Raw genomic sequence first — 457414 nt, 5'->3', positions numbered from 1 at the left:
TCGGTGACAGCGGGCGGCCCGCGACCGCCGCCACCCAGATGGACCCCAACGTCTCTCCGCCCGCCCGTACGGCGCCGACCAGACGCTCCGGGTCCTGGCCGTGAGCGGGCCGGTGCAGCACGTCGCCCGCCCCCCACAACGCCTGGAAGAATCCCGCCTCCCGCATGGCCGCCACCCGCCAGGGCGGCACACGACGGCCGAGGATGGTCAGTCGGCGCATCTCGTCCACGTTCTCCTCGGTGGAGGAGTAGGCCAGCACCCGCGACTCCGTGTCCTCGATGGTCACCGAGCCTCCCACCAGGGCCGCCACCGCGTCGGCCAGGGAATCCAGATCGCCCAGGCGCACGCCGCTGGTCGCCGGCAGCGGGGGAACCCCCGCCGCCGCCAGCCCCGCCCTCAGCACCCCCACCAGTTGTGCCCAGGTGCACCAAGCGGTACGGAAGAGCACCGCCGTGCCGCTCTCCTCCGCGGCCGCCTGCAACGCCCGCGCGGTGGGCTCCGGCCGCCCCGGGCCGAACACCACACCGGCCGCACCGGCCTCACCGGCCCGGCGCACCACGTCGACCGCATGCGCCGAGCGCGGGTCGACGCCGACGGCGAGCAGTAACTCCTGCGGTCTGATCACGGGCTCCAGGGCGTCCAGCACATGGACACCGGTGACGCTCGTCCGCAGTCCCTCCGGAGCCGTGTGCAGCTCCACGGCTCCCGCCCCCACCACCGAGAGCAGGCGCTGCAGTGTCCCCTGATCCTCGGCGCCGCTGCCGCGGCCCGGTGATTCCCCCAGGTCCGTCAAGATGCCTCCCCCATCCCCCTCCGACCGTGCCGCCGGCGGCACGGTCGGACCATGTATGACATCACGGGCCCTGTCCGCAGTCGAGACGACCCCACGGCACGCATACGGACCGACGGCGCTAGTCCATCCTCCCCAGGGCCTCCCGCACCCGCCGGACGTCCCGGATCCGCTGCTCGTACGTCGCCCCGAGTGCGAGCAGCAGGAGCCCGGCCAGGGCGGGAGGGGCCCAGCGGGGGAGCGCCCCCGTCACCTGCACGACGTACGGGGCGAGTTCGTGCAGGGTGACCAGGGCCAGCACCGAGCCGCCGAGCACCAGCGGCGCCCGGAGGTGGTGCCGGGCACCCAGCAGGGTGACCAGCAGCGCCGCCGTGCCCAGCAGCAGCGGGCGCGTCCAGTGCGGATCGGCCCAGGCCGCGACGAGGCTCGGCACCAGGGTGGCGGCCAGCCCGGGGCCGTATGCCGTCCAGGACGAGGCCTGCGCGTCCCGGCGCCGGCGCAGCGCTCCGACGAGCAGCGCCGGGACGGTCACCGGGAGGGTGTACGCCTCGGGCGTGCCGACGTCCCAGGCCGCCAGGCGCACCCACGCGGCCAGCACGAACAGGGCCGTGGCCGCGTAACCGACGGGACGGCGCCCGGCACGCAGGGCCGTGCCCGCGGCGATCACCCCGTACAGGGCCAGCACCAGGGCGAGCATCGGCGGGTCGGTGACGGCGAGAGCCGCGGCGAACAGACCGAGGGCGGCGCCCGTAGCCTCGACGGGCACCGTCGTCCGGGACGTGCCCAGGCGTGCCGCGAGCAGGGCGGCAGCAGCGGCGACCACCAGAACCAGCAGGGCGGTTCGGGCCGGCGGCCAGTCCGCTGCGGCACCGGACGCCGAGGCCAGCGCGGCGGCGTACAGGAGAGCCGCCGGGGCCGTGAACGGGGCGACGCCCGCCCGCCAGGAGGCCGCGGCGAACAGCGCCGTCAGCACGGACAGCACGACGAGGGTCGCGGACTGGGAGGCGAGGCTGACCAGGGTGAGGCCGAGGGCCGTGACCAGGGCGAGGACGAGGGCCGTGACCCGCGCGGCCGACGCCGGGATCCGGCACGCGTACAGCGCTGCCGCCGTCACGACGCCCAGGACCAGCATCCCCACGGGGTAGGGAGCCTCGAAGACCGCCGGAAGCAGCAGAGCCGTGGCCCAGAGCAGACCCAGCGAGCCGAGCCGGGCCCGCCCACGCCACTCCACCGCGCGGACCGCCAGGGCGAGAACGGCGGCGACAACCACCAGCACAACGGGAGCCACCGCCGCGTCCGGCGGCCAGGGCACCTCGACGGCCACCGCCGAACGGGCGTCCGACGGGGCGCCGCTCCACGCCCGGCCCAGCCGACCGGCCGGGCCCAGCAGCACCACGGCGACGACGGGCAGCGTCCACAGCACCGCCAGCGCCTGTACGGCACCGGAGGCCCAGGCGAAGCCCCTCCGCAACGCGTCCGGCAGCCGTTCGGCCCGCACTGCCCCCAACAGGGCGATGCCAACGGCCAGATAAGCCGGAACCGCCCACTCCGACGGCACCCCGGAACGGGCCACCCCACCGAGCGCACCCACGACGAGCAGCCCGGACGTGATCGCGAGGCCGAGGGCGTGCCGGATGCCCGGCCCTCGCCGGGCCGCACCCAGGGCGATCGCCGCCGCGAGCACGAGCAGCGCCCCGGCACGGGAAGCGTCACCCGGGCCGTCGGCCGTCAAGGACAGCCAGCCGGCACCCAGAACGCCCCAGCCACCCATGCCGTACGCACCGACGACGGCCGTGATCCGCACGGCCCCGGCCGTCAGCCGCACCACCGCGACCGCGTCGAGCCCGGCCGTCACCAGCAGCGCGGCCGTGATCACATACGGACCCGCGTCGGCGGACAGGGCCCACAGCAGCAGCGGGAACTGGGCGGCGGCCAGGGCGGAGGGCAGGGGCAGGCGCAGCGCGGCCGTGACCGGCAGCAGGCCGTACGCCGACCAGGTCGCCGCCAGCACCGCGGACGCGGCGGCCGCGTACCCGGTGCCGTCCGTCCCGGAGAGGGCCGCCGCGTGCAGCGCGTAGGCGTCGAGGACGGTCAGGGCGAGCCCGAGGCCCGCCACGGACTCAGCCGTCGACCGCAGCCCCCGCTTCAGCAGTGCCACGGGCGCGGCGAGCGTGGCCAGCGTGACCGCGCCGAGCACCAGAGCCCGCCCGCCGATGCCCATGTGCCCCCAGCTGACCAGCGTGAACACCGCAGCCGCGAGCGTGAGCAGGACACCGCCGAGGACCAGCAGCATGTTCTGCACACTGGGCGCCGCCGTCTCGGGGCGCGGCGGTGCGGCGGTCGGGGGCTGCGCCGAGGCCCAAGGCCGCGACTGCTGCCGCGTCTGCTGCAGGGCCGCGACCAGCCAGGCGCGACGGGTCAGCAACTGGGAACGCCGGGCGTCCAGTTGCCAGAGTTCGGCGTCGAGGAGCCGCAATTCCTCGGCCGGGGGCGGAAGGTGGGTCATGGATCGCAGTGTGGCCCGTGTCACCCCGCCCGGCATGAGCGCGGATACTCATGCGCGTACTCAGACAGTCCGTGCCGCGAGTGGGCAGACTGCCGGGATGGACTGGAACCATTACCGCTTCCGCAGTCTGTGGACCCTGCCCGCGCCCCCCGCCGCCGTGTACGACGTGCTGGAACGCCCCGAGGACTACCCGCGCTGGTGGCCCCAGGTCCAGGAGGTGACCCGGCTCGACGACACCACCGGGGTCATCCGCATCCGCTCCGTCCTGCCGTACGACATGACGTTCACCGCGCGGGAGGTGCGGCGCGATGCCGCGGCCGGTGTGCTGGAGACCGTCCTGTCCGGGGACATCGAGGGCTGGGCGCGCTGGACGGTCACGCCGCAGGGGACGGGCAGTCTCGCCCGCTACGACCAGGTGGTCAGCGTGCACAAGCCGCTGCTGCGGCGGTTCGCCGTACCGGGACGGCCCGTCTTCCGCGCCAACCACGCGCTGATGATGCGGTCCGGGCGGCGCGGACTCCGCAGGCACCTCCGAGCGGTTTGAAGGAAGCGTGCCCGGGCCTGTATTGTTCACCGCGTTCCCGGGCGATTAGCTCAGTGGGAGAGCGCTTCGTTCACACCGAAGAGGTCACTGGTTCGAACCCAGTATCGCCCACCGGAAACAGCCGGTCCGTCGCAGACGGACCGGTTTTTTCATCGTCGGGACCGCTCTGCTCAGGCCGCCGCCGGCAGGTCCGGACGCAGCGGCCACGCCGGGTCGACGGCCTCGTCCACGCCGCTGCGCGCGAACCACGCCTGCAGACCCCGCGCCTGCGCCGCGTGCCACACCGCCTGCAGGGTGTGCAGCTCACCCGGGGCGAGCCGCTCCAGCCGGGACGCGAACCGGCGGCCCACCGCCCGGGTGACCTCCAGCGCCGCCACGGCGTCGGCCGCCGCGTCGTGGGCGCCCTCCAAGGCGACGCCGTAGTGCGCGCACAGGTCCGTCAGGGTGCGGCGGCCCTTGCGGTAGCGGTCCAGATGCTTGTCCAGGACCCGCGGGTCGAGCACGGACAGTGGCGCCGACTCGAACCAGCGGTCGAGCGCCGAGGCGCGATGGCGGCGCAACTCCCGGTCCAGCATGGTCAGATCGAACGGCGCGTTCATCACCACCAGCGGGCGCCCGGCGTGCGCCTGCTCGGCCAGCGCCCGCGCTATCTCGTACATGACCGGAGCCGGCCACCGGCCGTTGCGCTGCAGGTGCTCCTCCGTCAGCCCGTGCACCTCCGTCGCCTCGGCGGGCACCGGCACCCCCGGGTTCACCAGCCAGCGGCTCACCCGCGGCCGGATGCCCGGGGCATCCTGGACGACGACGGCGGCCGACACGATCCGGTCGGTCTCGACGTCCACGCCCGTCGTCTCCGTGTCGAAGGCGGCCAGCGGCCCCTCGTACCAGCACGTCGTCATAGCCACACAACCCCTCACTCACCTTCGGCAGTTGACGCTCCGTCCGCTGCCCGATTCGGTGATACCCGGGCTGTTTGCGCCGTACGCCGGAAGGAGACAACAGGAGTACGGGTTGGTGCAGTTCAGCGGCCCGCAGCGGGGAATCACTTGTTCTGGAAGGCTGTTGGCCATGGCCATAGCGCAGCCCGAACGGGGCGGGCTGCTGCCCGAGCGCACGGCTCCCTCTCGCGGCACACTCGCCACCACCGCCTGCATGGAGACACTGCAGGTCGGCTATCTGCACGCCGTCGCGGCAGCCGCCGGCTGCTCCCTGTCCCAGCCCTTTCCCGACAACGGCATCGACTGGCACGTCAGCCACAGCGCCCCCGGGCACACGGTCGACGACGAGGTCACCATCAAGGTGCAGCTCAAGGCCACCTACCAGGTGCCGCCCAACCCGCCGGGCCGCACCTTCTCCTTCACGCTCGACAACGACCACCTGGCGAAGCTCGCCCGCACACCCGTGTCGGTGCACAAGATCCTCGTGGTGATGCTGGTGCCGCGCGCCCAGGACGACTGGCTGCGCGCCGGCCACGACCGGCTGGACCTCCGGCACTGCTGCTACTGGACCAACCTCGCCGGACAACCGATCACCGGCCGCCGCCGCACCACCGTGCGCATACCGACCTCACACATCTTCGACGACCGGGCCCTGTGCGAGATCATGACGCGGGTCGGGACGGGAGGGAAACCGTGACGCACCGCCCGACCGAGGGGCCACTGAGGCCCGTACGGCCCCACCCCGCCGAGACTCCCTTGAGCGGCTCCGCACCCGACGCCGTGGACGTCGACCCGGCCGTACTGAGCGCCCTGCTGCGCCGGCACGGCTGGCAACGGCGCGGCGGCGCCCCCGGGCGCTACGGCCGCTGGACCCCGCCCGGCCCCGGCGGCAGCGGCACCAGCCTCCTGGTGCCCGAGAGCCGCGCCTTCCCCGACAGCGACGACCTGCTCGGCGAGGCCCTGCTCGCGCTGTCCCGCAGCGGCACGCCGTCCGCCCGCGAGGTCCTCGTCTCCCTCGCCGTGCCCAGCGACGAGATCCGCTGGTGGCACGACGTCCCCGCCGGCCCCGCCGGCGCGGCGTCCTGGACCGTCGAGGACCGGCTGCGCGGCGCCGCCCGCCGGATGCTGCTCGCCGCGGCCCTCGCCACCCGCGCGCGGGCCGGCTACCACGGCGCCCGCCACCGGCGCTCCGCCGCCGCGGCTCTGCGACACGTCCTGGTCGGCTCCGCCGCCGACGGCCGGCTCACCGCCTTCGTGCCCGTCGCCGGCGGCCGCCCCCTCGCCGTACGCCTCCACCAGGCCCTGTTCGCCGCCCGGGAGGCCATCGACTACCAGCGGGCCACCGGCGGCATGGACGCCTTCGACGCCGCCGTCGAGGCAGGAGTGAGCCACGAGCTCACCGAATCCCTCGTCGCCCTCGTCCGGGGCACGGAGGGCGCCCGGATCGCCGTCGCATGGGACCCGGCGGCCGGTGTGCCCGAGGGCTGCGCACCCTCCGCCGAACCCGTCGAGTTCTCACCCGGCGACCTGGCCGCGCTGCGCGAGGCGGGTGCCCGCTACCTGCGCGAGGAACCCGCCGTGCCGGTGCGGATCACGGGAGCGGTGGTACGGCTGCGCAGGTCCGGGCCGCGCGGTGACGGCACCGTACGGCTGCGCGTGCTGTCCGGGGCCGACGTGCCGAACGTCCGGATCACCCTCGACGAGGAGGCGTACCGGATCGCCGGGCACGCCCACCTCGTCGGGCTCCCGGTGCGGGTGCAGGGACGGCTGGAGAGCCGGGGCGGATTCCGCCGCCTCACCGGTGCCCACGGGGTCGTCCCCGTACAGGTCGACGACGCCGAGCGGGACCGGCTGATGAAGGAGCTCCACGAGAACCTCGACTTCTTCGAGGAGGCCTGCGGAGGGGACTGCGGGGACTGATTTCGCGAAGGGTGCTCCCGGGTCGGTACGATCCTTACTCGTGCGCGCGCTCCGGTATGGCGCCCGCGGCCCCCTTCAGTCAGGAGAGACCGGTGTCAGACGTCCGTGTGATCATCCAGCGCGATTCCGAGCGGGAAGAACGCGTGGTGACGACGGGCACTACGGCCGCCGAGCTCTTCGCCGGCGAGCGCTCGATCATCGCCGCGCGCGTGGCCGGCGAGCTCAGGGACCTGTCGTACGCCCTGTCCGAGGGCGACGAGGTCGAGGGCGTCGAGATCTCCTCCGAGGACGGCCTGAACATCCTGCGCCACTCCACCGCGCACGTCATGGCGCAGGCCGTGCAGGAGCTCTTCCCCGAGGCCAAGCTCGGCATCGGCCCGCCCGTCAAGGACGGCTTCTACTACGACTTCGACGTCGAGAAGCCGTTCACGCCCGAGGATCTCAAGGCCGTCGAGAAGAAGATGCAGGAGATCCAGAAGCGGGGGCAGCGCTTCTCCCGCCGCGTGGTCACCGACGAGGCCGCCCGCGAGGAGCTGGCCGACGAGCCGTACAAGCTGGAGCTGATCGGCCTCAAGGGCTCCGCCTCCAGTGACGACGGCGCGGACGTCGAGGTCGGCGCCGGCGAGCTGACGATCTACGACAACCTGGACGCCAAGACCGGCGACCTGTGCTGGAAGGACCTCTGCCGAGGCCCCCACCTGCCGTCGACCCGTGCGATCCCGGCGTTCAAGCTGATGCGCAACGCCGCCGCCTACTGGCGCGGCAGCGAGAAGAACCCCATGCTCCAGCGCATCTACGGCACCGCCTGGCCCACCAAGGACGAGCTGAAGGCGCACCTGGAGTTCCTCGCCGAGGCCGAGAAGCGCGACCACCGCAAGCTGGGCAGCGAGCTGGACCTGTTCTCCATCCCGGAGCAGATCGGCTCCGGCCTCGCCGTCTTCCACCCCAAGGGCGGCATCATCCGCCGGGTCATGGAGGACTACTCGCGCCGCCGCCACGAGGAAGAGGGCTACGAGTTCGTCTACACCCCGCACGCCACCAAGGGGAAGCTCTTCGAGACCTCGGGCCACCTGGACTGGTACGCCGACGGCATGTACCCGCCCATGCAGCTCGACGAGGGCGTGGACTACTACCTCAAGCCCATGAACTGCCCCATGCACAACCTGATCTTCGACGCGCGCGGGCGTTCCTACCGTGAACTGCCGCTGCGCCTCTTCGAGTTCGGGACGGTGTACCGCTACGAGAAGTCGGGCGTCGTGCACGGCCTGACCCGCGCGCGCGGCTTCACCCAGGACGACGCGCACATCTACTGCACCCGTGAGCAGATGTCGGAGGAGCTCGACAAGACGCTCACCTTCGTCCTCGGCCTGCTGCGCGACTACGGCCTGACCGACTTCTACCTGGAGCTGTCCACCAAGGACCCGGAGAAGTTCGTCGGCTCGGACGAGGCCTGGGACGAGGCCACGGAGACCCTTCGCCAGGTCGCCGAGAAGCAGGGCCTGCCCCTGGTGCCCGACCCGGGCGGCGCCGCCTTCTACGGCCCGAAGATCTCCGTCCAGACCAAGGACGCCATCGGCCGCACCTGGCAGATGTCGACCATCCAGCTCGACTTCAACCTGCCGGAGCGCTTCGACCTGGAGTACACCGGCCCCGACGGCTCCAAGCAGCGCCCGGTCATGATCCACCGCGCGCTGTTCGGCTCGATCGAGCGCTTCTTCGCGGTGCTCCTGGAGCACTACGCGGGTGCCTTCCCGGCGTGGCTCGCCCCCGTCCAGGCCGTCGGCATCCCGATCGGCGACGCGCACGTGGAGTACCTGGAGAAGTTCGCCGCCGCGGCCAGGAAGAAGGGCCTGCGCGTCGAGGTCGACTCCTCCTCCGACCGCATGCAGAAGAAGATCCGCAACGCCCAGAAGCAGAAGGTGCCCTTCATGGTCATCGCGGGCGACGAGGACATGTCCCACGAGTCCGTGTCCTTCCGCTACCGCGACGGTTCGCAGGAGAACGGCATCCCCTTCGACGAGGCCATCGCGAAGATCCAGAAGGTCGTCGAGGAGCGGGCGCAGGTCTGATCTCACACGGTGTACGGGCCCCCGGGGAGATCCGGGGGCCTTTGCCGTCCCCCCAGCTCGACGCCATATGCTGCACTGCATGACGAGTGAGCCGGAGCAGCAGCTGGGAGTAGGGACGCAGGACGCGTTCCAGCGTCTGTGGACGCCCCATCGGATGGCCTACATCCAGGGCGAGAACAAGCCCACCGGCCCGGGTGCCGGCGACGGCTGCCCCTTCTGCTCGATCCCGGCGAAGTCCGACGAGGACGGCCTCGTCGTCCGGCGCGGCGAGCAGGTCTACGCGGTGCTCAACCTCTACCCGTACACCGGCGGGCACCTGATGACGGTGCCTTACCGGCACGTCGCCGACTACACCGACCTCACGGCGGGGGAGAGCGCCGAGCTCGGCGAACTCACCAAGCAGGCGATGACGGCCCTGCGCACGGCCTCCGGCGCACACGGCTTCAACATCGGCATGAACCAGGGCACGGTCGCCGGCGCGGGCATCGCCGCGCACCTGCACCAGCACATCGTGCCGCGGTGGGGCGGGGACACGAACTTCATGCCCGTGGTCGGGCACACGCGGGTGCTGCCGCAGCTGCTGGCGGACACGCGCAAGATGCTGGCGGAGGCCTGGCCGACCGCCTAGCCTGCGGGCAGTCGTGCCGCTGGGGCGGCACGGGTGGGCGCGGGCGGCACCCCGCAGCGCCGGGTTGCGCACGCACCCCGCCCCAGTAGCAACGCCGGGCGCCTCAATACCTACGCGTCGTACACATCGGCCTTCTTCGGCGAAGCCTCCTGCACAGCCCCACTGAGCGCCGCCGACCTGGACCCGAACTTCTCCACGTCCACCCCGTTCTCCCGCAGCACCTTCAGCGCCGCCGTATGCACCACCCGCAGCACGGGTGTGGCCGCCCGCAACGCGTCGTCGGCCATGAACCGGTGCCGCCACGGCTGGTCGGCCCAGGCGTGCCGCAGACCGAACGGCTCCGGCAGCGTCAGACTGCCGCCGAGCCAGTTCAGCAGCGGCGGGTACCAGGTCAGCGGGGCACGCGCGGCCAGCCGTACCACCTCGTCGGCGTCGATCAGGGGCATCTTGACGGTGCGGGTCTCCCAGAAGCGGAAGGCCTTCTGGACCGTCTTCTCCTTGGCCGCCGGCTTCTCGTTGAACAGCGGGTTGACCGGCCCCAGCGCGTGCCCGGTGACCTCGATGCGCAGCGTGTCGTGCAGCACGGTCACCGTGATCAGCATCGTGATCACCAGGTGGCCGTCCCACAGGGTCCACTGCACGCCCAGGTAGTGCCGGTCGCCGCTGCCGAACTGCTGCTTGTTGCAGATGTCCTGTATGGCGTGATTTCGGACCGTGTACGCGTCGACGTCCGTGCCGCTCGGCCGCGACACCTCCGTCGCCTTCTCGCCGATCGGGGAGACGACCCAGTGCGTGATGGACGGCTTGGGGAAGCCGCCGGTGTTGATGGACGTGCGCTCCAGCATGCCGAGACCGCCCTGGATCGCCACGATGACGTCCCAGCTGCGGAACGGATGGAACTCCTTGCCCGGATCGGCGGAGACCAGCTCCTCGGCCAGCTGCCAGCTGCCCCACCGCGTGCCCATGCCGAGTATGCCCTTGGGGCCGGCGTAGAAGACCGAGTTGGACCGCTGCTCGGCGGCGAGGCGGGCCAGCTCCTTGCGGACCTGCTCGGCCGCGTCACCGGGGTTGCCGGGGACGGCCTCGGGGATCTTGGCGCCCACGCCGCCGCCCGAGAGCATGCTCGACCAGCGCTCCCGCAGGTCGCGGGCGGTCCGCTCGCAGATCTGCTTGGCCCAGAACCAGCCGACCACCGGCATGATCACCGCCGCGCGTCCGTACAAGGCCCAGAAGCCCGTGAACGGCATGCGGATCACGAACAGCACGGCGAGCGCGCCCATGGCGAGCAGCAGGGTCGTGGCGAGGGCGCCGGCGCGCTTGTCCTCGCGCTTGGCCATGGTGGTGCGCAGCGTGAACACCAGCAGCCACACGAGGAAGCCGGGCAGGAAGAGCACCCCGCAGATCACCGTGATCGCCGAGAGCCAGTTGTCGCGGTCGCGGCGGATGCGGTGGGCCGCCAGGCAGTGCTCCACGACGACCTGGGGCTCGATGCCGAAGGACTGGATGACCGGCTTGCGCCCGGCACCCAGCATCCGGTCGATCACCGCGCGGGAGAAGGCCTCACCGAACCTGGGGCGGAAGATCTTCGCCCACGAGCGCGGGGGAGTCACCTTCGACCGGTGCCACTCGTTGTCGGCGGCCAGGATCTTGGTGACCTCGTCGTCCCGGTACGCCGCCGCGGCCAGCGCGTAGGTCGCCGCCGTCTGGCCGCTCGCACCCGCCAGGGGAACCTGGGCTCCCGGGCTGAAGTCGAATCCGTCCGTCACTGCCGCCCCCATCGCTGCCGCATCCGCATCTGCGGCCTTCCCGACTTCCGCGCTCCGCACACCTGTTGATCAGGTCATCAGCGTATCCGTCCGCACCGGCACGCGGGGGCGGGCGGCCCGTCAAGCCGCCCGCCCCCGCGGAGGGGGGCCCTCAGGAGGGCACTTGGTGGCGCCCGGCGCCAACTACGAGGCCTTGCGCTCCTCTTCACGCACCCGGTCCGCGACCTGCTGCGGCATCGGTTCGTGCCGCGCGTACCGGCGGCTGAACCCCGCCGTGCCGTGCGCCATGGACCGCAGGTCGATCGCGTACCGGCCGATCTCGATCTCGGGCACCTCGGCCCGGATCAGGGTGCGCCCGCCGGGTGTCTGCTCGGTGCCGAGCACCCGGCCGCGCCGCCCCGACAGGTCGCTCATCACGGCGCCCACGAAGTCGTCGCCGACCAGCACCGACACCTCGGCCACGGGCTCCAGCAGATGGATCTTCGCGTCGGCCGCGGCCTCCCGCAGGGCGAGCGCCCCGGCCGTCTGGAAGGCGGCGTCGGAGGAGTCCACCGAGTGCGCCTTGCCGTCCAGGAGGGTCACCCGTACGTCGATGAGCGGATACCCGGCCACCACTCCCCGGGCCGCCTGGGCCCGTATGCCCTTCTCCACCGACGGGATGAACTGCCGGGGCACCGCGCCGCCCACGACCTTGTCGACGAACTCGATGCCGGAGCCACCGGGCAGCGGCTCGACCTCGATCTCGCAGATCGCGAACTGCCCGTGCCCGCCGGACTGCTTGACGTGCCTGCCCCGGCCGGCCGACTTGGTCGCGAACGTCTCGCGCAGGGACACCCGGTGGGGGACGACGTCGACCTGGACGCCGTACCGGCTGCGCAGCCGCTCCAGGGCGACATCGGCGTGGGCCTCGCCCAGACACCACAGGACCACCTGGTGGGTGTCCTGGTTCTGCTCCAGCCGCATCGTCGGGTCCTCGGCCACCAGCCGGGCCAGGCCCTGGGACAGCTTGTCCTCGTCCGGTTTGCTGTGCGCCTGGATGGCCAGCGGCAGCAGCGGGTCGGGCATCTGCCACGGCTCCATGAGCAGCGGGTCGTCCTTGGCGGACAGGGTGTCCCCGGTCTCGGCGCGGTTCAGCTTCGCCACGCAGGCCAGGTCGCCCGCGATGACGTGCGACACCGGGCGCTGCTGCTTGCCGAACGGCGTGGACAGGGCGCCGATCCGCTCGTCGACGTCGTGGTCCTCGTGCCCGCGGTCGGCCAGCCCGTGCCCGGAGACGTGGACCGTCTGGTCGGCGCGCAGGGTGCCGGAGAAGACGCGGATCAGCGACAGGCGGCCCACGTACGGGTCCGAGGAGGTCTTCACGACCTCCGCGACCAGCGGGGCGCCCGGGTCGCACGGCTTGAGCGCGCGCGGCTTGCCGTCGGTGGTCGTGACCCGCACCGTCTCGTGCTCCAGGGGCGTCGGGAAGCCCCGCGTGATCAGTTCCAGCAGTTCCACGGTGCCGATCCCCTGCCGGGCGCCCTCACCCGCGGGGGCGGCGGCCAGGACGGGGAAGAAGACCCCGCGCGCGACGGCCCGCTCCAGGTCCTCGATGAGTGTCTTGACGTCGACCGGCTCCCCGGCGAGGTAGCGGTCCATGAGGGTCTCGTCCTCGCTCTCCGAGATGATCCCCTCGATCAGCCGGTTACGGGCCTCCTCGATCATCGGCAGCTGGTCCTCGCCCGGCTCGGACTCCTTGCGCTCGCCGGTCGAGTAGTCGAACAGCTTCTGCGACAGCAGCCCGATCAGCCCGGTCACGGGCGCGTGCCCGTCGGGCGCCTGGGGGCCGTGCAGCGGCAGGTAGAGCGGCAGGACCGCGTCGGGATCGTCCGCGCCGAAGGCCTCCGCGCAGGTCCGGGTCATCTCCTCGAAGTCGGAACGCGCCGACTCCAGGTGCGTGACGACGATGGCCCGGGGCATGCCCACGGCCGCGCACTCCTCCCACACCATGCGGGTCGAGCCGTCCACACCGTCCGAGGCCGAGACGACGAAGAGGGCCGCGTCCGCCGCGCGCAGACCGGCCCTGAGTTCACCGACGAAGTCGGCGTATCCGGGGGTGTCGAGCAGGTTGACCTTGATGCCGTCCCACTCGACGGGTGCCAGGGAGAGCTGTACCGAGCGCTGCTGCCGGTGCTCGATGTCGTCGTAGTCGGAGACGGTGCCGCCGTCCTCCACGCGGCCCGCCCGGTTCACCGCCCCCGCCGTGAGTGCGAGGGCTTCCACCAACGTGGTCTTGCCCGATCCGGAGTGGCCGACCAGCACCACATTCCGTACGGACTGAGGGTGGTCGGCCGCTCGTGCCCTGCCGGCGGCCCCAGGGTGTGTCTGTGCCTTGTCGCCCATGATCCTGCCTCCCGTGCACGGTGAGGTCCCTGTGGGCGCGGACACGCGGGACCCTCCCCCACACTCCGTCCGGGGGTACCCCCAGCGGTGCGGCTCCGGCGACGCCCGCGGTCATTCGACCTTCCCACTCCCGTCACGGTGCGTCCATACGAACGACGTGACCGCCCCGCCGACCAGCGCCCCGAGGTTCCCCCGAAAGGGGTGCGGGTGCCCGCACCTCGGCCACGCGCGCGCGTGACTACGATGGGCCAGCCGGTGGCCAGCAGGGGCCAGACGGCGACACCGACCCTCGGGAAGGCCATGCTGAACAAGTACGCGCGTGCATTCTTCACGCGTGTCCTCACACCGTTCGCCGCGTTTCTGATCCGCCGGGGCGTCAGCCCCGACACCGTCACGCTCATCGGTACCGCCGGTGTGGTCGCGGGCGCGCTGGTCTTCTACCCCATGGGCGAGTTCTTCTGGGGCACGGTCGTGATCACGCTGTTCGTGTTCTCCGACCTCGTCGACGGCAACATGGCCCGTCAGCTCGGCCGCTCCAGCCGCTGGGGCGCCTTCCTGGACTCCACGCTCGACCGGGTCGCCGACGGCGCGATCTTCGGCGGCTTCATCCTCTGGTACGCCGGCGGGGGCGACGACCTCGTCCTGTGCGCCGTCTCGATCTTCTGCCTGGCCAGCGGCCAGGTGGTCTCGTACACCAAGGCCCGGGGCGAGTCGATCGGCCTGCCGGTCGCGGTCAACGGGCTCGTCGAGCGGGCCGAGCGCCTGGTGATCTCCCTGGTCGCGGCCGGGCTCGCGGGCCTGCACACGTTCGGGGTGCCGGGCATCCAGTACCTGCTGCCCGTCGCCCTGTGGATCGTCGCCGTGGGCAGCCTCGTCACGCTGATCCAGCGGGTCGTCACGGTCCGCCGGGAGTCCGCCGAGGCCGAGGAGGCGGCGGCCGCCCAGGACGACGCGGCCACGCAGGACAATGAGGGCAAGCAGCAGAACGCCTCCCACGGGAGCGAGGCGGCCACGTGAGCGCACAGGACCGGCTGACGGACGCGCTGTACGGCCTCGGCTGGAGCACGGTCAAGAAGCTCCCCGAGCCGGTCGCCGTACGGCTCGGCCGGACCATCGCCGACCTGGCCTGGAAGCAGCGCGGCAAGGGCGTCCAGCGCCTGGAGAGCAACTACGCGCGCGTGGTGCCCGGCGCGAGCCCCGAGCGCCTCGCCGAGCTGTCCCGCGCGGGCATGCGCTCCTACCTGCGCTACTGGATGGAGTCCTTCCGGCTCCCGGCCTGGAGCGCGGAGCGGATCAAGGGCGGCGTCGAGGTCAAGGACCTGCACCACCTCACCGAGGGCCTGGCCGCCGGCAAGGGCGTCGTCCTCGCCCTGCCGCACCTCGCCAACTGGGACCTCGCCGGCGCCTGGGTCACCACGCGGCTCGGCATCCCGTTCACCACGGTCGCCGAGCGCCTGAAGCCCGAGACGCTCTACGACCGGTTCGTCGCCTACCGCGAGGGCCTCGGCATGGAGGTCCTGCCGCACAGCGGCGGCACCGCCTTCGGCACCCTGGCCCGGCGGCTGCGCGACGGCGGCCTGGTCTGCCTGGTCGCCGACCGCGACCTGTCCGCGTCGGGCGTCGAGGTGGACTTCTTCGGTGACACGGCCCGCATGCCGGCCGGACCGGCCCTGCTCGCCCAGCAGACGGGCGCCCTGCTGCTGCCCGTCACGCTCTGGTACGACGACTCGCCCGTGATGCGGGGCCGGGTCCACCCGCCCGTCGAGGTCCCCGAGTCAGGCACGCGCGCCGAGAAGACGTCCGTCATGACACAGGCGCTGGCCGACGCCTTCGCCACGGGCATCGCCGACCATCCGGAGGACTGGCACATGCTGCAGCGCTTGTGGCTCGCGGACCTCGACCCCGAGAAGGGGCGCCCGTGAGGATCGGCATCGTCTGCCCGTACTCCTGGGACGTACCGGGCGGCGTCCAGTTCCACATCCGGGACCTCGCCGAGTACTTCCTCCGCCTCGGCCACGAGGTGTCCGTCCTGGCCCCGGCCGACGACGACACCCCGCTGCCGCCGTACGTGGTCTCGGCCGGACGCGCGGTGCCGGTCCCGTACAACGGGTCGGTGGCCCGGCTGAACTTCGGCTTCCTGAGCGCCGCCCGGGTGCGCCGCTGGCTGCACGACGGCGCGTTCGACGTCATCCACATCCACGAACCGACCTCGCCCTCCCTGGGCCTGCTGACCTGCTGGGCCGCCCAGGGGCCGATCGTGGCCACGTTCCACACCTCCAACCCGCGCTCCCGCGCGATGATCGCCGCGTACTCGATCCTCCAGGCCGCCCTGGAGAAGATCAGCGCCCGGATCGCGGTGAGCGAGTACGCCCGCCGCACGCTGGTGGAGCACCTCGGCGGCGACGCGGTCGTGATCCCGAACGGCGTCGACGTCGGCTTCTTCGCGGAGGCCGAGCCCAAGGCGGAGTGGCAGGGCGACACGATCGGCTTCATAGGGCGCATCGACGAGCCCCGCAAGGGGCTCCCGGTGCTGATGAGGGCCCTGCCGAAGATCCTCGCCGCGCGCCCGCAGACCCGGCTGCTGGTCGCCGGGCGCGGTGACGAGGAGGAGGCCGTGGAGTCCCTGCCGGCCGGGCTGCGCCCCCGCGTCGAGTTCCTCGGCATGGTCAGCGACGAGGACAAGGCCCGCTTCCTGCGCAGCGTCGACCTGTACGTCGCCCCCAACACCGGCGGCGAGAGCTTCGGCATCGTCCTCGTCGAGGCGATGTCCGCCGGAGCCCCTGTCCTCGCCTCCGACCTGGACGCCTTCGCCCAGGTCCTGGACCGGGGGGCGGCCGGCGAACTGTTCCCCAACGAGGACGCCGACGCCCTGGCCGACGCGGCCGTGCGGCTCCTGGCGGACCCGGAGCGGCGGGCGGAGCTGCGCGAGCGGGGGAGCGCCCACGTGCGGCGCTTCGACTGGTCGACCGTGGGCGCGGACATCCTGTCCGTCTACGAGACGGTGACGGCCGGAGCGACGGCGGTGGCCGAGGACGAGCGGACGACCGGACTGTGGGGGCGGCTGGGGTTCGCCCGGGACTGACACCGGGCCGGCGGCCGGCCACGGTCCGGGCGGGGTGAACGGCGAGGACGCTCGTGCCGCTAGCCTTGCCGCCCGTGACCACCACTCTGATCTGGATCGCCGTCGCCCTGGTCGCGGTCGGGCTCTACCTGAGCTGGACCGCCGGCCGGCTCGACCGTCTCCACGCCCGGATCGACGCCGCCCGGGCCGCCCTGGACGCGCAACTGCTGCGCCGGGCCTCGGTGGCGCAGGAACTGGCGACGTCGGGGGTCCTGGACCCGGCCGCCTCGATCGTGCTGTACGAGGCCGCGCACGCCGCCCGACAGGCCGAGGAGGAGCAGCGGGAGGTCGCCGAGAGCGACCTGAGCCAGGCGCTGCGGGCCGTCTTCGGGGAGGCCCCGCAGGTGGAGGCGGTGCGCGAGGCGCCCGGGGGAGAGGAAGCGGCCCGGGAACTCACCGAGGCGGTCCGCAAGGTGCCCATGGCCCGGCGCTTCCACAACGACGCGGTACGGGCGGCCCGGGCCCTGCGCCGGCACCGCAAGGTGCGCTGGTTCCGCCTGGCCGGTCACGCGCCCTTCCCGATGGCCTTCGAAATGGACGACGAGCCTCCGGCGGCCCTGGTGGACCGGGCCGCCTGAGCCCTGTTCCCATGGCGTTTTCCGGCCGACCGACGCAAAAGGATCCACGGCGTTCCCATTGGCCCTTGCTGTGGCCTGGTTCTCTCACGTTTCCTCAGTGCTGCAGAAACCCCCTTTCCCATCAGCGAGGTCACCCGTGTCCATCTCCGAAAACCAGGCTCCCGAGACCGGCACCGCCCGTGTGAAGCGCGGCATGGCCGAGCAGCTCAAGGGCGGCGTCATCATGGACGTCGTCACGCCGGAGCAGGCGAAGATCGCCGAGGACGCGGGCGCCGTCGCCGTCATGGCGCTGGAGCGGGTCCCGGCCGACATCCGCAAGGACGGCGGCGTGGCCCGCATGTCCGACCCGGACATGATCGAGGGCATCATCGAGGCCGTCTCGATCCCGGTCATGGCCAAGTCCCGCATCGGCCACTTCGTCGAGGCCCAGGTCCTGCAGTCCCTCGGTGTCGACTACATCGACGAGTCCGAGGTCCTCACCCCGGCCGACGAGGTCAACCACTCCGACAAGTGGGCCTTCACCACGCCGTTCGTCTGCGGCGCCACCAACCTGGGCGAGGCCCTGCGCCGCATCGCCGAGGGCGCCGCGATGATCCGCTCCAAGGGCGAGGCCGGCACCGGCAACGTCGTCGAGGCCGTCCGCCACCTGCGCCAGATCAAGAACGAGATCGCCCGCCTGCGCGGCTACGACAACAACGAGCTGTACGCCGCCGCCAAGGAGCTGCGCGCCCCGTACGAGCTGGTCAGGGAAGTCTCCGAGCTCGGCAAGCTCCCCGTGGTGCTGTTCTCCGCCGGCGGTGTCGCCACCCCGGCCGACGCGGCCCTGATGCGCCAGCTCGGCGCCGAGGGTGTCTTCGTCGGCTCGGGCATCTTCAAGTCCGGCGACCCGGCCAAGCGCGCCGCCGCCATCGTCAAGGCCACCACCTTCTACGACGACCCGAAGATCATCGCCGACGCCTCCCGCAACCTCGGCGAGGCCATGGTCGGCATCAACTGCGACACCCTCCCCGAGGCCGAGCGCTACGCCAACCGCGGCTGGTAAGGCACAGGAATCCATGAGCGACACCCCCGTCATAGGCGTCCTGGCCCTTCAGGGCGACGTTCGGGAGCACCTCGTCGCCCTGGCCGCGGCCGATGCCGTGGCCAGGCCGGTGCGGCGCCCCGAAGAACTCGCCGAGGTCGACGGCCTCGTCCTCCCCGGCGGCGAGTCCACCACCATCTCCAAGCTGGCCGTCCTGTTCGGCCTGATGGAGCCCCTTCGCGCGCGCGTGCGGGACGGCATGCCCGTCTATGGCACCTGCGCCGGCATGATCATGCTCGCCGACAAGATCCTCGACCCGCGCTCGGGCCAGGAGACCATCGGCGGCATCGACATGATCGTGCGCCGCAACGCCTTCGGACGGCAGAACGAGTCCTTCGAAGCGGCCGTCGCCGTCCAGGGCGTCGAGGGCGACCCGGTGGAGGGCGTCTTCATCCGCGCTCCCTGGGTGGAGTCCGTCGGCGCCCGGGCCGAGGTGCTCGCCGAGCACGACGGCCACATCGTCGCCGTCCGCCAGGGCACCGCGCTGGCCACGTCGTTCCACCCGGAACTGACCGGCGACCACCGCGTTCACGCCCTGTTCGTCGACATGGTGCGGGCGGACCGGACAGCCGAGTCCTTGTAGGATTCCTGCGTTCGTTGCTGAGATGGGTTACGCGAAGGAGACAGGCAGATGTCCGGCCACTCTAAATGGGCCACGACGAAGCACAAGAAGGCCGTCATCGATGCCAAGCGCGGCAAGCTCTTCGCGAAGCTGATCAAGAACATCGAGGTCGCGGCGCGGATGGGCGGCGCCGACATCGAGGGCAACCCGACGCTCTATGACGCCATCCAGAAGGCGAAGAAGTCGTCGGTCCCCAACAAGAACATCGACTCGGCGGTCAAGCGCGGCGCGGGCCTGGAGGCCGGCGGCGCCGACTACGAGACGATCATGTACGAGGGCTACGGCCCGAACGGTGTCGCGGTGCTCATCGAGTGCCTCACCGACAACCGCAACCGCGCCGCCTCCGAGGTCCGCGTCGCCATGACCCGCAACGGCGGCTCCATGGCCGACCCGGGCTCGGTGTCGTACCTGTTCAACCGCAAGGGCGTCGTGATCGTCCCCAAGGCCGAGCTGACCGAGGACGACGTGCTGACCGCCGTGCTCGACGCGGGCGCCGAGGAGGTCAACGACCTCGGCGAGAGCTTCGAGGTCCTCAGCGAGGCCACCGACCTGGTCGCGGTCCGCACCGCCCTCCAGGACGCCGGCATCGACTACGACTCCGCCGACGCCAACTTCGTCCCGACCATGCAGGTCGAGCTGGACGAGGAGGGCGCCAAGAAGATCTTCAAGCTGATCGACGCGCTGGAGGACAGCGACGACGTGCAGAACGTCTTCGCCAACTTCGACGTCAGCGACGAGGTCATGGAGAAGGTCGACGCGTAGCGCGCCGCGCATGCCGCGATCTCGGCGGGCCGGGGGACACACGTCTTCCGGCCCGCTGTCGTTGTCGGTGGCAGCGGATAGCCTGGCGTAGCCAATGATCACCGTCCACGGACCGCGACCATCAATCGAGGAACCACGACGGTGCTCAGCCAGGTCCGCGAGAGCGGCGGCGGTTCAGCCGCGAAAAGGGGAGGGCGCGTGCGCGTACTGGGGGTGGACCCGGGGCTGACCCGGTGCGGTGTCGGTGTTGTCGAGGGCGTCGCCGGACGGCCGCTCACGATGATCGGCGTCGGTGTCGTCCGCACGCCCGCCGACGCCGACCTCGGCCACCGCCTCGTCGCCGTCGAGCAGGGCATCGAGCAGTGGCTCGACGAGCACCGGCCCGAGTTCGTCGCCGTCGAGCGCGTCTTCAGCCAGCACAACGTCCGGACGGTGATGGGCACCGCCCAGGCCAGCGCCGTCGCCATGCTCTGCGCCGCCCGCCGCGGCATCCCGGTCGCGCTGCACACCCCGAGCGAGGTCAAGGCAGCCGTCACCGGCAGCGGCCGGGCCGACAAGGCGCAGGTGGGCGCCATGGTCACCCGCCTGCTCCGGCTCAGCGCACCGCCCAAGCCCGCCGACGCGGCCGACGCCCTCGCCCTCGCCATCTGCCACATCTGGCGCGCCCCCGCGCAGAACCGACTCCAGCAGGCCGTCGCCCTGCACACCGCCAAAGCACCGAAAGGCCGTACGGCATGATCGCCTTCGTCAGCGGCACAGTGGCCGCACTCGCTCCCGACGCCGCGGTCGTCGAGGTCGGCGGTGTCGGCATGGCCGTCCAGTGCACGCCGAACACGCTGTCCACGCTCCGCATGGGCCAGGCGGCCAAGCTGCACACGTCCCTCGTCGTACGCGAGGACTCGCTCACCCTGTACGGCTTCGCGGACGACGACGAGCGGCAGGTCTTCGAGCTGCTCCAGACGGCCAGCGGTGTCGGTCCCCGCCTGGCCCAGGCCATGCTCGCCGTGCACAGCCCGGACGCCCTGCGCCGGGCCGTCGCGACCGCCGACGAAAAGGCCCTCACCGCCGTCCCCGGCATCGGCAAGAAGGGCGCGCAGAAACTCCTCCTGGAGCTGAAGGACCGGCTCGGCGCGCCGGTCGGCGCACCCGCCGTCGGGGCGCCGGCCGGCACCGGCTGGCGCGACCAGCTGCACGCGGCCCTCATCGGCCTCGGGTACGCGACCCGGGAGGCCGACGAGGCCGTGACCGCCGTGGCCCCGCAGGCCGAGGCCGCCGGGGGCACGCCCCAGGTGGGGCAACTGCTGAAGGCGGCCCTGCAGACGCTGAACCGCGCCCGCTAGTCCGAGCAGTCCGCACCTCCGTACCGAGATTCCGAGGCACACTCCATGAACTGGGACGACACGACCGACGCCGATGCCGCCGAGCAGCCCGGCGGGCCCGCCGCGGAGCGGCTGGTGGACTCCGTCGCCGACCGTGAGGACCAGGCCGTCGAGGCCGCCCTGCGCCCCAAAGACCTGGACGAGTTCATCGGCCAGGAGAAGGTCCGCGAACAGCTCGACCTCGTGCTGCGCGCCGCACGCGCGCGAGGCGCGACGGCCGATCACGTGCTGCTCTCCGGCGCCCCCGGCCTCGGCAAGACCACCCTGTCGATGATCATCGCGGCCGAGATGGGCGCCCCCATCCGCATCACCTCGGGCCCCGCCATCCAGCACGCCGGCGACCTCGCCGCGATCCTCTCCTCCCTCCAGGAGGGTGAGGTCCTCTTCCTCGACGAGATCCACCGCATGTCCCGGCCCGCCGAGGAGATGCTGTACATGGCGATGGAGGACTTCCGCGTCGACGTCATCGTCGGCAAGGGCCCCGGCGCCACGGCCATCCCGCTGGAGCTGCCCCCCTTCACCCTGGTCGGCGCCACCACCCGGGCCGGCCTGCTCCCGCCCCCGCTGCGCGACCGCTTCGGCTTCACCGCGCACATGGAGTTCTACGAACCGGCCGAACTGGAGCGGGTCATCCACCGCTCGGCCAGCCTCCTGGAGGTCGAGATCGACCCGGAGGGCGCCGCCGAGATCGCCGGCCGCTCCCGTGGCACGCCCCGGATCGCCAACCGCCTGCTGCGCCGCGTCCGCGACTACGCGCAGGTCAAGGCCGACGGCCTGATCACCAGGGACATCGCCGCGGCGGCCCTCGCCGTGTACGAGGTGGACGCCCGCGGTCTCGACCGCCTCGACCGGGGCGTGCTGGAGGCCCTGCTCAAGCTGTTCGGCGGCGGTCCGGTCGGCCTCTCCACACTCGCTGTCGCCGTGGGGGAGGAACGTGAGACCGTGGAGGAGGTCGCCGAGCCCTTCCTCGTACGGGAGGGCCTGCTGGCCCGCACCCCCCGCGGCCGGGTCGCCACCCCCGCCGCATGGGCGCATCTCGGCCTCACCCCGCCACGCTCCCAGAGTGCCGGAAACGGACAACAGGACCTGTTCGGGGCGTGACGGCGCCGTCACGGCTCCGGGCGGCGAGGTCAGTGGCCGGAGCAGGAACCCCGGTGCCATGCTGAGCGTTGTTCCATGCGCGCGGACTCGCTTAGACTCCGCCGATGCCGCCTTTGCCGGCGGCGTACACACCCCCAACCATCTGGCCGCTCACAGCGCGGTCGTGTGAAGGAAGTACCGACCCGTGAGTCTCCTGACCCTCCTCCCGTTCATCGTGCTCATCGGGGCCATGTTCCTGATGACCCGGTCGGCAAAGAAGAAGCAGCAGCAGGCCGCCGACATGCGGAACCAGATGCAGCCCGGCAGCGGTATCCGCACCATCGGGGGCATGTACGCCACGGTCAAGGAGGTCAACGAGGACACCGTCCTCGTCGACGCCGGCCCCGGCGTCGATCTCCTCTTCGCCAAGAACGCCATCGGTTCCGTCCTCACCGACGACGAGTACAACCGCATCGTCCACGGCGTCGAGCACGACCTGAAGTCCGACGCCGACATCGTCCCGGACGACGCCTCCTCCCTCACCGAGACCGGCGACTCCACAGCCGACGCCCCCGCTGACGACAAGGCCGTCGACCTCGGCAAGAAGGCCGAGGAGCCGGCCGACGAGGCCGCCGAGGCGAAGGCGGACGCAGAGCCGAAGACGGACGCAGAGCCGAAGAAGACCGACGGCGACTCCGAGGCGAAGTAGTCGTGTCCCGGGGTGCGCGGGCCCGGCCCGCGCACCCCGGGACACGCCCAGCTCGCACGGAATCCCGACACCATGTCATGGCCGCCCGTCCGCCGATCCGGAGCGAGGTGGCCCGAGAGGGAGTACGAGAAGGTGGCCACACCTAAAAAGGGCAGGAACGCGAGCGCCCAGAGCAAGCCGGGGCGCTCGCTGGCCCTGATCCTGATCGCCATCGCGGCGCTCACCGGTGGGATGTTCGCCTCGGGGCACACGAAGCCGCGTCTCGGCATCGACCTGGCCGGCGGTACGAGCATCACGCTCCGCGCGGTCCCCGAGGCCGGCAACGAGGCGGCGATCAACAAGACCAACATGGACACCGCCGTCTCCATCATGGAGCGCCGTGTCAATGGTCTGGGCGTCTCCGAGTCCGAGGTCCAGACGCAGGGCCGGGAAAACATCATCGTCAACATTCCCAAGGGCACCAACTCGGAGCAGGCCCGCAAGCAGGTCGGCACCACCGCCAAGCTCTACTTCCGTCCGGTCCTCGCCACCGAGGTCTCCGGCGGCAAGGGCGCGGCCAGCCCCTCCCCGAGCCCCACCGGCAGCCCCTCGGACCAGCCGTCCGGCAAGGCCAGCGACAAGCCCGAGGCCACCGACAAGGGATCCGCCTCCCCGTCCGCCACGCCCACCACCCAGGGCCGCGCGGTCACCGACGCGCTGAAGGCCGACGCCACGCCGTCCGCGAGCGCCTCGGACAAGGCGAAGGCCAGCCCCTCCCCGTCGGCGAGCGGCGGCAGCGCCGAGGCCGACGCGAGCGCGCTGCAGGCGAAGTACGCCAAGCTCGACTGCACCGAGGAGAAGACCCGCTCCACCGTGGGCGACGGCGTCAAGGCCTCCGACCCGACGCTGGCCTGCGGCAAGAACTCGCAGGGTCAGTGGCAGAAGTACGTCCTCGGCCCCGCCGAGGTCGACGGCACGGACGTCGACAAGGCCCAGGCCGTCCTGAACACGCAGACCGGTGCGGGCTGGACGGTGACGATGGACTTCACCGACGGCGGCGCCAAGAAGTTCGCGAACATCACCGGCAAGCTGGCCCAGAACCAGTCCCCGCAGAACCAGTTCGCGATCGTCCTGGACGGCGAGGTGGTCTCCGACCCGTACGTCCGGCAGGCCCTGACCGGCGGAAACGCCGAGATCTCCGGCAACTTCAACCAGCAGTCCGCCCAGGACCTCTCCAACATGCTGTCGTACGGCGCGCTGCCGCTGACCTTCAAGGTCGACAGCATGACGACCGTGACCGCCGCGCTGGGTGGTGACCAGCTGCAGGCCGGGCTGATCGCCGGCGCGATCGGTCTCGCGCTGGTCGTCATCTATCTGCTGGCCTACTACCGCGGTCTGTCGTTCATCGCGATCCTCTCGTTGCTGGTCTCCGCCGCTCTCACCTACACGCTCATGGCCCTGCTCGGCCCGGCCATCGGCTTCGCGCTGAACCTGCCGGCCGTCTGCGGTGCCATCGTCGCCATCGGCATCACGGCGGACTCGTTCATCGTGTACTTCGAACGCGTCCGCGACGAGATCCGGGAGGGCCGCTCGCTGCGCCCCGCCGTGGAGCGGGCCTGGCCGCGCGCCCGGCGCACCATCCTGGTCTCCGACTTCGTGTCGTTCCTCGCCGCCGCGGTGCTCTTCCTCGTCACCGTCGGCAAGGTGCAGGGCTTCGCGTTCACGCTCGGCCTGACCACCCTGCTCGACGTGGTCGTCGTGTTCCTCTTCACCAAGCCGCTGCTCACCCTGATGGCCCGTCGCCCGTTCTTCGCGAACGGCCACAAGTGGTCCGGCCTCGACCCGAAGAGCCTGGGCGCCCAGCCGCCGCTGCGCCGTACCCGTCGCCCCGCCGCCCCCGTCGACCCGAAGGAGGCCTGAGATGTCGAAACTCGGCACCCTCGGCGCCCGACTGCACCGTGGCGAGATCGGCTACGACTTCGTCAAGAACCGCAAGATCTGGTACGGCCTCTCCATCCTGATCACCATCCTGGCCATCGCCGGCCTGGCGGTCCGCGGCCTGAACATGGGCATCGAGTTCCAGGGTGGCGCCGTCTTCAACACCCCGAAGAACACCAGCGTCTCGGTGTCCCAGGCGGAGCGGTACGCGGAAGAGGCCTCCGGCCACGACGCGATCGTCCAGAAGCTCGGCGACGGCAGCATGCGCATCCAGGTCGCCGGCATCGACACCGGCGCCGCGAACGAGATCAAGAGCACGCTCGCCGACGACCTCAAGATCGACTCGGAGCAGATCAACGCCGAGCTGGTCGGCCCCAGCTGGGGCGAGCAGATCGCCAACAAGGCCTGGCAGGGCCTCGGCATCTTCCTGGTCCTAGTCGTGATCTACCTGGCGATCGCCTTCGAGTGGCGGATGGCCGTCGCGGCGTTCGTCGCCCTGATCCACGACATCACCATCACGGTCGGCATCTACGCCCTGGTCGGCTTCGAGGTCACACCGGGCACGGTGATCGGTCTGCTGACCATCCTCGGCTACTCGCTCTACGACACGGTCGTGGTCTTCGACAGCCTCAAGGAACAGACGAAGGACCTCACCAAGCAGACCCGCTGGACCTACAGCGACGTCGCCAACCGGTCGATCAACAGCACCCTGGTCCGCTCCATCAACACCACGGTGGTCGCGCTGCTGCCGGTCGCCGGCCTGCTGTTCATCGGCGGCGGCGTCCTCGGCGCCGGCATGCTGAACGACATCTCGCTGTCGCTGTTCGTCGGCCTCGCCGCCGGTGCGTACTCCTCGATCTTCATCGCCACGCCGCTCGTCGCCGACCTCAAGGAGCGCGAGCCGGCGATGAAGGCACTGAAGAAGCGCGTCCTGGCCAAGCGGGCGCAGTCCGCCGCCCAGGGCGAGAGCGAGGTCCACGACGAGGAGGCGTACGCCGACGAGCCCGAGGACGACGCCGCACCCGCGGTGGTCGGGCCGCGCAACCAGCCGGCCTCCCGCAGCCGCGGCCGCGGTCGCCCCTCGGGGAAGCGCCGATGACCGACATCAGGGAGCTGCTGCTCAGCCGCATCCGCGACGTGGCCGACTACCCGGAGCCGGGCGTGATGTTCAAGGACATCACCCCGCTCCTGGCGGACCCGGCGGCGTTCACCGCCCTGACCGACGCCCTCGCCGAGATCGCCGAGCGCACCGGCGCCACCAAGGTCGTCGGCCTGGAGGCCCGCGGCTTCATCCTCGGCGCCCCGGTCGCCGTCCGCGCCGGCCTCGGCTTCATCCCCGTACGCAAGGCGGGCAAGCTCCCCGGAGCCACCCTCGCCCAGGCCTACGACCTGGAGTACGGCTCCGCGGAGATCGAGGTGCACGCCGAGGACCTCGCCGCCGAGGACCGCGTCCTGATCGTCGACGACGTGCTCGCCACCGGCGGCACCGCCGAGGCCTCGGTCCAGCTCATCCGCCGGGCCGGCGCCGAGGTCGCCGGTCTCGCCGTCCTCATGGAGCTCGGCTTCCTGAGCGGCCGCGCCCGCCTGGAGCCGGCGCTGAACGGTGCCCCGCTGGAGGCGCTGCTCACGGTCTAGCGACCGCGTAGCGGGCCGGTGGACACCGGCACGACACCGCGCAGGCGGGCCCGGAGGAGCCGGTGCCCGCCTCGTGCGTTTCCGGGGTAGACGGTCCTCACATTGGCCTGAAGGCGATCCTTGGGCTCAGGATCGCTACCATGGGGGTCCGGAGCCTGACCGGGGGACCCGGATCGCGCACGAGGAGCCCTCTTGCCAGACGAGGCCCAGCACCTGACCGCCGCCAAGCCCGAGTCCGCCTCGGCAGCCGCGGCGAAGCCCGCGCCGAACGCGCCCCACGCGAAGAACGACACCCGCGGGCCGGTCGAGCACGCCCAGGCGGCACCGGTCGACAAGCCCGCCGAGCAGACGCGGCCCAAGCCCAACCCGCCCGCGGTGCGTCAGGGCGCCGGACAGCCGGCCCGCTCCGGCTCCTCCAACCGCGTCCGCGCCCGTCTGGCCCGGCTCGGTGTGCAGCGCGCGAACCCGTACAACCCGGTGCTGGAGCCGCTGCTGCGGATAGTGCGCGGCAACGACCCGAAGATCGAGACGTCGACGCTCCGCCAGATCGAGCGCGCCTACCAGGTCGCCGAGCGCTGGCACCGCGGCCAGAAGCGCAAGAGCGGCGACCCGTACATCACGCACCCCCTCGCCGTGACGACCATCCTCGCCGAGCTGGGCATGGATCCGGCCACGCTGATGGCCGGCCTGCTGCACGACACGGTCGAGGACACCGAGTACGGCCTGGACGACCTGCGCCGCGACTTCGGCGACGTCGTCACCCTGCTCGTCGACGGCGTCACCAAGCTCGACAAGGTCAAGTTCGGCGAGGCCGCGCAGGCCGAGACCGTCCGCAAGATGGTCGTCGCCATGGCCAAGGACCCGCGCGTCCTGGTCATCAAGCTCGCCGACCGCCTGCACAACATGCGCACCATGCGCTACCTCAAGCGCGAGAAGCAGGAGAAGAAGGCGCGCGAGACCCTGGAGATCTACGCGCCGCTCGCCCACCGCCTGGGCATGAACACCATCAAGTGGGAGCTGGAGGACCTCGCCTTCGCGATCCTCTACCCCAAGATGTACGACGAGATCGTCCGCCTGGTCGCCGAGCGCGCCCCGAAGCGCGACGAGTACCTCGCGATCGTCACCGACGAGGTCCAGCAGGACCTGCGGGCGGCCCGCATCAAGGCGACCGTCACCGGCCGCCCCAAGCACTACTACAGCGTCTACCAGAAGATGATCGTCCGCGGCCGGGACTTCGCGGAGATCTACGACCTGGTGGGCATCCGCGTCCTCGTGGACACCGTCCGCGACTGCTACGCGGCCCTCGGCACGGTGCACGCGCGATGGAACCCGGTCCCCGGCCGGTTCAAGGACTACATCGCGATGCCCAAGTTCAACATGTACCAGTCGCTGCACACGACGGTCATCGGCCCCGGCGGCAAACCGGTCGAGCTGCAGATCCGCACGTTCGACATGCACCGCCGCGCCGAGTACGGCATCGCCGCGCACTGGAAGTACAAGCAGGAGGCCGTCGCCGGCGCCTCGAAGGTGCGCTCCGACGCCCCCAAGTCGTCCGGCAAGGGCAAGGACGACCACCTCAACGACATGGCCTGGCTGCGGCAGCTCCTGGACTGGCAGAAGGAGACCGAGGACCCGGGCGAGTTCCTGGAGTCCCTGCGCTTCGACCTCTCCCGCAACGAGGTCTTCGTCTTCACCCCCAAGGGCGACGTCATAGCGCTCCCGGCCGGGGCCACCCCGGTCGACTTCGCCTACGCGGTGCACACCGAGGTCGGGCACCGCACGATAGGCGCCCGCGTCAACGGCCGGCTGGTCCCGCTGGAGTCCACCCTCGACAACGGCGACCTGGTGGAGGTCTTCACCTCCAAGGCGGCCGGCGCCGGTCCCTCCCGCGACTGGCTCGGCTTCGTCAAGTCACCGCGTGCCCGCAACAAGATCCGGGCCTGGTTCTCCAAGGAACGCCGCGACGAGGCGATCGAGCAGGGCAAGGACTCCATCGTCCGCGCGATGCGCAAGCAGAACCTGCCGATCCAGCGCATCCTGACCGGCGACTCCCTGGTGACCCTCGCGCACGAGATGCGCTACGCCGACATCTCCGCGCTGTACGCGGCGATCGGCGAGGGCCACGTCTCCGCACAGAACATCGTGCAGAAACTGGTCCAGGCCCTGGGCGGCGAGGAGGCCGCCACCGAGGAGATCGACGAGTCGGTCCCGCCGGCCCCCGGCCGCAGCCGCAAGCGCCGCTCCAGCGCCGACCCGGGCGTCGTCGTCAAGGGCGTCGACGACGTGTGGGTCAAGCTGGCCCGCTGCTGTACACCCGTCCCGGGCGACCCCATCATCGGCTTCGTCACCCGCGGCAGTGGCGTATCGGTTCACCGCAGCGACTGCGTGAACGTCGACTCACTGTCCCGGGAGCCCGAGCGCATCCTCGAGGTCGAGTGGGCGCCCACCCAGTCCTCGGTCTTCCTGGTCGCCATCCAGGTCGAGGCCCTGGACCGCTCCCGGCTGCTCTCGGACGTCACCCGTGTGCTGTCCGACCAGCACGTCAACATCCTCTCCGCGGCCGTCCAGACCTCCCGCGACCGCGTTGCCACCTCCCGCTTCACCTTCGAGATGGGCGACCCGAAGCACCTCGGCCATGTGCTCAAGGCGGTCCGGGGCGTGGAGGGCGTCTACGACGTGTACCGAGTGACGTCGGCGCGCAGCAGGTCGTAGCCGCCCGTCGCACACGACCACACGAAAGGGGCTCCCGTACGGCGTGTACGGGAGCCCCTGTCGACCGACTGCTCAGCCTCCGAACTCCTGCAGACCCTTCAGCGCCTGGTCCAGCAGCGCCTGGCGGCCGTCGAGCTCACGCTGGAGCTTGTCGGCCCTGGCGTTGTTGCCCTGCGCGCGGGCCTGCTCGATCTGGCCCCGTAGCTTGTCCACGGCGGCCTGGAGCTGGCCGGTCAGGCCCTCGGCACGCGCGCGTGCCTCCGGGTTCGTCCGGCGCCACTCGGCCTCCTCGGCCTCCTGGATGGCCCGCTCGACCGCGTGCATCCGGCCCTCGACCTTGGGCCGGGCGTCGCGCGGCACATGGCCGATGGCCTCCCAGCGCTCGTTCACGTTCCGGAACGCGGCGCGGGCCGCCTTCAGGTCCGTGATCGGCAGGAGCTTCTCGGCCTCCTCGGCCAGCTCCTCCTTGAGCTTGAGGTTCTCCGACTGCTCGGCGTCCCGCTCCGCGAAGACCGAGCTGCGGGCCGCGAAGAAGACGTCCTGGGCGCCGCGGAAGCGGTTCCACAGGTCGTCCTCGTGCTCGCGCTGGGCACGGCCGGCGGCCTTCCATTCGGACATCAGCTCGCGGTAGCGCGCCGCCGTCACGCCCCAGTCCGTCGAGTTCGACAGCGCCTCGGCCTCGGAGACCAGCCGCTCCTTGGTCTTGCGGGCCTCCTCGCGCTGCGCGTCCAGCTGCGCGAAGTGCTGCTTGCGCCGCTTGGAGAACGCCGACCGCGCGTGCGAGAACCGGTGCCACAGCTCGTCGTCGGACTTGCGGTCCAGGCGCGGCAGGCCCTTCCAGGTGTCCACCAGGGCCCGCAGCCGCTCACCGGCGGCCCGCCACTGGTCGGACTGCGACAGCTCCTCCGCCTCGGCGACCAGCGCCTCCTTGGCGTGGCGTGCCTCGTCGGACTGCTTCGCGCGCTGCGCCTTGCGCTCCTCGCGGCGCGCCTCCACCAGCTCCACGAGCTTGTCCAGCCGGACCCGCAGGGCGTCCAGGTCGCCCACCACGTGATGAGCGTCGACCTGCTCACGGATGTGGTCGATGGCAGCCTGGGCGTCCTTCGCCGACAGGTCGGTGGTCTTCACTCGCTTCTCGAGGAGGCCGATCTCGACAACCAGGCCCTCGTACTTGCGCTCGAAATAGGCCAGCGCCTCCTCGGGGGAGCCTGCCTGCCAGGAACCGACGACCTGCTCGCCGTCGGCCGTACGCACGTACACGGTCCCCGTCTCGTCGACGCGGCCCCACGGGTCGCTGCTCACAGCGCCTCCTCCACATGATGCCAGCGAGTCGCCTCAGCTCCCCCGGGCATCGTCCACAGTTTCGTCACGGCCAACATAGGCGACCGGCGGGGGGCCTGTCCGCATCCCGCGCGACCGAAATTTCGCAGTTGAGGGGTCAGGATTTCGTGATCGTGGCCTTGTTGATCACGACCGTCGCGTTGGGTGCCGTATTGCCCGTCTGAGGGTCTGGGGCCTGTGCTCCGGCGTCGGCGATTTTCTTCAGGACCTTCATGCCCGCCTCGGACACCGTTCCGAACGGTGTGTAGTCGGCCGGCAGCTGACTGTCCTGGTAGACGAGGAAGAACTGGCTGCCGCCGCTGTTGCGGCCCTGCTTCGTCTGGGCGTTGTACTGGTTCGCCATCGCGACCGTGCCCGCCGGGTACATCCCGCCCTTGAGGCTCTTGTCCTTGAGGTTCTCGTCCGGGATGGTGTAGCCCGGTCCGCCCATGCCGGTGCCCTTCGGGTCGCCGCACTGCAGGACGTAAATGCCCTGGCTCGTGAGCCGGTGGCACTTGCTGTGGTCCAAGTAGCCCTTGGCGAGCAGGAAGTTGAACGAGTTGACGGTGTGCGGGGCCGCTGACGCCTTCAGCGCGACGTCTATCTCGCCGCATGTCGTGTCCAGCTTCATCGTGTACTTCGCCGACTCGTCGATGGTCATCGCCGGTTCCTTCTTCCAGGTCTCCGACTTGACCTTGCCCGGGGCCGGCTTCTCGCACGGATCCGGGGCCTTGCTGGGAGTGGCGCTCGGCGTGACGTCCGCGTTCGCGTTCTCCGTCTTGCCGTTGTCCTCGAACGGCTTGGTCAGGAAGACCGTCACCGAGAGCACCACGATCACACCGAGAGCCGAAGCGATCACGGAGTTGCGGATACGGGCCTTGCGTCGCGCGTCCGTGCGTCGCTGCTGCTGCCGCAAGAACTTCTCCCGGGCGAGCTGACGCCGCCGCTGTTCCTGGCTGACCACCGGGTTCTCTCCTCATGGGTCTCGAACGTCGACCGGTACGCGTGCGTCCTGTGTGCCGACCGCCTGCGTGTGCCCCGTACCGTATATGGGTTCGCTGAGGAATCGGCAGCGCCGGTAGGCTCTGTGAGCAGCCGTAGCCGCCCGTATCGACACAACGAAGGACGATCGTGCTCATTGCCGGGTTCCCCGCCGGGGCCTGGGGGACGAACTGCTACCTCGTCGCCCCCGCCGCCGGTGAGGAGTGCGTGATCATCGACCCCGGCCATCAGGCCGCCGACGGCGTCGCCGAAGCGATCGCCAAGCATCGGCTCAAGCCCGTCGCCGTCGTCCTCACCCACGGCCACATCGACCACGTCGCCTCGGTCGTCCCGGTGTGCGGCGCGCACGACGTGCCGGCCTGGATCCACCCCGACGACCGGTACATGATGAGCGACCCCGAGAAGGCGCTCGGCCGCTCCATCGGGATGCCGCTGATGGGCGAGCTGACCGTGGGGGAGCCCGACGACGTCAAGGAGCTGGCCGACGGGGCGAAGCTGGAGCTGGCGGGCCTGGAGCTGTCCGTCGCGCACGCGCCCGGCCATACCAAGGGGTCGGTGACCTTCGGCATGCCCGAGGCGGCGGACATCCCGCCGCTCCTCTTCTCGGGCGACCTGCTGTTCGCCGGCTCCATCGGACGCACCGACCTGCCCGGCGGTGACATGGCCGAGATGCTCGACTCGCTGGCCCGCGTGTGCCTGCCGCTCGAGGACTCGACCGTGGTGCTGTCCGGCCACGGCCCCCAGACGACCATCGGCCAGGAGCGCGCCACCAACCCGTATCTGCGGCAGGTGGCGGCCGGCCAGGGAGCATCCCCGGCTCCCCGACGAGGAATGTGACGAGACCTTCCGTGAGCACCTTCAAGGCCCCCAAGGGCACCTACGACCTGATCCCGCCGGACAGCGCCAAGTACCTCGCCGTCCGTGAGGCGATCGCCGCTCCGCTGCGCGACTCCGGCTACGGCTACATCGAGACGCCGGGCTTCGAGAACGTCGAGCTCTTCGCGCGCGGGGTCGGCGAGTCCACCGACATCGTCACCAAGGAGATGTACGCCTTCGAGACCAAGGGCGGCGACCGGCTCGCCCTGCGCCCCGAAGGCACCGCGTCCGTCCTGCGCGCGGCGCTGGAGGCCAACCTGCACAAGGCCGGCAACCTCCCGGTCAAGCTCTGGTACTCCGGCTCGTACTACCGCTACGAGCGTCCCCAGAAGGGCCGCTACCGCCACTTCTCCCAGGTCGGTGCCGAGGCGATCGGCGCGGAGGACCCGGCGCTGGACGCCGAGCTGCTCATCCTGGCCGACCAGGCGTACCGCTCGCTGGGCCTGAGTAACTTCCGGATCCTGCTCAACAGCCTGGGCGACCAGGAGTGCCGCCCCGTCTACCGGTCGGCGCTGCAGGAGTTCCTGCGCGGTCTGGACCTGGACGAGGACACCCTGCGGCGTGCGGAGATCAACCCGCTGCGCGTCCTGGACGACAAGCGCGAGTCGGTCCAGAAGCAGCTCGGGGACGCGCCGCTGCTGCGCGACTACCTGTGCGACGCGTGCAAGGCGTACCACGAGGAGGTACGCGAGCTGATCACGGCGGCGGGCGTCTCCTTCGAGGACGACCCGAAGCTGGTCCGGGGCCTGGACTACTACACCCGCACCACCTTCGAGTTCGTCCACGACGGCCTCGGCTCGCAGTCCGCGGTGGGCGGCGGTGGCCGCTACGACGGCCTGTCCGAGATGATCGGCGGCCCCGCGCTGCCGTCCGTCGGCTGGGCCCTCGGCGTTGACCGCACTGTCCTCGCCCTGGAGGCGGAGGGCGTCGAGCTCGAACTGCCCGCCACCACCAGTGTGTTCGCCGTCCCGCTCGGCGAGGAGGCCCGCCGGGTCCTGTTCGCCAAGGTCACGGAGCTGCGCAAGAACGGCATCGCTGCCGACTTCTCCTACGGCGCCAAGGGCCTCAAGGGCGCGATGAAGAACGCCAACCGCAGCGGCGCCCGCTACACGGTCGTCGCCGGCGAACGCGACCTCGCCGACGGCGTCGTCCAGCTCAAGGACATGGAGTCGGGCGAGCAGACGGCGGTGGGCGTGAACGAGATCGTCGCCGAGCTGGAAGCCCGGCTCGGCTGAGCAGCCGGCACACAGGGAAGGCGCCGGTTGCCCGGCGCCTTCCTCACTGCTCCAGCAGCCCGTACCGCATCGCGCTGGTGACGGCCGCGGTCCGGTCGTCCACTCCCAACTTGCCGAAGACCCGCAGCAGATACGTCTTCACCGTCGACTCCCCGATGTACAACCTGCGTCCGATCTCCGCGTTCGTGCAGCCCTCGGCCACCAGCCGCAGCACGGCCGTCTCGCGTTCCGACAGCCGTGGCCGTTCCGGCCTCGTCCTCAGCTGGTCGACGAGCCGGGCCGCCACCGACGGGGCCAGGACCGTCTCGCCGCGCGCAGCGGCCCGCACGGCCTCCGCCAGCTCCGCCCGCGGCAGGTCCTTCAGCAGGTAGCCCGCGGCCCCTGCCTCCACCGCTCGCAGGATGTCCCGGTCCGTCTCGTACGTCGTCAGGACCACCACCCGGCAGGGGAGCCCGGCCCCGGCCATCCGCACGATGGAGTCCACGCCCGAGCCACCCGGCATCCGCAGGTCCATCAGCACGATGTCCGGCCGCAGCTCCGCCGCCAGCGCCTCCGCCTGCGGCCCGCTGGACGCGTCGGCGACGACCTCCAGGTCGGACTCCGCACTGAGCATCGCCCGCAGCCCCTCCCGCACGACGGGATGGTCGTCGGCCAGGATGATCCGGATCACGGTGTCCGCCTCCTCACGACCGGCAGCCGGACGGTCACGTCCGTGCCGTCCCCCGGGGCGCTGCGCACCTCGGCGGTGCCACCCACCTCGGCGGCCCGGGCCCGCAGCCCCGCGAGACCGTACCCGCCGCGGACGGCAGCGGGATCAAACCCGCGGCCGTCGTCCCGTACCGACACCGTCAGCGAGTCGTCGGCGTACGCCAGTGACACGCCGACCGCCACCGAAGCCCCCGCGTGCTTACGGGCGTTCGCCAGCGCCTCCTGGCAGGCGCGCAGCGCGACCACCTCCGGGCCGGCGGGCAGCGTGCGGACCGGGCCGGTCACCTCCAGCACCGCGTCATGGCGCGCGGCGAGCCGCCGCAGCGCGTCCGGCAGGGACGCGCCCTCCAGGTCGGCCGGCGCGCCCCCGGCGACCAGGGCCCGGGCCTCGGCGAGGTTCTGCCGGGCGGTCTCGTCCATCAGCCGCAGATGACGCCGTGCCTCGGGCACGTCGTGCTCCAGCTCCGCCTCGACCGCCTGGATCAGCATCACCACACTGGTGAACCCCTGCGCCAGCGTGTCGTGGATCTCCCGAGCCAGCCGCTCCCGCTCGGCCAGCGCCCCATGGGCCTCGGACAACCGGCCGACCTCATGGCGGCTCGCGTCCAGCTCCGCGATCAACTCCGCCCGCTCCTGGCTCTGCTCGATGATCCGGATGACCCAGCTGCCGACGGCCACCGAGAACACCAGGGTGACCACCGAGAACAGCACGTCGAAGGCCACCTCCCGCGCTCCGGGCCACCACAGCAGCGCCCAGCCCGCCACGGGCACTAGGTTCATCACGGCCACCGCCACCAGCGCCGACCGCAACCGCAGCGTCATGAAGCACTGCGGGATCAGGGCGAAGGTCAGCACCCGCGTCTCACCGGCGAGCACCGCCGACGGCAGGAACAGCGCCAGCGCCGCCGCCAGATAGCCGATCGCCTGCCGCTGGTCGGGCGGATCGCCCCGGATCAGACGCCGCCCGGCCACCACGTACAGCGGGACGAGCGGCACGAGCAGCGCCGCCGCGACCGCGCGCAGCGGCCAGCCGGGCTGCTCCGTGGCCAGCACATAGGCCACCGTGGCCACCCAGATCAGCGCGAAGTACGTGTCCCAGAGCCGGAACGAGCGCTCCCAGTGGTAGGCGCTCGCGGCATCGCTCATCCGGCGCGCCGGTCCTTCCAGCGGAACGTCAGCAGACACAGGGCCAATCCTCCGACGCACCAGGCGGCCAGCACCAGAGCCACGCGCCCCGGCTCCCAGCTCCCCGCCTGCTCCAGCACCTGCGCGGACTCCGGCAGGAACACCCCGCGCAGCCCCTGGCACATCCACTTCAGCGGGAAGAGCGCGCCGATGGTCAGCATCCAGTCCGGGATGGTGCCGATGGCGATGTACACCCCGGAGATGAACTGCAGCACCAGAAAGGGCAGGACGACCACCGAACTCGCGCTGTTCGCGGAGCTCGGGACCGAGCTGATCGCGATGCCGAGCAGAGCACAGGCGGTGATGCCCAGCACGAAGATCCACGCCAGGTCGAACCAGCGGCCCGCGTCCGCGGGCAGGTCCACGCCGTAGCAGGTCGTGCCGACGAGGAGGAGGATCGCCGTCTCCAGCAGACCGGTGAAGAGAACCAGCCAGATCTTGCCGAGAAAGTAGGCCGCCGGCGGCATCGGCGTGCCCCGCAGCCGGCGCAGCACCTTGTCCTCCCGCTCGATCGCGATCGAGATGCCGAGCGCCTGGAAGCTCGTCGACATGATCCCGGCGGCCATCATCGCCGGCACGTACAGCTGCGAGGCGGTGATACCCGCGCCCTCCACGTCGTCCCGGAAGATCGACGCGAACAGGAACAGGAGGACCACCGGGAAGGCGAACGTGAACACCACCTGGTCGCGCTGGCGGAAGAACTGCCTGATCTCCAGGGCGCCCCGCCGCAGCCCGAGCCCCCACGCGCCGGGCAGCCGTCCGACGCCGACCTCACCGCGCTCCCGTACGACGGTCGTGCTCACCGTGCCTCCTCCTGGGACTGTCCGGTCAGCCGGAGGTAGACGTCCTCCAGCGTGGGGCGGCTCACCGTCAGCCCCGGGATCTCGCCGCCGAAGCGATGCGTGAGTTCGGTGACGGTCCGGGTCGGCGTCCCGGTGCGCTCCGCGCGCGGGGTGCCGTCCGGCTCGGTCCACGCGACGGTGGCCTCGGTGCCGTACCGCTCCCGCAGGGTTCCGGGATCGCCCTCGGCGACGATCCGGCCCTTGGCGACGATGGCCAGCCGGTGCACGAGGGCCTCCGCCTCCTCCAGGTAGTGCGTGGTCAGCACAATCGTCGTGCCGTCGTCGGCCAGGGCGCGGATCAGCGACCAGAACTGCCGCCGGGCCGCCGGGTCGAAGCCGGTCGTCGGCTCGTCCAGGAGCAGCAGGTCGGGGCCTCCGATGACGCCGAGCGCCACGTCCAGACGCCTGCGCTGGCCGCCCGACAGCGCCTTGATCCGGCTCTCCGCCTTCGCCTCCAGACCGACCAGGGCGATGACCTCCTCCGGGTCCCGCGGCCGGGGGTAGTAGCCGGCGAAGTGCCGCACGGTCTCCCGGACCGTCAACTCGGCGGGCGCGGATTCGTCCTGCCAGACGATCCCGACCCGGGAACGCCACGCGCGCGTGCCGGTCGCCGGGTCCGACCCCAGCACGGACACCTCGCCCGCGTCCCGGTCGCGGTTGCCCTGGAGGATCTCCACCGTGGTGCTCTTGCCCGCGCCGTTGGGCCCGAGCAGGCCGAACACCTCGCCCCGCCGGATGCCGAGATCGATTCCGTCGACGGCGGTCACGCCCCCGTAGCGCTTGATCAGCCCCCGCACGTCCACGGCGAGTTCGTACTCCTGTGCTGTCATGCGACGAGCGTCGGCCGGAACACACCCCTCAGGGACGACCGGGCGGACATCCTTATGTCCACTGAACGGTGGACGCGGGCACCGGTGCGGCACAATGGCCCTGCCCGAAGATGGTCAGGTCTCAAGTGACGGAATCGGCGTGATGAGCAAGACGACAGTCAAGGACGTCTCCATGGAGCCCAAGCCGGAGCGCGCCGAGATCGCACCCCACGCGGAGGGCGGCAGCCGGGCCCTCGCCCTGCTGCTGGTGATCACCGGCGCGGCCGGACTGCTCGCCGCGTGGGTCATCACGATCGACAAGTTCAAGATCCTCGAGGCCAAGGTCGCGGGGACGACGTTCACGCCCGGCTGCAGCCTCAACCCCGTCGTCTCCTGCGGCAGCGTCATGGAGAGCAAGCAGGCCGCGGTCTTCGGCTTCCCGAACCCGATGCTCGGCCTGGTCGCCTACGGCATCGTCATCGGTGTCGGCATGAGCCTGCTCGCCCGCGCCCGCTTCCCGCGCTGGTACTGGCTCACCTTCAACGCCGGCTGCCTCTTCGGCGTGGTCTTCTGCGCCTGGCTGATGTTCCAGTCCCTGTACCGGATCAACGCGCTCTGCCTGTGGTGCAGCCTGGCCTGGGTCGCCACGATCCTGATGTTCTGGTACGTGACGTCGTTCAACATCCGCAAGGGCTTCCTGCCCGCCCCGAGCTGGCTCAAGAGCTTCTTCGGCGAGTTCACGTGGGTCATGCCCGTGCTGCACATCGGGATCATCGGCATGCTGATCCTGACCCGCTGGTGGGACTTCTGGCTCAGCTGATCCGGGCCCGTCGCGGTCCCCGGGGCGGACTGTCAGTGCCGTGACTTAGGGTTTCTGACGTGGAGCCCGACCTGTTCACCGCCGCAGCCGAAGAACGCCAGGAGAAGGAGCCGTCCAGCAGCCCCCTGGCCGTGCGGATGCGCCCGCGCACCCTCGACGAGGTCGTGGGCCAGCGCCATCTGCTGAAGCCGGGCTCACCCCTGCGCAGACTGGTCGGCGAGGGCGCCTCCGGCCCGGCCGGCGTCTCCTCCGTGCTCCTCTGGGGCCCGCCCGGCACCGGCAAGACCACCCTCGCCTACGTCGTCTCCAAGGCCACCGACGCCCGCTTCGTGGAACTGTCGGCGATCACCGCCGGCGTCAAGGAGGTCCGCGCGGTCATCGACGGCGCCCGCCGCGCCTCCGGCGGGTACGGCAAGGAAACCGTCCTCTTCCTCGACGAGATCCACCGCTTCAGCAAGGCCCAGCAGGACTCCCTGCTCCCGGCCGTCGAGAACCGCTGGGTGACGCTCATCGCGGCGACGACCGAGAACCCGTACTTCTCGGTGATCTCGCCCCTGCTGTCCCGCTCCCTGCTGCTCACCCTCGAACCGCTCACGGACGACGACGTCAAGGGCCTCATCCGGCGCGCCCTCACCGACGAGCGCGGCCTCAAGGGTGCCGTCACCCTGCCCGAGGAGACCGAGAGCCACCTCCTGCGCATCGCCGGCGGTGACGCCCGCCGCGCCCTGACCGCCCTGGAGGCGGCCGCCGGGGCCGCCCTCGACAAGGGCGAGGCGGAGATCGGCCTGACCACCCTGGAGGAGACGGTCGACCGGGCCGCCGTGAAATACGACCGAGACGGCGACCAGCACTACGACGTGGCCAGCGCCCTGATCAAGTCCATCCGCGGCTCCGACGTCGACGCCGCCCTGCACTACCTGGCCCGGATGATCGAGGCCGGCGAGGACCCCCGCTTCATCGCGAGGCGCCTGATGATCTCCGCCAGCGAGGACATCGGCCTGGCCGACCCGACCGCTCTGCAGACGGCGGTCGCCGCCGCCCAGGCCGTCGCCATGATCGGCTTCCCCGAGGCCGCCCTCACCCTCAGCCACGCCACGATCGCCCTCGCCCTGGCGCCCAAGTCCAACGCCGCGACCACCGCGATCGGCGCCGCCCTGGAGGACGTCCGCAAGGGCCTGGCCGGGCCCGTCCCCGCGCACCTGCGCGACAGCCACTACAAGGGCGCGACCAAGCTCGGCCACGGCCAGGGCTACGTCTACCCGCACGACCTGCACGAGGGCATCGCGGCCCAGCAGTACGCCCCGGACGAGCTGAAGGACCGCGAGTACTACGAGCCGACCCGGCACGGCGCGGAGGCCCGCTACGCGGACGCGGTGGAGTGGACCCGGAAGAACCTCGGTCGAAAGCGGTCCTGAGCACCCTGTAAACTCGTCCGGAGTGCCGCGTCCCGTGCAGTCAGAACGGGACAGTCGGCCGGAGCCCGATCCTCCGGGATCGGCTCCAGGAGCGTCGCGCACCGTCGAACGGTGTCGCGGGCAGCCCACCACCACGCGTCGCACGACGGGACCGGTCGGTGGGCCACTCGCGTGCTGCACGTATGTGCCCAGACCAGGGGAGCGGCTGCCCACCGAGGTCCACCAGGACCGAGGCGGGTTTCCCCGGCTGCGGATGCGACCTCCCTCAACCCTGACAAGCCGATACAAGGAAAGCGAAAAACTGTGGCGAACCAGTCCCGCCCCAAGGTCAAGAAGTCGCGTGCCCTCGGCATCGCGCTGACCCCGAAGGCCGTCAAGTACTTCGAGGCCCGCCCCTACCCGCCCGGTGAGCACGGCCGCGGCCGCAAGCAGAACTCGGACTACAAGGTCCGTCTGCTCGAGAAGCAGCGCCTGCGCGCGCAGTACGACGTGTCCGAGCGCCAGCTCGTCCGCGCCTACGAGCGTGCCGCCAAGACCCAGGGCAAGACCGGTGAGGCCCTGGTCATCGAGCTGGAGCGCCGTCTCGACGCCCTGGTCCTGCGTTCGGGCATCGCCCGCACGATCTACCAGGCCCGTCAGATGGTCGTCCACGGCCACATCGCGGTCAACGGCAAGAAGGTCGACAAGCCCTCCTTCCGTGTCCGTCCGGACGACGTGGTGCAGGTCCGCGAGCGCTCCAAGGAGAAGACCCTCTTCACGATCGCTCGTGAGGGTGGCTTCGCCCCCGACGGTGAGATCCCGCGCTACCTCCAGGTGAACCTCAAGTCCCTGGCGTTCCGCCTGGACCGTGAGCCGAACCGCAAGGAGATCCCGGTGATCTGCGACGAGCAGCTCGTCGTCGAGTACTACGCCCGCTGATCCCCGGCAGGCACGCGGTACTTCAGCCCGTCGTCTCCCCGCCCTTCCCGGCGGGCGAGGCGGCGGGCTTTCGCGATCGGCCCACGCCCGGGCGGTAATCCGGTACGGAGCGCCACCCCCGGCGCGATAGGCTCGTCGCACGACTTTTTGATGTTCAGGCACGTTTCAGGGAGCGGGTGCACACAGTGTCCGGTGGAGAGGTTGCCGGGATCCTGGTGGCCGTCTTCTGGGCGATCCTGGTCTCCTTCCTCGCCGTCGCGCTGGCGAGGGTGGCCCAGACGCTCAAGGCGACCACCAAGCTCGTGGCGGAAGTGACCGACCAGGCCGTCCCGCTGCTGGCCGACGCCTCCGCGACGGTGCGCTCCGCGCAGACCCAGATCGACCGGGTCGACTCGATCGCCTCCGACGTCCAGGAGGTCACGTCGAACGCCTCCGCGCTGTCGACCACCGTCGCCTCCACCTTCGGCGGCCCCCTGGTCAAGGTCGCGGCCTTCGGCTACGGCGTGCGCCGGGCCCTCGGCGGCCGCAAGGAGGACGTGCCCGCCAAGGCGCCCAGGCGTAGCGTGATCGTGGGCCGCACGGTCACCCGGCGCAGCGCCCGAGGGAAGAGGGACTGAGAGCCAGCGATGTTCCGCCGTACGTTCTGGTTCACCACGGGCGTCGCCGCCGGTGTGTGGGCCACCACCAAGGTCAATCGCAAGCTGAAGCAGCTGACCCCCGAGAGCCTCGCCAGAACCGCCGGCAACAAGGCGATCGAGGCCGGCCACCGCATCAAGGACCGTGCCGTGGGCTTCGCGCTCGACGTCCGGGACAACATGGCCGTGCGGGAGGCCGAACTGGGCGACGCCCTCGGGATCAACGAGAATCCCGAGCTTCCCGCGCCCCGGCGTCACATCGCCATCGAGAACCGCAACGACCCGAAGTACGTCGAGGGTTCGACGTACCAGACGTACCCGTACAACCGGAATGAGGACCACTGATGGAGTCGGCTGAGATTCGCCGCCGCTGGTTGAGCTTCTTCGAGGAGCGCGGTCACACCGTCGTCCCTTCGGCGTCGCTCATCGCGGACGACCCGACTCTGCTCCTCGTCCCGGCCGGCATGGTGCCCTTCAAGCCCTACTTCCTTGGTGAGGTCAAGCCGCCCTACGCCCGCGCCACCAGCGTGCAGAAGTGCGTGCGCACGCCGGACATCGAAGAGGTCGGCAAGACCACCCGGCACGGCACGTTCTTCCAGATGTGCGGCAACTTCTCCTTCGGCGACTACTTCAAGGAAGGCGCCATCAAGCTCGCCTGGGAGCTGCTCACCGGCTCCCAGGACAAGGGCGGTTACGGCCTCGACCCCGAGCGCCTGTGGATCACCGTCTACAAGGACGACGACGAGGCCGAGCGCATCTGGCACGAGGTCGTCGGTGTGCCGAAGGAGCGCATCCAGCGCCTCGGCATGAAGGACAACTACTGGTCCATGGGCGTCCCCGGCCCCTGCGGCCCGTGTTCCGAGATCAACTACGACCGCGGCCCCGAGTTCGGGGCCGAGGGCGGCCCCGCCGTCAACGACGAGCGGTACGTGGAGATCTGGAACCTCGTCTTCATGCAGTACGAGCGGGGCGAGGGCATCGGCAAGGACAACTTCGAGATCCTGGGTGACCTGCCGAGCAAGAACATCGACACGGGCCTCGGCATGGAGCGCCTCGCCATGATTCTGCAGGGCGTGCAGAACATGTACGAGATCGACACCTCCATGGCCGTCATCAACAAGGCCACCGAGCTGACCGGCGTCCGCTACGGCGACGCCCACGACTCGGACGTCTCCCTGCGCGTGGTCACCGACCACATGCGCACCTCCGTGATGCTCATCGGCGACGGCGTCACCCCCGGCAACGAGGGCCGCGGCTACGTGCTGCGCCGCATCATGCGCCGCGCCATCCGCAACATGCGCCTGCTCGGCGCCACCGGTCCGGTCGTGAAGGACCTGATCGACACCGTCATCGAGATGATGGGCCAGCAGTACCCCGAGCTCATCACCGACCGCGAGCGCATCGAGAAGGTCGCCGTCGCCGAGGAGAACGCCTTCCTCAAGACGCTGAAGGCCGGCACCAACATCCTCGACACGGCCGTCACCGACACCAAGGCCTCCGGCGGCACCGTCCTGCCCGGCGACAAGGCCTTCCTGCTCCACGACACCTGGGGCTTCCCGATCGACCTCACCCTGGAGATGGCCGCCGAGCAGGGCCTCTCCGTGGACGAGGACGGCTTCCGGCGCCTGATGAAGGAGCAGCGCGAGCGCGCCAAGGCCGACGCCCAGGCCAAGAAGACCGGGCACGCCGGCACCGGTGCCTACCGTGAGATCGCCGACCAGGCCGGAGCCACCGACTTCATCGGCTACACCGACACCGAGAGCGAGTCCACGATCGTCGGCATCCTCGTCGACGGCGCCTCCTCCCCGGCCGCCACCGAGGGAGACGAGGTCGAGATCGTCCTCGACCGCACGCCGTTCTACGCCGAGGGCGGTGGCCAGATCGGCGACACCGGCCGCATCAAGGTCGACACCGGTGCCGTCATCGAGATCCGCGACTGCCAGAAGCCGGTCCCGGGCGTCTACGTCCACAAGGGCGTCGTCCAGGTCGGCGAGGTGACCGTCGGAGCCAAGGCCCAGGCCTCCATCGACGACCGCCGTCGCAAGGCCATCGCCCGCGCCCACTCGGCCACGCACCTGACTCACCAGGCCCTGCGTGACGCCCTCGGCCCGACGGCCGCCCAGGCCGGTTCCGAGAACCAGCCCGGTCGCTTCCGCTTCGACTTCGGCTCCCCGTCCGCCGTCCCGACGGCCGTGATGACCGACGTAGAGCAGAAGATCAACGAGGTGCTCGCCCGCGACCTCGACGTCCGCGCCGACGTCATGGGCATCGACGAGGCCAAGAAGCAGGGCGCCATCGCCGAGTTCGGCGAGAAGTACGGCGAACGCGTCCGCGTGGTCACCATCGGCGACTTCTCCAAGGAGCTGTGCGGCGGCACCCACGTGCACAACACCGCCCAGCTCGGCCTGGTCAAGCTGCTCGGTGAATCGTCCATCGGCTCGGGTGTCCGCCGGATCGAGGCCCTGGTCGGTGTGGACGCCTACAACTTCCTCGCCCGGGAGCACACGGTCGTCGCCCAGCTCCAGGAGCTGATCAAGGGCCGTCCGGAGGAGCTCCCGGAGAAGGTCTCCGCCATGCTCGGCAAGCTGAAGGACGCCGAGAAGGAGATCGAGAAGTTCCGCGCCGAGAAGGTCCTCCAGGCCGCCGCCGGTCTCGCCGAGTCCGCCAAGGACATCCGTGGCATTGCTGTCGTGACCGGCCAGGTCCCGGACGGCACGACCGCCGACGACCTGCGCAAGCTGGTCCTCGACGTGCGCGGACGCATCCAGGGCGGGCGGGCCGCCGTCGTCGCCCTCTTCACGGTGGCGAACGGCAAGCCGCTCACGGTCATCGCCACCAACGAGGCCGCCCGCGAGCGCGGCCTGAAGGCCGGGGACCTGGTCCGCACGGCTGCCAAGACCCTCGGCGGCGGCGGTGGCGGCAAGCCGGACGTCGCCCAGGGCGGCGGCCAGAACCCGGCCGCCATCGGTGACGCCGTGGACGCCGTGGAGCGCCTGGTCACCGAGACGGCCAAGTAAGAGACGGGTCGGAAAAGCATGCGCAGAGGACGTCGACTCGCGATCGACGTCGGGGACGCCCGCATCGGGGTCGCCTCGTGCGACCCCGACGGGATCCTCGCCACCCCGGTGGAGACGGTCCCGGGGCGTGACATCCCCGCAGCTCACCGACGGTTGAAGCAACTCGTCGAGGAGTACGAGCCCATCGAGGTGGTGGTCGGTCTGCCGCGCTCCCTCAAGGGCGGCGAGGGCCCGGCAGCGGTGAAGGTCCGGGGCTTCGTCCAGGAACTGGCCCGCATGATCTCCCCGGTTCCGGTGAGACTCGTGGACGAACGGATGACGACCGTGACGGCCAGTCAGGGACTGCGCGCCTCGGGCGTGAAATCCAAGAAGGGCCGGGCTGTCATCGACCAGGCGGCAGCCGTGATCATCCTGCAACAGGCCCTCGAATCCGAACGGGTGTCAGGTAAAGCACCCGGCGAAGGCGTCGAAGTGGTCATCTGATCGCGATACGGTAACGTTCCGCGCGATGCGACGGCATTCGAACAGCCGCCGCACAGCAAGAGGCGGGACGGGAGCCGGGCCGGAAGCCGCGTGACCGCCGCCTCGCGGCTCTAGGGGATCGATGACTGAGTATGGCCGGGGCCAAGGCTCCGAACCGTGGCATCCGGAGGACCCGTTGTACGGGGACGGCGGATGGGAGGGACAGCAGGCCCACCCCGGCCAGCAGTCCCCCTACGGCGGCCAGCCGCAGCACTATCCAGAGCAGCCGCAGCAGCCGCAGCAGTACGGCGACTGGGGCACCGGCGACCAGTCCGGATACGGTCAGGCGCAGCAGCAGTATCCGTACGACCAGCAGTACGCGGCACAGGCCCAGGGGCACCAGCAGTACCCCGGGCAGCAGGACCCAGGACACCAGCAGGCTCAGGGCTATCACCAGCAGCAGGCCCAGGGCTACCACCCGCAGCAGGACCCCGGACATCAGCAGGCCCAGGGCTACCACCCGCAGCAGTACGACAACAGTGGCTGGGTCAACGACCCCCACCAGCAGGTCTCGTACCCCGGCGACCCCCAGGACCCGTACGGACAGCAGGCCGGCACCTACGGCGGGGGGCAGCAGGACTACTACGGCACCCCCGACGCGTATCCGCCCCCGGAGCCGCCGGGCCGGCGAGGGGTCGAGCCCGGGCAGCCCGCGCCGGAACCGGAGACCGACTGGGACCCCGGCCCCGACCAGGGCGAACACGCCTTCTTCGCGGGCGGCGACGACGATGACGACGGCGACGAGCCGGGGGAGCGCCGGGGGCGCGAGGACAAGCGCGGGCGCGGCGGCGGCAAACCGAAGAAGCGCCGCAACGGCATGGCCTGCCTGCTGGTCGTCGTGATCCTCGGCGGCGGTCTGGCAGGCGTCAGCTACTTCGGCTACCAGTTCTACCAGGACCGTTTCGGCGACGCCCCGGACTTCGCGGGTGGGGGCAACGGGCAGCAGGTGTCCGTCGAGATCCCCGAGGGAGCACTCGGGTACAAGATCGGTCAGGTGCTGAAGGACGCGGGGGTCGTCAAGAGCGTCGACGCGTTCGTCGCGGCCCAGCAGGGCAACCCCGAGGGCAAGAGCATCCAGGACGGCGTATACACGCTGCAGAAGCAAATGTCGGCCGAAAGTGCGGTCGAACTGATGCTCAGTCCGAAGAGTCGCGACAACCTGATCATTGCCGAGGGCAAGCGCAACGCCGACGTCTACCGCCTCATCGACAAGCGGCTGGGCGTCAAGCAGGGCACCACCGCCAAGGTCGCCGAGAAGGACTACAAGAAACTGGGCCTGCCCGCCTGGGCGCTGAACCACCCGGACGTCAAGGATCCGCTTGAAGGATTCCTCTATCCCTCCAGCTATGGCGTCAGCAAGGGGCAGAAGCCCGAAGCCGTGCTGAAGCAAATGGTGGCGCGGGCCACCCAGACGTACGAGAAGCTCGGCGTCAAAAAGAAGGCCGAGAGCCTCGGGCTCGAGAACCCGTGGCAGCTGATCACCGTCGCGAGTCTCGTCCAGGCCGAGGGCAAGACCCACGACGACTTCCGGAAGATGGCCGAGGTGGTCTACAACCGCCTCAAGCCGACCAACACCGAGACCAACCAGCTGCTCCAGTTCGACTCGACCTTCAACTATCTGAAGAACGAGAGCAACATCCACATCAGCGAGTCCGAGATCAACAGCAACAAGGACCCGTACAACACGTACACGAACAAGGGCCTGCCGCCCGGCCCCATCGGCAACCCGGGGGATGTCGCGTTGCAGGCGGCTCTCAAGCCGACGAAGGAGGGCTGGATCTACTTCGTGGCGACCGACGGCCACACCAAGACCGAGTTCGCCAAGACGTACACCCAGTTCGAGAAGCTCAAGGAAAAGTTCGATGCCACCACCGGCAACTGAAGCCCCTCGGGCCGCGGTGCTCGGCAGCCCCATCGCCCACTCGCTCTCCCCGGTCCTGCACCGTGCGGCCTACGCGGAACTCGGGCTGACCGGCTGGTCGTACGACCGCTTCGAAGTCGGCGAAGCGACGCTGCAGGGCTTCGTCGAGAAGCTCGGACCCGAGTGGGCCGGGCTGTCGCTGACCATGCCGCTGAAGCGGGCGGTCATCCCCCTGTTGGACGAGGTCAGCGAGACCGCCGCCTCCGTGGAGGCGGTCAACACCGTCGTGTTCACCGAGGACGGGCGACGCGTCGGCGACAACACCGACATCCCCGGCATCGTCGCCGCCCTGCGCGAACGTGGCATCGAGCAGATCGACTCCGCCGCGATTCTCGGAGCCGGCGCCACCGCCTCCTCCGCGCTGGCCGCGCTGTCCCGGATCTGCCCGGGCGAGATCGCCGTGTACGTGCGCAGCGAGGTCCGGGCCGCCGAGATGCGGCAGTGGGCGGAGCGGCTCGACGTCGCCGTGCGCATCGCCGACTGGGCGGACGCAGAGCAGGGCCTGCGCGCCCCTCTGGTGATCAGCACCACGCCGGCCGGTGTCACCGACGCCCTCGCCCGGTCCGTGCCGGAGCGTCCGGCGGCCCTCTTCGATGTCCTCTACGACCCCTGGCCGACCGAACTCGCCGCCCGCTGGTCGGCGTACGGCGGTGCCGTCGTCAGCGGCCTCGACCTGCTGGTGCACCAGGCCGTACTCCAGGTCGAGCTGATGACGGGGTTGGCCCCGGCCCCCCTGGACGCCATGCGAAAAGCGGGCGAGCGGGCTCTCGCAGCCCGATAAGATCCGCTCTCGGTTCCGCAGGGGGCGGAACAGGGGAGGGGAACGCCCGTCATGTCCGCAGGTCTGTCTCAGGCGTCCGTCAAGGCCCAGATATTCGAGTCCTTGCTGGGGTTCCTGCCCGACTGGGTGCACATCACGGTGCTCGCCCTGATCGTGCTCGCCGTCGTGGCGTCCTGGGCCGTCAAGATCAAGCGCAAGATCGCCTACCGGCGTGCCGTCCGCACCGGTCAGCCCGTCCTCGCGGCGGCTCAGTACGGGCAGGGGAGCGGCGCCAACTATCTGGGGGAGTACGCGCCGCAGCAGGCACAGCAGGCACAGCAGGCACAGCAGGCACAGCAGGCACAGCAGCCGAGCGGCGCCGACTTCCTGGGGGCGTACGCGCCGCAGCAGCGTCAGGGAGAGGGCCCGTCCGCGAACGCGTCCGCTTGATGGACCGCCCACCGGGCGAACAGCCCCGGCGTGGGAGGATCGGAGATGGTGGACCGGGCCGCGCACCCGGTCGCGCCGTCGCCGTACGCGACGAGGCGCGTACGCAGGGCAGTACCAGGGCGCGAGCATTGAGGAGCACCGTTGAGCAGGTTGCGCTGGCTGACCGCGGGGGAGTCCCACGGTCCCGCACTCGTCGCGACGTTGGAGGGTCTTCCCGCCGGCGTGCCGATCACCACGGACATGGTGGCGGACCATCTCGCGAGGCGGCGCCTGGGCTATGGGCGCGGTGCCCGGATGAAGTTCGAGCGGGACGAGGTCACCTTCCTCGGCGGCGTCCGGCACGGCCTCACCCTCGGCTCCCCGGTCGCGATCATGGTGGGCAACACCGAGTGGCCGAAGTGGGAGCAGGTCATGGCGGCCGACCCCGTCGACCCGGAGATCCTGGCCGGTCTGGCCCGCAACGCCCCGCTGACCCGCCCGCGCCCCGGCCACGCCGACCTCGCCGGCATGCAGAAGTACGGCTTCGACGAGGCCCGACCGATCCTGGAGCGCGCCTCCGCGCGTGAGACGGCCGCTCGCGTCGCGCTGGGAGCGGTGGCTCGGTCGTACCTCAAGGAGACGACCGGCGTCGAGATCGTCAGCCACGTCGTGGAGCTGGCCGCGGCGAAGGCGCCCAAGGGCGTGTACCCGACCCCGGCCGACGTCGAGAAGCTCGACGCGGACCCCGTGCGCTGCCTGGACGCCGACGCGTCGAAGGCGATGGTCGCCGAGATCGACCAGGCCCACAAGGACGGCGACACCCTCGGCGGCGTGGTCGAGATCCTGGCCTACGGCGTGCCCGTCGGTCTGGGTTCGCACGTGCACTGGGACCGCAAGCTGGACGCCCGGCTCGCCGGCGCGCTCATGGGCATCCAGGCGATCAAGGGCGTCGAGATCGGTGACGGCTTCGAGCTGGCGCGGGTGCCCGGCTCCAAGGCACACGACGAGATCGTGAAGACCGACGACGGCATCCGGCGCACCACCGGCCGTTCCGGCGGCACCGAGGGCGGCCTGAGCACCGGTGAGCTGCTGCGGGTCCGCGCCGCGATGAAGCCGATCGCGACCGTGCCGCGCGCCCTGCAGACCGTGGATGTCACCACCGGCGAGGCGACGCAGGCCCACCACCAGCGCTCCGACGTGTCCGCGGTCCCGGCGGCCGGCATCGTCGCCGAGGCCATGGTGGCGCTGGTGCTCGCGGACGCGGTGGCGGAGAAGTTCGGCGGCGACTCGGTGACCGAGACCCGCCGCAACGTGACCTCGTACCTCGACAACCTCACCATCCGATGAGCGGCCCACTGGTGGTCCTGGTCGGCCCGATGGGCGTGGGCAAGTCCACCGTCGGGCAGCTCATGGCCGAGCGGCTCGGGGCCTCCTTCCGGGACACCGACGACGACATCGTCGCCGAGCAGGGCAGGACCATCGCCGAGATCTTCGTCGACGAGGGCGAGCCCGCCTTCCGAGCGATCGAGAAGGCGGCCGTGCGCCGGGCGCTCGCCGAGCACGACGGCATCCTGGCCCTGGGCGGCGGCGCGATCCTCGACGCCGACACCCGCGCGTTGCTCGCCGGGCAGCGGGTGGCGTACCTGTCGATGGACGTCGAGGAGGCGGTCAAGCGCACCGGCCTCAACGCGGCCCGGCCCCTGCTCGCGGTCAACCCGCGCAAGCAGTGGCGCGAGCTGATGGAGGCCCGCCGCCATCTGTACGAGGAGACCGCCACGGCCGTGGTCGCCACCGACGGCCGTACTCCCGAAGAGGTCGCCGAAGCCGCCCTGGACGCACTGGAGTTGAAGGAAGCATGAGCGAGGCAGTGACGCGGATCCAGGTCGGCGGGTCCGCCGGGACCGACCCGTACGAGGTCCTGGTGGGCCGGCAGTTGCTGGGTGAACTCGGCGGGCTGATCGGCGACAAGGCCGAGCGGATCGCGATCCTCCACCCCGAGGCGCTGGCCGAGACCGGCGACGCCCTGCGCGCCGACCTGGCCGGGCAGGGCTACGAGGCGGTCGCCATCCAGGTGCCCAACGCGGAGGAGGCCAAGACCGCCGAGGTCGCCGCCTACTGCTGGAAGGCGCTGGGCCAGTCCGGCTTCACGCGCACGGACGTCATCGTCGGCGTCGGCGGCGGAGCGACCACGGACCTCGCCGGGTTCGTGGCCGCCACCTGGCTGCGCGGGGTGCGCTGGATCGCCATCCCGACCACCGTGCTCGCCATGGTCGACGCGGCCGTCGGCGGCAAGACCGGCATCAACACCGCCGAGGGCAAGAACCTCGTCGGCGCCTTCCACCCGCCCGCCGGTGTCCTCTGCGACCTGGCCGCGCTGGAATCGCTGCCGGTCAACGACTACGTCTCCGGGCTCGCGGAGGTCATCAAGGCCGGCTTCATCGCCGACCCGGCGATCCTGGACCTCATCGAGTCCGACCCCGAGGCCGCCCGCACCCCGGCCGGCCCGCACACCGCCGAACTCATCGAGCGCTCCATCCGGGTCAAGGCCGACGTCGTGTCGTCGGACCTGAAGGAATCGGGCCTGCGCGAGATCCTCAACTACGGCCACACCCTCGGCCACGCCATCGAGAAGAACGAGCGCTACAAGTGGCGCCACGGCGCCGCGGTCTCGGTCGGCATGCACTTCGCCGCCGAACTGGGCCGTCTGGCGGGCCGGCTGGACGACGCGACGGCCGACCGCCACCGCACGATCCTCGAAGCGGTCGGTCTGCCCCTGCACTACCGGTACGACCAGTGGCCCAAGCTGCTGGAGACCATGAAGGTCGACAAGAAGTCCCGCGGCAACCTGCTGCGCTTCATCGTCCTCGACGGTCTGGGCAAGCCCACCGTCCTGGAGGGACCCGACCCGGCCGTGCTGCTCGCCGCGTACGGCGAAGTGGGCCAGTAAGTCCTCCGGCGCGCCTTCCGCCCGGAATCACCTTACGGGGCCGGGCACTTCGGACCGCCCCCGGCCGTTCACACATCGACGACCGGGGGCGGTACCGTTCGGTAGCAGCGGGTTCCGCCCCCGCTGTCAGCGCCCATCGCCTGTACGAGACGGAGTGGCACCGGATGCAGCACGCAGTGGGTTCTCCGCTGCCGCCGCCCCATCAGCCGGGGCACGGACCGGCCACCGGCTGGTCGCCGGCCGCACATCACCCGGTTCCGCCGAACGCGGGCGCGCACCCAGGCTCAGTGCCTCCGCCGCCCCCGGCACCGGGCTATCCGGCGCCCCCGCCCGGACCGGCCGCGACCCCGCCCCCTGCTTCCGCCCCGCCGGCGCCGGAGACCACCGGCCATGTGCCGCTGCCGCCCGGCGGCCCGGTCGCCATGCCGATGGCCCCGCCCGCCGCGGCGGTTCCCGACCCCACCGCCACGACGCTCGCGGTGCTGCTCATCGGCCCCGCGGGTGCGGGCAAGACCAGCGTCGCCAAGTTCTGGGCGGACCACCGCCGAGTCCCCACGGCCCACATCAGCCTCGACGACGTACGCGAGTGGGTCCGCTCCGGCTTCGCCGACCCCCAGGCCGGGTGGAACGACAACTCCGAGGCCCAGTACCGCCTGGCCCGCCGCACCTGCGGCTTCGCCGCACGGAACTTCCTGGCCAACGGCATCTCCTGCATCCTCGACGACGCGGTCTTCCCCGACCGCCCGGTCGTCGGCCTCGGCGGCTGGAAACGCCACGTAGGGCCCGGCCTGCTGCCGGTCGTCCTCCTCCCAGGGCTGGACATCGTCCTCGAACGCAACGCGGAGCGCTCGGGGAACCGGCGGCTGTCGGACGAGGAGGTCGCCCGCATCCACGGCCGTATGGCCGGGTGGTACGGGTCCGGCCTGCCGATCATCGACAACTCGCAGCTGGACGTACCGGAGACGGCGAGAATCCTGGACGACGTACTGGCCAGGTCGATAGCGAGCCCGCCGCAGTGGTAGCAGCCCGGCGTCGCCGCTGAGGCCGGGTGGGCCCGCAACCCGGCGAAGCGGGGCACAGCTGCGCCCACCCGTGCCGCCCCCAGCGGCACGCATGCCCGCAGCTACGCCGGACGGGTGCCCGTAGCTGTGCGCTCCTACGGTGCGAGGCGGGACGTGCCCGCACCCGCGTACGGCGAGCAGGGGACGTGTCGGGGGGTGTCCGCCCGCAGCTGGTTGGCGCGTCAACGGACAGTCAGTCGGCGTGAGACCCCATCGCGCCGTTCCGAGGACGGACACCCCCCGACACGGCCCCGACCCACCACCCGGCGGCAGGCGAAGCACGACGCAGTACCGAGGACGGACCCCCCGACACGGCCGCACGGCGCAGTACCGAGGACGGACCCCCCCGACACGGCCGCACGGCGCAGTACCGAGGACGGACACCCCCCGACACGGCCCCGACCCCACCCGGCGAGAAGGCGCAGGCACCCGCACCCCCACTTGGCCCCGCCCGACCGGCGACATCCCGCGGTCGCTCGTAGGCTCGGGTCATGTCAGAGGTGTACGCGGCCCGCCGGACGCGTCTGAGGGAATACTGCAACGCGGGCGGCAGCGCGGCGGCGCTGGTCTCCCGCCCCGCCAATGTGCGCTATCTCGCGGGCGGCGCCCCGCCCGGCGCCGTTCTGCTGCTGGGCAGGACCGAGGAGCAGGACCTCCTGGTCTGTGCCGGACCGACGGCCGACCGCCCCACGCAGGAGCGCCCCGACGAGGCCCTGCGCGTACAGACCCTGCCCGGGGTCGGAGCCGGTGACCCTGCCGTCGCGGCCGCCGGTATCGCCGCCGGCCAAGGCGCCGACCCCCTCGCCGTGGAGGAGCACCATCTCACCGTGGCCCGGCACCGAGCCCTCGACTCGGTCGCCCCCCGGCTGCGCCTGGCCAACCTCGGCAGCGCCGTCGAGCAGCTGAGAGTCGTCAAGGACGAGGAGGAGATCTCCTGCCTGCGCATCGGCGCCGAGATCACCGACCAGGCCCTCGGCGAGCTGCTGGAGTCGATCCTCGTCGGCCGCACCGAGCGCCACCTCGCCCTGGAACTCGAAAGACGCCTCGTGGATCACGGAGCGGACGGGCCGGCCTTCCCGACGTCCGTGGCCACCGGGCCGAACGCCGGCCGCCCCGGCCACCGGCCCACCGACCGCCGCGTCGAGGAGGGCGACCTCCTCTCCGTCTGCCTCGGCGCGACGTACCGCGGCTACCGCTGCGAGATCGGCCGCACGTTCGTCATCGGCACCGCTCCCGCGGACTGGCAGATCGAGCTGTACGACCTCGTCTTCGCCGCCCAGCGGGCCGGGCGTGAGAGCCTGGTACCCGGCGCCGCCTGCCGCGACGTCGACCGCGCTGCCCGCCAGGTCTTGGACTCCGCGGGGTACACGGAGGGCCTCACGGCCCTGACCGGACACGGCGTAGGGCTCGAAATCGACGAGGACCCTCAATTGAGTCCCGCGGCCATGGGTAAACTGGACGCTTGCGTGCCGGTCACCGTCGAACCGGGAGTTCACCTCCCGGGCCGGGGCGGTGTCCGGATCGATGACACGCTCGTCGTCCGCCCCGAGGCGGACGGCGGACCCGAGCTACTCACCATCACGACCAAGGAGCTGCTCGCCCTGTAGGTAGGCAGGTGCGTGCCCCGGGGTCGTACGTCAGTCCAGGAGATTCCGCAACCGTGGCTTCCACGAACGACCTCAAGAACGGCATGGTGCTCAAGCTCGAAGGCGGCCAGCTCTGGTCCGTCGTCGAGTTCCAGCACGTCAAGCCCGGCAAGGGCCCGGCCTTCGTGCGCACCAAGCTCAAGAACGTGCTCTCCGGCAAGGTCGTCGACAAGACCTTCAACGCCGGCGTCAAGGTCGAAACGGCCACCGTCGACAAGCGCGACATGCAGTTCTCCTACATGGACGGCGAGTACTTCGTCTTCATGGACATGGAGACCTATGACCAGCTGCACGTCGACCGCAAGGCCGTCGGCGACGCCGCGAACTTCCTGATCGAGGGCTTCACCGCCACCGTCGCGCAGCACGAGGGCGAGGTGCTCTTCGTCGAGCTGCCCGCCGCCGTCGAGCTCGTCATCCAGGAGACCGAGCCGGGCGTCCAGGGCGACCGCTCCACCGGCGGCACCAAGCCCGCCATCCTGGAGACCGGTCACCAGATCAACGTGCCCCTCTTCATCACCACCGGTGAGAAGATCAAGGTCGACACCCGCACCAGCGACTACCTCGGCCGGGTGAACAGCTAACCGTGGCTGCCCGCAACACGGCCCGTAAGCGCGCCTTCCAGATCCTCTTCGAGGGGGACCAGCGTGGCGCCGAAGTGCTGACCGTCCTCGCGGACTGGGTCCGGCTCTCCCGGGCGGACACCCGGCAGCCGCCGGTCAGCGAGTACACGATGGAGCTGGTCGAGGGCTACGCGGGGCACGCGAAGCGCATCGACGAGCTGATCGCGCAGTACTCCGTCGGCTGGACCCTCGACCGGATGCCCGTCGTCGACCGCAACATCCTGCGGCTCGGCGCCTACGAGCTGATCTGGGTCGATGCGACGCCGGACGCCGTCGTCCTCGACGAGATGGTGCAACTGGCGAAGGAGTTCTCCACGGACGAGTCGCCCTCGTTCGTGAACGGCCTGCTCGGCCGGCTGAAGGACCTCAAGCCCTCGCTCCGCCGCGACGAGGTCTGAGACAGACCACACGCCGGAGGGCCCGCAGCGTGACTGCTGCGGGCCCTCCGGCGTTCCCGTACGCTCCTGGGTCCATTTCCTGCGGCCCGAGCCCCGCCGGACCCCGCGGCTGCCCCCCCCGCAGGACCTGTGGCCGAGCCCCGCAGGACCCCTGCAACGCCGCCGGGGTGGCCGATAACCATACGGTTTCGGCCACCCCGGCGGCACGTTTCTGCTGGGCCCGCGGAGCGGGTCAGGCCTCCTCGTGGGACGCCACCGCGCGACGCGCGTCCGCGTCCAGGACACCCCAGCTGATCAGCTGCTCCGTGAGGACGGACGGCGACTGGTCGTAGATGACGGCGAGTGTGCGCAGGTCGTCCTGGCGGATCGAGAGCACCTTGCCGTTGTAGTCACCGCGCTGCGACTGGATCGTGGCCGCGTAGCGCTGAAGAGGGCCCGCCTTCTCGGCCGGCACCGTGGCCAGCCGCTCCAGGTCCAGGACCAGCTTCGGCGGCGGCTCGGCGGCGCCGCCCGGGGTCGTGCCCGGAAGCAGCTCCTGCACCGGAACGCCGTAGAAATCCGCCAGCTCGGCAAGGCGCTGTACGGTCACGGCACGGTCGCCGCGCTCGTACGAACCGACCACGACCGCCTTCCAGCGTCCCTGGGACTTCTCCTCGACACCGTGGAGGGAAAGGCCCTGCTGGGTGCGGATCGCCCGGAGCTTGGCCCCGAGCTGTTTGGCGTATTCGCTGGACATATAGCTCCCCGGCACTGTGTCGACGCGTCTGGCGTGGGTGCCAGCCCGCGCGGCTGGTAACTCACTGTGAGGTTACGCAGCGTTACTCTGCCGCGTCAAGCCGAATGGTCCGCACCGACTCTTCCGTGGTATCAACGTTCCGTTAGGCCGAGCGGGTGATCCAAGGGGGCCGTTCGGGCGATCGCGAGGACCTGCTACCGTGTATGGCGCAATCTTGACGTCCTTTAAGGTCCGTCCCGTGAGGCGGAGAAGGAGGTCCGTTTCATATGGACACGCACGACTCGCAGTCCGATGCCCGGCCCGTTCTCGAAGGGCCCGACATCGCACGGGTACTGACCCGTATCGCCCACGAGATCGTCGAACGCGCCAAGGGCGCCGACGACGTGGTCCTCCTCGGCATTCCGACCCGGGGCGTCTTCCTCGCCCGCAGGATCGCCGACAAGCTCGAGCAGATCACCGAGCGCAAGGTTCCGTGCGGCTCGCTCGACATCACCATGTACCGCGACGACCTGCGCATGCACCCGCCGCGTGCGCTGGCCCGCACCGAGATCCCCGGTGACGGTCTCGACGGCAAGCTCGTCGTCCTCGTCGACGACGTGCTCTTCTCCGGCCGCACCATCCGCGCCGCCCTCGACGCCCTGAACGACCTCGGGCGCCCGCGCGCGGTGCAGCTCGCCGTCCTCGTCGACCGCGGACACCGCGAACTGCCCATCCGCGCCGACTACGTCGGCAAGAACCTCCCCACGTCGTTGCGGGAGACGGTCAAGGTCCAGCTCGCCGAGGAGGACGGTCGCGACACCGTGCTGCTCGGTGCCAAGCCGGCCCCCCAGTAGCGCTCCAGTCGTACGCCGCTGTCGTACGCCCGCGCAGTGCGCCCTCGCGCGCCCGTCTGCCCCAATCTCCCGAATGAACTGCCTTACGGAGCCTGACAGATGCAGCGTCATCTCATCTCGGCCGCCGACCTCACCCGCGACGACGCCGTCCTGATCCTCGACACCGCCGAGGAGATGGCCCGGGTCGCCGACCGGCCGATCAAGAAGCTGCCGACCCTGCGCGGCCGCACGATCGTCAACCTGTTCTTCGAGGACTCCACCCGGACCCGGATCTCCTTCGAGGCCGCCGAGAAGCGGCTGTCCGCGGACGTCATCAACTTCTCCGCCAAGGGCTCCAGCGTCTCCAAGGGCGAGTCCCTGAAGGACACCGCCCAGACCCTGGAGGCCATGGGCGTCGACGCCGTGGTCATCCGGCACGGCGCCTCCGGAGCCCCGTACCGGCTGGCGAACTCCGGCTGGATCGACGCGGTCGTCGTCAACGCCGGCGACGGCACCCACCAGCACCCCACCCAGGCCCTGCTCGACGCCTTCACCATGCGCCGCCGCCTGATCGGCCCGGACGCCGGACTCGGCCAGGACCTGGAAGGCAAGCGCATCACGCTCGTCGGCGACGTCCTGCACAGCCGGGTCGCCCGCTCCAACGTCGACCTGCTGCACACCCTCGGCGCCGAGGTCACCCTCGTCGCCCCGCCGACCCTGCTGCCGGTCGGCATCGAGACCTGGCCGTGCGAGGTGTCCTACGACCTCGACAGCACGCTGCCCAAGTCCGACGCGGTGATGATGCTGCGCGTGCAGCGCGAGCGCATGAACGCCGCGTTCTTCCCGACCGAGCGCGAGTACTCCCGGCGCTACGGCCTCGACGGCGACCGCATGGCGCGGATGCCCGGGCACGCCATCGTGATGCACCCCGGCCCGATGGTCCGCGGCATGGAGATCACCGCCCAGGTGGCCGACTCGGACCGCTGCACCGTCGTCGAGCAGGTGGCGAACGGAGTCTCCATCCGGATGGCCGTCCTGTACCTGCTGCTCGGTGGCAACGAGCCCGCCGTCACCCACCCCCGTACCGAGGAGAAGTAAGACAGATGAGCAAGATCCTGATCCGTGGTGCGAAGGTGCTCGGCGGCGAGCCGCAGGACGTGCTGATCGACGGCGGGACCATCGCCGAGGTGGGCGGCGGGCTGTCCGCCGAGGGCGCCGAGGTCGTGGAGGCCGAGGGCAAGGTGCTGCTGCCGGGCCTGGTCGACCTGCACACCCATCTGCGCGAGCCCGGCCGCGAGGACTCCGAGACCGTCCTCACCGGCACGCGCGCCGCCGCCTCCGGCGGCTTCACCACCGTCTTCGCCATGGCCAACACCTTCCCGGTCGCCGACACCGCCGGTGTCGTCGAGCAGGTGTGGCGGCTCGGCAAGGAGCACGGCTACTGCGACGTCCAGCCCATCGGCGCCGTCACCGTCGGCCTGGAGGGCCGCAAGCTCGCCGAACTGGGCGCCATGCACGAGTCGGCCGCCGGCGTCACCGTCTTCTCCGACGACGGCAAGTGCGTCCACGACGCCGTGATCATGCGCCGCGCCCTGGAGTACGTGAAGGCCTTCGGCGGTGTCGTCGCGCAGCACGCGCAGGAGCCGCGGCTGACCGAGGGCGCCGAGATGAACGAGGGCATCGTCTCCGCCGAGCTGGGGCTCGGTGGCTGGCCCGCGGTGGCCGAAGAATCGATCATCGCCCGGGATGTCCTGCTCGCCGACCACGTCGGCTCCCGCGTCCACATCTGCCACCTGTCGACCGCCGGGTCCGTCGAGATCGTCCGCTGGGCCAAGTCCCGAGGCATCGCCGTCACCGCCGAGGTCACCCCGCACCACCTCCTCCTCACCGACGAGCTGGTCCGCACGTACAACCCCGTCTACAAGGTCAACCCGCCGCTGCGCACCGAGCGCGACGTGATGGCCCTGCGCGAGGCGCTCGCCGACGGCACCATCGACATCGTCGCCACCGACCACGCCCCGCACCCCCACGAGGACAAGGACTGCGAGTGGGCCGCGGCCGCCATGGGCATGGTCGGCCTGGAGACCGCGCTGTCAGTGGTGCAGGAGACCATGGTCGACACGGGCCTGCTGGACTGGGCCGGCGTCGCCGACCGGATGTCCGTCAAGCCCGCGCAGATCGGACAGGCCACGGGCCACGGGCGTCCCGTCTCGGCAGGTGAGCCCGCCAACCTCACCCTGGTCGACACGGCATACCGTGGGCTCGTGGAACCCGCGGGCTTCGCCTCGCGCAGCCGCAACACCCCCTACGAGGGGCGTGAGCTGCCGGGCCGTGTGACGCACACGTGGCTGCGGGGCAAGGCCACGCTCGTCGACGGGAAGCTCACGTGACACCTGTACTCCTGCTGGCCGCCGAGAAGGAATCGGCGCAAGTGACCGACTGGGCCGCCCGCATCGGCTGGGTCGTCGGTCTCGCCCTGTTCGTCGCGCTCGTCTACTGGCTGATGCGCGAGGGCTGGAAGTGGCGCGGCACCCTCCAGGGAGACCTGCCCGAGCTGCCCGTGACACCGGACGACCCGGGGCCCGCGAAGCTCACCCTGAGCGGCCGCTACCACGGCTCCACCACCGCCGGACAGTGGCTCGACCGCATCGTCGCGCACGGCCTGGGCACCCGCAGCCGAGCCGAGCTGGCCCTGACGGACGCCGGCCTCGACGTCGTACGCCCGGGGGCGAGCGACTTCTTCGTCCCGCTCGCGGCGCTGCGCGAGGCCCGGCTCGACAAGGGCATCGCCGGGAAAGTGCTCACCGAGGGCGGCCTGCTCGTCGTCACCTGGGCGCACGGCGACCGGCTGATCGACTCCGGGTTCCGCTCCGACCACGCGGCCGAGCACAACGAGTGGGTCGAAGCCATCAACTCCATGATCGAAACGAACACCAGGGAAGGCGCCGAACGATGACCACCTCCACCAGGGGAGCCACCAAAACTCCCGCCGTACTCGTCCTGGAGGACGGCCGGATCTTCCGCGGCCGTGCCTACGGGGCCGTGGGGGAGACCTTCGGCGAAGCGGTGTTCTCCACCGGCATGACCGGCTACCAGGAGACCCTCACCGACCCCTCGTACCACCGCCAGGTCGTGGTGATGACCTCCCCGCACGTCGGCAACACCGGGGTGAACGACGAGGACATGGAGTCCAAGAAGATCTGGGTCTCCGGCTACGTCGTGCGCGACCCCGCGCGCGTGCCGTCCAGCTGGCGCTCCCGGCGCACCCTGGACGAGGAGCTGGACGCCCAGGGCGTCGTCGGCATCAGCGGTATCGACACCCGCGCCCTCACCCGCCACCTGCGCGAGCGCGGCGCCATGCGCGTCGGCATCTTCAGCGGTGACACGATCCAGGACGACGCCGCACTGCTGGCCCGCGTCCAGGAAGCCCCGCAGATGAAGGGCGCGAACCTCTCCGCCGAGGTCGCCACCACCGAGCCGTACGTCGTCCCGGCCATCGGCGAGAAGAAGTTCACCGTCGCCGCCGTCGACCTCGGCATCAAGGGCATGACCCCGCACCGCATGGCCGAGCGCGGCATCGAGGTGCACGTGCTCCCGGCGACAGCGACCGTCGAGGACGTGTACGCGGTCAACCCGGACGGCGTGTTCTTCTCCAACGGCCCGGGCGACCCGGCCACCGCCGACCACCCCGTCTCCGTGATGCGGGGTGTCCTGGAGCGCGGCACACCGCTGTTCGGCATCTGCTTCGGCAACCAGATCCTGGGCCGCGCGCTCGGCTTCGGCACCTTCAAGCTGAAGTACGGCCACCGCGGCATCAACCAGCCGGTGCAGGACCGGACGACCGGCAAGGTCGAGGTCACCGCGCACAACCACGGCTTCGCCGTCGACGCCCCGCTCGAGAAGGTCTCCGAGACCCCGTTCGGCCGCGCCGAGGTGTCCCACGTCTGCCTGAACGACAACGTGGTGGAGGGGCTCCAGCTTCTCGACCGCCCCGCCTTCAGCGTCCAGTACCACCCCGAAGCGGCAGCCGGCCCGCACGACGCCGCCTACCTGTTCGACCGCTTCGTTTCCCTGATGGAGGGCCAGCGTGCCTAAGCGCACCGATATCCAGTCCGTCCTGGTCATCGGCTCCGGCCCGATCGTCATCGGCCAGGCCGCCGAGTTCGACTACTCCGGCACCCAGGCGTGCCGCGTCCTCAAGGCCGAGGGCCTGCGGGTCATCCTGGTGAACTCCAACCCGGCGACGATCATGACCGACCCGGAGATCGCCGACGCCACCTACGTCGAGCCGATCACCCCCGAGTTCGTCGAGAAGATCATCGCCAAGGAGCGGCCCGACGCGCTGCTGCCCACCCTGGGCGGCCAGACGGCCCTCAACACCGCGATCTCGCTGCACGAGGCGGGCACGCTGGAGAAGTACGGCGTCGAGCTGATCGGCGCCAACGTCGAGGCCATCAACAAGGGCGAGGACCGCGACCTCTTCAAGGACGTCGTCGAGGCCGTACGCCAGAAGATCGGCCACGGCGAGTCCGCCCGCTCGGTGATCTGCCACTCCATGGAGGACGTCCTCGCCGGCGTCGAGACGCTCGGCGGCTACCCGGTCGTCGTCCGTCCGTCCTTCACCATGGGCGGCGCCGGCTCCGGCTTCGCCCACGACGAGGAGGAGCTGCGCCGCATCGCCGGGCAGGGCCTCACGCTCTCCCCGACCACCGAGGTGCTCCTGGAGGAGTCCATCCTCGGTTGGAAGGAGTACGAGCTGGAGCTGATGCGCGACAAGCACGACAACGTCGTGGTCGTCTGCTCCATCGAGAACTTCGACCCCATGGGCGTGCACACCGGCGACTCGATCACCGTCGCGCCCGCGATGACGCTCACCGACCGCGAGTACCAGACCCTGCGCGACATCGGCATCGCCGTCATCCGCGAGGTCGGCGTCGACACCGGCGGCTGCAACATCCAGTTCGCGGTGGACCCCGAGGACGGCCGCGTCATCGTCATCGAGATGAACCCGCGTGTGTCGCGCTCCTCGGCGCTCGCCTCCAAGGCCACCGGCTTCCCGATCGCCAAGATCGCCGCCAAGCTGGCCGTCGGCTACACGCTGGACGAGATCCCGAACGACATCACCCAGGAGACTCCGGCCTCCTTCGAGCCGACGCTCGACTACGTCGTCGTGAAGGCCCCGCGCTTCGCCTTCGAGAAGTTCCCGAGCGCGGACTCCACCCTCACCACCACCATGAAGTCGGTCGGCGAGGCCATGGCCATCGGCCGCAACTTCACCGAGGCCTTCCAGAAGGCGCTGCGCTCGCTGGAGAAGAAGGGCAGCCAGTTCACCTTCGTCGGCGAGCCCGGCGACAAGGGCGAGCTGCTGCGCGAGTCGGTCCGCCCCACCGACGGCCGCATCAACACCGTCATGCAGGCCATCCGCGCCGGCGCCACGCCCGAGGAGATCTTCGCGTACACGAAGATCGACCCCTGGTTCGTCGACCAGCTCTTCCTGATCAAGGAGATCGCGGACGAGCTGGCCGAGGCGCCCGAGCTGACCCCCGACCTGCTCGCCGAGGCCAAGCGGCACGGCTTCTCCGACCAGCAGATCGGCGAGATCCGCGGCCTGCGCGAGGACGTCGTCCGCGAGGTCCGGCACGCGCTGGGCATCCGCCCGGTCTACAAGACGGTCGACACCTGCGCCGCCGAGTTCGCCGCGAAGACGCCGTACTTCTACTCCTCCTACGACGAGGAGACGGAGGTCGCCTCCCGCGAGAAGCCGGCCGTCATCATCCTGGGCTCCGGCCCGAACCGCATCGGCCAGGGCATCGAGTTCGACTACTCCTGCGTCCACGCCTCCTTCGCGCTGAGCGACGCGGGCTACGAGACCGTGATGGTCAACTGCAACCCGGAGACCGTCTCCACGGACTACGACACCTCCGACCGCCTGTACTTCGAGCCGCTGACGCTCGAGGACGTGCTGGAGATCGTGCACGCCGAGCAGCAGGCCGGACCGGTCGCGGGCGTCATCGTCCAGCTCGGCGGCCAGACCCCGCTGGGCCTGTCGCAGGCGCTGAAGGACAACGGCGTGCCGATCGTCGGCACCTCCCCGGAGGCCATCCACGCCGCCGAGGACCGGGGCGCCTTCGGCCGTGTCCTCGCCGAGGCGGGCCTTCCGGCTCCCAAGCACGGCACCGCCACCACCTTCGCCGAGGCCAAGGCCATCGCCGACGAGATCGGCTACCCGGTCCTGGTGCGTCCCTCGTACGTCCTGGGCGGGCGCGGCATGGAGATCGTCTACGACGAGACCCGGCTGGAGTCCTACATCGCGGAGTCGACCGAGATCAGCCCCTCGCGGCCGGTCCTGGTCGACCGGTTCCTCGACGACGCGATCGAGATCGACGTCGACGCCCTCTACGACGGCGAGGAGCTCTACCTCGGCGGCGTCATGGAGCACATCGAGGAGGCCGGCATCCACTCCGGCGACTCGGCGTGCGCCCTGCCCCCGATCACGCTCGGCGGCTTCGACATCAAGCGCCTGCGCGCCTCCACGGAGGGCATCGCCAAGGGCGTCGGGGTCCGCGGCCTGATCAACATCCAGTTCGCGCTCGCCGGCGACATCCTCTACGTCCTGGAGGCCAACCCGCGCGCCTCGCGCACCGTCCCCTTCACCTCGAAGGCGACCGCGGTGCCGCTGGCCAAGGCCGCCGCGCGTATCTCGCTCGGCGCCAGCATCGCCGAGCTGCGTGCCGAGGGCCTGCTCCCGGCCACCGGTGACGGCGGAGAGCTCCCGCTCGACGCGCCGATCTCCGTCAAGGAGGCCGTCATGCCGTGGTCGCGCTTCCGCGACATCCACGGCCGCGGCGTCGACACGGTCCTCGGCCCGGAGATGCGCTCCACCGGCGAGGTCATGGGCATCGACTCCGTCTTCGGCACGGCGTACGCCAAGTCGCAGGCCGGCGCCTACGGCCCGCTGCCCACCAAGGGCAGGGCGTTCATCTCGGTCGCCAACCGCGACAAGCGCTCGATGATCTTCCCGGCCCGCGAGCTGGTCGCCCACGGCTTCGAGCTGCTCGCCACGTCCGGCACCGCGGAGGTCCTCAAGCGCAACGGCATCAACGCCACCGTCGTGCGCAAGCAGTCCGAGGGCACCGGTCCGAACGGCGAGAAGACCATCGTCCAGCTCATCCACGACGGCGAGGTCGACCTCATCGTCAACACCCCGTACGGCACCGGTGGCCGCCTCGACGGCTACGACATCCGTACGGCGGCCGTGGCGCGCTCCGTGCCCTGCCTGACGACGGTCCAGGCGCTCGCGGCGGCGGTCCAGGGCATCGACGCCCTCAACCGCGGCGACGTGGGCGTCCGATCGCTCCAGGAACACGCGGAACACCTGACCGCGGCCCGCGACTAGCAGCCCCGAGGGGGACACCGGAAACGGTGTCCCCCTCTTCGTGAGGACGCCATGTCTTCGTGAGGACACCCATGTACAAGATCTTCTTCCGTCTCGTCTTCAAGCGGCTGGACCCGGAGCAGGCCCACCACCTGGCCTTCCGCTGGATCCGCCTGGCCGCCCGCGTGCCCGTGCTGCGCACCTTCCTCGCTGCCGCCCTCGCGCCCCGCCACAGGGAGCTGCGCACCGAGGCCCTCGGGCTGCGCATGCACGGCCCCTTCGGGCTCGCCGCGGGCTTCGACAAGAACGCCGTCGGCATCGACGGCATGGCCATGCTCGGCTTCGACCACGTCGAGATCGGCACGGTGACCGGCGAACCGCAGCCCGGAAACCCCAAGCAGCGGCTGTTCCGCCTGGTCAAGGACCGGGCGCTGATCAACCGCATGGGCTTCAACAACGACGGCTCGCTCCGCGTCGCCGCCCGCCTGGCCTCCCGTACGCCCGTCTTCAAGCCGGTCGTCGGCGTCAACATCGGCAAGACCAAGGTGGTACCGGAGGAGGAGGCCGTCGCGGACTACGTGAAGTCCGCCGAGCGGCTCGCGCCCTACGCCGACTACCTGGTGGTCAACGTCTCCTCCCCGAACACGCCCGGTCTGCGCGACCTCCAGGCCACCGAGGCGCTCCGTCCGTTGCTGACCGCCGTCCGGGAGGCCGCCGACCGCACGGTGTCCGCGCGGCGCGTCCCGCTCCTGGTCAAGATCGCGCCGGACCTCGCCGACGAGGACGTCGACGCCGTCGCCGACCTCGCCGTGGAACTCGGCCTGGACGGCATCATCGCCACGAACACCACCATCGCGCGCGACGGCCTCGGCCTGAAGTCCGACCCCTGCCTGGTCAAGGAGACCGGCGGCCTGTCCGGGGCGCCCCTGAAGGAACGCTCTCTGGAGGTCCTGAGGCGCCTCTACGCGCGCGTGGGCGACCGGATCACCCTGGTGGGCGTCGGCGGCATCGAGAACGCCGAGGACGCCTGGCAGCGCATCCTGGCCGGTGCCACGCTGGTCCAGGGCTACAGCGCCTTCATCTACGAGGGGCCCTTCTGGGGCCGCACCATCCACAAGGGGCTCGCCGCACGTCTGGCCACGAGCCCCTATGCCACGCTCGCCGACGCGGTGGGCGCCGACGTGAGGAAGACGGCATGAGTGGTCTCGAACCCTTCGGCGCGCGCCTGCGCCGGGCCATGGACGAGCGCGGCCCGCTGTGCGTCGGCATCGACCCGCACGCCTCCCTGCTCGCCGAGTGGGGCCTGAACGACGACGTGGCGGGCCTGGAGCGGTTCAGCCGCACGGTGGTGGAGGCGGTGGCCGACCGGGTCGCCGTGCTCAAGCCGCAGAGCGCGTTCTTCGAGCGTTTCGGCTCGCGTGGCGTCGCCGTACTGGAGAAGTCGGTCGCCGAGGCCCGGGCGGCCGGCGCGCTGGTCGTGATGGACGCCAAGCGCGGCGACATCGGCTCCACCATGGCCGCCTACGCCGAGTCCTTCCTGCACAAGGACGCCCCGCTGTTCTCCGACGCGCTGACGGTCTCGCCGTACCTCGGCTACGGCTCGCTCAGCCCGGCCGTCGCACTGGCCCGGGAGAGCGGCGCGGGCCTGTTCGTGCTGGCGCTGACCTCCAACCCGGAGGGCGGCGAGGTCCAGCACGCCGTGCGTTCCGACGGCCGGAACGTCGGAGCGACGATGCTCGCGCATCTGGCCGCCGAGAACGCGGGGGAGGAGCCGCTGGGATCCTTCGGCGCGGTCGTCGGCGCCACCCTCGGTGATCTGTCGACGTACGACCTGGACATCAACGGCCCGCTCCTCGCGCCCGGCATCGGCGCCCAGGGGGCCACGCCGGCCGATCTTCCCGGGGTCTTCGGGACGGCGGTGCGCAACGTCGTGCCGAACGTCAGCCGGGGAGTGCTACGCCACGGTCCCGACACGGTCGCTCTGCGTGACGCCGCGGAGCGCTTCGCGGAGGAGATCCGTCACACCGTGACGGCCTCGTGAGGCGGTCCAGACCTTGTCGCGAGACCTCCGATGGGTGGCCCGGGACCCGCTTGAGTCTGAATACATCCTCAAATCCGGGGCAGTATGTCCTAGATGTCCGTTCAGATGAAGGCTGACCAGGACTTTTCCGCTGTTCTCGCTGACTCTGGCGGACTTGCCCGCTAGTCTCCGACGGGTGGGGGCACCTCCCGCACCCATTAGGTAGTGGGGGAGAACGGGCAAGCGTGTTGCTCGTAGCTCCCCAGGTGTGGGGCGACTAGGTTCCTCACCGGTCCGTATCCGACAGTTCGACATCCGAGGTGACGTAGGCGTGGCTCTTCCGCCCCTTACCCCTGAACAGCGCGCAGCCGCGCTCGAAAAGGCCGCCGCGGCTCGCCGGGAGCGGGCCGAGGTCAAGAATCGACTCAAGCACTCCGGCGCCTCCCTTCACGAGGTCATCAAGCAGGGCCAGGAGAACGACGTCATCGGCAAGATGAAGGTCTCCGCCCTCCTGGAGTCGCTGCCCGGCGTGGGCAAGGTCCGCGCCAAGCAGATCATGGAGCGACTCGGCATCTCCGAGAGCCGCCGCGTGCGTGGTCTCGGTTCCAACCAGATCGCCTCCCTGGAGCGCGAGTTCGGCAGCACCGGCTCCTGAACCGGGCACTCCGGGGAAGCGAGTCCCGGGCACTCCGGGATTGCTGGATAATCGCTGCATGGCTGCAACACCCCGGGGGACGACCCCCGTGCCCCCGGACGTACGTCCGCGGCTGACCGTGCTCTCCGGCCCCTCCGGGGTCGGCAAGAGCACGGTCGTCGCCCATATGCGCAAGGAACACCCCGAGGTCTGGCTCTCCGTGTCGGCGACGACCCGCAGGCCACGCCCCGGCGAGCAGCACGGAGTCCACTACTTCTTCGTCTCCGACGACGAGATGGACAAGCTGATCGCCAACGGGGAACTGCTGGAGTGGGCCGAGTTCGCCGGCAACCGCTACGGCACGCCGCGTGCGGCCGTGCAGGAGCGCCTGGAGAACGGCGAGCCCGTACTCCTGGAGATCGACCTGCAGGGCGCTCGCCTGGTCCGGGAGTCGATGCCCGAGGCCCAGCTGGTGTTCCTGGCTCCTCCCTCCTGGGAGGAGCTCGTGCGCAGACTCACCGGGCGGGGCACCGAACCGCCCGAGGTGATCGAGCGCCGGCTCGAGGCGGCGAAGATCGAACTCGCGGCCGAGCCGGAGTTCGACACCACCCTGGTCAACACCTCCGTCGAGGACGTGGCGCGCGAGCTGCTAGCCTTGGTGGACGTGGTGTGACCATTGCTGATCGTTCCGGTCTGCTGATCACCCCGACAAGTTCTTTCCCATCCATCGGAAGGTAGAGCGTGTCCTCTTCCATCTCCGCGCCCGAGGGCATCATCAACCCGCCGATCGACGAGCTCCTCGAGGCCACCGACTCGAAGTACAGCCTCGTGATCTACGCGGCCAAGCGTGCCCGCCAGATCAACGCGTACTACTCGCAGCTCGGCGAGGGTCTCCTCGAGTACGTCGGTCCTCTCGTCGACACTCACGTCCACGAGAAGCCGCTCTCGATCGCCCTCCGCGAGATCAACGCGGGGCTCCTGACGTCCGAGGCCGTCGAGGGTCCGGCGCAGTAAGTAGGATCTACAGCTTGACGTTGACTTATCCACAGGCCCGGCAGGCCGACTGCCGGGCCTGTGGTGTGTCATGGAGTCGTACGGTGTGCCGGTTGCCGAGGTCCGGGGAGAGACGTGGACAAGCCGAAGGTCGTTCTGGGGGTCAGCGGAGGCATCGCCGCGTACAAGGCCTGTGAGCTGCTGCGGCGGCTGACGGAGTCGGGCCACGACGTGCGCGTGGTGCCCACCGCCTCCGCGCTGCACTTCGTCGGTGCCGCCACCTGGTCCGCGCTCTCCGGCAACCCGGTCTCCACCGAGGTCTGGGACGACGTGCACGAGGTTCCGCACGTCCGCATCGGGCAGCACGCGGACCTGGTCGTCGTCGCCCCGGCCACCGCCGACATGCTCGCCAAGGCCGCCCACGGCCTCGCCGACGACCTCCTCACCAACACGCTCCTCACCGCCCGCTGCCCGGTCGTCTTCGCCCCCGCCATGCACACGGAGATGTGGGAGCACCCGGCCACCCAGGAGAACGTGGCGACGCTGCGCCGCCGCGGCGCCCTGGTCATCGAGCCGGCCGTGGGCCGCCTCACCGGCGTCGACACCGGCAAGGGCCGGCTGCCCGACCCGGGCGAGATCTTCGAGGTCTGCCGCCGCGTGCTGGCCCGGGGCGTGAGGGAGCCGGACCTCGTGGGCCGGCATGTCGTCGTGAGTGCCGGCGGCACCCGCGAGCCCCTGGACCCCGTCCGGTTCCTCGGCAACCGCTCCTCCGGCAAGCAGGGCTATGCCCTCGCCCGCACCGCCGCCGCCCGCGGCGCCCGGGTCACGCTGATCGCGGCCAACAGCACCCTGCCGGCCCCGGCGGGGGTGGACGTCGTACCGGTCGGCACCGCCGTGCAACTGCGTGAGGCGGTGCTGCGGGCCGCCCCCGAGGCCGACGCCGTGGTGATGGCGGCCGCGGTGGCGGACTTCCGCCCGGCGGCGTACGCGGCAGGGAAGATAAAGAAGAAGGACGGCCAGGAACCGGAGCCGATCACTCTGGTGCGGAATCCGGACATTCTCGCGGAGATCTCCGCGACCCGTGGCCGCGCCGGACAGGTGATCGTCGGTTTCGCCGCGGAGACGGACGACGTCCTCGCCAACGGCCGCACGAAGCTCAAGCGCAAGGGCTGCGATCTGCTGGTGGTGAACGAGGTGGGGGAGCGCAAGACCTTCGGTTCCGAGGAGAACGAGGCGGTCGTGCTCGGCGCCGACGGCAGCGAGACCGCGGTGGCGCACGGCCCCAAGGAAGCCCTGGCCGAAACCGTATGGGACCTGGTCGCCGAGCGCCTCCGCTGATGTCGCAGTCGCCGCGTACCCCCTCGAAAGCGGGCGGATCGGGGCGTGGCGCCTCTGGCCAACGCCGCTCGGCATTGGGCAGAATGCCCGTGCCGCAGGTCACAGCACTCCCGAGTGGCGAGACGGGGGACCGTGGCCGAAGCGTGACCCGTAAACTGTTCCACGGACGGCGCCGGGTGCAGCCCCCGCCGTCCGCCAATGATCAGCCAGCAGCCGCTGCAACCCCAGGGAGCGTTGTGTCCCGTCGTCTGTTCACCTCGGAGTCCGTGACCGAGGGTCACCCCGACAAGATCGCTGACCAGATCAGCGACACCATTCTCGACGCGCTCCTGCGTGAGGACCCGTCCTCCCGGGTCGCCGTCGAGACCCTGATCACGACCGGCCTGGTGCACGTGGCCGGCGAGGTCACGACCAAGACGTACGCGGACATCGCGACGCTGGTCCGGAGCAAGATCCTCGAGATCGGCTACGACTCCTCCAAGAAGGGCTTCGACGGCGCCTCCTGCGGCGTGTCGGTGTCGATCGGCGCGCAGTCCCCGGACATCGCCCAGGGCGTGGACACGGCGTACGAGACCCGGGTGGAGGGCGACGACGACGAGCTCGACAAGCAGGGTGCGGGCGACCAGGGCCTGATGTTCGGCTATGCGACGGACGAGACGCCGACGCTGATGCCGCTGCCGATCTTCCTGGCGCACCGCCTGTCGAAGCGTCTGTCCGACGTGCGCAAGAACGGCACGATCCCCTACCTGCGCCCGGACGGCAAGACGCAGGTCACCATCGAGTACGACGGTGACAAGGCGGTCCGTCTGGACACCGTCGTCGTCTCCTCCCAGCACGCCTCCGACATCGACCTGGACTCGCTCCTGGCTCCGGACATCAAGGAGTTCGTCGTCGAGCCGGAGCTGAAGGCGCTGCTGGACGAGGGCATCAAGCTCGACACGGAGAACTACCGTCTCCTGGTCAACCCGACCGGCCGTTTCGAGATCGGCGGCCCGATGGGCGACGCCGGCCTGACCGGTCGCAAGATCATCATCGACACCTACGGCGGCATGGCCCGTCACGGCGGTGGCGCGTTCTCCGGCAAGGACCCGTCCAAGGTCGACCGTTCCGCGGCGTACGCGATGCGCTGGGTCGCGAAGAACGTGGTGGCCGCGGGCCTCGCCACCCGCTGCGAGGTCCAGGTCGCGTACGCGATCGGCAAGGCCGAGCCGGTCGGCCTGTTCGTCGAGACCTTCGGCACCGCCAAGATCGACACGGAGAAGATCGAGAAGGCGATCGACGAGGTCTTCGACCTCCGTCCGGCCGCCATCATCCGCGACCTCGACCTGCTTCGCCCGATCTACTCCCAGACCGCGGCGTACGGCCACTTCGGCCGCGAGCTGCCCGAGTTCACCTGGGAGCGGACGGACCGCGTGGACGCGCTGCGCAAGGCCGCCGGGCTGTAAGTCCCGCCATCGTGAGGCCCGGCCCCCTCGGGGGCCGGGCCTTGCCGTGTCCCGGCGGCGCCTACCGGGCGGCGCCGGTTGTCAGTGGTGTTTGGTAAGAATGCAAGCGTGAGCAGCGAGAACGAACAGACGGGCGGCGGGGCCGACGGTGCGCCGCCCGAGCAGCTCGCGCTCATCCGGGACAGTGTGCGCAAGGCCAAGACGCCCCGGGCCAAGCCCCGGACCTGGCGGGGGGCCGCGCTCGCCGAGGAGCTGCCCGTCGCGCGCGTCCTCGTCGACAAGGGCGTCCTGCATCTCGACCGGTACTTCGACTACGCCGTGCCCGAGGAGCTGGACGCGGACGCCCAGCCGGGTGTGCGGGTGCGGGTGCGCTTCGGGGCCGGGCGGCATCGCGTGCGGGGAGGGCGGCGCGAGGGGGGCGGGCTGATCGACGGGTTCCTCGTCGAGCGGCTGGCCGAGTCCGACTACTCCGGGCCGCTGGCCGCCCTCGCCCAGGTCGTGTCGCCCGAGCAGGTGCTGAGCGAGGAACTGCTGGGTCTGGCCCGGGCGGTCGCCGACCGGTACGCGGGCAGCCTCGCCGACGTCCTGCAGCTCGCCGTACCGCCGCGCAACGCACGAGCCGAGCAGCGGCGCTCACCCGAGCCGCTGCCACCGCCCCCGGCGCCCGAGGCGGGATCCTGGCAGCGGTACGAGCGGGGCGCGGCCTTCGTGGAGTCGCTGGCCTCCGGTGGAGCGCCCCGGGCCGTGTGGAACGCGCTGCCCGGGCCGCAGTGGAGCGAAGAGCTGGCCCGGGCCGTCGCGGCGACGCTGGCCTCCGGGCGTGGGGCGCTCGCCGTCCTGCCCGACGGACGCGCGGTCGCCCGGGTCGACGCCGCCCTGACCTCCCTGCTGGGGGAGGGGCGGCATGCGGTGCTCACCGCCGACGCCGGCCCCGAGAAGCGGTACGCGCAGTGGCTCGCGGTGCGGCGCGGTTCCGTACGGGCCGTGATCGGGACCCGGGCCGCGATGTTCGCGCCGGTCCAGGACCTCGGCCTGGTCGCCCTCTGGGACGACGGCGACGACAGCCACAGTGAGCAGCACGCCCCGCAGCCCCACGCCCGCGAGGTGCTCCTGCTGCGGGCCGCCCAGGACAAGTGCGGCTTCCTGCTGGGGGGCTGGGGCTGCACGGTGGAGGCCGCGCAGCTCGTCGAGAGCGGCTGGGCACGGCCGCTCCTCGCCGGCCGGGACCAGGTGCGGGCAGCCGCTCCGCTCGTCCGGACCGTCGGAGACCAGGATCTCGCCCGGGACGAGGCCGCCCGGGCCGCCCGGCTGCCGACTCTCGCCTGGCAGGCGGTCAGGGACGGCCTGCGGCACGGCCCGGTGCTGGTGCAGGTGCCCCGCAGGGGGTACGTGCCGCGCATGGCCTGTGCCGGCTGCCGGGCGCCCGCGCGGTGCCGGCACTGCTCCGGGCCGCTGGAGGCGCCGGACGGCGGCTCCCTGAACTGCGGGTGGTGCGGACGCGAGGAGAGCGGCTGGCACTGCCCGGAGTGCGGTTCCTTCCGCCTGCGCGCCTCGGTCGTCGGAGCGCGGCGGACCGCCGAGGAACTCGGCCGGGCCTTCCCCGCCGTACCGGTACGCACCTCGGGGCGGGAACACGTGCTCGACACGGTGCCGGGGGCGCCCGCGCTGGTCGTGAGCACGCCGGGGGCCGAGCCCGTCGCCGAGGGCGGGTACGCGGCGGCGCTGCTGCTGGACGGGTGGGCCATGGTCGGGCGGCCCGATCTGCGGGCCGGGGAGGATGCGCTGCGGCGGTGGATCGCGGCCGCGTCCCTCGTCCGGCCGCAGTCGGGCGGCGGCACGGTGGTGGTCGTGGCCGAGCCGACGCTGCGGCCCGTGCAGGCACTCGTCCGGTGGGACCCCGTCGGTCACGCGGTGCGGGAACTCGCCGAGCGGGCCGAGCTGGGATTTCCGCCGGTGTCGCGGATGGCGGCCGTGTCGGGCCCGGCGGAGGCGGTGGCCGACTTCCTCCGCACGGCCGAACTGCCGGTTGAGGCCGAGGTGCTGGGGCCGGTGCCGTTGCCCGTCCCCGCCGCCGGGCGCCCGCGGCGGACGGGGGCGCCGCCGCCCGGTGAGCAGTGGGAGCGGGCGTTGGTGCGGGTCCCGCCGGGGAGAGGGGCCGCGCTGGCCGCCGCGCTCAAGGCAGCGCAGGCCGCGCGGATGGCCCGGGGGAGTGGAAGCGGCCCCGGTGTGTGGGTGCGGGTCGATCCGGCCGACATCGGGTGAGCCGTGGCCGGCGGGAGCGGGCGCGTCGGGTCGGGCACCACGGCGCGGGTGACCTGCCCTGCTGATCCGTGGCCGGCGGTAGCGGCGCCGGGTGGTGCCGGGCGTTGTCCGGATACGTGGCTGCCCTCCCGAAGGTGTTCCGGGAGGGCAGATCCGAGCGTGAGTCAGCCGTTGCGCGGGCCCGGGAAAGCCGTGGGCCTCGCCTCGTCGCGGAGAGCGGGGCTGCCGGCCGTCGGCTGCGTGGGCATGGAGCGGGCGGCGGGGACCGTCGGCACCGTGGGCAGGCCGGTGGTCACATTGACCGAGCGGCCGCCCGTCGGCGTCGGCTCCGGCGTGCGCTCCGGCTCGGGCGTGGCCGGCGGGGCCGTGGCCCGGCGGGCGCCGTAACGGCGGTGGACCGCCTGCTTGGTGACGCCGAGCGCGGAGCCCACCGCGTCCCACGAGAAGCCGAGTGAGCGGTCGAAGTCCACGGCTGCCGTGACCAGGGTCTCGACACTGTCCCGCAGTTCCTGGGCGAGACGTACCGTCGGGGCGGGGGCGCGTCCGTAGACGACGAAGCCCGTGGAGGGGCCGGAGCGGCGCGGGCGGTAGACGTTGCCCAACTGGGCGGTGAGTGTGCGCAGTGCGTCCACCTGCCGGCGGACCCGCTCGATGTCCCGCACCAGCAAGTGCAGGCTGGCCCGAGCCTGGGCGTCGTGGGTTGCGTGGTCGGCCATGAACAAGCCTCTCGAACCGGCGTTGAAAGGAATGGGCCGCGATCGCGGCCCGTTGTGGTCAACTCTGTCTTGACCAACGCGGATTCGCTCCACGGGTCACGGTGTGGGGGCGTGGGGGCATATGCGTGCGCCCGTTTGCGCGGGGTGTGCGCCTCGGCCCTCGGCCGTCGGCTTTGGTCTCCCAGCCGCGCAGCGCCCGCGCACCGCCCGTAACCGTCCGTCCGGACGCCCGGCTCTCCCGCGGGGGCTGAGCGCCGTCGGCGGCGTACCGTCCCACGGCTCATAGACTTGTGTGCTGCCCGTCATCGACCCCAGCCCGAGAGGCCCCCACCACCCCATGAAGCTCGTCTTCGCCGGTACACCCGAGGTCGCCGTTCCCGCTCTGGACGCTCTGCTCGCCTCCGGGCGCCACGAGGTGGCCGCCGTCGTCACCCGGCCCGACGCGCCTGCCGGGCGTGGACGCAGGCTCGTCGCGTCGCCCGTCGCCGACCGGGCGGAGGAGGCCGGGATCGAGGTGCTGAAGCCCGCGAAGCCGAAGGACCCCGAGTTCCTGGAGCGGCTGCGGGAGATCGGGCCGGACTGCTGCCCCGTCGTCGCCTACGGAGCGCTGCTGCCCCGGGTCGCGCTCGACATCCCCGCGCACGGGTGGGTCAATCTGCACTTCTCCCTGCTGCCCGCCTGGCGCGGAGCCGCGCCCGTGCAGCACGCCATCATGGCCGGCGACGAGATCACCGGGGCGTCGACCTTCCTGATCGAGGAGGGGCTCGACTCCGGGCCGGTGTACGGCACGGTGACCGAGGAGATCAGGGCCACCGACACCAGCGGGGACCTGCTGACACGGCTGGCGTTCGCAGGTGCCGGGCTGCTCGCGGCGACCATGGACGGCATCGAGGACGGCACGCTGAAGGCCGTACAGCAGCCGGCCGACGGGATCAGCCTCGCCCCGAAGGTCAATGTCGAGGACGCGCACCTGGACTGGAGCGCGCCCGCCCTGCGCGTCGACCGGATGGTGCGGGGCTGCACCCCGGCCCCCGGCGCCTGGACCACCTTCCGCGGGGAGCGGCTCAAGCTCATCCAGGTCACCCCCGTGCCCGACCGCACGGACCTGGCCCCCGGGCAGATCGCCGCGGGGAAGAACAACGTGTACGCGGGCACCGGCTCGTACGGCGTCGAGCTGCTGTGGGTGCAGGCCCAGGGCAAGAAGCCGATGCGGGCGGCGGACTGGGCGCGCGGGGTGCGGATCGGCGAGGGCGAGCGGCTCGGGGGCTGAAGCCCGGGCGGGGCCGACGACGCGGCTCGGTCCCCCCGCTGCCGGTTCCTCCCCGCTCCCGGCGGCGTAGGCTGGACGGCGCACTTCTTCTCACCCCCGGAGCACCTTTTTCGTGAGCGAACAGCCCCGCCGAGCCCGCACGTCGGGCAAGCCCTACCGCCGGCCCAAGAAGGACCCCGTCCGCATCATCGCCTTCGAGGCCCTGAGGGCCGTGGACGAGCGGGACGCCTACGCCAACCTCGTCCTGCCGCCCCTGTTGCGCAAGGCGCGGGAGAAGGAGGGGCCCGAGACGTTCGACGCCCGGGACGCGGCGCTCGCCACCGAGCTGGTGTACGGGACGCTGCGGCGGCAGGGGACGTACGACGCGGTCCTGGCGTCCTGCGTGGACCGGCCGCTCAGGGAGGTCGACCCGCCGGTGCTGGACGTGCTCAGCCTCGGCGCGCACCAGCTGCTCGGCACGCGGATCCCGACGCACGCGGCCGTGTCCGCGACCGTCGAGCTCGCGCGGGTCGTGCTCGGCGACGGGCGGGCCAAGTTCGTCAACGCCGTGCTGCGCAAGGTCGCGCGGGACGATCTGGACGGCTGGCTGGAGCGGGTCGCACCGCCCTACGACGAGGATCCCGAGGACCATCTCGCCGTCGTCCACTCGCATCCGCGGTGGGTCGTGTCCGCGCTGTGGGACTCCCTCGGCGGCGGGCGCGACGGCGTCGAGGAGCTGCTGCGCGCCGACAACGAGCGGCCCGAGGTGACCCTCGTGGCACGGCCCGGGCGGTCCTCCGCGGAGGAACTGCTCGACGAGGACGCCGCTGTGCGGGGGCGCTGGTCGCCGTATGCCGTGCGGCTGACCGAGGGCGGGGAGCCGGGCGCCATCGCGGCTGTGCGCGACGGCCGTGCGGGTGTGCAGGACGAGGGCAGCCAGCTCGTCGCGATCGCCCTGGCCAACGCGCCGCTGGACGGGCCCGACCGCCGCTGGCTGGACGGGTGCGCGGGGCCCGGCGGCAAGGCGGCGCTGCTCGGCGCGCTGGCCGCCGAGCGGGGCGCCCTGCTGGTCGCCTCCGAGAAGCAGACCCATCGCGCCGGCCTCGTCGCGAAGGCGCTGGACGGCAATCCTGGGCCTTATCAGGTGATCGCCGCCGACGGGACGCGTCCGGCGTGGCGGCCCGGCAGCTTCGACCGGGTGCTGGTCGACGTGCCGTGCACCGGCCTCGGCGCCCTGCGGCGCCGCCCCGAGGCGCGCTGGCGGCGCCGCCCGGAGGACCTGGAGGGCTTCGCGCCGCTCCAGCGCGGGCTGCTGCGCACCGCCCTGGAGTCGGTACGGATCGGCGGCGTCGTGGGCTACGCGACCTGCTCGCCGCACCTCGCCGAGACCCGGGCCGTCGTCGCCGACGTGCTCAAGCAGCACCCGGACACCGACCTGCTCGACGCCCGGCCGCTGCTGCCCGGCGTACCGGACCTGGGCGAGGGGCCCGATGTGCAGCTGTGGCCGCACCTGCACGGGACCGACGCGATGTACCTCGCGCTCATTCGCCGGACCGGCTGACCCCCGCTCCGACGCTCTCCCGGGCCGACGCGCCGCCGTCCTGGCGCGCCAGCCGGTGCGGCCACCACACCTTCGGCCCGACGTCCAGGAACAGCGACGTCACCAGGACCGAGCGGACGATGAAGGTGTCGATGAGGACGCCGAGGGCGACCGTGAAGCCGATCTCGGCGAAGGCGACCATCGGGAGGGTGCCGAGGGCGGCGAAGGTGCCGGCCAGGACCAGGCCGGCGGAGGTGATGACCGCCCCGGTGGCGGCCAGGCCGGTGACCACGCCCGCTCTGGTGCCCTGGCGGGCCGCCTCCTCGCGGATGCGGGTGGTCAGGAAGATGTTGTAGTCGATGCCCAGGGCGACCAGGAACACGAACACGAACAGCGGGAAGTCGGTCGCCTCGCCCGCGTAGTCGAAGACGTACCGGAACGCGAGCGCGCTGATGCCGAGCGCCGCCGCGAACGACAGGATCACCGTCCCGATCAGCAGCAGGGGGGCGATCAGGGCCCACAGCAGGACGCAGAGGATCAGCAGGACGACCACCAGCACCAGCGGGATGATCAGCTTGTTGTCGTGCGTGGTCGCCTTGTCCGCGTCGAGCAGGGCCGCCGTACCGCCGCCCACCTTGGCGTCGGCGTCGGGCACCGCGTGCACGGCGTCCCGCACCCGCTCGACGGTCTGTTTGGCGGCCTCGCTGTCCGCCGGGGCGGTCATGGTGGCCTCGAAGAGGACCTTGCCCTCGAAGGCCGGTTTCGCGCCGGGCGGCAGACCGAGGGACTGGGGGACCACGCCCTGCGTTGCGGCGACGGTCCGGCCCACCTGCACGGCCTGCGCCTGGTTGCTGACGATGACCAGGGGGTCGCCGCTGCCCGCCGGGAAGTAGCGCGCCGAGACCTCCTGCCCGGTGATCGAGTCCGGTTTCCCGGTGAACGCGTCCGCGTTGCCGATGCCCTCCGCGCGCAACTGGATCAGGCCCAGCGAGCAGACCGCCAGCGCGAGCGCCGTCACGATCCAGGTCATCCGCGGGCGGCGGGCGATACGGCGGCCCGTGCGGGCCCAGACGCCGCGATCGGTCGGGTCGGGCGAGCCGTGGTGCGGGATCACCGGCCAGAAGATCCAGCGGCCGAAGATCACCAGCAGGGCCGGGAACAGGCTCATCATCGCCACCAGGGCGACCGCGACACCGATGGCGGCCACCGGCCCCAGGCCGCTCGTGGAGTTCATCTCCGCGGCGAGCAGCACCAGCATGCTCAGCACGACCGTCGCGCCGGAGGCGAGCACGGCCGGGCCGGCGCGGTGCAGCGCCAGGGCCATCGCCTCGTGCCGGTCCTCGTGGCGGCGCAGTTCCTCCCGGTAGCGGGCCACCAGCAGCAGGGCGTAGTCCGTCCCGGCCCCGAAGACCAGCACCGTGAGGATGCCGGCGCTCTGGCCGTTGACCGTCAGTCCGCCGTGCTCGGCGAGCAGGTAGATCAGCGCCTGGGAGGTGAACAGCGCGCAGACCACCGCGACCAGGGGGACCAGCAGCAGGGTCAGGCTGCGGTACGTGATGAGCAGCATGACGACGACGACCACCATCGCCGAGAGCAGCAGGGTCGAGTCGATGCCCTCGAAAGCCTCCGCGAAGTCCGCGGAAGTGCCGCCCGGGCCCGTGATGTGCACGCTCAGTCCGTCGCCGCCCGTACCGACGTCGTCCCGGATGGACTCCACGGCGGGTGAGATCCGCTCCCAGCCCTCCTCGTCCATCATGATCGGCACGAAGACCTGGGCCGCCCGCGGATCGGTCTGCCGGTCGAACACCGGCCCCCGCGTCTGCTCCCCGAGAATGCCGTGGTCACGCAACTGCTTCAGCTGCGTGACGTCCTCGGCGATCTCCGTACGGTCCTGCGCCGTCAGGCCGCTCTCCCGCGCGTAGATCACCACCGCCGGGATCTGCTCCGGCCGGAAGTCCTCGGAGATCTGGAGCACCTGCGTCGACTCCGCGGACCCCGGCAGCCACGACGCGGCGTCGTTGTCCTGCGCGTCGGTGAGCTTCATGGCGAACGGCGCGGCGATGAACAGGACGACCACCCAGAAGACCAGCACGAGCCACTTGGCCCGCCGCCCGCAGACGAGATGCGCGATGCCCTGCTTCATACCGACCCCCTCGGCGGCAGCGCCCCGTAAGAGGCGCGGGTGACTGCGCGAGCGACCCACAACGGTCCGCGGCCGACGTCCCACCATTCCCACCCGGGACCGATGCCCACAACCCCCGAACGGCATGGCAGTCTTAGGCCATGGCCGCGCAGATCAACCCCAGCATCCTCTCCGCCGACTTCGCCCGCCTCGCGGACGAGGCGAAGGCCGTGGAGGGAGCCGACTGGCTCCACGTCGACGTCATGGACAACCATTTCGTCCCGAACCTCACGCTCGGCGTGCCGGTCGTAGAGTCGCTCGCCCGTGCGACGGACACCCCGCTGGACTGCCATCTGATGATCGAGGCCCCCGATCGCTGGGCGCCCCAGTACGTGGAAGCGGGGGCGGGTTCCGTCACCTTCCACGTCGAGGCCGCCGCCGCCCCGGTCAGGCTCGCCCGGGAGATCCGTGCCAAGGGCGCCCGCGCCTCCATGGCGCTGAAGCCCGCGACCCCCATCGAGCCGTACGAGGACCTGCTCCCCGAGCTCGACATGCTGCTGATCATGACGGTCGAACCGGGCTTCGGGGGACAGGCCTTCCTCGACATCATGCTTCCGAAGATTCGCCGCACCCGCGAGTTGATCAGCAAGCACGGACTGGAGCTCTGGCTCCAGGTCGACGGTGGAGTTTCCGCTTCCACGATCGAGCGGTGCGCCGACGCCGGAGCCGACGTCTTCGTGGCCGGATCGGCGGTCTACGGGGCAAACGACCCGGCCGAGGCGGTACGTGCACTACGCACACAGGCCCAGGCGGCGACCGCGAAGGCCTCCTGGGCCTGCGACCACTGAGCCACAGCAAAGTGAACGGCTCTCATCAGGGCTGATCAACCGCGCCGGATCTGCAAGGATGAACGGCGAATCCAGATGTGAACAGCAGTGAGGAGAACGCCGTGTCGGGTATGTCGGCGGGCCGGTCAGCCATGCGGATGGGACCCGCTGAGCTGGTGCAGGCGGCGGCCATGGCCCGCCGCTTCTACCTCGAGGGGAAGTCCAAGATCCAGATCGCGGAGGAGTTCGGCGTCAGCCGCTTCAAGGTGGCCCGGGTCCTGGAGACCGCCCTCGAACGGGATCTCGTACGCATCGAGATCCGTGTGCCCGCCGAGCTGGACGCCGATCGCTCGGACGCGCTCCGTGCCCGCTACGGCCTCAGGCACGCTGTCGTGGTCGAGTCCCCGGCCGAGGCCGAGGAGTCGCCCGACCCCGAGAACCTGGGAGAGGTGGCCGCCGACCTGCTCGCCGAACTGGTCGACGAAGGTGATGTGCTGGGCCTGGCCTGGGGCCGCTCCACCATCCACATGGCGGCGGCGCTCGACCGGCTGCCGCCGTGCACGGTGGTGCAGTTGACGGGCGTGTACGACGCCGGGACCGCCGAGCGCGGCTCGGTCGAGGCCGTGCGCCGCGCCGCCCAGGTGTCCGGCGGCGACGCCCACCCCATCTACGCCCCGATGCTGCTGCCCGACGCGGCCACGGCAACGGCGCTGCGCAACCAGACGGGCATCGCCCGGGCCTTCGAGCACTTCGACAAGGTCACCGTCGCGTGTGTCTCCATCGGCTCCTGGGAGCGGGGCATCTCCACGGTGCACGACATGCTCAGTGACGAGGAGCGCGCGCACTACGCCTCCCTCGGTGTCGCCGCCGAGATGTCCGCGCACCTCTTCGACGCCGAGGGCCGACGGATCGGCCGGGACCTGGGCGAGCGGTGCATCACCGTGAAGGCCGATCAGCTCCGCCGGATCCCCGAGGTCGTCGCGATCGCGGGCGGGCAGCGCAAGGGGCCCGCGATCGACGCGGTGCTGCGCTCCGGGCTCGTCACCAGCCTGGTGACGGACACGTCGGCCGCGGACTACCTGATGACGGCCGGTCCGGCGCCGAAGTCAGCGCTCAACAGGTCCGACCCGGACGGAGCCTGACGGGTGGCCGGGCAGACGCACGCAGTGCACGACCCGGCGGGCCGGATCGTGGTCGTCCTGGACCTGGACGGGGTCACGGACAAGGCGGGCCTCATGGACCGCTGCGCCCGTGACCTGGCCCTGCCCGACTGGTTCGGCCGAAACTGGGACGCCCTCGCCGACTCCATGGCCGACCCCGCCCTCTGGCCCGAGGGGGCAGGGGAGCGGGGCCTGCTGGTCGTCGTCCGGGGCTGGCGGAAGTACGCCGAGACGCGGCCCGAGGAGTGGCAGGTCGCCGAGGAGATCTTCGCCGAGGCGACCGACCGGGGCCCGGGGCTGTTCGTGACCCTCGGCCTTGGAGAATCCTCCGAGAGGCCCCCTGACCAGCCTGGATGATCCGCTGGGGGTGGTTGGGGCGCCCGTCATGGGAGAATGAAGTACGTGCTCTTTCCCCCTGGCCGGCCGGTCCGGGGGTCACCTCTGATCGACTGGGATGTGCGGCACGTGCGTTTCCTCAATGACATCCAGCCCGGGTACGACCTGACGTACGACGACGTCTTCATGGTGCCGAGCCGCTCCTCGGTGGGCTCGCGGCAGGCCGTCGACCTCAGCTCCCCGGACGGCACGGGCACCACCATCCCGCTCGTCGTCGCCAACATGACCGCCATCGCCGGCCGCCGCATGGCCGAGACCGTGGCCCGCCGCGGCGGCCTCGTGGTGATACCGCAGGACATCCCGAACGACGTGGTCACCGACGTCGTCTCCTGGGTGAAGAGCCGGCACCTGGTGCTGGACACCCCGATCATCCTGTCCCCGCACCAGACCGTCGCGGACGCGCTGGGGCTGCTGCCCAAGCGTGCGCACAACGCCGGTGTCGTCGTCGACGAGAACCACAAGCCCATCGGCGTGGTCACCGACTCCGACCTCTCCGGCGTCGACCGCTTCACGCAGCTCGCCGAGGTCATGTCCCGGGACCTGCTGCTCATCGACGCGGACAAGGACGCGGGCGAGGCCTTCAACACCCTCGACCACGCCAACCGCCGCTACGCCCCGGCCGTGCACAAGGACGGCACGCTCGCCGGCATCCTGACCCGCAAGGGCGCCCTGCGCGCCACGCTCTACACGCCGGCCACCGACGCGCAGGGACGGCTGCGCATCGCCGCCGCCGTCGGCATCAACGGCGACGTCGCGGGCAAGGCCCAGGAGCTGCTGGACGCGGGGGTCGACGCGCTCGTCATCGACACGGCCCACGGCCACCAGGAGTCGATGATCAGCGCATTGAAGCTGGTGCGCGACCTCGACCCGCAGGTGCCGATCGTCGCCGGCAACGTGGTCGCCGCGGCGGGCGTGCGCGACCTGATCGAGGCGGGCGCGGACATCGTCAAGGTCGGTGTCGGCCCCGGCGCCATGTGCACCACGCGCATGATGACCGGCGTCGGCCGGCCGCAGTTCTCCGCCGTCCTGGAATGCGCCGCCGAGGCCAGGAAGTACGGCAAGCACGTCTGGGCCGACGGCGGTGTCCGCCACCCGCGTGACGTCGCCATGGCCCTCGCGGCCGGTGCCTCCAACGTGATGGTCGGCTCCTGGTTCGCGGGCACCTACGAGTCCCCGGGCGACCTCCAGCACGACGCCCAGGGACGCGCCTACAAGGAGTCCTTCGGCATGGCCTCCGCCCGTGCCGTGCGCAACCGCACCTCGGAGGAGTCGGCGTACGACCGCGCCCGCAAGGCGCTGTTCGAGGAGGGCATCTCCACCTCCCGCATGTTCCTCGACCCGGCCCGCCCGGGCGTCGAGGACCTGATCGACTCGATCATCGCGGGCGTCCGCTCCTCCTGCACCTACGCCGGTGCCGGCTCCCTGGAGGAGTTCGCCGAGAAGTCCATCGTCGGCATCCAGAGCGCGGCGGGCTACGCGGAGGGCAAGCCGCTGCACGCCAGCTGGAGCTGACGACCCCGACGCCTCTTCGAACGGCCCCCGTCGCCCCGCCCCGCGGGACATCGGGGGCCGTTTCGCATGCCAGGGCCCTGCCGTCGGCACATGGAGCTCGCCGAGTGCGGGACCGAGGACCTTGAGTGCAATGAACACCCGCCCAGCCCCGGGGAACGCAATGATCTTGCGGGGATGCGCAAGGTTGCTGCATTTCGACAGCAACGCCGTTGCTCATAGGCTGTCGCCTCGTACGTGGCGTGGCGGGGACTCCGCTCGGTGGGTCCCTGCTCAAGGGCGCCCGCGGTCCCCGCCGCCCTGACCGGCAGCGATAAGGAGCCAGCGCGTGCTCGACCAAGGCGCACCCCCGCAGAACCCAGGCCAGACAGCCGCCCCCGCGCCCCCCGGCATCGGTGCGCGCCTCATGCGCCGCAAGCCCGTGGAACGCCTGGTCGCGGAGGGTGGCCAGGGCGAGGGAGGGTCGCTGCGCCGCACCCTCGGACTGTGGCAGCTGACCATGATCAGCATCGGCGCCACCCTCGGCACCGGCATCTTCGTCGTCCTCGGCGAGGCCGTCCCCAAGGCCGGCCCGGCCGTCACGCTCTCCTTCGTCATCGCCGGCCTCACCGCCCTGTTCTCGGCCCTGTCCTACGCCGAACTGGCCGGCACCATCCCGGTCTCCGGCTCCTCCTACTCGTATGCGTACGCAACGATGGGCGAGCTGATCGCCTGGATATGCGGCTGGTGCCTGATCCTGGAGTACGGCGTGTCGGTCGCCGCCGTCGCCGTCGGCTGGGGCGAATACCTCAACGAACTGCTCGACGGGACCATCGGCGTCACCATCCCGGCCGCCCTGTCCGCCCCGCCCGGTGACGGGGGCGTGTTCAACCTGCCGGCGCTGATCGTCGTGCTGCTCGCGATGGCGTTCCTGCTGGGCGGCGCCCGCGAGTCCGCCCGCGCCAACACCGTCATGGTCATCGTGAAGATCGCCGCACTGGTGCTGTTCTGCGCCATCGGCGTCCAGGGCTTCCGCTCCGGCAACTACGACAACTTCATGCCGCTCGGCATGGCCGGTGTCAGCGCCGCCGGTGCCACGCTGTTCTTCTCCTACATCGGCTTCGACGCGGCCTCCACCGCCGGCGAGGAAGCGAAGAACGCCCAGCGCGACCTGCCGCGCGCGATCATGCTGTCGCTGGTCATCGTCACCGCGCTGTACGTCCTGGTCGCCGCCGTCGCGGTCGGTGCCAAGCCCTGGAAGAACTTCACCGACTCCGAGGCCGCCCTCGCCCAGATCATGCGCGAGGTCACCGGGCAGACCTTCTGGGGCACGCTGCTGGCGTTCTGCGCCGTCATCGCCATCGCGAGCGTGGTCCTGACCGTGCTGTACGGCCAGACCCGCATCCTGTTCGCCATGTCCCGCGACGGGCTCGTGCCGAAGGTGTTCGCCAAGGTCCACCCGAAGACCGGCGCCCCCCGCGCCAACACCCTGATCGTATCGCTGTTCTGCGGTGTCCTGGCCGCCGCGATCCCGCTCGGGCAGCTCGCCGACGCCACCAGCATCGGCACCCTGTTCGCCTTCGCGCTCGTCAACGTGGCCGTCGTGGTGCTGCGCCGGACCAAGCCGGACCTGCCTCGCACCTTCCGGGTGCCGCTCTCCCCGGTCCTGCCCGCGCTGGGCTTCGCCTTCTGCCTCTGGATGATGGGCAGCCTGTCCGCCGTGACCTGGGTGGTCTTCGGTGTCTGGATGGCCGCCGGGCTCGTGTTCTACTTCGTGTACGGCTATCGCCGTTCCCGACTCGCGCCATCCGAAAAGTGACCGACCCACTGTGCTGAACGATCTCGACGAACGCATCGTGCACGCCCTCGCCGAGGACGCCCGCCGCTCCTACGCCGACATCGGCGGGCTCGTCGGCCTCTCCGCGCCCGCCGTGAAACGGCGCGTGGACCGGCTGCGGGCCACCGGAGCCATCACCGGCTTCACCGTACGGGTGGACCCGGGCGCCCTCGGCTGGGAGACCGAGGGGTTCGTCGAGATCTACTGCCGCGGGAACACCTCCCCGGAGACCATCCAGCGGGGCCTGGAGCGCTATCAGGAGGTCGTGGCCGCGTCCACCGTCACCGGGGACGCGGACGCGATCGCCCAGGTCTTCGCCTCCGACATGCGCCACTTCGAACGGGTCCTGGAGCGGATCGCCGGGGAGCCGTTCGTCGAGCGGACCAAGTCCGTGCTCGTGCTCTCGCCGCTGCTGCGGCGCTTCTCCTCCGGTTCGCCCACGTAACTCTGTGGCCCGATCCGTACGCCAGGCCTAGCATCGGTGCCATGACCTGGCGACATTGATCCACCAGCCGTGCCTCCCGAGGACCGCCTCGGACGCCGTACCTCCGGCGTCCGATCCGTCCTTCCGGGAAGGCCTCATGACACTCTCACCCGCACGCGTGCCCGCCACCGGTGTCCGGCGGCTGACGACCACGCTGTACGGCTACGCGTTCCTCGACGACTTCGTCCTGCTCTACCCGGTGTACGCGCTGCTCTTCGCCGACACCGGGATGTCGCTCTGGCAGATCTCCTCCCTGTTCGCCCTCTGGTCGCTCACCTCGGTGCTGCTGGAGGTCCCCTCCGGCGTCTGGGCCGACGCCATGTCGCGCCGGAGACTGCTCTGGACCGGCCCGTTGCTCACCGCCGCCGGCTTCGCGCTGTGGGTGGCGGTCCCGTCGTACGGGGCCTTCGCGGCCGGCTTCGTCCTGTGGGGCGCGGGCGGCGCCCTCGGCTCCGGTGCGCTGGAAGCGCTGGTCTACGACGAGCTGGACCGGCTCGATGCCGCCGGCCGGTACGCGCGGGTCATGGGCCGGGCCAGGGCCGCGCGCCTGCTGGGCACCGTGGCCTCCATCGGCCTGGCAGGGCCTGTCCTCGCCCAGGGCGGATATGCGGCGGTCGGTGCCGCGAGCTTCCTGGCCTGTGTGCTGACCGCCGTCACCGCGACCCGGTTCCCGGAGCACCGGGTGCGGCCCGAGAGCGCCGGCGAGAGCTGGGCGACGACCCTGCGGACCGGACTCGCCGAGGTCCGCGGGGACCGTAAGGTGCGCGGCGCCCTGCTGCTGGTCCCCGCCGTGGCCGCGGTGTGGGGCGCCCTCGACGAGTACACCCCCCTGCTGGTCCGGGACATCGGTGTGGCCGAGGCGACGGTGCCCTACCTGATCATGCTGATCTGGGCGGGCGTCACCGTCGGCAGCCTCCTGGCCGGACCGGCCGAACGCCTCGGCACCAGCGGGCTCGCGGTGCTGCTCGCGGGCGCCGCCCTCGCCCTGGCCGTGGGAGCCATGACCCGCTCCCTGGCCGGTATCGCCCTCGTCAGCCTCGCCTTCGCCGGGTTCCAGCTGGCCGAGGTACTCGCCGACGCCCGTCTCCAGCACCGCATCGACGAGTCCCGCCGGGCCACGCTGACCTCCGTGGCGAGCCTGGGCACCGAGCTGGCCACGGTCGCCACGTTCGGCGTGTACGCGCTGCTCGGCACGGACATGGCGCACAGCACCGTCTTCGCGGTGCTGGCGATCCCTTATCTGGTGACGGCGGCGGCGCTGGCTAGAGCTCGGGCTGCCACGGCACGACCGTGAAGTCGCCCGTCCCCCTCTTGACCTGCTCGAACGGGGCGGAGCTCACGCACGGGGGCAGCTCCTTCGTCTCGACGGGGCTGCCCGTGGCAGCCCAGCTGTAGCCGAGCCGGTCGTGGCGGCCGAGGTCGTGGACGGTGACGCCGACCCGCTTGCCCTCGGCGCCCGGCAGGTCGGACTCGGTGATGACGCCGGAGACGACGGCCACCTGGCCCCCGGTCACCAGACAGTCGACCTCGACCTCGGCCCGGGCGCCGGAGCCGTTGAGGTAGTGGCTGAACTCGAAGGTGCCGGTGGCCTTCGTCGGGTCGGCCTTGTCCTTCGCGGCCAGATGAGCGTCGAAGGAGAACCTGATGTCGTCCCCGGCCGAGCGGTACAGCTCGGCGGTGCCGGTGAGCGCTGCGGCCTCCCGCTGCCGGGGCGCGTTCGACGCGGTGGCGGCCGAGGCCGCTCCGGCGGTGAGCAGCAGCGCGGAGCCGAGCACGACGATCTTCGTACGGCGCTTCATTTCGTTCCTTTCCGCAGGTCGGGTGGACAGCCCCAACTCTCCCGGCCCGGCGGGGAAGGGACATCGCGCTCCGGGCGGGGCTCCGTCTCCGCCGGGCGGCGGGGGAGAGGGGACAGACCCGGGCTGCGAGGAGGAGCCGGGCTACGCCTCAGGGCGCGCAACGAATCGCCGTCCGCCCCCGGACGCACGCAACGAACCGTTCACCGGCGCGCAACGGCTCCTTCTTGTCCGCCCTGGTCAGCCGCCCGTACCGTCTACGTGGCCCCTCCAACCACCCTTCCGCCCGGTGAGGAACACGCATGCGCACCGCCCTGCTCCAGAGCTCCGGCCGCCCCGGCTCCACCGTCGAGAACCTCAAGGTCCTCGACGAGGCCGCGGGCCGGGCCGCCGCCGCGGGCGCCGGGCTGCTCGTGACGCCGGAGATGTTCCTGACCGGGTACGCGATCGGCGACGACATCGGCCGCCTCGCCGAGCCCGCCGACGGCGACTGCGCGGACGCGATCGCCGAGATCGCGACGAGCCACCGCCTGGCGATCGCCTACGCGTACCCCGAGCGCGAGGGCGACGCCGTGTTCAACTCCGCCCAGCTGATCTCCGCCGACGGCAACCGGCTCGCGAACTACCGCAAGACGCACCTCTTCGGCTGCTTCGAGCGCGACCACTTCACGCCCGGGAACCAGCCGGTGGTCCAGGCCGACCTCGACGGCCTGCGGGTCGGCATCCTGATCTGCTACGACGTGGAGTTCCCGGAGAACGTCCGCGCCCACGCCCTCGCCGGCACCGACCTGCTCGTCGTCCCGACCGCGCAGATGCACCCGTTCCAGTTCGTCGCCGAGTCGATGATCCCGGTGCGCGCCTTCGAGAACCAGATGTACGTCGCGTACGTCAACCGGGTCGGCCGGGAGGGCGAGTTCGAGTTCGTGGGGCTGTCCACGCTCGCCGGGCCCGACGGGGTCGCCCGCACCCGTGCCGGACGCGGTGCGGACCTCGTGCTCGCCGACGTCGATCCCGCCTTCCTCGCCGTATCGCGCGAGGCCAACCCGTATCTACTCGACCGGCGGCCCGGCCTCTACGGCCCGCTCGTCTGACACCCCCCGCCCAACCGCCCGTTCGTACCCTGCAAGGAGTCCGTACCCCATGACGTCCACCGTGCCCAACGCCGTCGAGCACGCAGACGCGCAGCAGCCGCCGATCACCATGTTCGGCCCGGACTTCCCGTACGCGTACGACGACTTCCTCGCCCACCCCGCGGGCCTCGGGCAGATACCCGCGACCGAGCACGGCACGGAGGTCGCGGTCATCGGCGGCGGCCTGTCCGGCATCGTCGCCGCGTACGAGCTGATGAAGATGGGCCTCAAGCCGGTCGTGTACGAGGCGGACCAGATCGGCGGCCGGCTGCGCACGGTGGGCTTCGACGGCTGCGACGAGTCCCTCACCGCCGAGATGGGCGCGATGCGCTTCCCGCCGTCCTCCACGGCCCTCCAGCACTACATCGACCTCGTCGGCCTGCAGACGCGGCCCTTCCCCAACCCGCTCGCCGAGGCGACCCCGTCGACCGTCGTCGACCTCAAGGGTGAGTCCCACTACGCCGAGACGATCGGCGACCTGCCCCAGGTCTACCGGGACGTCGCCGAGGCCTGGAACCGCTGCCTGGAGGAGGGCGCCGACTTCTCCGACATGAACCGGGCCCTGCGCGAGCGGGACGTGCCCCGCATCCGCGAGATCTGGTCCCGGCTCGTCGAGAAGCTCGACAACCAGACCTTCTACGGCTTCCTCTGCGACTCCGAGGCGTTCAGGTCCTTCCGGCACCGCGAGATCTTCGGCCAGGTCGGCTTCGGCACGGGCGGCTGGGACACCGACTTCCCCAACTCCATCCTGGAGATCCTGCGCGTCGTCTACACCGAGGCCGACGACCACCACCGCGGCATCGTCGGCGGCTCGCAGCAGCTGCCGCTGCGCCTGTGGGAGCGTGAGCCGGCGAAGATCGTCCACTGGTCCCAGGGAACCTCGCTCGCGAGCCTGCACGAGGGCGGCGAGCCCCGCCCGGCCGTGACCCGGCTGCACCGCACCGCCGGCAACCGCATCACCGTGACCGACGCCCGCGGCGACATCCGCACCTTCCAGGCGGCCGTCTTCACCGCCCAGTCCTGGATGCTGCTGTCGAAGATCGCCTGCGACGACTCCCTCTTCCCGATCGACCACTGGACGGCGATCGAGCGCACCCACTACATGGAGAGCTCCAAGCTCTTCGTCCCGGTGGACCGCCCGTTCTGGCTCGACAAGGACGAGGAGACCGGCCGGGACGTCATGTCGATGACGCTCACCGACCGCATGACGCGCGGCACTTACCTCCTCGACGACGGCCCGGACAAGCCCGCCGTCATCTGCCTCTCCTACACCTGGTGCGACGACAGCCTGAAGTGGCTGCCGCTGTCCGCGAACGAGCGGATGGAGGTCATGCTGAAGTCGCTCGGCGAGATCTATCCCAAGGTCGACATCCGGAAGCACATCATCGGCAATCCGGTGACCGTCTCCTGGGAGAACGAGCCCTACTTCATGGGCGCGTTCAAGGCCAACCTGCCCGGCCACTACCGCTACCAGCGGCGCCTGTTCACGCACTTCATGCAGGACCGGCTGCCCGAGGACAAGCGCGGCATCTTCCTCGCCGGAGACGACATCTCCTGGACGGCCGGCTGGGCCGAGGGCGCCATCCAGACCGCCCTCAACGCGGTCTGGGGCGTCATGCACCACCTCGGCGGCACGACCGACCCGACCAACCCGGGCCCCGGCGACGTCTACGACGAGATCGCGCCCGTCGAACTGCCGGAGGACTAGGGCCGGAAGCCGGGCTCGGCCAGGGGCGTGAGCAGCATGCGACCCGCGAAGCCCACCGCCGTGTCCAGGCGCTCCGTGAACTCGTCGGTGACGTCGGGGAGTTCACGCAGGGCCCACAGGGCCCGGGCCGCCGTCCACGCGGCGGCCCGGGCGCGGTCCAGGCTCCAGGAGCCGAGCAGGTGGGTCAGCGGGTCGGCGATCCGGAACAGGTCGGGGGCCGGCATCAGATCTTCGCGGATGCGCTCCTCCAGCGAGACGAGGAGATCGCCCACCAGGTCGAACTCGTCCTCCAGATCGACGGGTGCGCAGCCGAGCGTACGACAGGTGTCCACGACGGCCAGCGCGAGATCGTGCCCGATGTGCGCGTTGATACCCGCCAGCGCGAACTGTAACGGCCGTACCCCGGGATGGCGGCGGAACTGGAACAGCGGCCGCCAGCAGGCGGGCGGGCGCCGCTCGTCCGCCACCGTCTCGACGGCCGCCAGATACCGCTGCGCGAACCGTACGTCCAGCGTGATCGCGGCGTGGGCGTCCGCGAACCGCCCGGTGTCGACGTACCGGTCCACCGCCTCCGTCACCGCGAGGTAGACGCGGTTGAAGACCGCCACCCCGTCCCGCGGGTGCAGGGCCGCGTCGAGCGCGCGCATACGGGAGATGACGGCGTCGACCGGAGTGTCCACGGCTGGGGGGACTTGTTCGCATCGCGGCATGCGGGCAGAGTCGCAGCTCTAGGCTGGCGGAAGTACCGGCGGGCCCGGGGCTTCCCCGAAACGGGGGAACACCGCCCGCCGCAGGGGGAGGGGGAGCAGCACCGTGTCAGGCTCGCGTGCGCAGCGCCTGGCCGCCCGCAGGGCCGGGCGCAGGCGAGCCGCCCGGCGCGGCGTGATGGTCGTGGCGGCCTCGCTCGTCGTCGCGGCCGGCGCGGTCGCCGGGGTCCTCTCCGCGTTCGACGACAGACGGGCCTCGGACGAGGCCGCGCCCCCCGAGGTTTCGGCCTCGCCCCGCCTGGCGCCCCTGCCGGCCGTGCCGTCGCCGTCCGCGTCGGCCACCACCGAGTCCGCTTCGCCCTCGCCCTCGCCGTCTCGGTCCGTACGCCGGACGCAGAGCCCCACGCCGTCGAAGACCGAGAAGAAGCGGGAGCGCGCCCCCACCGTGGCCGGACGGCTCTACCGCCACCCCGAATCCCAGGTGCTCGAGTGGGTCCGCTCCCACTCCGGCGACCCCCGGCACGCGGTCATCGCGTCCCGCATCGCCCAACAGCCGGCGGCCGTCTGGTTCGCCGACTACTCCCCGGAAACCGTCACCGCCCGGGTCGCCGCGGTGACGTCGGGCGGCGCCGCGCTCGGCCGGACGCCCGTCCTCGTGCCGTACGCGATCCCCGGCCGGGACTGCGGCGGCCACTCCCAGGGCGGGGCGCCCGGCCTGGACGCCTACGACACCTGGATCGACCGGTTCGCTGCCGGGCTGGGCTCCGGGGAGGTCATCGTCGTCCTGGAGCCGGACTCGGTCGCCCAGTCCGAGTGCCTCTCCGCCGGTGAACGCGCGGACCGCTACGCGTCGCTGGCCCGGGCCGGCCGCGTCCTGAAGGCCGCCAACCCCCGGGCCCGTGTGTACTTCGACGCCGGTCACTCGGGCTGGAACGCGCCCGCGAAGCAGGCGGCCTGGCTCAGGCAGGCCGGTGCCGCCTCGCCCGAGTCCTCCGACGGCATCTTCAGCAACGTCTCCAACTTCCACACCACCGCCGACGAGGTCGCCTACGACCGGCGGGTCCTCGACGCGCTCGGCGGCCCGGCGGGCCTCGGCGCCGTCATCGACACCAGCCGCAACGGCAACGGCGCCCCGGCCGACGGCGAGTGGTGCGACCCGGCGGGCCGGGGGCTCGGCCGGTCCCCGACCCTGAGCACCGGCGAGTCCCGGATCGACGCCTACCTGTGGGTGAAGCTGCCGGGGGAGTCGGACGGCTGCAAGGGCAGGCCGGGGACGTTCACGGCGTCGTACGCCTACGACTTGGCGTCGTCGTAGGAGGAGGTGCCCTCGTCCAGCAGCGGCGCCTGCGTCTTCAAGTGGGCCGGGGCGAAGGCCCGCAGGGCGTGGTAGCCGGTGATGACGACCACCGTGCCGAGCGCGATGCCGCTCAGCGAGAACGTGTCCGTGAACTCCAGGGAGACGTTGCCGACACCGATGATGATGCCCGCCGCCGCCGGGACCAGGTTCAGCGGATTGCGCAGATCCACCCCGGCGTTGATCCAGATCTGCGCGCCCAGCAGGCCGATCATGCCGTACAGGATGACGGTGATGCCGCCGAGCACCCCGCCCGGGATCGCCGCCACGACCGCGCCGAACTTCGGGCAGACGCCGAACAGCAGGGCGAAGCCGGCGGCGGCCCAGTACGCGGCCGTCGAGTACACGCGGGTCGCGGCCATGACGCCGATGTTCTCGGAGTACGTGGTGTTGGGCGGGCCGCCCACCGCGGTGGACAGCATCGAGCCGACGCCGTCGGCCGCGATCGCCGTGCCGAGCTTGTCGTCCAGCGAGTCGCCGGTCATCTCGCCGACCGCCTTCACGTGCCCGGCGTTCTCCGCGACCAGCGCGATGACGACCGGCAGGGCGACCAGGATCGCCGACCACTCGAAGGACGGGGCGTGCAGGGTCGGCAGCCCGATCCAGTCGGCCCGGCCCACGCCGGAGAGGTCGAGACGCCAGTGGTCGGTGAGCTTGCCGCTCGCGTCCACAGAGTGGATCTTGCCGAAGACCAGGTCGAACACCCAGGAGATGCCGTACCCGAAGACCAGTCCCAGGAAGATGGCGATCCGGGACCAGAAGCCCCGCAGGCAGACGACCGCCAGACCGGTGAACAGCATCACCAGCAGTGCCGTCCACTGGTCCTGCGGCCAGTACGTCGAGGCCGTCACCGGCGCCAGGTTGAAGCCGATCAGCATCACCACCGCGCCGGTCACGATCGGCGGCATCGTGGCGTGGATGATCCGCGCACCGAACCGCCGCACGGCCAGCCCCACCAGGAACAGCGCGCCCCCGACGACGAACACCGCTCCCGTGACGGTCGCGCTGCTGCCGCCCTGCGCCCGGATGACCGCCGCCACGCCGACGAAGGAGAGGGAGCAGCCCAGGTAACTGGGCACGCTGCCGCGGGTGGCGAGCAGGAACACGACGGTCGCGACGCCCGACATCATGATCGCGAGGTTGGGGTCCAGGCCCATCAGGACAGGGGCGACGAAGGACGCCCCGAACATCGCCACCACGTGCTGTGCGCCCAGTCCGGCCGTGCGGGGCCAGGAGAGCCGCTCGTCGGGGCGGACCACCGCGCCGGGCGCCGGGGTGCGTCCGTCGCCGTGCAGTTTCCAGCGGACGCCGAGATCCATGGTGCGGTTTCGCTTTCGTCGTGCCTGCGAGTGTCCGGACCATTGTCGGGGTGCGCCCGCAGCGGCGGTGACCGGGGCTGACCTGGACGGTCGCCCGTCCGCTCAGGGGCGGGGGCCGGGGACCGCCGCGTCCGGGCGGCCGACCTTCGTCCGCTCGCCGGGGCGCAGCACGCCCGCGAACGCCACCAGCCCGCACGACAGCGCCGTCACCAGGCAGAACGACACCATCAGGCTGGTCGCCTGGGCCAGCATGCCGATCGCGCTCGGCGCGATCAGGCCCGAGGTGTAGGTGATGGTCGCCACGCCCGCGATGGCCAGGCTCGGGTTGGATCCGCTGCGGCCCGCCGCCGCGAAGCACAGCGGCACGACGACGGCGATGCCCAGACCCATCAGTGCGAACCCGCCCATGGCCACCGCCGGATGGTCCGCGAGGACGATCAGCAGCCCGCCGAGGACGGCGAACACACCGCTCGCCCGCACCGTCCGCACGGCGCCGAAGCGGTCCACGATCTTGTCACCGGCGAGCCGGGCGACGGCCATGGTGAGCGTGAAGCCCGTCGTGCACGCCGCCGCCAGACCGGCCGAGGTCTCCAGCTGCTCGCGCAGATAGACCGCCGACCAGTCCAGGCTCGCGCCCTCCGCGAACACCGCGCAGAACCCGATCGCGCCGATGAGCAGCGCCGAGCGGGGCGGCAGCGCGAAGCGCGGCGGCGGCTCCTCGTCCTCGGCGGGCTGCAGGTCGAGCACCCACTGGCAGGACAGCACGCCGACGACGGTGAGGACCGCGGCGGCCAGGACGTGGTGCAGCCGGGCGTCCGAGCCGAGGTGCGCGGCGAGCGTGCCGGCCGCCGAGCCGACCAGGGCGCCCGCGCTCCACATGCCGTGCAGCCCGGACATGATCGACCGGCCGAGACGGTTCTCGACCTCGACGCCCAGCGCGTTCATCGCCACGTCGGCCATGCCCGCGGTCGCCCCGTAGACGAACAGGGCCAGGCAGAGCGTCAGGAGGTTGGGGGCGATCGACGGCAGGACCAGCGACAGCGTCCACAGGGCGATCAGCCCCCGCAGCGCGTTGCGGGCGCCGAAGCGGTGGGTGATGCTGCCGGCGAGCGGCATCGCCACGGACGCGCCGAGCGCGGGGAAGGCGAGGGCGATCCCCAACTGGCCCGCGCTCACGCCCGCGTGGTCCTGGATCCACGGCACGCGGGTCGCGAACGAGCCGGTCACGGCGCCGTGCACGGCGAAGACGGCGGCCACCGCGTACCGGGACCGCTTCACCTCGCGCTGTTCGTCGACCACCTTGCCCATTCTGCGGTCCCCCTCCAGGTCGCTGCCGCGCTCGTGCCCGGCGCGGGCCGTAAACTATCAGGAACCCTGCCTGATAATAAGAGGGGCTCCCGGCGGGCCACGGTCGACGGCCCCGCCGATCTGGAAGGATCCCGGCATGCCCGCATCCCCGAGCACCGCCCGGGCCATCAACGACCGGCTTGCCCTGCGTCTGCTCCAGCAGGAAGGCCCGTTGACGGCAGGGCAGTTGAAGCAACTGACCGGTCTGTCCCGGCCGACCGTCGCCGATCTCGTCGAACGCCTCACCGCCGCCCGGCTGATCGCGGTGGTCGGCGAGGCGGGGGAGCAGCGGCGCGGCCCCAACGCGAAGGTCTACGGCATCGTCGCCGACCGGGCGCACCTGGCCGCCCTCGACGTCCGCACCGAGGGCGTCGCCGTGGTCGTCGCGGACCTGGTGGGGCGGGTGCTGGCCGAGGCGTCGGTGCCGATCGGCGCAGACACGGGGACGGGCCCCGCCGTGGAGCAGGCGGTCACACTGGTCGAGCGGGTGGCGAAGGAAGCCGGCGCCGACCGCTTGCACACCGTGGGGATCGGGGCGCCCGGCCTGGTCGACCCGTCCAGCGGCGAACTCCGCGACTCCACCGGGCTGCCGCAGTGGCACCGCCGGTTCGTCGCCACCCTCCAGGAGCGACTGCCCGAGGCCCGCGTCAGCGTCGAGAACGAGACCAACCTCGCGGCGCTGGCCGAGCAGCGCGACGGGGCGGCCCGGGACCGGGACACGTTCGTCCTGCTGTGGCTGGGCCACGGGACGGGGGCGGCCGTGGTCCTCGACGGCGCCCTGCGCCGCGGCGCCTCCGGCGGCACCGGCGAGATCGGCTTCCTCCCGGTCCCGGGTACGAGCGCGCTGCCGACATCCACGGACTGCGAGGGTGGTTTCCATTCGCTGGCCGCCTCGGCCGCGGTCGTGGACCTCGCGGCGCAGTACGGGGTTCCGGCGGCGGGACGAGAAGCCCCGGTGGTGGGGATCGTGCGGGCTGCCGCCGGAGTGGTGAGGGAGGCGGTGGGCCGGGTGTCGGGCACGGACCTGTCGCGGCCGGCGGACCCGGTGCGGGAGGGGGCGGCCGGGGCGCCCCAGTCCGGGACTTCCGGCACCGCCGCCGCCTTTCTCGATGCCCTCGCCGACCGCATCGCCGTCGGTGTCGCCTCGGTCGTCGCGATCCTCGACCCCGGTTGCGTGGTGCTCGGTGGCGAGGTCGGGCAGGCCGGCGGCGCCGATCTCGCCGCCCGCGTGCAGGACCGGATCGCCCTGATGACGCCGCTGTCCACGGAGGTGCGGGCCACCACCCTGGGCGGTGGCGCGGTCCTGCGCGGTGCGCTGCTGACGGCCCGGGACCGGGCTCAGGAGGAGCTGTTCACGCCGGGGGGCAGGGGAAGGCCCGACGGCGGGCAAGGGCCGTCGTCACCGCCGCCGGGCCGGTCTGCGGGGGGTGCCGACCCCGGCGTCGACCCTAGAAAGGACTAGACCACTGCGTCAATAGGTGCGTACCAATCCGGGGCGCCAAGAGGGTGCGACCGCCGGGAAGTTGGGGCTCCGGTCGCGCTGGGGAAGGGGTGTGACACGTTCTGTGAGGCAGCCCACACACTTCGCCCCTTTGAACATCGATCAGGCGTGGCACACTGGCCGTGTACCAGTAGCAGCGCACTCCGGGGTCGGTGAAAGTCCGAACCGGCGGTTACAGTCCGCGACCCGGTCGCCTCCAGCGGCCGGTTGACCAGGTGAAATTCCTGGACCGACGGTTAAAGTCCGGATGGGAGGCAGTGCGCGGCGAGCGGGCATTCGTGCGCGCCGCCCAGAAGTCCGTCCTCGCGGCGGGCTCCGTCCGGCGTCGTCCGTGGTGTCCCTGCTCGTATCCTCTGTCGTCATCGGCAGCCCCGGAGTCCGTGCCCGAAGAGGCAGGAGGACCCGGGACGTGTTCACCGGAATCGTCGAAGAGCTGGGCGAGGTCACCGCCGTCGAGATTCTCGACGACGCCTGTCGCTTCCGCCTGCGCGGCCCAGTCGTCACCGAAGGCGCCAAGCACGGCGACTCGATCGCCGTGAACGGCGTCTGCCTCACGGTCGTCGACCACGAGGGCGACGAATTCACCGCCGACGTCATGGCCGAGACCCTGAACCGCTCCAGCCTCGGTGTCCTCACGGCCGGCTCCCGGGTCAACCTCGAACGCCCCATGGCCGTCGGCGAACGCCTCGGCGGGCACATCGTGCAGGGCCATGTGGACGGCACCGGCGAGATCCTGGAGCGCAAGCCCTCCGAGCACTGGGAGCTCGTGAAGATCTCCCTCCCCGCGGACCTCACCCGGTACGTGGTCGAGAAGGGCTCCATCACCGTCGACGGCATCAGCCTCACCGTCGTCGACGCGGGCCCCGACCACTTCACCGTGAGCCTCATCCCCACCACCCTCGCCCTGACCACGCTCGGCCACAAGCAGCCCGGCGACCCGGTCAACCTCGAGGTGGACGTCATCGCCAAGTACGTCGAGCGGATGCTGGGTGACCGGGCGCAGGGGGCGACCCGGTGAACACGCTGAACTCCGAGGCGTTCGTCCTCTTCGGCCAGCACATCCTCTGGTCCGACATGGTCGGCAACCTCTTCGGCCTGGCCGCCCTGGCCCTCGGCTGGCGGCGCTCCATCTGGACCTGGCCCGTGCAGTTCCTGGCCGGCCTCATCCTCTTCGGCGCCTTCTTCGGCCACCTCACCGGCAGCGCCGGCAAGCAGGCGGTCGTCATGGTCGTCGCGCTGTACGGCTGGTGGCAGTGGCAGCGCGGCAAGGAGCAGGGCGAGGACGGCCACATCGCCGTCCGCTTCGCCACCTGGCGCGAGCGCGCGGTGATGGCCGCGGCGGCTGCCGCCGGCACGGTCGCGGTCGCGCTGCTCTTCAAGGCGTACCCGACCCTGTCCTGGGACCCCTGGCCGGACGCGTACATCTTCGTCGGCACCGTCGTCGCCATGTACGCCCAGGCGCGCGGCATGGTCGAGTTCTGGTTCGCCTGGCTGCTCGTCGACCTCGTCGGCGTGCCTCTCAACTTCGCCAACGGCTACGCCTTCTCAGGCTTCGTCTACGTCATCTACGGCGCGCTCGTCCTGTGGGGCATGCGCGACTGGTGGCTGCGCTCGCGACAGGCCGCGCGGCCCACCCTGGAAGGAGCGCCGGCATGAATTCCGCAACCGCCCTCTACGGCACCGACGACGCCGAGAACTTCGCGCTCGACCCCGTCGAGCAGGCCATCGCCGACATCGCGGCAGGACGCCCCGTCGTGGTCGTCGACGACGAGGACCGGGAGAACGAGGGCGACCTCGTCATCGCCGCCGAGAAGGCGACCCCCGAGATCGTCGCCTTCATGATGAGCGAGTGCCGCGGCCTGATCTGCGCCCCCATGGAGGGCGACGAGCTGGACCGGCTGAAGCTCCCGCAGATGGTCGAGGACAACACCGAGTCGATGAAGACCGCGTTCACAGTCTCCGTCGACGCCTCCGCCGCGCACGGCGTGAGCACCGGCATCTCCGCCTCCGACCGCGCAACCACCCTCCAGCTGCTCGCCGACGGCGTGTCCGGGCCCGGCGACTTCGTCCGCCCCGGCCACATCTTCCCGCTGCGCTCCCGGCCCGGCGGGGTCCTCACCCGCAACGGCCACACCGAGGCCGCCGTCGACCTGGCCCGCCTCGCGGGCCTGCGCCCGGCCGGCGCGATCGTCGAGATCGCCGGCGAGGACGGCACCATGCTGCGCCTGCCCGAGCTGATCCCCTTCGCCCGCAAGCACGGCCTGACGATCATCTCCATCGAGGACCTGATCGCCTACCGCCGCAGCAGCGAGCCCACCGTCCGCCGCGAGGCCAGGACCCAACTGCCCACCGCCCACGGCACGTTCACGGCCTACGGCTACCGCTCCACCGTCGACGGCGTCGAACACGTCGCCCTGGTGCACGGCGAGATCGGCGACGGCCAGGACGTCCTCGTCCGCGTCCACTCCGAATGCCTCACCGGCGACGTCTTCGGCTCCGCCCGCTGCGACTGCGGCCCCCAGCTCGACGCCTCGCTGGCCCGTATCCAGGCCGAGGGCCGGGGAGTCGTGGTCTACCTGCGCGGGCACGAGGGCCGCGGCATCGGCCTGATGTCCAAGCTGCGCGCCTACGAACTCCAGGAGCGCGGCCGCGACACCCTCGACGCCAACCTCGAACTCGGCCTGCCCGCCGACGCCCGCGACTACGCGGCGGGCGCCCAGATCCTCGCCGACCTCGGCGTGCGCGACGTCCGGCTGCTGACCAACAACCCCGACAAGTCCGACGCGCTCGTCCGTCACGGCATCGCGGTGAAGGCGCGCGTGCCGATGCCCGTGAGCGCCGGCGAGCACAACCTCCGCTACCTGCGCACCAAGCGGGACCGGATGGGCCACGACCTGCCCTGGCTGGACACGACCACCGTGCCGGCCTGCGGCAACCAGTAAGAGAGCACAGAGGGAGAGACGTGAGCGGCAAGGGTGCACCGGAGCTGTCCGTACGCAATGTGGGTGACCTCCGGGTCGCCGTCATCGCGGCGCAGTGGCACGAGAAGGTGATGGACGGTCTGGTCGACGGCGCCCTGCGCGCCCTGCACGACCTGGGCATCGACGAGCCGACCCTGCTCAGGGTCCCCGGCAGCTGGGAGCTCCCGGTCGTCGCCAAGGTCCTCGCCGGCCGCGGTTACGACGCGATCGTCGCTCTCGGCGTCGTCATCCGCGGCGGAACCCCCCACTTCGAGTACGTGTGCCAGGGCGTGACCCAGGGCCTCACCCAGGTCTGTGTCGACACCGGCGTCCCCGTCGGCTTCGGCGTGCTGACCTGCGACACCGAGGAGCAGGCCCTGGACCGGGCCGGCATCGAGGGCTCCAGCGAGGACAAGGGGCACGAGGCGGTGACGGCGGCGGTGGCGACCGCGGCCACCCTCCGCTCAGTATCCGAACCCTGGCGCTGACGAAAGCCGTGTGTGGCATAGGCTGAGCGACACCATGTCCAAGAAGACGTTCGAGGAGCTCTTCACCGAGCTCCAGCACAAGGCAGCCCAGGGCGATCCCGCCACTTCCCGCACCGCAGAACTGGTCGAGAAGGGCGTCCACGCCATCGGCAAGAAGGTCGTCGAAGAGGCCGCCGAGGTGTGGATGGCCGCCGAGTACGAGGGCAAGGAGGCGGCAGCCGAGGAGATCTCGCAGCTGCTGTACCACGTCCAGGTGATGATGGTCGCCCGCGGCATCTCCCTCGACGACGTCTACGCCCACCTGTAAGCCGCACCCGCTCCCGTACGACACCACAGACACCACGCGAAGGAAGCCGACCTCATGCTGCGCATCGCCGTCCCCAACAAGGGTTCCCTGTCCGGCCCTGCGGCGGAGATGCTGCATGAGGCCGGCTACCAGCAGCGCCGCGAGTCCAAGGAACTGCGGATCGTCGACCCGGTGAACGAGGTCGAGTTCTTCTACCTCCGCCCCCGCGACATCGCGATCTACGTCGCCTCCGGACAGCTGGACATCGGCCTCACCGGCCGGGACCTGCTCATCGACTCCGGCGCCGAAGCCGAGGAGATCCTCGCCCTCGGCTTCGCCCGCTCCACGTTCCGCTACGCCACCAAGCCCGGCACCATCAGCGGCCTGGCGGACCTGGCGGGCAAGACGATCGCCACCTCCTACGAGGGCATCGTCGCGGCGCACCTCGCCGAGCACGGCATCGACGCCTCCGTCGTCCACCTCGACGGTGCCGTGGAGACCGCCATCCAGCTCGGTGTCGCCCAGGTCATCGCCGACGTCGTCGAGACCGGCACGTCCCTGCGCAACGCGGGCCTGGAGGTCGCCGGCGAGCCGATCATGCAGTCCGAGGCCGTGGTGATCCGCCGCACCGGCGCGGACGCCGACGACCTCAAGGTGCAGCAGTTCCTGCGCCGCCTCCAGGGCGTCCTGGTCGCCCGGACGTACGTGATGATGGACTACGACTGCCGGGTCGAGCAGCTGGAGAAGGCCGTCGCCCTCACCCCCGGTCTGGAGTCCCCGACCGTCTCCCCGCTGCACAACGAGGGCTGGGTCGCCGTCCGCGCGATGGTCCCGGCCAAGGAAGCCCAGCGGATCATGGACGACCTGTACGACATCGGCGCCCGGGCCATCCTGACCACGGCCATTCACGCCTGCCGTCTCTGAGAGGCGCGGTCCGATGTCCGAGCTGCCCACCCTGCCCGTCACGTTCCGGCCTCGCAGCACCCGCGTGGTGCTGCTGACCGCAGCCGTCGCCATCTTCGTGGTGATCACGGCGGTCGCGATGCTGCTGAAGCAGCTCAGCCCCGGTGAGCGCGTCAGCTTCGTCTTCACGGCGCTCCTTCTGGACGTCGTGCTGCTCCTGCTGGCGCGTCCCAAGGTCGTCGTCGACGAGGACGGCGTCACTGTCGTCAATCTCACGAACAAGCGTCGGCTGGAGTGGGCCGAGATCCTCCAGGTGACCCTCCGGGCCGGTGACCCGTGGGTGTTCCTCAACCTCAGCGACGGCACCAGCCTGCCTGCTCTGGGCATCCAGCCGGGCCTGGCCAGGCAGCGTGCGGTCGCCGACGCCCGGGCGCTGCGGGCGCTCGTCGAGGCCCGTTCCGCAGCGGACCCCGAAGGGCGTCAGGGCTGATTCGGGCGATCCTCGGGCGGCCGCCACTGCCGCACCGGGCCGTGTCTTGATTAATCTGTTGGCGGAGGCGTGATGGATGCGCCTCCGCTTCTGCTGCCCCGACCGGTGCGCAGAGGCTCCTGCTAACCGAGGAGTGACCCCCTCCGGCGATGGACGGATCGTCCTGCAGTACCTGCGCCGCCCCCTGCCGACATAGCGCGGACCCCGTTTTCGAGGTCCGCGACCGTGCGGAGGCGGCGGCATCATGACCACCCCCCTGCTGCTCCTGGCAGCCGCGTTCCTGCTGATTCTCGCCAACGGATTCTTCGTGGCGGCCGAGTTCGGACTCGTCACGGTCGAGCGGGCGGAGGCCGAGAAGGCCGCCGCCGAAGGCGACCGGCGCGCCCACCGGGTCGTCGAATCACTCAGGGAACTGTCCTTCCAGCTCTCCGGCACCCAGCTCGGCATCACCATCACCTCGCTCGTCGTCGGCATGCTCGCCGAACCGGCGCTCGCCGAGCTGCTGCACGGCCCGTTCACCTCGATCGGCATCCCCCAGGGAGCCGTCTCCGGTGTCACCGTCGTCGTCGGCATGCTGCTGGCCTCCGCCGTGCAGATGGTGATCGGCGAGCTGCTGCCCAAGAACTGGGCGGTGTCCCGGCCGCTGCAGGTCGCGCGCTTCGTCGCGGGCCCGCAGCATGTCTTCGCCCGGCTGTTCCGCCCGGTCATCGCCGGCCTCAACGCCGTCGCGAACCGGCTCGTGCGCGCCCTGGGCATCGAACCCACCGCGGAGCTGGCCTCCGCCCGCACCCCCGGCGAGCTCGTCTCCCTGGCCCGCCACTCGGCCCTGGCCGGCGCCCTGGAGCAGGACACCGCCGACCTGTTCGTCCGGACCCTGTCGCTGGGCGAGCTGACCGCGCAGCACGTGATGACGCCGCGCGTGAAGGTCAGTGCCCTGCAGTCCTCGGCCACCGCCGAGGACGTCGTCAACCTGACCCGCGCCACCGGCCTGTCCCGCTTCCCGGTCTACCGGGAGAAGATCGACGAGGTCGTCGGCATGGCCCACCTCAAGGACGCCCTGGCCGTGCCCGTCCAGGACCGGCTGCGCACCCCCGTCGGCCACATCGCCCGCCCGGCGCTGCTCGTCCCCGAGACGCTGCCCGTACGGCCGCTCCTCGCCCGCCTGCGCAGTGAGCAGCCCATCGCGGTCGTCGTCGACGAGTACGGCGGCACCGCCGGTGTCGTCACGCTGGAGGACATCGTCGAGGAGCTCGTCGGCGAGGTCCGCGACGAGCACGACGGACACGACCTGCCCGAGCTGGCCGCCGCGCCGCCGGAGGACGGCAGGCCCGCCTGGGACGTCGACGGCAGCTGCCGGGTCGACGTCCTGCAGCGCATAGGCCTCGACGTGCCCGAGGGCCCGTACGAGACGGTCGCGGGCCTGATCGCCGACCTGCTGGGCCGTATCCCGGCCGTCGGCGACAAGGCGGAGCTGCCCGGCTGGCGGCTCTCGGTGCGCCAGGTCGGCCACTACCGCGCGGAACGGGTCCGGCTCGTGCGGACCGCCCCGGTGGTCTCCATGGCGGAGGCCGTCCGATGAGCGTGCTCCAGCTTCTCTTCGCCGCGCTGCTCGTGCTCGCCAACGGCTTCTTCGTCGGCGCCGAGTTCGCGCTGGTCTCCGTACGCCGCAGCCAGATCGAGCCGCTCGGCACCGCCCGCTCCCGGCAGGTCCTCTACGGGCTGGAGCGGCTGCCGCAGATGATGGCGGCAGCCCAGTTCGGCATCACGATCTGCTCACTGACCCTCGGCGCGGTCGCCGAACCGACGGTCGCGCATCTGCTGGAGCCGGTCTTCGAGCGGATCCATCTGCCCGAGGGCGTGATCCATCCGCTGACCTACGTCATCGCTCTCGCCGCCGTGGTCTTCTTCCACCTCGTCATCGGCGAGATGCTCCCGAAGAACCTCGCGATGGCGGCGCCGGAGAAGGCCGCGCTGTGGCTCAGCCCCGGCCTGGTCTGGTTCGCGCGCTTCTGCAGGCCCATCACCGCCGCCCTCGGCGCCTGCTCCCAGGGCATCCTGCGGCTCTTCCACGTCGAGCCGAAGGACGAGGTCGAGGCCGTCTTCACCAGCGAGCAGCTCAACCGGCTGGTGGAGGACGCCGGCCAGGCGGGCCTGCTCGACCCCGAGGAGGCCGAGCGCCTCGAGGACGCCCTGGAGCTGGGCTCCCGCCCGGTGACGGACGTCCTGCTGAAGCGGGAGTCCCTGGTGACGGTCAGCCCGTCGGTCACCCCCGGGCGCATCGTCGAGCTCACGGCCCGCACGGGTTACTCCCGGTTCCCGGTCGCCGCGGACAACGGGGTGTTCATGGGCTACCTGCACGTCAAGGACGTCCTCGACCTGGAGGACTCGGACCGGGCCGTGCCGCAGCACCTGTGGCGTCCCATGACGACCCTGCGGTCCGAGCTGCCGCTCGACGACGCGCTGACGGTGATGCGGCGGGCGGCGACGCACCTGGCCCAGGTGGCCGACGGGTCCGGGAAGGTGCTCGGGCTGGCCGCACTGGAGGATGTGCTGGAGCTGCTAGTGGGGGAGGTGCGGGATCCGGCGCACCGGCAGATGCCGGAGGTTCGGGTCACCGAGCCTCGGGGCAGCGAGGAGGCGTTGGCTTCGTAGGTGTGCGGCTGCGGGCGCGTGGGGCTGGTCGCGCAGTTCCCCGCGCCCCCAGACAGGTGGGCACAGCTCGACTGGCCTTCACGGCACCCACTCAGGGGCGCGGGGCACTGCGCGACCAGCCCCTACCGGCCCGCGGCCGATGAGCTCACATGGCCGACGGATCCTGCGGCCCCCGCCCCGACAAGACCTCCCCGTACGCCTGCATCAGATCCGGCAGCCGCAGCGTCGCCAGATCCTCCCTGCCCAGCACCCCGGGGTAGACGGACAGCCTCAGATCCCGGTAGGCGCAGCTCTTCTCGTACAGCGTCCGCAGGAACCGCCCGTTGCCCAGCTCGTCGATCCACCCCTGGTCCACCACATGTCCCGCGATGGACCGCAGCTCGTCGAGGGCCTCCTCGTCCCAGTGGTCCCCGTTCTCCGCAGCCAGCACCTGGCCGATCTCGGTGAGTTCGAGGGGCCGGTACGACGGGAAGTCGACGCGGGTGGTGAAACGGGACGACAGGCCGGGGTTCGCGGCGAGCAGGCGGTCCATGCCCTCCGGGTAGCCGGCCAGGATCACCACGAGGTGGTCGCGGTTGTCCTCCGCGCGCTTCAGCAGCACCTGCAGGGCCTCGTCGCCGTACGCGTCCCCCTTGCCGTAGCCCGAGTTGGACAGCGCGTAGGCCTCGTCGACGAAGAGGACCCCTCCGAGGGCCGAGTCGATCAGTTCGTTCGCCTTCACGGCCGTCTGCCCGAGGTACTCGCCGACCAGGTCGGCCCGCTGGGCCTCCACGAGATGGTCGCCGCCGAGCAGCCCGAGGGCGTAGAAGACGCGGCCGAGGATGCGGGCGACGGTGGTCTTGCCGGTGCCGGAGGGGCCGGAGAAGACGAAGTGGCGTTTCGGCGGCTGGACAGGAAGGCCCTGCCCGGCCCGCAGCCGGGCCATGTTCAGCTGCGCCGACAGCGCCTTGACCTGGCGCTTCACCGGCTCCAGACCCACCATGCGCTCCAGCTCGGCGAGTGCCTCGTCCAGTAACGCCGGGTCGGTGGGCCCGGCGGGCAGGGAGGGAGCGGGGCCGGTCCTCTCACGGACCGGCGGGCCGGTCACCGGCGGCAGGGGAGCGAGCGGCGGCTCGGGATCGGGCAGCCTCAGGTCGCGCCCCTCGAGGCCGAAGAGCGGATCGAACCCGTCCGGCCCGTCCACGGCGTCCTGGCCCGCGCCGGTGAGCGTGATTGCCGCGAGGTCCGCCGCGTCGTCGTATCCGTCGCCCTCGGCGATGGCGGCGAGCCGGGCGGAGGTGTCCATGAAGGCCGGGTCGACGCGGTGCACGGCCCGGTACAGAGGGAGGGCGGCGGCGCTGCGGCCGGTGCCCTCGTGCGCCCGGGCCAGCCAGTAGCGCAGCTCCTTGCGCTGGGGCTGCTCGCTGCGGCAGCGCATCAGAGCGGCGGACAGCAGGGGTTCGGCCTGGCCGTACATCTCCAGGCGCACCCGGGCCATGCCGCCGAACAGGCCCGCCTCGATGCCGAGCATCGCATCGTCGAGCAGCGGATCGGTGTGGCGGACCAGCTGCTCCCAGTCCTTGACCAGGTAGGCGCGGCAGGAGTGCAGGAAGCGGACCTGGTGGTCGGTGTCCACCGGCGGCAGTCCGGCCAGCGCCCGGTCCAGCTCGGGGACGTGGCGGCCGTCCAGCCAGTGGGAGGCGTGCGCGAGCAGCAGGTCGCGGGGGCTCTCCAGCACGGGCTGCACCCACCAGCCCAGCCAGTACCAGGAGTTGAGCGCGCGGCGATAGCGGGAGCGCTGCTCGCCGAAGCGGTCCCGGTGCCGGAACATCCGCAGCAGCGCGGTCGTGGTGTCGACGCGCAGTGCGTGCAGTCCGAGCCAGCCGTCGGCCATCCCGGAGTCCATCCGCACGGCGGCGCGGAACTCCTCCTCCGCCTGCGGATACGCGCCCATGGTGTAGGCGTCCACGCCTCGCAGCCAGGCGAGGTCGGCCGGGGCCTGAGGGCCCTGCGTGCCGAAGTCCATCACGTCCCCCACAAACCGTGCCCCCGTCGGTATGCCAACGAGCCGTCCCCCAGCCGGCTGCCCTGCTCGAACCGCTGTGCCACGGACTGGAGTTGCACCGTGCGCGAAGCAACCGTCCGTAGGTCGCACCGAGGGCATCGTACCTGCGGGTGCGGCGCCCCCGTAGGGTGCCGCACGGGCCGTTCGGCGAGGTGGGAGCGGATGCGTCGGACCCGCGCGCGGTGACCCAGGGTGAGCACTCCGTGCCCCGTGGCGGCCGGAAAACCGGAAGAAGACAGAACGAAGCCCCCGATCACGGGGGAACAACCGGGGGCTTCGCGTCTGTGGGCGGCCCCGAAAGGCCGCACATTGAGAACGTAAGACCTGTACGGCCCAGCGGTCAAGCCGAGTTGAAGCACTCCGGCGACTTGTCCCGCAAGGCCCTTCACAGGTTCAGCACACTGCGGGCGGTTCGTCACCGTGCGTGAAGGGCTGGTCCGGTCCAACGATCCCAGCAGGCCCCGCGAGCACCTCATATCCCTGGTCTCGCTGCCGTACCAGAAGGTCGGCGAACGGCCGCGAGGGATCGTCGGCGAAATGCCGGCGCTCCGACGGAACCCATCCGTTCCAGAACTCCCGCTGCTCCTCCCCGTCCCGCGACCTCCCCCGCGCCCACGCCTCCTCGGGCGGCAGCTCCATCCACAGCAGCAGGGCCAAGTGGGGGCGCAGCGCCCGGCGCCCTGCACCGACGCCCTCCACGAGGAGCACCGGTGCGGGCGGGAGCGGACGCGGCGGGCCGAAGCGGTGGTCCCGCCAGTCGTAGGGGGCGTAGTGCGCGGTCCGGCCGTGGGAGAGCGGCTCGATCACCTGGTCCAGCAGCCGCCCGGTCCAGTCGAACAGCGCGTCGTGGCTGGCGATGTCGTCCAGACGCAGCACCGGCGCACCGTCCAGGGCCGCGGCCAACTGCCCGGCGAACGTGCTCTTTCCGGACCCCGCGTGCCCGTCGACACCGACGAGCCGGACCGGGCCGCAGGAGGGGGCCAGGCGGCGGGCCCGGGCGGCCAGGTCGCGGACGGCGGCGTCCCGTGCGGGGCGGAAGGGCGGATTCATCTCGCTCAGCACTCTAACGACGGGGCCCGCCGCGGATGCCACTGGTCGACGCCAATATTGATGGGCGCGGCGCGCGTCGAAGTGCTGGCAGGACACGTCGGGCTGTGCTCATATGTGGCGCACGCACGGATGCGACCGACCGTGCGCGGACCTGCCCCGCCCCTGCCCGACTCCGACATCCGGGGGTCCCCGCCATGCGCAGAGCCGAACCGCCGTCCCGCAGAACCGTCCTGGCCGCCGCGGTCGCCGCCGCCGTCACCGCGGGCGCGGCTCCGGCGGCCGCCGACCCCGAGGCGCTCGTGACGACCGACACCGCAGACCCCGCCCGGGCCCTGCCGGCCCGCACCGTCGACAACCGGGCCTGGGTCTCGTACGGCGACTGGTGCGGCGGCACGGCCAAGGGCACCCGGGCCGTCTCGGGCGCCCGCCCGGGCCTGGTGATCGCGAAGCCCGCCGGAACCGCCGACTACACGGATCCGCACACCGGCACCACCGCCGCGTGGGAGTACGGCACCTGGACGTCCCCCGTCCACCGGCTCGCCGTCCCCGCGACCGAGGCGATCGTCTCCTGGAACGCCCGCACCCCGGCCGGCACCTGGATCCAGGCCGAGGTCAAGGGCACCTACACCGACGGCACCGGCACCCCCTGGTACGTGATGGGCCGCTGGGCGGCCGGCGACCAGGACATCCGGCGCACCTCGGTCGACGACCAGAGCGACGGCAGGAGCACCGTCTGGACCGACACCCTGGCGATCGACGACCCGTCGACCGGCCTGCGCCTGACGTCGTACCGGCTGCGCCTGACCCTCTACCGCAAGCCCGGCACCCGGGCCACCCCCACCGTGTGGCGGCTCGGCGCGATGGGCTCCGACGTGCCCGACCGGTTCACCGTCCCGGCGTCCGCACCCGGCCTCGTGAAGGAACTGCGCGTCCCGCGCTACTCGCAGGAGACCCACAAGGGCCAGTACCCCGAGTACGACAACGGCGGCGAGGCCTGGTGCAGCCCGACGTCCTCCCAGATGATCATCGAGTACTGGGGCGGCCGGCTCACCGACGGGCAGCTGGCCTGGGTCGATCCCTCGTACGCGGATCCGCAGGTGTGCCACGCGGCCCGGTTCACCTATGACTACCAGTACGCGGGCTGCGGCAACTGGCCGTTCAACGCCGCGTACGCGGCCACGTTCAAGGACCTCCAGGGCGTGGTCACCCGGCTCGGCTCGCTCACCGAACTGCAGACGCTGATCGCCGCGGGCATCCCGGCCATAACGTCCCAGTCGTTCCTCAAGGAGGAACTGACCGGCGCCGGGTACGGCACGGCCGGGCACCTGATGACCGTCATCGGCTTCACCGCCGACGGCGACGTGATCGCCAACGATCCCTACTCGGCGAGCAACGAGGCCGTACGCCGCGTCTACCGGCGACGCGAGTTCGAGAACATCTGGCTGCGGACCAAGCGGTACAACGCCTCCGGCAAGGTCGTCTCGGGCACCGGCGGCGTCTGCTACCTGTACTTCCCGGCGCGCCCGAGCGCGGCCCAGCGCACGGCACTGGCGGGCGTGGGCGTTCGCGTGTGACCAAGCTCTCGGCCGCAAAAGCCACTCCCGGTGGCAAGGTGGACAGAACTCCGGGGGGAGTCCGCCCGCACCACCGACCCTGCGAGAAGCCATGAACGCGCACTCAGTCACCGCCCCACGCGTCCGCACCGGCGGCCCTCGGGAAGACGGCCCGAAGATCGTCGAGCAGGTCATGGGCTGGGCCCTCGTCGTGGTCGTCGCGATGCTCGTGACCCAGCTCGGGCTGCTGTGACCTGACCCGTGACCCGGCAGTGTGGCCTGCCATACTGCGGAGGTCCCGCCCCGCCCGTTGAGACCAGGGTCGAAATTGAATATCAGCCCCCAGCCTGCCGCGCGCCCCAGGGCCCGCGGCACCGAGCGCTCGATGGCGCGCCGTGCCGAACTCATCGCCATCGGGCGGAGGTTGTTCGCCGACACGTCCTACGACGCCCTGTCGATGGACGACATCGCCCGGCAGGCGCACGTCGCCAAGGGACTGATCTACTACTACTTCCAGTCCAAGCGGGGCTACTACCTGGCCATCATCCAGGACTCCGTCACCGAGCTGCTCACCCTGGCGGCCGGCGGACTCGAACTGCCCCCGGTCGACCGGGTCCAGCGCACCATCGACAGCTATCTGCGCTACGCCGAGCACAACCAGGCCGCGTACCGCACGATCGTCAGCGGCGGCGTCGGCTTCGACACCGAGGTGCACGCCCTCCGCGACGGGGTGCGCGAGGCTGTCGTGACGACGATCGCCGAGGGCGCGTACGGCCGCGCCGGCATCAGCCCGCTGGCCCGTATGGGGCTGCTGGCCTGGGTGTGCAGTGTCGAGGGCGCCACCCTGGAGTGGATCGACCGTCCCGAACTGCCCCGCGCGACCATGTGCGAGCTGCTGGTGAAGACGCTGGGCGGTGCCCTGCGCGCGATCGAGGAACTGGACTCCGCCCACCCGGCCCCGCAGCCGGCCCGTCGGGGCGCATGAGAAAGGGGCGGAGGGTCCGCCACGCCCCCTCCGCCCCTTCTCCCAGCCCTACTTGATGGCCTTGATCAGCTCACCGTCCGACGTGTCGCCGCTCAGCTCCCAGAAGAACGTGCCGCCCAGCCCCTGCTGGTTCTTGTAGTTCATCTTGGTCGCGATGGTTGCCGGGGTGTCGTAACTCCACCAGTCGCTGCCGCACTTGGCATACGCCGTGCCGGCCACCGTCCCCGTCGCCGGGCACTTGGTCCTGAGTATCTTGTAGTCCTCGATGCCCTGCTCGTACGTGCCCGCCGCCGGGCCGGTCGCGGTGCCGCCCGGGGCGGACTGCGTGACGCCGGTCCAGCCGCGGCCGTAGAAGCCGATGCCGAGCAGCAGCTTCGAGGCGGGGATGCCGAGGCCCTTGAGCTTGGCGATCGTCGCCGAGCTGTGGTGGTCCGCCTTCGGGATGCCGGCGTACGAGGTCAGCGGCGAGTGCGGGGCCGTGGGGCCGGCGGCGTCCCAGGCGCCGAAGAAGTCGTACGTCATCGGGTTGTACCAGTCGACGTACCGGGCGGCGCCCGCGTAGTCCGCCGCGTCGATCTTGCCGCCCGGGGTGGCGTCGGCGGTGATCGCCGCGGTGACGAGGTTCCGCGGGCCGAACTCGGCGCGCAGCGCCCGCATCAGGTTCCTGAAGGCCGCCTTGCCGCTGGTGTCGCAGGTGGCGCCGCAGGTGTTGGGGTACTCCCAGTCGATGTCGATGCCGTCGAAGACGTCGGCCCACTGGGAGTTCTCGACGAGGTCGTGGCAGGACCGGGCGAAGGCGGCCGGGTTCTTCGCGGCCTCGCCGAAGCCGCTCGACCAGGTCCAGCCGCCGAAAGACCACAGGACCTTGAGGTTCGGGTGCTTCTGCTTGAGCTTGCGCAGCTGGTTGAAGGTGCCGCGCAGGGGCTGGTCCCAGGTGTCGGCCTTGCCGTCGACGGACTCGGCGGCCGTGTAGGCCCGGTCGGTGGCGGCGTAGCCGTCGCCCATGGCGCACTTGCCGCCGGTGACGTTGCCGAAGGCGTAGTTGATGTGGGTGAGCGCGGCGCCCGATCCCGACGTCTCGATGTTCTTGACGTAGTACTCGCGGTCGTAGGTGCCCCATTCGGTGAAGTACCCGATGACCTTGGATCCGAGGGCTTTGGCCCGGGGAGCGGCCTTGGAGTCTGCGGCGGCCTCCTGAGCCGAGGTCGCCGCGGTGGCGGAGGTGCCCGCGCCGGCCAGCAGACCGGCGCCGAGGACGGCGCAGCAGGCCGCGGACACGATGGCCCGGAAGCGGGAACGGTGGGGGGTGTGCATCCGGTGTCTCCTCGTGGGGAGGGGAGCGCGCGCTGATTGGCATGAACGCGGTGAATCGGTGGAGCGAAACAGTAGGAGGACTAGACCAGTTGGGTCAATGGTTCGGACCAATTTCGCCGCTTCGGTCGCGCCCGGCCATTTCTTGAAGTAAGCGGTCGTTAACTGGTGACGGGATGCCTCCGATCGGGCATACTCACAGCGCACAGCCGCTGGTCAGCAGCTTCCGAGACCCGGGACTGCCAGCATCGGCCAGGCACCAGAACGACCCGGCGGCGCCGCCCCCACCCATGGGCCCGTCCGCCAGTGCCCGACAGGGAGGAGAGCGTCGCCATGCCCGACCGCGCCCCGCAGCCGGTGGACCGACAACTGCCCACGGAGGAGGCCCGGGACCTGATCTCGCTCGTCCGCGACATCGCGGCGCAGGAGATCGTTCCGAACGCGGCCGAGGAGGAGGACGCCGGCCGCTTCCCGCGTGAGCTGTTCACCCTGCTCTCCCGCTCCGGCCTGCTCGGCCTGCCGTACGACTCAGAGTACGGCGGCGGCGACCAGCCCTACGAGGTCTATCTCCAGGTCCTGGAGGAGCTCGCCGCGGCCCGCCTCACCGTCGGTCTCGGCGTCAGCGTCCACTCCCTGGCCTCTTACGCGCTCGCCGCCTACGGCTCCAAGGAGCAGCAGGTCGAGCACCTGCCCGCGATGCTGGGCGGCGGCGAGCTCGGCGCCTACTGCCTCTCCGAGCCGCATTCCGGATCGGACGCGGCGGCCCTGCGCACCAAGGCCGTGCGGGACGGCGACGGCTGGGTGATCACCGGCACCAAGGCCTGGATCACGCACGGCGGGATCGCCGACTTCTACACGGTGATGGCGCGCACCGGCGAGGAGGGCCCGCGCGGGATCAGCGCCTTCCTGGTGCCCGGCGACGCCGAGGGGCTGAGCGCCGCCGTGCCGGAGAAGAAGATGGGCATGAAGGGCTCACCCACCGCGCAGGTCCACTTCGACGGCGTCCGCGTACCCGACGACCGCCGCATCGGCGAGGAGGGCCAGGGCTTCGCGATCGCCCTGTCCTCGCTCGACTCCGGGCGGCTCGGCATCTCGGCGTGCGCCATCGGCGTGGCGCAGGCCGCGCTCGACGAGGCCTTGGCCTACGCGGCCGAAAGGCGCCAGTTCGGCAAGCCGATCGCCGACTTCCAGGGGCTGCGGTTCATGCTCGCCGACATGGCGACGCAGATCGAGGCGGGCCGCGCGCTCTACCTCGCGGCGGCACGGCTGAAGGACGCGGGCCGTCCGTTCGCGCGGCAGGCCGCCATGGCCAAGCTGCACTGCACCGACACGGCGATGCGGGTCACCACCGACGCCGTGCAGATTCTCGGCGGCTACGGCTACACCGCCGACTTCCCGGCCGAGCGCTACATGCGCGAGGCCAAGGTGCTGCAGATCGTGGAGGGCACCAACCAGATCCAGCGGATGGTCATCGCCCGCCATCTCGTGGGTCCAGAGGGACGCTGAACTGATCGAGGCCCCGCCAAGGGGCCGCGAGCCGCATCCACTCCGGGTCGTGCCGGCCCGGCAGGGTGCGGCCCCCTTCGGCCCAGGTCCGCATCAGGTCGCGGTAGATCGGCGGGTCCTGGTAGCGGGGCGGAGCCGGCCGAACCGATTCTGCGGGCGGCGGGACGTACAGGAGGCGCTGACGCCCGGTCGCTGAGGAGATGGGGGTCATACCAGGGCAACGCGGCAGAGCCCGGACAGGTCACCGGATGGTGGAATCGGGCGTTCGTTCAGTGCCGCGCGCTCAGGGCGCACTGAACCGCACCACGGCAGTCTGCGGACCGTGGTGCGGGGCAGCTACGGGAGTGGAGCGAGCGGGCGAGGAAGGCCCGCGCTCAGGCCGCTTGGCGGCGCATGACCGGGACCCTGAGGGGGCGCGAGCCCGGGCCGCCGACGTGCGAGAAGGGCTGGGTCCGCCAGTCGAGCCCCTGAGGGAGCGTCAACAGCAGGGCGGTGTCCTGCTCCTGAGGTTCCACGGACTCGTCCGCGGGGCGGGCGTCCGTGGCCCTGCGGCCGGTTCCGGCGCAGACCGTGAGTCCGAACGGGTTCCACGGCGAGGCGCACAGCGCGTGCTCCGGCAGAACCTCCTCGTCCGCCAGCAGGGCGATGGGCTGCGCGCAGTCCGGGCAGACGACCCGGAACATCTCGAACGTGTCGTAGGCGTCGAGTTCGTCGTCGAAGGCGTCGGGTTCGACACCCTCCGGCTCGGGCTCGACGACGAGCTGCTGCCGCTTGGGTGCGGTGCGACCAGGGCGCTTAAGACTCTGCATTGGGTTCTCCCCCTCGGGCTGGGCCGTATCAGGCATGCGGCCTCGACCACAGCAAGCACTTCCCGTCCCCCCTGGGCGGTAATCACGAGAACATCACGGAGACCGTTCGAGCCCTGTGGCGTTCGTCACATGCCCCGTGCAGGTGTCCACTGCGGCGGATTTGTCCCCCGGACGGCTGACCGTCGGCTTCCGGCCACATCACGAACCGGGCATGACCTGGGCCGCTCAGGTATCCGAGGAGATCAACCGCACTGTAGGTTCTTGCGCCATGGAGGAGCTGGACCGACAGATCGTGCAGCTGCTCGTCAAGGACGGGCGGATGAGCTACACCGACCTGGGCAAGGCCACGGGGCTGTCCACGTCGGCCGTGCATCAGCGGGTGCGGCGGCTGGAGCAGCGGGGTGTCATCCGGGGCTACGCCGCGGTCGTCGACCCGGAGGCCGTGGGGCTGCCGATGACGGCGTTCATCTCGGTCAAACCGTTCGATCCGAGTGCGCCGGACGACATCGCGGACCGGCTGGCCGGCGTGCCCGAGATCGAGGCCTGCCACAGCGTCGCGGGGGACGAGAACTACATCCTCAAGGTGCGGGTCGCCACGCCGCACGAGCTGGAGGAACTGCTGGCGCGGCTGCGGTCGCTGGCGGGGGTGTCCACGCGGACGACGGTGGTGTTGTCCACGCCGTACGAGGCGCGGCCGCCCAGAATCTGACCGGTCGTTCGGCGGCTGCGGGTCGTGTGTGGCCGATCGCGCGGTTCCCGGCGCCCCTTGCAGGGCGTTGCACCAGGGCCTGTGAGACTGTGCTCCATGAGTGAGTCCAGTGCGCCGCCGAAGACCGTTCTGCTACGCCGCGGCGAGGTCCATAGCCCTGCCGATCCCTTCGCCACCGCCATGGTCGTGGAGCGGGGGCAGGTCGCCTGGGTCGGATCCGAGGGGGCCGCTGACGCCTTTGCGGGCGGGGTCGACGAGGTCGTCGATCTCGATGGAGCGCTGGTCACTCCGGCGTTCACGGACGCGCATGTGCACACCACCGCCACCGGTCTCGCCCTGACCGGTCTCGACCTGTCCTGCGCTCCCTCCCTCGACGCCGCCCTCACCCTCGTACGGGACTTCGCCGCCGCACGCCCCGACGACCGCGTCCTGCTCGGGCACGGGTGGGACGCCGCCCGCTGGCCCGGGGGCCGGCCTCCGACGCGGGCCGAGCTCGACGAGGCCACCGGCCACCGGCCTCTCTACCTCAGCCGGATCGACGTCCACTCGGCGGTCGTCACCACGACCCTGCTCAACCTGGTTCCCGATGTCACCCGTGAGGATGGTCCGCTCACCGCGGACGCCCACCACGCCGTGCGGGCCGCCGCGTTCGCCGCCGTGACGCCGCAGCAGCGCACCGAGGCGCAGCGCGCCGCCCTCGCGCACGTCGTCTCGCTCGGGATCGGGACCGTCCACGAGTGTGCCGGGCCGGAGATCTCCGCCGAGGACGACTTCACCGGACTGCTGCGCCTCGCGGGGGAGGAGCCCGGGCCGCGGGTCGTCGGCTACTGGGCGGAGCAGGACGTCGCCAAGGCGCGGGAACTGGGCGCGGCCGGCGCCGCGGGGGACCTGTTCGTCGACGGCGCCCTCGGCTCGCACACGGCCTGTCTGCACCAGCCGTACGCCGACGCCGGGCACACCGGCATCGGCTACCTGGACGCTGCCGCGGTCGCGGCGCACGTCGTGGCGTGCACGGAGGCGGGTCTGCAGGCCGGTTTCCACGCCATCGGCGACGCGGCCGTGGACGCCGTGGTGGAGGGCGTGCGCGCCGCCGCCGAGAAGCTCGGGCTCGGCCGGATCCGGGCCGCCCGGCACCGCGTCGAGCACGCCGAGATGCTCACCCCGGAAAGTGTCGCCGCCTTCGCCGAACTCGGCCTCACCGCTTCGGTACAGCCCGCCTTCGACGCCCTGTGGGGCGGCGAGGAGGGCATGTACGCGCAGCGGCTCGGGCGGGAGCGGGCCCGTGCTCTGAACCCCTTCGCGGCCCTGCTGCGCGCCGGTGTCCCGCTCGCGTTCGGCTCCGACAGCCCGGTCACCCCGCTCGACCCGTGGGGCACAGTCCGGGCCGCCGCCTTCCACCGCACGCCGGAGCACCGCGTCTCCGTGCGCGCCGCGTTCACGGCGCACACGCGCGGCGGCTGGCGGGCCGTCGGACGCGACGACGCGGGCGTCCTGGTCCCGGGCGCCCCCGCCGACTACGCCGTGTGGCGTACCGGCGAACTCGTCGTCCAGGCCCCGGACGACCGCGTCGCGCGCTGGTCTACGGATCCCCGCTCCGGCACCCCGGGTCTGCCCGACCTGACTCCGGGCCGCGACCTGCCCGTCTGTCTGCGGACCGTGGTCGGCGGCCGCACGGTCTTCGTACGGCCGGGCGAGTGATCTACGGGGGTGGCGCGCATGAAGTCGTGCGCCGCGCCCCCGGCGCGCGACCTGCGCATCCTCCGCCCTGACCAGGGCGTTGCCGGAAGATACGCAGATCAAAGGGCTGTTGACAGGCGGCCGCAGGAGGCCGGTAGGTTCGGCCGGGTCCACCACCGGACGCCCGACCGGGGAACGTCCGAGCACTCGCCGCGGCGCCGCCGGGTCAGGGACGGTGTGCCGCACCGGGGCACCGCCACTGGGAGCCAGGCTCAGGCCGGCGCAGCGCCGAGGGAACGTTCCGGCCGGTCGGGGAGGTGTGACCCCGGGTGGGGCCCGGGCGCTCAGTAGACAACGGCTTTCGGTCGATCCGCAGCCGGCGGATCCCAGGTCGGCCCGAAGGGCGCCGGGCCCCCATCCGCCGTACACGCGCACCCGCGGGCGCGCTCTTACCCGTGTCTTGCGGATTCGACACCGCGATTCGAACGTCCTGTCACGTCATCGCAGGCCGGGCCCACTATGGTGGACCTCTGCGTATGAACATGAAGGGGCAGCAGTGAACGACGGCGACGGAGCCCTCGCGGCAGGAGCCCGGGTGAGGAAGTTCGGCCCGCTCGGCACGGCCTTGGTGATCATCCCGACCTACAACGAGGCGGAGAACATCAAGAGCATCGTCGGCCGGGTACGCAAGGCCGTCCCCGAGGCGCACGTGCTCGTGGCCGACGACAACAGCCCGGACGGCACGGGCAAGCTGGCCGACGAGCTGGTCGTCGAGGACGACCACGTCCACGTGCTGCACCGCAAGGGCAAGGAGGGCCTGGGCGCCGCCTACCTCGCGGGCTTCCACTGGGGCATGGAGCACGACTACGGCGTGCTGGTCGAGATGGACGCCGACGGCTCCCACCAGCCCGAGGAACTGCCCCGTCTGCTCACCGCCCTCAAGAGCGCCGACCTGGTGCTGGGCTCGCGCTGGGTGCCGGGCGGCCGGGTGGTGAACTGGCCGAAGTCCCGCGAGGTGATCTCCCGCGGCGGCAGCCTCTACTCGCGGCTGGCACTCGACCTGCCGCTGCGCGACATCACCGGCGGTTACCGGGCTTTCCGCCGCGAGACCCTGGAGGGCCTCGGCCTCGACGAGGTCGCCTCCCAGGGGTACTGCTTCCAGGTCGATCTCGCCCGCCGCGCGGTCAAGGCCGGCTATCACGTGGTCGAGGTGCCCATCACGTTCGTCGAGCGCGAACTGGGTGACTCCAAGATGAGCCGCGACATCCTCGTCGAGGCACTGTGGCGCGTCACGGCGTGGGGTGTGGGGGAGCGGGTCGGCAAGGTCACGGGGCGCGGCGGCAAACCCTCCAAGCCGTAGCCGCACGCCGCTTCCGGGCCGGCCGCTCACAGGAAGAGCTGATGGCGGCCTTATCCCGTGCTGAGCCGGGGCCAGGCACACTGGAGACATGACGACTGGCGCTCAGACCCCGCTGTCCCCTGCCCGGCCCCGGCGCTCCCGGCTGCGTACGTTCCTGCCGCTGGGCGCCGCCGCCTGGCTCGTGCTGGAGATCTGGCTGCTCACGATGGTCGCGGGGGCCACCAGCGGGCTGGTGGTCTTCCTCGTCCTGCTGGCGGGTCTCGTCCTCGGCTCGGTCGTCATCAAGCGGGCCGGACGGCGGGCCTTCCGCAAGCTCTCCGAGGCGCTGCAACAGCAGCAGAGCGGTGTGATGCCCGACGCGGCCCGGCCGGGCAGCGAGGGCAACGGCCTGATGATGCTCGGCGGCCTGCTCCTGATGATCCCCGGCCTGGTGTCGGACGCGGTGGGCCTGCTCCTGCTGCTGCCGCCGGTCCAGAAGGCCGTGAGCCGCTCGGCCGAGCGCACCTTCGAGCGCAAGCTCCGGGAAGCCCGCCCGGGCACCTTGGGCGGTGCCTTCCAGCAGGCCCGGATGCACCAGCCCGACGGCAAGGTGGTCCAGGGCGAGGTCGTCCGGGACGAGTCCGGGGCCGCCCCGCAGCCGCCGCGCCCGCCGCTGACGCACTGAGCCGCCCCGGGTCCAGGCACCCGGCACCGGACACGCAGAAGACCGCGGGCGCCGTACATTTCGTACGGCGCCCGCGGTCTTCTGATGCGCTGTTTCTTCGGCCAGACCCTGGAGGGACTATGCCGACTTGCGGCTGTCGCGGGGATGAACAGCGATGTTCATCGCACCGGAGCGCAAAACCGCCAGGCGCTCCGCGAGGACCTCTTCGAGTTCCTCGCGGGTGCGCCGCTCCATCAGCATGTCCCAATGCGTACGCGCGGGCTTGCCCTTTTTCTCTTCAGGGACATCGCCGTCCACGAGGAGTGCCTGGGCCCCACAGACCTTGCACTCCCACTCCGGCGGGATCTCCGCCTCGACCGAGAAGGGCATCTCGAAGCGGTGCCCCTTCTCGCATGCGTACTCCACGGCCTGGCGCGGGGCCAGGTCGATGCCGCGGTCCGTCTCGTAGCTGGTCACCACGAGGCGCGTGCCGCGAAGAGCTCGCTCACTCATGAATCGTGCCTCCCGGGCTTGTCGCCCACAGGACAGGTGTCGCTGTCGTCGTCATCCGGTCAACGTCCGGTCGGCGGTAAAGATTCCCGTTCCGAGTCCCGTTCCGGGTCATGCGTCGCCGTCGTAGCCGCCCTTGTTGTACCCACCAGCGCCCGGTTTGTCACATCTGATAGGAGATGTAACCCAGCGTTTCGGCATCTTTGACGCGCAGTAACGGTCCGCCTGGCAGGCCAAACGCGTACACTACAGCCCTTTCGCGCTCAGTGCTAAATCCTGTCAGGAACCGGGTTCCCCGCTTCCTCGATCGCACGCCGCACCGGAACCCGCGCGAGCAGGGCGAACCCGAGCACGAAGAAGACCACCAGCGAGATGATCGCGTCCCGGTAGCTCCCGGTCAGCTGGTAGGTGAGCCCGAACAGCAGCGGCCCGAGCCAGCTCATGCCCCGGTCGCTCATCTCGTACGCCGAGAAGTATTCGGCCTCCTTGCCGGGCGGGACGAGATGGGAGAACAGGGACCGGGACAGCGCCTGGCTGCCGCCGAGGACCAGGCCGATCCCGGCGGCCAGGACGAAGAACCACACCGGCGCCCCGGCCGGCAGGAAGTACCCGGCCGCCAGCGTCACGGTCCACGCGACCAGCGAGCCGAGGATCGTGCGCTGGGCCCCGTACACCCTGGCCAGCCGGCCCATGGTCAGCGCGCCCGCCACCGCCAGCACCTGCACCAGCAGCACGGCGCCGATGAGAGTGGACTGCCCGAGGCCGAGTTCCTCGGAGCCGTAGACCGAGGCCTGGGAGATCACCGTCTGGACGCCGTCGTTGTAGACGAGGTACGCGAGCAGGAAGGCCAGCGTCAGCGGGTGGCGGCGCATGTCGCGGACGGTCGCCGCGAGCTGCCGGAAGCCCGGGAGGGCCGTCTCGCCTCCTGCGGTCCTGCGATCGCGCAGCCGCCGCAGCGGGATGAGGGCGAACGCGCCCCACCACAGGCCGGCCGAGGCCAGGCAGATGCGGACCGCCGCGCTCTCGGACAGGCCGAAGCCGTCGTGCCCGGTGTAGAGGACGAGGTTCGCGACGAGGACCAGTGAACCCGCCGCGTAACCGAAGGCCCAGCCGCGGGAGGAGACCGCGTCCCGCTGCTCGGGCGGTGCGATCTGCGGCAGGTAGGAGTTGTAGAGCATCATCGCCACGGACTGCGCGGCGTTCGCGACGATCAGGAGGGCCCCGCCCAGCAGGTAGCGGTCGCCGTCCAGGAAGAACATGGCCGCCGTGGCCGTGGCACCGGTGTAGGCGGCGGCGGCGAGGAGGGGCTTCTTGCGGCCGGTGCGGTCGGCGGCGGCGCCCACCAGGGGCATCACCAGCACGGCCGCGATCACCGACAGGGACACCGAGTACGCGAAGAAGGAGCCGGCCCGCACCGGGATGCCGAGGGGGTGGACGTACCCGTCGGCGTCGGCCGCCGACTTGGCGACCGAGGTCAGGTAAGGGCCCAGGAACACGGTGAGCACACTCGTCGAGTAGACGGAGCACGCCCAGTCGTAGACGTACCAGCCGCGCTGCTCGCGCCTCAGCTGCGCGGCCCCGTCGGCCGGCGGTGTCCGCACGGTGTCGTTGCCCACCCGTGCCCTCGCTTCCCCGTGAACGCGCAGAGGGACGGGTGCGGGGTCAGACCCAGACGCCGCGGTCCTCCATGACCTTGCGCAACGTGTCGATGTGATCGGTCATGATGCCATCCACGCCCAGGTCGAGAAGCCGGTGCATGCTCTCCGCGTCGTTGACGGTCCACACGTGCACCTGGAGCCCGCGCGCGTGGGCGGCGTGCAGGAAGCGCCGGTCCACGACCTGGATGCCGGAGTGGGTCTCGGGGACCTGAGCGGCCACCGCCGAGCGGCGCACCGCCGCCGGCAGCCCCCAGGAGCGCAGCCGCAGGTTGAACACGCCCCGAGTGCCGTACGACGTGGCCAGGCGGGGACCGGCCAGCCGCCGGGCGCGCACCACACGCGCCTCGGAGAAGGAGCCGAGGCAGATCCGGTCCCAGGCGTCCGTCCGTCCGACCAGGTCGAGGAGGGGCGGCAGGGCGGCCTCCGCCTTGACGTCCACGTTCCAGCGGACGTCGGGGAAGGTCTCCAGGAGTTCCTCGAAGAGGGGCAGCGGTTCCTCGCCCGCCACCCGCGCCTGCCGTACCTCCTGCCAGGGCAGGTCGGCGATCCGGCCCGCGCCGTCCGTCACCCGGTCCAGGGTCGCGTCGTGGAAGGCGACGAGTTCGCCGTCCCGGGTGGTGTGGACGTCGGTCTCGATGTACCGGTAGCCGGCCTCCACGGCACACCGGAACTGCCGCACGGTGTTCTCCAGGCCGTCCGCGGCCCCACCCCGGTGGGCGAAGGCGATCGGGCCGGGGTGGTCGAGGTAGGGATGGCGTATCCGCGGGGTCACGGACGCAGTATCGCCCCTCGGGGTCGACCGGTGGCAACGGCCGTGCTGACACCGGATGCCGCAGGGACGGCGAACACGCGCAGGAACGCCTGGGCGAGGGGGCCGATCGCCAGGGCGTACAGCAGGGTGCCGATCCCGACGGTGCCGCCCAGGGCGAACCCGGTCGCCACGACCGCGAGCTCGATGCCCGTGCGGACCAGACGGATCGAGACGCCGGTGAGCTGGTGCAGTCCGGTCATGAGGCCGTCACGGGGACCCGGGCCGAAGCGCGCCGCGATGTACAGGCCGGTCGCCGCGCCGTTCAGGACGATCCCCGCCACCATCAGCGTCACGCGCGGCGCCCAGCCGTGAGCGTCGGGCGTCAGGGCCAGCGTCGCGTCCATGGCCATGCCGATGACCAGCACGTTGGAGATCGTGCCCAGGCCCGGCCGCTGGCGCAGTGGGATCCACGCGAGCAGCACCGCGGCGCCCACGAGGGTCAGCACGACGCCGATGGACAACCCGGTCCGCTCGGCGAGACCCTGGTGCAGCACGTTCCACGGCTCCAGTCCGAGCCCTGACCGGACGAGCAGCGCCGAACTCGCGCCGTACAGCGCGAGACCGACGTAGAGCTGGATGAGCCGTCGGGCGAGACGCCCCCGCGTGGACATGATGTGCCCCCTGGTGTTAGTGGACTGCTGCATGACACCCTGTGGCTTGGATGGAGAGGCCATCCATGGCCAATCCGGGGACCTCGGCTGTGGGTGCGACGCAGCTCGCCCGGCTCCTCAGCTCCCAGCAGGACCGCCCGGCGGGGCCCGGCACGCGCCGGCCGCCGGCCTACCGCGCGCTGGCCGACGGCATCCGCCTGCTGGTGCTCGAAGGGCGGGTCCCGGTGGCCGCCCGGCTGCCCGCCGAACGCGAACTCGCCCTCTCCTTGTCCGTCAGCCGCACGACGGTCGCCGCCGCGTACGAGGCGCTGCGCGGCGAGGGGTTCCTGGAGTCCCGGCGCGGCGCGGGCAGCTGGACCGCCGTCCCGGCCGGGAACCCGCTGCCCGCGCGCGGGCTGGAGCCCCTGCCGCCGGAGGCCCTCGGCTCGGTGATCGACCTCGGCTGCGCCGCGCTTCCCGCTCCCGAGCCCTGGCTCACCCGGGCCGTCCAGGGAGCCTTGGAGGAACTGCCGCCCTATGCGCACACGCACGGCGACTACCCCGCCGGACTGCCCGCGCTGCGGGCGATGATCGCCGAGCGGTACACCGCGCGCGGGATCCCGACCATGCCCGAGCAGATCATGGTGACGACCGGGGCGATGGGCGCGATCGACGCCATCTGCCATCTGTTCGCGGGGCGGGGCGAGCGCATCGCCGTCGAGTCGCCCTCGTACGCCAACATCCTTCAGCTGATGCGGGAGGCCGGGGCCCGGCTGGTCCCCGTCGCCATGGCCGAGGGGCTCACCGGGTGGGACATGGACCGCTGGCGGCAGGTCCTGCGGGACGCCGCGCCCCGCATCGCGTACGTCGTCGCCGACTTCCACAACCCGACCGGGGCGCTCGCCGACGAGGACCAGCGGCGGCGCCTGGTGGACGCGGCGCGGTCCGGGGGGACGGTGCTGATCGCGGACGAGACGATGAGCGAGCTGTGGCTCGATCCGGAGGTGCGGATGCCGCGGCCGGTGTGCGCGTTCGACCCGGCCGGGTCCACGGTGATCACGGTGGGGTCGGCGAGCAAGGCGTTCTGGGCCGGGATGCGCATCGGATGGGTGCGGGCCGCGCCGGACGTGATCCGCAGTCTGGTCGCCGCCCGGGCCTACGCCGATCTCGGTACGCCGGTGCTGGAGCAGCTGGCGGTGAACTGGCTGTTCGGGACCGGGGGCTGGGAGCAGGCCGTCGAGGTGCGGCGGGAGCAGGCGCGGGCGAACCGGGACGACCTGGTGGCCGCGGTGCGGCGGGAGCTGCCCGGGTGGGAGTTCGAGGTGCCCCGGGGCGGTTTGACGCTGTGGGTGCGCACGGGCGGTCTGTCCGGGTCGCGGCTGGCCGAGGCGGGGGAGCGTGTGGGAGTGCGGGTGCCGTCCGGGCCGCGGTTCGGGGTGGACGGGGCGTTCGAGGGGTACGTGCGATTGCCGTTCACCGTGGGCGGGGCGGTGGCCGAGGAGGCGGCGATGCGGTTGGCCGCGGCGGCGAGGCTGGTGGAGAGCGGCGCGGTCGGGGGTGCGGAGGCGCCGCGCACGTTCGTGGCGTGAGGGCCGGGCGTGGTCGCCCGGGGCTGAGCGCCCCGGCGGCCAAGCAGCCCCGGCTATGTCTCCTTGGTGAGGACCGGCACCGGGTTCGGCAGGGGCTCCCTGGTCAGGACGGGCACTGCCGCCGGCTCCGGAGCCGGCGCTTCCGGCGCCACCGGGGCCGGTCCCGCTTCCTGCTCCCGTTCCTGGTCCATCGGTACCGGCTCCGGCTCGCCCGCCGACTGGTCCTGCTCCGGGATCGTCTCCCCGTCCGCCGGGGTCGTGCGCGGCGGGAGAAGGTCCAGGACCGCCTGGCGCAGGGCGTCGGGCGTCGCGTCGTCGTAGGGGTTCGGGGTGGCCGGCACCTGGAGGCGGTGGACCGGGCCCGTGCCCAGGCGGGCGTAGCCGCGGCCGGGCGGGAGCTCGTCGATCGGAGTGGTGTGCGGCGGTGCGCCCAGGACCGACTCGAGCTGGTCCGCCGTCGCCGGGCCCAGGACCACACGGGCGCGGGTGTGCCGGCGTACCGGATCGCTCAGGGCGTCCATGGCGTCCAGCTGGTCGGCCACTACCACCGTCACGTTCGCCGGGCGGCCGTGCCGGAGGGGGACCTGGAGGAGGGACTGCGGGTCCTTGCGGTCGTCCGCCGCGGCCAGGTGGGTGAACGCCGTCGGGCGGTCGAGGAGGATCCACAGCGGGCGCTTGGTGTCGTCGGGCGGCGGGTGGCCCGCCTGGTGGGCCCGGTTGGCGGCGATGAGACGGCGCTCCGTCTCGGTCGCGGCCCACTCCAGGCTGGCCGTGGCCCCGGCGAGGCCCGCCTCGACCGCCAGGACACCGTCCCGCCCGGTCAGGCAGGCGTACTCGCCGGTGCCGCCGCCGTCCACGATCACCACGTCGCCGTGCTGCAGGGCCTGCAGCGCGATGGACCGCAGCAGGGTGGAGGTGCCGCTGCCCGGCTGGCCGAGAGCCAGCAGGTGCGGCTCGGTGGAGCGCAGGCCCGTGCGCCAGAGGACCGGCGGCACGTCCCGCTGCCGTTCCCCGTAGGTGAGGGGGAGGGTGCGCTGGACCCGGGTGGGGTCGGTGACGCCGAGGACCGTCTCGCCGGGGGTGGTGACGAAACGCTGGGCGGCGATGTCCACGGGTAGCGGCAGGAGCACGCCCACCGTCAACTGGTTGCCCTCCTCGTCCCACGTGAAGTGGTATTCGCGGCCCCGGCCCGACTTGGCCGCGAGGAGGTGCTCGATCCGGGCGCGGGCCTCGGCCTCGCCGTCGGTGAAGTACGCCGGGTAGCGGACCACCAACTGCGAGATCCGGCCCCCGCCGTCGAACGCGTAGGTGGGGAAGGCCTTGTCCCACGCGCCGCCGTGGGAGTACAGCGGCTCGGGGTCCTCGGCGGCGGAGAAGTACGGCACGAGCGCCTCGTACAGCGACTTCAGCCGCTGGGTCTGCGACTCGTCGGGCCCGTCGGACGCCGCCGGAGAGCGGTCCCGGCCCTGCCAGGCCGCCGCCGCCATCAGGGTGATGGCGGCCAGCAGCGGTCCGTACGGCACCAGCGCCACGACCAGGATCACGGAGGCCACCAGGAACAGCAGCGCCCCCCGCCGTTCCTTGGGGGTCTCGGTCCATCTGCGCCGCCCGGCCGCTGCCAGCCGGCGCAGACCCCGCGCGATCGTGATCAGCGGGTGGAGGACGTCGGTGGCGCTGTCGGCGGCCGTCCGGGCCAGCTCCCGGCTCCGGACGAGCTGCGCGCTGCCGTTGCTCAGAATGCGGGGGAGGGGGCGCCGGGCCACTACTGCCTCCAGTGAGTGCGTACGGGCGGGATGCGTACGGGGGGCGGGGTCGTCAGAACTTGATTCCGCCGAGGAGGCTCGCCAGGCTCTCGCCGCCGGCCTTGATGCTCGGGGCGATGGCCGTACTCGCCAGATAGAAGCCGAACAGCATGGCGACCACTGCATGCGACGCCTTCAGTCCGTCCTTGCGGAAGAAGATGAAGACGACGATGCCGAGCAGGACCACGCCTGAGATGGAGAGGATCATTTGAGTTCTCCTGGTTTCGCGGGGACAGTCACCATGAGTACTTCCAGGCTCACAGGATGTATCCATACGATAAAAGGTGCAACTGGGTGAAATTCGGACGATTTCCCCCGAGTGGCGGAGTGGCCCCGGGCCCGGTGGAGCCGGGCTGTTGCGCTTGTCCGGGTCTGTGCTGATCTTTACCTCGGGCACATCGGGTCATGTGCCGCGCGAGCCAGTACCCTGGCGATTCACTCGTACGGCTGCGCCTGCGCAGGCGTACGCCCTGAGCAGACGCGTAGTGGAGAGGCGGTCCGGCCGATGACCGAAGTCCCCGACCCCGAGGTCGTGGAGCTGGCGACCAAGATCTTCGATCTGGCCCGGCGGGGACAGACCGAGGCGCTCGTGGCGTATGTCGACGCGGGGGTTCCGGCCAACCTCACCAACGACCGCGGCGACTCGCTCGTGATGCTCGCCGCCTATCACGGCCACTCCGACGCGGTCCGCGCGCTGCTGGAGCGCGGCGCCGAGGCCGACCGGATCAACGACCGAGGCCAGACCCCGCTCGCCGGAGCGGTCTTCAAGGGCGAGACGGACGTGATCAAGGCCCTTCTGGAGGGCGGCGCCGACCCGTCCGCCGGCACGCCCTCAGCGGTCGACACCGCTCGGATGTTCGGCCGGACGGAATTGCTCGAACTGTTCGGCGAGCGCTGAGCCGACCGGTCTGACCAGCAACGACACGGAAAACGGGGGAGGCGGTACAGGGCCGCCGAAATTTCGGTCGCGGCAGACGAGAGTGCCGAGTCATCATGACGACGTGGTTCACGGACGTGATGGTTGGGCAGGTTTTGCCGCACCGCGCGGACCGTGACACGGTCCGCAAGGGCCACCGACGAGAGGCAGAGGAAGATGGTCTACAGCAAGCAGGAAACGGCGGGCACTCCGACGTGTTGTCGCGCGGCCAGGTAGTACACGTCCCCGGTTGCGTCGACGCTTGATGTGAGGCTGTTTCCCATGTTCGATCCGGTCATAGCGCCCAGCGGTACGCTGCTCGGCCTGCTTCAGCGGGGCCGCGGCGACGGCACGCTGCACGCGCTCACCGCCCCGCGCCCCGAGGCGCTGGCGGCGCTGAACCACTGTGTGCTGCGCGATCCCCGCCACGACTGGCAGGTGGAGAACCGCTCCCTCTACTACGCCCGCCTCTACCTCGACCTCAACGGCGAGCTGGACGAGGTCGAGGCCCATCTCTTCTGCGCCGAGGACGTCCTCGACACCGACGAGTCACGCACCGGGCTCGCCCTCGCCGTCCTCGGGCACCTCGCCTCCTACGGCAGGCGGGACGCGCTCGAACTGCTGCGCAGGTACGCCGCCCACGGCTCCAACTGGGCCTGGGCCCTGGACGAGCTGGCCCTCAGGGACGACGACGCGGGACTTCGCGCCCTCGCCGCACCCGTCCTCGCCCGGTTCCCCGCCGATCCGGAGGGCGACGCCGAACTGGCCGCCACCGTCCGGGACGCCTTCGAGCCCCGCCCATGGCGCCTGTGGGCCGAGGATCCGCGCGAATCCGTCGCCACACGGGTGCGCGCCGCTCACGAAACGGGCTGTTTCGACCGCTGGCAGCGGCAGATGCGGCCTTCCGGCCCCCGCCCGGGGTGGAGCGTGCAGGCCGTCTTCGAGTGGGCTCAGCAGGGCATCGAGCGGGGCGCCGCCCTCCATGTGCCGGCCGCCCGCTGTCTCACCGCCGTGGCGGGCCCCGAGGACCGGGCCGAGATCGTCCGGGCGGCGCAGGACGGCACCGACGGGGCCCGGTGCACGGCCCTCAGGTACCTCGCCGACGGCAACGATCCGCAGGCCCTCGAACTGATCGAGGCCGCCGTGGCCACCGGCTCGACACTCGTCGTGGACGCGGCCGTCGACGCCTTCGAGCGCATGCGCTCACTGGCGGCCGTGGACCGGGCGCGCCGGTGGGCCCGGCGGCCGGACGCCCTTGGAGCCGCCGCCGGACGCGTCCTCGCCTGCCGGGGCGGGGTGCAGGACCGCGACCTGGTCCTCGCGGCACTACGGGAGGCCGTACGCGGCGAAGGCCCCGACGCGCCGACCCTGTGGACCCTCGTGGACGGCACCGGACGCCTCGGCATCGCCTGTGCCGCACCCGTGCTCCGCCACGTCTACCGCGAGACCGCCTCCTCCCACCTGCGCGGCCGGGCCGCCCGGGCCCTCGCCGCCACCGACCCCTCCTTCGCCACCGGCTTCGCCGTCGAGTGCCTGTGGGACTGCGAGGAGACCACCCGGGAGATCGCCGCCCGGCACGCCGAGACCGGAGACGCCCGCGTCGTCGAACGGCTGCGCCGGCTCGCCGCCGACCCGGCCGAGGAGGCCGAGGTGCAGACGGCCGTACGCAGCCGGATAGGTCCCGAGGAGACCGCCGTGTGACCCCTGGGAGAAAACGCCGAGGCCGCATCAGACCGCGGAGATGAACGCCGGATGGCTCGCGGGTCAGGAGGGCATGGACACCGCCTGACCTGCGCGTGTGCACCTCGGAACGCTCATAGGACGTTCCTCGTCCGGACAGATCCACGTTGACGCGGCCACGTCCGGCACGGCGACAACATCGGTATGCGTGTCGTCATCGTGACCGAATCCTTTCCCCCCGACGTGAACGGCGTGGCCCACTGCGCGCTCCAGACCGCCCGGCACCTCGTCGATCGCGGTCACGCCCCCGTCGTCGTCGCCCCGGCCCCCGCGCCCGGCAGCAAACCCGACGCCTTCGCGCCGTGCCCCGTCGTCCATGTCCCCTCCCTCCCGCTCCCCGGCTACCCCCAGGTCCGCGTCGCCCTCCCCAGCCGGCGCCTGGCCGCCACCCTCGTCGAGCACCGCGCCGATGTGGTCCACCTCGCCAGCCCCTTCGTCCTCGGCGTGCGCGGCATGGCCGCCGCCGCCCGCCTCGGCATCCCCGCCGTCGCCGTCTACCAGACCGACCTGGCCGGATACGCCCGTACGTACATGGGCGCCGGAGAGGCCGCCGCCTGGCGGCGCATCCGCTCCGTCCACGGCGCCGCCGACCTCACCCTCGCCCCGTCCAGCACGTCCCTGCACGACCTGGAGACCCACGGTGTGCCCCGGGTGAAGCTCTGGCCGCGCGGCGTGGACACCGAGCGCTTGCGGCCCGACCGGCGCGACGAGGCCCTGCGCCGCGAACTCGCCCCGAACGGCGAGCTGATCGTCGGCTACGTCGGCCGGCTCGCCCCCGAGAAGCAGGTCGAACTCCTCGCCGGTGCCTGCGGCCTGGCGGGCGTCCGGGTCGTGATCGTCGGCGACGGCCCCAGCCGGCCCGGTCTGGAGCAGGCGCTGCCCGGCGCCGTCTTCCTCGGCCGGCGCACCGGTGACGACCTCGCCCGGGTCTTCGCCTCCTTCGACGTGTTCGCGCACACCGGCCCGTTCGAGACCTTCTGCCAGACGGTCCAGGAGGCCATGGCCAGCGGCCTGCCGGTGGTGGCGCCCGCCGCCGGCGGACCGCTCGACCTGGTCGCCCACGGGCGCACCGGGCTGCTGGTGCCGCCGCGCGACCCGGCCGCCGTACGGGACGCCGTGCGGTCCCTGGCCGCCGACGCCGGGCTGCGGGCCGCCTTCGGCGCCGCCGGGCGCGCCACGGTCGAGGGCCGCACCTGGGCGGCCGTCGGCGACCAGTTGATCGGGCACTACGCGAAGGTGCTCGCCGGGCGCCGGACGGCGGTGGCGGCATGAGCGACTCCCGCTCCGGCAGCAGCGGCCCGTCGCTGCGGATCGTCCGGCTCGCCAACTTCGTCGCGCCCTCGTCCGGCGGACTGCGCACCGCACTGCGCGAACTGGGCAAGGGCTTCAAGGCGGCGGGGCACGAACCCGTCCTCGTGGTCCCGGGCGAGCGCAGGAGCGACCGCGAGACCGAGCAGGGAAGGGTGATCACCCTCCCCGGGCCGCTGCTGCCCGGCACCGGCGGCTACCGCGTCCTCGCCGACAAGCGGCGGGTGGCCCGGCTCCTGGAGGAGCTCGCCCCGGACCGGCTGGAGGTGTCCGACCGGACGACCCTGAGGTGGACCGGCAAGTGGGCGCGGCGCGCCCGGGTCCCGGCCGTGATGGTCTCCCACGAGACGGCCGACGGGGTACTGCGCACCTGGGGTGTGCCCGAGGGCGCCGCCCGGCGCGCCGCCGACGCCCTCAACGCGCGTACGGCCCACACCTACGCGCGCGTGGTGTGCACCACCGAGTTCGCCGAGCGGGAGTTCGTGCGCATCGGGGCCCGCAACGTCGTCCGGGCCCCGCTCGGTGTCGACCTGGTGCAGCGGCGTCCGGCGCTGCGCGACCCGGAGGTACGGGCCCGGCACGCGCGCGTGGACGAGACGCTGCTCGTGATGTGCTCACGGCTCTCCGTGGAGAAGCGGCCCGGCACGGCGCTGGACGCCCTGGAAGCGCTGCTGCGGCGTGGTCGCCGGGCCGTGCTGGTGGTGGCCGGGGACGGTCCGCTGCGCGCGCGGCTCGAACAGCGGGCGCGGGAGAGCGGCCTGCCGGTCACCTTCCTCGGGCACGTCACGGACCGAGGGCTGCTCGGCGCGCTCCAGGCGTCCGCCGACGTGGCGCTGGCACCCGGGCCCGCCGAGACCTTCGGGCTCGCCGCGCTGGAGGCCATGGCCTGCGGCACGCCCGTGGCCGCGAGCGCGTCGTCGGCGCTGTCGGAGGTGATCGGCTCCGCAGGTGCCGTCGCGGCGGACCACGGGGAAGCCTTCGCGGACGCCGTGGACCTGCTGCTGGAACGGCTGGAGGCGGACCGGCGCGAGGCGGCACGCGCGCGTGCGGAGGGCTTCGGGTGGAACGCGGCGGTCGACGCGTTTCTCGCCGCGCACGACGTGGCTGTCCCCGTGCGTCCCGCTCGGCCGTTCGTGCCCCGGGGCGCGGCATGAGACCCTCGCGGTTCGAGGGGCCTTCGAGGCTCCACGGGCCCCCGAGGTTCGTGGCCCTCGGTGACTCGCTCACCGAGGGCGTGGGGGATCCCGTCGGTGACGGGGTGTGGCGGCTGGGCCGCGCTGCTCGCGGGCGGGCTCACCGAGGATCCGGCCTGGCCGCCGACGAGCTCCGGCACCGCGCCCGGGGCACGAGCGCCCGTCTCGACCTGCGGGCCTCGGCCGCGGTGTCCGCCGCCCTCGCCGGCCTGTCGGCGGCCCCGGCCGGTCAGCGGTGACCGGTCGTTCAGCGGCGTCGTACGGCCACGAAGCGGACCGGCGTGCCCGGGGCCGCCTGGGCGGCGGCCGGGAGGTCGGCGGCGCGGACCACGGCGATCACCGGGTAGCCCCCGGTGGTCGGGTGGTCGGCCAGGAACACCACCGGCCTGCCGTCCGGCGGGACCTGCACGGCGCCCAGCACCATGCCCTCGCTGGGGAGTTCGCCCGGCCGGGCCCGCTCCAGGGCGGGCCCTTCCGTCCGCAGTCCGATGCGGTTGCTCGCGGAGGACACCCGGTAGGCCCGGGAGACGAAGGTGCGTACGGCCTCGGGAGTGAACCAGCCGTCGCGCGGGCCGAGTGTCACCCGCAGCACCAACTCGTCCGGCGGCGCCGCCTGCGGGGCGACGTCCACGCGCGCGTGCACGGCGGCCGGCCGGCCCAGCGACAGCACCGTCCCGTCCGCGAGAGGGGGCGGGCCCAGCCCCGACAGCAGGTCCGTCGACCGGCTGCCGAGCACCGGCTCGACCGCGATGCCGCCGGAGACTCCCACGTAAGCGCGTACGCCCGACACAGCGGGACCGACGTCGAGCAGCGCTCCCCCGGGTACGCGCACCGGCGCGCCCCAGGCGGCGGGCCGTCCGTCCACCGTGACCCGGCAGGGCGCGCCCGCGACCGCCACCGTGACGGTGGAGCGGGGGCGTACGGCACAGCCGTTGAGGGTCGTCTCCAGCACGGCCGTCTCCGGCGGATTGCCGACGAGCCGGTTGACGAGGTCGGCGGCGGGCCGGTCCAGCGCCCCGGAGCGGGGGACGCCGAGATGGGCGTGACCGGGGCGCCCGCGGTCCTGCACCGTGGTGAGGGCCCCGGCGCGTACGACGGCGAGTGCGCGGTCCGTCATGAACCCGCCTCGGGGACGAACCGCACGCGCGTGCCCGGCGACAGCAGCGCGGCCGGCACGCGCGCGTGGTCCCACAGCACGGCGTCCGTCGTGCCGATCAGCTGCCAGCCGCCCGGCGACGAGCGTGGGTACACGCCCGTGTACGGGCCCGCCAGGGCCACCGACCCCGCCGGGACGGCCGTACGCGGGGTGGCCCGGCGCGGGACGTCGTAGCGCGGCGGCAGCCCGGTGAGGTAGCCGAAGCCGGGTGCGAAGCCGCAGAAGGCGACCCGGAACTCGGTGTCGCCGTGGATGCGGGCGACCTCGTGCTCCGGCACACCCCAGTGGGCGGCGACGTCGGCCAGGTCCGGGCCGTCGTAGCGCACCGGGATCTCCACGACGTGACCCGCGCGCGGGGGAGCGGGCGGCAGGTCGGCGGCGGTCAGTTCGGCGGCCAGCCGGGCGGGGGTGTCGAGGCCGTCGAGGAGGACCGTGCGGGCCGCGGGCACGATCTCGCGGGCCGACAGCGAGCCCTCCGCGCGGCGCCGCAGCAGCTCCGCGTGCAGGGCCTGGGCCTCGTCGCCCGAGGAGACCTCGACGAGCAGGGCGTCCTCGCCGACGAGCAGCACGTTCATGCGAAGGCCTCCACCCGGACCCCCGACGCCTCCAGCCGCTCCCGCACCCGGCGCGCCAGCTCCACCGCGCCGGGGGTGTCGCCGTGCAGGCACAGGGAACGCGCGCGTACCTCGATGCGCGCCCCCGTGTGGGAGACCACCTCGCCCGAGCGGGCCAGGCCCAGGGAGCGCTCCACGACGGTGTCCGGGTCGGTGACCACGGCGCCTTCCTGTGTGCGCGGCACCAGGGTGCCCGCGTCGGTGTACGCCCGGTCCGCGAACGCCTCGGTGACGGCCGGCAGCCCGGCCTTCGCGGCCAGCTCCAGCAGGCGCGAGCCGGGCAGGCCGAGGACGGGCAGGGCGGCGTCCGCGAGGAGCACGCCGTCGACGACCGCGGCGGCCTGCTCCTCGTCGTGCACGATCCGGTTGTAGAGCGCGCCGTGCGGTTTGACGTAGGCCACCCGGGCGCCCGCCGCGCGTGCGAACACCTCCAGGGCGCCGATCTGGTAGGCGACCTCGGCGGCCAGCTCGGCGGGCGGCACGTCCATCGCGCGCCGCCCGAAGCCGGCCAGGTCCCGGTAGGACACCTGGGCGCCGATCCGGACCCCGCGCTCGGCCGCCAGCTCGCACACCCGGCGCATGGTGACCGCGTCCCCGGCGTGGAAGCCGCACGCCACGTTGGCGCTGGTGACGACGGACAGCAGTCGTTCGTCGTCGGTGAGCCGCCAGCGGCCGAAGCCCTCGCCGAGGTCGGCGTTCAGATCGATGCAGGCCATGAGTCCAGTGTCTCCTGTCAGGCCACGCGGTACTGCTCGTCGCGGGCGTCGGTGAGGAACATCTGCCCCGGGGCGTGGGTGAGGGCGAACGGCGGCCGCGAGGCCATCACGGCCGCCTGCGGGGTCACCCCGCAGGCCCAGAACACCGGGATGTCGTCCGGTTCGGCGTCCACCGCGTCCCCGAAGTCGGGGCGGCCGAGGTCGTCGATGCCGAGACCCGAGGGATCGCCGCAGTGCACGGGGCTGCCGTGCACCGCCGGCAGCAGACTGCTCTCCCGGATCGCCGCCGCCAGATGCCGGGGCGGCACCGGCCGCATGGACACCACCAGCGGTCCGTGCAGCCGCCCCGCCGGACGGCACTGGCGGCCGGTCACGTACATCGGGACGTTGCGGCCCTGCTCGACGTGGCGGATCGGTACGCCCGCCTCGCCCAGCGCCCACTCGAAGGTGAAGCTGCACCCGATCAGGAACGACACCAGGTCGTCCCGCCAGTACGCGCGCACGTCCGTCGGTTCGTCCACCAGCTCGCCGTCCCGCCACACGCGGTAGCGCGGCAGGTCCGTGCGCAGGTCCGCGCCGTCGGCGAGCACGGTCGTCCAGGAGCCGGCGTCCGTGACGTCGAGGACCGGGCAGGGCTTGGGGTTGCGCTGGCAGAACAGCAGCATGTCGTAGGCCCAGTCGGCGGGCACCGAGATCAGGTTGACCTGGGTGTGGCCCGCCGCGACCCCGGCCGTGGGACCCGTCAGACCCTCCCGGAAGCGGGCCCGGGCCGTTTCGGGGCTCCACGCGTGCGCGTGCTCGTCGAGGAGGAGCAGGGGGCGGTCCTCGGTGCTCGTGCGGTTCACACCAGCTCCTTTCCACGCGTCTCCGGCAGCCCGAGCAGCGCCAGCGCCGCGATGCCGTAGCCGATCGCGCCGAAGACCAGCGCGCCGCCGATGCCCCAGCTGTCGGCCAGGAACCCGACCGTCGTCGGGAACACGGCACCCACCGCGCGGCCGGTGTTGTACGTGAAGCCCTGCCCCGTCCCGCGCACCGCCGTCGGGTACAGCTCGCTCAGGTAGGACCCGAAGCCGCTGAAGATCGCCGACATGCAGAACCCGAGCGGGAAGCCGAGCACCAGGAGCAGGGTGTTGGCGCCGCTCGGGATGTTCGCGTACGCCAGGATGCAGAGCGCCGACAGCAGGGCGAAGAGCCAGATGTTGCGCCGCCGACCCAGCTTGTCGGTGAGGTAGCCGCCGGTCAGGTAGCCGATGAACGCGCCCGAGATGAGGAACGTCAGATAGCCGCCGGTGCCGACGACCGACAGGTCGCGCTCGGACTTCAGATAGGCCGGCACCCAGGTGGCCAGCGTGTAGTAGCCGCCCTGGACACCGGTCGACAGCAGCCCGGCGAAGATCGTGACCCGCAGCAGGCCGGGCTTGAAGATCGCCGTGAACGAGCCCTTCTGGGCGCTCTGTTCGCGCGCGGCGGCTGCCTCGGGGGCGTCGTGCACACTGCGCCGCAGCCAGATGACGAGCAGCGCGGGCAGCGCTCCGGTCCAGAACATGATGCGCCAGGCCAGATCGTCGCCGGCCACCGAGAAGATGATCGTGTAGGCGATCACGGCCATGCCCCAGCCCACCGCCCAGGAGCTCTGGATCGCGCCGAGCGTGCGGCCCCGGTGCTTGGCGCTCGCGTACTCGGCGACCAGGATCGCGCCGACCGCCCATTCGCCGCCGAAACCGAGGCCCTGGAGGGCGCGGAAGACCAGCAGTGTCTCGTAGTTGGGCGCGAAACCGCAGGCCACGGTGAACACCGCGTAGGTGATCACGGTGACCATCAGCGCCTTCACCCGGCCGACCCGGTCCGCGAGCACGCCGGCGAGGGCGCCGCCGATCGCGGAGACCACCAGCGTGACGGTCGTGAAGAGGCCGGTCTGGCCGCTGCTCAGGCCGAAGTAGGCGGACAGCGCGACCATGCTCAGCGGCAGCGTGAAGTAGTCGTACGAGTCCAGTGCGTAGCCGCCGAAGGCGCCGGTGAAGGCGCGGCGGCCGCGCGGGCCCAGTGCGCGCAGCCAGCCGAACGCCCCGTCGTCCCAGGTGCGTTCAGCGGTCCCTGGGCGGCTGTCGTCGGTCAGGGCCTGCGGTGGAGGGGTCGTGCTCATGGGCACCTCGCAGAGGGAGGACGGAGGGTGCTTCGGGGTGAGCCGTGCCGTACGAAGCCGCTGTGGGGAGGCGGCACCGTGAGAAGCACCGTAGAGGATTGTTCAACGATCCCTCAATACCCATGTTGGTTCGTTCTTGTGATCTGCGATTGAATTCCGGCATGGCAGAGCAGCTGAAGGACCTCGCCGACGACCGGGCCCTCCTGGGGCGCACCAGCACCGCGGAACGGGTCTCGGACATCCTCAGGAGCCGGATCGCCGAAGGCTACTTCCCGCCCGGCACCCGCCTGTCGGAGGACAGCATCGGCGGCGCGCTCGGCGTCTCCCGCAACACGCTGCGCGAGGCGTTCCGGCTGCTCACACATGAACGTCTGCTCGTCCACGAGCTGAACCGGGGCGTCTTCGTGCGGGTCCTGACCGTGGAGGACGTCGAGGACATCTACCGCACGCGGCGGCTCGTCGAGTGTGCGGTCGTCCGCGGTCTCGGTGAACCGCCGTACGGCCTCGACGGCCTGGCCGGGGCGGTCGCCGAGGGGCGGACGGCGGCTCGGGAAGGTGACTGGAAGGCGGTGGGTACCGCGAACATCCACTTCCACCGGGAGCTGGTCGCGCTGGCCGCGAGCGAGCGCACGGAAGAGCTGATGCGGAGCGTCTTCGCCGAACTGCGCCTCGCCTTCCACGTGGTGGACGAGCCGCAGCGGCTGCACGAACCCTATATCGCGCGAAATATCGCCATCCTTCAGGCTCTTCAGGACGGGGACCGTGAGCAGGCCGAAAGCCTCCTCGCCGGTTACCTCGACGACTCACTGGAGCGGGTCGTCGAGGTGTACCGCCGTCGCGTCGGTGAGGACGGCTGAGAGCCGGGCGGCGGGAGGCGTACCGCGTCGTTTGGGCCGATGTCAGACCCAGGACCTAGTCTGTGCACCGTGACTTCGCCTGCATCGACGGACAGTGTTCCGCCCCAGCTCAGCGCGGGGCCGCGCCCCGCCCCGGGGCCGGCCGCCGACGAGGGCCTGGCGCGGCGCCTGCGCGCGCTCGCCTGCACCGCGCCGCTGCACGACCTGGACGCGCGCAAGGCCAACCTGGCCGGCGAGTACTCGGTGTACGGCATGGCGGAGGTCGCCCTCGCGGCCATCGACCTGGTCACTCTGAACATGGACTTCGACACGGGCGCGGACCACGATCAGATCGTCGCCCGCCTCATCCCGCGCATCGCCGCCCAGGCCGAGCGGCGGCCCGCCGCCGAGCACGAGCGGGTGGCCCGCTGGGTCCTGGAGAACCTGATCAACGTCGGCAGCGTCGACCGCGGCTTCCGCGCGGTGTACGGCACGTTCGGGGCGGACGGCACCTATGTGCGCCGCGACTACGACTTCAAGCTGATCGAGGAGGTCCCCGGCCCCGGCGGCACGGTCTACCTCCGTACGACGGACGAGGCGGTCAACGTCCTCGTCGGCGCCCTCGACACGGACGTCACCAGCGCGCAGATCGCCGCCGAGGTCAAGCTGGAGGTGCTGATCAGCCGCGGCCGGCTCGCCGACGCCCAGCTCGCGGCCGAACAGGCCCGCTACCGGACCGTGCAGTACTCGGAGACCCTGCGCCGCGCCCTGGAGGCGACCCGGCGCAACGTGCGCGCGGTGGACTGGCTCTCCACCGTGCCCGACATGATCGCCGAGGCGCTGGAACACGTCGCCGACCGCTACCGCCACGAGAACGCGATCCTCACCAACATCCGCAAGGCGCGTGACGAGTCCGAGGACCCAGAGCACAAGCGCCGCGCCGCCGAGCTCGTCGACATCGTCAAGGACTGCATCCGCCGGCACACACAGTTGCAGTCCCGGCTGCTGGAGGCCGGGCCGCTGTTCCGCGCCGAGCAGGACCGGCAGGCCTTCGCCACCCCGATGACGACCTCGGGTATAGACCTGTACGGCCATCTCGTCTCGCCCGTGCTGCCGCTGCCACTGGAGCAGGCCGTCCGCGTCACCGACGCGTTCTTCGGCCGCGGCACCGGGCTGCGCACGCCGGTGTCCGTCCGGGTCGGCGACCTGGTCGACATACTGCTGACGCCGCCGGTGGAGCGGGAGCACCTGGGCGCCGAGATGCCGGAGCCTGACCTCATCGCCACGCCGGACGACAGCCGGTTCAGCGAGGAGCAGATGGCGGCGGCGCAGGAACTGCTCGACCTGCCGGCGGACGCGCCGCGCCGGTTGTCGGGGCTGCTGGCGCAGGCTCGGCGGCAGGATCCCGAGCTGCCGTATCTGGTGGCCCTGCTGGCGGTGCACGCCGCCAGTCCGCCGGTCGGTACGGCCTACCGCCAGGGCGAGCAGAAGCTGCTGTTCGCCGTGGACGACGGGACCGAGCTCGACGATCCGGAGTTCGGCGGGGCGGATCTGATCGTCGGCACCGCGCTGCTGGACGCGGCGGGGATGGCGGCGGACCGGACGGAAGCAGCATGAGTCAGTACGAGTGGCACAAGGAGTCCCGACCGTGAGCGAGCATGTCGAGTGGAGCGAGCCGGACGGACCGGCCCCCGCGGCCGGTGCCGCCGTCACTCCCGCCGACGCCGCCGACGCGGCCCGGCTCGTGTCCTTCGGGCTGCAGCCCAAGCTGCAGCCCGCCCGTGACCAGGAGTACGCGGACCTGCTGCGGCGCTACCGCGAGGACCCGCCGTTCGCGCGCCTCGCGGACGCCGTGGCGACCGGTCTGGGGCTGATCGTCCTGGAGGTGTCCCCACGCGCGGGCATGGCCGTGACCGCCGCCGAGGACTCGGTGTTCGCCGTCCGCATGGGTGACTACGCGCGTCGTACGTCCGCCGACGGCGGCGACCGGTTCCTGCACGGGCTCGCCCATCTCGCCGTCGCCGCCATGGCGTTCCCGCGCCCCGAGGACCTCGCCGACGACGGCTACATCGGCCGGGTCACGGTCAACGGCGTCGACGCCTTCGTGCGCCAAGCCTGCCGCCGTCTGGAGGAGCGCGCCGAGGAACAGGGCGAGAACACCGACCCGGCCACCGACGCGCCGGGCCTGGAGGCCGCCTGGCGGATCTGGGTGCGGCGCAGCGCCACCGGCGCCACCAAGGACGCGCGCCGGCTCGCCGGTTCGACCACCGGCATCGTCGCCAAGGCCGTCGCCTTCCTCACCGAATCCGGATTCCTGCAGCGCACCGGCGACGACCACGGCGGCACCTACCGCACGACCGCCCGCTACCAGCTCCAGGTCCGCGACATGGCCGGCAGCGCCGCCCTGACCGAGCTGCTGGAACTGGGCGTCGTCCCGGTCACCGACGGCACACCGACGCTGCTGCCCCCGGAGGAGAGCGACGACCTGGAGCTGGTCGCCGACGCCGGGCTGCCGTTCCACTCCTCCTGAACTCCCCCACTTCACGAAGACTTACGAGAGTCCGCCATGTACGAGCTGTCCCGGGTCCGCCTCTACTCGATCGGGCCCGCCGGTGCGCGCTACGCCGACACCGTGCTTGACCTGCGGGGAGTGGGCGAGATCGTGCCCGATCCCGCGCCCACGCAGGCGGAGTTCTTCGAGGAGGAGCCGGCCGGCCCGCCGCGCCGGCCCGCGCCCGCGGGCGTGCTGTTCCTGGAGAACGGCGGCGGCAAGTCGGTGCTGCTCAAGCTCATCTTCTCCGTGATGCTCCCGGGCCACCGCAACACCCTCGGCGGCGCCAGCTCCGGTGTGCTGCGCAAGTTCCTCCTCGCCGACGACTGCGGGCACGTCGCGCTGGAATGGCAGCACGTCCTGACCGGCGAGTGCGTCGTCGTCGGCAAGGTCAGTGAGTGGCGCGGGCGGCAGGTCTCCAACGACCCGCGGAAGTTCGCCGAGGCCTGGTACTCCTTCCGCCCCGGGCCCGGGCTGAGCCTCGACAACCTCCCCGTGGCGGAGGCCACCACCGTACGGGCCGCGGTCGAGGGCCAGTCCAGCGCGCGCGGGCGGCGCCGCACCATGAAGGGCTTCCGGGACGCCCTCACGGAGGCGGGCAAGACCTACCCGCATCTGGAGGTGCACTGGGAGGAGACCCACGACCGCTGGATCGAGCACCTCGGCGACCTCGGCCTCGACCCCGAACTCTTCCGCTACCAGCGGGAGATGAACGCCGACGAGGGTGAGGCCGCCGGTCTCTTCGCGGTCAAGAAGGACGCCGACTTCACCGACCTGCTGCTGCGCGCCGTCACCGACACCCGCGACACCGACGGGCTAGCCGACCTGGTCAGCGGCTTTGGCAACAAACTGGGCCGGCGCGCCGAGCTGATCGCCGAGCGTGAATTCACCGCCGGCTCCGCCGACCTCCTCGGACGGATCGTCGAAGCCGCCGAGGCCCGCTCACGCGCGCGTGACGTCCACGCCGGAGCCGAGCGCCGTACCCGGACCCTGGCCCGCAGACTGTCCGCGCGCGGTGTGCGGGAACGGGGCCGGGCCGCCGACCTGGCCCAGCGGGTCACCGCCGCCGCGTACGCCGTCACACACGCCGAGGCGGCCCGCGAGCGCAGCGCGCTGATCTCCGCCGAACTCGCCTACCGGCACGCCTCGCTGGCGCTCGCCGGGGCCGAGAAGTCCGCCGCCGCACAGAAGCGCGAGCTCGCCGACGCCCGCACGCTCTACTCGGCATGGCAGGCCGCCGAGGCCGTGCTGCGCCACCGCGCCGCCTCCGACCGCGTCACCCGCGTGTCCGCCGCGATCCAGGAGGCCGAGCGCGACGCAGCGCCCGCGCTGGCCGCCCGCTCCAAGGCCGCCGTCGACCTCGTGCGCGCCCTGCACGCGGCCGCGGAGAAGGCGGAGAGCCACGCCAACGAGGAGGAGGAGCGCTCCGCCGCCCTGCAGGAGGTCAGCGACGCGGCCTACCGCGACTCCACCGCCGCCGCCACACAGGCGCAGCGCGCCCGCAGCGAGATCGGTCACCTCAAGCAGCGCCTCGCCGAGGTCGAGCAGGAGACCGCCGAGGCGGTACGAGCCGGCTGGCTGGACGACTCCGCACCCGACGCCGACCCGGCCCGTGCCGCCCTGGCCGCCAGCGACGCCGAGAAGAGCGCCGTCGCGGCCTGGGACACGGCCCGCGAGGCGTCCCGCCGGGCCGCGGAGCACGCGCGCGAAGCCGCTTCCACCGAGAGCCGCGCGGAACTGACCGCGGCCCGCGCGGCCGACGCGGCGACAGCGGCCCAGCGGTCGTACGAGGCCGAGCGCCGCACCGCCGAGGCACTGGCGGGGGAGGAGCGGCTGGCGGAACTGCTCAGTCTCACCCCGGAGCCCCGCCCGGGCATCCCGCAGCCCCGCCACGGAACGGACAGCGAACCGATCGCGCCGGCACCCCCCGGCGGGCGCGGGCTCACCCCCGAGGAACTCGACCGCTTCGCCGACGACCTGCGCGACCTGCTCGACGACGCCGTCTCCTCCGCCGAGCGGCAGCTGTTCGAGCTGCGTACGGCCGCCGCCGACGACTCCCGGATCCTCGGCGCGCTCGGTGACGGCGGGCTGCTGCCTCCCGGCCCGGACGTGCTCGCCACGGTCGAGTTCCTGGGCGAACACGGCATCCCCGCCCTGCCCGGCTGGCGCTATCTCGCGCAGGCCGTCGACCCGGCCGACCACGCACGCGTGCTGGCCGCCCGGCCCGAACTCGTCGACGGCGTGATCATCACCGACCCCGACTCCCACGCCCGTGCCCGGGATGCGCTGGGCGACGCGGCCCTGCTGCCCCGTTCCGCCGTGGCCGTCGGCACCGCCGCCGCCCTGCTCGCCCCGACCCCGGCCCCTGGCACCGACAGCGGCGACGTGTTCCTCGTGCCGCCGAACCCGGCCATGCACGACGAGCACGCCGCCGACGAGGAGCGGCAGGCGCTGCGCGCCCGGGCGACCGAGCGGGACGAGGAGATCCGCACGCTCGCCGCCCGGCTCGGCAAGGACCGCGAGCTGGCCGCCCGGCTCACCTCCTGGCGCACCGGCTGCCCCGCCGGCCGGCTCACCGAACTGGCCCGGGCGGCGCACGACACACGCGAGTTCGCCGAGGAGTCGGAGGCAGAGCTGTCCGAGGCCCGGACCGTGCGGGCCGAGGCCGACGAGGCCGCCGCCGAGGCCGCGCGCGTCCGGGACGAGCGGCAGGAGGCCGCGCAGAAGACCCGCCGCTCCGCCGACGCCCTCGCCGGGCTCGCCTTCCGGCTGCGCGAGCGGGCCGGCTGGCAGGTCAAGCTGCGCGAACTGGCCGACGAGGCGGCCGAGTCCGAGGCGAGCGCCCAGGCCTGCCTGGACCGGGCCCGGGCCGCCGACGAGGACCGGCGTGCCGCCCAGCGCGCCGCTGACGACACCCGCCGCACCGCCCGCGCGCTGCGCGCCGAGCGCTCCGAGATCGCGGGCGCCCCCGACGACGTACCCGAGGACGACGTCCAGACCCCCAAGGTCTCCCTGCCCGCCCTGCGCGAGGCCTACCGTGCCGCGTCCCAGCTGTACGAGCAGGTCGGCGTGGGCGCCGACCTGCGCGCCGAGCAGGCCCGCGCCGAGAGCGACGAAAGCGCGGCCCGCGCGGAGCTGGACCGGCTGAGCAACAAGGTCCGTACGCGCGCGGAGCAGCTCCTCGAATCCCCCGACGGCTCCGACGGGCCCAGCCGCCAGGCCGCCGCCGCCCGCGCCGAGGAGCTGGTGCAGCTCCTGGAGACCCGGATGTCGACCGCGAGCGAGCAGCTCGGGCGGCTGCGCGGCGAGGCCGAACGGCTCGCGCCCGAGGACGGCGAGGCCCACACCGACCTCCCCGAGGACCGCCGGCCGCGCGACGCCGAGCACGCGCAGACCCTGCTGCGCACCGCCACCGCCGAACTCGCCTCCCACACCGAGGCGCTCAACCAGGCCAGGGAGGCGCACGCCGAACTCCTCGACGCCCACCGCGCCGCCGAGGACGCGGCGAGCGGCTTCGACGAGATCGCCGCCATGCTCCGCGACCTGCTGCGCGAGCACGGCACGGAGGAGGAGCAGGAGGAGACGGAGCCCTACCCCGGCAGCCCGGAGGAGGCCCGGCAGTCCGCCGCCGAGGCCCGCCGGTCGCTGCGCGGCTGCGCCGCCGACCTGTCCGCCGCCGAGTCCGCCGTCCGCGAGGCCAGTGACATCCTCGTCCGGCACGCCAACTCCACACGCTACGAGCAGGTCCGCACGCCGGCACGGCAGCAGATCCGCGAACTGCCCGCCTCCGCGCTGCCCGAGCACGCCCAGAAGTGGGCGGACGCCTTCGCGCCCCGCCTCCGTGTCCTGACCGACGAACTGGAGCAGCTGGAGCGCAACCGCGACTCGATCGTGGACCGGCTGCGCGGCCTGGTCGAGTCGGCCCTGGCCACCCTGCGCTCCGCCCAGCGGCTCTCCCGGCTGCCGGAGGGCCTCGGGGAGTGGTCCGGCCAGGAGTTCCTGCGCATCCGCTTCGAGGAGCCCGACCAGGCCACCCTCACCGAGCGGCTCGGCGAGGTCATCGACGAGGCGACCCGCGCCGCCGTCAAGAAGAACTCCGACCTGCGCCGCGACGGCATGTCCCTGCTGCTGCGGGGCGTCGCCGCCGCCCTCCAGCCCAAGGGCGTCGCCGTCGAGATCCTCAAGCCCGACGCCGTGCTGCGCGCCGAGCGCGTCCCCGTCGGGCAGATGGGCGACGTCTTCTCCGGCGGCCAGCTCCTCACCGCCGCCATCGCCCTCTACTGCACGATGGCCGCGCTGCGCTCGAACGACCGGGGCCGCGACAAGCACCGGCACGCCGGCACGCTGTTCCTCGACAACCCCATCGGCCGCGCCAACGCCACGTACCTGCTGGAACTCCAGCGGGCGGTGTCGGACGCCCTGGGTGTGCAGCTCCTGTACACCACGGGCCTGTTCGACACCACCGCGCTGGCCGAGTTCCCCCTGGTCATCCGCATGCGCAACGACGCCGACCTGAGGGCGGGCCTCAAGTACATCAGCGTCGAGGAACACCTCCGCCCGGGCCTGCCGCGTGAGGCTCCCGACGGGGAAGCCGGACACAGCGAGATCACGGCGACCAGGATGTACAAACGCCCGGTTTCCTAGACGCGGGCGTCCTCCCGCAGGAGATCGGCGCACTTCTCGCCGATCATCAGTGCAGCCCGCGGCCGCCCAGTCGTCGAGGTCCTCGGCCGGGGCCCAGAAGGCGATGCTGGAGTTGTGTGGGTCCTCCTTCAGTCTTTCAGTCGGCCGCCGGGGCAGTCGCGGGAGCGCCGGCCACGGTCTCCGAACGGTGCTCGGCCAGCACACCGGTCCGGTGCCGCTGGACGAACCAGTAGTAGGCGAAGCCGCCGCCGGCGATGACGGCGACGAACAGCACCGCGCCCCAGCGCAGGTACCAGTGGTAGGGAGCCGCGGCGTTGTAGACCGCGGCCCGCGGCCAGATCAGGTTGAGCGTCATGGCGGTGCCCCACAGGACGGCCAGGATGTTGACCGGCAGACCCCAGCGGCCCAGCGAGAACCGGCCCGCGCCCGCGGGCTGCCACCTCCCGCGCAGCCGGGCGACCAGCAGCGGCACCGTGACACCCAGGTAGGCGAGGTAGATCATGATGATGCCGATGCTGGTGACGACCGTGAAGATCTGCGGCTGGCGGATGTTGACCACCAGGATCGCCAGCGCCAGGATCCCGATGATCACGGTCGGCAGGACCGGCGTCTGGAACCGCGGGTGGCACTTGGCCAGCTTCGAGGAGGCGGGCAGGTTGTTGTCGCGGGCCATCGCGAACGCCAGCCGGACCGCCGCCGTGTGCACGGCCAGGGCGCACACCGTCACCGCGATCAGCACGCACCACAGCATCGCCTTGCCGGCCGTCGGGCCGAGCACGTCCAGCACGATGTACTGCAGGCCGTCCGTGGAGAGCTTCTCGCCCTTCAGGCTGGACACGCTCATCAGGGCGAGCAGGAGAACGAGGCCGCCGAGAACGAAGGACGCCACGATCGCCCGGATGATGGCGCGCGGCGCGTTCCGGGTCGGGTCCAGGGACTCCTCGCCGAGCGAGGCGGCGGTGTCGAAGCCGTACATGACGTACGCCGAGGCCAGCGAGGCCACCAGGAAGGCACCGAGGTAGCCGTTCCCGTACCCCGCGCCGGTGCCGTGCGTCTCCATGACGACCTGCGGACCACGCGTGATGTGGACCGCGAACATGATGATCAATACGACGGTGGCGATCAGCTCGATGAACACGCCCGCCGTGTTGATCCTTGCCATCAGCTTGACGCCGAAGGCGTTCACGAGGGTCGTGAACAGGATCAAGACCGCGGCCAGGATGACCGCGTTGGTCGCCACGTCGTACGTACCGGTGCCGTCCCCCACGAACTGGAAGAACGACGAGATCTGCGGCAGCGTCAGCTGGTAGGCCAGTGCGACGGCCGATATGGACACGATCGAGGCGATCAGCATCATCCAGCCGGCGAGCCAGCCCAGATGCGGATTGCCTATCTTCTTCGACCAGTTGTAGACGGAGCCCGCCACGGGGTAGCGGGCGGCGAGCTCCGCGAAACACAGCGCGACCATGAACTGGCCGACGAAGACCATCGGCCACGACCACCAGTAGGCGGGGCCGCCGCTGCCGTAGCCGAAGTAGAACAGCTGGAAGGTGCCGGTCAGGATGGAGATGTAGCTGATCCCGGCGGCGAAGGTGTGGAAGTTGCCGAGCGTGCGTTTGAGCTCGGGTCTGTAGCCGAACTCGGTGAGCTCGGCATCGTCCCGGCCGTCTCGGTCGGTCGGCTCCTCGGTCGTCTTCATGGGCGGTTCCTCAATGGGTGTGCCTCAGGGCCTGGTGGATCAGGGCCTGGTGGATCAGTCTGGGGTCAGTCGAACCAACTCTGGGGCGTGGGACGGGTGTTGCACCAGATGTGCTTCGTCCCGCGATATTCGGCCGGCCCCGCGGGCCCGAGTTCGCGGCCGAAGCCGGACTGCTTGAATCCGCCCCACTCCGCTTGCGGGACGTAGGGGTGGTAGTCGTTGATCCAGACCGTGCCGAGCCGCAGCCGGGCCGCCACCCCCGGGCCGCGCGGGCCTCGTCACTGGTCCACACCGCGCCGGCCAGGCCGTAGACCGTGTCATTGGCGAGCCGTGCCGCCTCCTCCTCGCTCCTGAACCGTTCGACGGTGAGAACCGGCCCGAAGGACTCCTCCCGGACGACCGACATCCCCGAGACGTAGTGGTCCAGCACGGTGGGCAGGCAGTAGTAGCCGTCGGCGAGGTCCGGCCGGTCCGGACGCGAGCCGCCGCAGCGTAGCACCGCGCCTTCCGCCAGGCCCTTCGCCACGTACGCCTCGACCTTGGCCCGGTGCGCGGCCGAGATCAGCGGCCCGGTCCGCGCCCGTGCGTCGAACGGCCCGGCCAGCCGGATGGACCGCGCCCGGCGTACGACCTCGTCGACGAACCGGTCGTGCGGGGAGTCCTCGACCTGCAGCCGCGCCCCGGCCGGGCACACCTGCCCCGAGTGCAGGAACACGGCGGTCAGCGCCATGCCGACGGTCGCCTCGAAGCCGGCGTCGGCGAAGACGATGTCCGGGTTCTTGCCGCCGAGATCCAGGGCCACTTTCTTCACCGTGCCGGCGGCCGCCGCCATCAGCCGGCGGCCCGTCTCCAGGCCGCCGGTGAAGGAGACGAGGTCCACGTCCGGGTGGTCGGCGAGCGGGGCGCCCGCCTCCGGCCCGGCGCCTGGGACCAGGTTGCCGACGTCCGGCGGAAGACCGGCTTCCGCCAGCAGCCGCAGAAGATGGATCGCGGTGTGCGGGGTCAGCCGCTCGGCTTCAGCACGAGGGTGTTGCCCGCCGCGAGGGCCGGAGCGACCTTCCACGCCGTCTGCGGCAGCGGGAAGTTCCAGGGCGTGATCAGCCCGCACACGCCGACCGGTTCGTGCACCACCCGGCTCTCGACGTCCGCCCGGCCGGTGTCCACCACCCGGCCGGTCTCGCTCGCCACCAGCCGCCCGAAGCGCAGCAGCAGATCGCCGCCTTCCTGGGCCGGGGTCCGCGGCCAGGAGCCTTCGTCGAAGGCGGGCGGGCCGCCGTGATGGTCTCCGTCGTGTCCTTGCCGCCCGCCTCGTCCACGACCCCCACCAGGGAGCCGTCGGCCGGGCAGCGGATCTCACGTGTGCGCTCGTCTACCGCCCCCCCAGCCACTCACCGTCAATGAACAGGTCAGGCGTACGCGCCTCCCAGCCGCTCGACGAGCCATTCGTGGAAGATCCGGATGTGGTGCTCGTTGGGGACCAGCACACCGCCCTTGCGGTACGCGCGGGAAGCCATCGCCGGCTGCGTCCGTTCACAGGCATCGAAGTCCTGGAGGTTGACCCGGTGAAAGAGTTCCACGGACTTCGCCACGTCCGCCCCGGACTCCACCACCTCGGGCGCGTACAGCCAGTCGCACTCGACGACCGTGCGGTCCTCGGCGAGCGGGAACATGCGGTGCAGGATGACGTGGTCCGGGACGAGGTTGACGAAGACGGTCGGCCTGACCGTGATGGCGTAGTAGCGGCGGTCCTGCTCGGCGCTCACCTCGGGCAGCCTGCCGAAGCCCTCGCTGCCGTCGACCGTGAAGCCCTTGACCTCGTCGCCGAATTCCGCGCCGTGGCCCACGTAGTACTGGGCGGCGTAACCGTCGGCGAACTCGGGCAGCACCTCGGTCAGCTCGGGGTGGATCGTCGCACAGTGGTAGCACTCCATGAAGTTCTCGACGATCAGTTTCCAGTTCGCCTTCACGTCATAGGTGATGCGCTTGCCGAGCGCGAGGTTCTCCGTGCCGTAATGATCGATCGCGGCCACGTCGCCGAGCCGTTCGACCGCCGCGTGCAGGACCGTGGCCTCGAAGGAGGGCGGTTCGTCCGCAAGGCACACCCAGGCGTAGCCGAGCCACTCGCGCAGGGCGACATTGATCAATCCGTACGCGACGCGATCGACGTCCGGCATCTTGATCAAGTTGGGTGCGGCGATCAACTTGCCGTCGAGGTCGTACGTCCACGCGTGGTACGGGCATTGCAGCGTGCGGCGGATCTCGCCCGACTCCTCCGTGCACAGCCGCGCCCCGCGGTGCCGGCACACGTTGAGGAAGGCGCGCAGTTCGCCCTTGCGGGTACGGGTGATGATGACGTTCTCGCGACCGACCTGGACGGTGCGGAAGGCGCCGGGCCGGTCCAGGTCACAGCTGCGGACCGCGCAGAACCACATCGACTCGAAGACGCGTTCCTGCTCCTGCCGGAAGACGTCCGGGTCGGTGTAGTAGCGCCCGGGGAGGGTGGCGATCAGGCTCGGGGAGATCGGGGTCGTCGTCACGTGCGTGCTCCTCGGAGGGGAGAAGGCATGGGGTGCCGGGCGGCGCGGGGCAGGCGGGACTTTGCGGACACGGCCTAGCGGCGGATGCGCGTCATGTTCGGGTCGAACAGCGGCTCGTCGGCGACCGTGGCCGGGACCTTCTCGCCGAAGTACTCGATGTGCACGCCCGTGCCCGTGGGAAGACCGGCGGGCAGCCAGGCGTACGCGACGCAGCGGCCGAGCGTGTAGCCGTACGACGCGCTGGTGACGTAGCCGGCCGGGGTGCCGTCCACGTAGACCGGCTCCTTGCCGAGGACGACGGAGGCGGGATCGTCGAGGAGAAGGGGGTGAGGCGGCGCGCGGGCTCGCCGGCCCGGGCCAGGGCAGCCTTGCCGACGAAGTCCTCCCGGTCCATGCGCACCGCGAAGCCGACACCCGCCTCGAACGGGTCGTGCTCGTCGGTCATGTCGACGCCCCAGGCGCGGTAGCCCTTCTCCAGGCGCAGGGAGTTGAACGCCGAGCGCCCCGCCGCGATCACGCCGAGCTGCCGGCCGGCCTCCCACAGCGTGTCCCAGAGCCGGAGCCCCAGGTCGGCGGTGGTGTACAGCTCCCAGCCGAGCTCGCCGACGTAGCTCAGCCGCATGGCCGTCACCGGGACGTGCCCGATGTACGTCTCCTTCGCGCGGAAGTAGCCGAACGCCTCGTGGGAGAAGTCGTCCGGGGTGAGCGGCTGGACGAGATCGCGGGCGAGCGGGCCCCAGACGCCGACGCAGCACGTGCCTGCGGTGACGTCCCGGATGTGGACGTCGCCGGGCGCGTGGCGCAGCAGCCGGTCCAGGTCGGAGGGGGAGTTGGCACCGACCTGGAAGCGGTCGGGGGCGAGGCGGGCCACGGTGAGGTCGGAGCGGATGCCGCCCGACTCGTCCAGGAGCAGGGTGTAGGTGACCGCGCCGGGCTTCTTGCGGAGGTTGTTGCTGGTCATGCGGTCGAGGAAGCCGAGGGCTCCGGGGCCGGTGACATCGAGGCGGCGCAGGGGTGTCATGTCGTAGAGGGCGACGCCCTCACGGGTCGCCTTCGCCTCGGCCGCCGCGATGGGGGACCAGTGGCGGGCCGCCCAGGCATCCCGCTCGGGGAGGGGCCCGAGAGCGTCCACGAGCGGGGCGTTCGCCTCGTACCAGTGCGGGCGCTCCCAGCCGCCGCCTTCCAGGAAGTAGGCGCCGAGCTGCTGCTGCCGGACGTGGAAGGGGCTGACGCGCAGGGGTCGCGGCCGCTCCATCGGCTGGAGCGGATGGACGACGTCGTACACCTCGACGAACTGCTGCGCACCGCGCTCGAGGACGTACGACGGTGAGCGCTGTGCCTCCTCGAACCGCGTGAGGTCGCACTCGTGCAGATCGATCGACGGCCGCCCGTCCACCATCCACTCGGCGACCGCCTTGGCGACACCGGCGGAGTGTGTGACCCAGACGGCCTCGGCCAGCCAGAAGCCGCTCAGCAGCCGGGACTCGCCGAGGACCGGCATGCCGTCCGGGGTGAAGGAGAAGACGCCGTTGAAGCCGGACTCGATCTCGGCGTCGCGCAGGGCGGGCATGAGCTGCCGGCAGTCGGACCAGCTGGGGGCCCAGTCCTCCTCCGTGAAGGGGTACGAGGACGGCATGTCCATGTTCCGGGCCCGGGCCTCGTCGTACGGCAGGACCGCGAACGGGTCGACGGGCAGGGGCCGGTGGGCGTAGGAGCCGATGCCGATGCGGTCGGTGTGCTCGCGGAAGTACAGGTCGCGGTCCTGGAAGCGGAGGATGGGCTTCGAGGCCTCCGCGGTGGCGTCGCTCAGCTCGGGGAGCGGCCCGGTCCTGGCGTACTGGTGGGCCAGTGGCTGCAGAGGGACGTCGACTCCGGCCATGCGGCCGATGACCGGCCCCCAGAATCCGGCCGCCGAGACGACCTGGTCGGCCGGGAAGGTGCCCCGGTCGGTGACGACGGCGGTGACCCGGCCGTCGGCCTGCTCGATGCCGGTGACCGTGTGCCGGTCCAGGAAGCGGGCGCCCCGTGCCGTGGCCCGGCTCATCTGGGCGCGGGCGGCGGGCAGGGCCCGGGCGAGGCCGTCGTCGGGGGTGTGGAAGCCGCCGAGGACCACCGACTCGTCGATCAGCGGCCACAGTTCCTTGCAGCGGGCGGCGCTGACGATCTCGCCGCGCACGCCCCAGGAGGCGGCGTAGCCGGCCCTGCGGTGCAGTTCGGCGAGGCGCTCGGGGGTGGTGGCCAGTTCGAGGCCGCCGACCTGGTGGAAGCAGGAGACGCCGTCGACGTCGAGGGAGCCGAACTTCTCGACGGTATACCGGGCGAGGGCGGTGAGGGTCTTCGACGGGCTGGTCTGGAAGACGAGGCCGGGCGCGTGCGAGGTGGAGCCGCCGGGGGAGGGCAGGGGCCCCTGTTCGAGGACGGTGACGTCGGTCCAGCCGCGGGCGGTCAGTTCGTCGGCGAGGGAGCAGCCGACGATGCCGGCACCGATGACGACCACGCGGGGGTTTTCGGGAGTGCTGGACATGCCCCTCCTTGCCGGGACGGTGAAACGCGTTGAGGGAGTGGGGCGTTGGGGCCGCGGAGGTACGGGGAGCCGTTGTCCTGTCCGCAGGTCGCGAGGTGCGTGAGACCCGCAGGCTCAGGGAGCGGGGTGTGTGCCCAGCACGACCACCGAGCGCAGCACCTCACCCCGGTGCATCTTCGCGAACGCCGCCTCCACCTGGTCCAGGGCGATGGTCTCGCTGACGAACGCGTTCAGGTCCAGCAGCCCGTACAGGTACTGGTCGATGAGGAACGGGAAGTCCCGGCTCGGCAGACAGTCGCCGTACCAGGACGACTTGATCGCGCCGCCCCGCGAGAACACGTCGATCAGCGGCAGTTCCACCGTCATCCCGGGGGACGGCACGCCGACCTGGACCAGCAGACCGGCGTGGTCGCGCATGGAGAAGGCCTGCCGGAAGGTCTCGGGCCGGCCCACCGCGTCGATCGCGATGTCGACTCCGAAGCCGCCGGTGAGCTCCCGCACCGCTTCGACCGGGTCGGTGCCCCGCGAGTTGACGGTGTGTGTCGCGCCGAACTTCTCCGCCTGGTCGAGCTTCCTGTCGTCGATGTCGACGGCGATGACCTTCATGGCACCGTTGAGACAGGCGCCCGCGATCGCCGCGTTGCCCACCCCGCCACAGCCGATCACCGCGACCGAGTCGCCCCGGCCGACGTTGCCGGTGTTGACCGCCGCGCCCTATCCGGCCATCACGCCGCAGCCGATGAGCCCGGCTGCCTCCGGGCGCGCTGCCGGGTCGATCTTCACCGCCTGCCCCGCCGCGATCAGCGTCTTCTCGGCGAACGCCCCGATGCCGAGCGCGTTGGAGAGCGGTGTGCCGTCCAGCAGAGTCATCGGCTGGTCGGCGTTGCGGGAGTCGAAGCAGTACCAGGGGCGGCCGCGGCGACAGGAGCGGCAACCGCCGCAGGGGGCACGCCAGGCCAGCACCACGTAGTCGCCGGGCTGGAGCTCGGTGACTCCCTCGCCGACCGCCTCGATCGTGCCTGCCGCCTCATGGCCCAGCAGGAACGGGAAGTCGTCGTTGATCGCGCCCTGCCGGTAATGCAGATCCGTGTGGCAGACCCCGCAGGCCTGCACACCGACGAGGACCTCCCCGGGCCCGGGATCGGGAACCACGATCGTCCGCACCTCGACGGGTGCACCCTTCTCGACAGCGACTACGGCACGGACCTGGTGTGGCACGAACCACGCTCCTCTGCTGTTGCGCAGTGCACGATGGGTTGCGCGATGGGAAACATAGTGGGAAGCCGTCGAGGAGCCGTCAAGAGGTGCGGGCCATGGTTCGGGTCAACCCTTGGAAAACGGAACGGGACGGGCGAAAGCCGCCGGACACGCAACAGCGCGGGACCAGGGATTTCACCTGATCCCGCGCTGTGCTCCCGCGCCTGCCGGCGACCGGCCGGGGCTACGTCAGAAGCCGTACCCCATACGACGGGACAGCTCGGTCGCGGCCGCTTCCGTGCGCTTGGCGATCTCGGGCAGCCGCTCCTGGGTCAGCCGGTACACCGGCCCCGAGACGCTGAGCGACGCGATGACCTTGCCGTCGTGCGCCCGCACGGGGGACGCCGCTGCCGCCAGCCCGATCTCCAGCTCCTCCCTGGTGATCGCGTACCCCTGCTGCACCGCGGTGTCCAACTCGCCGCGCAGCAGGGACGCGACCGTCGTGGTCCGTTCGGTGAAGCGGTGCAGCGGGCGTGCCAGCAGACCCTCGCGCAGGGTCGGCGGCAGATGGGCGAGCAGCACCTTTCCGCTGGCGGTGGCATGCAGCGGGGTGCGCCGGCCGAGCCAGTTCTGCGCGGTGACGGACGCGGTGCCGCGGGCCTGCATGATGTTGACCGCCGCGTCGTCGTCCAGGACCGCGATGTTGACCGTCTCACCCAGCTCGTCGGCGAGCTCCCGGCAGACCGGGACGCCCTCCTGCGAGACGTCCAGCCGCACTGCCGCCGCCCCCGCGAGGCGCAGTACACCGGCGCCCAGGTAGTACTTGCCGCGGTCCTTCGCCTGGGCCACCAAGCCGCGGTTCTCCAGGACCCCGAGCAGCCGGAACGCCGTGGACTTGTGCACGTCCAGCTCATCGGCGATCTCGGTCACCCCCGCCTCGCCGTGCCGGGCGAGGATCTCCAGCACACTCACGGCGCGATCCACCGACTGAACGGCACTCGCCGCGCCTCTGCCGCTCTTGGCTCCGCTCTCCGTGCGGTTCTCCTCCTGGCCGGGCTGCTTCTGCGTGCGGGTCATGGCTGAACACTCACCACCTGTCGGCCCTGTTTGGGCCGCATCTGCGGGAACCCCTTGACGCGACGGTCGCCCCGCCCGGATTCTGTTGCGTATGGCGCTTGCTCCTGCGCCATGTGAAACATCATGTTACCGAAGCGTCCGGAACTCGGTAGGGGACGAAGCTCCCGGCAGGGGACTCGCCCCGAGGGCTGGACCGGATGACGTGCACCAACACCTTTCCGTGCCCGGACCCGCCCCGGTCCGGCACTCCATGGAACTGCCTACAGTCTGGCCGAACTGGTCCGGACCATGCGTCCCGGACCGAGAGGGGGGCCCGTGATTCCCGTCTGCCGCCTCGAAGACCTCCCCAAGGGTGAGTCCTTCCGCGTCGAGACGACCCCGCCCGTCGCCGTGTTTCACACCGACGACGGCGATCTCTACGCCATCGACGACACCTGCACCCACCAGGACGCCTCCCTCTCCGAGGGCTGGCAGGAGGGCTGCCTCGTCGAATGCCCGCTGCACGCCGCCTCGTTCGACCTGCGCACGGGCGCCCCGACCTGTCTCCCGGCCCGCCGCCCCGTCCGCACCCACCGCGTCACCGTCGACGACGGCTTCATCCACGTCCACCTCGCGGCGGAGAAGGGGACGGCGGCGTGAACGCGCACCGCACGGGAGACGCGAGCGGCGAGGCCGTTGCCGCGGCGTACCGCACCGGGCTCGGCGACGCCGAGGGGCCGTGGACCCGCGGGTGCCGCACCGGGGTTGGTGAGGCCGGGGCGGCGAGAGGGCGGGCGTTCCGCACCAGGGTGGGTGAGGCCGGCGCGGCGGCGCCCCGCGGCTTCCGCACCGCCGCCCGTGAGGCCGACGCGCCCGACGCGCACAGCAGCCGCGCCGGGACGGATGCGGTTGGCGGCGCTTCGGACGCCGCGAGGAGGCACCCCGCATGCGAACCGTGACCATCGTCGGCGCCTCTCTCTCCGGTCTCTACGCCGCCCGGGAACTGCGCGCCCAGGGCTACGACGGACGTCTCGTGATCATCGGCGACGAACCCCACACCCCTTACGACCGGCCACCTCTCTCCAAGGACTTCCTCACCGGCCGAGCCGACGAGACCCAACTCGCGCTCTCCGACGCCGAGGAGAGCGCAGAACTCGGCGCCGAGTGGATCCTCGGCGTCCGTGCCCGCGCCCTCGACGCCCGAGACCGGACCGTGCTGCTGGACGACGGCCGCACCGTCTCCACCGACGGCCTCGTCATCGCCACCGGTGCCTCGGCCCGGCGCCTGCCCGGTTACGCCCTGGCCGGAGTGCACACGCTGCGCACCCTCGACGACGCCCGGGCCCTGCGCGAGGAACTCACCCGGGGTCCGCGCCGGGTCGTCGTCATCGGCGGCGGCTTCATCGGCGCCGAGACCGCGTCGTCGTCCTCCTCCCTCGGCCACTCCGTCACCGTCGTCGAGGCCGCCCCGCTCCCGCTGGTGCCCCAGCTGGGCGCCGAGATGGCCGCAGTGTGCGCCGCACTGCACCGCCGCGCCGACGTGGACCTGGTCACCGGCACCGGCGTGGCCGGGCTGCGGGGTGCCGCCGCCGTCACCGGAGTGGACCTCACCGACGGTCGCACCCTCCCCGCGGACATCGTGATCGTCGGCATCGGCGCTACCCCCAACACCGCCTGGCTGGCCGGCTCGCCCCTCGCCCTGCAGGACGGCGTCCTGTGCGACGACGGCTGTGTGACGGCCCTGCCGCAGGTCGTCGCCGTGGGCGACATCGCCAGCGTCGGCGGCCACCGCGCCGAGCACTGGACGTCCGCCACCCGGCAGCCGAAAGCCGCCGTGACCAACCTGCTCGCCGGACGCACCGCCGAGACCGCCGTCGCGGTGCCTTACTTCTGGTCCGACCAGTACGGCGCCCGCATCCAGTTCGCCGGCCGGCACAGGGACGGCGACACCGTCCGCATCACCGAGGGCGAACTCTCCGGCGGCGCACCGGCCGAAGGCGGCTTCCTCGCCCGGTACGAGCGGGACGGCCGTACGACGGCCGTACTCGCCGTGGACCGCCCGCGTCCCTTCATGCGCGCGAGACGCGAACTCGCGCGGGGCGCGGGGGAGGAGCGGGCACGGTCGGTCCTACGCTGAGGAGGTGCCGACCCGGGCCCCGGCCCGGCGACCGCTCTCGCAGCACCCGGGCCCCGGCCCGGCGGCCGCTCTCGCAGCCGGTCACCTCGCCCGCCGCGCCCGGCCCCCTGCCGTCACACCTCACGAGTGGGACAACTGCCCGGCTGCACCCCGCCGGCGTATCCGCTCCTGCGCCCGCTCGGCGGCCCGCTCCTGCCGCCGGGTCCGGCGCCGCTCGCGCCGCAGGGCCCGCGCCGTGCTGCTCGGCACGGACACCACCCCGTGGCGCTGGTTCCAGACCTGGCGCGTCACCCACACGTCGAGCGCACCCCATGTGGCCGCGATCGTGCTGACCACACTGCTGATCACCATCGGGAACGCCAGCCAGGACCCGGCCATCGTGCACAGGAAGGCCACCATCGCCTGAATCAGCGTCACGGCTATGAGGAGGACCGCCCGTACGGCCGCCGTCCGCACCGGATCCGGCAAGCGCCGCCGCCGCGCGGGCTCCTCGACCCACAAGGGCCGGTAGTACTGCTGCTCCCGGGCGCCAACCCTGGGCGCACCGCGCCGTTCCGCCGTGCCCATCACCGTGTCACTCCCCACCGCCAGCAGACCGCTCGCTCGCATCCGAAGACCCGTGCTCCCCAGTGGCTGCCCGGCTTGCGCTGTTTTACGCCGCCCGGGTGCGGGACGCGGCTCCTGTGGCCGATTCCGCCCCCGTTTCCCAAAGAGAAGGACGAACAACTCCTCACGAAGATTCCCGGGAACCGAAAAATTTCAGCCAACCGCCTTGGCGAAGTTCGAGGATTGAGTCACGCCGCGACCACCGGTTTCGGGGAGACAACTCCCGCAATGCCCGGACAACTCGCCATGCCTCGTGGCTGGCGCGGAAGTTCAGGTTCCGGACCGGTCTTCGAGTTCCCTGTGGGTCGGTAGTAGGCTCGCGCCGTTTGTTGACGCACATGTGTACCCCGGGTAGCCGGGGGCCCGAGCTGGGGGAGGCCATGCGCTTTCGCGGGAAGTCCATCCGCCGGAAGATCGTGGCGCTGCTTCTCGTGCCGCTGGTGTCCCTGACCGCGATCTGGGCTTTCGCCACGGTGCTCACGGGACGTGAGGCGGGCGACCTGTTCAACGTGTCGTCCGTGGTGGAGAAGATCGGCTACCCCATCGAGGACACCGTTCGGGTCCTCCAGGAGGAACGCCGCCAGACCCTCGTCTACCTCGCCGATCCCCGCGCCTCCGACGGGCTCGCCGCGCTCCGGCGCAGCCGGACCGCCACCGACGAAGCCGTCGGCAGCATCCGCGAGAACGCCCGGAACCCGGACGTGCGCGACGCGATGGGCGCGGACACCGACGAGCGGCTGACCGCGGTCCTGGACGCCTTCGACGGCATCGAGTCGCTGCGCCGCAGCGTCGAGGACGGCACCGTCAACCGCACCCAGGCCCTCGACCTTTACAACCGGCTCGTCGACCCCTGCTACGTCCTCCTGGCCAACCTGCACGTGGTCGACAACGTCGAACTGGACAAGCAGTACCGCGCGCTGGTCAATCTCGCCCGTGCCCGCGAACTGCTCTCCCGCGAGGACGCCCTCCTCGGCTCCGCGCTGATCGTCGGCAGGATCTCCCACTCCGAAGAGCGGGACATCTCCGACCTCGTGGCCCAGCGCACCCTGATGTACGACGTCAACCTGCCGCTGCTGCCCGTGGCCGAACGTGACCGCTACCAGAGCTTCTGGAAGAACGCCTCCTCCGCTCCCCTGCGCGTGGCCGAGGAAGCCGCCGTCTCCTCCGGGGCCGGAACCCCCCGCGGCGTCTCCGCCAAGAGCTGGGACAGCGCCGCCGGCAACGTGCTCGACGAGCTCGGCACCCTGAACGACCAGGCCAATGACCGCTACCAGGACCGCGTCCACCCCGTCGCCGTCGGCGTCATCGCCAAGGCGGTCATCGCCGGCGCACTCGGTCTGATCGCGCTCCTGGTCTCCCTCTTCCTGTCCGTACGCGTCGGCCGCACCCTCATCCGCGATCTGCGGCAGCTGCGTCTGGACGCCCACGAGGCTTCCGGGGTGCGCCTGCCCAGCGTCATGCGCCGCCTCTCCGCGGGCGAGCAGGTCGACGTCGAGACCGAGGTCCCGCGCCTCGAGTACGACAAGAACGAGATGGGCGAGGTCGGCCAGGCCCTCAACACTCTGCAGCGCGCCGCCGTCGAGGCCGCCGTCAAGCAGGCCGAGCTGCGCGCAGGCGTCTCCGAGGTGTTCGTCAACCTCGCGCGCCGCAGCCAGGTCCTGCTCCACAAGCAGCTCACCCTCCTCGACGCCATGGAGCGCCGGACCGAGGACACCGAGGAACTCGCCGACCTGTTCCGCCTCGACCACCTGACCACCCGCATGCGCCGGCACGCCGAGGGCCTGGTGATCCTCTCCGGCGCCGCACCCTCCCGTCAGTGGCGCAAGCCCGTCCAGCTCATGGACGTCGTACGCGCCGCCGTCGCCGAGGTCGAGGACTACGAGCGCATCGAGGTCCGCCGCCTCCCGCGGATCGCCGTCACCGGCCCGGCCGTCGCCGACCTCACGCATCTCGTGGCCGAACTCCTGGAGAACGCCACGGTCTTCTCGCCGCCGCACACCGCCGTGCAGGTCCTCGGCGAGCGCGTCGCCAACGGCTTCACCCTGGAAATCCACGACCGCGGCCTCGGCATGGCCGCCGAAGCGCTGCTGGACGCCAACCTCCGGCTCGCCGAGACGCCGGAGTTCGAGCTCTCCGACACCGACCGGCTCGGCCTGTTCGTGGTCAGCCGACTCGCCCAGCGCCAGAACGTCCGCGTCTCCCTGCAGCCCTCCCCGTACGGCGGCACGACCGCTGTGGTCTTCATCCCCGACGCGCTGCTGACCGACGACGTCCCGGACACCAACGGCCTCGGGTTCCGGCTCGACCGTCCCCAGCTGGCCCCGGAGAGCGAGCCGCAGGGCAGCCGCCGCGCCGCGCTGTCCCAGGCACCCGCGCAGCGCCCCGGTCTGCCCGCCTCACTGCTGGACGGTCCGGTCGAGCTGGAGGCCCCCGTCGACCTGGACGCCATCGAAGACTTCCCCGGCGCCATCCAGGACGAGGACAGTGAGCACGGCGGCCTGTTCCGCCCCCGCCACTCCCTCACCCGCGCCCCGGACGAGACGGCGGGCCGTCGCACCGATCCGCGTCGGCAGACCACCGACGCCCGCAGCGAGGGGGACCGGGCAGACAGCGACGACGAGCTGGGTGCTCCGGTCTCGCTGCCCCGCCGCCACACCCCCAAGCTGGTCAGCTCGCACGGGCGCCCCGTCACCGAACAGCGCCCCCGGCGGGGGAAGACGGACGAGGAGACCACCACGGGCACCGGCCGAACGGAGCCCGGTCCCACCGCCGCGCTCCCGCAACGCCGCCGGGGCGAGGAGCCCGCGGGCGGCCGGGCCGCCGACCGGCCGGGACCCGAGCCCGCGTCCGCCCTTCCGGCCCGGCGCCGCGGCGAGAGCTCCTCGACCGGCAGCCTGCGGGGCGACGCCCTCCCGGACGCACCGCCGCCGCTGCCGGCGCGACGTCGCGGGACGGACTCCGCCCGCCGTGGCATCGGCACGACCGGCCGCGACGAGGACCGCACCGAATCCCCGGCCCCGCCCGGCAGTGCCGTCGGCGACCGGCCGGAGCCGTCCACCCTCCCGATGCGGACCCGCCGCGCGGAGGTCGCAGCGAGCGGCCCGGGCGGGCCCGACCACGGCTCCGGCTCCACGTCGGAGATCACCGGCGAGCCCTCGCGCCAAGAGACGGGCTCCGGCACCGCGCCGCTGCCCCGGCGCGTCCGGCAGGCCAACCTGGCCCCGCAGCTGAAGCGGAGCTCGGAGCCGCGTACCGACGACAGGGCCGAGCCCGTCGAACGCGACGCCGATGAAGTACGCAGCCGCATGGCATCGCTCCAGCGTGGCTGGCAGCGCGGCCGCGAGGAGAACGCCGCGGGCGATGCCGCCCACAGCGGCGCAGCACCACAAGGAACGACAGAGGGGGACGGTCGATGACCGCACCGAAGGCGACCGGCCACACCACCAACACGGGCGAGCTGAACTGGCTCCTCGACGACCTGGTGGACCGTGTCGCGAGCATTCGCAAGGCCCTCGTGCTCTCCGGCGACGGTTTGCCGACGGGCGTGTCCAAGGACCTGACCAGGGAGGACAGCGAGCACCTGGCCGCCGTCGCCTCCGGGTTCCACAGCCTCGCCAAGGGCGTGGGGCGCCATTTCGAGGCCGGCAACGTCCGCCAGACGGTCGTCGAGCTCGATGACGCCTTCCTGTTCGTGACGGCCGCCGGCGACGGCAGCTGCCTGGCCGTCCTCTCGGACGCCGACTCGGACGTCGGTCAGGTCGCTTACGAGATGACGCTCCTCGTGAAGCGGGTGGGCGTGCATCTGGCTGCCGCTCCGCGCACCGATCTGCCCGCAGGCGGGTAGTGGGATGACATGAGCGCTGACGGTCAGGGAAGAAGCCACTGGTTCGACGACGAGGCCGGACCGGTCGTCCGTCCGTACGCCATGACCCGCGGCCGCACCAGCAGCCAGGGCCAGCACCGCCTGGACCTGATCGCGGTCGTGGTCGCGGAGCCGCACGCGGACGATCCGGAAGCGGACCACATGCTCTCCCCCGAGCATGTGGACATCGTCGAACTGTGCCGCGACATCCCGCAGTCGGTCGCCGAACTCGCAGCGGAACTCGACCTGCCGATCGGGGTGGTACGGGTCCTTGTCGGAGATCTCGTGGACGCGGAATTCGTGCACGTGAACCGGCCCGTACCCCCTGCCGAACTGCCGGACGAGAGTATTCTGCGCGACGTGATCAACGGCCTCCGGGCGCTGTGAGCAGTGCGGAAGCGAGGTCTGACGTGACTGGCCGGCAGGTGCGGGTGGACCGGGACGACACCTCCACCGACGTGATCGCCCGGCGCCCGGACGGCCGGCTGCTCACCCACAAGCTGCCCTCGGACAGCCCCGCACGCCACGCCGACGCCGCGGTCGGGGACGTCCGCACCCTGCTGCTTGACGTACTCGTCATCGAAACCCCAGGCGGCGGAGGCTATGACCCGCCGTCGCCCGACCCCCATCAAGCAGGAGAAGAGACCGATGATCTTCGGGCGTTCTGAGCGCGGCAAGCCTCCGGTCGAGCCCGTCACGCTCAAGATCCTCGTGGCCGGCGGCTTCGGCGTGGGCAAGACCACGCTCGTCGGCGCGGTCAGCGAGATCAGGCCGCTGCGCACCGAGGAACGGCTCACCGAGGCCGGGCGCCCGGTCGACGACACCAGCGGCGTGGAAGGCAAGCACACCACGACCGTGGCCATGGACTTCGGCCGCATCACCCTCCGCGAGGACCTCGTGCTGTACCTCTTCGGCACGCCCGGCCAGGAGCGGTTCTGGTTCATGTGGGACGAGCTCTCCGAGGGCGCGCTCGGTGCAGTCGTCCTCGCCGACACCCGTCGCCTGGAGGACTGCTTCGCGGCCATCGACTACTTCGAACGGCGCTCGATCCCCTTCCTCGTCGGCATCAACTGCTTCGAGGGCGCTCCCCGTTACCCGATCGAGGACGTCCGCCAGGCCCTCGACCTCGACGAGGGCGTGCCGCTCATGATGTGCGACGCCCGCGACCGCGAGTCGGTCAAGGACGCACTCGTCGGCGTCGTCCAGCACGCCATGGCGTACGCGGCCGATCGCCGCGAGGCCGTGACCGGCTGACACCGCCTCGGCGTAGGCGGCCCGTACCCCCGCCGACCGGGGAACGGGCCGCCGGCGAAGCGACGCTCCACGCGCGCGTGGTCAGCTGTCGCCGTCCTCCTCCCAGCCGAAGCTCTTCTCCACGGCCTTGCGCCAGTTGTGGTACTCGCGGTCCCGCACCGACGCCTCCATGTCCGGCGTCCACTCGACGTCCTTCTGCCAGTGCGCCTTGAGCTCGTCGAGGTCGTTCCACACACCGGTGGCCAGACCGGCCGCGTACGCGGCGCCCAGACAGGTCGTCTCGGAGACCTTGGGCCGCACCACCGGCACGTCGAGCACGTCCGCCTGGTGCTGCATGAGCAGGTTGTTCTTCGTCATGCCGCCGTCGACCTTGAGGGTGGTGATGTGCACCCCGGAGTCCTGGTACATCGCGTCCACGACCTCGCGCGTCTGCCAGCTCGTCGCCTCCAGCACCGCGCGCGCGAGGTGCGCCTTGGTGACGTACCGGGTCAGGCCGGTGACCACGCCGCGCGCGTCGGAGCGCCAGTAGGGCGCGAACAGACCCGAGAACGCCGGCACGATGTACGCGCCGCCGTTGTCCTCCACACTCGCCGCCAGGGGCTCGATCTCGTCGGCGGTACGGATGATGCCCAGCTGGTCGCGGAACCACTGCACCAGCGCGCCCGTAATGGCGATCGACCCCTCCAGGCAGTACACCGGCGCCTCACTGCCGATCTTGTACCCCATCGTCGTCAACAGGCCGCTCTTCGACGCCACCGGGCGGTTGCCCGTGTTGAGCAGCAGGAAGCTTCCCGTGCCGTAGGTGTTCTTCGCCGTGCCCACGTCGTAGCAGGCCTGCCCGAACACGGCCGCCTGCTGGTCGCCCAGCGCCGAGGCCACCGGCACACCGGCGAGCTGGCCGACGGCGGTGCCGTACACCTCGGCCGAGGAGCGGATCTCGGGCAGCATGGCCTCGGGGATGTTCATCGCCGAGAGGATCGAGGAGTCCCACTGGAGGGTCTCCAGGTTCATCAGCATGGTGCGTCCGGCGTTGGTCACGTCGGTGACGTGCTGCCCGCCGTCCGTGCCGCCGGTGAGGTTCCAGATCAGCCAGGAGTCCATCGTGCCGAAGGCGATCTCACCGCGCTCGGCACGCGCCCGGAGGTCGGGCACGTTGTCGAGCAGCCAGGCCGCCTTGGGCCCGGAGAAGTAGGTGGCCAGTGGCAGGCCCGTCTGCTCACGGAAGCGGTTCTGCCCGTCCGAGCCGCCCAGCTGATTGCACAGTGCCGCCGTCCGCGTGTCCTGCCAGACGATGGCGTTGTGCACCGGCTTGCCCGTGGCCCGGTCCCACAGGAGGGTCGTCTCGCGCTGGTTGGTGATCCCCATCGCGCTCAGCTGGTCGGCCCTCAGACCGGCCTTCGCGATCGCCCCCGCCACCACCGCCTGCACCTTGGACCAGATCTCGGTGGCGTCGTGCTCCACCCAGCCGGGTTTCGGGAAGATCTGGCGGTGCTCACGCTGGTCCACGGCGACGATCGCGCCGTCCTGGTTGAAGACGATGCAGCGGCTCGACGTGGTGCCCTGGTCGATGGCTGCGACGTACTTCGCGGAGTTGTCCGTCATGGCTACCCCTTCGGCTGGTCAGAAGGCTGCGTTGTAGATGAGAGCCCCGAGGATTCCGCCGACAACAGGTCCCACCACCGGGACCCACGCGTACCCCCAGTCGGATGCTCCCTTGTTGGGGATCGGAAGGAACTGGTGCACGATGCGCGGACCGAGGTCACGCGCTGGGTTGATCGCGTAACCCGTGGGCCCACCGAGGGAGAGACCGATCCCTACGACCAGCAGGGACACCAACAAGATCGAGATGCCGGAACCGTAGATACCGGCTCCCTCGCCCGGGATCGGACCGATGCCGACGCCCTGGACGACCCTGTTGTCGCCGACCAGGGCAAGGATGGGCAGTACCAGGGCGATGGTCGCGAGGATCTCCGTCATCAGGTTGGCGACCGGGTTCCTGATCTCAGGGATGGTGGCGAAGATGCCGAGCGTCGGCACCGGCTCGTCCGCTGTGCCTTCCGTGGTGCCCGTCTTCCGCACGTTGGCCTGGAACTGGGCGAAGTAGAGCAGGTACGCAAGGACGGCGCCCAGCATCGCCCCCACGATCTGCCCGAGCAGGTAGATCCAGACCTTGTCCCACACGCCTGTGTCGACGGCCAGGCCGAGGGTGACGGCGGGGTTGATGTGCCCGCCCGACAGCGGGGCGGCGGTGTACGCGCCGGCCAGGACACCGAATCCCCAGCCGAACGCGATGACGATCCAGCCTGAAGCCCTGGCCTTCGAGAACCGAAGGGTGACGGCGGCGCAGACGCCCGCACCGAACAGGATCAGAATCGCCGTGCCGATCATCTCGCCGACGAAAATGTCTCCGTTACTCATGGCGGCTCCTCAGCCCTGGCCCGGGACGACCGGCCCCGGTTCTCACCTGCAGGGTGCGTTACCCGTGGCTACTTCAGCCGAAGGCGGGGAGATCCCGCGCCCCGCCCGGCATCCGTGACGAGCGTGCCGTCGCAGCCGAATCGCCCGTGGGAAATGGGCCTTGGCGCAGGCGCATCCACGCGCCGCAGTGCCGGAATACGCCGCCTATGTACGGCGATGTCGACTGACACCGGAAGTGTTCACCGGCACCCAAAGAGCGTCAAGGTCGCCGACCGCAACGGTCCACGGCCTTCGACGGCCGCCGGGCTCGCGCTGGACCGAAGGGCCGGTTGCTCGGCCATGGCGCGCCCGGTCGGGTCGTTGTTCAGATCTGTTCCGGACCCGCGCGGGCCTTGGTGAGCCGCGCGAGGCTTGGCTGATGGTGTCCGGCCTCCGCCGGGCTCCGCCTGGGGGCGAAAGTCCGGCCGCACCTGACTCCTCGCTTGCTAGTGTCCAGGATTCACCTGACCTTGCGGTTTCTCAACCGCAGGAGTCCGGCGGGGCCATGGCCACCACGGAAGGGCCCCGGCGGGCCGCTGCCGGCCGCGTCCGGGCACGACCCCGACAGCGCCGCGACCCCCGCGTGCGCTGCCGACCAGGAACCCACCGGCCTGGATCCCGCCGAAGAGGAGCCCGACGGCCAGAAACCCGCCGGCGGAGTGGATCCCGACGCCAGGAAGCCGGCGCGCGCCCCGAGCCCGGTCGCGTCACCGCGGCTCAGCCGTTTCCCACGCGTCTCAGACGCCCTGCGCGTCCCTCTCGACCGCCACCCCGCACCCCGCTGGCGCCGGTGTCGGTGCCGGTTGCGAGCCCCGGCGGGTTTCGTGGCCCGGCATCCCCGCCCGGCCCACCACCCAACTCGCCCCGTGCAGCGCCTTCGCCGCCTTCTTCAACGGAGCCAGGCAGGCCGCGGCCTGCCGGTGGTCGCTCACGCTGCCCGGCGTGCACACCAGCGTCGCGAGCGACAGCGTGACCGGCCGGCCCCCCGCCGACCAGGAAGCGTCCAGCACCGAGGCGGCCAGCGGACCAAGACCGTCCGGATCGGCGAGCACCAGGAAGTCGTCCCCGCCGATGTGCCCGACGCGGGCGCCGTCCGTCGCGGCCTGTTGCAGCGCCCGGCCCACCGCCCGGATCAGATCGTCGCCGCAAGCGAACCCGGCCCCGTCGTTGACCTGCTTGAAGTGGTCGACGTCCAGCCAGCTCAACGCGAACGTCCGCCCCGCGGCGACCCGCCGGTCCACCTCGGCGGTGATCGCGTCCGAGCCGGGCAGACGCGTCAGAGGATTCAGCCCTGCCGCCTCCTCCACCCGTGTCTCGGCCAGCGCCCGCACGAGGTCCGCGAGCCGCACGACCCCCACGCACCGCCCGCACTCGTCCACCACGGTCACGTCGTCCGAGGTGCGGCCCCGTCCGCCGACCGCGACCACCTCCAGCACTTCCCACGCCGTGGCGTCGACGCCCACCGTCCGTGGCGGGTCCCCGAGCTTGGCCGCAGGCCGGTCGGCGTACAGGGCGTGCCCGTAGCGCCCCGACATCGACAGCAGGAAGCGTGAGCGGTGCACCGACCGGACCGGCACGCCCGTGGGGTCCACGAGCAACACCCCGGACACGTCCGGCGACCCTGTCAGCAGGGCTCGCACCCGGCCGGCAGAGGCGGTGGCCGGCAGCAGAGCGGCGGGCCGGACGAACTCCCGCACCGACGGCCCGGTCCGCGGTGCGGCCACCTCGACGGGGGAGCGGGGCGGGACGTAGACGTGGGCGGCGGGCAGGCGCGCCGGCGGCGCGAACAGATCGCCCTGGGCCAGCTGCGCCCCGCCCGCGAACGCCGCCGCGCACTGCCCTTCGGTCTCCACGCCCTCGACGGCCAGGAGCGCCCCCAGCTCGTCGCACAGCGTCCGCATCGACCGCATCACCGCCGGCCGGGCCAGCAGCGACGCGTCCAGCTTCACCAGGCCGGGCGAGAGGTCGGAGAGCAGCCGCAGGGGCACATCCCCGTCCCCGACACCGTCCGCGCAGATCCGGAAGCCCTGCCCGCGAAGCGAGGCCACCGCGTCCAGCAGAGCCGGCTGCGGCACATGCGTGTACGGCGGACAGACGTCGATCGTCACCTCCCACGGAAGCCGGCCCGCCTCGCGCACGCCGTCGTGCAGTGCCGGGAGCCCGCCGAGGTCCGCTAGGGTCCCGGCGAACACGTTGACGAACAGCGGAAGCAGGGTCTGCTTGCGTACCGCCGCGCGGAGCGCCGACACCGCCAGGCGACCGTCGAGCTCAGGATCCCGGCGGGCCTCGGCGAGGATGTCGCCGGTCTCCGGGCGGGCGAGTATCTCCAGCCCCGCGACCGCGCCGGTCGTCAGATTGACCACCGGCTGAAAGGCGAAGCGGAGAGTGTCCGTCCAGGAGTGCACGGGAGCATGATTGACGCCACCGGCGCACGCCCAAGCGCAGTTCATGAGACGTTCACGCAGGATTCCGGCGCGATCACACAGCGTATGGCTCCGGGCCCGGCCTGATGTGGCGGTACGACCGGCACCAGTTCCAGCACCAGCCGAGGCGCCGGTCCAGCCGCTGTGGCTCACCGCACCGCGATCACCGCTGATCCGTGCCCGAACAGCCCCTGGTTCGCGGTGATCCCCACCCTCGCTCCCACGACCTGCCGGTCACCCGCCTCGCCCCTCAACTGCCACGATAGTTCGCAGACCTGGGCTATCGCCTGCGCCGGAACGGCCTCGCCGAAGGAGGCCAGTCCACCGCTGACGTTCACCGGTATGCGACCACCCAGGGCCGTCGCCCCGTCGCGCAACAGCTTCACACCCTCGCCCTCACCGCACAGCCCCAAGTCCTCGTACCACTGCAACTCAAGGGCGGTGGACAGGTCGTAGACCTCGGCCAGCGACAAGTCCTCCGGCCCGATACCCGCCTCTTCGTAGGCCGTGCGAGTGATCGATCTCCGGAACGTCTCCTCGGGCGGATCCACGGCCACCGCGGAGTCCGTGGCGATCTCCGGCAGGTCCAGCACGGTGTTCGGATAACGCGGTGTCACTGTGGACACGGCCCGGATCCGCACCGGCTCCGCCTGCCCGTGGCCACGCGCGAACTCCATGCTCGAGAGCACCACCGCCGCGCCGCCGTCGGAGGTCGCGCAGATGTCGAGCAGCCGCAGCGGGTCGGCGACGACGGCGGAGCCGGCGACCTCCTCGGCGGTGACGCGTCCGCGGTAGCGCGCGAAGGGGTTCAGCGCGCCCATCGCCGAATTCTTCACCTTCACCTGTGCGAAGTCGTCCGGTGTGTCGCCGTGCAACGCCATGCGTCTGCGGGCGTAGAGCCCGAAGTACACGGGGTTGGTCGCCCCGAGGATGCGGAACCTGAGCCAGTCGGGATCGTCCGGCCTGTCCCCGCCCGCAGGGCGGAAGAACCCCTTGGGAGCGGCATCCGCCCCCACCACGAGCACCACATCGGCGAGCCCGGCGAGGATCTGGGCCCGTGCGGCCTCGATGGCCTGCGCCCCGGACGCACACGCCGCGTACACGCTGGTGACCCGGGCCCCCTGCCAACCCAGTGCTTTCGCGAACGTCGCCCCGGCGACATACCCGGGATAGCCGCCCCGCACCGTGTCCGCGCCGATGATCGCGCCGATGTCCCGCCATTCCAGCCCGGCGTCGATGAGCGCCGCGCGGGCCGCTGCGACGCCGTACTCCGTGAAGTTGCGCCCCCACTTGCCCCACGGGTGCATGCCCGCGCCGAGCACCGCCACTTCTTCCGTCATGCCGTCACCCCCGTCGGCCGCCAGTGCCACGTCGTCCAGGTCGTCTCCGCGTCCTCGTGGAGCACACCGGGCACGACCTCCACCTCCAGGCCCACCGCCAGTTCGGCGACGGTGATCCCGGGAGCCGCCTGTCCCAGCACCACCATCCGCTCGGGCTCCAGCTCCACAGCGATGAACGCGCACGGCTCCCACGAAAGTTCCGGATCGGTCACGTAGGGTGACGGTGGCCGATATCGGCTGTCCGTGAACGACCAGACGCGCCCCCGCCGCGACAGCGGGACCGGCGCCAACTCGCCGCCCCCACAATCGGGGTTGCGGCAGTGATGGTCCTCCCGAGGGAAGAAGACCGAGGCGCACGCCGAACAGCGCGTGCCGAGCAGCCGGAAATCATCGCCCTCCCCGGTGAACCACCCTGCCACCACAGGTGTTCGTGCACGCGCCACAGCACCCTCCCCGCAGACGGGATCTGACGGAACGTCAGGAGTGTGGCACGGCCGGTCGGAGATCGGCAGTCCACGAGACCGAAAACCGGCGGGCGGTCGCCGCGCCGCATCCGATCCCTTTCCACGGTGCCCCCACTCCTGGTAGACGCAGGGGCATGACGCGATTCACCACCGTGGCACGTGCCCTGATCACCGCGTTCGCCGCCTTGCTGGCATCGACCGCCCCCACCGCGACCGCCCGGGCCGGAACCGATCCCAAGGCGCCGAAGGACTTCGTGGCGCTGAGAAGCGTGGACCCGACGATCATCCAGGAGATGCGCTACGTCACCCCGCACAACTTCGTGGGCGAGCGCATCGACGGCTACAGGCAGCCCCTCTGCATCCTCAGCCGCCCCGCCGCCGAAGCCCTCCACAAGGCCCAGCAAAAGCTCCTGCGCCAGGGCTACTCGCTCAAGGTGTACGACTGCTACCGGCCACAGCGGGCGGTGGACCACTTCGTCCGCTGGGCCGAGGACCTCGACGACGAGGCGATGAAGGGCGAGTTCTACCCGAACGTCGACAAGACCCGGCTCTTCGCCGACGGGTACATCGCGGCGAAATCCGGCCACAGTCGCGGTTCGACCCTGGACGTCACGCTCGTCAGACTCCCGGCGAAGCCGACCCGGCCCTACCACCCCGGGGAGCCCTTGACGCCGTGCTTCGCTCCCCAGGGCGAGCGGTTCCCCGACAACTCGATCGACATGGGTACCGGTTTCGACTGCTTCGACACCCTCTCGCACACCCTCGGCCCCCGCATCCAGGGCCAACAGCGCACCAACCGGTTGCTGCTCAAGAGCACCCTGGAAGGCCTCGGATTCGTGAACATGGCAGAGGAGTGGTGGCACTACACCTTCAAGCCCGAAGCCCATCCGGACACGTACTTCGACTTCCCGGTGTCCAGGAAGTCGCTCAGCAGCGCTCACTGAGCAGCCTGCCCGAGGCGCCCTCTCCGTGATCGGCTACAGTCCGCCGCGTGTCCGAAACTCAGCACTCCGCTCCCAACTCCGCGCCGAACTCCCACTGTTCGAGCTGCGGCGCGCCCTACGCAGAGGGCGTCACCGGCTGGCCCCGCACCTGCCCGGCGTGCGGGGCCGTGGCCTACCGCAACCCGCTCCCGGTCGCGGTGGCCCTCCAGCCCGTGTACGACACCAACGGCACCGCCCTGGTCGTCATCACCCGAACCATCGCTCCCGCGCGCGGGGGCATCGCCCTGCCCGGCGGCTACATCGACGACCGGGAGGACTGGCGGCAGGCCGTCATACGCGAACTCAGGGAGGAGACGGGCATCGACGCCGCCGGCCGTGACGTACGGCTGGTCGACGCGATGAGCTCACCCGACGGACACCTGCTGCTGTTCGGTCTCCTCCCGGAGCGCCCGGCCGAGGGCCTGCCCTCCTCCGCCGCCACGGACGAAACAGAGGGCTGGCACCTCCTGCGCCGAGCCGAGGAACTCGCCTTCCCCCTGCACACCCTGGCCGTACGGGCCTGGTTCGAGGGCCGGTACATCTGAGCTCACAGCTCCCCGGCCCCGCGGACGCGCACCGGGTAGAGCGGCGCGCCGCCGTTCTCACCCTCCCGCTCCACGACCACCCGCGAGCCCATCCACCGAGCGGTGTAGCGCTCGATCTCCGGTTCGTCCCACCCCTCGCCCCCGTCGGGCACCACCAGCCCGCCCCCGGTCCGCCCCCGGGCGGGCGCCCACACCTCCAGCTCCAGCCCGCCGTCCTCCCCGCGTACCGGAAGCACGGCACCCGCGCGTGCGAACACCGGGATCCGCGACAGGGGCGCTGCGACAAGCACCTGCCCCGGCCCCTCGTACGCCTGCCCTGTCGCGGTGTCGTACCAGCGCCCCCGCGGCAGCCGCACGGCACGCCGGTCGGTGCCCGGGTCCAGCACCGGCGCCACCAGCAGGCTGTCACCCAGCAGAAAGGCGTCCCCACAGTCACGCAGCGCCCGCTCCTCCGGCGCCGCCCACCACAGCGGCCGCACATAGGGCGCTCCGGTACGCCGCGCCAGATGCGCCAGCGTCACGAAGTACGGCAGCAGCCGCCGGCGCTCGACGAGCGCCACGCGCGCGTGCTCCAGCACCTCGCCACCGAACTCCCACGGCTCCCTGCGCCCCGCCCGCAGACTCGCGTGCGTACGGAACAGCGGCAGATACGCGCCCAGCTGGAACCACCGCAGATACAGCTCGGGGGACGGATCCCCGTCGAAGCCCCCGACGTCCGGCCCCGAGTACGGGACGCCGCACAGCCCCAGCCCCATCACCAGCGCCAAGGACGCCCGCAGCCCCGGCCAGCCGGTGGCCACGTCCCCCGACCACGTCCCCCCGTAGCGCTGCATGCCGGCCCACCCGGAGCGGGAGAACAGGAACGGCCGCTCCTCGGGCAGGAGCTTCCGCAGCCCGTCGAAGCCGGCCCTCGCCATGCACAGCGCGTACACGTTGTGCGCCTCGCGGTGGTCACCGCCCCGCCCCTCCAGGAAGTGGCTGGCCGAACGAGGCAGCGTCGACTCCCCGAAGGCGGTGAACGACGTGGGTTCGTTCATGTCATGCCAGAAACCCGAGAAGCCCTGGGCGAGCCGCTCCTCGTAGAGACCACCCCACCACTCACGCACGCGCGCGTGCGTGAAATCGGGAAACACCGCCTCCCCGGGCCACACGACACCCTCCACCACCCCACCCGAGGCGTCCCGCACGAACGCGTCCTCGGCCGCCCCGCCGTCATACACCGCATGGCCGGGCAGGGCCCTCACGGCCGGATCGACGATCGACACCAGCCGGATGCCGTCCCGCCGCAGCTCCTCGGCCAGCACGGGCAGCTTGGGGAAGCGGTCCTGGTCGACGGTGAACACCTGATGCGCCTCGAGGTGGTCGATGTCCAGGTGCACGGCGTCCAGCGGCAGACCGTGCTCCAGGTATCCCGCGACGATCCGCCGCACCTCCTGCTCGCTGCCGAACCCCCACCGCGCGTGATGATGCCCGAGCGCCCACGCGGGCGGCAGTGCGGGCGCCCCGGTGAGCGACGCCCAGGCGAGCAGCACGCGCGCGGGAGTGCCCACCATCACCCAGCAGCGCAGCGGACCGCCGTCCATCCGCAGCTCGCTCGTCCCGTCACGGTCGTGACCGGAACCCGCGCCCTCCTCGCCCTGCCGCAGCGTCACCGTGCCGTCCCACGAGCTGTCATGGAACGCCAGATGCGTACCGCCATCGGACACCACCAGCTGCACCGGCATCGTGATGTACAGCGGGTCGTCCCCGGGCGCGAAGGCACGGCCGGGATCGGTGTTCCACAGTCGGTACGTCCCGTCCGGCAGCCGAGGACCCGAGGTCCGCCCACCGAGCCCGAAGAACCGCGCGTCGGCGGCCACCTCCGACCGCTGCATCCACCGCGCCGGGCCGCCGCCGACCGGCTCCCACCACCGCGGCGGCAGATCACGACGCAGGGTCACACCACCCGGAGTACGTACCTCCACCGCGCCGTGCCGCGAGATCACCACCGTCACCCGCTCGGCCACCACACGCCAGCCACCGTCCTTGTCCGGCTCCAGGACCGCACGCGGATCCGGCTCCGGACAACGGCCGGCCAGCGCGTACGACGGCTCGGGCTCCGCCCCGTCCCAGCCCCAGAACACGGCACCGGTCACGGCCACCAGGATCCGCAGCTCCGACCGGCTGAACCGGATGACACCGCCTCCGGGCCCCGGCTCCGCGTCCTCCACGGGCCCGGGCACCCGCGCACGCTCCGCCCCACGCGCCGGCAGCCCGGTGGCGTCGGCCCGGCGCCTGCGCCACGCTGCTCGTACGGTTCGCACACCCTGCGCCGCCCCCACCGAAGCCACCGCTTTCACCGAACGCACCAGGTCACGACCGTTCATGCTGCTCACCCTGCCACTGACAGCCCCGCGCACGAGTGTCGTTCAACTGCCGTTCACCCGTGCCAGGACCACATCTTCACGACACGGACTATGTGGGGCGCGCCCTGGTGCCGAAGTCGATCACATGGCATTGTCCGTGCCAGCCGCTCACGCGCACACCCCAGCCCGTGCGCGGAGGACGCACACGACGCGACACAGTCCGGGAGCCGACCATGTCGACCGACAGTTTGCAGCCGCTCTGGCAGCCCGATCCCGAGCGCATCGCCCGGGCACGGATCACCAGATTCCAGGCCTGGGCCGCCGAACACCACGGCGCCCCCGCCGAGGGCGGCTACGCGGCCCTGCAGCGCTGGTCCGTCGACGACTTGGACACCTTCTGGAAAGCCGTCACCCAGTGGTTCGACGTCCGCTTCTCGACCCCCTACGCGCGCGTGCTCGGCGACCGCTCGATGCCGGGCGCCCAGTGGTTCCCCGAAGCGACCCTCAACTACGCCGAACACGCCCTGCGCGCGGCCGAGACCCGCGCCGACGAACCAGCCCTCCTGCACGTCGACGAGACACACGAACCCCGCCCCGTCACCTGGGCCGAGCTGCGCCGCGAGGTCGGCTCCCTGGCCGCCGAGCTGCGCGCTCTCGGCGTACGCCCCGGGGACCGCGTCAGCGGCTACCTGCCCAACGTCCCGCAGGCCGTGGTCGCCCTCCTCGCCACAGCCGCCGTGGGCGGCGTGTGGACCTCCTGCGCGCCCGACTTCGGCGCCCGGAGTGTCCTCGACCGCTTCCAGCAGGTCGAACCCGTCGTGCTCTTCACGGTCGACGGCTACCGCTACGGCGGCAAGGAGCACGACCGACGCGAGGCCGTCGCCGAACTGCGCCGCGAACTGCCCACCCTGCGCGCCGTGATCCACATCCCGCTCCTCGGCACCGAGGCACCCGAGGGCGCGCTGGACTGGTCGGCCCTCACCTCGGCCGACACGGACCCCGTCTTCGAGCAGGTGCCCTTCGACCACCCTCTGTGGGTGCTCTACTCCTCCGGCACGACCGGCCTGCCGAAGGCCATCGTCCAGTCGCAGGGCGGCATCCTCGTCGAACACCTCAAGCAACTGGGCCTGCACTGCGATCTCGGCCCCGAGGACCGCTTCTTCTGGTACACCTCGACCGGCTGGATGATGTGGAACTTCCTCGTCTCCGGCCTGCTCACCGGCACCACGATCGTCCTCTACGACGGCAGCCCCGGCTACCCCGACACCGGCGCCCAGTGGCGGATCGCCGAACGCACCGGGGCCACCCTCTACGGCACCTCCGCCGCCTACGTCATGGCCTGCCGCAAGGCCGGCGTGCACCCGTCCCGCGACTTCGACCTCTCCTCCGTCCAGTGCGTCGCCACCACCGGCTCGCCCCTGCCGCCCGACGGCTTCCGCTGGCTGCACGACGAGGTCCGCGACGACCTGTGGATCGCCTCCGTCAGCGGCGGCACCGACGTGTGCTCCTGCTTCGCCGGAGCCGTACCGACCCTCCCGGTCCACGTCGGCGAGCTCCAGGCCCCCTGCCTTGGCACCGACCTGCAGTCGTGGGACCCCAGCGGCAACCCCCTGGTCGACGAGGTCGGCGAGCTCGTCGTCACCAACCCCATGCCGTCGATGCCCATCCACTTCTGGAACGACCCCGACGGCAGCCGCTACCACGACAGCTACTTCGACACCTACCCCGGCGTATGGCGGCACGGCGACTGGATCACCGTCACTTCCCGCGGATCCGTCGTCATCCACGGCCGCTCCGACTCCACGCTCAACCGCCAGGGCGTCCGCATGGGATCCGCCGACATCTACGAAGCAGTGGAACGCCTTCCCGAAATCAGGGAGTCCCTCGTCATCGGCATCGAGCAGCCCGACGGCGGCTACTGGATGCCCCTCTTCGTCCACCTGGCCCCCGGACACGTCCTCGACGAGGCCCTGCTGAACCGCATCAAGCAGACGATCCGCGAGCAACTGTCACCGCGCCACGTCCCCGACGAGATCATCGAAGTGCCCGGCGTCCCGCACACCCTCACCGGCAAGCGCATCGAGGTCCCCGTCAAGCGACTCCTCCAAGGCACCCCGCTGGACAAGGCGGTCAACCCGGGCTCCATCGACAACCTCGACCTGCTCGGCTTCTACGAGGACCTGGCCCGCGAACGAGCCTGACCCGACTACCCCAGCACACCACTCCCCGTCACCAGGGCTCAAGGCGCAGGCAGCAGCGGATCCCCAGCAGTGACCTGCGCCTTCCGTCCCCGGCCGAGTGCGCGGTCACCGGGCGAAGGGCCCATTGTCAGTGCCGCCGATTACTGTGAGTGAGCATTGATCGACCGTGCACAGGGGGAAACAATGGCGCACACCGACAACCGGACCATGCGACGCGTCCTGCACCGCGAAATCGCCGGCACCATCGGCCTGCTGACCGACGAGCACGACTTCCGGGCCATGCGGCGCTACCGCAGCTTCACCTTCGCCGACCACGCGACCTACCTGAAACAGGTGGAGGCCCTCCTCCGGACCCGCGCCCTGCAGGGCAGCCACACCACGGTGGCCCTCTTCGACCCCGAGGAGTACGCCGAGTTCTGCACACAGAAGGGCCTGGACCCCGACCACCCGTCGAGCCGCACACGCTTCACCGCACAGATCGCCCTCACAGGCCCGACCCTTCCCTACGACGGCCGCCCGCTGGCCGACCTGCTCCCGGCCCTCGTCGACGAAGCCGTACGGCAGGCCACCTGGGAGTACGCGACCACCCGCCTCGCCCGACTGGGCGCCTGCACCTCCTGCGGCGAGGACATCGGACGCGCCGCCTTCACCCGAGCCGCAAACCTCCTCGTCCGCATCCTCGACACGGCCCCACCCGGAAACCGCCACCTCGTCTGCAGCGTCACCGGACCGCCCGAAACCCTCATCGCCGCCCTCCACATCACCGACGACGGGGCCGCCCTGGAACTGGACGAAACCGAAGCCCTCGAGTTCACCACGGTCCTGGCCCTCGGCCTGGCCACCGAAAGCCCCGGGGGACTCGTCATCCGCGCCAGCGCCCCGGACACACCCGACCGCGTCTACGGCTGGCGCATGCGCGCCTACGGACTCGAACCCCTCACCGCAGGAGAGGTCTTCGACGCCTACTGCACCGACGTGGAATCAGGAGACCTGATCTCACCGGAATCCAACGTCGACTACTGCGCGCCGCCCGACCTCCGGGAGGAGAAACCCACCCCAGGACACCAGCACTGAAAATGCCGAAGGGGCGCCCCACCTCAGTGGAGCGCCCCTCCCGGGAATCCGTCGTCGCGGGCAAGGCCCGGCTACTCGCCCGACAACACCGCCTGCGCAGCGCTGCGCGCGTCCTCGGCACTGTCCGTCGCCCGCGCCGCCGCAGCGGCCCGCTCGCACTGCGCCAGCGTGTACTTCGCCAGCGTCGCCCGGACATAGGGAATCGACGCGGCACCCATCGAGAGAGAGGTGACGCCCAGACCGGTCAGCACACACGCGAGCAGCGGGTCGGACGCGGCCTCACCACACACACCACAGCTCTTGCCCTCGGCCTTCGCCGCCTCGGCGGACAGCTCCACCAGGTCGAGCAGAGCGGGCTGCCACGGGTCCTGCAGACGGGACACCGCGCCCACCTGACGGTCGGCGGCGAAGGTGTACTGAGCGAGGTCGTTCGTCCCCAGCGACAGGAACTCGACCTCCTGCAGGATCGAGCGAGCCCGCAGCGCGGCAGAAGGGATCTCGACCATCGCGCCGAACTTCGCCCGCAGCCCGGCCTCACGGCAGGCGTCCGCGAAGGCCCGGGCGTCCGTACGGTCCGCCACCATCGGTGCCATGACCTCGAGGTAGACCGGCAACCCCTCCGCGGCCTTCGCGAGCGCGGTCAGCTGGGTGCGCAGCACGTCCGGGTGGTCGAGCAGCGTCCGCAGGCCCCGCACGCCGAGCGCCGGGTTCGGCTCGTCGGCCGGCGTGAGGAAGTCGAGCGGCTTGTCCGCACCCGCGTCCAGCACCCGCACCACGACACGCCCCTCGGGGAACGCCTCGAGCACCTGCCGGTACGCGGCGACCTGCTTCTCCTCGGACGGCGCCTGCTTGCTGTCGTCCAGGAAGAGGAACTCGGTACGGAAGAGACCCACTCCCTCGGCACCGGCCTCGACGGCGGCCGCCACATCAGCGGGACCACCGATGTTCGCGAGCAGCGGCACCTTGTGACCGTCCGCGGTGGCACCGGGCCCGGTCGACGCCGCCAACGCGGCCTTCCGCTCGGCGGCCGCGGCCTCGAGCTGAGCCTTCTTCTCGTCGCTCGGGTCCACGAAGATCTCTCCCGTGCTGCCGTCGACCGCGATCATCGTGCCCTCGGCGAGCTCACCGGCCCCCGGCAGCGCCACCACGGCCGGCACACCGAGCGCCCGGGCCAGAATCGCGCTGTGGCTGGTCGGACCGCCCTCCTCGGTGACGAAGCCGAGCACCAGAGTCGGATCCAGCAGCGCGGTGTCGGCCGGAGCAAGATCACGGGCAACCAGGACGTAGGGCTCGTCGCTGTCGGGGACGCCCGGCATCGGAACCCCCAGCAGACGGGCGACGATACGATTCCGCACGTCGTCCAGGTCGGCCACGCGACCGGCGAGGTACTCACCGGCGCTCGCCAGCAGCTCCCGGTAGGAGGCGAACGCGTCGTACACCCCGCGTTCCGCCGTGCTGCCGACGGCGATCCGCCGCTCCACGTCGGCCATCAGCTCGGGGTCCTGGGCCATCATGGCCTGCGCCTCGAGCACCGCCTGAGCCTCACCGCCGGCCAGGTTGCCGCGCGCCATCAGGTCCGCCGCCACCGCCTCCACGGCCTTGCGGGCGCGCCCCTGTTCACGCTCCGCCTCTTCCGCCGGGATCTGCTTCGCGGGCGGCTCGAGCACCGCCGTTCCCATGTGCCGAACCTCGCCGATGGCCACACCGTGGCTCACGCCGACGCCTCGCAGCGTTGTCTCCATCTCACCCGTCTCCGATAGAGCGGCGGGCCCCGCCGCCGCGTTGGTTGTCGTTCTCGCCGTCATGCGACGGCACTGACGTCACTTCCAGAGGAAGAGACTGTCGCCGGCCTTCACTTCGCCGTCGATGCGAAGATCGGAGAGAGCTTCGGCCGTGGCCTCCAGTGCCACGACCGGGCACACCGCGGACTTGCCGGCGGCCTCGACGGCGGCCGGGTTCCAGCGCACGACGCCCTGACCGCGCCTGACGGTGTCGCCCTTGTTCACGAGCAGCTCGAAACCCTCGCCGTTGAGTTGCACGGTGTCGATGCCGAGGTGGGTGAGCACGCCGTGTCCGCTCTCGTCGACGACGACGAACGCGTGCGGGTGCAGGGAGACGATGACGCCGTCCACGGGCGAGACGGCCTCGGAAGGCTCACGTACGGGGTCGATCGCTGTGCCCGGGCCGACCATGGCCCCGGAGAAGACGGGATCCGGCACGGCTGCCAGTCCGATGGCGCGTCCTGCGAGCGGGGACGTCACGGTGGTCATGGGAAACCTCCCAGGGGTGGAGATCGATATGGCCGTCCCTGTAGGTACCGGGCGGCACACTGTTCAGCAGCGTATGTCACCTGAAGTGCCGGTTCCGCGTGAGCACTCCGAAGTGGTCTAGACCATACCCCAAATCGATTTGCACCCGCTCCGCAGCCGCGTGTACAGTCGTACTCCTGCTTGGGGCTGAGCGACGCAACTTCGCGTCCCGGCCGGGCAGCAACCAACTTGTCAGATCCTAACTTCGGATCACCTTCTGCATGCCTGCAGGGCGGTGGTCAGGGGGCCGGAAAAACACTGATAGAGTTTGGAACACCGAAGGGAAGCGCCCAGAGGAAAGCCCGAGAGGGTGAGTACAAAGGAAGCGACCGTTCCTTGAGAACTCAACAGCGTGCCAAAAGTCAACGCCAGATATGTTGATACCCCGTCTCCGGCCATCACGGCTGGGACGAGGTTCCTTTGAAGAAAACACAGCGAGGACGCTGTGAACGGTCGGGCCTATTCCGCCTGACCGTTCCGCTCTCGTGGTGTTCATCCCGATTACGGGAAAACATTCACGGAGAGTTTGATCCTGGCTCAGGACGAACGCTGGCGGCGTGCTTAACACATGCAAGTCGAACGATGAACCACTTCGGTGGGGATTAGTGGCGAACGGGTGAGTAACACGTGGGCAATCTGCCCTTCACTCTGGGACAAGCCCTGGAAACGGGGTCTAATACCGGATAACACTTCCATCCTCCTGGGTGGAGGTTAAAAGCTCCGGCGGTGAAGGATGAGCCCGCGGCCTATCAGCTTGTTGGTGAGGTAATGGCTCACCAAGGCGACGACGGGTAGCCGGCCTGAGAGGGCGACCGGCCACACTGGGACTGAGACACGGCCCAGACTCCTACGGGAGGCAGCAGTGGGGAATATTGCACAATGGGCGAAAGCCTGATGCAGCGACGCCGCGTGAGGGATGACGGCCTTCGGGTTGTAAACCTCTTTCAGCAGGGAAGAAGCGAAAGTGACGGTACCTGCAGAAGAAGCGCCGGCTAACTACGTGCCAGCAGCCGCGGTAATACGTAGGGCGCGAGCGTTGTCCGGAATTATTGGGCGTAAAGAGCTCGTAGGCGGCTTGTCACGTCGGGTGTGAAAGCCCGGGGCTTAACCCCGGGTCTGCATTCGATACGGGCTAGCTAGAGTGTGGTAGGGGAGATCGGAATTCCTGGTGTAGCGGTGAAATGCGCAGATATCAGGAGGAACACCGGTGGCGAAGGCGGATCTCTGGGCCATTACTGACGCTGAGGAGCGAAAGCGTGGGGAGCGAACAGGATTAGATACCCTGGTAGTCCACGCCGTAAACGGTGGGAACTAGGTGTTGGCGACATTCCACGTCGTCGGTGCCGCAGCTAACGCATTAAGTTCCCCGCCTGGGGAGTACGGCCGCAAGGCTAAAACTCAAAGGAATTGACGGGGGCCCGCACAAGCAGCGGAGCATGTGGCTTAATTCGACGCAACGCGAAGAACCTTACCAAGGCTTGACATACACCGGAAACGTCTGGAGACAGGCGCCCCCTTGTGGTCGGTGTACAGGTGGTGCATGGCTGTCGTCAGCTCGTGTCGTGAGATGTTGGGTTAAGTCCCGCAACGAGCGCAACCCTTGTTCTGTGTTGCCAGCATGCCCTTCGGGGTGATGGGGACTCACAGGAGACCGCCGGGGTCAACTCGGAGGAAGGTGGGGACGACGTCAAGTCATCATGCCCCTTATGTCTTGGGCTGCACACGTGCTACAATGGCCGGTACAATGAGCTGCGATACCGTGAGGTGGAGCGAATCTCAAAAAGCCGGTCTCAGTTCGGATTGGGGTCTGCAACTCGACCCCATGAAGTCGGAGTTGCTAGTAATCGCAGATCAGCATTGCTGCGGTGAATACGTTCCCGGGCCTTGTACACACCGCCCGTCACGTCACGAAAGTCGGTAACACCCGAAGCCGGTGGCCCAACCCCTTGTGGGAGGGAGCTGTCGAAGGTGGGACTGGCGATTGGGACGAAGTCGTAACAAGGTAGCCGTACCGGAAGGTGCGGCTGGATCACCTCCTTTCTAAGGAGCACTTCTAAGCCGGTCCTTCGGGGCTGGTTCAGAGGCCAGTACATCGGCGAATGTCTGATGCTGGTTGCTCATGGGTGGAACGTTGACTATTCGGCATACTTGATCGTCTTCTCCTTCTAGTACTGCTCTTCGGAGTGTGGAACGTTGAGGGGAGCGGGGAGTGTGTCGGGCACGCTGTTGGGTGTCTGAGGGAATGGATTTCCTCAGTCGCCGGCCCCAGTGAACTCGCCTGTAAGGGTGGGGTGATGGGTGGCTGGTCGTTGTTTGAGAACTGCACAGTGGACGCGAGCATCTGTGGCCAAGTTTTTAAGGGCGCACGGTGGATGCCTTGGCACCAGGAACCGATGAAGGACGTGGGAGGCCACGATAGTCCCCGGGGAGTCGTCAACCAGGCTTTGATCCGGGGGTTTCCGAATGGGGAAACCCGGCAGTCGTCATGGGCTGTCACCCTTGCCTGAACACATAGGGCAAGTGGAGGGAACGCGGGGAAGTGAAACATCTCAGTACCCGCAGGAAGAGAAAACAACCGTGATTCCGGGAGTAGTGGCGAGCGAAACCGGATGAGGCTAAACCGTATACGTGTGAGACCCGGCAGGGGTTGCGTATGCGGGGTTGTGGGATCTCTCTTTTACGGTCTGCCGGCCGTGAGACGAGTCAGAAACCGTTGATGTAGGCGAAGGACATGCGAAAGGTCCGGCGTAGAGGGTAAGACCCCCGTAGTCGAAACATCAACGGCTCGTTTGAGAGACACCCAAGTAGCACGGGGCCCGAGAAATCCCGTGTGAATCTGGCGGGACCACCCGCTAAGCCTAAATATTCCCTGGTGACCGATAGCGGATAGTACCGTGAGGGAATGGTGAAAAGTACCGCGGGAGCGGAGTGAAATAGTACCTGAAACCGTGTGCCTACAAGCCGTGGGAGCGTCGGAACAAGGCTTGCCTTGTTCTCGTGACTGCGTGCCTTTTGAAGAATGAGCCTGCGAGTTTGCGGTGTGTTGCGAGGTTAACCCGTGTGGGGAAGCCGTAGCGAAAGCGAGTCCGAATAGGGCGTTTCAGTAGCACGCTCAAGACCCGAAGCGGAGTGATCTAGCCATGGGCAGGTTGAAGCGGAGGTAAGACTTCGTGGAGGACCGAACCCACCAGGGTTGAAAACCTGGGGGATGACCTGTGGTTAGGGGTGAAAGGCCAATCAAACTCCGTGATAGCTGGTTCTCCCCGAAATGCATTTAGGTGCAGCGTCGTGTGTTTCTTGCCGGAGGTAGAGCACTGGATAGGCGATGGGCCCTACCGGGTTACTGACCTTAGCCAAACTCCGAATGCCGGTAAGTGAGAGCGCGGCAGTGAGACTGTGGGGGATAAGCTCCATGGTCGAGAGGGAAACAGCCCAGAGCATCGACTAAGGCCCCTAAGCGTACGCTAAGTGGGAAAGGATGTGGAGTCGCAGAGACAACCAGGAGGTTGGCTTAGAAGCAGCCACCCTTGAAAGAGTGCGTAATAGCTCACTGGTCTAGTGATTCCGCGCCGACAATGTAGCGGGGCTCAAGCGTACCGCCGAAGTCGTGTCATTCACACAATAGGGCCAACGCCTGTGTGGATGGGTAGGGGAGCGTCGTGTGCCGGGTGAAGCAGCCGCGGAAGCGAGTTGTGGACGGTTCACGAGTGAGAATGCAGGCATGAGTAGCGATACAAACGTGAGAAACGTTTGCGCCGATTGACTAAGGGTTCCTGGGTCAAGCTGATCTGCCCAGGGTAAGTCGGGACCTAAGGCGAGGCCGACAGGCGTAGTCGATGGATAACCGGTTGATATTCCGGTACCCGCTGTGAAGCGTCAAACATCGAGCATCGTGATGCTAAGGCCGTGAAGCCGTTCCGGACCCTTCGGGGAAAGGAAAGTGGTGGAGCCGCCGGACCAAGCGGTTAGTAGGTGAGTGATGGGGTGACGCAGGAAGGTAGTCCATCCCGGGCGGTGGTTGTCCCGGGGTAAGGGTGTAGCCCGTCATCCAGGTAAATCCGGATGGCATGTGGGTGAGACCTGATGCCGAGCCGATTGTGGTGAAGTGGATGATCCTATGCTGTCGAGAAAAGCCTCTAGCGAGTTTCATGGCGGCCCGTACCCTAAACCGACTCAGGTGGTCAGGTAGAGAATACCGAGGCGTTCGGGTGAACTATGGTTAAGGAACTCGGCAAAATGCCCCCGTAACTTCGGGAGAAGGGGGGCCATCACTGGTGAGAGGACTTGCTCCTCGAGCTGGGGGTGGCCGCAGAGACCAGCGAGAAGCGACTGTTTACTAAAAACACAGGTCCGTGCGAAGCCGTAAGGCGATGTATACGGACTGACGCCTGCCCGGTGCTGGAACGTTAAGGGGACCGGTTAGTCATGATTCGTCATGGCGAAGCTGAGAACTTAAGCGCCAGTAAACGGCGGTGGTAACTATAACCATCCTAAGGTAGCGAAATTCCTTGTCGGGTAAGTTCCGACCTGCACGAATGGCGTAACGACTTCTCGACTGTCTCAACCATAGGCCCGGTGAAATTGCACTACGAGTAAAGATGCTCGTTTCGCGCAGCAGGACGGAAAGACCCCGGGACCTTTACTACAGTTTGATATTGGTGTTCGGTTCGGCTTGTGTAGGATAGCTGGGAGACTTTGAACTCTGGACGCCAGTTCAGGGGGAGTCGTCGTTGAAATACCAGTCTGGTCGTGCTGGATGTCTAACCTGGGTCCGTGATCCGGATCAGGGACAGTGTCTGATGGGTAGTTTAACTGGGGCGGTTGCCTCCTAAAGAGTAACGGAGGCGCCCAAAGGTTCCCTCAGCCTGGTTGGCAATCAGGTGTTGAGTGTAAGTGCACAAGGGAGCTTGACTGTGAGACCGACGGGTCGAGCAGGGACGAAAGTCGGGACTAGTGATCCGGCGGTGGCTTGTGGAAGCGCCGTCGCTCAACGGATAAAAGGTACCCCGGGGATAACAGGCTGATCTTCCCCAAGAGTCCATATCGACGGGATGGTTTGGCACCTCGATGTCGGCTCGTCGCATCCTGGGGCTGGAGTCGGTCCCAAGGGTTGGGCTGTTCGCCCATTAAAGCGGTACGCGAGCTGGGTTTAGAACGTCGTGAGACAGTTCGGTCCCTATCCGCTGTGCGCGTAGGAATATTGAGAAGGGCTGTCCCTAGTACGAGAGGACCGGGACGGACGAACCTCTGGTGTGCCAGTTGTCCTGCCAAGGGCATGGCTGGTTGGCTACGTTCGGGAGGGATAACCGCTGAAAGCATCTAAGCGGGAAGCCTGCTTCGAGATGAGTATTCCCACCTCCTTGAGAGGGTAAGGCTCCCAGTAGACGACTGGGTTGATAGGCCGGATATGGAAGCACGGTAACGTGTGGAGTTGACCGGTACTAATAGGCCGAGGGCTTGTCCTCAGTTGCTCGCGTCCACTGTGTTGGTTCTGAAACCACGAACGGCCCCATGCCATGGTCACGGTATGGTGCGGCATGGTTCGACAGTTTCATAGTGTTTCGGTGGTTATAGCGTAGGGGAAACGCCCGGTTACATTCCGAACCCGGAAGCTAAGCCTTACAGCGCCGATGGTACTGCAGGGGGGACCCTGTGGGAGAGTAGGACGCCGCCGAACTCCTTTTAGAGCTCTGGCTCTTGGGCACACAGCCCAAGAGCCAGAGCTTTTTTGCGTTGAGGTAAGGTCAGGGGGCATCGTCGGCACATTTCCCACAGGAGGCCCCCGGGTGGAGGTTCAGGAGACTCGCGTCCAGACGGACCGTGTGCTCACCATCCCGAACATCCTCAGCATGGCGCGCCTCGTCGGTGTGCCCGTCTTCCTGTGGCTGATCCTGTGGCCTGAGTTCGGTGGGCCCAAGAGTGACGGCTGGGCCCTTCTGGTACTGGCCTTGAGCGGCGTCAGTGACTATCTGGACGGCAAGCTCGCGCGGCGCTGGAACCAGATCAGCAGCCTCGGCCGGCTCCTCGATCCCGCGGCCGACCGGCTCTACATTCTCTCGACCTTGGTCGGCCTCACCTGGCGCGAGATTCTGCCCCTCTGGTTGACCGCTGCACTTCTGGCGCGCGAGCTGGTTCTGCTGGTGATGGTGGGCATCCTCCGCCGGCACGGCTATCCGCCGCCCCAGGTGAACTTCCTGGGCAAGGCCGCCACGTTCAACCTGATGTACGCCTTCCCTCTGCTTCTGCTCAGTGACGGAAGTGGCTGGATCTCGTCACTGGCTGCTATTTTCGGATGGGCGTTCGCCGGATGGGGTACAACGCTGTACTGGTGGGCAGGAGTCCTCTACGTGGTACAAGTCCGCCGCCTGGTCCGTGCGGACGCCATGACCGATTGAACTCCCGGATGGTCCTGCTGCCATAGCGGAGCGATGGCCCGTGCTGGATAAGTGCGGGACAATCCTGGCGGGGGAAGTCGGCTAGACCGTCTCTTCGAGGAGGACGCTTCCGACATGAAGGCCGTCGTGATGGCCGGAGGCGAAGGCACGCGCCTTCGCCCTATGACCTCAAGCATGCCCAAGCCGCTCCTGCCGGTGGCGAACCGGCCGATCATGGAGCATGTTCTGCGGCTGCTCAAAAGGCATGGGCTCAACGAAACAGTCGTGACTGTCCAGTTCCTGGCCTCGCTGGTCAAGAACTACTTCGGTGACGGCGAAGAGCTTGGAATGGAGCTCACCTATGCCAATGAGGAGAAGCCACTCGGTACCGCCGGAAGCGTCAAGAACGCCGAAGAGGCGTTGAAGGACGATGCCTTCCTTGTCATCTCCGGCGATGCTCTGACGGACTTCGACCTCACCGAGCTCATCAATTTCCACAAGGAGAAGGGTGCTCTCGTCACGGTCTGCCTGACGCGTGTGCCCAACCCGCTGGAATTCGGTATCACCATTGTCGACGAAGAAGGCAAGGTGGAGCGCTTCCTCGAGAAGCCCACCTGGGGCCAGGTCTTCTCCGACACCGTGAACACCGGCATCTATGTGATGGAGCCCGAGGTCTTCGACTACGTCGAGCCCGATGTGCCCGTCGACTGGTCCGGCGACGTCTTCCCGCAGCTGATGAAGGAAGGCAAGCCCGTCTACGGCTATATCGCCGAGGGCTACTGGGAGGACGTCGGAACCCACGAGAGCTATGTGAAGGCGCAGGCCGATGTCCTGGAGGGCAAGGTCGACGTCGACATCGACGGGTTCGAGATCTCCCCGGGCGTATGGGTCGCCGAGGGGGCGGAGGTCCATCCCGACGCTGTCCTGCGTGGCCCCGTCTATATCGGTGACTACGCCAAGGTCGAGGCCGGCTCCGAAATCCGTGAGCACACCGTCGTGGGCTCCAACGTGGTCGTCAAGAGCGGGGCGTTTCTGCACAAGGCCGTCGTCCACGACAACGTCTACGTGGGGCCGCACAGCAATCTGCGCGGCTGCGTGGTCGGCAAGAACACCGACATCATGCGCGCGGCGCGGATCGAGGACGGGGCGGTCATCGGTGATGAGTGCCTGGTCGGTGAAGAATCGATCGTCCAGGGCAATGTGCGGGTCTATCCGTTCAAGACCATCGAGGCCGGCGCCTTCGTCAACACCTCGGTGATCTGGGAATCCAGGGGCCAGGCGCATCTCTTCGGTGCCCGCGGTGTGTCCGGCATCCTGAACGTGGAGATCACGCCGGAACTCGCGGTGCGGCTCGCAGGCGCGTACGCGACCACGCTGAAGAAGGGCTCGACCGTCACCACGGCCCGCGACCACTCCCGTGGTGCCCGCGCGCTGAAGCGGGCGGTGATCTCCGCGCTGCAGGCCAGCGCGATCGACGTGCGGGACCTGGAGAACGTGCCGCTGCCCGTGGCCCGGCAGCAGACCGCGCGGGGCAGTGCGGGCGGCATCATGATCCGTACCACGCCCGGGGTGCCGGACTCGGTCGACATCATGTTCTTCGACGGGCAGGGTGCCGACCTGTCGCAGGGCAGCCAGCGGAAGCTGGACCGGGTGTTCGCGCGCCAGGAGTACCGCCGTGCCTTCCCCGGGGAGATCGGTGACCTGTACTTCCCGGCCAGTGTCTTCGACTCGTACACCGGGTCGCTGCTGAGGAACGTCGACACGACCGGGATCGCGGACTCCGGCCTGAAGGTCGTCGTGGACGCGTCCAACGGAAGCGCGGGACTAGTCCTGCCGAGCCTGCTCGGCAAGCTCGGGGTGGACTCGCTGACGATCAACCCCGGCCTCGACGAGTCCAGGCCGACGGAGACGGCCGACATGCGGCGGTCGGGGATGGTACGTCTCGGGGAGATCGTGGCGTCCTCGGGTGCCGCGTTCGGTGTGCGGTTCGACCCCGTCGGTGAGCGGCTGTCGCTCGTCGACGAGAAGGGGCGGATCGTCGAGGACGACCGGGCGCTGCTCGTGATGCTGGACCTGGTCGCCGCCGAGCGGCGCAGCGGCCGGGTCGCGCTGCCGGTGACCACGACCCGGATCGCCGAGCAGGTGGCGGCGTACCACGGGACGCAGGTCGAGTGGACGACCACATCGCCGGACGACCTCACGCGCGTGGGCGGTGAGGAAGGGACGATCTTCGGCGGTGACGGCAAGGGCGGTTTCATCGTCCCCGAGTTCAGCAGCGTGTACGACGCCACCGCGGCGTTCGTACGGCTCATCGGGCTCGTCGGGCGCACGCAGCTCACGCTCAGCCAGATCGACGCGCGGATCCCGCGGGCGCACGTCCTGAAGCGGGATCTGGCGACCCCGTGGGCCGTCAAGGGGCTTGTGATGCGGCGGGTCGTCGAAGCGGCCGGAGACCGCTTCGTGGACACCACGGACGGTGTGCGTGTGGTGGAGACCGACGGTCGCTGGGTGATGGTGCTGCCCGACCCGGCCGAGGCCGTCACCCACCTGTGGGCCGAGGGACCGGACGACGCCTCCGCGCAGGCCCTGCTGGACGAATGGTCGGCGGTCGTGGACAGCGCCGGCCGGTAGAACGGGCTGCACGCGTGCGTGCCGGACAGGTGTCCCCAACGGGGCCTGTCCGGCACGCCGCTGGGGCCGTTCGGAGGTAGTGCTCCCGACGTGCGACGATGTGCGGCATGCCGCAGCAACCCCCCGTTCGGAGCACACCCACGCGGCCCCGGCGCCCGGATGCGTCCATGTCGTTGCTCACCAACGTCATGGACCACAGCCTCGACGACGGATACGCCGAGGCCGCCGCGCGCAAGAAGGCCGCGGGCGACAGCGGCATGCCGAAGACGCTCAGGGCGAAGCTGGGACTTGCCGCCGGACTGGTGCTCGCGGCCCTCGTCGTGACCGTCGGAGCGGCGCAGGCGCGGGTCGCCGCCCCGGTCGTCGCCAAGGAGCGGGAAGAGCTGGTCGACCGCATCGACCGGGAGACCGAGGCGGCGGACAAGCTGGAGGACTCCGTCGACGAGCTGCGCGCGGACGTGAGCTCACGGCAGCGCGAAGCGCTGAAGAACAGCGGCGGCAACGCGGACTCCGATCTGGCGGGCATCCTGTCGGGCGCGGTCGCGGTGCACGGTCCCGGTGTGAAGCTCGTGGTGAACGACGCCAAGGAAGCCGCCTCGGGTGGCGACGGCAACCCCCGTGAGACCTCCGGGTTCTCCGACACCGGCCGGGTGCGTGACCGGGACATGCAGCGCGTGGTCAACGGCCTGTGGGAGTCGGGTGCCGAGGCCGTCTCGATCAACGGGCAGCGGCTGACGGCGCTGTCCGCGATCAGGGCCGCGGGGGACGCCATACTGGTCGACAACAAGCCGCTGGTGCCGCCGTACACGGTGCTGGCGGTGGGGGACGGAAAGCGGCTGAGCACGCGGTTCCAGAACAGCGCGGACGGGTTGTATCTGAACGCGCTGCAGGAGAGCTACGGCATCAGGACAGGCATCTCCGTGGAGGACGACCTCCGGCTGCCTGCCGCGCCGAGTGTGACCGTACGTACAGCACAGCCGCGCAGTGAGAAGAGTGAGAAGGGCACATCGTGATCGCCGTACTGGGCCTCGTCGTGGGAGTCGTGGCCGGCCTGTTGGTCCGGCCTGAGGTTCCGGCGGTGGTCGAGCCTTATCTGCCGATCGCTGTCGTCGCGGCGCTCGACGCCGTCTTCGGCGGCCTGCGGGCCATGCTCGACGGCATCTTCGACGACAAGGTCTTCGTGGTGTCGTTCCTGTCGAACGTGGTCGTGGCCGCGTTGATCGTGTTCCTGGGCGACAAGCTGGGCGTGGGTGCCCAGCTGTCCACCGGTGTGGTGGTCGTCCTCGGCATCCGGATCTTCTCCAACGCCGCGGCGATCCGCCGGCACGTGTTCCGGGCGTGAGGCATATGAGTGATCACGACGAGACGCCCGCCGAGGACCAGGACGACACGCGCGCCGGCCGGGGCGACGGCGGCGGCGAGTCCGGGAACAGGCTGCGCAAGGAGCTGCCCCAGGAGGTGCCCGCATCGGCACCTGCCGCCGAGGAGGTCCCGCAGGAGCCGGAGCCCGAACCCGAGCGGGCACCGGAACCGCAGCCTGATCCCGAGCCGCGTCTGACCGGCCGGCAGCGGCTGGTGCAGGGGGTGTGGCCGCCGCGTGTCACCCGGGCCCAACTCATCGTCGCGGTGCTGTTGTTCGGTCTCGGATTCGGGCTGGCCGTGCAGGTGGCCTCGAACAGCGACAGTGACAGCGCCCTGCGTGGCGCTCGGCAGGAAGATCTTGTCCGCATCCTCGATGAACTGGATGACCGTACTCAGCGTCTTGAGGACGAGAAGCAGGGTCTCGAGAAGCAGCGCGACGAGCTCGAGAACAGCTCTGACCAGGCCGAGGAGGCTCGGAAGCAGACGATCGAGAAGGAGCGGCAACTCGGCATCCTGGCGGGCACCGTGGCCGCGCAGGGGCCCGGCATCACCATGACGATCGAGGACACGAAGGGGACGGTCGAGGCGGACATGCTGCTCGACGCGATCCAGGAGCTGCGTGCTGCGGGTGCGGAGGCGATCCAGGTCAACGGCGTCCGGGTCGTCGCGGGCACGTATCTCACGGACGCGGGCAAGGGCGTGAGCGTGGACGGGAACAAGATCAACGCGCCCTATCGTTTCAAGGTCATCGGCAAGCCGCAGGACCTCGAGCCGGCGCTCAACATCCCCGGAGGCGTGGTGCAGACTCTCGAGAAGGAACAGGCCACCGTCACGATCGAGCGGTCGACCGACATCGTCGTGGACGCCTTGCGAGCAGCGAAGCGGCCTGACTACGCTCGGTCGTCCTCGCAGTGAACCGGGGGTGCATGGGCGGAGTCCGGCGAGGGCATGAGGTTGCGGGGGGTCGGCGCACCGAATGGGCGGTGCGTGGTGGAAACTGTCTGGTGCAGACGGACGTTGTCAGGATGTCCGGGTCGGCCAGAGTGTTCAGTCAGGGTTCGTCCTGCCCCACGGGCGGGTCTGTTTCGGTCAAGGGGAATCGCCCGTGAAGTTGTTTGCGAAGTTGTTCGGCAAGAGCGCGCGAGAGGGCAGCGACAATGCGACCGCTCGTCATCGCGCACAGCCTGACGCGGAGGGCCAGAGGCCGCTGTTCCGGGACCAGGTCGGCGGCCCGGGCGGCGACGTTTCCGGAGGTCAGGGCGCGCCGTCGGTTGACCCTGCGCAGCCCGGCGGCATAGGTTTCGGGCAACCGTCAACCTCAGGTGCGGGTGGAGGGTTTTCCGACCCGTATGCGTCCAATGCCCCCGGTGGGCAGCCGCGGCAGGAGGATCCGATGTCGGCCCTGGTGTGTACGAGGTGCGGTAACCGCAACGCGGAGAACAGCCGTTTCTGCTCCAACTGCGGCGCGCCGCTGCGGGCGGGGGCGGCCCCGGAGCGGCCGTCCGAGACGACTTCCACGATCTCCATCTCCGGTCTCGAGGCCTACGACAGCGAGACCACCGGCCAGACGCCGATGCCGACGCTGTCCCCTGAGGCTCAGGCCGCCGTCGACGCGCTCCCGCTGGGTTCCGCGCTCCTGGTGGTGCGCCGCGGGCCGAACTCGGGCAGCCGCTTCCTGCTGGACGGCGATCTGACCACGGCCGGGCGGCATCCGCAGAGCGACATCTTCCTGGACGACGTGACGGTGTCCCGGCGGCACGTGGAGTTCCGCCGCGGTCAGGACGGTTCGTTCACGGTGGCCGACGTGGGCAGCCTGAACGGCACGTACGTGAACCGCGAGCGGATCGACCAGGTCGCCCTGAACAACGGTGACGAGGTGCAGATCGGCAAGTACCGGCTGGTCTTCCACGCCAGCCAGCGGGGCTACTGACCGGGCCGCGTCCGGACAGAGCCCAGCGAAGGCCCATCCGTCAGGGAAGGTCCATGCTTCAAACACCGAGCGGCGGTGCCGGGCACGGCGCCGCCGCCACGGACAGTGGGCTGATGAGCATCGGCACGGTGCTGAACGTGCTGCGTGACGAGTTTCCCGAAGTGACCATCTCCAAGATCCGCTTCCTGGAGTCGGAAGGGCTCATCGAGCCGCAGCGGACCCCGTCGGGGTATCGCAAGTTCAGTGCCCATGACGTCGAGCGCCTCGGTCACGTCCTGAGGATGCAGCGGGACCACTATTTGCCCCTGAAGGTGATCCGGGAGCACTTGGAGGCCATGGAGCGCGGTGAGGCCGTGCAGCTGCCGGTCGTGGGCCGTCAGCGGGACGGCGAATCCGCGTCCGAGTCGTTCGAGGGGCCCACAGCGGCCAGGATCGGGCGTGAGGAGCTGCTCGCCGCCGCCGGTGTCGACGAGCAGGAGTTCAAGGAGTGGGAGTCCTACGGCCTCCTCACCCCTCTGGAGGACGGGGCCTACGATGCCGAGGCGGTCACCGTCGCGCTGCTCGTCGTCGAGCTCGGGCGGTTCGGGATCGAGCCGCGGCACCTTCGGGCGATGAAGGCCGCAGCCGACCGTGAGGCCGGGCTCGTGGACCAGGTGGTGGCCCCGCTGAGGCGGCACCGGAACCCGCAGACCAGGGTTCATGCCGAGGCCCGTACCAAAGAGCTGGCGGGGCTCACGGTGAAGCTGCACGCCGCGTTGGTGCAGACGGCGCTCGGCGTACGGCTGCCCTGAGGCGCCCGCGCGCTCGGGGCCCGGATCAGGCGCCCGAGCCGGGCCCGACTACCCAAACGTCCCGAGCACGGCCTAGGGTTGCTGTGTGAACGAGCTCGATGTCGTAGGTGTCCGGGTCGAAATGCCCTCCAACCAACCGATCGTGCTGCTGCGTGAAGTGGGAGGCGACCGTTACCTCCCCATCTGGATCGGACCGGGGGAGGCGACGGCGATCGCCTTCGCCCAGCAGGGCATGGCTCCCGCGCGGCCGCTGACACACGACCTGTTCAAGGACGTGTTGGAAGCCGTCGGCCAGGAGCTCACGGAAGTGCGCATCACGGACCTGCGTGAGGGCGTCTTCTACGCGGAGCTGGTCTTCGCCAGCGGCGTCGAGGTGAGCGCCCGCCCGTCCGACGCCATAGCTCTCGCGCTGCGCACCGGGACGCCGATCTACGGCAGTGACACGGTGCTCGACGACGCCGGCATCGCGATCCCGGACGAGCAGGAGGACGAGGTGGAGAAGTTCCGCGAGTTCCTCGACCAGATCTCCCCGGAGGACTTCGGCTCCAGCAGTCAGTGAGCTCCTGGGGAGCGGCAGTGGTCTGAGAGGCGTGTGGGCGGCCCGGCGGACGATGTGGTCCGGGGCGGGGCCGCCCGCCGTATGTGTGACGGGTGAAATGCCCGCATGCGCCGGTGGTGAGTCAGAGCGTCATACGGCCCGTTCCGGGGACATTCGGCTAGCCTTTCCCCGCGGTGGGGCACGGGAAACCACTCTCAGGGTGATTATCACTCGGCGTGGCGAGTGTGGCGATCGTTGACGCACCCCTGGTGACTGCCTACCGTCGAGAAGGCAGGTCAAGGACGGAGGTCGGCGTGAGAAGCAGCGGCGACGGTACGGCTGGGGGCGGCCCCGAGCGCAGTCTCAGGGCGAGCGGTCCGTACCCTCCCCCCGGCTCACGGCCCCTCCCGGGCGGAGGATGCCCCCAGCCCGGTGGCGCGGCCGAGCACGTTCCGCAGCGACCGACAGCGGTGCCGAGCAGCGGAGGGACGACGTCCATGGCGTCCGAGCAGATCGGCTATCGCGGCCCCACGGCCTGTGCGGCCGCCGGTATCACCTACCGGCAATTGGACTACTGGGCCCGCACGGGGCTCGTCGAGCCGAGCGTGCGCCCCGCGCACGGGTCCGGGACGCAGCGGCTGTACAGCTTCCGGGACGTGGTCGTCCTGAAGATCGTCAAGCGGTTCCTCGACACCGGGGTGTCACTGCAGAACATCCGCACGGCCGTCCAGCACCTCAGGGAACGCGGTTTCAGCGACCTGGAACGCATGACGCTGATGAGCGACGGCGCGACGGTCTACGAGTGCACCTCGCCCGACGAGGTCCATGCCCTGCTCCAAGGCGGTCAGGGTGTGTTCGGGATCGCCGTGGGCGTGGTGTGGCGGGACGTCGAGAGCGCGCTGTCCCAGCTGCATGGTGAGCGGATCGACACCGGCGAGACCCTGGTCGGGCCCAACCCGGCGGACGAGCTGGCGCGTCGGCGCAACCGAGCCGTCTGAGCCGTCCGGCGGCGCGGGACGCACGCGGTCGCAGGAGGCGGGACGTTTCCGCGCCGGGGCGTAAGCGGTTTCTCGTGGGGCGTTCAGGGCCCCGCGCGGGGCGTTCAGGGTGGCCGCGGGGGGCATTGTCAGTGGTGTAGGGCAGCATCGGAGTTGTGAGAACCGCACCCACGATCCTGCATCTCGACATGGATGCCTTCTTCGCCTCGGTGGAGCAGGCGTCCAAGCCGAGTCTGCGCGGGAAGGCCGTGGTCGTGGGCGGGCTCGGGCCGCGGGGTGTGGTGGCGACCGCGTCGTACGAGGCGCGGGTCTTCGGGGTGCATTCGGCCATGCCCATGGGCCAGGCCCGGCGGCTCGCGCCCAACGCCGCGTATCTCGTGCCGCGCTTCACCTTCTACCGGTCAATCAGCGAGCGGGTCATGGAGCTGCTGCGTGCGCTGTCGCCGCTGGTGGAACCGCTGAGCCTCGACGAGGCGTTCGTGGACCTGGAGGCCGGGGGAGTGGCCTGGGACGAGCGGTCGGCACGGCTGGCCGGGGTGAAGCTGCGCGCGGACATCCGGGCTGTCACGGGCCTCACGGGGTCGGTGGGGCTCGCCGCGTCCAAGATGCTCGCGAAGATCGCCTCGGAGGAGGCCAAGCCCGACGGGCTGGTGGTCATCGAGCCGGGGAGCGAGCGGGCGATGCTCGGGCCGATGTCGGTGCGGATCCTGCCGGGGGTGGGGCCGGCGACGGGCGACCATCTGCGGCGGGCCGGGATCACCACGGTCGAGGAGATCGCCGAGGCGGGCGAGGACGAGCTGGTCCGGCTGCTGGGGAAGGCGCACGGGCACGGTCTCTACGCCATGGCGCTGGCGCGGGACGACCGGCCCGTGGTGGCGGAGCGCGAGACGAAGTCGGTGTCGGTCGAGGACACCTACGACGTCGACATCCACGACCGGACGCGGGTCGGGCTGGAGGTGCAGCGGCTCGCCGAGCGGTGCGTGCGGCGGCTGCGCGGGGCCGGCCTGTCCGGGCGGACCATCGTGCTGAAGGTGCGGCGCTACGACTTCTCGACGCTCACCCGGTCCGAGACGCTGCGCGGGCCGACGGACGATCCCGCCGTGATCCGTGAGGCGGCGGGCAGACTGCTGGACTCGGTGGACACGACGGGCGGGGTGCGGCTGCTCGGGGTGGGGGTCAGCGGGCTCGCCGACTACACGCAGGAAGACCTGTTCGCACAGGCGGCGGGGGAGCGGGCGGTCGCGGAGGGCCCCGTCGAGGAGCACGCCCCGGCGCCGGCCGAGGAGCAGCCGTCACTGGCCGAGCGGCGGTGGCCCGCCGGGCACGACGTGCGCCATGCCGAGTTCGGGCACGGATGGGTGCAGGGCAGCGGCCTGGGGCGGGTCACCGTACGGTTCGAGACGCCCTCCTCGGAGCCCGGGCGCGTGCGGACCTTCCGGGTCGACGATCCGGATCTGGAGGCGGCCGACCCGCTGCCGTTGGTGTTACGAGGGCCCGAAGAGGGAGACGGAGTGCCCGGGGCAGGGTCTCAGGCCGTCTCGTCGGTGCCCGCCAGCTTGCCGAAGTCGTGGTCCGGCAGCGGGGGCGGGGCGGCGACGTCGAGGCCGTAGTGGTGATAGAGCTGCAGTTCCTGCTCGGGGGAGAGGTGGCGGCCCACGCCGAAGTCGGGGGCGTCCTTGATCAGGGCGCGGTCGAAGGGGACGTGGAGGGAGCCCTCGATCAGTTCGCTGGGCTCCAGGGGGACGAAGGCGTCCCTGCTGAACAGGCCGGTGCGTATGGCCGCCCATTCCGGCTCGCCGGTGGCGTCGTCGAGGTAGACCTCGTCGATCGTGCCGATCCTGGTCCCGTTGCGGTCGAACGCCTTGCGGCCGATCAGGTTGCGCGGATCGATATCGGTTCGCACGGGCCCTCCACATGGTCGCACCTCATCCGTAAACACTACAAAACGGTACAAGCGGGGATGCGGCCACTCGAAGGTTCGTGCGTTGACCCCGCTGGTACGCTGGCAGCGGCTGTTGACACCGTGCGGGAGAGTCCTCCAGACGTCATGGAGGCGCCGAAGGAGCAAATCCTCCCCGGAATCTCTCAGGCTCACGTACCGCACGGACGAGGTCACTCTGGAAAGCAGGGCGGGTGTCGACGGCTTCCGCTCTCACCGACGGTGAAAGCCGGAGGCCTTCGGGCGATCCGGTGAAGCTCTCAGGTTGAGATGACAGAGGGGGAGGCCGTCCGGGTACCCGCGCCGTGGTGCCCCTCGAAGGTCGTGTCGACCAGGAGGCCTCCGTAATGACCGCCCACCGCACTCCGCTCTCCGAGCTCGAAGAGGCTGTCCCCTTCGAGCAGCGCCATATCGGCCCCGACCACGAGGCCTGCGCCAAGATGCTCGCACACGTCGGCTACGGCTCACTCGACGAGCTCACCGCCGCCGCGGTCCCGGCCGTGATCGCGAGCGCCGAGGCACTGGACCTGCCGGGCGCCCGCAGCGAGGCCGAGGTGATCGCCGAGCTGCGCTCGCTGGCCGACCGCAACCAGGTCCTCGGTTCCATGATCGGCCTCGGCTACTACGGCACGTTCACCCCGCCGGTCGTGATGCGCAACGTCATGGAGAACCCGTCCTGGTACACGGCCTACACGCCGTACCAGCCGGAGATCTCGCAGGGCCGGCTCGAGGCGCTGCTCAACTTCCAGACGATGGTCGCCGACCTGACCGGACTGCCGACCTCCGGCGCCTCCCTGCTCGACGAGGGCACCGCGGCCGCCGAGGCCATGGCGCTGTCGCGGCGTCTGGGCAAGAATAAGAAGGGTCTGTTCCTGGTCGACGCGGACGCGCTGCCGCAGACCATCGCCGTGATCCGGACCCGGGCCGAGCCGACGGGGGTCGAGGTCGTCGTCGCCGACCTCGGCGATGGCATCCCCGCCGAGGTCGCCGGGCGCGAGATCAACGGTGTGCTGATCCAGTACCCGGGCGCCTCCGGTGCGGTGCGGGACATCAAGCCGGTCATCGACCAGGCGCACGGGCTCGGGGCACTCGTCACCGTCGCCGCCGACCTGCTGGCGCTGACGCTGCTGAAGTCGCCCGGTGAGCTCGGCGCGGACATCGCCGTCGGGACGACGCAGCGCTTCGGCGTGCCCATGGGCTTCGGCGGACCGCACGCCGGCTATATGGCGGTCCAGGACAAGATGGCGCGCAGCCTGCCCGGGCGGCTCGTCGGCGTGTCCGTGGACGCCGACGGGAACAAGGCGTACCGGCTGGCGCTGCAGACGCGTGAGCAGCACATCCGCCGGGAGAAGGCCACCAGCAACATCTGCACCGCGCAGGTGCTCCTCGCGGTCATGGCCGGCATGTACGCCGTCTACCACGGCCCGCAGGGCCTGAAGGGCATCGCGCGGCGCACCCACCGGTACGCCACGGTCCTCGCCGCCGGGCTCGAGGGCGGCGGTGTCGAGGTCGTGCACGGCGCCTACTTCGACACTCTGACCGTGCGCGTCGAGGGCCGGGCCGCCGAGGTCGTGGCCGCCGCGCGGGACAACGGGGTCAACCTGTGGCCCGTGGACGCCGACCACGTCTCGATCGCCTGCGACGAGACCACGACGCGCGCTCAGCTGCGGGCCGTCTGGGCCGCCTTCGGGGTCGAGGGCGTCGTCGAGGCGCTGGACACGGCCACGGAGGACGGGCTTCCGGGCGCGCTGCTGCGGACCGACGACTACCTGACGCACCCCGTCTTCCATCAGCACCGCTCCGAGACCGCCATGCTGCGCTACCTGCGCCGGCTGGCCGACCGCGACTACGCGCTCGACCGGGGCATGATCCCGCTGGGCTCCTGCACCATGAAGCTCAACGCGACCACCGAGATGGAGCCGGTCACCTGGCCCGAGTTCGGGCAGATGCACCCCTTCGCGCCCGCCGGGCAGGCCGCGGGCTACCTCACCCTCATCCACGAGCTGGAGGACCGGCTCGCCGAGGTCACCGGCTACGACAAGGTGTCCCTCCAGCCGAACGCCGGCTCGCAGGGCGAGCTGGCCGGTCTGCTCGCCGTTCGCGGGTACCACCGGGCCAACGGGGACAAGCAGCGCACGGTATGCCTGATCCCGTCGTCCGCGCACGGCACCAACGCCGCCAGCGCGGTGATGGCGGGCATGAAGGTCGTCGTCGTGAAGACCGCCGAGGACGGCGAGATCGACGTCGAGGACCTGCGGGCGAAGATCGAGCAGTACCGCGACGAGCTGGCCGTGCTGATGATCACGTACCCCTCCACGCATGGCGTGTTCGAGGAGCACGTCGCCGACATCTGCGCCCAGGTGCACGAGGCCGGTGGCCAGGTCTACGTCGACGGGGCGAACCTCAACGCGCTCGTCGGGCTCGCCAAGCCGGGGCACTTCGGCGGGGACGTCTCGCACCTGAACCTGCACAAGACCTTCTGCATCCCGCACGGCGGCGGCGGTCCCGGCGTCGGCCCGGTCGCGGTGCGCGAGCACCTCGCCCCCTATCTGCCGAACCACCCGTTGCAGCCCGACGCGGGACCGGAGACGGGTGTCGGGCCACTCTCCGCGGCGCCGTGGGGCTCCGCCGGCATTTTGCCGATCTCGTGGGCGTACGTCCGGCTGATGGGCGGCGAGGGGCTGAAGCGGGCCACGCAGGTGGCCGTGCTCAGCGCCAACTACATCGCCAAGCGGCTGGAGCCGCACTACCCGGTGCTCTACACCGGTCCCGGCGGGCTCGTCGCGCACGAGTGCATCATCGACCTGCGGCCCCTGACCAAGGCGACCGGCGTGAGCGTCGACGACGTCTCCAAGCGGCTGATCGACTACGGCTTCCACGCGCCGACCATGTCGTTCCCGGTGGCAGGGACGCTGATGATCGAGCCGACCGAGTCGGAGGACCTGGCCGAGCTGGACCGGTTCTGCGAGGCGATGATCGCCATTCGCGCGGAGATCGAGAAGGTCGGCTCCGGCGAGTGGCCCGCGGACGACAACCCGCTGCGCGGTGCCCCGCACACCGCCGGCGCGCTCGCCGGGACGTGGGAGCACGCCTACAGCCGTGAGGAGGCCGTCTTCCCGGCCGGGGTGTCGACCGCCGACAAGTACTGGCCGCCGGTGCGCCGCATCGACCAGGCCTTCGGCGACCGGAACCTGGTGTGCTCCTGCCCGCCGCTGGACGCGTACGAGGACTGACCGGCCGACCGGTCACAGGGAGGGGCTCCGCGGTTGCGGGGCCCCTTTCGTCGTTCACCGCCGCGTCATGTGGTGGCGAGTGACACCTCGGTCGCCTTGATCAGGGCGATGACGGGGATCCCGGGTGACAGGGCGAGGTCTTCCGCCGCGTCCCTGGTGATCGCGGCGGTCAGTTCGCCGCCCTCGACCGTGACGCGGACGGACGCCATCGCGTCGCCGGCCGCGATGTCCGTGACCGTACCGGGGAGCTGGTTGCGGATCGACAGGCCCTCGATGGGCGCGGTGGCCAGGGAGACCTCCGTCGACTTCAACAGGGCGCGCACTGGGGTGCCCGGAGTGAGACGGAGGTCTTCCGCGGCCTCGCGGGTGATCGCCGCGGTGAGGTCCTGGCCGCCGGTGAGGCGGACCCTGACCGTCGCCATGGCCTCGCCCGGGGTGACGGCCGTGACGGTGCCGGGGAGCTGGTTGCGGATACTCAGGCTCATGGGTGCACCGTAGCCCGGTGGGTGCTTCTGGCCCGGTATGCCTGCGTCTGCGTCGCTGGACTGTTCAGACGCGGTCGATGTGGACGTTCGTCGACTTCACGCGGGCCGTCGCCTCCATGCCGACCTCCAGGCCGAGTTCCTCCACCGCCTCGCGGGTGAGCAGGGAGACGAGCCGGTGCGGGCCCGCCTGGATCTCCACCTGGGCGGCGACGTCGCCGAGTTTGATCGCGGTGACGATGCCGGGGAAGGCGTTGCGGGCCGAGGTGTACGGGGCGTCCTCCTCGGCGGCGCCGGACCGGGCGAGTTCGACCGAGAACGCGGCCAGGTCCCGTCCGTCGATGAGCCGTCGTCCGGCCTCGTCGCGGTGGGTCGTGACGCGGCCCGCGTCCGCCCAGCGGCGGGCGGTGTCCGGGCTCACGCCGAGCAGCCGTGCTGCCTGGCCGATCGTGTAGGACTGCATGCCGGTCACGATAGGCGTGCGGGAGGGGAACAGCGGATGCGGGGTTGGCCGTTGGGTATAACGCGATATAGCGTTAGTCTCGACTGGTGGCCGGGTGCCGTGCCCGGGGGGATCGGGGTGGAGTGATGACGGCGGAGATCGCGCGGACCGGCGGATCGCCCGAGGTGAGGGCGTCGCACGCGGACCGGGACCGGACCGTGGATGTGCTGCGCGTCGCCGCGGGCGACGGTCGGCTCACTCTGGAGGAGCTCGACGAGCGGCTGGAGGCCGCCCTGTCGGCCCGTACGGTGGGCGAACTCGTGGTGCTGACGGCGGATCTGCCCGCGGCGGCCGGAGGGGCACCCGTCGAGGCCGAGGAAGTCGTCCGGATCCGGCAGGAGGGGGCCTCGACCCGGCGGGGCGACGGCTGGGTGGTGCCGCGGCGGCTGGAGATCCGTTCGGCGTGGGGCGAGGTGACACTCGACTTCACCGACGCGGTGATCACACACGACACCCTGGACGTCGACCTGGACCTGCACGCCGGTGCCCTGAAGGTGATGACCCGGCCGGGCGTCGTCGTGGACACCGGCGGCCTGGTGATGAACTACTCCGAGATCAAGGCGCGCCGGCCGGTCGAGGCCCCTGTACTGCTGCGGGTACGGATCACGGGTGAGATCCACTACGGGCAGATCGTGGTGCGCCCGCCGCGCAGGGGTTTCGGCCGGCGGAGCGCGACGGCCTGACTCAGCCCACGTGCACCTTCGGCCGCCGCTTCCGGTCGGGCTCCGCCTCACGCAGGACCTCGCGGGTCACCGGCGCGACCTCGCCCTGGCCGAACAGGAAGAAGCGCAGGAAGTTGGCGAAGGGTCCGCCCTCGGTCCACTCGAAGTAGATGTGCGGGGTGCAGCCCGTCGAGTCGCGGGCGTGCAGCAAAAGCGCGGCCAGGGCGTTGGGGATGGAGGACGACTCCAGGGTCAGGACGCGGTAGCGCCCGTGCAGCACCTCGCCGCGTACGGTCAGGCCCGCCTCGAACTCGGACGGGTCGGTGACCGTCACCTCGACGAAGACGAAGTCCTCCTGGTCGGGCACGTCGTTGTCGTGCCGGATCTGGTCGATCTTGTCGCGGTACTCGGCGATGTCGCGCCGGTCGGGTTCGTTGGCGATGAACCGCATCCGGCGGCTGGCCATGTCCCGGACGAAACGCTGCGCCATGTCGTCCAGCGTCACGCCGGTCACGCGGAGCTCGAACGCCCGGGCCAGCCGTGACAGCAGGGAGACCAGGATGATGCCGGCGATGAAGCAGGCGCCGATCTTCACGCCGTCCGGGCGCTCGATGACGTTGAGCACGGTCGTGTAGAGGAACACCGCGGAGATCACCGCGAAGGCGACGGTCCAGTTCCGCTGCCGGGCCTTGCGGGCGGCGATGGTCACCGCGATCGCGGCGGAGCTGATGAGGACCAGCACACCGGTGGCGTAGGCACCGCCCTGGGCGTTGACGTCGGCGTCGAAGATCCACGTGACCAGGAAGGCGATCAGGGTGAAGACGATGACCATGGGCCGCACGGCGCGGGCCCAGTGGGGGGCCATGCCGTAGCGGGGCAGATAGCGCGGCATCAGGTTGAGCAGTCCGGCCATCGCGGAGGCGCCGGCGAACCAGAGGATGGCGATCGTCGAGACGTCGTAGACGGTGCCGAAGGTGTTGCCCAGGTAGTCGTGCGCCAGGTACGCGAGCGCGCGGCCGTTGGCCTGGCCGCCCGCCTCGAACTCCCTCTCCGGGATGAGGAGGGTGGTGATGAAGCTGGTGGTGATCAGGAAGACGCTCATGATCAGCGCGGCGGTGGTGAGCAGCTTCTTCGTGTCGCGGATGCGGCCGGTCGGCCGTGCCTCGGTGTCGTCCGGGTCGCCCTGGACGTGCGGCATCACGGCGACGCCCGTCTCGAACCCGGAGAGGCCGAGGGCCAGTTTCGGGAAGACGAGCAGCGCGACGCCGATCATGGCGAAGACGTTGCTGTGCTGGGTGGTGAGGGCGCTCGACCAGTCGGTGACCACATGACCCGCCGTGATGACGTGGTAGAGGCCGACGACCACCACGACCACGTTCAGCGCGAGGTAGGCACCGACGAGGGCGACCGCGACGCCGATCGCCTCCATGAAGCCCTTGAGGAACACCGCGCCGAGCAGGGCCACCAGCACCAGCGTGATCAGCATCTGCCGGTCGTGCAGGACGCCGGTCAGATGCGGGTTCTCCACGAGGTGGGTGGAGGCGTCGGCGGCCGACAGGGTGATGGTGATGAGGAAGTCGGTGGCGGCGAAACCCAGCAGGGTCAGCACGAACAACTTGCCCTGCCAGAAGGAGAGCAGCCTTTCCAGCATGGCGATCGAGCCCTCGCCGTGGGGGCTCTCCTCGGCCACCCGGCGGTAGACGGGCAGGGCGCCGGCCAGCGTGACGACGACCAGGACGATGGTCGCGATCGGTGACAGCAGTCCGGCGGCGAGGGCCGCGATCCCCGGCTGGTAGCCGAGGGTCGAGAAGTAGTCGACGCCGGTCAGGCACATCACCCGCCACCAGCGCTGTCCCCCGTGCGGAGGCTCCGGTTCTGCGTGGGGCCCGGTGTGGCCGCCGCTCTTGCCCATGTCGGCCAGGCCCTCCAGCATCCAGGCGCGCAGGCGGCTGGGTGGAGCGGGCTCCGGACGGCTCGGTGCCGGGTGCTCGGTGGTGGCCATCGACGTGCTCCCGATGTGCGGCTCAGCGTGGTTTCCGGCCATCACTGGACGGCCCGATCAGCGTAAGCGGAGCGTGATGCAGTGGCCCGTGGATGAGGGGGCTGTGCGCGTCAAGCTTCCGTTAAGACTCGCGGCCGGGGCGGCCGGAGGTGCGAAAAACGCGAGCTGAGAGCCCATGGGAGGGCTCGGTCTGTGAAGTGGGCGGTGTCGGTGTGCGGCTCGCGGGTGGACACCCTCTGTGATCACGACGAGGTCTGCCTCGTAACGTTCGTCTATAGAGCCGAATGTTTCGCTGCCCCACCACGTCCCTGTGGTGACCCAAGATTCAGCGTGTACAAGGGGTTGCCACCGTTTAGCGGCTGTCTCTAGGGTTCGGCAGCAACGAACCTTTCTGGATCTATGTCGAAACTTTCGAGGAGCGCATGATGGGCGACCCGGCACTGTCCCGCCGCGGCTTCATGGCGGCCTCCGCCGCGGCCGGTATCGGAATGACGGCACTGACCGCATGCGGCGGGGACTCGGACGGAGGGTCGTCCGGGACGACCACGATCGAATGGTGGAACATCTCCACCACCGAGCCGGCCAAGGGCGTCTGGGCCGCCCTCGCCCGGAAGTTCGAGGCGCAGAACCCCAAGGTCAAGATAAAGATCGTCCAGCTGGAGAACGACGCCTACAAGTCGAAGATGACGGCCCTGACCGCCTCCGGGAAGCTCCCCGACATCTTCCACACCTGGGGCGGCGGCGTACTGAAGCAGCAGGTCGACGCCGGGCTCGTCGAGAACCTCACGGACAGCACCAAGCCGTGGGGCGACGCCCTGCTGCCGGTCGCCAGGGAGCCGTACCTGTTCGACGACCAGGCCTACGGCATACCGTTCGACATCGGCATGATCGGCTTCTGGTACAACAAGGCGCTCTTCGCGAAGGCCGGCATCGCCGAGCCCCCGACCACCTGGAACGGCTTCCTCGACGCCGTACGCAAGCTCAAGGCCGCCGAGGTCACCCCGCTGGCACTGGCCGGCAAGGAGAAGTGGCCCGGCATGTACTACTGGGCCTACCTGGCGATGCGCACCGCCGGCGCCGAGGCGCTCCAAAAGGCCTACGACGACAAGGACTTCACCGGCGCCCCCTTCGTTGAGGCGGGCGAGCACCTGGAGGAACTCGTCGGCCTCCAGCCGTTCCAGAAGGGCTTCCTCGGCGCCGCCTACTCCTCGCCCACCGGCCAGGCCGCCGCCGTCGGCAACGGCAAGGCGGCGATGGAGCTCATGGGCCAGTGGGCGCCCACCGTGCAGGCCGACTCGGGCAAGGGCCTCGGCAAGGATCTCGGCTTCTTCCCGTTCCCCGCGGTCGAGGGCGGCAAGGGCGCCATCACCGAGGTGTTCGGCGGCGGCGGCGGGCACGCACTGCGCCGGGGTGCGCCGCAGGAGGCCGTGGACTTCCTCAAGTTCTTCGCGTCCGAGGCCACCGACCTGGAACTGGTCAAGAAGACCGGTGTCCTGCCCGTGGTCCCCGCGGCCGAGAGCGCCATCACCGACCCCAACATCAAGGCCGTACAGGCCCAGCTGAAGGCAGCCACCGGCTTCCAGCTCTACCTCGACCAGGCGTACGCGCCCGCCGTCGGCCAGGAGGTCAACGACAGCGTGGCCGCGCTCATCGCCGGCTCCAAGTCGCCCGGGCAGGTCGCCCAGTCGATCACGAAGACCGCGAAGGAAGAGCAGTAGCCGGCGATGACCTCCACGTTCCTGCCGGACAAACGGACCGGCCCCGGCGCCGGTTCCCCGCCCCCGGTCCCGGGCCGGCCCACGGGACGGTCCCGGCGACGCGCGCTGCACTGGCTCACGGCGGCCGGCTTCCAACTCCCCGCCTTGGTGCTGTTCATGGGGCTCGTGCTGCTGCCGATGCTGTTCGCCCTGTACGCCGCGTTCTTCCGCTGGGGCGGCTTCGGCATGCCCTCCGACTACATCGGCGGCGAGAATTTCACCCGGCTCTTCCAGGACGACGTCTTCCTCGGCGACCTGTGGCGCTGCCTGCTCCTGGTGGTGCTCTCGCTCGCGTTCCAGCTGCCGTTCGCGCTCGCCATGGCCGTTCTGCTCAACCAGCGGATGCGCGGCCGGGCGGTTTACCGGATGCTGTTCTTCGCCCCGTACGTCCTGTCCGAGGCCATCACCGGAATCCTCTTCGGCATGATCTTCGCTCCGGACGACGGCTTCGCCGACCAAGTCCTCGGCAAGGTCGGCCTGGAAGGGCTGGGCGGGGAGTGGTTCGCCGATCCGTCCACCGTCATGGCGACCGTCTTCCTGGTCATGACCTGGAAGTACTTCGGCTTCCACATGATGCTGTACCTCGCCGGGCTTCAGGCCGTCCCCCGGGAACTGACCGAGGCGGCGCTCATCGACGGGGCGAGTGCCTGGCAGCGGTTCCGCAACGTCACCCTGCCGCTGCTCGCGCCCACCCTGCGTATCAGCGTGTTCCTGTCGGTCATCGGCTCCATCCAGCTCTTCGACCTGGTGTGGGTGACCACCGCGGGCGGCCCCGACCACCACTCCGAGACCATGGCCGTGACCATGTTCCAGTACGGCTTCAAGCGCTACCAGGTCGGCTACGCCAGCGCGATCAGCGTGGTCATGTTCGGCATCAGCCTCGTCTTCGCCCTCGCCTACCAGCGGTTCGTGCTCCGGCGCGACCTCGAAGGGGCCACCACGACCATGCGGGGTGACGGAAAGTGACCACCAGTCAGAGGACCCGCGGGGGAAGGAAGACCTGGGGCCTGCACCTCGTCCTGGCCGTCGTGGGCACGGTCATGGCCGTCCCCCTGCTCTACGCCGTGCTCTCCGGCTTCAAGTCCACCGACGAGCTCTCCCGCAACCCGGTCGGTCTGCCCGAGTCGTGGGTGACCTCCAACTACACCCAGATCCTCGGCTCGGGGGACTTCTGGCGGCTGATCGGCAACAGCACGCTGATCGCGGTGGGCACGACCGTCCTGATCGTCGCGGTCTCCGCCCTGTCGGCCTTCTCCTTCGCGCGGTTCGCCTTCCGGGGCCGGGAGACGCTGTTCACGCTGTTCACCATGGGGCTGATGTTCCCGTTCGCGGTGGCGGCCCTGCCGCTGTTCCTGCTGCTGCGCTCCCTGGACCTGCTGGACAACCCCCTCGGCGTGATCCTGCCGCAGGCCGCGTTCGGACTGCCGATGACGATCATCATCCTGCGCGGCTTCTTCCGGCAGATCCCCGGCGAGCTGGAGGAGGCGGCCACGCTCGACGGGTGCAGCTCGTTCGGCTTCTTCTGGCGGGTGCTGCTGCCCATGGCCCGGCCCGCGCTCGGCACCGTCTCCGTGCTGGCCGTCGTCACCAGCTGGAACAACTTCTTCCTGCCGCTGCTCGTGTTCACCGACTCGCAGTGGTGGACGCTGCCGATCGGCGTCCAGCAGTTCCAGGGGCAGTACTCCGCGGAGTACGCCAAGGTCTTCGCCTATCTGGTGCTGGCCATGGTCCCCGCCCTCGCCTTCTACTCGGTCGCCGAGCGCCAGCTCGTCGGCGGCCTCACCGCCGGCGCCACCAAGGGCTGACACGCGCCGCGAACGTACGGCTCTACCCACCCACCTGTCGTGAGGAGTCGCACCATGCGCACCACCCGTCTGAGACTCGTCAGCACCGTCGCCGCGCTCCTGGTCGCCGCCGGCATCGGAGCCGGCACTCCCGCCCAAGCGGGTCACCAGCAGCCCACCCTCGCCGACCTCGCCCAGCGGCACGGCCGCTACTTCGGCAGCGCCACCGACAACCCCGAGCTCGTCGACGGGCCGTACAAGGCCCTGCTCGGCAGCGAGTTCGACCAGATCACGCCCGGCAACGGCATGAAGTGGTACGCGACCGAGCCCCAGCAGGGCGTGTTCGACTTCTCCCAGGGCGACGAGATCGTGAACCTCGCCCGGGCCAACCGGCAGAAGGTACGCGGCCACACCCTGGTCTGGCACAGCCAGCTGCCCGGGTGGCTCACGGGCAGGGAGTGGACGGCCCCGGAGCTGAGGGCCGTGCTGAAGAAGCATGTCCAGACGGAGGTACGGCACTACCGGGGCAAGGTGTTCGCCTGGGACGTCGTCAACGAGGCGTTCAACGAGGACGGTACGTACCGCGAGTCGGTCTTCTACAAGACGCTCGGCCCCGGCTACATCGCCGACGCGCTGCGCTGGGCGCACCAGGCCGATCCGCGCGTCAAGCTGTACCTCAACGACTACAACATCGAGGGGATCGGCCCGAAGAGCGACGCGTACTACAAGCTGGCCAAGGAGCTGAAGGCTCAGGGCGTCCCACTGCACGGCATCGGCCTCCAGGCCCATCTCGCCCTGCAGTACGGCTATCCGACCACCCTGGAGGACAACCTCCGCCGCTTCTCCCGGCTCGGTCTCGACACCTCGCTGACCGAGGTCGACATCCGGATGCAGCTGCCCGCGACCGAGGAGAAGCTGGCCCAGCAGGCCGAGTGGTACGGCGACCTGACCGAGGCGTGCCTGGCGGTCCGCCGGTGCGTCGGAATCACCCTGTGGGACTACACCGACAAGTACTCCTGGATCCCGGCGTTCTTCCCGGGCGAGGGCGCGGCCCTGCCGTGGGACGAGGAACTGCGGCGGAAGCCCGCGTACTTCGCGATCCGTGAGGCGCTCCGGGGACGGTAGCGGGGGTGGGTGGCGCCCTGCCGTACAGGGGGCGGTGGGGCGCCATCCGCTGGTGCCGGGCTTCAGGCCGGTGGTGCCGTGCTGGCCCGGACCACCAGGTCGGTGCCCAGCTCCACACGCGGCGAGTCCGGCTGTTCGTCGCGGGTGAGACGGAGCACCGTGCGGACGGCCAGTTTGCCCATGTCGGCCAGGGGCTGGCGGACCGTCGTCAGGGGCGGAGCCGACCAGCGCACTTCCGGAAGGTCGTCGAAACCGACCACGCTCATGTCCTCGGGCACCCGCAGCCCGCGCCGGCGCAGTGCCTCGATCGCGCCGAGTGCCATCTGGTCGCTGGCCGCGAACACGGCGGTCGGCGGCTCGGGCAGGTCGAGCAGGGTGGTGCAGGCGGTGAATCCGGACTCGGGGCGGAAGTCGCCGGGGACGACGAGGGACGCGTCCGGCGTGATGCCGGCGCCCTCCAGGGCCGCGCGGTAGCCGTCCAGCCGGGCCCGGGAGCACAGCAGGCGGGGCGGGCCGGCGATCAGGCCGATCCTGCGGTGGCCGAGGGACAGCAGGTGCTCGGTGGCCGCCAAGCCGCCCGACCAGTTCGCGGCGCCGATCGTGGGGGCGTCCAGGGCGGGGGAGCCCGCCGGGTCGACGACCACCAGGGGCACGCCGAGGATCCGCAGCTCCTCGTGCAGCGTCGGATCCAGGGCGGAGGTCACGAGGATGACGCCGTCGGAGGCGCGGGCCCGCAGGTTGCGCATCCACTCGCGGGCGTCACCGGAACGCCCGTGGATGGCCGACACCACCGTGCCGACCCCGGCGGCGTGCGCGACCTCCTCGACCCCGCGGATGATCTCCACGGCCCAGGGGCTGTCGAGGTCGTTGAAGACGAGGTCGAGCAGGGAGGCGCGGGCGCCCGGGGCCGCGGGACGCTTGCGGTAACCGTGCCGGCGCAGCAGGTCCTCGACCCGGGCCCGGGTCTGCGGCGACACGTCGGACCGGCCGTTGACGACCCGGGACACGGTCGGTACGGACACGCCGGCCTGCCGGGCGATCTCCGTGATCGTGACCTTGCCCTCGGCGTCGGCCCCACGTGCTCCCACTTGCCCCACCTCCGTCGACGGTGACCGCGAAACTTCCAGGAGTCTTCCGGAAAACGGGCATCCGTGGGAAGGCGTCCGGGCCGGGAACGGGACGTCGCGGGGGGTGACGGTGCGTGACGGCCCCCGGACATGCGTCGGGGCCGGTTCGCAGGGTGTCCTGCGGCCGGCCCCTCATGTCAGACCGGCGGGGCGACGCCCCGCCGAGCGGCCTCAGGCGGCCGTCATCACCTGGCCGGCCAGCGGACGGTGCGGGGCGATGGCCCGGCCGTCCGGCAGCAGCTCGCCGGTGTCCTCGAAGAGCACCACGCCGTTGCACAGCAGGCTCCATCCCTGTTCCGGGTGGTGCGCCACGAGGCGGGCGGACTCCCGGTCGGCGGAGTCGGCTGAGGGGCACTGGGTCTGGTGCTGGCACATGGGTGGGATCTTTCGCTGGGTAGAGACGGACGACGAGGCTGAGTCGTCCGAGTTGACTGAGTCGGCTGTCGTGTCTGTTCCGCGGCTAGAAGTGTCGTTCATGGCCGCCCCCCGTTGTGTAAATCGTCGGAACCCAGTGTTGCCCCACGAGCGTCGATCCGCAGGTATTTCGCGGCACCGCTTCTCACAGGTTGATGACGCATCCACCCGCGCGGACGGTTCATCCCAACTGGGGTGTCCCTTCGGGTGGTTCGCAGTGGTCGGATGGGGCTAGTCCGCTCGGGTCGACGGCCATTCCGGCTCGTACGAGCCATTGAGTGCTCGGACGAGCGATCGAGTGAGCGGAAAGGCGATCGTGCGAGCGGCCGGGCGGTAAATGAACGACCCCGCCGCCGGAATTCGGCGACGGGGTCCGCAGAAGCCGCGCGACGCTTCAGGCGGGTGAGCCGAGCAGTCTCGTGGGGGTCACCCGGTGGGTCAGCACCGGGAGGAGTTCGGCGACGCGGTGCGGGCGATGGGCCGCGATGCCGGGGGGTGCGGGCGCCAGCGGGACGAGCAGATCGGTGGCGGCGGGGTGGCCGACGGCACCGTCCGCGGTGCAGTCCTCATGCAGCCAGAGCGTCAGCATGTACAGGCCGGGCACCGACAGCAGCCGGGGCTGGTACGGCTGCGGCATCGTCTCGGCCTGGCGCAGGGCGCGCTCGGTGGAGGTGATGTACGGGCCCTCGAAGAAGTGGGAGAAGGCCCAGCCGTCGGGGGTCAGCATGGTGTCCGCCGCGGCCACGGCGCGGTCGCCGCAGCGGATCAGGAAGCGCCACCCGGCCAGCCGGGTCGCGGACACGCCCTCGGCCGTCACGTGGTCGAGGACGTGCACGGGCAGGGGGAGCTCGGGTGTGGCGGGTCCCTGGATGCCGAGCAGGGAGGGAGTTCGGGCTTCGCGGACCGCGGTGGGAGAGGAGAGCGCAGTGAGGACGGAACGGAGTGCGGGCGCGGGAGCCGGAGGGACATGCAGCGGCATGGTGAGTCGCCTCTCATTCAAAGGCACGGTGGCGCGAGGGCGGGGGCGGACGGCGCTGTCAGCTCACGAGGGTCAGAGAGGCAGGGGCCGGGTCGTGAACGAGAGGGGGGTGGGGTCCGCGTCGCCTGGACGCCAGGACCCATCGACCGTGGGCGCCAACCTTCTGCCTTGTTCGCGGAGTTTATACGACACGGGTTCAGACTGTGTTTCGTCTAGCCGTTTCCGGTGAGTAGAACAAGGGTACATTCGGTCGGCGATACGCGAGAATTATCCCGATTCAAGACGGGGGTGCACGGCGATGACCTCGGCGAATGCCCGCGAACCGGTCGGCCCATTCTCGTCGGCGTTTTTCACGAGTTCCCGGGTCCCGAAACCTGGCCTCTGCGTCATGCCGAGTGAATGTGCCACCGGTCACTTGTGACCAGCGTAGCGGCCGCCGGGTCCGCCCGGGACGTTATCGATCGCTTTCGCTGGGCATCCTCCACGTGACCGGGACCCCGGCGGCCGGATCCCGGCCCGCATCATCCGAGAAGGGACGCCTCGATGGGGGAGAAGGTCGTGGCAGGCCGGTTCGACCTGTCCGATCGCCAGCGCTACCGCGACAAGCTGCGTCAGTGCCTGACGGGCTTGGAGCGACTCCTGGCGGAGCAGCGGTTCGATCGCCCCAAGAACCTCATGGGGCTGGAGATCGAGTTGAATCTCGCGGGCGCCGACGGCATGCCGAAAATGTTGAACGGGCAAGTCCTCGAACGTATCGCGAGCCGCGATTTCCAAACAGAACTCGCCATGTTCAACCTGGAAGTCAACATTCCCCCACACCGTCTGGGGGGCCGGGTATTCGACCGTCTCGCCGAGGAACTCCGCACGTCACTGGCATATGCCGACCGGAAAGCCGGCGAGGTCGACGCGGGTATTGTGATGATCGGTATTCTGCCGACTCTCGACCGTGACGACCTGGTGTCGTCGAACCTCTCCGACGTCGACCGGTACACCCTCCTCAACGACCAGATCGTGGCCGCCCGCGGCGAGGAGTTCACCCTCGACATCAACGGCGTGGAGCACCTGAGCTGCACCTCGAAGTCCATCGCGCCGGAAGCCGCTTGCACCTCCGTGCAACTGCACCTCCAGGTCACCCCGGCCCGCTTCGCCGACGTGTGGAACGCGGCCCAGGCGGTCGCCGCCGCGCAGATCGCCGTCGGCGCCAATTCGCCCTTCCTCTTCGGCCGCGAGCTGTGGCGCGAGTCGCGGCCCCCGCTGTTCCAGCAGTCCACCGATACCCGCCCGCCCGAGCTCCAGGCCCAGGGCGTCCGGCCGCGCACCTGGTTCGGGGAACGCTGGGTCACCTCGGCGTACGACCTCTTCGAGGAGAACCTGCGCTACTACCCGGCCCTGCTGCCGATCTGCGACGACGAGGACCCGCTGAAGGTGCTCGACCAGGGCGGCACGCCGTCGCTCGCCGAACTCGTCCTGCACAACGGCACGATCTACCGCTGGAACCGCCCGGTCTACGGCATCGCCGACGGCGTCCCGCACCTGCGCGTGGAGAACCGCGTCCTGCCGGCCGGGCCCACCGTCATCGACGTGATCGCCAACGCGGCCTTCTTCTACGGCGTCGTCCGGGCTCTCGCCGAGGAGTCCCGGCCGGTGTGGACCCGGCTGCCGTTCGAGGCGGCCGCCGCCAACTTCGACGCCGCGTGCAAGGACGGCATCGACGCCCGCTTCACCTGGCCCCGGCGCGGCCGGTACAGCGGCACCACCCAGGTCGACGCGGTGAGCCTGATCCGCGACGAACTGCTGCCGCTCGCCGAGGCCGGGCTGGACGCCTGGGGTGTCGAGCCGGCCGACCGGGACCTGTACCTGGGCGTGATCGAGGAACGGTGCCGGCGCCGGGTGAACGGGGCGAGCTGGCAGGCCGCCACCTTCCACAAGGCACTGGACGCGGGCCTGTCCCGGGATGCCGCGCTGGCCGCCACGACCCGGCGTTACCGCGAGCTGATGCACCGGGGCGCCCCGGTGCACAGCTGGCCGGTGGGTCTGCCGGAGCCGGTGTCGCTGGGCTGACGCCCGCCGCCGGGGTGACATCCCGCTGCCGCCATACTGATCCGACAGATCGGTGAAGTGGAGGCGGGTGTGCAGGCGGAGGCGAGCCCGGTGGGCGATTCCATTCCCCAGCAGGGACTCTCACGGCGGATGCTCATCAACGAGACGCTGCTGGTCCTCGCGCTGTCGCTGGGCGCGAGCGGAGTGTCCGCGCTGATCAGCTTCATCGGGTCGGTCACCAAGCCGGGCGGGCTCAAGGACCAGGCGACCACGATGAACGCCTCGGCCGCGCCCGGCCGGCCCTGGCTCGACCTCGCCTGGCAGCTCTTCGGGATCACCACGGCGCTCGTACCCGTCGCGCTCGTCGCGCACTTCCTGCTGCGCGAGAACGCGCGTCTGCGTTCGATCGGCTTCGACCGCACCCGCCCGTGGCCCGACCTCGGGCGCGGAGCGGCGATCGCGGCCGTCATCGGCAGCACGGGCATCGCCTTCTACCTCGCGGCCCGCGGTCTCGGTTTCAACCTCACCGTGGTGCCCGAGGCGCTGCCGGGGGTGTGGTGGAAGTACCCGGTGCTGATCCTCTCGGCGATCCAGAACGCCGTGCTCGAAGAAGTGATCGTCGTCGGCTATCTGCTGCGCCGCATGGGGCAGCTGGGCTGGACGCCGACGGCCGCGCTGGCCGGCAGTGCCGTGCTGCGCGGCTCGTACCACCTCTACCAGGGCATCGGCGGCTTCATCGGGAACATGGTCATGGGCGTCGTCTTCGTCTACCTCTACCGCCGGTGGGGGCGCGTCGGCCCGCTTGTGGTGGCCCACTCGCTGCTCGACATCGGGGCGTTCGTCGGGTACGCGCTGCTGGCGGGCAAGGTGGGCTGGCTGCCAACGGCGTGAAGCAGTCGGCGAAGGGGCGTACGACACCGTCGTACGCCCCTTCGCTCGTCTCAGGCCAGCAGCTCGCCCTCGATGACGGTGACCGCCCTGCCGGTCAGCAGGGTGCGGTCGCCGCGCAGCTCCGTGCGGACGCGGCCGGAGCGGGCTGAGGCCTGGAGTCCGGTGAGGCGGGGGCGGCCGAGGCGCTCGGACCAGAACGGGGCGAGTGCGGTGTGGGCGCTGCCGGTCACCGGGTCCTCGTCGATGCCGGCGTTCGGGAAGAAGCAGCGCGAGACGAAGTCGTAGCCACGGGCGGGGTCCTCGGCGCGGGCGGTGGCGATGACGCCGCGCTCGGAGTGGGCGGCGAGGGCCTTCAGGTCGGGGGCGAGGGCGTGCACCGTCTTCTCGTCGGCGACCTCGACGAGCAGGTCACCCACGTTCGGGCCGGTGTCGAGGACCGTGAGCGGCTCGGTGCCCAGGGCTTCGGCCAGGCCGCCGGGCGGGTCGACCCGGGTGAGCGGGGCCGTCGGGAAGTCCAGCGTGACGGAGCCGTCCGCGGCGGGCGTGGCGACGAGGACGCCGCTGCGGGTGGCGAACCGCACCGGGCCCTCGTGGGCGCCGGTCGTGTGCAGGACGTGGGCGGTGGCGAGGGTCGCGTGGCCGCACATCGCGACCTCCGTGGCCGGAGTGAACCAGCGCAGCGCCCAGTCGGCCTCGGCGCCCTCGGGGAGCGGGTGGGCGAAGGCCGTCTCGGCGTGGTTGACCTCCAGGGCGACGTGTCGCAGCCAGGTGTCGTCCGGGAAGGCGTCCGCGCCGGTCAGGAGCAGGACCCCGGCCGGGTTGCCGGAGAAGGGGCGATCGGTGAAGGCGTCGACGATTCGAATCCGCATGCCCCGACGCTATGGCTCCCATGAAGCCGCGGGCCAAGGCCAATGCGCGAGTGCCGGCCCGGTTCTGGCGGGCGGGCCACGCCGGCCGGGCCTTGTCGAACAAGGTTTACCGATATATCGTTGAAGCATCGCGACAGATCAACGATGGAATGGAAGTGGTTGGTAATGCGTACCCACGGATTCGAGCGTGGACATGGACACGGCGGCCCGCATCACGGTCGGGGTGGCTTCGAAGGGATGCGCGCGGCCTTCGGTCCCTTCGGGCCGGGCGGCCCGGGTGGCCCCGGCGGACCGGGCTTCGGTCCCGGCTCGTGGGGTGGGCGAGGTCGCGGGGGGCCGAGGGGGAGGGCGCGGCGCGGTGACGTACGCGCCTCGATCCTGGCCCTGCTGAAGGACCGGCCGATGCACGGCTACGAGATGATCCAGGAGATCGCCGAGCGCAGCGGCGGAGCGTGGAAGCCCAGCCCCGGCTCGGTGTACCCCACCCTTCAGCTGCTGGAGGACGAGGGGCTGATCATCAGTGAGTCCGAGGGCGGCAAGAAGCTGTTCTCGCTCACCGAGGCGGGCCGCGAGGCTGCCGGGGAAGGGCCCGAGGCGCCCTGGGAGGAGGCCTCCCGCGGGGTCGACTGGGAGGCGCTCGGCGAGATCCGCCAGGCCGGCTTCGGTCTGATGGAGGCCTTCGGCCAGGTCTGGAAGACGGGCAGCAAGGAGCAGCGGGAGAAGGCGCTCGGCGTCGTCAACGATGCCCGCAAGAAGCTGTATCTGATCCTCGCCGACGAGGACTGAGCCCCCGTGGACGAGGGCTGAACCCCCGTAGGAGAAGAAGCGCCCCCGGAGTGGTCCGGGGGCGCTTCGGCGTGCCGGGTGTCAGGTCACCAGCCCGTCCAGCCTGCGCAGCGACTCGTGCAGGGCCGCCGTGGCCGAGTCCTTGAGCTTGCCCGCCATCAGGGACACCGTCGCGCCCGTGAACTCGCCGTCGATGCGGACGGTCGTGGCGTCGCCGCCAGGTGTGAGGGTGTAGCGCGTCGCGACGGTCACCGCCATCGGGCCTTTGCCGCGGATGGCGAGCACACGCGCCGGTTCCAGTTCCTCCACGGTCCACGCCACCTCGGCCGGGAAGTTCATGAGCCGCATGTTCTCCTGGAACGTCGCGCCCACCTCGAGGGGTTCCGGGCCGCCTGCCGGGAAGCTCGTGTGGGTCACGTTCCACTCGCCGTACGCGGACCAGTCCGTGAGCCTCGCCCACACCTTCTCGGCCGGCGCCCCGATCTGTGCCTCCGCGCTGACTTCGGCCATGCGACCACCTCTTCGTGTCGGGCTGGGTGTCGCGGAACGTAGTGGTGACGGCCGCAATGTTCAAGACTGACGAACTGTCAGCAGGTTGGTGTCTCCCGCCGAATCTGCCAGATCTCCTCCGCAAGGAGGAGATTCCGGCCGGTGGAGTCCACTTCCCGTGGGACGCGAAGATGCTTCCCGCCGGGGATGACCCGGGCCCGCGGGGCTGATGAGGTAGGGGATGTGCACTCCCCTTTCCCCCGGCAGTCGGCCCATGAGCACGGCATTCAGCGCGTGGACAACGATGCCAGGCTCAGTGACGAGCTGGCGTCGGTGGTCGGCGGTGCCCGGCGCCGGGCCGTCCGGGACGGGGACCGGCAGATCGACACCGCCCATCTGCTCCACTCGCTGCTGGAGTCCGACCCCGAGGCGCGTGCCGTCTTCGGTGACGGGCCGCAGATCGCGCGGCTGCTCGGCTATCTCGTCCAGCGCAGCATCGGCTACGGCCTGCGCTGGCAGAGCGGTGTCGAGGACTCCGGCGCGGTCCCCGTGGTGACGGAGACGGCGGGCTTCTCCCCGCTCGCCGCCGCGTGCATGGAGTACGCCTGCGAACGCGCCGCCGAGCGTGGCGGACCGGCCCGTGGCATCGACCTGCTCGCGGCGATCGTCGTCGACCCGCAGGCACGCGCGGTCGAGGTGCTCGAACGGGCCGGCATCGACCCGCGCGAGGTGCTCGCCCGGCCTGGCGACCGGTCCGGCATCACCGAGGAGTGCGGCGAAGCCGGTCGCTGAGCCGCGCGGCGCGGGGTCGTTCGCTGAGTCGCAGGGCGCGGGGCTGTACGCCCCGTCCATGGTGTGAGACAGGTGCCATAGGGGATGACGCTCCTGTCATGGCCTGCCATCATGTGCCGGTGCGTACCTCTGACAGCAGCGCGAGCGGGCGCGGCAGGGGTGTGGGGCTCGGCCTCGCGCTCCTGTCCGCGGTGGCCTTCGGCGGATCCGGTGTCGCGGCCAAGCCACTGATCGAGGCGGGCCTGGACCCGCTGCACGTGGTGTGGCTGCGGGTGGCCGGGGCGGCCCTGGTCATGCTGCCGCTCGCCGTGCGGCACCGCGCCCTGCTGCGCCGGCGCCCCGGGCTGCTCGCCGGGTTCGGACTGCTCGCCGTCGCCGGTGTCCAGGCCTGCTACTTCGCCGCGCTCTCCCGAATCCCCGTCGGGGTGGCGCTGCTCATCGAGTACCTTGCGCCCGCGCTGGTGCTGGGCTGGGTGCGGTTCGTGCAGAAGCGGCCCGTGACGCGTGCCGCAGCGGTCGGTGTCGTGCTCGCGGTCGGCGGACTCGCCTGTGTCGTCGAGGTCTGGTCGGGGCTCGGCTTCGACGCCCTCGGACTGCTGCTGGCGCTGGGCGCGGCCTGCTGTCAGGTCGGCTACTTCGTCCTGTCCGACCAGGGCAGCGACGCCGGGGACGAGGCGCCCGATCCGCTCGGTGTCATCGCCTACGGGCTGCTCGTCGGCGCGGCCGTGCTGACCGTCGTCGCCCGGCCCTGGACCATGGACTGGTCGGTGCTCCAGGGCACCGCGAGCATGGACGGCAGGCCCGTCGCCGCCGTCGTCCTGCTGGCCTGGATCGTCCTCGTCGCCACGGTCGTCGCCTATGTCACCGGTGTGGTCTCCGTGCGCCGGCTCTCCCCGCAGGTCGCGGGAGTCGTGGCCTGCCTCGAAGCGGTCATCGCCACCGTCCTGGCCTGGGTCCTGCTCGGCGAGCACCTCTCGGCGCCGCAGATCGCCGGTGGGGCGATCGTGCTGGTGGGCGCGTTCATCGCGCAGTCCTCGACGCCCTCGAAGGGTTCCGAGCGGCCGGTCGCGAGCGGCGGCCCCGAAAGGGAGTTGTCCAGGCGCGGGACCAGCGCATAAGGTGTCGATCATGCCTTCGAACGCACTCGTTCTTCCGCCTCCGGCCGCCTGAGGCGGGCCCTCCGGAGAAACCGCGCCCGGCGACTCGCCGCCGCGCACAACGGTGCTGCCCGCAGACGAAGTCCATGGACCCCCGATCCGACCGACCCGGGGTCCTTCCCGAACTTCCGCGCACCGGCCGCCGCTCGTCATGAGCGAGCCTCGTGCGCGTCTGCGGAGAGAACGCGTGTCGAACACTGCCTCCGGCCTGCCCATCGGGCGAGGCCTCCTCTATCTGATCGTCGCCGGTGTCGCCTGGGGCACCGCGGGCGCGGCCGCCTCCTTGGTCTACCGGGCCAGTGACATGGGGCCCGTCGCCCTCTCCTTCTGGCGCTGCGCCGCAGGTCTCGTACTGCTGCTCGCGGTCCGCCTGCTGCGGCCGGGCGCCAAGGCCCCCGTGCGTGAACCGCTCGGCCGCCGCGCGCTGCGGGCCGGGATCACCGGGCTCGGGCTCGCCGTCTTCCAGACCGCGTACTTCGCGGCCGTCTCCGCCACCGGCCTCGCCGTGGCCACCGTCGTCACCCTGGGCGCCGGGCCCGTCCTCATCGCGCTCGGCGCCCGGCTGACCCTGGCCGAGCGGCTCGGCCGGGGCGGCGCCGTCGCCGTCGTGGGTGCCCTCGCCGGGCTCGCGGTTCTCGTCCTCGGCGGCGGGGGCACGACCGTACGCCCCGTGGGTGTGCTGCTCGCTCTGCTGTCCGCGGCCGGGTACTGCGTGATGACGCTGCTCACCCGCCGGTGGGGCCGCGACGGCGAGGCCGACGCCTCCCGGACCGCCGGGGCCTTCGCCGTCACGAGCCTGTGCCTGCTGCCGTTCGCCCTGGCGGAGGGACTGCTGCCGCACACCGCGGAGCCCGGCCGGCTCCTGCTCCTGCTGGTCTACGTCGCAGCCGTCCCCACCGCGCTCGCCTACGGCCTGTACTTCGCGGGCGCGGCCGTCGTGCGGTCCGCCACCGTCTCGGTGATCATGCTGCTGGAACCGGTGAGCGCTGCGGTGCTCGCCGTCGTCCTGCTCGGCGAGCACCTCACGGCGGCGACGCTGGCCGGGACCCTGCTGATGCTCGGCTCGGTGGCGGGCCTCGCGGTGGAGGAGGCGCGAGGTGCCCGGACGCGCGAGGAGCCGGTGATGGCCGTGTGAGGCGGGCCTCGCGGCCTACACCTGCCGCCTGTGCAGGAGATGATCGCGGGCCCTCGAGTCGCCCGGACCGCCGCGGGCCGTGAGGCCCGCGGCGATCCGGTCCCGGACCTCGGCGGGTTTGTGGTTCGCGTACTTGAATTTCGCTCGTACGTCCGTCACTTCGAGGCGCAGTCCGCGGATGCCGGCGAGCATCCTGCCGTACGGGGCCTCGCCCGCCGCTGCCCGTGCGGAGCCGCCCCGCGGCTGGAAGTGGTCGACCTGGCGGTTGAGCAGCGCGGCCTTCTCCGCCGGGTCGTCCACGACATGGGCGCGGCAGCGGAGCTGGACGGCCGTGTAGAAGCTCGTCGGGGTGCCGTGCTCCGCCGGGACGTCCGGGGCGGCCTGCCAGGGGCCGGGTACGAACACGTAGTCGTCGACCACGCTCAGCAGGACGTCCGCAGAGGCCTCCAGCGCGTGCCAGAGGGGGTTCGGACGGGCGAGGTGGGTGACGACCTCGCCGCGTGCGGCGTCGTAGGCGAAGTGCAGGGGCTGGACGTGGGGCGGTTCGCCCGGCAGGCCGTTGACTGCGAGCTGGCCGAAGTCGTGACCGGCCAGCCACCCTTGCCACTCGGTGTCGTCGCGGGGCGCGTCCCAGGGGTGGATCAGCATCACAGGGTTTCGAGGTAGGCGGGCAGTTCGGTGCCGGGGGCGAGGCCCGGGTCGGGGATCGGCGTGCCGTAGGTGCGCCCCACCGGGACGACGCCGGCCCAGTGGGGGAGGGCGAGGTCCTCCGGTTCGTCGTTCACGCCGCCGGTGCGCAGCTTCGCGGAGACCTCGTCCAGATCCAGGCGGATCACCGCGGTGGCGGCCAGCTCCTTCTTGTTGGCGGGCCGTGAGTCGGCGGAGCGGCCGGGCACGACGTGGTCGACCAGCGCGTCCAGCGCCTGCCGCTTCTCCTCGGGGTCCGTCACGTCGTGGGCGACGCCGTGCACCACCACGGAGCGGTAGTTGATCGAGTGGTGGAAGGCCGAGCGGGCCAGGACCAGTCCGTCGACGTGCGTGACCGTCACGCAGACCGCAAGGCCCGGGTCGGCCTGTCCGGCCGCCCGCAGCGGACGCGAGCCCGTGGAGCCGTGCACGTACAGCCGCTCGCCGACCCGGGCGTAGAGCGTGGGCAGGACGACCGGCGCCCCGTCGCGGACGAAGCCGAGATGGCAGACGTACGCCTCGTCGAGTATCGCGTGCACCATGTCCCTGTCGTACGAGGCCCGGTCCGGGGAGCGGGTGGGGACGGTGCGGTCGGTCGGGGTGTAGCCGGTGTCGGGCTGCGACGGCGTCTGCGCGGTCCCCTGCATGGCGCTCTCCATTGCACTAGTGCATAATCAACTTTGTGCTAGGAGAGTATCGGATCAGTGGGCGTCGCGCAGCGGACATTTCCGCGAGCATCGAGCGCGCGGTGGGCGCAGGTGAGCTGCGGCCGGGTCAACTGCTGCCTCCTATGCGGGAGTTGGCGGAGCGGCTGGGGGTGAACCCCAACACGGTCGCTGCCGCGTACCGGACCCTGCGCGAGCGTGGGGTCATCGAGACCGCGGGCCGGCGCGGTAGCCGGGTGCGGCCCGCACCGGCGACGACCGGACGGGACCACATCAGGGTGGACGTCCCCGAGGGCGTGCGGGACGTCGCGCAGGGCAATCCGGACCCGGCGCTGCTGCCGCCGCTCGCGGGCGCGTTCGCGGCGGCGGCCGCCGAGGGCGACCGGGCGCCCGTGCTCTATGGGGACACCGCAGTGGAACCGGAGCTGGCCCGGATCGCGCGGGCCGGCCTCGACGCCGACGGGGTGCCGGACGGGCCGTTCGCCGTGGTCTCCGGGGCCCTCGACGGAGTCGAACGGGTGTTGGCGGCCCACCTCAAGCCCGGCGACACCGTCGCCGTCGAGGATCCTGGCTGGGGTCGCACGCTCGATCTCGTGCCCGCGCTCGGACTGCGGATCGTCCCCGTCGGCGTCGACGACGAGGGCCCCTGCGCGCAGGACGTGCGGCGGGCGCTGGAGGCCGGGGCACGGGCCCTGATCGTCACGGACCGGGCGCAGAACCCGACCGGCGCCGCGGTGAGCGCTCCTCGGGCGCGTGCCCTGCGCGCCGTGCTCCGGGAGCACCCGGAGGTCCTGCTGATCGAGGACGACCACGGCCACGGCATCGTCGACGTGCCGCTGCACCCGCTGGCCGGAGTCACTCGCCACTGGGCGTTCGTTCGCTCGGCCGCCAAGGCCTACGGGCCCGATCTGCGTCTCGCCCTGCTCACCGGGGACGCCGTCACCGTCGACCGGGTCCGCGGGCGGCACCGGCTCGGACCGGGCTGGGTCAGCCGGCTGATGCAGCGGGCCCTGGTGCGGCTGTGGGCCGACGGCGCGGTGGACACGGCCGAGGTGGCGGCGTCGTACGGGCGGCGGCGGGACGCGCTGATCGGCGCGCTGGAACGGCGCGGTGTCGCGGCGTACGGACGCAGCGGCATGAACGTGTGGGTGCCCGTGCCGGACGAGACCGGTGCCGTCGCCCGGCTGCTGCACGCCGGCTGGGCGGTGGCCCCCGGGGCCCGCTTCCGGCTGAACGCGCCGCCCGGCATCCGGGTCACCGTCTCGACGCTCGCCGGGGCCGAGATCGAGACGCTGGCCGACGCGATCGCCTCAGCCGCCGGGCCCGCCCCCGCGCGCAGCTACGACTGAGACCGGCTCGGGTTCTCGTGCCGGCGCCGGGTTGTGGCTGAGGCGCGGCGTGGGTTCTCGGGGTCTGGGTGGGCTGTGGCTGGGGCGTGGCCTCGGTGCGGGAGCCTTGCGTGGGGGTGTGACTGGGCGCCGGCGGTTTGGGTTCTCGGGCCGGCGCTGGGCTATGCCCTGAGGCGCGGTGTTGGTCCTCGGGCTCTGGGTGGGTTTGGCTGAGGCAGGGCCTCGGTGCGGGAGTCTTGCGCGGGGGTGGGACTGGGAGTCGGTTTGGTTCTCCTGCCCGTGCCGGGCTACGGCTGTGGCGCGGCGTTGGCTCTTGGGTCCTGCGCCGGCTGCGGCCTTGGCCTTGGGCTCTGTACCGGCTGCGGTTGTGGCGCGGCGTTGGCTCTTGGGTCCTGCGCCGGCTGCGGTTGTGGCGCGGCTTGGCCTTCGGGCTCTGCGCCGGCTGCGGCTGAGGCGCGGCCCTGGCCCTCGGGCCCTGCGCCGGCTGCGGCTGAGGCGTGGCACGGAGTTGCGGCTGGGACACGGTCTCCGTGCCGGAAGCACGTGCGGAGCTACGGCTGAGGCGCCGGCCGGGGCTTCGGCCGCATCTGTGTGAGTGCTGCCCCCGTCAGCACGATCACCGCACCGACCGGTGTCGACCAGGTGAGCGTCTCGCCGAGGAGGGCGACGCCCGCGGCCGTGGCGATGACCGGGGTGAAGTACGTGACCATCTGGGCGGTCGTCGGGCCGACCTCGGCGACCAGGCCGTACTGGAGAAGGACCGCGAGACCCGTGCCCAGCGCGCCCAGGGCGGCGATCGCCAGTAGCGGCACGACGGAGACGCGGGTGGGCAGGGTGGTGAACAGCGGGGTGACGACGGCCAGCTGGACCGTCGCGAGCAGCAGCTGGGCGCCGGTCATCGACAGGTGCGAGTGGCCGGTGCCGGCCAGGGTGCGGCGGACGTAGATCCAGCCGATCGGGTAGCTGAGGGAGGCGAGCAGGGCCAGTGCCGTCCCGGTGGCGTCCAGGCCGTGGAAGCCCTGCCAGGCGCCCAGCACCGTGAGCACGCCGAGGAAGCCCAGCCCGAGTCCCGCGACCCGCACCCGGGTCGGCCGGTCCTCCGACAGTGCGACCAGCGACAGCGCCATGCCCCACAGCGGCGACGTCGCGTTGCAGATGCCCGCCAGCGCGGACGGAATGGTCAGCTCGGCGTAGGCGAACAGCGAGAAGGGCAGGGCGTTCAGCAGGAACGCGGCGACCGCCAGATGCCCCCAGACGCGGGCCCCGCGCGGCAGCCGCTCGCGGCGCACCGCCATCGCGGCGGCCAGCACCGCCGTGCCGAACACCAGTCGGCCGAGCGTCACCTGGAACGGCGCGTACCCCCCGGTGCCCACCTTGATGAGGAGGAAGCTGAAGCCCCAGATCAGGGACAGGGCGGCGAACCGGAGGCGCCAGTCGAGGCGGCGGCGGGGCGGCGCGGACGGGGCGGTGGCGGCCTGCCCGGGCGAGGTGGTGACGGTGCTCATGCCAACCACGATGCGGCACCGGAACCTCGTAGCACAATCGAGATTTCGCACCCGGTACTGCGTAGCATTGCTTACATGTTGAACCTGGAGCGTCTGCGCACCCTCGACGCCCTCGCCCGGCACGGCTCGGTGAGCGGCGCGGCCGAGGGGCTGCACATCACCACGTCCGCCGTCTCGCAGCAGCTGTCCAAGCTGGAACGGGAGGTCGGCCAGCAGCTCCTCGCCAAGAACGGCCGGGGAGTGCGGCTCACCGATGCGGGGCGGCTGCTCGCCGAGCACGCCGCGCGCATCCTGTCCCAGGTCGAACTCGCCCAGTCCGACCTGGAGGCGCAGCGCGGGCAGGTCGTCGGCGAGCTCAGACTCGCGGCGTTCCCGACAGCCGCACGCGGCCTGTTCCCCCACGCGGTGACCGCGCTGCGCGAGCGGCATCCCGCGCTCCGGCTGCACTCCTGCGAGCTCGAACCGGAGCAGAGCATCCCCGGAGTCGTGCGCGGGGACCTCGACCTCGCCGTGGTGCTCGACTGGTACAACAAGCCGATGGCGCTGCCCGACGGGCTGGTCAAGGCATCGATCCTGGAGGACCCGGCCGAGGTCGCCATGCCGGTGGACCACCGGCTCGCGGAGCGCGCGGAGGTGGATCTCGCCGAGTTCGCCGGCGACGAGTGGATCACCTGGGGCGAGGGCGAGTTCTGCCACGAGTGGCTGATGTTCACGCTGCGCTCCAAGGGCGTCGAGCCGATCATCGGCCACCGTGCCGCCGAGAACCACACGCAGCTCGCGCTGGTCGCCGCGGGCCTCGGGGTGTGCGTCGCCCCGGTGCTGGGCCGTCGTCCCGTGCCCGCCAGGGTCGTGACCGTCCCCCTCAGACAGCGGGTCCGGCGGCACGTCTACGTCGTCTGGCGCGCGGACGCGGACCGCCGCCCGTCGATCCGGGCGGCGGTGCAGGCCCTGCGGGCGGCGGGGGAGAGCGTCGGCTGAACGTTCCGGGGAGAGCTACTGCCCCGCCAGTTTGCGGAAGTCCCAGGAGACGATCTTCTCTGGCGTCAGACGGACCCAGGCGTGCCTCCCGTCGTGCGGCATCTCCTCCAGGCCGAAGTTCTTCCGCGCGAACAGCGTCTCCGGGACGTCCAGTTCGGCGCGCAGCTCGCCCGTGCGCGGGATCTCGCCCACGAACTCGACCGTGCCGGACAGCTCGGCGCCGCGCAGCTCGTCGTACTCCTCGCCGGTGTCGACCACGATCGCCACTCGCTGGTCGCGCCGCAGCTGGGTCCACCGCTTGCTGCGCACGACCGAGTACAGCCACATCGAGGCGCCGTCCCAGGCGAACCAGAGCGTGCTCACGTGCGGTGCGCCGTCGGCCGACACCGTGGCGACCCGGCACGTGCGCTGGCCGGCCAGGAAGTCGTCCAGCTCGCCCGGCGTCATCATGATCTTCCGGCCTCTGCGCTGCTGCGTGACGGTCATGCGCCCCCTCTTTCTCCCACGTCGTGTCAGAGGAGATCCTCTGACATCACGTCAGAAAAGGATGAGTGCTCTTCCGTCCGTGCGCAACGGTGGCTACGCTCGCCCGCCCAGCCGCCGGCGACAGGGGGAGACGTGCCCTCGTACCAAGCGCTCAAGGAACTCCTCGATCCGGACACCACCGTGCTGCTCACCGTCGAGTGCCAGGAGGGCGTCGTCGGGACGGACAGCGCACTGCCCGAACTCGCCGGCCAGGCGCGCGCCGGCGGGGCGCTCGCCAACATCGCCCGGCTGGTGGACGCCGCCCACGCCGTCGGTGTCCAGGTCGTCCACGCCGTCGCCGAGCGCCGCCCCGACGGCCGCGGCGCCAGCCGCAACGCCCGCCTCTTCCGGGCCGCCGAGCGCCTGCCCGTCCAGCAGTTGACCGGCACACCGGCGGTGCGGGTGGCCGCCCCGATCGAGGTCGCCGAGGAGGACCTCGTCGTACGGCGGCTGCACGGGCTGTCGCCCCTGCAGGGCACCGACGTCGACCCGCTGCTGCGCAACCTCGGCTGCCGCACGCTGATCGTCACCGGGGTCTCGGCCAACGTGGCCGTACCCAACGCCGTGTTCGACGCCGTGAACCGCGGCTACACCGTCGTCGTCCCGGCGGACGCCATCGCGGGAGTGCCCGCCGACTACACCCCCGCGATGATCCGCCACACCCTCGCGCTGGTCGCCACGGTCGCGACCACGAACGAGGTGCTGGCGTGCCTGGAGCGTCAGCGTGGGATCAGGCCAGCGTGATGGAGTCGCCGTTCACCGTCACCTGCTTCGCCTCCAGCGGCTTGACCGCGGGGCCCTTCTTCACGCTGCCGTCGAGGACGGAGAACTGACTGCCGTGGCAGGTGCAGGAGATGATGTCGTCCTTGAGGTCCACCATCGGACAGTTCTGGTGGGTGCAGATCGTCGAGAAGCACTTGAAGTCGCCCGCGGCCGGCTGGGAGACGACGACCTTCTCGTCCTTGAAGATCTTGCCGCTGCCCTCGGGGATGTCGGCGGTCTTCGCGAGCGCCGCACCACCGGCTCCCGCTCCGGCGGACGAGCCGCCCCCTTCGTTCGTCGCGCCGCCGCCGGCGGCGCCCTGTTCGGTGGACGGGTCGGACGCGTTGTCCTCCGACCCGCACGCCGTCAGCGCCACGGTGAGCCCCGCCGCGCCGACCGCCGCCACGACGGTGCGGCGGCTCGGTCCCGACATCGGCTGAACTGATTCGCTGGTCATGCTGACGTTCCTTCCGGGGATGTTCGTGATCTGCCGAGAGGTACGGCCCCTGGGGACCGGCTGTTCAGACAATGTCGAAATCCTGACTCGTTCGCGGAAGGACGCGGGTAAAGCGGAGCTGTCGGTTCGCTGTCAGGTTCCGGCCCGCCGCCGCGAGGCCGTCGCCGCGGCGGCCGCCGGCGTCAGTAACCTGGGGCGATGCTCAAGGAAGTGATCGCGACCCGTTTCATCGCGCCCCTGCGTGAGGGCGGTTCGCTCCCGGGCCTGGTCGAGGCCGACGACTTCGGCACCTACGTCCTGAAGTTCACCGGCGCGGGACAGGGCCGCAAGACGCTCGTGGCCGAGGTGGTCTGCGGGGAACTCGCCCGCCGCCTGGGGCTGCGCATGCCGCGCCTGGTCACCGTCGAGCTCGACGCCGAGCTGGGGCTCGGCGAACCCGACGAGCAGGTGCAGAGCCTGCTCCGGTCCAGCGGCGGCACCAACCTCGGCATGGACTTCCTCTCCGGCGCGCTCGGCTTCGACCCGCTGGCGTTCCCGGTGAGCGCTCAGGAGGCCGGCCGGGTGGTCTGGTTCGACGCGCTGATCAACAACGTCGACCGGTCCTGGCGCAACCCCAACCTGCTGAGGTGGCGGGGCGAGCTGTGGCTCGTCGACCACGGCGCGACGATGATCTGGCACCACAACTGGCCCGGCGTGGAGGCCTCCGCCGCCCGCCCGTACGACGCCTCCGACCACGCGCTGGCGTCCTTCGCCCCCGACGTCGCCACCGCCGCCGCCGAGTTGGCGCCCTTGGTCACCGAGGAACTCCTCGCCGACGTCACCGCGCAGATCCCGGACGCCTGGCTCACGGACGAACCCGGCTTCGCCGCGCCGGACGACCTGAGGCAGGCCTACGCGCGTCCGCTGCTCGCACGGGCCGCCGTCATCCACGACCGCATCCAGGGGCTCAAGTGAACGACCGGCACATCATCAAGGGCGGGCCCCGGGACCGCCACGTCTTCGAGTACGCCGTCCTGCGCGTCGTCCCGCGCGTCGAACGCGGCGAGTGCGTCAACGCCGGGGTCCTCGTCTACTGCCGTGCCGAGGCGTACGTCGGTGCCCGCACCCACCTCGACGAGACCCGCCTGCTGGCCCTGGACCCCCGGGCCGACGTGGCCGGGGTCCGTGCCGCCCTGCGGGCCGTGGAGAGCCTGTGCGCGGGCGGCCCCGCGGCCGGCCAGGCGGCGTCCGACGACCCGGGCCGCCGCTTCCGCTGGCTCGTCGCCCCTCGCTCCACGATCGTCCAGCCCGGCCCCGTGCACACCGGCCTGACCACGGACCCGGCGGCGGAGACCGAGCGGTTGCTGGACCTGCTGGTGAGGTGACGGACACCCCTCGGGCCGTCAGCGCCGACGGCGCTTCACCACGTAACCGGCGGCGACGGCGGCACCCGCCGCGAACGTCAGGCCGATGGCGACGTCCCAGTCGCTCGGTCCCGACGCCACCGCACCCCCGAGCCCGCCTCGCACGCCCTGGGCAGGGGAGCCGGTGGGAGCGCCGGTGACGGGAGCGGAGGGACTGGCAGGAGTGCTGGGTGATGACGGGGTGGGGGATGTGGTGGGGGAGATGACACCGCGGCGGGCCAACGCCTCACACGCGATGCCGTCGTCCGGGCCCTGATCCTCGTCGAGTCGGTGGGGATCACTCGGATCCGCGTCGAAGACGGCCTGCGCCTCCTCCTGGAAGGAGAAGTGGCGGCAGTCCAGGTCCTGCCGGGCGTGAGCGGGGTCGGCCAGCGGCACGATCGCGGCGATCGCGAACAGCGTGCCGATGACACCGGTGCGACGGCGCATGGAGCGCCTCCCTTCGGCCACGGGTGGCTCGCGCTCCGACGCTAGGTGCCGAGGGACGCGGCGGCGCGCGGCCGTAGGCCGATCGGGTGTCCCGGAGGGTGCTGTCGGGCAGGGTGGGCCCGGGTGATGGATCACATGCCGCCCTGGGCCGTTGACACCGCGTGCCAGGGCTTCTAGCGTCACACCCACTGAAGGTACTAAGCGGTCGCTCACCTGAGGAGTAGCAGTCATGTCCACCACTGAGCAGCGGGTTGCCGTCGTGACCGGTGCCGCGCGCGGCATCGGTGCCGCCACCGCCGTACGACTGGCCGCCGAGGGCCGCGCGGTCGCCGTGCTCGACCTCGACGAGGCGGCCTGCAAGGACACCGTCGAGAAGATCACCGCCGCGGGCGGCAAGGCCCTCGCGGTCGGGTGCGACGTCTCGGACGAGGCACAGGTCGAGGCGGCCGTCGCCCGGATCGCCGAGGAGCTCGGCGCGCCGACGATCCTGGTCAACAACGCGGGCGTGCTGCGCGACAACCTGCTGTTCAAGATGAGCGTCTCCGACTGGGACACCGTCATGAACGTGCACCTGCGCGGCGCCTTCCTGATGTCCAAGGCCTGCCAGAAGCACATGGTGGACGCGGGCTTCGGCCGGATCGTCAACCTGTCGTCGTCCTCGGCGCTGGGCAACCGCGGTCAGGTGAACTACTCGGCCGCCAAGGCGGGCCTGCAGGGCTTCACCAAGACCCTCGCCAAGGAGCTCGGCAAGTTCGGCGTCACCGCCAACTCCGTCGCCCCCGGCTTCATCGCCACCGAGATGACCAAGGCCACCGCCGACCGCGTCGGCATGGGCTTCGAGGACTTCAAGGCCGCCGCCGCCACCCAGATCCCGGTGGCCCGGGTCGGCGAGCCGGAGGACATCGCCAACGCCATCGCCTTCTTCACCGGCGAGGCGGCCGGGTTCGTCTCCGGCCAGGTGCTGTACGTGGCCGGCGGACCGCTCGACTAAGGGACGAAGAACATGACTTCCGTGGAACTCTCCGGCAAGGCCGCCCTCGTCACGGGCGCCAGCCGCGGCATCGGCTACGGCGTCGCCGAGGCCCTGGTCGCGCGCGGCGACCGCGTGTGCATCACCGGCCGCAACGAGGACGCCCTCAAGGAGGCCGTCGAGCGGCTCGGCGCCGACCGCGCGGTCTACGTGGCCGGCAAGGCGCACGACGAGGCCCACCAGGCCGTCGCCGTCGAGCGCACGATGGAGGCCTTCGGCCGCGTCGACTACCTGGTCAACAACGCGGGCACCAACCCGGTGTTCGGGCCGATCGCCGACCTCGACCTGAACGTCGCCCGCAAGGTCTTCGAGACCAATGTCGTCTCGGCGCTCGGTTTCGCCCAGCGGACCTGGCACGCCTGGCAGAAGGACAACGGCGGCGCGATCGTCAACATCGCCTCCGTCGCGGGCCTCTCGCCCTCGCCCTTCATCGGCGCGTACGGCGTCAGCAAGGCCGCGATGATCAACCTGACCGTGCAGCTCGCGCACGAGTTCGCGCCCAGGGTCCGGGTCAACGCGATCGCCCCGGCCGTGGTGAAGACCAAGTTCGCCCAGGCCCTGTACGAGGGCCGCGAGGAGGAGGCCGCCGCGGCCTACCCGCTGGGCCGGCTCGGCGTGCCCTCCGACATCGGAGGCGCGGCCGCGTTCCTCACCTCCGAGCAGTCCGACTGGGTCACCGGCCAGACGCTCGTCGTGGACGGCGGCATCTTCCTCAACGCCGGAACCGGCTGACCAGGGCCGCGCACACGGATCGACACGGGCGCCCGTTGACACGAACGGCGCCCGTGTCGGCGTAAAGACACCGCAAAGAGCGATGACAACGTCGTCAAAGGTTTATCGATCAAGAGGTCATGTACCGGGGAGGGTCAGCGGGCGCGGCACTGCGGTATGGTCTGCCGACCCTTGGTATGGCAGATCGAGGAGCGTGCGCGTGTTCAACCGGAACCGATGCCTGCGGCGGGTGGCGGCCATCGCGTCCATATCGGCCCTGCTCGCCGGATGCGGCGTGCTGTCGTCCGACACCCCGGAGGACGAAGGACCGATCGTCGTGGGCACCACCAGTTCGCCCAGCACGCTCGACCCTGCCGCTTCGTGGGACAGCTCCTGGGAGCTGTTCCGCAACATCTACCAAACGCTCCTGAGCTATCCGACGGGCGCGAGCGAGCCCCAGCCGGACGCCGCCGAGAGTTGCGGCTTCAGCGACTCCTCGAACCAGGTCTACCGCTGCGAGCTGCGCGAGGGCCTGAAGTTCTCCAACGGCGACGCGCTCGACGCCCAGGCCGTGAAGTACTCGTTCGACCGGATCCGCAAGATCAACGTCAACGGCGGCCCCGCCGGTCTGCTGGGCAGCCTCGAGCGGGTCCAGGCGCCCGGCGACCGTGAGGTGATCTTCCACCTCAACAAGCCCGACGCGACCTTCCCGTTCGTGCTCGCCACCCCCGCCATGTCGATCGTGTCCCCGAAGGCCTACCCCGAGGACAGCCTGCGCAAGGGCGGCGACGTGGTCGGCTCCGGCCCGTACACCCTCGACTCGTACGCCGACGGCAAGGAGGCCGTCCTCGTCCGCAACGACGACTACAAGGGCTACGCGGAGCGCCGGAACGACGCGGTGACCGTCCGCTACTTCCAGGACTCCGGCGCCATGGTGAAGGCCCTGCGGGACAAGGAGATCGACGTGACCTACCGCGGTCTGGCCGCCGGAGACGTCGTCGACCTCCAGAGCAAGTCCTCCAAGGACGAGGAGATCCAGCTCGTCGAGGGCACGGGCACCGACATCAACTACCTGGTGTTCAACCCGAAGGACTCCTGGGCGAACAAGAAGGCCGTGCGCCAGGCCATCGCGCAGGTCGTCGACCGGGCGGCGATCGCCCACAAGGTCTACAAGGACACGGTCGACCCGCTGTACTCCATGGTCCCCAAGGGCCTCACGGGCCACACCACGGGCTTCTTCGACGACTACGGCGACCCCGACGTCGCCAAGGCCCGCAAGATCCTCACCGAGGCGGGCATCAACCAGCGCGTCCCGCTCACCTTCTGGTACACGAGCGACCGCTACGGCTCCGAGACCGCCGGGGAGTTCAAGGAGCTGGAGCGCCAGCTCGAGGCGTCCGGCCTGTTCACGATCAGCCTGAAGAGCCGCCCCTGGAAGACGTATGTCGAGGGCTACCAGAAGGGCGAGTACCCGGTGTTCGGGCGCGGCTGGTTCCCCGACTTCCCGGACGCCGAGAACTTCATCGCGCCGTTCGTCGGCGACCAGAACGCCCTCGGTACGCCCTACCCGGCCCCCGAGATCACCGGTGATCTGCTGCCCCGCTCGCGCCGGGAGAGCGACCGCGCGAACGTGGAGAAGGAGTTCGAGGCGGCCCAGCGGATCCTCGTGGACGACGCGCGGCTGCTGCCGCTGTGGCAGGGCCGGCAGTACGTGGCGGCCAGCCGGGACGTCTCGGGCGCCGAGCGGGCCATGGACCCGTCGACGATCATGATGTTGTGGGAGCTGCACCGCAAGACCGCCTGGTAGGGGAGCGGGCAGCGGGCTTCCCGGGCGCGTTGTCAGTGGTCGCCTGTAGGTTCTGTGGCCTGCAAGTGACCGCACATCGTGAGGACGTTGACGTGACCGACATCGCCATGCTGCCCGAGTCCTGGCGCGGGGTTCTGGGCGACGAACTGCAGCAGCCCTGGTTCAAGGAGCTGACGGAGTTCGTCGAGGAGGAGCGGGCGAAGGGTCCCGTCCATCCGCCCCGCGAGGAGGTCTTCGCGGCGCTGGACGCCACGCCGTTCGAGAGGGTCAAGGTCCTGATCCTCGGTCAGGACCCGTACCACGGCGAGGGACAGGGGCACGGACTGTGCTTCTCGGTCCGGCCGGGCGTGCGGATCCCGCCGTCCCTGCGCAACATCTACAAGGAGATGCACGAGGAGCTGGGCACGCCGATCCCGGACAACGGCTACCTCATGCCGTGGGCCGAGCAGGGCGTGCTGCTGCTCAACGCGGTGCTCACGGTCCGCGGCGGCGAGGCCAACTCGCACAAGGGCCGGGGCTGGGAGAAGTTCACCGACGCCGTGATCCGGGCGGTGGCCGAGCGCCCCGACCCGGCGGTCTTCGTGCTGTGGGGCAACTACGCGCAGAAGAAGCTCCCGCTGATCGACGAGTCCCGGCATGTCGTGGTCAAGGGCGCGCATCCCTCGCCCCTGTCGGCCAAGAAGTTCTTCGGCTCCCGCCCCTTCACCCGGATCAACGAGGCGGTGGCGGCGCAGGAGCACACGCCGATCGACTGGACGATCCCGAACCTGGGCTGACGCCGGCCGTACGGCCGTGCCGTGACAGGTCCGGCGGTGTCCGGAGCCGCCTGAGCCGGATCGCCCCCGCCTGCGGTTAGCGTCGGCGGGAACAGCAGGCGAGTGCGCGGAGGGCGTCGTGGCGGAGCGACAGGAGCAGGCGGCGCCGGACGCCGTGCTGACGCGGATCGGGCAGGTCGTCATGCTGCACCACGCGGGGGACCGGGAGGAGGCCCGGCGCCGGTTTCTCGGCCTGTGGGCGGAGATCGGCGAGCACGGCGACCCGCTGCACCGCTGCACCCTCGCCCACTACCTGGCCGACACCCAGGACGACCCGGCGGACGAACTCGCCTGGGACCTGCGCGCGTTGACGGCGGCAGAGGAGGCCAGGCAGGAGGCCCTCGCGGTGACCGCGGTGATCGCGATCTCCCCCTCGCTGCACCTGAACCTGGCGGACGACTACTTCGGACTCGGTCGCCGCGACGCCGCCCGCACGCACCTGCGGTGGGCCCGGGAAGCCGCCGCCGCCCTCACCGGCGACCGATACGGCGAGGGCGTGTGGGCGGCCATCGCACGGCTGGAGTGCCGGCTGGGCGAGGGCGGCTCGGGGACGTGGACGCCGCCACGGCAGCGGCCCTGACGCGACGGGTCAACGCCGGTACGTGTCGCGGCAGATCGTCGCCTCCGGGCTGTCCGCCCGCCATCCCCCGTAGCGCCTGCCCAGCGCGCACACGTCCGCGTCGCCGTTCGGGACGCTCTTCTCGACTTCCTGCCGTACCGACTCCGACACGTAGGGGAGGTCGGTTCGCGACCGCTGAGGGCCGCGCCGAGCGGGCTCGGGGCGTTCCGGACGGGCGGGGCGGGGGCGGGCGTCGCGGTGGCCGGGCTGCGGCGCCCCGTGATCCGGCGGGGCCGCAGGGGGTGCGGCCGGACGGGACGCCGATGCGGCCGGCTCCGGGCGGTGGGACGCCTCTTCGATGAGCTGCAGAGCCTCACGGGCCGGCGCCTGCACGATCCGGGTCTCCGCCTCACCCTCCGGCTCCGGCGCCGACGGCCTGGATGGTGCCGTCGGGGGCCCCGGTGCGGGGGGATGCGGGACCGTCGTACAGCCGGAGAGGGCCGAGACCGCCACGGTCAGCAGGAGCGTCGCTGTGGTCGTCGTTCGATGCACCCGCGCAACTCTGGTGTGTCCGGCCCTCGGTGGGGCCTCGGACCTGGCGCAGGATGCCCCGCACGGGTGATCTCGCGCCCCGTACGGAGGGCGCCGGTGTGGCGGGGGTGACGTCAGTCGCCGGTCGCGCCGTCGATGCGCTCGCGGATCAGGTCGGCGTGGCCGTTGTGCCGCGCGTACTCCTCGATCATGTGCGTGTAGATCCAGCGCAGGTTGAAGCGCTCGCCGGTGCGCCGGTGTTTGCCCTCGGAGATGTCGTCGAGGCCGAAGCGGGCCGCGTTGCGCCGGGCGGTCTCGATCTCGGACTGCCAGGTGGCGAACGCCTCCTCCCACGTGTCGGACTCGGAGAGATGGAACTCGCCGTCCGGATCCTCCTCGGTGTAGTAGACCGGGCCTGCGTCCTCGGCCGCGAGTACCTTGCGGAACCAGCCCCGCTCCACCTCCGCCATGTGCCGCACCAGTCCCATCAGGCTCAGCTCGGACGGCTCCACCGCGGCGGTGCGGAGCTGGGCGTCGGTCAGGCCCTCGCACTTCCAGGCGAGGGTCCGGCGGTGGTAGTCCAGCCAGCCCTCCAGCATGGTGCGCTCGTCGGCGGTGGTGGCGGGCTCATGGCGTTCGTTCGTCATGGACGCATCCTTTCCGAGCCGCCCTCGCCGCACCACAAGATTTTCAGCCCCCGATCATCCCCTCCAGCAGTTCCCGCAGCCCGGCCCGCACCTCCTCCAGGCTCGGCACCTCGGCACCGAACGACCCCGCCACGCAGCTGAACATCAGCCCGTCCGCCCAGGCGATCAGCGACAGGGTGTGCCGGGCCGGGTCCGTCGAGCCCATCCCGGTGACCAGGACGGCGAGCTGGTCCCGGAAGCGGGCGCCGGTGGCGTCGAAGTAGGCCCGCAGCTCGGGGCGGCGCGTCGCCTCCAGGGCCAGTTCGTAGCGGGCGAGCGTGAGGGCGCGGTTGCCCGTCAGGGCCCGGTGGGTCGCCAGGGCCAGCGCGTCCGCCAGGGGGCCGGCCCCGGCCCGGGGGTCCGGCATCTCGTGCAGCCCCAGCACCCGCGCCTCCCGGTCGGCCAGGCGCCGCACCGCGAGTTCCAGCAGGGCCTGCCGGGTCCGCGCGAGGTTGGAGGTGGAGCCCTGGGGGAGCCCGGCCGCCTCGTCGACGGCCCGGTGCGTGAGGCCGCGCATCCCGCGCTCGGCGAGCAGGGCCAGTGCGGTGTCGGCGACGAGGTCGGAGCGGGCGGGGCCGGCGGTGCGTACGGGCATGAGGCTCACGCTACCCGTCCGACTACACCTGTAGTAACGTCGGCGGTGTCACTACAGGTGTAGTCAGACTACTGGAGGAGCTATGACACAGCCGAGGCGGGCCGTCGTGATCGGCGGCGGTATCGGGGGCCTGACGGCGGCGGTCGCCCTGCACCGGCGCGGCCTGCACGTCACCGTGCTGGAGCGCGCCCGCTCACTGGAACCGGTCGGCGCGGCGATCTCCCTCGCTCCCAACTCCCTGCGCGCACTGGACGTCATCGGCCTCGGCGACGAGATCCGCGGCCTCGCCGCCTGGTCGGGGGACGGGGGCCTGCGCACCCCGAGCGGGCGGTGGCTCTCCCGCTCCTCCGCCGAGGCCGCCGCCGAGCGCTTCGGCGGCCCGCTCGTGCTGCTGCACCGCGCCACCCTCATCGAGCGTCTCGCCGCCCTGCTCCCGGCGGACGCCGTCCGCACGGACGCCGCCGCGGCCCTCGCCGACAGCGGCGGCCCCGGCCGGGCGGCCCGCGTCACGACCACGGACGGCGACCTCGAAGCCGACCTGGTGGTCGGTGCGGACGGCGTCCGGTCCGCCGTGCGCGGGGCGCTCTTCCCCCGCCACCCGGGGGCCGTCTACTCCGGCTTCACCACCTGGCGGGTCGTGATCCCCCTCCCCGGAGCCCGGTTCGCCTCGCACGAGAGCTGGGGCCGGGGCCGCATCTGGGGCACCCACCCGCTGAAGGACGGCCGCGTCTACGCCTACGCCGCCGCCCTGACCCCCGCCGGCGGCCGGGCGCCCGACGACGAGAAGTCCGAGCTGCTGCGCCGCTTCGGCGACTGGCACGACCCGATCCCCGCCGTGCTCGCCGCCACCCGCCCCGAGGACGTCCTGCGCCACGACGTCCACCACATCGCCGAGCCCCTGCCCGCCTACCACCGCGGCCGCATCGCCCTGCTCGGCGACGCCGCGCACGCCATGCCCCCGAGCCTGGGCCAGGGCGGCAACCAGGCCATCGAGGACGCGATCGTGCTCGCCCACCACTGCGACGACCTCGCCGCCTACACCGCCGCCCGGCTGCCGCGTACCACCGCCATCGCGCGCCAGGCCGTGAAGACGGCCCGACTCAGCCTCATCCGCAGCCGGGCCGGGACCGCCCTGCGCGACACGGCCATGGCCGCACTGTCGAAGGCCGGGCCCGCCCTGTTCCTGCGCAGCTTCGACGGCATCGCGACCTGGGCGCCCCCGCAGCGGCCGTATGCTTCCGAGCACACCCCGGCAGGCAACCGTTAGAGGAGACCGCCCCGTGAAGGTCGGCTGCATCGGACTCGGCGACATCGCGCAGAAGGCCTACCTTCCGGTCCTCGCCTTCCAGCCCGGGGTCGAACTGCACCTGCAGACCCGTACCCCCGCCACGCTCGACCGGGTCGCCGAGGGCCTGCACATCCCGGCGGAGCGACGGCACACCACCCTCGACTCCTTGCTCGCGGCAGACCTCGACGCGGCCTTCGTGCACGCGCCCACGGTCGTGCACCCGGAGATCGTGACGCGGCTGCTGGAGGCGGGCGTACCGACGTACGTCGACAAGCCGCTCGCCTACGCGCTCGACGATTCCGCGCGGCTGGTGGCGCTGGCCGAGGAGCGGGACGTGAGCCTCGCCGTCGGCTTCAACCGGCGTTATGCCCCCGGCTACACGCAGTGCGCGGACCATCCGCGCGAGCTGATCCTGATGCAGAAGAACCGCATCGGGCTGCCGGAGGACCCCCGTTCGATGATCCTCGACGACTTCATCCACGTCGTCGACACCCTCCGCTTCCTGGTGCCCGGCGAGATCGACGACGTGACCGTGCGCGCCCGCGTGCGGGACGGGCTGCTGCACCACCTGGTGCTCCAGCTCGCCGGGGACGGCTTCACCGCGCTCGGGGTGATGAACCGGCTCAGCGGTTCCGCCGAGGAGATCCTGGAGGTCTCCGGGCAGGACACCAAACGGCAGGTCGTCAACCTCGCCGAGGTCGTCGACCACAAGGGCCAGCCGACCGTGCGGCGGCGCGGGGACTGGGTGCCGGTGGCCCGGCAGCGCGGGATCGAGCAGGCGGTGCTCGCGTTCCTCGACGCGGTCCGGGCGGGCAAGGTGCTCAGCGCCCGGGACGCGCTGGAGACCCATGACCTGTGCGAGCGGGTGGTACGCGCGGTTCAGGATCGGACCGCCTGAGCCACAGGGTCCGCGCGCCCTCGCCGGCGGCCCACAGGGCGAGGATCAGCATCGCCGCGTGCACCGTCCAGTCGCCGTAGCGGACGTAGGGCGTAGTGCCGTGGGCGAGGGGAATCTCGTAGATCCGCGCGGCGGAGGCGTCCGTACCGAGCCACGATCCGATGCGCTGTCCGCTGGGGCCGTAGACGGCGGAGACGCCCGTCAGCGTCGAGTGCACCATGGGGCGGCCGGTCTCGGCGGCCCGCAGCGCGGCGAGCGACGCGTGCTGCTCGGGCGCCCAGCTGTGCTGGAACGTGGACGTCGACGACTGGCCGATCAGCACGTCGACGCCCTCCCGGGTGAGGTGGCGGGTCATGTCGGGGAAGGCGGTCTCGAAGCACACCAGCGGGCCGACCCGCAGATCGTCCCCGATGTTCATCACGATCGGCTGCGAGCCGCGCCTGCGGTCCTCGCCCGCGGCCTTGCCGACGGAGGTGACCCAGCCGAGCAGGGAGCGGGCCGGGATGTACTCGCCGAAGGGCACGAGCCGCATCTTGTCGTAGCGCTCGCCGGTCAGGCCCTCGGGCCCGACCAGGACCGAACTCTTGTAGATGCCGGGTGTGTCGGAGCGCCGGGCGTCCACGTTGACCAGGATGTCGGCGCCCGTCGTGCGGGAGAGGTCCGCGAGCCGCCGGGCGAGGTCGGGCCGGTCCCCGAGGTCGAAGCCGACGCTGCTCTCGCCCCAGACGATCAGGTCGACGTCCTGGCCGGCGAGCCGGCGGGTGAGCTGCTCCTCGCGGGCGAACCGGCTGTCCGGGCCGGCGATGACGCCCGGCTGCACGACGGCGATCCTGACCTGGCCGTCGACGGCGGGGCGGGGTGAGAACGCCCAGGCGGCGGAGGTGGCGGCGGCCGTGGCGACGAGAGTGGCCACGGCGGGCACCCGGGCCCGGCGGACCGCGACGAGGACGGCGACCGCGACGTTGACGGCCACGAGCAGGTAGCTGAGCAGCCACACCCCGCCGACCGAGGCGAGCCGCAGCGCGGGCTCGACCTGCCACTGACTGCTGCCGAGCATGCCCCAGGGGCCGCCCAGCCCCTGCCAGGAGCGGACCAGCTCGGCGGCCAGCCAGCCCGACGGCAGCACCAGGAGCGCCACCGTGACCTGCCCCGCGGAGGGGAGGCCGCCCAGGAGACGGCGTACCAGCCAGCCCCACGGGGCCCACAGGGCGCCGAGGAGGGCGGCGAGGACGATCGTGAACACGTGCAGGCTCGGCAGCAGCCAGTGGTGCATGGCCAGCATGAAGCCGAAGCCGCCGCACCAGCCGTCGAACGCGGCGCGCTTCCCGGTCGGCGCGGTGCGCAGCAGCAGGAGCCAGGGGACCAGCGCGACGTAGCCGCACCACCACAGGGACGGCGCGGGGTAGGCGAGGACGGGGAGGGCGCCCGCGACCGCCGCGACCGCCGAGCGGCGCCAGGGGGAGGTGAGCCAGTGGCCGAGCGTCTTCATAGGCGCCTCCTACCCGCGGGTGCCTCCAGTGTGCGCCCCGCGAACGATCTAGGACACAGGACGCCGGGTCAGTTGACCACAGGTGCCGTCCGCGGCTCGGGAAGGCGCCGCCACATCTCCCGTACGACCACCTCGCTCAGCCGCCAGCCCTCGTTCGTGCGCAGGGCCGCGAAGGCGTACCGGCCGCCGCACACGAAGTCGGGAGCGGACCCCGCGGTGGCCATGGGGTTGACGTAGTCGGCCCGGACCTCGGCCGTGTCGCCGGTGTCCTGCTCCCGGATCCCGAAGCGCACCCGCCGGTTGACGATCAGATGCTGCCGCACCGGGAACAGCCGCAGGCTCTCCGCGAGCCACGCGGCTACGGCCCGGGCCTCTCCCTCGATGCCGCCGGCCGAGCGGTAGTCCGCCCGCCCCCGAGGGGCGAACAGTCCCCGGTATGCCTCCCAGTCACCGTCGTCGACCGCCACCGCGTAGTCGGTGATCAACTCGTCGACGGCCAGTCGGTCTCTCACGGTGGCGAGCTCCACGCGCTGCGTCATCGGATCAGTGTTGGGCATGGCGGGGGCCGGGCCAAGGGCCGTGCGTGGTTGATATTCGGTGGCCGCCGAGGGGCGCGGGGGCCCGGCCTGCCCTTCGCGAACGATCAGAACGAACCGACGATCAGAACGAACCGAGATTCGAGGTACGCCCCTGCCACACCATGTCCACGCAGGCCCTGGGTCAGGCCGCCTTGACGACGCCGCCTCGGATCGCTGCCGCCCACTCGACGACGAGGAGCTCGTACTCCGCGCGCTCCTCGGCCGACAGGGTGCCGCCCGTGCGCTGCCAGAGCGCACGGATCTCGTCGTTGACCTCGGCAGCGGGCCGCACGGAACCAGGGGTCACGAAATCGGGGGACATGCGGACAAGCCTATGGGCAGCCACTGACAGCCCGCTACCGGACGGCTACCCGATCGCTATGCGGTTGGTCACGAGACCCGGGTCACAGGCCCTGCGGGTCAGCCCGCCGACTCGGCCGCGTGCGGGCTCAGGGCACCCATGCTGACCAGGACGATGATGACGATGCCGAGCACGATGCGGTAGTAGACGAACGGCATGAAGCTCTTGGTCGAGATGAACTTCATGAACCAGGCGATCACCGCGTACCCGACCCCGAAGGCGATGACCGTCGCGAAGATCGTCGGGCCCCACGAGACGTGGCCGCCCTCCGTGGCGTCCTTCAGCTCGAACACGCCGGAGGCGAGCACCGCGGGGATGGCGAGCAGGAAAGAGTAGCGGGCCGCGGCCTCGCGCTTGTAGCCCATGAACAGGCCGCCGCTGATGGTGGCGCCGGAGCGGGAGACGCCCGGGACGAGCGCCATGGCCTGGCAGACGCCGTAGATCAGGCCGTCCCGGACGCCCAGGTCCTCGAGGGCCTTGCGCTGCTTGGGCGCGCGGTGCTTGCCGCCGCTCTCGTCGCGGGCCGCGAGCCGGTCGGCGATGCCCAGGACGATGCCCATGCCGATCAGCATCGTCGCGGTGATCCGCAGATCGCGGAACGGTCCCTCGATCTGGTCCTTCAGCGTCACGCCGAGCACACCGATCGGGATCGAGCCGACGATGACCAGCCAGCCCATCCGGGCGTCGGGGTCGCTGCGCAGCGTCTTGTCGGTGAGCGAGCGCGTCCACGCCGAGATGATCCGCCCGATGTCCTTGCGGAAGTAGATCAGCACGGCGGCTTCGGTGCCGATCTGCGTGATCGCCGTGAAGGCCGCGCCCGGGTCCTCCCAGCCCGAGAAGGCCGCCGTCAGCCGCAGGTGGGCGCTGGAGGAGACGGGGAGGAACTCGGTCAGCCCCTGGACGAGTCCGAGGATGAGTGATTCGAACCAAGACATGAGGTAGCGAAGTCCAAGTGGCGATCGTGGGACGGACGACGGGCGCACCGGGCCGCCGTCGTGATGAACCGGATCAGGTGTGCCGAGGGGGAAGCGTAGCGTCCCCGGAAGGCCGCCCGGACACAGGGGTTTGGAAGCCGCTCCCCACCAGCGGCGATCAGGTCGCGGTGGGTCCGGTCACCGTCCAGCCGGGCGTCTGGGGGCGGGCGGTGAGGTCCTCGTGGCGTACTTCGTCGCCGCCCGCCCGGCAGGTGACGGCCGGGGCGGGGGCCCGGCCGCAGGAGTGCTCCAGGAGCATCGGACGGTCGCCGTCCGTCCGGAGATGGCGGTCGCCCATGCCGTGAGGGTCATCAGCACCGGCTCCAGTTCAAGTCACGCCTGAGCGCGGCCGGTACTCGAAGCGCCGGCGGGCGCTCGCTGTAGAGGTGCTTGGCCAGGATCCCGGCGTCGACGAGCCGGCGCAGCCGCACGGCGGGGCCATCGCGCTCGGGCGTCCCCTCGGTGCGAGCGGCACCCGGCTCACGACGACGCTGGTGCACGCGATGCGGAGCGGGGCGCCCGGTACGCGCTCCGGACCATGTGCGAGGCGGGCGGACTCGCCAACGCCATGGGCTGGAACGGGTGTGAGCCTCACGGGCGTGACGGCGCGTCAGAGGCGGCGCAGCTGGTGCCGCTTGCGCCAGGCCACCACCACACCCGCCAGCGCGGGCAGGGCGATGCACGCCAGGGCGATCAGGAAGGCGGGCGAGGTCGGGGCGGAGGCGCGGGCGCCCGCGACGGCGTAGGCGGCGGTGTTCGGGATCGAGCCCAGGCCCGTGGCCAGCAGGAACGGCAGCAGGCCCATGCGGGAGACGGAGGCGCAGTAGTTCGCGGCCCAGAACGGCACACCCGGGAACAGCCGCACCGCCAGCATCGAACGGAAGCCGTGCCGGCTGAGCTGACCGTCGGCGGCCTGCAGCCAGCGCCCCCGCAGCAGCGGCCGCAGGGCGTCCTGGCCCAGCGCCCGGCCCAGGCAGAAGGCGATCCCGGCACCGAGGACCGTGCCCGACAGTGCCACGCCGAGGCCCAGCTGCGAACCGAACAGGGCGCCCGCCGCGAGGTTCAGCAGCGGCCTCGGCACGAACGCCACGGTGCACACGCCGTACGCCACCGCGAACACCGCGGCTGCCGCGGCACCGCCGAGCTGCGGGGGCCAGCCCTCCGTCAGCAGCCGCTGCGGCTCGAACAGCAGCACCCCGCACGCGCCCGCGGCGAGCAGCACGACGAGCAGGGACAACCGCGACCACGGGGAGAGCAGAACTCTCGAGCAGCGAGCGGCGAAACGGTTCGGTACGGCGGGCGAGGCGGTCGTTGCCGGGGGGACGGCGACGGCGAGCTCCGCGGCGGTGGCCCGGGGAGAGGCCGTGGCGGTGCCCCCAGAGCGGGTGGTGGCATCGAGCATCCGGTGACACTAACCGACAAATGTGTGTGATCGCCGTATGGTTCGTCTCACGAGCGTCACAGCCGGCGGTGCGCAACCCCCCCGCGCAGGCAACCGAAAACCATTCGACGTGCGGTAAAGCGTCGGCAATGATCGACGACATGTTCCGGTACGCCTTCACCCTCGCAGCATCCGTGGTCACGGATGCCCCGAAGGCTGCCGTCGCCGTTCTCACGGCCGTTGCCGACGGCGCCCGAAGCTGACCCTCTCCGGTTCGTCCGGCGGACCCCGCAAGGGGAGGGTCGGGCAGCACCTCGGGGTCCCAGTTCCTTCTCCGCTGATCAAGCTTCGAGGTACAGCCATGTCCAAAACGGCCTACGTCCGCACGAAACCGCATCTCAACATCGGCACCATGGGTCATGTCGACCACGGCAAGACGACCCTGACGGCCGCCATCACCAAGGTCCTCGCCGACCGCGGCAGCGGCGCGTTCGTGCCGTTCGACCGGATCGACCGGGCGCCCGAGGAGGCGGCGCGCGGCATCACCATCAACATCGCGCACGTCGAGTACGAGACCGACACCCGGCACTACGCGCACGTCGACATGCCGGGCCACGCCGACTACGTCAAGAACATGGTCACCGGCGCCGCGCAGCTCGACGGGGCGATCCTCGTCGTCTCCGCGCTCGACGGGATCATGCCGCAGACCGCCGAACACGTGCTGCTCGCCCGGCAGGTGGGCGTCGACCACATCGTGGTCGCCCTCAACAAGGCCGACGCGGGGGACGAGGAGCTGGCCGACCTGGTCGAGCTGGAGGTCCGCGACCTGCTCACCGCGCACGGCTACGGCGGTGACTCCGTACCCGTCGTACGCGTCTCGGGTCTGAAGGCGCTGGAGGGAGACCCGCGCTGGACGGCGTCGATCGAGGCGCTGCTCGACGTGGTGGACACGTATGTGCCGATGCCGGAGCGGTATCTGGACGCGCCGTTCCTGCTGCCGGTGGAGAACGTGCTGACCATCACCGGGCGGGGCACCGTGGTGACCGGGGCGGTCGAGCGGGGCGTGGTGCGCGTCGGGGACCGGGTCGAGGTGCTCGGGGCGTCCGTCGAGACGGTGGTCACCGGTCTGGAGACCTTCGGGAAGCCGATGGAGGAGGCGCAGGCCGGCGACAACGTGGCGTTGCTGCTGCGGGGGGTGCCGCGGGATGCCGTGCGGCGCGGGCAGGTCGTGGCGGCGCCGGGGAGCGTGAAGCCGCGGCGGCGCTTCTCGGCGCAGGTGTACGTCCTGTCGGCTCGCGAAGGCGGGCGGACGAGGCCCGTCTCCTCCGGGTACCGGCCGCAGTTCTACATCCGGACCGCGGATGTGGTCGGGGTCGTCGACCTCGGTGAGGTGGCCGTGGCCCGGCCCGGTGACACGGTTGCCATGACCGTGGAGCTGGGACGGGAGGTCCCGTTGGAGCCGGGGCTCGGGTTCGCCATTCGTGAGGGTGGCAGGACCGTGGGGGCGGGGACCGTGACCGTTGTCGGCTGAGGTCGCGGGTGGACCGCGGGGCCGTTGTGGCTGGTCGCGCGGTTCCCCGCGCCCCTTGAGGGGCGTTGCCGCACAGGCACAATGAGGGGGTGAATGAGCCTGTACCAGTCGGCCGGTCCGTCGACCATGGGTTTGCCAAGCTGATGCCCGACGTCGACCGGGCACGGGCCTGGCTGCTGACCGTGGACGGGGCGCCGCAGTCCTACGTCGATCTCGACGAACCCGCGCACCTGGAGTTCGAGTACACACGGCGGCTCGGCCATGTGCTGGATGTCGTGGCCGAGCCGGGGCGGGTGTTGGACGTGGTGCATCTCGGGGGTGGGGCGCTCACGTTGCCCCGGTACGTGGCCGTGACCCGGCCGGGCTCGCGCCAGGACGTCGTCGAGGCCGACCGGGGGCTGCTGGAGCTCGTGTCCGGGCATCTGCCGCTTCCGCAGGGCGCGAACATCGCCCTGCACACGGCGGATGCCCGGGCCTGGCTGGAGAACGCTCCCGCCGCCTCGGCGGACGTTCTCCTCGCGGACGTCTTCAGCGGGTCGCGGGTGCCGGCGCATCTGACGTCGGTCGACTACGTCCGCGCTGCCGCGCGGGTGCTGCGGGGGAGCGGGGTCTATCTCGCCAACCTCCCCGACTCCGCGCCCTTCGTCTTCCTGCGGTCGCAACTCGCCACCCTGGCCACCGCCTTCGAGGAACTCGTGCTGATCGCCGAGCCGGGTGTGCTGCGGGGCCGGCGGTTCGGGAACGCCGTGCTCGTCGCCGGGCATCAGGCGATCGACGTCGCCGCCCTGGCCCGGCTCACCGCCGCCGACGTCTTCCCGGCCCGGGTCGAACACGGCGCCGGGCTGCGGGAGTTCATCGGGGACGCGCGGGCGGTGCGGGACGCGGACGCCGTGCCGTCACCCGAACCCCCCGACGGAGCGTTCGGCATCGGCTGACGCGCGTTCGGTGCCGCCCCGGGCCGGCGGCGGGGTCCGGGGCGCAGATTCGCGTACGTCCGGTACGCACAGCACGGCCAGTGTGACCTGGACAACCAGGCGGGCGCCGCCCCCAGGGCCGGCTTGCGGTCGAAGACCTGCACACCGGGCGCGGATCGACGAAGCGCTCGCCGACAAGACGGGCGGCCGTCGGCAGGCCGCCGATGCCGTCGCCACGCACCGCGCCGGCGACGGCCATGACGCCGAACAGGACGCCGATCGGCACCGGGACAGCGAGAGTGGCCGAGGGCAGGGCCCGGGGCCGTCCTGCCAAACCGATTGCGCGACGTGTCCGCGCCTAGCTAAGTTGATCTTGATTTGACCTTGAAACGGGGAAGGAAACCAATGCACAAGCGCTCTGCGACGTTGCTGGCCACGGCGGCACTCATGGGGGCCGCGCTGCCCCTCATGGGGGCCGGCTCCGCCTCGGCGGCCGGTTTCAAGTGCCAGCCGTCGTCACGTGACTACGTGGTCGTCAAGGAGAAGGCCGCGGTCCACTCCAGCTTCTCGGCCAACGCCAGGGTGGTCGGCTACGTCTACAAGGACAACAAGGTGCACGCCTCCTGGGAGTGCACCAACTCCGCGGGCAACCCCTGGGTCTGCATCGGCAGCTGCCGTGTCGACGAGGACTCCGTCACGGGGCGCTGGGTCTACCGCGGGTACCTGAAGGGCTGAGGCTCGTCCCCGATGCTCCGGTGAGCGGGCCCGCCCCTGTCGCAGGGGCGGGCCCGTCCTCTTTCCCGGTCAGCCGCCGGTCGGCTCGCCGTGCAGCCGGACCGTGCTGAGGATCTTCATGACGGTCTTCTCGGGAACCTCGCCCTTGACGCCCTTGGCGCCGAAGAAGCTCCACGCGACGAAGTCGCCGGCGGAGTTCTTGAAGCCGAACGTGACCGCCTTGCCGTCGCTCGCGCACTTGCCCTTGTCGGGTGTGTTCTCCGAGTGCGCCCAGGCGATGCTGCCCTTCACACCCGAGGCGGTGGTGTAGGGCTCGGCCTTGTCGTCGGTCTTGACGCTCTTCTTGTCCGGCTGCGTGTAGCCGCCGTACACCCACCAGGCCACCTGGTTGACCGCGACCTCGTCCGTGTCCTTGGCGCCGTCGGCACCCTTGGTGCCCGCGCCGGCCAGGGACTCGGTCTCGGACCTGCCGTCCTTGTTGTCGTCGCTCGTGCACCACTTGGACTTGTAGAACGCCGGTGCCGACATGGTGATCAGCGGTTTGCCGTCGTCCGACTTCTCGTCCTCGAAGAAGACGGACGAGGTCGGGGAGGCCACCTCCCAGTCCGCCGGGACGTCGAAGGCGGTGCCCCACTTGGGGTTGATAACGACCTTCCAGCCCTTGACCGTGGGCTGCGCCGCCTCACCGCCGCGGGGGTTGTCGCCCGTGGCGGGGGCGCTCGGCTCCTGGGCCGACGGGCTCGACGACGCCGTGCCGTTCTTGCCGCCACCGTCCGCCGTGTCGTCCTTGTCGCCGCCCAGCACCAGGAAACCGGTGACACCGGCCGCGACGACCACCGCCGTGGCGGCGATGATCGCGACCAGCTTCGTCCGGTTGCCGCCGCCACCGCCCTGCGGAGGCTGCGGTGCGCCGGCCGGCGCGGGGGTGCCCCACTGCGGCTGCTGCCCGTAGGGGCTGGGCTGCTGCTGGTGCCCCGGCTGCTGGTACGGATTCGGCTGCTGGTACCCCGGCTGCTGGTACGGGTTGTTCCCTTGCGGGTTCTGCTCGCCCCCGGGCGGCTGCTGTCCTGGCCACATGGGCAGCCACCCTAGCCGCGCCCCGGACACGATTCGGCCACTGTCCGTGGACGGAGACGTAGCAACCCGGGAACAGGACGGTGTGGATGTCGTGCGGACCGATGCGGCGGTCGTCACACGGCCTGGTCAGCCGTCTCTACTCGTGAGTAACATTCGGCCATGAGCGCAGACCAGATGTCCATCGGCGAGATGCTCGCCGCCACGGTGCCCATGGCCCGGACCCTGAACCTCGAGTTCCTCGAGACCTCGCCGGAGCGGGCGGTGGTGTCGCTGCCGGACCAGGGCGAGTACCACAACCACGTGGGCGGCCCGCACGCCGGCGCGATGTTCACGCTCGGCGAGTCCGCGAGCGGGGCGATCGTGCTGGCCGCGTTCGGGGACCAGCTCGCGCGCGCCGTGCCGCTCGCCGTCAGCGCCGAGATCTCCTACAAGAAGCTGGCGATGGGCGCCGTCACCGCCACGGCCACCCTCGGCCGCCCGGCCTCCGAGGTCGTCGCCCAGCTGGACGCCGGTGAGCGCCCCGAGTTCCCGGTGGCCATCGCCATCCAGCGGGCCGACGGCGCCGTGACCGGTGAGATGACGGTGGTGTGGACCCTGCGGCCCAACGGCTGACCGGGTAGTGGCGGGTGCGGGACCCCGGCCGGGTGCCGGGGCTTTCGCATGTCAGGCCGCCACGTCCCGGCGCCCGGGGCGCGCGCCGTCCAGTTCCCCGAGGAAGCGCCGGAGCCACGCCACGAACTCCGGCCCCAGGTCGGGCCGTTCGCAGGCCAGCCTGACCACCGTGCGCAGATAGTCGGCCTTGTCGCCGGTGTCGTGGCGCAGGCCCTTGAAGACGACTCCGTGCACCGTGCCGCCCGCGGCCAGCTCCTGCAGGGCGTCGGTCAGCTGGATCTCGCCGCCCCGGCCCGGCGGGGTGCGCTCCAGGACGGAGAAGACGGCCGGGTCGAGGACGTAGCGGCCGATGACGGCGTAGCGGCTGGGCGCGTGCTGCCGTGCCGGCTTCTCGACCAGGCCCGTGACGCGGACGACGTCCTCCTCGCCGGCCGGCTCGACGGCGGCGCAGCCGTAGCGGTGGATCTGCTCCGGCGGGACCTCCATCAGGGCGACCACGCTGCCGAGCCGGCGGTCGCGCACGCCGAGCATCCGGCTCAGCAGGGTCTCGCGCGGGTCGATCAGGTCGTCGCCGAGGAGGACCGCGAAGGGCTGGTCGCCGACATGGCGGCGGGCGCACAGCACGGCGTGGCCGAGGCCGAGCGGTTCGCCCTGCCGGATGTGGTGGATGCTGGCCAGCCGCGCCGGGTCGCGCACCGCGTCCAGTCGCACGGTGTCGCCCTTGGCCGTGAGGGCCTGTTCCAGTTCGAAGGCGTGGTCGAAGTGGTCCTCGATGGCCCGCTTGTGCCGGCCGGTGACCATCAGGACGTCGTCGAGTCCCGCCGCTGCGGCCTCCTCGACGACGTACTGGATGGCCGGCTTGTCGACGACCGGCAGCATCTCCTTGGGCGTCGCCTTCGTGGCGGGCAGGAAGCGGGTGCCGAGACCGGCGGCCGGGACGACCGCCTTGCGGACGGTGCGGGCGGGGGCGGCCGGGGCGGAAGGGTGGGGGGCGATCATGCGGCCCACCCTGGCGCGCGGAGCTGAGAGCGCGCCGAGAGCCGTGTGGGAGCGCGCTGTGAAGTGGGAGATTTCGTGGACCAACCGCCTTTGCGTGCGCACAACTTGCGGCCCTCGGCTGCCCTGTTTTTTCGAATGCCGGTGCGGATACCGCCGGTAACATATCTGAATTCCCCGCGTTTTGAACTTGGGTCATCCGAACTCCTTGTTACCTGTGAGTCGCGTGTGCGAAAGTGAGCCGCCTCACAGCCGGGTCCGCAGCTGACGCGGCATAGGTATGCACCAATCACGCACCTGCTTTCCGACGGACGCGCAATTCGCATGCCGTTCTGCGGCTGGAAGGAAATGGTTCCGTGCAATCCCCCAACCCCCCACGCCCGCCGTACCCGCCACGACCCGGAGCGGGGCCCGCGGAGTCCGACCGCAATCTTCTCGCCCGGGTCGGCGAACCCACTGAAGGGCCGCGCGCCGTCGCGCTGTTGCTGGCGCGGCACTGGCGCTCGGTCTACGACTACGCCGTGATCTGCCTTGCGTCCTCGGAGGATTCCGCGTCGATGGCGGCAGCCGCCGCCTTCCGCGTGGAGCTGGCCCGGCCGGGCGGTGGCGCCCTGCGTCCGCGGCTGCTCACGGCCGTCCGGGAGACGGTCGGGGAGTGGGCCGCGGACGACGGCATTTCCGGAGTACTGCCGGAACTCCGCAAAACCGTCGGCGCCCGCGGCCTGCGCGCCGCCCGGTCCGGTACACCCGAAAGGCGACGCCTCGCGGAGCGGGCTTTCCGCGGTCTTCCGGGGGCTTCCCAATGCCTGCTGTGGCACAGGGAGGTCGAGGCCGAGTCCATATCCGTACCGGCCGGTCTGCTGGGAGTGGACGCCGGCACCGCGTCGGCCGCCCTGGAGCAGGCGCGCGAGCAATTCCGGTCGGGGTGCGTACGGGCGCACCGGGAACTCGCACCGACGCAGGAATGCCGCTACTACAACCGCCTGCTGGACGTTCCCATGCGCCGCGGCGGGGCCCTGCTGCCGGATGTGCAGCGGCATCTCATGGCATGCCGCTACTGCCGTCACGCCGCCGAACAACTCAGCCATTTCGAGGGCGGTCTGGAAGACCTGCTCGCCGAAACGGTGCTCGGCTGGGGCGCACGCCGCTACCTCGCCTCACGGCCGGGCCGCGACGGGGACCGGGGCGACCTGCCCGCCGGCGGACGCCACCGCCTGCGCTCCCGTGCCGAACCGGCGACCGGCCGGCCCGGGGCGCCGAGGAGGCACACGAAGGCGCTGGCCGCCGCGGTCGGGGTGACCTCACTGGTGCTGCTCGCGACCCTGCTCGCCGCCCGGGGCTGGACGGAGGAGGGCGGCACCACCGACTCGCAGGCCACCTGGGGCGCGGTCAGCGGCCACTCCGTCGACCCGGACGGCGCGGGAACCCCGTCCGTGCCGCCGGACTCCGCGACATCCTCGTCCACCGCTTCCCCGTCCGCCGGTTTCCCGTCGGCCGCCTCCGCCGGCAACCCCGCCGAAGTGGCCCGGGGGCGGCTGCGCAACCTCGCCGACGGCCTGTGCCTCGACATCCCGGGCGGCCGGACCCGGGCCGACGCCCGCGTCGTGCTGGCCGCCTGCTCCGCGGGCGGGTCCCAGCAGTGGTCGTACCAGGACGACGGCGTACTGCGCAGCACCGCCGACCCCACCCTGTGCCTCGCCTCCGACACGGCCGAGGGCTCGGTCGTCCTGGCCGGCTGTCTCGTGCACGCCGGAGTCGTCCGCTACGACCTGACCGTGCGCGGTGAACTCCTGCCGCGCGGGGGCAAGGGGCTGGCCCTCGCCCCCGGCAAGGGCCGGGACGTGATCGTCACCGGCCGCGACGGATCCGGGGCGCAACGCTGGACACTGGAACCGTCGTCCGCCCCCGGGGGTCCGGGGGAGTCCAGGCAGAAGCGAGCCGAGGACACTCCGCGCGAGAGCCGCCGGGAGCCCACGCGGCGGCCGTACGGCGAAGCCCCGCCCGGGCACCGGCCCGGACCGCCGCCCAGCACGTCCGGGAAGCTGCCGCAGGAGCGGTACGAGACGCGGTTCGCGCAGGTGGACTGCTGCGAGGAAGCCGGCCCCGGGGCTGGCGAGGCCGACACGGGGCCCGGCCCCGACGTCCTCGGTCCCGCGACCGCCACCGTGACCGACGCCGTGACGGCACTCCACTCCGCCGCCCTGCCGTAGAGCGGGCCGGGGTCGCCCGCCCGGGCGACCCCGCGGGCAGAGGTTCACCCGCCCCGCCCGTGGTGTCCGACGGAGCGTCAAGCGGCGTCTGGCGCATAGTGCGTCCATGACCGACACCGCGCCTCGCATCCCCCGGCGGTCCGCACTGCGTCTGATCGGCGGGGCGATCACCGTCGCCGCGGTGCCGTCGCCCGCCCACGCGCGCGGCGGGCCCGCGCCCCGCGTCGAGGCGCTGCTCGCCCGGCTCACCCTCGACGAGAAGATCTCCCTGCTGCACGGCGCCACCGACCCGCGCCCCCTCGGCCAAGCCGGATACGTGGCCGGAGTGGAGCGCCTCGGCATCCCCCCACTGCGTCTGGCCGACGGCCCGGCCGGTGTCCGTGTCACCCGGCACGCCACCGCCCTGCCCGCTCCCGTCCTGTTGGCCTCCGCCTTCGACCCCGGCCTGGCCCGGCGCTACGGCCGGGTCATCGGGCGGGAGGGCCGCGCCCTCGGCCAGGACGTGCTGCTGTCCCCGATGGTCAACCTCATCCGCACCCCGTACGCCGGCCGCAACTTCGAGACCTTCAGCGAGGATCCGCTGCTCTCCGCCCACCTGGTCGCCGCCGAGATCGAGGGCATCCAGAGCGAGGGACTCATCGCGACCGTCAAGCACTTCGCGCTCAACAACCAGGAGCGCGACCGCGCATCGGTCGACGTGCGGGTGGACGAGCGGACCCTGCACGAGACCGAGCTGCGCGGCTTCGAAGCGGCCGTCGCCGCCGGCACCGGCGCGGTGATGGGCGCGTACAACAAGGTCAACGGCACCTTCGCCTGCGAGAACGAGGCCCTGCTCACCGGCGTCCTGCGCGAGCGGTGGGGCTTCACCGGCTTCGTCATGACCGACTGGTCCGCCGCACACAGCACCCGCGAGGCCCTGCTGGCGGGTCTCGACATGGAGATGCCCGACGGCACCCACTACGGCACCGCCCTCCGCACGGCCGTACGGGACGGCGGCGTGCCCGAGGCGTATGTCGACCGGGCCGTGCGCCGCGTCCTGGCCGTCATGGACCGCTTCGGACTGCTCGACGGCATCGCCCCGCACCGGCCGGAGCGGGACGCGGCAGCCGGTGCGGCCATCGCCCGCGAGGTCGCCGAGGCGGGCGCCACCCTGCTGCGCAACGCCCACAAAACCCTGCCCCTGAGCGACGGCGGCAGCGTGGCGGTGATCGGCCCGACCGGCGCCCGGCCCCTGGTCAGCGGCGGTGGCAGTGCCCACGTCGTGCCCGAGCACGCCGACAGCCCCCTCGACGCCATCCGGTCGCGCGCCGCCCGGGTGACCTACGCGCTCGGCGAGGACGCCTTCGGCAAACCCCTCCCGGCCGATGTGCTCGACCCCGCCTTCGACACCGAGGCGCACCACGTCGAGGCAGGCCGCACCTGGACGTACGACGGCACCCTCACCGTCACCGAGGCCGAGGAGTGGACGCTCGTCCTGCACTACTCCGCCACGCACCCGCTCCGCCCGAAGGTCCTGCTCGACGGCGAGGAACTGTTCCCGCTGGTCCCCGGCTGGAGCGAGTACTTCACCGGAGGCCTGCTCACGCACGCGGCCGACGGCCTGTCCGTGCGCCGCAGGGTCATGAAGCCGACCGAGGGCACCCACCGGCTGTCGATCACCGCCCGGGGCGGGGAGACCGGTCAGCTGTTCCGGCTGCGCCGGATCACCGCCGCGACTCGGGCCGGGGACGTCACGCAGGCCGTACGGGCCGCCCGCGCCGCCCGGGATGTCGTCCTCTTCGCCTACGAGGACGCCATCGAGGGCCAGGACCGCACGACCATCGCCCTCCCCGGCAACCAGGAGCGGCTGATCGACGCCGTGACGGCCGCCAACCCGCGCACCACCGTCGTCCTCAACACCTCGTCCGCCACGTCGATGCCCTGGCTGGAGCGCACCGGCGCCGTGCTCCAGATGTACTACCCGGGCCAGGAGGGCGCCGCCGCGACCGCCGCCGTCCTGTTCGGCGACCGCGACCCCGGCGGCCGCCTCACCCAGAGCTTCCCAGCCGGCGACGACCGGCACCCGGTCGCCGGGGACCCGCGCCGCTACCCGGGCGTCGACGGCACCGAGGAGTACACGGAGGGCATCCACGTCGGTCACCGCTGGTACGACGCCGAGCGCGTGCGGCCGCTGTTCCCCTTCGGCCACGGCCTGTCGTACACGTCCTTCGCCTACGAGGAGCCCGAGGCGGTCTGGACGGCGGACGGCCTCGACGTCGCCTTCACGGTCCGCAACACCGGCGAGCGCGACGGCGTGGACGTGCCGCAGGTGTACGCGGGTCCCTCCCCGGACGTCCCGCTCGACCAGCCGGTACGCGTGCTGGCCGGCTACCGGCGGCTCACTCTGCGGGCGGGGCTGGAGCGGCGCGTCACCGTCCGCGTCGAGCCCCGGGCCCTGTCCTCCTGGGACCCGGACGTCCACGACTGGGTGCTGGGCACCGGGACCCGGACCCTGTGGATCGGGGCGTCGTCACGGGATCTGCGGCTGCGTCTGGACGCGAGGGTGGGCGGCTGACACCGTGCGGGAGGCGGTACGACCGGGAGGCGCCTGGCATCGAACCGGAACAAACTGGTACTCCTCCTGAGGCCGCCCGCAGAAACCCCAGGGAGTCATTCATGCCCGAGGCCCCGCGCCAGGACAGCAGGACCGCACCGACCGACGAGGAACTGCGCACGCTGGACGCCCACTGGCGGGCCGCCAACTACCTGGCGGCTGGTCAGATCTACCTGCTGGCCAACCCCCTGCTCACCGAGCCGTTGCGGCCCGAGCACATCAAGCCGCGGCTGCTGGGCCACTGGGGCACCTCACCCGGACTGAACCTGGTCCACACCCACCTCAGCCGGGTGATCAAGGCACGCGAGCTGGACGCCCTGTGCGTCTGGGGCCCGGGTCACGGCGGGCCGTCGGTCCTCGCCAACTCCTGGCTGGAGGGCAGCTACAGCGAGAAGTACCCGGACGCGTCCCGGGACGCGCAGGGCATGGAGCTGCTGATGCGGCAGTTCTCCTTCCCCGGCGGTGTGCCCAGCCACGTCGCCCCCGAGGTGCCCGGCTCGATCCACGAGGGCGGCGAACTCGGCTACTCCCTCGCCCACGCCTACGGCGCCGCCCTCGACAACCCGGGCCTGCTGGTGGCCTGCGTGATCGGCGACGGCGAGGCGGAGACCGGCCCGCTGGCCGGGTCCTGGCACGCCAACAAGTTCCTCGACCCCGTCCACGACGGTGCCGTCCTGCCGATCCTGCACCTCAACGGCTACAAGATCGCCAACCCGACCGTGCTGTCCCGCCTCCCGGAGGAGGAGCTCGACGCGCTGCTGCGCGGCTACGGCCACGAGCCGATCCACGTCGCCGGCGACGACCCGGCCACCGTCCACCGCGCGATGGCCGAGGCCATGGACACCGCGCTCGACCGCATCGCCGGCGCACAGCGCGCCGCCCGCGAGGACGGCGTGACCGAGCGCCCGCACTGGCCGGTGATCGTGCTGCGCACCCCCAAGGGCTGGACCGGCCCGGCCGAGGTCGACGGCGAACCGGTCGAGGGCACCTGGCGCGCCCACCAGGTGCCGCTGTCCGGCGTCCGCGACAACCCCGAGCACCTGCGGCAACTGGAGTCCTGGCTGCGCTCCTACCGGCCCGAGGAGCTGTTCGACGCCGAGGGCCGCCCGGTCGCGGACGTCCTCGCCTGCGTCCCCGACGGCACCAGGCGCCTCGGCGCCACCCTCTATGCCAACGGCGGACTGCTCGTCCGCGACCTGCCGATCCCGTCCCTGGACGACTTCGCCGTCCCCGTCGACAAACCCGGTACGACGCTGCACGAGCCGACCCGGGTCCTCGGCGACCTCCTCGCCCGGGTCATGCGCGACACCTCCGACCGCCGCGACTTCCGCCTCGTCGGCCCGGACGAGACCGCCTCCAACCGGCTCCAGGCCGTCTACGACGCCAGCGGCAAGACCTGGCAGGCCGAGACCCTGCCCGTGGACGAGGACCTGGACCGGCACGGCCGGGTGATGGAGGTCCTCTCCGAACACCTCTGCCAGGGCTGGCTAGAGGGGTACCTCCTCACCGGCCGGCACGGGCTGTTCTCCTGCTACGAGGCGTTCGTGCACATCGTCGACTCCATGGTCAACCAGCACATCAAGTGGCTGCGCACCTCCCGCCGGCTGCCCTGGCGCGCCCCCATCGCCTCGCTGAACTACCTGCTGACCTCCCATGTGTGGCGGCAGGACCACAACGGCTTCTCCCACCAGGACCCCGGCTTCGTCGACCACGTCCTCAACAAGAGCCCCGAGGTCGTCCGCGTCTACCTCCCGCCGGACGCCAACACCCTGCTGTCGGTGGCGGACCACGCCCTGCGCAGCCGCGACTACGTCAACGTGATCGTGGCCGGCAAGCAGCCCTGCTTCGACTGGCTCTCGATGGACGAGGCGCGGGTCCACTGCGCCCGCGGCGCCGGCGTCTGGGAGTGGGCCGGCACCGAGGACGGCACCGAGCCCGATGTCGTGCTGGCCTGCGCCGGTGACGTCCCGACCCAGGAGACCCTGGCCGCCGCGCACCTGCTCCGCAGGCACCTGCCCGAGCTGGCCGTCCGCGTGGTCAACGTCGTCGATCTCGCCCGGCTGCTGCCGCAGGAGGAGCACCCGCACGGGATGAGCGACCACGAGTACGACGGCCTGTTCACCACCGACAAGCCGGTGATCTTCGCCTACCACGGCTACCCGTGGCTCATCCACCGTCTCGCCTACCGCCGCACCGGGCATCGGCATCTGCACGTGAGGGGCTACAAGGAGGCCGGCACCACGACCACCCCGTTCGACATGGTCGTCCGCAACGACCTCGACCGCTACCGCCTGGTCATGGACGTCATCGACCGCGTCCCCGGCCTCGCGGTCCGCGCCACGGCCGTACGCCAGCGGATGGCCGACGCCCGCACCCGCCACCACGCCTGGATCCGCGAGCACGGCACCGACCTGCCCGAGGTCGCCGAGTGGAGCTGGAACGCCTGAGCCGCGAGGGACGTCCCAAGAGCCGGTAGGCTTCCCGGGGCACGCAGGGAAGCTCAGGGAAAGGAACCGGCGTTGCACGTCCAGGAGTGGCTCGAAACCGTACCCGCGGTCGCCGTCTACACACTGGTGGGGCTGGTCATCGGCCTGGAAAGCCTGGGTATCCCGCTGCCGGGCGAGATCATCCTCGTCTCCTCGGCGCTGCTCGCGTCCCAGCACGGCGAGATCGACCCCGTCGTCCTCGGCGCCAGCGCCACGGCCGGCGCGATCATCGGCGACTCGATCGGCTACGCCATCGGCCGCAAGGGTGGTCGGCCGCTGCTGGCCTGGCTGGGCGGCAAGTTCCCCAAGCACTTCAGCGAGGGCCATATCGCCACCGCCGAGCGCTCCTTCGAGAAGTGGGGCATGTGGGCCGTCTTCTTCGGCCGCTTCGTCGCCCTTCTGCGCATCTTCGCGGGCCCCCTCGCCGGGGTACTCCGCATGCCGTACTGGAAGTTCCTGATCGCCAACGTCCTCGGCGGCATCGTCTGGGCGGGCGGCACGACGGCGGTCATCTACTACGTCGGCATCGTCGCGGAGTCCTGGCTCAAGCGCTTCTCGTGGCTCGGTCTGGTCGCGGCGGTCCTGGTGGGCCTCACATCCATGCTGGTGCTCAAGCGCAAGGCGAAGAAGGCCCAGCCGGTACCCGCCGCGGAGTAGAGCGGCTTCCGTCCTACGCGTGCACCTCGCGGTGCGCCTTCGCCAGCTCGGCGTACATCGTGCCGTTGAGGGTGACTCCCTGCCGCTCCTCCTCCGACAGCTCCCGCCGGACCTTCGCGGGCACCCCCGCCACCAGCGACCCGGGCGGCACGACCATCCCCTGCGGCACCAGCGCCTGCGCGGCGATGAGCGACCCGGCCCCGATCACCGCGCCGTTCAGGACCGTCGCACCCATCCCGATCAGACAGTCGTCCTCGACCGTCGCCCCGTGCACCACGGCGTTGTGCCCGATGCTCACCCGCTCACCGACGCTCACGGGAAACCCCGGGTCGGCGTGGAGCGTGCAGTTGTCCTGGACGTTGCTGCTCGCCCCGACGGAGATCGACTCGACGTCACCGCGCACCACGGCGCCGTACCAGACGCTTGCCCCCGCCGCCAGCGTCACGCCCCCGATCACCGACGCCGTCGGCGCCACGAACGCCGTCTCGTCGATCTCCGGCTCCCTGCCGCCGATCCCGGTGATCATCGCCCGCTGACCCATGTCCGCCTCCCAGCGCCGTAGACAACGCGCACACCGTACGCCACCCCGGTGGGGCGAAGATCACAGGTATCCGGCGCCGCGCGTGGAGCTACCGCTGAGTACCGTGAGCTCGTGCCGAAGCGCAAGAACACGTTCTCATCCTGGCGGCGGGGCCTGACGCAGCGCGCCGTCCACGCGGGCTGGGCCTGGGTGCAGCGCACGGGTTCCGTCACCGCCGAGCACCCCGGCCGCTACCGCTTCGGCGCGATGGGAACAGGTACCAGACTGGCCTTCCCGCTCGGCACGGTCTTCGGTGAACCCTGGATCCGCCTCGGCTCCCACTGCATCATCGGTGAGCAGGTCACCCTCACCGCGGGTCTGATGCCCGACCTCGACCTGGGCCCGGACGCCATCCTGCGGCTCGGCGACGGCGTCGTCCTGGGCCGCGGCAGCCACGTCATCGCCGACACGACGGTCACGATCGGCAGCGACTGCTACTTCGGCCCGTACGTCTACGTCACGTCCACGAACCACTCCTACGACGATCCGCACGAGCCGATCGGCAAGCAGTGGCCGCGGATGGAGCCGGTGGCGATCGGGCCCGGCTGCTGGATCGGCACGGGCGCGGTGATCCTGCCGGGCGCCCGGATCGGGCGGAACGTGGTGGTGGCCGCGGGCGCGGTCGTGCGGGGCACGGTGCCCGACCACGCCGTGGTGGCGGGCGCACCGGCCCGCGTCGTACGGCGCTGGACCGCCGCCGACGGCTGGCAGCCGCCCCTGCGCACCCCGGCGCCGGTCCCGATACCGGAGGGCGTCACGCCCGAGCAGCTGCGCGCGCTGTCGGGCCTGGACGAGGAGACGGCGGCCCGGCTGGCCGAGCTGGACGAGGAGCCGGCGGCCGGACTCGCGGAGCTGGAGCCGGGTTCCTGAACCGTTGGGCTGGCCTGCGTCGGTGGCTCCCCGGGGCCGGCTCCTGAACTGGTTGGGCTGGCTGCGTCGGTGGCTCCCCGGGGCCGGACCTTGAACTGGTTGGGCTGGCCTGCGTCGGTGGCTCCCCGGGGCCGGACCTTGAACCGGTTGGGCTGGCCTGCGTCGGTGGCTCCCCGGGGCCGGACCCTGAACCGGTTGGGCTGGCTGCGCCGGCGGCACCCCGGAGCCGGCCCTGAACCGTTCCGTTCAGCCCGACGCCAGCAGGACCGTCCCCACCAGGGCCAGTCCCGCCCCCGCGGCCTGCACGGCCCGCAGCCGTTCGCGCAGGACGCCCCGCGCGGCCACGGCCGTCACCACCGGGTACAGGGAGGCCAGCACGGCGGCGACCGTCACCGGGCCGTGCTGCGCGGCGATCGAGTACGTGCCGTTGGCGGCGACGTCCGCGAGGCCGACGAAGGCGAGGGCGGGCAGGGTGCGCCAGGGGAAGCCGTCCGCCGGAAGGGCGGGCGCACCACGTCGTACCGACACGAACAGCGCCAGCCCGCCCGCGGCGACGTTGGTCACCCGCTGGACGAACAGGGCGAGGAACAGACCGGTCAGCGTCGTCGACGCCTCGGCGATGAGGGCCATCACCGCGCCGAAGCCGAACGCCGCGAGCAGGGTCAGGGCGACGGCCTGGCGCTGGACGGGGGCGCCGCGGAACTGGGGGCCGCCGGCCAGGCACACACCGGCGACGGCGACCAGGATGCCGACGAACTGCAGCAGGCCGGGGCGCTCGCCCAGCACCAGGCCCACCCCGACCGGCACCGCCACACCGATCGACCCCAGCGGCGAGACCACGCCCATCGGGCCCAGCGCGAGCGCCTTGTAGAAGGCGAGCATCGCCACCGGCCCGACGAGCCCGGCCGCCACGGCGAACCACAGCTGCGGCCCCGCCTCGCTCCAGCCGCCGGTCGCCACCACGACAGCGCCGAGCACCACCGCCGCGATCGACTGCGAGACCACGACCACCGTGAGAGCGGGCGTGCGCCGGGTCAGCAGACCGCCGCCGAAGTCGGCCAGACCCCACAACAGGCTGGTGGCCAGGGCGAAGAGCGCTGTCATGGGACGGATACCTCGCAGTACAGTTCGGTGAACGATCAGGTCAACCACACCATAGTGCAGTCGGTTGCACTGTGTCATACAGAATATTGGACGGAACGTGTCGGACCTCGACCTGCTGACCCAGTCCCTGGCGCGGAGCGTCAAGCACTGGCGCGCGGTGCGCGGCTTCACCCTGGACGTGCTCGCCGCCCGGGCGGGGGTCAGCCGCGGCATGCTCATCCAGATCGAGCAGGCCCGTACCAACCCCAGCCTCGGCACCGTCGTCAAGATCGGCGACGCACTCGGCGTCAGCATCACCACCCTGCTCGACTACGAGCAGGGCCCGAACGTCCGCATCGTCCCGGCCGAGCAGGCCGTACGGCTGTGGCACACCGACGCCGGCAGCTACAACCGGCTTCTCGCGGGCACCGAGGCGCCCGGCCCGCTGGAGCTGTGGGACTGGCGGCTCATGCCCGGCGAGAGCAGCCCGTCGGACCCGCACCCCGCCGGCACGACCGAACTGCTGCACGTCACGGCGGGCGAACTGACCCTCACCGTCGACGGCGTCGAGCACCGGGTGCCCGCGGGCGCCAGCGTCCACTTCGAGGCCAACGTCCCGCACACGTACGGCAACACCGGCGAGGGGCCCATGGAGATGGTCATGGCCGTCTCGGTGCCGCCCGTGACCTGAGACGCCCGGTCCGCCGACGGTCCGCTGTTGTTAGCGTGCGGCCATGCGCGCACCCATCGGACACTTCGACAACGCCCGCCCGGCCCCGCCTGCCTCGACGAACTCACCGCCCCGGTCGCCGACGCCGTACGCCGTTGGCGGGCCAGTGTCCCCGCCGAGCACCTCGTCTACGTCGACACCGACCCCGAGTGGGCCGACACCGCCACCTTCGTGGAGCACTACGGGCAGGACCTGCTGGAGCGGTCGGCGAACTGCGTGGTCGTCGCGGGCAAGCGCGGCGGCGAGTCCACGCTCGCCGCGTGCGTCGTGCTGTCCACCACCCGGGTCGACGTGAACGGCGTCGTGCGCCGCCGGCTCGGTGCCCGCAAGGCCTCCTTCGCCTCCATGGACACGGCCACCGGCGAGACCGGCATGGAGTACGGCGGCATCACCCCGCTCGGACTGCCGGAAAGCTGGCCGGTCCTGGTGGACGCCGCCGTCGTCGACCTGCCGTACGTGCTGGTCGGCAGCGGCCGGCGGCGCGGCAAGCTGCTGGTCCCGGGCAAGGCGTTCGCGGAACTGCCGGGTGCGGTGGTGCTGGAGGGGCTCGGGGTCTCCTGACCTACGCCGCGACGTGGTGAGCCAGTGGCAGATGGGGGTCGCTCTCGCCCGGGGCCGGCTCCGGATCCGCGTGTACCAGGGCCGCGGTCAGGCGCGGTACCGCGTGCAGCAGCGCGTGCTCGGCGTCCACGGCGATGCGGTGGGCCTCGCGCACCGTCACCTCGCCGTCCACCACGACCGCCACCTCGGCGCGCAGCCGGTGGCCGATCCAGCGCAACCGCAGCTCACCCACTCCGCGCACCCCGGGAACCTCGGTCAGGGCCCGCTCGGCCCGGTCCACCAGCGCCGGGTCGACGGCGTCCATCACCCGGCGGAACACCTCCCGGGCCGCGTCCCGCAGGACCAGGACGATCGCCGCCGTGATCACCAGCCCGACGACCGGGTCCGCCCGTTGCCATCCGAGGGCCGAGCCTCCGGCGCCCAGCAGCACGGCCAGTGAGGTGAATCCGTCGGTACGGGCGTGCAGCCCGTCGGCGACCAGCGCCGCCGAGCCGATCGAGCGGCCGACGCGGATGCGGTAGCGGGCCACCCACTCGTTGCCGGCGAAGCCGACGAGAGCGGCCACGGCGACCGCCGGGACGTGTGTGACCGGGCGCGGATCCAGCAGCCGGTCCACGGCCGTCCAGCCCGCGAAGGCCGCGGAGGCGGCGATCGTCAGCACGATCACCAGCCCCGCCAGGTCCTCGGCCCGCCCGTAGCCGTAAGTGAAGCGGCGCGTGGCCGCGCGCCGGCCCAGCACGAAGGCGATCCCGAGCGGGACGGCGGTCAGCGCGTCCGCGGTGTTGTGCACCGTGTCCCCGAGCAGCGCCACCGATCCGGAGAAGGCCACCACGACCGCCTGGGCCAGCGCCGTCACGCCGAGGACGACGAGCGAGACCCACAGCGCCCGCATCCCGCGGGCCGAGGACTCCAGGGCGGAGTCGACCTTGTCGGCCGTCTCGTGGGAGTGCGGGGCGAGGAGGTGGCCGATCCGATGGCGCAGGCCGTGCCGCTGCCGCCGGTCGTGCCGGTGCCCGTGGGTGTGGTCGTGGGGGTGGGAGTGCTCGTGCCGGTCGCTCACGTGGGTCCCCTTTCGGTGCGCGCGAGAGTGGACGTACCCATGCCGAGGCGCCATTATGTGCGTATGAGCGCACGCATGCACCTGTCATCTGCGCATAATGCGCATCCGCGCAGCCCCGGCGAGGAGCAGCTCGCGCTCGCCGCGGAACTCCTCGCCCTGCTGGGGGACCGCACCCGGCTCGCCCTGCTGCACGCGCTGACCGGGTCGGAGGCCGACGTCACGACGCTCACGCAGGCGTGCGGGGCGGCCAGACCGGCCGTCAGCCAGCACCTGGCCCGACTGCGCCTCGCGGGCCTGGTGAACACGCGCAAAGAGGGCCGCCGGGTGATCTACTCACTCCGCGACGGCCATCTGCGCCGGCTCGTCGACGAGGCGCTGAACGTGGCCGACCACCGCCTCAGCGACCGCCCCCCGCACGACTGAGTACGGCCCGCTCAGTGACGCGCCGCCGTCCCGAGGTACTGCTCGGCGAAGGCGGCGGCCGCCGCGGGCGAGGTGAACAGGCGGCGCAGCCGGGCGAGCGTGGTGCCCGCGCGGAAGGGGTCGCCCGCCGCCGTGCCGTGGTACACCTCGGACAGCCACTGCGAGAACTCCTGGTAGTCCCACACGCGCCGCAGACACGCCTGCGCGTAGCCGTCGAGGCCGCTGCCGTCGCCGGTGGTCAGCCGGGCGACCAGGGCGTCGCCGAGCAGGAAGGCGTCGTGCAGGGCGAGGTTCATGCCCTTGGCGGCGATGGGGGCGACCAGATGGGCCGCGTCCCCGGCGAGGTAGAGCCGGCCGTGCACCATCGGCTCGACCACGTAATCGTGCATGTCCAGTACGCGCTTCTCGATCAGCCGGCCCTCGGTCAGCGGCGGCACACCGGCCGCCCCGAGCCGTTCCTGGAGCTCCGACCAGACGCGTTCGTGCGGCCAGTTCTCCGGGTCGTCGCCCGGCGGGCACTGGAGGTAGTAGCGGGTCACCTGCGGACTGCGGGGCATCTGTCCGGCGAAGCCGCGCGCGTGGCAGCCGAACAGCACGCAGTCGGCGGACGGCGGCGCCTCGGCGAGCAGGGCCAGCCAGCCGATGCCGTAGTCGTGCCGCGCGATCCGGACCCGCTCGGGCGGGAGCGAGGCCCGGGTCACTCCGCGTGCCCCGTCGCACCCGGCGACGAAGTCGCAGTGCACGACGTGGCGTTCACCCGTCTCGGGGCAGGTGTACGACACCGACGGCCGGTCGGTGCCGAGGTCCTGGACCCGCACGTCCCGGACGCCGAAGCGGATCCGGCCGCCCCGGACATCGGCGTACTCGCGCACCAGGTCCGTCACCAGCAACGGCTGCGGGTAGACGAAGTGGTGGCTGCCCGTCAGCTCGCCGTACGGGAACCGATAACGCTCCCCGACGAAGCGGAACTCGCAGGCCGTGTGCAGTTCCGCGCTGTCCAGCAGATTGCGGGCGAGACCCCGCTTCTCCAAGCCGCGTACGGCCCATTCCTCGATGACCCCGGCCCGGGGCCGCTGTTCGATGAACTCCCGGGTCTCGGTCTCCAGCACCAGGCAGTCCACGGACGCGGCCCGCAGGATGTTGCCGACCGTCAGACCCGCGGGACCGGCACCCACGACAACGACTGGGAAGCGTTGCGGGGCGCCGGAGTCCGCGGGCGGAAAGGCGTGGGTCATGCGCACATTATGGAGGCCGGTCTCAGTGGACGGGCACCTCCTCGACCGTCACCTCCTCGATGCTTCGCTCGATCTCCCCGGACGGGGAGGCGCAGGCCCGGGCCCAGTAGTAGATCGCCAGCGAGAACACCGCGACGACCAGGATGTCCCACCACAGTCCGAGGTGCCCCTGGCCGCCGAAGCCGCCCTGCCAGGAGATGACGCCCATGCCCAGCAGGTAGACGGGCAGCCACTGGGCGGCCTTGAAGTCGAGGCGGGGCGCGTCGGGCAGACCCTTGCGGGTGGCGTACCAGGCGTAGCCGCCGAGCAGGACGTAGCCGAGGACGATGGCCACGCCGAGCCGCCACAGGGTGTCCCAGGTGGACCAGTAGATGATGAGGTTGGCCACCACGAACGACAGCGGCGAGAGGACCTTCCCGGCGGGCAGGCGGTAGGGGCGCGCCCGGTGCGGCAGCCGGTCCGCGAAGACGCCGTAGGCCAGCGGGGCGCCCGCGTACATCAGCACGCTCGCCGAGGTGATGAAGCTGACCAGCTGCTGCCAGCTCGGGAACGGCAGGAAGCAGACCACGCCGGTCACGAAGGACACGATCAGCCCGAACCACGGCACACCGCGCGCGTCGGTGCGGGCGAAGAGCTTCGGCGCGTAGCCGTTGCGGGCCAGCCCGTAGGAGACGCGGGACGTGGCCGTCGTGTAGATCAGGCCGGTGCCGCCGGGGGAGACCACCGCGTCCAGGTACAGCACCACGCTCAGCCAGCCGAGGCCCACCACGGTCGCCAGGCCCGCCCACGGGCCGCTGATGCCGGGGTAGTCGAGCTTGGTCCAGCCGTGCGCGAAGGAGCTCAGCGGCAGGGCGGCGATGAAGACGACCTGGAGCAGGACGTAGATGGCCGCCCCGATGGCGACCGAGCCGATCGTGGCGCGCGGCAGGTCCCGCTGCGGGTCGCGGCTCTCGCCCGCCAGCTGGATCGCCTGCTCGAAGCCCAGCAGGGCGAAGATGATGCCGCTGGAACTGACGGCGCTCAGCACCCCGTGGGCCCCGAACGGGGCGAAGCCGTGCTCGGTGAAGTTGCCCGGGTGGAAGTTGCCGGCCGCGATGATGAAGATCGCGGCCAGCGGCACGGCCACCTTCCACCAGGTGGCGGCGCTGTTGGTGTGGGCCAGGATCCGCACGCCGAGGAAGTTGACGACGACGAACACGGCCATCAGCGCGACGGCGACGACGAAGCCGCTCGTCGTCAGCGTCCCGTCCTTCGCGTGCTGGAAGCCCCGCGCCCAGTGCCAGTGTCCGGCGTAGCCGATCATGGCCTCGACCTCGATCGGGGCCACCGTCGCCGCCTGGAGCCAGGAGAACCAGCCGAAGGACATGCCGGCCAGCCCGCCGAACGCGTAGTGCGGATAACGGGCCGTGCCGCCCGCGACCGGGAACATGCCGCCGAGTTCCGCGTGCACCAGGGCCAGCAGCACGATCGCAACGGCGCCGATCAGCCAGGACAGGATCGCCGCGGGGCCGGCCGCCACGACGGCCTTCTCGGCGCCGTACAACCAGCCCGAGCCGATGATGGACCCGACCGACGCCCACATGAGCCCGATCAGCCCGACATCCCGGCGCAGGCCGTTTCTTTCCATGAATGCGGGGCCTCTCATCAGTGAACTCGAAGAGTCCGGAGCAAGAGGCCTCAGGTTAGGAATCGGTCAGCCGGCGGAAGAAGACCAGTTGTGCAGCCTTGACCGGGCGCGGGTGTTTCGTGGGAAACGCTTCAGGATTCCTGTACGCGGTGATGAGACAGCCGTGGGATCTCGATCGCCGGGCAGCGGTCCATCACCATCTCCAGCCCCGCCGCGCGGGCCCGGTCGTACGCCCCCTCGTCGATGACGCCGAGCTGGAACCAGACGGCCTTCGCGCCCTTGGCGGCCGCCTCGTCCGCGACGGCCCCGGCGAGGTCGCTGTTCACGAACACGTCGACGACGTCCACGTCGAAGGGGATGTCCGCCAGGCTCGCGTACCCCTTCTCCCCGTGCACCGTCTCCGCCTTCGGATGCACCGGCACGACGCGCTTGCCGAAGCGCTGGAGCACGGCCGCGACGCCGTACGCCGCCCGCTGCTCGTTCGACGACAGGCCCACCACGGCCCAGGTGTCGCCGAGCTCGGTGAGGATCCTGCGGACCGCTGCCTCGTCGCCGTACACCGGCGGCCTCCTCGGGAGTCGTGGACGAACTGCTCTCCCGGCAACGACGCGGAGTGCGCGGTGATTCCCGGGCGCCTCCGTGATAGCTTGCCGAGGCCAGTCGAACCCATGTACGTGGGTCAGGGAATCCGGTGCGAATCCGGAACTGACGCGCAGCGGTGAGGGGGACGGGCGGGGCCTCGGCCACTGGACGACTCGGTCGTCCGGGAAGGCGTCCCGCACCGGGTGAACCCGAGTCCGAAGACCTGCTGGCGGCCCCCGCGGCCGCACGCGGCGGGGGAGCACCGTACGACCGGGCTCCGCGAATGGGCCCTCGACGACTGAGGACTGGTTCCCGTGCCCCTCGCTCCACCCGCCCGTGCCGCTGCCCTGCTCGCGGCCGGCTCCCTGCTCCTGACCGGCTGCGGGGGCGCCGAGGCCACCGACGCGAAGGCCGCCGTCACACTCTCCAACTGCGGGCACGAGGTCCGCGTCGCGGCCGCGCCGCGGCACGCCGTGTCCCTCAACCAGGGCACCACCGAGATCCTGCTCTCCCTCGGCCTGGCCGACCGCCTCGCGGGCACGGCCACCTGGACCGACCCCGTGATGAAGGGGCTGGAGAAGGCCGACGCCGAGGTGCCGCGCATCGCCGACAACACCCCGTCCTTCGAACGCGTCCTGGACGCCGAGCCCGACTTCGTCGCCGCGTCGTTCGTCTCCACCCTCGGCAAGGGCGGCGTCGCCACCCGCGAGCAGTTCGAGAAGCTCGGCGTCCCCACCTACGTCTCCCCGTCCGACTGCGCGGGCAAGGACAACTCGGGCGGCGGTGACGGCGCACGCGACAAGGCTCTGGGCATCGACACCGTCTACGGCGAAGTATGTGACCTCGCGACCGTGTTCGGAGTGAAGGGTCGCGGCGACGCGCTCGTGTCCTCCCTCCGGCAGCGCATGAAGAAGGCCACGGCGGGCATCGACGCCTCCGACGTCACCCTCCTCTACTGGTTCGCGAACTCCGAGTCGCCCTACATGGCGGGCTGTTGCGGAGCGCCCGGCATCATCACCCGGGCCCTCGGCGCGAAGAACGTCTTCGACGACACACACGAGGAGTGGCCGCAGGTCAACTGGGAGACGGTCGCCGACCGCGACCCCGACGTCCTCGTCATCGGCGACCTGACCCGTAAGTCGCAGACCGCCGAGTCGGCCGCGAAGAAGATCGCCTTCCTGGAGTCCAACCCGGTCACCAGGAACATGGACGCCGTCCGGCACAAGCGGTACGTGCTGCTCAGCGGGCAGGCCATGAACCCGACCATCCGCACCGTCGAGGGCGTGGAGCAGGTGGCCGCCGGGCTGCGCCGGTCCGGGCTGGTGAAGTGACCGCCCAAGGTCCGCCGGATGCCGGGGTCCGGCCCCGGCGCGGGGCCGGACTCGCCCTGGGGGCGGCCGGGGCCGTCGCGCTCGCCGCGTCCGTCGCGGTGGCCCTCACCATCGGTCCCGCCGACCTCCGCGTCGGTGACGTGTGGTCCGTCGTGGCCGCCCACCTCGGCCTCGGCAGCTCGCAGCTGACGCCGATCCGGGACGGGATCGTCTGGCAGCTGCGACTGCCGCGCACCCTGCTCGCGGCCGTGTGCGGAGCCGGACTCGCCGTGTGCGGGGCGGTGATGCAGTCGCTGCTGCGCAACCCGCTCGCCGACCCCTTCGTACTCGGGGTGTCCTCGGGCGCCTCCACCGGAGCGGTCCTCGTGGTCGTGCTCGGCGCGGGTGGCGGTGCCCTCTCGGTGTCGGCGGGCGCGTTCCTCGGCGCCCTGCTGTCCTTCGCGCTGGTGCTGCTGCTCAGCCACACCCTCGGCGGCACCACCGACCGGGTGGTCCTCGCGGGCGTCGCCGCCATGCAGCTCTTCTCCGCGCTCACCTCCTTCGTCGTGATGACCTCCGCCGACGCCGAGACCACCCGCGGTGTGCTGTTCTGGCTCCTCGGCTCACTCGGCGGCGCCGGCTGGACCGACGTATGGCTGTGCCTGGCGGTGCTGGCCGTGGCGCTCGTGGTGTGCCTGTCGTACGCCCGTACCCTCGACGCCTTCGCCTTCGGGCAGGACGCGGCGGCCGCGCTCGGGGTGTCCGTCGCCCGCACCCGCCTGGTGCTGCTGTGCGTCACGGCCCTGCTCACCGCCGCGCTGGTCAGCTCGGCCGGGGCGATCGGCTTCGTCGGACTGGTCCTGCCGCACGCCGCCCGGGCCCTGACCGGCCCCGGGCACACGCGGCTGCTGCCGGTCACCGCCCTCGCGGGGGCGGTGTTCCTCGTATGGGTGGACACCCTGGCCCGAACGGTCCTCGATCCGCAGGAGGTTCCGGTGGGGGTCGTGACGTCGCTGATCGGGGTGCCGGCGTTCGTGGCGGTGCTGTACCGGACGCGGAGGGCGCGGTGAGCGGCGCGGGGGCGACGGCGGGGGCGGGGCTGCGGGCCGACCGGGTCAGCCGCAGTGCCGGCGGGCGTCTCATCCTGGACGGCGTCGCCCTCGCCCCGGAGACCGGCTCCACGGTCGGCGTCCTCGGTCCCAACGGCTCCGGCAAGTCCACGCTGCTGCGGCTGCTGGCCGGGCTGCTCACGCCGACCTCCGGAGTCGTCACCCTCGACGGCACACCGCTGGGCGACCTGCCCCGCCGCACGGTCGCACGCCGCCTCGCCGTCGTCGAGCAACAGTCGGACACCCAGGTGGAGTTGACGGTCGAGGACATTGTGCGGCTGGGTCGCGTCCCGCACCGCCGCGCCTGGACACCCGCCTGCGCGGACGACGAGCGGGCCGTGCGCGCCGCCCTGGAGCGCACGGGCCTCGACGGCCGCTCCGGCCGACTCTGGCACACCCTCTCGGGCGGCGAACGCCAGCGGGTGCAGATCGCCCGCGCGCTCGCCCAGGAACCCCGCGAACTCCTCCTCGACGAACCCACCAACCACCTCGACATCCACCACCAGCTCGACCTGCTCACCCTGGTCACAGGCCTGCCGGTCACGACCGTCGTCGCCCTGCACGACCTCAACCTCGCGGCGATGTACTGCGATCGGGTCGTCGTACTGTCCGCGGGGCGGGTCGTGGCGGGAGGCACCCCCGAGGACGTCCTCACGGCCGAGCTCATCGCCGAGGTGTACGGGGTGCGGGCCGCCGTCAGCCGCGAAGGGCCCGAGGGGCGGCCCCATGTGCGGTTCCTGGGCACGCTGGCCTGACAGGAGCGGCCGGGCACGCCATTGGTGGGGCGATTGTCGCCACGGTGGCCGGAAAACGCCGCACCTGCCTGCGCGTGCCCGCCCGCCCGCCTACGCTCACCTCGTGCTGCGCATCATCGACGCCCGAACCCGTGAGCCGGTCGACCCCGCCCCGGCCCGCCGGGGCCTGACCCGTGTCGTGGTGCACGCGCCCGGCTCCGACACGACGAACCTGCGGGTGCTGCTCGTCGGGGACCTGCTCGTGCGGACCCTGGAACTCGGCGGCACACCGGTCTGGGCCCTGCTGACCGGCGGCCGGCGGCAGCCGGAGCTGCGCGCGGGCGCCGCGACGCTCGGCATCCGCCCTTTCGAGGACAGCCCCGACGTCGGTGCGGGCCTGGGCGAGGCCCAGGTCGTCCATGTCACCGCCGAGGGCGGGGCGGTGGCCGACGGGGTACGGATCGCCGTCGCGCCGGTCGAGCCGGGCCCGACGGACCACTGCGACCCCGCCGCCCTGCGCCTCGCCCTGATCTCCCGTCACCACAGCGCCCCCGTCCGGCTGGAGGCGGCCCGACTCGACGACGCCCGCGCCACCCTCGCCCGCTGGCGCGGTGCGGTCGCCCGCTGGGCACGGCAGCCCTCACGGCCGATTCCCGACGCCGTGCGGGGGCGGCTGCGCGACGCCTGGGAGGACGACCTGGACGTGCCCCGGGTGCTGGACGTGCTCCGTCAGGTCGAGACCGAGCCGGACCTGCCCGACGGCGCCCGGTTCGAGACGTACGCCTACGCCGACCGGCTCCTCGGCCTCGACCTCACCCGCGACCTGGGATCCCCGTCGTGATCGAACGCGCCGGAGCAGGCCCGCAGCGCCGCCTGGTCGTGCTGCGGCACGCCAAGTCCGCCTGGCCCCTGGACGTCGCCGACCACGAACGTCCTCTCGCCCCGCGCGGCCGCCGGGACGCCCCCGCAGCCGGGCGGGCCCTGGCCGACGCGGACCTCCTGCCGGACCTCGCGCTGTGCTCCACCGCCGTACGCGCCCGCCGGACCTGGGGCCTGGCCGCCGCCGAGTGGGGCACACCCCCGCCGGTCCGCCACGACCGGCGGCTGTACGCCGCCGGCCCCTCCGGCCTGCTGGCCGTCGTCCACGAGGTGCCCGCCGAGGTGGAGACGCTGCTGCTGATCGGGCACAACCCCGGGCTGGAGGAACTGGTCCTGGCCCTCGCCGGCGACGGCCTCGACGACACCCTGGAGCAGGTCCGTACGAAGTTCCCCACCTCGGCGATCGCCGTCCTGTCCTGGCGCGGCACGGCCTGGCCCGCCCTCGCCCCCGGCACCGCGCTGCTCACGTCCCTGACCGTGCCCCGGGGCGCGAAGAAGTAGCCCCGGGCCCGCGCATAGGCTGGCCGGATGCAGGACGAATACCGCACGGTCGCCGGCGCCGGCGTGCACGAGACCGAGGTCAACCGCTCCCGCTTCCTGTGCGCCCTCGCCCCGGCGGCCACCGAGCAGGAGGCGCAGGACTTCATCGCCACGGTCCGCAAGGAACACGCCGACGCCTCCCACAACTGCTGGGCCTACGTCATCGGCGCCGACGCCTCCGTCCAGAAGGCGAGCGACGACGGCGAACCCGGCGGCACCGCCGGCGTCCCCATGCTCCAGATGCTGCTGCGCCGCGACATGCGGTACGTCGTCGCCGTCGTCACCCGCTACTACGGCGGCGTCAAACTCGGCGCCGGCGGTCTGATCCGCGCCTACGGCGGAGCGGTCGGCGAGGCCCTTGACACCCTCGGCACCCGCACCCGCCGCAGGTTCCGGCTGGCCACGGTCACCGTCGACCACCAGCGGGCCGGCAAACTCGAGAACGACCTGCGCACCACCGGGCACGAAGTCCGCGGCGTGCGCTACGAGGAGGCGGTCACGATCGACATCGCCCTCCCGGACGCCGACGTGGACACCTTCCGGTCCTGGCTCGCCGACGCCACCGCCGGGACGGCCGGGTTCGAACCGGGCGGGGAGGCGTACGGGGACGCCTGACTGCGGCGCCGCCTCGAACGCCGGGTACCGGCGGGGACGCGCGCCGGTGAGCGAGACGACGTGCGGCACAGCCGCCGAGGTCCGCCCCCGCGGCCGGACCGGCCATGCCGGGGCGGAGCGCTGGACCACGACCGTCCTGCTGTCGCCGAGGAGGGTCAGCGGCCGGTGCCGTGACCCGGCCCCGGCCGTCACGGGCTCGACGCCCTCGTGCCCCGCCCCCCGGGCCGCCGCCGGGAGCGGCTCAGTAGCCGTAGGCGCTCGGCGCGTTCTGTCCGCCGTCCCCCGGGAATGTTCGCGCCGTTGACCGCGCCCGGCCCGAGAGCAGGAACGCGATCACCTCGGCGACATCCCGCGGATCGAGCAGGCGGCCGCCGGGGAACTCCTGCTCGAACCGGCGGTAGGCCCCCCCGATCCTCGTCCCGGAGCCTCGCCCAGCCTTTGCCCCGGGCCGACGTCGGTCTCGACGCGGCTGCGCAGCAACGGACTGGAGACCGCCCTCTGCCTCGACCGGTGGGCGCGGGAGTACGGCATCGCGCCGGAATGACCTGGTTCACACCACAGTTGCGGACATTTCCCCTGAATTGCCGCCGGAAGGGCGGGACGGTCCGAGGTTCGTGGTGGACCAGGTGCCCACACGCGTTAGCGTGGTGGGCCTGACAGCGAGCCGGACCGGCTCGTGCCGGCCCGAAGAGCGACAGCAGGGGGAGACATGCAGGCCGGAGCGGCGTCTTGAGGCTGCTGCACACCTCCGACTGGCACCTCGGCCGGGCGTTCCACCGGGTGAACATGCTCGGCGCCCAGGCCGAGTTCATCGGCCACCTCGTCACCACCGTGCGGGAGCGGGCCGTCGACGCGGTGGTCGTGTCGGGAGACGTCTACGACCGTGCGGTGCCGCCGCTCGCCGCCGTCGAGCTGTTCGACGACGCCCTGCACCGCCTCGCCGACCTCGGCGTGCCGACGGTGATGATCTCCGGGAACCACGACTCGGCCCGCCGGCTGGGCGTCGGCGCCGGACTCATCGGGCGGGCCGGCATCCATCTGCGGACCGAGCCGTCGGCGGCCGGCACCCCGGTGGTGCTGGCGGACGCCGACGGGGAAGTCGCCTTCTACGGGCTGCCCTACCTCGAACCGGCCCTGGTGAAGGACGAGTTCGGGGTGGCGAAGGCCGGGCACGAGGCCGTGCTGGCCGCCGCCATGGACCGGGTCCGCGCCGACCTCGCCACCCGGGCGCCCGGCACCCGCTCCGTCGTCCTCGCGCACGCCTTCGTCACCGGCGGCGAACCCAGCGACAGCGAGCGGGACATCACCGTCGGCGGCGTCGCCGCGGTACCGGCCGGGGTCTTCGACGGCGTCGACTATGTGGCGCTCGGGCATCTGCACGGCTGCCAGACCCTCACCGACCGCGTCCGCTACTCCGGCTCCCCGCTGCCCTACTCCTTCTCGGAGGCCGCCCACCGCAAGAGCATGTGGCTGGTCGACCTGGCCGCCGACGGCTCCGTGGACGCCGAGCGCGTCGACTGCCCGGTGCCCCGCGCCCTGGCCCGGATCCGGGGCACGCTGGAGGACCTGCTCGCCGACCCGGATTTGACACGGCACGAGGAGGCATGGGTCGAGGCGACCCTCACCGACCCGGTCCGCCCGGCCGACCCGATGGCCCGGCTCACCGAGCGCTTCCCGCACACGCTCAGCCTCGTCTTCGACCCCGACCGCGCCGAGGACGAGTCCGAGGTGTCGTACGCCCGGCGCCTCGCCGGCCGCAGCGACCAGCAGATCGCGGAGGACTTCGTCGCCCATGTGCGCGGCGCCGGACCCGACCCGCACGAACAGACCGTGCTGCGCGACGCGTTCGACGCGGTGCGGGCCGACGAGACCGTACGGGAGGTGGCCCGGTGAGGCTCCACCGGCTCGCGGTCACCGCCTTCGGACCCTTCGGAGGCACCCAGACCGTCGACTTCGACGAACTGTCGACAGCCGGGCTGTTCCTGCTGCACGGCCCCACCGGCGCCGGCAAGACATCCGTCCTCGACGCCGTCTGCTACGCCCTCTACGGCTCGGTGCCGGGCGCCCGGCAGGGCGGCGGGCAGGGCACGACCCTGCGCAGCGACCACGCCGCGCCCGCCACCCGCACCGAGGTCACCCTCGACCTCACCGTCGCCGGGCGACGCCTGGAGGTCACCCGCCAGCCGCCCTGGGAGCGCGCCAAGAAGCGCGGCACCGGCACGACCCTGGACAAGGCCCAGACGTGGCTGCGCGAGTACGACGCGACGGCCGGGGCCTGGAAGGACCTCAGTCGCTCGCACCAGGAGATCGGCGAGGAGATCACCCAGCTGCTCGGCATGAGCCGGGAGCAGTTCTGCCAGGTCGTGCTGCTGCCGCAGGGCGACTTCGCCCGGTTCCTGCGCGCCGACGCCGAGGCCCGCGGCAAGCTGCTGGGCCGCCTGTTCGACACCCGCCGTTTCGCCGACGTCGAAAAGCGCCTCGCCGAGCGCCGCCGCGCCACCGAGACACAGGTGCGGGACGGGGACACGGAGCTGCTGGCCGACGCCCACCGCATGCAGCAGGCCGCGGGCGACGCCATGGAACTGCCCGAACTCGCCCCCGGCGAACCGGGCCTCGCCGAGGCCGTACTGAGCGCGGCCGCCGTCGCCCGCAGCACCGCCCGGGAACAGCTCACCGTCGCCGCGTGCACGCTCACCGCCGCCGAGGCCGCGCAGGCCGCCGCCGGCCGCGCCCTGGACGACGTCCGCGAACTGGCCCGGCTCCAGCGGCGGTTCGCCCAGGCACGGGAACGGGCGGCGCGCCTGGAGCAGGGAGCCGCCGCCTACCGGGAGGCGCAGGCGCTCATGGACCGGGCCCGCAAGGCGGAGGCGGTCGCGCCCGCCCTGGACCTGCGGGAAGCCTCCGAAGCCGAACACCGCCGGGCGGCCGCCGCCGAGGCACGCGCGCGTGCCCTGCTGCCGGAGGCCTTCGCCGACGCGGGCGCGGCCGGGCTCGCCGCCGCCGCCCGCCGGGCCGCCGAGGAACTGGGCGGGCTCGACTCGGCACGCCGCGCCGAGCGGCGGCTGGCCGAACTCCTCGACGAGCGGGAGGGCCTGGACCGCCAGGAGCGCGCCGACGCGGACCTCTTGCAGGAGGCGGAGGTCTGGCTCGACGACTGGGAGGAGACGCGCACCGCACTCCAGGCGCGGGTCGACTCCGCGCAGCAGGCCGCCGCCCAGGCCGAGCAGCTCGCCGTACGGCGCGAGCCCGCCCAGCAGCGGCTGCGGGCGGCCCGCACGCGCGACCAGCTCGCCCAGGACACGGACCAGGCGGTAGAACGGGTCCGCACCGCGCAGGACGAGACGCTCCGGGCCAAGCAGCACTGGCTCGACCTCAAGGAGCAGCGCCTGAACGGCATCGCAGCCGAACTGGCCGCGAACCTCACCGACGGCGCCCCCTGCGCCGTCTGCGGCGCCACCGAACACCCCGCCCCGGCCCGCAAGGTCGCCGGGCACGTCGACCGCGAGGCGGAGGAGCACGCCCTCACCGCCTACCAGCGCGCCGACGAGCGGCGCGCCGAGGACGAACGGCGCCTCGGCGTCGTACGGGAGGCACTGGCCGCCGCCACCGCGGAGGCAGGTGACACCCCCACCGGGCAACTCGCCCACGATCTCGCGGAGTTGGAGGAGCAGTATGTGCGGGCCCGCGGCGTAGCCGCCGAGCTGCACGCCGCGCAGGAGCGGCTGCGGCAGGCCGGACACGAGCACGAACGGCGCCTCGCCGCCCGGCAGGAGACCGCCGTACGGACCGCCTCCCGGGTCGGTCACCGGGAGCGGCTGGACCGCGAACGGGCCGCCCTGGAGGAGGAGCTGGACCGGACGCGGGGCACCCTGGACAGTGTCGCCGCGCGGGCCGCACAGCTGGAGCGGCGGACCGCGCTGCTCACGGACGCCGCCGACGCCGCCCGCGTCGCCGAGGACAGCGCCCGGCGGCTCAAGGACGCCGACGCCCGCCTCGCCGACGCCGCCTTCCGCGCCGGCTTCGAGACGCCGCAGGCCGCGGCCGCCGCCCTCCTGGACAACGCCGCCCACCGCGAACTGCAACACCGCCTGGACGCCTGGCAGCACGAGGAGGCCGCCGTACGGGCCGTCCTCGCCGAGGCCGACACGGCCGCGGCGGCCCGCGAGCCGCAGGCCGACCCGGACTCGGCACAGCGGACGGCCGACGAGGCGGCCCGGTTCCTGCGCGACGCCGCCTCCGCCCACGACGCCGCCGGCCGGCGCTGCGCCGAACTCGACCGGCTGTCCGCCCGGGCGACCGCCTCCGTGCGCCGGCTGGCGCCGCTGCGCGAGGAGTACGACCGCGTCGCCCGGATGGCCGGACTCGCCGCCGGCACCGCGGCGGACAACGAACGCCGGATGCGGCTGGAGTCGTACGTGCTGGCGGCCCGGCTGGAGCAGGTCGCCGCCGCCGCGACCGTACGGCTGCGCCGCATGTCCTCGGGCCGCTACACCCTCGTCCACTCCGACGACCGCACCGGCCGCGGCCGCAGCGGGCTCGGCCTGCACGTCGTCGACGCGTGGACCGGCCGCGAACGCGACACGGCGACCCTGTCGGGCGGCGAGACGTTCTTCGCCTCACTCGCCCTGGCCCTCGGCCTCGCCGACGTCGTCACGGACGAGGCGGGCGGGGTGCGGCTGGACACCCTCTTCATCGACGAGGGCTTCGGCAGCCTCGACGACCAGACCCTCGACGAGGTCCTCGACGTCCTCGACTCCCTGCGCGAACGCGACCGCAGCGTCGGCATCGTCAGTCATGTGCCCGACCTGCGGCGGCGGATCCACGCCCAGCTGGAGGTCGTCAAGGGCCGGTCCGGGTCGGCGCTGCGCCAGCGCGGTGCCGGCTGAGACCGCCGCCCACCTGCCGACCGCGCTCGTCCCCGTGCGGGCCGGGCCGCTCGGCGAGGGTGGGACGCCGGCGACTGCGGCTGCCGAACCCCTGATCGTTTGCCGCGAGTTGACCCTGTAGGTTCTTGCGCCATGGTGCGATACGCGGAGCCGGGCGTAGTGGAATGGGTGGAGTCGGGAGGCGGGCCGCTGATAGCGGTACCGGAGACCGTCCTGCCGTTCTGGGCGGGCGCCGACGGCGAGGAGACGGCCTCGGACTACGACCGGGCCTGCGAGGTGGACGGCCACGTCGGCCTCCTCCCGGTCGGCGACTGCACCGCCCTGGTCCTGGGTGACGAGCCCGCCTCGACCGCCTATCTGCACGACCACGGCATGTTCGTCCGGTGGCGCGCCGCCAACTCCGAGGACGAACTGCTGGCGAGCGTCCCGCCGGCGACCGCCACGGCGGACTGGGGACCGGAGACGACCTGGAAGGTGCCCGGGCCCGTCCGCCTCTTCGACGCGGCCTGGCCCGGGACGGGCCTCGCGGGCACCGACCAGGTCCGGGTCGCCCTGGAACCGGGCACGTACGCGGTCCGCGCGGCGCGAGTCCAGCCGGGCCCGGAGACCTGGCTGGACCTGATCCGGCTGCGCCTGCTGGCGCCGCGATAGCGACGCCCCGCAGACAGGCGCGCGGGTGCGCCTACAGCTGGGACAGTTCGTCCACCAGGTCGTCCAGACCGAGCGAACCCTGCGACAGCGCGGCCATGTGCCAGGCCTTCGGGTCGAAGGCGTCGCCGTGCCGGGCGCGGGCGTTCTCGCGGCCCAGGAGCCAGGCCCGTTCGCCGAGCTTGTAGCCGATGGCCTGGCCCGGCATGGACAGGTAGCGGGTCAGCTCGCTCTCCACGAAGTCCGCCGGCCGGCTGCTGTGCGAGCCGAAGAACTCCTGCGCCAGCTCGGCCGTCCAGCGCTCACCGGGGTGGAAGGGCGAGTCGTCCGGGATCGTCAGCTCCAGGTGCATACCGATGTCGATGATGACGCGCACGGCCCGCATCATCTGGGCGTCCAGGTAGCCGAGCCGGCGCTCCGGGTCGGTCAGGAAGCCCAGTTCGTCCATCAGCCGCTCCGCGTACAGTGCCCAGCCCTCGGCGTTGGCGCTCACCATGCCGACGCTCGCCTGGTAGCGGGAGAGGTTCTGCGCCACGTGCTTCCACTGGGCCAGCTGGAGGTGATGGCCCGGCACGCCCTCGTGGTACCAGGTCGACACCAGGTCGTAGACCGGGAAGCGCGTCTCGCCCATGGTCGGCAGCCAGGTGCAGCCCGGGCGGGAGAAGTCGTCCGAGGGCGGCGTGTAGTAGGGGGCCGCGGCACTGCCCGGAGGGGCGATGCGGGACTCCACCCGGCGCACCCGCTCGGCCAGGTCGAAGTGGGTGCCGTCGAGCGCGTCCATCGCCTCGTCCATGAGGCTCTGCAGCCAGTCGCGGACCTCGTCGACGCCCTCGATGTGCGTGCCCTGCGCGTCGAGGTGGGCCAGCGCCTCCCACGGCGTGCCGGCGCCCGGCAGGATCTTCTCGGCCTCGCTCTTCATCTCGCCGAGGAGGCGGTGGTACTCGGACCAGCCGTAGGCGTACGCCTCGTCCAGGTCGAGGTCCGTGCCGTTGAAGTAGCGCACCCAGCGCGCGTACCGCTCGCGGCCCACCACGTCCGGCGCGCCTTCGATCGCCGGGGCGTACACGTCCCGCATCCAGTCGCGCAGCTGTACGACGGCCTCGGTGGCCGAGCGGGCGGCGGCGTCCAGCTCGGACCGCAGGGACTCGGGGCCGGCGGCCGCGTACTGCTCGAACCAGCCGTGGCCCTCGCCGTCCGCGTCGGCCCATTCGCCCAGCTGCCGCACGAACGTGGCCGTGGCGCGGGGCCCGCCGTACAGCTTCCGCTCCAGTCCGAGCGCCAGGGACTCCCGGTAACCCTCCAGCGCGGCCGGGACCGCGCGCAGCCGCTCGGCGATCGCCGTCCAGTCCTCCTGCGTCTGCGCCGGCGTCACGGTGAACACCTGCCGCACCGCATGGGCGATGGAGCTCAGGTTGCTGACGGAACGCAGGCTCTCGTCGGCCTCGTGCACCGCGAGTTCGGCGCCCAGCCGCTCGCGCAGCAGCCGCGCGCACCGGCGTTCGATGTCACTGTCGGCGCCGGGCAGCCGCTCGGCCTCGTCCAACCGGGCCAGCGTCCGGCGCGCCAGCTCCGCGAGTGCCTCCTGGCCCGCGGGCGAGGTGTCGGGCAGCCTGCTCGAACTCTCCTTGTCGCCGAGGAACGTACCGGTGATCGGGTCGAGGGCGACGAGCTCGTCGACGTACGCGTCGGCGACCTCACGGGGCAGCGGGCTCTTGATCTCAGACATGCGGCCATCCTCGTACGACGGACCGCACACGTCACGCGGATTGAGCCGAGGGCGAAGGCGGCAGCAGCGGCCCGCACTCCCACTGCTGGAAGATCAGCCGGGTCTCCACCCGCGCCACCTCCCGCCGCGAGGTGAACCCGTCCAGCACCAGCCGCTGCAGATCGGTCATGTCCGCGACCGCTACATGGACCAGGTAGTCGTCCGGGCCGGTCAGGTGGAAGACCGTACGCGACTCCGGCAGAGCCCGGATCCGCTCCACGAACGGCCCCACCAGCTCCCGCCGGTGCGGCCTGACCTGCACCGACAGCAGGGCCTCGAGCCCTCGCCCCAGCTTGGCCGGATCCAGCTCCAGCCGGTGCCCGAGGATCACGCCCGAGCGGCGCAGCCGCGTCACCCGGTCCAGACAGGTCGACGGGGCCACCCCGACCTGCGCGGCGAGATCCCGGTAGGTCGCCCGGGCGTCGTTCTGCAACAGCCGCAGCAGATGGAGATCCACCGGATCCAGTACGACAGATTCAGCCATCGGCCGAACGTAGCACGGGACGGTCGCGCGACGGCCCGTTCGATGTTCACCCTTGCCCACCATGGACATGGACACAACGAGCACGCGCGCCGACGACGGCGTACGCACCGCACCGCGAGCCCTCGCCACCGAGGCCGTCCACGCCGGGCGGGACGACCTCGCCCGGCAGGGCCTGCACGCCCCGCCGATCGACCTGTCCACCACCTACCCGTCGTACGACAGCCGCGGCGAGGCGGCCCGCATCGACGCGTTCGCCACCACCGGCGCCGAACCCGACGGCCCGCCCGTCTACGGGCGGCTCGGCAACCCGACCGTCGCCCGCTTCGAGACGGCCCTGGCCCGTCTCGAGGGCACCGAGGCGGCGGTGGCCTTCGCCAGCGGCATGGCGGCGCTGAGCGCCGTCCTCCTCGTCCGCGGTTCGATGGGCTTGCGCCACGTCGTCGCCGTACGCCCCCTCTACGGCTGCAGCGACCATCTGCTGACCGCCGGGCTGCTGGGCACGGAGGTGACCTGGACCGACCCCGCGGGTGTCGCCGACGCGCTGCGCCCGGACACCGGCCTGGTCATGGTCGAGTCCCCGGCCAACCCCACCCTCGCCGAGGTCGACCTGCGGGCCGTGGCGCACGCCTGCGGCTCGGTGCCGCTGCTCGTGGACAACACCTTCGCCACACCCGTCCTCCAGCGCCCTGCCGAGCACGGCGCGCGGCTGGTGCTGCACAGCGCCACCAAGTACCTCGGCGGGCACGGGGACGTTCTGGCGGGCGTGGTCGCCTGCGACGAGGAACTCGCGGGCCGGCTGCGCCAGGTGCGCTTCGCCACGGGCGGCGTCCTGCACCCGCTGGCCGGCTACCTGCTGCTGCGCGGCCTGTCCACCCTCCCCGTCCGGGTCCGGGCGGCCTCCGCCACGGCAGCCGAACTGGCCCACCGCCTCACCGCCGACCCGCGAGTGGCCCGCGTGCACTACCCCCGCATCGGCGGCGCGATGGTCGCCTTCGAGGTGTACGACGACCCGCACGGGGTGATCGGCGCGGTCCGCCTGATCACCCCGGCGGTCAGCCTCGGCAGCGTGGACACCCTCATCCAGCACCCGGCCTCCATCAGCCACCGCATCGTGGACGCGGAGGACCGCAGGGGAGCAGGGGTGAGCGACCGGCTGCTGCGCATGTCGGTGGGCCTGGAGGACGTGGAGGACCTGTGGTCGGATCTGGACGGAGCGTTGGGACGACGCCCCGAAAGGGGCGCGGGGAACTGCGCGCACAACCACAACGCGGCCGCACTCGCCAACTGACACACTCCTACGGCGCGGAGGCGCTCCCGAGTCCCTCCGCACTCGTCACGACCGCCTCACCCAGCCGCGCCGTGATGACCAGCGTCCCCTCCTCGACCTGGTAGTCGAGGGGCAGCCCCAGCCCCCGCATCGCGGCGACCATGCCCGTGTTGGACGCCTGCGTCACGGCGTACACGCTGGAGCACCCCGCCTCGACGGCCATGGCCACCAGTCGTGACAGCAACTCCGCCCCCACACCCCGCCGCTGCCACGCGTCCTCGACGAGCAGCGCGACCTCCGTCTCGTCCCCGTCCCACAGGAGGTGCCCGAGCCCGACGATCCGCCCGGAGGCCGTCTGCACGGCGAGAGTGCGGCCGAACCTCGGGCTGAGCAGGTGGTTGAGATACCGGTCGGCGTCACGGACCGGCCCGTGATAGCGAAGCCTCAGCGTGCGTGCCGAGCACCGCTCGTGCAAAGCCCGGGCGGCCTCCAGATCACGCGTGTCGGCCCGCCGCACGGCGATGTCGCCGCCCTCGGCGAGCGTGAGCACGTCCCGTCCGTGCGGGAGACGCGGTCCGAGCCGGGCGTCCAGTTCCACCAGAGCCCTGGCCCGGGCGAACTCGGTCGGCGTGAACGGCAGATACGGCCGTTCCACGGTGATCACTCCGCCTTCGGGGGCGCGCAGGCGCATCACCGTGTCGTCGAGTGCCCCCTCCACCGGAAGGCCCTCCGGCGCCCCGCCGGCACCGGCCGGAGCGGGCCGCGACCGGATGGTGCACCGGCCCAGCAACTGCCGCAGGGCCAGCGGCAGTTCCGCCGCGTCCAGGGCGGTGCGGGCGGCGAGTCCGAGGATCCGGGTCGGCGCGTCCACCAGGTCGTGGGCGTCGGCCCGTTCGATCCAGGTGTCGGCGCCACCGGCCGACTCGACGGCCGTGGTGATCGCGGACGCCGGCAGGGCGGCCGGGCCCCGCAGCAGGAACTCGTCGACCGTGCCCTCGGCCAGCGGGTGCGTCTGGAGGCTCAGGATGTCGACGCGCCGCCCGGCCAGGGCGACGCACAGCGCCGCCAGTGACCCCGGCTCGTCCTGAACCGTGGTGCGCATCCGCCACAGGGTGTTCGTCCCCGGCACCGGCTCCGGTGCCGGGGACTCGGTATCACCCGTCGGCGGTGCGTGTTCCTGACGTCGTGTCCGCCAGGTGCGGAACGCCGCCGCGACCCGCTGCCACGAGGTGGCGGGGCGGCCGTTGTCTTCGGAGTGCGTCACGTGGGTCAGTTCTCGCGTCATGCACCCACTGTGACGGAACGGTGTTGCGTGACCGCGAACGCATTGTGACCGGCGGGTAAAGGGGGCAGTGTGCCCCCTTTGTCGAAGCTTCAAACGTTGCGATCCGTACCTACTGGCCGACCAGGCCCGGCTGAAGCGTCTGCGTGAACAGCACCGTGCCGTCCTGCTCCCGCAGACGGACCGTCAGCTCGCCACTGTGGCCGTCGATGTCGACCTCGCCGAAGAACTGGAACCCCCCGGCGGGGGAGACGTTGGCGGTCGTCGGTGCCTTCACGAACACCCGGTCCGGTCCGAAGGTGCCGTCGAGCGCGTTCGCCGGGAAGGCACCGGCGTTGAGGGGGCCCGAGACGAACTCCCAGAACGGTTCGAAGTCGGTGAAGGCGGCCTTCGACGGCAGGTAGTGCTGCGCCGAGGTGTAGTGCACATCGGCCGTCAGCCACACCGTGCCCGTGATCCGCCGGTGCTTGACGAACCGCAGCAGTTCGGCGATCTGCAGCTCGCGGCCGAGCGGCTTGCCGGGGTCACCCTGCGCCACGGCCTCGATGTTCGGCGCGTCCGGGACGACGAGGCCGACCGGCATGTCGGAGGCGATCACCTTCCACACCGCCCGGGAGCGGGACAGCTCGCGCTTGAGCCACTCCAGTTGCTCGCGGCCGAGGATGCCCTGCGGGTCGGTGGGCTGGTCGTCCGGCGAGTTCGCGTTGCGGTAGGTGCGCATGTCCAGGACGAACACGTCCAGCAGCGGCCCGTGGTGCTGCACGCGGTAGACACGGCCGTGGGGGCGGCGCAGCGTGGAGATCGGGAAGTACTCGGAGAACGCCCGGCGGGCGCGGGCGGCGAGCACGTCGACGCGCTTCTCGGTGTACCGGGTGTCGGTGAGGATCTCGCCCGGGTACCAGTTGTTGGTGACCTCGTGGTCGTCCCACTGGATGATGGAGGGGACCCGGGCGTTGAAGGCCCGCAGGTTCTCGTCGAGCAGGTTGTAGCGGAAGTTGCCGCGGAACTCCCCGAGCGTCTCGGCGACCTTCGCCTTCTCCTCGGTGGTGATGTTCCGCCAGGTCCGGCCGTCGGGCAGGGCCACGGTCGCGGTGATCGGGCCGTCGGCGTAGATGTTGTCGCCGCTGCACAGGAAGAAGTCCGGGTCGAGGGCGGCCATCGCGTTGTAGATGGTGTAGCCGCCGAACTCCGGGTTGATGCCCCAGCCCTGCCCGGCCAGGTCGCCGGACCAGACGAACCGCACGCCGTCGCGGCGCTTGGCGGAGGCCGTGCGGAAGGTGCCGGTGACCGGCTCGCCGGTGCGGCGCGGGTCGTCCGGGTCGGCGAGCAGCACGCGGTAGTGGATCTGCTCGCCGGACGGCAGGCCGCGCAGCGGGGTCGTGCCGGTGAAGTCGGTGCCCGGGCCCAGCAGCGGGCCGCGCCATCTGCGGGGGTTGCGGAACGACTCGGTGGCCGACGTCTCGACGATCATCCGGGCGGGCCGGTCGGAGCGCGCCCACACCAGCCCGGAGTCGCAGGTCACGTCTCCCGCCTGCACACCCCACCCCGCGGTGGGGCGCCCCGAGCGCGCGAAGGCGGGCGCCGCGCCGAGAGCGGCGGGCAGGGACAGGGCCGCCGACGCGGCGAGGGAGCCACGCAGGACGCTACGGCGCCCGGGCAACGGACGGTGTGACATGGATGCGCCTCCAGGGACGGGATCGGCCAAGTGTGCAGAGCCACAACTACTGGCACGCCGCAGCGCACACACGAACCCCAAGTGAACAACTGGCCGCAGGGTGAGGGAACCCGCGAACCGGTCGGCTCACCCGGCCGCCGCCTCCGCCATCAGACGCACGCCGTCGGCGATCCGGGCGGGCGGCACATGGGCGTAGCCCAGGACCAGCCGGATCTCCTCGGCCTCCTCGGGCCGGGCCCTTGTGTGGGCGTAGGCCGACAGCGGGTGCACCGCCACCCCCGCCTCCGCCACGCGCGCCAGGAACCGCTCCTCGGGCCCGTACCGCTGCGGCAGTGTGGCGATCACGTGCAGGCCCGCGGCGATCCCGGACACCTCGGAGCCGGGGAAGTGCGCGTCCAGGGCGGCGACCAGCGCGTCGCGCCGGTCGCGGTAGGCGCGCTGGCAGCGGCGCAACTGGCGGTCGTAGTCGCCGCGCTCCAGGAAGCGGGCGAACAGGGCCTGGTCGAGGGCCGGGTGACCGAGATCCATCGTGCGCTTGCGTTCGACGATCTCCTCCGCCCAGGACTCCGGCACCAGCATCCAGCCCAGCCGCAGGCCCGGCGCGAGGGACTTGCTGACCGAGCCCGTGTAGGCCACATGGTCCGGGTCGAGGCCCTGGAGCGCCCCGACGGGAGCACGGTCGTAACGGAAGTCGCCGTCGTAGTCGTCCTCCAGGACGATGCCGTCCACCGACCGCGCCCAGTCCAGCAGCTCGGCGCGACGCCGGGCCGAGTAGGCGATGCCGGTGGGGAACTGGTGGGCCGGAGTCGTCACCACGGCCCGGACACCCGAGGCCCGCAGCGGCTGCGGGGCGACTCCCTCGTCGTCCACCGGCAGCGGCACGACGGTGACCCCGGCCGCGCCGTACAGCGCGTCGTGCTGCGGGCTGCCCGGGTCCTCCACGCCGACCGTGCGCACCCCGCGCGCGTGCAGCGCGAAACCGAGCAGGGCCGTCGCCTGGGCCACCCCCGAGACGACCACGATCCGCTCCGGGTCGGCCACCACGCCCCGCCGCCGCGCGAGCAGTTCGGCCAGCGCGGTACGCAATCGTGGCAGCCCGCGCGGATCGGGGTAGCCCAGTCCCTGGTGCGGCAGTTCCGCCAGCACACCGCGCTGCGCGGCGGCCCACGCCGCGCGCGGGAACAGCGCCAGGTCCGGCGTCCCGGGCACGAAGTCCGCGCGCGTACCGGGCGAGCGCGGAGCGAGATCGTGCGCCCGCGGCTCCGCGGCCCGGACGGCCGCGCCCACCCAGGTGCCCGCGCCCCGGCCGCTGCGCAGATACCCCTCGGCCGTCAGCTGCTCGTACGCCTCCGTGACCAGCCCGCGCGACACCCCCAGGTCCGCCGCGAGGTCCCGGCTCGACGGCAGCCGCGTGCCCGGCGCGAGCCGGCCCGAGCGGACCGCCTCGCGCAGCGCCGTCTGCAGGGAACGGCCACGTGTACGGGCCGGAGCGGAGGCGGCGGGGAGCAGCAGCTCCCAGGCGGCGGACGCCGCACCTGCGCCCGGGTCGCTCTGCGATGGCCTCATGACGGGAAACCTTAGAGGCTCCGCCGCCCGCCCCGGGGCCGGTCAGCGGCTGCCGTCGAGGACCACCCGGGCCACCAGCGCCGGGTCGTCGTTCATCGGGACGTGGCCGCAGCCGGGCAGCCGCACCAACCGGGCCCCGGGGATGACGCCCTTGGCGCGCACGCCCTGGCGGGGGATGAGCAGCCGGTCCCGGTTGCCCCACGCCACCGTGACCGGCGTGCCCACGATGTCGTCGGTGAACTGCGCGGTCCGGCCGGAGCGCAGCGTCTCGGAGAACCCCTGGGCCCGGGCGAGCGCGAGCGTCTCGGCGACCACGGCCTCGGGGGAACGGCGGCCCGGGCGGGCGTAGATGGTGCTCGTCAGCAGGGTACGGCCGAGGGCCGGGCGGGCCAGCCGCTCGACCATGGGCAGCGGCATCCGCCGGGCGATCTGCCGCATCGTCATCAGCACGGTGAAGGCGTAGCGGCGCTCGGCCTCGTTCCAGAACCCGGCGGGGGACAGAGCGGTCACGGAGCGGACCAGTTGCGCCCGGGCCAGGTCCAGCGCCAGCAGGCCGCCCAGCGAGTTGCCCGCCACGTGCGGCCGTTCGATGTCCAGAGCCCCGAAGAGCGCCGTCAGGACCGTGCTCATCGTGGGCAGGTCGTGCGCCATGCCGTCCGGGAGCGCCGACGACTCGCCGCAGCCGGGCAGGTCCACGGCGATCACGTCGCGCTCGGCCGCCAGCGCCGGGATCACCGGGTCCCACACCTGCCGGTGGTGGCCGATGCCGTGCAGCAGGAGCAGCGGTTCGCCGCTGCCCCGGCGGGTGTAGGACAGGGTCACGCTCTGCTCGCCCTGCGCGGTGGTGACTTTGAAGGAGACGGTGGCGGACATGGGGTGCTCCTCGGCTGTACTCGCTGACGGACGCTGTAGACAGCTTGTCAGCAATTGCTACCCGCCGGTAGCCCCGTGCTGTCGGCACGTTCACGCCACCGGTCCGCTCAACGGGCCCGCCGCACCTCCAGGTTGAACTCGCCGTGCCCGAACTTCCGGAACAGGCCGGCCCACAGGGGCAGCCACATCTCGACGGCCCGGGCCGCCCGGATGCCGCCGAGGTCGAGCACGCGGTCCGCCGGCCAGCTGAACTCCCCGAGCAGCGCCGTCACCTGCGCCTTGGCGTCCGGGTCGTCCCCGCAGACGAAGACGTTGTGCTCGCCCGGCACACCGGCCGGATCCACCATCACCCGGCAGTTGACCGTGTTGAGCGACTTCACCACGCGCGCGAGCGGAAACGCCCGCTGGATCTGCTCGCCCACGCTGTCCGACTCGACGGGCGACAGCCGCAGTTCACCCTCCTCGAGCGCCAGCGGATTGGACACGTCCACGAGGACCTTCCCACCGACGTTCGCCGCCCCGGCCGCCTCCAGCGCGGCGAGCGCCACCCGCCCGCCGACCGCGTTCACCACGACCTCCCCGAACGCCGCCGCCTCCGCGAACGTCCCCACGCCCGCCCCGGGGCCCGCGGCGGCGGCCCACTGCACGGCGGCCGTGTTCTCCCGCGTGCGCGAGCCGAGCCGCACCTCGTGCCCCAGCTCCACCAGCCGTCCGCCGAGCGTGCGCCCGACCTGCCCCGTGCCCAGCACCGCGTACCGCATCGCCACCTCCGCAGCCGTGTCGCCGATCACCGGCGCCTTGCCGGCCATTCTGTCCGGGAAGGGATGGTTCCGCCTGGACAGAGCCGCATCGGTGGGCTGGGATGGAGCCGTGACCACCGAGACCGCGACCGACGTCTTCGAGGCGCACCGTCCCGTCCTGCTGGGCGTCGCCTACCGCATGCTGGGACGCGTGGCCGACGCGGAGGACGTGGTCCAGGAGGCCTGGCTGCGCTGGTCCGGTGCCGCTCGCGACGATGTGCGCGAACCGCGCGGCTACCTCGTACGGATCACCACCCGTCTCGCCATCGACCGGCTGCGCCAGATCAAGGCCCGCGGCGAGACCTACGTCGGACCCTGGCTGCCCGAGCCGTACGCCACCGACTTCGGCGACACCGTGCCGGACACCGCCGAGCGGGCCGTGCTCGCCGACTCCGTCTCCCTCGCCGTCCTCGTCGTACTGGAGTCGCTGTCACCGTTGGAGCGCGCCGTGTTCGTGCTGCGCGAGGCCTTCGGCTTCCCGTACGCCGACATCGCCGCCATGCTCGACCGCGGCGAACCGGCGGTGCGCCAGCTGTCCGGGCGGGCCCGCAAGCACGTCGAGGAGCGGCGCCCGCGCTACGAGGTCGACCCCGCCCAGCAGCGCGAGCTCACCGAACGGTTCCTCGCCGCGGCGGCGGACGGCGACCTCGAAGGTCTGATGGCGCTGCTCGCCCCGGAGGTCCGGCTGGTCGGCGACAGCGGCGGCAAGGCGCGGGCGCCGCTGCGCGTCGTGCAGACCGCCGACAAGGTCGGCCGCTTCCTCGTCGGCGCCGCGCAGAAGGGCCTCCCGGGCCTGACCGTGCGCTTCCTGGAGCTCAACGGCGGCCCGGCCGTGCTGATCCTGTCCGGCGGCAAGCCCGACTCCGTCCTCCAGCTCGACGTGGCCGACGGCCGTGTGCAGTCGGTCTACATCGTCCGCAACCCCGACAAGCTGCGGTCCCTGGCCGCCTGAACGCCCCCACGGGCCCGGTCCGCGGCCCCGTATGAACGCCCCGTGAACGTTCCCGGCCATTGGTCTTGACCAAGGATCAGGGCCGCCCTATGGTCGCAGAGAAGTGCAACAACCTTTAATAAACAAGGGCGCTAAAACGCCGCCGACCACGGCGATTGCGGAGGACAGGGTGGGGACCACGCAGCTGGAATCGGTACAGGAACCGAAGTACTGGCATCTCAAGACGGTGCTCAGTCAAGCGCTCGACTCGGAGTTCTCGGTGGGGGAGATCCTGCCCAACGAGCGCGATCTCGCGGCCCGCTTCGGCGTCGCCCGCGCCACGCTCCGGCAGGCCCTGGAGCAGCTCGAACTCGAAGGCAGGCTGCAGCGCCGCCGCGGTGTCGGGACGACCGTCGCGCCGCCCCGCATGGGCGTCTCCCTCGGCACCGGCCCGCACACCTGGCCGGGCGGCCCCGAGGACGCCTGGCAGCCCGTCGACTGCACGACGGCCGTGCCGCCGGCGGCCGTCGCCGACGCGCTGGAGACCGGCCGGGACGAGCCCGTGCACATCGTGCGGCGCTCCCGCGTCTCGCACGGCCGGCCGGTGGCCGCGGAGCTGCTGTACATCCCGCAGTCCTCGGTGCCCGAGCTCTCCGGCATCGACGCGCCGTCCGGAGCGGCACGCGCGCGTGCGGTGCTGCGGGAGCTGCAGCGACTGGAGCCGGAGCGGCAGGAGAACGCGGTGGAGCTCGGCTCCGCCGGCGCCGACGAGGCGAAGGAGCTGGACCGGCTGCCCGGGGCGCCCGTGCTGGTGGTGACCACGCGGTTCGTCGCCGGGGGGCGGACGGCCGCGTTGTCGGTGGCGACGTATCGCGCTGACACGTGCCGCCTTACCTTCGGTGACTCGGGGGGTGTGGAGATCCACGCCGGGCCTCAGCAGCGGGCGTCCTGACCGTGCCGTACGGGGTGGCGCTCCGCGTGGCGGGCTGCGGGCTCATCGTGGCTGGTCGCGCCCACGCGGCGGAGCCGCATGTCGACACAGCCGCGCGCCCCTAAGAGGGGCGTTCCACTGTGAAGAGCTGTTCCTCCACATGGTCCAGGGCCAGGCGGAGGGCGCCTGTCGCCACTGCCGCGTCCCCCAGACTGGAGAGGGTCACCTCCGGGGGGCGCAGGCAGTAGCGGGCGAGTTCCTGGCGGAGGGGGTCAGGACGCCGTCCAGGCCCGCTGCCCAGCCGCCGATGACGACCAGCTCCGGGTCCAGGGCGAGGGCGAGTGCGGCCACGTCGTGGACCAGGCGCCGGATGAAGCGGTCGACGGCCGCGCGGGCCCGCTGGTCGCCCTCGCGGGCCTGCGCGAAGACCTCGGCGACCGCCTGCTCGTCGAGGGGGTGGAGGGGTTCGTCCGTGGTCGACAGGAGCCTCTCGGGCGTCACCTCCCGGCCCAGCAGGTGCAGCGCGCCGATCTCGCCGGCCGCTCCGCCGTAGCCCCGGTGCAGCCGGCCCCCGATCAGCGAGCCGGCGCCCGGGCTGAGCCCCGCCAGCACGAACACCACGTCGTCCGACTCGGTGGCCGCCCCCTTCCAGTGCTCGGCGACGGCAGCCGCGTTGGCGTCGTTCTCGACCAGCACCGGGCACTTGAACGACCGGCTCAGCCGCTCGCCCAGCCGCAGCCCCGTCCACCCCGGCAGCGCCGTGCCCAGCCGTACCGTGCCGTCGGCCTCGACGATCCCGGGCGTCGCCACGCCCACCGCCCGCAGCGACCCGCGCGCGACCCCGGCCCGCCGCAACAGCTCGGCGACGGCCCCGCGCAGCCGCTCCAGCCGCTCGTCGGCCCCCGCCGTCTCGGACACCTCCCTGGCCTGGGCGCCGATCACCCGGCCGTCCAGGTCGGACAGCAGCGCGGCCACCCGATGCGCCCCGACCTCCAGCCCCAGCAGATGCCCGGCCTCCGCCCGGAACCGGAACCGCCGCGCCGGACGCCCCTGCCGCCGGGCAGCGCCCTCCTCGGCCGCCTTCTCGACCACCAGCCCGGCCTCGATGAGCCCCTCGACGACGCCCTCGACGGTCGGCCGGGACAGCCCCGTCACCCGGGTGATCTCGGTCAGCGTCGCGCAGTCCGTGGCACGCAGCGCGTGCAGCACCACCGCGGAGTTGATCCTTCGCAGCAGCGAGGGATCCCCGCCGGTCAGCCGCCCCACCGTCCGTCCTCCCAGGTCGTGCGCGCGTTGGCCGGATCGTACTTCGACCCGGCACACCCCGGCGAGGGGCAGGCACCGGCCCCTCGGCGATCAGCCCGGCGCCACGAAGCCCGACTCGTACGCCGCGATCACCGCCTGGGTGCGGTCCCGCGCCCCCAACTTCGCCAGCACCGCGCTGACATGCGACTTCACCGTCTCGGTCCCCACGACCAGCCGGGCGGCGATCTCCGCGTTCGACAGGCCCCGCGCCATCAGCCGCAGCACCTCGGCCTCGCGCTCGGTCAGCCGGGCGCGCTCCAGCACGGCCCGTGCCGCGCGGTTCCCGGCGGTGTCGCCGTACTCGGCGGCGAGCTGCCGCACCGAGGCGGGGAACAGCAGCGACTCGCCCTCGGCGATCAGCCGCACCGCGTGCACGATCTCGGCGGGCCGGGCCCGCTTGAGCAGGAACCCGTCGGCTCCCGCCCGCAGCGCCTCGTACACGTACTCGTCGTTCTCGAAGGTCGTCACCACCAGGATCCGCGGCGGATCCGCGACCGTCCGCAGCAACGCCCGGGTGGCCTCGATGCCGTCCAGCAGCGGCATCCGGACGTCCATGGCGACCACGTCCGGCCGCAGCCGCCGCACGAGCGGGATCACCGCCGCCCCGTCCGCGGCCTCCCCGACGACCTCGATGTCGGGCTGCGCCTCCAGCACGGCCCGCAGACCCGCGCGGACCAGGGGTTCGTCGTCGACGAGGAGAACGGTGACCGGCATCGGACCAGCGTAGATCAGCTGAACGGCAGTTCGGCATGGACCTGCCAGTCGCCTTCGTCGGGTCCGGTCCGGGCCCGCCCGCCGAGCAGGGCCGCGCGTTCCCGGATCCCGCGCAGCCCGCTGCCGCGCCCGGAGCCGGGCGTCCCGGCCGGCAGCGGATTGTGTATCGCGAGGACGAGGGTGTCGTCGGTGACGTGCACACGGACGCGCACCGGGACCGCCCCCGCGTGCCGCAGCACGTTGGTCAGCGACTCCTGGAGGATCCGGTAGCCCTCCCGGGCCACCGGGCCCGGCACCGTCTCCACCGGCCCGGTCACCTCGGCGTCGACCTTCGCCCCGGAGGCGCGGGCCGACTCCAGCAGGCGGTCGGCGTCCGCGAGGGTCGGTCTGCCGCTCACCGGCTTCTCCGACTCCCGCAGGACGCCGAGCACCCGCTCCAGATCCTCCAGGGCGGCCCGGCCGGTCTCCTCGATGGCGCCCAGGGCGCGATCGGTGAAGGCGGGATCGCCCGCCGCCCGGGCGGCCCCCGCCTGCACGACGGCGACCGTGAGCGCGTGGCCGATGGAGTCGTGCAACTCGCGGGCGATACGCGTGCGTTCCAGGAGCTGTTCCGTGCGCTCCTCCAGTGCGGCGAGCCGCTCGAGGGGGGAGGGGCCGAGCAGGCGCAGGGCGATGCGGGTGATGAGGTGCCCCGAGCCGACCACGACCGCGGCCGCCAGGACCAGGGGCAGGGGCGCGAGCAGGGCGTGCCACCAGTGATGACCCTCGACGGCAAGCCAGGCACCGCCGGCGCGCTCGCCGCTGAGCGCCGTCGACACCAGGTCCACCCCGAGAAGGAGGAGCTGGAGGGCGAGATGCGACACCAGGGCGCCGAGGAACAGCCGCGTCTGGAGCCACACCACCATCCGCCCGCGGTCGCCCCACGTGGCCGAGGGGGCGACGACGATCTCCGAGCTCTCGCTGCCCTCCCGATGGCCGGTCAGCAGCAGCCTGGCCTGGAACCCCTCCACGACCCGCATGGCGGGGACCAGGCCCGCGAGACCGAGCAGCACGGTCGCCGTGCCCACGGTCCACCACGCCTCGTCGACGAACAGCCACAGGGACGGCCACACGATGGCCACGCAGAGATGCAGCCACCGCGTGTACGTCACCGCCCGGGTGAACGGGCGCAGCATGCGGACCATGGCGTCATGGTGCCAGCCGGCACCGACAGCGAGCCTCCCCCGCACGGGGGAGACGATCTCCACCACCGGGGGAGGACCGCACCCCGGACCAACCGCCACGCTGTCGCCATGACCAGCATCGACGTCCAGGACCTCACCAAGGAGTTCGGCAGCCGGCGAGCCGTGGACCGGCTCACCTTCCGCGTGCGGCCCGGCCGCGTCACCGGCTTCCTCGGCCCGAACGGCGCCGGAAAGTCCACCACCATGCGGCTGGTGCTCGGCCTCGACCGGCCGACCGCCGGTGCCGCCACGATCGGCGGTCGGCCCTACCCGACGCTGCGCGAACCCCTGCGCCACGTGGGCACCCTGCTCGACGCGCAGGCCGCGCACGGCTCCCGCACCGCCCGCGACCATCTCCGTGTCCTGGCGGCGAGCAACCGCATCCCGGACCGTCGGGTCGACGAGGTCCTGGAGGAGACGGGTCTGGCCTCGGTGGCCCGGCGCCGCGTGCGGACGTACTCCCTGGGCATGCGCCAGCGGCTCGGCATCGCCGCCGCTCTGCTGGGCGACCCCGAGGTGGTCATGCTGGACGAGCCGTCCAACGGCCTCGATCCCGAAGGCATCGTGTGGATCCGGACGTTGCTGCGCCGACTGGCGGGGGAGGGCCGCACGGTCCTGGTCTCCAGCCATCTGATGAACGAGACGGCGTCCTTCGCCGACCATCTCGTCGTCCTCGGCCGGGGCCGGCTCCTCGCCGACACCCCGATGCGGGACTTCATCCACGCGCGCGTGCAGCCCCGCGTCCGCATCCGCACGACCGACCCCGCCGCCCTCGAGTCGGCCCTCGCCCGGCACGGCCACACCGCCGAGGAACAGGCGGACGGGCACTGGACCGTGCACGACGCGCGCGTGGACGACATCGGCCGCATCGCCTCGGCCGCGGGCGTGCCGGTTCTGGAACTGGCCACCGAGGAGGGCACCTTGGAGCAGGCCTACTTCGACCTCACCGGGGCCGAGACCGAGTTCGCCGCACAGCCCCAGGAGGCCTGACCATGGAATTCACGCCCGTACTGCGCTCCGAGTGGCTGAAGGTCCGCACGCTGCGCTCGCTCCCGGGAGCGCTGCTGGCGCTGTTCGCGGCCACCGTCGCGTTTTCCGCGATCGCCGGCGTCTCCGATGCCTCGGACCCGGGGTTCGATCCGCTGTTCACGGCCCTGTCCGGCGTCATCCCGGGCCAGATCGCGGCGATTTCGTTCGGGGCCATGGCGGTGTCGTCGGAGTTCCACCAGGGCGCGCTCCGGCTCTCCCTGGCCGCCGTGCCGCGACGCGGCCGGTGGTTCGCGGCCAAGGCGGCCGTCATCGCCGTGCCGACGCTCCTCGTGGGGGTGCTGACGGCCCTCGCCGCCCTCCTCGTCGGGCGGACGGGGCTCGGCCCGGCGGCCGACGGGCTCAGCACCGGTGAGCAGGTGCGCGGTGTCGTGGGCTGCGGCGTCTACCTCATGCTGATGGCCCTGCTCTCCGCCGGGATCGCCGCCCTGCTGCGCAGCGGCGTGGCCACCCTCTCCCTGCTGGTGCCGTTCATCCTCGTCGTGTCGTTCGTGATCGGAGACGCGACGGGCACCGTCGCCGACTTCCTGCCCGACAAGGCGGGGCAACTCGTCCTCCGGGAGACGTACGACGGCACCCTCGGGCCCTGGTCGGGGCTCGCGGTGACCGCGCTGTGGACGGCCGCCGCACTGCTGGCGGGAGCCTGGAGCGTGCGCCGCAGAGACGCCTGACGGCGAGCCGGATGACGCCCCGCCAAGTGTCAGTGGGGCCGGGTTTACTGGACCCATGAACATCGCACAGCACATCGCCCTCATCGACGAGCTGTGCTACCGCCCCTTTCCGGCGGAGCACGGCCCGTCGGACGTCGGCGTCTCGGGACCCGGTCACCACATCGCGGTGTTAGAAGCCGCGACCGGCGACGACCCGGCCGCTCGCGCGGTGACGATCGACCAGTACGAGAAGGACCGGGACACCGTCTACGAGCTCCTCGCCTCCCGCTGGGGCGACACGGACCCCTACAACCTGCAGACCGTTCTGCTGCGCACCGAGCGGGAGGAGATACCCCGCCCCTGGGCCGAGTTGAGCGCGCGGGCGAGCGTCGCCCACCTGTGGGAGGTGGAGGGCACGGGACGCTGGGTCGCCGTGGCGGTCGGGGACCGGGACACGTCCCGGGAGGTCCAGCTGCTGGCCCTGGTCACGGAGACCGACCCGCCCTAGGAGATCAGGCCCCGGCGGCGTCCCGCAGCCGCCCGAACTCCTCCGCCATCGTCTGAATCGTCCAGTGCGCGTTCAGCCCGCTCGGATTGGGCAGTACCCACACGCGCGTGTCCCGGATCGTCCGCGACTGCGGCCCCACCCGCGCCTTGCGGTCGTCGAACGCGGCGCGGTACGCGGTCACCCCCACCACGGCCAGCCAGCGCGGCCGCAGCCGTGCCACCTTCGCCGCGAGCAGCCGCCCGCCCTCCCGGTACTCCTCGGCGCCCAGCTCGTCGGCCCGGGCCGAGGGCCGCGCCACGACGTTGGTGATGCCGAGCCCGTACGACAGCAACTCCTGCTGCTCTGACGGCTTCAGCAGCCGCGGCGTGAAGCCGGACCGGTGCAGCACCGGCCAGAAGCGGTTGCCCGGGCGGGCGAAGTGATGGCCCGTCGCGGCCGTCATCAGGCCGGGGTTGATGCCGCAGAACAGGACGTGCAGACCCTCCGCGACCACGTCGGGCACGACGCGGTCGCGGGCGGCCTCCAGTTCCTCGGGTGTGAAACGCGCCATCGCGGACTCCCCGGCCGGCGCGTCAGAGGATCGCCCCGGGCGTGTAGCCCGCGGCCTGGGGGTGCTGCTTCACGATCTCCTCGACCCGGGCGACGACGGCGGCCACCTGGTCGCCCGCGGCACCGGTGAAGGACAGCTTGTCGGCCATCAGCGCGTCCAGCTGTCCTCGGTCCAGCGGGATGCGGGTGTCGGCGGCCAGCTTGTCGAGCAGCTCGTTGCGCTCGGCGCCCTGCTCGCGCATGGCGAGCGCGGAGGCGACGGCGTTCTCCTTGATCGCCTCGTGCGCGATCTCCCGGCCGACGCCCGCGCGCACGGCGCCCATCAGCACCTTGGTGGTGGCGAGGAACGGCAGGTAGCGGTCGAGCTCCCGGGCGACGACCGCCGGGAACGCGCCGAACTCGTCGAGCACCGTCAGGAACGTCTCCAGCAGGCCGTCCAGCGCGAAGAACGCGTCCGGCAGCGCGACCCGGCGCACCACCGAGCAGGACACGTCGCCCTCGTTCCACTGGTCGCCCGCCAGCTCGCCCGTCATCGAGGCGTAGCCGCGCAGGATCACCATCAGGCCGTTGACGCGCTCGCAGGAGCGGGTGTTCATCTTGTGCGGCATCGCCGAGGAGCCGACCTGGCCGGGCTTGAAACCCTCGGTGACCAGTTCGTGCCCGGCCATCAGGCGGATCGTCTTCGCCAGCGACGACGGGGCCGACGCCAGCTGCACCAGCGCCGTGACGACCTCGTAGTCCAGCGAGCGCGGGTAGACCTGGCCGACCGAGGTGAACGCCTGCGAGAAGCCGAGGTGCCCGGCGATCCGCTGCTCCAGGTCCGCGAGCTTCGCTGCGTCCCCGCCCAGCAGGTCCAGCATGTCCTGCGCGGTGCCGACCGGGCCCTTGATGCCGCGCAGCGGGTAGCGGCCCAGCAGCTCCTCGACCCGGCCGTACGCCACGAGCAGCTCGTCGGCGGCGGTCGCGAAACGCTTGCCGAGGGTGGTCGCCTGGGCGGCGACGTTGTGCGAGCGGCCGGCCATGACCAGCTCGCCGTACTCGCCGGCCAGCTTGCCCAGCCGGGCCAGGACGGCGACCGAGCGGTCGCGCACCAGCTCCAGCGAGAGCCGGATCTGCAGCTGCTCGACGTTCTCGGTGAGGTCGCGGGAGGTCATGCCCTTGTGCACGTGCTCGTGCCCGGCGAGGTCGTTGAACTCCTCGATCCGCGCCTTCACGTCGTGCCGCGTGACCTTCTCGCGCTCGGCGATGGAGGCCAGGTCGACGGTGTCGAGGACACGCTCGTAGTCGGTGAGCGCCGCGTCCGGCACCTCGATCCCGAGGTCCTTCTGGGCCCGCAGCACGGCGAGCCAGAGCTGACGCTCCAGCTTCACCTTCTGCTCGGGCGACCAGAGCGTGGCGAGCTCGGCGGAGGCGTAGCGTCCGGCGAGGACGTTCGGGATGCGGGGCTTGGCGGGAGCGGAAGTCACGTGCACGGATTCTACTGGCGATTCGTGCAGGCCAGCGCCGCGGGTGTCCTTGTCGGAACCTACGAGAGCGTCCCGGCCCCGCCCACCTGCGGCTACGCCAGGTCCTCGTACGGCAGCAGCTCCGGCCGCTTCGGGGGCAGGCCGTCGCCCGAGGAGCGGCCCGTCAGGCGGCGGGCGATCCAGGGCAGCAGGTGCTGCCGGGCGAAGCGCGCGTCGGCCACACGCCGCATGGCCCAGCCCGGCGGCAGCGTCGCCGCCATCGGCGTGTGCCAGTCGGCGTCCTCGGGGTCGTAGCCGAGCGTCTGCCACACGGCCTCGGCGACCCGGCGGTGGCCCTCGGCCGTCAGGTGCAGCCGGTCCACGTCCCACAGCCGCGGGTCGCTCAGGGACGGCGCGCCGTACAGGTCGACGACGATCGCGCCGTGCCGGGCGGCCAGCTCGTCGACGCAGGCGAACAGCTCCTCCATGCGCGGCCGGAACCGCTCCAGGACGGGGCCCTGCCGGCCCGGGCTGCGCATCAGGACGAGCTGCCGGCACGCGGGGGCCAGCTTCTCCACGGCCTCCTCCAGGAGCCCGCGCACCCGGCCCATGTCGCACTTGGGCCGCAGCGTGTCGTTGAGCCCGCCGACCAGGGTGATCACGTCGGCTCCCATGGCCGCCGCGACGTCGACCTGCTCGTCGACGATCTGCTGGATCAGCTTGCCGCGCACGGCGAGGTTGGCGTACCGGAAGCCGGGCGTACGGGCCGCCATCCGGGCAGCGAGCAGGTCGGCCCAGCCCCGGTAGGTGCCGTCGGGCATCAGGTCCGACATGCCCTCGGTGAAGGAGTCGCCGACCGCGACCAGGCTGCTGTAGGTGGGGTTCGTCTGCATGGCGACGGAAATGGTATCCCGTGCACATACCCATCAGTCGGTCGGCCTCCGGGCCCGGGGCTTCCAGGATGCCGGGCGCCTCCTCAGGCGCGCTGACCGAACAGCTCCCGCAGCACGTCCTCCATGGTCACCAGCCCGGCCAGCCGCCCGTCCGCCCCGAGGACGGCCGCGAGGTGCGTACGGCTGCCCCGCATCGCCGTGAGGACGTCGTCCAGCGGAGTGTGTTCCCGCACGCGCGCGATGGGCCGCATGTCCCGCAGCCGGAACGGCGCGTTCCGCCCGGCGGCGTCCAGGGCGTCCTTCACATGCAGGTAGCCGACGATCCGCCGCCCCTCGTCCACCACCGGGAAGCGGGAGAACCCGGACTCCGCCGACAGCCGCTCCAGCTCCTCCGGGGTGACACCCACGCTCGCGGACAGCACCCGCTCCACCGGCAGCACCACGTCCCGCACCGGACGGCGGCCCAGCTCCAGCGCGTCGCGCAGCCGCTCCTGGGCACGGTCGTCGATCAGGCCGGCCTCGCCGGAGTCCTTCACGATCTGCGCTATCTCCGCGTCCGAGTAGGAGGCGGCGACCTCCTCCCGGGCCTCCACGCGCAACAGCTTCAGCAGGGCGTTGGCGAACGCGTTCACCGTGAAGATCACCGGGCGCAGCGCCCGGGACAGCGCCACCAGGGGCGGTCCGAGCGCCAGCGCGCTGCGCACCGGCTCGGCGAGCGCGATGTTCTTCGGCACCATCTCGCCGAGCAGCATGTGCAGGTAGGTCGCGAGGGACAGCGCGATCACGAAGGACACCGCGTGCCCCGCGCCCTCGGGCACGCCCACCGCGTGGAACACCGGCTCCAGCAGATGCGCGATCGCCGGCTCGGCCACCACGCCCAGCACCAGCGTGCACAGGGTGATGCCGAGCTGGGCGGCCGCCATCAGCGCGGACACGTGCTCCAGACCCCACAGCACGCTCTTCGCGCGCCGGTCGCCCCGGTCGGCGTAGGGCTCGATCTGACTGCGTCGCACCGAGATCAGCGCGAACTCGGCGCCCACGAAGAAGGCGTTGACGACGAGCGTCGCCAGTCCGATCAGCAGCTGGACGGCGGTCACAGCTCCACCCCCTTCTCGTCGGGCTTGTGGTCGTCGAGGGGGGCGCGCAACCGGACGCGGGCCGCCCGGCGCCCCGTCGCGTCCAGGACCTCCAGGTGCCAGCCGGCGACCTCGAGGGTGTCACCGGCGGCGGGTATCCGGCCGAGCACCGTCGCCACCAGCCCGGCGAGCGTCTCGTAGGGCCCTTCCGGCGCGCGCAGCCCGACGCGTTCCAGGTGGTCCACGCGCGCGGAGCCGTCGGCCGAGTACAGCGCGTGCCCGGCCTCGTCCGTGCCGGCCGCGGCCAGGTCCGGGGTCTCGTGCGGGTCGTGCTCGTCGCGCACCTCGCCGACGACCTCCTCGACGATGTCCTCCAGCGTGGCCACGCCCGCCGTGCCGCCGTACTCGTCGATCACGACGGCCATCGTGCGCTTGCCGGAGAGCCGGTCCAGGAGCCGGTCGACGGTGAGCGTCTCGGGGACCAGCAGCGGCTCGCGCATCAGCTCGGAGACGTAGATCCGGGTGCGGCGCTCGGCCGGCACCGCCAGCACGTCCTTGACGTGGGCCGTTCCGACGACCGAATCGAGGGTCCCGCGGTAGACGGGGAACCGGGACAGACCGGTCGCCCGGGTCGCGTTCGCGACGTCCTCCAGGGTCGCCTGCACCTCCAGCGCGACGACCTGCACGCGGGGCGTCATCACGTTCTCGGCGGTCAGGTCGGCGAGGTTCAGCGTGCGCACGAACAGCTCGGCGGTGTCGGGCTCCAGGGCGCCCTGCCTCGCGGAGTGCCGGGCGAGGGCCGCCAGCTCCTGCGGCCCGCGCGCGGAGGCGAGCTCCTCGGCGGGTTCCACACCGATCCGCCGCACGACCCGGTTCGCCGTGTTGTTGAGATGCGTGATGAAGGGCCGGAACGCGGCACTGAACCAGCGCTGCGCGTTGCCCACGGTCTTGGCGACGGTCAGCGGCGAGGAGATCGCCCAGTTCTTGGGCACCAGCTCGCCGACGACCATCAGGAAAACCGTCGACGCGGCCGTACCGAGCACCAGCGCGATGCTGTGCGACGCCGAGCGCGAGACGCCGAGGTCCTCCAGCGGCCCGGCGATCAGGGCGGCGATCGACGGCTCGGCGAGCATGCCGACCACCAGGTTCGTGACGGTGATGCCGAGCTGCGCACCGGAGAGCTGGAACGTCAGACTCCGTACGGCCTTCAGCGCGCCCTGCGCACCCCGCTCGCCGCGCTCGACGGCCCGCTCCAGTTCGCCGCGCTCGACCGTGGTGAGGGAGAACTCGGCCGCCACGAAGGCGCCGCAGGCGAGCGAGAGCAGGATCGCCGTCAGGAGGAGGAGCACTTCGGTCATCGGTTCACCCCCGTTCCATGGTTCTCCAGGACGGGGCGGAACGCGCGGTGTCGCGCACGGGGAGGCTCGCCCATGGGCGGACGCTCACAACCTTTCATCGGGACCGAGTGGCCATTCGAGAGTAAAGGATGGGCAAAGTCCTCTGCCGGGTCGCGATCACCGAGTCGTGCCGCGCCTAGTCGGTGAGGGGCTTCACCCAGCGCCGCCACTGCTCCTCGGGCCCGTACCCGGCGGCGCCCCACGCCTGGTGCGCGGTCTCGTTGCGCGTGAGGACCATCGCGTCCGCGCGGCGACCGCCGAGCCGTAGGAACCGCTCCTCCGCGGCGGCGAGCAGCGCGGAGGCGATGCCCTGGCGGCGGTGGTCCGGGTGCACGGCCAGCCGGTACAGATGGCAGCGCCAGCCGTCGAACCCGGCGATCACCGTGCCGGCCAGTTCGCCGCCGCGTTCGGCCAGGATCAGGGCCTCGGGGTCACGCGCGACCAGCCGCTCCACACCACCGCGGTCGTCACTGATGCTCGTGCCCTCGGCGGCCACCTTCCAGAAGGCCAGCACGGTGTCGAGGTCCTCGGGCGTCGCGGCCCGGATGCGCAGGTCGGTCATCCCATGATCACATCACCCGCGCCGGCCCGCGTCAGACCGTTTCACCATACGGACGTCACTCGTGCGCGATGGCCGCCAGGACGTTCATACGGGACGCACGCAACGCCGGCAGCAGCGCCGCCACCACCCCGACCACCGCCGAGCCGACCACCACCAGCACGATCGTGACCCACGGGATCGCCAGGGCCGTCATGCCCTGGAGCGCCAGCACCTGCTGCATGCACACGCCCCACACCAGCCCCAGCACGAGCCCGAGGACCGCGCCGAACACCGCGATCACCACCGACTCCAGCCGGATCATCCGCCGCAGCTGGCGCCGGGCCAGCCCGATCGCCCGCAACAGGCCGATCTCCCGGGTGCGTTCGACGACCGACAGCGCGAGGGTGTTGACCACGCCGAGCACGGCGATGATGATCGCCAGCCCGAGCAGCGCGTAGACGAGGTACAGCAGCACGGCGATCTGGTCGTGGACCAGCTGCTTGTAGTCGGCCAGGTCCCGCACCTGCACCTGCGGGTACGGATCCAGGGTCTCCTCCAGGTGCGCGCGCAGGTCGTCGTCGCCGGTGCCGCCCGCGGCGTTGACGTACAGCGCGGAGTCCTGCCCGCCCGGCGCGTACCGCTCCAGGGTGCCCAGCCCGAAGAACAGCCCGCCCTGGGTGCCGAACCCCTCGGCGGAGTCCTGGTCGGTGAGCGCGCCGACCGTCAGCTCGGCCGAGCGTCCGCCCGGGAACTCCACCGGGAGGGTGCCGCCCACCCGTACGCCGTGGTCGCGGGCGAAGTCCCGGTCCATGGCCAGGTGTCCGCTCGCCAGCGCGGCCGCGGAGTCCCCCTGCGCGTAGGTGATGTTGGCGACCTCGTCGAGCCGCGGACCGTAGCCCGCGGCGGTGGTCTCCACCCGGTCGCCGTCCGGGAGCCGCACCGCGACCGGCGTGAACCGCCCGCGCACCACCAGACCCACGCCGTCGGTGCCGCGCACCTTGTCGGTGACCTCCGGCGGGAACGGCTGGAAGTTGGTGTTCTGGATCACGAAGTCGGCGCCCAGCGTCTTGTCGATCTGCCGGTCGAACGACGCGGTCATCGACTCGCTCGCCACCGACATCCCACCCACCAGGGCGATCCCCACCATCAGAGCCGCCGCGGTGGCCCCGGTACGGCGGGGATTGCGCAGGGCGTTGCGTTGGCTCATCCGGCCGATCGACCCGAACAGCGCGGGGAAGGCCCCGCCGAGCACCCGGATCACCGGGCGCACCAGCAGCGGTCCGGCGATCACGGTCGCGATCAGGGTGAGCACCACACCGAGCCCCAGCAGGGACGCCGCCGACGACGTCTGCCGCGACACCGCGCAGCCCGCGAGCGCCGCCGCCCCGGCCGCGCCGACGATCCCGCCCGCCACCGCGCGCACCCGCAGTGGTCGGCCCACCCCGGCGACCTCGGCGTCCGAGAGCGCCGCCATCGGCGACACGCCCGCGGCCCGCCGCGCCGGGAGGTAGGCGGCGACGAAGGTGACACCGAGGCCGACGACGTACGCCGCCACCGGGGTCACCCAGCCGATCTCCATCTCGTCGGCGTCGATGTTCATCCCGAGCAGGCCCATCAGCTCGATCAGCCCGGCCGCGAGCCCGATGCCCGCGGCGAGCCCGAGCGTGGAGCCGGCCAGCCCGAGCAGCAGGGCCTCGGTGAGCACCGAGTTGCGGACCTGGCGCCGGTCGGCACCCAGCGCCCGCAGCAGGCCCAGCTCGCGGGTGCGCTGGGCGATGAGCATGGAGAAGGTGTTGACGATCAGGAACACGCCGACCAGCACGGCGATCCCGGCGAAGCCGAGCATCACGTACTTGATGACGTCGAGGAACCCGCCCAGCTGCTCGACATCGGACTCGGCCTGTTCGTCGGCCGTCCTGAAGTCGTAGGTGTGCGCGCCGAGCGCGCCGGCCACGCGCTGTTTGAGCTGATCGTCGCCGACGCCCTCAGCCGCGTCGACCGAGATGCCGGTGGCCGCCCCCGGCCGGCCCAGCAGCTTCGTCTGCGCGGTGGGGGTGTCGAAGTAGAGCAGCGCGGAGCCGGGGTTCGTGGTCGTGAACGTGACGATGCCGACCACGCGGACCTCGAACGACCCCGGGGGCGCGATGACGGTGAGGGCGTCGCCGATGCGCACGTCCTTGCGGCCGGCGGTCTCGGAGTCGAGCAGCGCCTCGGCGGGACCGCGTGGGGCGTGGCCGGAGGTCAGCTTCACGGGGCTGCGCTCGTTCGGGTTCCAGGCGTAGCCGAGCGTCGGCGCCCCGGTGGTCGGGCCGACCGGCTCGTTCTCCTCGTCGACGACCGTGAGGCCGTTCACCTTCACGTCGGCGCGGGCCGCCGCGACCCCGTCGACCTGCCGGACGCGTTCGGCGAGCACGGCCGGCAGGGTGGCCGTCCGGCCGGAGGGCACCGCCTCGTCGAGGTCCTCCTTCGGGCTGACCGTGACATCGGCCGCGGTGGAGGCGAACAGCCGGTCGAAGGTGCGGCTGACGGTGTCCGAGAAGATCAGGCTGCCCGTGACGAACGCGACGGACAACAGGACGGCGAGCGCGGAGAGCAGCAGCCGCCCCTTGTGCGCCAGGAAGCTCCTCAGCGTCGCCTTGAGCACGGGCTCAGTTCTCCTCGGGTGACGCCGGGGCGTCCTCGTACCGGGTGCGGATCACGTCGAACCTCTTCATCCGCTCCAGGACCGCCTCCGCCGTGGGGCGCCGCATCTCGTCGACGATCCGGCCGTCCCCGAGGAAGAGCACCAGGTCCGAGTGGGCGGCGGCGCCCGGGTCGTGGGTGACCATGACGACGGTCTGCCCGAGCTGGTCCACCGCCTCGCGCAGGAAGCCGAGCACCTCCAGGCCGGCGCGCGAGTCGAGGTTGCCGGTCGGCTCGTCCGCGAAGATCAGCTCGGGCCGGGAGGCCAGGGCCCGCGCGCAGGCCACGCGCTGCTGCTGCCCGCCGGAGAGCTGCGACGGCCGGTGACCGAGCCGGTCCCGCAGCCCCAGGGTGTCGATCACCCGGTCCAGCCACGTCTCGTCGGGCCTGCGGCCCGCGATGTCCATGGGCAGGGTGATGTTCTCCAGCGCGTTCAGGGTCGGGATGAGATTGAACGACTGGAACATGAACCCGATCCGGTCGCGGCGCAGCCGCGTCAGCTCGCGTTCCCTCAGCCCTGTGATCTCCGTGTCGCCGAGCCACACCTGTCCGGCCGAGACGGTGTCGAGCCCCGCCAGACAGTGCATCAGCGTGGACTTCCCGGAGCCCGACGGGCCCATCACGGCGGTGAACCTGCCCCGGACGACGTCCACGTCCACCGCGTCGAGCGCGAGCACGGCCGTCTCGCCCGAGCCGTACGCCTTGGTCAGAGAGCGGGCGCGGGCCGCGATCCCGTCGGCCGGCGCGAGGCCGGGTGCGTGCTCCGCAGCAGGTGTGGACAAGGCCGCCTCCTCTGGGTGGACGTCTGGACCTCCTGGCCCTGCCCGAGGGTAATGTGACCCGGCCCACACTCGGTATCCTCCGCGGGTCGGACATCGAGGAGCTGGTCAGCCGGGACACCGGCGAAGTGGGCCACACCTTCAGACCGTGAGCGCACGCGCGAAGGTCACCGTTGAACCGTTGGGCGACCTCGGGCAGGTCCGCGATCCCGCCCGGCTGGTCGAGAGCGGCGAGGCGTCCGTGCGGGACATCGGGCGGGAGCCGCGCCGGTGGAGCCCGCGCTCACCCGCCGACCGGGCGCCACGCCGTCCCGAGCACGCAGTACGAGGTGGGCAGCTTCGGCCCCTCCGCCGGCATCAGCAGCTGCCGGTAGGGACCGAGTTCGAACCCGGCGTCCCGCAGCGCCCGCACCGGCTCCCGCGCCACATGGCAGCCCCCGCTCAGCAGCGGCCACACCGTCCGGTCCAGCGCGTGCTGCGTGAAGGTCATCGCCCGGCCGCCGCCCCGGCCGTGCTCGAAGAACCGCACCTCGCCACCCGGGCGCAGCACCCGCCGCAGCTCCCCGAGCGCCCGGGGCACGTCCCGCACACTGCACAGCACCAGTGACACCACGGCCGCGTCGAAGCCCTCGCTCTTGACCGGCAGCGCCTCGGCCGCACCCGGCACGACGTCCACCGGCACCTCGGCGCGCAGCGCGGCCTCCACGGCCAGGTGCCGCAGCCGCCGCTCCGGTTCGATGGCGACGACCTCCGCGACGGTGCCCGGGTAGTGCGCGAAGTTCAGCCCGTTGCCCGCGCCGATCTCGATCACCCGCCCGGACAGCCCGCCGAGCAGTCTCTCGCGTATCCGGCCCATGCCCATCCGGGTCTCGGCGGCCACACTGGCCCGGGCGTAACAGCGGGCGAACAGCGGATGGTGCACGGCGTCCCGTGGCACCTTGCCGGAGCGAAGCGGCATGAGGACCTCCCTGACGAGGCTGGCCTTACCGCGATTCTCCCCGCAACGAGCCCCGCGCACCCATGCCGCCTACCGCAGGCGTACGCGGCCCAGCACCGGAAGGTGGTCGCTCCCCGTCGCCTCCAGCGCCGTCACCTCCGTCACCTCGACCCCTCTCCCCAGCACCTGGTCGATCCTCGCCACCGGCAGGTCGGCCGGCCAGCTGAACGCGAACCCTCTGGGCGGGGCGTGCAGTCGGGAGGTGAGCGGGCCGAGGCCACGGTCCTGCACCGTGCCGTTCAGGTCGCCCACCACCAGGAGCCGGCCGGCCGGGTCGGCGGCGATCCGGGTCCCGAGCAGGGTCGCGCTCTCGTCACGGGCCGCCGAGGTCAGGCCCGTCGGGCCCAGGCGCACGGACGGCAGATGGACCACGTACACCGCGACCCTGCCACCGGGCGCGGACACCGTCGCCCGCAGACCGCGTCGCCAGCTCTCCGGGAAGCCTTCGGGCCGGATGTCCACGGGCCGCACGTCCGACAGCGGATACGCCGACCAGAGCCCGACCGTCCCATGGACCACCCGATGCGGATGGGAGGCGCCCAGGACACCCTGGTACGCGGGTCGCGCCGCGGGCGTCAGTTCCTCCACGGCGATCAGTCCGGCGCGGGTGGCGAGCAGGGCCCGCGCCGTGCCGGCGGGGTCGGCGTTGTCGTCGGCCACGTTGTGCTGGACGACGGTCAGGTCGTGCGGGCCCGGGGAAGAGGAGAACCACATTCCGCCGAACATCCAGAGCCAGACGAGGGCGGGTGCCGGACAGGCGAGCAGTCCCGGCACCGACCGTCCGAGCGCGGCGACGCAGGCCAGGAGCGGCACCGCCAAGCCCAGCCACGGCAGGAACGTCTCCAGCAGGCTTCCCAGCCGCCCGACCCCGTTGGGCACGGCGGAGTGCAGCGCCAGCAGACCGGCGACAGCGGCCGTACCGCCGACGAGCCAGGCGTCCCACGACGTCCTGCCGCGGCCGGCCACGCTAGGCGAGCTCCGCCGCCAGCAGCGCGGCCGTCCGGGCCACCAGCGGGTTGTCGGCCGGGGCGTCCTCCTCCGGCTGGGTGGTCAGCACCGACATCACGATCGGCGGGCCGTCCGGCGGCCAGGTGACGCCCACGTCGTTGTTGCCGCCGTAGCGCCCGCCACCGGTCTTGTCGGCGATCAGCCAGTCGGCCGGCAGGGCCTTGCGGAACTTCTCCACGCTCGTGGTGTTGCGCAGCAGCCAGTCCGTGAGCCGGGCCCGGTCCTGGGGCCGAAGCGCGTCGCCGAGCACGAGACGGGCGTAGGTCAGGCCGATGGCCCGCGGGGAGGTCGTGTCGGTCACGCGCCCCGGCTCCGCGGAGTTGAGCTCGGGCTCCCAGCGGTCCAGACGGGTGATGCGGTCACCGGTCGAACGGGCGAAGCGCGTGATCGCGGTCGGTCCGCCCAGCTCCTCGAGCAGCAGGTTGCCCGCGGTGTTGTCGCTGAAGCGGATGGTGGCGTCGCACAGTTCGCCGACGGTCATGCCGGTCGCGACATGGTCCTCGGTGATGGGGGAGTAGCCCGACTTGGTGACGTACTCCTGCGTGTAACGGACGCGCCGGGCCAGGAACTCGCCGTCACGGTCGAGGTCGCGCAGGACGGCCGCGGCGGCGAGCGTCTTGAACACCGAGGCCATCGGGAAGCGTTCGTCGGCCCGGTACGCCACCGTCCGGCCCGTGCGCATGTTGCGCGCGTACACGCCCAGCCGGGCGGTGTGCTCCCGCTCGATCTCTCTCAGCCGCGCGGTGACGCCGTCCGTGCCGGCCGACGCGTGGGCCGTGCCGCCGCCCAGCGGGAGAACGGCGGCCGCGCCCAGCGCGAGGACCGTGCGGCGTGCCGGGAGTAAGTGCTTCGCGTACAAGGTGGTCCCTTCGGAGCTGATCACGTACGTAGTTCAACACGCGATCACATGCGCGCCGGTTTCACAGCGCGCCCTGGGAATTCAGGACGCCGGGGGCGCCTCCCGCACGCGGAACGCCTCCGCGTCCCACCCGCCGTCCAGGGGCGGAGCCAGCCAGTGCGGAGCCGACGACCGGAACGCGGTGGGGGAGAGGGCCCCCGACCCGGCGGGAACCGCCCCCAGCAGGGGTGCCGCGGCCACCTCCGGCAGATCCGCGAGATTGCAGCGCGCGGCGAGATCCGGCGCGGCGGGCCAGCTCCCGATCACGATCCCGGCCAGGTCCAGCCCCCGCGACCGCAGTTCACGCGCCGTCAGCTCCGTCGAGTTCAGGGTGCCGAGCCCCGCCGGCGCCACGACCAGCACCGGCGCCGACAGCAGTCCGGCCGCGTCCGCCAGGGTGCCGCCGGCCGCGTCGAACCGGACGAGCAGTCCGCCCGCTCCCTCCACCAGCACCAGGTCGTGCTCGGTGGCCAGCTTCGCGGCGGCCTCCGCGACCTCGTGCGGGTGGACCGGGGCGCGACCGGCCCTGCGGGCGGCCGTGGCCGGGGCCAACGGCTCGGGATAGCGGGCCGGCTCCGCCGTCGTCACCGGGCCCGCGAGGCGCGCCACCTCGGCGGCGTCCCCGGGCTCGTCCGGCCCTACGCCCGTCTGCGCGGCCTTCAGCACGGCCACCGAACGGCCGGCGGCCAGTGCCGTCGCGGCGACGGCGGCGGTCACGACCGTCTTGCCGACCTCCGTGCCCGTGCCCGTGATCACCAGTACCGGCATGTCATCCCTCCCGCGCCGCCGCGCACACGGCCCGGGCGATCCGCGTCAGGTCCGCTTCGCCCGTGACGTACGGCGGCATGGTGTAGATCAGATCGCGGAACGGCCGCAGCCACACGCCCTCGCGCACGGCCGCCTCCGTCGCCGCCTTCATGTCCACGGCGTGATCCAGCTGCACGACGCCGATGGCGCCCAGCACCCGCACGTCCCTGACTCCCGGCAGGTCGGAGGCCGCCGAGAGCCCGTCCCGCAGCCCCGCCTCGATCCGCTTGACCTCCGCGAGCCAGTCCTGCCCGAGCAGCAGCTCGATCGAGGCGCAGGCCACCGCCGCCGCCAGCGGGTTGCCCATGAACGTCGGACCGTGCGCGAGCACCGGTACCTCGCCCCGCGAGATGCCGTCGGCCACCCGCGCGGTGCACAAAGTCGCCGCCATCGTCATATAGCCGCCGGTCAGTGCCTTGCCCACGCACATCACGTCCGGCGTCACGGCCGCGTGCCCGGCCGCGAACATCGCGCCCGTACGGCCGAATCCGGTCGCGATCTCGTCGAACACGAGCAGCACGTCGTGCGCGTCGCACGCCTCGCGCAGCACCCGCAGATAAGCGGGGGAGTGGAACCGCATCCCGCCCGCGCCCTGCACCACCGGTTCGACGATCACCGCCGCCAGCTCGTCGGCGTGCCGCTCGATCAGCGACCGCAGATGCTCGGCGTACGCCTCCTCGTACTCCGCGGGGGGCGGGTCGGCGAACACCTGACGCTGGAGCACCCCGGCCCACAACTCGTGCATCCCGCCCTCGGGATCACACACCGACATCGGCTGCCAGGTGTCGCCGTGGTAGCCGCCGCGCCAGGTCAGCAGCCGCTGCTTGCCGGGGCGGCCCAGGGAACGCCAGTACTGCAGGCACATCTTGACCGCGACCTCGACCGACACCGACCCCGAGTCGGCGAGGAAGACATGCTCCAGCCCCTCGGGCGACATGTCGACAAGGAGCTTCGCCAGCCGCACGGCGGGCTCATGGGTGAGGCCGCCGAACATCACATGGCTCATCCGCCCCAGCTGCTCGCGCGCGGCCTCGTTGAGCACCGGGTGGTTGTAGCCGTGGATCGCCGACCACCAGGACGACATCCCGTCGACCAGCTCCCCCGAGCCGTCGGCGAGCCGCAGCCGCACCCCGCTCGCCGACTCCACGACGAGCGGCTCCTGCCGCCCGGGCATCGGGCCGTACGGGTGCCACACGTGCCGCCGGTCGAGCTCCAGCAGCTCGGCGACGATCCGCTCAGGCATTGGGCGCGAGGTCCGTCCCGGCGCCCCGGCGGCGCACGGCGACCAGATCGGTCCGGGGTTCGTCGGTCGGGGACGGCGCTGGGGTGCCGGCGGAACCACCGACCCCGCCGCTCTCCTGCGAGCCGCAGCCACCGCCCTCGCCGCAGCCCCCGGACGCCCGGTGCTCCGGCAGCGTCACCTGGTCGGTGCCCTCCACCTCGAACCCGGCGTCCGCGATCATCTCCAGGTCGGCCCTGCCGGCCTGGCCCTCGCTGGTGAGGTAGTCGCCGAGGAAGATCGAGTTGGCCAGGTGCAGGGCGAGCGGCTGCATCGTGCGCAGATGGACCTCGCGCCCGCCGGCGATCCGCACCTCGGCGTCGGGGCAGACGAACCGCGTCATCGCCAGGATCCTGAGGCACCGCTGCGGGGTCAGGTTCCACTCCTTGCCGAGCGGAGTGCCCTCGAACGGGATCAGGAAGTTGACCGGAACCGAGTCCGGGTCCAGCTCACGCAGCGAGAAGACGACGTCCACCAGGTCCTCGTCCGTCTCGCCCATGCCGGCGATCAGCCCGGAGCAGGCGGACAGACCGGCCGCGTGCGCCTTCTGCACGGTGTCGACGCGGTCCTCGTACGTGTGCGTGGTGGTGATCTCCCCGTACGTCGCCTCGGACGTGTTGAGGTTGTGGTTGTAGGCGTCGGCGCCGGCCTCGCGCAGCCGCTCCGCCTGCCCGTCGGAGAGCAGACCGAGACAGGCGCACACCTCGACGCCCTCGTTGTTGTCCTTGATCGTCCTGATCGTCTCGGAGACCCGGTCCACGTCCCGGTCGGTCGGGCCCCGCCCGCTGGCCACCAGACACACCCGCTTGGCCCCTCCGGCCACACCGGCCGCCGCCGCGTCGGACGCCTGGCCGGGCTTCAGCCAGGTGTACTTCAGGATCCCGGCCGTCGAGCCGAGCCGCTGCGAACAGTACGAGCAGTCCTCGGGGCACAGGCCGGACTTGAGATTGACGAGATAGTTCAGTTTCACCCGTCGGCCGAACCAGTGCCGCCGCACCTTTCCGGCCGCGGCCACCACATCGAGCAGGTCGTCGTCGGACGTCGCGAGGACGGCCAGTGCCTCGTCGCGGGTCGGCAGCTCGCGCCGAAGCCCCTTGTCCACCAGCGTGTTCAGCAGGTCCATGGAAGCCGATCCTGTCCTAAGGAGGTGCTCGGGGCCAAGGAGACTTCGCACAACAGAGTCGCTTCGAGGTGTGGGTATTGCCACACAGTGACCTGCCGGGCGTCCCGCTAGTGTCTGTGCACTGCCTACAAATTCCCCGGAGGACCACCCATGGCGTTCGGCTGGATCGACGAGCAGGCGCAGCTGCGCACCCGCGCCGGTCTCGTACGGACTCTGCGCCCCCGTCCGGCCGATTCGCCGCTCCTGGACCTGGCGAGCAACGACTACCTCGGGCTGGCCCGCCACCCCGAGATCACCGAGGGCGCGGCCCGGGCCGCGCGGACCTGGGGCGGCGGCTCGACGGGCTCCCGGCTCGTCACCGGCACCACCGAACTGCACGCCGAACTCGAACGGGAACTGGCCGATTTCTGCGGCTTCGAGGCGGCCCTCGTCTTCTCCTCCGGCTACGCCGCCAATCTCGCCGCGGTCACCGCGCTGGCTCCGCACGGTTCGCTGATCGTCTCCGACGCGGGGAACCACGCCTCGCTCATCGACGGCTGCCGGCTGGCCCGCGGTGCCACCCAGGTCGTGGCGCACGCCGAGCCGGACGCCGTGCGCAAGGCGCTGGCGACCCACGAGGGCACGGCGATCACCGTGTCCGACACGGTCTTCTCGGTCGACGGCGACGCGGCCCCGCTCGCCGCGCTGGCGGAGGCCTGCCGGGAGCACGGCGCGGGGCTGGTCGTCGACGACGCCCACGGCCTGGGCGTCCTGGGCGACGGCGGCCGGGGCGCCCCGTACGCGGCGGGCCTCGCGGGCGCCGGCGACGTCGTCGCGACGGTCACCCTGTCCAAGTCGCTCGGCAGCCAGGGCGGAGCCGTCCTCGGCCCCGCCCGGGTCGTCGACCACCTGGTCAACGCGGCCCGGACGTTCATCTTCGACACGGGACTCGCCCCCGCGGCGGCGGGAGCGGCCCTCGCGGCCCTGCGGCTGCTGCGCCGCGAGCCGGAACGGGCGGCGCGGGCCCGCGCGGTGGCGGGCGAACTGCACGCACGCCTGACCGCCGCGGGCCTGGAAGCGGTACGTCCGGACGCCGCGGTGGTCTCGGTGCGGGCGCCCTCGCCCGAGGACGCCGTGCGCTGGGCGGCACAGGTCCGCGCGGCGGGCCTGGCCGTGGGCTGCTTCCGGCCCCCTTCCGTGCCGGACGGCATCTCACGGCTCAGGCTGACCGCCCGCGCGGACCTGACCGGTCAGCAGATCGAACGCGCTGTACGGCTGATCGGCGAGACGCGGCCATGAGTCGGCGTGACACGGCCGTGCGTCGCACGATGACGGTCTGATCGAACGCGGTCACATGCGGTCCACCCCGGCCGCGAACGCCGCCCAGCTCCCCGGGGAGAAGAGCAGCGCGGGTCCGGCCGGGTCCTTGGAGTCGCGCACGGCGAGCAGTCCGGCCCAGGGCGGGGCATCCGGACACGCGGTCTCGACGCAGTTGTTCGCGCCGGTGCTGTAGCTGCTGCGCAACCACCGCACACCGTGCAGTTCGATGCTTGAGGGGACGTGACGAGGCAGTGCACGCATGGTGCCTCCTTACGCGCCGGCGGCTGTCCCGGCGATGTAATCCAACGAGTCCTCGGGCGAAAGGGCGTGGATCTGAAGGGCGTTGAAGGCCTCCGTGTAGGCCTGGAGGTCTTCTTTCCGTTCGAGGTAGAGGCTACTCGTCAAGTGGTCGAGAACAACCACATCCAGATCAGAAGTGCTCGAAAATGAGAAGATAACGAAAGGGCCGGTGACCCCGATGTGCGCCCCGGCGGCGAACGGCAGTACCTGAAGGCGCACTTGGGGCAGCCGGGCCGCCTCGACCAGCCGTTCCAGCTGGCGGGCCATCACCCCGGGCCCGCCCACCTCCCGCCGCAGCACCGCCTCGTCCAGGACGGCACTGAGTCTCAGCGGGGGATCCGCGCGCAGCACGTCCTGCCGGGCCAGCCGCACCTCGACCAGCGTGTCGAGCCTGTCCTCCGGGAGCCCCTCCACCGCGGCCCTCGTCACCGCACGCGCGTACTCGGGCGTCTGGAGCAGGCCCGGGACGACGGTGGTCTCCAGCGTGCGCATCGCGCCGGCCTGGGACTCCAGGCTGATGAAGTCCCGGTAGGTCGGCGGCAGCACCCCGCGGTAGGCGTGCCACCAGTGGTGCCGGCCGCCGTTGTCGTCGGATCCGGGCAACATCATGAGCAGTTCGCGAAGTTGGGAGTCGGCCACACCGTAGGCGTCGAGAAGTAACCGAACATCGGCCGGTTTCACCCCGCTCGTGCCCGTCTCGATCCGGCTGACCTTGGACTGGTGCCAGCCCACCAGCCGGGCCGCCTCACCGCTCGTGAGCCCCGCCGAGGTGCGCAGCGCACGCAGTTCGGCGCCCAGTTTCCGGCGGCGCACCGCGGGACCGTGCTGCATGGGCTCCTCCTTACTCCTTCCGAGCCACCCAAATACGGTCTCGCGTCGCAGAGTTCACCGCTTTGAGCGACAGATATATGCATATCTTGGTGGATCGCCGCCCTTCGCGGGTGTTCTGGTGGCACTCTGGCGACGAAGCACCAGTCCGGGACCGTACTCGAACCATCCGCTCCGTGTCGGGCTGCGGTCCCGTGGGAAAGGGACGACGTCGCCATGGCAGACCATTTGGAAGCATCCGTCACTCTGCCGAGCGATCCCGCCTCGGTCTCCGCAGCGCGTGCCTACGTGGTGGGCACGCTGGCGGAGTGGGGCCTGCCGGCGGACACGGAAGTGTCCGACACCGTCCGGCTCATCATCTCCGAACTCGCCACCAACGCCGTCCAGCACACCTTCGGTCAGTCGCCCACGTTCACCGTGGACGTCGAGCTCGACCGCGACGAGCACCTGCGCATCGGTGTCACGGACAGCCACCCGCGTCTCCCCAGACGCCTGCCCGCCGCCGTCCAGCAGGACAACGGCCGCGGCCTGGTCATCATCCGCTGGCTGACCGCGGAATGCGGCGGCAGACTCCGCATCCGCCCCACCCGGGAGGGCGGCAAGACCATCTCGATCGAACTTCCGTGGGTCCTCCCGGTCCAGCCGGTGACGACAGCGGTCCAGCAGGAGCCGTAGTCACGCCCAGCACGACCCGGAAGACCTCCCCAGCGGGTGCCGTACGCGCACCTCGGCCCGCGCGACCCGCGTCCGGGCCGTCCTCAGGGCTGCGACGCCCGCGCCGAGCCTCATGACCCGCCGGAGCCCGCGGCCGTCACTGGTGCCGTGCCGACGCCTCCCGGTGCGCTGCCGCCCCACGAAGCCCTGAGGGCTGTCCGACGGTGCGCCGCAGCGGTGCGGGGATCCTGACGTCGCCCCGCGCCGGCTCCTCCTCGGTGGTCTTCCCGGTGCCGGCCGCCTCCGCACGCGGCCCCGCCCGCCGCACCAGCCGCGGGAGCAGCCCCCACAGGCCGACACAGACCACGAACGTCGCGGCGCCCGCGGCGATACCACCGGCCCGGCCCGTGGTCACATCGACCACCAGCAGCACGGAACCGCTGAACGCGAACACCAGCACACTCAGGCCGGCGGTGGCCAGGCGCGAGGAGACCTGCACGATGCGGGGCTTGGCGCCCTGCTGGAAGAGGGAGCGGTGCAGCGCGGCCGGCGCGGTGAAGAGCGCGGCGGCCAGGACCGCCAGCAGCAGCGTGATGACGTAGGTGACGCGCTGGACCGTGTCGAGGTCCTCGAAGCGCGACGTGAAGGCGAGCGACAGCAGGAAGGCGAAGAGGATCTGCACACCCGTCTGGGTGACGCGGAGTTCCTGGAGCAGCTCGACGAAGTTGCGGTCGGCGCGTTGCAGCGGAGTCTCGTTACGCGCGGTGCAGGGACGGTGCTCGGCCATGGAGTGACGGGTATCCACTCAAGCCCGTGTCACGCTCCGGCGTGCGGCGGCGCGTCAAGGACGCCGCCGCACGCCGGGCGGATCACTTCACGCGCCCGTACCAGACGCTCTTGGTCCAGATCTTCTGCAGCCGCACCACGTCCCCGCTCTTCGGGGAGTGCCAGAGCTTGTTCTTACCCGCGTAGATACCGACGTGGTACACGTTGCTGCCCGAGTGGAAGAACACCAGGTCGCCCGCCTTGCGGTTCTTGGCGGAGATGTGGCGCGTCTTGTTGTACTGCTGGGCAGCCGTGCGGGGGAGCTTCTTGCCGGCCTTCTTGAACGAGTAGAGCGTGAGCCCGGAGCAGTCGAACCGGTGCGGACCTATGGCCCCGTACTTGTAGGGCGAACCCTTCTTGGAGGCCGCGATCTGGAGTGCCTTGGTCGCCGGTGTGGCAGCCGCGGCGTCGGAGGCGAAGCCGGGCGCCACTATCGAACCGCCGACGGCGGCGATGGTGAGCGCCGAGGCCGTGCCGGCCCGGGCCATGAGCGACGGGACACGATTGAGCGCAGTCATGCGCAACCCTTCGTCAGCCGCCTGTGAAGGATGACCTGTCGGATTCGGGCTGGCGAAGTTGCCCGGCCGCTGACGCGGCTTCACCCCAAGGGCTGCTCGGGTCAGGTCATGGCGTGACCGTCCCGGCGACCCGTCGTGCTTGGGTCCTCCACTCCTGCCGATCCACTCCTGTCGACCGGTCATCCGGACGGCGGCAGGACTCGGCGTCCGCCCGGATCGCCCCGCCACAGCGGCGGGGGCTTGTCGTCAGACGGGATCTTGGCGCATGGCTGTCCGGATTTCCCAACGGAACCGGGGATTTGTGTTGTTACTCACCACTCACCCGTTCGGGTGGACACGTGTGCGTTCGCGCCAGTGTCCACGGGTTCGTGGAGCGCCGGACCAGCGACGGAATGCCCCATTCCATCCGAGGGCTACGTGTGTTGCGCAACCGGGACGGTCCCAAAATCAGTTTCCCGTCTACTCCGAACAGGGGTACGTCCATTGGTCCGTTTCGACTCAGGTCCGGACGCTCCGCCGACAGGGCGGGCGTCCGGACCGACGGTTCCGCGTCAACTGACGGATTCCGGGGGCAGAGTGAGCCGCGCCGTGCGCCGCTCGCCGTCCAGCACCCGCAGCGCCCGGGCCAGTGTGCCCGCGTGCAGGTCCGTCTCGCCCCGCTGGTGCATCAGGGTCAGCGCGTCACGCAGCGCGGTCGCCCTGCCGACCAGGGCCTGGGCGGCGCGCAGTCCGCGGTAGGTGTCGCCGTCCTGGGCCGGATTGATGCGGCCGAGCAGGTCGACGACCTCGAGGTAACGGTCGATCAGTTCCGCCTCGGCGCGTGTCAGGGCGGGCAGCGGTGGCAGTTCGGGCGGGAGCACCAGGGCCTCATCGTCCGGTCGGCGGGGCCAGGGTGGCCTTGCGGCTCGGGATGATCCCGTCCACCAGGCCGTACTCCACCGCCTCCTGGGCGGTGAGGATCTTGTCCCGCTCGATGTCCGTGCTCACCTGCTCCCGGGTGCGGCCGGTGTGCAGCGCGAGCATCTCCTCCATCCGGCCGCGGATGCGCGTCAACTCGTCGGCCTGGATGGCCAGATCGCTCGCCTGCCCCGGACCGGCTCGGGCAGCGCGGGCTGATGGATCACCAGGCGTGCGTCGGGCAGCGCGAATCGCTTGCCGGGCGTGCCCGCCGCCAGCAGTACCGAGGAGGCGGCACCGGCCTGGCCCAGGCAGATCGTCTCCACGTCGCAGGAGACGTACCGCATCGTGTCGTAGAGCGCCGTCATCGCGTGGAAGGTGCCGCCGGGGGAGTTGATGTAGAGCGAGATGTCGCGCTCCGGAGCCTGGTGCTCCAGGTACATGAACTGGGCCATCACGTCGTTCGCCGAGGTCTCGTCCACCGGCGCCCCGAGGAAGACGATCCGCTCCTCCAGGAGCTTCGAGTACGGATCCATCGTCCGTTGCCCGGACCCTGTGCGTTCGGTGAACTCGGGCAGCACGTAGCGGGCGGACGGTCGGGTCATGACGAACCCCTCCTCGCGGCGCAGCTGTCTCCGGCGACAGCCGTCTCTGTAAAAAATGTACAGGACGTACGTGACGTTATGATGGGGGCATGGCCTACGAGATTCCGGTGACGCAAGCCAGGGCTGAGCTCGCCGACCTGATCAACCGCGTGGTGTACGCCGGCGAACGCGTCGTCGTCACCCGGCACGGCAAGCCCCTCGTCGCCCTCGTCTCGGCCGATGACCTGCGGCGACTCGAAGAGACCCGGGAGTTGACGGAGACCGCGGAGGAGCAGGTGATCAGCGCGGTCTCCACGGTCCGCGAGGGCGCGTCCGCTCCTGGCGAACCGCAGCGCTTCGGGATCGCGGCGGAACACCGGCGGGGCGGCCACTAGATACGAGCCGGACAGACGAAAGGCCGTGCGTCTCCGTCCGCTACAGCGGGGGACGCACGGTCGCTTCGTGGGGGCGCCGGTCAGCCGACGGCTGAGAGCTCCCGCCGGTCGGCCCCGGGCTCGACGCCCGCCTTCCGCGCCCGGAGCGAGCCGCCGAGCAGTACGGCGCCCAGGCCCAGCACCGCCCACCAGGCCAGGGTCAGGGCGGGTCCGGTCGCCGCCGCGCCGTCGAAGAAGGACACCGAGCGCAGCAGCGTCGTGCCCGCGCCGGGCGGCAGCCACTGGCCGATCGCGCCGGCCGGCTCCGGCAGCATCTGCGGGGCCGACGTGGCGCCGGAGAAGGGGTTGCCCAGCAGCATCACCATGGCGGCGCCGATGCCGATGCCGGCGGTGCCGAGAAGGGCGGCGAGCCCGGCGACGGCACCGCCGACGGCCAGCGTGGACAGGCCGAGCACCGACGCCTCCGTCCACCAGTCACCGCTGAGCGCCCCGAGCCAGCTGTGCGCGATCCCGGCCGCGATCACGCCCACCAGGGCGGACGCTCCGAGCAGCGCGATCACGGCCCGGAAGCCGCGCAGTCTCAGGAGGGTGACCAGCGCGCCCGCCGCGATGCCGGCCAAGGAGAGCGGCAATGCGGCGGCGTTCAGCACTGCACCGCGCGGATCACCGGCCGGGCTGGGTACGACATCGACGGTCTTGACCTGTGCGCCCCCGGCGGCGGCCTGCTGCCCCACGGCCTGCTGGAGGAACTGCGCGACGACTGGTCCGGCCGCGGACGCGGTGAGCAGTTCGGGCCCCTGCCGCGTGACCACGACCGCGCCGTACACGCTCCGGTCCTCGATGGCGTCCCGGGCGGCGGCCTCGTCGGCGTAGCGGTGGATCTCGAAGGCGCTCTCGTGCCGCTCCAGCTGCTGCTCGACCTGGGCCGCCGCGGCCGGCGGTCCGGCCACGCCGAGCGGCAGGTCACGGGGCGCGATACGGGAGGCCGGCCAGGCGAAGGCCCACAGGGCGAGGGCGGCCAGGACGGGCACGAGGGCGACGACCGCGATCACATGGCGGTTGCGGGAAGGCATGAGGGTCTCCTGGGGTGAGCCGACCGGAGCGCTAAAAAGAAGGATCGTTCGTTTTGATGCGCTGTCACCGTGCTCCGCTCGCGGCTCCTTGTCAAGAATGAATATTCGTTTTATGTTGTGGACCATGGCCCGCGTGTCCCAGGAACATCTCGACGCCCGCCGCCGTCAGATCCTCGACGGCGCCGCGCTCTGCTTCGCCCGCAACGGCTTCCACGCCACGTCGATGCAGGACGTGCTGAAGGAGGTCGACCTCTCGGCGGGGGCGGTGTACCGCTACTTCAGCGGCAAGGAGGAGCTGATCGGCGCGATCGTCGCGGAGACGCTCGGCTCCGTCCGCGAGGCATTCGAGGAGGCGGCACGCCAGAGTCCGCCACCGCCGCCGGACGAACTCGTCGCTTCGGTCCTCGGCAGGACGCTCGCCGCCCGTGAGTCCCTGGTCGTGGACGGCCGGCCCGCTTTTCCGCGGCTCGTCATCCAGGTGTGGACGGAGACACTGCGCAACGAGGAACTGGCGGTCCTCCTGCGGGAGGGCTACGGCTCGGTCCGCGCGGCCTGGGGAGGATCGTCGAGGGCTATCAGGAGGCCGGCATGATGCGGGCGGATGTGGCGCCGGACCATGTGGCCCGCACGATGATCGCCTCCGCGCTCGGGTTCATCGCGCAGCAGTCCCTCTTCGGACCCGCCCCGGTCGAGGTCCTCCGGGACGGTCTGCGGGCCCTGACGGGCATGCGCGGCGGGGACACCGGTGGATCACAGCTCGGTTAACGTGCCCGAAACGCGGTCCAATTAGCCTGCCGATCCACGCCACCTGGCACTTTGCCCCGTGGCAGCGGCAGCTGGGCCCCGCACGGCCCGGAGCGAGGACTGTGAGGTGGGACGTGCAACTGACCCCGCACGAGCAAGAACGACTGCTGATCCACGTGGCGGCCGACGTGGCCGAGAAGCGCCGGGCCCGCGGGCTGAAGCTGAACCACCCCGAGGCGATCGCGCTCATCACCTCGCACATCCTCGAAGGCGCGCGGGACGGCCGGACCGTCGCCGAGCTCATGTCCTCCGGACGCAAGCTCCTGACCAGGGACGACGTCATGGAGGGCATCCCGGAGATGATCCACGACGTCCAGGTCGAGGCCACCTTCCCGGACGGCACCAAGCTCGTCACCGTCCATGACCCGATCGTCTGACGGGGAGCCGCCGTGATTCCCGGAGAGATCCTCTTCGCCGAGGACCCGATTGCGTACAACGAGGGCCGCGAGGTCACCCGGCTCACCGTCCTCAACGCCGCCGACCGGCCCGTGCAGGTCGGCTCCCACTACCACTTCGCCGAGGCCAACCCCGGTCTGGAGTTCGACCGCGCCGCCGCGCGCGGCAAGCGGCTGAACGTCGCCGCCGGCACAGCCGTGCGCTTCGAGCCCGGGATCCCCGTCGACATCGAACTCGTTCCGCTGGCCGGCGCCCGGGTCGTGCCCGGCCTGCGCGGGGAGACCGGAGGTGCCCTCGATGCCTGAGATCTCACGTGCCGCCTACGCCGACCTGTTCGGTCCGACGACCGGCGACCGCATCCGGCTCGCCGACACCGACCTGCTGGTCGAGATCGAGGAGGATCGTTCCGGCGGCCCCGGGCTCGCCGGTGACGAGGCCGTGTTCGGCGGCGGCAAGGTCATCCGTGAGTCCATGGGCCAGGCACGGGCCACGCGGGCGGAAGGAACCCCCGACACGGTCATCACCGGCGCGGTGATCATCGACCACTGGGGGATCGTCAAGGCCGACGTCGGCATCCGCGACGGCCGGATCACCGGCATCGGCAAGGCCGGCAACCCCGACACCATGGACGGCGTCCACCCGGAGCTGGTCATCGGCCCCGAGACCGAGATCATCGCCGGCAACGGGCGGATCCTCACGGCGGGCGCGATCGACGCGCATGTGCACTTCATCTGCCCGCAGATCGCCGATGAGGCGCTGTCCTCCGGCATCACGACCCTCGTCGGCGGCGGTACGGGACCGGCCGAGGGCTCCAAGGCCACCACCGTGACGCCCGGTCCCTGGCACCTGGCGCGGATGCTGGAGGCGATGGAGGCCTACCCGCTCAACATCGGGTTCCTCGGCAAGGGCAACACCGTCTCCCACGAGGCGATGCTGTCGCAGATCCGGGGCGGCGCGCTCGGCCTGAAGCTGCACGAGGACTGGGGCTCCACCCCGGCCGTCATCGACGCCTCGCTGACCGTCGCCGAGCGGACGGGCATCCAGGTCGCCATCCACACGGACACGCTCAACGAGGCCGGGTTCGTCGGCGACACCCTGGCCGCGATCGCCGGGCGGGGCATCCACGCGTACCACACCGAGGGCGCGGGCGGCGGGCACGCGCCGGACATCATGACCGTGGTCTCCGAGTCGTACGTGCTGCCCAGCTCCACGAACCCGACCCGGCCGTTCACCGTCAACACCGCCGAGGAACACCTCGACATGCTGATGGTGTGCCACCACCTCAACCCGGCGGTGCCGGAGGACCTGGCCTTCGCCGAGTCCCGGATCCGCCCCTCCACGATCGGGGCGGAGGACGTGCTGCACGACCTGGGCGCGATCTCGATCATCTCCTCCGACTCCCAGGCCATGGGGCGCGTGGGCGAGGTCGTCATGCGGACCTGGCAGACCGCGCACGTGATGAAGCGCCGGCGGGGCGCGCTGCCCGGCGACGGACGGGCCGACAACCGCCGGGTACGCCGCTATGTCGCCAAGTACACGATCAACCCCGCCCTCGCCCAGGGCCTGGCCCGGGAGATCGGGTCGGTGGAGAGCGGCAAGCTGGCCGACCTGGTGCTCTGGGAGCCGGCGTTCTTCGGCGTCAAGCCGCAGCTCGTCATCAAGGGCGGGCAGATCGCCTACGCCCAGATGGGAGACGCGAACGCCTCCATCCCCACGCCGCAGCCGGTCCTGCCGCGACCGATGTACGGGGCGATCGGACGGGCACCGGCCTCCAACTCCGTCAACTTCGTCGCGCCCCTGGCGATCGAGGCCGGGCTGCCGGAGCGGCTGGGGCTCGGGAAGCGGTTCGTGGCGATCGAGTCGACGCGCGGGGTCACCAAGGCCGACATGCGCGAGAACGACGCGCGGCCCGAGGTGCGGGTCGACCCCGACAGCTTCGCCGTGCACATCGACGGAGAGCTGGTCGAGGCGGCCCCGGCGGCCGAACTGCCCATGGCTCAGCGGTACTTCCTGTTCTGAGGGTGGTCTGATGTCGCGTGCAGCGCTTCTCGTCCTGGCCGACGGGCGGTTTCCCGCCGGGGGGCATGCGCACTCCGGCGGCGCCGAGGCGGCGGTCAAGGCCGGGCGGATCAGTGGGGCGGCGAGCCTGGGCGAGTTCTGCCGGGGGCGGTTGCACACGGCGGGGCTGGTGGCGGCGGGGCTGTCCGCGGCCGCGGCGCTCGGGATCGATCCCGTCGCGCTGGACCGTGCCGCGGACGCGCGTACACCGTCGCCCGCGCTGCGGGTCGCCGCGCGGAAGCTGGGGCGGCAGTTGCTGCGGGCGGCGCGGGCGACCTGGCCGTCCGCCGAGCTCGACGCGCTCGGCAGAGCGTTCCCCAAGGGGGCGCACCAGCCGGTGGTGCTGGGGCTGGCGGCCCGGGCGGCGGGGCTCGGGCCGGTCGACGCCGCGTACTGCGCGGCGTACGAGAGTGTGAGCGGGCCCGCGTCGGCGACGGTGCGGCTGCTCAGTCTGGATCCGTTCGACGCGACGAGGGTGTTGGCCCGGCTCGCGCCGGAGGTGGACCGCGTCGTGGACCGGGCGGTGGAGGCGGCCCGGAAGACGGTCGACGAGGGCGTCGACGCGTTGCCCGCCGGGTCGGCGCCTCTGCTGGAGATCGGCGCGGAGGTGCATGCGGGGTGGCCGGTACGGCTGTTCGCCTCGTAGCTGCCCTGAGAAACGCCGCGAAGACCAACCCGCTCAGGGGCGCGGGGAACTGCGCGACCAGCCCCCGCTCACCCGCACCCCGACGCCGGCGCCCGCCATCCCGCATCGCCCGCAAACCCGGGCCCGCCCCACCAGGAGTCAGACATGCACCTCGACCACCACCACAACGCCCCCACCGCCCTCAGCGCAGACGCCCACCGCCCCGACGGCACCCGCAGAGCGCTCCGCATCGGGCTCGGCGGCCCCGTCGGGTCCGGGAAGACCGCCACGGTCGCCGCGCTCTGCCGGGCGTTGCGCGACGAGTTGGCGCTCGCCGTCGTCACCAACGACATCTACACGCGGGAGGACGCCGAGTTCCTGCTCCGTGAGGCGGTGCTGCCGCCCGAGCGGATCACCGCCGTGGAGACGGGGGCCTGCCCGCACACCGCGATCCGGGACGACATCTCCGCGAACCTGGAAGCGGTGGAGGACCTGGAGGACGCGGTCGGGCCGCTGGATCTGGTGCTCGTGGAGTCCGGCGGGGACAACCTCACCGCGACCTTCTCCCGGGGGCTCGTCGACGCGCAGATCTTCGTCATCGACGTGGCCGGGGGCGACGACATCCCGCGCAAGGGCGGGCCGGGCGTGACCACCGCCGACCTGCTCGTCGTCAACAAGACCGACCTCGCCCCGCACGTCGGCTCCGACCTCGCCCGGATGGCCGCCGACGCCAAGGCGCAGCGTGCCGAACTGCCCGTCGTCTTCCAGTCGTTGCGCAGCGAGACCGGCGTGGCGGACGTCGCCGCGTGGGTGCGTGCGCAGCTCGCCGCGTGGACGGCCTGACCGTGCGTGCCGGTGCCGGGGTGCGGTCCGTCGCGCGGATCGTCGCCCGTGACGACGGGCGGGGCGGGACCTCGCTGCCCGTGCTGGAGAGCGACGGGCCCCTGGCGCTGCGGCGCACCCGGGCCGTCGGCGCCGAGGCGCGGGTCATGCTGGTCGGTGCGATGAGCGGGCCGCTCGGCGGTGACCACTTCACCGTGGAGGGCCGGGTGGAGGAGGGGGCGCGGCTGTCCGTCGGGTCGGCCGCCGCCACCATCGCGCTGCCCGGGCAGGCGAAGGGCGGTGCCCGCTACGACGTCCGGCTCAGTGTCGCCGACCACGGTGAACTGCAGTGGCTTCCCGAGCAGTTGATCTCCGCCCACGGCAGTGACCTGCGGGTCACCACCCGCGTCGAGCTGGCCGCCACCGCCCGGCTCGTGCTGCGCGAGGAGCAGGTGCTCGGACGCGTCGGTGAGGAACCCGGGCGGCTCGCCAGCCGTCTGACCGTGCGGGTCGCCGGGCGGGCCGTGCTCGACCAGGAACTGGCCTGCGGACCCGGCGCGCCGGGTGGCTGGGACGGGCCCGCCGTGCTGGCGGGGCATCGGGCCGTCGGTCAACTGGTCGTTGTGCGGCCGGAGTTCGCCGCCGAGCCGGTGACGGCCAGGGCGCTGGGGGAGGGGGGCTCGATCGTGCCGCTCGCGGGGCCCGCCGCGCTGGTGACGGCGGTGGCGCCGGACGCCCTGCGGCTGCGGCGGCTGCTCGACGAGGCCCTCGCGTCGCTGCCGAAGACGTAGACGTCCGTAGAGCAGCACGCGTTCTCCGTTTATCGGATTGGCAAAGAAGGGCGTCCGGCTCTGTTGTCAGGGACCTCACAACCGGGAGGATCCCCCGTACTGATCGCAACGAGGTACGGGGAGGTCCCCCTTGAGGGGTTCGAGACCGAAGAGGCGGGTGGCGGCGCTCGGTTCGGCCGGCGCGCTCGTCACGGCCACGCTGATAGCCGGCGCCGTCGCGGCGCCCACGGCGAACGCCGACGCGGGCAGCGGCCACGGCCAGGACCGGGAGGCCCGGGGCGCCGCCATCGCCGCCGCCCGGGCCGCGAAGGCCGGCATCGACTGGCAGGACTGCCCCGCCGACTGGAACCTGGCCAAGCCGATCCAGTGCGGGTACGTCACCGTGCCGCTCGACTACGCCAAACCCCACGGCAAGCAGATCAAGCTCGCCGTCGACCGCATCGGCAACACGGGCACCAAGGCCGAGCGGCAGGGCGCGCTCGTCTACAACCCGGGCGGCCCCGGCGGCTCCGGGCTGCGCTTCCCGGCCCGGGTCACCAGCAAGAACGCCGTCTGGGCCAACGCGGCCAAGGCCTATGACTTCGTGGGCTTCGACCCGCGCGGTGTCGGCAAGTCCGCGCCCATCTCCTGCGTCGACCCGCAGGAGTTCGTCAAGGCGCCCAAGGCCGACCCGGTGCCCGACTCCGAGGCCGACAAGCTCGCCCAGCGCAAGCTGGCCCGCGAGTACGCCGAGGGCTGCCAGGAGCGCAGCGGTGCGATGCTGGCGCACATGACCACGCCGAACACCGCGCGCGACCTCGACGTCATCCGCGCCGCCCTCGGCGAGAAGAAGCTCAACTTCCTCGGCGTCTCCTACGGCACCTACCTGGGAGCCGTCTACGGCACCCTCTTCCCGGGGCACGTGCGCCGCATGGTCGTCGACAGTGTCGTCAACCCGTCCCGGGACAAGATCTGGTACCAGGCCAACCTGGACCAAGACGTGGCGTTCGAGGGCCGCTGGAAGGACTGGCAGGACTGGGTCGCCGAGAACGACGCGACCTACCACCTGGGCACCACCCGTGCCGCCGTCCAGGCGAAGTGGCTCCAGCTGCGCGCCACCGCGAAGAAGAACCCGATCGGCGGGGTCGTCGGCCCGGCCGAGCTCATCTCCTTCTTCCAGAGCGCCCCGTACTACGACTCCTCCTGGGCGCCGGTCGCGTCGGTCTTCAGCAAGTACGTCGCCGGCGACACCCAGGCGCTCGTCGACGCCGCCGCCCCCGACCTGTCCGACACGGCGGGCAACGCGGCCTCGGAGAACGGCAACGCCGTCTACACGGCCGTGGAGTGCACCGACGCCAAGTGGCCCACCAGCTGGCGCACGTGGGACCGCGACAACACGCGGCTCCACAAGGACCACCCCTTCATGACGTGGGCCAACGCCTGGATGAACCTGCCGTGCGCCACCTGGCCCGCCAAGCAGCAGACCCCGGTGAACGTCAAGACCGGCAAGGGCCTGCCCGGCGTGCTCATCGTCCAGTCCGAGCGGGACGCGGCCACCCCGTACGAGGGCGCCGTGGAGCTGCACAAGCGGTTCAAGGGCTCCCGTCTGATCACGGAGAAGGACGCGGGCTCCCACGGCGTCACCGGCCTGGTCAACCCGTGCATCAACCCCCGGGTGGACAGCTACCTGCTCACCGGCAAGCTGGACGGCGCCGACGTGACGTGCGCGCCGCACGCCACGCCGAAGCCGTAGCAGTCGTCCATGCCGTGAGGGAGGGGGACGGTCGCCCCTCCCTCACGGCCCCGCGAACCAGGCGTCCTCCGCCGCGTAGTCGAAGAGATCCGGGTAGACGCGGGCGAGGGTGGGGAACGCCTCCCGCCAGTCCTGCCCGGACAGCCGGCGGGTGAGCCACTCGACCGTCTCCGGCAGGCTGTCCGGGTAGGTCACGACCGGCCGGTAGTCCAGCTCCCGTTCTGCTGCGGACATGTCGCACACCACCGGCAGCTCCACCGACCAGGGCGAGCTGCCCACCGACGCCCGCGCCGGCCCGTCCAGCAGGACGGTCTCCGTCTCCACCCCCATGACCGCGTCCACAGCCGCCCCGATCTCCGACACGGTCGACGGCCGCGGATCACAGGCGTTGAGCACCCGCGAGCCCGGCCGGGCCGCCGCCAGCCGGATCAGTTCGGCGATGTTGCGCGCGGCCGAGGTGTGGAAGAGGCTCTCACCCCGGAAGGCGAGCACCCGCCTGCGCCGGCCGTCCAGGTTCCGCTTGACGAAGTACAGCTCGCGGGGGAGCGGGCTGTACGGTCCGTGGATCGCGCCCGGGCGCAGCACGGTCGTGGGCAACCGGTCCGCCGCCGAGAGGAGTTCACGCTCCAGAGCCACCTTGCCGGTGCTGTACGTGGCGTCCCCCGGCGCAACCGTCACCTGGTCCTCCGCGATCGGCACGGGGTACCGCGGGAGCCCGTCCGGCTCGCCCATGGTGTCGAAGCCGCGGCCCTCGCCGTCCTCGTACACCGACACGGTCGACACCACCACGGCGGCGCCGATCCGGTCGGCCAGGCCCGTCAACTGCCGTGCGTGCCGGGCCCCGTAGGCGACCATGTCGACCACGAGGTCGCAGCCATCGCCGATCAGCGCACCGAGCGCCGCGTCGTCCTCGCGGTCCAGCCGCCGCGTCCGCACCTCGCCGGGCCAGTTCCCGTCCCGGCCGCCGCCGCGCGACGCGGCCGTCACCTCCCAGCCGTCCCGCGCCAGCGCCTGCACCGCCGGCCTCCCGATCTGCCCGCCCGCCCCGATCACCACAGCACGTCTCATGCCGCGACCGTAGATCGCCGCAGGCCGGCCGGGTAACCGGCTTCTGCCGACAGCAGAGCTCAACCGAGGGGCATGCGCCGGAACTTCCGCTCCTTCGTGGCGGCCTCCTCGGCCTTCACCGCGGCCGCGTACCGGTCGACGTACTCCTGCCCGGACAGGGAGAGGATCGCGTACATGATCTCGTCGGTGATGGCGCGCAGGATGGCCTTCTCGCTCTCCATGCCCTCGTAGCGGGAGAAGTCGAGGGGCTCGCCGAAGCGGATCACGACGGGGTGGAGGTTGGGGATGACCTTGCCGGGCGGCTGCGCTTCGAAGGTGCCGATCATCGCGCAGGGAATCACCGGGACGCCGGCCTTCAGCGCCATCACCGCCACCCCGACCTTGCCCTTGTAGAGCCGGCCGTCGTGCGAGCGGGTGCCCTCGGGGTAGATGCCGAGCAGCTCGTCCTTGCTCAGCACGCCGAGGCCCTCGCGGATCGCGGCCTGGCCCGCGTCCTTGCCGGAGCGGTCGACCGGGATCTGCCCCGCGCTGCGGAAGAAGAAGGCCGTCAGGCGGCCCTTGATGCCGGGGCCCGTGAAGTACTCGGCCTTCGCGAGGAAGGTGATGCGCCGTTTGAGGATCGCGGGCATCAGGAAGTGGTCCGAGAACGACAGGTGGTTGCCCGCGACGATGGCGGCGCCCTCCGCGGGAACGTGCTCCAGGCCTTCTATCCGAGGCCGGAAAACCAGTCTCAGCAGCGGGCCCAGCAGCACGTATTTCAGCAGGTAGTAGAACAAAGCGGGCGCTCCTCGACTCTCGCGGTGGACTCAACCGCCGCGTTCCAGCAGGTCAACCGGCATGTCGTGGGGTGCCAGTGTAGGTGCAGGCACGGCCACCGGGCACCTCGTGCGGGTGGACCGCACAGATCCTTCGCCAATTGACTGACGGTCAGTCAGGCGGGTGCATCCGGTGGTGCCCATGCGGCTGGGGAGGACCACGGGACCAGCGTGCTGCGCAGCCCGGGCGAGGGGCAAGCCGAACGGGTGGCCTGGCGCGATAGTGGGGGTGCGTGGCGGGCCGCCGGCTCTTGCGGGCGGACGGCTGCTGTGGGCCGGTGGCCTTCGCCGCTCCGCCGAGTAACCTGCCAGGCATGCGGATCTCTGTTTCCTCGGACATGGACGAACCCGTCGCCCGCTCCCTCGTGGCCGCCCTGCGCGAGCGGGGGCACGAGGTGCGCCCGCACGGCGCACTGCGCCCGGGTGACGACCCGCAGTGGGCGGTGTGCTCCGAGGCCGCGGCCCGCGAGGTCGCCGACGGTACGGCCGACCAGGCGGTGGTGTGCTGCTGGACCGGCACGGGCGCCTCGATCGCCGCGAACAAGGTGCCCGGCGTACGGGCCGCCCTGTGCACGGACGCCTACACGGCCGACGGGGCCCGCCGCTGGAACGACGCCAACGTGCTCGCGCTCAGCCTGCGGCTGACGTCGGAGCCGCTGCTGACGGAGATCCTCGACGCGTGGTTCGCCGGTCGGCCCAGCGCGGACGCCGAGGACCGGCAGAACGTCGACCGCGTCCGGCTGCTCGACCACGGCAAGACCCGCATGTAGGTCACAGACGCACGATTCACAGGCGCACGATGATCAGCGCGGTGTCGTCGGTGGCGCCACCGGGGGGCAGCAACTCCGACAGAACGGTGTCGGCGAGGGTCTCGGGGTCTTGGTCCCGATGGGAGCGCAGGGCGTCGGCGAGCCGGTCCAGACCGGTGTCGATGTCCTCGCGGCGCCGTTCGATCAGCCCGTCGGTGTAGAGCACGAGCGTGGCGCCCGGCAGGAACGTGGTCTCGGCCTGCGGCCTCGGGATCGGGTCCGGGCGTGCGTCGAGCGGCGTGTCCGTCGCCTGGTCGAGAAACTCCGTGCGGCCGTCGGCGTGGACGAGCAGGGGCGGGGGATGGCCGGCGCTGCTGTACGTGATGACATGGCGGTCACAGTCGATGAAGGTCGTCACGGCGGTCGCCGACTCGGCCCCGTCGATCACGTGGGCGTAGCGCCCCAGCACGTCCAGGGCCTGCGCCGGTCCCGCGGCGACCCGGGAGGCCGCGCTGAGCGCACTGCGCAGCTGGCCCATCACCCCGGCGGCCTCCAGCCCGTGCCCGACCACGTCGCCCACGGCCACGCCGATCCGGTCGCCGCCCACCAGATCGACCAGGTCGTACCAGTCCCCGCACACGTTGAGCGCGCCCACGGCGGGCCGGTACCGGACGGCGGCGCGGTGGTGGCCGACCTGCCGGGGCGCGGGCAGCATCGCCTCCTGCAACGCCAGCGCCACCTCCCGCTCCCGGGAGTGCGCCCGGCGCAGCCGCTCGTTGAGCTCCTGCAGCTCACGGGCGCGCGTATACAGCTCGGCCTCCAGCACCCTGCCCCGGCTGCCCCGGCTTCCCGCAGGGCCGCCCCGGGCCCGGATCAGCTCCGTGACCTCCTCCACGCGGTGCAGGATCAGCACGACCTTGCCGTCCGAGCCGAGCAGCGGCGCGTTCACCGGGCTCCAGTAGCGCTTCTGCCACTCGCCGGGCCGCTCCGGATCCTCGACGTCGTAGCGCTGCAGGGCCATGGTGTCGCGCTCCCCGGTGGCCAGGACGCGGTACAGCGACGCCTCCAGGTTGCGCATGCCCGTCGCCGCCGTGTCGTTCGGGTTGTCCGGGAAGACGTCGAACAGATACTTGCCGATCAGCTGCTCGCGCGAGCGGCCGGAGACGCGGACGAACTCCTCGTTGACGTCCGCGTACACGAGCTCGGGTGTCAGGAGCGCCACCATGCCGGGCAGGGCCTTGAACACCGCACCGTAGTCGATCGCCGTCTCCGCCATGGCCGCCGCCTCACCGCTGCCGGGATCACACCAGTTTCCCACGGTATGCGCCAACCTGAACCGGCCTATTCCGGGAGGTCCGCCAGAGACTGCTCGGCCCAGATGATCTTCCCCTCGGGGACGAACCGCGTGCCCCACCGCTGCGTGAGCTGGGAGACCAGCAGCAGTCCACGCCCACCCTCGTCCGTCGTACGGGGATGGCGCAGATGGGGCGCGGTGGCGCCGCCGTCGAGGACCTCGCAGACCAGGGCGCGCTCCCGGATCAGCCGGAGCCGGATGGTCCCGGTGGCGTACCGGATGGCGTTGGTGACCAGCTCGCTCACCACCAGTTCCGTGGTGAAGGCCAGCTCCTCCAGGCCCCAGTGCGCCAGCTGCCGGGTGGCCCTGCGGCGGGCGTCGGCGACCACGGCCGGGTCCGAGGGCAGGTCCCAGGCCGCGACCTGCCCGGTGCCGAGACGTTTCGTCCGGGCCATCAGCAGGGCTACGTCGTCGTACGGGCGGGCCGGGACCAGCGCGTCGACCACGGACCTGCAGTACGACTCGAGGGGACCCGCCCGCTCCAGCGCCCGGCGCAACCGCTCCCGGCCCGCGTCGACGGCCCAGGTCTCGCCCCGGGCCAGCAGCCCGTCGGTGTGCAGCGCGAGCGTGCTGCCCTCCGCCAGGGTCAGCTCGGCCGCCTCGAAGGGCGGGCCGCCCACGCCGAGCGGCGGCCCCTGCGGCAGATCGACGAACATGACCGAGCCGTCGGGGAGCACCACGGCCGGGGCGGGATGCCCCGCCGCGGCCATCGAACACCCGCCGTCGACCGGGTCGTAGACGACGTACAGGCACCCGGAGCCCCACTGCGTCCCCGCCGAGCCCACAGTGCCGGGCTCCGCACCCTCCTCCCGCGCCGACCGCGCCACCAGGTCGTCGAGATGCGCCAGCACCTCCTCGGGCGGCAGCTCCAGCGCCGCGAGGGTCCGTACGGCGGTCCGCAGCTGCCCCATGGCCGCGGCGGCGTCGATGCCGTGCCCGGGCACCTCGCCCACGACCAGCGCGACGCGCGCCCCGGACAGCGGGATGAGGTCGTACCAGTCGCCGCCGAGCCCGGTCAGCTCGTCGGCCGGCCGGTAGCACGCGGCCACCTCGACCGCGTCCTGCTCGGGCAGCCGGTGGGGGAGCAGACTGCGCTGCAGGACGAGCGCGGCGTCCCGCTCACGGGTGTAGCGGCGGGCGTTGTCCACGCAGACGGCCGCGCGGGCGACGAGATCCTCGGCCAGCCGCAGGTCCTCCTCGTCGAAGGACTCCCGGTGGTGGCGCCGGTAGAAGGTCGTGATCCCCAGGGTGGTGCCGCGCGAGCGGATCGGCACGGTCATCACGCTGTGCAGGTCCAGCTCCCGGAACGTGGCCAGGTGGCCGCTCGGGGTGTCCGTGGTCCAGTCCCGGGTCAGCGGATCGAGCCGCTCCTCGCGCCAGGACCGTCCCGTGGCCAGACAGCGGAAGGGCGGCGTCCCGGCCCGGAAGGCCACCACCTCGCCGATCTCGATGACGGCCTCCGCGAGGTCGTCCTGCGCGGACCGGTAGCCGGCGCGGCGCAGCTCCACCGGCTCCTCCGCGTCCGCGAGCGGCCCGGGAGCCGGCTCGGCACCCCGCAGCACCGACTCCAGCAGGTCCACGGTGACGAAGTCGGCCAGCCCCGGCACGGCCACGTCCGCCAGCTCCTGAGCGGTGCGCGTGAGGTCCAGGCTGCGGCCGATGCTCTCGCCGGCCCGGTCGAGCAGCGCCAGCCGCTGCCGCGCGCGGTGCCGCTCGGTCATGTCGACGACCGTGTAGTACACGCCGATCGGATGGCCCCGGTCGTCCTCGAGCCGGGTGAACGACAGCATGTGCGCCGTCTCGCGCAACGGGGCCGAGCGCACATGGCCCACATGCTCGTAGCCGATGACCGCCTCGCCGGTCTCCAGCACGTGCCGCATCTGGGCCTCGACCGCCTGGGCGTCCATGCCGGGCTGGACGTCCGCGAAGCGCAGACCGAGCCGTCGCGCCGCCGGGCCGCCGCCGAACTGCTCCAGGGCGGCGTTCGACCACACGAAGCGCAGGTCCGTGTCCACGATCGCGATACCGACAGGGGCGCCCGCCGCCATCTGTTCCAGGACCGTGCGGCTCATGTCCCAGCCGGGGGCGTCGGCCAGTTCCGACAGGAGCATCAGCCAGCGCGAGCCGCCGTGCGCCTCCTCGGCCGAGGCGATCCGGGCCGCGACCCTCACGAGTTGCCCGTCCCTGCGGCGGGCCGTCAGCAGCCCCGTCCAGCCGCCCTCCCTGCGGCACCGCTCGACCAGGTCCGGCGCACGCTGCGCGTCCTCGGCGGCCAGCAGGTCGGCCAGCTTCCTGCCGACCGCCTCGGCAGCCGGGTACGCCAGCAGCCGCCGGGCACCGCTGGTCCAGCCCGTCACCACGCCCCGTGGATCGAGCAACAGGGGCGCCGCGTCGGCCACATCGAACCGCTGCCGGGCAACGCCGTACACCTCGTCTGCGCCCACGGCCGACCTCTCTGTCGCTGAGAGTGGTCTACCACCTCTTTCCCCAATCTTCACCCTTCCGGCGACGCGGGGCGGCTTGTGCAGGGCCGGCCGGGGCGGCGGGAGGCGGGTGAGACGACGGTGCCGCGTGGGACCGGGGCCGCTCCGCTTGCGGGCCCCCGGCCCTGTCAGCGGGCAGAGGGGAACGACTCGCGACGGCCAGGCCCGAGCCCCCCGCCTACGCGGATTCCGCCCTGCTCGGCTCCCTCTGCGCCTGGCCCTCTGAGGCTCGGTGTTGCCGGAGAGGTGCCGCTGTGGAACGCGGTGGCGGCCTGGCTGGGGTGCGCCGCCTGGGCGGTCGCCTCGGCCTGGGCCGGCGGCCGGCGCTTCCGGGGGGGGTGCCGGCTCGGTGGGCGTCGGCGGTGTGGTGGTGGTCCGCCGCAGCGGCGGCGGGGTGGCGTCGGCGGCCGTGTGGCGCCGAGGTCGGCGAGCCGGGGGGTGGTGGCGGTCTGGGTCGGTGTGTCGCCTGGGTGGTCGTCTTGGCCCCGGGCCGGCCTCCGGCGCTCCCGGGTGGTGCCGGCCGGTGGGCGCCGGCGGTGGGGTGGTGGTCCGCCGCAGCGCGGCGGGGGGCGTCGGCGGCCGGTCGGTGGCGCCGAGGTCGGCGAGCCGGGGGCGTGGTGGCGGTCTGGTTGGTGTGTCGCCTGGGTGGTCGTCTTGGCCCCGGGTCGGCCTCCGGCGCTCCCGGGTGGTGCCGGCTCGGTGGGCGCCTGGCGGTCGGGTGGTCGTCCGCCGCAGCGGCGGCAGGGTGGCCGGGTCGGCGGCTCGGCGGGTCGCGCCGAGGTCGGCGAACCGGGCGAACCGCACGGTCCGCTTGCCCGGCATCGCCGACGTCCTGCTGGAGTGCCTTCAACAAGGCGCGCGGGACAGCCCCGTGCCTGCGGCCTGGTGGGGAGCGGCCGATCCGTGTCGAGGACGCCGCTCCCCACCCCGGTGGTGACCCCCGGGCCCCTACCCCAGCGCCTTCTCCAGCGCCGCGAGCGCGCCCGTCAGCTCCTCGCCGGTGATGGTGAGCGGTGGGGCCAGGCGGATCGTGGAGCCGTGGGTGTCCTTCGCCAGGACTCCCTCCCGCATCAGCCGCTCGCTGATCTCGCGGCCGGTGCCGAGCGCGGGGTCGATGTCGACGCCCGCCCACAGGCCGCGCGACCGGAAGCCGACGACGCCCTTGCCGACCAGCCCCGTCAGACCATCACGCAGGATCACGCCCAGCTCGGCCGCCCGGCGCTGGAACTCGCCCGTCTCCAGCAGCTCCACGACCGCCGTACCGACCGCCGCCGCCAGCGGATTGCCGCCGAAGGTGGAGCCGTGCTCCCCGGGATGCAGCACCCCGAGCACCTCCCGGCGCCCGACCACCGCCGACACCGGCACGATGCCGCCGCCCAGCGCCTTGCCCAGCAGCAGCACGTCCGGCACCACCGGCTCGTGCTCGACCGCCAGCGTGCGCCCCGTCCGGCCGAGCCCGGACTGGATCTCGTCCGCGATGAACAGACACCCCTTGCGGCGGGTGAGCTCACGCACACCGGCCAGATAGCCGTCGTCGGGGATGATCACCCCCGCCTCACCCTGGATCGGCTCGATCAGCACCGCCGCCGTCGTCTCGTCGACCGCCGCCTCCATCGCGGCCAGGTCGTTGTACGGCACCACCCGGAAACCCGGCGTGAAGGGCCCGAAGCCCGCCCGGGCCGTCTCGTCCGTGGAGAAGCTGACGATCGTCGTCGTACGCCCGTGGAAGTTGTCCGCCGCGACCACGATCGTCGCCCGGTCGGCCGGGACGCCCTTGACGTCGTAGGCCCACTTGCGGGCCACCTTCACCCCGCTCTCCACCGCCTCCGCGCCGGTGTTCATGGGCAGCACCATGTCCATACCGGTCAGCGCCGCCAGCCGCTCCGCGAACTCGGCGAGCCGGTCGTTGTGGAAGGCACGCGAGGTGAGGGTCAGCCGGTCGAGCTGACGGTGGGCCGCCTCGATCAGCGCCGGGTGCCGGTGGCCGAAGTTGAGCGCCGAGTAGCCGGCCAGCATGTCGAGGTAGCGCCGCCCCTCCACGTCCTCCACCCAGGCGCCCTCGGCACGCGCGACGACCACCGGCAGCGGGTGGTAGTTGTGCGCGAGGACCGGCTCCTCCGCGCGGATCAGCTCCTGCGAGCCACGGCTCTCCCGCGAGCCACGGGCCCCCTGCGCGTCCTCGGTGCGGACGGGTGCGGTCATGAGCGGATCTCCCGGATCTCCTGGGTGCAGCACTTGATGCCGCCACCGGCCTTGTGGAACTCGGACAGGTCGACGGGGACGGGGACGTAGCCACGGCCGGCGAGCTGCCCGGCCAGGTCCGTCGCCCCGGGTGAGATGAACACATGGCGCCCGTCGGAGACGGAGTTGAGCCCGAACGCCGTCGCGTCCTCGCGGGTGGCGAGCACCGCGTCCGGGTACATCCGGGCCAGCACCTCGCGGCTGCCCGGCGAGAACGCCTCGGGGTAGTAGGCGATGTTCTCCTCGTCGAGGACGAACAGCGCCGTGTCCAGGTGGTAGAAGTACGGATCCACCAGCGTCAGGCTGATCACCGGCGTCCCGAAGTACTCCTGTACCTCGCTGTGGGCCTCCCGGGTCGTACGGAAGCCCGTCCCGGCCAGGATCCAGCGGCCGGTCGGCACCAGGTCGCCCTCGCCCTCGCACACCGACTCGGGGTGGTACACGTCGTAGCCCTCCGTCTTGAACCACGCCTCGTAGGGCACGGACTCGGGACGGCGCTCGGGCGCGTGGAAGAGCGAGCCGAAGACGCGGCCGTCGACGACGACCGCCGCGTTCGCGGCGAAAACCATGTCGGGCAGGCCGGGAACGGGTTTCACACTGTCCACGGTATGGCCGTGGGCACGGTAGGCGTCGACCAGCGCCTGCCACTGGTCCAGGGCGCGGATGACGTCGACGGGTTCGCCGGGACGCATCCACGGGTTGATCGCGTACTGCACGGCGAAGTGTCTGGGTTCGCAGACGAGGTAGCGCCGCCGGCGCGGCACACGGGAGTCGGGCACAGAGGGGTCCCTCCGCTTCCTCACGGTGTGTGACTGTGGGTTGACACAACGGTAGGAACTGACAGAGGTGCCCGACAAGAAACAAAGATTGCGTGTCCGCGCAGGAACGCTGCGTCTTCCGGCCGCTCAGCGCACGTCTGCTGCGCCACCCCGGGGCTCCTGCGGCGCCGGCTGGCTGGCCCCCGCCTCCGGGCTCTCGGGGAGCAGATGGGACAGCACCATCACGCTGATCGTCTTCCGGATGAACGGCTCCTGCCGGATCCGCTCCAGCACCTCCTCGAAGTGCTCCACGTCCCGCGCCCGCACATGCAGCAACGCGTCCGCGCCGCCGGTCACGGTCATCGCCGCGGCGATCTCCGGGTAGTCGCGCACGACCTCGGCCAGCCGTCGCGGCGGGGCGGCGCCCTCGCAGTACACCTCGACGTAGGCCTCCGTACGCCAGCCCAGCGCCGACGGCTTCACCGTCGCCGAGAACCCGGTGATCACGCCCGTCTCGCGCAGCCGGTCGACCCGCCGCTTGACCGCCGTGGCCGACAGCCCGATCGCCGTACCGATCTCGGCGAACGACGTCCTGGCGTTCGCCATCAACGCCGTGATGATCTTCCGGTCGAGTTCGTCGAACGGCGTGGACGACCTGCTGTTCATGCGGGCACTGTATCCACGTGCCCGAACAGCGGGGATCGCCCCTACACTCCACGTTCATGCTGCGCGCCCTGGCTGTCGACGACGAACGCCCCTCCCTGGAGGAGCTGCTCTACCTCCTGCGCGCCGACCCCCGCATCGGCAGCGCGGAGGGTGCCGGCGACGCCACCGAGGCGCTGCGCCGCATGAACCGCGCCCTGGAGTCCGGCCCGGGCGGGCCAGAGGCCATCGACGTCGTCTTCCTCGACATCCAGATGCCCGGCCTCGACGGCCTCGACCTCGCCCGGCTCCTCACCGGCTTCGCCCGGCCGCCGCTCGTCGTGTTCGTCACCGCCCACGAGGACTTCGCCGTGCAGGCCTTCGACCTCAAGGCCGTCGACTACGTCCTCAAACCCGTGCGCAAGGAACGCCTCGCCGAGGCCGTCCGCCGGGCCGCCGAGCTGAGCGGCGCCGCCCCGCGCATCCCCGTGCACGAACCCGACCCGGACCACATACCCGTCGAACTCGGCGGCGTGACCCGTTTCGTCTCCGTCGACGACATCACCCACGTCGAGGCCCAGGGCGACTACGCCCGCCTGCACACCGACAGGGGCAGCCACCTGGTGCGCATCCCGCTGTCCACCCTGGAGGAGCGCTGGCGCACCCGCGGCTTCGTCCGTATCCACCGCCGCCACCTCGTCGCCCTGCGTCACATCGGCGAACTCCGCCTCGACGCGGGCAGCGTCAGCGTCCTGATCGGCTCCGAGGAGCTCCAGGTCAGCCGCCGCCACGCGCGCGAACTGCGCGACCTGCTCATGAGGAGGCCGTGACGGTGCCCCAGGACCACACCGAACGCCGCGTCGTCGTCACCGGCCCGCCCCGCCAGACCGGCCGGGCCTCCTCCGGCTACTACCGCCCGCGCACCGAGATCGACGAGCAGACCACCCTCGGCCACACCTACGTCCGCTCCCTGATGCGCACCCAACTGCGCGCCGCCCTCACCGTGTTCGCCATCCTCGGCCTGCTCGTCGGCCCCCTCCCGCTGCTCTTCGCGGCGATGCCCGACGCCCGCCACCTGGAATGGGCCGTCCTCGGCTTCGGCCTCTACGCCCCCCTCGTCCTGCTCGCCCGCTGGTACGTCCGCCGTGCCGAGCGCAACGAACGCGACTTCGTACGCCTCGTCGAAGACCGATGAACGACCACCGACGGACCGACGCCCGATGAACTCCAGCTACGCCATCCCCGCCGTCGCCCTCGTCGTCGTCGCGACGGTCCTGGTCGGCGCCTTCGGCCTGCGCATCTCCCGCACCACCTCCGACTTCTACGTCGCCTCCCGCACCGTCGGGCCCCGCCTCAACGCCGCCGCCATCAGCGGCGAGTACCTCTCCGCCGCCTCCTTCCTCGGCATAGCGGGCCTGGTCCTGGTCCAGGGCCCCGACATGCTCTGGTACCCGGTCGGCTACACCGCCGGCTATCTGGTCCTGCTGCTCTTCGTCGCCGCCCCGCTGCGCCGCTCCGGCGCCTACACGCTCCCCGACTTCGCCGAGGCCCGCCTCGCCTCCCAGGCGGTGCGGCGGCTGGCCGGTGCCTTCGTCGTCGGCGTCGGCTGGCTGTACCTGCTGCCCCAGCTCCAGGGCGCCGGACTCACTCTGACCGTGCTGACCGGGGCGCCCGACTGGCTCGGCGGAGTGATCGTCGCCGTCGTCGTGACCGCCACCGTCGCCGCCGGCGGCATGCGCAGCATCACCTTCGTGCAGGCCTTCCAGTACTGGCTCAAGCTCACCGCCCTGCTCGTCCCCGCCCTGTTCCTGGTCCTCACCTGGCAGAGCGACGGCGCACCCCGGCACGCCTTCGACGAACCGGCCACCTTCCGCGAGCAGCGTGTGGTCCGCGTCGACGACAGCGTCGACCTCACCCTCGACCGGCCCCTGAGCGTCACGGTGACCGGCACCGTCGACGGCCGCAAGCACACCGGCACCCGCCTCGAACTCCCCGCCGGCACCCACCGCATCGAACGCGGCTCCCACCTCACCTTCGCCGCGGGCGCCCCCGTTCCCCGGGCCGAGCGCAGCGGCGGCGGCGACCTGTCCCCGTCACAGGCCGAGAGCCGCGAGGAACGCCCGCTGTACGCCACGTACGGGCTGATCCTCGCCACGTTCCTCGGCACCATGGGCCTGCCGCACGTCGTGGTCCGCTTCTACACCAGCCCGCACGGTGTCGCCGCCCGCCGCACCACCGTCGCGGTCCTCGGCCTGATCGGCGCCTTCTACCTCCTGCCGCCCGTCTACGGCGCTCTCGGCCGCCTCTACGCCCCCGAGCTCACTCTCACCGGCGACCCGGACGCCGCCGTCCTCCTGCTGCCCGACCGCATGATCGGGGGAGTGGGCGGCGACCTGCTGGGCGCGCTGGTCGCCGGGGGCGCCTTCGCCGCGTTCCTGTCCACGGCCTCGGGGCTGACCATGGCGGTCGCGGGCGTCCTCGCCCAGGACGTCCTGCCGTCCCGGGGCGTCAGGCACTTCCGGCTCGGCACGGCCCTCGCCATGTCCGTGCCCCTCGCGGCGAGCGTCCTGGTCGGCGGGCTCCCGGTCGCCGACGCCGTCGGGCTGGCCTTCGCCGTGTCGGCGTCCTCGTTCTGCCCGCTGCTCGTGCTCGGCATCTGGTGGCGGCGGCTGACCCCGCCCGGCGCCGCCGCCGGGATGCTGGTCGGCGGGGGCTCCGCGCTGCTCGCCGTCGCCGCGACCATGGCGGGCTACCCGGGCGAGGGCGCCGCCCTGCACGCCCTGCTCGCCTGGCCCGCCCTGTGGTCGGTGCCGCTGGGCTTCCTCACCATGATCCTGGTGTCCCTGGCCACCCCCGGCCGGGTCCCGCCCGGTACGGCGGCGGTCCTGGCCCGGTTCCACCTGCCCGAGGAGCTGCGCACGGAGGTGACGGCATGAGCGGCTTCCTGGCGGGCCTGTGCGTCGCCGTGCTCCCGGTGCTCGCCCTGGGGGTCTGGCTGGGCCGGCGCACCGCCCGGGCCAAGAGCCTCGCCGGTCTCGGCACCCCCGTCGAGCACGCCACCTTCGAGACCCTGCACACGGCGTCCCTCGCCGCGCCCCCGCTGCGGTCCGGACTGACGGAGGAGACCGCCCGCAAATCCGCCCGCAAACTGCGTTCCCTGCTCGGCACGGACGCCCTCTGCCTCACCGACCTCAAGCAGGTCCTGGTCTGGGACGGCGACGGCGCCCACCACCGCACCGAGATCATGGAACGCCTCGCGGGCCCCCTGGAGACCGGCCGCGGCGAGGCCTTCCGGCTCACCTGCGACAGCCTCGACTGCTCGGTGCGCTGGGCGGTCGTCGCCCCGCTCACCGTCGACGACCGGGTGCACGGCGCCCTCGTCGCCTGCGCGCCCCGCGAGTCGGCGGTGCTCGTCCGGGCCGCCGGCGAGGTCGCCCGCTGGGTCTCGGTCCAGCTGGAACTGGCCGACCTCGACCAGTCCCGCACCCGCCTCATCGAGGCCGAGATCAAGGCGCTGCGGGCCCAGATCTCCCCGCACTTCATCTTCAACTCGCTCGCGGTGATCGCCTCGTTCGTCCGCACCGACCCCGAGCGCGCTCGCGAACTGCTCCTGGAATTCGCCGACTTCACCCGCTACTCGTTCCGCCGGCACGGCGACTTCACCACCCTCGCCGAGGAGCTCCACGCCATCGACCACTACCTGGCGCTGGTGCGGGCACGCTTCGGCGACCGCCTCTCCGTCACCCTCCAGATAGCCCCGGAGGTGCTGCCGGTGACCCTGCCGTTCCTGTGCCTGCAGCCGCTCGTCGAGAACGCCGTCAAGCACGGACTGGAGGGCAAGGCCGTGCCCTTCGGCAAGTGCCACATCCAGATCACCGCCCAGGACGCGGGCGCCGAGGCCCTCGTCGTCATCGAGGACGACGGCGCCGGCATGGACCCCGGCCTGCTGCGCCGCATCCTCGCCCGCGAGGTCAGCCCCTCGGGCGGCATCGGCCTCTCCAACGTCGACGACCGGCTCCGCCAGGTCTACGGCGACGACTACGGCCTCGTCATCGAGACCGCCGCGGGAGCCGGCATGAAGATCACTGTCCGGCTCCCGAAGTACCAGCCGGGAGTCCACTCGGCGGGCCGGCTGACCCGGGAGTGAGCCGTCAGGTGCTGCGCGTGGTGACCACCAGTCCCAGCGTGATCAGACCCAGCACGACCCAGCCGAACCACAGCCAGCCGTTGCTGCCGAGCGCCACCGTGTAGGCCGTCACCACGACGAGCCCGCCCAGCGTGAGCGCTCCCATGGTCTTCGTAGAGTTGGAACCGTTCGTGGAACCGGGCATCGCAACACCCTCCTCATGGTTCGGTCCCTCCATGGTGCCCGGCGAACGCCCGGCGCGCACGGCCCGTACACGAGTGGTGTTCAGCGCCCCTGCGTGTTCAGCGAGGCCAGATAGGCGTTGTACGCCTGGAGCTCCTTGTCCCCGTCGCGGTCGGCGGCCCGGTCCGTGCGTTTGGCCTGCCGCTGGTCCGAGGCGTGCCACTGGAACAGCAGGGCCACCAGCACCAGCACGGAGGGGATCTCGCTGAACGCCCAGGCGATGCCGCCCGCCGCGTTCTGGTCCGCGAGCGCCTCGATGCCGAGCGAGGCGGACGGGTTCTTGAACGTCTCGACCATCGGCTCGGACGCCATCATCAGCGCGATCCCGAAGAACGCGTGGAACGGCATGCCCGCGAACAGCTCCAGCATCCGCATCAGGTAGCCCGGGCGGTGCGGGCCCGGGTCCACGCCCATGATCGGCCAGAAGAACACCAGACCGACGGCGAAGAAGTGCACCATCATCGCGATATGGCCGGGCTTGGAGCCCATCAGGGTGTCGAAGAGAGGCGTGAAGTACAGCCCGTACAGGCTCGCGATGAACAGCGGGATCGTGAACGCCGGGTGCGTGATGATCCGCATGTAGTGGCTGTGCAGGAACATCAGCAGCAGCTCACGCGGCCCCTTGCGCCCCCGCCCCGCGGTCGGCAGCGCCCGCAGCGCCAGCGTGATCGGCGCCCCGAGCAGGATGAGGATCGGCGACACCATGCTGATGACCATGTGCTGCACCATGTGCACGCTGAACATGACCATGCCGTAGTCGTTCAGCCGGGTGCACATCATGAGCATGATGCTCAGCACGCCCAGGACGTAGGCGACCGTCCGCCCCACGGGCCACTTGTCGCCGCGCCGGACGAGCCGCACGACACCCCACCCGTACAGGGCCAGCCCGGCCAGGCAGGCGACGAGAAAGAACGGGTCCGTGGACCACTCCAGGCCTCGCCCCAGCGTGAACGGCGGCAGATCCATCGTCATGCCGTGCCCGCTGTGATCCATTCCGCCGGCTCCTGTTTCGTGGGGGTGTGCAGCCATCTGTCCGCCCCAAGAGTAGAACCGCCCCCGGTCGCCACTGCGACCGGGGGCGGTACGGGGTTTTCAGGGGCGCGGGGCTGTGTTCGATATGCGGCTTCGCCGCGTGGGCGCGAGCAACCACTCACGACCCGCACCCGGCCGATCACGGCGACCTCAGAGCACGCACTCCGCCTCTTCGTACCGATCCTCCGGCACCGTCTTCAGCGTCCGAACGGCCTCGGCCAACGACACCATCACGATGTCGGTCCCGCGCAGCGCGGTCATCCGCCCGAACTCACCCCGGTGCACGGCCTCCACCGCATGCCACCCGAACCGCGTGGCCAGCACCCGGTCATAGGCGGTCGGCGTCCCGCCCCGCTGCACATGCCCGAGGATCACCGGCCGGGCTTCCTTCCCCAGCCGCCCCTCCAGCTCCACGGACAGCTGCCGGGCGATCCCGGCGAACCGCTCGTGGCCGTAGATGTCCTTGCCGCCCTCGTCGAACTCCATGCTCCCGACCCGGGGCTTGGCCCCCTCCGCCGCCACCACGATCGCGAAGCGCTTGCCCGCCTCGAACCGCTCGCCGACCCGCCGGGTCAGTTCCTCTATGTCGAAGGGCCGCTCGGGGACGACGATGGCGTGCGCGCCGGCCGCCATGCCGGAGTGCAGCGCGATCCAGCCGGTGTGCCGGCCCATGACCTCGACCACCAGGACCCGCTGGTGGGACTCGGCGGTGGTCTTCAGCCGGTCCAGGGCCTCGGTCGCCACACCCACGGCCGTGTCGAAGCCGAAGGTGACGTCCGTGACGGCGATGTCGTTGTCGATGGTCTTCGGCACACCCACGATGGGCAGACCGCTGTCCGACATCAGCCGCGCGGCCTTGAGCGTGCCCTCGCCGCCGATGGGGATGATCGCGTCGAGGCCGAGCTCCTCGACATGGCCCTTGGCCCGCTCCACACCGTCCCGCAGATGGGAGGGCTGGACCCGGGAGGAGCCGAGGATCGTGCCGCCGCGGGCGAGGATGCCACCCACCGCGTCGAGGTCGAGCTTGAGATAGTCGCACTCCAGGAGGCCCTTCCAGCCGTCCCGGAAGCCGATGACCTCGTCGCCGTGGTCGACGACGGCGCGGTGCACGACGGACCGGATGACGGCGTTCAGGCCGGGGCAGTCGCCGCCGGACGTGAGGACACCAATGCGCATAGCCCGAATACCTTCTCCACGTGGGCCGGGTCCGGACCGCGTCGTCCGGCTGGAATCCCCGCCACCCTAGCGGCATCGAGGGGCCGGACCGAAGCACGCGTCCGCCTGCTGGACGACCCCGCTCACCTGTGCGGATGTGCCGTCAGACGGGCTGTTGACCAGCAGGTTGACGCGTGCTTCGCACACGCTGCGGCGCAGTGCTCACGCAGGCTGCTGAGCAGCGGCGATGCGCTCGTTTCGCAGGGCCTCGTACCAGCGGTCGTCGGTCGGCGGCAGCGCGTTGACGTCGAGGGCCAGCTTCAGCAGCAGGTCCGCGATCAGCGGGTTGCGCGCGAGCACCGGCCCGTGCATGTACGTGCCGAAGACGGTGTCGTTGTACGCGCCCTCCGTGCCGTCGCCCGTGCCGTTGCCGTTGCCGAAGCGCACCCGGGCGAGGGGACGGGCGGTGGGGCCGAGGTGGGTGACGCCCTGGTGGTTCTCGAAGCCGGTCAGCGGGGGCAGGCCGAGCCGCCCGTCGACGTCGCCCAGCACGTCACCGACGCAGCGGGCGCCCTCACCGCGCGTCGACACCACGTCCAGCAGCCCGAGGCCGGGCTCGCGCTGGCCGAGGTCGTTGATGAACTCGTGGCCGAGGATCTGGTAGCCGGCGCACACGGAGAACACGATGGCGCCGTTCTCCACGGCCCGGGTCAGTCCGCCGTCCCGGCGCAGCCGCTCGGCGGCGAGCCGCTGCGGCCGGTCCTCACCGCCGCCGATCAGGTAGATGTCGCCGGAGGTGGGGATCGGCTGGTCGCTGCGCACGTCCAGCCGGGCCACGTCCAGGCCGCGCTGCTGGGCCCGGCGTTCGACGACCAGGACGTTGCCCTGGTCGCCGTAGGTGCTGAGCAGGTCGGGATAGATCCAGACGATGCGCAGTTGGTTGTCGCTCACAAAAGTCCCCTGACGTCTCGTGCTCAGTTGCCGACGCGGCGGCGGAGGTCCTGGAACGCCGTGTAGTTGGCGATGACCTCGATCCGGCCCGGCGGGCAGGCGGCCACGGCCTGGTCGAGGTTCTCGTAGACCTGGAAGTGCTGGTCGGCGACCTCCAGGCGCACCGCCAGGTCCAGGCGCCGGTCACCGACCACGCAGATCGGGTGGCCGGTCAGACGCGTGTAGTCGACGTCCCACAGCCAGGAGGTGTCGGTGCCGTCGGCGCCGCGCGCGTTCACGGAGAGGATGACCGGCGTGGGCGGCGGGTCGATCAGGGAGAACGTCTCCAGCCAGCCGGCCGGGTTCTTCGCGAGCAGGAGCCGCAGGTCACGGCCCTGGAACTGGACGACGTCGTACCGTCCGGCCACCGCCTGCACCTGGTACATGCGCTCCAGCGCGACCTGCGGCGGCACGCCGAACACGGCGGCGACGGCGGCCGAGGAGGCGGCGTTGGCCTTGTTGGCGCGGCCGGGCAGCTGGAGATGGATCGGCCAGGCCGAGCCGTGCGGGTCGAGGACGTGGTCGCCGGAGAGCGCCCAGCTCGGCGTCGGACGGCGGAAGCCGCACTCGCCGCAGAACCAGTCGTCGCCGGGGCGCTGCATCACGCCACCGCACGACGGGCACGACCAGGCGTCGTCCTTCCACATCTGCCCCGCCGCGACCCAGATCACATTGGGGGAGGACGACGCCGCCCACACCACCAGCGGGTCGTCGCAGTTGGCCACGACCACGGCCTTGGAACCCGCGAGCCCCTCCCGCCAGTTCTCGGCGAGCATGCGGGTCTCGGCGGCACGGTCGAGCTGGTCGCGCGAGAGGTTGAGCAGGGCGATGCACTTCGGGGCGGTGTCCCGGGCGACGCCGGCGAGGTACTTCTCGTCGACCTCGATGACGCCGTAGCGGGCGTCCGAGCTGCCGGCGAGGGCCGAGGTGATGCCGGCCGGCATGTTGGCGCCGAGCGCGTTGGAGACGACCGGTCCCGCCGCGCGCAGCGCCTCGGCGATGAGCCGGGTGGTGGTGGTCTTGCCGTTCGTCGCGGAGACCAGGATCACGTCCAGGTTCTGGGCGAGCCGGGCGAGGAGGTCGGGGTCGAGTTTGAGCGCGACCCGGCCGCCGATCACCGAACCGCTGCCGCGTCCTGCGGCGCGCGATGCCGCCGCGACCGCCTTGCCCGCGGTCACGGCCAGCTTGGCCCGCGGCGAGAGCGGGTCCGAGTTGCCTGCCATCAGTTCTCGATCCTCCTTGCGTACGCGCCGCGCCTTGAAGCCTGACGGCCACGTGGTGTGGACCTCAGCCTATCGAGATCCATTCGCACTCCCGCACCGCGGCACTGTGGCGAACTCGTGTGGGAGGCGCGGACCGACAGGACCTTACTCTTGCCGCCATGCGACACAGCTCCATCCCCGGCGCCCACGGCCGCGTGAGACCCCTCACCCTGCACGGCGACCCGCTCCTGCACGCACCCTGCGCGGAGGTCACCGACTTCGGCCCCGAACTGGCCCGGCTCGTCGAGGACTTGTTCGCGACCATGTACGCCGCGCAGGGCGTCGGCCTCGCCGCCAACCAGATCGGCGAGCCCCTGCGGGTCTTCGTCTACGACTGTCCCGACGACGAGGACGTCCGCCATGTGGGCCATGTGATCAACCCCCGCCTGACCGAAACGGACGGCGTGGTGATCCGGGGCCCGGAGGGCTGCCTGTCCCTGCCGGGCCTGGAAGCGGGCACGGAGCGCTACGACCACGCGGTGGTCGAGGGCTTCACGATGACCGGCGACCCGGTCACCGTCCACGGCACGGGCTTCTTCGCCCGCTGCCTGCAACACGAGTGCGACCACTTGGAGGGCCGCGTGTACGCGGACCGTCTCAAGGGCTGGCGCCGCCGCAAACTGATGCGCCAGGTGGCCCGTGCCTCGTGGAGCGCCTGAGCGCCATCGCCTCAGGACGCGGGGACGCCCGGGCTCTTGGAGCGCCTGGGCGGCATCGCCTCAGGGGCGCGGGGAACTGCGCGAACAACCCCCACCGGCCGTCAGCCAGGACACGACGGTCAGAACCCCGGGCCTCCGACCCGATCCCCCGCCGCCGCAAGCCGACCCCACAACAGATCAGCCAGACTCCGCACCAACTCCGCACGGGAACAGGGCCGTTCCCCCAGCCACCAGTCCCCGGCGGCGTGCATCATGCCGACTATCCCGTGTCCCCACACCCGCGCCAGCTGCTGCCCGCCCGGCCCGAGGTCCAGCCGCTCCTCGATGACCTGCGCCAGCTCCTCGCCCATCCGCCGCAGCAACGGCGCACTGTGCTTGCCGACATCGAAGCCCTGATCTCCCGGCTGGCCCCCCTCCGCCGGATGCATCAGGAACCGGTACACCTGGGGCCGCGCCTCGATCGCCGCGAGGTACGTGTCCAACGTCGCCTCGACCCGCTCCCGTCGGTCCGCCGGCGCGTCCAGCGCCGCCCGCAGCGAGTCCAGCAGCGCGTCCGTGTGCCGCATGGCAAGGGCCGCGTAAAGTCCGCCCTTGTCGCCGAAGTGCCGGTAGAGAATGGGCTTGGTGATGCCGGCTTCCGCGGCGATCGCGTTCATCGAGGCCTGCGGACCGTCGCGCAGCACCACTCGGTCGGCGGCCTCCAGCAGCTCACGCCGACGGCGATCGGCGGACCGTTGCTGATCGGTCCGCTGCGTGGTGTCCATGGTCTCTCCCCACCCGTGCTGTTTCGATGACGCCTGCGCAAACTAACACTGAAGCATGCCCAGGACACCGAAAGGGTGCCGACCGGTCGGTAGGAGTTGACTTCGACTACCCGTCGGTAACAGACTGGTGTTACCGCAAGTAACATGCACGTGCTGCTGGAGGGGACGACATGGCCGAGTTCACCATGGAGCTCAACGACGAACAGAAGGAGGTCCGCGACTGGATCCACGGCTTCGCCGCCGACGTGATCCGCCCCGCGGCCGCCGAATGGGACGAGCGTGAGGAGACTCCCTGGCCGGTCATCCAGGAGGCGGCCAAGGTCGGCATCTACTCCCTGGACTTCTACGCCCAGCAGTACTTCGACCCCACCGGCCTCGGCATCCCGATGGCGATGGAGGAGCTGTTCTGGGGCGACGCGGGCATAGCCCTGTCCATCGTCGGCACCGGTCTCGCCGCCGTCGGCGTCCTCGCCAACGGCACCGAGCAGCAGATCGGCACCTGGATCCCCCAGATGTACGGCGACGCCAACGATGTCAAGGTCGCCGCGTTCTGCTCCTCCGAGCCCGACGCCGGCTCCGACGTGGCCTCCATGCGGACCCGGGCCGTGTACGACGAGGCCAAGGACGAGTGGGTGCTCAACGGCACCAAGACCTGGGCGACCAACGGCGGTATCGCCAACGTCCATGTCGTCGTCGCGGTCGTCGACGCCGAGCTCGGCTCCAAGGGCCACGCCTCCTTCATCGTCCCGCCGGGCACCGAGGGGCTGTCCCAGGGCCAGAAGTTCAAGAAGCACGGCATCCGCGCCTCGCACACCGCCGAGGTCATCCTCGACAACGTGCGCGTTCCCGGCTCCTGCCTGCTCGGCGGCAAGGAGAAGCTCGACGAGCGGCTCGCCCGTGCCCGGGAGAAGGCCAGGCAGGGCGGGGAGCGCGTGAAGAACGCGGCGATGGCCACGTTCGAGGCCTCGCGCCCGGCGGTCGGTGCCATGGCGGTCGGCACCGCCCGGGCCGCCTACGAGGTCGCCCTCGACTACGCGAAGACCAGGGAGCAGTTCGGTCGCCCGATCATCGACAACCAGGGGGTGGCCTTCCAGCTCGCGGACATGCGGACGTCCATCGACGCGGCCCGGCTGCTGGTGTGGCGCGCGTCCTGGATGGCGGTCAACGGCAGGCCGTTCACGGCGGCCGAGGGGTCGATGTCCAAGCTGTTCGCGAGCGAGACGGCCAAGAAGGTCACGGCCCAGGCGATCCAGATCCTCGGCGGCAACGGCTACACCCGGGAGTACCCCGTCGAGCGGATGCACCGGGACGCGGCCATCTACACCATCTTCGAGGGCACGAGCGAGATCCAGCGCCTGGTCATCGCCCGGACCCTCGCCGGCGTGCCCATCCGCTAGCGGTGTCTGAGCGGCGTCAGCTGCTCGATGTCGTAGCGCGCCCGCAGCTCCTCGATCGCCGCGTGGTCCGGCGGGCCCCCGCTGCCGAGGATCTCCAGCAGCTCCTCGAAGTACCGCTCGTGGTCCGGCGGCGGACTCGCCTGGAAGAACATCTTGGCGGGCTCGTCCGTCGGGTTGGCGAACGCGTGCGGGCACCCGGGGGGTACGACGATCACCGTTCCCGGGGCCGCCCGCACCACCCGGTTGCCGGAAGTGGATTCCCACCGCTGCCAGTTGTCGGGAGTACGGATCCGCGGCTCGAAGGCGAGGACGTCCAGCTCGCCTTCGAGAACGTAGAACAACTCCTCGCTGCGGGTGTGCACATGGGCGCCGACGTCGAAGCCCGGGGGAACGACCACCTCGAAGGTGGAGGCCATGCGGGAGTGCGTGCCGGTCACCTTGAAGGTGACGTGCTGGGCGGGGGCCGCCACCACCCGGCCGTGCCCCGGAGGGACCAGCAGCCCTTCCGTCGCCGTCATCGCGGGCTCACCACGTCACGGGCAGGGCCTCGGGCCCGCGGATCAGCGCGCCCTTCCTGAAGGGCACCTCCCCGGCCGGCACGGCGAGCCGCAGGCCCGGTACGCCGTCGAGGAGCGCGTCGACCAAGAGCTCCGACTCCAGCCGGGCCAGCATGCCGCCGGGGCAGTAGTGCGGGCCGAAGCCGAAGGCGACGTGCGGGTTCGGACTGCGGCCGAAATCGATCGTCTCCGGGTCGGGGAAGACGTCCGGGTCGCGGTTCGCGGCCAGGTACGACACGTAGATCGCGTCGCCCTCCCGGATCTGTACGCCCTGGATCTCCACGTCCTCCATGGCGATCCGGGACAGTCCGACCGCGTTGCGGTGGGGGATCCAGCGCAGCAGTTCGTCGATGGCCCGGGGCCGGATCTCCGGTTCGTCGCGCAGTCGTTCGGCGAGCTCGGGCCGGGTCAGCAGCACGTAGAACATCTGGCCGCTGTTGTTGGTGACCGCCTCGCCGCCGATCTGGAGGAGGACCGCGAGTCCGACCGCCTCGTCCAGGGTGACCTCCCCGCGGCCCACGGCGGCGCCGAGCAGGGAGGCGACGTCCTCGCCCGTGCTGCCCTCGCGCAGGCCGATGAGGTCGCAGAAGTAGGCGCTCATCTCCTTCTTGGCCTTCTCGCTGACCTCGGCGCCGTGCGAGGAGGACAGGATCAGCTGGGTCCAGGTGTGCATGCCCTGCCGATCGGCGGCCGGGACGCCCATCAGCTCGCAGATCACCGCGATGGGGAACGGGCTGAGCACGGCCTCGGTCAGGTCGGCGGGCGGGCCGTCCTGGAGCATCTCGTCGACCAGCTCCGCCAGCATGCGGCGGGACCGCTCGCGTACCCGCTCCACCCCGCGTGCCGTGAACGCGGCGGCGACGCTGCGGCGCAGCCGGGTGTGGTCCGGCGGGTCCAGGAAGCCGACCGCGCCACGGGCCGGGATGAAGTGCGGGGCCAGCCGGGTGACCTGCCGGTCCATGACGGCCTCGCGGCTGAAGCGCGGGTCGTTGGTCACCGTCCGCACATCGTCGTAGCGGGTGACCAGCCAGGCCCAGCCCTCGCCGTTGGGCAGCTTGACGCGGGTGACCGGGCCCTCGTCCATCAGTTCGCGCAGGACCGGGTCGAAGTCCGCGCCGGACAGGTCGAGCGCGGGCCAGTCCCGGACCGGGGGCAGGATTTCGGTCATCGTCTCTTCGCTCATGTCACATCGATTCGTCCGCGCTGTGCCAGCGGCCCAGGGCCATCTCGGCGGTGATACCGGGTCCGAACCCGGCGAGCAGCCCGCGCGCCCGGTGCTCGGCGCCGCCCTCGTCGAACAGCCGGCGCAGCGCGTCCAGGACGACGGCGCTGGCGATGTTGCCGTACTCGGTGAGCGTCGCCCGGCTGAACCGGAAGGCGTGCGGGTCGACCTGGAGGAAGGTGCTGAGGTCGTCGAGGATGCGGGGGCCGCCCGCGTGGACTATGTAGAAGTCCAGGTCGGAGGCGTTCCAGCCGTGGTCACCGGCCAGGTCCTTCAGCGCCGGCGCGAGGGGCTCCATGGTGGCCGGGACCCGCTTGTCCAGCAGGAAGTGGAAGCCGGTGGCCTTCACGTCGTACATGATCCACTCTTCGGTCTTGGGGATCAGGTACGAGCCGTTGCGCTCCAGGACGACGCCCTCGCCGCCCCGGCCGCGCACCGCGGCGGCGGCGATGCCGTCACCGAACAGGCCGTTCGACAGCAGCGAGCCGACGCCGATGTCGGTGGGCTGGTAGCACAGCGAGCAGAACTCGCAGGCCACGATCAGCGCGTTGGCCTCGGGGTAGGCCGTGCAGAAGTCGTGGGCCCGGTTGATCGCCGCGCCGCCGGCCGCGCAGCCCAGCTGGGCTATCGGCAGCTGCCGCGTGGTCGGGTCGAAGCCCATCTCGTTGATCAGCCAGGCCGTGAGCGAGGGCATCATGAAGCCCGTGCACGACACGTAGATGATCAGGTCCACGTCGGTGGTGAGCAGTTCGGCGTCGTCGAGGGCCCGCTGGATGACCGAGGGGACCCGGGCCTTCGCCTCGGCCTCGTAGAGCCTGTTGCGGTCCTCGAACCCGGGGTGTTTCAGCGTTTCCTCGATGGGCTGCACGATGCGCCGCGTGCGCACACCGGTGTTCTCGATCAGCCGGAGGGCCAGCGGCAGTTGGGGGTGGTCGGCGTGGCGCTCACGCGCCAGCTCCAGCGTCTCCTCCATCGTGATCACGTGCTCTGGGACGGATACCGAGGGTCTGCACAAAGTCGCCATGAACCGTGCCTGCTTTCGCCTCCCGGAAGACCCTTCGCCCCCCGGTCAGAAGGTGGTTCACCTCAAGGGGTGGTCCACCCACGATCACCCGGTGGGACGCCGATCTCGCGCCGGACTACTCCGTATCGGGGACGCCGTGCCAGGCTCGTCCCGACACTTCGACGACGGAGGACGCCATGACGCACCCGGCCCGGGACCTGCTGCGGACGACCACGGCGGCCCTCGCCCCGGACCCGGGCGCCAATCCCGTGGTCCCCCGGATCGCCGCCGGCACGGCGCCCCGCGCCACCCTCGCCGCGCTCGCCCTGGAACAGACCTGGGTGATCCCCGCGGACCGTCGCGCGTTCGAGCACCTGGCAGTCCGCGCCGAAGCGACCGACCCCGAGGCCGCGGCCTTCTTCACGACCCTCGCGCAGGGCGAGGCACTGGCGGGCGAGCGACTGGTTGCCTTCGCACGGGCGTGTGGCACGGAGGAGGCGTCGTACGAGCCGCTTCACGGCTGCCAGGCGTACCCCGCGTACGTGGCCTGGCTGGCGCTCAACGCCGCACCGGCAGACGTGGTCCTGGCGCTGACGGCCAACTTCTCGGCGTGGGGCGGCTATTGCGCGACGATCGCCATCGCACTGCGCGAGCACTACGATTTCACCGACGAGGCCTGCGCGTTCTTCGACTTCTTCGCGCAGCCGTCACCCGACCTGGACCGGCTCGCGGCGACGGCGGTGGAGGCGGCTCTGGACGCAGGGCGCCTCGACGAGCAGCGAGCTCACACCTACGGCCGCCTCCTGCAGACCTACGAGGAGATGTTCTGGACCGCCCTGAGCAAGACCCCTTAGGGGCGCGGGGAACCGCGCGACAAGCCCCCACACACCCGCACCCGCACGACTCAGGTCGCACCCCCACTGCTGTGCGCGATACAGGCCACATCGATCCGGTCGGCCAGCTTCGCCAGCTCAATGGCCAACTCGGCGACCGTGTCCTCGTCCAGCCCTGATTCCCCGCTTTCCACCAGCCGCACCCATCGGCCCCCCACCGTCCGCAGGAGCTTGCTGACATCCGCGGCAGCCACCTGCAAGGTCCCGCGGTCGTCGACGATCAGAGGCAGAGTCACTTCGCGGTTCACAGACGGGATCGTAGCCCCGCAACACTCACGCACCATGCCAAACAGTGGTGATGTTGCAGAACTCGCGGATTCCCTGCCCGGACAGCTCACGCCCGTACCCGGACCGCTTCACACCGCCGAACGGGAACGCCGGATGGGACGCCGTCATGCCGTTGAAGAACACCCCGCCGGCCTCCAGATCCCTGACGAACCGGTCGACCTCTCCCTCGTCCCGCGTCCACACGTTCGAACTCAGTCCGAACGGCGAGTCGTTCGCGATCAGTACGGCCTCGTCCAGGTCGGCCGCCCGGTACAGCGTGGCGACCGGTCCGAAGGCCTCCTCCCGGTGGATCCGCATCTCGCGGGTGATGCCGGCGAGGATCGTCGGCCTGTAGTACCAGCCCGGCCCGTCCGGCCGTTCGCCACCGCACAGCACCTGCGCTCCGCTGCGCACCGCGTCGTCGACCAGTTCCTCCAGATCGCTCAGTCCCTGCTCGCTGGAGAGCGGCCCGACCTCGGTGTCGTCGGACATCGGGTCGCCGACCCTCAGCGCCTTCATGCCCGCGGCGAACCGCTCGGCGAAGGCGTCGTAGACGTCCGTGTGCACGATGAACCGCTTCGCGGCGATGCAGGACTGCCCGGTGTTCTGTACGCGGGCGGTCACCGCGACCTTCGCGGCCCGGTCGATGTCGGCGGAGGGCATGACGACGAACGGGTCGCTGCCGCCCAGCTCCAGCACCGTCTTCTTGATCATCTCTCCGGCGGTGGAGGCGACCGCGCGGCCCGCGGGCTCGCTGCCGGTGAGAGTGGCGGCCTTGACCCGCTCGTCGCGCAGGATCTCGTCGACCGCGGCGGAACCGATCAGCAGGGTCTGGAAGGTGCCCTCGGTGAAGCCCGCCCGGTGGAAGAGGTCCTCCAGGTACAGGGCGGTCTGCGGGACGTTGGAGGCGTGCTTGAGCAGGCCCACATTGCCCGCCATCAGCGCGGGTGCGGCGAAACGGACCACCTGCCACAGCGGGAAGTTCCACGGCATCACCGCGAGCACCGGGCCGAGCGGACGGTAGCGCACCCGTACCCGTGAGGCTCCGGAGTCCTTCACGTCGGAGTCGGCGGGCTCCTCGTCGGCGAGCAGTTCCCGGGCGTGGTCGGCGTACCAGCGCATCGCCTTGGCGCACTTCACCGCCTCGGCCCGGGCCTGCTGGACCGGCTTGCCCATCTCGGTGGTCATCACGCGGGCGATGTCCTGCTGGTCCTCTTCGAGGAGGTCGGCGGCCCGGTGCAGCAGCCGGGCGCGCTCGTCGAAGGTCGTCGTCCGGTACGTGCGGAACGTGGCCTCCGCGAGCTGGAGCCGACGCTCGATCTCCTCCTCGCCCATGGCCTCGTACGTCTTGAGCGTCTCGCCGTTCGCCGGGTTCACCGTTGCGATGGGCATGGCTGACCTCCCTCGGAGCGGGCTGTGTCTCGACCTTCCCGCGCGACGGTGGGGACCGCAACGCGGGAGCGTCTCCTCAGGGCGAGTGCTCAGCCAGCCGGTCGAGAAACGCCGCCTGCGCCTTGACGATCAGCGCGCGGGCCCGGTCGAGGTCGAACCACGCCACCCGGTCCAGCTCCGGGAACTCCTGGAGCCGTCCCGAGCGCGGCGGCCACTCCATCCGGAACGTGCCGGGCACGATCGTCGACGGGTCGAGATCCGCCTGGATCGCCCAGGCCGTGACGATCTTGCCGTTGGTCTGCCGGACCTCGCCGAGGTCGATGGCCTTCCCGTCGGGCGGGGGCAGTCCCAGTTCCTCCTGGAACTCGCGGCGGGCGGCCTCCCAGGCGGGCTCGTCCGGCTCGTACTCGCCCTTGATCACGGTCCACGCCCCGGCGTCGCGCCGAGCGAAGAACGGGCCGCCCATGTGGCCGAGCAGTACGTCGAGGCCGCGGTCGGCGGGGTGGAAGAGCAGCAGGCCGGCACTGCGCTTCACGGCTTCACCTCCGGGTGCGCGGCGAGCAGAGTCTCGACCGTGTCGGCATCCTCGGGGCGCTTGTCCTCCCGGTAGCGGATGACGCGGGCGAAGCGGAGGGTGACGCCGGCCGGGTAGCGGGTGGAGCGCTGCAGGCCGTCGTAGGCGATCTCGACGACGAGTTCCGGGCGGACGGTGACGACATGGCCGTTGTCGTCGACGGCGAGCTGCTGGAGCCGTTCGGTCTGCCAGGCGAGCAGCGCGTCGGTCATGCCCTTGAAGGTCTTGCCGAGCATGGCGAGGCCGCCGTCGGCGGTGCGGGCGCCCAGGTGGAGGTTGGAGAGCTTGCCGGTGCGGCGGCCGTGGCCCCACTCGGCGGCCAGGACGACCAGGTCGAGAGTGTGGACGGGCTTGACCTTCAGCCAGGAGGCCCCGCGCCGCCCCGCGCTGTAGGGGGCGTCGAGCGCCTTGGCGACGACGCCCTCGTGGCCGCGCTTCAGGGTCTCGGCGAGGAATTCCTCCGCCGTGGGCGTGTCGCCCGGCCCGGACACCAGCGTGCGCCGCACCCGCATCGGCCCGGGGACCAGGCGGGCCAGCTCGGCGTGCCGCTCGGCGAAGGGCAGGTCGAGCAGGTCGTGGCCGTCGACGGACAGCGCGTCGAAGAAGACGGGGGAGACCGGCACCGCGCGGGCGGCCGTCGCCACGTCCGTGCGGGAGCCGACGCGTCCGGCGGTCTCCTGGAACGAACGGGGACGCCCGCCCTCGTCGAAGGAGATCACCTCGCCGTCCAGGATGAACCGCTCGCCGCGCAACTCCAGTGCGGCGGCCGTCACTTCGGGCAGCCGGTCGGTGATGTCGTCGAGCGTGCGGGTGTAGAGCCGCACGGTGTCGCCGTCGCGGTGCACCTGGACGCGGATGCCGTCCAGCTTCTCCTCGACCGCGCAGGCACCGAGCTTGTCCACTGCCTCCGCGACCGAGGAGGCACTGTGCGCCAGCATCGGCCAGACCGGGCGGCCGACGGTGAGGCGGAAGCGGTCCAGGGCGGCGGGGCCGTCCGCGAGGAGCGCCTCGGCCACCGTCTGGAGGGAGCCGGCGAGCATCACGGCCCGCCGTACGTCCGCGGACGGCGCCCCGGTCGCCTGGGCCAGGCCCTCGACCGCGACGGCGTCCAGCGCGCCCTGCCGGACCTCGCCGGTGAGCAGCCCGAGCAGGAACCGCTGCTCCTCCTCGGTGGCCGCGCCCATCAACTCGCCTACCAGGCGGGCGCGTTCCGCCTGGGAGCCGGGGCCGGACACCTGGGCGAGCTCGGACAGCCGGGCGTGCACGTCCCGTACGGTCAGGCCCGGCTCGGGCGCCGGGTCGACCGGGCGGCCGAGCACCTTCCAGCCGACGCCGATCCGCCCCTGCGGCAGCCGCCCCGCCAGGTACGGGATGACGATGGGCACGTCCTGCGCCTCCGCGTCCCGGAAGAGCTCCGCGAGCAGGGCCGTCTTCCGGGAGCGCGCCGAGGTGGCGGCGACCTCCTGGGACACTCGGGCCAGCCGGTGCAGCAGCATGCAGTCATGGTGCACCGGAGGCGATGTCTCTACACCTGGGCGGCCGCGTCGAGGTCGGTCATCAGCAGGTCCCCGACGATCGCGGACGCCGCCCGGTATCCGCCGCTCGCCGCGTGCACGACCTGCTCGGTGAAGCCGACCGCGTTGCCCGCGGCCCACACGCCCGGGACGGTCGTCAGTCCGGTCGGGTCGACGACCGGGTACGCGCCGAACGGCGTCTCGTGCAGCTCGGCGCCGAGCCGCTCCAGCAGGCCGGTCTGCGGAACGGGGCGCGGGCCGACGAACAGCACGGAACGGAGGTGCGTCGTACCGTCGGCGAGCCGGACACCGGTGAGCCGGTCGTCCTCGGTCACCAGCCCCGCGACCTCGCCGGGCACCACGTCCACCCCGGCCGCGGCGAGCCGGCGCAGGTCCTGGTCGGACAGCTCCTCCTCGGCGACCGTGTGCAGGAAGAACCGCACGTCCTTCGACCACTGGGACACGATCAGCGCCTGGTGCACGCTCGCCGGGCTCGACGCCAGCACCCCGAACGGCTGGTCGCGCACCTCCCAGCCGTGGCAGAACGGGCAGTGCAGCACGTCCCGGCCGAACCGCTCGGCGACCCCGGCGACCGCCGGCAGCTCGTCCTTCAGCCCCGTCGCGACGACCAGCCGCCGCGCCCGCACCGTCCGGCCACCGGCCAGCACCACGGTGAAGTCCTCGTCCCTCTCCACCTCCACCACCCGGTCCCGCACGAGCTCCACGCCGTAGCGCGCGATCTCCTCCCGGCCGACGGCCAGGAACTCGGCGGGCGGCATGCCGTCCCGCGACAGATAGCCCTGCATGTGTGCGGCGGGCGCGTTGCGCGGCTCGCCCGCGTCGACCACCAGCGTGCGGTGCCGGGCCCGCCCCAGCACCAGTCCGGCGGACAGGCCCGCCGCGCCCCCGCCGATGACGACCACTGCGCATGTGTCGGTCATGTGACCACCTCCGCTGCCGAGCGTCGCCCCGGCACTGCGGTATTGACAAACGACTTTGCCGAACCTGCAATACGACCATGACGACGGACGAGGTACTCGCGGGCGTGGGCCCCCGGCTGCGGCAGATGCGCAAGGACCGGGAGGTGACCCTGGCGGCGCTCTCCGAGACCACCGGCATCTCCGTCAGCACCCTCTCGCGGCTGGAGTCCGGCCTGCGTAAACCCAGTCTGGAACTGCTGCTGCCGATCGCGCGCGCCCACCAGGTGGCGCTGGACGAGCTGGTCGGCACCCCGCCGACCGGTGATCCGCGTGTGCGCTCCAAGCCGATCGTGATGGGCGGCCGCACCCACTGGCCGCTCACCCGCCAGCCCGGCGGCCTGCAGGCCTACAAGGTCCTGGAGCCGCAGCGCAGACAGGAACCGGAACCGCGCACGCACGAGGGCTACGAGTGGCTGTACGTGCTGTCCGGGAGGCTGCGCCTGGTGCTGGGTGAGCACGATGTGGTGCTCACGGCGGGGGAGGCCGCCGAGTTCGACACCCGGGTGCCGCACTGGTTCGGGTCGACGGGGGAGGGGCCCGTGGAGTTCCTCAGCCTGTTCGGGCCGCAGGGTGAGCGGATGCATGTGCGGGCCCGGCCGAAGGGGGCATGACGTACGGGGTGTCTCCGGGCGGGACTTTGCCGGGGACTGTTCCCTAGTCGGCAAGCGACCGCTTAGTATGCGAACCGACCCCGGTCAGACGAAGCAGTCCCCCGTGGAGGCCCCGCATGCAGGCATGGCAAGTGCACGAGAACGGCGAGCCGGGCGAGGTGATGCGGCTCCAGGACGTGGAGCCGCCCACGCCCGGTGACGGCCAGGTCCTGCTCAAGGTGCGTGCGGCCAACATCAACTTCCCGGACGCCCTGCTGTGCCGCGGCCAGTACCAGGTCAGGCCGCCGCTGCCGTTCACGCCGGGCGTGGAGATCTGCGGCGAGACCCAGGACGGCCGCCGGGTGATCGCCAACCCGGCGCTGCCCCACGGCGGCTTCGCCGAGTACGCCGTCGCGGACGCCGCCGCCCTGCTGCCCGCGCCGGAGGCCCTCGACGACGCCGAAGCCGCCGCCCTGCACATCGGCTACCAGACCGGCTGGTTCGGTCTGCACCGCCGGGCCGGTCTGGAGGCCGGCGAGACCCTGCTCGTCCACGCTGCCGCAGGAGGGGTCGGCAGCGCGGCCGTGCAGCTCGGGAAGGCCGCCGGCGCCACCGTCATCGGTGTCGTCGGCGGCTCAGGGAAGGCGGCCGTCGCCCGCGAGCTGGGCTGCGACGTCGTGATCGACCGGCGCTCCGAGGACGTCGTCGCCGCCGTCAAGGAGGCCACCGGCGGCCGGGGCGCCGACGTGATCTACGACCCGGTCGGCGGCGAGGCCTACACCCAGTCCGCCAAGACCGTCGCCTTCGAGGGACGCATCGTCGTCGTCGGCTTCGCCAGCGGCACGATCCCCAGCCCGGGTCTGAACCACGCCCTGGTGAAGAACTACTCGATCCTCGGCCTGCACTGGGGCCTGTACAACACCAAGAACCCCAAGCTGGTCCAGCGCTGCCACGAGCAGCTCACCGAGCTGGCCGCCCGGGGTGCGATCAAGCCGCTGGTGAGCGAACGCGTGCCGCTCGGCTCGGCGGCCGCCGCAGTGCAGAAGGTGGCGGACGGTCTGACCACCGGCCGGGTCGCGGTCGTCATGGAGGAGGCAGCATGACCGACACCGAGGAACTGCGCCGCCGCACCCGGGAGTTGCTGGCCGCTCACCCGCCGGCCTCCACCGACCGGCTGGACTTCCTGCGGGCCCGCTTCGACGCCGGACTCGCCTGGGTGCACTACCCGGAGGGCCTCGGCGGGCTTGGTGCCCCCCGGTCCCTCCAGGCCGTCGTGGACGCCGAGCTGGAGGCCGCCGGGGCGCCCGACAACGACCCGCGCCGCATTGGCATCGGCCTCGGCATGGCCGCTCCGACCATCCTGGGCTTCGGCACCGACGAGCAGAAGCGGCGGTACCTCAGGCCCCTGTGGACGGGCGAGGAGGTCTGGTGCCAGCTGTTCAGTGAGCCCGGCGCCGGATCCGACCTGGCCGCGCTGGGCACGCGGGCGGTCCGCGAGGGCGACGGCTGGGTGGTCAACGGGCAGAAGGTCTGGACGTCCAGCGCCCATGTGGCCCGCTGGGCGATCCTCATCGCCCGCACCGACCCGGAGGTGCCCAAGCACCGGGGCATCACGTACTTCGTCTGCGACATGACCGACCCGGGCGTCGAGGTGCGGCCCCTGCGGCAGATCACCGGCGAGGCCGAGTTCAACGAGGTGTTCCTCACCGACGTCCGCATCCCCGACGCGCGCCGCCTCGGTGCGGTCGGGGACGGCTGGAAGGTCGCGCAGACCACGCTCAACAACGAGCGCGTGGCCATCGGCGGCATGCGGCTGCCCCGTGAGGGCGGCATGATCGGCCCGATCTCGAAGACCTGGCGTGAGCGGCCCGAGCTGCGCACCCACGATCTGCACCAGCGGCTGCTGAAGCTCTGGGTGGAGTCCGAGGTCTCCCGCCTCACCGCGGAGCGGCTGCGCCAGCAACTCGTCGTGGGCCAGCCGGGCCCCGAGGGCGCCGGCATGAAGCTGGCCTTCGCCCGCCTCAACCAGGAGATCAGCGGCCTGGAGGTGGAACTCCTCGGTGAGGAGGGCCTGCTGTACGACGACTGGACCATGCGGCGCCCGGAGCTCGTCGACTTCACCGGCCGCGACGCCGGCTACCGCTACCTGCGCTCCAAGGGCAACAGCATCGAGGGCGGGACCAGCGAGGTCCTGCTGAACATCGTCGCCGAGCGCGTCCTGGGCCTGCCCGCCGAGCCGCGCACCGACAAGGACGTCGCCTGGAAGGACCTGGCCCGGTGAAGAACGAGCGCGACCTGTTGTACTCGGAAGAGGAAGAGGCGCTGCGCGCCGCCGTCCGCGACCTGCTCACCGACCACTGTGACGCGCCCGGCGTCATCGCCCGCACCGAGTCGGACGCCCCGCACCACCGGGCCCTGTGGAAGGCCCTCACCGAGGGCATGGGCCTCGCCGGCCTGCTGGTGCCCGAGGAACTCGACGGCCAGGGTGCCACGCACCGGGAAGCCGCCGTGGTGCTGGAGGAGCTGGGGCGCGCGGTCGCTCCCGTGCCGTATCTGACGAGCGCGGTCGTCGCCACCGAGGCCCTGCTGGCCTGCGGTGCCGACGACCTCCTGCGCGGCCTCGCGACCGGGACGACGATCGGCGCCCTCGCGGTCGCCCTCAACGTCGCACCGGGTGCCGCCTACCGGGTCGTCCGGCACGAGGACGGGCTGCTGCACGGCGAACTGACCGGCATCGCGGACGCGGCCGTGGCCGACGTGCTGCTCGTGCCGGCCGACGACGGCGGTCTGTACGCGGTCGACGCCACCGCCGCGACGGTCACGCCCCAGACCTCCCTGGACCTGACCCGGCCGCTCGCGACCGTCACCCTCGACGGAGCGCCGGGCCGGCTGCTGGGCGACGCCGAACCCGCCGTGCGCCGAGCCCTGCGCGCCGGCGCCGGGCTGCTCGCCTCCGAGCAGTTCGGGCTGGCCGAGTGGACGCTGACGGAGACCGTCCGCTACCTGAAGGAACGCAAGCAGTTCAACCGGCCCGTCGGCGGCTTCCAGGCGATCAAGCACCGGCTGGCCCACCTGTGGCTGGAGGTCGTCAACACCCGCGCGGCGGCCCGCAACGCCGCTGACGCCCTGGCCGCGGGCGAGGACGCCGACGTGGCCGTCACCGTCGCCCAGGCCTACGCGGCACCCGTGGCCGTGCACGCCGCCGAGGAGGCGGTGCAACTGCACGGCGGCATCGGCATGACGTGGGAACACCCCGCGCATCTGTACCTCAAGCGCGCCAAGGCCGACTCGATCGCCTACGGCACGCCGGGCGCCCACCGGGAGGCACTGGCCGCACTGGTCGACCTCCAGGCCCCCTGACCTACACCCTGCCGACGCCTGGCAAAGCCCGGAAAGGCCCGTCCCACCAGGGGCGGGCCTTTCCGCGCGCCCCGGTCCGCTGAAGTGAACGCGTCGCGGCAGTCCGGCCAACTCCGTGCGCGGGCCTGCTCCTTGAGCCTGCCGGGACCCCATACTCGCAGGGTTCCCGTACGGCACCTCCAGGGAGGCAGAGCATGGCCCTCACCACCCGTCGCACGGCCCTCACCACCCTCGGCGCGGCCCTCGCGAGCTCGATCGCCCTCCCCGCCGCCCCCGCACCGGCCGGCGAACGCACGCACCGGCCCCGCCCGTTGTGGCGCGCCCACGCCCACAACGACTACGAGCACCCGCGCCCGCTCTTCGACGCCCTCGACCACCGCTTCGGCAGCGTCGAAGCCGACATCCACCTCGTCGGCGACCAACTCCTCGTCGCCCACGACCCGGAGGACCTCGACCCCTCCCGCACCCTCGAGTCCCTCTACCTCGACCCGCTCGCCGCCCGCGTCCGCGCCAACCACGGTTCGGTGTACCGGGGATACCGCGACGCGCTGTACCTGCTCATCGACATCAAGACCGAGGGCTCGTCGACGTACCTCGAACTCGACCGCCGGCTCCGGCGCCACCGGCACCTGTTCACCACGTACGCCCACGGCCGCGTCTTCCGCGGCCCGGTCACCGCCGTCGTCTCCGGTGACCGCGCGGCCCGCGCGCCCATGCAGGCCCAGAGCGTCCGGCGCGCCTTCTACGACGGCCGCCTCACCGACCTCGGCAGCCCGGCGCCGGCCTCCTTCATCCCGCTGATCAGCGACAACTGGACGCTCAACTTCACCTGGCAGGGCGTCGGCGCCTTCCCGGACGCCGAGCGGCAGAAGCTGCGGGGCATCGCCAGGACCGCCCACAAGCGCGGGCAGAAGGTGCGGTTCTGGGCGACCCCGGACCTGCCCGGACCCGCCCGCGACGCGCTCTGGGGCGAACTGCTCGCCGCCGGCGTCGACTACCTCAACACCGACGACCTCGCCGGACTGGAGGCGTTCCTCGACGCCCGGCGGACTACCTGGGGCAGTAATGCGGGCCACCTGGGGCAGTAAAAGGTCACAGAACACCACACGTTCGGCGGACAGGTCATCCGCCCGGACGAACCCTCCGCTACGCCACACTTGCGGCCGAACGCCGTGAACCGGACATGGCGGCGTGGCGGAGGAGTTGACGATGGCCATTTCCATCTCTGTGGTGCTGCTGCTGGTGATCCTGGCGGTGATCTTCCTGCGCAGCGGCGGTCTGAAGATCTCCCATGCGCTGGTCTGCCTGCTGCTCGGGTTCTATCTGGCCAGCACCAGCATCGCCCCCACCATCCACAGCGGACTCACGGCGACGGCGGACATCGTCAGCGGTCTGCGTCCCTGAGGTCACCCCGAGAACACGCCGATACCGTTCGCCACCGGGCGTTCGGCGCCGCCGCTGGGGTGGTTGCGCACGGAGACCGCGCTCGCGCCCGGCTTCCGGGCGACCAGGGTCGACGACCCGCCGCCGTCCAGACTGAAGGCGTCCTCCGAGCCCAGCTTCCGCAGGGTGCCGGCGACTTCGGCGATCGTCAGACCGCTGCGGTAGGCGGCGGCGCCGTCCAGCGCGAGCAGCAGCACGCGCCGCCCGCCGTCGGCGATCCCCACGGCCGTACGGACGGCCGACGTCGCGTTGTCGAGCCCCGGCAGCGGCCGGCCGCCCGAGAGCACCGGGTAGCCGCCGAGGGCGAGCTGGTAGGCGACGCCGTCCGTGGCCGCCACGAGGCCGTGCTCGACCTCGACCGATGCGCCGGTGGAGAACTTGCGCAGCTGCTGGGCGCCCGCCTCCCGGCCGACCAGCACGGTGGTCCCCGCGGCGATGGGGCCGCTGCCCGGAGTGTCGGCGGCCGAGACCACCGTGCCGTCGCGGACCGTCACCTCGTAGGTGTCCGTGCTGCACGGAGCGGCGCGGTCCGTGTCCGTGCCGCAGGTGGCGCGCACCCTGGAGGCGGAGCCCCACTCGGAGGTGAAAGCGCCGATGGAACCCACCGCCAGCGCGTACTGGTTGAGCCCACCGAGAGGCAGCTGCGCCTCGGCCGTACGGACCGAACCCCTGAGCGCCAGCCGGTCCAGCCGGGCCCGCCCGTCGGTGCCGACGCCGAACACGTCCTCGGTGGTCGTGCTGTGCGGCAGCGCCGGCCCGAACCGCTGGCCGTTCGGCACGGCCGCCTTGAGCGTCCGCCCGGCCGCGATCGCCGGACCCACACTCGCGCCGGTCGCCTCGACGCCAGGGTGCTGCGCCTCGGTGATGTTGAAGAAATCTCCGTTGATACCGGCTACCGCGCCCTGGCTGTCCGCCATCGCCGAGACCCGCCCGCGTGCGGCCACAGCCCCCGGGTACAGCAGATCCACCCGCACCTGAGGATTGCCCAGATCGACCCTCAGCACATGCGCGTGCGTCACCCCCTTGGCCGCCCTGATGTCGAACTCCTCGTACGTCACGCCCGGAGCGACCCGTACGCCCTTCTGGACGGCGCCGGCCGGAGCCGCCCCCGCCAGGGCCGAGCCGGTCAGCGCGCCGAACGCCGTGAGAAGCGCCAGTACCGCTCTGCCTGCACCCCGTCGCCTGCGACGACCTGCCACCGTGCCCCCTGATGCCTCGTCAACTGTCGGGACCCTCAGGGGCAGTGCACCAGACCACGGGGGCCGGGGAGGCGGCTGAGCACCTACTACGCGGGAACGGCTGAAAAAACGCACCCCTCTGGGTGCTTCAGCTGTCACCCGTTCCGGTGTCGTACGGCGTGAAATGCGCGGGCGTGTGGTCGATCGGCAGGCCGGGCCGCCAGGCGGTGAGGGCCTGCGCGCTGCACACGAACAACTGCTCCGGCAGCCGGTCCAGGGCGAACCAGCGCCAGCGGCCCACGCTCTCCCCGGGCTGGTCCGACGGCTCGCCCCGCCAGATGGTGACCCGGGCGGGCACGGTGACGCGGACGACACCTCCCGCGTCGTCCAGGAGCGTCCCGAGCAGCCGGACGTCCTCGGGCCGCGCCGCCAGCCCCGTCTCCTCGCCGAGCTCGCGCACGACCGTCTCCCGCAACGACTCCCCGGGTTCCACCGTCCCGCCCGGCAGCTCCCACGTCCCGCGCCGGTGCCGGCCCAGGAGCAGCCCGCGCGGCCCGTACACGACGGCACCCACCCCGAGCGCGGCGTGCGCGGGCGGCGGCTTACCGACGCGCGGCCGGGAGGAGACCCGGACCGGCCGGGTCACCCGGAAGAGCCGGTAGGAGGCCCTGTTGCCGCCCTCCGGCGCGTCGAGGACATCGATCCCCTCCACGCGCAGCCCGTACTCGGCGAGCAGCGCCGTCCAGAGCTCCGGGGTGAGCACCCACATCTGGACGGTGACCTCACCGCCACCCGCCAGCCGCAGGATCTCGGGCCGGGCCGCGACCCGGTCCGACGGCCCGTCACCACGACTGTTGCTGTGCAGCACCGTGAAGCAGAACCTGCCACCCGGCCTCAGCGCCCCGGCGAGGGCGGGCAGCAACCGGTGCGGATCGATGTACGGGACGGCGTTGACGGAGTAGACGACGTCGTACGGCTCGGCCTCACGCAGATGCTCCACCGCGTCGCCCAGGACCAGCCGCAGCCCGGGCAGCGAGCCGTAGCGGGCGCGGGCCCGCTCGTACTGCCCGGCCGAGGCGTCGACCGCGTCCACCAGCGCGCCGTGGGCCCGGACCAGATGGGCGGCGTGCCGGGCCGGACCGCACCCGAGGTCCAGCACCCGCCGGCCCGTCAGCTCCCCGAGAACCTCGCTCCCCGGCCCGCCGCCCTCGAATCCCCAGTCGATCCGTGCCGCTTCGGGCAGCGCCGTGCCCCGTCGCAGATGATGCGCCCCATATGCGCCCCAGGCCTCGGCGTTGACCGCCTCCGGTGCCTCCGCCACGGCTCAGCCGCCCGCCACGGCGTCACGCGGGAGCACCGTGACCCGGTGGAAGTTGCACCCGGCGAGACGTGGCTCGTCGTCATCGGCCTGTGGGGTCTGGTGGGCCTTGAGGGCGATGCTCACCAGGCTCAGCAGCAGGTCGACGTCCGCCTCGCAGTCGAGGTGGACCGTCACCCAGCACGACCCGGGCAGCAGGTGGATCGCGCTCGAACCGGCGAGGTCGTAGTGGATGCGCTGGATGGCCCGGCGAGTGAGGTGGAGGTCCACGTCCCGCGCGGAGTGGAAGTGGACGATCTCGTCACGGACGGAACGGAGCGCCCTTCCGGTACCGCAACTCGCCGGGCCCACCATCAGGTCGGGCCAGGCCTGCAGGCGCTCCATGGCGCGCTGGGCCAGAGTCATGGCCCCATCGTCGCCTGCTCACCGGTCCGCAACCAGAGGTTGAGCGATTTGTAACCGGGACGTGAGGTGGACCGCGGCGGTTCCGACCAGGCTTTCAGGCGGACTTGACGAGTCTGAGGTAGCGCTTCCAGTCCCAGTGCCGGCCGGGGTCGGTGTGGTCGCTGCCCGGTACCTCGTGGTGGCCGATGATGTGCGCGCGGTTCCTCGGGATGCCGTACCGCGCACAGATCGCCGCGGTGAGCCGGGCCGACCGCTCGTACATGGCGTCGGTGAAGTACCCGGGCCGGCCCACCCAGCCTTCGTGCTCGATGCCGATGCTGCGGGTGTTGTAGTCCCAGTTCCCCGCGTGCCAGGCGATGTCGGACTCGCGCACACACTGCGCGACATGCCCGTCGGAGGAGCGCACCACGTAGTGCGCGGACACCTTCTTGCTCGGGTTCCGGAAGACGGAGACGGTGCCGGAGTAGGTCGTCTGCGCCACGTGGATGATCACGTAGTGCAGTGGGTGGGCGCGCGGGCGGTTCGACGGTGTGTAGTTGCTGCGGCTCGCCGGGTGCCATGCCGCTCCGGGGTGGTCGACGGCCTGGGGCCGGGCGTCGGCCGGGGTGCCCGAGAGCAGGGCGGACGGGACGGCGGCGAGGGCGGCGCCGGCGAGGATGCCGCGCCTGCTTGGGAAGGGGGTGGTCCGTTCCATGGGTGTGTGCCTTCCGGGCTCGACAGGAGGGTGTCTCTTGCTCAACTGCGCGGCTGCGGCCGTTGCGGTCGCGGCCCGCGGTGATCAAGTTACGGCGCCTGCCGACTCGTCAGGAGGATGCGGCGCGATTCGGTGGACGGGCCAGCGGATGTGGACAACTCCCCCACCCGGCCGGGTGATTCGGAACGGAGGAGACCCGCCGGCGACCGTTGGCGACGGCCGTTTCAGGCCTGCCCGGCGACGGCCGCCGGATCGTCCAGCACCGCCCGGACCACCGAGTGCGCGGCCCCCAGCAGCGGGCCCTGAGGCCCCAGATGGGACACGGACACGGGGCAGACCGGACCTGCCGTACGGCGCGCCAGCTCGTCCCGCAGCGAGGGCAGCAGCCAGGGCGCCAGTCCGGACAGTTCCCCGCCCAGCACCACGCTCTCCGGGTCGAGCAGGTTGACCGCCCCGGTCAGGGCCACACCGAGCGCCGTCCCCGCGTCGCGCAGAGCACGGCGTACGCCCTCGTCGCCCTCCGCGGCGCGCCCCGCGAGCAGCCCGACCCGGTCCTCGCCGGGTTCCAGACCGGCCGCGCGCAGCACGGCCTCCTCGCCGGCGTACTGCTCCAGACAGCCCCGGCCGCCGCAGGCGCACTCCGGCCCGTCCGGCCGCACCGGCACGTGCCCCAACTCGCCCGCGAAACCGCGGGTTCCGCGCAGCAGCCCGCCGTCCACCACGACCGCGGCACCGATACCGATCTCCGCCGAGACGTGCAGGAAGTCGCGGGGCGTGTCGTCACCCAGCCAGAGTTCGGCGAGGGCGCCGAAGTTGGCCTCGTTGTCCACCGTCAGCGGCAGGTCCGCCGGCAGCAGTGTGCCGAGGTCGATGTCGTGCCATCCGAGGTTCGGGGCGCGCACGACCGTCCGGGCGTCGCGCGCCACCAGGCCCGGCACGGCCATGGCGAGTCCGGCCGGCCACAGGCCCTCGCCCTCCGCCTCGGCGACGACCTGCCGGATCAGCTCGGTGAGTTCCGCGAGCACGGGCTGAGGGGAGCGGCCGCGGTTCGCTCCCTGGCGTATCGCCCGCGACCGGGTCGTGCCGCGCAGGTCGACGGCGCAGACCGCGAGATGGTCGACGCCGACCTCCGCTCCGATGCCGGCCGGGCCGCGTCCGCTGACGGCGAGCGCGGAACCGGGCCGGCCCACCCGTCCGGGCCGCTCGGGCCCCAGCTCTTCGAGGAGCCCCGAGCGGATGAGCTCGTCGACGAGTGTCGAGACCGCCGCCCGGGTCAGGCCGATCCGTGAGGCGACGGCGGCCCGGGACAGCGGCCCCTCGTCGCGGACGGTGTGCAGGACGCGGGCGAGGTTGCGGCGGCGCATGCCCTGCTGGGTGTCGGGCAGGGCGCGCCCCGGCCCGGCGGGACGGGCCCCGTGCAGCGGTGCGGTCATGCCTGACGCCAGTCCTCAGTGGGTGTCGGTGGGCCGCTCCAGCAGCGGAGCCGCGTCGGAGAGTACCCCGGCGATCCTGGCCAGCGTCTCCTCGTCCCGCTCGACGGCGTCGAGCACCGGCCCGGCCGCCGTGTCCCAGCGGCGCGCGACCGCCGCCGGGTCCTCCCCGGTCAGCAACCCGGCCGCCTGCGCGGCAGCGCCGAGCGCGACCAGCTCCCTGGCCTCCGGCACCTGCACGGCACGCCCCGACAGCCGCCGCACGGTCTGCTGCCAAGCGGTGCCCCGGGCGCCGCCGCCGATCAGCAGCAGGGGTTCCGAGGGGTCCGCGTCCTCGTCGAGGACCAGGTCGAGCGCGCCGAGCAGGGAGTGCACGGCACCGTCGTAGGCGGCCTGCAGCAGCTGGCCGGCGGTCGTGTCGTGGCGCAGGCCGTGCAGCAGGCCGGAGGCGTTCGGCAGGTTCGGGGTGCGTTCGCCGTCCAGGTAGGGCAGCAGCGTCACGGCCGTGCCGGGCTCCACGGCCTCGCGGTCCAGACCCAGCAGCGCCGCGACGCGGTCGACGGCCAGCGTGCAGTTCAGGGTGCAGGCCAACGGCAGCCAGTCGCCGCGGGCGTCGGCGAAACCCGCCACCGTGCCGCTCGGGTCGGCGGTGCGCCGCTGCGAGACGGCGTACACCGTGCCCGAAGTGCCGAGGCTCATCACCGGCACGCCCGGCCGCACCCCGAGGCCCAGCGCGGCGGCGGCGTTGTCACCCGTGCCGGGCGCGACCAGGGTGCCCCGGGAGAACGGCAGGTCATGGCCGTCACGAACGCTGCCCGCCACCTCGCCGGGCCGGACCACGCGGGGCAGCAGGGCCGGGTCGAGCCCCACGTGCGCCAGGATCTCCTCGTCGTACGCCTCCGCCGCGGACGCCCACCAGCCCGTCCCGGAGACATCGCCGCGGTCGGTCGTGCCCTGCCCGGTGAGTCGCTCGGTGAGGTAGTCGTGGGGGAGGCGCACGGCTTTCGTGGCGCGCACCGCCTCCGGCTCGTGCTCGGCCAGCCACGCCCACTTGGTGACCGTGAACGAGGCGGCGGGCACGCTTCCGGTGCGCTCCGCCCAGAACTTCGAGCCGCCCAGTTCCTCCGTCAGCCGACGGGCCTGCGGCGCCGAGCGCACGTCGTTCCACAGCAGGGCGGGCCGCACCGGCTCGCCCCGGCCGTCCAGGGTGACGAGGCCGTGCTGCTGCCCTCCCACCGACACGGCGGCGGCCTCGTGCGCCGCGTCCCCGCACTGGCGCAGAGCTTCGCACAGCGCGTCCCACCACTGGCGCGGGTCGGTCTCGCGCCCGGCCCCCGAGGAGACCGTGTGCGGCGCCTGGCCGCTCGCGACCACCCGGCCGGTGGACGCGTCGACGACCAGCGCCTTGGTGGACTGGGTGGACGAGTCCACACCGACGACGAGCGGACCCTCGGCTGCTGACATCGGGCTTCTCCCTACTGCGCGCGGCACGTGTCTCCGTTCGGAGGCACCTTGTCTCTTCCCAGAGAGGTGCTCGCATACTAATTTGTAAATCGGCATGACGAAATAGCCTCAGCGAGCAAGGAGCCGCGGCATGAGCTACCAGCCCACCCCCGAGGACAGGTTCACGTTCGGCCTGTGGACCGTCGGCTGGCAGGGACGGGATCCCTTCGGCGACGCCACGCGGCGTGCCCTCGACCCCGTCGAGACGGTGCAGCGCCTGGCCGAGCTGGGCGCCCACGGCGTGACCTTCCACGACGACGACCTGATCCCGTTCGGCTCGAGCGACACCGAGCGCGAGGCGCACATCAAGCGCTTCCGGCAGGCACTGGACGCCACGGGCATGAAGGTCCCGATGGCCACCACCAACCTCTTCACGCACCCGGTCTTCAAGGACGGCGCGTTCACCGCCAACGACCGCGACGTGCGCCGCTACGCCCTGCGCAAGACCATCCGCAACATCGACCTCGCCGTCGAGCTCGGCGCCCGGGTGTACGTGGCCTGGGGCGGCCGTGAGGGTGCCGAGTCCGGCGCCGCCAAGGACGTCCGCGTGGCCCTGGACCGGATGAAGGAGGCCTTCGACCTGCTCGGCGAGTACGTCACCTCCCAGGGCTACGACCTCCGCTTCGCGATCGAGCCCAAGCCGAACGAGCCGCGCGGCGACATCCTGCTGCCGACCGTCGGCCACGCCCTGGCGTTCATCGAGCGCCTGGAGCGTCCGGAGCTGTACGGCGTGAACCCCGAGGTCGGGCACGAGCAGATGGCCGGACTGAACTTCCCGCACGGGATCGCGCAGGCGCTGTGGGCGGACAAGCTGTTCCACATCGACCTCAACGGCCAGTCCGGCATCAAGTACGACCAGGACCTGCGCTTCGGCGCCGGCGACCTGCGTGCCGCGTTCTGGCTGGTCGACCTGCTGGAGTCGGCCGGCTACACCGGTCCGCGGCACTTCGACTTCAAGCCGCCGCGGACCGAGGACCTCGACGGGGTCTGGGCCTCGGCGGCCGGCTGCATGCGCAACTACCTCGTGCTCAAGGACCGCGCCGCCGCCTTCCGGGCCGACCCGGAGGTCCAGGAGGCCCTGCGCGCGGCCCGCCTCGACGAGCTGGCCCAGCCCACCGCCGCGGACGGCCTGCAGGCGCTGCTCGCCGACCGGTCGGCGTTCGAGGCGTTCGATGTGGAGGCGGCCGCCGCGCGCGGCATGGCCTTCGAGCACCTGGACCAGCTGGCGATGGACCATCTGCTGGGGGCACGCGGCTGAGTCCACGCGCGCGTGCGGGCACGTCGGCCGGTCACCACGGCCGGCCGGCGGGCCCGTCATGCCGCGGAATCGTGCGATCCACGCCATGAGTCCGTATCAGCTTCCGTGCGCCCCTCCCGGCTTGAGCGCTGCCCGGCGACTCTGGCAGGTATGGCCATGCCGCCCGTACCGCCGCACCCGCCCGGGCCGCCCCGGCGCCGGAATCCGCTGCTCATCCTGCTCGCCGTGCTCGTGGCCCTCGCAGCCGTGTCTCTCGTGGCGCTGATGGCCTCGGGACGGGACGACTCGCCGGACGGGGAGCCGGGGGGCGAGAGCACGAGCCGCACTGACGCGCCGTCCTTCGGCATCCCCACCACGCTGCCCACGAGGTTGCCCAGCGAGCTGCCGTCGCGGCTGCCGTCGGGCTTTCCGACCCGGTTGCCGAGCGATCTGCCCAGTGATCTTCCGAGTGACCTCGAATCGCTCGTCCCGTCCCTGGACCCCGGCGAGCTACTGCCCTGACGCCTGCCGTCTCCTCACCCGGCACAGGTTTCCGGGTCCCGTCATTCGGCCCGGCGGTGGAAGTGGCCCTGGCGCGGACCTCACAAAGAGTCTCCTTCTCCTGCCTAAACTTCCGCCGAAACCGGGGCTGTCGCCGATGCCAGGGCCGTCGCCGGGTCCTGGGCGGCGCCTCCCGCGGGCTGCCAGCGGCCGCGTTCCTTGCGGTAGGGCCACCAGCGGCCGTCCCGGCCGAGCCGCAGCTGGACCGGCGCGCCGGCGACCGTCCAGCGGTTGCCCCGCGCCCGCAGCTCCGGCCGTTCACCGGTGTCCCAGGCCGACTCCAGGGCGGCACGCGCGCGTGCGAGCGTTTCGCCCTCCACACGCCACTCCTCGTCGAGGACGGACAGTGCGGCCGCGCCGCCGTGACGCCAGGCGCGCACGGCCGTGGCCAGTCCCTCCCGGCCGCGTCCCGACCCGTCTGCGAGCCGGTCGGTCACCTCCCGGCCGGGGTCACCCGCGGCCAGCCGCACCGCGTCCTGCGCCGGCGTCGCGTGGACGTCGCCCTGGAGCGTTCCCCTGAGCAGGCCGTGAGCCCGTACGGCGGTCTGCGCGGCCAGGAACGCCAGAGCGGCCGGTTCGATGCCGGGGGCGGGCGGTGTCTCGGTGTCCAGGGACGGCGGAAGACCGGGTTCGCCGGGGAGCCCGGGCGGATCCGGGAGCGGCGGCAGGATGTCACCGGCGGCGTACGCCTCGGCCGCGTCCACGCCCTCCGGCTCGGCGGAGCCCGCCGTGGACGCGCCGCCGCGCGCCTGCAGGTCCTCCAGCAGGGTGGTCTCGTCGCGCCCGCGCATCAGCAGCAGCACGAACGGGTCCTGGTCCAGCAGCCGCGCCACCTGGTAACAGAGCGCCGCCGTGTGCCCGCAGTGGTCCCAGGCCTCGCAGTCGCACTCCGGCTCCAGGTCGCCCAGTCCCGGGAGCAGTTCGACGCCCGCGTCCGCCGCGTCCTCGACCAGGTGCGGTGGCATCTCCCGGTCCAGCAGCGCCGCCACATGACCGGCCCGCTCCGCCGTCATGTCCAGGAAACGGTCCCACTGCTCGGGCGAGAGCTCCTCCAGCAGGACGTCGGCCCGGTGCGCCGTACGGTCGCGGTCCTGGACGACGGCTGTCAGCCGCCCCGGGCGCACCGACACCGCGCCGACCGCACCCGCGCGGGCGAGCCGGCGGCCCGTCTTGAGCTGTGCCGAGTCCAGCGCAGTGCCCTCCAGTGCCTTCAGCCAGGCCTGGCCCCACCAGGTCTGCGTGAAGCCCCGCCCGTGGGCGGGCGGCAGGGCGGCGAAGGTGCGTTCCATGTCGTCCTCGTGCCGAGTCATCGCAGGCCCCCTCGCAGTTCGACCAGATCCGCCAGTTCCGCGTTTGTTAGTTCCGTGAGCGCGGCCTCGCCGGCGCCCAGGACCGCGTCCGCCAGCTCCCGCTTGCGTATCAGCAGTTCGGCGATGCGGTCCTCGATCGTTCCCTCCGCGATGATCCGGTGCACCTGCACGGGCCGGGTCTGGCCGATGCGGTACGCGCGGTCGGTCGCCTGCGCCTCGACGGCCGGGTTCCACCAGCGGTCGTAGTGCACGACGTGCTCGGCCCGGGTGAGATTCAGCCCGGTGCCCGCCGCCTTCAACGACAGCAGGAACACCGGCACTTCGCCGTCCTGGAAACGCCGCACCATGGCCTCGCGCCCGGCGACGGGCGTCCCTCCGTGCAGGAACTGCGTGGGCGTGCCGCGGGCGGCGAGGTGCCGTTCGAGGAGACGGGCCATCTGCACGTACTGCGTGAACACCAGCACGCCCGCCTGCTCGGCGAGGATCGTGTCGAGCAGCTCGTCCAGCAGCTCCAGCTTGCCGGAACGCCCGGAGATCACCGGCCGCTCCTCCTTGAGGTACTGCGCCGGATGGTTGCAGATCTGCTTGAGGCCGGTGAGCAGCTTCACGATCAGGCCCCGCCGGGCCATGCTGCCGGCGCCGGAGATCTCCGCGAGCGCCTCGCGCACCACGGCTTCGTACAGCGCCGCCTGCTCCTCGGTGAGCGACACGGCGTGATCGGTCTCCGTCTTCGGCGGCAGCTCGGGCGCGATCCCCGGGTCCGACTTGCGGCGGCGCAGCAGGAACGGCCGTACGAGCCGGGCCAGCCGGTCGGCAGCGGCCGGGTCCTGACCGCCCTCGACGGCTTCCGCGTACCGCCTGCGGAAGGTACCGAGCCGGCCCAGCAGCCCCGGAGTCGTCCAGTCGAGGATCGCCCACAACTCCGACAGGTTGTTCTCCACCGGGGTGCCGGTGAGGGCCACACGCGCGCGTGCGCCGATGGAACGCAGCTCCCGCGCGGTCGAGGAGTGCGGGTTCTTCACGTGCTGTGCCTCGTCCGCCACGAGCATGCCCCACGGCACTCCGGCGAGCCGGGGCGCGTCCAGGCGCATCGTGCCGTACGTGGTGAGCACGAACTCCCCGTCGGCCAGGCCGTCCAGGTCGCGCCGCGCGCCATGGAAGCGCCGCACCGGTGTGCCGGGCGCGAACCGTTCGATCTCCCGCTGCCAGTTGCCCATCAGGGACGTCGGGCAGACCACCAGGGTCGGTCCGGCGGACCCGGCGTCGGACTGCCGGTGCAGGTGGAGGGCGATCAGCGTGATCGTCTTGCCGAGCCCCATGTCGTCGGCGAGACAGCAGCCCAGACCCAGCGACGTCATACCGGCGAGCCAGTTCAGGCCCCGCCGCTGGTAGTCCCGCAGGGTGGCGGCGAGGGCGGCCGGCTGCTCCACGGGCCGCTGCGCCTCGGGGTCCGCGAGCCGCTCCCGCAGGGCCGCCAGCCATCCGGTCGGCCGCACCTCGACCCGGCGGCCGTCCACCTCCGCCCAGCCCGTCAGGGCCGCGCCCAGGGCGTCCACCGGCGTCACCTTGCGGTCCTGCCGGGAGCGGGCCAGGCGCGCCTCGTGAGGGTCGATCAGGACCCACTGGTCACGCAGCCGCACCACCGGGCGCTTCGCCTCGGCGAGACGGTCCAGCTCCGCACGGTCCAGCCGCCCCTCACCCAGGGCGAACGACCACGTGAAGGCGAGCAGCGCGTCGGCGGACAGGAACGACGGCATGGCCGCCGAGGCCTCGCCGGACTCCGGACCGCCGTGGGAAGGCCCCACCTCCGCGTGCGTGCGGAGCTCACGGGAGAGCCCCTTGGGCCAGTGCACGTCGACCCCGGCCGCGCTCAGCGCGACGGCGCCCGCACCGAGAAGCTCGGTGACCTCCTCGTCGGCGAGTACGGCCGCGTCCGGCACGGCCGCCGCCAGCAGGGGCGTGAGCGGGGCCCAGGCCCGGGCCGCACGGCGCAGGGCGAGCAGTGCGTCCATCCGCGCGCGTGGACCGAAGGCCTCGCCCCCGGTGCCGGTCCAGACGTCCGCGGCGTCCGCGACGAGCGCCGGATCGCTGACGCTGTGCACCTGCAGCACGGCCCGGAACGTCACGTCCGTGTCGTCGTCCGCCGCGTCCGTCAGGCCGTCCGCCTCGATCCGCAGCGACAGCCGCACGCCCGCGTCAAGTCCCGCGGCGACATCGGCGGCCCAGGCGCGCTGCTCGGGCAGCCGCACCGGCTCCGGCGAGGCGTAGGCGGGGCCGCCCGTCACCAGCGGCGCGGCGGGGGAGCGGGGCAGGGTGTCGGCGACAGCGTCGAGGAAGGCGCGCAGAAGCTGCTCCGGGTCGGGCAGCCGCAGCGGCGCGGCGTCTCCCAGGGGCACGGCGTGCGCCTCGGGCGGCATCGCGGCGGCGAGGCGGCGCAGGGCCTCGACGTCCTGGGCGCGCAGCGGGCCCGCGCGCCAGGCGTCGTGGTCGCCCGGTGACAGCCCCGGCAGCAGCAGTCCCCGGGCCACGAGGTGCAGGGCGTGCAGGGCCGCCGCGCCCCAGAAGACGGTGGACCGGTGCCCCTGCCCGCCGGCACGCGCACGCGTGAGGACCGGCAGAGCCGTGTGCACCGGCACCAGGACGGCGGGCACGCTCGCTTCCTCGACCTCACCGTCATGGGGCACGACGACGGTCAGGTCCGCGACGGATGCCGGCTCCACAGGCGGAGGGGTGACGCCGTCGGGCCGCCAGAAGGCGACACTCCCAGTGCGCGCGGGGTCGCCGGGCAGGAAGACGGACCGGCACAAGGCCAGTTCGGAGAGGTCGGAGGGGGATGCCGGGAGAGTCGGGTGCTCGGCTATGGCGGATTCCTCAAATTTGACTAGTGGAAGCGGAGTCGCCGAGAGTACATCACTTCTGGCGCGCATGGGTATGGCTGGGCTGTGAGCTGGGTCACCATAGAGGTCTCAGGGGTGCGTCGGGGTCGCACCTCAGGGATGTCTCAGGGTTGCGGTCCGGAACCGCCGCGAACGCGGGTCCGTTTTCGAGACAGAGAGCGGCAGTGGCCGCGAAGGAGGCGACAGTCATGTCGAAGAACGCCAAGATCGCCGCGGGCGGTGTGGCAGTCGGGCTCATCCTGCTGATCTGGCTGCCCTGGTGGGCATCGCTCCTGATCATCCTGGGAGTCCCGGCCGCCGCGTACCTCACGCTGGACCCGTCGCAGCGGCGCAGGCTGCGCCGCGCCACCCGCAAGGAGATCGGCCGCTGAGGCGCTGAAGGCCGGTGCCGCCCGGCCCGCACCGCGAAGGCCCGGCCGAACGGGCGCGGCCCCGCCGAACCGGCTCAGTTCGGCCGTACGGCCATCTTGTCCAGTGCCTCGAGGAGTCCCGGCAGTTCCGGCCCCCGGCCCACCGGCAGGACCTCACCAGGTTCCTCGTCGAGCAGCACGAAGGCGATGTCGTCGGTCCTGGCGACGAGCGACCAGCCGGGACCGTCGGCCCGCAGGGTCCGGGCGTCACCCGGCGCGAAGGACGACCGGACCCGGCCCAGAGGCGGCGGCGAGTCGATATAGGTGCGGGCCTCCGCGAGGACGCGCCGGATGCCGCTGTGGCCACCCTTCTGCCCGTTCTCCCCGCGTCCGTCCGGACCGCCGGCGGCCGTCCCGCCCCGTCACCCGGTGTTCCCGAGGGCTCCGACGTCGGGAACGCCGCGTCGTCGACCTGCTCCCGCCACGTCGCCCATTGCAGCGCGATCTCGTCCGCGCCCAGGCGCCGCTGGGCCGGGCCCCACACGGTGGTGTCCGGCGGAGCCAGCGGGGGCCCCTCGTCGGCCTCCGGGCCCGGATCGTGCGGAGCGGGCACCCCGGGGGCCGCGACGGCGACCGCGAGAGGCCAGCCGGGCAGGGCCGCGACGACCGTGCGCTCGTCGGGCGACAGCTCGTACTCCATGCCGCAGTCCCAGGAGGCGATCGCGACGGCCACCAGGGAGACGTCGTCGATGGCCACCGTCCACCGGGCGCCTTCGCCGTCCTGGCCGAGCACCAGCCCGTACCCGTCGGCGAGCGGCGCGAGACCGAGCGCCGCGCATGCCTCGGGGTAGTCGTCGCCCAGCACGCTCGGGAACTTCGCCGGCGTCAGTAGCACCGCCGTGAGCACATAGAGCGCATCGTCCGCGGCGGCGACGGCTTCCTCGTCCGTCCCGGCCATCCCAGCCTCCCCATCGGTTCGTCCACCGGCGCGCACCCTAGTGCGCCCGCAAGCCCCTTGTCACGGCCCCGCATGCGCACGCGGAGCTGCAGTTTTCCGGCGGACGGGGCGAATCGGCCGTCGTGCCGTGCCCCTCACGCCGCCGGCAGCCCCAGCAAGTGGCGGGCCACGGTCTCCGGCGACTCGCCGCGCTCCCGGGCGAGCGCGATCACGGCCCGGCAGGCCAGCTCGTTCACGCCGAACGACAGCGCCTCCGGCGAGACCCAGCCGGCCGCCTCGTCGGCCCGCTCCTGGTCGTCCTCCGCGCAGGCCGTGACATAGGTCGCCGCGGCCTCGAAGAGATTGTGCGGACGCTTGTCCCCACCGGCCTTCGGCTCCGTGCGCAAGACATGAGCGACCCTTCCCCCGGCTTTGAGGAACCTGTCCCACATGCTGACCACCTGCCCCCTGTGTGCCTGCCCTGCATGGTCGTTCATCTCCTGGTCACCAACGTAGAGTTGGAGAACCTGTGGCAGAAGGGGGACGGCACGGTGAAGCGCTTCTCACGGCTCGAGCAGATCCGGCGGATGAACCCGTACGAGGACGCTACGGAGATCTACCGGCTCAGCGTGGCGTACGAGTTCCCCTGGGACTTCACACGCGCCCTGGAGCTGGCCCTGTACCGCACCTACGCCGTCCCGGGCATCGGCAGGCTGCTGGCGCGCACGGCGGAGCTCACGGACCGGACGCAGAAGCGCTACGACGACACCTCGCTGCTCCTGGACACCATCGTCGAGCACGGCTTCGGCAGCGACCAGGGCAGGACCGCGATCCGCCGCATCAATCAGATGCACCGCAGCTACGACATCAGCGACGACGACATGCGCTACGTGCTCTGCACCTTCGTCGTGATGCCCAAACGGTGGATCGACGCCTACGGCTGGCGCCGGATGTCACGCCACGAGATCGTCGCCAGTGTCGTCCACTACCGCACACTGGGCCGCCACATGGGCATCAAGGACATCCCCGAGACCTACGAGGAGTTCGAGACCTGCCTCGGCTCCTACGAGGCCGCCCACTTCGCCTGGGACGGGGACGCCCGGCGCGTCTCGGACGCCACACTCGGCCTGATGGCCTCCTGGTACCCCGGCCCGCTCGCACCCCTGCTGCGCACCACGACCCTCGCGCTGCTCGACGACTCGCTGCTGCGCGCCTTCCGCTACACCCCGCCGAGTGCCGCCACGCGCGCGTGGGTGCGGCGCGCGGTCCGGCTCCGGGGCCGTGCCGTCCGCCTGCTGCCGCCCCGGCGGGCTCCACACTTCGCCCGACAGAACCGGGAGATCAAGGGCTACCCGTACGGCTACCGGATCGCCGACCTGGGCACACGCCCGGTCCCGGGCGTCCGGGGCTGCCCCGTGCGGCACGCGGCCCCGGACGCCGAGGCCGGGTGACGCGGCGCCTCAGTCCTCGCGCACGGCGAGTGCCAGGAAACGGGAGTCCTCGTCGACGTACGACGTCAGGCGCCATCCGGAACCGGCCAGCAGGGGGCGGAGGTTGGGCTCGGCGCGCAGGTCGTCCGGGGTGAGCGGGCGGCCGTGGCGTGCCGCGAGAGCCGCCCTGCCGATCGGGTGGAACAGCGCCAGTACCCCACCGGGGCGCACCACGCGCGCCAGCTCCCTCAGGTTCTCGGCGGGGCTCTCGAGGTGCGAGATGAGACCCGCCCCGAACACGGCGTCCAGCGACCGCGGGCGCAGGGGCAGCGCGGCGACGTCCGTGAGCAGCAACTGCCCGTCACGGTCCCGTCCGGCCCGTACGGCCTCGTGCAGCATGGCGGGTGTCAGGTCGGCCCCGAGGACCACCCCCGAAACCCCCACGGCGGCTCGCAGCGGCGGCAGGGCGCGTCCGGTGCCGCACCCCGCGTCGAGCACCCGGTCGCCCGCCCGCAGCCCGATCTCCGCGACCGCGGCCGCGTAGGCCGGACCGTCGTCGGGGAACCGGCTGTCCCAGTCGGCGGCGCGGGCGGTGAAGAACTCCTGGACACGCGTCTGCTCGTCGCTCATGTACCGCATGATTCCGCACCGGCACGGATGACGCCGCACCGGAACGGGGGACGCCGCACGGGAACGGGGGACGCCGCACCGGAACGAGGGACGCCGCACCGGAACGAGGGACGCCGCACCGGCACGGAGGACGCCCTCACCGGCACGGAGGACGTCTCAGTGCACACGTTCGAGCGTGACCCGATCGTTCCGGTACATCCTTGGGTCATATTCCAACACCTTTCGAAATGCGCCCCCTTCGAGCGCCTCTGCCGGGTCTAGCGTCCCGGGGCCATGGGACACCTGGACCACGCTGCCCTGGGGTGGCTGACCCCCGCACTGTCGTACGTGATGGCCTGCATAGGCGCCGCGCTCGGTCTGCGCTGCACCGTCCGCGCGCTCGCCACCACCGGGCGCTCGCGCCGCAACTGGCTCCTCACCGCCGCCTCGGCGATCGGCACCGGCATCTGGACCATGCACTTCGTGGCCATGCTCGGTTTCGGCGTCACCGGCACCGACATCCGCTACGACGTGCCGCTCACTCTGCTGAGCCTGCTCGTCGCCATGGTCGTCGTCTGTGCCGGCGTCTTCGCCATCGGCTACAGCAGGGACCGCGGCCGGGCCCTGCTCGTCGGCGGGCTGACCACCGGCCTCGGCGTCGCGAGCATGCACTACCTGGGCATGGCGGCCGTCCGTCTGCACGGCGACGTGAGCTACGACCCGCTGCTCGTCGGGCTCTCCGTCCTGATCGCCGTCGTCGCCGCGACGGCGGCCCTGTGGGCGGCCCTCAACATCAAGTCGCCCGTGGCGGTCACCATCGCCTCGCTGATCATGGGGGCGGCCGTCAGCAGCATGCACTACACCGGGATGTTCGCGGTGGGCGTGCGCGTCACGCCCTCCGGGGATGCCCTCCCCGGGGCCACGGCGATGCAGTTCATCTTCCCCCTCGCCGTCGGCCTCGGCTCCTATCTCTTCCTGACCTCGGCCTTCGTCGCGCTGTCGCCGACGGCGGGAGAGCGCGCGGCGTCCGCCTCGGCCCAGCGGCCGGTGCGGAGCGTTGCCCCCCAGCCGCGCGGGTGACCGCTGACGGCGGCTGACGGCCCGGGCGGTGCGGGGCGCGGGCTCACGGACAGTGCACCTGCCGGTCAGGAGGGCCGGCGGTCAGGAGGGCCGGTCCAGCGGCCAAGGTGGCGCCACCAGCGGCTTGAACGGCCCACCCTCACCCGGCCCGCCGTCACCCGGCTCGCCCCCACCCGGCCCGTCCGCTCTGCGCCCGACGGTGCGCTCACCACCCAACGGCGCCCTGAGCCCTACGGCGCGCTCGGACGGCAGCGCGCCGCCCCAGCCAGGACGCCGGCCCGCACGCCCCCGACCCACTCCCGAGCGAGGAGTCCATGCGAACACCCCGTAGGACCGCCACAGCCGGCGCCGAGCCGCCGCCCCAGCCCGTGCGCGGTCGCCGTGCGCACGCCGGGCCACCGGCCGACGAGAGCCCCGACACGCCCGCGGAGGCCGCGCCGGACGTGGCGCCCACGCGCGCGGAGCGCTGGCACATACGCCCCCGCACCGTGCGCGCCAAGATCGTCTGCCTGCTGATGGTGCCGGTCGTCTCCCTCCTGGCCCTGTGGGCCTACGCCACCGTCACCACCGCGCAGGACGTCTCCCGGCTGCGGCAGGTCCAGCGCGTCGACGCCACGGTCCGCGGCCCCGTCTCCGCCGCCGTCGCCGCCCTCCAGGCCGAACGCGCGGCCGCCGTACGCCACGCCACCGAGCCGTCCAGCGTCCGCACCGGCGAACTGGACGACCTCGCCCGGCGCACCGACCGGGCCGTCGCGAAACTGCGGCTCGGCAAGGACACCACCGTCGCCGACAGCGGGGAGCTGCCCGCCGGAGTCGCCCAGCGGCTGAAGGCGTTCGTCTCCGGTGCCGAGCAACTGCGGCCGCTGCGCACCGCCGTGCGGGACCGGCGGGCGGGCTGGGCCGAGACGTACGACCGCTACACCCGGACCATCTCGGCCGCCTTCGACGTCGGCGGCGCCCTCACCGGCATCAGGGACGCCGACCTCGGCTCCGACGCGCGCGTGCTGCTCGAATTCGCCCGCGCGGGCGAAGCGCTGGCCCAGGAGGACGCGGTGCTGGCGAGCGCCCGCCTGGACGGCGCCCTGACCGGGGAGCGGCTCCGGCTTTTCACCGGCGCCGTCGACGTGCGCCGCACGCTCACCGAGTCGGCCGTCGCTGACCTGAGCGGCCCCGAGCGCTCCGCCTGGGACGCCCTCGCCGACAGCAGCGCCTACACCGGCCTGGGCGATGCCGAGGACGAGGTCCTCGCCGGCGGGCCGGGCACGAAGGCGGTGGACGCGGCACCCGAGAGCACCTGGAACACGGCCCACGCGCCCGTGCAGAACGGCATGCGCGTCATCGAGGACGACGCGGCACGCGGGGTCGCGGAGCGGGCCGACCCGTTCACCCGAGGGCTGCTCACCCCGGCCGGTGCCGCCGTCCTGCTCGGCCTCGCCGCCGTCGCCGCCTCGCTCGTCATCTCCGTGCGCATCGGGCGCGGCCTCGTGGTGGAACTGGTCAGCCTGCGCAACGGCGCCCTGGAGATCGCCCGGCGCAAACTCCCCGACGCCATGCGGAAACTGCGCGCGGGCGAGGAGGTCGACATCCGCGCCGAGGCCCCGCCGGGAGCCCCCGCGGAGGACGAGACCGGGCAGGTCGCCGAGGCTCTCACCACCGTGCACCGCGCCGCGCTGCGGGCCGCCGTGGAACGCGCCGAACTCGCCAGCGGCATCTCCGGCGTCTTCGTCAACCTAGCCCGCCGCAGCCAGATCCTCGTCCACCGGCAGCTCGCCCTCCTCGACAGCATGGAACGCCGCTCCGACGACCCGAACGAGCTGAGCGACCTCTTCCGCCTCGACCACCTCACCACCCGCATGCGGCGCCACGCGGAGAGCCTGATCATCCTCTCCGGAGCCGCCCCCGGCCGGGCCTGGCGCATGCCGGTCTCCCTGACGAACGTGGTCCGCGCGGCCGTCTCCGAAGTGGAGGACTACGCGCGCGTGGAGGTAAGGCAACTCCCCGAGGCAGCCGTGGCCGGCGCGGCCGTCGCCGACCTCACGCACCTGCTGGCCGAGATCATCGAGAACGCCGCCCAGTTCTCCCCGCCCCACACGCGCGTGCGCGTCACCGGCGAACCCGTCGGCAACGGCTACGCCGTCGAGGTCGAGGACCGCGGCCTCGGCATGGGCAAGGAGACCCTCGCCGAAGCCAACCGCCGCATCGCCCAGTCCGAGGCGCTCGACCTCTTCGACAGCGACCGGCTCGGCCTGTTCGTGGTCAGCAGGCTCGCCGCCCGGCACGACGTCAAGGTCCACCTGAGGACCTCCCCGTACGGCGGCACCACCGCGGTCGTCCTGCTGCCCACCGCCCTGCTCCACACAGGCGCGGCTGAACGATCCCCCGAGGCGGCGGAACCCGCGCGGCAGCCCGAGGCACGCGCCTACGCGCGCGTGCCCGACGACACCCCCCGTCAGGACGCCGTACCCGCCCAGACCGACCGGCGCGCCCTCGTGGCCCCCGTACCGACCGCAGCGGAGACCAAGGCCTCGCTGCACGCGGACATCTCGGTTCACGCTCACATCTCCCGTCACGCGGACGGTCCGCGTCACCTGGAGACCCCGAGCCAGACCCCACCCCCAGGAGTCGCCACCTTGCGACTGCACCGCCCGCCGCAGCAGCCCGAAGACTCCGACGACCTCCCGCGCCGCGTACGACAGGCCAGCCTGGCTCCCCAACTGCGCGACGAACGCCCCGAGGAGCAGCCACCGGCACCTGCCTTCCGGGACGACGAGCGCACCCCCGAACTCGTACGGGACCGCATGGCGGCCTACCGCGCCGGCTGGGCGCGCGGCGGCGGCAGGCAACCCGGCCGCGCCACCACTCCCGGCCCCGCCACGGGCAGCGACAGCAGCGAAGGAGACCCCGCATGATCCAGGACCCGAGCACACAGTCCGCCCCGCCCTCCGGCGGACTCGACTGGCTGCTGGACGATCTGGTGCTCCGCGTGAGCGACATCCGGCACGCCGTGGTGCTGTCCAACGACGGCCTCGCCGTGGGTGCCTCGACCGGCCTGCGCCGCGAGGACGCCGAGCACCTCGCCGCGGTCGCCTCGGGCTTCCACAGCCTCGCCAAGGGAGCGGGACGGCACTTCGGCGCCGGCGGGGTCCGCCAGACCATGGTGGAGATGGACGAGGGCTTCCTGTTCGTGGCCGCCGCGGGCGACGGCTCCTGCCTCGCCCTCCTCACCGCCGTCACCGCCGACATCGGCCTCGTGGCCTACGAGATGGCACGCCTGGTCAAGCGCGTCGGCGAGCACCTCGGCACGGCGCCCCGCGTGGCCGCGCGGCCCCCCGCCGCAGGATGAACCGGGAGAACGGTCCGCACAGATGACCGAGGACATGACGGGCGCCCCGCGCGAGCAGGGCAGCCAGTGGTACGACAACGAGGCCGGACCGCTCGTCCGCCCCTACGCCATGACGGGCGGACGCACCCGGCCCGGCCCCACGGGCGTTCGGTTCGACCTGATCGCCCTGGTCACGCTCGACCCGGGCGCACCCGGAGTGGACGACGCCCCGCTCGGCCCCGAACACCGCAACCTCCTCGACCTGTGCCGCCCGGAAACCCAGTCGGTCGCCGAACTCGCGGCCGGCGCGGACCTGCCCGTCGGCGTGGTGAGGGTCCTCCTCGGCGACCTCCTGGAACTCGGCTGCGTCACCGTCAGCCGCCCCGTACCACCGGCGCAGCTGCCCGACGAACGCATCCTGCGCGAGGTGATCGAGGGCCTGAGAGCGCTGTAGCCGAACGTCCACCGCCCACACACCGGCTGGGGCTGGACGCACACCACCCCGCACTGACGGAACCCACACCACCCACGCACTCACGACACCCGGCACTCCTGAGAGAAGTGATCAATGGTCTCCGAGCACTCCGACGCCCCGGGCGGCGAGACCGCCGCACTGGCGTTGAAGATTCTGGTCGCCGGCGGATTCGGCGTGGGCAAGACCACCCTGGTAGGCGCCGTCAGCGAGATCCGGCCGCTGCGCACCGAGGAACTCCTCAGCGAAGCGGGCCAGTCGGTGGACGACATCGGCGGCGTGGCCCACAAGACGACCACGACCGTCGCCATGGACTTCGGGCGCATCACCATCCGGTCCGGTCTCTCCCTGTACCTGTTCGGCACGCCGGGCCAGGACCGGTTCTGGTTCTTGTGGGACGAGTTGTCGCAAGGGGCGCTCGGCGCGGTCGTCCTCGCGGACACCCGTCGCCTGGAGGACTGCTTCCCCGCGGTCGACTACTTCGAGCACCGGCGCATCCCGTTCGTCGTGGCCGTCAACTGCTTCGCGGGTGCCCGGCAGCACGGGGCCCCGGACGTCTCGCGCGCCCTCGACCTCGACAAGGGCACCCCCGTGGTGCTGTGCGACGCCCGCGACCGCGACTCGGGAAAGGAGGTGCTGATCCGGCTCGTCGAGTACGCCGGGCGGATGCACACCGTCCGGCTGCTCGACTCGGTCGGCTGACCTGAGGCGGAGGGCGTACCCGTGGTGGTTCGCGCTCAGTTCGCGACGTCCCGCTCCGCCAGCACCCTGTCGACGGTGACACGGACGAGGAGTTCGCCGGGGACGCCGTTGCGCGCGCCGAACTCCTCGGCCCGCTCCTCGCCCATGTACCGGGCACCGATCCGGGTGGCCCAGTGCCGTAGCTCGTCGAGGTCTTCCAAGACACGGGCGCGGCCCCGCAGCACCACGAAGGAGTACGGCGGCCGGTCGTCGTCCACGCACAGGGCGATCCGGCCGTCCCGGACGATGTTGCGCCCCTTCACCGTGTCCTTGCCGGTGTTGAACACCACCTCGTCCCCGTCCAGCAGGAACCAGATCGGAGCCACGTGCGGGCTGCCGTCGGCCCGGACGGTGGACAGCTTCGCGGTGCGGGTGCCGTGGGAAACGAACTCCCGCCATTGCGTGTCGGTCATCTTCTCTGCCATGGCTCCCATCCTCCTTGCCCCGACCGCGGTCGTGGGGAAGTCTGAGATGGAGATCCTCCGGCCAGGAGGGGAATCGCACGGGGAGAAAACGGGGAGAACGGAAGATGGCGCAGAACCAGGGACTCGACTGGCTGCTGGACGACTTGACCGAGCGTGTCCATGAAGTGCGGCACGCACTGGTCCTGTCCAACGACGGCCTGGTGACCGGCGCGAGCACCGGACTGCGCCGCGAGGACGCTGAGCACCTCGCGGCCGTGTCGTCCGGGCTGCACAGCCTGGCCAAGGGCTCCGGACGGCATTTCGGCGCGGGCAGCGTACGCCAGACGATGATCGAGTTCGACGACGCGGTGCTCTTCGTCACCGCGGCCGGAACGGGCAGTTGTCTGTGCGTCCTCAGCGGCGCGGAGGCCGACATCGGCCAGATCGCCTACGAGATGACACTGCTGGTCAACCGGGTCGGCGAGCACCTCGACGTCGATGCCCGCCAGCCCGAACCAAAACCGATCGCGGACCTCTGACCTGCACGTTTGTCATTCCCCGTGGAGTTATCCACAGGCTCGCCACGAGATCCGCCGAAGCGGCTACGGTTTTTTCACGGCGACCGCACACGGCGTGAGCCGCTGACTCCACGGGGGAGACCGACCATGTCACGCACCGGCACCACACCCGACCGCCTCACCTGCGCCCCGAGCCGGGCCGCCCGCGAACTGGACCTCAAGCGGAGCGAGTTCGACCTCGCGGTGAACCTGGGGCTCATCCGGACCGTTCCCGACGAAGGCGGCGGGGGCCGGCGCGTGGCCCGGGCCGAGATCGACCGGCTGCGCTCCGGTGACGGCTTCCCGGACGTCCTGCGCGAGCGCGTCGCGACCGCCGGTACCACCGAGGGCGCCCAGCTCATGGAGGTGACGCCCACCAGGTTCACGAGCCTCGCGCGCTATGGCCTGCTGGTTCCGGTGGCGTTCTACATCAACCGCTATCGGACGGTTGTCTGGCGGTATCTGGCCGAAGAGCTGAGGCAGTTCGCGGCGGAGGGGAGCAACGCCCGGCTACTGACCGCCCGTCGCACACCCGCGGAGATCCGGGAAGGGTTGAAGGCGGGGATGGACCGGCGGCCCCGCAACTGGCGGGGGCGCCACGTCGGATTCCTGACGCGGCAGGCGGGGGACGACCCCTGGGCGCGCGCGGCAGCGGTCGCCTGTCTCCTCGACCCGGTCGACGTGGCGGACGTCGTCCAGGATCCCCACGAGCGCGCCCGTCTGGACCGCTGCCGCCCCCGGCTCCCGGCGCACGGCGCTCCCGGTTCACCCACCGCCGAGCTGGCCGAGACGCTCATGACGGCGAGCGAGCCGGACGAAGTGTCCTGGTTCCGCGCGGACCTGGCCCACACGATGGAGACGGCCCGAAAGCACCACCCCGTGGCGGAGGCACTTTCCCCGACACCTCCGGCAGGCATCGATCCGCTCGCCTCACCTCCGACACCTCCGGCAGGTCTCGATCCGCTCGCGCCACCTCCGAAACCTCAGGCAGGCCCCGATCCGCACGCGCCACCCCCGGCGCCGGCGGCGGAGCGGCCCGCGCCCCTGGACCCCACTCCTCCGCACGGCCTGCTGAGCCGGTTCCGTCGCAGAGGCCGGAGGTCGGCCGGGTGACCCCGGCGGTACCGCATCACCGCTGGTCGGCCCGCTGACCGATGAGTTTCCGGATGCGCCCGGGTCCCACCCTGAGCAGACTGTGTCCGGGAGGCGACCATGTTCGGTAAGACGAAGGCGTTCAGCGGGTTCTCGGTGAACGACATCGACGCGGCCAGGGCGTTCTACGCCGACACGCTCGGGCTCCGGGTGTCGGAGGAGAACGGAATGCTGCTCCTGCACCTCGCGGGGGACCGGGACATCCTGGTCTACCCCAAGCCGGACCACACCCCGGCGGCGTTCACCATCCTCAACTTCCCGGTGGACGACATCGAGGCAGCGGTCGACGAGCTGACCAGCAGAGGGGTGCGTTTCGAGAGTTACGACCACCTCAAGACGGACGACAAGGGCATCTTCCGCGGCGGCGGCCCGCTGATCGCCTGGTTCACCGACCCCGCGGGGAACGTGCTGTCCGTCCTCCAGGAAACCTGACACACCGGTCGTGCCCGAGCTCCCCGACGTCGAGGGCTTCCGGCAGGTGCTCGAGTCCTGCGCGAAAGGACGCGTCATCCGGCGGGTCGACGTGCGGGACACGGGCGTCCTGCACGGGGTCGACGCCCGGCGGCTGCGGGACGCCCTGGAGGGGCGGCGGCTCGGGACGCCGCAGCGGCACGGCAAGTGGCTGCTCGCCCGCACCGGCGGCCCCACCCTCGTCCTGCACTTCGGCATGACCGGGCGGCTGGTGTGCGGGCATGCCGATGATCCCGTCGAGGCGCATGACCGCGTCCTGTTCACCCTGGGCGGTGGCCGTCAGCTGCGCTTCCGCGACCAGCGCAAGCTGCAGGGGCTCTGGCTGGCCCACGACGAGTCCGACATCGAGCGGCTGCTGCGGCGGCAGGGGCCCGACGCGCTGGCGGTGGAGCGTGCGGAGTTCGAGGAGGTGCTCTCGTCGCGCCGCGGGAGCCTCAAGACGGCTCTCACCGACCAGTCCGTTCTCGCCGGGCTCGGCAATCTCCTCGCCGACGAGATCCTGTGGCGGGCCCGGTTGCGCCCCGACCGCGGGGCGCGTGACCTGACCCAGGAGGACCGCCGTCGCCTCTACGTCGAGATGCGCCGCACCCTGCGCTCGTCCGTCACCGCCGGCTGCGTACCGCCGCGTGACTCCTGGCTCACCGGCCACCGGGCCGACCGGGACCCCAGGTGCCCGCGGTGCGGCAGCGGCCTGCGCAGGTCCCGTATGGCCGGGCGGGGCACGGTGTGGTGCCCTCAGTGCCAGCCCGACGGGTGACCCGGTCAGGGCTGGTCGGCCGGCCGGTCAGGCGCGGGGCGTCTTCGCGGCCCTGCGGCTGGGCGCCTCGGCGGCTCACTCACCGGGGGTCAGGACGGCCGGCGCCCCGGCCAGAATGCCGCCGTCCACGATGAACTCGCAGCCCGTCGAGAACGTCGCGTCGGTGACGATGAAGAGCACCATGCGGGCGACCTCCTCGGGCTCTCCGAACCGGGGGATGGGCTGCCCCGCCGTGTAGGCGTCACCGAAGCCGGCCGTCATACGGGTGCGGATGGCGCCGGGATGGACCGAGCAGACCCGGACCCGGTCGGGCGCCAGCTCCAGAGCGGCGGCCTTGGTCAGTCCGCGCAGTCCCCATTTGCTGGCCGCGTACGCGCCGACACCGGCGTAGGCGGTCAGCCCCGCCAGAGAGGACATGTTGACGATGACGCCGCCCCCGGCCCGGCGCAGCGACGGTGCGACCGCGCGCATGCCCAGCCAGGCCCCCGTGAGGTTGACGTCCACGACCCGGCGGAAGGACGCGGGGCTCTGCTCCTCCATCGGGCCCCAGTCGATGATCCCCGCGATGTTGGCGAGGACCGAGACCGGGCCCAGGTCCCGCTCCGTCTCGGCCAGCGCCCGCCGCCAGTCGTCCTCGCTGGTGACGTCCAGGTGCAGGAAGCGGGCCCGGCCGCCGAGCCCGGCCGCGAGGTCCACTCCCTCGGCGTCCCGGATGTCGGCGACCACCACAAAGGCGCCCTCGGCCGCGAGGGCACGTGCCACCGCGGTTCCGATGCCTCCGGCCCCGCCGGTGACGATCGCCACCCGCTCACTGAGGCGTCCCATCGTGGACCTCCTTCGCTCAGGGTGCCGCCGCGCTCTCGCGCTCCTCGTCCGGGGCCACCAGCGACTGCGTGAACGGAATCCGCGCCAGTGCGAGAACCCCCACGGCGATCAGCGCGACGCCGAACACCTGGGGCAGCAGCCACCACCCGGTGCGGATGGTCTCCTCGTACAGGGTGATGCCGAGGGCGAAGCTCACCAGGGCGTCGCCGAGGGTGAGTGCGGGCTGCGAGGCGACCAGCGGGCCGGCCTGCATGGCGTTCTCCAGCAAGAACAGCGCGCACACACCGGTGGCGGCGAAGGCGTACGTCTGCCAGGCGGTGAGGAAACCCACGAGGCCCTGCTCGTCGAGGATGTGGGTGGCGGCCTTCATCAGCGCGGCGGTCACCGCGTAGCTGATGGCCGTCGCGGCACCCAGGCAGGCCGCCCGGGCCCGGCCCTCCGGGCGTCGCAGGGCCGCGAGAGCCAGGGCGACGACCGCCCCCGCGCACACGGCGAGCGCGGGAATCCAGCGGTCCAGCGCCACATGGGTGCGGTTGCCGGCGGGGGAGGCGGCGGCGAGCGCGACCGCCAGACCGGCCACCACCACCGTCACGGCCAGCCAGCCCATGCCCGGCAGATGCCGGTGCATCAGCAGGGAGGCGACGATGAGGGTGAGCGGCAGTTCCAGCACGAACAGCGGCTGCACGATCGTCAGCGGCCCGGTGGCCAGCGCCAGCGCCTGGCAGACGGCGGCGCCGATCACCGCGAGGATGCCGGCCAGCCATACGGGCCGGTGCAGCAGGTCGACGATCAGCCCGGCCCGCAATCCTTGGGAGGCGGGCACGGTGAGCGCGGCCTTGCGTTGCAGCACGGTCGCCACGGCGTTGCTGAAGGCCGCGCAGATCGCGAACACGACGGGGAGCACGGTGTGCAGCGTGGCCACCTCCCGGACCGGCGGGCGTGCGACGTCGGCAGTGCCTGCTCCTGCCATGGTCTCCGGATCCGGTCAGGGGCGCGATCGGAACCCCGGCGCACGGGGCCCCGATCGTCGAACGGCCAGGTCAGCCCAGCTTCCGGAAGAGCCCCTCCTGCACCACGGACACGACCAGCCGGCCCTCACGGTCGTAGATCCGGCCGCGGGCCAGACCACGGCCGCCGACGGCGATCGGTGACTCCTGGTCGTAGAGGAGCCAGTCGTCCGCGCGGAACGGGCGGTGGAACCACATCGCGTGGTCGAGCGAGGCCATGTCGAAGCCGCGCGGGCCCCACAGCGGCTCCACCGGGATGCGGACGGCGTCCAGCAGGGTCATGTCGCTGGCGTAGGTGAGGGCGCAGGTGTGCACGAGCGGGTCGTCGCCGAGCGGTCCGACCGCGCGCATCCACACGGCGCTGCGCGGCTCGGCGTCCTCCACCTCCGCGGCGGTCCAGCGCAGCCGGTCCACGTAGCGGATGTCGAAGGGCTGGCGCCGGGCCATCCGCTCCAGCTGCTCGGGCAGCGCGCCCAGGTGCTCCCGGATCTCGTCCGTGACCGTGGGCAGGGACTCCGGGTCCGGGACCTTGCGGGCCGGCGGCAGCTGGTGCTCGAAGCTGCCCTCCTCCGGCTTGTGGAAGGAGGCGGTGAGGTTGAAGATCGTGCGGCCCTGCTGCACGGCCGTGACCCGCCGGGTGGTGAACGACCGCCCGTCGCGCACATGCTCGACCTGGTAGACGATCGGCACGCCCGGCCGGCCCGGGCGCAGGAAGTAGGCGTGCAGCGAGTGCACGGGACGGTCGCCCTCCGTGGTGCGGCCCGCGGCGACCAGCGCCTGCCCCGCCACCTGGCCGCCGAAGACCCGCTGCAAGGACTCCTCCGGGCTGCGGCCGCGGAAGATGTTGACCTCGATCTGCTCCAGGTCGAGCAGGTCGACGAGCCTGTCGGCCGGGTTCGTCGTCATGGGTGGGATTCTCCTGTGCTCGCTGCTGCCCGGCCCGTCACAGCTGGCCGACGTCGGTGACGCGGACGATGGCCCGGCCCTCCGCGTCCGAGGCGGTGAGGTCGACCTCCGCGCTGATGCCCCAGTCGTGGTCGCCGTTCGGGTCGTGGAAGATCTGCCGGACCCGCCACAGGGCGTTCTCCGGCTCCTCCTCGATGAGCAGCAGCTTGGGGCCGCGGGCGTCGGGGCCGGTGCCGAGATCCTCGTACTCGTCCCAGTACTTGTCCATCGCCTCGCCCCACGCGTCGGCGTCCCAGCCGGACTCCCCGTCCATCTCGCCCAGTTCCCCGACGTGGTCGAGTGCGGCCAGTTCCACGCGGCGGAACATGGCGTTGCGGACCAGGACGCGGAAGGCGCGCGCGTTGGCGGTGACCGGCTTGACCTCGTCGGCCTTCTCCTGGGCCTCCTCGGCGGTCATCTCCGCCGGGTTGGCCAGCTGCTCCCACTCGTCCAGCAGGCTGGAGTCGACCTGGCGCACCATCTCACCCAGCCAGGCGATCAGGTCCTGGAGGTCCTCGGACTTGAGGTCGTCCGGGACGGTGTGGTCGAGGGCCTTGAAGGCGCTGGCGAGATAGCGCAGCACGATGCCCTCGGTGCGGGCCAGCTCGTAGTGGGACACCAACTCGGTGAAGGACATCGCCCGTTCGTACATGTCGCGGATGACCGACTTCGGCGACAGCGGATGGTCCCCGACCCAGGGGTGGCTCTTGCGGTACGTGTCGTACGCGTGGAAGAGCAGCTCCTCCAGGGGCTTGGGGTACGTGATGTCCTGGAGGCGCTCCATGCGCTCCTCGTACTCCACGCCGTCGGCCTTCATCGCGGCGACGGCCTCGCCGCGCGCCTTGTTCTGCTGGGCGGCGAGGATCTGCCGCGGGTCGTCCAGGGTCGACTCCACGACGGACACCATGTCGAGCGCGTACGACGGCGACTCGGGGTCGAGCAGTTCGAACGCGGCGAGCGCGAACGTGGACAGCGGCTGGTTGAGCGCGAAGTCCTGCTGGAGGTCGACCGTGAGGCGCACGACGCGGCCGGTGGCGTCCGGATCGTCGAGCTTCTCGACGATGCCGCCGTCCAGCAGCGAACGGTAGATCGCGATGGCGCGGCGGATGTGCCGCAACTGCTGCTTGCGCGGCTCGTGGTTGTCCTCCAGCAGCCGGCGCATCGCCTCGAAGGCGTTGCCGGGGCGGGCGATCACCGACAGCAGCATGGTGTGCGTCACCCGGAACCGGGAGCTCAGCGGCTCCGGTTCGGAGCCGATGAGCTTCTCGAAGGTCTGCTCCGACCACGCGACGAAGCCCTCCGGGGCCTTCTTGCGAACGACCTTGCGGCGCTTCTTCGGATCGTCGCCCGCCTTGGCGAGGGCCTTCTCGTTCTCGACGACGTGCTCGGGCGCCTGCGCGACGACAAAGCCCTCCGTGTCGTACCCGGCCCGTCCGGCCCGGCCGGCGATCTGGTGGAACTCCCGGGCCCGCAGGGTGCGCACACGGGTGCCGTCGTACTTGGTGAGGGCCGTGAACAGCACCGTGCGGATGGGGACGTTGACGCCCACGCCGAGCGTGTCCGTGCCGCAGATGACCTTCAGCAGACCGGCCTGCGCGAGCTTCTCCACCAGACGGCGGTACTTGGGCAGCATGCCGGCGTGGTGCACACCGATGCCGTGCCGGACGTAACGGGAGAGGTTGCGGCCGAACTTGGTGGTGAAGCGGAAGTTGCCGATCAGCTCGGCGATCTTCTCCTTCTCCTCACGCGAGCACATGTTGATGCTCATCAGCGCCTGCGCCCGCTCCACGGCCTGCGCCTGGGTGAAGTGCACGATGTACACGGGCGCCTGCCGGGCCGCCAGCAGGTCGGTGAGCGTCTCGGTGAGCGGGGTGTAGCGGTACTCGTAGGACAGCGGCACCGGCCGGGTCGCCGAGCGGACCACCGCGGTCGGGCGGTTCGTGCGGCGGGTCAGGTCCTTCTCGAAGAAGGAGACGTCGCCGAGCGTCGCCGACATCAGGACGAACTGCGCCTGCGGCAGCTCCAGGATGGGGATCTGCCAGGCCCAGCCGCGGTCCCCCTCGGCGTAGAAGTGGAACTCGTCCATCACGACCTGGCCGACGTCCGCGTCCTTGCCGTCGCGCAGCGCGATCGACGCCAGCACCTCGGCGGTGCAGCAGATCACGGGGGCGTCGGCGTTCACGGACGCGTCGCCGGTCAGCATGCCGACGTTCTCGGTGCCGAAGATCTTGCACAGCTCGAAGAACTTCTCCGACACCAGAGCCTTGATCGGGGCGGTGTAGAAGGTGACCTCGTCCCGGGCGAGAGCCGCGAAGTGCGCGCCCGCCGCGATCATGCTCTTGCCGGAGCCGGTGGGTGTCGACACGATCACGTTCGCACCGGAGACCACCTCGATCAGCGCCTCCTCCTGGTGGGAGTAGAGCGTGAGCCCCCGCTCTCCGGCCCACGACTCGAAGGCTTCGTACAAGGCGTCGGGGTCGGCGGTCCGCGGCAGCTGATCGATGAGGGTCACGCCCCCCATCTTGCCTGGCCCGATGCCCGATGCGGGAATCGGCTGCGGGCCCGAAGATCACGAACGCTACGCTGGGGCGCCGGCGGGACGTCAGCGCGCCCGGTCAACTGGACAGCGGCACATGAGGAATGGGGCGGGCAGCGGCCATGATGGGACCAGCACACTCACTGTCGGGAGCGGCCGCCTGGCTCGGTGTCGGTGCGGCCGCCGCGGCGGCCGGGCACCCGATGCCCTGGCCGGTCCTCCTCGTCGGTGCCCTGATCTGCGCCGGAGCCGCCCTCGCCCCGGACCTCGACCACAAGGCGGCGACCATCTCCCGGTCCTTCGGACCGGTGTCGCGCTGGCTGTGCGAGATCGTCGACAAGCTGTCCTACGCCGTCTACAAGGCCACCAGGAAGCAGGGCGACCCGCGCCGCTCCGGCGGGCACCGCACCCTCACGCACACCTGGCTGTGGGCGGTACTGATCGGTGCGGGCACCTCCGCCGTGGCGATCACCAGCGACCGCTGGGGCGTGCTCGCGATCCTCTTCGTGCACATGGTCCTGGCCATCGAGGGCCTGCTGTGGCGGGCGACGCGCGGCTCCAGCAGCGAGGTCCTGGTGTGGCTGCTGGCCGCGACCACCGCGTGGATCCTCGCGGGTGTCCTGGACAAGCCGGGCAACGGCGCGGACTGGCTGTTCACGGCGCCGGGCCAGGAGTACCTGTGGCTGGGGCTGCCGGTGGTGCTGGGGGCGATCGTGCACGACATCGGGGACGCGCTCACCGTGTCCGGCTGCCCGATCCTGTGGCCCATCCCGGTCGGGCGCAAGCGCTGGTACCCGATCGGGCCGCCGAAGGCCATGCGGTTCCGGGCGGGCAGCTGGGTCGAGCTCAAGGTGCTGATGCCGGTGTTCATGCTGCTCGGCGGGGTGGGCTGCGCGGCGGCGCTCAACGTCATCTGAGCGCGGCCCCCGAAGCCGAGCGTCAGCCGCCGCCGAGCCTCAGCCGCCGCCGTAGCGCCGCTCGAACGCGGCGACCCGGCCCTCCGAGTCGACCGTGCGGGCCTTGCCCGTGTAGAAGGGGTGGCTCTCCGAGGAGATCTCCACGTCCACGACCGGGTAGGTCTCGCCGTCGTCCCACTCGATGGTCCGGTCGCTGGTGGCGGTGGACCGGGTGAGGAACGCGTACCCGGCGGCGCGGTCGCGGAAGACGACGGGGTGGTAGTCGGGCTGCTTGTCCTGCTGCATGCATGCTCCTCGAACGGCTCGGGCCGGTTCTGTGATCAGCCGGACAGGGTGTCCTCGTCGACGATGTGCACGGCGGCCTCCTCGGCCGACGCCGCGGCGCCGTCGATGCCCACGTCCATGGCGACCAGTGCCTCCTCCTCGTCCTCGTGGGCGCCCTCGTCGGGTGCCACGAGCCGGCCGGAGCGCGCGGCGCCGACCTCGTTGTCCAGGAGTTCCCCGTCGGTGCCCTCGCAGTCCCCGAGACCGTCGCCGTCGGGGGCGGCGGCATCCGGCAGCTCCTCGGAGAGCCGCTGGTCCAGCGTCTCGCCCCGCTGCCGCTCGGCCGCCGTCACTCCGAGATGCTCCACGGCCCAGGGCCGCTCGGGAGGGGACCAGCCCCGGTCCAGGGGATCGTCGACGCCGTCGTTCTCCAGGGTGTCCTCGGCGTCGAGCAGCCCCGTGTCCTCCCTCTGCTCGTCTTGGTCCGGCTGGTAGACGTCGTCTCCCCAGCCGTCGGAGCTGTTCACGGGTACCTCCAGGGGGTGGGGACGGGCCCGTTCTCACGGGGCCCGTGCCGGGCCGCCGCCGCACGGAGCACTGACACCGCCCGAACCGCTGGTTCCCGGGCGTTCCCCGAGCCGGTGCCTGATTCCAGCCTTCCACCCCGGCTCGGGACCGCGCAACGCCAAGGACGCGGCGGCCCCGGAGCGAGTGCCCCTCCCCGCCCCTTCCCGCTCGTCCCGTCCGTCGGCCCACGGGCTCCTCCCGTCCCCCGGGCCACGGCTCACCCGTGCCACGACCTCCACAGCGCCGCGTACGCCCCGTCCGCCACGACCAGCTCCTCGTGGCTGCCCAGCTCGCTGATCCGGCCGTTCTCGACGACGGCGATGACGTCCGCGTCATGGGCGGTGTGCAACCGGTGCGCGATGGCGACGACGGTGCGGCCGTCGAGGACGCGGGCCAGGGACCGCTCCAGGTTGCGGGCGGCGCGCGGGTCGAGCAGCGACGTCGCCTCGTCCAGGACCAGCGTGTGCGGGTCGGCCAGCACCAGGCGGGCCAGCGCGATCTGCTGGGCCTGGGCCGGGGTGAGCGCCACCCCGCCCGAGCCGACCTCGGTGTCCAGGCCCTCCTCCAGCGCCCGGGCCCAGCCGTCCGCGTCGACCGCGCCCAGCGCCGCCCACAGCTCGGCGTCGACGGCACCGGTCCTCGCGAGCCGGAGGTTGTCGCGCAGGGACCCGACGAAGACGTGGTGCTCCTGGTTCACCAGGGCCACATGGGAGCGGACGCGCTCGGCGGGCATCCGGGACAGCTCGGCGCTGCCCAGGGTGATCCGGCCCTCCCGGGGCGCGTAGATCCCGGCGAGCAGCCGGCCCAGCGTGGACTTGCCCGCACCCGAGGGGCCGACCAGGGCCAGCCGGGTGCCGGGGGAGACCTCCAGGGACACCTTGCGCAGGACGTCCACGCCCTCCAGGTAGCCGAAGTGCACCCGCTCGGCGTGCACATGACGCCCCTGGGGGGCCACCGACGGATCCCCGGCGTCCGGCTCGATGTCCCGGACCCCGACGAGCCGGGCCAGCGACACCTGCGCCACCTGCAGCTCGTCGTACCAGCGCAGGATCATGCCCACCGGGTCGACCAGCATCTGGGCGATCAGCGCGCCGGTCGTCAGCTGGCCGACGTCGATCCACCCGTGCAGGGCGAACACACCGCCGATCATCAGGACCGAGGCGAGCACGGTCACGTGGGTGATGTTGACGACCGGGAAGAGCACCGACCGCAGCCAGAGCGTGTACCGCTCCCATGCCGTCCACTCCTGGATCCGGCGCTCCGACAGCGCGACGCGGCGGTCGCCGAGGCGGTGGGCCTCGACGGTGCGCCCGGCGTCCACGGTCTCGGCGAGCGCGGCGGCCACCGCGGCGTAGCCGGCGGCCTCCGAACGGTAGGCCGAGGGGGCCCGCCGGAAGTACCAGCGGCAGCCGACGATCAGCAGCGGCAGGGCGAGCAGCACGGCGAGCGCCAGCGGCGGCGCCGTGATCACCAGACCGCCCATCAGCAGGACCACCCACACCACGCCGATCGACAGCTGCGGCACGGCCTCGCGCATGGCGTTGCCCAAGCGGTCGATGTCCGTCGTGATGCGCGACAGCAGGTCGCCGGTCCCGGCCCGCTCCAGCACCCCGGGCGGCAGCCCGACCGACCGCACGAGGAAGTCCTCGCGCAGGTCGGCCAGCATCCGCTCGCCCAGCATCGCGCCGCGCAGCCGCACCTGACGGACGAACACGGCCTGGACGGCCAGCGCGGCCACGAAGAACCCGGCCGTGAGCTCCAGCCGCAGGTCCCGTGCCCCGTCGGACACCCGCTCCACCAGTCCGCCCAGCAGCCAGGGACCGGCCATCGAGGCGATCACGGCGGCCGTGTTGACGGCGACCAGCAGCAGGAACGCCCGCCGGTGCCGGCGCAGCAGTTCGGCCACGTAGGCGCGGACGGTCTCGGGGGCGCCGACCGGCAGGGTGTTCGCCGTGGTCGGGGCCGCCGGGTCGTACGCCGGTGGCGCGACGCCGATCATGCCTTCTCCTCGATCTCTTCCAGTTCCTGCAGTACGTCGTTCAGGGCGACGGAGCCGTCCAGCGCGGGCTCGTCGTCCGTCTCGCGCGTGACCACCGCCCGGTAGCGGGGCTCGGTACGCACCAGCTCACGGTGGGCGCCGACCGCCACGGCCTCGCCGTCGTGCAGGAACACGACCCGGTCGGCGCGGTCCAGCAGCAGCGGGGAGGAGGTGAACACCACGGTCGTGCGCCCCGCGCGCAACTCCCGCACGCCTTGCGCGATGCGTGCCTCGGTGTGCGAGTCGACGGCCGAAGTCGGCTCGTCCAGGACGAGCGCCTCCGGGTCGGTGATCAGCGACCGGGCCAGCGCGAGCCGCTGCCGCTGACCGCCGGACAGGGACCGGCCGCGTTCGGTGATCCGCGCGTCCATGGGGTCGGCGGCGTCCAGCGAGCCCTGCACCAGCGCGGCCAGCACGTCGTCGCACTGCGCGGCGGCCAGCGCCGCCTTGGGCGGGACGGCACCCGACGCGGGTACGTCGAGCAGCTCGCGCAACGTGCCGGACAGCAGCACCGGGTCCTTGTCCTGGACGAGGACGGCCGTACGGGCGCTGTGCAGCGGCAGTTCGTCGAGCGGCACACCGCCCAGCAGCACCGAGGTGCCCTCCTGGGGCGGGTGCCCGCCCAGTCGTTCCGCCAGCACTCCCGCCGCGTCCGGGTCGCCGCACACCACGGCCGTGAGCCGGCCGGCGGGTGCGAGCAGCCCGGTCTGCGGGTCGTACAGGTCACCGGAAGGGACGTCGGCGGCGCGCGACCCGGCGGTGTCCGTGGGCCGCTGGAGCGACAGCACTCCCGCGGTCCGCTTGGCGGAGGGCCGGGAGAAGGAGTACGCCATGGCGATCTCCTCGAAGTGCCGCAGCGGGTAGGTGAGGACCATCACCGAGCTGTAGACGGTGACCAGTTCGCCGACGGTGATCCGGCCCTCGCGCGCCAGCCGCACGCCGTACCAGACGACGGCGATGAGCAGCAGTCCCGGCAGCAGGACCTGGATCGCGGAGATCAGGGACCACATCCGGGCGCTGCGCACGGCCGCGTGGCGGACCTCCTGGGAGGCGCTGCGGTAGCGGTCGAGGAACAGCTCCTCGCCGCCGATGCCGCGCAGCACGCGAAGGCCGGCGACGGTGTCCGAGGCGAGTTCGGTGGCGCGTCCGGCCTTCTCGCGCTGGGTGTCGGCGCGCCGGGTGGCGCGGGGCAGCAGCGGCAGCACGGCGAGTGCCAGCGCGGGCAGCCCCACGGCGACGACCACGCCGAGCGCCGGCTGGTAGACGAGCAGTCCGACGCAGACCAGCAGGACGGTGACCACGGCCGCGGTGAAGCGGGACAGGGCCTCGACGAACCAGCCGATCTTCTCGACGTCCCCCGTCGAAACCGCCACCACTTCTCCGGCCGCGACCCGCCGGGTCAGCGCCGAGCCCAGATGGGCGGCCTTGCGGGCGAGGAGTTGCTGGACGCGGGCGGCCGCCGTGATCCAGTTGGTGATCGCGGTGCGGTGCAGGAAGGTGTCGCCGACCGCGTTGCCCACGCAGGCCAGCGCCAGCAGGCCGCCGGCCAGGGCGAGCCGGGTGCCGGAGCGGTCGACGACGGCCTGCACGGCGACCCCGACACAGAACGGCAGCGCGGCGACGGAGGCGAAGTGCAGCAGCCCCCAGGCCAGCGAGGTGAGCTGACCGCCCAGCTGATTGCGGAAGAGCCACCACAGGAATCGGGGACCCGAACGCGCGTCGGGCACACCCGGGTCGGGGTACGGAAGGTCTTGAATCTGCATGACGTCCCAGTGGCTCGTGTCAGGGGGATGGGGTCCGGCCGAAGGCAGCAAACCGTGACAGGTTCGCCTCGCCGCGTGGTCGGAGGCAACAGGTTTTCCGTCCACCGAACGGAACCGGCCGACAGGGCGGGAACAGAGCTGCCCCGGCGGGCCGGTACTCATTGCGGAGGCGGCCGGGGCCCCGTAGAACACCGCCCATGAAGAGACGGATCGTCATGTCCATGCTTGCCGGAGCGGCCCTCCTGGCGAGCACCCTCCTCGGCACCGGACCCGCCGGTGCGGCGGACGTCCCGGCCCCGGCCGCCGGTGCCCCAGCCGAGTTCGGCACCGACTGGCACGACCCGGTCACGGCCGCCCCACCCGTCCAGAGGCCCGCTGGAAAGTCCTGCGAAGTCACCCTCGCCCAGGCGCGGTTCCGTGACTTCACCCCGTACCGCGGCACGTACACCCCGCCCGAAGGCTGCGGAGCCCGCTGGAGCAAGGTGGTGCTGCGGCTCGACGGCAAGGTCAAGGGGCGTCAGTACGACCGGCTCGGCCACCTCCACGTCGGCGGGGTCGAGATCTTCCGGACGTCGACGCCGCAGCCCTCACCGGACGGCATCGAGTGGTCCGTGGAGAAGGACGTCACGCGCTACAGCGAGACCTTCCGCACGAGCCGGGACGTCGAGATGCTCATCGGCAATGTCGTCGACGACACCTACACGGGCGTCCTCGACGTCAAGGTCACGCTGACGTTCTACCCGGGCCGCCCCGACGGGAGGAGCCCCGACCGGGTCCTCACCCTCGACGGCGACTCGGCCCTCACGACCCCGCGCAACAGCGAGCGCATCGTCGCCGAGGTGTACGCGACCGGCTCCGGCGGCGGCTGCGAGGAGTACTGGTACCTGACGGTGCCCGAGCCCGCGCCGTACTCCTGCAAGGCCGGTCAGGGCCCGTACCGGGAGGTGCGGGTCAGCGTGGACGGCCGGCTCGCCGGCATCGCCGCACCGTTCCCGACCGTGTGGACCGGGGGCTGGTCCAACCCGTTCCTCTGGTACGTGATCCCGGGCCCGCGCGCCTTCGACGTCAAGCCGATCACCTACGACCTCACCCCCTTCGCCGGGATCCTCAACGACGGCCGCCCGCACCGCGTCGAGGTCTCGGTCGTCGGCGTGCCCGAGGGGCAGGCCGGCTGGAGCACGCCCGTGAACGTCCTCGTCTGGCAGGACGAGCAGCGCGAGCGGGTCACCGGCAAGCTCACCGTGCACAGGGAGGGCGACCTCACCGACTCGTCGGTGTACACGCCCGGTTCGGAGCACCGGGTCGACACCGATGGTGCCCACCGGCTGACCGTCGGCGGCTACGTCGACACGTCGCACGGCCGCGTCAGGACCACTGTCAGCCGCTCGCTCGCCCACGCCTCCACACACCGCTGGACCGACGGCGAGACGCGTGACGCTCTGGAGGCCACCTGGAGCGACGACGAGTCGGTGACCGTCGACGGCCGCACCACGCGCACCCACCGCACCTACACGATGGACGGCACGACCACCCTGGGCGCGGGCGACCGGCTGCGCACCGTGCTGGCGCTCGGGGATCGCGCCATGACCGTCGAGACGCGCGGTGCGCGGCGCACCGCGTGGTCGCGGCTGGACGACACGTACACCGGGGACGCGACGTATACGGCGAACGTGCCGCGCGACCAGCGCCGGGCGGTCGGCACCACCAGCGAGCGCTACCGGCTGTACGGCTCGCGCGGCTGCCACGACCGCACTCTGACCACGGCGCAGGGGGCGGTCACCGGGAACCTCAGCCGTTGCTGAGGCAACGGGTGTGACGCGTGTGACGCGCCTCACGCAGGGCTTTTACATGGCTGAAACGTTGCGGTCTTGTGCGCGATCAAGACAGCCTCCAGAGTGTTCGGTCACGGAAACCGCTTTCCGTATTGCAGAAGTCCCCTCCGGCTTCTGTGTCTCCCGTTCCCCTAGGAGGCCTCGTGCCACCGTCTGTACCGTCCCTGCCGCGGCGCGTCGCCCGCACCCTGCGTACCTCGCTCTTCGCGCAGGTCCTCTGCGCCCTCGTCCTCGGAATCGTCGTCGGAAAGCTGTGGCCGGACACGGCCACGGCTCTCCAGCCGCTCGGCGACGGTTTCACCCGGCTCATCAAGACGGTGATCTCGCCGCTCGTGTTCTGCGTGGTCGTCGTCGGCATCGCCAAGGCCGGTGACCTGAAGGCATTCGGCCGGATCGGGGTCAAGGCCCTCATCTGGTTCGAGATCGCCTCCACGGCCGCCCTGGTCATCGGCCTCGTGGCCGCCAACGTCGTCGGCCCCGGCAAGGGCATGAACGTCGACCCCTCCTCGCTGAACGCCGCCGCGGTGGACGAGACGACGGGCGGTGGCCATCTGCCCACGACGACCGAGTTCGTCCTGAACGCGCTGCCGCAGAGTTTTGTCGGCGCCTTCGCCGAGAACGAGCTGCTCCAGGTCCTCATCCTGGCCTGTCTGGTCGGCGCCGCCCTGCTGCACGTCGGGCACACCAAGGTGCCGAAGATCCTGCCCGCCGTCGAGCAGGCCCAGGAGATCATCTTCGCGGTCGTCGGCTTCATCATGCGGCTGGCCCCGCTCGCGGTGTTCGGCGCGATGGCCCACCTGGTCGGCAGCTACGGCCTGGGCGTGATGAGGACGTACGCCAAGCTCATCGTGCTCTGCTATGTGGCCGCGGCGCTGTTCCTCGCACTGCTCGCCATCGCCCTGAAGGCCGTCACCGGGCTCAGCCTGTGGAAGTTCCTGCGCTACATCCGCGAGGAGATGCTGCTCGCGCTCGGTACCGCGTCCACCGAGTCGGTCATGCCGCGCGTGATGCAGAAGCTGCGCCGGGCCGGAGCCCGCGACGACGCCGTGGGGCTGGTGCTCCCCACCGGCTACTCCTTCAACCTCGACGGCGCCTCGCTCTACCTGTCCATCGGCACCCTGTTCATCGCCCAGGCCGTGGGCGTGGACCTGAGCCTCGGCCAGCAGATCACCGTCGTCCTGGTGCTGATGCTGACCAGCAAGGGCATGGCGGGCATCCCCGGTTCGGCGTTCCTCGCCCTGTCCGCGACCGCCTCGTCCCTGGGGGCGATCCCCGCCGGGGCCGTCGCGCTGCTGCTCGGCGTGGACCGCATCATGGACTCGATGCGCGTCGTCACCAACCTGCTCGGCAACTGCGTCGCCGTCTTCGCGGTGTCCCGCTGGGAGGGGGCCCTGGACACCGCGCAGGCGAAGAGGGTGCTCGACGGGGAGGACACCTCCGAGCCGGACGACGGTGACAAGGGCCCCGGCGGCGAGGTCGGCACCGAAGCGCTGGTTCCGGCCATCCCGGCCCAGAAACCCAAGGAACTCAAGGAGCCCACCACCGGGGCCGGTTGACCGAGGCCGAACGGGCCGCGGCCGGCGCTCCAGCAGGAGAGCGGCGGCCGCGCCCCGTTTCCGTGTTCCGGCCGGTCAGCAGGAGCGCACCGGCGTCCCGTCGATCAGCGTGTCCAGCAACCCCCCGAGTGCTTCCCGCTGATCCGCCGTCAGCGGCGCGAGGATCTCCTCCGCCGCCGACCTGCGCGCCGCCCGCAGCTCGCGCAGTGCGCCCCGGCCGTCGTCCGTGAGCTCGATGCGGATCACCCGCCGGTTCGCCGGGTCCGGGACCCGGCGCACCTTGCCGCTCGCCTCCAGGCCGTCGACCAGCGTCGTCACGGCCCGCGGCACCACCTCCAGGCGCTCGGCCAGATCGGCCATGCGCGGCGGCGAGCCCCAGTGCGCCAGCGTGCGCAGCAGCCGGGACTGGGCCGGGGTGATGCCGAGGTCGCGGTGCTCCAGATGACGCTTCTGGATGCGGTGCACGCGGCGGGTGAGCCGCAGCAACTGCTCGGCGAGCAGGCCGTCGGGGTCGGGCGTGGTCATGCGGGAACAATATCAGGATGACGTTCATTGTGAGTATAGGTAACAATGAGCTGTGATCTGATCCGCCGCGTCCCTCGTAGGAGCCCATGCATCCCGACCGTGAAGCCTCCTGGACCCCGCCGGCCGACTCGAAGGAGCAGCCCCGGCAGGTCCGCCGCATCCTCGGCCTCTTCCGCCCCTACCGGGGCCGCCTCGCGATCGTCGGCCTGCTGGTCGGTGCCGCGTCGCTGGTCTCGGTCGCCACGCCCTTCCTGCTGAAGGAGATCCTCGACGTCGCTATCCCCCAGGGGCGCACGGGCCTGCTCAGCCTGCTCGCCCTCGGCATGATCCTCAGCGCCGTCCTCACCAGCGTCTTCGGGGTTCTCCAGACCCTGATCTCCACGACGGTCGGCCAGCGCGTCATGCACGACCTGCGCACCGCCGTCTACGGCCGGCTCCAGCGCATGTCCCTCGCCTTCTTCACGCGCACGCGCACGGGCGAGGTGCAGTCGCGCATCGCCAACGACATCGGCGGCATGCAGGCCACCGTCACCTCCACCGCGACCTCCCTGGTCTCCAACCTGACCAGCGTGGTCGCGACGATCGTCGCGATGGTCGTCCTCGACTGGCGCCTGACGGTCGTCTCGCTGCTGTTGCTGCCGGTGTTCGTGTGGATCAGCCGCCGGGTGGGCAACGAACGCCGGAAGATCACCACCCAGCGCCAGAAGCAGATGGCCGCCATGGCCGCCACCGTCACCGAGTCGCTCTCCGTCAGCGGCATCCTGCTCGGCCGCACGATGGGCCGCTCCGACTCGCTGACGAAGTCCTTCTCCGACGAGTCCGAGGAACTCGTCGACCTGGAGGTGCGGTCGAACATGGCAGGCCGGTGGCGCATGGCCGTCATCACGATCGTCATGGCCGCCCTGCCCGCCGTCATCTACTGGACCGCCGGCATGGCACTCCAAATGGGCGGCCCCGAGGTCTCCATCGGCACGATCGTCGCCTTCGTCTCGCTCCAGCAGGGTCTGTTCCGCCCGGCCGTGAGCCTGCTGTCGACCGGTGTGCAGATCCAGACCTCGCTCGCCCTCTTCCAGCGCATCTTCGAGTACCTCGACCTGCCGATCGACATCACCGAGCGCCCCGACCCGGTCCGCCTCGACCGGGTCAAGGGTGAGGTCCGCTTCGAGAACGTCACCTTCGGCTACGACGCCAAGGACGGCCCGGTCCTCGACGGCATCGACCTCACCGTCCCGGCCGGCGGCAGCCTCGCGGTCGTCGGCCCAACCGGTGCCGGCAAGTCCACCCTCGGCTACCTGGTGCCCCGCCTGTACGACGTGACCGGCGGCCGCGTGACCCTCGACGGGGTCGACGTCCGCGACCTCGACTTCGACACCCTGGCGCGCGCGGTCGGCGTCGTCTCGCAGGAGACGTACCTCTTCCACGCCTCGGTCGCCGACAATCTGCGCTTCGCCAAGCCCGACGCCACCGACGAGGAACTCCACCAGGCGGCGAAGGCGGCGCAGATCCACGACCACATCGCAACCCTGCCCGACGGCTACGACACCGTCGTCGGCGAGCGCGGCCACCGCTTCTCCGGCGGGGAGAAGCAGCGCCTGGCCATCGCCCGCACCATCCTGCGCGACCCGCCGGTGCTCATCCTCGACGAGGCCACCAGCGCGCTGGACACCCGGACCGAGGGCGCCGTCCAGGACGCCATCGACGCCCTGTCGGCCAACCGCACCACCCTCACCATCGCCCACCGGCTGTCCACCGTGCGCGGTGCCGACCAGATCGTGGTCCTCGACTCGGGCCGCGCGGTCGAACGCGGCACGCACGAGGAGCTCCTGGAGGAGGGCGGCCGGTATGCGGCACTCGTACGCCGGGACGCCCAACTGGAACCGACAAGATGAAAATATGCCGGGTTTGTGACGATATGCGGGTTACCGTGCCCGCATGCAGAAGAACACTCCGCCACGGAGCACGATTCAACTGACGCGCCGGGGCCGCATCGCCCTCGTCGCGACCGGAGCCGTCGTGGTCGGTACCGCCGTGGCGGTGCCGCTGCTGACCCTGGGCACCGAGAAGGACAGCCGGCCCACGACCCTGGCCGTCCCGGAGGGCTGGCGCGCGAGCCAGGTCTACGCGGCCGTCGACAAGGCCCTCGCCCTGCCCGCCGGCAGTACGAAGAAGTCCCTGGACAAGGCCGTGCTGAAACTGCCGAACGAGGCCGAGGGCAACCCGGAGGGCTACCTCTTCCCGGCCACCTATCCGCTTCAGGAGAAGGGCACGCCGGACAAGCTCCTCGCGCTGATGGTCGACACCGCCAACGACAAGTTCAACGGCGCGCCCATCGCGGCCGGGGCGCAGCGCAACGCCATGAACGTGTACCAGGCCGTCACCATCGCGAGCATCGTCCAGGCGGAGGCGGCCACCAGGGCCGACATGGGCAAGGTGGCCCGGGTCATCTTCAACCGCCTCGAGCGCGGGATGCCGCTGCAGATGGACTCCACCCTCAACTACGCCCTCAATCGCTCCACCCTCCGCACGACGGAGAGCGACACCCGCATCGACAGCCCCTACAACTCGTACCAGCGCATGGGCCTGCCGCCCACGCCCATCGACAACCCCGGCGAGGAGGCGATGCGCGCGGCCGTCAACCCGCCCCCGGGCGACTGGCTGTACTTCGTCACGGTCCGCCCGGGCGACACCCGCTTCACCGCGGACTACCAGGAACACCAGCGCAATGTCGCGGAGTACAACGCGCAGAAGAAGAAGAGCGGGGCGCAGGCGGCCGGGTGAGGGCCCGGCGGGCCCGGTCCCGTCTCACGCCGCGACCGGCTCCCGCTCCAGCAGCCGCCTGATGTCCCGTACGGCCGCGCGACCGGCCCGGTTCGCTCCGATGGTGCTGGCCGACGGCCCGTAGCCGACCAGATGGACGCGGGGGTCCGCGGCCGCGTGGGTGCCTTCCATGCGGATGCCGCCGCCGGGGGCGCGCAGCCGGAGCGGGGCGAGGTGGTCGATGACGGGGCGGAAACCGGTGGCCCAGAGGATGACATCGGCGTCGGCATGACGGCCGTCGGTCCAGTCCACCCCGGTCGGCGAGATGCGGTCGAACATCGGCTGCCGGTCGAGCACACCGTCCTCGATGCCCTGCCGGATCGCGTCGTTGAGCGGCAGCCCGGTGACCGAGACAACGCTGCGGGGCGGCAGTCCCTGCCGTACCCGTTCCTCGACGAGCGCGACCGCCGCGCGCCCCGCGTCCTCGTCGAAGGGCCCCTCACGGAAGACGGGCGGGCGCCGCGTCACCCAGGTGGTGGCCGCCGCGTACGAGGCGATCTCCAGCAGGTGCTGGGTGCCTGAGGCGCCGCCGCCCACCACCACGACCCGCTGCCCGGCGAACTCCTCGGGCCCGGGGTACTGCGCGGTGTGCAACTGCCGCCCCCGGAAGGTCTCCTGGCCCGGATAGCGCGGCCAGAACGGCCGGTCCCAGGTGCCGGTCGCGTTGATCAGCGCCCGCGCCGACCAGTCGCCGTCCGAGGTTTCCACGAGCAGCCGCCCGCCGGGCCCCTCGCGCACGGCCCGTACGTCCACCGGGCGCCTGACCCGCAGGTCGAAGGTCCGCTCGTAACGGTCGAAGTACTCGCCGATCACCTCGGCGGACGGCCGCGCCGGATCCGCGTCCGTGAGCTCCATGCCCGGCAGGGCGTGCATCCCGTGCACCTTGCCGTAGGTCAGGGACGGCCACCGGAACTGCCAGGCGCCGCCGGGGCCGGGGGAGTGGTCCAGCACGACGAAGTCGCGGTCCGCCTCGAAACCGGATCGCCGCAGGTGATAGGCGCCTGCCAGACCGGCCTGACCAGCACCGATGACCACTGCCTCGACCTCGCGCGTGTTGTTCACGCTTCTACTAACGGGGACGGGGTCGGGGATCTTCCCGGCGGGGCGGCCCTGCGGCTCCGAACGAATGGACTCCTCCGGCCGGCGGACCGCAGGAAGGCCCCGGCCGGGGGCCGCCTGGTGATGAATTCCCGACCCGCCATCTTCCGGAAGAGGCGCCCCCTCATGCGACGTACTCCCTCCCGCCGTCTGCTCGCCGCGGCACTGCTCGTGGCGTCCGTACTGGCCCCCATGGCGACGTTGCCCGCCACGGCCGCCCCCACCCCCGCCCGGTACGGCCACGACGACGTCCGCCCGCCCGGCCACGACGACGTCCCGCGGCACGGCCTCGGCCCCGAGATCACCGAGCGGCTCGACCGGGCCATCGCGGAGGTCCGCGAGCAGGCCGGCATCCCCGTTGTCGTCGTCGGTCTGTGGATGCAGGGCAAGGGGAGCTACGTCCGCGCCACCCGAGTGGCCGACACCGTCACCCGTCTGCCGATGACCGCCGACTCCTCCGTCCGGATCGGCAGCGAGACCAAGACCTTCACGGCCACCGCGCTGTTCGAACTCGTCGAGGCCGTGACGCGCGGGCCCCCCGCCCGGCGGCGGGGGACCCCACGGCCGCCTCACGAACCAGTGGAAGGGCGCGCCTGTGTCGTCGACGGCGGCAGATCGCCGTTGAAGCGTGTGTCCGTGAACTCGGCGAAGTCCACCTTCCGCGGGATGAGCTTCAACGCCGTGAAGGTGTCGGCGATCTCCTGCTCGGAGGCGATCAGCGGCTTGTCGACGGCGACCGCGATCCGGGTCGTGTAGGTGCGCTTCACCGCGGCCAGCGCCACCTCCTCGGGAAGCCCGGTGTCCTGCGCCCAGACCTTCGCCCACTCCTCCTCGTGGTCGTACACCCAGGTGTAGGCGCGCCGCAGCCGCTCCAGGTAGTCCTTGAGGGCCGCGGCCTTCTTCTTGTCCTTCAGGGCGGCCGGGGCCGCGACCTGGAAGGTGTGGCCGTTGGTCACGCCGTCGCCGTCGGTCAGCACCCGCCCTTGCCGTGCCTGCAGGATCTGCGAGGTGTACGGGTCCCAGACCGCCCACGCGTCGACCTTGCCGGACGTGAACGCGGCGAGGGCGTCGGCCGGCTGGAGGTACTTGACCTTGACGTCGCTCAGCTTCAGTCCGGCCTTCTTCAGGGACGCGACCAGCTGGAAGTGCGCGGAGGAACCCTGGGCGACGGCGACCGAACGGCCCTTGAGCCGCTCGGGGCTCTTCAGGGGCGAGTCCTTCGGGACGAGGATGGTGTCGCCCCTGGACGTGCCGTGCCAGGCGGCCACGACCTTGATCTTCGAACCCGCGCCGGCCGCGAAGACCGGTGGGGTGTTGCCCACCCCTCCGGTGTCGACGGCCCCGGCGTTGATGGCCTCCAGCAGCGGCGGGCCGGAGGTGAACGTCGACCACTTGATCGTGTAGTCGAGATCCTTCAGCTCCCCGGCGGCCCGCAGGATGGCCTCCGAACCGCCTTTCTGGTCACCGACATGGAGAGTGACCGAGCCGTGCCCGTCGGTGCCGCCGTCCGACGTACCGGCTGCCGAGTTGCCGCCGCAGGCGGTGAGCAGGAGGGCGAGGGGGAGGAGCAGGGCGGCGGGGGTGAGGCGTCGTCGTCGCATGGCGGTTCCGTTCGTGTGGGCCGTACGGGGGTGTACGGGCGGTACGCGGGGAGGTTCAGGCGGCTTCGGCGGCCGTCGCCTCGACGCCGAGGCGTTCGAGGAGGCCGGCGCGCAGGGCGGCGAAGCGCGGGTCGGTGATGTCGCGGGGACGTTCGAGGCCGATGTGCTGCTCGTGGGCGATGACCCCGCGGTCCATCACCAGGACGCGGTCGGCGAGCAGCACGGCCTCCTCGACGTCATGGGTGACGAGGAGCACCGCGCAGCCGCGGCGCTGCCACAGCTCACCCACGAGCCGCTGGGCCTTGATGCGGGTGAGCGCGTCGAGTGCGCCGAACGGTTCGTCGAGCAGCAGCAGATCGGGCTCGCGCACCAACGCCCTGGCGAGAGAGGCGCGTTGGGCCTCGCCCCCGGAGAGGGTTTTGGGCCAGGCGTCCGTGCGGTGGCCGAGGCCGACCTCGTCGAGGGCCTGCTCGGCGACGGCGCGCCCGGGCGTGCCGGGCAGACCGAGCAGCACGTTGCGCCACACCTTCTTCCACGGCATCAGCCGCGGTGCCTGGAAGGCGACGGCCTTGCGGCGCGGCACCAGGACGCTTCCCTCGATGTCGCGGTCGAGCCCGGCGAGGATGCGCAGCAGCGTCGACTTGCCGCAGCCGCTGCGGCCGAGCAGGGCCACGAACTCGCCCGGCCGGACGTCCAGTCGCAGGTCGTCGATGACGGCACGGCCGTCGAAGGAACGGGTGAGACCCTCGACGTGGACCGCCTGGGGGGTCACCGGCCGGTGAACGTCGGTCGCCATTGCAGCAGCACCTTTTCGAGAGAGCGGACGATGAAGTCGGCGAGCAGGCCGAGGAAGGCGTAGACGACCAGGCAGACCACGATCACGTCGGTCCGCAGGAAGTCCCGCGCCTGCACCATGAGGAAGCCGATGCCGGAGTCGGCGTTGACCTGCTCGGCGAAGACCAGGGCGAGCCAGGCGATGCCGAGTGAGTAGCGCAGGCCGGTCATGGCGTTGGGCAGCGCGCCCGGGAGGACGACATGCCGCACGAGTCCCCACCGCGACAGTCCGAGGGATTCCCCGGCCTCGATCAACTGGGCGTCCACGCCCCGGATTCCGGCGTAGACGTTGAGGTAGAGCGGGAAGGTCACGCCGAGGGTGATGATGGCGACCTTGGGGGCCTCGCCGATGCCGAACCAGATGATGAACAGCGGGATGAGTCCCACGAACGGCACGGTCCGCAGCATCTGCACGGGCGCGTCCACGAGGTCCTCGCCGATCCGGAACAGGCCCGCGACCAGGGCGAGTCCGGTGCCGACGGCCAGACCGAGCAGCAGCCCGCCGGCGACCCGCTGGAGCGAGGTGCCCATGGCCGCGGGAAGGGAGCCGTCGGCCAGCATGTCTGCGGCGACCCGGGCTATCCGGCCGGGCGAGGCGAGCACGTCCGGGGGCAACGCGCCCGTGCCACTGAGGAGTTGCCACAACGCCAGTAGCAGCACCGGGCCGGTGGTGCGGCGCAGCCAGCGCGGGACGCGGGTGCGGCGGGAGGAGGTGGGGACGAGGGGCTGGAGGTCGAGATCATAAACCGATACAGGCGAAATATCGGGTTCTTCCGACACGGGCGGGGCATGGCTGATGCTCATGAGGGCTCCACAGGGGGAGAGCGTGGGCTGGGGAGAGCGCGGGCCCGGGGGAGGGTGAGGCCCTGGGAGGCGTGCCTCGCCGCCGCCGGGCCGGCGGGATCAGGAGTGATCAGCGGGCAGGCGGAACGTCGGCGAAGCAGCCGGGAGGTGAGGAGAGGAGGGCGTCAGCAGCCGCGGCGACACGCGGCGGAGGCCACCCGCAGCAGGTCGATGTGACCGCGCGTGGTGAGCAGGGCTGAACGCAACATGCCGTAGAACCTAGCCAGCTGGCATGCGCACGGTCAACGGCGTCTCGATCAGTGGGACGTCCGTATCGCCACCGCCCGGTGGCCCGGGGGAGCCCGGGGAAGCTCGGCGCGTGCGTCAGGATGGGGGCATGTCAGATGTCTTCACCACCCGAGTCCTGAACGTCAGCACCGGTGCCGCGGAGAGGGTCCTCGACATCACCGGTGACTGCGAGTCCTTCCTGCGTGAGGCGGCGGCCGGCCGCGACGGTCTCCTCAACGTCTTCGTGCCGCACGCGACGGCCGGCATCGCCGTCCTGGAGACCGGCGCCGGCAGCGACGACGACCTCCTGGCCGCGCTGCACACCCTGCTGCCCGCCGACGACCGCTGGCAGCACCGGCACGGCAGTCCCGGACACGGCCGCGACCACGTCCTGCCCGCCCTCGTCCCGCCCCACGCGACCCTGCCGGTGCTGGGTGGGCGGCTGGAACTCGGCACCTGGCAGTCGGTGTGCCTGGTGGACACCAACAGGGATAATCCGGAACGGAAGGTGCGCTTGAGTTTCCTGGGGTGAGTGCGGTTCCGCCGCCCCGGCCTGCCGGGCGCCGGTTCCGTGTGGCACTGGTGCGCCGTGACGCCTGCCCGTAATGCCCGTATCCTCATCAATGCCAGATTCTCTTCCGAGCAGCGGATTGTCGCGGGCGCAAGTGAGGCGAAGCGTGGTTCGATCCGGCGAGGAACCCAGGCCGGCGGGGCGTGCGACGGACGGCACGGGGCCCGCCAGTCTGCGCGAGCTGTTTCTGCAGGGCGAGCCGGTCGAGACGGGTGTGCGGACGTCCATCCTGAACTCGTGGCAGCGCTGCCGCTCCCTGGGTCTGTCGCCGGACACGTTCGACCTGCCCTACCGGGAGGACTTCGACCCGGGCGGCCGTATCGTCCGGGCGGCCGCGCCGGTGCTCGACCGGTTGCAGGCCACGTTCGCCGGCAGCCAGGTCAACATCTCGGTCGCCGACGCGAACGGGACGGTCCTGCTGCGCCGCTTCGGGGACCCGTCGATGGCCAGGAACCTCCCGGCCATCCAGGTCGTCCCGGGGTTCGTGTTCGCCGAGCAGGTCGCCGGCACCAACGGCATCGGGCTGGCCCTGGCGGAGCGGCAGCTCATCCGCGTCTACGGCGCCGAGCACTTCCCGGAGCGCTCCCAGCAGAGCGCCTGCGTCGCGCTGCCCGTCCGCGACCCGCTCAGCGGACGCATCGAGGGCGTCCTGTGCCTGGGCTATCCGCGCGGCTTCGAGCGGCCCGCGCTGGGCGTCGCGATCCGCAGGGCGGCCGAGGGCATCGAGCGGCGGCTGCTGGGGCAGAGCTCCGCGCGCGAGCGCGCCCTGCTGCGGACGTACCTGGCCACCGGGGCCGGCACCGCCGGTCCGCATCACGGTGTGGCCCTGGACGTGCTGGCGAACGAGTTCCACCCCCGTGACCAGGCGATCCTGCGGGAGAAGGCCGCCGAGCTGATCTCCGGTGCGCAGCGGGGAGCCGCCGACGTGACCCTGCCCGACGGGCGGCGGGTGACGCTCGTGAGCCATCCGGTGACGAGCGGCTCCGGTGTGCGGGGCATCGCCATCGAGGCCGTGCTGCCCGGCTCCCCGGCTGGGGCGCCGCTCGTCATACCGCACCAGATGGACGAGCTGTCCGGTTTGACCGCCCCCGCCGTCCCGCTCTCCGCCGCCCGCCCGGCGATCATCCTGCCGTCCGGGCACCTCGCCGCGGCCCCCGGCCCAGTCGTCACGACCGACGGAGACGGCGGGACAACGCGGCCCGGCGGGACGGAGGGGCCAGGTCCGCCCGTCGAGCCCGGCACGACCGCCTCCGCGCACACCGCCCCGACCCTCGCCGGACCCACCATGGCGGACGGCGCCCGGACCGCCGGGCAGCCCACCACGGCCGACGGTCACCGAAGCAGCACCGAGCCCGTCACGACGGACAGCCACCGCGGCAGCGCCGAGCCCACCCCCGCCGACAGTCGCGGCAGTACCTCCGAGCCCGCCCCGTCCGACGGCGACCGGGGTCTCGGTGAGCCCGGTGCGGCCATCGGGGCCGGCGGAGACGGCGGGGCAACTGGGCTCGATGGGGCCGACGGGCGCGGCGTGCCCGCTGAGTCCGGCATGACTGTCTCAGCCGGTAGCGGCCCGACTCCCGCCGCTCCTGCCACGGCGGACAACGACCGGACCCCCGCGCAGTCCGTCACGGCGGACGGCCGCCGGAGCACCTCCGAGCCCGCCCCGTCCGACGGCGACGGCAGTACCTCCGAGCCCGCCCCGTCCGACGGCAGCCCGAGTCTCGGCGAGCCCGGTGCGGGTTTCGCGGTCGGTGGTGGGCGTGGGGGCCGTGGGGGCGACGAGCCCGGCGGGGTTCTCGCGGCCGGTGGGGGGTCGGGTGCGGCGGGGGAGCACTCCGAAGCGGCGTTCCCGGCCCGGGGGCTGGTGATGCTGGGGGAGCCGCACGTCGGGGCCTACGCCCTGGCCGCGCGCCGCCGTCTGGAGCTGCTGTCCGAGGCCAGCACCCGCATCGGTACCACCCTGGACGTGCGCCGCACCGCCGAGGAACTGGCCGAGACCGCGGTCCCCGGACTTGCCGACTTCGTCACCATCGACCTGCCCGATGCCGTGCTGCGCGGCGAGGAGTCCGCCGACCCCCTCGCCGACCTGCGCCGCACGGTCGTCCTCGGCATCCATGAGGGCCTGCCCTTCACACCGCCCGGCAAGCGCGTCGACTTCGGCCCGACCACGCCCCAGCTGCGCTGCCTCAGCAGGGGCGAGGCCGTGCTGGAACCGGACCTGAAGGCCGCCGCGGGCTGGCTCGCCCAGGACCCGGAGCACACCGCGCGCCTGCTGGCCCACGTCCACTCCCTCATCGCGGTGCCCCTGCTCGCCCGCGGTGTCGTCCTGGGCGTCGCCTGCTTCTACCGGGCCGGCGGCTCCTTCGGCGACGACGACCGCTCCCTGGCCCAGGAACTCGCCTCCCGTGCCGCCCTGTCCATCGACAACGCCCGGCGCTACACCCACGAGCGCACCATGGTCCTGGCGCTCCAGCGCCGGCTCCTCCCGCACGGCCTGCCCGACCAGGACGCCGTCGAGGTCGCCCATCGTTACCTGCCCGCCGAATCGGACGTGGGCGGCGACTGGTACGACGTCATCCCCCTGTCCGGGGCCCGCGTCGGGCTCCTGGTCGGCGACGTGGTCGGTCACGGCATGCTCTCCGCGGCCACCATGGGCCGGCTGCGGACCGCCGCCCGCAGCTTCGCCGAGCTCGACTTCCCGCCCGAGGAGGTCCTCACCCACCTGGACAACCTGGTGGGCCGCCTGGACCGGGAGGACCCCGACGGCAAGGGCGCCGGCGTCATCGGCGCGACCTGCCTCTACGCCGTCTACGACCCGACGTCGCAGCGGTGCCTGATGGCCCGCGCCGGTCACCCGCCGCCCGCGATCGTCCACCCCGACGGAACCGTGACCTATCCCGACCTGCCGGCGGGGCCCCCGCTCGGCCTGGGCGGCCTGCCCTTCGACGCCGTCGAGGTCGACCTCCCCGCGGGCAGTCAGCTGGTCCTGTACACCGACGGGCTCATCGAGGACCGGCACCGCGACGTCGACGTCGTCCTGGAGCAGTTGCGCGAGGCCCTGGCCCATCCCGAGCGCGCCCCCGAGGAGACCTGCCAGGCCGTCCTGGACACCGTGGCACCCGCGCACCCGCACGACGACATCGCCCTGCTCGTCGCCCGCGTCCACGCCATGGACCCCCGCCGGATCGCCACCTGGGAGCTGTCCGCCGACCCGTCCCTGGTCGGCGAGGTCCGGGCGTCCGCCATGCGGTGGCTGTCCGACCGGGGGCTCGACGAGACCGGGTTCGCCGCGGAGCTGATTCTCAGCGAGCTGATCACCAACGCCATCCGGCACGGCGCCGGGCCCATCCGGGTGCGGCTGCTCTACGGCCGGACCCTGATCTGCGAGGTCTCCGACGCCAGCAACACCGCCCCGCACCTGCGCCGTGCCGCCAGTACGGACGAGGGCGGACGCGGTCTGTTCCTCGTCGCGCAGCTCTCGCAGAGCTGGGGCACGCGCTATCTGCCCGAGGGCAAGGTCATCTGGGCCGAGTGCGGGCTCGACGCGGCGTGACGCGGCCACCGGCCCGGACGGGCCGAACGCCTGGTCCTGCTCCGGCCGCCCTGGGGGCCACGCCCCTTTGGCGTCGCGGCGAGCCGAAAAATGCCCGAAATGCTGTAATTTGATCGGGTGCGCGACGCTCCTGACACACCCCCGGAGGCGGCATCACCCTTCGGGCCGGAACCGCTGGTCCGGATCCGCGGACTCAGCAAGCGGTTCGGCGGCACCGTCGCGCTGGCCGGGGCCGACCTCGACGTCCACCCCGGCAGCGTTCTCGCGCTGCTCGGGCCCAACGGCGCCGGCAAGTCCACTCTCATCAAGATCCTCGCCGGAGTCCACCAGGCCGACGCGGGGCAGGTCACCGTCGCCGGGGAACCCCTCGGCAGCCCCGCCGCCACCCGGAGCATGTCGTTCATCCACCAGGACCTCGGTCTCGTGGAGTGGATGACGGTCGCCGAGAACATCGCCCTGACCACCGGGTACGGCCGCCGGACCGGGCTGATCTCCTGGCGCCGCACCCGCGCCCGCTGCGTCGAGGCCCTGGGGATCGTCGCCGCCCACCTCGATCCCGACACGCCGGTCTCCGGCCTCGCGCCCGCCGACCGCTCCCTGGTCGCGATCGCCCGGGCCCTGGCGGCGCGTGCGCGGCTCATCGTCCTCGACGAGCCGACCGCCCGCCTGCCCGCAGCCGACTGCGCCCGCCTCTTCCGCGTCCTGCACGGCCTGCGCGACCGCGGACACGCGATCCTCTACGTCAGCCACCGCCTGGACGAGGTGTACCGGGTCGCCGGCACCTTCGCCGTCCTGCGGGACGGCCGCGTCGTCAGCCACGGCCGGCTCGCCGACCACAGCCCCGCCCGTCTGGTCCGCGACATCGTCGGCGAGGCGGACGAACCGGCCGTCCACCGCCCCGCCGCGTCCCCGGCCGACGCACCCCCCGTCCTGGCCCTGGACGGCGTGCGCACCGCCCGCGCCGGACCCGTCGGCTTCGAGCTCGCGGCCGGGGAAATCCTCGGCCTGGTCGGCCTCTCCGGCGCCGGGCACACGGATCTGGGCCGCGCCCTCGCCGGCGCCCGCCCCCTGCTGGACGGGCAGGCCCTGCTGCACGGGCGGCCGTACCGGCCCCGCACGGTGGCGGAGGCCGTCTCCCTCGGAGTCGGGCTCGTGCCGGGCGACCGGCTCCGGGAGGGTTGCCTCGCCGAGCTGACCGTACGGGAGAACCTCCTGGCCAACCCCCGCGCGGGAGGTCTGCCGGCACCGCGCTGGATCGGCCCCCGCGGCGAACGGGCCCGGGCCGCCGCCCTGATCGAACGGTTCTCGGTGCGCCCCCGCGACAGCGAGACGCCCATCGCCACGCTGTCCGGCGGGAACCAGCAGAAGGTCATGATCGGCCGCTGGCTGCGTGCGGACCTGCGGCTGCTGATCCTGGAGGAGCCGACCGCGAGCGTCGACATCGGCGCCAAGGCCGCGATCCACCGCCTGCTCCAGGAGGCGCTGGAGGCGGGCCTCGCGGTGCTGCTGCTGTCCACCGACTTCGAGGAGGTGGCGAGCGTGTGCCGGCGCACGCTGGTCTTCGTGCGCGGAACCGTGACGGCGGAGCTGAACGGCCCCGCCCTCACCGTCGCCGGACTCACCCGGGCGGCCTCGGCCCTGCCCCCGTCCACGGCCGGTCACCCGTGACGCCGCCGCCCCGGCCGCGACGCCGCCCCGGCCACCACATCGGCGCCTACGGCCTGCTCGTCCTCACCGCCCTGCTCTACCTGGCCTTCTCCCTCGCCCTGCCGGACACCTTCCCCACGCTGGGCACCCTCGACTCGATCCTGTCCAACCAGTCGATCCCGGCCGTCCTCGCCCTCGCCGCCATGGTGCCCGTCGTCACCGGCGCGTTCGACCTCTCCATCGGCTACGGCCTCGGCCTGGCCCATGTGATGGTGCTGCAGCTCGTCGTCCACGAGGGCTGGCCCTGGCCGCTCGCCTGCCTCACCGTGCTCGCCGGAGGACTGGTCGTGGGCGTCCTCAACGGCGTCATCGTCGAGTTCGGCCGGATCGACTCCTTCATCGCCACCCTCGGCACCGGCAGCATGATGTACGCCGTGACCGGCTGGATCACCGACGGCGGCCGGATCGTCCCCGGCCCGCAGGGCCTGCCGCTCGCGTTCACCGACCTCTACGACTCCACGTTCCTCGGCCTCCCGGTCCCCGCCTTCTACGTGCTCGCCCTCGCGGCCGTCCTCTGGCTGGTGCTGGAGCGGCTGCCGCTCGGCCGGTACCTGTACGTCGTCGGGTCGAACCCGCGCGCGGCCGAGCTCGTGGGCATCCCGACCCGCACGTACACCGTCTACGCGTTCGCCGCCTCGGGCCTGATCGTCGGATTCGCCGGTGTGCTGCTCGCCGCCCAGCAGCAGATCGGCAACCCGAGCGTGGGCCTCGACTACCTGCTGCCCGCCTTCGTCGGCGCCCTCCTCGGCTCCACGGCAATCAAGCCCGGGCGGCCCAACGCCCTGGGCACCGTCGTCGCCGTCGCCGTCCTCGCCGTCGGCCTCACCGGCATCGCCCAGCTGGGCGCCGAGTTCTGGACGGTCCCGCTGTTCAACGGCGGCACGCTGCTCATCGCCGTGGGCCTGGCCGGATACGCCGCCCGCCGCCGGCTGCGCGGCGGCGCGGCCCGCGACACCCCCGCCGCGCCGCCCCCGTCCTCCCCGGCGCGGGAGGGCGGCACGGCCCCGCCCTGACCCTCTCGGCACGCCCCGCCGCGTCGACCCCCTCACTGGAGTTCCCGTGCACCGCACCCGCAAGGCCGCCCCCGCAGTCCGCACCGTGCGGCTCGCCTCCTGCGCCCTGCTGGCCTCGGCCGCCGCCCTCACCGGCTGCGAACGCGGTTCCTCCGACGGCGCGGACGAGACCGCGACGGGCCCCAGCGGCTGCCCCGCCGTCCACGCCCGCGCCCGGGAAGCCGTCACCCGGGCGGAGCGGGCCGAGATCCCCTGGGGAGGGCCCACCAGCGGCCCCGAGGCGGTGTCCGGCAAGAGCATCGTCTACGTCGCCCAGACGATGACCAACCCCGGTGTCGCGGGCGCCGCGAACGGGGTGCGGGACGCCGCCCGGGCCATCGGCTGGAACGTCCGGGTGATCGACGGCGGCGGCACCCCGGCCGGTATCCAGGCGGCCATGAGCGAAGCCGTCGCCCTGCGGCCCTCGGGCATCGTCATCGGCGGATTCGACCCCGACTCGACGGCCCAGCAGGCCGCCCGGGCCAACGCGCAGCGCATCCCGCTCATCGGCTGGCACGCGGTCCCCGAGCCCGGCCCCAGCCGGCAGCCCGACCTGTTCACCAACGTCACCACCCGCGTCCAGGACGTGGCCCGCGTCAGTGCGCAGTGGATCATCTCCGACTCCAACGGCCGCGCCGGGGTCGTGCTCATCACCGACGCGTCGATCCCCTTCGCGCGGAACAAGTCCGACCTGATCCGCGAGGAACTGGCGAGCTGTCAGGGCGTGCGGCTGCTCTCGGTGGAGAACATCCCGATCCCCGACGCCAGCAGCCGCACCCCGAGGGAGATCTCCTCCCTGCTCTCCCGCTTCCAGGACCGCTGGACCCACTCCGTGGCCATCAACGACCTGTACTTCGCCGACGCCGCCCCCGCCTTCCGCGCCGCCGGCGAGAAGGGCTCCGGGCCGCCCTTCAACATCGGGGCCGGTGACGGCGACCCGTCCGCCTTCCAGCGCGTCAACAGCAGGCAGTACCAGGCCGCCACCGTGCCCGAGCCGCTGTCCCTCCAGGGCTGGCAGATCGTCGACGAGTTCAACCGCGCCTTCGCCGGCCGCCCCGACAGCGGGTACGTGGCTCCCGTGCACATCGCCACGGCCGGCAACAGCGAAGGCGCCTCCAGCTGGGATCCGTCGGGCTACCGGGAGGCGTACCGGAAGATCTGGGGGAAGTGACGGCCGGTCAGGTGCCGATCTCTTCACGGAACATGCACGGAACCCCGGAATCCCTTTAGCTTTCAAGCGCTACTGTCGCGTCAGTCGAGTGGCCGCCGGGGGTCGATCCGAGCGGGGCCCGTCCGCGGCGGCCCTCGCTCCCCCCAAGGCACAGGAGACTCGGTGTGGACGACGGCGACGTGGTGGTGATCGGCGGTGGCTACGCCGGTGTCCGGCTGGCCAAGCGGCTGGACGACACGGCCCGGGTCACGCTGGTGGACCGCAAGGAGGTCTTCTTCCACCGCGTCGCCTCCCTGCGCGCCGGAGTGCACCCCGAGTGGACGCACACCCCCTTCATCCCCTACGACCGGCTGCTGCGCCACGGCCGGGTGGCCACCGGCAAGGCCGTCCGTATCGACACCGCCGAGCGGCAGGTCGTCCTGGCCACGGGCGAGCGGCTGCCCTACGACGTGGTCGTGATCGCCACCGGCGCCGACTACCCCGAGCCGGCCCGCTTCACCGGCACCACGACCGAGGAAGCGGCCAAGTCGTTTGCCGAGCACCAGCGCAACGTCGCCACGGCAGAGCACGTCCTGGTCGTCGGCGGCGGCCCCGGCGGCGTCGAACTCAGCGCCGAGATCCGCCTCGCCCGCCCCGACGCCCGGGTCACCCTGGCCCACTCCGGGCCCGCCCTGCTCGACTCCACGGGCAACGCCCGGCCCGGACGCAAGGCCCTGGCCTGGCTGGAGTCCCACGACATCGAGGTACGGCTCGACTCCTTCATGTCGCCCGGCAACGACTTCGGCACCTACCGCGACGCCCGCGGCACCGTCATCGAGGCCGACCTGTCCTTCTGGGCGACGGGCACCACCCCCAACACGCTCTGGCTGCGCCTGGCCGGCCACGGCGACTGGCTCAACGAGGCCGGGCGCGTGAAGGTCGACCCCGCGCTCCGGGTCGAGGGCAGGCCGGACGTGTTCGCCGTCGGCGACGTGAACGACGTCAGCGAACTCAAGGTCACCCCCGCCGCCCTCGCCCAGGCGGACATCGCCACCCACAACATCCGCTCCTACCTGCACAGTTCCGGCAAGCACCGCAAGGAGCCGCGCCTGTACCGCCCGAGCCGGCGCACCCCGCTGATCGTGCCGTTCGGCCCCGCCGACGGACTGACCGTGCTGCCCGTGCCGGGTGGCGAGTCCGCCGTCCTCGGCAGCCGCACCACCACCCTGGCCAAGGCGAAGAGCCTCATGACGCCCTACATGCGCCGTCAACTCGGTTACACGGCCGCCTGACCCGCGCCGGGCCGCCCCCACCACCCCACCCCCGTCGTTACCCGTGGGTTCAGCCTGGGGTAGGGTCCCCACCGTTTCCGGCTACCGACTGATGGTGTGCCGGTACAGGGCGTGTCGGAGGGTGGCAAGACGATGGAATCCCAGTGGGGTGACGGCGGATCCGTGGACCTGGACGACACGAGGCTGGAGGCACTCGATCCCGAGCCGCTGCTGACCAGGGACTACGAGACGCGTCCCGCGCTCGTGTACGAGCGGCTGCGCCAGCAGCACGGCCCGGTCGCGCCGGTCGACCTGCTGGGGGTGCCCGCGTGGCTCGTCCTCGGCTACCGCGAGTCGCTCCAGGTGCTCCAGGACGCCGACGGCTGGCCCAAGGGCCTGGAGAACTGGCGGGCCCGCTCCGAGGGCAGGGTGCCGGCCGACTGGCCGCTCGGACCCTCCCTGGAGGTCAACCACATCCTGATCCAGGGCGGCCCCGGCTACCGGCCGCTGCGCACCGCGTGGGACGTCGCCCTCAAGCCCTTCCAGGACCCCCGCCACCCCCAGGCCAAGCGGTTGAAGTCCGCCGTCACCGCATACGCCGACGAACTGATCACCCTCGTCGGCCAGGGCGGCAAGACCGGCGTGGCGGACCTGTCCGCGCAGTTCTCCCGCCCGCTGCCGCTGATGGTGGCCAGCCATCTGCTGGGCTTCCCCGGCTCGCAGGGCGACGACGCGCTGATGGACATGTGGCGCGTGCTCGACGCGGGCCCGGACGCCGAGGCCGCCCTGGAGCGACTGCTGGCGACGCTGGCCGAACTGGCCGCGCTGAAGCTGGAGAAGCCGGGCGACGACTTCCCCTCGTACCTGCTGGCCGCCCACCCGGGCCTGTCGCTCGACCATCTCGCCCGCGAGCTGTTCATGCTGCTCGGCATGACCTCCGACCACGTCGGCATCCTCATCTCCAACACCGTCGTGGAGGTCCTCTCGGGCGAGGGCAGCGTGCGCGCCAGCCTGTCCGCCGGGATGGTCAGGGAGACGATGAACCGGGTGGTCATGCGCAAGCCGCCGCTGGTCAACTTCGTCCCGCGCTTCGCGGCCCGGGACACCCGGCTCGGCAACTACACGATCCGGGCCGGTGACCCGGTGTGGGTCTCCCCGGGCGCCGCCCACGCCGACCCGCTCTTCGCCGACCACGTCGCCTCGGGCACCGCCATCAGCACCCGGGCCCACCTGTCCTGGGGAGCCGGACCGCGCCAGTGCCCGGCGCGGGAGCTCGCCTCGGCGGTCGCGGCGGCCGGGGTGGGGCGCCTGTTCGAGCGGTTCGACTACCTCGACCTCGCCCTGCCCGCCGACCAACTCCCCTGGCGCTCCTCGCCGTTCATGCGGGGTCTGCGCTCCCTGCCCGTGCACTACGAACTCGCCTCCGCGCCGCCCCCACGGCCCTGGGCGGACGGCCCCGCGCCGGGGGTGGCCGAGGAGGTCCTGCCGGACCCGTCCGCCCGGCAGCGCTCCTCGCTGTGGCGCTATCTGACGGGCCTCATCCGCGGCGGCCGCTGACCGAAGCGACCGAGTCGAACGCCCATCCCGCATCGGCGTTCCGCACGGTTCCGGGATGACGCATTCACGCCGCACGCGTGACAAAAGGTGCTGGTGGGCGGTGCGCCCGTGCTGGGATGCTCGTGGCAGATCCCGGGACAGGGCGCGAGGGCCCGCGGGGGCCGGGCAGGTACACCTCGATGACCTGCCCGGCCGTTCTTCCGTCAGGGCGCGGAACGGGGCGCGAACGGGGGCGCGAGGCTCACACCCAGCCCGACTCCACAGCGATCCGGATCGCGTCGATCCGATTGCGGCCGCCCGTCTTCCGGGTGATCGCCGACAGATGGTTGCGGACCGTCGCGGCGGACAGGCACAGCCGGTCGGCGATCTCCCGCGTGGGCGTACCGTCGGCGGTCAGCCGCAGCACCGGTACCTCGCGCGGGGTCAGCGGGTTCGCTCCCGCGTCCAGCGCGGCCAGCGCGAACTCGGGGTCGACGAACCGCTGCCCCCGTACCAGCTTGCGGACACCGTGGACCAGCCGGTCCGGCGGGGCGTTGGTGCTGATGACACCGGCGGCGTGCAGATCGAGCATGCGGCGCAGCCGCTCGGGTGCCGTCGAGGCCATCCGCAGCAGCATCCGGCACTCCGGCAGCCGCTCGTGCAGCTCGCCCCGGGCGGCGATCTCCTCGCCCTCCCTGGAGTCCACGCCGATCACCGCCACGTCCGGCCGGCACGCCAGGGCGCGCGACCACGTCGCCGTCGCCGTCGGCCTCGGCGACGACCTCGATGTCGTCCTCCCGTGACAACAGGGCGGTGAACGCTCCCCGCACGAGACGGGTCTGCTCGACGAGAAGAACGCGGATCACGGTCGCTCCCTCTCCGCCGTACGCGGCCTGCTGGGCCACCTTGATCGGATTATCGCCGCACATCGCGGGAATTTCAGGTCGGGCCGCGGCGCAATTGGCCGCCCGCACAGCAAGGGCGGCCGCCCGGGCCGGCGTGATCGAGTGGTGAGGCCCGGGGGCCGGGCGTACCGTCGAACGGTGGACACCGCAGGCAGCAGCCCGCAGCCGGCTTCACCACAGGCGACCACCACCAGGGAATCCGGTGGTGGCGGAAACGCGATGGCGCTGCTCGTCATCGCCTCATGCCAGTTGATGGTGGTCCTCGACATCACCATCGTGAACATCGCGCTGCCGCACATCCAGAGCTCGCTGGAGTTCTCCACCACGAGCCTGTCCTGGGTGGTGAACGCCTACACCCTCACCTTCGGCGGTCTGCTGCTGCTCGGCGGCCGGGCCGGAGACATCCTCGGCCGGCGGCGCGTCTTCATCTTCGGCGTGCTGCTCTTCGTGCTCGCCTCCCTGCTCGGCGGATTCGCCCAGAACGCCGGCCAACTCCTCGGAGCCCGCGCCCTGCAGGGCGTCGGCGGCGCCATCGCCTCCCCGACCGCCCTCTCGCTGGTCAGCACGACCTTCCGCGAAGGTCCCGAGCGCAACCGGGCCTTCGGCGTCTTCGCCGCGGTCTCCGCGGGCGGCGGCGCCATCGGGCTGCTGGCGGGCGGGGTGCTCGTGGAGTGGCTGAACTGGCGGTGGGTGCTCTTCGTCAACGTCCCGATCGGGCTGCTCATCGCCCTGGCCACGCCGCGCTGGATCAAGGAGTCGGAACGGCACCCGGGCCACTTCGACATCACCGGCGCCCTCACGTCCACCGCGGGCATGGTGCTGCTCGTCTACGGCTTCATCAGAGCCGCGCAGGAAGGCTGGCGGGACGCCCTCACCCTCGCCTCGTTCGCCGGAGCGGTCGTCCTCCTGGCGGCCTTCATCCTCATCGAGCGGCGTTCGAAGCAGCCCATCACGCCGCTGCACATGTTCGCCGACCGCAACCGCGCGGGCACCTACGGCATCATGCTGTGCCTGGCCGCCGCCATCTTCGGCATGTTCTTCTTCCTCACGCTCTTCGTGCAGAACGTGCTCGGATACAGCCCGCTCGCGGCCGGACTGGCCTTCCTGCCGGTCAGCGCGGTCATCGCCGTCGGCGCCGGACTCGCCTCGCGGTTCCTGCCCGTCTACGGGCCCAAACCGTTCATGGTGATCGGCGCGATCCTGGCGGCGGTGGGCCTGGCCTGGCTGACCCTGACCGACGTCCACTCCACCTACGCGGGCAGCGTCCTCGGCCCGATGCTCGTCTTCAGCCTGGGCATGGGCATGGAGTTCGTGTCACTGACCCTCATGGCGCTGTCCAACGTGTCCACGCCGGAGACGGGCGCGGCCTCCGGACTGCTCAACGCCACCCAGCAGGTCGGCGGCTCCCTCGGGCTGTCCATCCTGGTCACGATGTACGGCACGGCCAGCACCAACGAGGCGGACAAGCAGGTCCCGGCCTTCCTCCAGCAGGCGACCCCGGCCGAACGCATCCGGTTCGAACGAACCGGGCAACTGCCCAAACCGTGGTCCGACGAGATCCTCACCGCCGGCATCTCGGCCGCCTTCATCATGGCGGCGATCTTCACCGCCGTGGCCGCGCTGATCGCCGTGATCGTCATCCAGGTCCGCCCCTCCGACCTGGAACGCCTCAAGGGAGGAGCGGGCCCCGGCCCGATGTGAGGCCCGCCCCCGAACCCTTCAGGCCCTACGAGCCGATCCGCGCCGCGATGACCGGCGCCAGCCGGTCGGCGATGACCCGGTGCCCCCGGTCGTTGGGATGCACCGAGTCCGTCAGATCGCCCGAGCCCAGCCAGCCGGTCGTGTCGACGAAGGACACCCGCCCGTCACCACCGGCGACGGCGGCCTTCACCGCGGCCTCGGTCTGCGGTACGAACCGCCCACGGAACGTCTCCAGCGCGAAGATCCACGCCTGCGGATACGCGGCCCGCACCTTGCGCAGCAGACTGCTGTACGCCGACTGGAACTGCGCCGAACTCACCCCGTGCCCGACGTCGTTGGTGCCGAGGTTGATGACGACCGCGTCGGCCCGGTAGCGGGAGAAGTTCCAGTCGGGCGTCGCCGCGTTCGGCTTGAGCTTGGTGAACTGCCGCTCCAGCCCCACGCATCCGTCCGCCGCGGCCACCAGGCACGCCCCGCCCTGTGCGATCTGCGTGTGCTCGACACCCAGCCGCTCCCCGATCAGCCAGCCGTAGGCGGTTCGGGCGTTCTGCGAGCTCGTCGTGCCCACCGTGATCGAGTCGCCGACGAACTCGACGAGTTCGGCCGGGGCCGGCGGTGTGAACGTCGTCGCGCCGCTGTCCAGGACCAGCCCCTGGAAGACGGCGTCGCCCTTGTAGGATCCGGCCACCACCTGGTAATTGACCTGGAGCGTGTGGTTGCCGGGGGAGAGGGCCGACGGGGTCAGGTTCACCGTGCCCTTGACGTCGTCGAAGAACCTCACGGGCCCGTTGTCGATCCGCGCCCACAGGTCGATGGTGCCCCGCTGCTTCAGTTTGACCGTCCGGCCGGTGAAGCCGACCCGGTAGTACGCGCCGGCCCAGTACGGGGTGTAGGCGGTGCTGGAGCCGGTGGTGTCCCAGCGGCCGACGAACTTGATGTTGGGGTCGCCGGGTTGCCCGGGGGCGGCCGCCGCGATGTCGGGATCGGACACCGAGCCGTCGCCGGGCGCGGCCTGCGCGGGCGAGCCGCCGGCCCAGGACAGCAGGCAGGCCATGAGCACGGCCGCGAGGAGGGCCGACAGGGCGCGTCTGGGGGAGATGTGGGGGGATGTCTGCACGGGGTTCCCTTCATATGGGGAATGGGAGCGCTCCCATAGGCAGCCTTTCGAGGGAACCAGTGAAACGGTTCAACGTCAAGTGGTGGGACGTGGAAGGGCGTTGGTCATGGGTCGGGCCTAAAGGCTCCGGTGCCGCGTCGGGCCCGTCCGGGCGCCGCGCGGTGGCCCGCCCGTGGCTGCCGCCTGTCACGGCCGCGGCCGGGGGAACGTCTCCAGAGCCTCGGCCAGGCCCGCCGCGTCCGTGCCGATCTTGCGGTACACGGACGACAGCAGTTGCCGCACACCCTGCTCGGTGAGGTGCAGTTCCTTGGCGACGACCGCCGTGGCCTGGCCCCGCACCGTCATCTCGGCGGCCTTGCGCTCCTGCGCGGTGAGCGTGTCCGTCTGCGGGTAGCGCAGCGGCAGCGGCCGCAGTCCGGCCGCGGACAGTTCCCGCCTGGCCCGGGCGGCCAGGCCCTCGGCACCGCAGTGCACCGCGCCTTCCAGGCCCTGGTAGAGCCGGTCGGCGGCGTCGTGCAGGCGGCCCACGCGGGCCAGCGCCGCGCCGTGGCCGACCAGGGCACGGGCCAGTTCGTACGCGGCGGGCGACCGCTGCAGATGGTCGACGGCCTGCGCGTGCAGATCGAGGCCCGCCTCACCGCCCGTCGCATCCGCCTCGGCGTGCAGCGCCTGGCCGATCGCGGATGCCGCGCCGAAGTCCCGGGCCCGCTTCACGGCGTCCCGCGCGTGGCGCACCGCCCGGTCGGGAGCGCTGCGGGACAGAGCCGAGGCCAGTCCCAGCTGCCAGGGGCACCACGCGGGATTGCGCCAGTCCCGGCCCTCCAGCCACTCGCCGACGCCGGACAGCAGGGCAGCGGCTTCCTCGGGCCGGCCCTCCGCCAGGAGCAGCTCGGCGTGGACGGTGCGCGGGTCAGGGTAGATGACGGCGTTCGGGATGACGTCGCCGTAGTGGTACTTGTCGGCGAGCCGGCGTGCCGCCAAGACGCGGCCGCGGGCCAGCAGGGTCTCGATCAGGATGCCGATGGCGAACCACTGGGCGGGTACCGCGCCTTCCACCCGGTCGGCGATGCGCAGGCCCTCCCGCACCAGGTTCTCGGCCTCGGCCAGGCAGCCGCGCCGGTACCGGATGTACCCGGAGAGCGTCTGGCCCAGGGCCAGATGGGAGCCGCGCCAGCCCTTCGACGCGCACTCGGCCATGCCCTTCGCGAACAGTTCCTCGGCCCGCCGCGGCTGGTCGCAGTACATGAACACCAGCGCGACCGAGACGGGCACCTCGAAGCCCCGGTTCTCATGGGTCCAGCTCAACCCGCCGCGCAGGGCCTCCTCGGCGTACGCGAGGGCCTTCTGCCGGGGCTCGCCGCGCATCATGGCGTCCCAGGCGCGCGACCCGAGGATGCAGCGCTCCTCCAGACCGCGGCCGGACAGCCGGTCGGCGAACCGGGCCAGCGCCCGCGAACGGCCGGACGAGTCCGCCTCGTCGGTGCGGAACGCGCTCCACACGAAGTGGTCGGCCTGCATCCGCAGCCGGATCCGGGGATGGGCGGCGGCCCGCTGCGCCTCGTCGGCGGCCACCGTCGCGGCCTCCGCCATCCGGTCGGTGTGGGCCAGCGCCTGGGTCAGCCGGTACACCATCGAGGCACGCAGCTCGGGGTCGGTGCCCGGTTCCGCGAGTGCCTCCCGCAGATGCGCCACGGTGGCCGTGGGCTTGATGAGGAAGGTCGCGCAGGCGAGTTCGTGCAGCAGCGCGGCGCGCTCCTCCGGCAGCGGCGGCTCCTGCAGGGCCCGGTTCAGCAGCCGCCGGGCCGCCTCCGGGGCGCCGGAGTGCAGGGCTTCACGGGCGGCCTCCCGCAGACAGGCGACCGCCTCGGTGCTGCCCTCGCAGGGCACCTCCAGCAGGTGCCGGGCCGCGGCGGCATGGCCGAGCCCGGCCGCCCGCACGGCCTCCGCGGCCGAGTTGTGCATGCCCTCCCGCAGGCTCGTTCCGATGGACCGGTAGATCGTGGTGGCGATCAGCGGGTGGACGAACTCCAGACTCTCGCCGGGCCCCTCGCCGTCGGCCAGAAAGCGGGCGGCGCGCAGCTTCTCCGCGGCCTCGGACGCCGCCGTGCTGCCGATCGCCGCGACACGGGCGGCCAGTTCCGGCGAGATGGCCTGCCCGAGGACGGCCGCGGCATAGGCGAAACGGACGGTCGTGGTGCCCAACGCCCGGAGCCGCTCGATCAGCCCCGGTCCCTTCACCGCGGCGGCCAGGTCGCGCATCGTGGGCAGATCCTCGCTGGTGCCCCGCAGATTGCGCTCGCCGAGCCTGATGGAGAGTTCCACCGCCTCGAACGGGCTCCCTCCGGTGACCTCCCAGCATTCCTCGCAGAACCCGTCCTCGGCCTCCTCGCCGACCTCGTCCCTGACGATCCGGGCCACGGCCGTGGCACTGAGCGGCGCCAGGGCGAACGGACGGTTCCCCAGGTCGGCCACCGGGGCGCTGAACGCGGCCGCCTCGAGCGGCAGTTCCTCGGGCCGGAAGGCCACGACGATCAGCAGCGACAAATCCACGGCCCGGGGTGCGAACGAGGCGAGCCAGCTCAGTGACTCGACGTCGGCCCAGTGCAGGTCGTCCAGCAGCAGGACGACGGGGGCCTTCATCACCGCGAGGCGCGTCATGACCCAGTCGAGGCCGTCACGCACCCCGGTCGGATCCGGCACATGGCCGCTCGGCGTCGCGACCAGGCCGAGCGCGGCGGCGACGATGTCGTACCAGCCGCCCAGGAAGGTACGGAGTTCCTTCTCGTCCATCGACGCCAGCGCGGGCTGGACGACCTGGCGCACCAGGTGGAACGCCAGACCCTGTTCCTTCTCACCGCCCCTGCCCGACAGCACGGTGAACCCCTGCGCGCGGGCGCGGGCCCGGGCCTCGGTCAACAGGGCCGTCTTGCCCATCCCTCCCGGGCCGGTGAAGGCGAGGAGCCCCCCGCGTGGCGCCTGGGGAACGCCGTCGACGGTGTCCCGCAGGCCCGTCAACGCCGAGTCGAGCGCTCGGAGCTCCTTGCGGCGCTCGAGCAACGGCCGGGTCTCGGGCGTGGGTTGCCGCAGCTCATGCGCCATGTGCCGTACCGCTTCCTGTCGTCGGCCATCGGGAGGCAGCGTGAGCGTACGCCTCCCGATGGGCGCCGTTCCGGATTCTGGAACGAGCACGACGAAGAAGGGTGAATGACCTGCTATAGCCGCGTGAAGCGGGGGCTGTGCGGGTACCGTGGCTCGAATGGGCACCCGCCCCGCGGCCTCACGAAGCGCTCCCTCACCCCAGGGCCGGGGCCGCCGCGTCCGCGTAGCGCGGCACAGTGCGGGACCAGTAGTAGCAGCCGCGGATCCAGCCGGCCATGCCTTCCACATAGCCGACGCCCGAAGGGCTCAACTCCGGTTTGATCTCGTCGTAGAGCCTCTCGAACTCGCGGATCGTGCGGTTGATCTGCTGGATGGCCAGGGTGACGGCCGTCGGCAGGGGACACTGGTGGGCCCGTTGGTAGGCGAGGGCCAGGTTGATCAGCTCGCCGGACCGTTGTTCCTTGACCGCGGAGAAGAGATCGGGGATCCACACCGCCGCGTCGGCCGACAGCCGGCTGAGGCGCGGCATGAGCGGGTGATGGAGTTCCCCGGAGGTCAGCTCGCACGGCTGCGCGGCTTCGCACAGTGGGTAGAAGGGCTCGACGCCCGCGGTGAGAGACCGTATCGAGGTGCACAGCCCGGCCGGTACGGGGGAGGGGTGGGCCTGGGCCACCGCCTCGTAGAGCAGTCCGTGCACGTACTCACGGCTCTTCCACGCCCAGCGCGCGGCCTGTGCCGGTGTGCACCGTTCGCGGATCTGCCGGTACAGGTCGGACAGGGCCGCTCCCAGCGGGGTGCCGGGGGGTGCGCCGTCCCGCAGGATCGCGATGGACTCGCACAGCATGGGCAGCAGCCGGCCGGGCCGGTGCCGGCCGACCTCCTCGGCCCGGTCGTCGAAGACGAACTGGTAGGCGATCTGATGGGCGACGAGTTGGAGAACGCCGGGGTCGGCATCAGGGCTGTTGTAGGACGCGAGCTCGGCCGGGCGGGTGTGGGAGATCATGGCCGAGACCCCCGGTTCCTCGCTCAGCCCGGTCGCGCGCAGCCACTGGTCGACACCTGCCGCGGCCGCCGGCTCGTGGGGATTGCGCCGGAACGGGAACGGCATGTAGAGGTGAGCGTCGATCAGCTCGACCAAGGTGGTGGGGGCAATCACGTCCTGCGCGACGGTCGCCCTTTCCTCATGCGTGGTGGACACCGTTGTCACCGTTCCTCCGGGTCTTCTCCACCCCGGACGCCGCCGTCGGGGCGCCGGGTGCGAGGGCGACGGCGTGCGGCGCGGTGCCGCCCGGTGTGTCCGCCCGTGAGGTGCAGATCATTGTCAGGGACCTCGGTCCCAGCGTCGCCCCGGGGCGCGGTGGTGCGATGCGCCCGGCCGGATGCCGTAGCCGCCAGCGACCGGCGATGGTCGCCAGGGCCACCGTCATCTCGGCCATGGAGAACAGGTCGCCGATGCACTTGCGGTTGCCCGCGGCGAACGGGATCAGCGCTCCGTGCGGACCGGCGGCGGTCTCGCCCTCGAGCCAGCGCTCGGGCAGGAACCGGTCGGGCTCGGGGAACGACGCGGGGTCGTGGTGCAGGAGATAGGGGCTGTACAAAACCGTGGTTCCCCGCGCCAGCCGCCGTCCGGCCAGCTCCGTCTCCCGGGTCGTGATCCGCGTGAAGAGCCAGCCGGGAGGGGAGTGGCGCAGCGTCTCCGTGAGGACGGACCGGGTGTAGACCAGACGCGGCAGGTCGTCGACGTCCGGTAACCGGCCGCCGAGGACGGTGTCGACCTCGGCGTGCAGTCGCCGCTCCACGTCCGGGTGCTGGGCCAGGAGGCCGAAGGTGGAGGCCAGGCACATCGAAGGGCTCTCGGAACCGGTGAGCAGCAGGGACACCAACTGGTCGTGGACCTCGCGATCGGTGACCGGGATCCCGTCGTCCCCCGCCTCGGCGGCGGCCAGCAGGAGGCCCAGCAGATCGTCGCGCGCGGTGCCCCGGCGGCGCTCGGCGATGGCCGCGTCGATGAGCTCGCCCACCCGCTCCACCGCACGCCGGTAGCGGCGGTTCGCGGGCGTGGGAAGACGGAACAGGGCGTCGACCGGAACGACCGTGCGCACGAACAGGCCGCGGACGATGGCGGCGAGGCAGTGCCGCACCTCGTCGGCCGCGGCGGGACCGAGCGAGTCGGACATCAGGAGCCGGCTGATCAACCGAGTCGTCAGGCTCAGTGTGGCCGCACTGACGTCGACCCTCTGCCCACTGCGCCACTCACGGCACAGCGACTCGGCCTCCTCGGCCATCAGGTCCGTCTGCGCGGCGACGCTGGAAGGGCGGAAGGTGGGTTGCAGCAATCGGCGCTGACGCCGGTGCTCCGCATGCGGGCAGGTGACGACGCCGTCGCCCATCAGGGCCCGCAGCCTCTCGTACTGCGGTCCGCCCTTGTCGAACGTGCGGGTGTCCCGGAGCATCCGGTGGACCAGCTCCGGGTGGCACACCATCCACGCCCGCTGGGGGCCCAGGCGTATCTCGACCAGATCGCCCTGCGCGGGAAGAGAATTCAGAAACTCCAGCGGCCGGCGGAACAAGGCGATACCGTGGCCGATGGATGGGAATATGCCTGGAGCAGTACCAACCGTCCATGCCTGTTCCGATTCAGGAACGCAGCCGTTCATCGAATACCACCTGCTTCAGTCGACCAGGGAAAACGGTGACGTTTCACCGACGTGGCGCTTGCACCATGTCCTGCCCAGTCCAAGCCTTCCGCCGACTTGGCGAACCCTTTCTCCAGGGGGGCGCACGGGTGCACAGGGAAGCGCTGGGTGAATCACTTCCGATGCACGTCCCGCGACAGGCGGTCTTCTTCCGTCACTCGGGTTCCTCGGAGCGTCCATACGTCTTTTCCGTGTACACGGATCCGGAGAAGAACGCGGTGGTGAAGGACCGGGCGGCAGTCATGGCCGACGGACGACTGCGCCCGGTCCACCCCGGTCAGTCGCGGCGGTAACTCTCGGGCGGCGCCAGATACCCGCCCGCCAGTCCACCCGTGTCGATCACGATCTGGTCCACGGCCATCCCCGGATCCACCATGAACACCCTCAGCACATGCTCACCGGGAGCGGACACGGTCACCCGGGCCGTCAGCTTCTCGATGCCCTCCTCCACATTGCGGGCCCAGGCGTCTCCCCGGTTGCCGGTGGCGATGGCCTGGCCCGACAGGACCGTCGGGGGCTGGTCGTCGAGGCCGACCGCGAGGCGCCGCTTGCCGCGCTCGTCGAGGGAGGGCAGCCGGAAGACCGTCACCGGGAACGTGCCGGCCGTGGTGAAACGGAGCCGGTACCGCAGCTCCGGTGACCGGGTGGTGAGGTCCTCGGTGATCGGCTGCGCCGTCGTCGGTACCGCCTCGACGGCGGCCGTACGGCGGCCCAGCCCGCGGACGATCCGCCACCGCGCCCCGCTCCGCGGCACCTCGCGGTCGAAGTGCGCGGCGTCGATCGACACATAGCCGTGGGCCTCCACGAAGCCGCGGGCGCGCCGGCGCGCCCGTTCCCCGTCGTTGACCACGAGCAGCGGCACCTGAATGCTCCGCCCGGCACCGGTGAAGGCCAGCGTCGGGCGGTGGGTGCCCTCCGGCACCCGCGGCCAGTCGATCTCGGCCCACACCCGGACCTGGTCCGTGAGTTCCCCTCCCGTCGTGCTCAGCCGGATCCATGGAGCGCTCGGCTCGGCCCGCCACTCCAGCGGCAGGAAGCCGGTGTTGAAGACGTCCACGAAGCGGCGGTCACGGGTGTAGGAGGAGAACGACAACGGGCGGTCGGCTCCCGTCTCGTTGCCCTCCGAGGCCAGGCCCAGACCCGACGTCTCCTGCCGGGGGACCCGGGTCACGGCCGGGCGGCCCGGTGCCTTCGGGATCTGGGACGGGTAGGGGTTGACGATGCCGTCCCACTTCCCGCCCGCGATCTCGGTGTTGTAGCGACGGGTGATCGCCTGCTCCTCGGCGTGCGCCGCCTCGGCCAGGTCGGCGAAACGGTTCGTGCCCGCCCCGCGGCCCTGACGGACGGCGAGCGCGTTGCGGTCCGCCCAGTAGTACTTCAGGTTCATCAGCCAGGCGCCGTGGACGGGGTATTCGACCAGCTCGTAGTAGGCGTCCCGGTAGGCCTCGGGCAGCTTCGCACCGAGGCGCCGCGCGCGGTCCAGTAACTGCTCGTATGCCGTCATGCGCCGGCCCGCCTCGTCGCCGTGGTGCACCGTCGAGAAGACCGCCTTGTCGATGAACTCCGGGCGCCGCTGCGCCGCCAGGCGGTAGTACTCGGTGCGGATCGCGGCGATCTCCGAGCCGTACCGCCGGCCGAACTGGCGCCCGGCCCACTCCACGAGGAAGTCCTCGACGTTGTCGGGGCCCCAGCGGTCCACGTCCCAGGCCATGTCCAGGCAGAAGGACAGTCCTGTCTCGATCGACTTGATGTCACCGACGTTGAAGATCCACATGCGGTCCACCTGGTGCTCGTGGACCCGGCGCAGCTCCTGCCACACCTTGCTCAGCTGGGTGGTGTCCAGCCACAGATAGCTGCGGGGGCGGCCCCAGTAGGAGAGGTGGTAGTAGATGCCGTTGCCGCCGGGGCGGCGGCGCTCGGCGTCGTTGGGGAGCTGGCGCATGTTGCCGTGGTTGTCGTCCGGCCAGATCAGCGTGACGTCGTCGGGCACCTGGACGCCCGCGTTGTACAGCTCCAGGACCTCCTTGTACGGGATGAAGATCTGCGGCTCGGCGGCCGGGCCCACCTCCTCGGCCAGGATGCGGCGCTGGTCGGCGATGATGTCGTTCATCACCAGGACCTTCTCCGGGACGGTGGTGGCGTACTTCGTCTCCAGCGCGGAGTCGTGCAGGCCCCGCATGCCGATCGTCCAGCTGCTCTCGTAGGCGGCGTTCTGTCGGGCCCGGGCCCGCCAGTAGTCGGAGATGACCGAGGGGTTCACCGTGTAGTCGTAGAGGGGGAGCGTGCCGTCTTCGGCCCGGTGCTCCTCGGCCCACGGCTCCCATTCGTGGACGCCGTTGCGCAGCATGGCCTCGGGGTGGCTGGAGCCGACCACGATGCCGTAGCGCTCCGCCAGTTCGGGATTCTCGCGGTGCTTGTTGAAGAAGTCGGAGTAGGGGTGCATCGCGGGCCAGAGGTAGTTGGCCTTGAGGCGCAGGAGCAGCTCGAAGACCCGCTCGTAGGTCTTCGGGCCGATGTTCTTGTCCGGCTCCTGGGTGCGGTGGGACCAGGTGGTGAGGTTCTGCTCGTCGTTGATGAAGATGCCCCGGTAGCGGACGGCGGGTTCCCGGCGGACGAACGGGCCCGCCGGGACCGTCACCGTGTCACGGCGGGCCACCGGGACGTCGGCCCACCAGTACCAGGGTGAGACGCCGATGCGTTCCGAGGTGTCGTAGACGCCGTAGACCGTGCCGCGGCGATCGCTTCCGGCGATGACCAGGGCACGTCCCACTCCGGGCAGCGGGCGGTCCACGACCTGGGTGACGGACGCCTCCCAGCGTCCCTTCACCCGGGAGACGTCCAGGCGTCTCTGCCCGATGAGCCGGTCGATCACCGGGCTCGCGCCGATCGTTCCCACCAGGACCAGGAGTTCGGCGCGCGGTGGCACGGTGTGCAGGAGCCGTGGTCGCACGCCGCCGACGCGCTCCATGTCCGCCTGGAGGTCGCCGGCCGCGCGGATGACGGCGGGGTCGTCCGCCGCGTCCACGAACACGTCCACGGCGGTGCCGTCCCGGAGCAGGGGGAAGTCGGAGCGGTGGACCGAGGGAGCGGCCTCGGCAGCGGCGACGGGAAGCAGGGGGGCGGCGCCTGCGGCTGCCATCCCCCGTAAGAAGGACTTGCGGGTCACGAAAGGGAACGACGGTCTCTGCGGCACTGGGCACTGCCTTTCCGCGCCGGCTCCGCGGCGGTTCCTCGTACGGGCCGTCGGCGGGGCTGCGCGCACAGGGGATTGGCATGGGCAGGCTAGAAAGCGCTTGCCGCTGCACCCTAGGCGAGGCCACATGGGGGCGTCCAGATGTGGGCGGTGGGTCTGCTGTTGCACCGCATCCGTCATGAGGATCCCTGCCGACCACGCGGTACACGGCGGGACATGGGGCAGCTGCCGGTGCGCGTGCAGGGGCCGGCGCCGTCGTGCGTCCCGAGGGCGATCGGTAGGTTGGCGCTTGCCTCGCCCCCACGGAAGGTCAATCCGGTGCGCCCTCGACGTCTTCGTTCCGCTCTCACCGTCCTCAGCGCCGTCGCGACGGCGGCCACTGTGGCACTCGGCCCGGCCGGCCCGGCCACCGCCGACATCCAACGGCCCGCTCCCGCCCGCCGGATGGCCGCCGCCCACGGCCTCACCTCGGTGACCGACCTGTTCGCCCAGCGGCTGCTGCTGGCCGACAAGGTCGCCGCCGCCAAGTACGGCACGGACACGCCGATCGACGACCCGGTGCGCGAGGCGCAGATCCTGGACGACGTCCGGACCCGGGCAGCCACCCTCGGGCTCGACCCGGACGCCGTGGCCGCCGTGTTCCGGGACCAGATCGAGGCGAACAAGCTGGTGCAGCGCGGTCTGTACGCCCGCTGGGACGCGAACCCGGGCGAGCGCCCCACCGAGCGCCCCGACCTGGCCAAGGAGGTCCGACCGGCCCTCGACCGCATCACCACCGGGCTGCTGGCCGCACTGCGGGACACGGAGCGGGCCCGGGCCGTGCCGTCGTGCGGTCCGCGCCTGGCCACGGCAGCCGGCTGGTCCGCCTCCACGCACCGGCTCGACGCCCTGCACCTGGAGGGACTCGGACGGGCGCTGCCGTCGGTGTGTGCCGGGTCCTGGTAGGCCCCCTGCCGTTCAGAGGGAGCCGTCGGCCTCGACGAGCCGGGCCAGGTTCGCCAGGGCCATGCGCGTGCCCGTCTCGTTGTCGCCGGCGGACACGGCGTCGGGGATGCCCTCGTGGACCATGAGGACGTCGGTGCCGCCGCCCTCCGCGTCGGTGAGCGTGGTCGTCAGCGTCATGGCGCCGCGCAGCGCGGGGTCGGCGGCCTCGAACTCGAGCACCTCGACCACCTGCTCGTCCGGCACCAGCCGCGCGAAGTGGCCGTGGTAGGTGTCGGTGTGCGCGGCCGACTTCCCGGAGGCGTCCGGTGCCTCGTAGGTGAGCGAGACACGGAACCCGCCGCCCTCGCGGGCGTCGAACTCGTGCACCTCACCGCTCATCCCGTCCGGCACCCGCCAGCGCGCGATCGCCTCCGCGCTCACCAGCGCCCGGTAGACGGCGGCACGGGGAGCGTCGACATGGCCGAAGACCCGGGACGTGTACACGGGACCAGCCTAGGGGGCCGCCCCGTTCGGCAGGGGCGGTTGCGAGTCGGGGCGGCACAGTTCCTCGTCGGTGAGGAGGTGGGAGCGGAGCAGGAAGCGGACGCCCTCCGGAGCCTCCAGCGAGAAGCCGCTGCCACGGCCGGGGACCACGTCCACGGTGAGATGGGTGTGCGACCAGTACGTGAACTGGTCCGTGGTCATCCAGAACGGGGTGCCCCCGGCCACGTGCCCCAGCAGGACGTCCGAGGCGCCGACCCGGAACTCGCCGCGCGGGTAGCGCATCGGGGCGCTGCCGTCGCAGCAACCGCCGGACTGGTGGGACATCACCGGCCGTGCGTCCGGGGGCGGCGCCTGCCCGCTCTCGTGGGCCCTGCTTGAATGCCGGGCATGATCGAAACCGACGCGCACGAGAGCGACCGCTGGGTTCAGTACTTCGCCCGCCGCGGATACCCCCGTGCACGGCGGCTCGCCTCCGGCATGGAGGGAACCGTCTACCGGCTCCAGGACGGGACCGTCGCGAAGGTGTGGGCCGGACGCACTCCCGAGGACTTCGGCCTCACCCGACGGCTCTACGCCGACATCGCCGAGCATCCCCTGCCCTTCGGCACCCCCGAGATCCTCGACGCCGAGGAGTGCGACGGCGTGCTCGTCAGCTATGAACGCGAGCTCCGCGGGCGCCCGTCGCGCTCCGGCGCAGACGGCGACCCGCCCGCCCGTGACCTGCACCGCCGGGAGACCGACGCCCTGCTCACCGTCCTGCGCGCACTGGCGTCCGTCCCGGGTACCGAGACCATGCGGCGCCTGGTGGTCCAGGGGGACGACCGGCCCCTCTGGCAGGGACACTCCCGCTTCTCGGACGCGCTCGCCGCCCTCGTGGAGCGGGCCGCGGGCCGGAACCGGGACGCCCTTGCCGCGCGGGTCCCCGGCCTGGCGGACGTCGTGTCCCGCACGGCCGCCTCGCTGCGGGCGCTGCCCGACCAGGCCGACAGCGTCATCCACGGCGACCTGGTGCCGCCCAACATCCATGTGGACGAGGCCGGACACCCGGTCGCCGTCCTCGACTTCGGCTTCTGCACCACCGCCGGCGACCCCGCCTTCGAGGCCGCGGTCACGGCAGCGGTCTGGGACATGTACGGGCCCCATGCCGCCCACCACACCACCGAACTGAGCCGCCTCTTCGCCCGGGAACTGGGCCATGCCGAAGAGGTTCTGGTCCTCTACCGGAGGGCCTACGCCCTCATCACGTACGACCTCTTCGGCATGGGCCCGCACGACGGCCACTTCCGCTGGTGCGCCGCGCGGCTGAGGTGACGCGGGCGGACTACAGCAGGTCGCGGGGGACCTTCTCGTTCCAGGTGCGGGAGAAGACCCGGCGGTCGGCCTCGTACGCGTCGAGGGTCGCGTCGACGAAGAAGTCCGTCTCGTCACACGTGAGCTGGGTGTGGGTGACCACCCGCACGTCCCAGTCGTCCCGCTGGAACCGCATGGTCCACGTGGTCTCGCCGCCGACCGAGGTGAAGTCGTCGGCCACCGCCGTGTAGCGCTCGTGGGCGCGGCGGCCGGCCTCCAGGCCGATGTCCTCGAAGCGGACCGTGCCCCGGTCCTTCACGATGTCCAGCTCGGAGTGGTAGCCGATCAGGTCCCGCTTGACCTCCCAGCGCTCCTCCGGGGGCGTCACCTGGCTCATGGCGAGCGGGGGAGTGCCCTCGGGTTCGCCGAAGGGGGACGAGGGCACCTCGTCGGGCTCGTCGACCGGTCGCACCGGCAGGGTGAGCGCGCTGGAGTGCTCGTGGATGCTCAGCAGGGCCGGCTTCGGCGCCGGCCAGGCCAGCGGCCAGTACGACGTCGACAGGGACAGCCGGATGCGATGGCCCGGCGGGAACGCCTGCGCGACGCCGTTCAGCGGGACGGTGGCGCGGTAGCGCCGGCCCGGCTCCAACGGCTCGGGCGATTCGGTGCTGTCACGGCGGGTCAGATTGAGGATGCCGTAGGAGACGCGCGTCGCGGCGCCGTCGGGGCTCACGTCGGACAGCCGCGCGGCCACCAGGGCCACCGGCTCGCTGACCGACAGGTCGAGCTCCACGCTCGGCGAGCCGAGGATCTCCACCGGCTCGGTCAGCGGCTCGGTGTCGAAGACGAGCGAACCGCCGTCCTCCTCCCGCTGGTCGTAGGGCAGGTCCGGCGGCGCGTTGTAGGAGGCCCACTTGCCCGCGAACTGCCCGACGGACAGCGGGGAGCGCACGGTCATCGCCTCACCGCCCTCGGAGGGCGCCGCCGCAGTGTCCTGCGCGGGTCCGATCGTGTGCCGGGTGAGCGGGTGCCTCTCGGGCCGGATGTGCGGGGACGGCCAGTCCGGCTCGCCGACCCAGCGGCCGGGCCGCTCCTCGTAGGACGTGGAGGGCGGCACGCTGTCCTGCATCCACGCCTGGAGCATGGGCCCGTCCATGACGCCATTGTCGACGCCCTTCAGCCAGTGGTCCCACCACCGCACGAGTTCCTGGAGGTAGCCGATCGCGGGGCCGGGCTCCCCGAGGTGGGGGAACTTGTGCGACCAGGGTCCGATCAGCCCCTTGCGGGGCACGTCCAGGTTCCCGAGCAGCCGGGTCACGGCGTTGGAGTAGCCGTCCGCCCAGCCGCTGGAGGCCAGGACCGGACAGCGCACACTCGCGTAGTCCTCGCACACCGAGGCGTGCCGCCAGTAGTCGTCGCGCCGCTGGTGGCGCAGCCACTCCAGCACCCAGGGCTCGGTGTTCTCCAGCCGCTCGTGCCACATCTCGCGCCAGCGGTCGCCGACCACGGCCGGGTCGGGCGGACAGGTGCCGTAGGCGAACATGGTGCCCGCCTCGGCGAGGTTGTCCGACAGCAGGGCGCCGCCCATGTAGTGCATGTCGTCGGCGTGCCGGTCGTCGGTGAACGAGGCGATGGCGATGGCCTTCAGGCTCGGCGGCCGACGGGCCGCCACCTGGAGCGCCGCGAACGCGCCCCAGGAGATGCCCATCATGCCGGTGCCGCCGTCGCACCAGGGCTGCTCCGCGAGCCAGGCCAGGATCTCCTCGGCGTCCGCCTGCTCCCGCTCCAGGTACTCGTCGCGCAGCACGCCCTCCGAGTCGCCGGTGCCGCGCAGGTCGACGCGGACACAGGCGTAGCCGTGCCCGGCGAGGTAGGGATGGTGGACGGAGTCCCGTACGGCCGTCAGATCGCGCTTGCGGTACGGGATGTACTCCAGTACCGCCGGCACCGGCTCCTGGTCCGAGGCGGTGGGGCGCCAGATGTGCGCGGAGAGCCGGACCCCGTCGGACATCGGGATCGTGACGTGCTCTTCTTCCTTCGTCTCGTACGGCAGGTTGGTCACGTAACGCATGGAAGTGACGTGCTCCTCACTTTCGCGTGGCTTCGGCCTCGGACGGGGCGTCCTCGAAGGCCAGGCCCAGGGCGGCCACGCAGTGGTCGAACTTCTCCCGCAGCTCCGCCTCGTCGGCACCGCCGGTGTAGATGTGCGCCAGCTCGTAGCTGTAGCTGTCCTGCCCGGGGAGCTCCGAGAGCCGGTCGCCCTGCTCGGGGATCACCTCGATGCGCACGCCCGGGGTCTCCCGCTCGATGCGGGCGATGTCCTCGGGGCTCGGCACCCGGCGCACCACACCGTCGGTGAACCAGCGGTGGTACCACTTCGCCGCCATCGCGTACGGGCCCTCGCGGTGCGGCATGTGCGGGTCCTCACCGAGGGCGAGGCTGACCATGCAGTGGTGGTTGGGCACGCCGTCGACGTACTGGAACAGCTCCGCGTGCGACTGGGAGTGCCGGGGGTTGATCTCCAGCAGGTTGATCTCCTGGGTCCGCGGGTCGTAGAAGTACTCGATGCTGAAGGTGGCCGAGTCCATCCCGATCTGCCGCATCACCCGCTCGCTGACGTCGTGCAGCCGGGCGATGACCGGGGGCGGCAGCATCGAGGGGTACTGGTGGCGCAGGAAGCAGGGGGAGTCCGGGTACTGGATGGAGTCCAGGACCCCGTAGATCGTCACCTCGCCCTGATGGACGTAGCCCTCGACGGCGACCTGGACGCCGGACATCGCCTCCTCCGCGAGACAGACCCGGCCGCCCACGCCGTGCATCTCCGGCGGCAGGTCGATGCGTTCGAGGATGTGCTCGAAGGGGCGGCCGATGCGGGATATGCCGTCGCGGATCTCGGTGACGGCCTTGCGGAACTCCTCTTCGTCATCCACCCCGAAGGCGAGTTCGGACGAGTACGAGAGGGCGGGCTTGAGCCACATCGGGTAGCTCACGTTCTCCGGCGGGCGCGGCGGCTCGGCCGACAGGTCGACCTGGCCGAAGCGCGGGTGCCGGTCGGTGGCCTTCTGCTGCTCCAGCCGGCTCCAGTACTTGTGCTCGCACTTGACCACCGACTCCAGGCTGGTGCTGCGGGTGCCGTAGCGCTCGCTCAGCATCGGGACGAGGGTGCTGACCGGGAAGTCCCAGTAGCCGACGATCGCGTCGATGCTGCCGTCGAACGCGTCGAGCACGCCCTGGGCCTTGTCGAGCAGCGTGGGCAGGTGCACCTCGCCGACCTGGAGTTCCTCGACCCTCAGCAGCTGGTGAAAACGCAGCCGGTCGGCTCCTGGGACCTGCTGGAGCGTGGGCAGATTGGCCTCGTCGAGCCCGATCACGAAGACGTTCTTCACCGTCTCGTCAGACACGGCTCTCCTTCCGACGGCGTACGGCCCGAAGGCCGGCTTGCAAGATCGACGGAGTACCCGTCGTGCCCGTCGGCATTCCGGTCCGGGCATCGCGCCCGTTCCGGGCGACCGGGACATGCCTGCCGCCGTTCTGGGAACGCGGCCCGGGCAAGGACGGCGTGGCCGGTGAAGCGGGCCGCGCCGTGGACGACACCGGCAAAGGGGAAGTTGTGCAGCCCGAGCAGGAAAAGTCCGCACCCCAGGTCGTGTCCGAGCCGGACCCGCCCTACGACTCCGACAAGCAGCAGCGCCCCGGCCTCGAGGCCGACATGCGCACCAAGCCGCGCTACCGGGCGAGCCGTTACCGGGCCAGCGGGAAGCTGGAGGGGAAGACCGCGCTGATCACCGGCGGCGACTCCGGCATCGGACGGGCCGTGGCGCTGCTGTACGCGCGGGAGGGCGCCGACGTCGCCATCGTCCATCTGCCCGAGGAGCGGGTGGACGCGGAGCGCGTGCGCGGCGAGGTCGAGGAGCAGGGCAGGCGCTGTCTGCTGCTGCCCGGCGACCTCACCGACCCGGCGTTCTGCCGCGAGGCCGTCGAACGGACGGCGGCGGAGCTCGGCGGGCTGAACATCCTGGTGAGCAATGCCGCCTACCTCAACAGCAAACTGGAACTGGAGCAGTTGACCGCGCAGGACTTCGATCTGACGTTCAAGACGAACGTCTACGCGTACTTCCACCTGCTCATGGCGGCCCTGCCCCATCTGGAGCCCGGCGACGCGGTCATCGCCACCGCGACCGAGGAGGCCCTCAAGGGCAGTACGACGATGATCGACTACGCGGCGTCCAAGGCCGCGCTGATCACCCTGACCAAGTCCGTCGCCGTGCACCTGGCCAAGCGGGGCGTGCGTGCCAACGTGGTCGCACCGGGCCCGACCTGGACTCCCCTCAACGAGGCGGACCCGCACATGCCGCCGGACGGGCTCGCCCACATCGGCAGCGAGGCCCCTCTGGAACGCGCGGCGCAACCCGAGGAGATCGCACCGACGTACGTCTACCTCGCCTCCGACGCCGACTCCAGCTACACCGTCGGCGAGGTCATCGCGGTGACCGGCGGCATCGTCGACACGCGGTAGCCCGGCTCACATCCCGGCGGGCAGGGGCTGCTCCGCCCAGATGGTCTTGCCCGTGGCCGTCTGGCGGCTGCCCCACCGCTCGGCGAGCTGGGCGACGAGCAGCAGCCCCCGTCCGCCCTCGTCGAAGACCCGGGCCCGGCGCAGATGCGGCGCGGTGTTGCTGCCGTCGGACACCTCGCAGATGAGGGTCGAGTCGCGGATCAGCCGCAGCTCGATGGGGGCCCCGCCGTACCGCAGCGCGTTGGTGACGAGCTCGCTGACGATCAGTTCGGTGGCGAACTCCGCCTCCGTCAGCCCCCATTCGGCCAGCTGCTCGCCCGCCATCTTGCGGGCCCGGGCCACGGCAGTGGGCTCCGGCGGCAGCTGCCAGGTGCGGACCTTCCCGGCGCCCAGCATCGCCGTCCGCGCCAGCATCAGCACGATGTCGTCCTCGGGCCGGCCGGCCAGCACGGTGCGCAGCACCCGGTCGCAGGTCTCGTCGAGCGTGCCCGCGGGGCCGCTCAGCGCTCGGTGCAGCAGCCCGATCCCGACCTCGATGTCGTGGTCGGGCGCCTCGATCAGGCCGTCGGTGTAGAGGGCGAGCAGGCTGTTCTCCTCCAGTCGCACCTCGGCGGCCTCGAACGGCAGGCCGCCCAGACCCAGCGGAGGCCCGGCCGGCAGATCCAGGAACCGCACCTCGCCCCCGGGCGTGACCAGCGCGGGCGCCGGATGCCCGGCACGCGCCATGGTGCAGCGCCGGGACACCGGGTCGTACACCGCGTACAGACAGGTGGCGCCGACCTGCCCGGACGCCTCCTGCGCGCCGCGCGCCTCCGGGCCCTCCTCCCGGTCCAGCCGGATGACCAGGTCGTCCAGCTGGGTGAGCAGTTCGTCGGGTGCGAGGTCGACGTCCGCGAGCGTGCGTACGGCCGTCCGCAGCCGGCCCATCGTGGCCGACGCCTGGATGCCGTGGCCCACCACGTCGCCCACGACCAGGGCGACCCGGGCGCCGGACAGCGGGATCACGTCGAACCAGTCGCCCCCGATGTCCGCGCCGGCCCCGGTCGGCAGATAGCGGTAGGCGACGTCCATCGCCGCCAGCTCCGGTGGCCGCTCGGGGAGCAGACTGCGCTGGAGCGCCAGCGCCGTGCGGCGTTCACGGGTGTAGCGGCGGGCGTTGTCCACGCTCACCGCCGCCCGGGCGACGATCTCCTCCGCGAGCAGCAGATCGTCCTCGCTGAACCACTCCGGCGTCCGGTGCCGCAGGAAGTGCACCAGGCCCAGCGTCACACCGCGGGCGCGCAGCGGCACCATCATCACCGAGTGGATCATGTATTTGGACACGGTCTCCGCACGGCCGGGAGAGGCCCTGAGCCACTCCCGCAGCTCCGGGTCCCCCGGCCGGTGCCGGGCGCCCCGGTCGGCGCCCAGGGTCCGCAGCGGCAGCGTCCCCACCGGGTAGCGGGTCGTCTCGCCCGAGGCGACCACCGACTCCGGGCAGCCCTCCAGCACCGACCGCTGCGCGGTGCGCCGCACGCTGACCGGCGTGTCCGGCGGCAGCGGTCCCGGCTCGTCACCGAGGGCGACGGACTCCAGCAGATCCACGGTGATGAAGTCCGCGAACCCCCCGGCCACGGCCACCTCGGCCAGCTCCTCGGCCGTCCGGGTCACGTCCAGGGTGCTGCCGATCCGCAGACTGGCCTCGTTGAGCACCGCCAGCCGGCGGCGACCCCAGTACTGCTCCGTCGTGTCGAACACGGTCGCCGAGAGGCCCTGGACCGCGCCGGCCTCGTCCTTCAGCGGCGACAGGAACATGGACCATGCGTGCGGCCGGGTCTCGCCCGGGGCCTGGCCGTGCTCCTCATGGAAGATCATCTCGCCGGTGCGCAGGACCTCCCGCTGGAGGCGGTCGTAGGTGTCGAAGGGCGGGTTCGGCTCGATCTCCCACAGGGTCAGGCCCCTCATCTCCTCCTCGGACCTGCCCATGACCTCGATCATGATCTCGTTGGCGGCCACCAGCCGGGCGTCCCGGTCGTAGACCGCCACCGGCACGGGGAGCTGGGCGAGCGTGAGGTCCCACAGCGGCAGGGTGCCGTGCTCGGCCCGCGCCGGCGTGTACACCGGCACGGTGCCGGTCACGAGCCAGAGCCGCCCGCCCCTGGCATTCAGCAGCGGCGTCCCCTGCAGCCGGACCACGACGCGGTCGCCGTCCCGGTGGCGCAGCGCCACCTCACCGGCCCAGCGCCGGCCGTCGGCCGCGTGCCGCCGCGTGGACTCCGGCAGCCCGGCGGCGAGCAGGTCGGTGACGGGCCTGCCCACGAGCTCGGCGGGTTCGTATCCCAGCAGGCGGCGAGCACCGTCGCTCCACACCATGATCGCCCCGTCGGCGTCGACGACGACCGCCAAGTCCTCCGGTACGCGTCCCTCCACGGTGCCTCCGGATGTGCCGCCCCGGTCTGCTCACGATTCCCTGCACCGATTGTCCCGCTACCGACGCGCTGAGGCTCGTCTGCCGACAGGCACTGCGGTGACCAGCGTGAACGCTCAGATGGCCGCGCGGATCGCCTGCTCGAACCCCTCGACGTGCCCCCGGGCGAGCCGCGCCGCCTTCTCCGGCTCACCGGCGACGATCGCCTCGATCAGCGGCCCGTGCTCCTCGACGTGCCCCGCCATGTCGGACAGGCGGTCGATGAACAGGCACCAGATGCGGGTGGCGAGGTTGTCGTGACGGACGAGGGTGTCCTCCAGATACGGGTTGTGCGCGGCGGTGTAGACCGCGCGGTGGACCTGGAGATCCAGGTGCATCAGCTCGGTGGCGTCCTGCCGAGCGGGATCAGCGCTCTCCAGACCCCGCCGCAGGGCCGTCAGGACCGCCCGGTCCGCCGCCGTGGCACGCCGCGCGGCCTGGGCGGCGGCCAGGGGTTCCAGCTCCTGGCGCACCTCGGAGATATGGGCGAGGTCGGTGATGTTGACCTCGGTGGCGAAGGTGCCGCGCCGGGGATAGGTCGTGATCAGACGCTCGTACTGGAGCCGCTTCAGCGCCTCGCGCACCGGCGTCCGACCGACACCGAGGGACTGCGCCAGCTGCTCCTCGTGGATCGGCGCGCCCGGGCGGATCTCGAGCATGACGAGCCGGTCGCGGATGGCGCGGTAGGCGCGCTCGGCGAGGGACAGCTCCTCACCGCCGGGTTCCGCGCCCCGGGGATCCCCGCTCCTGCCCTCGGCCGCCAGCTGCCGCATCAATGCCCCCTTGACCTGTCCGGCGAGCTCCCATACCGTACCGCAGAGTCTGATATATCAGTCGCGCATCAGTTGCTCCCAGGATGGTGCACCCATGATGATCGCCTCGGAGAACTTCGCCCCGGCCGCCGTGCTGGAGGCCCAGGGCTCGGTCCTCACCGACAAGCAGGCCGAGGGCTGCCCGGGCCGCCGCTCCTACGGTGACTGCGAACACGTCGACGTCGTCGAGCGGCCGGCCATCAACCGGGTGAGGGACCTGTTCGGCGCCGAGGCCGCGAACGTGCAGCCGCACTCGGGCGCCCAGGCCCTCTGCGTGGACGGAGCCCCGGCATGACCCCCCGACCGCTGCCCGAGCACCCCGACTTCCTGTGGCGCGACCCCGAGCCGCGCTCCTCGTACGACGTCGTCATCGTCGGCGCGGGCGGCCACGGCCTGGCCACCGCCTACTACCTCGCCGAGAACCACGGCATCAGCAATGTGGCGGTCCTGGAGAAGGGCTGGCTGGCCGGCGGCAACATGGCCCGCAACACCACGATCATCCGCTCCAACTACCTCCGGGACGAGAGCGCGGCGATCTACGAGCACGCGCTCAAGCTGTGGGAGCGGCTGCCCGAGGAACTCGACTACGACTTCCTGTTCAGCCAGCGCGGTGTCCTCAACCTCGCCCACACCCCCCAGGACGTCCGCGAGGGCATGCGCCGGGTGAACGCCAACCGCCTCAACGGAGTCGACGCCGAGTGGCTCACCCCGGACCAGGTGGCCGAGGTCTGCCCCATCCTCAACGTCTCACCCTGCACCCGCTATCCCGTCCTCGGCGGCACCTTCCAGCCAAGGGCCGGCATCGCCAAGCACGACCACGTGGCCTGGGCGCTGGCCCGCCGCGCCGACGAGCTGGGCGTGGACCTGATCCAGGGCTGCGAGGTCACCGGCTTCCTCAAGGACGGTGACCGGGTCGTGGGCGTCGAGACCGACCGGGGCCGCATCCACGCCGGCCGGGTCGGTCTCGCGGCCGCCGGGCACAGCAGCGTGCTGGCCGAACGGGCCGGCGTGCGGCTGCCGGTGCAGTCGCACCCGTTGCAGGCGCTGGTCTCGGAGCTGCACGAGCCGGTGCACCCGACGGTCGTCATGTCGAACCATGTGCACGTCTACGTGTCCCAGGCCCACAAGGGCGAGCTGGTGATGGGCGCCGGCGTCGACTCCTACAACGGGTACGGCCAGCGCGGCTCGTTCCACGTCATCGAGCGGCAGATGGCCGCCGCCGTCGAGCTGTTCCCCGTCTTCGCCCGCGCGCACGTGCTGCGCACCTGGGGCGGCATCGTCGACGTCACCCCGGACGCCTCGCCGATCATCGGCCGTACCCCGGTGGAGGGCTTGTACGTCAACTGCGGCTGGGGCACCGGCGGCTTCAAGGCCACGCCGGCCGCCGGCTGGACCTTCGCGCACACCCTCGCCACGGGCGAACCGCATCCGCTGAACGCCCCCTTCGCCCTCGAACGCTTCACGACGGGCGCCCTGATCGACGAGCACGGCGCAGCGGCCGTGGCCCACTGAGGAGGACACCACCGTGCTGCTGATCACCTGCCCGTGGTGCGGCCCGCGGGACGAGACCGAGTACCACTACGGCGGACAGGCCCACGTCCCGCACCCCGAGACCCCGGCCGACCTCACCGACGAGCAGTGGGCCGCGTACGTCTTCTACCGCGACAACCCCAAGGGCCCCTTCGCCGAACGCTGGATGCACGGCACCGGCTGCCGCCGCTGGTTCAACGTCCTGCGCGACACCGCGACCTACGAGGTGCTGACCACCTACCGGCTCGACGAGCCGCGCCCCGGAGGGAACCGATGACCGACCAGCGCTTCCGGCTGCCGCGGGGCGGCCGAGTCGACCGCGGCACCCTGCTGCGGTTCACCGTCGACGGACGGGAGTTGACGGGACACCCGGGCGACACCCTCGCCTCCGCGATGCTGGCGAACGGGCTCGTCGAGGTGGCCCCGTCGCTCTACCGCGGCCGCCCGCGCGGCATCGTCGCCGCGGGCGTCGAGGAGCCCAACGCCCTGGTGCGGCTGGCCGGTTCCTGCTCGGAGGGCATGCTGCCCGCGACGACCGTGGAGCTGTACGACGGCTTGTCCGCCACCACATTGTCCGGGATGGGCCCGCTCGACCCCACCCCCGACCCCGCCGTCCACGACAAGAAGTTCGTCCACACCGACGTCCTGGTCGTCGGCGCCGGTCCGGCCGGACTCGCGGCCGCCGCCGCAGCCGCCGGTTCCGGCGCCCGGGTGATCCTCGTCGACGACCAGCCCGAGCCCGGCGGCTCACTGCACTCCGACACCGAGTGGGTCGCGGGCGTCCGCGCGGCCCTCGACTCCGCCCCCGAGGTCGTCGTACTGCGACGCACCACGGCCTTCGGGTCGTACGACGACAACTACGTGCTCGCCCTCCAGCGCCGCACCGACCACCTGGGAACCGCGGCCCCCGAAGGGGTCTCGCGCCAGCGGCTGTGGCACATCCGGGCCCGCCGAGTGGTGCTCGCGACCGGCGCGCACGAGCGGCCGCTGGTCTTCGCGGGCAACGACCGGCCCGGGGTGATGCTCTCCTCGGCCGTGCGGACGTACCTCAACCGCTACGCCGTGGCTCCCGGCTCACGGGCCGTCGTGAGCACCACCAACGACAGCGCCTACGACACGGTCGCCGATCTGCACGCGGCGGGGATCGGTGTCGCCGCCGTGGTGGACGCTCGGCCCGCACTGTCCCGGCGAGCCGCCGAGGTCGCCGGGGCGACCGGGGTGCGGGTGCTGACGGGCAGCGCGGTGGTCGGCACGGCGGGCTCAGGCCGGCTCTCCGGCGTCACCGTCCAGGGGCTCGACGAGAACGGGCGACTCACCGGCGGCCAGGAGGTGTCCGACTGCGACCTGCTCGCCGTCTCGGGCGGATGGAGCCCGGTGGTGCATCTGCACAGCCAGCGCCAGGGCCGGCTGCGCTGGGACGAGGACCTGGTCGCCTTCGTGCCCGACGGTGCCGTGCGAAACCAGCGGGTCGTCGGCGCGGCGCGCGGGACGTACGACCTCGACGGCTGCCGGGCCGAAGGGGCGCGGGCGGGTGCGCTGGCCGCGACGGAGGCCGGGTTCCCGGTCGCCGTACCGCCCGAGGGCGCGCGGCTCCCCGCCGGCCCGGCCCGCGCCCTGTGGCTGGTCCCCGGCCCCGACGGCGAACCCGGCACCTGGGACAGCCACTTCGTCGACCTCCAGCGCGATGTCACCGTCGCCGACGTCCGGCGGTCCACCGGCGCCGGTATGCGCGGCGTCGAGCACGTCAAGCGCTACACCTCCCTCGGCACCGCGAACGACCAGGGCAAGACGTCCGGCGTCAACGCCATCGGTGTCATCGCCGAGGCGCTCGGCGGTTCACCGGGGGAGATCGGGACCACGGCCTACCGGGCGCCGTACACGCCGATCGCCTTCGCCGCCCTGGCCGGACGGGAGCGCGGCGAGCTGTTCGACCCGGAGCGGACCACGCCCCTGCACAGCCGGCACGTGGCGCACGGCGCGGAGTTCGAGGATGTCGGGCAGTGGAAGCGCCCCCGGTACTACCCCGGGCCGGGGGAGGACATGGACGCCGCCGTGGCCCGCGAGTGCCGTGCGGCCCGTGAGGGGGTGGCCTTCATGGACGCCTCCACTCTCGGCAAGATCGAGATCCGGGGCGCGGACGCGGGCGAGTTCCTCAACCGGATCTACACCAACGCCTTCAAGAAGCTGAAGCCCGGCACGGCCCGCTACGGCGTCATGTGCAAGCCCGACGGCATGATCTTCGACGACGGTGTGACGCTGCGCCTCGACGACGACCGGTACTTCATGACCACCACGACCGGTGGCGCCGCGAACGTCCTGGACTGGCTGGAGGAGTGGCTCCAGACCGAGTGGCCCGAACTCGACGTCCACTGCACCTCGGTGACCGAGCAGTGGTCGACGATCGCCGTCGTGGGCCCGAAGTCCCGGGAGGTCGTCGCCCGGCTCGCGCCCGGCCTCGACCTGTCCGCCGAGGCGTTCCCCTTCATGGCCTTCCGCGAGACCACCCTCGGCTCCGGCATTCCGGCCCGCGTCTGCCGGATCTCCTTCTCCGGCGAACTGGCTTACGAGATCAACGTCTGCGGGTGGTACGGCCCGGCCGTCTGGGAGCAGGTGCACGAGGCCGGGCAGCCGTACGGCATCACTCCGTACGGCACCGAGACCATGCACGTGCTGCGCGCCGAGAAGGGCTACATCATCGTCGGGCAGGACACCGACGGCACCGTCACCCCGCAGGACGCGGGCATGTCCTGGGTGGTGTCGAAGCAGAAGGACTTCATCGGCAAACGGTCCTTCTCCCGCGCCGACACCGCCCGCGCCGACCGCAAGCACCTGGTCGGCCTGCTGCCGCACGACCGTACGACCCGGCTGCCCGAGGGCACCCAACTCCTCGCCCCCGACGCCGCATTGGAGGCGGTGCCGGTGCCGATGCTCGGCCACGTCACCTCCAGCTACCACAGCCCGGCGCTCGGCCGCCCCTTCGCCCTCGCCCTGGTCGCCGGCGGGCGGGCCAGGATCGGCGAGACCCTGCTCGCCCCGGTGGGCGAGGACCTCGTCCCCGTCGAAGTGACCGACTGCGTCCTCTACGACCCGGAAGGGACCAAGCGAGATGGCTGAGACAGGACCCGCGACGCTGCGCCGAAGTCCCCTGGCCCACATGGCGGACCGGATGCGTGCCGCCGCCGTCACCGGCGCCCGGGGCGTCACGCTGAGGGAGTTGCCGTTCCTCACCATGGTGAACGTGCGCGTCGACCCCGCCTCCGAGGCGGCCGGCCGGGTCGAGGCGGCCCTCGGGGCGCCGCTCCCGCGCCGGTGCGGTGACACCACCGCGTCCGGCCCCCGCACGGTCCTCTGGCTGGGGCCCGACGAGTGGCTCGTGCTCTCCCGGTCCGACCAGGCCGCCGCGCTGCGGGAGGCACTGGGGCCGGACCCGGGGTCGGTCGTGGACGTCTCCGCGAACCGCACCACGCTGGAGCTGAGCGGCCCGTCCGCCCGGCAGGTGCTGGAGAAGGGCTGCCCGCTGGACCTGCATCCCCGGGCCTTCGGTCCGGGCCGGGCGGTGTCGACCACGGTCGGGCCCGTCGCCGTACTGCTCTGGCAGGTCGACGACGCGCCGACGTACCGCCTGCTGCCGCGCTCCTCGTTCGCCGATTACCTGGGGCGCTGGATCATCGACGCGATGAGCGAGTTCAGCCGACCGGAGGTGCCGTGACGGAACCGGCCGAGTAGTTCTCACCCCCGGCTGCCCGAGTCGCCCGGCATCGTCGCCGCCGTGTCGCGGTTCCTGTTTCCTTCTGCTTCGCGCTGTCCAGGATTCGGCCCGGCACTCGTCGCGTGCGAGCCGTCGGCCGCGACGCGGAGTCGGCGGCCCTGGCGCGGGCGGTGCGCCGGCACGGCGAGGGCCGGGTGCTCGTCCGGGGCCGGCGCACGGTGATACGGCTTGAGTCCTGGTCCGTCAGCCTGCCAGGCGTTCCACCAGCAGGAACCCGCCGATGGCGATCATCATCGCCCCGGAGACACGGGTCACCGCCCTGGCCGCGGCAGGCCTGGTCCCCAGGACCGTGCGGGCCAGGACTGCCACGGTGAGGTAGACGACGGCACACGCGGTCATGTGCAGCGAGCCGAGCAGGCCGGTCTGGCCGGCGACCGGCCAGGCACCCGCGGGGTCGATGAACTGCGGGAACAGGGAGAAGTAGAGCAGCAGGGCCTTGGGGTTCAGTCCGCTGGTCCCGATTCCCCTGAGCATGACCCGCAGCCGGGTGGAGCCCTCGCAGGCCACTTCCTCCTCGGAGGCCGTCAAGGCGGCCGGCTGCCGGAGCACGCCCCAGCCGAGCCACACCAGGTAGCCGGACCCCGCCACGGTCAGCGCGGTGAGCAGCGTCCCCGAGCTCGCCACGATCACCACCAGTCCCGCCACGGCGAGCAGCGTGTACCCCGCGTATCCGGCGATCAGCCCGGCGACCGCCGGCACGACCGACCGGTCCCGCAGGCCCGCCGTGATGGCGTAGGCCCAGTCCGCGCCGGGGGTGAATATCAGCAGCAGATCCACCGCCAGGAAGGCCGCCAGCGTGGTCGTGTCCATCGATCGTTCCCTCTCACGTGCCGTGGTGCGAGAGGAAGGCTAGGTCGGATCAGCCCGAAGGTGTTCCCTTCTTTACTCCTTGATCGCGGAATCTGGGGCAGAATCTTCTCCATGGATGCCCTGGACCGGAAAATTCTTACCGAGCTGCAGCTGGACGGCCGTCTCACGGTCACCGAACTGGCCGCGCGCGTGAAACTGAGCGTCTCGCCCTGCCACCGCAGGCTGCGCGATCTCGAACGCGAGGGTGCGATCCGCGGGTATCGCGCGGTGGTGGACCCGGCCGCCGTGGGCCTGAACTTCGAGGCCCTGGTCTTCGTCACCCTGCGCTGGGAGGACGCCGACACGGTCTCCGCGTTCGAAGAGGCGGTGGCCGCCGTCCCGCACGTGCTCCAGGCCCAGCGCCTGTTCGGCGACCCCGACTACCTCCTGCGCGTCGCCACCACCGACCTGGCCGCCTTCCAGCAGCTCTACGACCAGCGGCTGGCCCGGCTCCCCGGCGTGCAGCGCCTCAACTCCACACTCGTCATGAAGCACATCGTCGACGACCGCCCGCTGCCCGAGTGAGCGGCCCCGACGCGGGCAGCCGGCTCAGCCGCCCAGCCCCCCGGCGAACGGCATCGACCGCCAGTGCTCGACGGCCGGCTTGAGGGCGTCGACCAGCAGCGGCAACTGCGGCGCGAGCGCGAGGCACGCCACCGCGCGGGACATGCCCACCGCGTTGATGACCCGCAGCACGTCCTGGTCCAGCTGCCGCAGACCCAGGCGCCCGGCCGCCGCGTCGTACGCGGCCTCGCACTCGGGTCCGAGGGCCGCCACGTCCCACTCGACCGGTCCGAGCGTGGTCAGTTCGAAGTCGGAGTACAGCACGCCGTCCGGACCGGAGACGATGTTGGCCGCCGGGGCGTCCCCGTGGATCGGCTGGAACCCGATGCCGGGGAACACCGCCTCGAACCCCGCGCGTGAGCCGACGACCGGCTCCAGCACCTCCCACTCGCGCCGCGCCCGGTCGAGATGGGCCGGGGCCAGGAGATCGGGGCGCGCTTCGAGCGCGGCAAGCCCCTCGGTGACGAACCGCGGTTCGGCCGCCGAGAGGAACGGCAGCTCACCCGGGTAGGAGCGCAGCGCGGTGTGCAGGTCGGCGACCAGGCCGGCGTGGTGCACGAAGTCGGGCTCGGTGCTCTGGTCCAGCTCGACGAACTGCCAGAACGTCATCGAGAACCCGTCCCGCCGCACGGGCTCACGCGGCACGAGCGGGCTCGGCGGGATCACCGGGTGCCCCTGGTCGGCGAGCCACCCCACCACGTCCAGCTCCTGCCGCTGCCGGGCGGCCTGGGAGTCGGCGTCGGCGTACGACGGCAGGACGGTCGGCACCCTGACCACCACGGGTGACGGAGCCAGGTGCACCACGACGGAGAACACGTCGTAGATGACCTTCGCGTCCGCCACGTCGAGCCCCAGATCACGCCCCGCGGCGACGGCCGCGGCGAGGGCACGGGAGGTGCGGGCGGACATCTGATCAGGTGTCATGAACCCTTCCATGCTGCCGATGGTGTCACGCCGGGCGCAGGGGCGCACCGGTTCAAGGATCACCGGCCGCTTGTGCGCTACGGGTCAACGCCGGTGCGCTGTACGGCAATCGGCCCGGCCGTGTCCGTCCTAGCGTGGTGGGGTCCCTTGCATCAGCCGCTCGGAAACGAGGAAGCAGCACATGCCGTACATCACCGTGGGCCAGGAGAACTCCACCGCCATCGACCTGTACTACGAGGACCACGGATCCGGGCAGCCGGTCGTCCTCATCCACGGCTTCCCCCTCGACGGGCACTCCTGGGAGCGGCAGAGCGCGGTGCTGCTCGACGCCGGATACCGAGTGATCACCTACGACCGGCGCGGTTTCGGGCAGTCCGCCCAGCCGACGACGGGCTACGACTACGACACCTTCGCGGCCGACCTGAACACCGTGATGGAGACCCTCGACCTGCGGGACGCCGTACTTGTCGGGTTCTCGATGGGCACCGGCGAGGTCGCCCGGTACGTCTCCCGGTACGGCTCGGCCAGGGTCGCCAAAGTCGCCTTCCTCGCCTCCCTGGAGCCCTGCCTGCTCAAGTCCGACGACAACCCGGACGGGGTCGCCCCGAAGGAGTTCTTCGACGGGGTCGTCGCGGCGGTGAAGGCCGACCGCTACGCCTACTACACGGACTTCTACAACGACTTCTACAACCTCGACGAGAACCTCGGCAGCCGGATCAGCGAGGAGGCCGTCCGCAACAGCTGGCACGTCGCCGCGCGCGGCGGCTTCTTCGCCGCGTCCGCCGCGCCCGCGACCTGGTACACCGACTTCCGCGCCGACATCCCGGCGATCGACGTGCCGGCCCTGATCCTGCACGGCACGGGCGACCGCATCCTGCCCGTGGAGGGGACGGCGCGGCAGTTCCACAAGGCCCTTCCGGCCGCGGACTACGTGGAGATCGAGGGCGCCCCGCACGGTCTGCTGTGGACTCACGCCGAGGAGGTCAACTCGGCGCTGCTCGCCTTCCTGGCGAAGTGAATCGGTTTCTTCCTCCGATTCTTCCTGGACCGCCCCGGGGCGGCATGGTGACATCGTCAAGGCCGGCAGCGGATCCCAGCTGCCGGCCTCGCTGATGCCCAGGGGGGAATCCAGATGCCCGTCGTCCTTTCCACCGCGTCACTGCCGGCGGCCGAACGCGGGGAGCGCTGGCACCACGCGGTGTCCCACACCTTCATCCCGCTCGATGTGCGACTCCTGGAGGACGATCCGTCGCCCGGCCGCATCGTCAGCGACCGGCTGGGTTCCTTACGGGTCTCGCAGGTCCAGGCGGGCCCGCAGGTCGTGACGCGCAGCAGGCGGCTGATCGCTCAGGACGGGAAGGAGTTCCTCATCCTCACCCTGCAGCGGCGGGGCAGCGCCCTCAAGGAGCAGGACGGGAGAGAGACCCGCATCGGGCCGGGCGACTTCTCCCTCTCCGACTCCTCCCGGCTCTTCAGGAAGAAGGTGGAGGGCGCGTTCTGCTTCACCTCCTTCCACTTCCCCCGCGAGGATCTCCGGGTGCGCGACGAGGACCTGCGGGCGCTCACCGCCACGGCGTTCTCCGGCCGGGAGGGCGGCGCCGCCCTGGTGGCGACCTACTTCGCTCGCCTGGCCCGGGAAGCGGCGCATCTCGACGCCTTCGCCGGCCGCCAGTTCGCCGACACGGCGCTCGACCTGCTGGCGCTGCTGATCAACGAACGGCGCGGCCGCTTCGTCCCCCAGGCCCCGGAGACCGCCGCGGCCACCCTCGTGCGCGTCAAGGACCACATCCTGCGCCACCTCGCCGACCCCGGCCTGGCACCGGCCGGCATCGCCGCCGCGCACTTCGTCTCGGTCCGCTACCTGCACAAGCTGTTCCAGCCGGAGGGCGTGACGGTCGGGGAGTGGATCCGCACGCAGCGGCTGGAGCGGTGCCGCCGCGATCTGCAGCGCGCCCCGGCCCTGGAGCACGGGATCGCGGCCGTCGCCCGGCGCTGGGGATTCACGAGCCCCAGCCACTTCAGCCGGGCCTTCCGGGCGGCCTACGGGATGACGCCCCGCGAGTGGCGGATCCACAGCCTGTCCGGGGCAGCGACGACGGGCGCGGCAGAGCGGGAACGTCCCGGCGGACCGGCTCGTTGCCCATGAGTTCGCCCACGTCCGAGTTCGTCCACGTCGCCGACCCAGGGAGCATCGTGCCCGACACCACGCCCGACCCGTCCACCGTCCTCCCCGCACTCCCGGCCCTGAGCGCGCAGGCCGAGCGGCTGATCGAGCTGGGGGTGCACGAGATCGCCGGGCTGTCCGCCGACGAGATCCGCGCGTTCGCCGCGGAGGCCGAAGCCGGGGCCGATGGCCACGGTGGCCTGCTGGCCGTGCACCCGGACCGGGCCCCCGCCTCCGCCCTCGCGCCACTGCTCCGACGCGACGGCAAGCCGGGCTTCGTCGTCGTCGACATGCCCGACGTCGACGAGTTCACCCCCTGCGCCCTCGAACTGCCCGACGCCCCGCTCTACGTCGTCACCGGCATCGACCGCGGCGACCACATGGCCAACTGGTCGCCGGACGAGGCGCTGCCCGCCCTCACCAAGGAGGACCGCACCCCGCTGGTGCTCACCGAGGGCGTCCACTGGGTGCTCCAGCAGCCCGAGGCCCTGGAGCGCAACCTCTGCTTCATGACCATCGGTTCCCGGCTGCGCAAGCCCAACGGCACCCTGGACGCCCGCACCCCGGCGATCTGGATCAGCAACGGCACCGGCCGGGACGGCCGGGAGCGCCGCAACGCCCCCAAGGTCGGCTGGTGCTGGTGGAACAACCGGCACACCTGGCTGGGCTTCGCCTCCGCGACGGGCCGCAGAGGCTGAGGCCCGTCCCTGCCCGTCCCTGCGCGAACCGGGTGAGCGGCGCCGGACACCGCGCGATGACACGTCCGGCGGCCCGTGTCGCCTCCGGGCGCATGCGGTTCGTCACCGTCGCGCTCTTCGCGGCGGTCCCGTACGGGCCGCCGGGTCGCGGACGCTCCTGGCCCACGCGTCGCTCTCCGGCCAGGCCGCCCGGTGCAGCCGGCCGGTGAGCGTCCGCAGGCGCTCCACCAGCTCGTCCGGCTCGTGCACGACGAAGTCGAACCCGAACGCGGCCACCCACACCGCCAGATGGTCCAGGCTGTCCGATCCGATGCGCAGCAGGCACGACTCGTCGTCGACGGGTTCCACCGTGCCCAGCGTGGTCGGCACCTCGTCGGCCACCTCCGTCGCCGAGCCGCGCATCGTCAGCACGGCCCGGTAGCGGTACCGGGCGGTGGTGCGCCCCGTCGACAGGTAGCTCACCAGGTCCTCCGCCGGCAGCGGCCGCGGGCTGAAGCGGGGCCCGGTCGGCACCCTGAGCTCCAGCCGGTCGACCCGGAACCTGCGCCAGTCCGACCGCCGGGTGTCCCACGCGAAGAGATACCAGCGCCGCGCGTCGTGGACGAGCCGGTACGGCTCCACGTCGCGTACCGTGCGCTCCCCGTCGTAGGAGACGTAGTCGAACCGGAGCCGTTCGCGGTCACGCACGGCCGAGGCGATCGCGCTCAGTGCCGAGGCGTCGATCGTGCGGCCCGGCGCGGGCAGGGCGACCATGGCGGCGCCGAGTGTGCTGATCTGATGGCGCAGCCGGGACGGCAGCATCCGGTCGAGCTTCGCCAGCGCCCTGACGGACGTCTCCGCCATGCCCGTGACCGCGCCCGAGGCCGCCGTCCGCAGCCCCACCGCCACGGCCACCGCCTCCTCGTCGTCGAGCAGCAGGGGCGGCAGCGACGCACCGGCCCCCAACCGGTAGCCCCCGCCCACACCGCCGGTGGCGTTGATCGGGTAGCCCAGCGCACGCAGCTTGTCCACGTCGCGCCGGACGGTCCGCGCGCTGACGCCCAGCCGGCGCGACAATTCCCGCCCCGGCCAGTCGCGTTGTGTCTGCAGCAGTCCGAGCAGACGCAGGAGCCGCGCCGAGGTTTCCAACATGGCGCGAGTTTCGCATCGATGGCGGTCAAGAGGTGACCGCGAATGCTCCTAACGTCGCCCGCACCACGGAAGGAGATCCCCCATGACCATTCTCGTAACCGGTGCCACGGGCAACGTCGGACGTCCCCTCGTCGAGCAGCTGCTCGCCTCGGGCCACCAGGTGCGCGCGCTCACCCGCAACCCGCAGAAGGCCGGCCTCCCCGCCGGCGCGCAGGCCGTCGCCGGGAACCTGGCGGACACCGCCGGCCTGGCCCGGGCCTTCGACGGTGTGACCGCCGCGCACCTGATCAGCTTCGACGGCGAGGACTTCTCCCCGCTGACCAACGGTGCGGAGATCGTCGAACTGGCGCGCAGGGCCGGCGTGCGGCGGGTGACGGTCCTCAAGGGCGATGTGGAGAAAAGCCCCCTGGAGGAGGCGGTCGAGGCAGGCGGCCTGGAGTGGACGCACCTCTCGCCGGTGGAGTTCATGTCCAACGCGCTGGAATGGGCCGAGTCGGTCACCTCCGAGGGCGTGGTCCGCGAGGCGTTCGCCGATGCCAGGAGCGCCATGGTGCACGAGGCGGACATCGCCGCGGTCGCCGCCGTCGCCCTGACCTCGGACGGCCACGCGGGCCAGGAGTACTGGCTCACCGGCCCCGAGGCGCTGACACCGCAGGACAAGGTGCGCGTCATCGCCGAGGTCCTCGGCCGGGAGGTGCGCCACGTCGAGTTGTCCCAGGACGAGATCGTCGATCAGTGGCGGCGGCAGGGCTACTCGGACGAGGACATCGAGTTCTTCGTCATGATGCGAACCAACCCGCCGGAGGCCGGTTACACCGTGCTGCCGACAGTGGAGAAGGTCACGGGCAAGCCGGCCCGGACCTTCGCTCAGTGGGTGCGGGAGAACGCGGCCGCTTTCGGCGGCTGAGCAGGAGTCAGGTTCGCCGAACGGTACTTGAACCCGGCCCGGATCTACGCGAATCTTGGCCTTCGGATCGACTTCGTCCGAACTCCTGGTGGGGTCTCGGCGGCCAGAACGGTGGGATCGAGGTCATGGAGGTGAAAGCGGCCGCCGGGGAACTTCTGGCGGCCCTCGTGGCGCAGGCCGACGCGGACTTCGCGGTCAGAATGCAGCGGTACTTCCCGCAGGAGATTCGCGCGCTCGGCGTGCGCAACGCCTCCGTCGTCGAGCTCGCGAACGGCTGCTTCCGTGCGCGGCCGGACCTTCCCGCGGCGACCCGGCTGGCCCTGACGGAAGAGGTGCTGTCACGCGCCTCGTACCACGAAGAGGTCCTGCTGGGTTTCGCGCTCCTGCACAAGGTGGCCAGGGCCGGGCTGGGCAGCGAACTCCTCGACCGCTGTGAGCACTGGCTCGAAACCCATGTCTCCAACTGGGCGCAGTGCGACGACCTGTGCCTGAAACTGCTGTACCCGTTCTTCCGCGGCCACCTCGACCAGATCCCGCGGACGCGACGCTGGGTCGCATCCCGGTCGCCCTGGGCGAGGCGCGCCGCGAACGTGGCCGTCGTGAAGTTCGTCCGGCGCGAGGTGGGGCGGACGGTGTTCGAACTGCCCCTGTCGCACGTCTTCGACAACTGCGCCCGGCTCATGCACGACAAGGACGTGTATGTGCAGAAGGGCTGCGGCTGGCTGCTCAAGGTCACCGCCGAGATCCATCAGGACGAGGTGGCCGCGTTCCTGCGCACGTGGCACACGGAAATGGCCCGCGACACGTTCCGGTACGCGATCGAGAAGATGGACCCGGAAACTCGGACTTCCCTCATGGCGCTCGGCCAGGGGCCGGATCGGTGAATTCGGCAGGGCTTCGGAGTCCGGCTGATTCATCAGCGTGCACGGAGGGAGAAGTGAAGAGTGTTACTCATCGACGCGCAACCGTATGTCGGTCATCACTGCGAATCGACATCCCTGGTCAACCTTCTTCGACAGCGCGAGATCGACTTGTCGGAGCCGCTCGTCTTCGGCCTCGGTAGCGGTTTGTCCTTCACCTACTGGCGTACGAAGCAGATGCCGGCCCCGTTCCTCGGGGGCCGGATAAAACCGGACCGGCTGACCGCCAATATCACCGCATCGCTGGGTCTGCGGCTGACCGTCAGGGAGACCTCCTCGGACAAGTGGGCCCGCGAACAGCTGCTCCAGGAGCTCGACTCGGGGACGGTCGTCGGCCTCAAGCTCGACCGCCACCACCTCGACTACTCCACGGACGAGTACAGGTTCGCGGCCCACTACGTCGCCTGCGTCGGCTACGAGGACGACAGGTTCGCCCTCGTCGAGACCAGGCCGCTGGGGCTTGGAAATGGACCGAGGTGGCAGGACTCCTCCGCGAGGCGGGAACCACCAAGGACCGAGCCCCCATCGAGCACGCCTCGGAACTGGTGCATGAACTCGTGGAGGAGGAGCACCGCCTGATGCGCAGACTCCTGGACCTTGCCTGAACCTGTCCGCTCATGTCCCCGGGAGGCGGGTCACGTCCCGCCCGGTTCGTCCGCGGGGCTCCGCAACGCCTGGTACACCGACCACACCACCGCCACCAGCGGTACGGCCACCACCGCACCGATCACCCCCGCCGCGACCGCCCCGCCGACCACCGCCAGGGCGACCACCACCGGGTGCAGCCGAACGGCCCAGCTCATCACGATGGGATGCAGCAGGTGGCCCTCGATCTGGCCGATGACCACGATCAGGGCCACGACCACCAGGGCGATGAGCGGCCCCTTCGACGCCAGGGCGACGACCGCCGCGACCGCCAGAGCGATGGGCGAGCCGATCAGCGGGATGAACGCGGCCAGGAACTCCAGCAGGGCCAACGGCACGGCGAGCGGCACCCCGAGGGCGAACAGGGCGATGCCCACGAGGACCGCGTTGGTCCCCGCCACCAGCAGGATGCCGTGCGTGTAACCGGTGAAGGTCCGCCAGGCGGCCCCGGCCCCCACCGCGAATCGCTGCCGGGCCCGGCCGGGAAGCTGGTCGCACAGCCACTGCCACTGCTTCTCACCGGAGTGCGTGAAGAACACCGAGCAGAACAGGGCCAGCGCGAGCACGGTCAGCACCTCGACCAGCCGGCTCGCACCGCTGAGAGCCGTACTGATGAGGGTGGAGCGGTGGTCCGACAGGAGCTTGCCGATCCGGGACTGGAGATCGTCGAACGCGTCCGCGGGAAGCCGGAAGGGCGGTTCCTCCAACCGTCGCTCGATCCGGTCGATCCCCTCCACGAACTCCTTCTCCAGCCCGGTCCGCTGATCCGCCACGGTCTCACCCACCAGGGCCAGCGCCCCGAGGACGAGGACGATGCCACCGATGAGCGCGGCGGCGACCGCGAGCGGCCGGGGCATGAACCGGGCCAGCAGTCCGGCCGCGGGGCGGAGCACCGCCGTGATGACGAGACCGAGGAAGACGGCGACGGCGATCCGGTGGAACTCCCCGAGTACGGAGAAGGCGAACCGGACGACGATGCCGACCGCGATGAGCCGCCACGCGTACGCGGCAGCGGTCCGCAGCACGACCGGTACGCGCGACTCGGCGTCGGTCGGGCGCGGCAGCGCCGAGGCGGGTGGATCGGGGGGCGTCGACATCTCATGCCCGTACCACCCACCGGCCGTCGAACCGCGGGGCGAGCCCGGAATTCCCCCGAAGGCCGGTACCGGCCCGGCCGGCGGGGCACGCCGAACAGCGCCTCGCACCCGCCCCGCCGCAAGTCCCCAACGCGCCATGGGGGAAACCCCCATGAATGCGTCGCCATCCGCTTCCTTATCCCCGGTCTGGCCACCGTCAAGGCGGAGTCGACCGTCAGCGCCCCGGGCGGGGAGCCGCCCACCACCGGACGGCAGTCTCGGGACACGGCTACCTCTGCGGCCCTCGCCCGCCGTCCGACTCCGCCGGCCGCGCCTAGCGCACGGGGAAGCCGAAGGAGTAGCCCTGCTCCTTCAGCCACGGCAGGACTTCTCGCAGAGCGGCGACGGTCTGCGAGCGGTCTCCTCCCGCGTCGTGGAAGAGGAGCGTCGGGCCGTTGGAGATCTCGTTCTTGACGGTGGCGACCATGGCGTTCGTGCCGGGACGCTCGAAGTCCTTGGAGTCGATGTTCCAGCCGAGCGGGCGCATGCCGTGGGACGCGGCGAGGTGGCGGCTGTAGGGGGTGAAGGCCCCGCCGGGCGCCCGGTAGTACAGCGGGCGGACGCCCCCGGACGCCTTGGTGATCATGCGTTCGGCGTCCAGGATCTGCCGGGACTGGTAGGCCTTGGACTTGTGGTCCATGGTGACGTCGTGCGAGACCGTGTGGTCGCAGAGCCGGTGCCCGGCCGCCACCACCGCCTTGACCAGGTCCGGGTGGGCACGGGCCTGCGTGCCCACCATGCAGAACGTGGCCTTCACACCGTGGTCCCGCAGCACCTGGAGCACTTCAGGTGTCCAGACGGGGTCCGGTCCGTCGTCGACGGTGATGTTGACGCCGCGGGCACCGGCGTCCGAGGCGTGCACGATGCCCGCCGGCACGGGCGCCGCCTTCCGGCCCTGCGACTGGGCGGGAGGCGCCGAGACGCCCCGGCCGGGTCGTGACTCGGTGGCACCGAGTTGCGCGTTCCAGAACGAGGTCAGGCCGGCGACCGCGGTCACCCCGAGCGCCGCCGCCAGCACTTTGGCGTACCATCCCCGTCCGCCACTTCGCACCATGTCTTGTGTTCCTTCGCCGTCGCCGTGGAGCCCGTGCATACGGCAAGAGGGCGGAAGGCGGCCGGTGGATCCGTCTGTTACCGATCACGGACAATCCTGCTGCTCGGCGGTATCCGGACGGCCGGCGCGGTGCGTTCGCGCCCGGTCCGCGGACGACGCCTCGATCCAGGTGCGGACGGCCGAAGCCGTTGACTGCGCGTGTTCCCGCATCATCGTCAGATGGTCGCCGGGGACGTCCAGGACGTCGTGCGCCGACGGCCAGGACGTACGCCAGTCGTCGGCGTCCGCGGAGGCGGCCATCGCGGGTGTGGGGCGCAGCGCGCGGACGAGGAGCGTCGGCGTGGTGACCGGTTCGGGGTGCCAGCCGAGGAAGATGCGGTTGTAGGCCCCCATCGCCGCGAGGGCGCTGTCGTCGTCCCCGGTGAACAGGGGCCGTCCGGAGTCCCGCGGCGGGGGAGCGGCCAGGGACAGCAGCCAGTCCTTGCCGTGGTCGTCCGGCGTGATGTGGTACGTGTCCAGCAGGACCAGGCCGGCCGGTACCCGGTCCATGCTCTCCAGCCGGCGGGCCACGAGGTGTGCCACGTTGCCGCCCGCGGACCGTCCTACGATCACGAGGGGACCGTCGCCGGTGTGAGCCAGGACGTTCTCGGCCTGCGTGCACGCCAGCGCGGCGCGGTCCTCCGGTACGGCGGACCCGGCGCCGATCCCGGGGTGCGGGAACTCCAGCACGTCCAGGTCGTCGTGGAACGCGCGGTGGAAGCGAGGGAAATCGCCACCTCCCGACGCGAGCGAGGGGTGGTAGGCGGGAAAGTAGACGACCGTCGGCCTTCCCGAGCCGGGGCGGCCGTGGGAGCGGCGGATCGGGGGCGGCGCGTGCTCGTGGCCCCGGGCGGCCGTGAAGGTGGGCAGCGCCCAGGACGCGGTGACGAGCAGGTGCATCGCCGCCACCGGTTGCCCGCAGGCACTGACACTGCGGAACAGCGAGGAGAGGGTGTACGCGGGCCGCTCGGCCTCCGCGGCCTCGGGAGCTGCCGCGGCGGCCGGGGTGTCGGACAATCGGCCGAGCAGGTGCCGGGCCAGCTCTCCGGTCGTGCGGTGCTCGAACACCAACGCCGCAGACAGCCGGATCCCCAGCGCCGTGCTCCACCGGTTGCGGATCTGCATCGCGGTCAGGGAGTCGAATCCCAGCTCGGTCAGGGACCGCCCGGCCGGGAGGGCGTCGGCATGCGGGTAGCCGAGCACCGCCGCGACATCCTGACGCAGCAGATCCTCGAGCGCCGCCTGCCGGTCGCCGGCGGGCAGCCGGTCCAGCCGCGCCCGCCAGCCCCCGGCTCCGGCAGCCGCCCCGGATCGCCGGAGGAATCGGCCCCTGTCGCCGCGGTCGGCCGTTCGGGACGGACGAAACCGCGCAACGGTGGTGGCAGGTGTCCTCCGCCGGACCGAAGTGCGGCCCGGTCCAGCAGAATCGGTGCCAGGACCGGCTCGGTCGTGCGCAGCGCCGCGTCGAAGAGGGCCAGACCCTGCCGTGTGGACAGCGGGACGAGCACCTCACGCGGCCCGGAACGCTGTCCGGGCAGCCCGGCCGCCATGCCGTCGGCGTGCTCCCACGGCCCCCACACCAGCGACAGCGCGGGGAGCCCTGCGGCGGCGCGCCGCCGGGCGAGGGCGTCGAGGAAGGAGTTCGCGGCCGCGTAGTTGCCCTGACCCGCCCGGCCGAGCAGACCGGAGACGGAGGAGAACACGACGAACGCCGAAAGGCCCATGTCCCGGGTCAGTTCGTGCAGATTCCAGGCCGCGTCGGCCTTCGGCCGCAGCACGGCGGCCATCCGGTCCGGGGTCAGCGCGTCCAGCACGCCGTCGTCCAGGACACCGGCGGCGTGCACCACGGCCGTCAGCGGTGGCTCGCAGCGTTCGATCACCTCGGACAGCGCGGCGCGGTCCGCGGCGTCACACGCGACGACGTCGACCCGTGCTCCCGACTCCGCGAGCTCGTCGCGCAGTTTCTCGGCCCCGGGCGCCTTCGGGCCGCGGCGGCCGGTCAGCAGCAGATGCCGCACGCCGTGTTCGGCGACCAGGTGACGGGCCAGTTCGGCGCCGAGCGCGCCGGTGCCTCCGGTGATGAGCACCGTGCCGTCCGCGCCGAGGGCCGCCGTCCCCGTGTCCGGGGCGTCACCGACCGCGGCCAGCCGGGGAACCGTCACCCGCCCTTCCCGCACGCGCAGTTGAGGCTCGCCGGTGGCGACGGCCGCGGGCAGCGTCCGCAGCGACTCGGGCCGCCCGTCCACATCCACCAGGACGACCCGCCCGGGCAGCTCCGACTGGGCCGCGCGCACCAGCCCCCAGACGGCCGCGCCCGCCAGGTCCGGCACCGGTGCGGTGGCGTCCCGGGTCACCACCACCAGCCGTGAGCCCGCCGCGCCGGGATCGTCCTGCAGGTCCTGAAGCGTCGCGAGCACCCTGCCCGTCAGCTCGTGCACGGCACCCGGAGGGTCGGAATCCGCCGCGCCGGAGACGGCCGTCACGGCGACGAGTTCCGGATTCCCGGCCCCGGGGGGCAGGAACGCGGCAAGGCCGAGTTCGTCCGGCCCGCGCACCGACCAGGCGTGCTCGTCGCTGTCGCTGTCGCTGTCGCCATCGCCGGAGAGTTCCAGGGCCGCCCATCGGGGGCGCAGCAGGGCCCTTCCCACCAGGTCGTCCGCTGCGACGGCCTGGCCGGCGGGGAGTTCTCGCGTGGTCAGGGAGTCCACGCGTGCCACGATCCGGCCGGCCGGGTCGGAGAGGGCCAGCGAGACCGTGTCCGCGCCGGTCCGAGTGATCCGGACCCGCAGCTCCGTGGCTCCGGAGGCGTGCAGGCTCACTCCGCTCCATGCGAACGGCACCCGGATCGGGCCCGCGTCGTCGGGTGCGGCGAGCAGCGGCGCGTGCGACGCCGCGTCGAACAGTGCGGGATGAAGCCCGAAGCGGCCCGCTTCCGAGGCGTGCGAGGCGGGCAGCCGGACCTCGGCGAAGACGTCGTCGCCGCGGCGCCACAGAGCGCCGACCCCTTGGAAGGCGGGCCCGTACGCGAGTCCGGCGTCGGCGAGGGCGGCGTACGCGCCGGTGAGGTCCACCGCCTCGGCATCGTGGGGCGGCCACGGGGCATGCTCGTCGGCAGTGGCAGTGGCAGTGGCAGTGGCAGTGGCAGTGGCCCGGCCTCGGCCGGCATGGGCGGTCCGTGGGACGTGCCCGGCGGCCAGCTGACCGGAGGCGTTCCTGGTCCACGGGACGTCCGCGGCGGACTCCTCCGGCCGGGAGTAGATGTCGAGCGACCGCCGGCCCGAGTCGTCCCTCGCGCCCACCACGACCTGGACACGCACCCCCGCCGAGCCGGGCAGGGCGAGCGGCGACAGCATCACGAGGTCGTCGACCGCGCCGCAGCCCACCTCGTCGCCCGCGCGTACGGCCATCTCCACGAGCAGCGTCGCCGGCACGATCACGTTCCCGGCGACTACGTGGTCGGCCAGCCAGGGGTGGGCCGCGCGGGACAACAGCCCGGTCAGCACCGTCCGTCCGGTGTCCGGGACCGGGAAGGCCGGGCCCAGCAGCGCCTGTTCGCCGGTCGTCGGGCCCGACGCGTCCAGCCAGTACCGCTGCCGCTGGAAGGCGTACGTCGGCAGATCCACCCGCCGCGCGCCGGAACGCGCGTACACCGCCGCCCAGTCGACATCGGCCCCGGCCACGTGCAGCCGCGCCAGGGCCGACAGGAGCGTCTCCGGTTCGCGGGCACCGCCTCGGGTGGCCACGGCGAGCACGGAGCCGCGCGTGTCCGCGTCGGTCAGACAGTCGGTGGCGGCCGCGGTGAGCACGGGCCCGGGGGCGAGTTCCAGGTAGGCCGAGACGCCGTCGTCCGCGAGCCGGCGCACGGCGTCGGCGAAGCGCACGGGGAGCCGGGCGTGCCGCGCCCAGTAATCGGGGGAGCACAGTTCCGCGGGCTCGGCGGGCCGGCCCGTCACGGTGGAGACGATCGGAATCCGCGGCGGTCGGAAGGTCAAGTCACCCGCGACGCTCAGGAATTCGTCGAGCATGGGCTCCACCAGCGGCGAGTGGAAGGCGTGACTCACCCGCAGTCGTACCGTCCTGCGGCCGTCCGACTCGAAACCGGCCGCGACCGCGAGCACGGCGTCCTTCGCGCCTGAGACCACCACCGAGCGGGGCCCGTTGACGGCCGCGATCGACACCCGCCCCTCGAACCCGGTCAGCGCCGGCAGAACCTCCGCCTCGGCCGCCTCCAGCGCCACCATCGCACCGCCGTCCGGCAACGCCTGCATCAGCCGGCCGCGCGCGGCGACGAGGGCCGCCGCATCGGGCAGGTCGAGCACTCCCGCGACATGCGCGGCCGCCAGCTCGCCGACCGAATGGCCCACCAGGCGGTCGGCTCGAACGCCCCACGACTCCAGCAGCCGGAACAGGGCCACCTCGAACGCGAACAGTCCGGCCTGAGCGAAGTCCGTACGGTCCACCAGAGCCGCGTCCGGCGAGCCCGGCCCGGCGGACAGCACCGCGCTCAGGGGCCGGGGGAGACGGTCGTCCAGGTGCCGGCAGACCTCGTCGAACGCCTCGGCGAAGACGGGGAAGGCGGCGCGCAGTTCCGCGCCCATCCGGGGGCGCTGGGCACCCTGCCCGCTGAACAGGAAGGCCGTACGGACCTCCGGGGCGGCCAGTCCCCGCACCACGCCCGGCGCGTTCCGGCCCGCTGCGAGTGCGTGCAGCGCCTCCCGTGCCCGGGTCCGGTCACCACCGGGCACGAGCGCCCGGTGCGGGAGGGCGCCGCGCGACAGCGCGAGTGAGTGGCCGATGTCGGCGGGCACCAGGTCGGGCCGCCGCGTCACCTCGTCCGCGAGCCGTGCTGCCTGGGCGCGCAGGGCCGTCTCGTCGGCGGCGGAGAGCAGCCACGGAACGGGCGGGGCCGAGGCCCGCTCCGGGGGGACGGCCGTCCTGGGCGCCTCCTCCAGGATCACGTGCGCGTTGGTCCCCCCGATCCCGAAGGCCGAGACCCCCGCCCGCCGCGGCCGGTCCGTTGCCGGCCAGGGCCGGGCGGCGGTCAGCAGTTGCACCCGTCCCGAGGACCAGTCGACGTGCGGTGTGGGCGAGTCGGCGTGCAGGGTCCGGGGCAGCTCGCCGTGCCGCATGGCCTGCACCATCTTGATGACGCCGGCGACCCCGGCCGCCGCCTGCGTGTGCCCGAGGTTGGACTTGACCGACCCGAGCCACAGCGGTTCCTCGCGGTCCTGCCCGTAGGTGGTCAGCAGGGCCTGCGCCTCGATGGGGTCGCCCAGTGTGGTGCCCGTACCGTGGGCCTCCACCGCGTCCACGTCACCGGCGCGCAGCCCCGCGTCCGCCAGCGCCCGCGTGATCAGCCGCTGCTGGGCAGGCCCGTGGGGCGCGGTGAGCCCGTTGGACGCGCCGTCGGAGTTGACGGCGGAGCCCCGGAGCACGGCCAGGACCGGATGGCCGTTGCGCCGCGCGTCGGACAGCCGCTCCAGCAGGACGAGCCCCGCGCCCTCGCCCCAGGCCGTACCGTCGGCCGCCGCCGAGAACGACTTGCAGCGCCCGTCCGGCGACAGCCCGCGCTGGCGGCTGAAGGCGATGAACGACCCGGGCGTCGCCATCACCGTGACCCCTCCGGCCAGCGCCATCGAGCACTCGCCCGAGCGCAGCGCCCGCGCCGCCCAGTGCAGGGCCACCAGCGAGGACGAACAGGCCGTGTCGACGGTGACGGCCGGACCGCGCAGACCGTACACGTACGAGATCCGGCCGGAGGCCACACTGCCCGTCGAGCCCAGGCCCAGGTGCGCCTCCAGCTCGTGATGCCGGGGCAAGCGGGTGGCGTAGTCGCCGTACATGACGCCGACGAACACGCCGGTCTCGCTCTCGCGCACCGACGCCGGGTCGATCCCGGCCCGCTCCCACACCTCCCAGGACGTCTCCAGAAGCAGCCGTTGCTGAGGATCCGTCGCGAGCGCCTCACGCGGTGAGATCCCGAACAGTCCGGCGTCGAACTCCGCGGCCCGGTGCAGAAACCCGCCGTGACGCGTGTACGAGGTGCCGATCCGGTCGGGATCGGGGTCGTACAGGGCTTCCAGGTCCCAGCCGCGGTCGGTCGGGAAGCCCGAGACGGCGTCCCGTCCCCGCGACACCAGCTCCCACAGGTCCTCGGGGGACTCGACGTCACCGGGGTACCGGCAGGCCATGGCGACGATCACGACGGGATCGTCCGCGGAGGGCGGGGCCTGCCCGCCGTCCCGCCCTCGCCGGGCCTCGGGCCGGCCCTCGAACAGAGCGGCCCGCAGGTACCGGGCGACCCCGGCCGGTGCCGGATGGTCGAAGACCAGCGTCGACGGCAGGCTCAGACCGGTCAGCGCACCGAGCCGGTCCACCAGCTCGACCGCGCCGACGGAGGTCATGCCGAGGTCGGTGAAGGGGCTGTCCGCGCTCGCCGCTTCGCCCGGAGCGAGTGGGCACACCTCGGCCGTCTCGGCGAGTACCGACTCGCGCAGCGCCCGCTCCTGGTCGTCCCGGGAGAGCGGCAGCAGCCGCTCGAACAGAGCGGTGGAGGTGGTGCCGGACGCGGCGGAGGCGGCCGGGGCCGGGACGGCCAGCCGGTGCCGGGCTGTCTTGCCGGACGCGGTGCGCGGGACGGCGGCGATCTCGCGGATCTCGGTCGGCACCTTGTAGTCGGCCAGCAGGGTCCGGCATTCGGCGAGCACCCGCCGGGCGTCCAACCCGTCCGGACCCGGCACGACCAGGGCGATCGGCACCTCGCCGAGCACGTCGTGCGGCACTCCGACGGCCACGGCGTCGGACACGCCGGGACACCGCAGCAGGGCCTGCTCGATCTCCGTCGGGTGGATGTTCTCGCCACCCCGGATGATCAGTTCGCTGACCCGGCCGGTGACCCGCAGATGGCCGTGCTCGACGCGGCGGCCGAGGTCGCCGGTGCGGTACCAGCCGTCGCGCAGCGCGGCGGCCGTCGCCTCCGGCTGGTCGTGGTACCCGGTCATCAGACCCGGCGACCGCACCCAGATCTCGCCCTCGGCACCGTCCCCGACGGCCTCGCCGCTCTCCGGATCGACAACCCGCACCTCCACGCCCGGCACGGGCGGCCCGCAGGAACCGTCGACCCTGGGCCCCCCGGGACGATCGGCCGCGATCATGCCGCAGGTCTCGGTGCTTCCGTACGCGTCGAGCAGGGGAGCTCCCAGGGTCTCCTCCACGGCCGCGCGCAGTGCCGGACCGCTCGGCGCACCGGCGACGAGGCACAGCCGCAGCGCCTGAGGTGCCGCACCGGCCGAGTCGACCAGCCGGTGATACGTCGCGGGCACGCCGGCGAGCACGGTGAAGGGCCCACCGAGTCCCTCGTACGCCGTGAGCAGCTCCTGCCGCAGACCGCCGGGCGCCGCCGGCTCCCCGGCGATCCGGGCGCTCGCGCCCACGGCCGTCACGCCCAGGATCGCCAGCGAGTGGCTGAAACTGTGGAACAGGGGAAGCGGCCAGAGCAGCCGGTCGCCGGACGAGAGACCGAACAGCGGGACGTAGCAGGCGGCCACGGACCACAGCGCGGCCCGCTGTGTGGACAGCACGCCTTTGGGCCGGTGGGTGGTGCCGGAGGTGTAGAGCATCCACGCCGGGTCGTCGAGGCCGAGTGTGTCGATCTCCGCGGGCCCGTCGCTCTCGACCGCGCTCCGGAACGACCGGGCGCCCTCCGGGACGGGACCGGACCCGGTGACCAGGGCCCCCAGACGGTCGTACGGCGATCCCAGGCGCCGCAGGCGTACGAGGTGCGCGGCGTCCGTGATGACGAACGCGGCGCGGCTGTCCCGCAGGAAGTGGGCCAGCTCGGCGTCGGAGGAGCGTGGATCGAGCGGGACACCGACCATCCCGGCCCGCAGGACCGCGAGGCAACTCTCCACTGCCTCCACGCGGTTGCCCAGGCAGATCGCGACACGGTCGCCGCGGGCGAGTCCGCTCCGGGTGAGGTACCCGGCCAGTGCGCGGGTGCGGCGCTCCAGCTCGGCGTAGGTGACGCCGCGAGCGGAGTCGGCATAGGCGATCCGTTCCGGTGCCAGCTCGGCGTGCTCCTTCAGCAGTGCCGGCACCGGCCGGATCAGCTCGTCCCGTGTCATGCTCCCCGCCCCTTCAAGTTCCCCGCAGTGCAACGACGTTGAGCCTACGTGGGCGGGCGGCGGGCCTTCCGGTCGCCTCGAAGCGGTGGTGGGGCGGCCCGCGGGTGTTTCGCTCTAGTCGGTGTGGCGCTCCAGGACGCGGCGGGCCGCCTCGGCCTCCGCCGCCGGCGGTGACAGCTCGTCGAGGGTGTCGAGCTCGTCGTCCGCTTCCAGTTCCCGCTCCCAGGCCGCCGCGAGGCGTTCCTGCTCCTCGCGCGGCCTGGAGCCGACAGCTTCGCGGTGCTCCGGGTCCAGAGCTGCCAGGAATCGTCCGAGCGGGTCCGTGGGCATGCGGGGCTCCTGTCGTAGGGAGGGGGTGCCACCTGGCCCAGCATGGGTGAACGCCGGCGCGTCGGCCGCTCGACACAACTGGACGCCGGTCCGTATGTGTCGGCAGCTGCGACAGTGCTGTGGAATCTATCGGTCCTCGGTCCGCTCCGGTTCGTCCCTTCCCGTCCGCTCGCCGTCCGCCAGGAGCGCGTCTCCCCAGCCCACCCGGATCACCCCGTAGGTCTCGCCGTCCCTGGGCGGACGCGTCCAGGAACGGGTGGTGAACGTGTGCAGCCGCCCCCTGACGATGGCATGACGGGGCAGACAGACACCGAACTCCCGGGCCACCGCTTCCAGCAGCGACCGTTCCGTCCCGACGCCGTCCTCCAGGTCACCGAAGAACCGGCTCGGGTCCAGCGCCCGCGGGATCTCCCCGCTCGGCCGGACCTCTCCGTCCATCCAGGTGAAGGAGTACTGCTCGGCGCCGTCCCGCGCCACCGACATGTGGAAGAACGGTTCCCGGTGCCCCGCCCTCAGGCCGCTCCACACCACCACCGCGCGAGTGCCGGCACTTGCGGCGGCGGCCGGGGAGACGAACCTCCGTGGGGCGAACGGGGCCGGATCGCCGTCGAAGGCGAAACTCCAACCGGAGCCGGCCCGGCCGGCCGCCATGAGAGCCCTGTCGTCGTAGGACGAG

The 457414-nt window shown here is 71.9% G+C and carries 401 protein-coding genes, 1 tRNA gene, 3 rRNA genes, 13 pseudogenes and 4 riboswitches (2 of these 422 running past the window's edge); of the genes and pseudogenes, 238 read left to right on the top strand and 180 right to left on the bottom strand.

The annotated features are described in order from the left end of the window. Together CEB94_RS07875 and CEB94_RS07870 are read right to left on the bottom strand one after the other, a co-directional pair. A protein-coding gene (locus tag CEB94_RS07875) for a helix-turn-helix domain-containing protein (RefSeq protein WP_175431482.1) crosses the window boundary here: on the bottom strand, positions 1 to 793 show its beginning. It extends 869 nt beyond the left edge of the window; only the first 793 of its 1662 coding nucleotides appear in the window; its start codon is at positions 791 to 793; its stop codon lies off the left edge, out of view. 118 nt (positions 794 to 911) lie between these two features. Continuing rightward, entirely contained in the window at positions 912 to 3332 is a 2421-nt protein-coding gene (locus CEB94_RS07870) for an SCO7613 C-terminal domain-containing membrane protein (RefSeq protein ID WP_175431481.1), read from the bottom strand. Positions 3333 to 3393: 61 nt separating this feature from the next. Here CEB94_RS07870 and CEB94_RS07865 point away from each other — a divergent pair, with 61 nt between their 5' ends. Both CEB94_RS07865 and CEB94_RS07860 read left to right on the top strand, forming a co-directional pair. Beyond that, entirely contained in the window at positions 3394 to 3840 is a 447-nt protein-coding gene (locus CEB94_RS07865; RefSeq protein ID WP_175431480.1) for an SRPBCC family protein, read from the top strand. 39 nt (positions 3841 to 3879) lie between these two features. Continuing rightward, positions 3880 to 3951: transfer RNA gene (locus tag CEB94_RS07860), tRNA-Val, on the top strand. A 59-nt stretch (positions 3952 to 4010) separates the two neighbouring features. On the opposite strand, the gene CEB94_RS07855 is transcribed toward CEB94_RS07860, so the two are convergent. Next, the gene (locus tag CEB94_RS07855; RefSeq protein ID WP_175436929.1) at positions 4011 to 4739 is read right to left on the bottom strand and encodes a 3'-5' exonuclease; all 729 of its coding nucleotides are present in this window, start codon (positions 4737 to 4739) and stop codon (positions 4011 to 4013) included. Between the two features lie 169 nt (positions 4740 to 4908). Between CEB94_RS07855 and CEB94_RS07850 the strand changes: the two genes are divergently transcribed. The 4 genes from CEB94_RS07850 to CEB94_RS07835 all read left to right on the top strand — a co-directional run bounded on the left by CEB94_RS07850 (position 4909) and on the right by CEB94_RS07835 (position 9395). Then, on the top strand, positions 4909 to 5475 hold the full coding sequence (locus tag CEB94_RS07850) for a DUF4365 domain-containing protein (protein WP_175431479.1): 567 nt from the start codon (positions 4909 to 4911) through the stop codon (positions 5473 to 5475). Further along, positions 5472 to 6698: a hypothetical protein gene (locus tag CEB94_RS07845; RefSeq protein ID WP_175431478.1), complete on the top strand. Its 1227-nt coding sequence runs from the start codon at positions 5472 to 5474 to the stop codon at positions 6696 to 6698. The genes CEB94_RS07850 and CEB94_RS07845 overlap by 4 nt, the downstream gene beginning before the upstream one ends. A gap of 92 nt (positions 6699 to 6790) precedes the next feature. Continuing rightward, entirely contained in the window at positions 6791 to 8767 is a 1977-nt protein-coding gene (gene thrS / locus CEB94_RS07840) for a threonine--tRNA ligase (RefSeq protein ID WP_175431477.1), read from the top strand. A 67-nt stretch (positions 8768 to 8834) separates the two neighbouring features. Continuing rightward, on the top strand, positions 8835 to 9395 hold the full coding sequence (locus CEB94_RS07835; RefSeq protein WP_175431476.1) for an HIT family protein: 561 nt from the start codon (positions 8835 to 8837) through the stop codon (positions 9393 to 9395). A 110-nt stretch (positions 9396 to 9505) separates the two neighbouring features. Here CEB94_RS07835 and CEB94_RS07830 read toward each other — a convergent pair whose 3' ends face one another. Together CEB94_RS07830 and CEB94_RS07825 are read right to left on the bottom strand one after the other, a co-directional pair. After that, positions 9506 to 11173 carry a hypothetical protein gene (locus CEB94_RS07830; RefSeq protein WP_175431475.1) on the bottom strand — a complete coding sequence of 556 codons (1668 nt, stop codon included), beginning with the start codon at positions 11171 to 11173 and terminating at the stop codon, positions 9506 to 9508. Between the two features lie 171 nt (positions 11174 to 11344). Continuing rightward, positions 11345 to 13543, bottom strand: coding sequence for an elongation factor G-like protein EF-G2 (locus tag CEB94_RS07825; RefSeq protein WP_175431474.1), 2199 nt, complete (start codon positions 13541 to 13543; stop codon positions 11345 to 11347). Between the two features lie 243 nt (positions 13544 to 13786). Between CEB94_RS07825 and pgsA the strand changes: the two genes are divergently transcribed. The 15 genes from pgsA to relA all read left to right on the top strand — a co-directional run bounded on the left by pgsA (position 13787) and on the right by relA (position 29139). Then, positions 13787 to 14560 carry a phosphatidylinositol phosphate synthase gene (gene pgsA / locus CEB94_RS07820; RefSeq protein WP_246112138.1) on the top strand — a complete coding sequence of 258 codons (774 nt, stop codon included), beginning with the start codon at positions 13787 to 13789 and terminating at the stop codon, positions 14558 to 14560. Beyond that, positions 14557 to 15465 (top strand): phosphatidylinositol mannoside acyltransferase, encoded by a 909-nt coding sequence (locus tag CEB94_RS07815; RefSeq protein ID WP_175431473.1) that lies wholly within the window; start codon positions 14557 to 14559, stop codon positions 15463 to 15465. The genes pgsA and CEB94_RS07815 overlap by 4 nt, the downstream gene beginning before the upstream one ends. Further along, positions 15462 to 16625 (top strand): glycosyltransferase family 4 protein, encoded by a 1164-nt coding sequence (locus CEB94_RS07810; RefSeq protein ID WP_175431472.1) that lies wholly within the window; start codon positions 15462 to 15464, stop codon positions 16623 to 16625. The genes CEB94_RS07815 and CEB94_RS07810 overlap by 4 nt, the downstream gene beginning before the upstream one ends. A gap of 74 nt (positions 16626 to 16699) precedes the next feature. Next, a complete protein-coding gene (locus tag CEB94_RS07805; protein ID WP_175431471.1) occupies positions 16700 to 17242 on the top strand; it encodes a LemA family protein in 543 nt (180 codons plus the stop codon). Positions 17243 to 17378: 136 nt separating this feature from the next. Then, positions 17379 to 18284: a pyridoxal 5'-phosphate synthase lyase subunit PdxS gene (pdxS, locus tag CEB94_RS07800; RefSeq protein WP_175431470.1), complete on the top strand. Its 906-nt coding sequence runs from the start codon at positions 17379 to 17381 to the stop codon at positions 18282 to 18284. A 13-nt stretch (positions 18285 to 18297) separates the two neighbouring features. Beyond that, positions 18298 to 18906 carry a pyridoxal 5'-phosphate synthase glutaminase subunit PdxT gene (gene pdxT / locus CEB94_RS07795; protein ID WP_175431469.1) on the top strand — a complete coding sequence of 203 codons (609 nt, stop codon included), beginning with the start codon at positions 18298 to 18300 and terminating at the stop codon, positions 18904 to 18906. Positions 18907 to 18954: 48 nt separating this feature from the next. Continuing rightward, entirely contained in the window at positions 18955 to 19707 is a 753-nt protein-coding gene (locus CEB94_RS07790; RefSeq protein ID WP_175431468.1) for a YebC/PmpR family DNA-binding transcriptional regulator, read from the top strand. A gap of 198 nt (positions 19708 to 19905) precedes the next feature. After that, on the top strand, positions 19906 to 20445 hold the full coding sequence (gene ruvC, locus CEB94_RS07785; RefSeq protein ID WP_175431467.1) for a crossover junction endodeoxyribonuclease RuvC: 540 nt from the start codon (positions 19906 to 19908) through the stop codon (positions 20443 to 20445). After that, positions 20442 to 21047: a Holliday junction branch migration protein RuvA gene (gene ruvA / locus CEB94_RS07780; protein ID WP_175431466.1), complete on the top strand. Its 606-nt coding sequence runs from the start codon at positions 20442 to 20444 to the stop codon at positions 21045 to 21047. The genes ruvC and ruvA overlap by 4 nt, the downstream gene beginning before the upstream one ends. 45 nt (positions 21048 to 21092) lie before the next feature. Continuing rightward, positions 21093 to 22187: a Holliday junction branch migration DNA helicase RuvB gene (ruvB, locus tag CEB94_RS07775; protein WP_175431465.1), complete on the top strand. Its 1095-nt coding sequence runs from the start codon at positions 21093 to 21095 to the stop codon at positions 22185 to 22187. A gap of 184 nt (positions 22188 to 22371) precedes the next feature. Further along, entirely contained in the window at positions 22372 to 22875 is a 504-nt protein-coding gene (yajC, locus tag CEB94_RS07770) for a preprotein translocase subunit YajC (RefSeq protein WP_175431464.1), read from the top strand. A gap of 132 nt (positions 22876 to 23007) precedes the next feature. Further along, complete coding sequence (secD, locus tag CEB94_RS07765) at positions 23008 to 24774, top strand: protein translocase subunit SecD (protein ID WP_175431463.1); 1767 nt, start codon at positions 23008 to 23010, stop codon at positions 24772 to 24774. 1 nt (position 24775) lies between these two features. Further along, entirely contained in the window at positions 24776 to 25891 is a 1116-nt protein-coding gene (secF, locus tag CEB94_RS07760) for a protein translocase subunit SecF (RefSeq protein ID WP_175431462.1), read from the top strand. Then, positions 25888 to 26427 carry an adenine phosphoribosyltransferase gene (locus CEB94_RS07755; RefSeq protein WP_175431461.1) on the top strand — a complete coding sequence of 180 codons (540 nt, stop codon included), beginning with the start codon at positions 25888 to 25890 and terminating at the stop codon, positions 26425 to 26427. The genes secF and CEB94_RS07755 overlap by 4 nt, the downstream gene beginning before the upstream one ends. Positions 26428 to 26619: 192 nt before the next feature. Then, the gene (gene relA / locus CEB94_RS07750; RefSeq protein WP_175431460.1) at positions 26620 to 29139 is read left to right on the top strand and encodes a GTP pyrophosphokinase; all 2520 of its coding nucleotides are present in this window, start codon (positions 26620 to 26622) and stop codon (positions 29137 to 29139) included. A gap of 72 nt (positions 29140 to 29211) precedes the next feature. On the opposite strand, the gene CEB94_RS07745 is transcribed toward relA, so the two are convergent. Next, positions 29212 to 30441 (bottom strand): DUF349 domain-containing protein, encoded by a 1230-nt coding sequence (locus tag CEB94_RS07745; RefSeq protein ID WP_175431459.1) that lies wholly within the window; start codon positions 30439 to 30441, stop codon positions 29212 to 29214. A 136-nt stretch (positions 30442 to 30577) separates the two neighbouring features. After that, positions 30578 to 31423, bottom strand: coding sequence for a peptidylprolyl isomerase (locus CEB94_RS07740; RefSeq protein ID WP_175431458.1), 846 nt, complete (start codon positions 31421 to 31423; stop codon positions 30578 to 30580). Between the two features lie 167 nt (positions 31424 to 31590). Between CEB94_RS07740 and CEB94_RS07735 the strand changes: the two genes are divergently transcribed. Together CEB94_RS07735 and hisS are read left to right on the top strand one after the other, a co-directional pair. Further along, on the top strand, positions 31591 to 32298 hold the full coding sequence (locus CEB94_RS07735) for an MBL fold metallo-hydrolase (protein ID WP_175431457.1): 708 nt from the start codon (positions 31591 to 31593) through the stop codon (positions 32296 to 32298). An 11-nt stretch (positions 32299 to 32309) separates the two neighbouring features. Beyond that, positions 32310 to 33572, top strand: coding sequence for a histidine--tRNA ligase (hisS, locus tag CEB94_RS07730; protein ID WP_175431456.1), 1263 nt, complete (start codon positions 32310 to 32312; stop codon positions 33570 to 33572). Positions 33573 to 33615: 43 nt separating this feature from the next. On the opposite strand, the gene CEB94_RS07725 is transcribed toward hisS, so the two are convergent. From CEB94_RS07725 to CEB94_RS07710, 4 genes are read right to left on the bottom strand one after another with little or no spacing between them, the layout of a single operon-like run. Further along, on the bottom strand, positions 33616 to 34242 hold the full coding sequence (locus CEB94_RS07725) for a response regulator (protein ID WP_175431455.1): 627 nt from the start codon (positions 34240 to 34242) through the stop codon (positions 33616 to 33618). Continuing rightward, on the bottom strand, positions 34239 to 35426 hold the full coding sequence (locus CEB94_RS07720) for a sensor histidine kinase (protein WP_175431454.1): 1188 nt from the start codon (positions 35424 to 35426) through the stop codon (positions 34239 to 34241). Before CEB94_RS07720 ends, CEB94_RS07725 begins: the two co-directional genes overlap by 4 nt. Further along, positions 35423 to 36268, bottom strand: a complete 846-nt coding sequence (locus CEB94_RS07715; RefSeq protein ID WP_175431453.1) for an ABC transporter permease — start codon at positions 36266 to 36268, stop codon at positions 35423 to 35425. The genes CEB94_RS07720 and CEB94_RS07715 overlap by 4 nt, the downstream gene beginning before the upstream one ends. Next, the gene (locus CEB94_RS07710) at positions 36265 to 37137 is read right to left on the bottom strand and encodes an ABC transporter ATP-binding protein (RefSeq protein ID WP_175431452.1); all 873 of its coding nucleotides are present in this window, start codon (positions 37135 to 37137) and stop codon (positions 36265 to 36267) included. The genes CEB94_RS07715 and CEB94_RS07710 overlap by 4 nt, the downstream gene beginning before the upstream one ends. Positions 37138 to 37279: 142 nt before the next feature. Here CEB94_RS07710 and CEB94_RS07705 point away from each other — a divergent pair, with 142 nt between their 5' ends. The 17 genes from CEB94_RS07705 to nusB all read left to right on the top strand — a co-directional run bounded on the left by CEB94_RS07705 (position 37280) and on the right by nusB (position 54225). Then, entirely contained in the window at positions 37280 to 37936 is a 657-nt protein-coding gene (locus tag CEB94_RS07705) for a vitamin K epoxide reductase family protein (protein ID WP_175431451.1), read from the top strand. Between the two features lie 59 nt (positions 37937 to 37995). After that, entirely contained in the window at positions 37996 to 39351 is a 1356-nt protein-coding gene (locus CEB94_RS07700; protein ID WP_175431450.1) for a replication-associated recombination protein A, read from the top strand. Positions 39352 to 39654: 303 nt separating this feature from the next. After that, positions 39655 to 40269, top strand: a complete 615-nt coding sequence (gene rpsD, locus CEB94_RS07695; RefSeq protein ID WP_175431449.1) for a 30S ribosomal protein S4 — start codon at positions 39655 to 39657, stop codon at positions 40267 to 40269. Between the two features lie 176 nt (positions 40270 to 40445). Continuing rightward, positions 40446 to 40886: a DUF948 domain-containing protein gene (locus tag CEB94_RS07690; protein ID WP_175431448.1), complete on the top strand. Its 441-nt coding sequence runs from the start codon at positions 40446 to 40448 to the stop codon at positions 40884 to 40886. A 9-nt stretch (positions 40887 to 40895) separates the two neighbouring features. After that, positions 40896 to 41249, top strand: coding sequence for a hypothetical protein (locus tag CEB94_RS07685; protein ID WP_175431447.1), 354 nt, complete (start codon positions 40896 to 40898; stop codon positions 41247 to 41249). Next, positions 41249 to 43921, top strand: coding sequence for an alanine--tRNA ligase (gene alaS, locus CEB94_RS07680; RefSeq protein WP_175431446.1), 2673 nt, complete (start codon positions 41249 to 41251; stop codon positions 43919 to 43921). The genes CEB94_RS07685 and alaS overlap by 1 nt, the downstream gene beginning before the upstream one ends. 18 nt (positions 43922 to 43939) lie before the next feature. Beyond that, positions 43940 to 44404, top strand: coding sequence for a Holliday junction resolvase RuvX (ruvX, locus tag CEB94_RS07675; RefSeq protein ID WP_175431445.1), 465 nt, complete (start codon positions 43940 to 43942; stop codon positions 44402 to 44404). A 121-nt stretch (positions 44405 to 44525) separates the two neighbouring features. Next, positions 44526 to 46325 (top strand): endolytic transglycosylase MltG, encoded by a 1800-nt coding sequence (mltG, locus tag CEB94_RS07670; protein ID WP_175431444.1) that lies wholly within the window; start codon positions 44526 to 44528, stop codon positions 46323 to 46325. Continuing rightward, complete coding sequence (locus CEB94_RS07665; protein ID WP_175431443.1) at positions 46306 to 47145, top strand: shikimate dehydrogenase; 840 nt, start codon at positions 46306 to 46308, stop codon at positions 47143 to 47145. Before mltG (CEB94_RS07670) ends, CEB94_RS07665 begins: the two co-directional genes overlap by 20 nt. Positions 47146 to 47196: 51 nt before the next feature. Next, a complete protein-coding gene (locus CEB94_RS07660; protein ID WP_175431442.1) occupies positions 47197 to 47574 on the top strand; it encodes a hypothetical protein in 378 nt (125 codons plus the stop codon). A gap of 141 nt (positions 47575 to 47715) precedes the next feature. Next, a complete protein-coding gene (gene aroC, locus CEB94_RS07655; RefSeq protein ID WP_175431441.1) occupies positions 47716 to 48900 on the top strand; it encodes a chorismate synthase in 1185 nt (394 codons plus the stop codon). Further along, positions 48897 to 49412, top strand: coding sequence for a shikimate kinase (locus CEB94_RS07650; protein ID WP_175431440.1), 516 nt, complete (start codon positions 48897 to 48899; stop codon positions 49410 to 49412). Before aroC ends, CEB94_RS07650 begins: the two co-directional genes overlap by 4 nt. After that, positions 49409 to 50500 (top strand): 3-dehydroquinate synthase, encoded by a 1092-nt coding sequence (gene aroB / locus CEB94_RS07645; protein ID WP_175431439.1) that lies wholly within the window; start codon positions 49409 to 49411, stop codon positions 50498 to 50500. The genes CEB94_RS07650 and aroB overlap by 4 nt, the downstream gene beginning before the upstream one ends. Positions 50501 to 50664: 164 nt before the next feature. After that, a complete protein-coding gene (locus CEB94_RS07640; protein WP_175431438.1) occupies positions 50665 to 51522 on the top strand; it encodes a Pro-rich N-terminal domain-containing protein in 858 nt (285 codons plus the stop codon). Between the two features lie 530 nt (positions 51523 to 52052). Beyond that, a complete protein-coding gene (locus CEB94_RS07635; RefSeq protein WP_175431437.1) occupies positions 52053 to 53168 on the top strand; it encodes an aminopeptidase P family protein in 1116 nt (371 codons plus the stop codon). 53 nt (positions 53169 to 53221) lie between these two features. After that, a complete protein-coding gene (gene efp / locus CEB94_RS07630) occupies positions 53222 to 53788 on the top strand; it encodes an elongation factor P (protein WP_031138970.1) in 567 nt (188 codons plus the stop codon). 2 nt (positions 53789 to 53790) lie between these two features. Then, positions 53791 to 54225: a transcription antitermination factor NusB gene (gene nusB, locus CEB94_RS07625; RefSeq protein WP_175431436.1), complete on the top strand. Its 435-nt coding sequence runs from the start codon at positions 53791 to 53793 to the stop codon at positions 54223 to 54225. 232 nt (positions 54226 to 54457) lie between these two features. Here nusB and bldD read toward each other — a convergent pair whose 3' ends face one another. Continuing rightward, positions 54458 to 54961, bottom strand: coding sequence for a transcriptional regulator BldD (gene bldD / locus CEB94_RS07620; RefSeq protein ID WP_018570201.1), 504 nt, complete (start codon positions 54959 to 54961; stop codon positions 54458 to 54460). 266 nt (positions 54962 to 55227) lie between these two features. Between bldD and pyrR the strand changes: the two genes are divergently transcribed. From pyrR to CEB94_RS07550, 14 genes are all read left to right on the top strand, one after another. Beyond that, entirely contained in the window at positions 55228 to 55794 is a 567-nt protein-coding gene (pyrR, locus tag CEB94_RS07615) for a bifunctional pyr operon transcriptional regulator/uracil phosphoribosyltransferase PyrR (RefSeq protein WP_175431435.1), read from the top strand. Positions 55795 to 55893: 99 nt separating this feature from the next. Then, positions 55894 to 56871, top strand: a complete 978-nt coding sequence (locus tag CEB94_RS07610) for an aspartate carbamoyltransferase catalytic subunit (RefSeq protein ID WP_175431434.1) — start codon at positions 55894 to 55896, stop codon at positions 56869 to 56871. Between the two features lie 5 nt (positions 56872 to 56876). Beyond that, the gene (locus tag CEB94_RS07605) at positions 56877 to 58163 is read left to right on the top strand and encodes a dihydroorotase (protein WP_175431433.1); all 1287 of its coding nucleotides are present in this window, start codon (positions 56877 to 56879) and stop codon (positions 58161 to 58163) included. Then, entirely contained in the window at positions 58160 to 58729 is a 570-nt protein-coding gene (locus CEB94_RS07600) for a PH-like domain-containing protein (protein WP_175431432.1), read from the top strand. Before CEB94_RS07605 ends, CEB94_RS07600 begins: the two co-directional genes overlap by 4 nt. Then, the gene (gene carA / locus CEB94_RS07595) at positions 58726 to 59868 is read left to right on the top strand and encodes a glutamine-hydrolyzing carbamoyl-phosphate synthase small subunit (RefSeq protein ID WP_175431431.1); all 1143 of its coding nucleotides are present in this window, start codon (positions 58726 to 58728) and stop codon (positions 59866 to 59868) included. Before CEB94_RS07600 ends, carA begins: the two co-directional genes overlap by 4 nt. Next, complete coding sequence (gene carB, locus CEB94_RS07590) at positions 59861 to 63169, top strand: carbamoyl-phosphate synthase large subunit (RefSeq protein WP_175431430.1); 3309 nt, start codon at positions 59861 to 59863, stop codon at positions 63167 to 63169. Before carA ends, carB begins: the two co-directional genes overlap by 8 nt. 71 nt (positions 63170 to 63240) lie before the next feature. Continuing rightward, positions 63241 to 64347: a quinone-dependent dihydroorotate dehydrogenase gene (locus CEB94_RS07585; RefSeq protein ID WP_175436927.1), complete on the top strand. Its 1107-nt coding sequence runs from the start codon at positions 63241 to 63243 to the stop codon at positions 64345 to 64347. Then, the gene (gene pyrF, locus CEB94_RS07580; protein ID WP_175431429.1) at positions 64344 to 65189 is read left to right on the top strand and encodes an orotidine-5'-phosphate decarboxylase; all 846 of its coding nucleotides are present in this window, start codon (positions 64344 to 64346) and stop codon (positions 65187 to 65189) included. Before CEB94_RS07585 ends, pyrF begins: the two co-directional genes overlap by 4 nt. A 310-nt stretch (positions 65190 to 65499) precedes the next feature. After that, positions 65500 to 65823 carry an integration host factor gene (locus CEB94_RS07575; RefSeq protein ID WP_003977346.1) on the top strand — a complete coding sequence of 108 codons (324 nt, stop codon included), beginning with the start codon at positions 65500 to 65502 and terminating at the stop codon, positions 65821 to 65823. A gap of 58 nt (positions 65824 to 65881) precedes the next feature. Then, positions 65882 to 66475: a guanylate kinase gene (gmk, locus tag CEB94_RS07570; protein WP_175431428.1), complete on the top strand. Its 594-nt coding sequence runs from the start codon at positions 65882 to 65884 to the stop codon at positions 66473 to 66475. A gap of 68 nt (positions 66476 to 66543) precedes the next feature. Then, a complete protein-coding gene (gene rpoZ / locus CEB94_RS07565; RefSeq protein WP_003988945.1) occupies positions 66544 to 66816 on the top strand; it encodes a DNA-directed RNA polymerase subunit omega in 273 nt (90 codons plus the stop codon). A 114-nt stretch (positions 66817 to 66930) separates the two neighbouring features. Continuing rightward, complete coding sequence (gene coaBC, locus CEB94_RS07560; protein ID WP_175431427.1) at positions 66931 to 68133, top strand: bifunctional phosphopantothenoylcysteine decarboxylase/phosphopantothenate--cysteine ligase CoaBC; 1203 nt, start codon at positions 66931 to 66933, stop codon at positions 68131 to 68133. Positions 68134 to 68369: 236 nt separating this feature from the next. After that, the gene (metK, locus tag CEB94_RS07555) at positions 68370 to 69578 is read left to right on the top strand and encodes a methionine adenosyltransferase (RefSeq protein ID WP_175431426.1); all 1209 of its coding nucleotides are present in this window, start codon (positions 68370 to 68372) and stop codon (positions 69576 to 69578) included. A gap of 108 nt (positions 69579 to 69686) precedes the next feature. Further along, positions 69687 to 71840: a primosomal protein N' gene (locus CEB94_RS07550; protein ID WP_175431425.1), complete on the top strand. Its 2154-nt coding sequence runs from the start codon at positions 69687 to 69689 to the stop codon at positions 71838 to 71840. Between the two features lie 164 nt (positions 71841 to 72004). Here the strand turns inward: CEB94_RS07550 and CEB94_RS07545 are convergent, their stop codons facing one another. Further along, a complete protein-coding gene (locus tag CEB94_RS07545) occupies positions 72005 to 72556 on the bottom strand; it encodes a hypothetical protein (RefSeq protein ID WP_175431424.1) in 552 nt (183 codons plus the stop codon). 337 nt (positions 72557 to 72893) lie between these two features. Between CEB94_RS07545 and fmt the strand changes: the two genes are divergently transcribed. Together fmt and CEB94_RS07535 are read left to right on the top strand one after the other, a co-directional pair. Next, positions 72894 to 73826 carry a methionyl-tRNA formyltransferase gene (fmt, locus tag CEB94_RS07540; protein WP_175431423.1) on the top strand — a complete coding sequence of 311 codons (933 nt, stop codon included), beginning with the start codon at positions 72894 to 72896 and terminating at the stop codon, positions 73824 to 73826. A gap of 112 nt (positions 73827 to 73938) precedes the next feature. Then, positions 73939 to 75366, top strand: coding sequence for an RsmB/NOP family class I SAM-dependent RNA methyltransferase (locus tag CEB94_RS07535; RefSeq protein WP_175431422.1), 1428 nt, complete (start codon positions 73939 to 73941; stop codon positions 75364 to 75366). On the opposite strand, the gene CEB94_RS07530 is transcribed toward CEB94_RS07535, so the two are convergent. Continuing rightward, entirely contained in the window at positions 75347 to 77488 is a 2142-nt protein-coding gene (locus CEB94_RS07530; protein WP_175431421.1) for an MMPL family transporter, read from the bottom strand. The two genes, CEB94_RS07535 and CEB94_RS07530, sit on opposite strands and share 20 nt — an antisense overlap. A gap of 140 nt (positions 77489 to 77628) precedes the next feature. Here CEB94_RS07530 and rpe point away from each other — a divergent pair, with 140 nt between their 5' ends. The 7 genes from rpe to CEB94_RS07495 all read left to right on the top strand — a co-directional run bounded on the left by rpe (position 77629) and on the right by CEB94_RS07495 (position 84953). Beyond that, positions 77629 to 78315: a ribulose-phosphate 3-epimerase gene (gene rpe, locus CEB94_RS07525; protein WP_175431420.1), complete on the top strand. Its 687-nt coding sequence runs from the start codon at positions 77629 to 77631 to the stop codon at positions 78313 to 78315. A 77-nt stretch (positions 78316 to 78392) separates the two neighbouring features. Continuing rightward, positions 78393 to 79436, top strand: coding sequence for a sugar-binding transcriptional regulator (locus tag CEB94_RS07520; protein WP_175431419.1), 1044 nt, complete (start codon positions 78393 to 78395; stop codon positions 79434 to 79436). 3 nt (positions 79437 to 79439) lie between these two features. After that, positions 79440 to 79811 (top strand): barstar family protein, encoded by a 372-nt coding sequence (locus CEB94_RS07515; RefSeq protein ID WP_175431418.1) that lies wholly within the window; start codon positions 79440 to 79442, stop codon positions 79809 to 79811. Between the two features lie 108 nt (positions 79812 to 79919). Beyond that, a complete protein-coding gene (locus CEB94_RS07510; RefSeq protein WP_175431417.1) occupies positions 79920 to 81362 on the top strand; it encodes a GuaB1 family IMP dehydrogenase-related protein in 1443 nt (480 codons plus the stop codon). 325 nt (positions 81363 to 81687) lie between these two features. Further along, complete coding sequence (locus CEB94_RS07505; RefSeq protein WP_175431416.1) at positions 81688 to 83157, top strand: amino acid permease; 1470 nt, start codon at positions 81688 to 81690, stop codon at positions 83155 to 83157. A gap of 10 nt (positions 83158 to 83167) precedes the next feature. Continuing rightward, complete coding sequence (locus tag CEB94_RS07500; RefSeq protein ID WP_031138916.1) at positions 83168 to 83620, top strand: Lrp/AsnC family transcriptional regulator; 453 nt, start codon at positions 83168 to 83170, stop codon at positions 83618 to 83620. Between the two features lie 136 nt (positions 83621 to 83756). Next, positions 83757 to 84953, top strand: a complete 1197-nt coding sequence (locus tag CEB94_RS07495; RefSeq protein WP_175431415.1) for an MFS transporter — start codon at positions 83757 to 83759, stop codon at positions 84951 to 84953. On the opposite strand, the gene CEB94_RS07490 is transcribed toward CEB94_RS07495, so the two are convergent. Beyond that, positions 84922 to 85458 carry a Repetin gene (locus CEB94_RS07490; protein WP_175431414.1) on the bottom strand — a complete coding sequence of 179 codons (537 nt, stop codon included), beginning with the start codon at positions 85456 to 85458 and terminating at the stop codon, positions 84922 to 84924. The genes CEB94_RS07495 and CEB94_RS07490 overlap by 32 nt on opposite strands. 299 nt (positions 85459 to 85757) lie before the next feature. Between CEB94_RS07490 and CEB94_RS07485 the strand changes: the two genes are divergently transcribed. Next, the gene (locus CEB94_RS07485) at positions 85758 to 86546 is read left to right on the top strand and encodes a carbon-nitrogen hydrolase family protein (RefSeq protein ID WP_175431413.1); all 789 of its coding nucleotides are present in this window, start codon (positions 85758 to 85760) and stop codon (positions 86544 to 86546) included. Between the two features lie 49 nt (positions 86547 to 86595). Next, the gene (locus CEB94_RS07480) at positions 86596 to 88293 is read left to right on the top strand and encodes a flavin monoamine oxidase family protein (protein WP_175431412.1); all 1698 of its coding nucleotides are present in this window, start codon (positions 86596 to 86598) and stop codon (positions 88291 to 88293) included. On the opposite strand, the gene CEB94_RS07475 is transcribed toward CEB94_RS07480, so the two are convergent. Then, on the bottom strand, positions 88290 to 89003 hold the full coding sequence (locus tag CEB94_RS07475) for a DUF5995 family protein (RefSeq protein ID WP_175431411.1): 714 nt from the start codon (positions 89001 to 89003) through the stop codon (positions 88290 to 88292). The genes CEB94_RS07480 and CEB94_RS07475 overlap by 4 nt on opposite strands. Positions 89004 to 89178: 175 nt before the next feature. Here CEB94_RS07475 and CEB94_RS07470 point away from each other — a divergent pair, with 175 nt between their 5' ends. After that, positions 89179 to 90315, top strand: coding sequence for a glycoside hydrolase family 6 protein (locus CEB94_RS07470; protein ID WP_175436926.1), 1137 nt, complete (start codon positions 89179 to 89181; stop codon positions 90313 to 90315). On the opposite strand, the gene CEB94_RS07465 is transcribed toward CEB94_RS07470, so the two are convergent. Then, positions 90294 to 91673, bottom strand: a complete 1380-nt coding sequence (locus tag CEB94_RS07465) for a uracil-xanthine permease family protein (RefSeq protein ID WP_175431410.1) — start codon at positions 91671 to 91673, stop codon at positions 90294 to 90296. The two genes, CEB94_RS07470 and CEB94_RS07465, sit on opposite strands and share 22 nt — an antisense overlap. Positions 91674 to 91775: 102 nt before the next feature. Beyond that, a complete protein-coding gene (locus tag CEB94_RS07460; RefSeq protein ID WP_175431409.1) occupies positions 91776 to 92981 on the bottom strand; it encodes an MFS transporter in 1206 nt (401 codons plus the stop codon). Positions 92982 to 93117: 136 nt separating this feature from the next. Here CEB94_RS07460 and CEB94_RS07455 point away from each other — a divergent pair, with 136 nt between their 5' ends. The 10 genes from CEB94_RS07455 (at position 93118) to CEB94_RS07410 (ending at position 102300) form a co-directional block, all read left to right on the top strand. Further along, on the top strand, positions 93118 to 94482 hold the full coding sequence (locus CEB94_RS07455) for an ROK family transcriptional regulator (protein ID WP_175431408.1): 1365 nt from the start codon (positions 93118 to 93120) through the stop codon (positions 94480 to 94482). 173 nt (positions 94483 to 94655) lie between these two features. Further along, positions 94656 to 94786, top strand: a riboswitch (FMN riboswitch). Between the two features lie 144 nt (positions 94787 to 94930). Further along, complete coding sequence (locus tag CEB94_RS07450) at positions 94931 to 95539, top strand: riboflavin synthase (RefSeq protein ID WP_175431407.1); 609 nt, start codon at positions 94931 to 94933, stop codon at positions 95537 to 95539. Then, positions 95536 to 96177 (top strand): nicotinamide mononucleotide transporter family protein, encoded by a 642-nt coding sequence (locus CEB94_RS07445; RefSeq protein WP_175431406.1) that lies wholly within the window; start codon positions 95536 to 95538, stop codon positions 96175 to 96177. Before CEB94_RS07450 ends, CEB94_RS07445 begins: the two co-directional genes overlap by 4 nt. Then, positions 96174 to 97463 carry a bifunctional 3,4-dihydroxy-2-butanone-4-phosphate synthase/GTP cyclohydrolase II gene (locus CEB94_RS07440; protein ID WP_175431405.1) on the top strand — a complete coding sequence of 430 codons (1290 nt, stop codon included), beginning with the start codon at positions 96174 to 96176 and terminating at the stop codon, positions 97461 to 97463. Before CEB94_RS07445 ends, CEB94_RS07440 begins: the two co-directional genes overlap by 4 nt. A 20-nt stretch (positions 97464 to 97483) precedes the next feature. Beyond that, a complete protein-coding gene (gene ribH / locus CEB94_RS07435) occupies positions 97484 to 97969 on the top strand; it encodes a 6,7-dimethyl-8-ribityllumazine synthase (RefSeq protein WP_175431404.1) in 486 nt (161 codons plus the stop codon). Positions 97970 to 98003: 34 nt separating this feature from the next. Next, positions 98004 to 98276: a phosphoribosyl-ATP diphosphatase gene (locus CEB94_RS07430; RefSeq protein WP_003988914.1), complete on the top strand. Its 273-nt coding sequence runs from the start codon at positions 98004 to 98006 to the stop codon at positions 98274 to 98276. Between the two features lie 54 nt (positions 98277 to 98330). Continuing rightward, positions 98331 to 99179: an ATP phosphoribosyltransferase gene (gene hisG / locus CEB94_RS07425; RefSeq protein ID WP_175431403.1), complete on the top strand. Its 849-nt coding sequence runs from the start codon at positions 98331 to 98333 to the stop codon at positions 99177 to 99179. 13 nt (positions 99180 to 99192) lie between these two features. Further along, positions 99193 to 99648: a PH domain-containing protein gene (locus CEB94_RS07420; RefSeq protein WP_175431402.1), complete on the top strand. Its 456-nt coding sequence runs from the start codon at positions 99193 to 99195 to the stop codon at positions 99646 to 99648. A gap of 244 nt (positions 99649 to 99892) precedes the next feature. Then, a complete protein-coding gene (locus CEB94_RS07415) occupies positions 99893 to 101227 on the top strand; it encodes a hemolysin family protein (RefSeq protein WP_175431401.1) in 1335 nt (444 codons plus the stop codon). Beyond that, positions 101224 to 102300 (top strand): hemolysin family protein, encoded by a 1077-nt coding sequence (locus tag CEB94_RS07410; protein WP_175431400.1) that lies wholly within the window; start codon positions 101224 to 101226, stop codon positions 102298 to 102300. The genes CEB94_RS07415 and CEB94_RS07410 overlap by 4 nt, the downstream gene beginning before the upstream one ends. 145 nt (positions 102301 to 102445) lie before the next feature. On the opposite strand, the gene CEB94_RS07405 is transcribed toward CEB94_RS07410, so the two are convergent. Together CEB94_RS07405 and CEB94_RS07400 are read right to left on the bottom strand one after the other, a co-directional pair. Continuing rightward, positions 102446 to 104305 (bottom strand): AAA family ATPase, encoded by a 1860-nt coding sequence (locus tag CEB94_RS07405; RefSeq protein ID WP_175431399.1) that lies wholly within the window; start codon positions 104303 to 104305, stop codon positions 102446 to 102448. A gap of 432 nt (positions 104306 to 104737) precedes the next feature. After that, the gene (locus CEB94_RS07400; RefSeq protein ID WP_175431398.1) at positions 104738 to 105394 is read right to left on the bottom strand and encodes a uridine kinase family protein; all 657 of its coding nucleotides are present in this window, start codon (positions 105392 to 105394) and stop codon (positions 104738 to 104740) included. Positions 105395 to 105588: 194 nt separating this feature from the next. Here CEB94_RS07400 and CEB94_RS07395 point away from each other — a divergent pair, with 194 nt between their 5' ends. The 3 genes from CEB94_RS07395 (at position 105589) to CEB94_RS07385 (ending at position 107932) form a co-directional block, all read left to right on the top strand. Next, positions 105589 to 106968, top strand: a complete 1380-nt coding sequence (locus CEB94_RS07395; protein WP_175431397.1) for a peptidase C39 family protein — start codon at positions 105589 to 105591, stop codon at positions 106966 to 106968. Between the two features lie 91 nt (positions 106969 to 107059). After that, a complete protein-coding gene (locus CEB94_RS07390; RefSeq protein WP_175431396.1) occupies positions 107060 to 107200 on the top strand; it encodes an SCO1431 family membrane protein in 141 nt (46 codons plus the stop codon). Positions 107201 to 107275: 75 nt separating this feature from the next. Continuing rightward, complete coding sequence (locus CEB94_RS07385; protein WP_175431395.1) at positions 107276 to 107932, top strand: TetR/AcrR family transcriptional regulator; 657 nt, start codon at positions 107276 to 107278, stop codon at positions 107930 to 107932. Between the two features lie 48 nt (positions 107933 to 107980). On the opposite strand, the gene CEB94_RS07380 is transcribed toward CEB94_RS07385, so the two are convergent. Further along, a complete protein-coding gene (locus tag CEB94_RS07380; protein WP_175431394.1) occupies positions 107981 to 109246 on the bottom strand; it encodes a glycoside hydrolase family 18 protein in 1266 nt (421 codons plus the stop codon). Positions 109247 to 109576: 330 nt separating this feature from the next. Between CEB94_RS07380 and CEB94_RS07375 the strand changes: the two genes are divergently transcribed. Beyond that, positions 109577 to 110749, top strand: coding sequence for an acyl-CoA dehydrogenase family protein (locus CEB94_RS07375; protein ID WP_175431393.1), 1173 nt, complete (start codon positions 109577 to 109579; stop codon positions 110747 to 110749). Here CEB94_RS07375 and CEB94_RS42190 read toward each other — a convergent pair. Beyond that, positions 110712 to 110960: a hypothetical protein gene (locus CEB94_RS42190; RefSeq protein ID WP_078615159.1), complete on the bottom strand. Its 249-nt coding sequence runs from the start codon at positions 110958 to 110960 to the stop codon at positions 110712 to 110714. The genes CEB94_RS07375 and CEB94_RS42190 overlap by 38 nt on opposite strands. A 163-nt stretch (positions 110961 to 111123) precedes the next feature. After that, positions 111124 to 111558, bottom strand: a complete 435-nt coding sequence (locus CEB94_RS07370; RefSeq protein ID WP_175431392.1) for a hypothetical protein — start codon at positions 111556 to 111558, stop codon at positions 111124 to 111126. A 268-nt stretch (positions 111559 to 111826) separates the two neighbouring features. On the opposite strand from CEB94_RS07370, the gene CEB94_RS07365 reads away from it, so the two are divergent. The 4 genes from CEB94_RS07365 (at position 111827) to fxsA (ending at position 115968) form a co-directional block, all read left to right on the top strand. Beyond that, the gene (locus CEB94_RS07365) at positions 111827 to 112267 is read left to right on the top strand and encodes an Lrp/AsnC family transcriptional regulator (RefSeq protein ID WP_004002750.1); all 441 of its coding nucleotides are present in this window, start codon (positions 111827 to 111829) and stop codon (positions 112265 to 112267) included. Positions 112268 to 112363: 96 nt separating this feature from the next. Continuing rightward, positions 112364 to 113965 carry an amidohydrolase gene (locus tag CEB94_RS07360; protein ID WP_175431391.1) on the top strand — a complete coding sequence of 534 codons (1602 nt, stop codon included), beginning with the start codon at positions 112364 to 112366 and terminating at the stop codon, positions 113963 to 113965. A 535-nt stretch (positions 113966 to 114500) separates the two neighbouring features. Then, complete coding sequence (locus tag CEB94_RS07355; RefSeq protein ID WP_175431390.1) at positions 114501 to 115304, top strand: polyprenol monophosphomannose synthase; 804 nt, start codon at positions 114501 to 114503, stop codon at positions 115302 to 115304. A gap of 88 nt (positions 115305 to 115392) precedes the next feature. Further along, positions 115393 to 115968, top strand: a complete 576-nt coding sequence (gene fxsA / locus CEB94_RS07350; RefSeq protein WP_175431389.1) for an FxsA family membrane protein — start codon at positions 115393 to 115395, stop codon at positions 115966 to 115968. A 117-nt stretch (positions 115969 to 116085) separates the two neighbouring features. On the opposite strand, the gene CEB94_RS07345 is transcribed toward fxsA, so the two are convergent. The 4 genes from CEB94_RS07345 to yczE form a co-directional block, all read right to left on the bottom strand. Beyond that, positions 116086 to 116460, bottom strand: coding sequence for an RNA polymerase-binding protein RbpA (locus CEB94_RS07345; protein WP_175431388.1), 375 nt, complete (start codon positions 116458 to 116460; stop codon positions 116086 to 116088). Between the two features lie 266 nt (positions 116461 to 116726). Beyond that, the gene (locus tag CEB94_RS07340) at positions 116727 to 118073 is read right to left on the bottom strand and encodes an MFS transporter (protein ID WP_175431387.1); all 1347 of its coding nucleotides are present in this window, start codon (positions 118071 to 118073) and stop codon (positions 116727 to 116729) included. 46 nt (positions 118074 to 118119) lie between these two features. After that, positions 118120 to 118887 (bottom strand): glycerophosphodiester phosphodiesterase family protein, encoded by a 768-nt coding sequence (locus CEB94_RS07335; RefSeq protein WP_175431386.1) that lies wholly within the window; start codon positions 118885 to 118887, stop codon positions 118120 to 118122. Then, the gene (yczE, locus tag CEB94_RS07330) at positions 118884 to 119537 is read right to left on the bottom strand and encodes a membrane protein YczE (RefSeq protein ID WP_175436925.1); all 654 of its coding nucleotides are present in this window, start codon (positions 119535 to 119537) and stop codon (positions 118884 to 118886) included. The genes CEB94_RS07335 and yczE overlap by 4 nt, the downstream gene beginning before the upstream one ends. A 65-nt stretch (positions 119538 to 119602) precedes the next feature. Here yczE and CEB94_RS07325 point away from each other — a divergent pair, with 65 nt between their 5' ends. Next, the gene (locus tag CEB94_RS07325) at positions 119603 to 121105 is read left to right on the top strand and encodes an SCO1417 family PLP biosynthesis transcription factor (protein ID WP_175431385.1); all 1503 of its coding nucleotides are present in this window, start codon (positions 119603 to 119605) and stop codon (positions 121103 to 121105) included. Positions 121106 to 121158: 53 nt separating this feature from the next. Here CEB94_RS07325 and CEB94_RS07320 read toward each other — a convergent pair whose 3' ends face one another. Then, the gene (locus CEB94_RS07320) at positions 121159 to 122868 is read right to left on the bottom strand and encodes a type IV secretory system conjugative DNA transfer family protein (RefSeq protein WP_246111750.1); all 1710 of its coding nucleotides are present in this window, start codon (positions 122866 to 122868) and stop codon (positions 121159 to 121161) included. 52 nt (positions 122869 to 122920) lie between these two features. Further along, positions 122921 to 123115, bottom strand: coding sequence for a hypothetical protein (locus CEB94_RS07315; RefSeq protein WP_030843336.1), 195 nt, complete (start codon positions 123113 to 123115; stop codon positions 122921 to 122923). A 297-nt stretch (positions 123116 to 123412) separates the two neighbouring features. Here CEB94_RS07315 and CEB94_RS07310 point away from each other — a divergent pair, with 297 nt between their 5' ends. From CEB94_RS07310 to CEB94_RS40770, 5 genes are all read left to right on the top strand, one after another. Beyond that, the gene (locus tag CEB94_RS07310) at positions 123413 to 123805 is read left to right on the top strand and encodes an ankyrin repeat domain-containing protein (RefSeq protein WP_175431384.1); all 393 of its coding nucleotides are present in this window, start codon (positions 123413 to 123415) and stop codon (positions 123803 to 123805) included. Positions 123806 to 124105: 300 nt separating this feature from the next. Continuing rightward, on the top strand, positions 124106 to 125524 hold the full coding sequence (locus CEB94_RS07305) for a HEAT repeat domain-containing protein (protein ID WP_175431383.1): 1419 nt from the start codon (positions 124106 to 124108) through the stop codon (positions 125522 to 125524). A gap of 183 nt (positions 125525 to 125707) precedes the next feature. Then, positions 125708 to 126835 (top strand): glycosyltransferase family 4 protein, encoded by a 1128-nt coding sequence (locus CEB94_RS07300; RefSeq protein WP_175431382.1) that lies wholly within the window; start codon positions 125708 to 125710, stop codon positions 126833 to 126835. Next, positions 126832 to 128025, top strand: a complete 1194-nt coding sequence (locus CEB94_RS07295; protein WP_175431381.1) for a glycosyltransferase — start codon at positions 126832 to 126834, stop codon at positions 128023 to 128025. Before CEB94_RS07300 ends, CEB94_RS07295 begins: the two co-directional genes overlap by 4 nt. A gap of 50 nt (positions 128026 to 128075) precedes the next feature. Further along, positions 128076 to 128303, top strand: coding sequence for a hypothetical protein (locus CEB94_RS40770; RefSeq protein ID WP_175431380.1), 228 nt, complete (start codon positions 128076 to 128078; stop codon positions 128301 to 128303). Positions 128304 to 128311: 8 nt separating this feature from the next. Here CEB94_RS40770 and CEB94_RS07285 read toward each other — a convergent pair whose 3' ends face one another. The 5 genes from CEB94_RS07285 to CEB94_RS07265 are packed head-to-tail and all read right to left on the bottom strand — an operon-like array spanning position 128312 to position 132693. Beyond that, positions 128312 to 129181: a 5-oxoprolinase subunit C family protein gene (locus tag CEB94_RS07285; protein WP_175431379.1), complete on the bottom strand. Its 870-nt coding sequence runs from the start codon at positions 129179 to 129181 to the stop codon at positions 128312 to 128314. Continuing rightward, complete coding sequence (locus tag CEB94_RS07280) at positions 129178 to 129795, bottom strand: 5-oxoprolinase subunit B family protein (RefSeq protein ID WP_175431378.1); 618 nt, start codon at positions 129793 to 129795, stop codon at positions 129178 to 129180. Before CEB94_RS07280 ends, CEB94_RS07285 begins: the two co-directional genes overlap by 4 nt. Then, positions 129792 to 130550, bottom strand: coding sequence for a LamB/YcsF family protein (locus tag CEB94_RS07275; RefSeq protein ID WP_175431377.1), 759 nt, complete (start codon positions 130548 to 130550; stop codon positions 129792 to 129794). The genes CEB94_RS07280 and CEB94_RS07275 overlap by 4 nt, the downstream gene beginning before the upstream one ends. A 17-nt stretch (positions 130551 to 130567) precedes the next feature. Next, positions 130568 to 131395, bottom strand: coding sequence for a putative hydro-lyase (locus tag CEB94_RS07270; protein WP_175431376.1), 828 nt, complete (start codon positions 131393 to 131395; stop codon positions 130568 to 130570). After that, positions 131392 to 132693: an MFS transporter gene (locus tag CEB94_RS07265; protein ID WP_175431375.1), complete on the bottom strand. Its 1302-nt coding sequence runs from the start codon at positions 132691 to 132693 to the stop codon at positions 131392 to 131394. Before CEB94_RS07265 ends, CEB94_RS07270 begins: the two co-directional genes overlap by 4 nt. Positions 132694 to 132854: 161 nt before the next feature. Between CEB94_RS07265 and CEB94_RS07260 the strand changes: the two genes are divergently transcribed. The 4 genes from CEB94_RS07260 (at position 132855) to CEB94_RS07245 (ending at position 140724) form a co-directional block, all read left to right on the top strand. Further along, a complete protein-coding gene (locus CEB94_RS07260; RefSeq protein WP_175431374.1) occupies positions 132855 to 133550 on the top strand; it encodes a GntR family transcriptional regulator in 696 nt (231 codons plus the stop codon). 69 nt (positions 133551 to 133619) lie between these two features. Beyond that, positions 133620 to 135146, top strand: a complete 1527-nt coding sequence (locus CEB94_RS07255; protein ID WP_175431373.1) for a hypothetical protein — start codon at positions 133620 to 133622, stop codon at positions 135144 to 135146. A 31-nt stretch (positions 135147 to 135177) separates the two neighbouring features. Beyond that, positions 135178 to 136059: a hypothetical protein gene (locus CEB94_RS07250; RefSeq protein WP_175431372.1), complete on the top strand. Its 882-nt coding sequence runs from the start codon at positions 135178 to 135180 to the stop codon at positions 136057 to 136059. Between the two features lie 36 nt (positions 136060 to 136095). Further along, positions 136096 to 140724, top strand: a complete 4629-nt coding sequence (locus CEB94_RS07245) for a hypothetical protein (RefSeq protein WP_175431371.1) — start codon at positions 136096 to 136098, stop codon at positions 140722 to 140724. A 136-nt stretch (positions 140725 to 140860) separates the two neighbouring features. Here the strand turns inward: CEB94_RS07245 and CEB94_RS07240 are convergent, their stop codons facing one another. The 6 genes and pseudogenes from CEB94_RS07240 to CEB94_RS07215 form a co-directional block, all read right to left on the bottom strand. Continuing rightward, complete coding sequence (locus tag CEB94_RS07240) at positions 140861 to 142423, bottom strand: APC family permease (protein ID WP_175431370.1); 1563 nt, start codon at positions 142421 to 142423, stop codon at positions 140861 to 140863. Between the two features lie 65 nt (positions 142424 to 142488). Then, a pseudogene (locus CEB94_RS07235) lies at positions 142489 to 143828 on the bottom strand (aldehyde dehydrogenase family protein). Between the two features lies 1 nt (position 143829). Next, positions 143830 to 144960, bottom strand: coding sequence for an aromatic ring-hydroxylating oxygenase subunit alpha (locus CEB94_RS07230; protein WP_175431369.1), 1131 nt, complete (start codon positions 144958 to 144960; stop codon positions 143830 to 143832). Between the two features lie 74 nt (positions 144961 to 145034). Next, a pseudogene (locus CEB94_RS07225) lies at positions 145035 to 147484 on the bottom strand (GcvT family protein). A 114-nt stretch (positions 147485 to 147598) separates the two neighbouring features. Continuing rightward, positions 147599 to 148702, bottom strand: a pseudogene (locus CEB94_RS07220) (S-(hydroxymethyl)mycothiol dehydrogenase). Positions 148703 to 148930: 228 nt separating this feature from the next. After that, positions 148931 to 149758, bottom strand: a complete 828-nt coding sequence (locus tag CEB94_RS07215) for an IclR family transcriptional regulator (RefSeq protein ID WP_175431368.1) — start codon at positions 149756 to 149758, stop codon at positions 148931 to 148933. Positions 149759 to 150073: 315 nt separating this feature from the next. On the opposite strand from CEB94_RS07215, the gene CEB94_RS07210 reads away from it, so the two are divergent. The 3 genes from CEB94_RS07210 to CEB94_RS07200 are packed head-to-tail and all read left to right on the top strand — an operon-like array spanning position 150074 to position 151874. Beyond that, entirely contained in the window at positions 150074 to 150397 is a 324-nt protein-coding gene (locus CEB94_RS07210) for a bifunctional 3-phenylpropionate/cinnamic acid dioxygenase ferredoxin subunit (protein WP_175431367.1), read from the top strand. Continuing rightward, positions 150394 to 150696, top strand: a complete 303-nt coding sequence (locus CEB94_RS07205) for a hypothetical protein (protein ID WP_175431366.1) — start codon at positions 150394 to 150396, stop codon at positions 150694 to 150696. The genes CEB94_RS07210 and CEB94_RS07205 overlap by 4 nt, the downstream gene beginning before the upstream one ends. After that, positions 150684 to 151874, top strand: a complete 1191-nt coding sequence (locus CEB94_RS07200) for an NAD(P)/FAD-dependent oxidoreductase (protein ID WP_175431365.1) — start codon at positions 150684 to 150686, stop codon at positions 151872 to 151874. Before CEB94_RS07205 ends, CEB94_RS07200 begins: the two co-directional genes overlap by 13 nt. 120 nt (positions 151875 to 151994) lie before the next feature. On the opposite strand, the gene CEB94_RS07195 is transcribed toward CEB94_RS07200, so the two are convergent. Then, positions 151995 to 152441 (bottom strand): hypothetical protein, encoded by a 447-nt coding sequence (locus CEB94_RS07195; protein WP_246112135.1) that lies wholly within the window; start codon positions 152439 to 152441, stop codon positions 151995 to 151997. Between the two features lie 419 nt (positions 152442 to 152860). On the opposite strand from CEB94_RS07195, the gene CEB94_RS07190 reads away from it, so the two are divergent. The 5 genes from CEB94_RS07190 to CEB94_RS07170 are packed head-to-tail and all read left to right on the top strand — an operon-like array spanning position 152861 to position 157596. After that, positions 152861 to 155896, top strand: coding sequence for a nitrate- and nitrite sensing domain-containing protein (locus CEB94_RS07190; protein ID WP_175431363.1), 3036 nt, complete (start codon positions 152861 to 152863; stop codon positions 155894 to 155896). Beyond that, on the top strand, positions 155893 to 156324 hold the full coding sequence (locus tag CEB94_RS07185; RefSeq protein WP_175431362.1) for a roadblock/LC7 domain-containing protein: 432 nt from the start codon (positions 155893 to 155895) through the stop codon (positions 156322 to 156324). Before CEB94_RS07190 ends, CEB94_RS07185 begins: the two co-directional genes overlap by 4 nt. A 9-nt stretch (positions 156325 to 156333) precedes the next feature. Continuing rightward, positions 156334 to 156729 (top strand): DUF742 domain-containing protein, encoded by a 396-nt coding sequence (locus tag CEB94_RS07180; protein ID WP_031138790.1) that lies wholly within the window; start codon positions 156334 to 156336, stop codon positions 156727 to 156729. Between the two features lie 23 nt (positions 156730 to 156752). Next, complete coding sequence (locus CEB94_RS41660; protein ID WP_175430193.1) at positions 156753 to 157010, top strand: hypothetical protein; 258 nt, start codon at positions 156753 to 156755, stop codon at positions 157008 to 157010. Then, entirely contained in the window at positions 156991 to 157596 is a 606-nt protein-coding gene (locus CEB94_RS07170) for a GTP-binding protein (RefSeq protein ID WP_175431361.1), read from the top strand. Before CEB94_RS41660 ends, CEB94_RS07170 begins: the two co-directional genes overlap by 20 nt. 81 nt (positions 157597 to 157677) lie before the next feature. Here the strand turns inward: CEB94_RS07170 and glpK are convergent, their stop codons facing one another. The 5 genes from glpK to CEB94_RS07145 form a co-directional block, all read right to left on the bottom strand. Further along, entirely contained in the window at positions 157678 to 159198 is a 1521-nt protein-coding gene (gene glpK / locus CEB94_RS07165) for a glycerol kinase GlpK (protein ID WP_175431360.1), read from the bottom strand. 18 nt (positions 159199 to 159216) lie between these two features. Further along, positions 159217 to 160014 carry an MIP/aquaporin family protein gene (locus CEB94_RS07160; RefSeq protein ID WP_175431359.1) on the bottom strand — a complete coding sequence of 266 codons (798 nt, stop codon included), beginning with the start codon at positions 160012 to 160014 and terminating at the stop codon, positions 159217 to 159219. 776 nt (positions 160015 to 160790) lie between these two features. Next, positions 160791 to 162458 carry a GGDEF domain-containing protein gene (locus CEB94_RS07155; protein WP_175431358.1) on the bottom strand — a complete coding sequence of 556 codons (1668 nt, stop codon included), beginning with the start codon at positions 162456 to 162458 and terminating at the stop codon, positions 160791 to 160793. 167 nt (positions 162459 to 162625) lie between these two features. Continuing rightward, the gene (locus CEB94_RS07150) at positions 162626 to 163816 is read right to left on the bottom strand and encodes a lipid-transfer protein (RefSeq protein ID WP_175431357.1); all 1191 of its coding nucleotides are present in this window, start codon (positions 163814 to 163816) and stop codon (positions 162626 to 162628) included. Beyond that, positions 163813 to 164238 (bottom strand): Zn-ribbon domain-containing OB-fold protein, encoded by a 426-nt coding sequence (locus CEB94_RS07145; protein WP_175436924.1) that lies wholly within the window; start codon positions 164236 to 164238, stop codon positions 163813 to 163815. The genes CEB94_RS07150 and CEB94_RS07145 overlap by 4 nt, the downstream gene beginning before the upstream one ends. A gap of 176 nt (positions 164239 to 164414) precedes the next feature. Here CEB94_RS07145 and CEB94_RS07140 point away from each other — a divergent pair, with 176 nt between their 5' ends. Continuing rightward, positions 164415 to 165224, top strand: a complete 810-nt coding sequence (locus CEB94_RS07140; protein WP_175431356.1) for a M15 family metallopeptidase — start codon at positions 164415 to 164417, stop codon at positions 165222 to 165224. Between the two features lie 47 nt (positions 165225 to 165271). Continuing rightward, positions 165272 to 165808, top strand: a complete 537-nt coding sequence (locus CEB94_RS07135; RefSeq protein ID WP_175431355.1) for an NUDIX domain-containing protein — start codon at positions 165272 to 165274, stop codon at positions 165806 to 165808. Positions 165809 to 165810: 2 nt separating this feature from the next. On the opposite strand, the gene CEB94_RS07130 is transcribed toward CEB94_RS07135, so the two are convergent. Then, positions 165811 to 168174, bottom strand: a complete 2364-nt coding sequence (locus CEB94_RS07130; RefSeq protein WP_175431354.1) for a glycoside hydrolase family 31 protein — start codon at positions 168172 to 168174, stop codon at positions 165811 to 165813. A gap of 212 nt (positions 168175 to 168386) precedes the next feature. On the opposite strand from CEB94_RS07130, the gene CEB94_RS07125 reads away from it, so the two are divergent. Both CEB94_RS07125 and CEB94_RS07120 read left to right on the top strand, forming a co-directional pair. Beyond that, positions 168387 to 170354 (top strand): acetoacetate--CoA ligase, encoded by a 1968-nt coding sequence (locus tag CEB94_RS07125; RefSeq protein WP_175431353.1) that lies wholly within the window; start codon positions 168387 to 168389, stop codon positions 170352 to 170354. A 183-nt stretch (positions 170355 to 170537) separates the two neighbouring features. Then, a complete protein-coding gene (locus CEB94_RS07120) occupies positions 170538 to 171428 on the top strand; it encodes a hypothetical protein (protein ID WP_175431352.1) in 891 nt (296 codons plus the stop codon). Positions 171429 to 171499: 71 nt separating this feature from the next. Here CEB94_RS07120 and ptsP read toward each other — a convergent pair whose 3' ends face one another. Both ptsP and CEB94_RS07110 read right to left on the bottom strand, forming a co-directional pair. Continuing rightward, positions 171500 to 173170 (bottom strand): phosphoenolpyruvate--protein phosphotransferase, encoded by a 1671-nt coding sequence (ptsP, locus tag CEB94_RS07115; RefSeq protein WP_175431351.1) that lies wholly within the window; start codon positions 173168 to 173170, stop codon positions 171500 to 171502. A gap of 78 nt (positions 173171 to 173248) precedes the next feature. After that, positions 173249 to 173698, bottom strand: a complete 450-nt coding sequence (locus CEB94_RS07110; protein WP_031138762.1) for a PTS sugar transporter subunit IIA — start codon at positions 173696 to 173698, stop codon at positions 173249 to 173251. A 553-nt stretch (positions 173699 to 174251) separates the two neighbouring features. Between CEB94_RS07110 and CEB94_RS07105 the strand changes: the two genes are divergently transcribed. From CEB94_RS07105 to CEB94_RS07045, 13 genes are all read left to right on the top strand, one after another. Further along, positions 174252 to 175777: ribosomal RNA gene (locus tag CEB94_RS07105) — 16S ribosomal RNA — on the top strand. A 305-nt stretch (positions 175778 to 176082) separates the two neighbouring features. After that, a 23S ribosomal RNA gene (locus tag CEB94_RS07100) occupies positions 176083 to 179202 on the top strand. A 95-nt stretch (positions 179203 to 179297) separates the two neighbouring features. Then, positions 179298 to 179414: ribosomal RNA gene (rrf, locus tag CEB94_RS07095) — 5S ribosomal RNA — on the top strand. Together the 16S, 23S and 5S rRNA genes form the textbook arrangement of a ribosomal RNA operon. Positions 179415 to 179523: 109 nt before the next feature. Beyond that, the gene (gene clsA / locus CEB94_RS07090) at positions 179524 to 180132 is read left to right on the top strand and encodes a cardiolipin synthase ClsA (protein ID WP_175431350.1); all 609 of its coding nucleotides are present in this window, start codon (positions 179524 to 179526) and stop codon (positions 180130 to 180132) included. 114 nt (positions 180133 to 180246) lie between these two features. Further along, entirely contained in the window at positions 180247 to 182742 is a 2496-nt protein-coding gene (locus tag CEB94_RS07085; protein WP_175431349.1) for a mannose-1-phosphate guanyltransferase, read from the top strand. Positions 182743 to 182840: 98 nt separating this feature from the next. Beyond that, on the top strand, positions 182841 to 183755 hold the full coding sequence (locus tag CEB94_RS07080) for a DUF881 domain-containing protein (protein WP_175431348.1): 915 nt from the start codon (positions 182841 to 182843) through the stop codon (positions 183753 to 183755). Then, on the top strand, positions 183752 to 184084 hold the full coding sequence (locus CEB94_RS07075) for a small basic family protein (protein ID WP_003988855.1): 333 nt from the start codon (positions 183752 to 183754) through the stop codon (positions 184082 to 184084). Before CEB94_RS07080 ends, CEB94_RS07075 begins: the two co-directional genes overlap by 4 nt. Before the next feature lie 5 nt (positions 184085 to 184089). Further along, entirely contained in the window at positions 184090 to 185019 is a 930-nt protein-coding gene (locus CEB94_RS07070) for a DUF881 domain-containing protein (protein ID WP_246111749.1), read from the top strand. 61 nt (positions 185020 to 185080) lie between these two features. Then, positions 185081 to 186034: a zinc-ribbon and FHA domain-containing protein gene (locus tag CEB94_RS07065; protein ID WP_175431347.1), complete on the top strand. Its 954-nt coding sequence runs from the start codon at positions 185081 to 185083 to the stop codon at positions 186032 to 186034. A gap of 53 nt (positions 186035 to 186087) precedes the next feature. Next, positions 186088 to 186825 carry a transcriptional regulator FtsR gene (gene ftsR / locus CEB94_RS07060; protein WP_175431346.1) on the top strand — a complete coding sequence of 246 codons (738 nt, stop codon included), beginning with the start codon at positions 186088 to 186090 and terminating at the stop codon, positions 186823 to 186825. Positions 186826 to 186910: 85 nt separating this feature from the next. Next, positions 186911 to 187384, top strand: a complete 474-nt coding sequence (locus CEB94_RS07055; RefSeq protein WP_003988851.1) for a bifunctional nuclease family protein — start codon at positions 186911 to 186913, stop codon at positions 187382 to 187384. A gap of 293 nt (positions 187385 to 187677) precedes the next feature. Further along, positions 187678 to 188361 (top strand): MerR family transcriptional regulator, encoded by a 684-nt coding sequence (locus tag CEB94_RS07050; protein ID WP_175431345.1) that lies wholly within the window; start codon positions 187678 to 187680, stop codon positions 188359 to 188361. Between the two features lie 155 nt (positions 188362 to 188516). After that, positions 188517 to 189971: a DNA polymerase IV gene (locus CEB94_RS07045; RefSeq protein WP_175431344.1), complete on the top strand. Its 1455-nt coding sequence runs from the start codon at positions 188517 to 188519 to the stop codon at positions 189969 to 189971. Here the strand turns inward: CEB94_RS07045 and CEB94_RS07040 are convergent. Then, entirely contained in the window at positions 189890 to 190264 is a 375-nt protein-coding gene (locus CEB94_RS07040) for a PRC-barrel domain-containing protein (protein WP_175431343.1), read from the bottom strand. The genes CEB94_RS07045 and CEB94_RS07040 overlap by 82 nt on opposite strands. 113 nt (positions 190265 to 190377) lie before the next feature. Continuing rightward, a riboswitch (glycine riboswitch) is annotated at positions 190378 to 190472 on the top strand. 175 nt (positions 190473 to 190647) lie between these two features. Here CEB94_RS07040 and gcvP point away from each other — a divergent pair. Further along, positions 190648 to 193533, top strand: coding sequence for an aminomethyl-transferring glycine dehydrogenase (gcvP, locus tag CEB94_RS07035; protein ID WP_175431342.1), 2886 nt, complete (start codon positions 190648 to 190650; stop codon positions 193531 to 193533). A 65-nt stretch (positions 193534 to 193598) separates the two neighbouring features. Here gcvP and CEB94_RS07030 read toward each other — a convergent pair whose 3' ends face one another. Then, a complete protein-coding gene (locus CEB94_RS07030) occupies positions 193599 to 194018 on the bottom strand; it encodes a TOBE domain-containing protein (RefSeq protein WP_175431341.1) in 420 nt (139 codons plus the stop codon). A 64-nt stretch (positions 194019 to 194082) separates the two neighbouring features. Next, complete coding sequence (locus tag CEB94_RS07025; protein WP_175431340.1) at positions 194083 to 194478, bottom strand: TOBE domain-containing protein; 396 nt, start codon at positions 194476 to 194478, stop codon at positions 194083 to 194085. 125 nt (positions 194479 to 194603) lie between these two features. On the opposite strand from CEB94_RS07025, the gene CEB94_RS07020 reads away from it, so the two are divergent. After that, a complete protein-coding gene (locus tag CEB94_RS07020; protein WP_175431339.1) occupies positions 194604 to 195200 on the top strand; it encodes a DUF1707 SHOCT-like domain-containing protein in 597 nt (198 codons plus the stop codon). A gap of 1 nt (position 195201) precedes the next feature. On the opposite strand, the gene CEB94_RS07015 is transcribed toward CEB94_RS07020, so the two are convergent. Continuing rightward, complete coding sequence (locus CEB94_RS07015) at positions 195202 to 197181, bottom strand: APC family permease (protein ID WP_175431338.1); 1980 nt, start codon at positions 197179 to 197181, stop codon at positions 195202 to 195204. Between the two features lie 425 nt (positions 197182 to 197606). Between CEB94_RS07015 and CEB94_RS07010 the strand changes: the two genes are divergently transcribed. The 4 genes from CEB94_RS07010 to CEB94_RS06995 all read left to right on the top strand — a co-directional run bounded on the left by CEB94_RS07010 (position 197607) and on the right by CEB94_RS06995 (position 201847). Further along, complete coding sequence (locus tag CEB94_RS07010; RefSeq protein WP_175436922.1) at positions 197607 to 198899, top strand: extracellular solute-binding protein; 1293 nt, start codon at positions 197607 to 197609, stop codon at positions 198897 to 198899. 6 nt (positions 198900 to 198905) lie between these two features. Next, positions 198906 to 199904, top strand: coding sequence for a carbohydrate ABC transporter permease (locus CEB94_RS07005; protein ID WP_175431337.1), 999 nt, complete (start codon positions 198906 to 198908; stop codon positions 199902 to 199904). Positions 199905 to 199978: 74 nt separating this feature from the next. After that, positions 199979 to 200743, top strand: a complete 765-nt coding sequence (locus tag CEB94_RS07000) for a carbohydrate ABC transporter permease (protein WP_381107513.1) — start codon at positions 199979 to 199981, stop codon at positions 200741 to 200743. Between the two features lie 54 nt (positions 200744 to 200797). Continuing rightward, on the top strand, positions 200798 to 201847 hold the full coding sequence (locus CEB94_RS06995; protein ID WP_175431335.1) for an endo-1,4-beta-xylanase: 1050 nt from the start codon (positions 200798 to 200800) through the stop codon (positions 201845 to 201847). Between the two features lie 62 nt (positions 201848 to 201909). Here CEB94_RS06995 and CEB94_RS06990 read toward each other — a convergent pair whose 3' ends face one another. The 3 genes from CEB94_RS06990 to CEB94_RS06980 form a co-directional block, all read right to left on the bottom strand. Further along, positions 201910 to 202935, bottom strand: a complete 1026-nt coding sequence (locus CEB94_RS06990) for a LacI family DNA-binding transcriptional regulator (RefSeq protein WP_246111748.1) — start codon at positions 202933 to 202935, stop codon at positions 201910 to 201912. A 210-nt stretch (positions 202936 to 203145) separates the two neighbouring features. Then, positions 203146 to 203349 (bottom strand): DUF5999 family protein, encoded by a 204-nt coding sequence (locus CEB94_RS06985; protein WP_030835828.1) that lies wholly within the window; start codon positions 203347 to 203349, stop codon positions 203146 to 203148. Positions 203350 to 203782: 433 nt separating this feature from the next. Then, positions 203783 to 204367: a hypothetical protein gene (locus tag CEB94_RS06980; protein ID WP_175431333.1), complete on the bottom strand. Its 585-nt coding sequence runs from the start codon at positions 204365 to 204367 to the stop codon at positions 203783 to 203785. Positions 204368 to 204910: 543 nt separating this feature from the next. Here CEB94_RS06980 and CEB94_RS06975 point away from each other — a divergent pair. Together CEB94_RS06975 and CEB94_RS06970 are read left to right on the top strand one after the other, a co-directional pair. Then, positions 204911 to 206428 carry a glutamate-cysteine ligase family protein gene (locus CEB94_RS06975; RefSeq protein WP_175431332.1) on the top strand — a complete coding sequence of 506 codons (1518 nt, stop codon included), beginning with the start codon at positions 204911 to 204913 and terminating at the stop codon, positions 206426 to 206428. Between the two features lie 69 nt (positions 206429 to 206497). Next, a complete protein-coding gene (locus tag CEB94_RS06970) occupies positions 206498 to 207298 on the top strand; it encodes a CPBP family intramembrane glutamic endopeptidase (RefSeq protein ID WP_175431331.1) in 801 nt (266 codons plus the stop codon). Positions 207299 to 207348: 50 nt separating this feature from the next. Here the strand turns inward: CEB94_RS06970 and CEB94_RS06965 are convergent, their stop codons facing one another. Continuing rightward, positions 207349 to 208167: a PhzF family phenazine biosynthesis protein gene (locus tag CEB94_RS06965; protein WP_175431330.1), complete on the bottom strand. Its 819-nt coding sequence runs from the start codon at positions 208165 to 208167 to the stop codon at positions 207349 to 207351. 165 nt (positions 208168 to 208332) lie between these two features. Between CEB94_RS06965 and CEB94_RS06960 the strand changes: the two genes are divergently transcribed. Then, entirely contained in the window at positions 208333 to 208953 is a 621-nt protein-coding gene (locus CEB94_RS06960) for a PadR family transcriptional regulator (protein ID WP_175431329.1), read from the top strand. Between the two features lie 81 nt (positions 208954 to 209034). Here CEB94_RS06960 and CEB94_RS06955 read toward each other — a convergent pair whose 3' ends face one another. Continuing rightward, a complete protein-coding gene (locus CEB94_RS06955) occupies positions 209035 to 209463 on the bottom strand; it encodes a type II toxin-antitoxin system Rv0910 family toxin (protein WP_175431328.1) in 429 nt (142 codons plus the stop codon). Positions 209464 to 209685: 222 nt separating this feature from the next. On the opposite strand from CEB94_RS06955, the gene CEB94_RS06950 reads away from it, so the two are divergent. The 3 genes from CEB94_RS06950 to CEB94_RS06940 all read left to right on the top strand — a co-directional run bounded on the left by CEB94_RS06950 (position 209686) and on the right by CEB94_RS06940 (position 212526). Next, positions 209686 to 210234, top strand: coding sequence for a Clp protease N-terminal domain-containing protein (locus CEB94_RS06950; protein ID WP_425472434.1), 549 nt, complete (start codon positions 209686 to 209688; stop codon positions 210232 to 210234). A 113-nt stretch (positions 210235 to 210347) separates the two neighbouring features. Continuing rightward, complete coding sequence (locus CEB94_RS06945; protein WP_175436921.1) at positions 210348 to 211352, top strand: EamA family transporter; 1005 nt, start codon at positions 210348 to 210350, stop codon at positions 211350 to 211352. A 226-nt stretch (positions 211353 to 211578) separates the two neighbouring features. Continuing rightward, a complete protein-coding gene (locus tag CEB94_RS06940) occupies positions 211579 to 212526 on the top strand; it encodes a DMT family transporter (RefSeq protein ID WP_175431326.1) in 948 nt (315 codons plus the stop codon). 15 nt (positions 212527 to 212541) lie between these two features. Here the strand turns inward: CEB94_RS06940 and CEB94_RS06935 are convergent, their stop codons facing one another. Both CEB94_RS06935 and CEB94_RS06930 read right to left on the bottom strand, forming a co-directional pair. Beyond that, a complete protein-coding gene (locus tag CEB94_RS06935) occupies positions 212542 to 213174 on the bottom strand; it encodes an FMN-binding negative transcriptional regulator (RefSeq protein WP_175431325.1) in 633 nt (210 codons plus the stop codon). Further along, a complete protein-coding gene (locus CEB94_RS06930) occupies positions 213174 to 213860 on the bottom strand; it encodes a pyridoxamine 5'-phosphate oxidase family protein (RefSeq protein ID WP_175431324.1) in 687 nt (228 codons plus the stop codon). The genes CEB94_RS06935 and CEB94_RS06930 overlap by 1 nt, the downstream gene beginning before the upstream one ends. A gap of 35 nt (positions 213861 to 213895) precedes the next feature. Between CEB94_RS06930 and CEB94_RS06925 the strand changes: the two genes are divergently transcribed. Continuing rightward, entirely contained in the window at positions 213896 to 215227 is a 1332-nt protein-coding gene (locus CEB94_RS06925) for an aminotransferase class I/II-fold pyridoxal phosphate-dependent enzyme (RefSeq protein ID WP_175431323.1), read from the top strand. A gap of 551 nt (positions 215228 to 215778) precedes the next feature. Here the strand turns inward: CEB94_RS06925 and CEB94_RS06920 are convergent. Further along, positions 215779 to 216732, bottom strand: a complete 954-nt coding sequence (locus CEB94_RS06920) for a DMT family transporter (RefSeq protein ID WP_175431322.1) — start codon at positions 216730 to 216732, stop codon at positions 215779 to 215781. A 75-nt stretch (positions 216733 to 216807) separates the two neighbouring features. Between CEB94_RS06920 and CEB94_RS06915 the strand changes: the two genes are divergently transcribed. Continuing rightward, a complete protein-coding gene (locus tag CEB94_RS06915; RefSeq protein ID WP_175431321.1) occupies positions 216808 to 217710 on the top strand; it encodes a LysR family transcriptional regulator in 903 nt (300 codons plus the stop codon). A 15-nt stretch (positions 217711 to 217725) separates the two neighbouring features. Here the strand turns inward: CEB94_RS06915 and CEB94_RS06910 are convergent, their stop codons facing one another. Further along, complete coding sequence (locus CEB94_RS06910; protein ID WP_175431320.1) at positions 217726 to 218196, bottom strand: pyridoxamine 5'-phosphate oxidase family protein; 471 nt, start codon at positions 218194 to 218196, stop codon at positions 217726 to 217728. 132 nt (positions 218197 to 218328) lie between these two features. Here CEB94_RS06910 and CEB94_RS06905 point away from each other — a divergent pair, with 132 nt between their 5' ends. Beyond that, the gene (locus CEB94_RS06905) at positions 218329 to 218979 is read left to right on the top strand and encodes a cysteine hydrolase family protein (RefSeq protein ID WP_175431319.1); all 651 of its coding nucleotides are present in this window, start codon (positions 218329 to 218331) and stop codon (positions 218977 to 218979) included. Here CEB94_RS06905 and CEB94_RS06900 read toward each other — a convergent pair. Continuing rightward, complete coding sequence (locus CEB94_RS06900) at positions 218966 to 219454, bottom strand: Rieske (2Fe-2S) protein (protein WP_175431318.1); 489 nt, start codon at positions 219452 to 219454, stop codon at positions 218966 to 218968. The genes CEB94_RS06905 and CEB94_RS06900 overlap by 14 nt on opposite strands. Positions 219455 to 219652: 198 nt before the next feature. On the opposite strand from CEB94_RS06900, the gene CEB94_RS06895 reads away from it, so the two are divergent. Together CEB94_RS06895 and CEB94_RS06890 are read left to right on the top strand one after the other, a co-directional pair. Beyond that, the gene (locus CEB94_RS06895) at positions 219653 to 220408 is read left to right on the top strand and encodes a HipA family kinase (protein WP_175431317.1); all 756 of its coding nucleotides are present in this window, start codon (positions 219653 to 219655) and stop codon (positions 220406 to 220408) included. Further along, entirely contained in the window at positions 220405 to 220818 is a 414-nt protein-coding gene (locus tag CEB94_RS06890; RefSeq protein ID WP_175431316.1) for a DUF3037 domain-containing protein, read from the top strand. Before CEB94_RS06895 ends, CEB94_RS06890 begins: the two co-directional genes overlap by 4 nt. Before the next feature lie 18 nt (positions 220819 to 220836). Here CEB94_RS06890 and CEB94_RS06885 read toward each other — a convergent pair whose 3' ends face one another. Next, positions 220837 to 221286 carry an excalibur calcium-binding protein gene (locus tag CEB94_RS06885; RefSeq protein ID WP_175431315.1) on the bottom strand — a complete coding sequence of 150 codons (450 nt, stop codon included), beginning with the start codon at positions 221284 to 221286 and terminating at the stop codon, positions 220837 to 220839. A gap of 229 nt (positions 221287 to 221515) precedes the next feature. Here CEB94_RS06885 and fabG point away from each other — a divergent pair, with 229 nt between their 5' ends. The 5 genes from fabG to CEB94_RS06860 all read left to right on the top strand — a co-directional run bounded on the left by fabG (position 221516) and on the right by CEB94_RS06860 (position 226229). Beyond that, positions 221516 to 222277 (top strand): 3-oxoacyl-ACP reductase FabG, encoded by a 762-nt coding sequence (gene fabG, locus CEB94_RS06880; RefSeq protein ID WP_031143260.1) that lies wholly within the window; start codon positions 221516 to 221518, stop codon positions 222275 to 222277. Between the two features lie 12 nt (positions 222278 to 222289). Beyond that, on the top strand, positions 222290 to 223048 hold the full coding sequence (locus CEB94_RS06875) for an SDR family oxidoreductase (protein ID WP_175431314.1): 759 nt from the start codon (positions 222290 to 222292) through the stop codon (positions 223046 to 223048). A 199-nt stretch (positions 223049 to 223247) separates the two neighbouring features. Then, on the top strand, positions 223248 to 224834 hold the full coding sequence (locus CEB94_RS06870) for an ABC transporter substrate-binding protein (protein WP_175431313.1): 1587 nt from the start codon (positions 223248 to 223250) through the stop codon (positions 224832 to 224834). 92 nt (positions 224835 to 224926) lie between these two features. Then, positions 224927 to 225610 carry a uracil-DNA glycosylase gene (locus CEB94_RS06865; RefSeq protein WP_175431312.1) on the top strand — a complete coding sequence of 228 codons (684 nt, stop codon included), beginning with the start codon at positions 224927 to 224929 and terminating at the stop codon, positions 225608 to 225610. A gap of 118 nt (positions 225611 to 225728) precedes the next feature. Further along, positions 225729 to 226229 carry a tetratricopeptide repeat protein gene (locus CEB94_RS06860; RefSeq protein ID WP_175431311.1) on the top strand — a complete coding sequence of 167 codons (501 nt, stop codon included), beginning with the start codon at positions 225729 to 225731 and terminating at the stop codon, positions 226227 to 226229. A 9-nt stretch (positions 226230 to 226238) separates the two neighbouring features. Here CEB94_RS06860 and CEB94_RS06855 read toward each other — a convergent pair whose 3' ends face one another. The 3 genes from CEB94_RS06855 to CEB94_RS06845 form a co-directional block, all read right to left on the bottom strand. Further along, entirely contained in the window at positions 226239 to 226760 is a 522-nt protein-coding gene (locus CEB94_RS06855) for a hypothetical protein (RefSeq protein ID WP_175431310.1), read from the bottom strand. 113 nt (positions 226761 to 226873) lie between these two features. Next, positions 226874 to 227386 (bottom strand): DinB family protein, encoded by a 513-nt coding sequence (locus tag CEB94_RS06850; RefSeq protein WP_175431309.1) that lies wholly within the window; start codon positions 227384 to 227386, stop codon positions 226874 to 226876. Between the two features lie 43 nt (positions 227387 to 227429). Continuing rightward, entirely contained in the window at positions 227430 to 228020 is a 591-nt protein-coding gene (locus CEB94_RS06845; RefSeq protein WP_175431308.1) for a TetR/AcrR family transcriptional regulator, read from the bottom strand. 82 nt (positions 228021 to 228102) lie between these two features. On the opposite strand from CEB94_RS06845, the gene CEB94_RS06840 reads away from it, so the two are divergent. Both CEB94_RS06840 and CEB94_RS06835 read left to right on the top strand, forming a co-directional pair. Then, positions 228103 to 229287 (top strand): FAD-dependent monooxygenase, encoded by a 1185-nt coding sequence (locus CEB94_RS06840; protein WP_175431307.1) that lies wholly within the window; start codon positions 228103 to 228105, stop codon positions 229285 to 229287. Between the two features lie 13 nt (positions 229288 to 229300). Beyond that, on the top strand, positions 229301 to 230206 hold the full coding sequence (locus CEB94_RS06835; protein ID WP_175431306.1) for a Gfo/Idh/MocA family protein: 906 nt from the start codon (positions 229301 to 229303) through the stop codon (positions 230204 to 230206). Here the strand turns inward: CEB94_RS06835 and lnt are convergent. The 5 genes and pseudogenes from lnt to CEB94_RS06810 form a co-directional block, all read right to left on the bottom strand. Beyond that, a complete protein-coding gene (lnt, locus tag CEB94_RS06830; RefSeq protein WP_175431305.1) occupies positions 230130 to 231695 on the bottom strand; it encodes an apolipoprotein N-acyltransferase in 1566 nt (521 codons plus the stop codon). The two genes, CEB94_RS06835 and lnt, sit on opposite strands and share 77 nt — an antisense overlap. Before the next feature lie 68 nt (positions 231696 to 231763). Then, positions 231764 to 232234, bottom strand: a complete 471-nt coding sequence (locus CEB94_RS06825; protein ID WP_175431304.1) for a nuclear transport factor 2 family protein — start codon at positions 232232 to 232234, stop codon at positions 231764 to 231766. A gap of 181 nt (positions 232235 to 232415) precedes the next feature. Continuing rightward, positions 232416 to 232595 carry a hypothetical protein gene (locus tag CEB94_RS06820; RefSeq protein WP_031143280.1) on the bottom strand — a complete coding sequence of 60 codons (180 nt, stop codon included), beginning with the start codon at positions 232593 to 232595 and terminating at the stop codon, positions 232416 to 232418. A 98-nt stretch (positions 232596 to 232693) separates the two neighbouring features. After that, positions 232694 to 233569, bottom strand: coding sequence for an undecaprenyl-diphosphate phosphatase (locus CEB94_RS06815; RefSeq protein WP_175431303.1), 876 nt, complete (start codon positions 233567 to 233569; stop codon positions 232694 to 232696). Between the two features lie 157 nt (positions 233570 to 233726). Further along, positions 233727 to 234075: pseudogene (locus CEB94_RS06810) on the bottom strand (winged helix-turn-helix transcriptional regulator); the annotation flags it as partial. Between CEB94_RS06810 and CEB94_RS06805 the strand changes: the two are divergent. Further along, positions 234034 to 234179: pseudogene (locus tag CEB94_RS06805) on the top strand (steroid 3-ketoacyl-CoA thiolase); the annotation flags it as partial. The pseudogenes CEB94_RS06810 and CEB94_RS06805 overlap by 42 nt on opposite strands. A 39-nt stretch (positions 234180 to 234218) precedes the next feature. Here the strand turns inward: CEB94_RS06805 and CEB94_RS06800 are convergent. Next, the gene (locus CEB94_RS06800) at positions 234219 to 235010 is read right to left on the bottom strand and encodes a TVP38/TMEM64 family protein (RefSeq protein ID WP_175431302.1); all 792 of its coding nucleotides are present in this window, start codon (positions 235008 to 235010) and stop codon (positions 234219 to 234221) included. A gap of 340 nt (positions 235011 to 235350) precedes the next feature. Here CEB94_RS06800 and tuf point away from each other — a divergent pair, with 340 nt between their 5' ends. The 3 genes from tuf to CEB94_RS06785 all read left to right on the top strand — a co-directional run bounded on the left by tuf (position 235351) and on the right by CEB94_RS06785 (position 238169). Then, a complete protein-coding gene (gene tuf / locus CEB94_RS06795; RefSeq protein WP_175431301.1) occupies positions 235351 to 236520 on the top strand; it encodes an elongation factor Tu in 1170 nt (389 codons plus the stop codon). A gap of 89 nt (positions 236521 to 236609) precedes the next feature. After that, positions 236610 to 237455 carry a spermidine synthase gene (locus CEB94_RS06790; RefSeq protein WP_175431300.1) on the top strand — a complete coding sequence of 282 codons (846 nt, stop codon included), beginning with the start codon at positions 236610 to 236612 and terminating at the stop codon, positions 237453 to 237455. A 384-nt stretch (positions 237456 to 237839) separates the two neighbouring features. Further along, positions 237840 to 238169 (top strand): hypothetical protein, encoded by a 330-nt coding sequence (locus CEB94_RS06785; protein ID WP_175431299.1) that lies wholly within the window; start codon positions 237840 to 237842, stop codon positions 238167 to 238169. Positions 238170 to 238238: 69 nt separating this feature from the next. Here the strand turns inward: CEB94_RS06785 and CEB94_RS06780 are convergent, their stop codons facing one another. Next, positions 238239 to 239246: a DUF8017 domain-containing protein gene (locus tag CEB94_RS06780; RefSeq protein WP_175431298.1), complete on the bottom strand. Its 1008-nt coding sequence runs from the start codon at positions 239244 to 239246 to the stop codon at positions 238239 to 238241. Between the two features lie 174 nt (positions 239247 to 239420). Here CEB94_RS06780 and CEB94_RS06775 point away from each other — a divergent pair, with 174 nt between their 5' ends. Continuing rightward, positions 239421 to 239858 carry a DUF4442 domain-containing protein gene (locus CEB94_RS06775; protein WP_175436920.1) on the top strand — a complete coding sequence of 146 codons (438 nt, stop codon included), beginning with the start codon at positions 239421 to 239423 and terminating at the stop codon, positions 239856 to 239858. A 51-nt stretch (positions 239859 to 239909) separates the two neighbouring features. On the opposite strand, the gene galU is transcribed toward CEB94_RS06775, so the two are convergent. Continuing rightward, on the bottom strand, positions 239910 to 240857 hold the full coding sequence (galU, locus tag CEB94_RS06770) for a UTP--glucose-1-phosphate uridylyltransferase GalU (protein WP_175431297.1): 948 nt from the start codon (positions 240855 to 240857) through the stop codon (positions 239910 to 239912). A 353-nt stretch (positions 240858 to 241210) separates the two neighbouring features. Between galU and CEB94_RS06765 the strand changes: the two genes are divergently transcribed. The 4 genes from CEB94_RS06765 (at position 241211) to CEB94_RS06750 (ending at position 248800) form a co-directional block, all read left to right on the top strand. Continuing rightward, positions 241211 to 243064 (top strand): RICIN domain-containing protein, encoded by a 1854-nt coding sequence (locus CEB94_RS06765; protein WP_246111747.1) that lies wholly within the window; start codon positions 241211 to 241213, stop codon positions 243062 to 243064. A gap of 106 nt (positions 243065 to 243170) precedes the next feature. Then, positions 243171 to 245618 carry a beta-glucosidase family protein gene (locus CEB94_RS06760; RefSeq protein WP_175431296.1) on the top strand — a complete coding sequence of 816 codons (2448 nt, stop codon included), beginning with the start codon at positions 243171 to 243173 and terminating at the stop codon, positions 245616 to 245618. 101 nt (positions 245619 to 245719) lie between these two features. Beyond that, positions 245720 to 248104 carry a phosphoketolase family protein gene (locus CEB94_RS06755; protein ID WP_175431295.1) on the top strand — a complete coding sequence of 795 codons (2385 nt, stop codon included), beginning with the start codon at positions 245720 to 245722 and terminating at the stop codon, positions 248102 to 248104. A gap of 72 nt (positions 248105 to 248176) precedes the next feature. After that, positions 248177 to 248800, top strand: a complete 624-nt coding sequence (locus CEB94_RS06750; RefSeq protein WP_175431294.1) for a DedA family protein — start codon at positions 248177 to 248179, stop codon at positions 248798 to 248800. A 13-nt stretch (positions 248801 to 248813) separates the two neighbouring features. On the opposite strand, the gene CEB94_RS06745 is transcribed toward CEB94_RS06750, so the two are convergent. Beyond that, a complete protein-coding gene (locus tag CEB94_RS06745) occupies positions 248814 to 249341 on the bottom strand; it encodes a gamma carbonic anhydrase family protein (protein WP_175431293.1) in 528 nt (175 codons plus the stop codon). A gap of 111 nt (positions 249342 to 249452) precedes the next feature. Between CEB94_RS06745 and CEB94_RS06740 the strand changes: the two genes are divergently transcribed. Then, positions 249453 to 250250 (top strand): acyltransferase, encoded by a 798-nt coding sequence (locus CEB94_RS06740; protein WP_175431292.1) that lies wholly within the window; start codon positions 249453 to 249455, stop codon positions 250248 to 250250. 246 nt (positions 250251 to 250496) lie between these two features. Here the strand turns inward: CEB94_RS06740 and CEB94_RS06735 are convergent, their stop codons facing one another. Beyond that, positions 250497 to 251354 (bottom strand): DMT family transporter, encoded by an 858-nt coding sequence (locus CEB94_RS06735; protein WP_175431291.1) that lies wholly within the window; start codon positions 251352 to 251354, stop codon positions 250497 to 250499. A 97-nt stretch (positions 251355 to 251451) separates the two neighbouring features. On the opposite strand from CEB94_RS06735, the gene CEB94_RS06730 reads away from it, so the two are divergent. Further along, positions 251452 to 252024 (top strand): XRE family transcriptional regulator, encoded by a 573-nt coding sequence (locus CEB94_RS06730; RefSeq protein WP_175431290.1) that lies wholly within the window; start codon positions 251452 to 251454, stop codon positions 252022 to 252024. A 43-nt stretch (positions 252025 to 252067) separates the two neighbouring features. Continuing rightward, positions 252068 to 252624, top strand: a pseudogene (locus tag CEB94_RS06725) (YbaK/EbsC family protein). Between the two features lies 1 nt (position 252625). On the opposite strand, the gene CEB94_RS06720 reads toward CEB94_RS06725, so the two are convergent. Next, entirely contained in the window at positions 252626 to 253738 is a 1113-nt protein-coding gene (locus CEB94_RS06720) for a cation diffusion facilitator family transporter (protein ID WP_425472433.1), read from the bottom strand. Positions 253739 to 253747: 9 nt separating this feature from the next. Between CEB94_RS06720 and CEB94_RS06715 the strand changes: the two genes are divergently transcribed. Then, positions 253748 to 254107, top strand: a complete 360-nt coding sequence (locus tag CEB94_RS06715; protein WP_175431288.1) for an ArsR/SmtB family transcription factor — start codon at positions 253748 to 253750, stop codon at positions 254105 to 254107. Positions 254108 to 254118: 11 nt separating this feature from the next. Here CEB94_RS06715 and CEB94_RS06710 read toward each other — a convergent pair whose 3' ends face one another. From CEB94_RS06710 to CEB94_RS06700, 3 genes are all read right to left on the bottom strand, one after another. After that, on the bottom strand, positions 254119 to 255342 hold the full coding sequence (locus tag CEB94_RS06710; RefSeq protein ID WP_175431287.1) for a 4-hydroxybenzoate 3-monooxygenase: 1224 nt from the start codon (positions 255340 to 255342) through the stop codon (positions 254119 to 254121). Between the two features lie 22 nt (positions 255343 to 255364). Continuing rightward, on the bottom strand, positions 255365 to 256969 hold the full coding sequence (locus CEB94_RS06705; protein WP_175431286.1) for an APC family permease: 1605 nt from the start codon (positions 256967 to 256969) through the stop codon (positions 255365 to 255367). 131 nt (positions 256970 to 257100) lie between these two features. Further along, complete coding sequence (locus CEB94_RS06700; RefSeq protein WP_175431285.1) at positions 257101 to 257529, bottom strand: CoA-binding protein; 429 nt, start codon at positions 257527 to 257529, stop codon at positions 257101 to 257103. Between the two features lie 80 nt (positions 257530 to 257609). Further along, positions 257610 to 257796: riboswitch (cobalamin riboswitch) on the top strand. Between the two features lie 69 nt (positions 257797 to 257865). On the opposite strand from CEB94_RS06700, the gene CEB94_RS06695 reads away from it, so the two are divergent. The 9 genes from CEB94_RS06695 (at position 257866) to CEB94_RS06655 (ending at position 268275) form a co-directional block, all read left to right on the top strand. Then, positions 257866 to 258882, top strand: coding sequence for an ABC transporter substrate-binding protein (locus tag CEB94_RS06695; protein WP_175431284.1), 1017 nt, complete (start codon positions 257866 to 257868; stop codon positions 258880 to 258882). Further along, positions 258879 to 259931 (top strand): FecCD family ABC transporter permease, encoded by a 1053-nt coding sequence (locus CEB94_RS06690; RefSeq protein WP_175431283.1) that lies wholly within the window; start codon positions 258879 to 258881, stop codon positions 259929 to 259931. Before CEB94_RS06695 ends, CEB94_RS06690 begins: the two co-directional genes overlap by 4 nt. Next, a complete protein-coding gene (locus CEB94_RS06685; protein ID WP_175431282.1) occupies positions 259928 to 260725 on the top strand; it encodes an ABC transporter ATP-binding protein in 798 nt (265 codons plus the stop codon). Before CEB94_RS06690 ends, CEB94_RS06685 begins: the two co-directional genes overlap by 4 nt. Before the next feature lie 103 nt (positions 260726 to 260828). Continuing rightward, entirely contained in the window at positions 260829 to 261545 is a 717-nt protein-coding gene (locus CEB94_RS06680; protein ID WP_175431281.1) for a hypothetical protein, read from the top strand. After that, complete coding sequence (locus CEB94_RS06675) at positions 261542 to 262084, top strand: SixA phosphatase family protein (protein ID WP_175431280.1); 543 nt, start codon at positions 261542 to 261544, stop codon at positions 262082 to 262084. The genes CEB94_RS06680 and CEB94_RS06675 overlap by 4 nt, the downstream gene beginning before the upstream one ends. A 27-nt stretch (positions 262085 to 262111) precedes the next feature. Continuing rightward, positions 262112 to 262738, top strand: coding sequence for a YigZ family protein (locus tag CEB94_RS06670; RefSeq protein ID WP_175431279.1), 627 nt, complete (start codon positions 262112 to 262114; stop codon positions 262736 to 262738). 729 nt (positions 262739 to 263467) lie between these two features. Next, a complete protein-coding gene (locus tag CEB94_RS06665; protein WP_175431278.1) occupies positions 263468 to 264631 on the top strand; it encodes an exonuclease SbcCD subunit D in 1164 nt (387 codons plus the stop codon). Continuing rightward, positions 264628 to 267624, top strand: a complete 2997-nt coding sequence (locus tag CEB94_RS06660; RefSeq protein ID WP_175431277.1) for an AAA family ATPase — start codon at positions 264628 to 264630, stop codon at positions 267622 to 267624. The genes CEB94_RS06665 and CEB94_RS06660 overlap by 4 nt, the downstream gene beginning before the upstream one ends. Before the next feature lie 132 nt (positions 267625 to 267756). Next, the gene (locus CEB94_RS06655) at positions 267757 to 268275 is read left to right on the top strand and encodes an immunity 21 family protein (RefSeq protein WP_175431276.1); all 519 of its coding nucleotides are present in this window, start codon (positions 267757 to 267759) and stop codon (positions 268273 to 268275) included. A gap of 31 nt (positions 268276 to 268306) precedes the next feature. Here CEB94_RS06655 and CEB94_RS06650 read toward each other — a convergent pair whose 3' ends face one another. Together CEB94_RS06650 and CEB94_RS06645 are read right to left on the bottom strand one after the other, a co-directional pair. Then, on the bottom strand, positions 268307 to 269998 hold the full coding sequence (locus tag CEB94_RS06650; protein WP_175431275.1) for a DUF885 domain-containing protein: 1692 nt from the start codon (positions 269996 to 269998) through the stop codon (positions 268307 to 268309). Between the two features lie 31 nt (positions 269999 to 270029). Then, complete coding sequence (locus CEB94_RS06645; protein WP_175431274.1) at positions 270030 to 270521, bottom strand: Lrp/AsnC family transcriptional regulator; 492 nt, start codon at positions 270519 to 270521, stop codon at positions 270030 to 270032. A gap of 67 nt (positions 270522 to 270588) precedes the next feature. Here CEB94_RS06645 and CEB94_RS06640 point away from each other — a divergent pair, with 67 nt between their 5' ends. Continuing rightward, positions 270589 to 271809, top strand: coding sequence for a trans-sulfuration enzyme family protein (locus CEB94_RS06640; protein WP_175436918.1), 1221 nt, complete (start codon positions 270589 to 270591; stop codon positions 271807 to 271809). A 7-nt stretch (positions 271810 to 271816) separates the two neighbouring features. Here CEB94_RS06640 and CEB94_RS06635 read toward each other — a convergent pair whose 3' ends face one another. The 5 genes from CEB94_RS06635 to CEB94_RS06615 form a co-directional block, all read right to left on the bottom strand. Continuing rightward, a complete protein-coding gene (locus tag CEB94_RS06635; protein WP_175431273.1) occupies positions 271817 to 273073 on the bottom strand; it encodes a GNAT family N-acetyltransferase in 1257 nt (418 codons plus the stop codon). Positions 273074 to 273182: 109 nt separating this feature from the next. Continuing rightward, entirely contained in the window at positions 273183 to 274745 is a 1563-nt protein-coding gene (locus tag CEB94_RS06630; RefSeq protein WP_175431272.1) for an alkaline phosphatase D family protein, read from the bottom strand. 126 nt (positions 274746 to 274871) lie between these two features. Further along, on the bottom strand, positions 274872 to 276311 hold the full coding sequence (pdxR, locus tag CEB94_RS06625) for a MocR-like pyridoxine biosynthesis transcription factor PdxR (protein ID WP_175431271.1): 1440 nt from the start codon (positions 276309 to 276311) through the stop codon (positions 274872 to 274874). A 42-nt stretch (positions 276312 to 276353) separates the two neighbouring features. Further along, a complete protein-coding gene (locus CEB94_RS06620; RefSeq protein WP_175431270.1) occupies positions 276354 to 277184 on the bottom strand; it encodes an alpha/beta fold hydrolase in 831 nt (276 codons plus the stop codon). A 107-nt stretch (positions 277185 to 277291) separates the two neighbouring features. Continuing rightward, a complete protein-coding gene (locus tag CEB94_RS06615) occupies positions 277292 to 277945 on the bottom strand; it encodes an NADPH-dependent F420 reductase (RefSeq protein WP_175436917.1) in 654 nt (217 codons plus the stop codon). Between the two features lie 109 nt (positions 277946 to 278054). Here CEB94_RS06615 and CEB94_RS06610 point away from each other — a divergent pair, with 109 nt between their 5' ends. Next, positions 278055 to 278936, top strand: a complete 882-nt coding sequence (locus CEB94_RS06610; protein WP_175431269.1) for an RNA polymerase sigma-70 factor — start codon at positions 278055 to 278057, stop codon at positions 278934 to 278936. Positions 278937 to 279105: 169 nt separating this feature from the next. Continuing rightward, positions 279106 to 279867, top strand: coding sequence for a GntR family transcriptional regulator (locus tag CEB94_RS06605; protein WP_175431268.1), 762 nt, complete (start codon positions 279106 to 279108; stop codon positions 279865 to 279867). 100 nt (positions 279868 to 279967) lie between these two features. On the opposite strand, the pseudogene CEB94_RS06600 reads toward CEB94_RS06605, so the two are convergent. The 3 genes and pseudogenes from CEB94_RS06600 to CEB94_RS06590 form a co-directional block, all read right to left on the bottom strand. Continuing rightward, positions 279968 to 281112 (bottom strand): annotated as a pseudogene (locus tag CEB94_RS06600) (ROK family transcriptional regulator). A 90-nt stretch (positions 281113 to 281202) separates the two neighbouring features. After that, complete coding sequence (locus tag CEB94_RS06595) at positions 281203 to 281865, bottom strand: response regulator transcription factor (protein WP_175431267.1); 663 nt, start codon at positions 281863 to 281865, stop codon at positions 281203 to 281205. A gap of 14 nt (positions 281866 to 281879) precedes the next feature. After that, positions 281880 to 283049 (bottom strand): sensor histidine kinase, encoded by a 1170-nt coding sequence (locus CEB94_RS06590; RefSeq protein ID WP_175431266.1) that lies wholly within the window; start codon positions 283047 to 283049, stop codon positions 281880 to 281882. Positions 283050 to 283157: 108 nt separating this feature from the next. Between CEB94_RS06590 and CEB94_RS06585 the strand changes: the two genes are divergently transcribed. The 3 genes from CEB94_RS06585 to CEB94_RS06575 are packed head-to-tail and all read left to right on the top strand — an operon-like array spanning position 283158 to position 285293. Then, entirely contained in the window at positions 283158 to 284078 is a 921-nt protein-coding gene (locus CEB94_RS06585) for an ABC transporter ATP-binding protein (RefSeq protein ID WP_175431265.1), read from the top strand. Positions 284079 to 284080: 2 nt separating this feature from the next. Then, positions 284081 to 284806: an ABC transporter permease gene (locus CEB94_RS06580; RefSeq protein WP_175431264.1), complete on the top strand. Its 726-nt coding sequence runs from the start codon at positions 284081 to 284083 to the stop codon at positions 284804 to 284806. A gap of 55 nt (positions 284807 to 284861) precedes the next feature. Next, positions 284862 to 285293: a hypothetical protein gene (locus tag CEB94_RS06575; RefSeq protein ID WP_175431263.1), complete on the top strand. Its 432-nt coding sequence runs from the start codon at positions 284862 to 284864 to the stop codon at positions 285291 to 285293. 4 nt (positions 285294 to 285297) lie between these two features. Here the strand turns inward: CEB94_RS06575 and mug are convergent, their stop codons facing one another. The 14 genes from mug to bioB form a co-directional block, all read right to left on the bottom strand. Further along, positions 285298 to 285843: a G/U mismatch-specific DNA glycosylase gene (gene mug / locus CEB94_RS06570; protein ID WP_175431262.1), complete on the bottom strand. Its 546-nt coding sequence runs from the start codon at positions 285841 to 285843 to the stop codon at positions 285298 to 285300. Between the two features lie 22 nt (positions 285844 to 285865). Beyond that, positions 285866 to 287308, bottom strand: coding sequence for an adenylosuccinate lyase (purB, locus tag CEB94_RS06565; RefSeq protein ID WP_175431261.1), 1443 nt, complete (start codon positions 287306 to 287308; stop codon positions 285866 to 285868). 92 nt (positions 287309 to 287400) lie between these two features. Beyond that, complete coding sequence (locus CEB94_RS06560) at positions 287401 to 288180, bottom strand: SGNH/GDSL hydrolase family protein (RefSeq protein ID WP_175431260.1); 780 nt, start codon at positions 288178 to 288180, stop codon at positions 287401 to 287403. Positions 288181 to 288263: 83 nt separating this feature from the next. Continuing rightward, positions 288264 to 289277 (bottom strand): hemolysin family protein, encoded by a 1014-nt coding sequence (locus CEB94_RS06555; RefSeq protein ID WP_175431259.1) that lies wholly within the window; start codon positions 289275 to 289277, stop codon positions 288264 to 288266. Further along, entirely contained in the window at positions 289274 to 290614 is a 1341-nt protein-coding gene (locus CEB94_RS06550) for a hemolysin family protein (protein WP_175431258.1), read from the bottom strand. Before CEB94_RS06550 ends, CEB94_RS06555 begins: the two co-directional genes overlap by 4 nt. A gap of 175 nt (positions 290615 to 290789) precedes the next feature. Next, positions 290790 to 291215 (bottom strand): GNAT family N-acetyltransferase, encoded by a 426-nt coding sequence (locus CEB94_RS06545; RefSeq protein ID WP_175431257.1) that lies wholly within the window; start codon positions 291213 to 291215, stop codon positions 290790 to 290792. A 55-nt stretch (positions 291216 to 291270) separates the two neighbouring features. Continuing rightward, a complete protein-coding gene (locus CEB94_RS06540) occupies positions 291271 to 293838 on the bottom strand; it encodes an ABC transporter permease (RefSeq protein ID WP_175431256.1) in 2568 nt (855 codons plus the stop codon). A gap of 4 nt (positions 293839 to 293842) precedes the next feature. Beyond that, entirely contained in the window at positions 293843 to 294658 is an 816-nt protein-coding gene (locus tag CEB94_RS06535; RefSeq protein WP_175431255.1) for an ABC transporter ATP-binding protein, read from the bottom strand. A gap of 280 nt (positions 294659 to 294938) precedes the next feature. Continuing rightward, a complete protein-coding gene (locus CEB94_RS06530; protein ID WP_175431254.1) occupies positions 294939 to 295613 on the bottom strand; it encodes a class I SAM-dependent methyltransferase in 675 nt (224 codons plus the stop codon). A gap of 69 nt (positions 295614 to 295682) precedes the next feature. Continuing rightward, complete coding sequence (locus CEB94_RS06525; RefSeq protein ID WP_246111746.1) at positions 295683 to 296618, bottom strand: endonuclease/exonuclease/phosphatase family protein; 936 nt, start codon at positions 296616 to 296618, stop codon at positions 295683 to 295685. Between the two features lies 1 nt (position 296619). Beyond that, entirely contained in the window at positions 296620 to 297543 is a 924-nt protein-coding gene (bla, locus tag CEB94_RS06520; protein WP_175431253.1) for a class A beta-lactamase, read from the bottom strand. A gap of 57 nt (positions 297544 to 297600) precedes the next feature. Further along, positions 297601 to 298326: a dethiobiotin synthase gene (bioD, locus tag CEB94_RS06515; protein WP_175431252.1), complete on the bottom strand. Its 726-nt coding sequence runs from the start codon at positions 298324 to 298326 to the stop codon at positions 297601 to 297603. Position 298327: 1 nt separating this feature from the next. Continuing rightward, positions 298328 to 299608, bottom strand: coding sequence for an adenosylmethionine--8-amino-7-oxononanoate transaminase (locus CEB94_RS06510; RefSeq protein WP_175431251.1), 1281 nt, complete (start codon positions 299606 to 299608; stop codon positions 298328 to 298330). After that, positions 299601 to 300767 carry a biotin synthase BioB gene (gene bioB / locus CEB94_RS06505; protein WP_175431250.1) on the bottom strand — a complete coding sequence of 389 codons (1167 nt, stop codon included), beginning with the start codon at positions 300765 to 300767 and terminating at the stop codon, positions 299601 to 299603. Before bioB ends, CEB94_RS06510 begins: the two co-directional genes overlap by 8 nt. A 150-nt stretch (positions 300768 to 300917) precedes the next feature. On the opposite strand from bioB, the gene CEB94_RS06500 reads away from it, so the two are divergent. Next, positions 300918 to 302045, top strand: coding sequence for an 8-amino-7-oxononanoate synthase (locus CEB94_RS06500; protein ID WP_175431249.1), 1128 nt, complete (start codon positions 300918 to 300920; stop codon positions 302043 to 302045). Between the two features lie 51 nt (positions 302046 to 302096). Here CEB94_RS06500 and CEB94_RS06495 read toward each other — a convergent pair whose 3' ends face one another. Both CEB94_RS06495 and CEB94_RS06490 read right to left on the bottom strand, forming a co-directional pair. Then, a complete protein-coding gene (locus CEB94_RS06495; RefSeq protein ID WP_175431248.1) occupies positions 302097 to 302327 on the bottom strand; it encodes a DUF397 domain-containing protein in 231 nt (76 codons plus the stop codon). Between the two features lie 9 nt (positions 302328 to 302336). Then, positions 302337 to 303197: a helix-turn-helix domain-containing protein gene (locus CEB94_RS06490; RefSeq protein ID WP_175431247.1), complete on the bottom strand. Its 861-nt coding sequence runs from the start codon at positions 303195 to 303197 to the stop codon at positions 302337 to 302339. Between the two features lie 213 nt (positions 303198 to 303410). Here CEB94_RS06490 and CEB94_RS06485 point away from each other — a divergent pair, with 213 nt between their 5' ends. Continuing rightward, positions 303411 to 303869, top strand: coding sequence for an ATP-binding protein (locus tag CEB94_RS06485; protein ID WP_175431246.1), 459 nt, complete (start codon positions 303411 to 303413; stop codon positions 303867 to 303869). A gap of 136 nt (positions 303870 to 304005) precedes the next feature. On the opposite strand, the gene CEB94_RS06480 is transcribed toward CEB94_RS06485, so the two are convergent. The 4 genes and pseudogenes from CEB94_RS06480 to CEB94_RS06465 all read right to left on the bottom strand — a co-directional run bounded on the left by CEB94_RS06480 (position 304006) and on the right by CEB94_RS06465 (position 306624). Continuing rightward, positions 304006 to 304635, bottom strand: coding sequence for a DUF6328 family protein (locus tag CEB94_RS06480; protein ID WP_175431245.1), 630 nt, complete (start codon positions 304633 to 304635; stop codon positions 304006 to 304008). Between the two features lie 82 nt (positions 304636 to 304717). After that, complete coding sequence (locus CEB94_RS06475; RefSeq protein ID WP_062925556.1) at positions 304718 to 305191, bottom strand: C40 family peptidase; 474 nt, start codon at positions 305189 to 305191, stop codon at positions 304718 to 304720. Between the two features lie 3 nt (positions 305192 to 305194). Continuing rightward, positions 305195 to 305394, bottom strand: a riboswitch (cyclic di-AMP (ydaO/yuaA leader). Positions 305395 to 305742: 348 nt separating this feature from the next. Further along, positions 305743 to 306051: a hypothetical protein gene (locus CEB94_RS06470; protein ID WP_175431244.1), complete on the bottom strand. Its 309-nt coding sequence runs from the start codon at positions 306049 to 306051 to the stop codon at positions 305743 to 305745. A gap of 7 nt (positions 306052 to 306058) precedes the next feature. Next, positions 306059 to 306624 (bottom strand): annotated as a pseudogene (locus CEB94_RS06465) (ATP-dependent Clp protease proteolytic subunit). A gap of 158 nt (positions 306625 to 306782) precedes the next feature. Between CEB94_RS06465 and CEB94_RS06460 the strand changes: the two are divergent. Then, positions 306783 to 307067, top strand: coding sequence for a type II toxin-antitoxin system Phd/YefM family antitoxin (locus CEB94_RS06460; protein ID WP_175431243.1), 285 nt, complete (start codon positions 306783 to 306785; stop codon positions 307065 to 307067). Positions 307068 to 307147: 80 nt separating this feature from the next. On the opposite strand, the gene CEB94_RS06455 is transcribed toward CEB94_RS06460, so the two are convergent. Continuing rightward, positions 307148 to 308140, bottom strand: coding sequence for an ABC transporter permease (locus CEB94_RS06455; RefSeq protein WP_175431242.1), 993 nt, complete (start codon positions 308138 to 308140; stop codon positions 307148 to 307150). Positions 308141 to 308264: 124 nt separating this feature from the next. On the opposite strand from CEB94_RS06455, the pseudogene CEB94_RS06450 reads away from it, so the two are divergent. From CEB94_RS06450 to CEB94_RS06415, 8 genes and pseudogenes are all read left to right on the top strand, one after another. Then, positions 308265 to 308905: pseudogene (locus CEB94_RS06450) on the top strand (TetR/AcrR family transcriptional regulator). A 113-nt stretch (positions 308906 to 309018) separates the two neighbouring features. Then, positions 309019 to 309321: an urease subunit gamma gene (locus CEB94_RS06445; RefSeq protein ID WP_020270782.1), complete on the top strand. Its 303-nt coding sequence runs from the start codon at positions 309019 to 309021 to the stop codon at positions 309319 to 309321. A 12-nt stretch (positions 309322 to 309333) separates the two neighbouring features. Continuing rightward, positions 309334 to 309645, top strand: a complete 312-nt coding sequence (locus CEB94_RS06440; protein WP_175431241.1) for an urease subunit beta — start codon at positions 309334 to 309336, stop codon at positions 309643 to 309645. Then, positions 309638 to 311359: an urease subunit alpha gene (locus CEB94_RS06435; protein WP_175431240.1), complete on the top strand. Its 1722-nt coding sequence runs from the start codon at positions 309638 to 309640 to the stop codon at positions 311357 to 311359. The genes CEB94_RS06440 and CEB94_RS06435 overlap by 8 nt, the downstream gene beginning before the upstream one ends. A gap of 10 nt (positions 311360 to 311369) precedes the next feature. Next, positions 311370 to 312044 carry an urease accessory protein UreF gene (locus CEB94_RS06430; RefSeq protein ID WP_175431239.1) on the top strand — a complete coding sequence of 225 codons (675 nt, stop codon included), beginning with the start codon at positions 311370 to 311372 and terminating at the stop codon, positions 312042 to 312044. Positions 312045 to 312188: 144 nt separating this feature from the next. Then, positions 312189 to 312866, top strand: coding sequence for an urease accessory protein UreG (gene ureG, locus CEB94_RS06425; protein ID WP_175431238.1), 678 nt, complete (start codon positions 312189 to 312191; stop codon positions 312864 to 312866). Continuing rightward, positions 312854 to 313636, top strand: coding sequence for an urease accessory protein UreD (locus CEB94_RS06420; RefSeq protein ID WP_175431237.1), 783 nt, complete (start codon positions 312854 to 312856; stop codon positions 313634 to 313636). Before ureG ends, CEB94_RS06420 begins: the two co-directional genes overlap by 13 nt. Before the next feature lie 130 nt (positions 313637 to 313766). Next, on the top strand, positions 313767 to 315368 hold the full coding sequence (locus CEB94_RS06415; RefSeq protein ID WP_175431236.1) for an alpha/beta hydrolase: 1602 nt from the start codon (positions 313767 to 313769) through the stop codon (positions 315366 to 315368). A 42-nt stretch (positions 315369 to 315410) separates the two neighbouring features. Here CEB94_RS06415 and CEB94_RS06410 read toward each other — a convergent pair whose 3' ends face one another. Together CEB94_RS06410 and CEB94_RS06405 are read right to left on the bottom strand one after the other, a co-directional pair. Continuing rightward, a complete protein-coding gene (locus tag CEB94_RS06410; protein WP_175431235.1) occupies positions 315411 to 316436 on the bottom strand; it encodes an NAD-dependent epimerase/dehydratase family protein in 1026 nt (341 codons plus the stop codon). 59 nt (positions 316437 to 316495) lie between these two features. Continuing rightward, entirely contained in the window at positions 316496 to 317212 is a 717-nt protein-coding gene (locus tag CEB94_RS06405) for a lysophospholipid acyltransferase family protein (protein WP_175431234.1), read from the bottom strand. Positions 317213 to 317565: 353 nt separating this feature from the next. On the opposite strand from CEB94_RS06405, the gene CEB94_RS06400 reads away from it, so the two are divergent. Next, the gene (locus CEB94_RS06400) at positions 317566 to 318021 is read left to right on the top strand and encodes an RpiB/LacA/LacB family sugar-phosphate isomerase (RefSeq protein WP_175431233.1); all 456 of its coding nucleotides are present in this window, start codon (positions 317566 to 317568) and stop codon (positions 318019 to 318021) included. Positions 318022 to 318037: 16 nt separating this feature from the next. On the opposite strand, the gene CEB94_RS06395 is transcribed toward CEB94_RS06400, so the two are convergent. From CEB94_RS06395 to CEB94_RS06375, 5 genes are all read right to left on the bottom strand, one after another. After that, the gene (locus CEB94_RS06395; protein ID WP_175431232.1) at positions 318038 to 319276 is read right to left on the bottom strand and encodes a PP2C family protein-serine/threonine phosphatase; all 1239 of its coding nucleotides are present in this window, start codon (positions 319274 to 319276) and stop codon (positions 318038 to 318040) included. A 65-nt stretch (positions 319277 to 319341) separates the two neighbouring features. Next, on the bottom strand, positions 319342 to 321798 hold the full coding sequence (locus CEB94_RS06390) for a SpoIIE family protein phosphatase (RefSeq protein WP_175431231.1): 2457 nt from the start codon (positions 321796 to 321798) through the stop codon (positions 319342 to 319344). Positions 321799 to 322785: 987 nt separating this feature from the next. Further along, positions 322786 to 324039, bottom strand: a complete 1254-nt coding sequence (gene rocD, locus CEB94_RS06385; protein WP_246111745.1) for an ornithine--oxo-acid transaminase — start codon at positions 324037 to 324039, stop codon at positions 322786 to 322788. Continuing rightward, on the bottom strand, positions 324036 to 324857 hold the full coding sequence (gene ddaH / locus CEB94_RS06380; protein WP_175431230.1) for a dimethylargininase: 822 nt from the start codon (positions 324855 to 324857) through the stop codon (positions 324036 to 324038). Before ddaH ends, rocD begins: the two co-directional genes overlap by 4 nt. 126 nt (positions 324858 to 324983) lie before the next feature. Beyond that, a complete protein-coding gene (locus tag CEB94_RS06375; protein ID WP_175431229.1) occupies positions 324984 to 325502 on the bottom strand; it encodes an Lrp/AsnC family transcriptional regulator in 519 nt (172 codons plus the stop codon). A 56-nt stretch (positions 325503 to 325558) separates the two neighbouring features. Between CEB94_RS06375 and CEB94_RS06370 the strand changes: the two genes are divergently transcribed. From CEB94_RS06370 to CEB94_RS06355, 4 genes are read left to right on the top strand one after another with little or no spacing between them, the layout of a single operon-like run. After that, positions 325559 to 326308 carry a LytR/AlgR family response regulator transcription factor gene (locus CEB94_RS06370; RefSeq protein ID WP_175431228.1) on the top strand — a complete coding sequence of 250 codons (750 nt, stop codon included), beginning with the start codon at positions 325559 to 325561 and terminating at the stop codon, positions 326306 to 326308. A gap of 2 nt (positions 326309 to 326310) precedes the next feature. Further along, positions 326311 to 326673, top strand: coding sequence for a hypothetical protein (locus CEB94_RS06365; protein WP_175436914.1), 363 nt, complete (start codon positions 326311 to 326313; stop codon positions 326671 to 326673). A gap of 25 nt (positions 326674 to 326698) precedes the next feature. Continuing rightward, positions 326699 to 328414, top strand: a complete 1716-nt coding sequence (locus CEB94_RS06360) for a sodium/solute symporter (RefSeq protein ID WP_175431227.1) — start codon at positions 326699 to 326701, stop codon at positions 328412 to 328414. Further along, the gene (locus CEB94_RS06355) at positions 328411 to 329625 is read left to right on the top strand and encodes a sensor histidine kinase (RefSeq protein ID WP_175431226.1); all 1215 of its coding nucleotides are present in this window, start codon (positions 328411 to 328413) and stop codon (positions 329623 to 329625) included. Before CEB94_RS06360 ends, CEB94_RS06355 begins: the two co-directional genes overlap by 4 nt. Before the next feature lie 4 nt (positions 329626 to 329629). On the opposite strand, the gene CEB94_RS06350 is transcribed toward CEB94_RS06355, so the two are convergent. The 5 genes from CEB94_RS06350 to CEB94_RS06330 all read right to left on the bottom strand — a co-directional run bounded on the left by CEB94_RS06350 (position 329630) and on the right by CEB94_RS06330 (position 334247). Further along, on the bottom strand, positions 329630 to 329809 hold the full coding sequence (locus CEB94_RS06350; protein WP_030835374.1) for a hypothetical protein: 180 nt from the start codon (positions 329807 to 329809) through the stop codon (positions 329630 to 329632). Between the two features lie 80 nt (positions 329810 to 329889). Continuing rightward, complete coding sequence (locus CEB94_RS06345; RefSeq protein ID WP_175431225.1) at positions 329890 to 330840, bottom strand: cytochrome c oxidase assembly protein; 951 nt, start codon at positions 330838 to 330840, stop codon at positions 329890 to 329892. Between the two features lie 189 nt (positions 330841 to 331029). After that, positions 331030 to 332055 (bottom strand): 6-phosphofructokinase, encoded by a 1026-nt coding sequence (locus tag CEB94_RS06340; RefSeq protein ID WP_175431224.1) that lies wholly within the window; start codon positions 332053 to 332055, stop codon positions 331030 to 331032. 201 nt (positions 332056 to 332256) lie between these two features. After that, positions 332257 to 332985 (bottom strand): type 1 glutamine amidotransferase, encoded by a 729-nt coding sequence (locus CEB94_RS06335; RefSeq protein WP_031137105.1) that lies wholly within the window; start codon positions 332983 to 332985, stop codon positions 332257 to 332259. Between the two features lie 23 nt (positions 332986 to 333008). Next, positions 333009 to 334247 carry a MurT ligase domain-containing protein gene (locus CEB94_RS06330; protein WP_030835363.1) on the bottom strand — a complete coding sequence of 413 codons (1239 nt, stop codon included), beginning with the start codon at positions 334245 to 334247 and terminating at the stop codon, positions 333009 to 333011. A 158-nt stretch (positions 334248 to 334405) separates the two neighbouring features. On the opposite strand from CEB94_RS06330, the gene def reads away from it, so the two are divergent. Then, entirely contained in the window at positions 334406 to 334945 is a 540-nt protein-coding gene (gene def / locus CEB94_RS06325; RefSeq protein WP_175431223.1) for a peptide deformylase, read from the top strand. A gap of 119 nt (positions 334946 to 335064) precedes the next feature. On the opposite strand, the gene CEB94_RS06320 is transcribed toward def, so the two are convergent. Next, positions 335065 to 335709 (bottom strand): TetR/AcrR family transcriptional regulator, encoded by a 645-nt coding sequence (locus CEB94_RS06320; protein ID WP_175431222.1) that lies wholly within the window; start codon positions 335707 to 335709, stop codon positions 335065 to 335067. Positions 335710 to 335879: 170 nt separating this feature from the next. Here CEB94_RS06320 and CEB94_RS06315 point away from each other — a divergent pair, with 170 nt between their 5' ends. Then, entirely contained in the window at positions 335880 to 337106 is a 1227-nt protein-coding gene (locus CEB94_RS06315) for an acyl-CoA dehydrogenase family protein (protein WP_175431221.1), read from the top strand. Here CEB94_RS06315 and CEB94_RS06310 read toward each other — a convergent pair. The 3 genes and pseudogenes from CEB94_RS06310 to CEB94_RS06300 all read right to left on the bottom strand — a co-directional run. Beyond that, a complete protein-coding gene (locus CEB94_RS06310; RefSeq protein WP_175431220.1) occupies positions 337103 to 337624 on the bottom strand; it encodes a cupin domain-containing protein in 522 nt (173 codons plus the stop codon). The two genes, CEB94_RS06315 and CEB94_RS06310, sit on opposite strands and share 4 nt — an antisense overlap. A gap of 7 nt (positions 337625 to 337631) precedes the next feature. Then, positions 337632 to 338846: a cytochrome P450 gene (locus tag CEB94_RS06305; protein WP_175431219.1), complete on the bottom strand. Its 1215-nt coding sequence runs from the start codon at positions 338844 to 338846 to the stop codon at positions 337632 to 337634. Position 338847: 1 nt separating this feature from the next. Next, positions 338848 to 339918: pseudogene (locus CEB94_RS06300) on the bottom strand (type III polyketide synthase); the annotation flags it as partial. 167 nt (positions 339919 to 340085) lie between these two features. Between CEB94_RS06300 and CEB94_RS06295 the strand changes: the two are divergent. Next, positions 340086 to 340742, top strand: a complete 657-nt coding sequence (locus tag CEB94_RS06295; protein ID WP_175431217.1) for a TenA family protein — start codon at positions 340086 to 340088, stop codon at positions 340740 to 340742. A 50-nt stretch (positions 340743 to 340792) separates the two neighbouring features. On the opposite strand, the gene CEB94_RS06290 is transcribed toward CEB94_RS06295, so the two are convergent. The 5 genes from CEB94_RS06290 to CEB94_RS06270 all read right to left on the bottom strand — a co-directional run bounded on the left by CEB94_RS06290 (position 340793) and on the right by CEB94_RS06270 (position 345469). Beyond that, positions 340793 to 341029: a DUF6213 family protein gene (locus CEB94_RS06290; RefSeq protein ID WP_175431216.1), complete on the bottom strand. Its 237-nt coding sequence runs from the start codon at positions 341027 to 341029 to the stop codon at positions 340793 to 340795. A gap of 25 nt (positions 341030 to 341054) precedes the next feature. Continuing rightward, entirely contained in the window at positions 341055 to 342440 is a 1386-nt protein-coding gene (locus CEB94_RS06285; protein ID WP_175431215.1) for an NADP-dependent succinic semialdehyde dehydrogenase, read from the bottom strand. Between the two features lie 76 nt (positions 342441 to 342516). Then, positions 342517 to 342975, bottom strand: a complete 459-nt coding sequence (locus CEB94_RS06280) for an NUDIX hydrolase (RefSeq protein WP_175431214.1) — start codon at positions 342973 to 342975, stop codon at positions 342517 to 342519. Further along, positions 342972 to 344510, bottom strand: a complete 1539-nt coding sequence (locus CEB94_RS06275) for an ATP-dependent DNA ligase (protein WP_175431213.1) — start codon at positions 344508 to 344510, stop codon at positions 342972 to 342974. Before CEB94_RS06275 ends, CEB94_RS06280 begins: the two co-directional genes overlap by 4 nt. Before the next feature lie 29 nt (positions 344511 to 344539). Beyond that, positions 344540 to 345469 carry an NAD(P)/FAD-dependent oxidoreductase gene (locus CEB94_RS06270; protein WP_175431212.1) on the bottom strand — a complete coding sequence of 310 codons (930 nt, stop codon included), beginning with the start codon at positions 345467 to 345469 and terminating at the stop codon, positions 344540 to 344542. 77 nt (positions 345470 to 345546) lie between these two features. Here CEB94_RS06270 and CEB94_RS06265 point away from each other — a divergent pair, with 77 nt between their 5' ends. The 6 genes from CEB94_RS06265 to CEB94_RS06240 all read left to right on the top strand — a co-directional run bounded on the left by CEB94_RS06265 (position 345547) and on the right by CEB94_RS06240 (position 350862). After that, complete coding sequence (locus CEB94_RS06265) at positions 345547 to 346119, top strand: helix-turn-helix domain-containing protein (RefSeq protein ID WP_175431211.1); 573 nt, start codon at positions 345547 to 345549, stop codon at positions 346117 to 346119. Positions 346120 to 346235: 116 nt separating this feature from the next. Beyond that, positions 346236 to 347201, top strand: a complete 966-nt coding sequence (locus CEB94_RS06260) for an NADPH:quinone oxidoreductase family protein (RefSeq protein ID WP_175431210.1) — start codon at positions 346236 to 346238, stop codon at positions 347199 to 347201. Next, positions 347198 to 348379 carry an acyl-CoA dehydrogenase family protein gene (locus CEB94_RS06255; protein ID WP_175431209.1) on the top strand — a complete coding sequence of 394 codons (1182 nt, stop codon included), beginning with the start codon at positions 347198 to 347200 and terminating at the stop codon, positions 348377 to 348379. Before CEB94_RS06260 ends, CEB94_RS06255 begins: the two co-directional genes overlap by 4 nt. Then, positions 348376 to 349458, top strand: a complete 1083-nt coding sequence (locus CEB94_RS06250) for an acyl-CoA dehydrogenase family protein (protein ID WP_175431208.1) — start codon at positions 348376 to 348378, stop codon at positions 349456 to 349458. Before CEB94_RS06255 ends, CEB94_RS06250 begins: the two co-directional genes overlap by 4 nt. Positions 349459 to 349652: 194 nt before the next feature. Next, complete coding sequence (locus tag CEB94_RS06245) at positions 349653 to 350546, top strand: phosphatidylinositol-specific phospholipase C/glycerophosphodiester phosphodiesterase family protein (protein WP_175431207.1); 894 nt, start codon at positions 349653 to 349655, stop codon at positions 350544 to 350546. A gap of 121 nt (positions 350547 to 350667) precedes the next feature. Continuing rightward, on the top strand, positions 350668 to 350862 hold the full coding sequence (locus CEB94_RS06240; protein WP_175431206.1) for a hypothetical protein: 195 nt from the start codon (positions 350668 to 350670) through the stop codon (positions 350860 to 350862). A gap of 2 nt (positions 350863 to 350864) precedes the next feature. On the opposite strand, the gene CEB94_RS06235 is transcribed toward CEB94_RS06240, so the two are convergent. The 6 genes from CEB94_RS06235 to xylB all read right to left on the bottom strand — a co-directional run bounded on the left by CEB94_RS06235 (position 350865) and on the right by xylB (position 357390). Beyond that, a complete protein-coding gene (locus CEB94_RS06235; RefSeq protein ID WP_175431205.1) occupies positions 350865 to 352100 on the bottom strand; it encodes a phosphodiester glycosidase family protein in 1236 nt (411 codons plus the stop codon). 127 nt (positions 352101 to 352227) lie between these two features. Beyond that, complete coding sequence (locus CEB94_RS06230) at positions 352228 to 353400, bottom strand: bifunctional class I SAM-dependent methyltransferase/NUDIX hydrolase (protein WP_175431204.1); 1173 nt, start codon at positions 353398 to 353400, stop codon at positions 352228 to 352230. 3 nt (positions 353401 to 353403) lie between these two features. Then, on the bottom strand, positions 353404 to 353802 hold the full coding sequence (locus tag CEB94_RS06225) for a luciferase domain-containing protein (RefSeq protein ID WP_175431203.1): 399 nt from the start codon (positions 353800 to 353802) through the stop codon (positions 353404 to 353406). Between the two features lie 94 nt (positions 353803 to 353896). Next, positions 353897 to 354496, bottom strand: coding sequence for an N-acetylmuramoyl-L-alanine amidase (locus CEB94_RS06220; RefSeq protein WP_175431202.1), 600 nt, complete (start codon positions 354494 to 354496; stop codon positions 353897 to 353899). A 224-nt stretch (positions 354497 to 354720) separates the two neighbouring features. Beyond that, complete coding sequence (locus tag CEB94_RS06215; protein WP_175431201.1) at positions 354721 to 355929, bottom strand: ROK family transcriptional regulator; 1209 nt, start codon at positions 355927 to 355929, stop codon at positions 354721 to 354723. Positions 355930 to 355944: 15 nt separating this feature from the next. After that, positions 355945 to 357390: a xylulokinase gene (xylB, locus tag CEB94_RS06210; protein ID WP_175431200.1), complete on the bottom strand. Its 1446-nt coding sequence runs from the start codon at positions 357388 to 357390 to the stop codon at positions 355945 to 355947. A 130-nt stretch (positions 357391 to 357520) separates the two neighbouring features. On the opposite strand from xylB, the gene xylA reads away from it, so the two are divergent. Continuing rightward, positions 357521 to 358687, top strand: a complete 1167-nt coding sequence (gene xylA, locus CEB94_RS06205) for a xylose isomerase (RefSeq protein WP_175431199.1) — start codon at positions 357521 to 357523, stop codon at positions 358685 to 358687. A 150-nt stretch (positions 358688 to 358837) separates the two neighbouring features. After that, positions 358838 to 359188 carry a hypothetical protein gene (locus CEB94_RS06200; RefSeq protein ID WP_175431198.1) on the top strand — a complete coding sequence of 117 codons (351 nt, stop codon included), beginning with the start codon at positions 358838 to 358840 and terminating at the stop codon, positions 359186 to 359188. Positions 359189 to 359292: 104 nt separating this feature from the next. Here the strand turns inward: CEB94_RS06200 and CEB94_RS06195 are convergent, their stop codons facing one another. Beyond that, positions 359293 to 360537: an SWIM zinc finger family protein gene (locus tag CEB94_RS06195; protein ID WP_175431197.1), complete on the bottom strand. Its 1245-nt coding sequence runs from the start codon at positions 360535 to 360537 to the stop codon at positions 359293 to 359295. Beyond that, positions 360534 to 363464, bottom strand: a complete 2931-nt coding sequence (locus CEB94_RS06190) for a DEAD/DEAH box helicase (RefSeq protein WP_246111744.1) — start codon at positions 363462 to 363464, stop codon at positions 360534 to 360536. Before CEB94_RS06190 ends, CEB94_RS06195 begins: the two co-directional genes overlap by 4 nt. A 158-nt stretch (positions 363465 to 363622) precedes the next feature. Between CEB94_RS06190 and CEB94_RS06185 the strand changes: the two genes are divergently transcribed. Further along, entirely contained in the window at positions 363623 to 363805 is a 183-nt protein-coding gene (locus CEB94_RS06185; RefSeq protein WP_031137158.1) for a hypothetical protein, read from the top strand. Between the two features lie 74 nt (positions 363806 to 363879). Here CEB94_RS06185 and CEB94_RS06180 read toward each other — a convergent pair. Together CEB94_RS06180 and CEB94_RS06175 are read right to left on the bottom strand one after the other, a co-directional pair. Then, a pseudogene (locus tag CEB94_RS06180) lies at positions 363880 to 364742 on the bottom strand (hypothetical protein). A gap of 134 nt (positions 364743 to 364876) precedes the next feature. Further along, positions 364877 to 365173 carry a hypothetical protein gene (locus CEB94_RS06175; protein ID WP_175431196.1) on the bottom strand — a complete coding sequence of 99 codons (297 nt, stop codon included), beginning with the start codon at positions 365171 to 365173 and terminating at the stop codon, positions 364877 to 364879. A 99-nt stretch (positions 365174 to 365272) separates the two neighbouring features. On the opposite strand from CEB94_RS06175, the gene CEB94_RS06170 reads away from it, so the two are divergent. Continuing rightward, complete coding sequence (locus CEB94_RS06170; protein WP_175436912.1) at positions 365273 to 366172, top strand: oxygenase MpaB family protein; 900 nt, start codon at positions 365273 to 365275, stop codon at positions 366170 to 366172. A gap of 9 nt (positions 366173 to 366181) precedes the next feature. On the opposite strand, the gene CEB94_RS06165 is transcribed toward CEB94_RS06170, so the two are convergent. Beyond that, a complete protein-coding gene (locus CEB94_RS06165; RefSeq protein WP_175431195.1) occupies positions 366182 to 366781 on the bottom strand; it encodes a class I SAM-dependent methyltransferase in 600 nt (199 codons plus the stop codon). 273 nt (positions 366782 to 367054) lie between these two features. On the opposite strand from CEB94_RS06165, the gene CEB94_RS06160 reads away from it, so the two are divergent. The 5 genes from CEB94_RS06160 to CEB94_RS06140 all read left to right on the top strand — a co-directional run bounded on the left by CEB94_RS06160 (position 367055) and on the right by CEB94_RS06140 (position 372336). Further along, positions 367055 to 367840 (top strand): MHYT domain-containing protein, encoded by a 786-nt coding sequence (locus CEB94_RS06160; protein ID WP_175431194.1) that lies wholly within the window; start codon positions 367055 to 367057, stop codon positions 367838 to 367840. 314 nt (positions 367841 to 368154) lie between these two features. Beyond that, complete coding sequence (locus CEB94_RS06155) at positions 368155 to 370749, top strand: sensor histidine kinase (protein ID WP_175431193.1); 2595 nt, start codon at positions 368155 to 368157, stop codon at positions 370747 to 370749. Then, positions 370746 to 371183, top strand: coding sequence for a roadblock/LC7 domain-containing protein (locus CEB94_RS06150; RefSeq protein ID WP_175431192.1), 438 nt, complete (start codon positions 370746 to 370748; stop codon positions 371181 to 371183). The genes CEB94_RS06155 and CEB94_RS06150 overlap by 4 nt, the downstream gene beginning before the upstream one ends. 22 nt (positions 371184 to 371205) lie before the next feature. Then, positions 371206 to 371616 carry a DUF742 domain-containing protein gene (locus CEB94_RS06145; RefSeq protein ID WP_033307201.1) on the top strand — a complete coding sequence of 137 codons (411 nt, stop codon included), beginning with the start codon at positions 371206 to 371208 and terminating at the stop codon, positions 371614 to 371616. A gap of 114 nt (positions 371617 to 371730) precedes the next feature. Next, the gene (locus CEB94_RS06140) at positions 371731 to 372336 is read left to right on the top strand and encodes a GTP-binding protein (RefSeq protein WP_175431191.1); all 606 of its coding nucleotides are present in this window, start codon (positions 371731 to 371733) and stop codon (positions 372334 to 372336) included. Positions 372337 to 372371: 35 nt separating this feature from the next. Here the strand turns inward: CEB94_RS06140 and CEB94_RS06135 are convergent, their stop codons facing one another. After that, positions 372372 to 372800, bottom strand: coding sequence for a PPOX class F420-dependent oxidoreductase (locus tag CEB94_RS06135; RefSeq protein WP_175431190.1), 429 nt, complete (start codon positions 372798 to 372800; stop codon positions 372372 to 372374). Positions 372801 to 372904: 104 nt separating this feature from the next. Here CEB94_RS06135 and CEB94_RS06130 point away from each other — a divergent pair, with 104 nt between their 5' ends. The 4 genes from CEB94_RS06130 (at position 372905) to CEB94_RS06115 (ending at position 375716) form a co-directional block, all read left to right on the top strand. After that, complete coding sequence (locus CEB94_RS06130) at positions 372905 to 373318, top strand: roadblock/LC7 domain-containing protein (protein ID WP_031137176.1); 414 nt, start codon at positions 372905 to 372907, stop codon at positions 373316 to 373318. A gap of 126 nt (positions 373319 to 373444) precedes the next feature. After that, entirely contained in the window at positions 373445 to 374449 is a 1005-nt protein-coding gene (locus CEB94_RS06125; RefSeq protein WP_175431189.1) for a DUF6397 family protein, read from the top strand. A 99-nt stretch (positions 374450 to 374548) separates the two neighbouring features. Next, positions 374549 to 374920 carry a VOC family protein gene (locus CEB94_RS06120; RefSeq protein ID WP_175431188.1) on the top strand — a complete coding sequence of 124 codons (372 nt, stop codon included), beginning with the start codon at positions 374549 to 374551 and terminating at the stop codon, positions 374918 to 374920. A gap of 10 nt (positions 374921 to 374930) precedes the next feature. Continuing rightward, positions 374931 to 375716: an Fpg/Nei family DNA glycosylase gene (locus tag CEB94_RS06115; RefSeq protein WP_175431187.1), complete on the top strand. Its 786-nt coding sequence runs from the start codon at positions 374931 to 374933 to the stop codon at positions 375714 to 375716. Between the two features lie 75 nt (positions 375717 to 375791). Here the strand turns inward: CEB94_RS06115 and CEB94_RS06110 are convergent, their stop codons facing one another. The 4 genes from CEB94_RS06110 to CEB94_RS06095 all read right to left on the bottom strand — a co-directional run bounded on the left by CEB94_RS06110 (position 375792) and on the right by CEB94_RS06095 (position 381005). Then, the gene (locus CEB94_RS06110; protein WP_175431186.1) at positions 375792 to 376541 is read right to left on the bottom strand and encodes an SDR family oxidoreductase; all 750 of its coding nucleotides are present in this window, start codon (positions 376539 to 376541) and stop codon (positions 375792 to 375794) included. Positions 376542 to 376557: 16 nt separating this feature from the next. Beyond that, positions 376558 to 377511, bottom strand: coding sequence for a DMT family transporter (locus CEB94_RS06105; protein ID WP_246111743.1), 954 nt, complete (start codon positions 377509 to 377511; stop codon positions 376558 to 376560). Between the two features lie 70 nt (positions 377512 to 377581). After that, positions 377582 to 378454 carry an acyl-CoA thioesterase gene (locus tag CEB94_RS06100; RefSeq protein ID WP_175431185.1) on the bottom strand — a complete coding sequence of 291 codons (873 nt, stop codon included), beginning with the start codon at positions 378452 to 378454 and terminating at the stop codon, positions 377582 to 377584. 37 nt (positions 378455 to 378491) lie between these two features. Then, positions 378492 to 381005, bottom strand: coding sequence for a DEAD/DEAH box helicase (locus tag CEB94_RS06095; protein WP_175431184.1), 2514 nt, complete (start codon positions 381003 to 381005; stop codon positions 378492 to 378494). A gap of 146 nt (positions 381006 to 381151) precedes the next feature. Here CEB94_RS06095 and CEB94_RS06090 point away from each other — a divergent pair, with 146 nt between their 5' ends. Then, positions 381152 to 381946 (top strand): metal-dependent hydrolase, encoded by a 795-nt coding sequence (locus tag CEB94_RS06090; protein WP_031137187.1) that lies wholly within the window; start codon positions 381152 to 381154, stop codon positions 381944 to 381946. 39 nt (positions 381947 to 381985) lie between these two features. Here the strand turns inward: CEB94_RS06090 and CEB94_RS06085 are convergent, their stop codons facing one another. From CEB94_RS06085 to CEB94_RS06070, 4 genes are all read right to left on the bottom strand, one after another. Beyond that, on the bottom strand, positions 381986 to 382231 hold the full coding sequence (locus CEB94_RS06085) for a type B 50S ribosomal protein L31 (RefSeq protein WP_175431183.1): 246 nt from the start codon (positions 382229 to 382231) through the stop codon (positions 381986 to 381988). 35 nt (positions 382232 to 382266) lie between these two features. Beyond that, on the bottom strand, positions 382267 to 382737 hold the full coding sequence (locus CEB94_RS06080; RefSeq protein ID WP_175431182.1) for a DUF5709 domain-containing protein: 471 nt from the start codon (positions 382735 to 382737) through the stop codon (positions 382267 to 382269). A 257-nt stretch (positions 382738 to 382994) separates the two neighbouring features. After that, entirely contained in the window at positions 382995 to 384776 is a 1782-nt protein-coding gene (locus CEB94_RS06075; RefSeq protein ID WP_175431181.1) for an ABC transporter ATP-binding protein, read from the bottom strand. Continuing rightward, positions 384773 to 386578: an ABC transporter transmembrane domain-containing protein gene (locus CEB94_RS06070; protein WP_175431180.1), complete on the bottom strand. Its 1806-nt coding sequence runs from the start codon at positions 386576 to 386578 to the stop codon at positions 384773 to 384775. Before CEB94_RS06070 ends, CEB94_RS06075 begins: the two co-directional genes overlap by 4 nt. Positions 386579 to 386775: 197 nt before the next feature. On the opposite strand from CEB94_RS06070, the gene CEB94_RS06065 reads away from it, so the two are divergent. Both CEB94_RS06065 and CEB94_RS06060 read left to right on the top strand, forming a co-directional pair. Beyond that, on the top strand, positions 386776 to 388380 hold the full coding sequence (locus CEB94_RS06065; RefSeq protein ID WP_175431179.1) for a peptide-N4-asparagine amidase: 1605 nt from the start codon (positions 386776 to 386778) through the stop codon (positions 388378 to 388380). Positions 388381 to 388553: 173 nt separating this feature from the next. Continuing rightward, positions 388554 to 389966, top strand: coding sequence for a cation:dicarboxylate symporter family transporter (locus CEB94_RS06060; protein ID WP_175431178.1), 1413 nt, complete (start codon positions 388554 to 388556; stop codon positions 389964 to 389966). A gap of 75 nt (positions 389967 to 390041) precedes the next feature. Here CEB94_RS06060 and CEB94_RS06055 read toward each other — a convergent pair whose 3' ends face one another. Then, entirely contained in the window at positions 390042 to 390491 is a 450-nt protein-coding gene (locus CEB94_RS06055) for a MarR family winged helix-turn-helix transcriptional regulator (RefSeq protein ID WP_175431177.1), read from the bottom strand. Between the two features lie 86 nt (positions 390492 to 390577). Here CEB94_RS06055 and CEB94_RS06050 point away from each other — a divergent pair, with 86 nt between their 5' ends. After that, the gene (locus CEB94_RS06050; RefSeq protein WP_175431176.1) at positions 390578 to 392380 is read left to right on the top strand and encodes an ABC transporter ATP-binding protein; all 1803 of its coding nucleotides are present in this window, start codon (positions 390578 to 390580) and stop codon (positions 392378 to 392380) included. Positions 392381 to 392423: 43 nt separating this feature from the next. Beyond that, a complete protein-coding gene (gene mltG, locus CEB94_RS06045) occupies positions 392424 to 393269 on the top strand; it encodes an endolytic transglycosylase MltG (protein ID WP_175431175.1) in 846 nt (281 codons plus the stop codon). Positions 393270 to 393293: 24 nt separating this feature from the next. Here the strand turns inward: mltG (CEB94_RS06045) and CEB94_RS06040 are convergent, their stop codons facing one another. Next, on the bottom strand, positions 393294 to 394370 hold the full coding sequence (locus tag CEB94_RS06040; RefSeq protein ID WP_175431174.1) for an NAD(P)-binding domain-containing protein: 1077 nt from the start codon (positions 394368 to 394370) through the stop codon (positions 393294 to 393296). Between the two features lie 120 nt (positions 394371 to 394490). Between CEB94_RS06040 and CEB94_RS06035 the strand changes: the two are divergent. Next, positions 394491 to 394913 (top strand): annotated as a pseudogene (locus CEB94_RS06035) (serine hydrolase); the annotation flags it as partial. Positions 394914 to 394975: 62 nt separating this feature from the next. Here CEB94_RS06035 and CEB94_RS06030 read toward each other — a convergent pair. From CEB94_RS06030 to CEB94_RS42185, 4 genes are all read right to left on the bottom strand, one after another. Beyond that, a complete protein-coding gene (locus tag CEB94_RS06030) occupies positions 394976 to 396007 on the bottom strand; it encodes an ABC transporter substrate-binding protein (protein WP_175431173.1) in 1032 nt (343 codons plus the stop codon). Between the two features lie 55 nt (positions 396008 to 396062). Beyond that, a complete protein-coding gene (locus CEB94_RS06025) occupies positions 396063 to 396803 on the bottom strand; it encodes an ABC transporter ATP-binding protein (RefSeq protein WP_175431172.1) in 741 nt (246 codons plus the stop codon). After that, entirely contained in the window at positions 396776 to 397645 is an 870-nt protein-coding gene (locus CEB94_RS06020; protein WP_175431171.1) for an ABC transporter permease, read from the bottom strand. The genes CEB94_RS06025 and CEB94_RS06020 overlap by 28 nt, the downstream gene beginning before the upstream one ends. A 164-nt stretch (positions 397646 to 397809) precedes the next feature. Further along, the gene (locus CEB94_RS42185) at positions 397810 to 397893 is read right to left on the bottom strand and encodes a putative leader peptide (RefSeq protein ID WP_349817350.1); all 84 of its coding nucleotides are present in this window, start codon (positions 397891 to 397893) and stop codon (positions 397810 to 397812) included. Between the two features lie 128 nt (positions 397894 to 398021). Here CEB94_RS42185 and CEB94_RS06015 point away from each other — a divergent pair, with 128 nt between their 5' ends. From CEB94_RS06015 to CEB94_RS05980, 7 genes are all read left to right on the top strand, one after another. Further along, positions 398022 to 398444: a YjbQ family protein gene (locus CEB94_RS06015; RefSeq protein ID WP_031137210.1), complete on the top strand. Its 423-nt coding sequence runs from the start codon at positions 398022 to 398024 to the stop codon at positions 398442 to 398444. Positions 398445 to 398589: 145 nt separating this feature from the next. Next, positions 398590 to 402036: a SpoIIE family protein phosphatase gene (locus tag CEB94_RS40765; protein WP_246111742.1), complete on the top strand. Its 3447-nt coding sequence runs from the start codon at positions 398590 to 398592 to the stop codon at positions 402034 to 402036. A gap of 117 nt (positions 402037 to 402153) precedes the next feature. Then, positions 402154 to 403704 carry a sugar ABC transporter ATP-binding protein gene (locus CEB94_RS06000; protein WP_175431170.1) on the top strand — a complete coding sequence of 517 codons (1551 nt, stop codon included), beginning with the start codon at positions 402154 to 402156 and terminating at the stop codon, positions 403702 to 403704. Next, positions 403701 to 404756: an ABC transporter permease gene (locus CEB94_RS05995; protein WP_175431169.1), complete on the top strand. Its 1056-nt coding sequence runs from the start codon at positions 403701 to 403703 to the stop codon at positions 404754 to 404756. Before CEB94_RS06000 ends, CEB94_RS05995 begins: the two co-directional genes overlap by 4 nt. A 46-nt stretch (positions 404757 to 404802) precedes the next feature. Next, positions 404803 to 405966: a substrate-binding domain-containing protein gene (locus CEB94_RS05990; RefSeq protein WP_175431168.1), complete on the top strand. Its 1164-nt coding sequence runs from the start codon at positions 404803 to 404805 to the stop codon at positions 405964 to 405966. A gap of 164 nt (positions 405967 to 406130) precedes the next feature. Further along, positions 406131 to 407237: an NAD(P)/FAD-dependent oxidoreductase gene (locus CEB94_RS05985; protein ID WP_175431167.1), complete on the top strand. Its 1107-nt coding sequence runs from the start codon at positions 406131 to 406133 to the stop codon at positions 407235 to 407237. Between the two features lie 132 nt (positions 407238 to 407369). After that, complete coding sequence (locus CEB94_RS05980) at positions 407370 to 408773, top strand: cytochrome P450 (RefSeq protein ID WP_175431166.1); 1404 nt, start codon at positions 407370 to 407372, stop codon at positions 408771 to 408773. Between the two features lie 241 nt (positions 408774 to 409014). Here the strand turns inward: CEB94_RS05980 and CEB94_RS05975 are convergent, their stop codons facing one another. Further along, positions 409015 to 409458: a response regulator transcription factor gene (locus tag CEB94_RS05975; protein ID WP_246111741.1), complete on the bottom strand. Its 444-nt coding sequence runs from the start codon at positions 409456 to 409458 to the stop codon at positions 409015 to 409017. 418 nt (positions 409459 to 409876) lie between these two features. Between CEB94_RS05975 and CEB94_RS05970 the strand changes: the two genes are divergently transcribed. Next, positions 409877 to 411358, top strand: a complete 1482-nt coding sequence (locus CEB94_RS05970) for an MFS transporter (protein ID WP_175436910.1) — start codon at positions 409877 to 409879, stop codon at positions 411356 to 411358. A gap of 25 nt (positions 411359 to 411383) precedes the next feature. On the opposite strand, the gene CEB94_RS05965 is transcribed toward CEB94_RS05970, so the two are convergent. From CEB94_RS05965 to CEB94_RS05945, 5 genes are all read right to left on the bottom strand, one after another. After that, the gene (locus CEB94_RS05965) at positions 411384 to 412475 is read right to left on the bottom strand and encodes an SGNH/GDSL hydrolase family protein (RefSeq protein ID WP_246111740.1); all 1092 of its coding nucleotides are present in this window, start codon (positions 412473 to 412475) and stop codon (positions 411384 to 411386) included. Positions 412476 to 412661: 186 nt separating this feature from the next. Further along, positions 412662 to 415574: an ATP-binding protein gene (locus CEB94_RS05960; protein ID WP_175431165.1), complete on the bottom strand. Its 2913-nt coding sequence runs from the start codon at positions 415572 to 415574 to the stop codon at positions 412662 to 412664. Positions 415575 to 415767: 193 nt separating this feature from the next. Then, the gene (locus CEB94_RS05955; RefSeq protein ID WP_246111739.1) at positions 415768 to 416772 is read right to left on the bottom strand and encodes a (-)-alpha-amorphene synthase; all 1005 of its coding nucleotides are present in this window, start codon (positions 416770 to 416772) and stop codon (positions 415768 to 415770) included. Then, positions 416756 to 418144: a cytochrome P450 gene (locus CEB94_RS05950; RefSeq protein ID WP_246111738.1), complete on the bottom strand. Its 1389-nt coding sequence runs from the start codon at positions 418142 to 418144 to the stop codon at positions 416756 to 416758. Before CEB94_RS05950 ends, CEB94_RS05955 begins: the two co-directional genes overlap by 17 nt. Positions 418145 to 418547: 403 nt before the next feature. Further along, positions 418548 to 421409: a glycosyl hydrolase 115 family protein gene (locus tag CEB94_RS05945; RefSeq protein WP_175431162.1), complete on the bottom strand. Its 2862-nt coding sequence runs from the start codon at positions 421407 to 421409 to the stop codon at positions 418548 to 418550. Between the two features lie 372 nt (positions 421410 to 421781). On the opposite strand from CEB94_RS05945, the gene CEB94_RS05940 reads away from it, so the two are divergent. Then, positions 421782 to 422408: a chorismate mutase gene (locus CEB94_RS05940; RefSeq protein WP_175431161.1), complete on the top strand. Its 627-nt coding sequence runs from the start codon at positions 421782 to 421784 to the stop codon at positions 422406 to 422408. 12 nt (positions 422409 to 422420) lie between these two features. Here CEB94_RS05940 and CEB94_RS05935 read toward each other — a convergent pair whose 3' ends face one another. After that, positions 422421 to 422891, bottom strand: coding sequence for an SRPBCC domain-containing protein (locus tag CEB94_RS05935; protein ID WP_175431160.1), 471 nt, complete (start codon positions 422889 to 422891; stop codon positions 422421 to 422423). A gap of 9 nt (positions 422892 to 422900) precedes the next feature. Then, positions 422901 to 423320 carry a DUF779 domain-containing protein gene (locus CEB94_RS05930; RefSeq protein ID WP_425472539.1) on the bottom strand — a complete coding sequence of 140 codons (420 nt, stop codon included), beginning with the start codon at positions 423318 to 423320 and terminating at the stop codon, positions 422901 to 422903. Here CEB94_RS05930 and CEB94_RS05925 point away from each other — a divergent pair. Continuing rightward, the gene (locus tag CEB94_RS05925) at positions 423279 to 424202 is read left to right on the top strand and encodes a phosphotransferase family protein (RefSeq protein WP_175431159.1); all 924 of its coding nucleotides are present in this window, start codon (positions 423279 to 423281) and stop codon (positions 424200 to 424202) included. The two genes, CEB94_RS05930 and CEB94_RS05925, sit on opposite strands and share 42 nt — an antisense overlap. Positions 424203 to 424212: 10 nt before the next feature. Here the strand turns inward: CEB94_RS05925 and CEB94_RS05920 are convergent, their stop codons facing one another. Both CEB94_RS05920 and CEB94_RS05915 read right to left on the bottom strand, forming a co-directional pair. Next, positions 424213 to 426252 carry a CocE/NonD family hydrolase gene (locus CEB94_RS05920; RefSeq protein ID WP_175431158.1) on the bottom strand — a complete coding sequence of 680 codons (2040 nt, stop codon included), beginning with the start codon at positions 426250 to 426252 and terminating at the stop codon, positions 424213 to 424215. Between the two features lie 16 nt (positions 426253 to 426268). Further along, a complete protein-coding gene (locus CEB94_RS05915) occupies positions 426269 to 427582 on the bottom strand; it encodes an ATP-grasp domain-containing protein (protein WP_175431157.1) in 1314 nt (437 codons plus the stop codon). Between the two features lie 209 nt (positions 427583 to 427791). Between CEB94_RS05915 and CEB94_RS05910 the strand changes: the two genes are divergently transcribed. Beyond that, positions 427792 to 428697, top strand: a complete 906-nt coding sequence (locus CEB94_RS05910; protein ID WP_175436908.1) for an SDR family oxidoreductase — start codon at positions 427792 to 427794, stop codon at positions 428695 to 428697. 6 nt (positions 428698 to 428703) lie between these two features. Here CEB94_RS05910 and CEB94_RS05905 read toward each other — a convergent pair whose 3' ends face one another. After that, complete coding sequence (locus CEB94_RS05905; protein WP_175431156.1) at positions 428704 to 431106, bottom strand: SpoIIE family protein phosphatase; 2403 nt, start codon at positions 431104 to 431106, stop codon at positions 428704 to 428706. 114 nt (positions 431107 to 431220) lie between these two features. Continuing rightward, the gene (locus CEB94_RS05900; protein ID WP_175431155.1) at positions 431221 to 431916 is read right to left on the bottom strand and encodes a GntR family transcriptional regulator; all 696 of its coding nucleotides are present in this window, start codon (positions 431914 to 431916) and stop codon (positions 431221 to 431223) included. A 97-nt stretch (positions 431917 to 432013) separates the two neighbouring features. On the opposite strand from CEB94_RS05900, the pseudogene CEB94_RS05895 reads away from it, so the two are divergent. The 5 genes and pseudogenes from CEB94_RS05895 to CEB94_RS05875 all read left to right on the top strand — a co-directional run. Then, a pseudogene (locus CEB94_RS05895) lies at positions 432014 to 432223 on the top strand (serine hydroxymethyltransferase); the annotation flags it as partial. Positions 432224 to 432246: 23 nt separating this feature from the next. Continuing rightward, positions 432247 to 433467 carry a sarcosine oxidase subunit beta family protein gene (locus CEB94_RS05890; protein ID WP_175431154.1) on the top strand — a complete coding sequence of 407 codons (1221 nt, stop codon included), beginning with the start codon at positions 432247 to 432249 and terminating at the stop codon, positions 433465 to 433467. Between the two features lie 13 nt (positions 433468 to 433480). Next, the gene (locus CEB94_RS05885) at positions 433481 to 433762 is read left to right on the top strand and encodes a sarcosine oxidase subunit delta (protein WP_175431153.1); all 282 of its coding nucleotides are present in this window, start codon (positions 433481 to 433483) and stop codon (positions 433760 to 433762) included. After that, positions 433759 to 436599: a sarcosine oxidase subunit alpha family protein gene (locus CEB94_RS05880; RefSeq protein WP_175431152.1), complete on the top strand. Its 2841-nt coding sequence runs from the start codon at positions 433759 to 433761 to the stop codon at positions 436597 to 436599. The genes CEB94_RS05885 and CEB94_RS05880 overlap by 4 nt, the downstream gene beginning before the upstream one ends. Further along, positions 436592 to 437194 (top strand): sarcosine oxidase subunit gamma, encoded by a 603-nt coding sequence (locus CEB94_RS05875; RefSeq protein WP_175431151.1) that lies wholly within the window; start codon positions 436592 to 436594, stop codon positions 437192 to 437194. Before CEB94_RS05880 ends, CEB94_RS05875 begins: the two co-directional genes overlap by 8 nt. 243 nt (positions 437195 to 437437) lie before the next feature. Here the strand turns inward: CEB94_RS05875 and CEB94_RS05870 are convergent, their stop codons facing one another. Further along, positions 437438 to 438064 carry a LysE family translocator gene (locus CEB94_RS05870; protein ID WP_175431150.1) on the bottom strand — a complete coding sequence of 209 codons (627 nt, stop codon included), beginning with the start codon at positions 438062 to 438064 and terminating at the stop codon, positions 437438 to 437440. Positions 438065 to 438175: 111 nt separating this feature from the next. Between CEB94_RS05870 and CEB94_RS05865 the strand changes: the two genes are divergently transcribed. Further along, entirely contained in the window at positions 438176 to 438628 is a 453-nt protein-coding gene (locus CEB94_RS05865; protein WP_175431149.1) for an Lrp/AsnC family transcriptional regulator, read from the top strand. A 24-nt stretch (positions 438629 to 438652) separates the two neighbouring features. Here the strand turns inward: CEB94_RS05865 and CEB94_RS05860 are convergent, their stop codons facing one another. After that, positions 438653 to 439591 carry an aminoglycoside phosphotransferase family protein gene (locus CEB94_RS05860; RefSeq protein ID WP_246111737.1) on the bottom strand — a complete coding sequence of 313 codons (939 nt, stop codon included), beginning with the start codon at positions 439589 to 439591 and terminating at the stop codon, positions 438653 to 438655. Positions 439592 to 439772: 181 nt separating this feature from the next. Here CEB94_RS05860 and CEB94_RS05855 point away from each other — a divergent pair, with 181 nt between their 5' ends. The 3 genes from CEB94_RS05855 (at position 439773) to CEB94_RS05845 (ending at position 442453) form a co-directional block, all read left to right on the top strand. Then, on the top strand, positions 439773 to 440609 hold the full coding sequence (locus tag CEB94_RS05855) for an alpha/beta fold hydrolase (protein ID WP_175431147.1): 837 nt from the start codon (positions 439773 to 439775) through the stop codon (positions 440607 to 440609). 114 nt (positions 440610 to 440723) lie between these two features. Next, positions 440724 to 441737, top strand: coding sequence for a helix-turn-helix domain-containing protein (locus tag CEB94_RS05850; RefSeq protein WP_175431146.1), 1014 nt, complete (start codon positions 440724 to 440726; stop codon positions 441735 to 441737). Between the two features lie 47 nt (positions 441738 to 441784). Continuing rightward, positions 441785 to 442453: a DUF5701 family protein gene (locus CEB94_RS05845; protein ID WP_175436907.1), complete on the top strand. Its 669-nt coding sequence runs from the start codon at positions 441785 to 441787 to the stop codon at positions 442451 to 442453. 102 nt (positions 442454 to 442555) lie between these two features. Here the strand turns inward: CEB94_RS05845 and CEB94_RS05840 are convergent, their stop codons facing one another. Further along, positions 442556 to 443584 carry a helix-turn-helix transcriptional regulator gene (locus CEB94_RS05840; RefSeq protein WP_175431145.1) on the bottom strand — a complete coding sequence of 343 codons (1029 nt, stop codon included), beginning with the start codon at positions 443582 to 443584 and terminating at the stop codon, positions 442556 to 442558. An 82-nt stretch (positions 443585 to 443666) separates the two neighbouring features. Here CEB94_RS05840 and CEB94_RS05835 point away from each other — a divergent pair, with 82 nt between their 5' ends. The 3 genes from CEB94_RS05835 (at position 443667) to CEB94_RS05825 (ending at position 445990) form a co-directional block, all read left to right on the top strand. Further along, a complete protein-coding gene (locus CEB94_RS05835; RefSeq protein WP_175431144.1) occupies positions 443667 to 444491 on the top strand; it encodes an SDR family oxidoreductase in 825 nt (274 codons plus the stop codon). 125 nt (positions 444492 to 444616) lie between these two features. Then, positions 444617 to 445375, top strand: coding sequence for a DNA alkylation repair protein (locus tag CEB94_RS05830; protein WP_175431143.1), 759 nt, complete (start codon positions 444617 to 444619; stop codon positions 445373 to 445375). 60 nt (positions 445376 to 445435) lie between these two features. Further along, positions 445436 to 445990: a BtrH N-terminal domain-containing protein gene (locus CEB94_RS05825; RefSeq protein WP_246111736.1), complete on the top strand. Its 555-nt coding sequence runs from the start codon at positions 445436 to 445438 to the stop codon at positions 445988 to 445990. A 56-nt stretch (positions 445991 to 446046) separates the two neighbouring features. Here CEB94_RS05825 and CEB94_RS05820 read toward each other — a convergent pair whose 3' ends face one another. The 6 genes from CEB94_RS05820 to CEB94_RS05800 all read right to left on the bottom strand — a co-directional run. After that, positions 446047 to 447153 carry an AI-2E family transporter gene (locus tag CEB94_RS05820; RefSeq protein WP_175431142.1) on the bottom strand — a complete coding sequence of 369 codons (1107 nt, stop codon included), beginning with the start codon at positions 447151 to 447153 and terminating at the stop codon, positions 446047 to 446049. Positions 447154 to 447466: 313 nt separating this feature from the next. Beyond that, on the bottom strand, positions 447467 to 448246 hold the full coding sequence (locus CEB94_RS05815) for a polysaccharide deacetylase family protein (RefSeq protein ID WP_175431141.1): 780 nt from the start codon (positions 448244 to 448246) through the stop codon (positions 447467 to 447469). Positions 448247 to 448330: 84 nt separating this feature from the next. Then, the gene (locus CEB94_RS40755) at positions 448331 to 449488 is read right to left on the bottom strand and encodes a thioesterase domain-containing protein (protein ID WP_246111735.1); all 1158 of its coding nucleotides are present in this window, start codon (positions 449486 to 449488) and stop codon (positions 448331 to 448333) included. Continuing rightward, positions 449440 to 456408 (bottom strand): type I polyketide synthase, encoded by a 6969-nt coding sequence (locus CEB94_RS05810; protein ID WP_246111734.1) that lies wholly within the window; start codon positions 456406 to 456408, stop codon positions 449440 to 449442. Before CEB94_RS05810 ends, CEB94_RS40755 begins: the two co-directional genes overlap by 49 nt. A gap of 114 nt (positions 456409 to 456522) precedes the next feature. Continuing rightward, a complete protein-coding gene (locus CEB94_RS05805; protein ID WP_175431140.1) occupies positions 456523 to 456738 on the bottom strand; it encodes a hypothetical protein in 216 nt (71 codons plus the stop codon). A gap of 126 nt (positions 456739 to 456864) precedes the next feature. After that, a protein-coding gene (locus CEB94_RS05800; RefSeq protein ID WP_175431139.1) for an SMI1/KNR4 family protein crosses the window boundary here: on the bottom strand, positions 456865 to 457414 show its end. 1418 nt of this gene lie beyond the right edge of the window; only the last 550 of its 1968 coding nucleotides appear in the window; the start codon falls outside the window, past its right edge; it ends in the stop codon at positions 456865 to 456867.

This window comes from Streptomyces hawaiiensis, assembly GCF_004803895.1.
Taxonomy (GTDB): domain Bacteria; phylum Actinomycetota; class Actinomycetes; order Streptomycetales; family Streptomycetaceae; genus Streptomyces; species Streptomyces hawaiiensis.
Note: the sequence above shows the minus strand (reverse complement) of the source record. Positions and strands in the feature narration are given on the sequence as shown.

Excerpts from the sequence above, each read along its gene's own strand:
- CEB94_RS07870 (WP_175431481.1), bottom strand. The coding sequence starts at position 3,332 with ATGCCGGGCGGGGTGACACGGGCCACACTGCGATCCATGACCCACCTT.
- CEB94_RS07865 (WP_175431480.1), top strand. The coding sequence starts at position 3,394 with ATGGACTGGAACCATTACCGCTTCCGCAGTCTGTGGACCCTGCCCGCG.
- CEB94_RS07855 (WP_175436929.1), bottom strand. The coding sequence starts at position 4,739 with ATGACGACGTGCTGGTACGAGGGGCCGCTGGCCGCCTTCGACACGGAG.
- CEB94_RS07850 (WP_175431479.1), top strand. The coding sequence starts at position 4,909 with ATGGCCATAGCGCAGCCCGAACGGGGCGGGCTGCTGCCCGAGCGCACG.
- CEB94_RS07835 (WP_175431476.1), top strand. The coding sequence starts at position 8,835 with ATGCTGCACTGCATGACGAGTGAGCCGGAGCAGCAGCTGGGAGTAGGG.
- CEB94_RS07830 (WP_175431475.1), bottom strand. The coding sequence starts at position 11,173 with ATGGGGGCGGCAGTGACGGACGGATTCGACTTCAGCCCGGGAGCCCAG.
- CEB94_RS07825 (WP_175431474.1), bottom strand. The coding sequence starts at position 13,543 with ATGGGCGACAAGGCACAGACACACCCTGGGGCCGCCGGCAGGGCACGA.
- pgsA (WP_246112138.1), top strand. The coding sequence starts at position 13,787 with ATGGGCCAGCCGGTGGCCAGCAGGGGCCAGACGGCGACACCGACCCTC.
- pdxT (WP_175431469.1), top strand. The coding sequence starts at position 18,298 with ATGAGCGACACCCCCGTCATAGGCGTCCTGGCCCTTCAGGGCGACGTT.
- CEB94_RS07790 (WP_175431468.1), top strand. The coding sequence starts at position 18,955 with ATGTCCGGCCACTCTAAATGGGCCACGACGAAGCACAAGAAGGCCGTC.
- ruvA (WP_175431466.1), top strand. The coding sequence starts at position 20,442 with ATGATCGCCTTCGTCAGCGGCACAGTGGCCGCACTCGCTCCCGACGCC.
- ruvB (WP_175431465.1), top strand. The coding sequence starts at position 21,093 with ATGAACTGGGACGACACGACCGACGCCGATGCCGCCGAGCAGCCCGGC.
- secF (WP_175431462.1), top strand. The coding sequence starts at position 24,776 with ATGTCGAAACTCGGCACCCTCGGCGCCCGACTGCACCGTGGCGAGATC.
- CEB94_RS07755 (WP_175431461.1), top strand. The coding sequence starts at position 25,888 with ATGACCGACATCAGGGAGCTGCTGCTCAGCCGCATCCGCGACGTGGCC.
- CEB94_RS07720 (WP_175431454.1), bottom strand. The coding sequence starts at position 35,426 with ATGAGCGATGCCGCGAGCGCCTACCACTGGGAGCGCTCGTTCCGGCTC.
- CEB94_RS07710 (WP_175431452.1), bottom strand. The coding sequence starts at position 37,137 with ATGACAGCACAGGAGTACGAACTCGCCGTGGACGTGCGGGGGCTGATC.
- CEB94_RS07705 (WP_175431451.1), top strand. The coding sequence starts at position 37,280 with ATGAGCAAGACGACAGTCAAGGACGTCTCCATGGAGCCCAAGCCGGAG.
- CEB94_RS07685 (WP_175431447.1), top strand. The coding sequence starts at position 40,896 with ATGTTCCGCCGTACGTTCTGGTTCACCACGGGCGTCGCCGCCGGTGTG.
- alaS (WP_175431446.1), top strand. The coding sequence starts at position 41,249 with ATGGAGTCGGCTGAGATTCGCCGCCGCTGGTTGAGCTTCTTCGAGGAG.
- ruvX (WP_175431445.1), top strand. The coding sequence starts at position 43,940 with ATGCGCAGAGGACGTCGACTCGCGATCGACGTCGGGGACGCCCGCATC.
- mltG (WP_175431444.1), top strand. The coding sequence starts at position 44,526 with ATGACTGAGTATGGCCGGGGCCAAGGCTCCGAACCGTGGCATCCGGAG.
- CEB94_RS07665 (WP_175431443.1), top strand. The coding sequence starts at position 46,306 with ATGCCACCACCGGCAACTGAAGCCCCTCGGGCCGCGGTGCTCGGCAGC.
- CEB94_RS07660 (WP_175431442.1), top strand. The coding sequence starts at position 47,197 with ATGTCCGCAGGTCTGTCTCAGGCGTCCGTCAAGGCCCAGATATTCGAG.
- CEB94_RS07650 (WP_175431440.1), top strand. The coding sequence starts at position 48,897 with ATGAGCGGCCCACTGGTGGTCCTGGTCGGCCCGATGGGCGTGGGCAAG.
- aroB (WP_175431439.1), top strand. The coding sequence starts at position 49,409 with ATGAGCGAGGCAGTGACGCGGATCCAGGTCGGCGGGTCCGCCGGGACC.
- CEB94_RS07640 (WP_175431438.1), top strand. The coding sequence starts at position 50,665 with ATGCAGCACGCAGTGGGTTCTCCGCTGCCGCCGCCCCATCAGCCGGGG.
- CEB94_RS07635 (WP_175431437.1), top strand. The coding sequence starts at position 52,053 with ATGTCAGAGGTGTACGCGGCCCGCCGGACGCGTCTGAGGGAATACTGC.
- bldD (WP_018570201.1), bottom strand. The coding sequence starts at position 54,961 with ATGTCCAGCGAATACGCCAAACAGCTCGGGGCCAAGCTCCGGGCGATC.
- pyrR (WP_175431435.1), top strand. The coding sequence starts at position 55,228 with ATGGACACGCACGACTCGCAGTCCGATGCCCGGCCCGTTCTCGAAGGG.
- CEB94_RS07610 (WP_175431434.1), top strand. The coding sequence starts at position 55,894 with ATGCAGCGTCATCTCATCTCGGCCGCCGACCTCACCCGCGACGACGCC.
- CEB94_RS07605 (WP_175431433.1), top strand. The coding sequence starts at position 56,877 with ATGAGCAAGATCCTGATCCGTGGTGCGAAGGTGCTCGGCGGCGAGCCG.
- carA (WP_175431431.1), top strand. The coding sequence starts at position 58,726 with ATGACCACCTCCACCAGGGGAGCCACCAAAACTCCCGCCGTACTCGTC.
- CEB94_RS07585 (WP_175436927.1), top strand. The coding sequence starts at position 63,241 with ATGTACAAGATCTTCTTCCGTCTCGTCTTCAAGCGGCTGGACCCGGAG.
- pyrF (WP_175431429.1), top strand. The coding sequence starts at position 64,344 with ATGAGTGGTCTCGAACCCTTCGGCGCGCGCCTGCGCCGGGCCATGGAC.
- gmk (WP_175431428.1), top strand. The coding sequence starts at position 65,882 with ATGGCTGCAACACCCCGGGGGACGACCCCCGTGCCCCCGGACGTACGT.
- CEB94_RS07545 (WP_175431424.1), bottom strand. The coding sequence starts at position 72,556 with ATGGCCGACCACGCAACCCACGACGCCCAGGCTCGGGCCAGCCTGCAC.
- fmt (WP_175431423.1), top strand. The coding sequence starts at position 72,894 with ATGAAGCTCGTCTTCGCCGGTACACCCGAGGTCGCCGTTCCCGCTCTG.
- CEB94_RS07530 (WP_175431421.1), bottom strand. The coding sequence starts at position 77,488 with ATGAAGCAGGGCATCGCGCATCTCGTCTGCGGGCGGCGGGCCAAGTGG.
- rpe (WP_175431420.1), top strand. The coding sequence starts at position 77,629 with ATGGCCGCGCAGATCAACCCCAGCATCCTCTCCGCCGACTTCGCCCGC.
- CEB94_RS07495 (WP_175431415.1), top strand. The coding sequence starts at position 83,757 with ATGACACTCTCACCCGCACGCGTGCCCGCCACCGGTGTCCGGCGGCTG.
- CEB94_RS07490 (WP_175431414.1), bottom strand. The coding sequence starts at position 85,458 with ATGAAGCGCCGTACGAAGATCGTCGTGCTCGGCTCCGCGCTGCTGCTC.
- CEB94_RS07485 (WP_175431413.1), top strand. The coding sequence starts at position 85,758 with ATGCGCACCGCCCTGCTCCAGAGCTCCGGCCGCCCCGGCTCCACCGTC.
- CEB94_RS07480 (WP_175431412.1), top strand. The coding sequence starts at position 86,596 with ATGACGTCCACCGTGCCCAACGCCGTCGAGCACGCAGACGCGCAGCAG.
- CEB94_RS07475 (WP_175431411.1), bottom strand. The coding sequence starts at position 89,003 with ATGCCGCGATGCGAACAAGTCCCCCCAGCCGTGGACACTCCGGTCGAC.
- CEB94_RS07470 (WP_175436926.1), top strand. The coding sequence starts at position 89,179 with ATGGTCGTGGCGGCCTCGCTCGTCGTCGCGGCCGGCGCGGTCGCCGGG.
- CEB94_RS07465 (WP_175431410.1), bottom strand. The coding sequence starts at position 91,673 with ATGGATCTCGGCGTCCGCTGGAAACTGCACGGCGACGGACGCACCCCG.
- CEB94_RS07460 (WP_175431409.1), bottom strand. The coding sequence starts at position 92,981 with ATGGGCAAGGTGGTCGACGAACAGCGCGAGGTGAAGCGGTCCCGGTAC.
- CEB94_RS07455 (WP_175431408.1), top strand. The coding sequence starts at position 93,118 with ATGCCCGCATCCCCGAGCACCGCCCGGGCCATCAACGACCGGCTTGCC.
- CEB94_RS07440 (WP_175431405.1), top strand. The coding sequence starts at position 96,174 with ATGAATTCCGCAACCGCCCTCTACGGCACCGACGACGCCGAGAACTTC.
- CEB94_RS07430 (WP_003988914.1), top strand. The coding sequence starts at position 98,004 with ATGTCCAAGAAGACGTTCGAGGAGCTCTTCACCGAGCTCCAGCACAAG.
- hisG (WP_175431403.1), top strand. The coding sequence starts at position 98,331 with ATGCTGCGCATCGCCGTCCCCAACAAGGGTTCCCTGTCCGGCCCTGCG.
- CEB94_RS07420 (WP_175431402.1), top strand. The coding sequence starts at position 99,193 with ATGTCCGAGCTGCCCACCCTGCCCGTCACGTTCCGGCCTCGCAGCACC.
- CEB94_RS07415 (WP_175431401.1), top strand. The coding sequence starts at position 99,893 with ATGACCACCCCCCTGCTGCTCCTGGCAGCCGCGTTCCTGCTGATTCTC.
- CEB94_RS07410 (WP_175431400.1), top strand. The coding sequence starts at position 101,224 with ATGAGCGTGCTCCAGCTTCTCTTCGCCGCGCTGCTCGTGCTCGCCAAC.
- CEB94_RS07405 (WP_175431399.1), bottom strand. The coding sequence starts at position 104,305 with ATGGACTTCGGCACGCAGGGCCCTCAGGCCCCGGCCGACCTCGCCTGG.
- CEB94_RS07400 (WP_175431398.1), bottom strand. The coding sequence starts at position 105,394 with ATGAATCCGCCCTTCCGCCCCGCACGGGACGCCGCCGTCCGCGACCTG.
- CEB94_RS07395 (WP_175431397.1), top strand. The coding sequence starts at position 105,589 with ATGCGCAGAGCCGAACCGCCGTCCCGCAGAACCGTCCTGGCCGCCGCG.
- CEB94_RS07390 (WP_175431396.1), top strand. The coding sequence starts at position 107,060 with ATGAACGCGCACTCAGTCACCGCCCCACGCGTCCGCACCGGCGGCCCT.
- CEB94_RS07380 (WP_175431394.1), bottom strand. The coding sequence starts at position 109,246 with ATGCACACCCCCCACCGTTCCCGCTTCCGGGCCATCGTGTCCGCGGCC.
- CEB94_RS07375 (WP_175431393.1), top strand. The coding sequence starts at position 109,577 with ATGCCCGACCGCGCCCCGCAGCCGGTGGACCGACAACTGCCCACGGAG.
- CEB94_RS42190 (WP_078615159.1), bottom strand. The coding sequence starts at position 110,960 with ATGACCCCCATCTCCTCAGCGACCGGGCGTCAGCGCCTCCTGTACGTC.
- CEB94_RS07370 (WP_175431392.1), bottom strand. The coding sequence starts at position 111,558 with ATGCAGAGTCTTAAGCGCCCTGGTCGCACCGCACCCAAGCGGCAGCAG.
- CEB94_RS07365 (WP_004002750.1), top strand. The coding sequence starts at position 111,827 with ATGGAGGAGCTGGACCGACAGATCGTGCAGCTGCTCGTCAAGGACGGG.
- CEB94_RS07360 (WP_175431391.1), top strand. The coding sequence starts at position 112,364 with ATGAGTGAGTCCAGTGCGCCGCCGAAGACCGTTCTGCTACGCCGCGGC.
- fxsA (WP_175431389.1), top strand. The coding sequence starts at position 115,393 with ATGACGACTGGCGCTCAGACCCCGCTGTCCCCTGCCCGGCCCCGGCGC.
- CEB94_RS07345 (WP_175431388.1), bottom strand. The coding sequence starts at position 116,460 with ATGAGTGAGCGAGCTCTTCGCGGCACGCGCCTCGTGGTGACCAGCTAC.
- yczE (WP_175436925.1), bottom strand. The coding sequence starts at position 119,537 with ATGTCCACGCGGGGGCGTCTCGCCCGACGGCTCATCCAGCTCTACGTC.
- CEB94_RS07325 (WP_175431385.1), top strand. The coding sequence starts at position 119,603 with ATGGCCAATCCGGGGACCTCGGCTGTGGGTGCGACGCAGCTCGCCCGG.
- CEB94_RS07315 (WP_030843336.1), bottom strand. The coding sequence starts at position 123,115 with ATGATCCTCTCCATCTCAGGCGTGGTCCTGCTCGGCATCGTCGTCTTC.
- CEB94_RS07310 (WP_175431384.1), top strand. The coding sequence starts at position 123,413 with ATGACCGAAGTCCCCGACCCCGAGGTCGTGGAGCTGGCGACCAAGATC.
- CEB94_RS07305 (WP_175431383.1), top strand. The coding sequence starts at position 124,106 with ATGTTCGATCCGGTCATAGCGCCCAGCGGTACGCTGCTCGGCCTGCTT.
- CEB94_RS07300 (WP_175431382.1), top strand. The coding sequence starts at position 125,708 with ATGCGTGTCGTCATCGTGACCGAATCCTTTCCCCCCGACGTGAACGGC.
- CEB94_RS07295 (WP_175431381.1), top strand. The coding sequence starts at position 126,832 with ATGAGCGACTCCCGCTCCGGCAGCAGCGGCCCGTCGCTGCGGATCGTC.
- CEB94_RS07285 (WP_175431379.1), bottom strand. The coding sequence starts at position 129,181 with ATGACGGACCGCGCACTCGCCGTCGTACGCGCCGGGGCCCTCACCACG.
- CEB94_RS07280 (WP_175431378.1), bottom strand. The coding sequence starts at position 129,795 with ATGAACGTGCTGCTCGTCGGCGAGGACGCCCTGCTCGTCGAGGTCTCC.
- CEB94_RS07275 (WP_175431377.1), bottom strand. The coding sequence starts at position 130,550 with ATGGCCTGCATCGATCTGAACGCCGACCTCGGCGAGGGCTTCGGCCGC.
- CEB94_RS07265 (WP_175431375.1), bottom strand. The coding sequence starts at position 132,693 with ATGAGCACGACCCCTCCACCGCAGGCCCTGACCGACGACAGCCGCCCA.
- CEB94_RS07260 (WP_175431374.1), top strand. The coding sequence starts at position 132,855 with ATGGCAGAGCAGCTGAAGGACCTCGCCGACGACCGGGCCCTCCTGGGG.
- CEB94_RS07245 (WP_175431371.1), top strand. The coding sequence starts at position 136,096 with ATGTACGAGCTGTCCCGGGTCCGCCTCTACTCGATCGGGCCCGCCGGT.
- CEB94_RS07240 (WP_175431370.1), bottom strand. The coding sequence starts at position 142,423 with ATGAAGACGACCGAGGAGCCGACCGACCGAGACGGCCGGGACGATGCC.
- CEB94_RS07215 (WP_175431368.1), bottom strand. The coding sequence starts at position 149,758 with ATGACCCGCACGCAGAAGCAGCCCGGCCAGGAGGAGAACCGCACGGAG.
- CEB94_RS07200 (WP_175431365.1), top strand. The coding sequence starts at position 150,684 with ATGCGAACCGTGACCATCGTCGGCGCCTCTCTCTCCGGTCTCTACGCC.
- CEB94_RS07195 (WP_246112135.1), bottom strand. The coding sequence starts at position 152,441 with ATGGGCACGGCGGAACGGCGCGGTGCGCCCAGGGTTGGCGCCCGGGAG.
- CEB94_RS07190 (WP_175431363.1), top strand. The coding sequence starts at position 152,861 with ATGCGCTTTCGCGGGAAGTCCATCCGCCGGAAGATCGTGGCGCTGCTT.
- CEB94_RS07185 (WP_175431362.1), top strand. The coding sequence starts at position 155,893 with ATGACCGCACCGAAGGCGACCGGCCACACCACCAACACGGGCGAGCTG.
- CEB94_RS07180 (WP_031138790.1), top strand. The coding sequence starts at position 156,334 with ATGAGCGCTGACGGTCAGGGAAGAAGCCACTGGTTCGACGACGAGGCC.
- CEB94_RS07170 (WP_175431361.1), top strand. The coding sequence starts at position 156,991 with ATGATCTTCGGGCGTTCTGAGCGCGGCAAGCCTCCGGTCGAGCCCGTC.
- glpK (WP_175431360.1), bottom strand. The coding sequence starts at position 159,198 with ATGACGGACAACTCCGCGAAGTACGTCGCAGCCATCGACCAGGGCACC.
- CEB94_RS07160 (WP_175431359.1), bottom strand. The coding sequence starts at position 160,014 with ATGAGTAACGGAGACATTTTCGTCGGCGAGATGATCGGCACGGCGATT.
- CEB94_RS07150 (WP_175431357.1), bottom strand. The coding sequence starts at position 163,816 with ATGACGGAAGAAGTGGCGGTGCTCGGCGCGGGCATGCACCCGTGGGGC.
- CEB94_RS07140 (WP_175431356.1), top strand. The coding sequence starts at position 164,415 with ATGACGCGATTCACCACCGTGGCACGTGCCCTGATCACCGCGTTCGCC.
- CEB94_RS07130 (WP_175431354.1), bottom strand. The coding sequence starts at position 168,174 with ATGAACGGTCGTGACCTGGTGCGTTCGGTGAAAGCGGTGGCTTCGGTG.
- CEB94_RS07125 (WP_175431353.1), top strand. The coding sequence starts at position 168,387 with ATGTCGACCGACAGTTTGCAGCCGCTCTGGCAGCCCGATCCCGAGCGC.
- CEB94_RS07120 (WP_175431352.1), top strand. The coding sequence starts at position 170,538 with ATGGCGCACACCGACAACCGGACCATGCGACGCGTCCTGCACCGCGAA.
- ptsP (WP_175431351.1), bottom strand. The coding sequence starts at position 173,170 with ATGGAGACAACGCTGCGAGGCGTCGGCGTGAGCCACGGTGTGGCCATC.
- CEB94_RS07110 (WP_031138762.1), bottom strand. The coding sequence starts at position 173,698 with ATGACCACCGTGACGTCCCCGCTCGCAGGACGCGCCATCGGACTGGCA.
- CEB94_RS07085 (WP_175431349.1), top strand. The coding sequence starts at position 180,247 with ATGAAGGCCGTCGTGATGGCCGGAGGCGAAGGCACGCGCCTTCGCCCT.
- CEB94_RS07080 (WP_175431348.1), top strand. The coding sequence starts at position 182,841 with ATGTGCGGCATGCCGCAGCAACCCCCCGTTCGGAGCACACCCACGCGG.
- CEB94_RS07070 (WP_246111749.1), top strand. The coding sequence starts at position 184,090 with ATGAGTGATCACGACGAGACGCCCGCCGAGGACCAGGACGACACGCGC.
- CEB94_RS07065 (WP_175431347.1), top strand. The coding sequence starts at position 185,081 with ATGGGCGGTGCGTGGTGGAAACTGTCTGGTGCAGACGGACGTTGTCAG.
- ftsR (WP_175431346.1), top strand. The coding sequence starts at position 186,088 with ATGCTTCAAACACCGAGCGGCGGTGCCGGGCACGGCGCCGCCGCCACG.
- gcvP (WP_175431342.1), top strand. The coding sequence starts at position 190,648 with ATGACCGCCCACCGCACTCCGCTCTCCGAGCTCGAAGAGGCTGTCCCC.
- CEB94_RS07030 (WP_175431341.1), bottom strand. The coding sequence starts at position 194,018 with ATGAGCCTGAGTATCCGCAACCAGCTCCCCGGCACCGTCACGGCCGTC.
- CEB94_RS07025 (WP_175431340.1), bottom strand. The coding sequence starts at position 194,478 with ATGCAGTCCTACACGATCGGCCAGGCAGCACGGCTGCTCGGCGTGAGC.
- CEB94_RS07020 (WP_175431339.1), top strand. The coding sequence starts at position 194,604 with ATGACGGCGGAGATCGCGCGGACCGGCGGATCGCCCGAGGTGAGGGCG.
- CEB94_RS07015 (WP_175431338.1), bottom strand. The coding sequence starts at position 197,181 with ATGGCCACCACCGAGCACCCGGCACCGAGCCGTCCGGAGCCCGCTCCA.
- CEB94_RS07010 (WP_175436922.1), top strand. The coding sequence starts at position 197,607 with ATGGGCGACCCGGCACTGTCCCGCCGCGGCTTCATGGCGGCCTCCGCC.
- CEB94_RS07005 (WP_175431337.1), top strand. The coding sequence starts at position 198,906 with ATGACCTCCACGTTCCTGCCGGACAAACGGACCGGCCCCGGCGCCGGT.
- CEB94_RS07000 (WP_381107513.1), top strand. The coding sequence starts at position 199,979 with ATGGCCGTCCCCCTGCTCTACGCCGTGCTCTCCGGCTTCAAGTCCACC.
- CEB94_RS06995 (WP_175431335.1), top strand. The coding sequence starts at position 200,798 with ATGCGCACCACCCGTCTGAGACTCGTCAGCACCGTCGCCGCGCTCCTG.
- CEB94_RS06985 (WP_030835828.1), bottom strand. The coding sequence starts at position 203,349 with ATGTGCCAGCACCAGACCCAGTGCCCCTCAGCCGACTCCGCCGACCGG.
- CEB94_RS06980 (WP_175431333.1), bottom strand. The coding sequence starts at position 204,367 with ATGCCGCTGCATGTCCCTCCGGCTCCCGCGCCCGCACTCCGTTCCGTC.
- CEB94_RS06975 (WP_175431332.1), top strand. The coding sequence starts at position 204,911 with ATGGGGGAGAAGGTCGTGGCAGGCCGGTTCGACCTGTCCGATCGCCAG.
- CEB94_RS06965 (WP_175431330.1), bottom strand. The coding sequence starts at position 208,167 with ATGCGGATTCGAATCGTCGACGCCTTCACCGATCGCCCCTTCTCCGGC.
- CEB94_RS06960 (WP_175431329.1), top strand. The coding sequence starts at position 208,333 with ATGCGTACCCACGGATTCGAGCGTGGACATGGACACGGCGGCCCGCAT.
- CEB94_RS06955 (WP_175431328.1), bottom strand. The coding sequence starts at position 209,463 with ATGGCCGAAGTCAGCGCGGAGGCACAGATCGGGGCGCCGGCCGAGAAG.
- CEB94_RS06935 (WP_175431325.1), bottom strand. The coding sequence starts at position 213,174 with ATGCTGATCCACCCCTGGGACGCGCCCCGCGACGACACCGAGTGGCAA.
- CEB94_RS06930 (WP_175431324.1), bottom strand. The coding sequence starts at position 213,860 with ATGCAGGGGACCGCGCAGACGCCGTCGCAGCCCGACACCGGCTACACC.
- CEB94_RS06920 (WP_175431322.1), bottom strand. The coding sequence starts at position 216,732 with ATGAGCACCGTCACCACCTCGCCCGGGCAGGCCGCCACCGCCCCGTCC.
- CEB94_RS06915 (WP_175431321.1), top strand. The coding sequence starts at position 216,808 with ATGTTGAACCTGGAGCGTCTGCGCACCCTCGACGCCCTCGCCCGGCAC.
- CEB94_RS06910 (WP_175431320.1), bottom strand. The coding sequence starts at position 218,196 with ATGACCGTCACGCAGCAGCGCAGAGGCCGGAAGATCATGATGACGCCG.
- CEB94_RS06900 (WP_175431318.1), bottom strand. The coding sequence starts at position 219,454 with ATGACCAGCGAATCAGTTCAGCCGATGTCGGGACCGAGCCGCCGCACC.
- CEB94_RS06895 (WP_175431317.1), top strand. The coding sequence starts at position 219,653 with ATGCTCAAGGAAGTGATCGCGACCCGTTTCATCGCGCCCCTGCGTGAG.
- CEB94_RS06885 (WP_175431315.1), bottom strand. The coding sequence starts at position 221,286 with ATGCGCCGTCGCACCGGTGTCATCGGCACGCTGTTCGCGATCGCCGCG.
- fabG (WP_031143260.1), top strand. The coding sequence starts at position 221,516 with ATGTCCACCACTGAGCAGCGGGTTGCCGTCGTGACCGGTGCCGCGCGC.
- CEB94_RS06875 (WP_175431314.1), top strand. The coding sequence starts at position 222,290 with ATGACTTCCGTGGAACTCTCCGGCAAGGCCGCCCTCGTCACGGGCGCC.
- CEB94_RS06850 (WP_175431309.1), bottom strand. The coding sequence starts at position 227,386 with ATGACGAACGAACGCCATGAGCCCGCCACCACCGCCGACGAGCGCACC.
- CEB94_RS06845 (WP_175431308.1), bottom strand. The coding sequence starts at position 228,020 with ATGCCCGTACGCACCGCCGGCCCCGCCCGCTCCGACCTCGTCGCCGAC.
- CEB94_RS06840 (WP_175431307.1), top strand. The coding sequence starts at position 228,103 with ATGACACAGCCGAGGCGGGCCGTCGTGATCGGCGGCGGTATCGGGGGC.
- lnt (WP_175431305.1), bottom strand. The coding sequence starts at position 231,695 with ATGAAGACGCTCGGCCACTGGCTCACCTCCCCCTGGCGCCGCTCGGCG.
- CEB94_RS06825 (WP_175431304.1), bottom strand. The coding sequence starts at position 232,234 with ATGACGCAGCGCGTGGAGCTCGCCACCGTGAGAGACCGACTGGCCGTC.
- CEB94_RS06820 (WP_031143280.1), bottom strand. The coding sequence starts at position 232,595 with ATGTCCCCCGATTTCGTGACCCCTGGTTCCGTGCGGCCCGCTGCCGAG.
- CEB94_RS06815 (WP_175431303.1), bottom strand. The coding sequence starts at position 233,569 with ATGTCTTGGTTCGAATCACTCATCCTCGGACTCGTCCAGGGGCTGACC.
- CEB94_RS06800 (WP_175431302.1), bottom strand. The coding sequence starts at position 235,010 with ATGCTCGATGCCACCACCCGCTCTGGGGGCACCGCCACGGCCTCTCCC.
- tuf (WP_175431301.1), top strand. The coding sequence starts at position 235,351 with ATGTCCAAAACGGCCTACGTCCGCACGAAACCGCATCTCAACATCGGC.
- CEB94_RS06785 (WP_175431299.1), top strand. The coding sequence starts at position 237,840 with ATGCACAAGCGCTCTGCGACGTTGCTGGCCACGGCGGCACTCATGGGG.
- CEB94_RS06780 (WP_175431298.1), bottom strand. The coding sequence starts at position 239,246 with ATGTGGCCAGGACAGCAGCCGCCCGGGGGCGAGCAGAACCCGCAAGGG.
- CEB94_RS06775 (WP_175436920.1), top strand. The coding sequence starts at position 239,421 with ATGTCCATCGGCGAGATGCTCGCCGCCACGGTGCCCATGGCCCGGACC.
- galU (WP_175431297.1), bottom strand. The coding sequence starts at position 240,857 with ATGATCGCCCCCCACCCTTCCGCCCCGGCCGCCCCCGCCCGCACCGTC.
- CEB94_RS06760 (WP_175431296.1), top strand. The coding sequence starts at position 243,171 with ATGACCGACACCGCGCCTCGCATCCCCCGGCGGTCCGCACTGCGTCTG.
- CEB94_RS06755 (WP_175431295.1), top strand. The coding sequence starts at position 245,720 with ATGCCCGAGGCCCCGCGCCAGGACAGCAGGACCGCACCGACCGACGAG.
- CEB94_RS06745 (WP_175431293.1), bottom strand. The coding sequence starts at position 249,341 with ATGGGTCAGCGGGCGATGATCACCGGGATCGGCGGCAGGGAGCCGGAG.
- CEB94_RS06735 (WP_175431291.1), bottom strand. The coding sequence starts at position 251,354 with ATGACAGCGCTCTTCGCCCTGGCCACCAGCCTGTTGTGGGGTCTGGCC.
- CEB94_RS06720 (WP_425472433.1), bottom strand. The coding sequence starts at position 253,738 with ATGGCGCCTCGGCATGGGTACGTCCACTCTCGCGCGCACCGAAAGGGG.
- CEB94_RS06715 (WP_175431288.1), top strand. The coding sequence starts at position 253,748 with ATGAGCGCACGCATGCACCTGTCATCTGCGCATAATGCGCATCCGCGC.
- CEB94_RS06710 (WP_175431287.1), bottom strand. The coding sequence starts at position 255,342 with ATGACCCACGCCTTTCCGCCCGCGGACTCCGGCGCCCCGCAACGCTTC.
- CEB94_RS06705 (WP_175431286.1), bottom strand. The coding sequence starts at position 256,969 with ATGGAAAGAAACGGCCTGCGCCGGGATGTCGGGCTGATCGGGCTCATG.
- CEB94_RS06670 (WP_175431279.1), top strand. The coding sequence starts at position 262,112 with ATGCAGGACGAATACCGCACGGTCGCCGGCGCCGGCGTGCACGAGACC.
- CEB94_RS06655 (WP_175431276.1), top strand. The coding sequence starts at position 267,757 with ATGGTGCGATACGCGGAGCCGGGCGTAGTGGAATGGGTGGAGTCGGGA.
- CEB94_RS06650 (WP_175431275.1), bottom strand. The coding sequence starts at position 269,998 with ATGTCTGAGATCAAGAGCCCGCTGCCCCGTGAGGTCGCCGACGCGTAC.
- CEB94_RS06645 (WP_175431274.1), bottom strand. The coding sequence starts at position 270,521 with ATGGCTGAATCTGTCGTACTGGATCCGGTGGATCTCCATCTGCTGCGG.
- CEB94_RS06640 (WP_175436918.1), top strand. The coding sequence starts at position 270,589 with ATGGACACAACGAGCACGCGCGCCGACGACGGCGTACGCACCGCACCG.
- CEB94_RS06635 (WP_175431273.1), bottom strand. The coding sequence starts at position 273,073 with ATGACGCGAGAACTGACCCACGTGACGCACTCCGAAGACAACGGCCGC.
- CEB94_RS06630 (WP_175431272.1), bottom strand. The coding sequence starts at position 274,745 with ATGTCACACCGTCCGTTGCCCGGGCGCCGTAGCGTCCTGCGTGGCTCC.
- pdxR (WP_175431271.1), bottom strand. The coding sequence starts at position 276,311 with ATGAGGCCATCGCAGAGCGACCCGGGCGCAGGTGCGGCGTCCGCCGCC.
- CEB94_RS06620 (WP_175431270.1), bottom strand. The coding sequence starts at position 277,184 with ATGTCCGCCACCGTCTCCTTCAAAGTCACCACCGCGCAGGGCGAGCAG.
- CEB94_RS06615 (WP_175436917.1), bottom strand. The coding sequence starts at position 277,945 with ATGCGGTACGCGGTGCTGGGCACGGGGCAGGTCGGGCGCACGCTCGGC.
- CEB94_RS06595 (WP_175431267.1), bottom strand. The coding sequence starts at position 281,865 with ATGCCGGTCACCGTTCTCCTCGTCGACGACGAACCCCTGGTCCGCGCG.
- CEB94_RS06590 (WP_175431266.1), bottom strand. The coding sequence starts at position 283,049 with ATGGTCCGCATGCTGCGCCCGTTCACCCGGGCGGTGACGTACACGCGG.
- CEB94_RS06585 (WP_175431265.1), top strand. The coding sequence starts at position 283,158 with ATGACCAGCATCGACGTCCAGGACCTCACCAAGGAGTTCGGCAGCCGG.
- CEB94_RS06580 (WP_175431264.1), top strand. The coding sequence starts at position 284,081 with ATGGAATTCACGCCCGTACTGCGCTCCGAGTGGCTGAAGGTCCGCACG.
- CEB94_RS06575 (WP_175431263.1), top strand. The coding sequence starts at position 284,862 with ATGAACATCGCACAGCACATCGCCCTCATCGACGAGCTGTGCTACCGC.
- mug (WP_175431262.1), bottom strand. The coding sequence starts at position 285,843 with ATGGCGCGTTTCACACCCGAGGAACTGGAGGCCGCCCGCGACCGCGTC.
- CEB94_RS06560 (WP_175431260.1), bottom strand. The coding sequence starts at position 288,180 with ATGCAGACGAACCCCACCTACAGCAGCCTGGTCGCGGTCGGCGACTCC.
- CEB94_RS06550 (WP_175431258.1), bottom strand. The coding sequence starts at position 290,614 with ATGACCGAAGTGCTCCTCCTCCTGACGGCGATCCTGCTCTCGCTCGCC.
- CEB94_RS06545 (WP_175431257.1), bottom strand. The coding sequence starts at position 291,215 with ATGACCGACCTGCGCATCCGGGCCGCGACGCCCGAGGACCTCGACACC.
- CEB94_RS06530 (WP_175431254.1), bottom strand. The coding sequence starts at position 295,613 with ATGCCGCTTCGCTCCGGCAAGGTGCCACGGGACGCCGTGCACCATCCG.
- bioD (WP_175431252.1), bottom strand. The coding sequence starts at position 298,326 with ATGCCGGTACTGGTGATCACGGGCACGGGCACGGAGGTCGGCAAGACG.
- CEB94_RS06510 (WP_175431251.1), bottom strand. The coding sequence starts at position 299,608 with ATGCCTGAGCGGATCGTCGCCGAGCTGCTGGAGCTCGACCGGCGGCAC.
- bioB (WP_175431250.1), bottom strand. The coding sequence starts at position 300,767 with ATGGACCTGCTGAACACGCTGGTGGACAAGGGGCTTCGGCGCGAGCTG.
- CEB94_RS06500 (WP_175431249.1), top strand. The coding sequence starts at position 300,918 with ATGGCGTTCGGCTGGATCGACGAGCAGGCGCAGCTGCGCACCCGCGCC.
- CEB94_RS06495 (WP_175431248.1), bottom strand. The coding sequence starts at position 302,327 with ATGCGTGCACTGCCTCGTCACGTCCCCTCAAGCATCGAACTGCACGGT.
- CEB94_RS06490 (WP_175431247.1), bottom strand. The coding sequence starts at position 303,197 with ATGCAGCACGGTCCCGCGGTGCGCCGCCGGAAACTGGGCGCCGAACTG.
- CEB94_RS06485 (WP_175431246.1), top strand. The coding sequence starts at position 303,411 with ATGGCAGACCATTTGGAAGCATCCGTCACTCTGCCGAGCGATCCCGCC.
- CEB94_RS06480 (WP_175431245.1), bottom strand. The coding sequence starts at position 304,635 with ATGGCCGAGCACCGTCCCTGCACCGCGCGTAACGAGACTCCGCTGCAA.
- CEB94_RS06475 (WP_062925556.1), bottom strand. The coding sequence starts at position 305,191 with ATGACTGCGCTCAATCGTGTCCCGTCGCTCATGGCCCGGGCCGGCACG.
- CEB94_RS06460 (WP_175431243.1), top strand. The coding sequence starts at position 306,783 with ATGGCCTACGAGATTCCGGTGACGCAAGCCAGGGCTGAGCTCGCCGAC.
- CEB94_RS06455 (WP_175431242.1), bottom strand. The coding sequence starts at position 308,140 with ATGCCTTCCCGCAACCGCCATGTGATCGCGGTCGTCGCCCTCGTGCCC.
- CEB94_RS06435 (WP_175431240.1), top strand. The coding sequence starts at position 309,638 with ATGCCTGAGATCTCACGTGCCGCCTACGCCGACCTGTTCGGTCCGACG.
- CEB94_RS06430 (WP_175431239.1), top strand. The coding sequence starts at position 311,370 with ATGTCGCGTGCAGCGCTTCTCGTCCTGGCCGACGGGCGGTTTCCCGCC.
- ureG (WP_175431238.1), top strand. The coding sequence starts at position 312,189 with ATGCACCTCGACCACCACCACAACGCCCCCACCGCCCTCAGCGCAGAC.
- CEB94_RS06410 (WP_175431235.1), bottom strand. The coding sequence starts at position 316,436 with ATGAGACGTGCTGTGGTGATCGGGGCGGGCGGGCAGATCGGGAGGCCG.
- CEB94_RS06400 (WP_175431233.1), top strand. The coding sequence starts at position 317,566 with ATGCGGATCTCTGTTTCCTCGGACATGGACGAACCCGTCGCCCGCTCC.
- CEB94_RS06395 (WP_175431232.1), bottom strand. The coding sequence starts at position 319,276 with ATGGCGGAGACGGCGATCGACTACGGTGCGGTGTTCAAGGCCCTGCCC.
- rocD (WP_246111745.1), bottom strand. The coding sequence starts at position 324,039 with ATGACCGCACCCGTCCGCACCGAGGACGCGCAGGGGGCCCGTGGCTCG.
- CEB94_RS06375 (WP_175431229.1), bottom strand. The coding sequence starts at position 325,502 with ATGAACAGCAGGTCGTCCACGCCGTTCGACGAACTCGACCGGAAGATC.
- CEB94_RS06370 (WP_175431228.1), top strand. The coding sequence starts at position 325,559 with ATGCTGCGCGCCCTGGCTGTCGACGACGAACGCCCCTCCCTGGAGGAG.
- CEB94_RS06360 (WP_175431227.1), top strand. The coding sequence starts at position 326,699 with ATGAACTCCAGCTACGCCATCCCCGCCGTCGCCCTCGTCGTCGTCGCG.
- CEB94_RS06355 (WP_175431226.1), top strand. The coding sequence starts at position 328,411 with ATGAGCGGCTTCCTGGCGGGCCTGTGCGTCGCCGTGCTCCCGGTGCTC.
- CEB94_RS06350 (WP_030835374.1), bottom strand. The coding sequence starts at position 329,809 with ATGCCCGGTTCCACGAACGGTTCCAACTCTACGAAGACCATGGGAGCG.
- CEB94_RS06345 (WP_175431225.1), bottom strand. The coding sequence starts at position 330,840 with ATGGATCACAGCGGGCACGGCATGACGATGGATCTGCCGCCGTTCACG.
- CEB94_RS06340 (WP_175431224.1), bottom strand. The coding sequence starts at position 332,055 with ATGCGCATTGGTGTCCTCACGTCCGGCGGCGACTGCCCCGGCCTGAAC.
- CEB94_RS06330 (WP_030835363.1), bottom strand. The coding sequence starts at position 334,247 with ATGGCAGGCAACTCGGACCCGCTCTCGCCGCGGGCCAAGCTGGCCGTG.
- def (WP_175431223.1), top strand. The coding sequence starts at position 334,406 with ATGCGACACAGCTCCATCCCCGGCGCCCACGGCCGCGTGAGACCCCTC.
- CEB94_RS06320 (WP_175431222.1), bottom strand. The coding sequence starts at position 335,709 with ATGGACACCACGCAGCGGACCGATCAGCAACGGTCCGCCGATCGCCGT.
- CEB94_RS06315 (WP_175431221.1), top strand. The coding sequence starts at position 335,880 with ATGGCCGAGTTCACCATGGAGCTCAACGACGAACAGAAGGAGGTCCGC.
- CEB94_RS06310 (WP_175431220.1), bottom strand. The coding sequence starts at position 337,624 with ATGACGGCGACGGAAGGGCTGCTGGTCCCTCCGGGGCACGGCCGGGTG.
- CEB94_RS06305 (WP_175431219.1), bottom strand. The coding sequence starts at position 338,846 with ATGAGCGAAGAGACGATGACCGAAATCCTGCCCCCGGTCCGGGACTGG.
- CEB94_RS06295 (WP_175431217.1), top strand. The coding sequence starts at position 340,086 with ATGACGCACCCGGCCCGGGACCTGCTGCGGACGACCACGGCGGCCCTC.
- CEB94_RS06285 (WP_175431215.1), bottom strand. The coding sequence starts at position 342,440 with ATGCCCATCGCAACGGTGAACCCGGCGAACGGCGAGACGCTCAAGACG.
- CEB94_RS06275 (WP_175431213.1), bottom strand. The coding sequence starts at position 344,510 with ATGCTGCTGCACCGGCTGGCCCGAGTGTCCCAGGAGGTCGCCGCCACC.
- CEB94_RS06270 (WP_175431212.1), bottom strand. The coding sequence starts at position 345,469 with ATGACCGACACATGCGCAGTGGTCGTCATCGGCGGGGGCGCGGCGGGC.
- CEB94_RS06265 (WP_175431211.1), top strand. The coding sequence starts at position 345,547 with ATGACGACGGACGAGGTACTCGCGGGCGTGGGCCCCCGGCTGCGGCAG.
- CEB94_RS06260 (WP_175431210.1), top strand. The coding sequence starts at position 346,236 with ATGCAGGCATGGCAAGTGCACGAGAACGGCGAGCCGGGCGAGGTGATG.
- CEB94_RS06255 (WP_175431209.1), top strand. The coding sequence starts at position 347,198 with ATGACCGACACCGAGGAACTGCGCCGCCGCACCCGGGAGTTGCTGGCC.
- CEB94_RS06245 (WP_175431207.1), top strand. The coding sequence starts at position 349,653 with ATGGCCCTCACCACCCGTCGCACGGCCCTCACCACCCTCGGCGCGGCC.
- CEB94_RS06240 (WP_175431206.1), top strand. The coding sequence starts at position 350,668 with ATGGCCATTTCCATCTCTGTGGTGCTGCTGCTGGTGATCCTGGCGGTG.
- CEB94_RS06225 (WP_175431203.1), bottom strand. The coding sequence starts at position 353,802 with ATGACTCTGGCCCAGCGCGCCATGGAGCGCCTGCAGGCCTGGCCCGAC.
- CEB94_RS06220 (WP_175431202.1), bottom strand. The coding sequence starts at position 354,496 with ATGGAACGGACCACCCCCTTCCCAAGCAGGCGCGGCATCCTCGCCGGC.
- CEB94_RS06215 (WP_175431201.1), bottom strand. The coding sequence starts at position 355,929 with ATGACCGCACCGCTGCACGGGGCCCGTCCCGCCGGGCCGGGGCGCGCC.
- xylB (WP_175431200.1), bottom strand. The coding sequence starts at position 357,390 with ATGTCAGCAGCCGAGGGTCCGCTCGTCGTCGGTGTGGACTCGTCCACC.
- xylA (WP_175431199.1), top strand. The coding sequence starts at position 357,521 with ATGAGCTACCAGCCCACCCCCGAGGACAGGTTCACGTTCGGCCTGTGG.
- CEB94_RS06200 (WP_175431198.1), top strand. The coding sequence starts at position 358,838 with ATGGCCATGCCGCCCGTACCGCCGCACCCGCCCGGGCCGCCCCGGCGC.
- CEB94_RS06195 (WP_175431197.1), bottom strand. The coding sequence starts at position 360,537 with ATGACTCGGCACGAGGACGACATGGAACGCACCTTCGCCGCCCTGCCG.
- CEB94_RS06190 (WP_246111744.1), bottom strand. The coding sequence starts at position 363,464 with ATGCGCGCCAGAAGTGATGTACTCTCGGCGACTCCGCTTCCACTAGTC.
- CEB94_RS06185 (WP_031137158.1), top strand. The coding sequence starts at position 363,623 with ATGTCGAAGAACGCCAAGATCGCCGCGGGCGGTGTGGCAGTCGGGCTC.
- CEB94_RS06175 (WP_175431196.1), bottom strand. The coding sequence starts at position 365,173 with ATGTGGGACAGGTTCCTCAAAGCCGGGGGAAGGGTCGCTCATGTCTTG.
- CEB94_RS06165 (WP_175431195.1), bottom strand. The coding sequence starts at position 366,781 with ATGAGCGACGAGCAGACGCGTGTCCAGGAGTTCTTCACCGCCCGCGCC.
- CEB94_RS06160 (WP_175431194.1), top strand. The coding sequence starts at position 367,055 with ATGGGACACCTGGACCACGCTGCCCTGGGGTGGCTGACCCCCGCACTG.
- CEB94_RS06155 (WP_175431193.1), top strand. The coding sequence starts at position 368,155 with ATGCGAACACCCCGTAGGACCGCCACAGCCGGCGCCGAGCCGCCGCCC.
- CEB94_RS06150 (WP_175431192.1), top strand. The coding sequence starts at position 370,746 with ATGATCCAGGACCCGAGCACACAGTCCGCCCCGCCCTCCGGCGGACTC.
- CEB94_RS06145 (WP_033307201.1), top strand. The coding sequence starts at position 371,206 with ATGACCGAGGACATGACGGGCGCCCCGCGCGAGCAGGGCAGCCAGTGG.
- CEB94_RS06140 (WP_175431191.1), top strand. The coding sequence starts at position 371,731 with ATGGTCTCCGAGCACTCCGACGCCCCGGGCGGCGAGACCGCCGCACTG.
- CEB94_RS06135 (WP_175431190.1), bottom strand. The coding sequence starts at position 372,800 with ATGGCAGAGAAGATGACCGACACGCAATGGCGGGAGTTCGTTTCCCAC.
- CEB94_RS06130 (WP_031137176.1), top strand. The coding sequence starts at position 372,905 with ATGGCGCAGAACCAGGGACTCGACTGGCTGCTGGACGACTTGACCGAG.
- CEB94_RS06125 (WP_175431189.1), top strand. The coding sequence starts at position 373,445 with ATGTCACGCACCGGCACCACACCCGACCGCCTCACCTGCGCCCCGAGC.
- CEB94_RS06120 (WP_175431188.1), top strand. The coding sequence starts at position 374,549 with ATGTTCGGTAAGACGAAGGCGTTCAGCGGGTTCTCGGTGAACGACATC.
- CEB94_RS06110 (WP_175431186.1), bottom strand. The coding sequence starts at position 376,541 with ATGGGACGCCTCAGTGAGCGGGTGGCGATCGTCACCGGCGGGGCCGGA.
- CEB94_RS06105 (WP_246111743.1), bottom strand. The coding sequence starts at position 377,511 with ATGGCAGGAGCAGGCACTGCCGACGTCGCACGCCCGCCGGTCCGGGAG.
- CEB94_RS06100 (WP_175431185.1), bottom strand. The coding sequence starts at position 378,454 with ATGACGACGAACCCGGCCGACAGGCTCGTCGACCTGCTCGACCTGGAG.
- CEB94_RS06090 (WP_031137187.1), top strand. The coding sequence starts at position 381,152 with ATGATGGGACCAGCACACTCACTGTCGGGAGCGGCCGCCTGGCTCGGT.
- CEB94_RS06085 (WP_175431183.1), bottom strand. The coding sequence starts at position 382,231 with ATGCAGCAGGACAAGCAGCCCGACTACCACCCCGTCGTCTTCCGCGAC.
- CEB94_RS06075 (WP_175431181.1), bottom strand. The coding sequence starts at position 384,776 with ATGATCGGCGTCGCGCCACCGGCGTACGACCCGGCGGCCCCGACCACG.
- CEB94_RS06070 (WP_175431180.1), bottom strand. The coding sequence starts at position 386,578 with ATGCAGATTCAAGACCTTCCGTACCCCGACCCGGGTGTGCCCGACGCG.
- CEB94_RS06065 (WP_175431179.1), top strand. The coding sequence starts at position 386,776 with ATGAAGAGACGGATCGTCATGTCCATGCTTGCCGGAGCGGCCCTCCTG.
- CEB94_RS06055 (WP_175431177.1), bottom strand. The coding sequence starts at position 390,491 with ATGACCACGCCCGACCCCGACGGCCTGCTCGCCGAGCAGTTGCTGCGG.
- CEB94_RS06050 (WP_175431176.1), top strand. The coding sequence starts at position 390,578 with ATGCATCCCGACCGTGAAGCCTCCTGGACCCCGCCGGCCGACTCGAAG.
- mltG (WP_175431175.1), top strand. The coding sequence starts at position 392,424 with ATGCAGAAGAACACTCCGCCACGGAGCACGATTCAACTGACGCGCCGG.
- CEB94_RS06030 (WP_175431173.1), bottom strand. The coding sequence starts at position 396,007 with ATGCGACGACGACGCCTCACCCCCGCCGCCCTGCTCCTCCCCCTCGCC.
- CEB94_RS06025 (WP_175431172.1), bottom strand. The coding sequence starts at position 396,803 with ATGGCGACCGACGTTCACCGGCCGGTGACCCCCCAGGCGGTCCACGTC.
- CEB94_RS06020 (WP_175431171.1), bottom strand. The coding sequence starts at position 397,645 with ATGAGCATCAGCCATGCCCCGCCCGTGTCGGAAGAACCCGATATTTCG.
- CEB94_RS42185 (WP_349817350.1), bottom strand. The coding sequence starts at position 397,893 with ATGTTGCGTTCAGCCCTGCTCACCACGCGCGGTCACATCGACCTGCTG.
- CEB94_RS06015 (WP_031137210.1), top strand. The coding sequence starts at position 398,022 with ATGTCAGATGTCTTCACCACCCGAGTCCTGAACGTCAGCACCGGTGCC.
- CEB94_RS05980 (WP_175431166.1), top strand. The coding sequence starts at position 407,370 with ATGGAATCCCAGTGGGGTGACGGCGGATCCGTGGACCTGGACGACACG.
- CEB94_RS05970 (WP_175436910.1), top strand. The coding sequence starts at position 409,877 with ATGGCGCTGCTCGTCATCGCCTCATGCCAGTTGATGGTGGTCCTCGAC.
- CEB94_RS05960 (WP_175431165.1), bottom strand. The coding sequence starts at position 415,574 with ATGGCGCATGAGCTGCGGCAACCCACGCCCGAGACCCGGCCGTTGCTC.
- CEB94_RS05945 (WP_175431162.1), bottom strand. The coding sequence starts at position 421,409 with ATGGCAGCCGCAGGCGCCGCCCCCCTGCTTCCCGTCGCCGCTGCCGAG.
- CEB94_RS05925 (WP_175431159.1), top strand. The coding sequence starts at position 423,279 with ATGATCGAAACCGACGCGCACGAGAGCGACCGCTGGGTTCAGTACTTC.
- CEB94_RS05920 (WP_175431158.1), bottom strand. The coding sequence starts at position 426,252 with ATGCGTTACGTGACCAACCTGCCGTACGAGACGAAGGAAGAAGAGCAC.
- CEB94_RS05900 (WP_175431155.1), bottom strand. The coding sequence starts at position 431,916 with ATGCGGCAGCTGGCGGCCGAGGGCAGGAGCGGGGATCCCCGGGGCGCG.
- CEB94_RS05890 (WP_175431154.1), top strand. The coding sequence starts at position 432,247 with ATGACCCCCCGACCGCTGCCCGAGCACCCCGACTTCCTGTGGCGCGAC.
- CEB94_RS05880 (WP_175431152.1), top strand. The coding sequence starts at position 433,759 with ATGACCGACCAGCGCTTCCGGCTGCCGCGGGGCGGCCGAGTCGACCGC.
- CEB94_RS05875 (WP_175431151.1), top strand. The coding sequence starts at position 436,592 with ATGGCTGAGACAGGACCCGCGACGCTGCGCCGAAGTCCCCTGGCCCAC.
- CEB94_RS05870 (WP_175431150.1), bottom strand. The coding sequence starts at position 438,064 with ATGGACACGACCACGCTGGCGGCCTTCCTGGCGGTGGATCTGCTGCTG.
- CEB94_RS05865 (WP_175431149.1), top strand. The coding sequence starts at position 438,176 with ATGGATGCCCTGGACCGGAAAATTCTTACCGAGCTGCAGCTGGACGGC.
- CEB94_RS05860 (WP_246111737.1), bottom strand. The coding sequence starts at position 439,591 with ATGACACCTGATCAGATGTCCGCCCGCACCTCCCGTGCCCTCGCCGCG.
- CEB94_RS05855 (WP_175431147.1), top strand. The coding sequence starts at position 439,773 with ATGCCGTACATCACCGTGGGCCAGGAGAACTCCACCGCCATCGACCTG.
- CEB94_RS05850 (WP_175431146.1), top strand. The coding sequence starts at position 440,724 with ATGCCCGTCGTCCTTTCCACCGCGTCACTGCCGGCGGCCGAACGCGGG.
- CEB94_RS05840 (WP_175431145.1), bottom strand. The coding sequence starts at position 443,584 with ATGTTGGAAACCTCGGCGCGGCTCCTGCGTCTGCTCGGACTGCTGCAG.
- CEB94_RS05835 (WP_175431144.1), top strand. The coding sequence starts at position 443,667 with ATGACCATTCTCGTAACCGGTGCCACGGGCAACGTCGGACGTCCCCTC.
- CEB94_RS05830 (WP_175431143.1), top strand. The coding sequence starts at position 444,617 with ATGGAGGTGAAAGCGGCCGCCGGGGAACTTCTGGCGGCCCTCGTGGCG.
- CEB94_RS05820 (WP_175431142.1), bottom strand. The coding sequence starts at position 447,153 with ATGTCGACGCCCCCCGATCCACCCGCCTCGGCGCTGCCGCGCCCGACC.
- CEB94_RS05815 (WP_175431141.1), bottom strand. The coding sequence starts at position 448,246 with ATGGTGCGAAGTGGCGGACGGGGATGGTACGCCAAAGTGCTGGCGGCG.
- CEB94_RS05810 (WP_246111734.1), bottom strand. The coding sequence starts at position 456,408 with ATGACACGGGACGAGCTGATCCGGCCGGTGCCGGCACTGCTGAAGGAG.
- CEB94_RS05805 (WP_175431140.1), bottom strand. The coding sequence starts at position 456,738 with ATGCCCACGGACCCGCTCGGACGATTCCTGGCAGCTCTGGACCCGGAG.